A 461,373-nucleotide genomic window follows, 5' to 3' on the forward strand; every position below is an offset into this window, starting at 1 on the left:
CTCGCGAACTGTTCAGCAACTGCGGCGTCAACTGTTGCAGGATATGGGTATCGTTAATGGCCAGGACGGTCTCTTCCCGCTGATTAGCGATCGACAGGTAGGTTGAGGTATTGTGTCCATGCAGACGAATGCAGCTGGAAACGTTAACACCAGCCTGACGCGTTTGTTCCAGCAATGTTTCGCCATAGAAGTCACTGCCAACAGCGGAAATTAAATGTACGTCGCGCCCCAGCAGCGCCAGGTTGTGGGCGATGTTACGTCCTACACCGCCCGCTGAGCAATGAATGCTACCAGGGTTAGAGGCTGCCTGAGGATAATGGATGTCTGCAACACCCCGGATATCCATGTTGATAGCCCCTACAACCACGCAATAATCCTGTTCGGTAAGGATATAACCTTTACCTTTGATCATGCCTTTACGCATTAAATCCATAATATGCGCAGCGACGCGTGAACGGCTGATCTGCAAAATATCGGCGATTTCATTCTGCTGAATCAACGGATTGCGGCGCAGGATCTTAAGGATCTGCTTTTCCCTGTCGTTCATGATTAGGCCACCGCTTTTTCTGTTTGCTGGGCTTTCAGCCAGGCAATCTCTTCTGCCCAGATATCTGGATTAATGGTTTCCAGCACCAGCGGAATGCCGTCAAAACGATTGTCCTGCATAATCCATCGGAATGCGTCGTGGCCAATATTGCCTTCACCCAAGCTGTGGTGACGGTCAACGCGGCTGCCAAACGTGCTCTTGGCGTCGTTCAGGTGCATACCGCGCAGATATTTGAAGCCGACAATACGTTCAAATTCCGCAAACGTCTTTTCGCATTCCTCAACGGAACGCAAATCGTAACCGGCCGCGAAGGCGTGGCAGGTATCAATACAGACGCCGACACGGGATTTATCTTCTACGCCGTCGATAATGGCGGCCAGGTGCTCAAACTTAAAGCCAAGGTTGCTGCCCTGTCCGGCGGTATTTTCAATTACCGCTGTAACGCCCTGGGTCTGGGCGAGGGCGATGTTGATGGATTCGGCAATGCGCGCCAGACATTCATCTTCCGGGATCTGCATCAAATGGCTGCCCGGGTGAAAGTTCAACAGGGATAGGCCAAGCTGTTCGCAGCGCTGCATTTCATCGATAAACGCCTCGCGTGATTTTTCCAGCGCATCGCTGACCGGATGACCGAGATTTATCAGGTAGCTGTCGTGAGGCAGGATTTGCGCGGAAGTATAGTGATACTTCTCGCAGGCAGATTTGAAACCATCAATGATTTCGGTGGTCAGCGGCGCGGCACGCCACTGACGCTGATTCTTGGTGAACAGGGCGAATGCGGTCGCTTCGATTTCTGCGGCTCGAATAGCGGCGTTAGCCAGACCGCCAGCGGCGCTTACGTGCGCTCCAATATATTTCATAAATTAAACCCGCCATACTCAAAAGGGGAGAGTATAGCGGGTTAATGGGGGGGAGTCGTGCTCGTTTATGCCATCAGTGCGTGGATAGCGAGGTTAATCGCGCCACCGCCCACAATCAGCCAGACAAACAGCAGTAGGGCCATCAGTAACGGTTTAGCACCGGCTTTTTTCAGGGCGCTAACGTGAGTGGTCAGCCCCAGTGCGGCCATCGCCATTGCCAGCAAAATGGTATCCAGTGTTACCAGCATATTCACTACCGACTGCGGCAGAAAGTGGAACGAGTTAAAAATCGCGACCACAATGAACAGGATGGCAAACCACGGAATGGTGATTTTGCTCTTCTCACCACCGGTGGCCGGAGAAAGCTGTTTAACGCGAGCGGCCAACAGGATAAGGAACGGTGCCAGCATCATGACGCGCAGCATTTTGGCAATAACCGCGGCGTTTTCCGCATCCGGGTTAATGGCGTGACCGGCAGCCACAACCTGAGCGACTTCATGCATGGTGGAACCAATGTAAATGCCGTAGGTTTCCGGGCTAAACCAGTGCGCCAGTAGCGGGTACATCGCCGGATACAGGAAGATAGCGATGGTACCGAAGATGACCACTGTGGCGACAGCGACGGTCACCTTACTGGCTTCCGCTTTCACCACCGGTTCAGTTGCCAGCACGGCGGCGGCACCACAAATGCTGCTCCCCGCGCCAATCAGCCAACTGGTATGGCGGTCCAGACCAAACACTTTCTGCCCAAGGAAGCAGGCAATCATAAAGGTACTGCTTAGTGTTAACACATCAATCACGATACCGCTGACGCCAACGTCAGCAATTTGCGCGAAGGTGAGGCGAAACCCGTAGAGGATAATCCCCAGACGCAATAAATGTTGTTTAGCAAACAGCACACCGCCGTCACAGCTTTTCCAGATGTGCGGATAGACGGTATTGCCGAGAACCATCCCCAGTAAGATTGCCAGGGTGAGGGCGCTGAACCCGGCACCTGCGACGGCGGGAATGGATCCACCCCATAAGGCGACCCCAGTGATAACTGCACTCAGGGCGAGCCCCGGAATAAAATGCCACGCTGTACGACGATGAGTCTGCAAGGTGAGTTCTGTCATATCCTTCTCCTTTATCTGGGTAAAAGAGTACGGCGAAGTGGTATAAAAATAAAATTGATTATATATTTATAATTAATCTCTATAAGTGGTAAGTGACGGATATCCGGTGGAAAACGACTATGCATATCACCCTGCGACAACTTGAAGTGTTTGCTGAGGTATTAAAAAGCGGCTCAACGACCCAGGCGTCTGTCATGCTGGCATTGTCGCAGTCGGCGGTGAGTGCCGCGCTTACCGATCTGGAAGGACAGCTTGGCGTACAGCTCTTTGACCGGGTGGGCAAACGACTGGTAGTCAACGAGCACGGGCGCTTGCTCTACCCACGGGCGCTGGCACTACTCGAGCAAACGACCGAAATCGAACAGCTTTTCCGCGAAGATAATGGTGCCATTCGGGTTTATGCCAGTAGCACCATTGGCAACTATATTCTGCCTGCCATGATCGCCCGCTATCGGCATGATTTCCCCGATTTGCCGCTGGAGCTTAGCGTGGGCAACAGCCAGGATGTGATCAATGCGGTACTGGATTTCCGGGTAGATATCGGGCTGATTGAAGGGCCGTGTCATAGTACGGAAATAATCTCTGAACCGTGGCTTGAAGACGAGCTGGTAGTGTTCGCGGCACCGTCGTCACCGCTGACAAAGGGACCCGTTACGCTGGAACAGCTGGCTGCTTCGCCGTGGATCCTGCGTGAACGAGGATCAGGTACGCGTGAACTGGTGGATTACCTGCTGTTGTCTCATTTACCGAGATTTCAGATGGCAATGGAGTTGGGTAACTCCGAGGCCATTAAGCATGCGGTGCGCCATGGTCTCGGGATCAGCTGTTTGTCGCGGCGGGTCATTGCCGAGCAGTTACAGGCGGGAACGCTGAGCGAAGTTCCCGTGCCGCTTCCGCATTTGGTCCGCACGCTATGGCGTGTTCATCATCGACAAAAACATATCTCCAATGCCATTACGCGCTTTTTGCACTACAGCGACCAGGTAGAGCAGGGGGAATAAGACGTTCACTGTCGTGATGACTCCTTTTTGCATAATGGCGGTTACGTTTTAACCGCCTTGCACCCTCTGTTTTCTGCTTTACTTATAATCCGCGGCCAGTCATGAAGGTCTCTTATAACAGCGCATTTGTGCCGGAAGAATGCCGTTTCGTCTGCTACAATCGCGCCTCATTTTTTGGATGGATAGCATTTTCACATGGTTTCCGAAACTAAAACCACAGAAGCGCCCACGCTACGTCGTGAACTGAAGGCGCGTCACCTGACGATGATCGCCATTGGTGGTTCCATCGGTACGGGTCTTTTCGTTGCATCTGGTGCAACCATTTCTGCGGCGGGTCCTGGCGGCGCGCTGTTTTCCTATATTCTGATTGGCCTGATGGTGTACTTCCTGATGACCAGTCTCGGTGAACTGGCTGCCTACATGCCGGTTTCCGGCTCGTTCTCCACCTACGGTCAGAACTATGTAGAAGAAGGCTTTGGTTTCGCGCTGGGGTGGAACTACTGGTACAACTGGGCAGTAACGATTGCCGTTGACCTGGTGGCCGCACAGTTGGTAATGAGCTGGTGGTTCCCGGACACGCCGGGCTGGATCTGGAGCGCGCTGTTCCTCGGCGTTATTTTCCTGCTGAACTACATTTCCGTTCGCGGATTCGGTGAGGCGGAATACTGGTTCTCACTGATCAAAGTGACCACCGTCATTATCTTCATCGTGGTTGGCGTGATGATGATTTTCGGTATCTTCAAAGGCGCTCAGCCAGTGGGCTGGAGCAACTGGACGACCGGTGATGCACCGTTTGCCGGTGGTTTTGCTGCGATGATTGGCGTGGCGATGATCGTTGGCTTCTCCTTCCAGGGAACTGAGCTGATCGGTATCGCGGCAGGCGAATCTGAAGATCCTGAGAAGAATATCCCACGTGCGGTCCGTCAGGTGTTCTGGCGAATCCTGCTGTTCTATGTGTTCGCGATTTTGATTATCAGCCTGATCATTCCGTACACCGATCCGAGCCTGCTGCGTAACGATGTGAAAGACATCAGCGTTAGCCCGTTCACGCTGGTATTCCAGCATGCGGGTCTGCTGTCTGCGGCGGCGGTGATGAACGCAGTTATCCTGACGGCAGTGCTATCTGCGGGTAACTCCGGGATGTATGCCTCCACGCGTATGCTTTACACCCTGGCATGTGACGGCAAAGCGCCACGTATTTTCGGTAAACTGTCTCGTGGCGGCGTACCGCGTAACGCGCTGTATGCGACCACCGTGGTGGCGGGGCTGTGCTTCCTGACCTCGATGTTTGGCAACCAGACCGTATACCTGTGGTTGCTGAATACCTCCGGGATGACGGGCTTTATCGCCTGGCTGGGGATCGCCATTAGCCACTATCGCTTCCGTCGCGGTTATGTGCTGCAAGGTCATGATGTGAAAGATCTTCCGTATCGTTCTGGCTTCTTCCCGCTGGGGCCGATCTTCGCCTTTGTGCTGTGCCTGATTATTACCCTCGGTCAGAACTACGAAGCGTTCCTGAAAGACAGCATTGACTGGGGCGGCGTGATGGCTACCTATATCGGTATCCCACTGTTCCTGATTATCTGGTTTGGCTATAAGCTGACGAAAGGAACCCATTTTGTTCGCTATAGCGAAATGAAATTCCCGGGCCGCGTGAAGAAATAACAATATAAAAAGCATGACAAAACCCCGGCATGGTGAGTGCCGGGGTTTTTTATTGCGCCAGACTTAGAAGCTGTAAGTCAGGCCAACCGTGTAACGACGACCATCGAGGACGGTGTCGTAGGTATCGTAATCGATTTGCTTATCCAGCACGTTATACACGCCGGCAGTCATCAACAGATCCTTGGTGGCATAGTAGCGTAAACCCACATCGACTTGGGTATAGGACGGCGTGCCCTGCGCCATAGAAGTACGGCTCAGGTATTCAGACGTTTTCCCGCGCAGATTCAGGCGGCTCCAGAAACCGAGATCCTGCGTGGCCTGCCAGTCCAGCGTGGTGTTGAACATATGCTTTGGCATTTTGTTCAATGGCTGGCCGGAGAACTGACCGCTTTTCTGCTCAGATTCCGTGTAGGTGTAGTTCGCCGTCCAGTTGACGTCGGAGGTTATTTTCCAGCCGAAGGTGGATTCTACGCCGCGCATATTAGCTTTATCGACGTTAACGCGATCGCTGACGAAGTCATAAGTGGTATTGCCGATAGTACAGGCCGGGTCGGAACTGCTGTTACAGCGACGCACCTCGGTGATTTTGTTTTTGAAGTCGGTATTGAACAGGGTGACGCCTGCGTTGAGGTTGTCGCCGTTATCCCACAGTAAGCCGATTTCTTCGCTGAGGCTTTTCTCCGGCTTCAGGTCTGGATTGCCGACAATGATTCCGTTCAGACGTCCGCCGCCGGTGACCTGTCCCCAGTTTGCTGATGACTGGCGCAGGTCTGGCGCACGGTAGCCCGCCGAAACGCCGCCTTTTAAGGTCCATTGATCGCTCAGATGCCATACGCCATAGCCGCGCGGCGTCCAGTTGTCACCGTAGTTTTCATCTTTATCCATACGCAGACCACCGGTCAACGTAAAGGTATCGGTAACGGCCCATTCATCTTCAGCAAACAACGCCCAGCTCCAGCGGGTCAGTTTGTTCAGCCCATCAGCAGCTTGTAGCTGATTCCCGTTATCACGCAATTTCTCATAACGGTATTGCCCGCCTAACGTCAGGGTGTGCGCCCCGAGGAAGACCTGATTCTGGTTATTGAAAATCGTGTTGTAAGACTTCATCTGGCGACCCGGGTTTTCGCTCTCTTCCTGCTGGACATAGCTGGTGGAGTTGAAGTCGTCGTAATAACCACTGTGGGTTAAGGAATAGGTCGTGTGTACATACTTGCTTTCGCTTTTACTGTTGGGCTTACAGCTTCCGTTGCGGCAGTTTTCCTCAGCCATAGATTTGCCCGGCGTACTGTCGCGGTCTTGCAATTCACGAGCGTAATCGAAGTCGACGTCATTTTTATCATCTGGCGTAAAGTTCAGGGTTAACCCTCCGTTACGCATACGCTGTTCATTGTAGCCATTGAGGATTTTATCTTCCGCCCGATGGGAGAATAACCCGGTCACCTTCGCACCAAGTAATCCGTCAATCAGTGGCCCGGACGCATAGGCGTTGGTCTGGTAAATATCGCCGGAGTCTCTGTCCTCCTGGAACGTGGCGTCGCCGTGCAGAGAGCCGGTCCAGGCTTTGGTATTCGAGACTTTCTTGGTGATGACGTTAATGACGCCGCCCATCGCATCGGAACCATACAGGGACGACATCGGGCCACGGATGACTTCAATACGCTCGATGGATTCCAGCGGCGGCAGCCAACCTTGCTCAATACCTGAATTGTCGCTGTTCGGGCGTGTGCCGCGGGTGCTGATGCGTTTACCGTTGACCAGGAAGAGCGTGTATTGCGAAGCCATACCGCGAATACTGATGTCGCTGCTGCTCCCCCCGCCGGTGACGACGACGCCAGGGACATCTTTTAGCGCATCGGTGACATCGCGATAGGCTTTATCTTCGATCTGCTGCTTGGTAATAACAGATATCGACGCCGGAGCATCCTGTATTTTCTGCTCAAAGCCGGTAGCGGTTACTACCACGGTGTCTTGTTCTGCGGCATGGCCGAGTGATGGGAGACTGGCGACGCATACTGCGGCAGCTACAGCCTTAACGTGAGGTATAGTCATTTGTATCATTCCATTTAAATGAATCAAACTGCGCGTCATGTGAAAGGCCATGACAATTGTATGTATTTGTCTTTTAAGGACTCTTTTCAGTAAAGAAGCGGGGTGATTGTACAAAATCATTAATATTTGTAAACACAAATGATAATAGAAATCATTTGTGTTTAATGTGATTTTCAGGAAAAAGTTCTTCTGTTCAATGAGATAGCGATGAAATAAAAAGGAGAGAAAGTGAAGGAATGATGGAGAAATGAAGAGGGCTGTGCCGCCCTCAATCAGGCGTTACTTCAGCAAATACTGGGCGTGGAATCGCAGGTGATCCTCGATAAACGACGCAATAAAGTAATAGCTGTGATCGTAACCCGGCTGGATGCGTAAGGTCATTGGCCATGCGGTCTGACGTGCTGTTTCGGCCAGTACCGCGGGCTGCAACTGATCGGCAAGAAACTGATCGCTATCACCCTGATCAATCAGCGTTGGAATCGCATCTGCGGGCTTGCTGGCCAGCATTAACGCGCAACTGTCCCACTCAGCCCATTGCGATTTATCTTCACCCAGATAAGCGCTAAAAGCCTTCTCGCCCCAGGGAACGCGGCAAGGATTTACGATCGGCGCAAAGGCGGAAACACTGGTGTATTTCCCGGGATTTTTCAGCGCCATAATTAATGCGCCGTGACCGCCCATAGAATGCCCGCTGATCGCGCAGCGATCGCTGACGTTAAACTGAGACTGAATCAGTGCCGGCAGTTCGTCACGCAGATAGTCATACATGCGAAAATGGCTTGCCCACGGCTGCTGGGTGGCATTAAGGTAAAAACCGGCTCCCTGACCTAAATCGTAACCCTCATCGTTGGCAACCTGCTCGCCACGCGGGCTGGTGTCCGGCATCACCAGGACTATACCCAGTTCAGCCGCGATGCGTTGCGCCCCGGCTTTCGTCGTGAAGTTTTCATCATTGCAGGTCAAACCTGACAGCCAGTACAGCACCGGAGGCGGGGCGTTATCGCGGGGTGGGGGAAGAAAAATACTGAAGGTCATAGCGCAATTTAGCGTGGCGGAGTCGTGACGCCAGCGTTGCTGCCAACCTTCAAAACAGCGGTGCTCTTCAAGCATTTCCATGCGTGGCTCCTTGTTGTGTTGAACCTGAATGTGTTTGCGAACTCACCATAATACAGATTATTCATTGCACCGTGAGTAACTTTCACTTCCGCATTGAGCAAACATACTTCATCATCTATATAACTTTACATTAACACTCGATATCACCGGGCTAAACAGTAAGTGAAATTGCTACGCTGAAAGGCTGTGCCAATTTCAATAATTATCGCGGTGAATACTGGATTATGTGCGCCGCCTCACGCACAATGTTCTGGCTGTGACACAGCCTAAAAACTTTGCCCCATGCAGGGCAGAGGCGCCCCACCTGCAGGAGAAGAAGAAATGTCATCACTCAGTAAAGAAGCGGCCCTGGTTCATGAAGCGCTGGTGGCGCGTGGTCTTGAAACACCACTGCGCCCGCCCGTGCAAGAGATGGATAACGAAACGCGCAAACGTCTGATCTCAGGTCATATGACCGAGATTATGCAATTGCTCAACCTTGATTTGAGCGATGACAGTTTGATGGAAACTCCGCATCGCATTGCGAAAATGTATGTTGATGAGATTTTCTCCGGCCTCGATTACGCCAACTTCCCGAAAATCACCGTCATTGAAAACAAAATGAAGGTGGATGAGATGGTCACGGTCCGCGATATCACGCTGACCAGCACCTGCGAACACCACTTTGTCACTATCGATGGCAAGGCGACAGTGGCGTACATCCCGAAAGATTCGGTCATTGGTCTGTCGAAGATTAACCGCATTGTGCAGTTCTTCGCTCAGCGTCCGCAGGTACAGGAACGCCTGACTCAGCAAATTCTCACTGCGCTGCAAACGCTGCTCGGGACGAACAATGTAGCAGTGTCGATTGATGCGGTGCATTACTGTGTGAAAGCGCGCGGCATTCGTGATGCGACCAGCGCGACCACGACCACGTCTCTTGGCGGATTGTTTAAGTCCAGCCAGAACACGCGTCAGGAATTCCTGCGCGCAGTACGCCACCACAACTGATCGGGGCAGGGACCATGGAGCGTAATGTCACGCTGGATTTTATTCGTGGCGTCGCCATCCTGGGTATCCTGCTTCTCAATATTAGCGCCTTTGGCCTGCCAAAGGCGGCATACCTCAATCCCGCGTGGTATGGCAACATCACCTTATCCGACGCCTGGACCTGGGCGCTGCTCGATCTCTTTGCGCAGGTAAAATTCCTCACGCTTTTTGCGCTGCTGTTCGGTGCTGGTCTGCAAATGCTGCTCCCACGCGGTAAACGCTGGATCCAGTCGCGGCTTACGCTGCTGGTGCTATTGGGTTTTATTCACGGTTTACTCTTCTGGGATGGCGATATTCTGCTGGCATATGGCTTAATCGGCCTGATTTGTTGGCGGTTGATCCGTGATGCGCCGTCGGTAAAAAGTTTATTTAATACCGGCGTGCTGCTTTATCTGGTGGGCGTTGGCGTACTGCTGCTGCTGGGCGTGATCTCCGGGAGTGAGACCAGCCGCGCCTGGACACCGGATGCTTCAGCGTTGCTGTATGAAAAATACTGGAAGGTGAACGGCGGAATGGAAGCAGTCAGCAATCGCGTGGATATGATGTCCAATAGCTTGCTGGCGTTGGGTGCGCAGTACGGCTGGCAACTGGCGGGGATGATGCTGCTCGGCGCAGCATTAATGCGCAGCGGCTGGCTAAAAGGACAGTATAGTTTGCAGCACTATAGACGTACCGGCGTGCTGCTGATCATTACAGGGATGGCGATTAACCTGCCTGCTATCATCGCTCAGTGGCAACTGGACTGGGCCTACCGCTGGTGTGCTTTCCTGTTACAAGCTCCGCGAGAGCTGGGCGCGCCGTTGCAGACCCTTGGTTACGCAGCGCTGATGTTCGGTTTCTGGCCGCAGCTTAGCCGCTTAAAATGGGTCATTGCCATCGCCTGCGTGGGGCGCATGGCGCTAACCAACTATCTGTTACAGACCTTAATCTGTACCACGCTGTTTTACCAGGCGGGCTTGTTTATGAAATTTGACCGGCTGGAGCTGCTGTATTTCGTCATTCCGGTCTGGGCCGTAAATCTGCTGTTCTCCGTCATATGGCTACGTTTTTACCGGCAGGGCCCGGTTGAGTGGTTGTGGCGCCAATTAACTCAGCGTGCGGCGGGGACGTCATTGCCTCGTACATCCAGATAACGATCTGGATCACATTCGTTAACAAAATGGATGTAAGCGCTTTCATTCCTGTGACCTCACTCACGCAGCCCATTTCATTGTGCTGACAAAATATCCAGCCTGGGGTGTCTGCGGTTAACCGCAATCTAAAACAGGGCAGTGAATATGGTAACCATCCGTGATGTGGCACGGCAGTCTGGCGTTTCGGTCGCGACCGTTTCCCGCGTACTGAATAACAGCGCGCTGGTGAGTCCCGATACGCGTGAAGCGGTAATGAAGGCGGTCACTCAGTTGGGCTATCGACCAAATGCCAACGCGCAAGCGCTGGCGACGCAGGTGAGCGACACAATTGGCGTTGTGGTCATGGATGTTTCAGACGCATTTTTTGGCGCGCTGGTAAAAGCCGTGGATATGGTTGCCCAACAGCATCAGAAGTACGTCCTGATTGGCAACAGCTACCATGAGGCTGAAAAAGAACGCCACGCCATTGAAGTGTTGATTCGTCAACGCTGTAACGCACTGATTGTTCACTCTAAAGCACTGAGCGATCGGGAGCTGGCTGAGTTTATGGATCAGATCCCTGGCATGGTGCTGATCAACCGCCTGGTGCCGGGTTACGCCCATCGTTGCGTCTGCCTGGATAACATCAGCGGTGCCAAAATGGCGACCCGCATGTTGCTTAATAATGGTCATCAACGCATCGGGTATCTGGCATCAAGCCACCGCATTGAAGATGATGCCATGCGTAAAGAGGGATGGTTAAGCGCCCTGAATGAGCAGGGGATAGTGGCGGCAGAAAGCTGGGTCGGCACCGGTTCGCCCGATATGCAGGGCGGAGAATCTGCGATGGTGGAACTGCTGGGGCGCAATTTACAACTAACGGCGGTGTTCGCCTACAACGACAATATGGCTGCCGGCGCGCTGACCGCGCTAAAAGATAACGGTATTGCTATTCCATTACACCTTTCAATCATTGGCTTCGATGATATTCCCATCGCACGTTACACCGATCCGCAACTGACCACCGTGCGTTATCCCATTGCCTCAATGGCAAAAATGGCGACGGAGCTCGCGTTACAAGGGGCGGCAGGTACGTTAGATCCGCAGGCGACGCATTGCTTTATGCCGACGCTGGTACGTCGCCATTCAGTGGCGCTGCGGCAGAATGCGGCATCGATCACTAACTAATAACTCAGCGCGATGTAACCGCTTTCAATATGTGAGTAAATTCACAGTATATTAACAATGCGATAGCTATGATGACACTGTTTGTTGCGCTGTAACTACTATGTAACGGTGAATAATCACTTTCATCGAGGTATAGCTGCCTTAAACAACTAATAAAGCCTGTTTTTGGAGCGTTGCCAGACACGGAAGAAATATTTTTAAAAGTGAGCTTCGGCGTTCAGTAACACTTCAGTAACGTTCTGCCTGCCGAGCATTTATCTCAAGTACTACCCTGCATATTAAAACCGGAGATACCATGAATAAGAAGGTGTTGACCCTGTCTGCTGTAATGGCAAGCATGTTATTCGGCGCGGCTGCGCACGCTGCTGATACCCGCATTGGTGTGACTATCTATAAGTATGACGATAACTTTATGTCAGTAGTACGTAAGGCTATTGAAAAAGATGCCAAAGCGGCGCCAGATGTACAGTTGCTGATGAACGACTCGCAGAACGACCAGTCCAAACAAAACGATCAGATCGACGTGCTGCTGGCAAAAGGCGTTAAAGCACTGGCGATTAACCTGGTTGACCCGGCAGCGGCAGGCACGGTCATTGAAAAAGCACGCGGGCAGAACGTACCGATCGTGTTCTTCAACAAAGAACCTTCTCGCAAGGCGCTGGACAGCTATGACAAAGCGTATTACGTCGGTACTGACTCTAAAGAGTCCGGTATTATTCAGGGTGATTTGATTGCTAAACACTGGGCAGCTAACCCGAACTGGGACCTGAACAAAGACGGCAAAATTCAGTTTGTTCTGCTGAAAGGCGAACCGGGACACCCGGATGCTGAAGCACGTACTACTTACGTGATTAAAGAGCTGAACGACAAAGGCATTAAAACTGAGCAACTGCAGTTAGATACTGCAATGTGGGATACCGCTCAGGCGAAAGATAAGATGGATGCGTGGATGTCCGGTCCGAACGCGAACAAAATCGAAGTGGTTATCGCCAACAACGATGCGATGGCAATGGGCGCAGTTGAAGCGCTGAAGGCACATAACAAAACCAGCGTACCGGTATTTGGCGTGGATGCCCTGCCTGAAGCACTGGCGCTGGTGAAATCTGGCGCTATGGCCGGTACCGTGCTGAACGATGCTAACAACCAGGCGAAAGCTACCTTTGATCTGGCGAAAAACCTTGCTGATGGCAAAGGTGCGGCTGATGGCACCAACTGGAAAATTGAGAACAAAATTGTTCGTGTTCCGTACGTAGGTGTTGATAAAGATAATCTGGCAGAGTTTACCAATAAGTAAATACTCCGTCTGTGGGCGCAATATCATTGCGCCCTTAATAACGCACTCTGCAAGGCCAACAAGGTATAATTATGGTCAGCACACATACTCAGTCGTCAGGCGAATACTTGTTGGAAATGACCGGCATCAACAAGTCCTTCCCCGGCGTTAAGGCTCTTGATAATGTCAATTTAAAAGTCCGCCCACATTCGATCCACGCCTTAATGGGGGAGAATGGTGCGGGGAAATCCACATTATTGAAATGTCTTTTCGGCATCTATCAAAAAGATTCCGGCAGTATTTTATTTCAGGGTAAAGAAATCGATTTTCATTCTGCTAAAGAAGCGCTTGAGAATGGTATTTCGATGGTACATCAGGAATTAAACCTGGTATTACAACGTTCTGTGATGGACAACATGTGGTTGGGACGCTATCCCACCAAAGGTATGTTTGTCGATCAGGAAAAAATGTACCGTGATACCAAAGCGATATTTGATGAGCTGGATATTGATATCGATCCGCGCGCACGCGTCGGCACATTATCCGTTTCACAAATGCAGATGATTGAAATTGCGAAAGCGTTCTCCTATGACGCCAAAATCGTCATCATGGATGAACCAACGTCATCGTTAACCGAGAAAGAAGTTAATCATCTGTTCACCATCATCCGTAAGCTGAAAGAACGTGGATGCGGTATTGTTTATATTTCTCACAAAATGGAAGAAATTTTCCAACTGTGTGATGAAATCACCGTGCTGCGCGACGGCCAGTGGATTGCGACCCAGCCGCTGGAAGGGCTGGATATGGATAAGATCATCGCCATGATGGTAGGGCGTTCACTGAACCAACGTTTTCCGGACAAAGAAAACAAGCCCGGTGAAGTGATTCTGCAAGTGCGTAACCTGACCTCGCTGCGTCAGCCGTCAATTCGTGATGTCTCGTTTGATTTGCACAAAGGGGAAATTCTCGGGATTGCTGGTCTGGTCGGCGCTAAACGTACTGATATCGTTGAAACGCTGTTTGGTATTCGTGAGAAATCATCGGGTACAATTACGCTACACGGCAAAAAAATTAATAACCACAGCGCAAATGAGGCCATCAATCATGGTTTTGCGCTGGTCACGGAAGAACGCCGCTCAACCGGTATTTACGCGTACCTGGATATTGGTTTTAACTCGTTAATCTCCAATATCCAAAACTATAAAAATAAAGTCGGTCTGCTGGATAATTCCCGCATGAAGAGTGATACCCAATGGGTAATTGACTCCATGAGGGTGAAAACGCCGGGCCATCGTACACAAATCGGTTCACTGTCTGGTGGTAATCAGCAAAAGGTGGTTATTGGCCGCTGGCTATTAACGCAGCCAGAAATTCTGATGCTGGATGAACCTACACGTGGTATCGATGTCGGCGCGAAATTTGAAATTTATCAGCTGATTGCCGAACTCGCGAAAAAGGATAAGGGGATTATTATTATTTCCTCTGAAATGCCGGAGCTATTGGGTATTACCGATCGTATCCTGGTGATGAGTAATGGTCTCGTTGCCGGGATTGTTGACACTAAAACGACAACGCAAAACGAAATCCTCCGTCTTGCGTCTTTGCACCTTTAAGATTAGGGGCTCCTCATGAGTGCGTTAAATAAGAAAAGTTTTCTTACTTATCTGAAAGAAGGCGGAATTTACGTTGTTCTTTTGGTTTTGCTGGCGATTATTATTTTCCAGGACCCCACTTTCTTAAGCTTACTGAACCTGAGTAATATTCTGACGCAATCTTCGGTGCGTATTATTATCGCATTGGGTGTGGCAGGGCTGATTGTTACCCAGGGGACAGACCTGTCTGCGGGACGTCAGGTTGGCCTTGCGGCGGTTGTGGCGGCAACCTTGCTGCAGTCGATGGAGAACGCCAACAAGGTGTTCCCGGAAATGGCGACGATGCCAATTATCGTGGTGGTGCTGATTGTCTGCGTGATTGGCGCCATTATCGGTCTGGTGAACGGTATCATCATCGCTTATCTGAACGTGACGCCGTTTATTACCACCCTGGGTACGATGATTATCGTTTACGGGATCAACTCCCTGTACTACGACTTCGTCGGCGCATCGCCAATTTCTGGCTTTGACAGCGGATTCTCAACCTTTGCGCAGGGCTTTATTGCGCTGGGCAGTTTCCGACTCTCCTACATCACCTTCTACGCGCTGATTGCCGTGGCCTTTGTATGGGTGCTGTGGAATAAAACCCGCTTCGGTAAGAATATTTTTGCTATCGGCGGAAACCCGGAAGCGGCGAAAGTGTCCGGGGTAAACGTTGCGCTGAACCTGCTGATCATCTATGCGTTGTCTGGCGTGTTCTATGCGTTTGGTGGTTTGCTCGAAGCCGGGCGTATCGGTTCGGCAACCAACAACCTCGGCTTTATGTATGAGCTGGATGCGATTGCCGCGTGCGTGGTTGGCGGCGTGTCGTTCAGCGGCGGGGTAGGGACCGTGTTTGGCGTGGTGACCGGTGTGATTATCTTCACCGTTATCAACTATGGTCTGACCTACATTGGTGTGAACCCTTACTGGCAGTATATTATCAAGGGCGGCATTATTATCTTCGCGGTCGCGCTGGACTCACTGAAGTACGCGCGTAAGAAGTAATCGTATAACGCAAAAAGCCCGGCACAGCGCAATCTGTACCGGGCTTTTTTGTCAGTATTACAACGTTAACTCGTGCGCTTTCTCACCAGGTTTAAATTTCACCTCACCCAGTTCGATACAGGCTACCGGGCAAACGTGACCGCACAGCAAGCATCCGACACATTTTTCCGTGTTGCAGTGCGGCGTGCGGGTTTCATCGTTCCATTCCATCGCCTGATGCCCACCGTCGTAACAGGAGATGTAGCAGCGACCGCAGCCAACGCATTTATCCAGATGGATATCCGGATAGACGATGTAGCTACGGTCAAGTTCCTCAGCGGGGATAATATTGGCATTGGCCAGACCCACCATCTCCTCCAGTGAGTCAAACCCTTGATCGGCGAGGTAATGTGACAATCCGCTGATCATGTCCTCCACAATCCGATATCCATACTGCATGATCCCGGTGGTCACCTGCAGCGTGGCCGCGCCTAACAGTAAAAACTCGGCTGCATCTTCCCAGGTTTCAATTCCTCCGATGCCGCTAATTGGGAAATCCCGCAGTTCAGGGTGCATCCGCAGTTGTTGGATAAATCGCAGGGCGATAGGCTTAACGGCCTTGCCGGAGTAGCCGGAAATACTGGATTTGCCGTTGACGACCGGCATCCCGATTTTCCTGTTCAGGTCGATGTTAGTGATGGATTTAACCGTATTGATGGTCGCGATACCATCCGCACCTCCACGTTTTGCCGCCAGCGCCACCTCACTCATATCACCAATGTTCGGCGTCATTTTTGCCAGCATTGGCAGGGGCGATCCGCGTTTCACTGCCCGACAATATTTTTCAACCAGCTCAGGGCTTTGTCCTACATCGCTGCCCATAGCATGCGAGGTCATTTGCGGGCACGAGAAGTTACACTCGATCATGTCGGCACCGGCCTCTTCAACCAGGCGGGCCAGTTCCTGCCATTGCTGTTCATTTTCCCCCATGATCGACGCAATCAGAACCTTGTTCGGATAGTCCTGTTTCAGTCGGCGGATTGCGGCCAGATTCTCCTCCAGCGGATGCTCGGCAATTTGCTCCATGTTTTTGAAGCCAATAAAGCCGGTATCTTCTTTGCTGAGATGATCAAAGCGCGGAGAGACCTCATTCGCAATAAAGAACCCGATCGTTTTAAAAACAATACCGCCCCAGCCACTTTCATAGGCTTTGGCGCACATTTCATAGCAATTGCCCACCGGAGAGGAAGAGAGGCAGAATGGGTTGGGGAATTTGACGCCGCAAAAGGTAATAGAAAGCTCTTTCGTTAACATGAGCAAGCTCCCTCTAAATAGTGATGAATGGCCTGAGCTGCTTCTTTACCGGTTTTCACGGCGTAAACAACCGTTTTATCGCCCTCAACAATATCACCAGCAGCAAACAGGACAGGATCGGTGGTTTGGTAGTTTTGCGTATCGATAAGATTGTGCTGGGGCTTTAACGCGGCAAAATTATCAAGCTGAGCGTGTTGGCCGACGGCAAGAATAATGTGCTCGGCTTCAAGCGAGAGTTCACCTGGCAAGCGTACGTGTTTAAAGGAAACCCGATTTCCGTTAACCGCCACAGGCGTGAAACCGTCAATAATCGATACCCCTAATGCCTGGGTGCTGTTGAATTCTTTGTCGCTGGCCGGGAAATCAGCCAGTTCTTCACGCGCTACACAGGTGACTGACGGACAGCCCAGCAACTTTAAGGTACTGGCGACATCCATCGCCACGTCGCCACCGCCGATGATTAATGCACTTTGCGCGACGGTAATATCGCCGCTGCCTTGCCGGGCGCGTTGCAGGAAATCGACGGCAATTTCAACGTTATTCGCTCTCTCAAACAGAGGTAACGTTGAACCGTAAGACATCCCCACGGTAACCAGTACGGCGCGATAATTCGCTTTGAGTTGCTCAACGGAAAGGGCATTGCCGACTTCGCAATTGCACGTGATGGTCACGCCCATTTCAACGATACGGGCAATTTCAAGATCCAAAACCGATTGCGGCAGACGAAACTCAGGGATGCCATAGCGCAACCAGCCACCTGGCTGAGCCTGTTTTTCGAAGATGGTGACGTCATAACCAAGATTACTTAGCGTTACGCTGGCCTGTAACCCTGCCGGGCCCGCACCGATGACGGCAACCTTGCCCAGCTTTTTTGTCGCTGGCTGATAGATTTTCATTGCCGTTTGCTGTTCAAAATCGGTAATAAAGCGCTGCAGACGTGCAATATCGATCGGTTTATCAATACCTGAACGTGTACATCCGCGCTGACATAATTTTTCGGTTGGGCAAACCCTGGCGCATACTGCACCGAGCGCATTATTTTCCCGGATAGTTTCGGCAGCGCCTTTAAAATTGCGGAAATAAATGGATCGAATAAATTTTCCGGGATCGGTTTGCGCCGGGCAATCCTGACTACAGGGGGCATCGTGACATAATAAACAGCGGGAAGCCTCTTTTATTGCTAATAATGGGGTAAAAGCAGGCGTGAGCTCATCCAGATAATTTTGTTGTGGCATATTTTATTCCTTAATGCTTGAGTAAATTAAGGCAAGCTGTTAATAACAAAATATAAAAATAGAAAGCTATTCTTAAGGCTAAGCACTGCAGGAAGAGTATTCTGTGAAAAGATTCACAAATAGAAGATAGTTTGAGGGAAATGCTGGCGCGCAGCATTAATCCCTTATATTGAAATGTTAACCATTATCATAATATTAGCTATTCTCAAGCGCTAATATAACGGTAATCTCTTTAGCGATAAAAGACTAAATAAATAACCATACCGAAAGATAAACATCCGCATCCGGCATAAACCAATACATAAGACCAGAACTGTAATGGGGCTTCATTCCGGTAGGCATAAACCGGCTCACGCGCATTCTTCTTAATTTTATCTACCGCGCCAGTACGCCAGCCTTTCCAGGCTTCACGGAAACAAAACACAGGGATGAGCAGAAAGGCCAATACGACAAAAAGGGTTTGTACATCCATGCTTATTTTCCTTGTTTCTTTTGTAATTCGAGTAATTGTTCGGCTGTGACCGCCGGATATCCCTGTGCATCGTCCGGTACCTGATGCATAGTAGGAATTGGCACCAGGGGGCCTAAAAAGCGCGGTTCACGTTTGAAAATGTAGAGATCAGCAAGTGCGCCAAAACGAGCACCAAATTCACGTACTCGCACGGTGAGCATATCTTTTGGCGAAGGTACCGCATAACACTGGGCCTGAATCCCCATATGTAGCGCAATAAATAAGGCGCGTTCACAGTGGAATCGCTGAGTAATAATGATGAAATCGTTGGTATCAAATACCTTGCGGGTACGCACGATGGAGTCGAGCGTACGGAACCCGGCGTAATCAAGCACAATATCAGCCGGATCAACGCCTGCAGCAATCAGATCCTTACGCATCGTCATCGGTTCGTTGTAGCTTTGCTGCGCGTTGTCGCCGCTCAGCAGCAGATAGTTTACCTTCCCGCTGTTATAGGCGTTCAATGCACCCTGAATGCGGTAGCGGTAATACTGATTGATGACGCCGGTGCGGTAATACTTCGCCGTGCCCAGAACCACACCTACCTGGCGGTAGGGTAAATCCTGCAGTTCGTCGTAAATGTAGGGAGCAGTCTTCCAGCTCATCCATCTGTCGAGTCCAAGCACAGTCAACAGCAGCAAGCCAGACAAGACTAACAGGCTGTAAAACACGCGCTTTAACATGCAGAAAACTCGTTATTTGGATGGAATTTCAATCAGGCTACTGTACCCGAAGACGTAGCGCAAGAAACAGCAATCTGATTGAGGGGATTTTAGACATTCTGCATATTGCCGGATAACGGTGTAAACACTTTATCCGGCCTACGAACTGGCGTTATTGAGACGATTAACTCAGGAGAACGCGCTCAATATTATTACAGCCCAGCGCTTTCAGGGTGGCGGAGGTCGCATCCCACTGAATCAATGGCGCATCGGCTTTTTCAGCCAGCACGGCGCGTTGGATATCCGGGTAGTCATAGCCGTTGAGATTCAACAGGTTTAACGCGCCCTGCAGCGGCGGAAGAGTTGGGTTGAAGGCGGCGTTTTCAGCATAGCTGCCGCTAAAAATTTGGCCATCTTTACACTCCAGCGCAACACCGCTTGGGGATTTGCTGTACGGCATATGGCATCTGTTGGCGGCGGTGATTGCTGCCTGGGTCAACGCATCGCCCTGCAGCACGAAGCCGTGATCCTGATCGTCCATTAGCAGCGTTTTAATTTCCAGATCTTTCGGGCCGAAGGCATCTGGCAGGTAATCGCGCAGCGCGTGTGGCGCACGACCCGGCAGATGAATACGTAAATCCAGTCCGCTATTTAGTTCGTTCATAAACTGACGGCAGTGCCCGCAAGGGGTGTAGTTGACGGTAATCGCGGCGAGTCCTTTTTCGCCACGTAACCAGGCATGGCTAATAGCGCTCTGCTCGGCATGAACGGTTTGCTGCATTGTTGCGCCCAGGAACTCCATGTTCCCACCGAAGTACCAGGTTCCGCTGATGCCGCGAGAGATTGCACCGACGTTAAAGTTGGACAGCGGGGTACGTGCGCAGGCCGCAGCCAGCGGCAGCAGAGCGAATGCCAGCGCGTCTTCGTCCAGTCCCGATTCGCGTTTCAGCAAAGAGACCTGTTCAGCAGTCAGCATAGCGGGGAAGTGCACATCCGCCAGAACAGGGGCCAGGGCTGTTTGCAAGTTATCCGCGAGTTGGGCAAAAGCAGTTTGAAAACGTGGATGCATGGCGATGCCTCATAACAATGTAATGGAATCGTAGTTTACGGGCCTGTTACGGCTTTATATGTGATCCAAATCCCATTGTGTGTGCAACTTATGAAACTTAAATTAAAAATGTGCAACGCATCGCAAATAAATCAGCAAAAAGTAAAGGTTAACCGACCACTGCCAGAATAATTGGGAACAGGAATGGGGCAACCAACGAGGTGATAATGCCGCAAATAACCAGCGCCAGTGAGCTAAACGCGCCTTCCTGATAGTCCAGTTCTGCGCAGCGTGCAGTGCCCAGGGCGTGCGAAGCGGTACCCATGGCCAGCCCACGAGCGGCCTTAGTACGAATACGCATGGCGTTGAGCAATGTATGACCAAACACCGCCCCGAGGATACCGACAAAAATGACGCATACGGCGCTGATAGCCGGAATACCGCCAATGCTGCCTCCCACCGCCATAGCAATAGGCGTAGTGACCGATTTCGGCATAATAGATGCGGCAATTTGCGGCGATGCGCCCATCAATAAGGCGATTGTTGTACCTGTCACCATCGCCACGACGCTCCCCGCAAAACAAATGGCAATGATTGATTTCCAGCGGGCGCGAATCTGGTGCAACTGTTCGTATAACGGATAGGCCAGTGCGACCACGGCAGGCTGTAGCAAATCGTTCAGCACCTCGCTGCCTTTGAAATAGTGATCGTAGGGAATACCGGTCAACATCAGTATCGGAATAATCACCACCATGGCGACCAGCAACGGATTCAATAGTGGCATTTTAAATCGTGCTGCCAGCTTACGTGCGGCAAAAAACACCGCCAGGGTAAGCGGTAACGACCACCAGATATACGACATCATTCTTTAGACCCTTTTTGCCCAACGATTTTGCGCTCACCGTGCACAATATGTGAACTCCAGCTCACCACCAGGAAAACGACCAGCGTACTGATGGTACAGGACACCACCACCGGACCAAATTGCGCGCGGAGCAGATCAAAGTACTGCATGATCCCTACGCCAATTGGGACAAACAATAGGGCCATATAGCGAATCAGGACGTAGCAGCCGGGATTAACCCATTTTGCCGGTAACACCTGCAAAGCCAGTAAGACAAACAGAATCAGCATGCCGATAATACTGCCCGGAATGGTGATAGGAAGTAGCGATGCAAGAAAAATACCTGCATAGAGGCAGGCATAAATCAGGACGAATGCGCGCAAATATTGCCAGATAATATTCAGTGCTTTGCTCATAATTGGAACCCTTGACGAGACTGATTCATCATACAATTAAACTTTAAAACGTGCTACCGATCACATCATGAATTCTAAGCATAGGAGAAATAGACATTGGGAACATTAGGCGATGCCCCTAAATCAGCGCGTTAAACCTGTGCCAGGTAATACAGAAAACGACTCAGGGCCGTGGAGGGCGTTTCATTGTTGCGCCAGAATATGCCCACGCTGCCTTTTTGTTCAATCTTCGGCAAATTCAGAATAGCCAGCTGTCCCTGGGTGGCATAACGCTGCGCCAGACGCAGAGAAAGAATAGAGATCATATCGCTACTTTGCAGCAGGTTGGTGCTGACGTTCATTGATGCAGATTCAATCGTGTTTTCCGGCAGCATCACACCGTTGTCAACCAGCGCGTTGTCAATGCTGATGCGAATGGGCGTTCCTGTCGGCCAGACAATCCAGCGCCAGTCAGCGAGATCATTCCAGGTGAGCAGGGGAGAGTTTGCCAGCGGATGGTCAGGGCGGGCGACGAAACAAACCGGCTCGGTATACAGCACCTGATAATTGAGCGGCAGTTGTAGCGCCCGGCCCCCGACGCGCCCGACGACCACATCCACCGAACCCGCGAGCAGATCGTGCAGCAGCGGGGTCATCACCTTCTCTTCAATATTAAGATGCAGGGTCGGCAGTTCTTTAAGCAAACCCAGTATCGCTTGTGAGACGCAGTCGGTCGCCACTGGCGAGCAGCCGATCTTCAGACTTCCTACCAGACCGCCCTGTTTAAAACGGGCGATTTCAACCTGAGAACGTTCCATATCATTGATCAGGCGTTGCGCGTGCTGCAGTAGCAGCTTGCCGCCTTCGGAGGGACGTAAGCCTTTACTGTGGCGTTCAAAGAGCGTGATGCCAATCTCATCTTCGAGCTGTGATAACCATTTTGACAGCGCCGGCTGGGTGATATTCATCATTCGGGCGACGTGAGTCAAATTTCCCTGTTCCCCCAGTGCGATAAGCGTTTGCAGGTGATGCAACTTAAGTTTCTGCGCCCAGTTAGCCATTTGCTATAACCTCCAGGTTATGCCTCTGCATGAAAAGCCATTGTACATTTCATCTCCAAACATACAAAGTCGCAACATACCTAAAACAAAACAGACATCTACTTATACCTGCACTGAGGCATTCACTATGACTCAACAACGTGATCTACAAGCACTGATCGATTCCGCTCCTGTCGGTAAGACGCAATGGCGCGTCATCATTTGCTGTTTTTTGGTCGTCATGCTCGACGGATTTGATACCGCAGCTATCGGCTTCATCGCTCCAGACATCCGGACTCATTGGCAGCTGACTGCCGGCGATCTGGCACCGTTGTTTGGCGCAGGTCTGTTGGGACTAACCGCTGGCGCACTGCTCTGCGGCCCGCTGTCAGACCGTTTTGGCCGCAAACGGGTGATAGAACTCTGCGTGGCGCTGTTCGGCGCCCTGAGCCTGATTTCGGCTTTTTCTCCCGATCTACAAACGCTGGTTATTTTGCGCTTTCTTACCGGATTAGGTCTGGGCGGTGCGATGCCGAATACCATCACCATGACGTCAGAATACCTGCCAGCGCGGCGGCGTGGCGCGCTGGTGACCATGATGTTTTGTGGATTTACCCTGGGATCGGCGATGGGCGGGATTGTGAGTGCGCAACTGGTGCCGGTTATTGGCTGGCACGGCATTCTGGTGCTGGGAGGCGTTCTACCGCTGATGCTGTTTGTCGCTCTGCTGTTTGCACTTCCGGAATCTCCGCGCTGGCAGGTTCGTCGTCAGTTGCCGTCTAACGTGATTGCCAGAACCGTTAGCGCCATCACCCGGGAACGTTATGACAATACCCATTTTTATCTCAACGAAGGCACCGCAATTGCTAAAGGCAGCATCCGCCAACTGTTCGTCGGGCGACAGTTGCCCATTACCCTGATGTTATGGGTAGTGTTCTTTATGAGCCTGCTGATTATTTATCTGCTCTCCAGTTGGATGCCAACGCTGTTAAACCATCGTGGAATTGACCTGCAGCACGCCTCATGGGTGACCGCCGCCTTCCAGATTGGCGGCACGCTCGGGGCGCTGGCGCTCGGGGTACTGATGGATAAATACAATCCTTTCCGCGTGCTGGCAGTGAGCTATGCGCTGGGGGCGGTGTGTATCGTCATGATTGGCTTAAGCGAGAACGGCCTGTGGCTGATGGCGCTGGCCATTTTTGGCACCGGTATCGGGATCAGCGGATCGCAGGTGGGTCTCAATGCGTTAACCGCCACGCTGTATCCGACACAGAGCCGGGCCACGGGCGTCAGCTGGTCTAATGCGATTGGCCGCTGCGGCGCGATTGTCGGCTCGCTTTCCGGCGGCGTGATGATGGCAATGAATTTCTCTTTCGATAATTTGTTTTTCATCATTGCCGTTCCGGCGGCCATCAGTGCGGTGATGCTTACGCTACTGACGGTTGTTATCCGCCAGTCGGCCTCTGCCTCAAATACCCTGCCACGTGCAAGCGTTGTGAATGAATAAGGAGAATCCCTATGTCTGAACTGAATCAGGATGTTAAGAACAGCCGTCAGCAGTTTTACCAGCATATTTCCGGGCAGAATCTGACCCCACTGTGGGAGTCGCTGCACCGTCTGGTGCCGCCAACGCCGAACGCGAACTGCGCGCCTGCGTACTGGAATTATCAGGAGATCCGTCCGTTACTGCTGGAAAGCGGCGATCTGATTGGCGCGAAAGAGGCGATTCGGCGCGTACTGGTGCTGGAAAACCCCATGCTGCGCGGTCAGTCTTCAATCACCCCAACCCTGTATGCCGGATTGCAGTTAATCATGCCGGGCGAGGTTGCGCCGAGTCACCGCCATAATCAGTCTGCACTGCGTTTTATTGTCGAAGGGAAAGGGGCATTTACCGCCGTAGACGGTGAGCGAACCCAGATGCATGAAGGCGATTTTATTCTGACGCCGCAGTGGCGCTGGCACGATCACGGCAATCCGGGCAGTGAACCGGTGGTGTGGCTGGACGGTCTGGATCTGCCGCTGGTGAATCTGCTGGGCTGCGGCTTTGCGGAAGACTACCCGGAGGATCAGCAGCCGGTCACGCGCAAGGAAGGAGATTATTTACCACGCTATGCAGCCAATATGTTGCCGCTGCGTCATCAGAAAGGTAACTCATCGCCAATTTTTAATTATCGCTACGATCGCAGTCGTGAAGCGCTGCATGACCTGACTCGCCTCGGCGATGCCGACGAGTGGGATGGCTACAAGATGCGCTACGTCAACCCGGTAACCGGCGGCTATCCCATGCCTTCAATGGGGACCTTCCTGCAACTGTTGCCGAAGGGCTTTACTTCGCGGATGGCTCGAACCACCGACAGCACTATCTACCATGTTGTGGAAGGCCGCGGACAAGTCACCATCGGTAATGAGACTTTCAATTTTTCGCCAAAAGATATCTTTGTGGTCCCAACCTGGCACGGCGTGTCGTTCCAGACCGGCGAAGACACCGTTTTATTTAGTTTTTCGGACAGACCGGTTCAGGAAGCGCTGGGGTTGTTCCGTGAAGCACGTTATTAATTTGGGAGAGAAAAAATGACGCAATACGTATTCGAACCGCAAGCGCCTGTTACCGTTCCGGTGGTTGGTAGTGATGAACTATTTCCTGTGCACCGTGTTTACTGTGTGGGCCGTAACTATGCCGCTCATGCGCGTGAAATGGGTTTTGACCCGGATCGCGAACCGCCGTTCTTCTTCTGTAAACCCGCCGACGCGGTGGTCCCGGTAGCAGCCGGTCAAATCCTGGCGCTGCCATACCCGGCGCAGACCGATAACTATCACTATGAGATAGAGCTGGTGGTGGCGATCGGTAAAAAGGGCAGTGATATACCGCTGGAAAAAGCGCACGAGTATATCTGGGGCTATGCCACCGGTCTGGATATGACCCGTCGCGACAGGCAGATGGAAATGCGCCAGATGGGGCGTCCGTGGGAAATTGGCAAAGCGTTTGATCTCTCTGCCCCTATCGCGCCGCTGCATAGAGCCAGTGAAAGCGCGGATGTTAACAGTGCGCCTATCTGGTTGCAGGTTAATGGCGATGATCATCAGCGGAGCGATATTCGTCATCTCATCTGGTCAGTCAATGAAACCATTAGCTATCTGTCCGGCTTTTTCGAACTGCAGCCGGGCGATCTGATTTACACCGGTACACCGGAAGGCGTGGGTGCGGTGGTGAAAGGCGATGTGATCACCGGCAACGTAGACGGTTTAACCCCCATCGCCGTGAAGATTGTCTGAGGTGGATGATGAAGCTGTACAGTTTCTTTAATAGCTCCGCGTCATATCGCGTGCGTATTGCGCTGGCGCTGAAGGGGCTCGATTACCAGACGGTGGGTGTCAACATTCGTATCGGTCAGCAGAACGCGCTGGCCTACCGGCGGATGAACCCGGTGGGGCTGGTGCCAACGTTGGTCACCGATGATGGCGAATCGCTCGGACAGTCGCTGGCGATAACCGACTGGCTGGATCATCACTTTCCACAGTCGCCGCTGCTGCCTGTTAACTACCCGGCGCGCAGTAAGGTGCTGGAAATTGTTTATGCCATCGCCTGTGATATCCACCCCGTGAATAACATGCGGGTGCTGCGCTACCTGAGCGAAGAGCTAAAGGTCAGTGAAGAAGATAAAAAACGCTGGTATGCCCACTGGATCCAGCAAGGGTTAAGCGCGGTGGAACAGATGCTACGCCAGAGTCACTCGGGGACGTTCTGCGTGGGAGACGCGCCGACGCTGGCGGATTGCTGTCTGATCCCGCAGTGGGCAAACGCCTTACGGATGGGTTGCGATCTGAGCGGATATCCGCGCTGTCAGGCGGTATATGATGCCTGTACCCAGCTTCCGGCGTTTATCGCCGCCGCGCCTGAGAATCAACAAGACAAAATTCCAGCCTGATAAGGAGAACGACAATGGCTAAAGTGACACGCGCAATTATCGTGGGTGGTGGGATTGGCGGCGCGGCGACCGCGCTATCGCTGGCCCGTCAGGGCATTAAAGTGATGTTGCTGGAGAAAGCGCACGAGATTGGTGAAATTGGCGCGGGTATTCAGCTCGGGCCGAACGCCTTCTCTGCTCTGGATAGCCTCGGCGTGGGGGAAGCCGCCCGTCAGCGTGCCGTTTTTACCGATCACATCACCATGATGGATGCGGTAAACGCCAAAGAGGTGGTACGCATTGAAACCGGGCAGGCGTTTCGCGATCACTTTGGCGGTCCTTATGCGGTTATCCATCGGGTGGATATTCACGCCAGCGTCTGGGAAGCGGCGCTGGTTCATCCCAACGTTGAGTATCGCACGTCAACTAACGTGGTGGATATTCGGCAGACAGAAGATGACGTAACGGTCTTTGACGAGCAGGGCAACAGCTGGACGGCGGATATCCTGGTGGGCTGTGACGGCGTGAAGTCGGTTGTTCGTCAGTATCTGATTGGCGATGCGCCACGCGTGACCGGGCACGTCGTTTATCGTGCCGTGATTGATTGTGATGATATGCCGGAAGATTTGCGCATTAACGCGCCGGTGCTGTGGGCCGGACCGCATTGTCACCTGGTGCACTATCCACTGCGTGGCGGTAAACAATACAACCTGGTGGTGACCTTCCACAGTCGTCAGCAGGAAGAGTGGGGCGTGAAGGATGGCAGTAAAGAGGAAGTGCTCTCCTATTTTGCCGGGATCCATGCGCGTCCGCGTAAGATGCTGGATAAACCAACGTCATGGCGTCGCTGGTCAACCGCTGACCGCGAACCGGTAGATAAATGGGGTAGTGACCGAATTACCCTGGTAGGGGACGCCGCGCATCCGGTGGCGCAATATATGGCGCAGGGGGCCTGTATGGCGCTGGAAGATGCCGTCACCCTCGGTAGGGCGATACACCAGTGTGACGGTGATGCGGCTGATGCCTTTGCTTTGTATGAGTCGGTGCGTATTCCACGCACGGCACGCATTGTCTGGTCAACACGCGAAATGGGGCGTGTTTACCACGCCGCAGGCGTCGAGCGTCAGGTGCGTAATCTGTTATGGAAAGACAAATCGCAGGCGGAATTTTATCGCGCAATGGAATGGCTATACGGCTGGAAAGAAGATAACTGCCTGCTGCCACGTTGAGCCTCTTTAATCTCCCGAACGGAGGCGCTACCATAGCGCCTCTTTTTTTACGGGTGACGATATGCGTGTTTTACTGGCGCCGATGGAAGGCGTGCTCGACTCACTGGTGCGCGAGCTGCTGACTGAAGTGAATGATTACGATCTGTGTATCACCGAGTTTGTGCGCGTGGTGGATCAGCTCCTGCCGGCAAAAGTATTCCATCGGCTCTGCCCGGAACTGCATAACAATAGCCGCACGTCATCCGGTACGCAGGTTCGCATACAGCTGTTGGGGCAATACCCGCAGTGGCTGGCGGAGAATGCGGCGCGTGCGGTAGAACTGGGATCATACGGTGTCGATCTGAACTGCGGTTGTCCGTCAAAACTGGTCAACGGCAGCGGCGGTGGCGCAACGTTGCTGAAGGATCCTGAGCTTATTTACCGCGGAGCAAAAGCCATGCGCGAGGCGGTTCCTGATCACCTGCCCGTGACGGTGAAAGTGCGTCTGGGCTGGGACAACAGCGATCGACAGTTTGAAATTGCTGATGCCGTCCAGCAGGCTGGCGCCAGCGAGCTGGCGGTGCATGGCCGAACCAAGGAGCAGGGTTACAAGGCCGAACATATCAACTGGCAGGCGATCGGTGAGATTCGCCAGCGGCTTACCATTCCGGTTATCGCGAATGGCGAAATCTGGAACTGGCAAAGTGCTCAGGATTGCATGGCTATCACCGGCTGCGATGCGGTGATGATCGGTCGGGGAGCATTAAATATTCCTAACCTGAGCCGGGTAGTGAAGTATAACGAGCCGCGTATGCCGTGGCCTGATGTCGTAACACTATTGCAAAAATATACCCGTCTTGAAAAGCAGGGGGATACCGGGCTGTATCACGTGGCGCGGATTAAGCAATGGTTAGGGTATTTGCGCAAAGAATATTCAGAGGCAACCGCGCTGTTTCAGGAAATTCGCGCGCTAAACAATTCCCCGGATATCGCCCGCGCGATTCAGGCCATTGATATAGCTAAATTGCATTAACAAATTAAGCGGCCACCGGAGTGGCCTGTTTCTTTAAAAAATCATCTTAAACACGCCAGTTACCACCAATAACCCAATCAGAAAAATAATTAAAATAATCCACAATAAGATTTTCATCAGCGTTCCTTTTTGGTGAGTTCAGGTTAAGTATAGGAAAGCATCTGAAATCTTCCTGTAATGACCTTACCCAGGTTTACGTGCGCTGAGCAGAAACACCATTGGCCGCTCTTTTTCTTCATCCAGCGCCGGGTTTTCAGCAATCTGTTCTGCAGACGGCCCCCATTCATCGACACAGACGATTTCGAATCCGGCGGCAATCAGCGCATTAATCCAGGTCGCCAGCTTACGGTGCTGCTTTATGACGCCATCCGCGAACCAGTTACTGATGCGCTCACCTTCCTGCTGATAATGATTGACCGGCCAGGATTGTTGCCCGGTTTTGTCTTTTATCCAGCCCTGATTAAGCGGCGCGGTATAAATGGGATGCTCGGCAGAGAAAACCAACATACCTCCCGGTGTTAACGACTGGTAAATCGTTACTAATAATCGCTCTATATCGCGCAAATAGTGCAAGGCAAGCGAGCTGTAAACCAGGTCAAAGGAATTCGGTGACAGGGTAAGCGTTTCAAGATCTTCACGCTGATAGATGATGCCATCACCCTGTGTCATACTCTGCGCCTGGGTTAACATCTTTTGTGAAATATCCAGCCCCACTACGCTGGCTGCATGGTTATCGCGCGCGTAGCGGCAAAACCAGCCATATCCGCAGCCCAAATCGAGTATATTTTTTCCCTGCAGAGCGGGGAGCATCGCTTGTATTGTCGGCCATTCTGGCGCGCCGTCGAGTCCTTTTACTGAACGATCCAGTGTGGCATATCCGGCAAAGAACTCGGGGTTGTCATAGATATTCTGTGACATGATATCTCCATCTATAAATTATTAAAATTAATTAATCTATCTTATTTGTTTGGCCTATATTTTTCTGATTATATATTTTTATTGCCAAAGGTGTATTGCCACGCGTAACTAAAAAAGCAATAGCGACACGTCGTAATCTCTGCACATCTTTTCTTACCAGTATCTCTCCATGAATCGTAATTCCCTTTTTATTACTACGGCATTGTTGCCGCTTTTTATTTTTATGTCAGGCTGTGCGCCCATGCATGATGATCGCCAGTCTCTTTCACAGCAGACCCCAGCAACGAATGCCGATACTACATTGCCTGCTGCGTTGAAAAATGGCTGGCCGGACAGCCAATGGTGGAAGGCATATCACGATCCCCAGCTTAATGCGTTGATTGACAGCACGTTGCGAAATTCTCCAGATATGCAGGTAGCGGAACAACGTATTCAACTGGCGGAGGCACAGGCTAAGGCCGTAGAGGCGCAGGATGGCCCGGAAATTGATTTCTCTGCGGACGTAGAACGTCAGAGAATGTCCGCGGAAGGGTTGATGGGGCCGTTTGCGCTTACCGATCCGGCTGCCGGGACGACAGGGCCGTGGTACACCAACGGCACCTTTGGATTAACTGCAGGCTGGAATCTGGATCTGTGGGGGAAAAACAGGGCCGAAGTGACGGCGCGTATTGGGGTCGTTAAGGCGCGTGAAGCCGAGCGCGAACAAACCCGACAACTGTTGGCGAGCGGCGTCTCTCGTCTGTACTGGGAATGGCAAACGCAGGCAGCCCTGAAAACCGTTTTGACGCAAATCGAAACCGAGCAGAAGAATATCATTGCCGTCGATCGTCAGCTGTACCAAAACGGTATTACGTCTTCGGTGGAAGGCGTTGAAACCGATATTGATTCCAGCAAGACGGAACAACAGCTGAACGATGTCAGCGGTAAAATGAAGGTAATTGAAGCGCGGCTGAGCGCGCTAACCAACGCGCAGTCCACTGCCCTGAAGCTGCATTCAACTACGCTGCCCGCCGTTGAAAGTCAGCTCCCGCCCCGGTTAGGTTATTCGTTGCTGGCTCGCCGAGCGGATTTACAGGCGGCGCACTGGTACATTGAATCATCCCTGAGCAGCATTGATGCCGCGAAAGCAGCGTTTTATCCCGATGTGAATCTGATGGCATTTTTACAACAGGATGCGTTGCATCTGAGTGATCTTTTCCGTCATTCCGCGCAGCAACTGGGCGTAACGGCCGGGCTGACGCTGCCTATCTTTGACAGCGGCAGGCTGAACGCGAATCTCGACATAACGAAAGCGCAAAGTAACCTGACGGTGGCGAATTACAACAAAGCCGTGGTGGATGCGGTGAATGACGTGGCGCGTGCAGTATCGCAAGTGGCAACCCTGGCGCAGAAGAATCAGCATCAGCAGCAGATTGAGCATGATGCGCAGCGCGTAGAGGGGCTGGCGCAGGCGCGCTTTAATGCCGGAATTATTGCCGGTTCCCTGGTCAGTCAGGCAAAGATCCCAGCACTACGCGAACATTGTAATGCTCTGATTTTACAGGGACAGTGGCTGGATGCTTCCATCCAGTTGACCAGCGCGTTGGGGGGCGGTTACCACGCGTCGTAACGCACCGGCCCGGTAAATATCACCCTACCGGGCTGTACTTTTGCTGCTGCGTTTTTTTAACCACCACCGAGCGCCCACTACCAGCGCAATTACCAGAACCAGCCATATCCAATGCTTAATGTGTTGGTCGAGATTGTGTAGCCACGGCGCGATGACTTCTCCTCCCACATAGCCCAGCGTGGTAAATATCAGCGCCCATGCCAGCGCTCCCAGAATATTCAACGGCAGGAAAATTTTAGGCGGCAGATGACTTGCGCCAATCAGCAATGGGCCGATCACGCGAAAACCGTACATAAAACGGGTACCAATCACGAACAAATAGGGACGGCGCTGGATCATTTTCTGTGCCCGGCGGATTTTGTCGCGATGTTTTGAGAAACGACGCAAAATTTTGCCACCGTAACGACGCCCCAGCAGATACAGCAATTGATCGCCAATCATCCCGCCCAGGGCCACCGAGATAACCACCAAAGGAAATTTAAGTAACCCCTGATGTGCCGCTACGCCGCCCAGCAGGGTAATGGTTTCGCCTTCGGCCAAACTGCCAATGACCAACGCGGCGTAACCGTAATGTGCAATAAGATTGTTTATATCCATACGTCTGGATGACCTCCTGACATCAAGCATACACCCTGTGAATCATCGTTGGGTTTAAAAGCGTGGAATTAGCAGTTCGTCATTTTTGTTGTTGTACAAAAATTAATCCAAAGCTGAATTATACTTGAACTGTTGAGGTCCGGAGCTGGCAAGAAGGGGGCGGTATGAACCATGTCTGGGGGCTGTTTTCCCATCCCGATCGTGAAATGCATGTGATCAACAGCGAAAACGAAAGCGTTTCGCATCACTATACCCATCATGTACTGCTGATGGCGGCAATCCCGGTTATTTGCGCGTTTATTGGTACCACACAAATTGGCTGGAGTTTCGGCGATGGCAATGTCCTGAAATTATCCCTGTTGACCGGATTTGCAATGGCAATTCTGTTTTACGGGGTGATGCTGGCAGGCGTCGCCGTTATGGGCCGGGTAATCTGGTGGATGGCGCGTAATTATTCGCAACGTCCGTCGCTGGCACATTGTATGGTCTTTGCTGGATATGTCGCGACGCCGCTATTTTTAAGCGGACTGGTCGCACTTTATCCGCTGGTCTGGCTGTGCGCATTGGTCGGAACTATCGCGCTGTTTTACACCGGTTATCTACTTTATCTCGGCATTCCGACATTCCTGAATATCACCCGCGAGGAAGGGTTAAGCTTTTCCAGCTCGACGCTGGCGATTGGTGTACTGGTACTGGAGGTTCTGCTGGCTATTACGGTGATCCTGTGGGGTTATGGCTATCGGTTATTCTGACGGATAAACCTGTCTGCGCTGCGTTGTTGCCGTAAAAGTCAGCAACGCAGCATTTCGAGACGATTCTCCTGTGGCGGCAAACCTGCCGGATCGCTATGATGCCTGAGCTAGCTTGAGATAATACTTAATCTCTGGCGGTGTGCGTTGTGACGTGCGTAAACCATTATCAGAAATCTCATCATGCTGAAATTCCGAGTTTCATTATTAAGCCTTGCCCTGGTGCTGGCTGTTCCTTTTGCACCCCAAGCCGTGGCGAAAACGGCAACTACCGCAGCGGCTTCTCAACCAGAGATAGCGTCCGGTAGCGCGATGATTGTTGATCTGAATACCAACAAAGTTATCTATTCGAACCACCCGGACCTGGTGCGTCCGATTGCGTCGATTACCAAATTAATGACGGCGATGGTGGTGCTTGACGCGCGACTGCCGCTGAATGAAAAGTTGAAAGTGGATATCAGCCAGACGCCGGAGATGAAAGGCATTTACTCTCGCGTACGACTGAACAGTGAAATCAGCCGCAAAGACATGCTGCTGCTGGCGCTGATGTCATCAGAAAACCGTGCAGCGGCGAGCCTGGCGCATCATTACCCGGGCGGGTATAACGCGTTTATCAAGGCCATGAATGCCAAAGCGAAAGCGCTGGGCATGACCCAGACACGCTTTGTGGAACCCACCGGGTTATCGATCCATAACGTCTCGACCGCCCGTGATTTAACCAAACTGCTGATTGCCAGCAAACAGTATCCGCTGATTGGCCAGCTAAGTACGACGCGTGAAGATATGGCGACATTTGCCAACCCGGCGTATACGCTGCCGTTTCGTAACACCAACCATCTGGTATACCGCGATAACTGGAATATTCAGTTAACCAAAACCGGGTTTACCAATGCGGCGGGCCACTGTCTGGTGATGCGCACGGTGATTAACAACAAACCGGTTGCACTGGTGGTGATGGATGCCTTTGGCAAATATACCCACTTTGCCGATGCCAGCCGTTTACGTACCTGGATCGAAACGGGCAAGGTAATGCCGGTTCCGGCGGCGGCGCTGAGCTATAAAAAGCAAAAAGCGGCGCAGATGGCGTCGGCAGGTACTGCGACGGGTGAGCAAACCGCGCAAAACGATTAAATAAGACGCTATCTGGCCTACATGGCACTCATGTTGCTGTAGGTCAGGCAAGCAAAGCGCCTCCGGCAACATGTCCGGGGGCGCTTATCTTTTCCCGGTTTACGACTCTTTCCAGTATTTCAGCTTACTCGTTTTACCGATACCCGGATTCATACTATTGGTCGGGTCATTCTCACGGTAAAAACGGGTCAGGGTTTCCGGTGCCTGATACAGATGCCCGACGTTATGCTCTGCCGGGTACTGCGCCCCGCGCTCGCGCAGGAGTTCCAGCATCTGCTCTTTCAGCGCATGCGCATCCACGCCTTTTTTCACGATGTAATCCTGATGGAAGACGTAACACATAAAGTGACCGTAATAGAGTTTGTGCACCAGCTGGCTGTCGATCTCTGGCGGCAGATGCTCGTACCATTCGGTGTCGTTACGGCGTAGCGCGATATCCAGCGCCAGAATATCTTCCACTTCATCTGCATGCACGGCCTGATAACGTATCGCCGCGCCAGCCGCCGCAAAACGATGCAAAAATGCCTTGCTGCCTTCTTCCGGCGTACAGGCAAAGAAGTCGCCTTCAGCGGTTTTGAAATACTCGCTGAGCCAGTTTTGTGCTTCAGCCACGCCGCCACCGGCCATTTTTAACAGCAGGTGATGTTCGTATTTATCGCGCCAGCTTTTCATGCGCGCCGGTAAGTGGCTGGGGAACAAATGGCCAAACTTCTGCATGGCGCGATCGGTAAAGTGCGGACGGAAAATTTTCACTTTTTCCAGCATCGCATCGGTGCGGCCTTTCAGGGTGAAGAAGAACGGCATTTTGTCGGTGCCGAGCTTGTCGATCATCAGAAACGTATCTTTGCCGTATTGCTCTGCGATATCGTAAATGTCGCGGTGCATGTATTCACCGGCGACCGGCAGATGCTCAAATTTTGCCAGAATATGACGGCGAATTTCCGTTAGCACCTCAGGCTGATTGGTGCCGATGTAAAAGACCTGCTGATTTTTTTCGGCCTCGAAGGTGTCCAGACGCACGGCGAAAACCGCGAGCTTACCTGCACAACCGGATGATTCAAACAAGCGATCCGGGTCGGCGTTATAGCGGGCTGGCGTGTCCGCCTCAATATCTCTGACGCGGGTGACGTAGTCGTGATCGTGCGCGTGTCGCCCGTCGTGGCGGACATCGTCATCTTTAATCCGTTCGTCATCAAGTTTGCTCAGGATCTGCTCCGGGGTCTGGCCCAGCTCGATACCCAGATGGTTGACCAACTGCAATTTGCCCTGTTCGTCAATACGTGCAAACAGCGACATCTCGGTGTATGCCGGGCCGCGTTGTACCAGCGAGCCGCCGGAGTTGTTGCAAATGCCGCCAATTACCGAAGCGCCAATACAGGAGGATCCGATCACTGAATGCGGCTCACGGCCAAACGGTTTGAGCGCCTTTTCCAGCGAATACAGCGTTGTACCGGGATAAGCCAGCACCTGTTCGCCTTTGCCGATGACGTGCAGTTTATCCAGACGCAGGGTGCTGATAATGACAATCTCGCGGTCGTAATCATTACCGCTCGGCGTAGATCCTTCGGTCAGGCCGGTATTGGCGGCCTGCATGAGGACAATTTTATCTGCGGCGACGCAAGCGTTGAGGACGCGCCACAGTTCTAAAAGCGAGCCCGGGAATACAACGGCGAGCGCTTCGCCCTGACCGGAGCGGAATCCCTTGCGATAGCGGGCAGTTTTAGCAGGTTCAGTAAGCAGGTGAGAATGACCCACCAGACGGGTCAGTTCATTAAGGAAAGCTTTATTATCGGTTGTAATGGAAGACATTCTCCACTCCTTGTGGTGGGACTCAATATCAGGAACAAGCATAGCGCTTTGTATGACAATACGCTTTCTCATTCATATTGTCTCTGGTTCGTCTTCTAATGATTTGCGCTGGTTTTGAAAATTAGGAGAATAACCTTAGCTTTCTTTATCACTCCCGTTTAGTCTTACGGCAAACTGCGGTTTTTGTTATATTTTCGCTGCTCCGTCGGGAAAAAATAAAGAGAGAATCAACATGAAATGGCTATGTTCTGTAGGTGTCGCGGTGAGTCTGGCGTTGCAGCCCGCGTTGGCGGACACTCTGTTTGGTAACCATCCACTGACGCCAGAAGCGCGGGATGCCTTCGTTACCGATTTACTTAAGCAGATGACCGTGGATGAGAAAATTGGGCAACTTCGTTTGATAAGCGTCGGGCCTGATAACCCGAAAGAAGCCATCCGCGAGATGATCAAAGACGGGCAGGTTGGGGCAATTTTTAACACCGTCACGCGCCAGGATATCCGCAAAATGCAGGATCAGGTGATGGAACTTAGCCGCCTGAAAATTCCTCTCTTTTTTGCCTACGACGTATTACACGGCCAGCGTACCGTGTTCCCGATAAGCCTCGGTCTGGCATCCTCCTTTAATCTCGATGCGGTCAGAACCGTGGGGCGGGTTTCCGCCTATGAAGCTGCCGATGATGGTCTGAATATGACCTGGGCGCCGATGGTCGATGTCTCACGCGATCCTCGCTGGGGGCGCGCCTCGGAAGGGTTTGGTGAAGATACCTATTTGACCGCCACGATGGGCAAAACCATGGTGGAAGCGATGCAGGGGAAAAGCCCGGCAGACAGGTATTCGGTAATGACCAGCGTCAAGCACTTCGCCGCATATGGCGCGGTTGAAGGTGGGAAGGAATACAACACCGTCGATATGAGCCCGCAGCGTCTGTTCAATGATTATATGCCACCGTACAAAGCCGGGCTGGACGCCGGTAGCGGTGCGGTAATGGTGGGTCTTAATTCGCTGAACGGTACACCGGCGACGTCGGATGCCTGGCTGTTAAAAGACGTGCTGCGCGATGAGTGGGGCTTTAAGGGCATCACCGTTTCCGATCACGGTGCGATTAAGGAACTGATTAAGCACGGTGCCGCTGCCGATCCTGAGGACGCGGTGCGCGTGGCGATCAAGTCCGGTATCAACATGAGTATGAGCGATGAGTATTACAGCAAATACCTGCCGGGGTTGATTAAGTCAGGCAAAGTGACGATGGCGGAGCTGGACGACGCCGCGCGTCATGTGCTGAACGTAAAATATGATATGGGGCTGTTTAACGATCCGTACAGCCATCTGGGGGCTAAAGAGTCTGACCCACAGGACACCAACGCGGAAAGCCGTTTGCATCGCAAAGAGGCGCGTGAAGTGGCGCGTGAAAGCCTGGTGCTGCTGAAAAACCGTTTGGAAACCTTGCCGCTGAAAAAATCCGCCACCGTAGCAGTCGTCGGTCCGCTGGCCGATAGCAAGCGTGATGTTATGGGCAGTTGGTCCGCTGCCGGTGTTGCCGAACAGTCAGTAACAGTGCTGACGGGAATTAAAAATGCCCTCGGCGAGCAGGGGAAAGTGGTGTACGCCAAAGGGGCGAATATCACCAACGACAAAGGCATTGTCGATTTCCTCAACCTGTATGAAGAGGCAGTGAAGGTTGATCCTCGCTCGCCGCAGGCGATGATCGATGAAGCCGTGAACGCCGCGAAGCAGTCTGACGTGGTGGTTGCGGTGGTCGGCGAAGCGCAGGGCATGGCGCATGAAGCCTCCAGCCGCACCGATATCACTATTCCACAGAGTCAGCGTGACCTGATTGCCGCCCTCAAAGCAACGGGTAAACCGCTGGTTCTGGTGCTGATGAACGGACGTCCGTTGGAGTTGGTTAAAGAAGATCAACAGGCCGATGCGATCCTCGAAACCTGGTTTGCCGGGACTGAAGGCGGTAACGCCATCGCCGATGTGCTGTTTGGCGATTACAACCCGTCAGGTAAGCTGCCGATGTCTTTCCCGCGCTCTGTCGGACAGATCCCGGTCTATTACAGCCATCTTAATACTGGACGCCCGTATAATGCGGAAAAGCCGAACAAGTACACATCGCGCTACTTTGATGAAGCGAATGGTCCGTTGTATCCCTTTGGCTATGGCCTGAGCTACACCACGTTCACGGTTTCTGATGTGAAGCTTTCTTCTCCAACGATGAAACGTGACGGGACCGTGACGGCCAGCGTGCAGGTGACCAACACCGGGAAGCGCGAAGGTGCGACGGTGATTCAGATGTATTTACAGGACGTGACCGCTTCCATGAGTCGTCCGGTAAAACAGCTGAAAGGTTTTGAGAAAGTGAATCTTAAGCCGGGCGAAACCCAGACAGTCAGCTTCCCGATCGACATTGAAGCGCTGAAGTTCTGGAATCAGCGTATGCAATACGATGCAGAACCGGGCAAGTTTAACGTCTTTATCGGTGTGGATTCCGCCAGAGTGAAGCAGGGCGAGTTTGAACTGCTGTAATTAATAACGCCACGCATCATGCCTGATGGATACACTTATCGGGCCTGCAAAATCAGATCATCCGGCAAATTCACTTTGGGTTTGCCGGATTTTTTTATTTTATCATCGCCTTACCGAGAATATCTCTCAGCGTTATTACCCAATTGCCAGGTTAATGCCTGATTTTTCGACTATGCTTTTTCCTCAAGTCTCTGAAAGGAGCCGTAAAAGAATGAGGAGAGCTGCATGATAATCTCAAAAGTTTGGGTGGGTTCGCTGGCGTTGTTAGCGGTGGTGAGTATGCCCTTACAGGCCGCGTCACCCGTCACGGTCAGTTCAAAAATAGATACCGAAGGCGCGCTGCTCGGCAATATTATTTTGCAGGTTCTCGAAAGCCATGGCGTGAAAACCGTCAATAAAGTGCAGCTGGGGACTACTCCGGTGGTGCGTGGGGCAATTACCTCTGGTGAGCTGGATATTTATCCGGAATACACCGGCAATGGGGCATTCTTTTTTAAAGATGAAAATGATCCGGCGTGGAAAAATGCCAGCGCTGGTTATGAAAAAGTGAAAAAGCTGGACGCTGAGAAAAATAAACTGGTCTGGTTAACGCCTGCCCCCGCCAACAACACGTGGACCATTGCGGTACGTCAGGATGTCGCGCAAAAGAACAAACTTGAGTCCCTTGCTGATTTAGGCCGCTACCTGAAAGAGGGAGGGACGTTCAAACTTGCCGCCTCTGCGGAATTCATCGAGCGGGCTGACGCGCTGCCTGCGTTTGAAAAAGCCTATGATTTTAAACTGAATCAGAATCAGCTGCTGTCGCTGGCGGGAGGGGATACCGCGGTGACGATTAAAGCAGCGGCGCAGCAGACCTCAGGGGTCAATGCGGCGATGGCCTATGGCACCGATGGTCCGGTTGCGGCGTTGGGTTTGCAAACATTGAGCGATCCAAAAGGCGTCCAGCCCATTTATGCGCCAGCGCCCGTCGTGCGTGAATCGGTGCTGAAGGACTACCCGCAAATGGGAGAATGGCTGCAACCGGTATTTGCCAGCCTGGATGAAAAAACGTTGCAACAGTTGAATGCCAGCATTGCCGTGGAGGGACTGGATGCGAAAAAAGTCGCAGCAGATTACCTGAAGCAAAAAGGATGGGTTAAGTAACGGCGTCTGCAGCGGGTGGGTGTTTTGTCGAATTTTTCAGTCAATCGGGTGCTGTTGCTGCTGTTGCTTCTTACTTTCGCGGCGGCAGCGCTTCCTTTTATTAGCTATGCTCCCAATCGCCTGGTGTCCGGCGAAGGTCGTCAACTCTGGGATATCAGCTCCTACACGACATGGGGATTGGCGGTGGCCTGTTTGCTGCTGTGTGTGTTGAGCGTTGTACCGGGAAGGTCCGGCAATATATTGGCGCTTATCGTTTGCCAACTGTTGGTGATTGCCGCGCTGGTAACCGCAGGTACAACGGCAACGTATCTGGCGAAGACGGGTAGTCCGCTGGCCAGAACCAGCCTGGGCAGCGGGTTCTGGTTAGGCGTGGGGCTGATGCTGCTGGCCGCCAGTGACGCTATTCGTCGCATCACCGCTAAGGCGCTGTGGCGTTGGGTGCTGCATGCGCAAATATTCATTGTGCCGCTGGTGCTTTTGTTCTCCGGCACGCTTAACGATCTTTCTCTGCTTAAAGAGTATGCCAATCGTCAGGACGTCTTTAACGATGCGCTGGCGCAACATTTGACGATTCTGTTCGCAACCGTGGTGCCCGCGTTGCTTATTGGCGTGCCGCTGGGCGTCTGGTGTGCTTTTTCCGTCGCCCGCCAGGGGCCAGTTTTCGCACTACTGAACATCATCCAGACCATTCCCTCCGTCGCGCTGTTTGGCCTGTTAATTGCGCCGCTGGCCGGGCTGGTGAAGCACTTTCCCGTGTTGGGCTCGCTCGGTGTTGCCGGAACCGGTCTGACGCCTGCGCTTATTGCGTTGGTGTTGTATGCGCTGTTACCGCTGGTTCGTGGCGTCGTTGCTGGCCTGAATCAGGTTCCGCGCGATGTGCTGGAAAGCGCCCGGGCGATGGGGATGAGCACGCGTCAGCGGTTTATCTCAGTGCAATTTCCCCTGGCGCTGCCGGTCTTCTTACGCAGTTTGCGCGTGGTGATGGTCCAGACGGTGGGGATGGCCGTGATAGCCGCGCTGATTGGCGCAGGGGGATTTGGCACCCTGGTCTTTCAGGGATTGCTCAGTAGCGCCGTTGATTTAGTGCTGTTGGGTGTGATCCCGGTTGTTGTCTTGGCAGTGTTGATTGATGCGCTGTTTGATTTAGGGCTCGCGCTGCTAAAGGTATCGAATAATGATTGAATTTCGTCACGTCAGTAAAATCTATGATCAGCAAAAAGCCGTCGATGACCTTAACCTGCAGTTAGGGGAGGGCAGCTTTTCGGTGTTAATCGGTACGTCAGGTTCGGGGAAGTCCACCACGCTGAAGATGATTAACCGACTGGTTGAGCACGACAGTGGGCAGATCCGTTTTGCCGGAGAAGAAATTCGTAGCCTGCCGGTGCTGGAGCTAAGGCGGCGCATGGGGTACGCGATTCAGTCTATTGGTTTGTTTCCCCATTGGACCGTCGCGCAGAACATCGCCACCGTACCGCAGCTGCAAAAGTGGTCGCGCTCGCGTATTGATGACCGCACAGATGAACTGATGGCCCTGCTGGGCCTTGAGGCGAATTTGCGTCACCGTTATCCGCATCAGCTTTCCGGCGGACAGCAGCAACGGGTCGGGGTTGCGCGCGCGTTGGCGGCAGATCCGCAGGTACTACTGATGGATGAGCCTTTTGGCGCGCTGGATCCTGTCACCCGTGGTGCGCTACAGCAGGAGATGACGCGTATTCACCGTTTGCTGGGGCGTACTATTGTGTTAGTGACGCATGATATCGACGAGGCGCTAAGGCTGGCTGAGCATCTGGTCCTGATGGATGCTGGAAAGGTTGTCCAGCAAGGTACACCGCTGTCGATGCTGACCGCGCCAGCGAATGATTTCGTGCAAACTTTTTTTGGCCGCAGTGAACTGGGCGTACGGCTGTTGTCGTTGCGTACGGTAGGTGATTTTATCCGTCGCGGCGAACACTCGGACGGCGAGCCGCTGGTGGATGAAATGACGCTTCGTGATGCGTTGTCGGTGTTTGTGGCGCGGGGCTGCGACGTATTGCCGGTCGTGACCACGCAGGGATTGTCCTGCGGTACGCTTCATTTTCGCGATTTGCTTTCGGAGACGCCGACCCGTGAAACGTCTTGCTGATCCGCTGCTATGGCTTATTGTCGTGTTCCTGATCCTGTTGGTGGGGTTGCCTCACAGTCAGGCCCTGTTTAGTTCGCTGTTCCCTGCGTTGCCGCGCCCCGTGTATCAGCAGGAAAGTTTTATGGCGTTGGCGCTGGCCCATTTTTCTCTGGTGGGGATCTCAAGCCTTATCGCCGTATTGATTGGCGTTGGGGCGGGTATTGCGGTAACCCGATCCTGGGGCACGGAATTCAGGCCGATAGTGGAAACCATTGCCGCCGTGGGGCAGACATTTCCTCCGGTCGCTGTGCTGGCTATTGCCGTACCGGTGATGGGGTTTGGTCCTGAGCCTGCAATTATTGCGCTGATCCTGTATGGGGTATTACCGATCTTACAGGCAACTCTGGCGGGACTTGGCGGCATTTCTTCCAGCGTGATGGATATCGCCAGTGGAATGGGCATGAGTCAGGGGCAGCGGCTGCGTAAAGTGGAGTTGCCGCTGGCGGCACCGGTTATTCTGGCGGGCATTCGCACGTCGGTCATTATTAATATTGGCACCGCAACGATAGCTTCAACCGTCGGGGCAAATACGCTGGGCACGCCGATTATCATCGGGCTTAGCGGGTTCAATACCGCCTATGTGATTCAGGGAGCGCTGCTGGTCGCGCTGGCGGCGGTAATTGTCGACCGCGGATTTGAACGATTAGCGAGCTGCCTTACCCTGCACGTAAAATGAATGTGTAACCTGCCAGCATGACACCGCCGATACCGCCGATGGCCATCAGCAGGAAGAGGGTGATGACACCGATTTTAGCTGCGTTCATTATGCACTCCTTATGTGAATCTAAGGATTGTACACTTTTGTTAATAAAATATTAAGAGCTTATCCCAGTAGGCTCTAAATACCGAGTGGATAAATATCGTGACCTAACGCGCGCCATTCGCTTAACTGTTGCTCCTGAGCGGGCGTTTGGCTTTCGCCGCACCAGATAAGTAAGGTGCGGCCTGCAAACAGCTCTGGTCGCAATTGGTTCAGTGAGTGGGCGAGGACGTCAACGCGCCATCCCTGCTGGCTGGCGACCCACCCCTCCAACCATAAGCGGGTGGTATCATGAATATTCCAGCCGACAACCAGGGCATCTTTGCCCTGTTTCTTGCGTGCCGAAGCCAGACAAATCGCGATGTAATTAATGAGGACGCCGTCGAGGATCCCCAGTAACGCCTGGAGGATCGGCTGCTGACATTGCAGACGTCGGCGTAACGGAATGAATAAATGGGTGTTGAGCGTTTGTGCGGGATAATCCTGACCACGCTCTTTGATCCACATTCTGAGGCTGTGCAGATTACTACTTTGCAAATAGCTCAACAGCGTCTCTTGTTGTTCGCGCCAGCCGTTATGCACATCAATATTTTCATTGCTGAGCAACGTTTTTACCTTACTGACCTGAACGCCATTGTTGATCCAGCGTTTTATCTCACGGATCCGGTCGATATCCGCGTCGTTGAACAGGCGATGCCCGCCATCTGTCCGCTGCGGTTTCAGTAATCCGTAACGCCTCTGCCACGCGCGTAAAGTGACAGGGTTGATATCACAAAGCAAAGCCACTTCACCTATTGTGTAAAGCGCCATCGTTGTCTCACTTATGCTTGCGAGGTCCCAGTTTTACTTTAGACGCTCTTTTGCGAACCAGGTAGTTTTGGCTGTTTTTTGATCAATAAATGGGTGGGTTTGTAGCCATGCTCGCGCTTTCGAGTGATCGTTCTCACAAATTCCTTTTTTTTTGCAACACTTCAAAGAAAGTTACGCGCAGCCCATGTATGTTACGCGCTTTTAAGTGATGTGTGGTTGGCGGGTATGTACGAGTTTAATCTGGTGTTGCTGCTGCTTCAGCAGATGTGCGTGTTTCTCGTTATCGCGTGGCTCATGAGCAAAACGCGTTTGTTTATTCCGCTGATGCAGGTGACTATCCGGTTGCCGCACAAACTGCTTTGCTACGTTACCTTTTCCATTTTCTGCATTTTGGGCACCTATTTCGGGCTGCACATTGATGACTCCATTGCGAACACTCGCGCTATTGGCGCTGTAATGGGCGGGTTGCTTGGCGGCCCGGTGGTCGGAGGTTTAGTTGGCCTGACCGGCGGTTTGCATCGTTATTCGATGGGCGGAATGACGGCACTTAGCTGCATGATTTCGACCATTGTGGAAGGTTTGCTTGGCGGGCTGGTGCATAGCGTGCTTACCCGCCGTGGCCGTACCGATAAAGTCTTCAGCCCGTTGACGGCGGGTGCCATAACTTTTGTCGCCGAACTGGTGCAGATGTTGATCATCTTATTAATCGCCCGGCCGTTTGATGATGCCTATCGACTGGTCAGCAATATCGCCGCGCCGATGATGGTGACGAATACCGTGGGCGCGGCCTTGTTTATGCGTATTTTGCTCGATAAACGAGCGATGTTTGAAAAATATACTTCGGCTTTTTCCGCCACCGCGCTCAAAGTTGCCGCCTCAACGGAAGGGATTTTGCGCCAGGGCTTCAACGAGGTTAACAGCATGAAAGTCGCTCAGGTGCTGTATGAAGAGCTGGACATCGGTGCCGTGGCGATTACCGACCGCGAGAAGCTGCTGGCGTTTACCGGTATCGGTGACGACCATCATCTGCCGGGTAAACCTATCTCTTCCTCGTACACTCAGAGGGCGATTGAAACCGGAGAGGTGGTTTATGCCGACGGCAATGAAGTCCCTTATCGCTGCTCTTTGCATCCGCAATGCAAATTAGGCTCGACGCTAGTGATCCCTTTGCGGGGAGAGAACCAGAGGGTGATGGGGACCATCAAATTGTATGAGGCCAAAAACCGTCTCTTTAGCTCGATCAACCGCACGTTGGGGGAAGGGATCGCCCAACTGCTTTCGGCGCAGATACTGGCCGGGCAGTATGAGCGGCAAAAAGCGATGCTCACGCAGTCGGAAATCAAACTACTGCATGCGCAGGTGAATCCCCATTTTCTGTTTAATGCGCTCAACACGATCAAAGCCGTGATCCGACGTGATAGCGAGCAGGCCAGCCAACTGGTGCAGTATCTGTCGACGTTCTTTCGCAAAAACTTAAAACGCCCATCGGAGATTGTGACGCTGGCCGATGAAATTGAACACGTTAACGCTTATTTGCAAATTGAAAAGGCACGGTTTCAGTCGCGCCTGCAGGTAACTTTGACGGTGCCGGATGCGCTTTCGTATCAGCAATTACCCGCCTTTACCCTACAACCTATTGTGGAGAATGCTATCAAGCACGGTACCTCTCAGCTGCTGGATACCGGGGAAGTGTCGATTACCGCCCGTCGCGAAGGACAGTATCTGATGCTGGATATTGAAGATAATGCCGGGTTGTATCAGCCAACGTCTGAGGCCAGCGGATTGGGTATGAGTCTGGTTGATAAACGACTGCGCGAGCGGTTTGGCGATGATTTTGGCATCAGCGTAGCGTGTGAACCTGACCGCTTTACCCGAATCACTTTACGACTTCCTCTGGAGGAACTGGCATGATCAAAGTGCTGATTGTCGATGACGAACCGTTAGCGCGGGAGAATCTGCGGATCCTGTTGCAAGAGCAAAGCGACATCGAGATTGTCGGCGAATGTTCGAATGCGGTGGAAGCCATCGGCGCGGTACATAAACTGCGTCCGGATGTCCTGTTCCTTGATATTCAGATGCCGCGTATCAGCGGTCTGGAAATGGTTGGCATGCTTGATCCCGAGCATCGCCCGTACATTGTTTTCCTGACCGCTTTTGATGAATATGCGGTGAAAGCATTTGAAGAACACGCGTTTGATTATCTTCTCAAGCCGATTGAAGAGGCGCGGCTGGAAAAAACGCTGAGCCGTTTGCGTCAGGAACGCACGAAACAGGATGTTTCGCTACTGCCAGAGAATCAACAGGCGCTGAAATTTATTCCGTGCAGCGGTCACAGCCGAATTTATTTACTGCAAATGGATGACGTGGCGTTTATCAGCAGCCGTATGAGTGGCGTGTATGTGACCAGCAGCGACGGCAAAGAAGGCTTTACCGAGCTTACACTCAGAACGCTGGAGAGTCGCACGCCGCTTTTGCGCTGTCATCGACAATACCTGGTGAATATGGCGCAATTACAGGAGATACGTCTGGAAGACAACGGCCAGGCCGAGTTGATTTTACGTAACGGTCTGACGGTTCCGGTAAGTCGTCGTTATCTTAAAAGTCTAAAAGAGGCGATTGGACTGTAAAACTGATACACTGCGCACCATTGCATCACCGACAGTTGAAGGCTCTATGCTAAGTAACGATATTCTTCGTAGCCTGCGCTACACCCTGAAAGCGAACAATAACGACATGGTGCGTATTCTTGCGCTTGCTGACATGGAATCCATCTCCGCAAATTTCGATACCTGGACGACAAAAGAAGATGAAGACGGGTTTGTTCGCTGCCCGGATATCATTCTTTCCGGTTTTTTAAACGGTCTGATTTATCATCTGCGCGGCAAAGATGATTCTGCGCCGGAACTGGCGCTTGAGCGTCGTGTTAATAACAATACGGTGCTGAAAAAGCTGCGTATCGCCTTTTCGCTGAAAACCGATGATATTCTGGCGATTATGACCGAGCAGAAATTCCGTGTGTCGATGCCGGAAATTACCGCCATGATGCGCGCGCCGGACCATAAGAATTATCGCGAATGCGGCGATCAGTTCCTGCGTTATTTCCTGCGTGGTTTAACGTCGCGAGAGCATAAAAAGAAAGCGTAAAGCAGCGCTGGCGACCACGATCAAAATCGGGTCGCCGATGCTTTACTTCACTTCTTTAAAACCCGCCGATTCCATTACCGTTTGCATTTGCTTCATGCTGATGTTTTTATCGGCGTTTTCAGATAGTTTAATCCCTGAAATGGCCTGCAACGCTTTTATATCAACTTTTTCCATATCGATAGTGACATTTTCTTGCGCGTAGGTATCTGAATAGGTAAGTTTTTCTTCTATACCAGTAATGTTTTGATATTTGGTGCTTAACGCGTTGAATACTATTGCTGCTTCTTCTTTATTGCTGGCACCGACTGACGCATAGCTGATTTTACTTTCAGAGATTTGCTTTAGGACCTTATCACCTTTATACGTGTAAGAAACGGTGATATCAGAACCGTTAAGATTGGCATTGAATGTTTTCGTTTCTTCTTTATCACCACATCCCGCCAGGAAAAAAACAACAATCGACGCAACAGCGAGAGAAACAAATTTTTGCAACGCTTTCATGTAAAACTCCATTTTATGAATATTGAATACCAGTGAGAGATAGAATAAGGCGAATAGCAGTGGCTGAGCAGTCCGGAAATGGAGCAGGGGAGAATTTCAGATTAGGGGAAGAATTGATGCAATAAAAAAAGCGCTGCGGTTGCAGCGCTTGTTGTTTCTAACTTACTTCACCTGTTGGCCTGGTTTTGCACCTTCATCCGGGCTTAACAGGAAGATATCTTTCCCACCAGGACCTGCTGCCATCACCATCCCTTCAGAAATGCCGAAGCGCATCTTACGAGGAGCCAGGTTGGCAACCATAATGGTCTGACGCCCAATCAGGGTCTGCGGATCCGGATAAGCAGAACGAATACCAGAGAAAACGTTGCGCTTCTCGCCGCCGAGATCCAGCGTCAGGCGCAGCAGTTTATCGGAACCTTCCACGAACTCTGCGTTTTCAATCAGCGCCACGCGCAGATCAACTTTGGCGAAATCGTCAAAAGTGATGGTTTCCTGAATCGGATCATCCGCCAGTGGGCCGGTTACCGGTGCGGCAGCGGCTTTCACTTCTTCTTTCGACGCCTCAACCAGCGCTTCAACTTGTTTCATGTCGATGCGGTTGTAGAGCGCCTTAAAGGTGTTGACTTTATGACCGAGCAGCGGTTGTTCGATGCCATCCCAGGTCAGTTCGCTGTTGAGGAATGCTTCGACACGTTCAGCAAGCGTCGGCAGTACCGGCTTCAGCCAGGTCATCAGGACGCGGAACAGGTTAATGCCCATGGAGCAAATTGCCTGCAGGTCGGCGTCACGGCCTTCCTGTTTAGCCACGACCCACGGAGCCTGTTCGTCAACGTAGCGGTTAGCTACGTCGGCCAGCGCCATGATTTCGCGGATTGCTTTACCGAATTCACGGTTTTCCCACGCTTCACCAATCACCACTGCAGCGTCTGTAAAGGTTTTATACAGCGCAGGATCGGCCAGTTCAGCCGCCAGCACGCCGTCAAAGCGCTTACTGATAAAGCCCGCGTTACGGGACGCCAGGTTGACCACTTTGTTGACGATATCAGCGTTGACGCGCTGGACAAAATCTTCCAGGTTCAGGTCGATATCATCAATACGTGAAGAAAGCTTCGCCGTGTAGTAGTAGCGCAGGCTGTCGGCGTCAAAGTGCTTCAGCCAGGTGCTGGCCTTAATGAAAGTGCCGCGAGATTTAGACATCTTCGCGCCGTTTACCGTCACATACCCGTGAACGAACAGGTTAGTCGGCTTACGGAAGTTACTGCCTTCCAGCATGGCAGGCCAGAACAGGCTGTGGAAGTAGACGATATCCTTACCGATGAAGTGATACAGCTCGGCGTCGGAATCCTTCTTCCAGTACTCATCAAAGCTGGTCGTGTCGCCGCGCTTGTCGCACAGGTTTTTGAACGAGCCCATATAGCCGATTGGCGCATCCAGCCAGACGTAGAAATACTTGCCGGGCGCGTTCGGGATTTCAAAACCGAAGTACGGGGAATCGCGGGAAATATCCCACTGCTGCAGGCCGGATTCGAACCATTCCTGCATTTTGTTCGCCACTTGCTCCTGCAACGCACCGCTGCGCGTCCACGCCTGCAACATTTCGCTGAATGACGGCAGGTCAAAGAAGAAGTGTTCGGAGTCACGCATTTCCGGCGTCGCCCCAGAAACCACAGATTTCGGCTCGATAAGCTCGGTAGGGCTGTAGGTTGCGCCGCACACTTCACAGTTATCGCCGTACTGATCCGGAGATTTACATTTCGGGCAGGTGCCTTTAACGAAACGATCCGGTAGGAACATGCCTTTTTCTGGATCGTAAAGCTGGGAGATAGTACGGTTCTTAATAAAACCGTTCTCCTTCAGACGTGTGTAAATCAGCTCAGACAACTCACGGTTCTCTTCGCTGTGCGTAGAGTGGTAGTTGTCATAGCTGATGTCAAAACCCGCAAAATCAGTCTGATGCTCCTGACTCATTTCACCGATCATCTGCTCTGGCGTGACCCCAAGCTGCTGCGCTTTCAGCATGATTGGCGTACCGTGTGCGTCGTCTGCGCAGATGAAGTTAACCTGGTGGCCGCGCATTCGCTGGTAACGGACCCAGACATCAGCCTGGATGTGCTCCAGCATATGGCCGAGGTGGATAGAGCCGTTGGCGTACGGCAGCGCGCACGTTACCAGAATTTTCTTCGCGACTTGAGTCATAGTAGGCAATTACTTCTTTTGTAGTGAAAAGGGCTTTGATAGTACCAAAATGGTAATTACTGCGCCAAGCGATAAGGGCATTTATCCGTAAATGAATAATTGTTGCCGTTGGAGTAAACTAGCGGTGACTATTGTATATTCAGAACAACAAAAAGGAGTCGGGATGAACGCACAATCCCAGGCCAAATCACCAGAGACCCTGCGCGCCATGGTTGCCGGGACGCTGGCGAATTTTCAGCATTCAACCCTGAAGCATAATCTGACGACGCTTAAAGCGTTGCATCACGTCGCCTGGATGGATGACACGTTGCACGTTGAGCTGGTCATGCCGTTCGTCTGGCATAGCGCGTTTGAGGACTTAAAAGAGCAATGTAGTGCCGACCTGCTGCGCATTACCGGTGCGAAAGCGATCGACTGGAAACTGTCGCATAACATCGCGACGTTAAAACGCGTGAAAAACCAGCCGGGCATAAATGGTGTAAAAAACATCATCGCAGTCAGCTCGGGTAAAGGTGGTGTAGGTAAATCCTCTACCGCCGTGAACCTGGCGCTGGCGCTGGCTGCTGAAGGAGCGAAGGTAGGTATTCTGGACGCCGATATTTATGGCCCGTCTATTCCGACAATGCTCGGCGCGGAAAACCAGCGTCCAACCTCACCTGACGGTACGCACATGGCGCCGATCATGTCTCACGGTCTGGCGACGAACTCCATTGGTTATCTGGTCACTGATGATAACGCGATGGTGTGGCGTGGCCCGATGGCCAGCAAAGCGCTGCTGCAGATGCTGCAGGAAACCTTATGGCCGGATCTTGATTACCTGGTACTGGATATGCCGCCGGGTACGGGTGACATCCAGTTGACGCTGGCGCAGAACATTCCGGTAACGGGAGCTGTTGTGGTGACCACTCCGCAGGACATTGCACTAATCGATGCCAAAAAAGGCATTGTGATGTTCGAAAAAGTCGAAGTACCGGTGCTGGGTATTGTTGAGAATATGAGTATGCATATTTGCAGCAACTGCGGTCATCACGAGCCAATCTTTGGCACCGGTGGGGCGCAGAAGCTGGCAGAGCAGTATCACACTCAACTGCTGGGACAGATGCCGCTGCATATTTCCCTGCGTGAGGACCTCGATCGTGGTATGCCGACGGTCATCAGCCGTCCTGACAGCGAATTTACTGCCATTTACCGCAGCCTGGCAGGGCGTGTCGCTGCCCAGCTCTACTGGCAGGGAGAAGTTATCCCTGGTGAGATCGCCTTCCGCGCAGTGTAATTTTAGCTGTAGCCGTGGTTTTTAATCCATTCGCCGCATCAATAATATATTGATGCGGTGAATGTATTTAGTGAAAAGTTGAACCCTGATATTTATCCAGCCTGTATAATTCATGTCTTTTTCTGAATAATCCTCTTTAATGCATCATTTAAATTGATCAATCTAATCCCATCAATCTACAATTCCGATTGGATTGAGCGGTGTATTTCGCCCATACTGTCACTTAACAGGCCATCTGCATGTTATTTGATGTTAACCACAGGAGTTACGATCAAATGAAAAAACATTGGCTGATGGGAATTATAATTCTGACTTATGGAATGAGTGTTTTTGCTTCCGATACTGCCTCTTTAACCATCGACGGCAGGGTAGTCGAACCGACTTGTAGTACTGATGTTGTAAATAATGAAATACATCAACGATGTGGAGAAACTCTTCATCTTTCAACTATCAACAATGTGACGTCTTCGCCTGCGCGAGGCGTGGTGACTGATATTGTTATTGTTCATGGTGATAGTTCGCGGCAGATCGTGCTAAATAGCTATGATTAAAAAAGTTTCTTTTTATTTATGGCTAGATATAGTTTTGAAGAATGATGCCTAGTTTTATATTTGTTTGAAGAATCCCGTCCCGGCTAGTTAATGCCATTAAGTTATTAATTCTAATGATAACTTAAATTGTCACTTATTTGTTGTGATTATATTGCAATGATTAATTTGAGTTAAGTCAATAAAACAACGCGTTTACATTGCGGTAACTTTTTTCCTGTGAGAATTTAATTTCAAGAAATACCACCTCTTAATAATAGAAATTAATTCATTAAGGAAGATATTATGAAAGCTTCAATCATTTCTGCTACTGTTCTTTCTGCTGTATTTATGAGCGCAGGGGCTTTTGCTGCTGATACCGATCAGGGTGAACTGATTATTACTGGTAAGGTGGTGGGAACTACCTGTAAATTTACGGGCGATAGTACGGCGACCATTGGTATGAACCAAATTGGTGCTGACAGATTAAATACCTTAAGCGCTGGTGGTGTTTATGATGGATACTCAAATAAAACCACCGTTCCCTTAACCGTTGAATGTACTGGTACTGCAGCGCCGAAAATAACTTTCTCCAGCTCGCAATTTGACAGTAATAATAAACACATTACACGAAATACCGCATCAAATAATGGTGCTGGTTTTGCGGTCTATTATGGTGATAAACAGGTTAATCCTGATTCAAGTATTAATTTAACGAAAACCGCAGACAATAAATATGTTCTGGACTTTAGCGCACGCTACGCGAAAGTGGGTTCAACTGACGTCACCGCTGGTGATGTGGCCTCTTCGCTGACGATGACTGTAGTTACTGATTAAGATTACAATCCTGTTTGTCGGCGGCTGTGGCCGCCGGTTTTTGCTGTAGTAAGGATAATTATAATGAAAAAGTTATTAATATTATTTTTTGCTGGCTCGGTAATGCCGGCGTGGGGAGGTATTTATATTTACGGCACTCGTGTCATTTATCCGGCGCAGAAAAAAGAAATTACCGTGCAAATCATGAACGAAGGCAGTCGTGGTGCTCTGGTTCAGTCGTGGATTGACGATGGTGATACCAGCCTGCCGCCAGAGAAAATTCAGGTACCGTTTGTGATGACTCCGCCAGTAACAAAGGTTAGCGGTGGTTCCGGCCAGCAGCTGAAAATTAAGCAGTTAGCAAATACGTTACCGAAAGATCGTGAAAGCCTTTTTTTTCTTAATGTGCTCGATATACCTCCTAATTCAGCGGAATCAGAAGGTAAAAATATAATTAAATTTGCTATGCAGAACCGCATAAAATTTATTTATCGCCCACAGGGTGTTTCTGGTGTTGATAAAAAAAGTTTTACCCATCTGAATGTCAGTCATGCTAGTGGTGGGATAAAAATTAAAAATAATTCTGCTAACTGGATTACTATTCCTGAATTGATAGGTGGTTCAAAAATTAATAAGGAAACGTTACTGTTAGCACCGTGGTCAGAGAAAATGTTAAGTACTACCGCTGTTGTTAGTGACTACAAGGTTACACTTATTGACGATTACGGTAATTATTTGAGTGAAAGAATAGAAACTGAAAAATAGCTCAAGGACTGGCTATGTTAAAGATTAATTCGATTACACTGGCCATCCTGTCGGTGCTGACGGCCTCATCATCTGCATGGGCTGAAGAAGAAACCTTTGATACCCACTTTATGATCGGTGGTTTAAATGGTGAAAAAATATCCCGCTATCAAATTGATGGCGATAAGCCAATGCCCGGAATGTATGAAATGGATGTTTATGTAAATAATCATTGGCGGGGTCATTATAATATTAATATTAAATCCGATTCGGATGCGGCATGCTTATCCTGGGCGCAGTTGCAGAAAATTGGTATTCGTACTGAGGGGATTAAAGCAGATAAAACTGTAGAGTGTGTACCGCTGCGCGCGGCAGTTCAGGGCGGCAGTGTCGGTTATGACATAGGGCAATTTATTCTGAATCTAAGCGTGCCGCATGCGTATGTGCTTGAACATGAGTCAGGATATATGTCGCCTGAAACCTGGGAACGCGGGGTTAACGCTTTTTATACATCTTATTACGCCAGCCAGTATTACAGTAATTATAAACACGGCGGCGATGATAAAAGTAGCTATGTGAACCTGAATAGCGGGTTGAACCTGCTTGGATGGCAGTTGCACTCAAATGCCAACTATATAAAAGGCAACGAGAACAGCGGTAATTGGAAAAGTAACACGTTATATATGGAGCGCGGTATCCCGCAAATACTTGGCACGCTACGTACCGGAGATATGTACACCGGTTCGGATATCTTTGACGCGGTACGTTTTCGCGGTGTGCGTATCTGGCGTGATATGCAAATGTTACCGAACTCAAAACAGAATTTTACCCCAGTAGTACATGGGATTGCCCAGAGCAACGCGTTGGTAACCATCGAACAAAACGGCTTTGTTATTTATCAGAAAGAAGTTCCACCAGGCCCATTTGCTATTGATGATCTGCAACTTGCTGGCGGCGGCGCGGATTTAGATGTGAGCGTGAAAGAGGCCGACGGCTCAGTATCCCATTACCTGGTGCCTTATTCATCTGTGCCGAATATGCTGCAGTCAGGCGTATCAAAATATGATTTTGCTGCCGGGCGTAGCCATATTGAGGGGGCTGGCAATCAGTATGATTTCCTACAGGGCAGTTATCAGTATGGTATGAACAATTTGCTAACGGTCTATGGCGGTACAATGCTGTCGCAGAATTATTCTTCATTTGTGCTCGGGACCGGCTGGAATACACCTATTGGCTCGGTATTGGTAGATGCCACGCGATCACATAGCGAACAGGATAATGGTGATGTTTTTGATGGTCAGAGCTATCAGGTTGCGTGGAACAAGTATGTCGCCCAGACCAGCACGCAGTTTGCGCTGGCAGCTTATCGTTATTCATCGCGGGATTATCGTAGCTTTAATGACTACGTGTGGGCGAATAATAAAAATCACTATCACCGCGATGAAAATGATGTTTATGACCTTGCGGACTACTATCAGAACGACTTTGGCCGTAAGAACAGTTTTTCTCTGAACATCAACCAGGCACTGGCTGCTGATTGGGGATTTCTGGCCGTCAGCGGTTTGTGGCGTGACTACTGGCAACGTAGTGGAACGGGTAAAGATTATCAGTTGAGTTATTCGAACACGTGGCAGCGAGTTAGCTATACCTTTGCCGTTAGCCAAACGTACGATCAGGATAATCACGAGGATAAGCGTTTTAACCTGTACATTTCCATCCCGTTTTCGTGGGGGGACGGTATTTCCGCTCCTCGGCGCGATCTGTTCGTTTCTAACTCAACTACGTTTGATGATGATGGTTATCAGTCGAATAACGCCAGCTTAAGCGGGGTGGCGGGTAATCGCGATCAATTCAGCTATGGCGCCAACCTCAGTCACCAACGACAAGAGAACGAGACAACGGCGGGCGGTAGCATGGTCTGGCGCGCGGCAATGGCGACTGTGGGCGGCAGCTACAGCCAGTCGAATAAGTATCAACAGGCCAGCGGTAATATTCAGGGCGGTGTTGTGGTGTGGTCTGACGGCGTGGCGCTGACGTCCCGGCTTTCCGATACTTTCGCCATTGTTAAAGCGCCGGGGTTACAGGGGGCGGCGGTGCAGGGACAGCGTTACTTAACGACGAACAGCAAAGGTTACGCGGTTTATGACGGCCTGACCCCGTATCGCGAAAATATGCTGATGCTGGATCTTTCTGACAGCCACAGCGATGTTGCCTTACTTGGCAACCGCAAAGGTGCGGTACCTTATCGCGGTGCGGTTGTACTGGCGGAGTATGAAACTGACAGGCGTAAACCCTGGTATTTTCTTGCCCAGCGTCCGGACGGCTCTCCGTTATCGTTTGGCTATGAGGTTGAAGATAGTGCGGGTAATAACATTGGTCTGGTCGGCCAGGGCAGTCGGTTATTTATTCGCACCAACGACATTCCTGCGTCGGTACGCGTCGCGGTTAATAAACAGCTGGGACAATTCTGCACGATTACCTTCGATAAGGCGATTGATGAGAATGAAGTCTATATTTGCCGATAAGGATGCGAAATATGAAAGAGTATCTGTATTTACTATTTTTGCTATTGTCATCCTTTGGGGTACAGGCGGGATGTACGTTTCAGTCATTAAACGGGGGAACATCGACAATCAATCTGGATATGACATCCGGTAAGGCGACAGCAAAAGTAAATCTCAATGCCAGTGGCAATATAACATGTACTGCTAATACCGATAGTTTATATTATGCAACACCCCTCAAGGATTATATTGTTGCTATCCAGGGGAGCAGCGGTAAGAAGGTATTAATTAGTATTAATTTAACGAGTAATGATTTTCCTGTCAGTATTGGTCGAACAACTGTAAGTGCCGGTGGAACACTAAATACCAAGAATTTCACCATTACAGCAAGTTATTTGAGTTCAGGAACCGCAAAACAGACGGTATCTGGCGATGCGTTTAGTTTGAGCGATTCAGCGGTCAGTATTACTGCTGAAAATGACTGCACAGCAAACTGGTTAGCTTATCTTTTTTGTTGGGCTACAAAGCGGTTGTCGAATACTTCAACCTTTACCCAGAATATGAACTTCACTGTAACGCACAAACCAACAACCTGTCGTTTCTCAAAAACTACATATGAGATAAAAATGCCGGATACGACGCTAAAAGAAATATTAAGTGCAAACAATACTAAATCAGGTTCTACAGATCTCACACTGAGTTGCGAAGGTATCAACGGCGTCACTACCAATCCAGTCAGTTTTAAAGTTGCGCGTGGCGACTGGAATGATAGTGGGACAATATTGATAAATACTTTAACGGGTGGTGCAAAGGGCGTAGGTTTCCAGATTTACAACGGCAGTGCGACCTCGCCGTTGAAATTGGGGGATACGCTGATGAACAAAATACCTAAACTGACTGAAATCAAAAGTGGCTACACGTTCCCCATCACCGCGAAATATGTTCGCGTAACAGGAGAATCACTACAGCCTGGTGAGGTACAAAGTAAAGTGATCTTTGCGGTATCTTACGACTGATTGATTGGTGGTTATTTCACGTACTTTCTTGCTGAAAGTACGTGTTTTTATTCTATTAACGATGATAAAAAATCTCGCCGTCGTAGGCTTTAATGATCTTAGCATCGGCATCATTGACCAGCACATACGCGCCGCCCATGTAGGTCCAGTGGGTGCCTGCCGTCGGTGCGGGCAGGTTGCGCAGATTCCACTGCTTTATGGTGTATTCGTCGGTGAGATACAGTGGTGGAACCTTGTCACCGGGTTTGAAATGGGTGAAGTCAGCAATAAAGCTGCTCAGCTCATACTTATCAATTCCGGTGGGGGCAGCTTTTGTGGCCGGTGCGGCCCAGACGACACTGCTCGCAAGCAGAAGTGCGCTCAGCAACATTTTATTTTTCATACCCATCCTCTCTACTTATTCGGGTCGTCAAAATCAGTCGTGTATCATTTCTGGCTTACAGGATATCTGACAAGCACTATTTTGTGAGTACTCCAGTTATTTCGTAAAAAGTGTAAATGAAGTGCAGATATGCGGCAATGTTGGCCCGCAATTTACAACATGGCGTGCAGACAGTATCCTGTCGCTGAAACCGGTGTAACATGTTTCGGTTTCAACGACTCGGGGTGCCCTTCCTGGTGAAGGCTGAGAAATACCCGTACCACCTGATCTGGATAATGCCAGCGTAGGGAAGTCTGACACTGCTCGTGTCCCTTCTTCGCGCGGGCAGGAGCTGAACCATGCAGCCTGACCTGCACTGCCGCGCGCTTGCGGCCCACACCTTACATCAATTTAGAACGCTTTCCCCACTCACACACTGTATGACCAACGAGGTTGTGCAAAGCTTTACGGCCAATACGTTACTCGCACTTGGCGCATCACCAGCGATGGTGATCGAACCTGAAGAAGCCAGCCAGTTTGCGGCTATCGCCAGTGCGCTGCTAATTAACGTGGGTACGCTGACCGAGAGCCGCGCCATTGCCATGCGCGCGGCGGTCGAACAGGCGCTGCGGGCTAATACTCCCTGGACGCTCGATCCCGTTGCCGTAGGCGCACTGGCGTATCGTCGTCGCTTCTGTCTGGATTTACTGGCGCTACAGCCCGCCGCTATTCGCGGTAATGCCTCGGAAATCCTTGCGCTGGCGGGGATGAACGGTGGAGGGCGCGGTGTAGACACGACTGATACACCAGCGGTAGCCCTCCCGGCTGCGCAGGCGCTGGCACGTCAGGTTGGGACCGTTGTCGTGGTTACCGGCGAAGTTGACTACGTTACCGATGGTCAGCGTACCGTCTGCGTGAACGGCGGTGACCCGTTGATGACCCGAGTGGTGGGTACCGGATGTGCGCTGTCGGCGGTTGTTGCGGCCAGTTGTGCTTTGCGTGGTGACAGACTTGATAACGTCGCTTCAGCCTGCAGCTGGATGAAACAGGCCGGACAAATAGCTACAGAACAATCAACCGGACCGGGAAGTTTTGTTCCGGCATTTATCGACGCCCTCTATAACCTGACCGCCCAGGAGCAAGCATGAAACGGATTAACGCATTAACAATCGCAGGAACCGATCCAAGCGGTGGCGCAGGTATTCAGGCCGATTTAAAAACCTTCTCGGCGCTTGGCGCTTACGGCTGCTCGGTTATTACCGCGTTGGTGGCACAAAATACGCGCGGGGTGCAGTCGGTGTATCGCATTGAACCTGACTTTGTTGCTGCACAACTGGACTCGGTGTTTAGTGATGTACGTATCGACACAACCAAAATTGGTATGCTGGCGGAGACTGATATTGTTGAAGCGGTTGCCGAACGTTTGCGTCGTCATCGAGTGCGAAATGTGGTGCTGGATACGGTGATGCTGGCGAAAAGCGGCGATCCGCTGTTATCTCCTTCTGCGGTAGAAACGCTGCGTACCCGTTTGCTGCCACAGGTCTCGATTATCACACCAAATTTACCCGAAGCCGCGGCACTTCTCGGGGCATCGCATGCGCAAACTGAGCAGGAGATGTTAGAGCAGGGAAGGGCGCTACGGGCGCTGGGCTGTGAGGCGGTGTTAATGAAAGGGGGACATCTCGATGATGTGCAAAGCCCGGACTGGCTCTTTACCCGTGAGGGTGAACAGCGTTTTACCGCGCCAAGGGTGATGACCAAAAATACTCATGGCACCGGTTGTACGCTCTCGGCGGCGCTGGCGGCGCTGCGCCCACGTCATGATAACTGGGCAGAAACAGTACAGGAGGCAAAGCTGTGGCTTTCAGCTGCGCTGGCGCAAGCCGACACCCTGGAAGTTGGCGAGGGAATAGGTCCGGTACATCATTTCCACGCGTGGTGGTAATCGGTATACTGGCTGCAGAAACGGCTGCAGGAAAAGATAAATGGAACAAGCGCATACCCAGCTTATCGCGCAACTGAATGAGCGCATTTCAGCGGCTGATAACACACCGCTGTATCTGAAGTTTGCCCAAACGGTGAAAAACGCTGTGCGCAGCGGGGTTCTGGAGCATGGGAATATCCTGCCGGGCGAGCGCGATCTCAGTCAGTTGACCGGCGTTTCGCGAATTACGGTGCGTAAGGCGATGCAGGCCCTGGAAGAAGAAGGCGTAGTGACGCGTGCCCGTGGTTATGGGACACAGATCAACAACATTTTCGAGTATTCGCTCAAAGAGGCGCGTGGTTTTTCCCAGCAGGTGGTGTTGCGCGGTAAAAAACCAGATACGTTGTGGGTCAACAAGCGCATTGTGCCCTGCCCGGAAGAGGTGGCCCAGCATCTGGCGGTTGCCGTAGGGAGTGACGTCTTTCTGCTCAAGCGCATTCGCTATGTAGATGAAGACGCGGTTTCTATTGAAGAATCATGGGTTCCTGTCCATCTAATCCATGATGTCGATGCCATCGGCGTTTCACTGTATGACTATTTTCGCAGCCAGCATATCTTCCCGCAGCGCACGCGCTCACGCGTCAGCGCCCGAATGCCTGACGCAGAGTTTCAGGCACATATCCAAATGGACAGCAAAGTGCCGGTACTGGTGATCAAGCAGGTAGCGCTTGACCAACAGCAACGGCCCATTGAATACAGCATCAGCTACTGTCGAAGCGATCTATACGTCTTTGTGTGCGAGGAGTAGCGCCTCGCGCGAGGGTGCGCAATCGCCGCCGCGATGCCCGACTACCCAGGACGCTACCGCGTTACCCAGCAGTACGGCTTCCGCCAGCGTCCAGCCAGATGCCAGCCCGGCCAGCATGCCGCCAGCATGGCTGTCACCTGCACCAATGGTATCAACAACCGTCGTCGCAAATGCCGGTACGCAACCGGATGTCTGCGCGCTGAAATACCACGCACCGTCTTTATCGTGACGGACCACCACCGGCGCGGCGAAACGTCGTACCCACTCTGCGCCAAAACCTTCTACATCCTGACTCAATGCAAACCGCTCGGCGGCAATCTCCGCCTCCTGACGATTGAGTGATACCAGCGGGCGGCAGGCCATAATGCGGGTCATCAAGGCCTCGGAAATGTCACCTATACGTGGTCCAAAATCGATAAATGGCGTCACTTCATCCAGACCTTCCAGCCACTGCACCAGCAGTTCACCGCATCCAGAGGCTAACTGATAGCCCGAAAGATAAACCAGGCTGTGGCGAGGGATATCAAGCTGCGCCAGCCAGTCTGCATTCCATTGATTCTCAACGCCGCTAAAGGACATAAAGGTACGTTCACCATCAGGCTCCACTAGTGCCAGGCACCAGCCGTTATCGCCTTCAGCATTGTCGATTAAACTTTGCAGTCCCTCTTTTGCCATCCGGTTGCGGATAATATCGGCCCATACCCCCTGACCCAGCGGTAACGCATTACTGGCGTCGATACCTAAACGTTTGAGCGCTACGGCAATATTGAGCGCACAGCCGCCAACGTTCACCCCTTGCTGTTTGAGTTCAATGTCACATCCGCGCCAGGGAAGGGCATACGCATCGGCAATGACATCAATCACCGCCGCGCCTACCACCGTCACCGGCCGCTGTGTGCGTAACTGTGGGAGAAGTTGTTGCAGACGCGTGGTGCTCATAGCGCCTCCCGTTGCTCGCGCAGTCGCAGTAATCCGCTGGCGTAGCGCATAAAGTCCAGCTGATTTACCGCATCGAGCTCATGTTTCAGGGCCGGGTTAATCGCGTTTATGCCGTGCAGCGCGCCACAAATGGCGGTTGCCATTGCCCCGATGGTGTCAGTATCGCCCCCCAGATTCGCACACAGAATGGCGCAGCGGTTGGGATCGGTCTGCGCCAGTTCGACCATGGCGATGGCGCAAGGCACGGATTCAATGGTGCTGGTTCCGGCTCCCACCACCTGATACAGCTGCTCGCAGGCGGACTCAATGCCGTCGGCATTACGGACGATTTTCAGTGCCAGCTCAAGGCGTGCCGAGAGCGAGGCGCTAAAGGTGGTGATCCTTTTTTGCTGGGCATGCCGGGCAATGGCAGGCAGCGCGTCGACAATCTCTGACCATTTTTCGCCATCAATGGCGCGTGATACCGCCCATGCGACCACGACCGCACCGGCCACCGCCAGATCCGATTTATGCGTCGGGCTGGAGGCCAATGCTACATCATCAATAAACGCATCAAGACAGCGGGCGGGCAGCAGGCAACCCAGCGGTGAAACGCGCATTGCCGCCCCGTTGGTCACACCATTATTCTCCAGTTCGGCGACAAGTTTGCCGTCGCGAATGGCTTTGAGTGCAATTTTTGAGGTCGGGCCGAGCACGTTTTTATTAAAGGCATCAAAACGCTCTGCCCAGGCCAGAATATTGCGGCCAATAACATCGGGTACAATCTCTCCATCGCACTCAAGCAGGGCATCTGCCAGGCACAGTGCCATAGACGTATCATCAGTAAACTCTGCCTGGTTAAAGTAGCAGGCGGCATTATTTTCAGCCGGACCAGGCAAAAAACTGTCGATCCAACCGAAATGGGCTTTAACCCGGGTTCTTGGCCACAGTTCCGATGGCATGCCCATCGCATCCCCTAACGCCTGCCCATAAAGAGCTCCGAGAATACGTTCTGCTTTCATTTTACTTCCCCTTGTTTCAATGCTACATCGCGATCATCCACCGTAATGGCGGTGATTTCTCCATCTGATTCGCGAAAGAAAATCATAAACAGCACGGCAATAATGGCGATCATGATCGCGCCAAATCCCCACATGCCGGCCCAGTTAAAGGTAAGACCATTAACTGGCTCCTTGTAAGCAAACATTTTTTCCATCATTACGCCGCCCAGACGGTATCCGAGCAGGCTGCCGAATCCCTGACAGCAGAGGGTGATAAGCCCTTGCGCTGCGGTGCGCATATGTACCGGCGCTTTTTTGTCGACATAGATGTAGGCCGTGACATAGTAGAAGTCGTAACTGACGCCATGAAGCAGAATGCCGAAAAATAGCAGGGCATAAGTGAAATATTCTTCCGCGCCGCCGTAAACGAAAAATCCGTAGCGGATAGCCGCAGTAATAAGACCAAGCAGTAATACCTTTTTAATGCCAAAACGTTTGGTGAAAAACGGCAGCGCCAGCATAAAGAAGATTTCAGAGAATTGGCCCAGTGTCATCCAACCGGTGGCGTTTTTCATCCCGACTTCCGTCAGGTAACCGTTGGCGAAGATGTAATAGAACGCCAGCGGCATCGCAAACAGGAAAGAGCAAAAGAAAAAGACGAGGAAGTTCTTATCCCGCAGCAGGATCAGCGCATCCAGACCCAACATGACTTTGAAATCCATTTTGCCGGTGCTTTTCGGCGGCGTATCCGGCAAAAAGAACGCAAAGACGCCCAACAGTGCTGAGCTTCCGGCAGTAATAAGCAGAGGAATATTGGTGGGTGAGATGTCGCTATAGCCAAGCATTTGCGGTAAGAAACCGCAGGCTAAACCTGAAGCAATCCAGCCAATGGTGCCCATCACGCGGATACGCGGGAAATCACGTTCAACGTCCGGGACGTTGGCAAAAGCAATGCTGTTGGTCAGCGCAATCGTCGGCATATAGGTCAGCGAATAGGCAAGTAACAGCGGGAAAAAACCGGCGAAGGTGGTTTGTTGTGCGGCGAAGTACATCAAAACAGCGCCGACGAACATCAACACCGCAAGGACTTTTTGTGCGGAGAAAAAACGGTCAGTGACAGAGCCGACCAGGATGGGTGACAGGATCGCGGCTATCGCGGTACAGGCGTAAGACCAGCCGATCTCCCCGGCGCTAAAGCCACTTTTACTCAGCCATAGCCACAGCGGTACAAACCAGGCGCCCCAGATAAACCACTCTACAAACATCATGAACGACAGCTTAACTGTAGTTTTCATCTTTAAATCCTTCATGACAGGTAAGGTACGCATTGATAGTACCATTTGATAATACCTTTAAAATACCTTTGTGGTCTAAATTTGACCGCCTTAACATTATTTCCTCCTGAATCGAGCCAGCAGAAGTTGCTGAAAAGTGCGCTAAAGATGGAAAAAAAGGGCAGTCGGTACCAGGCTTATTGCTGCCCGCAACAAAGCGGGTCAGGACAATCCACATTCCGGTTTCAAATCGGAAATTACGGGAGCATAGCTATGACTGATATTGCGCAGTTGCTTGGCAAAGACGCCGACAACCTTTTACAGCATCGTTGTATGACCATTCCTTCTGACCAACTTTACCTGCCCGGACATGATTACGTCGATCGCGTGATGGTGGATAACAACCGTCCGCCAGCCGTGCTGCGTAATATGCAGACGCTGTATAACACGGGGCGACTGGCCGGGACAGGTTATCTGTCGATTCTACCGGTGGACCAGGGCGTGGAGCACTCCGCTGGGGCATCATTTGCGGCTAACCCGCTGTACTTTGATCCGAAGAATATTGTGGAGCTGGCTATTGAAGCAGGGTGTAACTGTGTGGCGTCGACCTATGGCGTGCTGGCTTCTGTTTCCCGTCGCTACGCGCACCGCATTCCGTTCCTCGTGAAGATTAACCACAACGAAACGCTGAGCTACCCTAATACGTTCGATCAGACGCTGTATGCCAGCGTAGAACAGGCGTTCAATATGGGCGCGGTAGCGGTAGGGGCAACCATCTATTTCGGTTCAGAAGAGTCCCGTCGCCAGATTGAGGAGATTTCTGCCGCGTTCGAGCGTGCTCATGAGCTGGGGATGGTCACCGTACTGTGGGCGTACCTGCGTAACTCAGCGTTTAAGAAAGACGGCGTGGATTACCATGTTTCTGCCGATCTCACCGGGCAGGCAAACCATCTGGCGGCCACTATTGGGGCGGATATTGTTAAGCAGAAAATGGCGGAAAACAACGGCGGGTATAAAGCGGTTAACTTTGGCTACACCGACGATCGCGTCTACAGTAAGCTGACCAGCGACAACCCAATTGACCTGGTGCGTTATCAACTGGTGAACTGCTATATGGGGCGTGCCGGGTTGATTAACTCCGGCGGCGCGGCTGGCGGCGAAACCGATCTCAGTGATGCGGTACGTACGGCAGTGATTAACAAACGAGCAGGCGGCATGGGGCTGATTCTTGGACGCAAAGCATTCAAGAAAACCATGGCCGACGGCGTTAAGCTGATTAACGCCGTGCAGGATGTTTATCTGGACAGCAAAGTCACTATCGCCTGATTCCAGCCGGGATGTTGTCGTGTTAGCGCAACAGTGGACAACCCGGCGGCAGTCTGCAACGTAACGCCGCGGGCAGGATTTCAATATGAAACTCCTGTCCGCTGAGCGGTTCGCCATCGAGATTAAAGGTAATTTCGTGTGGGGCGCGGATATCAAACCATGATGATGCGCCCTCGATGATGTTAGGGTTGTCTTCGGATTGTGTTAACGCCGAAAGCAGCCCTGGCAACAGTTCTTCGCCGGTAAAAATGCGCAGTTGCAGCAGACCATCGTTGATCAGCGCCGTCGGGCAAAGCTGTTGCCCACCACCAGCCTGACGACCATTACCGATACCAATCACCAGCGCCTTACCCTGCCAGTGAAAATCTTCTCCACGGATATCGCAGACGTCGGGTTTGAGCGTATCCATGCGCATTAATCCGTGGATAAAGTATGATACGCCACCCAACGCAGCCTTGAGTTTTTCTGGTGTCTCGGTAGTGATGCGTGTGCCGAAGCCGCCGGTCGCCATGTTGATAAAACAGGTTTTATCATTGACCTGCACCATATCGATCGCCGTCGCATTTGCGGCGATAGCCAGCTTTAATGCCTTATCAATGTCGTCGGGTATACCTACGCTGGTGGCAAAGTCATTTGCCGTTCCCAACGGTAAAATACCCAGCGCCGGTATATTGCCGCCCTGCGACTGGATAAGCGCCGTCGAGACTTCGTTTATTGTGCCGTCGCCGCCGCCGGCAATCACCGTTTCAACGCCCAACTGACGAGCTTCATCAACGTAGCGTTGGGCGTCACCTTTTTCCCAGGTAACGCGAACATGGATTTCCACGCCCTCATCACGCAACTGTGTAATAGCGTTACGCAGGGGAAGATTATCAGCACTTTTTCCATTGAGGATCAGTAAACTGGCAGGGAATGCTATCATCCTTTTGCCTCACTTTTTTTCGTTTTAACAAGTGTATGCCAGGAATGCATTTATGGCGTAAGAACTGACTGAAAGCGCAGGCAAAGAGATAAAAAAAGCCGCAGAGAGCGGCTTTTCAGATTGGACAGACGTTACTGGGGGAACCACTGATCGCTGATTTTCTGGTAGGTGCCGTCCGCTTTGATGGCCGCCAGCGCGCTGTTTAGTTTTTCCAGCAGGGCTTTGTTATCCGGGCGAACCGCGATGCCAAGGCCTGTTCCGAAGTATTGTGGGTCGGTCACTTTGTCAGTGGCTACGCCTAACTGCGGATTGGTTTTCAGCCACTCGTTAACCACGGCGGTATCGCCAAATACGCCATCAATACGACCATTTTTCAGGTCGATAATCGCATTCTGATAGCTATCGTAGGCCACGGTTTTCACCTCAGGATGCTTGTCCTGCAGGTATTTCTGGTGCGTGGTGCCGTTTTCCATACCGATGCGTTTACCTTTCAGGTCGGCAAAGGTTTTATAGGTGTCTTTTTTCGCAATCACCAGCGCGGAGTTGGCATAGTAAGGCTGAGTAAATGCAACCTGCTTGCTACGCTCAGGCGTAATATCCATTCCGGAAATTACCGCATCATATTTCTTAAATTTCAGCGCGGGAATCAGGCTGTCGAAAGCGTGATTGGTGAAAGTACAGTCAGCCTGCATTTGTTTGCACAGCGCCGTTGCCAGGTCGATGTCAAAACCGACAATTTTATTGCTGGCGTCCAGCGACTCAAATGGCGGGTAAGTCGCTGATACACCGAAATTAATTTTATCAGCAGCTGAGGCGCCAGCGGCGAAAGTAGCAAGTAATGCAGCCAGTACTAACTTTTTCATGGTGGAACTCCCGTCTGTCTATCTTATGATTATTTACCGTGTCTGCGGCGTGGACTAACAATGCCATTTAATGAATTTATATGCAATAAAAATGATTAAATATTTTTATTGGCGTAAAAAAAGACGGGCTGTTGTGAGACTTGCCCGTCTTGTGTTTTTAGGTTTATGCAGTTATTTCGCTTAATTACGATGTTCAAACGCCAGTGCTTTACGTTCAATTAAGCGCATCATCAGCGTCAGCAAGCCGTTAACGATCAGATAAATCACGCCAGCCGCGCCGAAAACCATCACGTCATAAGTACGACCGTACAGCAGCTGGCTATAGCCCATCACTTCCATCAGCGTGATGGTGTATGCCAGTGAAGTACTTTTAAACACCAGCACCACTTCGTTGGAATACGAAGATAGGGCGCGTTTAAAGGCGTACGGCAGCAGAATCGCCAGCGTATCCTTCTTGCTCATCCCCAACGCACTGCAGGATTGCCACTGGCCTTCCGGGATTGCACGGATAGCGCCATAGAACAGCTGGGTGGTATAGGCCGCACTGTTTAACGACAGGGCAATTAAAGCGCACAGCCACGGTTCAGAGAGCAGATGCCATAGAACCGGATACTCCTGCAACGTCGGAAACTGCCCTGGCCCGTAGTAGATCAGGAATATTTGCACCAGCAGCGGTGTACCGGTAAACAACGTGATATAGGCGCGAACCAGCCAGACCACGATCGGCGTCTTAAGCGTCAGGATGACAGTGAAAATCAGCGCCAGCACCAGAGCAACTACGATGGAGGCGACCGTCAGCGTCAGACTGGTATGCAGCCCTTTCAACAATTCAGGTAAATACTCAAGCATCAGCCCGGTCTCCGCTCAAAACGTGTCGCGCGCAGGTCAATGCGTTTGAGAATGTACTGACTCACCAGCGTAATCACCAGGTAAATAGCCGCCGCCACAATGTACCAGGTAAATGGCTCCTGGGTACGCGTGGCGATACTCTTGGTTTGCAGCATCAGATCGTTGACGCTGATAAGGCTGACCAGCGCAGTATCTTTCAGCAATACCAGCCACTGGTTTCCCAGTCCCGGCAGCGCGTGACGCCACATCTGCGGCATCACCAGACGAAAGAAGATCGCAGCTTTAGACAAACCTAACGCCTGACCTGACTCCCATTGCCCGAGTGGTACGGCCTTGAGCGCGCCACGCAGCGTTTGCGACGCGTAAGCGGCATACAGCAATGACAGTGCAATGACACCGCACAGGAATGGACTGACGTCGAAGTTTTCGATCTGCATCTGCACCGGGATTTGTACAAAACCGAGATTGATCGTAAAGCCATCGGCCAGCGTCAGCAGCAGCTGTGAGGAGCCGAAATAGATAAACAGAACCACCAGAATTTCCGGCAGACCGCGCAGGATGGTGACCAGGGCAGAACCCGTCCATGCCACCGGGCGCCATTTTACTGACTCCCAGACGGCAAAAAACATGGCGAGCGCGAGGCCGATGATCAGCGCACAAACGGCAAGGCCGACGGTCATCCCGGCGGCGCTTGCTAAAGGAAAAAATTCATTCATCAAATATTACTTCTGGAACCATTTGTTGTAGATGGTCTCGTAAGTCCCATCTTTTTTCACTTTTTCCAGCGCAGCGTTAAATTTCTGCTGCAGCTCGGTATTGCCCTGGCGCACAGCGATGCCCAGACCGGTGCCGAAGTAATCTTTATCCGTGACTTTGTCGCCAACCGCGGCCAGTTTTGGATTGTCTTTCAGCCATTCAGTCACTACAGCGGTATCACCAAAGACGCCGTCAATACGCCCGTTTTGCAGATCGAGTTTGGCATTCTGGTAGCTGTCATACGGCACGGTGGTCACTTCCGGATGTTTATCCATGATGAATTTCTGGTGCGTAGTACCGTTTTGAACACCAACTTTTTTGCCTTTCAGCTGATCAATGCTGGTGTATTTACCCTGTTGGCCAACAAACAGCGCAGAGTTGTCGTAATACGGAGTGGTGAACAAAACCTGTTTTTCACGTTCAGGCGTGATGTCCATGCCGGCCATTACCGCGTCAAAACGGCGGAATTTCAGGCTCGGGATCAGGCTGTCGAAGGCCTGATTGGTGAAGGTACAGGTAGCGTCAATCTCTTTACACAGCGCATTCGCCAGATCAACGTCAAACCCTACGATCTTGTTGTTAGCATCGATCGATTCAAACGGAGGATAAGACGCTTCGGTGGCGAAACGAATGGTTTGGGCTGCGGTAGCGGAAAGGCTAAAACTTGCGATTAGCGCGGCAATCAGAACTTTTTTCATTGTATTGTCCCGAATCTTAGTGAGAAAGATAGTTTTTAAACGCTTCGGTTTGCGGGTTGGCAAAGCAGCTCGCATCCCCAAACTCGACGATATGACCGTTTTCCATGTACACCACACGGCTGGCCGTTTTACGAGCAACTTCCACTTCGTGGGTGACGATCACCTGAGTAATATTGGTTTCCGCCAGTTCACGAATGATGCTGACGATTTGGGCGGTAATTTCCGGATCAAGCGCTGCGGTAGGCTCATCAAACAGCAGCACCTGCGGTTCCATCATCAACGCGCGGGCAATGGCGACACGCTGTTGCTGACCACCGGAGAGATGCAGCGGATAGCGATCGCTGTATGGCTTAAGGCGCAGACGTTCCAGCAGTTTCTCGGCACGCGCCATCGCTTGCTCTTTTGTCAGACCCAGTACGCGGCAGGGCGCTTCAATCAGGTTCTGCACCACCGTGAGATGCGGCCAAAGATTATATTGCTGAAAGACCATGCCGACGTTTTGACGCAGATCCCGAATGGCTTTATCTGACGGGGTTTTTGTGAAGTCGAAACGGTTACCTGCAATAGAGAGCGTGCCCGAGCGCGGCATCTCAAGCAGGTTGAGTACGCGCAGTAGCGAGCTTTTCCCGGCTCCACTTGGGCCAAGTAACACCAGTGTTTCACCCTGAGGGCAATCCAGCGTGATATCGAACAGCGCCTGATGTGCGCCGTAGAAGCAGTTAATGCCGTTTAATTGAATACTCATTGACACTCGATACTGGCAGTCTGATAGCTATTGAAGCCGCAGATACTACCTTTGACAGAATAGTTATGCAATATTTATGCGTTAAAAGTTAAATGCAAACCGCATTCTTATCTAAACATAGCACAAAATAGCGGGGCTACCAGCGGGCAAGAATAATTGTCGGCATTCTATGCAGAATGCCAGACAATTAATGGGGGTTATGATTTGGGTGAGTAAATGGGGCGATTAACGGTTTTCGACAGACTGGCGCAGCGTCCCGGCTGGCGCGTGTACGCTGCCGCCCAAATAGCGGACATCATCAATGACCCAGCACTGGCCCTCACGGATCATCAGCACTTCATCACGCCAGCTTTGATCGCCTTGTTTAAGTTCTACGCGTAGCGGGATGTTGCGTGCATCACTATTCGGAATAGTTGATGCGCTGGCGACGCTGGCACTGTCCGGAAGTGTGGCGCGGCTGGAGAACGGATCGCTGTTAAACAGAGCGCGATGCGCGTTATCGCGACTGGCATCGTTCAGCAGTTTAGCCAGGTTGTCACTAAGGTATGGACGAAGTGGGGTAAGATCATTGTTTCGATGCTGAATACGGTAATCATAGAATTGTTGAGCCACGCTGTCTGGCCCACCTTCTACGCATGAACCACTACGTGCGCCGTTATCTTTATAAACCGGCGTCACGGTAGTACAGGCGCTGAGAAGGAGTGCACAGGGGACCAGCAGAGAGAGTTTCGAGTAGCGCATAATGATTTCCTTATTAGCTTTCTACTATTAGTGTTCTACGTTGATAGAATATATCCTTTCAATGATAGTGGATCGGTTCGATAATGCTTTTGAGATCGTGCTCTTAGCGCAAAAAGGAGATTAAACATGCAGTTTTCGACTACCCCTACGCTGGAAGGGCAAAGCATCGTGGAATACTGCGGTGTTGTTACCGGTGAAGCCATTCTAGGCGCGAATATCTTCCGCGATTTCTTTGCTGGCATCCGCGATATTGTCGGCGGTCGCTCCGGCGCGTATGAAAAAGAGCTGCGAAAAGCGCGCGAAATTGCTTTTCAGGAGCTTGGTGAACAGGCTAAAGCGCTGGGTGCTGATGCCGTTGTCGGTATCGATATCGATTACGAAACCGTGGGCAAAGACGGCAGTATGCTGATGGTGAGCGTCAGCGGCACTGCGGTGAAAACCCGCCGATGAAGCGTCTGCTGTATCTACTGGCATTTACGCTGCTGCTGGTGGGGTGCGCTGGCGAAAAAGGCATTGTCGACAAAGAAGGGTATCAGTTAGACACCCGCCGTCAGGCGCAGGCTGCTTACCCGCGCATTAAAGTGCTGGTTATCCATTACACGGCGGATGATTTTGATTCTTCTCTGGCTACGCTGACGGATAAAAACGTCAGTTCGCACTATCTGATCCCGGCTGTGCCGCCGCTCTACCACGGAAAACCGCGCATCTGGCAACTGGTCCCCGAACAAGATCTGGCCTGGCATGCGGGGATTAGCTTCTGGCGCGGCGCTACGCGCATCAACGATACCTCAATTGGCATTGAGCTGGAAAACCGCGGCTGGCAAAAATCGGCAGGGATAAAATATTTTGCGCCGTTTGAGCCTGCGCAGATTCAGGCGCTGATCCCATTAGCGAAAGATATTATCGCCCGCTACGACATCAAACCGCAGAACGTGGTAGCCCATGCGGACATCGCCCCGCAACGAAAGGACGATCCCGGACCGCTTTTCCCATGGAAAGTGCTGGCCGAACAGGGCATTGGCGCGTGGCCGGACCTTCAGCGTGTGGCATTTTATCTTGCCGGGCGAGCGCCTCACACGCCGGTAGCAACCGAATCTTTGCTCGATCTGCTGTCGCGTTACGGCTATGAGATAAAATCTGATATGACGCCGCGTGAACAGCAGCGGGTGATTATGGCCTTCCAGATGCACTTCCGCCCGACGTTGTGGAACGGCGTGGCGGATGCAGAAACTCAGGCGATTGCCGAAGCGTTACTGGAGAAATACGGGCAGGGCTAACGCGGCAGCTTACCGTGGTCACGTAACCAGGCCGCGGTACGTTCAATTCCTGCATCCAGCGTCACAATGGGCTGATAACCCAACTCTTCCTGAGCGCGGGTAGTATCCAGGGTAAAATCAAAATTTAGCTTCGAGACGCCGTAATGCGTCAGTTTTGGCTCTTTTGCCGATTTATTGCCTAAACGCTCCATGCTGCGGGCAATCATGTCCAGCATCGGGTAGGGAACGGAGCGGATCCGACAATCAATATTCAGCTCGTCGATGAGCTTCTGCACAATGCTGCGCAGAGTGCGATGCTCGCCGTTGGTAATGTTGTACGCGCGACCTGACGGCAGCTTATCGCAGGCTTGCTGACTTGCCAGCCACATCGCGTGCACCGCATTTTCGTAGTAGGTCATATCCACCAGTGCACTTCCGCCGTGCGGCAACAGGATGCTGCCATAGTGGTACATCATATGGGCCAGACGGGGAATGAATACTTTATCGTGAGGTCCGAACAGACTTTGCGGACGCAATACCGTAAAACGGGTCTGCGGGTTGGCCTGTGCCAGCAACGCGATCACGTCTTCGCCAGCCGCTTTGCTGCGGGCAAATTCATTGGCGAAGCGGTGGGGACGAAAGTCCTCTTTGATATCGCGATGGTGGTGATAATCAAAATAGAGCGACGGCGAGGAGATATGAATGAAGTTACGAACGCCCCAGGCCACTGCCCACTCGCCCAGCCGGCGAGTTGCGCGGACGTTGGCCAGATCGAAGGCTTCCTGAGTTCCCCACGGTGAGGTAAAACTGGAGCAGTGCCACAGCGTGTCAATGCCGGCAAGCATCACTTTTGCCTGCGAGGAAACCAGCTCGGTCAAATCGGCATGCACAAATTCTGCGCCCATTTTCTCCAGCAGCTTGCCCATCGCTTCGTTGCGACCGGTCGCTCTGACGCTGACGCCTCTGCTACATAAGAACTCAACCGCGTTTCGGCCTAAGCCGCTGGTGGCTCCGGTAACCAGTACCTTCATATCAATCCACTGTGTTTAAAAAACGTCGTGCGCATTCTTCCGTGAATTACGTCTGTATGCAATGGGAAACATGAAAGAATACAGTCTCTTTTTCGCATTAGTCTGTGATTTGTTCTGCAAGTTTGGCAATACGCTTCGCCATACCTCTGAAAATAAACAGATGGGCTGGAATCATCAACAACCAGTAGAAGAGACCTGGCATGCCGTGTGGATGCCACCAGGCGCGTACATCAATGCGTCGGTGATCGCCTTTATCTTCCAGCGTGAAGCTCAGGCGACCCAAACCTGGCGCTTTCATTCCAAACAGCAGCGTCAGCTGTTTCTCGGGTTCAACAATGATAACTTTCCAGCTATCGACAGTATCGCCAACTTGTAACAGCGGGTGTTGCGGTCGGCCTTTAGCGAGCTTATGGCCGACCAACAGATCTAACGCCGCACGCGTTTTCCATAAAATATTGCCAAAGAAGTAGCCTTCTTTGCCGCCAAGTCGATTCACGACCTGCCACAGCGCTTTTTTGCTGGCGGAGGTTTCGACGCTAAAGCCAGCCTGTTTGGCGAAATAGCCATATTCAGGACGCCAGCGGGCAAACGCCTGCGCGTCGTAACCCCAGTCGCTGGAGTTGACCAGCTTTTCCTCTTCCTTCAACGTGCTGCGCACTGCGTCATCAAAGGCAATCAGCTTTTGCGGGATCAACGCACGTAATTCGGTGTCATCGGCCAACAGGTCGTGTTTTAAGCCCTGGATCAGTGCTTTTGCCGTGGTCGGCGGCACCGACGTAATGACGTTTAAAAACCAAACCGAAATCCAGCGGGTAGGAAAGGGAATGGGGATCAGCAGGCGATGTTTACCGCTGACCGCCATAAAATGTTCGAACTGTTCCTGATAGCTCAACACCTGCGGTCCGGCGGCTTCGAGTACGCGGTTATGTTGTGTGGGATGATCCAACAGCGCCACCAGGTAATACATCAAATTCTCCAGCGCGATAGGTGTTGTTCGCGAACGCACCCAACGTGGAGGAGTGAGTACCGGCAGGTTGTAGACCATGTCGCGCATCACTTCAAAGGCAGCGGAACCGGCCCCGACGATGATGCCAGCACGCAATTCCGTCATCGGTACGCCTGATTCACGCAGGGTATCGGCGGTTATTTGCCGCGCACGCAGATGATCGGATTGTTCATGCCGGGGAGCTTGCAATGAGCTCAGGAAAATAAGCTGTTTGACCGGTGTATTACGTAGCGCATCGCGTACGTTCATAGCCACCTGGCGTTCGTGGGCGATAAAATCACCGCCTTCACCCATACCGTGGACCAGATAATAGACTGTATCAACACCGATCAGCAGCGGCGCAAGATTATCTGGCCAGTTTAAATCGATCTTATGGCAACTGACGTTGGCCAGTTGCTGCTTTTCCAGCCGTTCAATGCGGCGTGCCGCAGCCAGCACCTGATGCCCTTGTTGGCTGAGCGCCTTTACCAGATGCTGACCAATGTAGCCACTGGCGCCAAGAACCAAAATCCGTTGCGGCACACCTATCTCCTTAGCGGGTTAAAAAAGCGCGCCAGTGAGCGACGACTTCAGCAAGTTGTTCACGCGATACGTCCAGATGCATCACCAGGCGCACAATCGGCGAGGCGTTAATCAGCACGCCTTGTGCTTTCATGTATTCGCCCAGCGCGGCAGCGTGCTCTTCGCCAACGCGAACAAACAGCATGTTGGTGTCGTGGCGCATGACGTCCGCACCTGCTTCGCGCAGCTGTTCAGCCATCCAGGCAGCGTTGTCATGGTCTTCCTGCAAACGCGCCACGTTATTTTTCAACGCATACAGCCCGGCCGCCGCCAGAATACCAGCCTGGCGCATTCCGCCGCCGGTCATTTTTCGCCAGCGAATGGCACGCTTGATGTACTCGTGGCTGCCGACCAGCAGCGAGCCTACCGGCGTTCCCAGACCTTTGGAAAGACAAATGGTGAACGAGTCGCAGTATTGTGTGACATCTTTAAGCTCACAGCCATAGGCGACGATGGCGTTAAAAATACGCGCGCCGTCGACGTGCAGGGCAAGGTTGCGCTCCCGGGTGAATTCCCAGGCCTCTTTCAGATACTCACGCGGCAGCACTTTGCCGTTATGTGTGTTTTCCAGACTGAGCAGACGGGTGCGGGCAAAATGGATATCGTCTGCTTTGATTTTTGCTGCCACTTTGTCCAGCGGCAGGGAGCCATCCGGCGCGGCATCGATGGGTTGCGGTTGAATGCTGCCGAGCACCGCTGCGCCACCCGCTTCGTAGAGATAGTTATGCGCGCCCTGACCGGCGATATACTCTTCGCCGCGCTGACAATGGCTGAGCAGGGCCACCAGGTTCGCCTGAGTGCCGGTAGGTAAGAAAATTGCGGCTTCTTTACCAGAAAGCTCGGCTGCGTATTGCTGGAGGGCATTAACGGTAGGGTCATCACCGTAGACGTCGTCCCCGACCGGGGCGGCCATCATCTCTTCGAGCATGGCGCGACTGGGTTGGGTGACAGTATCACTGCGTAAATCAATCATGGTATCTCCTTATTACACTTCATCCTTCAAGCTGCCTCGCCGTTGGCCGCACCCTCAAACCCCAGTCACATAGTATTCCTATGCTCCTGGGGATTTTCGGGCTTGCCGCCTTGATGCATCATGAATGATTTTGTGTGTGGTTTAATAAGGATGTTTTACCTGAGCCAGTTAGTTTTCGCCAGTTCGATCACTTCATCACCGCGTCCGCTGATGATTGCGCGCAGCATATACAGGCTAAAACCTTTAGCTTGTTCGAGCTTGATCTGCGGCGGGATCGCCAGCTCTTCTTTTGCCACCACCACATCGACCAGCACCGGACCGTCAATTGACATCGCCCTTTGCAGCGCCTCATCAACCTCTGAAGATTTCTCCACGCGAATGCCCGTGATACCACAGGCCTCGGCAATCCGCGCGAAATTCGTGTCGTGCAGTTCGGTGCCGTCGGTCAGATAACCACCAGCCTTCATCTCCATCGCTACAAATCCCAGCACGCTGTTGTTGAAGACAATAATTTTCACCGGCAATTTCATTTGTACCACCGACAGAAAATCGCCCATCAGCATGCTAAAGCCGCCGTCACCACACATGGCGATGACCTGACGTCCCGGTTCGGTTGCTTGTGCGCCGAGTGCCTGCGGCATGGCATTGGCCATCGACCCGTGGTTAAAGGAGCCGATCAGGCGGCGTTTGCCGTTCATTTTCAGATAGCGCGCCGCCCAAACCGTTGGTGTGCCCACGTCGCAAGTGAAGATGGCGTCGTCAGCGGCGAAGTGGCTGATTTGTTGTGCCAAATATTGCGGATGAATGGCTTTATCACTGGGTTTGGCTAAATCATCCAGCCCTTTGCGTGCTTCGCGATAATGTTCCAGCGCTTTATCCAGGAACTGCCGCTCGGTTTTTTCTTCCACCAAAGGCAGCAGGGCGCGGAGGGTGGATTTAATATCGCCTACCAGCGCCATATCAACTTTACTGTGCGCACCAATGCTTGCAGGGTTGATATCAATCTGAATAATCTTGGCGTCGGTGGGATAGAACGGGCGATAGGGGAACTGGGTGCCGAGCAAAATCAGCGTGTCGGCATTCATCATGGTATGGAAGCCGGATGAAAAGCCAATTAACCCGGTCATACCCACGTCGTAAGGGTTGTCGTACTCAACATGCTCTTTCCCGCGCAGAGCGTGCACGATCGGGGCTTTGATCTTAGCCGCAAACTCAACCAACTCTTTATGCGCACCGGCGCAGCCGCTGCCGCACATCAGGGCGATGTTGCTGGAGTAGCGCAGCAGTTGCGCCAGTTTTCTCAGCTCTTCCTCTTCCGGGGTGACTACCGGGAGCGGCGCATGGTACCAGTGCGTGGTGGCGCTTTCAGGGGCGGGCTTCAGCGCCACGTCGCCGGGTAATACCACCACGGAGACGCCACGGTTGAGCACCGCTTTACGCATAGCTATAGCTAACACCTGGGGGATCTGCTCAGGGCTGGACACCAGCTCGCAATAGTGGCTACATTCACGGAACAACTCTTGCGGGTGGGTCTCCTGAAAATAACCGCTGCCTATTTCACTGGATGGAATATGCGCGGCAATCGCCAGCACCGGGACGTGGTTGCGGTGGCAATCAAACAGGCCGTTGATCAGGTGCAAGTTTCCGGGTCCACACGAGCCTGCGCAGACAGCCAGCTCGCCTGATAACTGTGCTTCAGCGCCCGCGGCGAAGGCCGCAACCTCTTCATGACGGGTTGGCATCCAGTCAATTGTTCCCATACGATTAAGGCTGTCACTAAGGCCATTGAGTGAGTCACCCGTTACACCCCAAATGCGTTTTACGCCAGCTTGTTCGAGTGTTTTAGCAATAAAAGCGGCAACCGTTTGTTTCATGGTTTTCCTTCTCCTCTGATGTGATACCGGTTACAAGTTTAGATGAAGATAATCGTTATGCTTCTCATTACCCCTTATTTCCGGCAGGTTTCATTTAATCTGTATTAACTGTAGTTTGTTAATTGCACATAGTGAAACAAGTAATAAATTCAAATGGTTATAAAACTATTAAATACAGTTAACTGGATGCGGGATCATGCGGGTTTTGGCAAGTTTTTGTTACGCCTTGCTGTCGGTGGACTGATGCTGTTTCATGGGCTGCATAAACTGTTCGCGGGTATTGATGGCATCAGCGGCATGCTGATAGCGAAAGGTTTCCCGGGCTTTTTTCCATTGCCGGGAATTCGACCTGGCGGTAGTTTGCTATCTGAGCGTCAATACTGAGGCAGCAACGCGTTAACATTTTGCCCGCCTCGCCATTAAATCCATTTACTCATCCAGCTCGCCAGTGTCCCACAGATTGTGCCGACGCCTTTGCGCACGTTGCGTCAGTGCCTTTGCCATCGCGGCGCCTATCTCAGCGCTAACCACCAGACCCTGAATAAAGGGACGATCGTGCATTAACCACGGCAACCCGCCAAAGGCAAGGCGGTTGCGGGCATTTTCTGGCGCTTGCAGCGTGTAATCTTCACCGATATCCGGGATCTTATCGCCACAGGCCAGCAACTGAGCGCGTAACGTTGGGAAAGGGATATCTTTGCTCTGCAATGCCCGCTGCCCTCGGGCGTCAATAAACACATCAAATTCGCTGCGTAGACCGTGGTGATAAATTACCGTCATTTCCTGTTCATTCGTGCGCTCATAATCCGCACCAAGTGTAAGGATCTCAATTAGTCCGGCGTCGTGGAGCGCCAGCAGTCGGCGTACTGATTCAGAAGGGATTGCCGCATAGTTATCAATAAATACGCGCGCCAGTCCTCGCTTAAAGCGTTTTTCATCAAGCGGATCAAGATGTGGGACGATCTCTTCGATAACCTCGTGTAGCCGTAGCAGGGTATAGCGCCACGCAACGGTGCGCTGTTCCTGTTTGTTGCGTTCAACTTCAATCAGGTTGCGTTTCGCCCATTCAAAAGGATCGTGCTCGAGCCTGTCGGCAAAGTAGGCCTCTGGGAATGTATCGGCATTAAGTTCCTCAAGTGCTATCTCTCGACTCCACTGTGGAGCGGCATCTTGTAATTGTTGCGCAATAATCCGGAAAATACGGTCCAGTAATCCTTTTTGCCCACGGGCAATGGCGTCTTCAATTGCTTCTGGCGTTGCGATATTCAACGATTCATAGGGCAGAGGGCAGTAAAAATCCGCTTCAGGCAGCACGCCGCTGCGCGACATCAGGGTCAGCTTCAGGCTTTGGCTGTCGGATTTACAGATAAACTGGAGTGCGTTATCAGCCCCGGTAGTGAAGGCTCCGTGTTGGCAGGCCACGGCCATCGCCGCGTCAATCGCGCTGAGCGAGGTGCCAAGAATTCCCACCCGGCAAGCGCTAATCTGTACATCCATCAGACCGGTCCACGGACAGGGGAAAAACTTCCGCGTCTGTACATCCGTTTCAGGCCACAGATGACCGGTGGCAATGGCGGCGAAATCCACCTCGACTGGCTGTGAAGCATGATTGATCCACAGCGAGACGCCATTCGGGTTTGCGCGCAGGTCGGTGACTTCGCTTGATTCGTTTATGCTAATCGTGAAGCCTGAGCCTCGCGCTTTCTCGACGATAGCGAATAAACGATCGCGATAATAGTCACCGAGGATCACGCGGGGTAAAAATTGACGTTCATGCAGAGACGTCCGTTCAATCCTAAACTGCGCCAGATAGTCATCACTTTGATTCTGAAGCCACGTCAGATAACTGATATAAATCGGTGGGATCTCAATGCTGGCTATATTTGCCAGCATGAAGTCTGCGTTGTTGTCGCTGTTGTAAGGCATGCCGACGCCTGCTTCCTCAGCTTGCTCATAAAGCTCTATTTCCAGCGGTTCACCACGCTCCACCAGGGCATGAAGCGTATAGATTCCGGTGGGACCGACGCCGACGATGGCCACTTTTTTCATGGGGGTCCTTGTAGAAAGTTCGACGTGGTAGTCGGGAATATTGCTTAATCAGTGCAGAGTAAGTGTGGTCGATAAATTGTGGGATGAAGGAAGAATTTTGTCGAAGCGGGGGAAAAATCGGAATTTTGCAGCGCCTGTCAGCATAAAAAAAAGGCTACCCGGTTGAGCCTGGCAGCCTTTTGTACATCAGAGGTCAGCTAATTACGCCAGCACTAAATCACCCTGCGGATGACAGGAGCAGGCCAGCACATACCCTTCAGCGATTTCCGCGTCGGTCAGCGTCATGGTGCTGCTGACCGTGTAGTTACCGTCAACCACTTTGGTTTTGCAGCAGCCGCAAACGCCCGCACGACAGGCAGCGACAACCGGGACTTTATTGCTTTCCAGTGCTTCCAGCAGCGTGCTACCCACCGGCGCGAAAAACGCTTTCGCCGGCTGCAGTTTGGTGAACTTCAGACCACTGGTGGCAGCTTCTGCCACTGGGGTGAAGAACTGCTCTTTAAAGAAGCGCGTCACGCCCAGCGCTTTCACTTCTTTTTCAACCAGATCCATATACGGCGCCGGGCCGCAGGTCATTACCGTACGCGAAGTCAGATCTGGCACGCTTTGCAGCAGTTCGGTAGTCAGTCGACCAGAAACAAAGCCGTGAGTGGCGTTGTTTTCAGCGACTATCGTCACCGGATATTCATGCCATTCGTCAGCAAAAATGACATCCTGCGGCGAACGAACGTTAAAGATCACCTGCACATCAACCTGCGGGCGGTATTTTGCCAACCAGCGACGCATTGACATGATTGGCGTAACGCCGCAGCCGGCTGCCAGCATCAGGAACTTGTCTTCTGCTTTATCTTCACAGGTGAATTCACCCATGGCATCGGACAGCCAGATATAGTCGCCGCGCTTCACGTCGCGGGTCAGCCACTGTGAACCTGCACCCTCGTCAATCCGGCGGATAGTCAGCGTAATATATTCGCTAACGCCCGGCGTCGAGGAAAGAGTGTAAGCACGCAGCGTGTCCGCTGAATTACGTACGCTGACCAGTGCATACTGCCCGGCGCGGTACGGATAATAGTCGTGGCACAGCAACGAAATTGTCCATACATCCGGCGTTTCCTGATGGATGTGATGAACCTGCATCCGCCATGGGCACTGATGAGTTGGCATTGTCATTCTTTACTCCTTACGCGCTCAGCAGTTGCTTCATGTCTTCTTCAACAGTGGTTACGGAACGCAGACCAAACTTCTCGTTGAGCACTGCAAGCAGGTCTGGCGTGAAGAAACCAGGTGCAGTCGGGCCAGTAACGATATTTTTCACGCCAAGCGACAGTAGGGTCAGCAGAATAACAATCGCTTTCTGTTCGAACCAGGAGAGCACCAGAGACAGCGGCAGATCGTTCACGCCACAACCCAGTTTCTCAGCCAGGGTTACCGCCAGGATGATGGCAGAGTAAGCATCGTTACACTGACCGGCATCCACCAGACGTGGCAGACCTTCAATATCACCGAAATCCAGTTTGTTGAAACGGTATTTACCACAGGCCAGGGTCAGGATTAGGCAGTCGTCTGGCACGCTGGTCGCGAAGTCGGTGAAGTAGTTACGTTCGCCGCGTGCGCCGTCACAACCGCCCACCAGGAAGATATGACGCAGTTTTTCACGGCTGACCAGGTCAATCAGCGTATCAGCAGCACCCAGCAGGGTCTGGCGACCGAAACCAACGGTGATCAGGTGCGGAATTTCGCTATACGGGAAGCCAGCCATCTGTTGCGCCTGAGCAATAACCGGACCGAAATCGTCACCTTCAAGGTGGCTCACACCTGGCCAGCCGACGATGCTACGCGTCCAGATACGGTCATCGTAAGCGCCAACGGTTGGGTCGATGATGCAGTTAGAGGTCATCACGATTGGACCTGGGAAGCGGGCGAATTCAACCTGCTGATTCTGCCAGCCGCTGCCGTAGTTACCGATCAGGTGTTTGAACTTACGCAGTTCCGGGTAGCCGTGCGCCGGCAGCATTTCACCGTGGGTATAGACGTTCACGCCGGTCCCTTCGGTTTGCTCAAGCAGGTTGTACAGATCTTTCAGGTCGTGGCCGGAGATCAGAATACATTTACCTTCGGTTGCTTTAACGTTGACCTGAGTCGGGGTCGGGTGGCCATATTTCGTGGTTTCACCAGCATCCAGGATGCTCATCACTTTGAAGTTCATCTGGCCGATTTCCATTGAGCACTCCAGCAGAGCGTTCATATCGGAAGGCCAGGTACCCAACCACGCCATGATTTTGTGGTACTGCGCGTAAATAGCGTTGTCGTATTGGCCGAGAACGTGCGCATGTTCCATATAGGCAGCGGCACCTTTCAGGCCGTACAGGCACAGCAGACGCAGGCCGAGAATGTTCTCGCCAATGGCTGCTTTATCTTTATTTGGGGTAAATTCAGCCGCCTGACGTTGCAGGTCGCCTAAATCATCGCTGACCAGTTGTAGATCGGCCATCGGGTTAGCGACCGCTGCGTTCGCGTCGATATTCAGGCATTGTGCTTTCAGGGCATCGCGCATGGCGATAGCTTCACGGGCATAGCCAACAATACGCGGGGAATCGAAGTTTACGTTAGTCAGCGTGGAGAAGAATGCACGCGGCGCAAAGTTATCAACCTCATGGTCGATGATGCCGTATTCACGTGCTTTAACAGCCCATGCAGACAGACCTTGTAGGGCAGCAATCAGCAGATCCTGCAAATCGGAGGTTTCGGCCGTTTTACCGCACATACCCTGCGCGTAAGAGCAGCCGTTTCCTGCCGGAGTACGGATGGTTTGTTCACATTGCACACAAAACATGGTCACACCTTTTAAAGTTATATTTGATATACATGTTTGAGGTTATGCCTGTGCGCGAAGGGATAAAAGAGATTTCTGCTACAACTTGCAGGGAGATTGATTTAGCGCAATTTTGGCGGTAGCTGACTACCGCCAGAGAGGTATTTGTCTGTGTATCAGGCGGAGAAAAAGGCCATCAACAGAGGCACTAACAGACTCAGGATAAAGCCGTGAACGATGGCTGCGGGAACCATTTCCAGACCGCCGCTACGTTGTAATACGGGCAGGGTGAAATCCATTGATGTCGCGCCACATAGCCCTAACGCGGTAGAGCGGCTGCGACCGACCAGGCCTGGAATCAACATAATAGCGATCAGTTCTCGACCCAGATCGTTAAAGAAAGCGGCGCTACCAATCACCGGTCCGAACGATTCGGTCAACAGAATACCGGACAGGGAGTACCAACCAAAACCTGATGCCATCGCCAGCGCGGTTTTCATCGGCAGGTCGAGAATCAACGCATTGATAATCCCCGCCAACATCGAACTGGCAACGACGACCACCGCCACAATCATCCCCCGGCGATTCAGCACGATTTGCTTTAAGGTCATGCCGCTGTTGCGCAGTTGAATACCCACGAGGAACAGTAAAAATATGAGCGTATATTCGCTGGCTTCGGTGGCGTGCTGCAGAATGGAAATACCGGTGAGGCCGAGCAGGAAACCCACGACGACAACGCCACACAGCTGGAGAGACTCCAACGCCATTGCGATTCGCGAAGGTAGCTTTTCTTGCTTATGATTGTGTCGCCAGGGCAGCGAGCGCTCCAGCCAGAACAGTGCGGCAATATTACACAGCAAAATGACCGTCACGCTGACGGCAGAATAATGAAGAATGGCTAACAGATTGCTGGCGAGATTATCCAGAAATGCCAGACTGATACCCATAAAAAAGAGAATAAGGTAAACGATCCAGCTTAACAGGCGATTGATGAGTTTTAATGCAGCCCTGTGCCGAAGCGGAATAAGGTAGCCCACAATAAGGGGAACCAGAATGATTAACAGCCCTGAAAACATGAAAATCAGATCCTTGCTGAGAAGTAAGACGAAATGCGCCAGCACACACTACTCAAAGCAAAGAGGGGAGTAAAGTTGCAAATAAAAGGAAATATAGAGAGGATAAAAAAGACCTGACTTACGCCAGGCCTTTTTTGTTAGCGATTAATCGCGTTTTTCCAGCAGAGTGCGGTAAATAAGACCGCCGAGGACCCCACCGATAATCGGCATAACCCAGAAGAACCACAATTGTTGTAATGCCCAGCCGCCCTGGAAGATGGCGACAGCGGTACTACGCGCCGGGTTCACCGACGTGTTGGTAACCGGAATACTGATCAAGTGGATCAAGGTTAACGCCAGACCAATTGCAATGGGGGCAAAACCTGCCGGAGCATGTTTATCGGTCGCGCCGTGGATCACTAATAAGAAACCAGCGGTCAGAATAATTTCAATCACTACGGCAGAAAGCATGGAATAACCGCCCGGAGAATGTTCACCAAAGCCGTTCGAGGCAAAACCACTGGTTGTTGCATCAAAACCCGCTTTACCGCTGGCAATAAGATACAGAGCCGCAGCGGCAACAATACCGCCAACAACCTGAGCAATAACGTAACCAATAACGTCTTTTGCCGGGAATCGGCCGCCAGCCCATAAACCGAAGGTTACCGCTGGGTTAAAGTGTCCACCAGAAATATGACCTACCGCGAATGCCATAGTCAGTACGGTCAGACCAAACGCCAATGCCACACCGACAAACCCAATACCCAACTCCGGGAATGCGGCTGCCAAAACTGCACTGCCGCACCCACCAAAGACGAGCCAAAACGTACCGAAGAATTCGGCTGCTAATTTCCTGAACATAACCACCTCAATTAAAAGTTCCGGGTTCGTGTTTCTCGCCCGGTAATTCATCGCTAAAAGGGACGATGATGAAAGAGCGGGTATTTTAGAAAAAAACATCATCCCTTCGCCAGTTAAATTGATGAAAAAATTTGATTTAAGGCAATATGTTGTGATTCCTTTTTGAATATTGGATGAATGAAGCATAGTTCAATTAACAAAAGACGATGATTGAGTCCGGAAATAATATTCAAGGTAAAACATAAGAAGAATATTCTTATATTATGGGGTCCTACGATTAACCTCCTGATGATATCGGGTGTCCTGAGCGCCGCTTGCCGTTATACTCCTGATAACTTGAAGGAAAAAGTTAGCATTTCCGGAGGCTATATGATTCTCGAACGCGTTGAGATTGTTGGATTTCGTGGTATTAACCGTCTGTCACTGATGCTGGAGCAGAGCAACGTGCTGATTGGTGAGAACGCGTGGGGTAAGTCCAGTCTGCTGGATGCCTTAACCTTGTTGCTGTCGCCGGAAACTGATTTGTACCACTTTGACCGCGAAGATTTCTGGTTCCCACCGGGCGATATACAGGGCCGGGAACATCATTTGCATATTATCCTGACGTTTCGTGAGTCTCAGCCGGGCCGTCATCGGGTGCGTCGCTATTGTCCTCTGGAAGCCTGCTGGACGCCGTGCCAGGATGGCTATCACCGTATTTTCTATCGTCTGGAAGGTGAGTGTGCTGATGACGGTAGTGTTCTGACGTTACGCAGTTTTCTTGACGGCGAGGGCCATCCGCTAACCCTCGACGATATTAACGATCAGGCGCGACACCTCGTACGTTTGATGCCGGTATTGCGCTTGCGCGATGCCCGTTTTATGCGACGGATCCGCAACGGTACGGTGCCGGATTCAGCGGAAATCGAAGTGACAGCGCGGCAACTGGATTTTCTGGCGCGCGAATTGGCTACCCGACCGCAAAACCTGACCGATGGGCAAATACGTCAGGGGCTATCGGCCATGGTACAACTGCTGGAACATTACTTTTCTGAGCAGGGTTCTGGCCAGGCGCGCTATCGGCTGATGCGTCGTCGTTCCAATAACGAACAACGTAGCTGGCGTTATCTGGATATTATTAACCGTATGATTGATAAACCTGGCGGACGCACACACCGGGTGATCCTGTTGGGACTGTTTTCAACGCTGTTGCAAGCTAAAGGAACGCTGAGACTGGATAAAGACGCCCGGCCTTTACTGCTGGTTGAAGACCCGGAAACACGTTTACATCCTATTATGCTGTCGGTCGCCTGGCACCTGCTGAATCTACTCCCTCTGCAGCGGGTGGCAACCACTAACTCCGGCGAACTACTGTCCCTGACGCCCGTGGAACACGTTGTCCGTCTGGTGCGTGAGTCCTCTCGCGTCGCCGCCTGGCGGCTGGGGCCGGGTGGGATCAGCGCTGAAGACGGTCGGCGTATTGCCTTTCATATTCGTTTTAATCGTGCATCGTCATTGTTTGCCCGCTGTTGGCTGCTGGTGGAAGGTGAAACGGAAACCTGGGTTATCAATGAACTGGCTCGCCAGTGCGGGCACCATTTTGATGCGGAAGGTATTAAAGTTATTGAATTTGCCCAGTCCGGCCTGAAGCCGCTGGTGAAGTTTGCCCGTCGGATGGGTATTGAGTGGCATGTGCTGGTCGACGGTGATGAGGCCGGGAAAAAGTATGCGGCTACCGTGCGCGGTTTGTTGAATAACGACAGAGAAGAAGAGCGCGATCATTTAACCATGCTTCCCGCGCTGGACATGGAACACTTTATGTATCGCCAGGGGTTTGCAGACGTCTTTCACAGAGTGGCGCAAATTCCGGAAAACGTGCCCATGAATATGCGCAAAATTATCTCGAAGGCGATTCACCGTTCATCAAAACCGGATTTGGCCATTGAGGTGGCGATGGAAGCCGGAAGGCGCGGCGTTGACGCGGTGCCCACGCTGCTGCGGAAAATGTTTTCCCGCGTGCTGTGGCTGGCACGCGGCAGAGCGGATTAGTGGCGAAATAGTTGGGATAGCTGGGCGTGTATTGCATCCAGTAATTGATAGCGACGGCGGTATTCCGCGCGTTTTTTACTGGCAATTTCCGCCTCGCTTTTCCGCGCGATTGTGCGTGGAATATGGTAGTAACCGAGATTGTCGCACTCGCCGCCAACTGATTCCCAAAATGCGTTGTAGTCGGAATGAATGACCTTATTTTTATCGTGGTAGCGTTGGCTGCGAAAGATATGCTGTTCATTGCTGACAGCCATAACATTATCAATATTCAATCGTTCTGCTAACCGGCAAATGGCTTCCATCACAATACGTTTTGGAAATATCCCGTGACAGGACTTGGTCGCTTTTTGTATTGCTTCGTGAGGAAGTTGCGCATTGCCCTGCACACCGCCAATAAATAATGTCCTTTTGCCATTATATTCGCAGAACGTAAACGTCATTTTAGTCAGTACGTCTCCGTCGCCATTTTGTACCTGAATGGTACTTTCTCCCTCTTTATCCAGTACCGGCAACATCATCATGGTGACGTTAAATACGTCGTCATCTTTGCCTTCAATTTGCGCCAGCTGTAAGCCATCATTGCTTAATAAGGCGTTAAATTCTGCGGGTAAAAATGCGTGGCGGATAACATTATAATGAAAACGCACCGCGGCTAAACGCATTTTACGGGTGAAGTTTGCGGCAAGGTAAGGACGATGTAAACGCACCGGCAGTCGGGGTTGGCGGGATAGCAGGTTTTCAAGATCCGGCCATTGGGCGAGTTCTGTCATCCATTCCTGAGTAAGATGAGGTATCAACAATGAGCGCCAGATAAACTTACGACGAAAGCTCCTTTTATCCCAGCAATGGGCGGGGCGTAAATGACCGCTACTAAGCCGGTAAAAAAGGCCAAAGCTGGTAATGGGTTTAGTGGAAAGAAAAGTGCCTTCAGTTAGCTGACTCATAATTAAAATCCGATTGATACCTTAGTACTAATTTCAGCACAGCGGATCTTAACCATTCATCAATAACTCTGTTATTCTTTGCACTTTTCAACGCCTGTTAATTTAGTGTTGATGTTTATCAGTCCACTCTGGTGGGTGTATTGGGGGAACCAGGACATTTATGAAGCTCAAGGGAAAAATCAAAAAGCGCTATTTTCTCTTCGCCATCATCATTATTGTGGCAGTAATTGCACTTTGGAGAACGCTCAATGCGCCTTTACCTCAGTATCAAACCTTAATTGTTCGTCCGGGCGATCTGCAGCAAAGCGTTCTGGCTACCGGGAAACTGGATGCGTTGCGTAAAGTAGATGTCGGGGCGCAGGTCAGTGGGCAGTTAAAAACGCTGTCGGTTGCGATCGGTGATAAAGTAAAAAAAGATCAGTTGCTCGGCGTAATCGATCCTGAACAGGCGCAAAACCAAATCAAAGAGGTTGAAGCGACGCTAATGGAATTGCGCGCCCAGCGTTTACAGGCAGAAGCTGAGTGGAAACTGGCGCGGGTGACGCTTTCCCGTCAGCAACAGCTGGCAAAAACCCAGGCCGTTTCACAGCAGGATCTCGACACGGCGGCCACCGAAATGGCGGTCAAACAGGCGCAAATTGGCACAATTGACGCGCAAATTAAACGTAATCAGGCTTCTCTCGATACGGCAAAAACCAACCTTGATTACACCCGCATTGTCGCGCCAATGGCAGGCGAAGTAACGCAAATTACTACCCTGCAAGGGCAAACCGTTATTGCCGCTCAGCAGGCACCTAATATTCTGACGCTGGCGGATATGAGCACCATGCTGGTAAAAGCGCAGGTTTCTGAGGCGGATGTGATTCATCTGCATGCCGGGCAAAAGGCCTGGTTTACCGTCCTCGGCGATCCGCAGACGCGCTACGAAGGTACGCTCAAAGATGTTCTTCCGACGTCAGAGAAAGTGAATGATGCGATCTTCTACTATGCTCGCTTCGAAGTTCCTAACCCGAAAGGGATCCTCCGTCTGGATATGACTGCGCAGGTTCATATTCAACTCACGGATATCAAAAATGTTCTGACGATCCCACTGTCGGCGCTGGGCGATCCTATTGGCAATAACCGTTATAACGTCAGGCTGCTGCGTAATGGCGAAACCCGCGAACGTGAAGTGGTTATCGGTGCGCGTAATGACACCGATGTGGAGATCGTGAAAGGGCTGGAAGAGGGGGATGAAGTCATCACCGGCGAGGGCAACGCAGGAGTTGCAAAATGACGGCATTGCTTGAACTAAGCAATATCCGCCGCAGCTACCCGTCCGGCGAAGGGCTGGTCGAGGTGTTGAAGGACGTATCCTTGCGCATTCAGGCCGGGGAAATGGTGGCGATTGTCGGGGCATCGGGATCGGGCAAATCGACGCTGATGAACATTCTTGGCTGTCTGGACAAGCCCACCAGCGGTACGTATCGGGTTGCAGGACGCGATGTCTCCACGCTGGATAGCGATGCGTTAGCGCAACTGCGTCGCGAGCATTTCGGGTTTATCTTCCAGCGTTATCATTTGCTGTCACATTTGACCGCCGCGCAAAACGTTGAGGTGCCTGCGGTCTACGCAGGCACCGAGCGTAAGCAGCGCCTGGCGCGTGCGCAGGAATTACTCCAGCGGTTGGGTCTGGGCGACAGGGTTGATTATCAACCTTCTCAACTTTCCGGTGGTCAGCAGCAGCGGGTCAGTATCGCACGTGCACTGATGAACGGGGGACAGGTTATTCTTGCCGACGAACCCACCGGTGCACTGGATAGCCATTCCGGCGAAGAGGTGATGGCGATTTTGCATCAGCTGCGCGATCGCGGACACTCGGTAATTATCGTCACGCACGACCCGCAGGTTGCCGCACAGGCCGAGCGGGTCATTGAAATTCGTGACGGCGAGATTGTGCGCAATCCGCCGCCACAGAAACCCTCTGGTGGACGCGATATCGCGGAGCCAACGGTGAAAACGGCATCCGGCTGGAGCCAGTTTGTCAGCGGATTTCGTGAAGCGCTGACCATGGCCTGGCTGGCAATGGCTGCGAATAAGATGCGAACGCTACTCACCATGCTTGGGATCATCATCGGTATTGCTTCTGTGGTGTCGATCGTGGTGGTAGGCGATGCGGCTAAACAACTGGTACTGGCAGATATTCGCGCTATTGGTACTAACACCATTGATATCTATCCTGGCAAAGATTTCGGCGACGACGATCCGCAATATCAACAGGCATTGAAGTATGACGATTTGACGGCGCTACAGAAGCAGCCCTGGGTCAGTTCGGTAACACCTGCAGTGTCGAAGAACCTGCGGTTACGCTATGGCAATATCGACGTTGCTGCCAGTGCTAACGGCGTTAGCGGCGACTATTTCAACGTCTATGGCATGACATTTAGCGAAGGGACCACCTTTAACGCCGAGCAACTGGCGGGGCGCGCTCAGGTGGTGGTGCTCGACAGTAATACCCGGCGCCAGTTGTTCCCCAATAAAGCGAAAGTTGTCGGCGAAGTCGTGCTGGTGGGAAATATGCCGGCCACGGTCATTGGCGTTGCAGAAGAGAAACAGTCGATGTTCGGCAGCAGCAAGATCCTGCGGGTCTGGCTGCCCTACAGCACTATGTCCGGGCGAATTATGGGGCAGTCGTGGCTGAACTCGATCACCGTGCGGGTGAAGGATGGATATGATAGTGCCCAGGCCGAGCAGCAGCTCACCCGGCTGCTGACGTTGCGTCACGGTAAAAAGGATTTCTTCACCTGGAATATGGACGGTGTCTTGAAAACCGCCGAAAAGACCACACGTACATTACAACTCTTCCTGACACTGGTGGCTGTGATTTCACTGGTCGTCGGTGGGATTGGCGTGATGAACATCATGCTGGTTTCGGTGACCGAGCGAACGCGCGAGATTGGCATTCGTATGGCGGTTGGCGCGCGTGCCAGCGACGTGCTGCAACAGTTCTTAATTGAGGCGGTGCTGGTGTGTCTGGTTGGCGGCGCGTTGGGCATTAGCTTGTCGATGCTGATCGCCTTTACGCTTCAGCTATTCCTGCCCGGCTGGGAAATCGGTTTCTCACCCGTAGCTTTGTTGACGGCGTTCCTGTGCTCGACCGCGACCGGGATTTTGTTTGGCTGGCTTCCGGCGCGAAATGCCGCGCGGTTGGATCCAGTAGATGCTCTGGCGCGGGAATAATGCCACAGAGATAAAAATGCCAGCCGCAAGGGCTGGCATTTTGACTGCAGGATGTACACAATGAAACAGAAGAGTTATTTATGCGACAGCTTCTGCTTCAATGACAGGCACGATGACACTGGCATGATTGCCTTTTGGCCCCTGGTGGACATCAAACTGGACAGACTGTCCGGCTTTTAGCGTTCTGTAACCATCCATCTGAATGGTGGAGTAATGGGCGAAAATATCTTCGCCGCCGCCTTCGGGGCAGATGAAACCAAACCCTTTGGCGTTGTTGAACCACTTAACAGTACCCGTTTCCATACTTCGACATCCTTCGTAAATCTTATATAAGTAAGATGGAATGAACCGGTGGCGGAGTGGGGGCTGTTCAAAACCTCGCCAACTCTCGAAATTACAATTTAGAGAAATCAGGCGGGGCGTCAAGCGCCAGGCAGCCGGAATAGGGTAAAAATGCATCAAAATTTGAAGCAGTTAACGCTATTGTCGGTTATGTGACAGATGTCGCGAATGGCACTAATAGATGATAGTTATCTAATACTTGAGGTAGATTGATTGTGCGCATAGGCTGCTGGTCAGCGGCAAGATTTTCTGCCGGAAACCGTAACTGAAGATGACAACTGACCATGGGTAAGACGAACGACTGGCTGGATTTCGATCTGCTGGCGGAAGATAAATTGCGTGACGCGCTAAAACCGCCATCTATGTATAAAGTGATATTAATCAATGATGATTACACTCCGATGGAGTTTGTTATTGACGTGTTACAAAAATTCTTTTCTTATGATGTAGAACGTGCAACGCAACTGATGCTTGCAGTTCACTATCAAGGTAAAGCGATTTGCGGCGTATTCACTGCCGAAGTGGCTGAAACCAAAGTTGCGATGGTGAACAAGTATGCGAGGGAGAACGAGCATCCGTTGCTGTGTACGCTGGAAAAAGCCTGAATGCAGGCATAAATATTGGGGGAGGTGCCTATGCTCAATCAAGAACTGGAACTCAGTTTAAACATGGCTTTCGCCAGAGCGCGCGAGCACCGACATGAGTTTATGACCGTCGAGCACTTGTTACTGGCTTTGCTCAGTAACCCGTCGGCCCGCGAAGCGCTGGAAGCGTGTTCTGTGGATCTGGTGGCGCTGCGTCAGGAACTTGAAGCCTTCATTGAACAAACCACACCCGTATTGCCTGCCAGTGAAGAAGAGCGCGACACGCAGCCAACGTTGAGTTTTCAGCGCGTTTTGCAACGTGCGGTCTTCCATGTTCAGTCCTCCGGGCGCAATGAAGTTACTGGCGCGAATGTGCTGGTCGCCATCTTCAGCGAGCAGGAATCTCAGGCGGCTTATCTGCTGCGTAAGCATGAAGTGAGTCGCCTTGATGTGGTGAATTTTATTTCTCATGGCACGCGCAAAGACGAACCAAGTCAGTCTTCTGACTCTGGTAATCAGCCGAATAATGAAGAGCAAGCTGGCGGGGAGGACCGTATGGAGAACTTCACGACTAACCTTAACCAGCTTGCCCGTGTGGGCGGAATTGATCCGCTCATTGGCCGGGACAAAGAGCTGGAGCGCGCCATTCAGGTCCTGTGCCGTCGTAGAAAAAACAACCCGTTGCTGGTGGGAGAGTCTGGTGTCGGTAAAACCGCCATTGCCGAAGGTCTCGCCTGGCGTATCGTCCAGGGAGATGTGCCAGAAGTCATGGCTGATTGCACCCTTTACTCTCTGGATATCGGTTCGCTGCTGGCAGGCACCAAATACCGCGGCGATTTTGAAAAACGCTTTAAGGCGCTGTTAAAACAGCTGGAACAGGATACTAACAGCATTCTGTTTATTGATGAGATCCACACCATCATTGGTGCGGGGGCGGCATCGGGCGGCCAGGTGGATGCGGCTAACCTGATCAAACCGTTGCTCTCCAGCGGCAAAATCCGCGTGATAGGCTCAACCACCTATCAGGAGTTCAGCAATATCTTTGAAAAGGACCGTGCGTTAGCGCGTCGTTTCCAGAAAATCGATATCACTGAGCCGTCGGTAGAAGAGACCGTGCAGATCATCAACGGCCTGAAACCGAAATACGAAGCACACCATGACGTTCGTTACACTGCCAAAGCGGTGCGTGCAGCGGTCGAACTGGCGGTGAAATATATTAACGATCGTCATCTGCCGGATAAAGCTATTGACGTAATTGACGAAGCGGGCGCGCGGGCGCGTTTAGTGCCGGTTAGCAAACGCAAGAAAACCGTCAACGTAGCGGATATCGAGTCCGTGGTGGCCCGCATTGCGCGGATCCCGGAGAAGAGCGTTTCGCAAAGCGATCGTGATACGCTGAAAACTTTGGGCAACCGCCTGAAAATGCTGGTATTCGGACAAGACAAAGCCATTGAGGCACTGACGGAAGCGATCAAAATGAGCCGTGCCGGTCTGGGACACGAGCATAAACCTGTCGGGTCGTTCCTGTTTGCCGGGCCGACTGGCGTCGGTAAGACGGAGGTCACGGTACAACTGTCCAAAGCACTCGGCATTGAGTTGCTGCGTTTTGATATGTCCGAGTATATGGAGCGCCACACCGTCAGCCGCCTGATTGGTGCGCCTCCGGGCTATGTCGGTTTCGACCAGGGCGGTTTGCTGACAGATGCAGTTATTAAGCATCCGCATGCGGTACTGCTGCTGGATGAGATTGAAAAAGCACACCCGGATGTCTTTAATCTGCTGTTGCAGGTGATGGATAACGGTACGCTGACCGACAATAACGGGCGTAAAGCGGATTTCCGCAACGTGGTTCTGGTCATGACCACTAACGCAGGCGTGCGTGAAACCGAGCGTAAATCGATTGGGCTGATTCATCAGGACAACAGTACTGATGCGATGGGCGAAATCAAAAAAGTGTTTACGCCGGAGTTCCGTAATCGTCTCGATAACATTATCTGGTTCGATCATCTCTCAACTGAGGTGATTCATCAGGTTGTTGACAAGTTTATCGTCGAGCTTCAGGTTCAGCTGGATCAGAAAGGTGTCTCTCTGGAAGTGAGTCAGGAAGCCCGAGACTGGCTGGCTGAGAAGGGCTATGACCGCGCAATGGGCGCACGTCCGATGACGCGTGTGGTCCAGGATAACCTGAAAAAACCACTGGCTAACGAATTGCTGTTCGGTTCGCTGGTTGATGGCGGTCAGGTAACCGTTGCGCTGGATAAAGAGAAAAATGAGCTGACCTATGGCTTCCAGAGTGCACAAAAGCACAAGCCCGAAGCAGCACATTAATTTCTAATCACCGATGAGCCGGGCGTAATGCCCGGTTTTTTTTCGCCTGAAAGTAGTGATTTGAATTGGGGATACTCGGAGAATTTAAACGGCAGGCAAAAAATAAGCCTGCGTAAGGGAGATTACGCAGGCTAAGGAGGTGGTTCCTGGTACAGCTAGCATTTATGGGTTATGTTTTTCAGCGGAGGGGATAATACCCTTAATGAACGAAACGGTATGTGATCGATTTCTAAGAATCTTCCGTACGCTGAAAAATAACCGTAATTAACTACTTAGCATGCGGGTTGCGTGTGGACTCACCGGCAAAATTACGCATCAACAATGCATAATTCAGATCGATATCCTCCGGTACCGGCATCCAGACGGTGTAGCCGTCACCCGGTGCAACCGGCATTGCTTCGCCTTTCGCGTTTTCCATCTGCTCGAGAGTAAAGTTGATGTTGCCTTGTGGGGTCATCAGCTCCAGGCTGTCGCCGACGGTGAATTTGTTTTTCACCAGTACTGCCGCCAGTTCACCTTTACGTTCACCAGTGAATTCACCGACAAACTGCTGGCGCTCGGAAACAGAGAAGCCGTATTCATAGTTCTGATAGTCGTCATGCGTATGGCGGCGCAGGAAGCCTTCGGTGTAACCACGATGCGCCAGACCCTCCAGCGTTTCCAGCAGTTGCGGGTCGAACGGTTTACCGGTTGCGGCATCATCAATCGCTTTGCGATATACCTGTGCGGTGCGCGCGCAGTAGTAATAGGACTTGGTGCGACCTTCAATTTTCAGCGAATGCACGCCCATTTGAGTCAGTCGTTCAACGTGGGCAATAGCTCGCAAATCCTTCGAGTTCATGATGTAAGTACCGTGTTCGTCTTCAAACGCGGTCATATACTCACCCGGACGCTGGGCTTCTTCGATCATAAATACTTTGTCTGTAGGCGCGCCAATCCCCAGCGTCGGCTCAACGTTTTGTACCGGGATAGGCTCGTATTTATGCACGATATTGCCCACCACGTCTTCTTTGCCTTCCTGCACGTTGTATTCCCAGCGGCAGGCATTGGTACAGGTGCCTTGGTTCGGGTCACGCTTATTGATGTAGCCAGAGAGCAGGCAACGGCCGGAGTAGGCCATGCACAGCGCACCGTGCACGAAGATCTCAAGCTCCATATCCGGCACCTGGGTGCGGATCTCTTCAATTTCTTCCAGCGATAGCTCGCGGGAGAGGATCACGCGGGTCAGCCCCATCTGTTTCCAGAACTTCACCGTTGCCCAGTTTACGGCGTTAGCCTGTACTGAAAGGTGAATGTCCATCTCCGGGAAGTTTTCGCGCACCAGCATGATAAGCCCCGGGTCTGACATGATCAGGGCATCCGGCCCCATTTCCACCACCGGTTTCAGATCACGAATGAAGGTTTTCAGCTTGGCGTTGTGAGGGGCAATGTTCACCACCACGTAGAATTTTTTACCCAGTTCATGGGCTTCATTAATGCCGAGCTGCAGGTTTTCGTGGTTGAATTCGTTGTTGCGTACGCGCAATGAATAACGCGGTTGGCCCGCATACACGGCGTCTGCGCCATAGGCGAAAGCGTAACGCATGTTTTTCAGCGTTCCCGCCGGGGAAAGGAGTTCCGGTTTAAACATAATTTTCTCGTTCTGATGACAGGTCAGACTCGCCACACTCGGTGAGGCGGTTAGGGGAGTGCCCCCATATTAAGGGCGGGCATTGTAGCGCTGAGGGGCGGGCAGGTAAAGTCATTGTACCTGGTGGTCGCTCCGCCTTATCTGACATCGGTTGGGCTATCTCTGATTACACAATTCGGCACGCATCGGCTTCCCAACGATACCCTACGCCATAGACCGCGCGGATAAATGACTGCTCCGCATCCAGCGACTCCAGCTTGCGTCGCAAGTTCTTAATATGGCTGTCGATAGTGCGATCGGTAACCACGCGGTAATCGTCGTAGAGATGATTGAGTAACTGTTCGCGGGAGAAGACTTTTCCCGGTTCATGTGACAGCGTTTTGAGTAAGCGAAATTCAGCGGGCGTTAAGTCGAGCATTTTCCCACGCCAGGACGCCTGAAAACGACCTTCATCGACAATCAGCGGGCTGGCTGCATCCATTTGTTGCAGTTCGTGCTGCGGTTTGCAACGGCGCAGAATCGTCTTCACGCGAGCGACAACTTCGCGCGGGCTGTAAGGTTTGCAAATGTAGTCATCTGCACCGATCTCCAGCCCCAACAGGCGATCTATTTCTTCAATTTTAGCAGTTACCATCATGATGGGGACTTCCGAGAAACGACGAATTTCCCGACACAGAGTCAGACCGTCGGTACCGGGCAGCATCAGATCCAACAAGATCATATCGGGCGGTGTCTGACGCACAAAAGGCAGAACCAAATCACCGTGGCTGATAAGCGTAGGGGCGTAGCCTGCCGCTCGCAGGTAGTCGATAAGTAGTTGCCCCAGCTTGGGCTCGTCTTCCACGATCAGAATACGCGGCGTGTTTTCATCAATGGGTAACTCAGTCATACATCTCTCTGTAAATCGCGTTCCAGCGGAAACTCTACTGTAATGCTAACCCCGCCAAAAGGCGAATGGGCGGCGCGGATCAGACCATTATGCGCCTGTACGATATTGACGCAAATCGCCAGCCCCAGTCCGGAACCTCCGCTGGCGCGGTTACGCGAGCCTTCGGTGCGATAAAATCGCTCGAACAGCCTCTGCAACTGGTCGTCACTGACGCCAGGAGCGGAATCAGCGAAGGTTAATAAAACCATACGCTCACGTTGTTCGGCGCTGATGTGCAGTCCACCGCCGCTGTCGGTGTAGCGCAGGCTGTTTTCCAGCAGATTGTTGAACAACTGCATCAAACGATCTCTGTCACCGAAAACCGCCATACTGTCCGGGAGCGAAAGCTGTATCGTCAGTCCACGGCTGGCAAAGCGTTCACGAAATGCGCCGCTTGCCACTTCCAGTAACGGGATAAGATCCAGCGATGTTTTCTGATAGGCCAGAGCGCCCTCATCTGACATGGAGAGCTGATGAAGATCGTTAACCAGCTTGGTGAGTGTACCGACTTCAGCCTGTAAAGAGGCCACCGACTCGGGCGTAAACTGGCGTACGCCATCCTGAATAGCCTCCAGTTCACCGCGTAATACTGCCAACGGCGTGCGCAGTTCGTGAGAAATATCGGCCATAAAATCACGGCGCATCTGCTGGTTTTTTTCCAGCGTACTGGCGAGCTGGTTAAAGTCCAGCGCCAGTTTACCTAGCTCATCCGTACTGGTCGGCGCAACGCGAGTGGTGAAATCGCCAGCCGCCAGTTTGTGTGTGCCTTCCACCAGCCGTTTGACCGGTGCCAGCAGGCTGCGCGCCAGCGTAAACGTTGCCAGCGCCGCCAGGATCGTGGAGAGCGCGACGATAAGCCAACTGGAACGTCTTTGCTGCTTGTCGAAATTGATATCCGTATTACGCGTTAAGCGCTCCACGGGTGAGGCAATCACGGCACCCACTTCGCTACCGTTAACGCGGATGGGATGGCGCATACCGTCACGGGGGACCGGGGCCCGCGGGCCGACCAGCACGCGGGCATTTTGATCGACAACCCAAAACTGCGTACGCCAGCCGTGTGGCGGCATGGCTGGACCCGGTTTATCATCGTCATTGTCGTGTTCAAAAGAACGCAGGATCTGAAAAACAAACCGATCGTTATTGCGCAAGAATCGCCAGTTGCCATGTTGCTCATACTGTTCGCCGAGCGCATCGCTGAGCATTTGCAGCCGCTGTTCGTTACCGTTCTTAATATAATCGATAAAACCGCGTTCGAAGCTTATGCGTACGGCCCAGTGCATGCTGATCAGCAACACAATGCAGGTGGCGAAAATCGCCAGAAACAGTTTGCCGGTGATACCGGGCCGCCAGAACTTCATCAGGTGCTCCTTTTGCGCCGTGAAATCACCGCGTTGGTTTGCGTGTCATTCGGCACGCGGGAAAAAATGATAGCGGGCAGCGCAATAATGAGTGCAATGCACAGCCAGGTATACATAAAGACGTTATGCGTACTATTGCTGTCAACGGTGATATGTTGCTGGCCAAACATGCCTAACAGCAGACCCGCGATAGTTACCCCGATACTCATCGACAGCTGCATGATCATCGACAGCAGGCTGTTGCCGCTGCTGGCGAGATCGTCAGGCAGATCTTTTAGCGTCAGGGTGTTCATGGATGAAAAGCGCGTTGAGTTGACCATTCCCTGTAAGAACAGCACGAAGGGCAGGGCGTAATACCAGCCGAGTAGCGCGGTGGTCATCAACAGCACACAGACCAGCGACAGGCCAAGCGTAGTAGCGACCAATACGCGACGGTAGCCAAACCGGTTAACGACCTGCACCACAATGCGCTTCATGCCCATACTGCCCAGCACCATCGGGATCATCATTAACCCGGCATGAAACGGTGAAAAACCGAGGCCAATCTGTAAAAACACCGGCGTCATAAACGGCAGCATACCGCTGCCGATGCGTCCGGCAAAACTACCAAACAGACCGAGTGAGAAGGTCGATGTGCGAAACAGATTTAAGCTGAATAGCGCGCGGGGATTTCGATGAGCGTGTTTCAGATACAGCGTAATTGCCAACACCCCACAGATAACCAGCGCCGCCAGCGTGATACCGGAGAGGCCGGTTCCTTTGCTACCATCGAGCGCCAGCGTCAGAACTGCCATACCGACCGCCAGCATCGCGAATCCGGAGAGGTCGAAGCGTCGGGTTTGCATGGTGTAGTTGGGCATCAGCATCAACGTTGCTATCGCGCCGACAATACCTACCGGAATGTTAATCAAAAATATCCAGTGCCAGGAGGCGTACTCAACCAGAATACCGCCTAATGCCGGTCCCAGTAATGGACCAATCTGACCGGGCAGTGTGACAAACGTCATTGCCGCCATATATTGCTCGCGCGGGACGATTTTCATCACCGTTAGCCTGCCGACCGGCACCATCATCGCACCGCCAACGCCTTGTAAGACGCGTGCCATCACCAGCTCGTTGAGCGTGCTCGACCAGGCGCAAAACAGCGAACCAAGTGTAAACAGAATGATGGCGCTGAAGAAGATATTACGCACGCCGACTTTGTCTGCCAGCCATCCGCTGGCGGGCAGCATGACGGCAACGGTTAATACATATGACACAATGACCATATGCATATGTAACGGGCTTTCCCCGAGGCTTGCCGCCATCGAGGGAAGCGCGGTATTAACGATGGTGGTATCCAGCGATTGCATAAAAAAGCCGAATGCCACAATCCAAAGCTGCCAGCGGGTGCTGTCGGGAAGTTCTGTCATAACTCTGCTACCGGTTTGCTGTTTTTACGCGAAAAACGCAGACGCAGACGGTCGAAAAAGAGATACACCACGGGCGTGGTATACAGCGTCAGGAGTTGGCTCACGACCAGGCCGCCGACTATGGTTATCCCCAACGGCTGGCGCAGTTCAGAGCCATCTCCTGCGGATAACACCAGCGGCAGCGCGCCAAACAACGCTGCCAGCGTGGTCATCATGATTGGGCGAAAGCGCAACAGGCAGGCCTGGAAAATGGCTTCCTCCGGCTGCAGCTTGCCGTTTCTCTGTGCTTCCAGCGCAAAATCGACCATCATGATGGCGTTTTTCTTCACAATGCCAATTAATAGCATGATCCCTATCAGGGCGATTAGGCTGAACGGGGCATTGAACAGCTCCAGCGCCAGCAAAGCCCCAACGCCAGCGGAAGGTAGCGTGGAGAGAATGGTCAGAGGGTGAACATAGCTTTCATACAACATGCCCAGCACGATGTAGACCGTGGCAATAGCGGCGATGATCAGGATCACCTGTGACTTCATGGTGTCCTGAAATACTTGTGCTGTACCGGCAAAGCTGCCGCGCACCGTGGAGGGAACGCCGAGTTGGGTCATTGTTCTGTTGATGGCCTCTGTCGCCTCAGATAAAGAAGAGCCTGTCGGCAGGTTAAACGACACGGTTGAGGCGGCAGATAAGCCCTGATGGTTAACCGACAGCGGGGCATTCGCCGGTTGCCATTTGGCAAAGTACGATAACGGGATCGCCTTACCGTCATTGTTGATGACGAACATTTTGTCCAGCGCGCTAATGTCCTGGGTGTAACGTCGATCGACCTCCATCACCACTTTGTACTGGTTCATCGGCTGATAAATAGTCGAAATTTGCCGTTGGCCAAACGCGTTGTTCAACAGGCTGTTAGCGGCTGCGACGTCGATCCCCAGACGCGACATGGTGTCACGATCGTAGGAAAGGTTCATCTCCGCACCATTATCCTGCTGATCGGAATTGACGTCCGCCAGTTGGGGCAGGGCGGCAAGCGCCTTACGGATTTTCGGTTCCCACTCACGAAGCGCTGCGAGATCGTCGGACAGCAATGTGTATTGATAGCTGGCGTTGGCCTGGCGTCCACCGACGCGAATATCCTGGACTGCCATCAAAAACAGATTCGCGCCCGGCTCTTTTGCCAACTTCACTCGTAGGCGGTCGATCACCTGCTGAGCGGTTTCGCGGCGTTCATCGCGCGGCTTGAGGGTAATAAACATCATCCCACTGTTAACCCGGGAACCGCCTGTAAAACCAGTGACGTTATTTACTGCCGGGTCGTCGCGGATGATCTTCATAAAGTCCTGCAGTTTGCCGCGCATAGCCTGGAAAGAGATGCTCTGGTCGGCCTGGATCCCTCCCATCAATACGCCCGTATCCTGCTCCGGGAAGAAGGTTTTGGGAATGGAAATATAAAGCCAGATATTCAGCGCAATAGTGCCGAGCAACACCACACCCACCATTCGCGTGTGGCGCAACACCCATTTAAGCGAAGTGCCGTAACTCTGCTGCAGTGCTACCAACACACGACCAAATCCCCGTTTACGCGACTGTTCACGCGGGGCGCTGGATTTGAGCATCCAGCCGCACATCATTGGCGTTAATGTGAGTGACACCAGCAGCGAGATACCGATGGCAACCGACAGCGTGACGGCAAATTCGCGCAGCAGGCGCCCAGGCAATCCCCCCATTAACAGCAGTGGCAGGAATACCGCCACCAGCGACAGGCTCATAGAGAGCACGGTGAATCCCACTTCGCGCGTGCCCTGTAATGCCGCCTGCAGTGGCTTCATGCCCGCTTCCAGATGGCGAGCAATATTTTCCAGTACCACGATGGCGTCATCCACGACAAATCCCGTCGCAATGGTCAGCGCCATCAACGACAGGTTATTCAGGCTGAATCCGCACAGATACATGGCGGCAAAGGTACCAATCAGCGAGACCGGAACCGCTACTGCGGGGATCAGGGTCGCGCGCCCGGAACGCAGGAAAACAAAGACCACCAGGATAACCAGTGCTACAGAGATAATCAGCGTCTGTTCGACTTCCTCCAGTGAGGCGCGAATAGTCGGCGAACGGTCCTGGGCAATTTGCAGGTCGATGGCGGCCGGGACTAGTGTTTGTAACTCCGGTAATTTGGCGCGAATGCTGTCTACCGTCTGAATAATATTGGCTTCCGGCAGTTTGCGGATCATCAGCAGGATGGCGGGTTTGGCGTTGGTCATCCCCGCGTTACGAACGTCCTGTACCGAGTCGGTTACAGACGCAACGTCACCAAGCCGCACCGCCGCGCCGTTGTTATAGTGGATGATAATCGGTTGGTATTCGGCGGCGGTTTTCAGCTCATCGTTAGTTTGTACCTGCCAGCGATGGGTATCATTCTCGATTGCTCCCTGCGGCTTACGCACGTTGGCGTTGTCGATCGCGCTACGCACGTCGTCCAGTGACACCCCCTGGTTAAACAGCGCTTGCGGGTTGAGTCCGACCCGTACGGCAGGCAGAGAACTCCCGCCGACGTCCACGTCACCCACTCCGTCGATTTGCGCGATGGTTTGTGCCAGTTGGGTCGATGCGAAATCGTACAGTTCACCCTGCGAGTAAGTGTCTGACGTGAGCGTCAGGATCATTATTGGCGCATCGGAAGGGTTGGCTTTGCGGTACGTTGGTCGGCTTGGCATCCCGCTGGGTAACAGGCTTTGCGCCGCGTTAATCGCGGCCTGAACGTCCCGCGCTGCACCATTGATGTCACGGTCGAATTTGAATTCGAGAATAATGCGCGTACTGCCAAGCGAACTGCTTGAGGTCATTTCGTTCACACCCGCGATGCGCCCCAGCGAGCGCTCCAGCGGGGTCGCGACCGAGGAGGCCATTGTTTCAGGGGAGGCACCGGGTAATGATGCGCTGACCATTATCACCGGAAAATCCACCTGCGGCAGCGGAGCGACCGGCAGCAGTCGAAAACCCAGAATACCGCACAGGGTGATAGCCACCGAAATGAGAATGGTCGCCACCGGACGATGAATGAAAAGCGCGAAAAATTTCATTTACGCTTCCTCTTCCTGGCGCGGGAAGCGGTTTTTCACGTACAGCGACAGGCGGTCAAACAGCAGGTAAATCACCGGCGTAGTAAACAGAGTTAACACCTGACTTACCAGCAGCCCGCCAACCATGCCAATCCCTAATGGGCGGCGTAACTCTGCGCCCACACCGGTACTTAACATCAGCGGCAACGCGCCGAGCAGCGCTGCCAGCGTCGTCATCAGGATTGGACGAAAACGCAGTAAACACGCCTGGAAAATGGCATCGCGCGGCGCCATACCCTGTTCGCGCTCCGCAGCAAGGGCAAAGTCGATCATCATGATGGCGTTTTTCTTGACGATACCGATCAACAAAATAATGCCGATGATCGCGATGACGTCCAGTTCGCTGCCTGCAATCATTAACGCCAGCAGTGCTCCGACACCCGCTGTAGGCAGCGTGGAGAGAATGGTAATCGGGTGAATAAAGCTCTCGTACAACACGCCGAGCACGATATACATCGCCACAACCGCGGCCACAATCAACCAGATAGTGTTGCCCAACGCGGCCTGGAAGGCGAGGGTACTGCCCTGGAACTGGGTGGTAATATTCGCGGGCAGGTTAAGCGTTTTTTCTGCATCCAGAATTGCCTGTACCGCATCGCCCAGCGAATGATCTTCCGGCACGTTGAATGAGATGGTGGTGACCGGGAACTGATCGAGGTGGTTAATCGACAGAGGGGCGAAACGCTGTTCAACGCTGGCGATCGCACTGAGCGGTACCATGCCGCCGTCACTACTGGTCAGACGGATAGTGTCCAGCGCGGCAATGCCTGGCGTATTATTGGTGTCATGTTCTAACACGACGCGATACTGGTTGGCCTGGGTGTAGATGGTTGAAATCAGTCGCTGGCCGAAGGCGTTATACAGGGCATTATCGACATCCGCCATGCTAATGCCTAAACGGCTGGCGCTGTCGCGATTGACATTCACATACGCCACCAGTCCTTTATCCTGCCAGTCGCTGCTGACGTCGGACAGTTGCGGTAGCTGCTGTAGTTTTGCTAACAGTTGTGGAACCCAGGTGCTGAGGGCATCCAGGGAAGTTGCTTGCAGCGTAAACTGATATTGCGTCCGGCTAACCTGAGTATCAATCGTCAGGTCCTGGGTCGGCTGAAGGTAGAGGTCAACGCCGGGGACTCTGTCAACCGCGTCCTGTAACCGGGCGATCACTTTCTGTACGCGATCGTCACGTTCATCCAGCGGTTTAAGGTTAATTTGCAAACGCGCGCTGTTTAATGCCGGATTCGTACCATCCACGCCAACAAACGCGGTCAGGCTCTCTACAGCCGGATCTTTAAGGATGACATCTGAAACCTGTTGCTGGCGCTGGGCCATGCTGGCAAACGAACTGGACTGCGGTGCCTGTAGCGTACCCTGGATAATACCGTTGTCCTGGATCGGGAAGAAACCTTTTGGGATGAAAACCCATAGCATGACGCTCAGTGCCAGCGTGCCGAGTGCCACGCTCAGCGTCAGCCAAGGGTGGTTTAGTACTTTTGCCAGCCAGTGACCGTACCCGGCAATGACGCGATCGAACATGCGCTCCGAGGCTCGGGAGAAGCGGTTTTGCTTGCGCAACGAGGCTTGACTAAGCATACGCGCGCACATCATCGGCGTGAGGGTAAGTGAGACGACGGCGGAAATCAGAATTGCCACGGCCAGCGTAACGGCAAATTCACGGAATAATCGGCCAACGATATCACCCATAAACAACAGTGGAATCAGGACGGCGATCAGCGAAAATGTTAGCGAGATGATGGTAAAACCAATCTCGCCTGCACCTTTCAGGGCGGCAGTCAGCGGTTTCTCGCCTTTTTCAAGGTAGCGTGAAATATTCTCAATAACCACGATAGCGTCATCCACCACAAAGCCCGTTGCGATGGTGAGCGCCATTAAAGTCAGGTTGTTGATGGAGAAATCAAGAAATACCATCACCGCGAAAGTGCCGACTAGCGATAGCGGTACGGCGACGGCGGGAATAATCGTCGCCGGAATATTGCGCAGAAACAGGTAGATAATCATCACCACCAGTGCTATTGCCAGCATCAGCTCAAACTGGGTGTCTGCAACAGAGGCACGAATATTGGTTGTACGATCTGAAAGCACGCTGACATTGACTGATTTGGGCAGACTTTCGGTGAGCTGCGGCAACATTTGACGGATATTGTCTGCCGTGGAGATGATGTTCGCCCCAGGTTGGCGCTGCACATTCATCACAATCGCTTGTTGCTTATTGGCCCACGCGCCCAGCCAGCTATTTTCTGCCCCTTGTTCGACGGTAGCGACATCGCCCAGGCGCACCGGCGCGCCGTTTTTATAGGCCACAATCAGTTGACGATATTCGTCCGCGGACTGCATCTGGTCATTGGCTGAAAGCGTGACGGCACGCGTTGGGCCATCAAGACTCCCTTTCGCTGAATTAACGTTGGCTCCGGTGATGGCCGTACGGATAGTTTCGCTGGTCAGACCGAGGGCGGCAATGGCCTGAGCGTTAAGCTTCACGCGGACCGCCGGACGTTGTCCACCGGAAAGGGTTACCAGACCAACGCCGGAAACCTGAGAGATTTTCTGCGCGACGCGGGTTTCGACCATATCTTCCACCTGCGTCATCGGCATGGCGCTGGAAGTGACCGCCAGCGTCATGATTGGTGGATCTGCCGGGTTTACCTTGCTGTAAACCGGTGGGTTGGGCAGATCGTTCGGCAGTAAATTAGTGGCGGCGTTAATCGCAGCCTGAACTTCCTGCTCGGCAACATCTAACGGGAGCGTCAGTTGAAACTGCAACGTGACGACCGATGCGCCGCCGGAGCTTTGCGAGGACATCTGCTTCAAGCCAGACATCTGTCCGAACTGACGTTCAAGCGGTGCGGTGACCGCCGAAGTCATGACGTCCGGGCTGGCGCCGGGGTAGAGCGTAACGACCTGAATTGTTGGGTAATCAACTTCCGGCAAGGCGGCGATCGGCAGGAAGCGGTAACCGATAATACCGGCCAGTAAAATCGCGACCATCAGCAACGTGGTGGCGACGGGGCGCAGAATGAACAGGCGCGATGGTCCGCCTGTATTGTCCGGAGGTAACGCCTGCATCAGGAATCGGCTCCTTTTTTGCCGTATCCGCGTGGCGCAGTTTTCTCGTCCGTCGCTAAGGCGTCATGCGCCTCAACGACTTCGACTTTTGCGCCTTCCGTCAGGCGGTCAATACCGTCAGTTACGACCCGATCGCCTGCGGACAACCCCGCGGCGATTACCACTTTTTGGCTATCCTGAATACCCGGTTTAACCAGATGTTTGCTCACTTTATTATCGCTGTTCAGCACCCAGACAAAGTGGCCTTCGTTGCCCATCTGCAGGGCGGCTGTTGGGATCACCACGGCATTTTGCTGCGTGTCGACCAGCATGCGGGCGTTGACGAACTGGTTAGGGAATAACGCATCATCCTGATTGTTAAAACGGGCTTTAACTTTGATGGTTCCTGTAGTGGCATCAATCTGATTGTCGAGACTGAGCAGGACGCCTTCACTCAGTTTTTGTGAATTGGTTCGGTCCCAGGCTTCGACTTTGAGCGGCTCCCCCGATTTTTGTGCCCGCAACACGGTGGCGATGTCGTTTTCAGGCAAGGTGAATATCAGGTCGATGGGATGCGTTTGCGTAATGACGACAATCCCGGTGGTATCGCCGCTGGATATTTGGTTACCCACATCGACCTGTTTCAGACCGACGCGACCATCGACAGGGGCGGTTATCCGGCTCCAGTCGAGCTGCAGTTGGGCGCTGGCGACGCTGGCCTCATCCGCTTTAATCGTCCCTAACGTCTCATTGACCAGCGCCTGCTGGGCGTCCAGCTCCTGGCGGGAGACCAGATTGGTTTTAACCAACTGTTGATAGCGGGCAAGATCGCGACGGGCATTCGCCAGCGTGGCTTTATCTTTTGCCAGTTGCCCCTGCGCCTGAGCCAGAGCGACTTTGAACTGACTGGGGTCTATCTCAGCCAGCAGATCGCCAGCTTTTACCTGCTGCCCTTCTTCGAAATGTAAGGCGATGAGCTGTCCGTCCACCCGGCTACGTACCGTGGCGGTATTGGCGGCAGTAATGGTTCCCAGCCCTGTCAGGTAACGCGGAACGGCTTCCTCGGTGGCGGTGGCAGCCTGAACGGGAGCTAACGGTCCGGAACGCATTCCACGCCGTCCTGACCCTGGCGTTTGCTGCGCTGGTTTGGTCGCGCCCGGTGCGGTTTCCTGGGAAGCGCTGCGGCTTTGCCAGAACCAGATTGCGGCGATGGAAGCCACGACGATCGCGATTGCTATCACCCAGCGGGATTTATTACTGCCTTTCATTCTTATGAGTTTCTCATCCTGAAACGATTCGCGGAATGATACTAGTTTAGCCAGTGAACAAGGGTGAAAGATGGAGGAATTATGAAACACTGTCTGGATTCGTCTGAATGCCGATGCGGCTTTGCGAGGCGTTACGCAACAATCTGCGGCGAAAATAGCGAATGCGTCATTGTGCGTTAGAGTGCAGCCAAGGCAAAAGGAGGTAAGCCAGAGATTTCAGCGGGACGCTGGAACGGGAAAGCCCCTCCCGAGGAAGGGACCAAAATAAGGAAAGGGTTATGATGAAGCAGGTCATCATACTGGTGATACTCTTCGTCATTAGCTTCGCGTCTTACTAAGACACCAGGGGGAGGGGAAACCCTCCCTAACCCTCACTCCTGAAAATAAGACACAGTAACGATGACGTCAATACGCGTACCTTTAAGCCTGCGGGCCGCTTAGCGGAAAACAACGTCAGCCCAGCGGGCCAGTCCGGCGGTGACGGAGCCGAAATCATCGCCGCCCGCGATAGGGATCCCAGGAAGCTGCTCGGTGAGAGCCTTTTTGATCAACGGCGAACGCGCGCTGCCGCCGGTCAGGTGAATCACGTCCGGTTTTTCCTGTGCGTTTTCCAGCGCCAGTTGCACCTGCTCCAGAATACGCGCCAGGGGTTGATTAAGTGCAGTTTCCAGACCGTGCTGACTGATATCGGTTGCCAGCGTGTCGCTGATAAACGGGATCGCCGCTGTAACGATAGTCTGGTCGGAAAGCGCAATTTTGCTCTCTTCTGCGCTGCGCACCAGGCGGTAGCTCAGACGCTCGCGCCAGACTTTAAGCAACAGTGCGACTTTATCGGCTTCTCTCGCGTCGCGGACAAGATCGTTGAGCAAGCGACCGTTGGCGCTACTGTAGAAATCACTTTGCGCGGGAACATCGTTGATCGCGACCGCATTCCACCAGGGAAGAATAGGTAAGGCGATACCTTTTTCCGTTTCTCCCCCCATGCCGAGCAGCGGCATCAGGTGTTTAAACGCCAACGCGATGTCCAGATCGTTCCCGCCTACGCGACAGCCACTGTGTCCCAGCAGGCTATTTTCGCGATCGGCGCGCTGATGCCATTGCGGCCCCATCAGCAGCAGTGAACAGTCGGTCGTACCCCCGCCAATGTCCACCACTAACACACGTTTTTCTTCCAGTAGCGTGGCTTCGAAATCCAGCCCAGCCGCGACCGGCTCGTACTGGAAGACGACATCCTGAAAACCGGCGCGTTTGGCCGCACGTTCAAGAATTCCTTGCGCCTGGGCGTTGGCATCATCGCCACCTAACCCCTGGAAGTTGATGGGGCGACCAATAACGGCCTGGGTGATCGCTTCCGGCAACTGATTTTGCGCCTGGTTGCGTATGTGCAGCATCATCGCGCAGACCAGATCCTCAAACAGCGCAACCTGCTGCGGCTTCAGACCGTTGGCACCCAAAAATGATTTTGGTGATTTAACAAAGTACACCTCTTCCGGGTCTGCAATATACTGACCCAGCGACGACAGACCGAACTGCACGCTGTTGACGTTAACGTCGATGTCTTCTTCGCGGTTAAAGCGCATTGCCCGGCGAAGCAGCGCCTGCGTTTCATCGTCCGTTGTTGGGACGTCGTGATGACGATACAACCACTCGCTGACTGCTTCACGCGTTGGCGCGCACAGCATTGAAGGCAGCAGCGTGCTGTTATTTTCCATTTTGAGCAGGTGTGGCTGCCCGTCACGCATAACGGCCACTGAACAGTTTGCCGTACCGTAGTCAAAACCAATAAACACCGTAAAAATCCCCATGCCAGTGAAGAAGGGGCGTGACTTTAACGAAATGTTGACGCCCCGACAACTGGAATATGAAAGCAAGGCGTATCGGTTGAATACCGTTTATGCTGTAGGTTTGCGTAAAAAGGAAAACTGAATGTTCACGCTGAGCTGGCAACCGCCTTATGACTGGCCCTGGATGCTGGGGTTTCTTGCCGCCCGTGCGGTTGAAGGTGTCGAAACTGTGGGTGAACTGAGTTATGTCAGAAGCCTCTCCGTTGAAGGGCATTGTGGTCTGGTACGCGTCGTCGCGGATCTGCAGGCCAACGCGCTACAGGTGACGTTGAGCCAGGGATTACAGCCGGTCTCCTCCGTGTGCCTGGAAAAAATAACGCGCCTGTTCGATCTGAACTGCTGTCCACAACAAATCACCAGCGCGCTAGGAAGTCTCGGTGCGGCGCGTCCGGGACTGCGTCTGCCGGGATGTGTCGATGTTTTTGAGCAAGGCGTACGGGCGATTTTAGGGCAGTTAGTCAGCGTGGCGATGGCGGCAAAACTGACGGCGAAAGTCGCGCTTGCTTATGGGGATATGCTGGAGGATGCTCCCGGGTACGTTTGTTTTCCTACGCCTGAAGCGTTAGCTAAAGCCGAACCATTGCATCTTAAAGCGTTAGGTATGCCACTCAAACGCGCTGAAGCGTTGATTTACCTGGCTCGCGCAACGCTTGAAGGAACGCTGCTGACAGCCGCGCCTGACGATATTGAGCAAGGCGTTAAGCAACTACAAACGTTTCCCGGGATAGGGCGCTGGACCGCCAATTATTTCGCGCTGCGTGGTTGGCAGGCGAAGGATGTATTTCTGCCGGATGATTATCTGATTAAACAGCGATTTCCTGGTATGACGCCAGCCCAGATCCGACGGTATGCAGAGCGCTGGATACCCTGGCGCTCCTACGCGCTCTTGCATATCTGGTATACAGATGGCTGGCAGCCGTCAGTTGATAGCGAAATTACTGGTATTCAGTAGCAGATCTATAGGTTGGGCGTCGGCAATAATGTCACCATAAATCATATCGATACCGATGCCAGAGAGCGTATCCATGATAAGCGGTAGTTGCACCGGGCCAGCGATGGTTTTAATGTCGAGGCGCTGGGCATGGCCCTGGATAATGGACACCCACATTTCGTCAATCAGGTCACCGTGGGCGCTGGCGCTTAGCTCGCTGTCGAGCAACAGGTAATCAACCATGTGATATTTCAGATTGTCAAAAAGCTCTAAATCACGGCCAACCTGACTTAACACAATTCGACAGCCGAACTGACGTAGCCGATGCAGGACGGATACTGCCAACGTAGGATTTGTTTTGATGACGATGGCTGGAACGGTCAGGTGCAACAACCGTGGCGGTAGCGGGCTGCGTTGCAATTGTTCCAGTAGCTCATCAACAAGTTCTGAATTGAGCAAACCTGCGGCGGAAAGGGGCAGGGCAATACTGAGCCCCTTGCTGGCGACTGCCGGAGCAGCGTTCTGGAAGAATTCGCGGAATACCCGGCGGTCGAGGGCTTGATTCAATGCGGGATCGACCAGTCCGGTACGGAAAGAATGCTCTTCAATCAGTTCGCCTTCCTCGGTGCCTAAACGTAATGAAACAAGCCAGAAGCTAAACGTCTCTGGTATACGCGGGGAGGCCACGCCTCTGGCGATCATCAGCATGGGGTTATGGGTGATGGAGTGTCTTTGTTCATCCAATGACAGTTGACTACGCGTGGCATGGGCCTGACTTTGCTGGGGTTCATAGACGCAGACTCGTCCGCGCCCGCTGTTTTTCGCCGCGTAGCAGGCGATATCCGCCTGAGACATAACCTCGGTCGCAACATGGTTTTTCTCATCAATCAATGTAATCCCCGCACTGGCGCCAATGCGGTGCAAGCGGCCTTCCCACATGAAGTGGTAATCGTTAATGGCGCTAATGATGCGGCCTGAGATAAAGCGGGCGCTTTCGATATTGCAATCTGGCAGCAACAGACCAAACTCGTCGCCGCCAAGGCGCGCCAGCATATCGCTGGATCGCAGCATGCTCAGCATCAGTGAAGAGAGTTCGCGAAGCAAGGCATTGCCCGCGGCATGACCTGCGCTGTCGTTCACTGCTTTAAAACGATCGAGATCGATAAAAACCAGCACATGATGTTGGCGTGCGTCGTGTACTGTATGCAGCAACTGTTTAAGATGGTTTTCAAAGCTGACTCGATTGGCCAACTGCGTCAGATCGTCATGCGAAGCGCTGTAGCTAAGCTGGCGCAGCATTTTACGCGACTCGGTGACATCCTGTATGACCAGCACCGAGCCAATGCTGCCGCCATCCAGGGTGCTAAGGGGCGTGATGCTGTACTGAATGTCATAACTGTTGCCATTGCGACAATGCAGCACCACTTCCTGCTCAATTGCGGTGCGCGACATGTCGGCACTGTAGATATTTTCCATCAGCGGGCCGTTATCACCGAAGGTAATACGCAGTACCGTCAGGAGTGGCATGCCGATCGCGCTTTCCTGCTGCCAACCGCTCATTTTCTCAGCGACCGGATTCATAAAGGTCACGTTCATCTCGACATCAATACAAATCACGGCTTCGCCAATGGAATCAAGCGTAATGTGCAGACGCTCTTTTTCCTGATACAACGCTTCGTTAAGCTGCTTCACTTCGGTCATATCCATATTGATGCCAAGCAAGCGTTCGACTTCACCGTCTTTATTCAGCACCCGGTTGGCCAACGAACGGATATGCCGTACGCCATCTTTCACCGTGATACGAAACTCAAGCTTAAACGGAACCCGCGCGGCCAGCGAATCTCGAATCACATTTTCGGCGTGCTCGCGATCTTCAGGCACGAGGCATTGATACCAGACTTGCCAACTGGGTTTGATATGTGGGGGAACTTCATACAGATCGAACATACGCTTATCCCAACTGATCACATCAGGCTGCAGTTCCCATTCCCAAATGCCGATCCCACCGGCCTCATTCGCGAGAGTAATGCGCTCCATCAGCCGTTTATTAATCCACTCGGTATGCTTGAGATCGTTAATGTCTTCAACCTGGGCGATAAAGTAGAGTGGGGTATTGTCGCTATGACGTACCAGTGACACCGCCAGCAAGGCCCAGACAACCTCGCCCGCGCGGGTGTAATAGCGTTTTTCCATGGAATAGCTGTTGATTTCCCCGCGTGCCAGCATGTCCAACTGTTCGAGGTCATTATTCAAATCTTCCGGCCAGGTTAATTGCTGGAAGGTGAGTGAACGTAGCTCCTCCTGGCTATAGCCCAGAAACTGGCACAAGGCTTTATTGGCCTGCAGCCACTGCCCCTCGGTACCGACCAGCGCCATGCCAATCGCGGAATATTCCATCGCGTTGCGAAAGCGTAATTCGCTTTCTGAGATATGTTTACGTTCAGCCCGAAATGCGTACATCACCATGGTCATCATATTGGCTGGCAGCAGGATCATTAAAAACGGCAGCCAGGGAATGCTGGTAAACATGTTCAGTTTGGGGGTGTAGAGCAGCGAAGGGTCGGCGGCCAACATCAGCGAAACCATCATCACGGTGCTGAGGAATATTAAAAACGCCTCCATTCGCGGCAGACGCACGGCGCTCCACATCAGCAGGACAATAACGCAGGTAAACGGCCATGGAATGTACATCATTGACAGCCAACTGAGCGTTAAGGTCACCAGCAGTGTAATCAGGGTCTCAAACAGTAAACGTGGATTGCGATGGCGCAACAAATAATGTGGTTTAAACAGTAAACCCAGCGGCACCAGCGCCAGCGCGCCGATGGATTCTGACAGTACCCAAATGAGAAAGGTATTTAACGTAGTTTCCTTCGGCAGCAACATCCACATTAATATGCCGCCCAGCAGCGGCGGAACAACCGCGCTGCCAAATGCCAGGCGCGCCCAGTCGTTAAGATTTTGTAAAGGATTGTACCAGGGTAAAAGTTTACGCAAGAGCATTGCGCCAACGACTGCCTCAATAATGTTAATCGCCGTGAAGGTGAAATTCAGCGACTCACTGGGGAAGAAGAGCAAAGAAGCGCCGATGTTACCCAAAGAGCAGGCCAGTGCGATCCCCGGCCACATTTTTCCTGCATGACGGTAAAAGGCCACCATCATGATTGAGGTTGGGAACCACAGCGGTGCCAGCTGTGCGCCGAAACGTGATAGTTCGAGCGAGAACAGCGTAAAGATGAACGCCACCAAACCTAAACTGGCCAGGCGCAGTAGAGGATGAGGTAATGTAACTAAAACATGTTGGGATTGTTTACTCATTACCACTCTACCCAAATAGCCGATGACGCCCAGTAGAGACGCCGGAGGCATCACATTTAATCTGGGATTATGCTAGTACAAATAATTTACAATTTATACGCCAGCAGCTCATAAATTAACACTCTCAAGCTATTAATTCCTAAGCCATGGGAATAAATAAAGCACCTGCTTTAAAACTGACCATTTTAATTTGCGACAGGGACGGCATTGGTGCAGGCTGGGCTGGCATCGCGCCGCTGAAATCCCTATAATTGCCGCGTTTGGCGTTTCGACGCCGCCCTTCCTTACATCCAGGTTAATCAGGTCGCTAAATTTATGACTGATCAGTCCCATCAGTGCGTCATTATCGGCATTGCCGGCGCATCGGCTTCCGGCAAGAGTCTTATTGCCAGTACTCTTTATCGCGAATTGCGTGAACAAGTCGGTGACGAACATATTGGCGTTATTCCCGAAGACAGCTATTACAAAGATCAAAGCCATCTGTCGATGGAAGAACGTGTTAAAACTAACTATGACCATCCGAATGCGATGGACCACAGCCTGCTGTTTCAACATCTGCAAACGTTGAAACGTGGTTGTGCTATTGAACTGCCCGTGTACAGCTATGTCGAGCACACGCGTACGCAGGACACTATTCATATTGAACCCAAGAAAGTGATTATTCTGGAAGGCATTCTGCTGCTGACGGATGCGCGTTTGCGTGAAGAGATGAACTTCTCTATTTTCGTTGATACGCCATTGGATATTTGCCTGATGCGCCGTATCAAGCGGGATGTGAACGAACGTGGTCGTTCAATGGATTCGGTAATGGCGCAATACCAGAAAACCGTCCGCCCAATGTTCCTGCAATTTATTGAGCCTTCAAAACAATACGCCGACATCATTGTGCCGCGCGGGGGGAAAAACCGCATCGCCATCGATATTCTGAAGGCTAAAATTAGTCAGTTCTTTGAATAAGTTCAGCGAATTGTGTACCGTTCAGTGATAACCTGGTTCGCCCTTAACGCACCTGGCATTAAGGGTTTGAAGCACGAAAGGAGAAAGTGCCATGCGTTTATGTGACCGAGATATTGAAGCCTGGTTGGATGAAGGTCGCCTGTCGATCACTCCCCGCCCTCCTGTCGAGCGAATCAATGGCGCCACGGTAGATGTGCGTCTTGGCAACAAATTCCGTACGTTCCGGGGTCATACGGCGGCGTATATCGATTTGAGTGGACCAAAAGATGAAGTCAGCGCCGCGCTGGATCGCGTGATGAGTGATGAAATCGTCCTCAAAGATGGCGAGGCGTTTTTCCTGCACCCGGGAGAACTGGCGCTGGCCGTGACGTTCGAATCCGTTACGCTGCCTTCCGATCTTGTCGGCTGGTTAGATGGCCGTTCTTCGCTGGCACGTCTGGGACTGATGGTACACGTCACCGCGCACCGCATCGATCCGGGCTGGTCAGGCTGCATCGTGCTGGAATTTTACAACTCCGGAAAATTACCGCTGGCCCTGCGTCCTGGCATGCCGATTGGCGCATTAAGTTTCGAACCGCTTTCCGGTCCGGCGGCGCGACCCTACAACCGTCGTCAGGACGCGAAGTATCGCGATCAGCAGGGCGCCGTTGCCAGCCGGATCGATAAAGACTGAGTGTTTTTCAGTCCATTGGGGATAGCATGAGACGATTTCTGACGACGCTGATGATCCTACTGGTCGTGCTGGTGGCCGGTTTTTCTGCGTTAGTACTGTTGGTGAATCCGAATGATTTCCGCTCGTATATGGTCAAGCAGGTTGCTGCGCGTAGCGGATATCAACTGCAGTTGGATGGTCCTCTGCGTTGGCACGTATGGCCTCAGTTGAGTATCCTCTCAGGGCGCATGGTGCTAACGGCGGAAGGTGCCAGCGAGCCTCTGGTTCGTGCCGATAATATGCGTCTTGACGTCGCGTTGTGGCCGTTGCTGAGCCATCAGCTCAGCGTTAAGCAGGTGATGCTCAAGGGCGCGGTGATTCAACTGACCCCGCAAACTGAGGCGGTGCGTGGAAAAGATGCACCCGTGGCTCCAAAAGATAATACGTTGCCCGACATGGCTGAAGACAAAGGATGGTCCTTTGATATCGCCCGTCTGCGCGTTGCTGATAGCGTTCTGGTATTCCAGCATGAGGACGATGAGCAGGTCACGGTTCGTGATATCCGGCTGGAGATGGAACAAGATAACCAGCACCGCGGCACGTTTGATTTCTCCGGGCGCGTGAACCGCGATCAGCGTGACCTCGCGTTATCCTTCAACGGTACCGTTGATGCTTCCGATTATCCGCATAACTTATCCGCGAATATTGCGCAGATAAGCTGGCAACTGCAAGGGGCCGATCTACCGCCGCAGGGGATTAACGGTCAGGGACAGCTTCAGGCGCAGTGGCAGGAAGAGAAAAAACAGCTCACGTTTAACCAGATTCATTTGACTGCTAACGACAGCTCTCTCGCCGGGCAAGTTCAGGTGACATTGTTGGATAAACCTGAATGGACCGTTGACCTGAAATTTAGTCAGCTCAATCTGGACAATCTACTCGTGCAACGTGATCCCGTGACGAAGAACGGTGAGGTACAGCAAGGTCAGAGTCAGTCGACGCTGGCGCGCCCTGTCATTGCTTCGCAGGTTGATGCTGTTTCTTATCAAGGTCTCAAGGGATTTGCGGCAGACATCACTTTGCAAGCGGACAAAGTGCTGTGGCGGAAAATGGCGTTTGACAATGTCTCGGCAAAAATAGACAACCAGTTCGGTTTATTAAACGTTGCGCAGCTGCAAGGGAAAAGTGACGGTGGGCTGGTGTCGCTTCCGGGCACGCTGGATGCCAGAAAAGGACAGCCGCGAGCGGTCTTCCATCCGCGCCTCGACGGTGTCGAAATTGGCGCAATCCTGAAAGCCTTCGATTACCCAATCGCTCTCACGGGTAAACTTTCTCTGACAGGTGATTTCTCTGGCTCAGATATTGATGCCCAGGCGTTTCGTCACAGCTGGCAAGGGCAGGCCCGTGTCGAAATGAACGATACGCGAATGGAAGGGATGAACTTCCAGCAGATGATACAGCAGGCCGTTGAGCGTAGCGGTGGAGATGCTAAAGCCCAGCAAAATATGGAGAACGTGACCCGGCTGGATCACTTCGTGACCGATATGACGCTGGATAACGGCGAGGTAACGCTGGATAACATGGCCGGCGAGTCCGCTATGCTGGCGCTGACCGGCAAGGGAACGCTGGATCTGGTGAAGCAGAATTGCGACACGCTGTTTAACATTCGCGTGCTGGGCGGTTGGGAAGGCGAAAGTAAGTTGATTAACTTCCTGAAAGCCACCCCGGTTCCTCTCAGGGTGTACGGCCAGTGGCAAGCGCTTAATTATAGTCTGCAGGTCGACCAGCTATTGCGGAAGCATTTGCAGGATGAAGCGAAACGTCGCCTCAACGACTGGGCCGATCGTAATAAAGACTCCCGCAACGGTAAAGATGTTAAAAAATTGCTGGATAAACTCTGATTCAAATTGCCGGATGGCGGCTGATGCCCCATCCGGCTTGTGACTTACACTTCGTAATCCATCTCTTCTTCACTGTGTAGCGGTATCAGCTGGACTTTTTGCACGCGATGATTTTCCACCTGCAGAGTTCTCAGTCGGTAGTTGCCAACCTGAACTTCCTCCCCGGTTTTCGGGATGCGCTGCAAATACTCCATTAACAGCCCGGCAATGGTGTGATACTCACGTTTTTCATCTAACGGAATAGGTACGTACTGCACCAGATCTTCCAACGGCATATGACCGTTAGCGGTCCATGAACCATCAGCATTTTTCTGAATGTCGTGGCGGGCATCAATCTCCTCAACCTCGTTCGGCAGATTACCGGCGATGGTTTCCATTACGTCACTGAGTGTCACAATCCCCTCGACGGAACCAAATTCATCGGCAACAAAAGCGAAGTGCGTCCGGGCGTTACGAAACTGCTCGAGCGCCGGAAGCAGCGGCAGCGTTTCCGGGAACACCAGCGGCTGACGAATCAAGACGCGTAAATCAAGCGGTTCACCGCGCAGGGACTGCTGCAGCAGGTCGATGACATGCACCACGCCCAGCAGCTCTTCCTGCTCGTCTTCACCGGTGACCACCAGACGCGTATGCTGGTTTTTTTCCAGCAAAGCGCGGACTTCTGTTTCCGGCGCATTGAGGTCGATATGTTCAATATCATGGCGCGAGGTCATAATGCTGCTGACGGTTCGCTGATTAAGGTTCAGCACACGTTCTATCATCCGCCGTTCCTGCGGGGCAAAAATCTGACCTTCATGATGATCCGCCAGCATCGCTGAGGTTTCAGCATCCAGCTCAGCGTCTTCTTTTTGCCCGCTTAAGAGTCGCATTACCGCCTCAGCAGTACGTTGGCGCAAGGTATGGTTAGCTGACAGGAAGCGACGACGGTTAAAGATAGCCAATTGGTTCAGTGCTTCAATCATGACCGAGAAACCGATGGCGGCGTACAGGTAACCTTTCGGGATATGGAAGCCAAATCCTTCGGCGACCAGGCTGAAACCAATCATCAGCAAGAAGCTCAGGCACAGAATAACGATAGTTGGATGGCTGTTGACAAAGCGCGTCAGCGACTTGCTCGCCAGCACCATCAGGCTGATGGCAATAATCACCGCAGCCATCATCACTGCCAGGTGATCGACCATCCCAACCGCGGTAATGACGGAGTCCAGGGAGAAGATAGCGTCCAGTACGACGATTTGCGCGACGACACCCCAGAATTTAGCGCCTTTACGCTGGGTGGGGTTATCGCTGTCTTTCCCTTCCAGCCGTTCGTTGAGTTCCATGGTGGCTTTAAACAGCAGGAAGAAACCACCGAACAGCATGATCAGATCGCGCGCGCTGAAGCTCAGGTCGCGAATGCTGAACAGCGGCGTGGTCAGCGTCACCAGCCAGGATATCGATGCCAGCAGCAGCAGGCGCATGACCATCGCCAGCAGTAGCCCGGTAATACGCGCCTTATCCCGCTGGGCAGGAGGCAGTTTCTCCGCGAGGATGGCAATAAAAACAAGATTATCAATGCCAAGAACAAGTTCGATCACGATTAACGTGACGAGTCCGGCCCAGATTGACGGATCGGCAATCCATTCCATAGTAAATGCTATACCCATAGTTGTATGACAATTGTCACAATTCGATCATGGGTAAAACTGGCGAAAAATGCAATGGCGGGGCAGGGATTTCTCTGTCGGCGATATCAGGTTAGACACGAGATAATAGCCCTGATGTCACTACAGGAAACTATTTTGTTAATCCGGATATATTTAGGAAATATCGCAGGTAAGGTATTTTAATAGCTGCGTTGTCAACATCAATAAAATCCTAAAAATATAAAAGTACAGCGCTTAATATTAATCTTAAAAGCAAGTTGTTGATGGTTTGTTATCTTGCCTGACTTTCGCTTAGCTGTAACAATTCCTCCGGTAATAATCAAAAGGTAAATATATCTTCATCAACCAGCGACGCTATTCCCGATGCGTTGTCGTTCTGAATGTGATGAAAATAAAGGAGAAGGTGAAAATTAAAATTAATCAGTGCATTGGTAGCTAATAAAGCCAGGGGCGGTAGCGTGTCTGGTCGCCTGAGACAAGCCTAAATTATTTTGTCAAGAGCTCGCAGATGAATTCATTTTTTTAGGACTGATGCCAGTTAAATTTCATTTCAATTAACGGCAAGGTAAATACGTACAGGCGAGGTCGCTATTTAGATCGCACGTGATAATTACTCTGCCAAAGTGATAAATAATCAATGATGAAATCCAAACTTAAATTGATGCCAGTATTGGTATCGGTAATCTTGATAAACGGTTGTACCGTACTACCGGGCAGCAATATGTCTACGATGGGCAAAGATGTGATTAAACAGCAGGACGCTGATTTTGATATCGATCGCATGGTGAATGTTTACCCGCTCACCCCTCGACTGGTCGAACAATTACGTCCCCGACCTAATGTTGCGCAGCCTAATATGTCTTTGGACCAGGAGATTGCTGAGTATCAGTATCGGGTCGGCCCGGGTGATGTTCTGAATGTGACCGTCTGGGATCATCCTGAACTTACCACGCCAGCCGGACAGTACCGTAGCTCAAGCGATACCGGCAACTGGGTGCAGCCTGATGGCACCATGTTTTACCCCTACATCGGCAAAGTCAGGGTGGTCGGAAAGACGTTGGCCGAAATTCGTAGTGATATTACCGGGCGCTTAGCGAAGTACATTGCTGACCCGCAGGTGGACGTTAATATCGCCGCTTTCCGCTCGCAGAAGGCTTATGTCTCTGGGCAGGTAAACAAATCTGGCCAGCAGGCCATCACCAACGTGCCACTTACCGTTCTCGATGCCATTAACGCCGCAGGTGGTCTTACCGAGGCGGCAGACTGGCGCAACGTTGTATTGACGCATAACGGGAAGGAACAACGCATTTCACTGCAAGCGCTGATGCAAAATGGCGACCTGAGCCAGAACCGTCTGCTTTATCCTGGCGACATTCTGTTTGTCCCGCGTAATGACGATTTGAAAGTCTTCGTGATGGGAGAAGTGAAAAAACAGAGCACCCTCAAAATGGACTTCAGCGGCATGACGCTCACCGAAGCGCTCGGCAACGCGGAAGGTATCGATCTGACCACTTCCAACGCCAGCGGTATTTTCGTTATTCGTCCACTTAAAGGTGAGGGTGGGAACAACGGCAAGATAGCCAATATTTATCAGCTTGATATGTCCGATGCGACATCGCTGGTGATGGCGACGTCATTCCGACTCCAGCCATACGATGTGGTGTATGTCACTACCGCGCCGGTTGCTCGCTGGAACCGTTTGATCAATCAGTTGCTGCCGACTATTAGCGGTGTTCGCTATATGACGGACACGGCCAGCGACCTTCACAACTGGTAATCATCATGTTTAACAAAATCTTAGTTGTCTGTGTGGGGAACATTTGCCGCTCTCCGACGGCGGAGCGCTTGTTAAGGCAATTTCACCCGGCGTTGACGGTCTCTTCTGCTGGCCTCGGGGCGCTGGTGGGGAAAGGTGCGGATCCGCGCGCGATTAGCGTAGCACAGGCGCACAACCTGTCACTGGAAAATCATTGTGCCCGGCAGATCTCGGGACGAATGTGCCGGGAGTATGACCTGATCCTGACCATGGAAAAACGGCATATCTCAGCCCTGTGCGAATTGGTACCGGAGATGCGGGGCAAAGTGATGCTCTTTGGTCACTGGGACAGTGAGCGCGAAATTCCCGATCCGTATCGTAAAAGTCGTGACGCGTTTGACGCGGTGTACGCCTTACTTGAACGGTCTGCCCGCCAATGGGCTCAGGCACTGAACGCAGAGCAGGGAAAACAATGACAGAAAAAGTTAAACAGTCTGCAGCGCCGGTAACGGGCAATGATGAAATCGATATTGGTCGTCTGGTCGCAACGGTGGTAGAAGCCCGTTGGTGGGTGCTTGGCATTACTGTGGTTTTTGCGTTGTGTGCCGCAGTTTACACGCTGTTTGCTACACCCATCTACAGTGCGGACGCGCTGGTGCAAATTGAGCAAAATACCGGAAATTCACTGGTGCAGGATATTGGCTCTGCGCTGTCGAACAAACCTCCGGCCTCGGAAGCGGAAATTCAGCTCATCCAGTCAAGACTGGTGCTGGGGAAAACGGTAGACGATCTCAATCTGGATATCGGTGTTATCAAAGAAACATTCCCCATATTTGGCGCTGGTTGGGAAAGGTTAATGGGTCGCCAGAACGAAACGGTTAATGTGACCACCTTTACGCTGCCAAAGGCAATGAACGGACAGACCTTCACGCTCAGCGTACTGGATGACAAACGCTATCAGCTGGTGAGTGACGAGGGCTTTAGCGCTCAGGGACGGGTTGGGCAGATGCTGAAGCAAGACGGGGTGACGATGCTGGTCGGGGCTATTCATGCCAGCCCTGAGAGTCGTTTTACCGTCACTAAATTCTCCACGCTGGGCATGATCAACACCTTGCAAAATAATCTGATGGTGACAGAAACCGGCAAAGATACCGGCGTATTGAGCCTGACCTTTACCGGCGAAGACCGTGAGCAAATCCGTCGGATCCTCGACAGTATTACCCGCAACTATCTGCAACAAAACGTAGAGCGTAAGTCTGAAGAAGCCGCTAAAAGTCTGGCTTTTCTGGCCAGACAGTTGCCTGAGGTACGTAACCGGCTGGATGTTGCCGAAAACAAGCTGAACGCTTTTCGTCAGGACAAAGACTCTGTGGATTTGCCGCTGGAAGCCAAAGCAGTGCTGGATTCGATGGTGAACATTGATGCTCAGCTCAATGAGCTGACCTTCAAAGAAGCGGAGATTTCCAAGTTGTTCACCAAAGCGCACCCGGCGTATCGTACGCTGCTGGAAAAACGCCAGGCGCTGGAAGATGAGAAAAGCAAGCTAAACGGGCGCGTAACGGCGATGCCGAAAACGCAGCAGGAGATTGTTCGCCTGACGCGTGACGTGGAGTCTGGTCAGCAGGTCTATATGCAGTTGCTGAACAAGCAACAAGAACTAAAGATTACCGAAGCCAGTACGGTCGGAGATGTGCGCATTGTCGATCCGGCGATTGCTCAACCCGGTGTACTGAAGCCGAAAACGGCGTTGATTATCCTCGGCAGTATCATTCTCGGCTTGATGCTTTCTGTGGTGGGCGTCCTGCTGCGGTCGCTGTTTAATCGCGGTATTGAAAGCCCCCAGGCGCTGGAAGAACACGGCATCAGCGTATATGCCAGTATTCCGCTGTCTGAATGGCAAAAAGCGCGTGATAACGTGCAAACCATTAAAGGTGTGAAACGTTACAAGCAAAGCCAGTTGCTGGCGGTGGGGAATCCGACGGATCTCGCCATCGAAGCGATCCGCAGCCTGCGCACCAGCCTGCATTTTGCCATGATGCAGGCGCGTAACAATGTTTTGATGCTTACCGGCGTCAGCCCGTCGATTGGTAAAACATTTGTCTGCGCCAACCTCGCGGCGGTCATCAGCCAGACCAACAAACGCGTGCTGTTGATCGACTGCGACATGCGCAAAGGCTATACCCACGAACTGCTGGGGACCAATAACCTCAACGGTCTGTCTGAGATCCTCATCGGCAAGGGGGATATCTCAACCAGCGCGAAACCGACAGCCATTGCGCATTTCGATCTGATCCCGCGCGGGCAAATCCCCCCCAATCCTTCTGAGCTACTGATGAGCGAGCGCTTTGGCGAACTGATTGCCTGGGCCAGCTCACACTATGACCTGGTGCTGATTGATACCCCGCCAATTCTGGCGGTGACCGATGCGGCTATCGTGGGGCGTCACGTCGGAACCACGTTGATGGTGGCACGTTACGCGGTCAACACGTTGAAAGAGGTGGAAACCAGTTTGAGTCGCTTTGAGCAAAACGGCATTCAGGTGAAAGGGGTGATCCTTAACTCTATTTTCCGCCGCGCCAGCGGATATCAGGATTACGGTTACTACGAATACGAGTACTCGTCGGATGCGAAATAGATAACGCACAGTAACGCATATCAAATGTAGGCCTGATAAGCGCAGCGCCATCAGGCAACTTTATTTGGGAAACGAAAATGACGACAGACAACCCACTCATTTCAATTTATATGCCAACCTGGAATCGTCAGCAGCTGGCCATCCGGGCGATTAAATCAGTATTGCGCCAGGACTATCCTCACTGGGAGATGATCATTGTAGATGATTGCTCTTCCTCGTATGAGCAACTGCAGCAGTTTGTTGAGGAACTCAGCGATCCGCGCGTGTCTTACACGCACAATGCCACCAACTCCGGGGCCTGCGCGGTACGTAATCAAGCCATCATGCAGGCCAGCGGGCAATATATTACGGGGATTGATGATGATGACGAATGGACGCCGAACCGCCTGAGCGTCTTTCTCAACTATCGTCATCATCTGGTCACGCGGGCGTTTCTGTATGCCAATGATTATGTCTGTGAAGGCGAAGTGTATTCTCAGCCGACCAGCCTGCCGATCTATCCGAAATCCGGCTATTCACGCCGTAAATTTTACAAGCGCAATATCATTGGCAATCAGGTGTTTACCTGGGCCTGGCGATTTAAAGCCTGCCTGTTCGATACCACGCTAAAAGCGGCGCAGGATTACGACATCTTCCTGCGCATGGTGGTGGCGTATGGCAAACCATGGAAGGTTAAAGAGGCAACGCAGATCCTGCATGTCAATCACGGTGAAATGCGTATTACTTCATCGCCGAAAAAATTCTCCGGCTACTTTCAGTTTTACCGCAAACACAAAGGCAAATTTGACCGGGCCAGCAAGAAATATCAGCTGTTTACTCTCTATCAGATCCGCAACAAACGGATGAACTGGCGGACGCTGCTGACGCTGCTTTCCGTTCGCAACAGTAAGCGTCTGGCCGACGGACTGCGAGGGCGCTAAGTATGCTGGAAGATTTACGCGCCAACAGCTGGAGTCTGCGTCCCTGCTGTATGGTGGTGGCCTATCGGATTGCCCATTTTTGCTCTGTATGGCGTAAAAAAAATGTCCTGAACAACCTGTGGGCCGCACCAGTGCTGGTGCTATATCGCCTGATCACGGAATGTCTGTTTGGATATGAGATTCAGGCTGCTGCGTCTATTGGTCGTCGTTTCACCATCCACCATGGTTATGGGTTGGTGATCAATAAACACGTGGTGGCGGGGGATGACTTCACCGTGCGCCACGGCGTCACTATCGGCAATTCTGGTGGCAACGACCAGTCCTGTCCGGTCATCGGTAATGGCGTTGAACTGGGGGCCTGCGTCACTCTGCTCGGTGATATTACGATTGGCGATAACGTGACGATTGGCGCTGGCAGCGTGGTGGTGGATAGCATTCCGGACAATGCGCTGGTCGTGGGCGAGAAGGCACGAGTGAAGGTAATAAAATGAAGATATTACAGTTTAATGTGCGACTCGCAGAAGGCGGGGCTGCAGGGGTGGCGTTGGATTTGCATCTGAGAGCGCTGAAGAAAGGACTGTCGTCGCGTTTTATCTACGGCTATGGCAAAGGGGGCAAGAAAAGCGCCAGCCACGCGAATTACCCGCAGGTTATCAAACATACGCCACGTCTGACCTCGGCGGCAAATATTGCGCTGTTCCGTTTCGCCAATCGCGATATGTTTGGCAATCTCGACAAGTTATACCGTACGGTTACTTGCACTACCGGCCCGCTGGTACTGCATTTTCATGTGTTGCACAGCTACTGGTTGAATCTGGAAGAAGTGGTCACCTTTTGCCAAAAAGTGAAGGTGCACAAACCAGATATCACCTTCGTCTGGACGCTACACGATCACTGGAGCGTGACCGGGCGCTGTGCATTTACAGATGGCTGCGAAAGCTGGAAAACGGGCTGCCAGAAATGCCCAACGCTCAGCAACTATCCGCCGGTAAAAATCGATAAAGCCCATCAGCAGTTGCCTGGTAAGCGACAGATGTTTCGCGCCATGCTGGCGGTGGGCTGCCAGTTTATCTCGCCCAGTCAACATGTGGCCGACGCATTCAACAGCCTGTATGGCGTAGGGTGCTGCCGCATTATTAACAACGGCATCGATGTGGCAACTGAAGCCATTCTTGCCGAGCTTCCCGCTAAGCATGAGGAGAGCGGTCGACCGAAAATTGCCGTGGTGGCTCATGATCTGCGCTATGACGGGAAAACCCGTCAACAGCTGGTGCGGGAGATTATCGCGCTCGGCGACAAAGTTGAACTGCATACTTTTGGCAAATTTTCGCCATTTGTCGGGGATAACGTCATCAACCACGGGTTTGAAAGCGATAAACGAACGTTGATGAGCGCGCTTAACGAGATGGACGGCCTGGTGTTCAGTTCTCGCGTTGATAACTACCCGCTGATTCTGTGCGAAGCGCTGTCCATCGGCGTACCGGTGATTGCCACGCACAGCGATGCCGCGCGGGAAGTGCTGGAAAAATCGGGCGGCAAAACGTTCAGTGAATCAGACGTTTTGCAACTGGTGCAACTGAAAAAATCAGACATTGCGCAGGCAGTCTTTAACACGTCGCTTGCCGAATTTAGCCAGCGCAGCCGGGTGGCATACAGTGGGCAACAGATGCTGGAGGAATATGTCTCGTTCTATCAGAATCTGTAGCTATCTGGTGCTACCGCTGCTTTATCTGCTGGTTAACGTCAAACTTGCTCAGCTTGGCGAGAGCTTCCCGATAACCCTCGTCACATTCTTACCTGTTCTGCTGTTGCTGTTTGTTGAACGCATCAATATTAAAAAGCTAATGATAGCGCTGGGTTTGGGGGGCGGGCTGACGGTATTTAACTATTTGTTTGGTCAGTCACTGGATGCCAGTAAGTATGTGACGTCCGCTATGCTGTTTATCTATACCGTGGTGATTATTGGCATGGTATGGAGTATTCGCTTCAAAACGATTTCGCCGCATAACTACATTAAGATTTTGCGTTTTTTTTGGCTGGTCGTGGGACTGGTGGTGGGGTTAGCTGCAGTTGAAATGGCGCAGATCATTCTTAGCGGCGGCAGCAGCTTAATGGAAGCTATTTCGAAATATCTTATTTACAGTAACAGTTATGTTCTGAACTTTATTAAGTTTGGCGGGAAGCGCACAACGGCGCTTTATTTCGAACCGGCATTCTTCGCTCTGGCGTTAATCTCAATTTGGCTCAGTATCAAACAGTTTGGTATCAAAACCCCTAAGTCCGATGCTATGATTCTGGCAGGGATAATATTATCGGGTTCATTTTCAGGGGTGATGACGTTTATTTTGTTCTATCTCCTGGAGTGGGCATTCCAGTACCTGAATAAAGATGCGATAAAAAAGAAGCTACCGCTGGCGATAATCTCATTGAGCGTGTTTGTTGTTGGTGTGATATTTGCTTTTCCATACATCGCCACGCGGCTTAGCGATTTAGGGACCGAAGGATCATCATCGTATTATCGTATCGTAGGGCCATTAGTTATGGTCGGTTATTCGTTACTGAATGTTGATGGGGTAGTGAGATTTGGCTCACTTTATGAATATGTTGCGTCATTCGGAATTTTTAACGGTGCAGATGTTGGTAAAACAATAGACAATGGTTTGTATCTGTTGATTATTTATTTTTCATGGTTTGCGGTGATATTAGCCCTGTGGTACATGGGGAAAGTCATGAAGATGATGATAAATGCTTTTGGCGATAATCCGAATTACCGGGTGCAGCTTTATCTGTTTACGCCGCTGTCGCTGTTTTTTACAGGGTCGGTATTTAGTCCGGAATACGCATTTTTAATTGTCTGTCCGTTTATTTTGCGCAAGGCGCTGAACATCGCGAGGTAAATCACATGCTGCTCAGTATTATTACCGTCGCCTTTCGTAATCTGGAAGGGATCGTCAAAACACATGCGTCGCTGGCACATTTGGCGCAGGCAGGCGATATCAGTTTTGAGTGGATTGTTGTTGATGGCGGCTCCTCTGACGGTACGTCGGCGTTTCTTGAAGGTCTCGGTGGAGAACACCGGTTACGGTTTGTCAGCGAACCGGATAACGGCATTTATGATGCGATGAACAAAGGCATTGCGATGGCGTGCGGGCGCTTTGCGCTGTTCCTCAATTCCGGGGATATTCTGCATGCCGATGCGGCTCAGTTCATCCGCCAGTTAAAAACGCAGAGTGATAAAGCCATGGTTATCGGCGACGCGTTGCTGGATTTTGGCAATGGCAACAAAATTAAGCGCCGGGCAAAGCCGGGTTGGTATATTTATCACAGCCTGCCTGCCAGCCATCAGGCCATCTTTTTTCCGCTCTCTGGACTGAATGTCTGGCGTTATGATTTGCAATATAAAATATCGTCCGATTACGCGCTGGCTGCCAGACTATATAAATCTGGTTACGCTTTCAAAAAACTGGACGGGCTGGTGTCGGAGTTTTCGATGGGCGGAGTGTCAACGACGAATAATCTGGAATTATGCCGCGATGCAAAAAAAGTTCAGCGGCAGATATTACATATGCCAGGTTTTTTGACTGGGGTTTCTGAATATTTACGGCTGCGTACAACCGGTAAAACAAAAACATTATATGGCAAAACGTAAGGTCACATTATGCAGGATTTAAGCGGCTTCAGCGTGCCGAAAGGTTTTCGCGGTGGCGGCGCTATTAAAGTGCAATTATGGTGGGCGGTACAGGCAACACTGTTTCGCTGGTCACCCCAGGTAATGTATCGCTGGCGTGCGTTTTTATTACGAATGTTCGGTGCGAAAATAGGAAAAAACGTAGTTATTCGACCTTCAGTAAAAATTACTTATCCGTGGAAATTAACCCTGGGAGATTATGCCTGGGTGGGTGATGACGCGGTTTTATATACGTTGGGTAATATTACGATTGGCGCACACGCGGTTATTTCGCAAAAAAGTTATTTATGTACCGGAAGTCATGATTACGCCAGCCAATATTTTGATATTAACGCCACACCGATTGTGGTTGGCGATAAATGCTGGCTGGCGACAGATGTCTTTGTCGCGCCAGGCGTGACGATTGGCGAGGGCACCGTCGTTGGAGCACGCAGCAGCGTATTTAAATCGCTGCCAGCAAATGTCGTTTGTCGGGGAAATCCCGCAGTAGTCACGCGCGAACGCGTCGAGAAAGTTACTCCCTGAGGGGATCATTTAAGAGGTAATAACATGTCAAAAGTCGCTCTCATCACTGGCGTAACCGGGCAGGATGGTTCTTACCTGGCAGAATTCCTGCTGGAAAAAGGGTATGAAGTGCACGGCATTAAGCGTCGCGCTTCATCATTCAACACTGAACGTGTGGACCACATCTACCAGGATCCGCATTCAGGCAATCCCAAATTTCATCTGCACTATGGCGATTTGACGGATTCATCCAACCTGACCCGTATTTTAAAAGAGGTCCAACCGGATGAGGTCTATAACCTGGGCGCCATGAGTCATGTCGCGGTGTCGTTTGACTCACCGGAATACACCGCGGACGTCGATGCAATAGGTACGTTGCGTTTGCTGGAGGCTATCCGCTTCCTTGGTCTGGAAAAGAAGACCCGTTTCTATCAGGCCTCCACCTCAGAACTCTACGGCCTGGTGCAGGAAATCCCGCAGAAAGAGAGCACACCGTTCTACCCACGTTCGCCGTATGCGGTAGCTAAGCTCTACGCCTACTGGATTACCGTTAACTACCGCGAATCTTACGGAATGTTTGCCTGTAACGGCATTCTGTTTAACCACGAATCTCCGCGCCGCGGCGAAACTTTCGTTACGCGCAAAATCACCCGTGCTATCGCCAACATCGCTCAGGGGCTGGAGTCTTGCCTGTACCTGGGCAACATGGATTCGCTGCGTGACTGGGGGCATGCCAAAGATTACGTCAGGATGCAGTGGATGATGCTGCAGCAGGAAAAGCCGGAAGATTTCGTGATTGCCACCGGCGTGCAGTACTCCGTGCGCCAGTTTGTGGAAATGGCTGCTGCTCAGTTAGGGATTAAATTGCGCTTTGAAGGCGAGGGCGTGAATGAAAAAGGCATCGTGGTTTCCGTGACCGGACACGATGCGCCGGGCGTGAAGCCAGGCGACGTAATGATTGCCGTCGACCCGCGCTATTTCCGTCCAGCTGAAGTTGAAACGCTGCTGGGCGATCCGGCCAAAGCACATGAAAAACTGGGCTGGAAACCGGAAATCACCCTGCGCCAGATGATCTCGGAAATGGTTGCCAACGATCTTGAGGCGGCGAAGAAACACTCTCTGCTGAAGTCGCACGGTTACGAGGTCGCCATCGCGCTGGAGTACTAAGGATGAAGACACAACGTATTTTTGTGGCGGGCCATCGCGGGATGGTGGGGTCCGCCATCGTAAGACAGCTGGCCCAACGAGATAATGTCGAACTGGTGCTGCGTACCCGCGATGAACTTAACCTGCTGGACGCCAGTGCAGTACAGGCGTTCTTTGCCACTGAGCGCATTGACCAGGTGTATCTGGCGGCGGCAAAAGTGGGCGGGATTGTAGCCAATAATACTTATCCTGCTGATTTTATTTACGAAAACATGATGATTGAGAGCAACATCATTCATGCGGCGCACCTGCATAACGTGAATAAACTGCTGTTTCTCGGGTCATCCTGCATTTATCCCAAACATGCCTCCCAGCCAATAGCCGAAAGCGAACTCTTGCAGGGGCAACTGGAGCCGACCAACGAACCGTATGCGATTGCCAAAATAGCCGGCATCAAGCTGTGTGAATCGTATAACCGTCAGTATGGCCGTGATTATCGCTCGGTGATGCCGACCAATCTGTACGGGCCGCATGACAATTTTCATCCAAGCAATTCGCATGTGATCCCGGCGCTGCTGCGCCGCTTTCACGAAGCCTGCGAGCAAAATGCGCCGGATGTGGTGGTGTGGGGAAGCGGCACGCCGATGCGCGAGTTTCTGCATGTGGATGATATGGCGGCGGCCAGTATCCATGTGATGGAGCTGGCTCATGAAGTCTGGCAGGAATATACCCAGCCGATGCTGTCGCATATCAATGTGGGTACCGGCGTGGACTGCACCATCCGTGAACTGGCCCAGACCATTGCAAAGGTAGTGGGTTACAAGGGGCGCGTGGTGTTTGACGCCAGCAAACCGGACGGGACGCCGCGCAAATTACTCGACGTTACGCGTTTGCATCAGTTGGGCTGGTATCACGAGTTATCACTTGAGGCAGGGCTTGCCAGCACCTGGCAGTGGTTCCTTGAAAACCAGCAGCGTTATCGGGGGTAAGCATGTTTTTACGTCATGAGGATTTTGCCACCGTCGTACGTTCAACCCCGCTGATTTCTATCGACTTGATCGTGGAAAACGCCGAGGGAGAGTTTCTGCTCGGTAAGCGTCTCAATCGTCCGGCGCAGGGCTACTGGTTCGTGCCCGGCGGTCGGGTGCAAAAAGATGAATCGCTACATGCGGCTTTTGAACGGCTGACTGAAGCTGAGTTGGGGTTGCGTCTACCGCTGTCCGCCGCTGAGTTTTATGGTGTCTGGCAGCACTTCTATGACGACAACTTTTCCGGGGATGATTTCTCAACGCATTACATCGTGCTGGGATTTCGTCTGCGCGTATCAGAAAACGACCTGCAACTGCCTGATGCACAACATGATGCCTACCGCTGGCTGGCGGCGACAGAGATTCTGGTCAATGAGGATGTGCACGACAATAGCCGGGCTTACTTCTGTGAGAAGAGTCAGGCCGGAGTACCCGGGCTATGAGGATCCTCGTGTATGGCATCAACTATTCACCAGAGCTGACCGGCATCGGCAAGTACACCGGTGAAATGGTGCAGTGGATGGCGCAACAAGGTCATGACGTGCGGGTGATCACCGCACCACCTTATTATCCGCAATGGAAAGTTAATGGTCGCTATTCATCCTGGCGCTACCGTCGTGAAGAGGGCGACGCCCTCGTCTGGCGTTGTCCGTTGTATGTGCCTGAGCAACCCTCAACGCTCAAGCGCCTGCTGCATTTGGGCAGTTTCGCCCTGAGCAGTTTCTTCCCGCTGCTGGCGCAACGTCGCTGGAAGCCGGATCGCATCATCGGCGTGGTGCCGACGCTGTTTTGTACGCCGGGGATGCGCTTGCTGGCAAAACTCAGCGGCGCGCGCACGCTGCTGCACATTCAGGATTATGAAGTCGATGCCATGTTGGGACTTGGCATGGCAGGCAAAGGTAAGCGCGGTATGGTGGCGAAATTGGCCAGCATGTTTGAACGCAGTGGTTTGCACAACGTGGACAATATTTCGACGATTTCCCGTTCCATGATGCGCAAAGCCATGGAAAAAGGCGTTGCGCCACGCAAGGTTATTTTCTTTCCGAACTGGTCGGAAGTGGCGCGCTTTCGTGACGTGACCGACGCCGATGCTTTGGCGTTGCGCCGGAAACTGGGATTGCCCGCGGATCAAAAAATCATTCTCTACTCGGGCAATATCGGTGAAAAGCAGGGGCTTGAGAGCGTCATCGACGCGGCGGCCCAGTTGAGTGAGCAACCCTGGCTATTTGTGATTGTTGGGCAGGGCGGGGGTAAAGCGCGACTGGAGAGTATGGTCCGTGAACGTGGCCTGAACAATGTGCTGTTTTTTCCGCTGCAATCTTATGACGCGCTGCCAGCGTTGCTCAAGATTGCGGATTGCCATCTTGTCGTGCAAAAGCGCGGTGCGGCAGATGCCGTATTGCCCTCCAAACTGACCAATATCCTCGCTGTTGGTGGTAACGCGGTGATTACCGCCGAGCCAGAAACCGAGCTGGGGCAGCTCTGTAACATTGTTCCAGGCATCGCAGTATGCGTGGAGCCGGAATCGGTAAACGCGCTGGTTTGCGGTATTCAACAGGCGTTGATGATGCCAAAAGTCAATACGGTGGCACGTGACTATGCCGAACGCACGCTGGATAAAGAAAACGTGCTAAGCCAATTTATTGCTGATATTCGGGGTTCATGATGAGTCAAAGCAAACTCTTTCCAGTGGTGATGGCCGGTGGCTCGGGTAGCCGTTTATGGCCGCTGTCCCGCGTGCTGTATCCAAAGCAGTTCCTGTGTCTGAAAGGCGATCTCACCATGTTGCAGACAACGATCTGTCGTCTGAACGGCGTGGAGTGTGAAAGCCCGGTGGTTATCTGTAATGAACAACACCGTTTCATCGTCGCGGAACAGCTACGGCAACTGCACAAGCTGACTGAGAATATTATTCTCGAACCCGCCGGACGTAACACGGCACCGGCGATAGCGCTGGCCGCACTGGCGGCAAAACGTCAAAGTCCGGGGGACGATCCGCTGCTGCTGGTATTAGCGGCCGATCACATGATTGCCGACGAAGAGGCATTTCGCGAGGCGGTTCGCAATGCGATGCCCTATGCCAGTGCGGGTAAGCTGGTGACGTTTGGTATCGTGCCGGACCAGCCGGAAACGGGCTATGGCTATATCCGCCGTGGCGAGGTTTCGCCAACGAATACCGACGCCGTGGCGTTCGAAGTGGCGCAGTTTGTTGAAAAGCCCAATCTGGAAACCGCGCAGGCTTACGTGGCGAGCGGTGATTACTACTGGAACAGCGGTATGTTCTTGTTCCGCGCCGGACGTTACCTGGAAGAACTGGAAAAGTACCGCCCCGACATTCTTGAGGCTTGTGTGAATGCCATGAGTACGGTCGACCCCGATCTCGATTTTATCCGCGTTGATGAACAGGCGTTTCTCGCCTGTCCGGAAGAGTCTGTGGACTATGCGGTAATGGAACGTACGGCGGATGCGGTGGTGATGCCCATGAACGCAGGCTGGAGCGATGTTGGCTCCTGGTCATCGCTGTGGGAAATCAGTGCCCATACTGCTGAAGGCAATGTGCATCATGGTGACGTCATTAGTCACAAAACGGAAAACAGTTACGTGTATGCCGAATCCGGCCTGGTAACCACCGTCGGAGTGAAAGATCTGGTGGTGGTGCAGACCAAAGATGCGGTGCTGATAGCCGATCGCAACGCGGTACAGGATGTCAAAAAAGTGGTGGAGCAAATTAAAGCTGACGGACGCCACGAGCACCATATTCACCGTGAAGTTTATCGTCCATGGGGCAAGTACGACTCTATTGATGCCGGAGACCGTTACCAGGTGAAGCGAATTACCGTTAAGCCTGGCGAGGGATTGTCCGTGCAGATGCATCATCACCGGGCTGAACACTGGGTGGTGGTGGCAGGTACCGCGAAAGTGACAATTAATGATGACATCAAGCTGCTCGCTGAAAACGAGTCTGTCTATATTCCGCTGGGGGCGACCCACTGTCTGGAGAACCCCGGGAAAATCCCGCTCGATCTGATTGAAGTACGCTCCGGATCTTACCTCGATGAGGATGACGTGGTGCGGTTTGCGGACAGATACGGGCGCGCCTGATGCCTGATGCCTGATGCCTGATGTCTGATGCGCTGATGCGCACCGGGCAATGCGTTTAACACTCATTAAAAAGGCTCATTAAGAGTCAGGGCCTCCTGTTGCCTGAAAAAGGGTAAATCATGACAAAACTGACCTGTTTTAAAGCGTATGACATCCGCGGCCAACTGGGCGAAGAGTTAAATGAAGAGATTGCGTGGCGTATTGGTCGCGCTTACGGCGAATTCCTGAAGCCAAAAACGATTGTTCTGGGCGGCGATGTGCGCCTGACCAGCGAGGCGCTAAAGCTGGCGCTGGCGAAAGGCCTCCAGGATGCGGGGGTGGATGTGCTGGATATCGGCATGTCGGGCACCGAAGAGATTTATTTCGCCACCTTTCACCTGGGTATTGACGGCGGAATTGAAGTGACCGCCAGCCATAATCCGATGGATTACAACGGGATGAAGCTGGTGCGGGAAGGGGCACGGCCCATCAGCGGTGATACCGGTCTGCGTGACGTGCAGCGCCTGGCGGAATTAAATGACTTCCCGGCGGTTGATGAGGCGAAACGTGGCCGCTACCAGCGCATTACTACCCGTGATGCCTACATTGACCATCTGCTGGGTTACATCAATACCGGCAACCTGAAACCGATGAGGCTGGTGCTCAATTCCGGCAACGGCGCGGCAGGTCCGGTAGTTGACGCCATTGAGGCCCGTTTTAAGGCGCTGGGCGTGCCGGTCGAGTTCATCAAAATTCACAACACGCCGGATGGCAAATTTCCCAACGGTATTCCCAATCCTCTGCTGCCGGAGTGCCGGGCAGATACGCGCAATGCGGTGATCGAACACGGCGCGGATATGGGGATTGCCTTCGACGGTGATTTTGACCGCTGCTTCCTGTTCGATGAAAACGGTCAGTTTATTGAAGGGTACTACATTGTCGGCCTGCTGGCGGAAGCGTTCCTGGAGAAGAATCCGGGGGCGAAAATTATCCACGACCCGCGTCTTTCCTGGAACACCGTGGACGTGGTGACGGCGGCAGGCGGTAAACCGGTGATGTCAAAAACCGGGCACGCGTTTATCAAAGAGCGGATGCGTCACGAAGATGCCATTTATGGCGGCGAAATGAGCGCGCATCACTATTTCCGCGATTTTGCCTACTGCGACAGCGGCATGATCCCGTGGCTGCTGGTGGCTGAACTGCTGTGTCTGAAGGGACTTTCGCTCGGCGAACTGGTTCGCGACCGTATGGTGGCCTACCCGGCAAGCGGAGAGATAAACAGTACACTGGCAGAGCCGGCGGCAGCGATAGCTCGCGTGGAGCAACACTTTTCCCGTGAGGCGCTGACGGTGGACAGAACGGACGGTATCAGCATGGCGTTTGTCGACTGGCGCTTCAACTTACGTTCTTCCAATACTGAACCGGTAGTGCGCCTGAACGTGGAATCGCGCGGAGATATTCCGTTGATGGAAGCGCGAACGCGCACTCTTCTGGCGTTGCTGAATCAGTAATGCCGGTGCTTCCTTTGCCCGATGTGGGCAAAGGGTGACTAACAGGAACCACGATGACACATCTAAAAAAGCGCGAACGCGCCAAAACCAATGCGTCGTTAATTTCGATGGTGCAACGCTTTTCAGATATCACCATCATGTTTGGCGGGTTGTGGATAATCTGCGAATTAAGCGGTTTGCCTTTCCTGTACATGCACCTGCTGGTGGCGTTGATCACGCTGGTGGTTTTTCAGATGCTCGGGGGGATAACAGATTTTTACCGCTCCTGGCGCGGCGTCAAAATATCCACTGAGCTGGTGCTGTTGCTGCAAAACTGGACGCTGAGTCTGATTTTTTGCGCAGGTCTGATCGCCTTCAACAACGATTTCGATAACCGCTTCGCCGTCTGGCTGGCATGGTATCTGCTTTCAAGCGTTGGCCTGGTGTTAAGCCGGTCATTTATTCGCTACGGTGCAGGATGGCTACGTAACCGCGGTTACAACACTCGCCGGGTGGCGGTAGCAGGCGAGCTGCCCGCCGGACAAATGCTGCTGGACAGCTTTCGTCATGAACCCTGGTTGGGATTTGAAGTAGCGGGTGTCTATCACGATCCAATCCCTGGGAAAAACTCCCGCGACTGGGCCGGTAATCTGCAACAACTGGTGGATGACGCCAAAGCCTCACGCATTCATAACGTTTATATCGCTATGTCGATGAGCGAGGGGGCCAGTGTGAAAAAACTGGTGCGCGATCTGGCCGACACCACCTGCTCGGTGATCCTCATTCCTGATGTCTTTACTTTCAACATTTTGCATTCACGGATTGAAGAGATGAGCGGCATTCCGGTGGTGCCACTGTATGACACGCCGCTTTCGGGAATTAATCGTCTGTTGAAGCGCGCGGAAGATATCGTGCTGGCCTCGCTGATCCTGCTGCTGATTTCCCCGGTGCTGTGTGGCATCGCGCTACTGGTAAAACTGACCTCCAAAGGACCGGTGATTTTCCGCCAGACCCGCTATGGCATGGACGGGAAGCCGATCAAAGTCTGGAAGTTTCGCTCCATGAAAGTGATGGAAAATGACGCTGTGGTGACGCAGGCGACGCAAAACGATCCACGCGTGACGCCGGTGGGGAATTTTCTGCGCCGGACGTCGCTGGATGAGTTACCGCAGTTTATTAATGTGCTCACCGGGGGGATGTCTATCGTCGGGCCACGCCCGCATGCGGTGGCGCATAACGAGCAGTATCGCCAGCTGATCGAAGGGTACATGTTACGCCATAAGGTGAAACCGGGTATTACCGGCTGGGCGCAAATCAACGGCTGGCGCGGTGAAACCGATACGCTGGAAAAAATGGAAAAACGTGTGGAGTTTGACCTCGAATACATTCGCGAGTGGAGCGTGTGGTTTGATATCAAAATTGTTTTTCTGACGATATTCAAAGGCTTTGTTAACAAAGCGGCGTATTAACATGAGCTTACGAGAAAAAACGCTTAATGGCGCAAAGTGGTCGGCGATTGCCACGGTGATCATTATTGGACTCGGACTTATTCAGATGACCGTCCTGGCGCGAATTATTGATAACCACCAGTTCGGGTTGTTAACCGTGTCGCTGGTGATCATAGCGCTGGCCGATACGCTGTCGGATTTTGGCATCGCCAACTCAATTATTCAGCGCAAAGAAATCGGCTATCTTGAGCTGACGACGCTGTACTGGCTTAACGTTGGGCTGGGTATTGTGGTATGTGCGGTGATGTTTCTGCTTAGCGAGACGATTGCCAGCGTGCTCAATAATCCCGAACTGGCGCCGCTCATCAAAGCGTTATCACTGGCGTTTGTGGTGATACCCCACGGGCAGCAGTTTCGCGCGCTGATGCAAAAAGAACTGGCCTTCAACAAAATTGGCATGATTGAAACCAGTTCGGTGCTGGCCGGTTTTACCTTTACCGTGGTGAGCGCTCATTTCTGGCCGCTCGCGCTGACGGCCATTCTCGGGTATCTGGTGAACAGTGCGCTACGTACGCTGTTGTTCGGCTATTTTGGCCGTAAGATTTACCGCCCTGGGCTGCATTTTTCGCTGGCTTCCGTTTCGTCAAATCTGCGTTTTGGCGCGTGGCTGACGGCAGACAGCATCATTAATTATATCAATACCAACCTTTCCACGCTGGTGCTAGCCAGAACGTTGGGCGCAGGTGTTGCGGGGGGATTCAATCTTGCGTGGAACGTGGCGGTTGTCCCGCCGATCAAACTGAATCCGATTATTACCCGCGTCCTGTTTCCGGCGTTTGCCAAAATTCAGGACGATAGCGAAAAGCTGCGGGTGAATTTTTACAAGCTGTTGTCGGTGGTGGGGATTATCAATTTCCCGGTACTGCTGGGATTAATGGTGGTATCGAACAATGTCGTGCCGTTGATATTTGGCGAGAAGTGGAACGGTATTATTCCGGTCCTGCAACTGTTGTGCATTGTGGGGTTGCTGCGTTCGGTAGGGAATCCAATAGGATCGCTCTTAATGGCAAAAGCCCGGGTCGATATCAGCTTCAAATTCAATGTATTCAAAACCTTTCTGTTTATTCCGGCCATTTTCATTGGCGGTCATCTGGCGGGGGCGATTGGCGTGACGCTGGGCTTTTTGCTGGTCCAGGTGATTAATACGATCCTCAGCTACTTCGTGATGATCAAACCTGTTCTTGGCTCCAGCTACCGTCAATACATGCTCAGCCTGTGGCTGCCGTTGTATCTCTCCTTACCAACCGTTGTGGTGAGCTATGCGTTGGGCTTAACGCTGCGTAACCAGGTGCCATTAAGCGCGCTGCTGGGGATCCAGATAGCGGCAGGAGCAGTGGTGTTTGCGCTAATGATTGTGCTGTCGCGCCATCAGCTGGTGGTGGAGATAAAACGTCTGCTCTGTCGCAATGAAAAAATGAAAACCTTGCTCCGTGCGGGATAAGAACAACGTTTTAAGAGGTCATAATGAAATTACTAATTTTAGGCAACCATACCTGCGGTAACCGAGGGGATAGCGCGATTCTGCGCGGTTTGCTGGATGCCATTAACACGTTGCGTCCCGAGACTGAAGTGGATGTGATGAGCCGTTACCCGGTGAGCTCCTCATGGTTGCTAAACCGCCCTGTGATGGGTGACCCGCTGTATTCGCAGATGAAGCAGCACAATCGCGCTGCGGGCGTCATGGGACGCGTGAAGAAAGTGCTGCGTCGTCGCTATCAGCATCAGGTGCTGCTCTCGCGTGTCACCGACTCCGGTAATTTGCGCAATATTGCTATCGCTCAGGGGTTTACCGATTTTGTTCGCCTGCTGTCGCGCTACGACGCCATTATCCAGGTCGGCGGATCGTTTTTTGTCGATCTGTATGGCGTGCCGCAGTTTGAACATGCGTTGTGTTCGTTTATGGCGAAAAAACCGCTGTACATGATTGGTCACAGCGTGGGGCCATTCCAGGATGAGCAGTTTAATCAGCTAGCGAACTACGTTTTTGGTCACTGTAATGCGCTGATTTTGCGTGAATCCGTCAGTCTTGATCTGATGAAGCGCAGCGCAATAACCACAGATAAAGTCGAATCCGGCGTGGATACGGCATGGCTGGTCGACAACCATCATGAGGATTTTGAGCCAGGCTATGCCGTCCAGCACTGGTTACAGATGGCGGCAAAACAGAAGACCGTTGCCATTACTCTGCGTGAGCTGGCGCCATTTGATAAGCGTCTGGGAACCACGCAACAGGCTTATGAACAAGCTTTTGCCGGTGTCGTGAATCGGATCCTCGATGAAGGTTACCAGGTGATAGCACTGTCAACCTGCACCGGGATTGATAGTTACAACAAAGATGACCGCATGGTGGCGTTAAACCTGCGTCAGTATGTGAAAGACCCGGCCCGTTATCACGTGGTGATGGATGAACTTAACGACCTTGAAATGGGGAAAATTCTCGGGGCATGCGATCTGACAGTGGGGACCCGTTTGCACTCTGCCATCATCTCAATGAATTTTATGACGCCAGCCATCGCCATTAACTACGAGCATAAATCGGCCGGGATCATGCAACAGCTTGGGTTACCAGAGATGGCTGTCGATATTCGCCATCTGCTTGATGGCAGTCTTGAAGGGAAAGTAGCCGATACTCTTGGACAGTTACCTGAACTGAACCTACGACTCGGCGATGCTGTGACGCGTGAACGCGAACGCGGAGTGCGTATGGTGCAGTCGGTTTTAACGCGTATTGAGGAGGAGAAATGAAGATTGGCTTTTTCTTGCTTAAATTTCCGCTCTCCTCTGAGACCTTTGTCCTCAATCAGATTACCGCATTTATTGATATGGGCTACGACGTGGAGATTGTCGCCTTACACAAGGGCGATCTTGAAAATACCCATGCCTCATTTACTACCTATCGTTTGGCTGAAAAAACACACTGGTTACTGAATGAACCACAAAGCAAGCTGGCGAAGCTTAAATCCAGGGCGGCGACAGCCCTGCATGGTATTACCCGCGTAGCCACCTGGAAAGCGCTCAATGTTTCACGTTATGGCGATGAGGCGCGCAACCTGATTTTGGCCGCCATATGCGGCGGGAACCCGCGAGCATTTGAGGCGGATGTCTTTATCGCGCATTTTGGACCTGCAGGCGTAACGGCGGCGAAATTGCATGAGCTTGGCGTGATAAGCGGCAAAATCGCCACTGTGTTTCATGGCATTGATATCTCTCATCGGGAGGTGCTTGCCCGCTATACCCCCGAATATCAGCAGCTGTTTCAACGCGGTGATTTGATGTTGCCCATCAGCAATCTCTGGGCCGGACGGTTAAAAAACATGGGCTGCCCGCCGCAAAAAATTGCCGTCTCGCGTATGGGAATCGATATGACACGCTTTACGCCACGTCAGTTGAAATCGCCAGCTGCACCGCTGGAGATTATCTCTGTTGCCAGGTTAACCGAGAAAAAAGGGCTGCACGTCGCCATTGAAGCCTGCCATCAGTTGAAAGAGCAGGGCATCTCATTTCGCTATCGCATTCTGGGGATTGGCCCGTGGGAGCGTCGGTTGCGGACGCTGATCGAGCAATATCAGCTCGATGATGTGGTAGAGATGTCTGGCTTTAAACCCAGTCATCAGGTGAAGGAAATGCTTGAACAGGCGGATGTCTTTTTGCTGCCCTCAATCACCGGAAGGGATGGCGATATGGAGGGGATCCCGGTGGCGCTGATGGAGGCGATGGCGGTGGGTATTCCGGTGATTTCCACCGTTCACAGCGGGATCCCTGAGCTGGTTGAGTCAGGTAAGTCAGGCTGGCTGGCACCGGAAAACGACGCGCAGGCACTGGCAGAGCGTTTAGCGGCATTCAGTCTGCTCGACAGTGAGCAGGTGCAGCCGATTGTGCAGTGCGCGCGAGAAAAAATTGAAACTGAATTTAATCAGGTAGTGATCAACAAACAGTTGGCCAGTCTGCTGCAAACGATGTAAATCGAGGTTGTATGTCAGAGAAAAAACTCTCACGCCGTACTTTGTTGACGGCAGGCTCTGCGCTTGTCGTGCTGCATATTCCCGTTGTCCGGGCGCTTGAATCACCGGGCAGCGTCAACATTCAGGATTACAACCCGAAGGATTGGGTGGCCTCTTTCAGGCAGGCGTTCAAAGAAGGACAAACGGTCGTCGTATCAAAAGGCCTTGAATGTAAGGATCTCAATACTGCTGTCGTTATTCCCCCTGGCAAAACGCTATTCTTACAAGGGAGAATAAGTGGCAATGGCCGTGGGCGCTTTGTTCTGCAGGATGGATGCAAAGTTGTGGGCGAGCAGGACGGGAGCCTGAGGAACGTTACCCTGGATGTACGCGGTTCGGACTGTGTAATAAAAGGAATAACCATGAGTGGTTTCGGTCCGGTGGCGCAAATCTATATCGGCGGTAAAACCTCAAGGCTGATGCGTAATCTGATTATCGATGATATTACTGTCTCGCGCGCTAACTATGGGATTTTGCGTCAGGGTTTTCATAACCGAATGGACGGCGTAAAGATTACGAACAGCCGTTTTAGCGATCTACAAGGCGATGCCATTGAGTGGAATGTGGCGATCAACGACAGCAACATCCTCATTTCTGATCATGTCATCGAACGTATCAATTGTACCAACGGCAACGTTAACTGGGGCATCGGCATCGGGCTGGCGGGTAGTACCTATGACAATACCTACCCCGATGAACTGGCGGTAAAAAACTTTGTCGTGGCGAACATCACTGGTACCGACTGTCGACAGTTAGTCCACGTGGAGAACGGCAAGCATTTTATCATTCGTAATATTACCGCGCGAAATATCACTCCGTATTATAGTAAGAAAGCGGGCATTGACAATGCGACGGTCGCGATTTATGGATGCGATAATTTCGTCATTGATAATGTAAATATGGAGAATAGCGCAGGTATGCTTATTGGATACGGCGTTATCAAAGGGCGATATTTATCCATTCCACAAAACTTTAAGCTGAATAATATTCATCTCGATAACACCAAACGTGAATACAAATTACGCGGCATTCAGATCTCCTCAGGTAATGCAACGTCATTCGTGGCCATCACCAATGTGGAGATGAAACATGCCACGCTTGAGTTGCACAACCAACCGCAGCACCTTTTTTTACGAAATATCAAGGTGATGCAGCAATCAGCTACGGGGCCCGCGCTTAAGATGCACTTCGACCTACGCCAGGATGTACGCGGAAAGTTTATGGCTAAACAGGACACACTGCTCTCGCTGGCCAATGTTCATGCAGTAAACGAAGCAGGGAAAAGTTCAGTTGACATTGACCGGGTAAACCATCAGGTAGTGAATGTCGAAGCGGTGAATTTTCGACTGCCGGGGGAGGAGAGGTAACCCCACTATAATCTTACTGGATATCATTGGCTAAAAGATTATAATCACACAATTACTGTTAAAGCTGGGACTGGGCAGCATTGACTACTCAGGGAAGACGCTCATCTTTATCATATGTTTCTTGTGTTACGAACAGACAAAGTGATTTATGAACGATAAAGTTTTGCTCATCGGTGCCTCTGGATTTGTGGGGACCAGACTCCTGGAGACGACTGTTGCGGATTTTGATATTATGAATCTGGATAAACAGCAGAGTCATTTCTATCCGCAAATCACGCAAATTGGCGATGTTCGCGATCAACAAACTCTGGATCTGGCGCTTTCAGGCTATGACACAGTCGTTTTGTTAGCAGCTGAACACCGTGATGATGTCAGTCCTACTTCACTCTACTATGATGTGAATGTTCAGGGGACACGCAATGTATTGGCTGCTATGGAAAAAAATGATGTTAAAAACATTATTTTCACTAGCTCTGTTGCGGTCTATGGCCTGAACAAGATCAACCCTGATGAAAATCATGCTCACGACCCCTTCAACCACTATGGTAAAAGCAAGTGGCAAGCGGAAGAGGTCCTGCGTGAGTGGTATGCTAAAGCTCCAGATGAACGTTCGCTGACCATTATCCGCCCGACGGTTATCTTTGGCGAACGCAACCGCGGCAACGTTTATAATCTGCTGAAGCAGATAGCTGGCGGTAAGTTTATGATGGTTGGAGCTGGTACGAATTATAAATCAATGGCTTATGTAGGCAATATTGTTGAGTTTATCAAGTATAAACTGAAGAATGTGACTGCTGGTTATGAGGTTTATAATTACGTTGACAAACCTGATCTCAATATGAATCAACTGGTTACAGAAGTTGAACAGAGCTTAAGTAAAAAAATCCCCTCAGCACACTTACCTTACGCTTTAGGCATGTTAGGTGGTTATTGCTTTGATATTCTGGGTAAAGTGACAGGCAAAAAATATGCCGTCAGCTCTGTGCGCGTGAAGAAGTTCTGTGCCACAACACAGTTTGATGCAACAAAAGTCCATTCCTCTGGTTTTGTCGCTCCTTACACATTGTCCCAGGGACTGGATCGCACTTTAAAATACGAATTTTTGCACGATAAGAAAGATGACATTACGTTTGTCTCTGAGTGATTGGTGTTTGTAGTGTGTCTGGGGCTTAGTTAACTACGATTTTTCGGAAATGTTATAAAATTGACGAGATTAGCTCGTTTCCGAAGAATCCGAGTTCACCTCGGTGCTGGTGAAGTGTAGAGTTTGCATTCGGTTTACCTTAACCCAGTTATTTCGTGTTAAGGATGGAGCCAGCAATACTGGCTAACGTACGGCTAAAGTCTATACTTTATCAGCCGTTAAGAGGTAGGAGAGAGAATGACTAATTTGAAAGCAGTTATCCCGGTAGCGGGCCTGGGGATGCATATGTTGCCAGCCACGAAGGCAATCCCTAAAGAGATGCTACCGATCGTAGACAAGCCGATGATTCAATACATTGTCGACGAAGTTGTAGCTGCAGGTATCAAAGAAATTGTTCTGGTGACTCATGCGTCTAAGAACGCCGTTGAGAACCACTTCGACACCTCTTACGAACTCGAATCGCTGCTTGAGCAGCGTGTTAAGCGTCAGCTATTAGCCGAGGTTCAGTCTATTTGTCCTCCCGGCGTGACTATTATGAACGTTCGTCAGGCACAGCTGCTGGGGCTGGGTCATTCCATTCTTTGTGCTCGCCCAATTGTTGGGGACAACCCGTTCGTCGTGGTGCTTCCTGATGTTGTTCTTGATAATGCGAGTGCAGATCCCCTGCGCTACAACCTGGCTGCCATGGTTGCTCGTTTTAACGAAACCGGGCGCAGCCAAGTACTGGCTAAGCGGATGGGTGGGGATCTGTCCGAGTACTCGGTTATTCAGACTAAAGAATCTTTGGACAACGAAGGTAAAGTCAGCCGTATCGTTGAATTTATTGAAAAACCTGACCAACCGCAGACGCTGGATTCCGATCTGATGGCGGTAGGGCGCTACGTGCTTTCTGCTGATATTTGGGCCGAATTAGAGCATACACAACCCGGTGCCTGGGGGCGTATCCAGTTGACTGATGCCATTGCAGAGCTGGCGAAAAAACAGTCGGTTGACGCGATGCTGATGACTGGCGATAGCTATGACTGCGGCAAAAAAATGGGATATATGCAGGCGTTTGTGAAGTACGGGTTGCGTAACCTGAAAGAAGGACCGAAGTTCCGTAAAAGCATTGAGAAATTGTTAAGCTAATAGATCATTAAATATCTGATTGATCATAAACTTGTTAAACTAAACGGTAGTGAACACCCTGAATCTTTGTCTGATTGCGTAGGGGGCGCTACCGTTTTTATTTGTACAATTGACTTTAGAGAGTAAGTTCAGGAAATAATCTTAGGAATGTAGTATTCTTCCTGTTTCGTGATGTATTTGGTAAGAAATTAAAGAGTGTTTTAAAGGGTTCCGAGTTAGGACCGAACATTGAAGAGCAATGAATGAAGTACTCTGGTAGCTTGTGAGCCAGGGGCGGTAGCGTGCCATAAGTTAAATACTTAAGGTCAACAATAAATTTCAGTCATATACAGATACGATATAATTAACTAACCACGATGTTTAAAAATAACATGAAAAAAATAGCTTTTATTGTTACAAAGTCTGAAATCGGTGGGGCACAGACCTGGACGAATGAGATGATGAAATTAGTAAAAAATGAAGGTTCTGTTTATTTGATAACCTCAGAGGATGGTTGGTTAACCGAACAGGGTAACTTTGATAAGGTATTAATTTTGCCTCAGCTCAAAAAACATTTCAGTCTCTCTGGATATATTTCCTTGCTAAAATATATAAGAAAGGAAAACATTAACGTTATGGTCGCCAGTTCAGCAAATGCTGGTATTTATTCCAGAATGGCAAGATTAATTTCTAAGTTTAAGTGTATATACGTGTCACATGGATGGTCATGCATATATAATGGTGGTAAGCTGAAATCCATATTTATAAAAATAGAAAAGTATCTTTCATACATAACAGACATCATTTGGTGTGTATCCATCAGCGATGAAGAAAAAGCCACAAGAATTATTGGAATAAATAAACGCAAGATCAGAACATTAACAAACGCAGTTATTAAGATGAAAGAAAAAGAAGGTAATGATTGTCAGAAAAAAATTATCTTTGTCGGACGTCTTACTTATCCTAAAAGACCTGATTTGCTTATTAATGTAGTAGCGAAGCATCCGGATATGAAGTTGGATATAGTGGGCGGAGGTGAATACTTTTATTCTCTACAAGAAAATAGCAAAACTGTATCCAATATTAACTTCGTGGGCGAAGTTCAAGGGTTTAATAATTACTCTGATTATGATCTGTTTGTTTTGGTATCTGATAGTGAAGGATTACCGATGTCAGGTTTAGAAGCGCATACTGCAGGAATTCCACTTGTACTAAGTAACGTTGGTGGGTGTAGTGAATTAATAGCAGGCAATGGTCTCCTTGTTGATAATACCGAACAAGATGTTGAACGTGGCATCATTAGTATATTTGACAATTATGATGATTACTTACGCAATTCACGAGAGGTAAAAGGGAAATTTGTCTTTGACTCATATGCAGATGAATATAAGAAACTGATATTAGATTAATGTATTAAATCTGCTGTCTCAATTAATTTCATGTAATATATTGTTGAGTGCTTTTGATAGTTTTATTCTGTTGTGGTTCTATTGAGAGCCATAGCCTTTAGCTACTTTTATGCAAACAATACTATTATTAGAACGATTATTACATCAAAATAATAGGTTGGAAGTGTATGCTTAAGCGTACTTTCTTTTCTTCAGATATTTTTAAAAATATCATATGGCTGATTGCTGAAAAAATGTATTTCATTGTTCTTGTTTTTCTTAGCGAGGCAATGATAAGTCGAAGTCTTGGTGTAACCGATTATGGCAAATGGGTTTACTCAGTTAACTGGGTTGTGGTTGTATCATCCGTAGCCCTTGTTGCAGGAAGTGAAGTTCTAATTCCAGCATTGAGCCGTCATAAAAAAGTAGTCAATGAACTTGTCAGTGCTGCCTTTACCATAAGAATGATAGGTGCCTTACTGGCTTTTATCTTTATATGGATATATGCTGCGTTTATCGTTACTGATGAAGAAATAAAAAGAATATTATATTGCTTGTCATTTGTTCTCCTATTAAATGAACCGTTTGGTGTTGTTACCAATTATTACCAATCGATAATAAAAATAAAAAGAGCAGTAATCAGCCGTTGTGTGGCTTTGGCTGTTCGCGTTTTGTTTGTAATGCTCGCTTTTCATACAGCAAATAATTATTATATCTATTTCTCTCGAAGTGCCGAGACATTATCCTTAGCTTTGTTTTTAGGTGGGCTTTTTTGGTTTTCAAAACTAAAAATCACGTTCAATCCAACGGTGTTAAAAATAATCTTTATCAGAGGCATTAAGTTATGGGTGCCTTTGGTAACGATGATGATTTATCTTAGGGTTGATCGTTTTTTTATAGAACACTATTTAACTTATGATTATCTTGCAATATATGGCGTCTCTGTACAGTTCTTGGAACAGGCCTTTTTGCTTTTAAGTATAATTGTCCAATCGGTAGCTCCTAGATATTTATTTGCGACAGTTGATCGAGTGACATTAAAGCTTAATGTTAAAAAATGCATATGGACGGTTGTTGCGGTTTCAACAGCAATTCAACTAGGCTGTTTATTAGTCTTGTCTAAACTAATATTGCTGATCTTTGGTATAAAGTTTCAAATGTCAGGGCAAATGGCATTGATGTTACTACCAGCTATTACATTCTATGGCATTGATCTTGTACTGATGCAAATTATGTATAGGTTTAGAAAAAATGGATTTATACTATTCAAATGGACTTTCATGATGCTTTTATCATGCACCTCATATTATATTTGGCTTGGTCTTCTGGGCCAGAAAAGCATCTATGTAATTTATAATTTAAACTATTTAGTTATGGTTTTATTGACTTCATTTTATTATGTTGCCTTGATGAAAAGATCAAGTTAGTAATATTAAATGTCATTAAAAGGAATAATGGTTGATTAAATGATTGTTAATGCTATATTTATAGTGGTCGTTTTTTTTTCACTTCTGGAACTACTCTGTAGTAGAAAAAATCTCGTTATATTTTTAATTCCTTTAGTCGCTATGGCTATATTTGTAGGTATTAGAAGCGTTGGCGGGACTGATTACGATGTTTATAAGTTATATTTTGAGTCAATACCTGATGCCATCTACTCTTATGGACTTGGTTATTTTGGTTTAAATTATGTTGTTAAATACTTCTTTAATAATTTTAATCTTCTAATTGCTGTTTCTGGTATCTTTGCTGTCATCATGCAAGGTTGGTTTTTTTATAAAAACTCTAATAAGCCAACTTTATGTTTGATGATGTTTTATGCAGTTAGTTTCATCTGGCTCGATATGGTTTTAATTAGACAGTCAATAGCTGCAGGTTTGCTATTGATTGCAATAGATTTTTTCTTTAAAAGGAAAAATCTTCTGGCTCTTATATTTTTGATTTTTGCTACTTCGTTTCACGAAGTTACAGTTGTGATAGCAATAGCTGGTGTTATTTTATATAAAATAGACACAAGGCATTATATTAAAATTCTCCTAGCTAGTGTAATTTCATTATGGTGGTTAAAGATAATTGTCGTCTATCTCAATCAGAGCATTCTTCATAATGGGAATATCGAAGCATATTTGAATGAGCCACCTTTTATTAGCGGTTCTGTACTAATTGATTTTTTATTTGCTTGTTTTATATATTTTCTTTCAGCAAAGCAAAGGGCGCTAATACATACAAAAGAAAATAAACTTTATCAGGTTATAATTGTCCTAGGTATTGGTGTTTTAATTATCTCATACTTACTTCCTGTTATGGCAAGATTAAGCGAGTATATTAAATTCTTTTATATATTGATGACCGTCAGTTACATATCGAGACAAGACAAGATCTTCAATAAACTACTTTTGTTTGTTGCATTGCTTATCTACTGTGCTGTTAGATTGAATATCTTCTTAACACAGTTTGACGGTGGATTTATCTATAGTTCCTACATGGCTTAGATACATGATGATTTGTGATTTATATAGGTGTCATTAATGATTACAGTATTAACACCCGCATACAATAGAGCTAACACACTTGATAATTTGTATTACTCATTACAACAGCAAACCAATAATAATTTTGAGTGGGTCATTATTGATGATGGGAGTACTGATGATACTTCAGATAAAATTAAAGAATATAAAATAAAATCCGATTTCGAGATAAGAACTGCTTTTCAAGCCAACCAAGGTAAACCAAGTGCTATAAATCATGGATGCAGACTTTCAAAATACGATTATATTTTAATTGTGGATAGTGATGATTGTTTAACTAATGATGCAATTGAATGGGTACTAAAGGGTATTAAAGAAGCTGAAGTTGAAGGGATTGAATATTCTGGCATTGGCTTTAGAAAAAGTGAATTTAATGGAACTTTATCAGGAATAGCATTTGATAATCTTGCTCTTGATCATGTTTTATATCTTAATGCGACGGATGCTTCAAATTTACTAAAGGGTGAAATGGCATTTTGTTTCAAAAGAGAATTTATGCTTAAGACCCCATTTCCATTGTATGCTGGTGAAAAATTTGTACCTGAAGGCTTGATCTGGACGCAAATTACGGATTTTGCTTGCGTACGATTTTATATCAATAAAGTTATTTATCTTTATGACTATCTTGATGATGGTCTAACCATGAATTTTAAAAAACAACTTAAAAATAATCATAAAGGTTTTTCTGAGTATTACCGAAATCAATTTTATCGTGAAAGTGATTTGCTGAAAAAAGGAAAAATGCTCATGAGATATATTCAGTGCAAATATTATGGAGTGATGAAATGAAAATTATTCAGGTTATCACTGGATTAGGTATTGGCGGAGCTGAAAAAATAGTTAGCGATCTTTCAGGAAAACTAGCAAAAAATCAACATGAAGTTTTAATTATATCCTTAACTGGGAGCAAATTAATGAAAACTCCCTCAGAAGTAAACGTCATTGAAATGAATATGACCAAAGGTATAGTATCGATCATAAAAACATTTTGGGGTGTTCGTAAAATAATAAAGGAATTTAACCCCGATGTTGTGCATAGTCATATGTTTCATGCGAATATATTAACACGTTTGATTCGTCTAACATTGCCATTTAAAAAATTAATATCTACCGCTCATAGTAATAATGAAGGCGGGCCTTTAAGGATGCTTGCATATCGACTTACTGATTCGCTGGCTGAGCTATCTACTAATGTTAGTGAAAAAGCAGTCGCTGAATTTATTGTTAAGAAAGCATCTAAGCCAGGACGAATGGTGCCGATTTATAATGGGGTTGATACTCAAAAATTTTGTTATAGCAACGAAAATCGGGCTATAATGAGGAAATGCCTGAATTTACCTGATGATGCTCGTTTGATTATGACCGTTGGGAGACTGACAGAGGCAAAGGACTACCCGAATCTAATCCATGCTTTTGCATCGCTTGAGCACAAAAATTCCATTTATCTTGCAATAATAGGCGACGGTGAACTAAATTCTAGCTTGAAAGAGTTAGCAGTGAGCCTGGAGGTGGAAAATAATATTATTTGGTTAGGTAAGCAAGATAATATTGAAAAATGGTTATCAGCATGCGATTTGTTTGTTTTGAGTTCTGTATGGGAAGGTTTTGGGATTGTTCTTGCTGAAGCAATGGCATGCGAAAGGGTAGTCATTGCCACAAATGTCGGTGGTGTTGAAGAAGTAGTTGGTGATGATAAATTTTTAGTTCCGCCATCCAGACCTGATTTGCTAATGCATAAAATAAAGTCAACATTAAATTTAGATAATAAAGAATTTATGCATATTGGGGTTATGAATAGGCACAGGATTGAGCGGGACTTTTCCATTGAAAATATAGTGGTGCAATGGGAGTCTATTTATATTAATACTAAAGTTATTAACTGAATTTTATAAATGCACGAGTAAATGATATCATCAGTTAGTTATTTTGTTTTTATTTGTGTTTCGCAATTATTGATTTGGGGGGGATATGATAACTGCATTAGAAAAAGCTGACCTAAAACTAATTACTGAACTTAAAGTTTTTTATAAATGTTATTATTCTGAAGATAATAAACTTTTTAATGAGAAGTATTTACCATGGCTCTTGCATGATAATCCGCATGGTGAAGGTATTAGCGTAAATATTAAAATTGATAACGAGCTTGTGGCAAACATGTTCTTAATTCCTGTTAGGCTAATTCAAGATGGCAGTGAAAAACATGCTTATTATGCTACTGATGTTTTAACTCATCCCACTCATCGTGATAAAAACCTTTTTGTAAAATTGATTCGTCGAAGTATTGAATATTTGAAAGAGCAAAATGCTTGTCTTATTGGTCATCCAAACAACAATGCGTTACCTGGATGGAAAAGGACAAAAATGCACTTTCAACCTATTATAAATTCTTTTTTGTCTAAAACATCGGTCCTCAATAAAAGGAAACTTGTTACTGATGCTTCGCAAGTCAAAGAGTCAGAAAAGCAAAGCATAATTAATATGCTTTGCTGTAGTAGCAATTTGATCGTTGCTAGTGACATGGATTTTTTAACATGGCGTTATATTAATCATCCAGTCAGGAAGTATCATGTTGAATTTATTTATGATAAGTATAAGCTTGTTGGTGTAATTGTTTTTGTAAAATTTAAAGGTATTTTCGATAGGGTTGTTCATTATATCGTAACTCCAGGCTCAGAAGGTAAGGTTTTTAATTCAAAAATTTTTCCTAGAATATTCTCATTCAGTGGCTTGGAAGATGGGGATAGTTATAAACAGTATTTTTATGATAGGCGAATTGGTTCCGAAATAAATTACTTTTTGACTGATTTCAGTTCTGAAACCCCACCTGTTGACGGACGTTACATCTCATTTGCTGCTTGTGATAACTGATTATGAATTTTTTTAATAAAGTTTTCTATAAGTTATTTGGACAAGATATTTGGCGTATAGGTATCGCGACATGTGACTTGTCGCTTGTTTTTGATGGGCAACTGTCAAAACAGAAGATTAAATGGCTTGATATTAATAGTAATAGCGATTATGAAGCAGATCCATTTATATTTAAGCTTCATGGGGTATATTATATCGCGTATGAGGATTTTAACTATGTATCAGGCAATGCGAAATTAAAATGCATAGATCTAGATGGGAATGAGTATCCATTTTTTGATGAGATAAATTGCAACGTAGGCCATAAGTCTTTTCCATATGTATTCGAAGTTGAAGGTGATTTATATTGCCTTCCTGAGGAAGGTGACCGCAATGGTATTTATCTATACAAATTCAATGATAAACTGCGTCATTTTGAGTTTTTTAGAAAGATATTGTGCGGCGATATGTATGTTGATTCTTTCATCCATCATGTAAATAATGTTTATTATTTATTTACTTCGACTATAAACGAACCCTTCAAACAAAGACTATTCTACTCTAATTCTCTTCTTAGTGATTTTGTTGAGCATAAAATGTCCCCCATTGCAAATAATAGCAGAGTTGGGCGAAATGGTGGGGGGGGGCTTTGCTATTCTGATAAATTGTACAGAATATCTCAGAACTGTACTCAAACTTATGGCGGTAATCTTATCATAAGTATGATATCGCATCTTAGTCCAGATGAGTATAAAGAAGACGAATATATAGAGATTCTTCCACTATTTCCGTACAATAATGGAATTCATACATTGTCAGTAAAGGATGAGTATATTGTTTTTGATGGAAAGAAAGTTAAATACAGATTTAGTAATGTATTTAGAAAGTTAACTTATAAACTTAAAATCAGATTGCCATTTAGGAATTGAGTTTTGCGGTAAGGAATGTGCGATATTCAATCTACAAAACGGTAAGATTTTAAGTTAAAAAGCACCATAAGTTAACCTATCTCTATTAAGTGACATTGACCTGAGTTAACATCTACACTACTTTCAAGCCGCGCATACCTTGCGCGGTGACCACACCTGACAGGAGTATGTAATGTCCAAGCAACAGATCGGCGTCGTCGGTATGGCAGTGATGGGGCGCAACCTGGCGCTCAACATCGAAAGCCGTGGTTATACCGTCTCCATCTTCAACCGCTCACGCGAAAAAACTGAAGAAGTTGTTGCCGAGAACCCGGGTAAGAAACTGGTACCTTATTACACGGTGAAAGAGTTCGTCGAGTCTCTTGAAACCCCACGTCGTATCCTGTTAATGGTGAAAGCGGGCGCTGGCACCGATGCTGCCATCGATTCCCTGAAACCGTATCTGGATAAAGGCGACATCATCATTGATGGCGGTAATACCTTCTTCCAGGATACCATTCGTCGTAACCGAGAATTGTCTGCTGAAGGCTTCAACTTCATCGGTACCGGTGTTTCCGGCGGTGAAGAGGGCGCACTGAAAGGCCCATCCATCATGCCTGGTGGCCAGAAAGAAGCCTACGAACTGGTTGCACCTATCCTGACTAAGATTGCTGCGGTTGCTGAAGATGGCGAACCGTGCGTGACCTATATCGGTGCGGATGGTGCAGGTCACTATGTGAAGATGGTACACAACGGTATCGAATACGGCGATATGCAACTGATTGCTGAAGCCTATTCCCTGCTTAAAGGCGGCCTGAACCTGTCTAACGAAGAGCTGGCAACCACCTTCACCGAGTGGAACGAAGGTGAGCTGAGCAGCTACCTGATCGACATCACCAAAGATATCTTCACCAAAAAAGATGATGAGGGTAAATATCTGGTTGATGTGATCCTCGACGAAGCCGCGAACAAAGGTACCGGTAAGTGGACCAGCCAGAGCTCTCTGGATCTGGGCGAACCGCTGTCGCTGATCACCGAGTCCGTCTTCGCGCGCTACATCTCTTCTCTGAAAGACCAGCGCGTGGCAGCATCTAAAGTTCTCTCGGGCCCGCAGGCTAAACTGGCTGGTGATAAAGCAGAGTTCGTTGAGAAAGTCCGTCGCGCACTGTATCTGGGTAAAATCGTCTCCTACGCGCAGGGCTTCTCTCAGCTGCGTGCTGCATCTGACGAATACAACTGGGATCTGAACTACGGTGAAATCGCGAAGATCTTCCGCGCGGGTTGCATCATTCGTGCGCAGTTCCTGCAGAAAATCACCGACGCCTATGCTGAAAACAAAGGTATCGCCAACCTGCTGCTGGCACCGTACTTCAAAAATATCGCTGATGAGTATCAGCAAGCGCTGCGTGACGTTGTGGCTTACGCTGTGCAGAACGGTATTCCGGTGCCGACCTTCTCCGCTGCAGTGGCGTACTACGACAGCTACCGTTCTGCGGTGCTGCCAGCTAACCTGATCCAGGCACAGCGTGACTACTTCGGCGCGCATACGTATAAACGTACCGATAAAGAAGGTGTGTTCCACACCGAATGGCTGGATTAATCTGATTTATCCCTGCTGTAAATCCAGGCCCGGAGCGTTCCTCCGGGCTTTTTTATTGCCAAAAAATGGGATTCAGCCAGGTCTGATAGCCGGTGTTGTGGCAAATCACGATATACTGACGACATGCTGAGCCGATACGCCACAATGCTGGCGGTCTGTTTACCCACAAATGTTTAACCGGAAGAAGTTACAGAGCGAATGAAGATAACTATCTCAGGAACAGGTTACGTAGGTTTGTCGAACGGTATTCTGATTGCCCAGCACCACGAAGTGGTCGCGCTGGATATTGTTCCGGCGAAAGTTGAGATGCTGAATCAGAAGAAATCACCGATTGTTGACAAAGAGATTGAAGAGTATCTGGCGACGAAGCAACTGAATTTCCGCGCCACGACAGATAAGCATGATGCCTACCGCGATGCGGATTACGTTATCATCGCGACACCTACTGATTACGATCCTAAGACTAACTATTTTAACACCTCGAGCGTCGAGTCAGTGATCCGCGATGTGGTCGAAATCAACCCAAATGCGGTAATGGTCATCAAGTCTACCATCCCGGTCGGTTTTACAAATTCGATTAAAGAACAGTTGGGCATCGACAATATCTTCTTCTCGCCGGAGTTTCTGCGTGAAGGCCGCGCGCTGTACGACAATTTGCATCCGTCCCGTATCGTCATTGGTGAACGTTCCGAGCGCGCGGAGCGTTTTGCAGCATTGCTGCAGGAGGGGGCGGTGAAAAAGGACATTCCGACGCTGTTCACCGACTCAACTGAAGCCGAAGCCATCAAGCTTTTCGCTAATACTTATCTGGCGTTACGCGTGGCCTACTTTAACGAATTGGATAGCTATGCTGAAAGTCTTGGTCTGAACTCCCGACAGATCATTGAAGGTGTGTGTCTGGATCCGCGAATTGGTAATCATTACAACAACCCGTCATTTGGCTACGGTGGCTATTGCCTGCCGAAAGATACGAAGCAGTTGCTGGCTAACTATGCGTCTGTGCCGAACAACATTATTGGCGCGATCGTTGATGCTAACCGCACGCGCAAAGACTTTATTGCCGATTCTATCCTTGCGCGCAAACCTAAAGTGGTTGGCGTGTATCGTTTGATCATGAAAAGTGGTTCCGATAATTTCCGGGCATCCTCTATTCAGGGAATCATGAAGCGTATTAAAGCCAAGGGTGTGCCCGTTATTATTTATGAACCTGTGATGGAGGAAGATGAGTTTTTCCATTCTCGGGTCGTTCGTGATCTTCATACGTTCAAAAATGAGGCAGATATTATTATTTCTAACCGCATGACGTCAGAATTATCTGATGTTGCCGAAAAAGTGTATACACGCGATCTTTTTGGTAGCGATTAATCTCACTCTTCATATAAAAGGCCTTATTAAAGGCCTTTTTATTCTAAATTGGTCCGTAATTAAACTTTGTAGAAATCACGGTACCAGTCAACAAAGTTCCTCACCCCATCTTTGACTGACGTTTCAGGTTTAAAACCAATAACATCATACAGTGCTTTAGTATCTGCGCTGGTTTCCAGTACATCTCCAGGCTGAAGCGGTAGCATGTTTTTCTTCGCTTCAATACCCAGAGCATCTTCCAAAGCCTGGATATAGTCCATTAGCTCAACCGGTGAACTATTGCCGATATTGTAGACGCGATACGGCGCGGAGCTGGTTGCCGGGGAACCGCTTTCGACAGTCCACTTCCCGTTGGGCTCAGGAATAACATCCTGCAGGCGAATGATTGCTTCGGCAATATCATCAATATAGGTAAAATCACGCTTCATTTTGCCGTAGTTATAGACGTCAATACTTTTCCCTTCCAGCATCGCTTTGGTGAATTTGAATAACGCCATATCCGGACGCCCCCAAGGGCCGTACACGGTAAAGAAGCGCAGCCCGGTTGTAGGCAATCCGTACAGGTGGGAGTAAGTATGAGCCATCAGTTCGTTGGCTTTTTTGGTTGCCGCATACAGGGATACGGGGTGATCAACGGAATCCTCCGTTGAGAAAGGCATTTTCCGATTCAGGCCGTATACCGAACTGGAGGAGGCATAGAGTAAATGTTGAATTTTATTATGACGACAGCCTTCCAGTATGTTGAGAAAGCCTGTGAGATTTGCGTCAGCGTATGCATGCGGGTTTTCGAGTGAATAGCGCACGCCCGCCTGGGCAGCAAGATGAATCACACGTTCAAAATGCTCTGAGGCGAAGAGTGCAGCCATGCTGTCCCGGTCGGCTAAATCAATCTTATGAAAATGGAAACCGGGATGTACCAGTAACGCCAGACGAGCCTGCTTAAGGTTGACGTCGTAGTAATCGTTCAGATTATCAATCCCGACTACTTGATGGCCTGCCTCAAGGAGGCGCTTGCTAACGTGGAAGCCGATGAAACCAGCGGCACCCGTAACCAGGTATTTCATGTTCGTTCCTCTTATCGGCTAAAGGGTAGCCAGGCACCAGCAGGTGCTACCAGGAGTGAAATGATACCGTTAGATGGCAAAAAAGCTAATCGTTATCTTTTTTCACGCTTGCCAATTTAACGGGTTAGCTATTATGTATTCATGTCGTGAATTTTATGTGCGAAAGCGTTGGACATAGTCCTGACCAATATTTAGCCCGTTGAACGGTTTTTTGTTCAGAGTGGGAACCCGGAGTATTGACACTCTTAATAAATTACTTCTTCTTTTTCAGTAATGATTAAAATACCAATTAAAATCACTTAAATAATCTGTCTTTTTAATCAATAATCCTATGGCATTACGCCTAATTATGACTAAACTAATCCCAGTTTTAGCTTTCCTCATTTAGGATATCTATGTCTGTGAGTGATAACAACGTATCCGGGCGCAGTAACGATCCGGAACAGATTGATCTGATTGATTTATTGATACAGCTGTGGCGTGGGAAATTGACGATTATTGTTGCTATCGTTATTGCTATTGCCTGTGCTGTCGGTTATTTAGCGGTTGCTAAGGAGAAATGGACCTCTACAGCAATTATCACTCAACCGGATGTTGGACAGATTGCCACGTATAACAACGCACTCAACGTGTTGTATGGTGTCAGCGCCCCTAAGGTTACTGAGTTACAGTCAAATGTGATTGGCCGTTTTAGCACGTCATTTTCTGCATTGGCGGAAACGCTGGATAATCAGGAAAAGCCTGAAAAACTGTCGATTGAGCAGTCCGTCAAAGGGCAACCATTGCCGTTGGCTGTCTCTTATGTTGGCGCTTCCCCAGAAGAAGCTCAGCGCCAGCTGGCTGAATACATTCAACAAACAGATGAAAAGGTTGCCAAAGAACTAGAACTTGACCTGGTTGATAACATCAAATTGCAAACAACTACGCTTCAGGACTCCTTGAAAACTCAGGAAGTGGTTGCTCAGGAGCAAAAAGATTTGCGTATCAAGCAAATCCAGGAAGCGCTGCGGTATGCACTGCAGGCGGGTGTGACTAAGCCGCAAATTCAGCAAACTCAGGATGTGACGCAGGATAGTATGTTTCTGTTGGGGAGTGATGCTCTGAAATCAATGATTGACCACGAATCTACACGTCCGTTGATATTATCTGACAATTATTTCCAGACAAAACAAAAACTGTTGGATATTGAAAGCCTTAAGCTTGATGGGGCTGAGTTACACGCCTACCGCTACGTGATGAAACCAACGTTACCGGTTCGTCGTGACAGTCCGAAAAAAGCGATTACCCTGGTGCTGGCGGTTCTGCTCGGCGGGATGATTGGGGCTGGCGTGGTGCTGGGGCGAAATGCGCTGCGCAGCTACAAAGGCAAAGCAGAGTAAGCGCTCATCTCCATAAAAAAACCGGGCTTGCCCGGTTTTTTTACATCCACAAATTACTGATGTCTTTTGCGTAAATTCTCAATCACCGTTGTCAGGTCAAGGTCCTGATCCTGCAGCAGCACCAGCAGGTGATACATCAGATCAGAGGCTTCGTTTGTCAGCTCAAAGCGGTCGTTCACCGTCGCAGCCAGCGCGGTTTCTACGCCTTCTTCACCCACTTTCTGTGCGATGCGTTTGGTGCCGCTGGCATACAGTTTCGCGGTGTAGGAACTGGCTGGGTCAGCGGTTTTACGTTCGGCCAGCAGTTGCTCAAGCTGATACAGGAACAGCCACTGGTGGCTGGCGTCGCCAAAGCAGCTTGAAGTGCCTTTATGGCAGGTCGGGCCAATCGGGTTAACCAGCACTAGCAGAGTGTCGTTGTCGCAGTCAGGCGCAATGCTCACCACATTCAGGAAGTGACCTGAGGTCTCTCCTTTGGTCCACAGGCGCTGCTTGGTCCGCGAGAAAAAGGTCACTTTGCCGCTTTCGAGCGTTTTATCCAGCGCTTCCGGGTTCATATAACCCAGCATCAGCACCTCACCGGAAACCGCATGCTGCACGACGACTGGCATCAGCCCGTCGGTTTTTTCCCAGTCCAGCTCGCGGCATTGTTGCTTCGTTAACATATCCTGATCTCCACGCCCTGTGTTGCCAGGTACGCTTTTAATTCGCCAATATTGATAATTTGTTTGTGGAAGACGGAGGCGGCAAGCGCGCCGTCAACGTCGGCATCCCGGAAGGCTTCGAGAAAGTGTTCCATGGTGCCCGCGCCGCCGGAGGCAATCAGCGGGACGTGGCAAACGTCACGTACTTTTTTCAACTGTTCCAGGTCATAACCGTTACGTACGCCGTCCTGATTCATCATGTTCAGGACGATTTCGCCCGCGCCGCGTTTTTGGACTTCCTGCACCCAGTCCAGTGTTTCCCACTGCGTGACGCGGGTACGGCTTTCATCTCCGGTATACTGATTAACGTGATATTTGCCGGTTTCGGCGTCATACCACGTATCAATGCCTACCACGATACACTGCACGCCAAAGCGGTCAGCCAGACGAGTGATAAGCTCCGGTTCGGCCAGCGCCGGGGAGTTGATGGAGATTTTATCCGCCCCGAAGGAGAGGATGCGCGCCGCATCGTCGATGGACTTAATCCCGCCGGCAACGCAGAACGGAATATCGATCACTTCCGCCACGCGTGATACCCAGCTTTTATCCACTACGCGGCCATCGCTGGAAGCGGTGATATCGTAAAACACCAGTTCATCAGCACCTTCATCCGCATAGCGTTTTGCCAGCGGGACAATGTCGCCAATAATCTCATGATTGCGGAACTGTACGCCTTTTACGACCTGCCCATCACGGACGTCCAGGCAAGGAATTATGCGTTTTGCCAGCATTGGATGGCCTCCTCAACGGTGAACTTACCTTCCAGCAGCGCGCGTCCGACGATCACGCCGCGTACGCCGGTTCCGCGCAGGGCGGCTACGTCATCAATGCCACCAATACCGCCAGATGACTGAAACGCCACCTGTGGATATTTGGCACACACTTCTTCATAAAGCGCGACGTTTGAGCCAGCCAGCGTACCGTCACGGGAAATATCGGTGCACAGCACGTGTTTCAGGCCGACGGGTAAATAGGTCTCAACCAGTTCCTCCAGAGAAACTCCGGAATCCTCCTGCCAGCCGCTGACTGCTACCTGTTTATTACCGCGCTCGTCAATTCGAACGTCCAGCGCCAGCACCAGCGCGTCGGCGCCAAAACGGGCAAACCAGCTCTTGACGACTTCGGGAGATTTTACCGCCGTCGAACCCACCACTACGCGCGCGACGCCAGCGTCAAGCAGCGCTTCAACATCCGCTTCGGTACGTACGCCGCCGCCAACCTGCACCGGAACGTTGACACCAGCGACCAGCGTTTTAATAAGCGGGATCTGGCGCTGCGCAGGGTCTTTTGCACCGGTTAAATCAACAAGATGCAGTACCTCAGCACCCTGGGCGGCGTAATCCTGCAAACGGGGGAGAGGATCGTTGCCGTAATCACGTTGCGTTGAGTAATCGCCCTGATGAAGACGCACTACCGTGCCGTCGATTAAATCTAATGCCGGAATAATCATTACATCTCCAGAAAGTTTTTCAGCAACTGCGCTCCAGCCGCGCCCGAACGTTCAGGGTGGAACTGCACGCCAAAGAAATTGTCCTTTTGTACTGCCGCGGTAAATGGCTCGCCGTAATGACACTGGGCGATGGTCCACGGGTTCACCGGCATAGCATAGCTGTGTACAAAGTAGAAATACGCACCATCTTCAATGCCCTGGAACAGACGATTTCCCGCCTGAGGATAGACACGATTCCAGCCCATATGCGGCAGCGGCAGACCGAAATCGGTCATCTTCGGGACGTCTTGCTCAATAATGCCCAGCAGGGATACGCCGTTACTCTCTTCGCTGCGACGGCCAAGCAGTTGCATGCCTAAGCAGATCCCCAGCACCGGTTGCGTACAGGCTTTGATCAGCTCAATCAGTTCACGCTCGTGCAACTGGTCCATCGCCGCCTGGGCGGTACCGACGCCTGGCAGAAACAGCTTATCGGCTCGCAGCACCACGTCAGGGTCGCGGCTGACAACCGGGTCGTATCCATGGCGCGCGACGGCGGATTTTACTGAGTGCAGGTTGGCGCAGCCGGTGTCCAGAATCACTACGTCCATTACAGCACTCCTTTTGAGGAGGGCAGTGTGTCGCCTTCGACGCGAATCGCCTGGCGCAACGTACGACCAAAGGCTTTAAACAGACTTTCCACTCTGTGGTGGTCATTTTTCCCTTTGGTTTTCAGGTGCAAGGTGACGCCCATGGTGTAAGAGAGTGAACGGAAGAAGTGTTCGATCATCTCTGTACTCAGATCGCCAACGCGCTGATAGGTAAACTCTGCGCGATATTCCAGGTGCGGGCGGCCGGAGATATCCAGTGCGCAACGCGCCAGGCACTCGTCCATCGGCAGCACAAAACCAAAACGGTTGATACCGCGTTTATCGCCTAATGCCAGTTTTAAGGCTTCACCCAGCGCCAGACCGGTATCTTCTACGGTGTGGTGATCGTCAATATACAGATCGCCCTTAACGGCTATCTCCATGCGAAAACCGCCGTGGGTGGCGATTTGATCCAGCATATGGTCAAAGAATCCCACGCCTGTGTTGATTTTGCTTTGACCTTCGCGGTCCAGCCAGACTTTGACGTCAATCTGCGTTTCTTTGGTATTACGCTCAACGTGCGCGTAGCGGTCACGTTTGGTCAACTGCTCGCCGATCATCACCCAGTTCAGGGTATCGGGGTGATAGCGTAATCCGCGAATGCCCATGTTTTCGGCGAGCTGAATATCGGTCGCCCGGTCGCCAATCACATAGCTGTTTGCGACGTCCATAGCTTGCTCAACCAGATACTGCTCGACCAGCTTCACTTTTGGCTTACGGCAATCGCACTCGTCCGCTGGCAGGTGCGGACAGATAAGTACCTCATCAAATGCGACGCCCTGAGAGGTGAATATTTGCATCATCAGGTTATGCGGACCGTCAAAATCGGCCTGCGGGAAACTTTGCGTGCCAAGCCCATCCTGGTTCGTAATCATTACCAGCTTAAAGCCGGCTTTTTGCAGCTTGAGCAAAACGGGAACGACGTCCGGCTCGAAGGCGAGCTTGTCAAAGCGATCGACCTGAAAGTCACTTGGCGGTTCGGAAATCAGGGTTCCATCACGGTCAATAAAAAGATACTTCTGGCTCATACTTGCTCCGCACGTAAAGCGTCAATGACGCGCTGGCTCTCTTCACGGGTTCCGACAGTTATTCGCAGGCAGCCGCTTAACGAAAGTTGTTTATTCTGATCTCGTAAGATAATGCCCTGATCCCACAAAGATTTAAATACGCTGCTTGAGGCAGTGAAGCGCGCCAGAACATAGTTGGTTTCAGACTCGAAAACCTGCTCTACACAGCGAATTGTTTTCAGGTTTTCCACCAGGTACTGACGTTCTTCCAGGATCTGTTCTACGCGTTGGCGCATGGCGGAAATCCCCTGCGGCGTCAGTGCCTGGGCGGCGATATCCGCTACTGGCGTAGAGAGCGGGTAGGGGGCAATCACCTTTAACAACAGATTGATAACCTCTTCATTCGCCAGCGTAAACCCACAGCGTAAACCGGCGAGCGCAAACGCTTTGGACAGGGTTCGCAGTACCACCAGATGTGGGTACTCAGCCAGCCATCCTGCCAGCGTGGCCTGCGGACAAAATTCAATATAGGCTTCATCAGCGACCACAATGGCTTTTCCCTGCGCCATTTCGAGCAGTGAACGCAGATCCTGTGGGTTAATCAGCTGACCCGTTGGGTTATTGGGGCTGCATACGTAGACCACCTTCACGCCATCAAGCTTGTCCGCGATGCCTTGCAAATCCAGTTGCCAGTTATCAAGGGTCGGGACGGTGCGGCATTCAACACCAATCGTTTCAGCGCTGACGCTGTACATGCCGTAAGTCGGCGGACAGTAGAGAATGGCATCTTTACCGGGTTCGCAAAACGCGCGCACCAACAGTTCGATCCCTTCATCTGCACCGCGGCTGACCAACACCTGTTCCGGTTTGACGCCGGCATACTGCGCGTAATTCTCAATTACAGCTTTCGGTTGACATTCCGGATAGCGGTTTAGCGTCTGCTGAGTGAGCCGGAACTCAACGGCGGTTGGGTACTCATTGGCATTGAGCCAGACGTCGCCGTTACCGCCAAGACGACGGGCAGACTGATAGGGCGTTAACTCGCGAACATTCTTCCGGGCTAAATCAGTGACGCTGAGAAAGTTGTCAGTACTCATGCTTGCTCCTTCAGGGCGTTAACGCGCAGGGTAACGGCATTTTTGTGGGCTGTCAGGCGCTCAGCAGCGGCCAGTGTTTCAATAGTTGAGGCCAGGGCAGAGAAACCTTGAGGGGTTAATTCCTGCACGGTCATCCGTTTCTGGAAATCTGCCAGACCCAGGCTTGAGCAGGTCGCGGTATAGCCGTAGGTCGGTAAAACGTGGTTGGTGCCGGAAGCATAGTCGCCTGCAGATTCTGGCGACCAGTCGCCGAGGAACACCGAACCGGCGCTGGTGATATCATCAACCAGTTCACGCGCGTTACGGGTCTGAATAATCAGGTGCTCCGGACCGTAGGCGTTAGAAATGGCCACGCACTGTTCAAGATCTTTGGCGATAATCAGTCGGCTGGCGGCGAGCGCCTGACGTGCGGTGTCGGCGCGGGAAAGCTCAGCCAGCTGGCGTTCAACGGCTTCGGCAACACCTTCGGCAAGCGTCGCGTCGGGCGTCAGCAGGATCACTTGTGAGTCGGGGCCGTGTTCAGCCTGAGAAAGCAGGTCGGAGGCGACAAAATCCGGCGTCGCGCCGCTGTCAGCGATAACCAGCACTTCGGACGGGCCAGCAGGCATGTCGATGGCCGCGCCGTCAAGACGTTGGCTGACCTGGCGTTTTGCTTCGGTCACATACGCATTGCCCGGCCCAAAGATTTTATCGACCTTAGGAATGGATTCGGTACCCAGCGCCAGCGCGGCAACGGCCTGCGCACCGCCGACGTTAAATACCTCTTTTACGCCACACAGCTGCGCGGCATAAAGGATTTCATCGGCAATCGGCGGCGGCGAGCACAGCACTACTTTTTTGCAGCCCGCGATGCGCGCCGGGGTTGCCAGCATCAGCACCGTAGAAAACAGCGGTGCAGAACCGCCGGGAATATACAGACCCACGGAGGCGATGGGACGAGTCACCTGCTGGCAGCGAACGCCAGGCTGAGTTTCGATATCCACCGGCGGCAGGATCTGCGCGGTGTGGAAGGCATCAATATTACGCACCGCCGCTTGCATGGCTTGCTTCAGTTCGTCGCTCAGGCGATTGCTGGCCTGCTGAATTTCTTCCTCGGTGACGCGTAGCGCGCCGACCTCGGTTTTATCAAACTTCGCGCTGTATTCTCGCAGTGCCTGGTCGCCGTTGTTTTTGACGTTTTCAAGGATCTCGGCCACCGTGCGGCTGATGCTGTCAGAGGCGGAAATCGCCGGACGCATCAGCAGCTCTCGTTGCTGCTCGGGGCTACAGCTATTCCAGTCAATCAGGGTATTGAAGCTCATGGCTATCACTCCATCATCTTCTCAATTGGCAGCACCAGAATTGAGCTGGCACCGAGCGCTTTCAGTTTTTCCATCGTTTCCCAGAACAGAGTTTCGCTGCTGACCATGTGCATGGCAACGCGCTGCTGATCACCGGCCAGTGGCAGAATGGTTGGGCGCTCAGCGCCAGGCAGCAGAGCGATAACTTCATCCAGACGCTCGCTCGGCGCGTGCATCATGATGTATTTCGATTCACGAGCCTGAATAACGCCCTGAATACGGGTCAGCAATTTGTCGATTAGCTGTTGCTTGGCGTCGGCCATTTCGCCATCACGCTGAATCAGGCAGGCTTTAGAGCGGTAAATGACTTCCACTTCACGCAGACCGTTGGCCTCAAGCGTCGCGCCGGTTGACACCAGATCGCAAATCGCATCAGCCAGGCCTGCGCGGGGGGCGACTTCGACTGAACCGTTTAGCAGACAGGATTTAAACGACACCCCTTTTTGATCGAGATAACGTTTGAGCAGGTGTGGGTAAGAGGTCGCGATACGTTTACCGTTCAGCGCAGCCGGGCCATCCCAGGCTTCATCAACCGGGGTTGCCAGCGAAAGACGGCAGCCGCCGAAGTCCAGACGACGCAGGGTAAAATAGCGAGGATCTTCACCTTGTGCCCGGCGGTTGAGCAATTCCTCTTCGAGAACGTTTTCCCCGATGATGCCGAGGTCAACAACGCCATCCATCACCAGACCCGGGATATCGTCATCACGTACGCGCAGAATATCAATCGGCATGTTCTCCGCCATCGCAATCAGGCGCTGGGTGTGAAGATTAATTTTAATGCCGCAACGGGCCAGTAATTCGCGTGAATCATCGCTTAAGCGGCCGGATTTCTGCATAGCTATGCGTAAACGGGTGTTGTCTAACATTCTTTATTCCTCGTTATCCTGTCTGAATCAGTTGGGTCACGCACAAAAAAAAGCCCCCGGAAGAAATCTTCCGGGGGCTTTCTCATACGCTCATGCACCGCTGGAAGATTTAAATGTCTCCCAGCACACATCGCCTGAAAGACTAGTCAGGATGATGGTGATGATGGTGTTTAAATTGAGCGCGTGTCATAAATTTTCTCGATGAATGTTTATTCATTTGATGTCTTTTAACCTAAACCACTTTAGCTACGGAAAGCAAGGGCTTTTTTTTGATCATTAATTCATTTCATATTGATACTATGAATTGTCAGTCGTCGTGGGCTAGCGTAGCCTTGCGTTATAGGCCAAAAGTTAGGAGAGAAGGCATGAAAAAGGTCGCAATTGTCGGTTTAGGTTGGTTAGGCATGCCGTTAGCCATGTCGCTGGCGGCGAGAGGCTGGCAGGTTACCGGCAGCAAAACCACATTAGATGGGGTGGAGGCGGCCCGCATGAGCGGTATCGAGAGCTATTTGCTGCGCCTTGAGCCTGAACTGGTCTGCGAGGCAGACGATCTCGACGCACTGATGGACGTTGATGCGCTGGTGATTACGCTGCCTGCGCGTCGTAGCGGTCCTGGCGAGGCCTTTTACCTTCAGGCTATGCAGGAGCTGGTCGACAGTGCGCTGGCGTACCGTATCCCGAGAATTATTTTTACCAGTTCGACATCGGTCTATGGCGATGTGCAGGGTACCGTGAAAGAAGGGACGTCGCGTAACCCGGTCACGGCGAGCGGTCGTGTTCTGAAAGAACTTGAAGACTGGCTGCACAATTTACCTGGCACGTCGGTGGATATCTTGCGCCTGGCCGGGCTTGTCGGCCCGGGGAGACATCCCGGTCGTTTTTTTGCTGGCAAGACTGCGCCAGATGGGCACCATGGGGTCAATCTGGTGCATCTGGATGATGTGGTTTCTGCTATCACATTACTGCTGCAAGCGCCTAAAGGGGGACACATCTATAATATATGTGCGCCTATGCATCCGGCGCGTAACGTGTTCTATCCGCAGATGGCTCGTCAGTTGGGGATGGAGCCGCCGGAATTTCGCGGCAGTGAGGATAACGGTAAAGGTAAAGTCATTGATGGCAACCGGATTTGTAATGAGCTTGGGTTTGAGTACCAGTATCCCGACCCGCTGGTGATGCCGATGGAGTGACAGACCAGCAGAGTGCCGCTGATACCGCAAGGGGGCGAGTATGAAACCACTGCTGGACGTTCTTATCATCCTCGATGCGTTAGAAAAAGAGGGCAGCTTCGCAGCGGCGTCGGCAAAATTGTTCAAGACGCCGTCAGCGCTTAGCTATACCGTCCATAAGCTGGAAAGTGATCTTAATATTCAGCTACTCGATCGCAGCGGACATCGGGCCAGGTTCACCCGCACAGGGCAGATGCTACTGGAAAAGGGACGGGAGGTGTTGCACACCGTCCGTGAACTTGAAAAGCAGGCGATTAAACTGCACGAAGGTTGGGAGAATGAACTGGTCATTGGCGTAGATGATACGTTTCCCTTTTCACTTCTGGCCCCGCTCATCGAATCTTTCTATCAACACCACAGTGTGACGCGCCTGAAATTTATCAACGGCGTGCTGGGTGGCTCATGGGAAGCCCTCACACAGGGGCGGGCGGATATTATTGTCGGTGCCATGCATGAACCGCCTTCCGCGAGCGAGTTTGGTTTTGCGCGACTAGGGATTCTGGAACAGGTGTTCGTGGTTGCGCCGCATCATCCGCTGGCGCAGGAGCAGGAGCCGTTAAATCGTCGCACCATTCGGCGTTTTCGCGCCATTGTGGTGGGCGACAATACGCAACATGCCAACGCCTCGGGCTCGCAGGTGCTGGACGATCAGGAAGCCATTACCGTTTTTGACTTTAAAACCAAGCTGGAACTGCAAATCAGCGGCCTGGGATGTGGCTATATTCCGCGCTATCTGGCGCAGCGTTTTTTGGAGAGTGGCGCGCTGATTGAGAAAAAAGTGGTCGCGCAAAATATCTTTGAGCCCGTGTGGATCGGTTGGAATGAACAGACCGCCGGGTTGGCTAGTGCCTGGTGGCGGGATGAGATTTTAGCAAATAGTGCGATCGCTGGGGTGTACGTTAAAGCGGCTGCTGATAAATCAAGCGGTTAAGAAAAAATATTCTTTTGTAGTGGCTTCAATCTCTTGTTATTTCTCTCCAAATTAGTGCAAAATACGCCGCTTGCAAAAAATGACATTAACCGACGTTTTCATACGCGTCGGTTATTTTTTTGCATCAAACCAATCATTCATAAAAGAGGCCGGGCTTCGTACCGGATAGATACTTACTTAAAAATCGACAGTTGTTGTCGCTGAGGATTAACAAAAAATGGGGCAATTTTTTGCTTACGCGACGGTTTTCGCCGTAATGGGGGATAACCATGTCGCATAACGCTACTCCAAACACCTCTCGCGTGGAATTACGTAAAACGCTTACGCTGGTTCCGGTTGTCATGATGGGCCTTGCCTATATGCAGCCGATGACGCTGTTCGATACATTCGGTATCGTATCAGGAATGACCGATGGTCACGTCCCGACAGCTTACGCCTTTGCACTGATAGCCATCCTCTTTACCGCTCTGAGCTACGGTAAACTGGTGCGTCGCTATCCGTCTGCAGGCTCTGCCTACACTTACGCCCAGAAATCCATTAGCCCGACCGTTGGCTTTATGGTGGGATGGTCATCACTGCTGGACTACCTGTTCGCACCGATGATCAACATTCTGTTGGCGAAAATCTATTTTGAAGCTCTGGTGCCGTCGATACCGTCATGGATATTCGTGGTGGCGCTGGTGGCCTTTATGACCGCCTTTAACCTGCGCAGCCTTAAATCCGTTGCTAATTTCAACACCGTCATCGTGTTGTTGCAGGTGGTGCTAATTGCGGTGATCCTCGGCATGGTCATTTATGGCGTGTTCGAAGGTGAAGGTGCTGGTACGCTGGCGAGCAGCCGTCCGTTCTGGTCAGGTGATGCGCATGTGATCCCGATGATCACGGGGGCGACTATTCTGTGCTTCTCGTTCACCGGTTTTGACGGTATCAGCAACCTGTCAGAAGAAACCAAAGACGCTGAACGCGTGATCCCGCGTGCGATTTTCCTGACCGCGCTGATTGGTGGCCTGATCTTTATCGTCTCCACTTATCTGTTGCAGCTGTACTTCCCGGACATCTCGCGCTTCAAGGATCCAGACGCTTCGCAGCCGGAAATCATGCTGTACGTTGCTGGTAAGTTCTTCCAGGTTGGTGCGCTGATTTTCTCTACCATTACCGTACTGGCGTCCGGTATGGCGGCACATGCAGGCGTAGCGCGTCTGATGTACGTGATGGGTCGTGACGGTGTATTCCCGAAAAGTTTCTTCGGTTACGTACACCCGAAATGGCGTACTCCGTCCATGAACATCATTCTGGTTGGTGCGATTGCTCTGTTGGCAATCAACTTCGACCTGGTGATGGCGACTGCGCTGATTAACTTTGGTGCGTTGGTGGCGTTTACCTTCGTTAACCTGTCGGTGATCTCCCAGTTCTGGATCCGTGAGAAGCGTAACAAGACGCTGAAAGACCACTTCCAGTATCTGTTCCTGCCAATGTGCGGTGCGCTGACCGTTGGCGCGCTGTGGGTAAACCTGGAAGAGAGTTCAATGGTTCTGGGCCTGATTTGGGCCGCTATTGGTCTGATCTATCTGGCCTGCGTGACCAAAAGCTTCCGCAACCCGGTGCCGCAGTACGACGAAGATATCGCGTAATCACTGCGTTTATCTGAAAAAAAACGGAGACATGTTCTCCGTTTTTTTATACGTGGGATTTACACAATCTCTTGCGCATACTGCCAGAGTGATTTCAGTAGCATCAGTTTTTCTTTGTTATCGGCATATTGCTGGCTCAGCAACTGCAATTCATTGGCGTAATTTTGTAAAAACTCCGGCGTGAACACCTGACGACGATGGTCCAGCCAGCGCTGCTGCTCGGCTTCATCCAGTGTTCCGGGGAAGTTACGGGCACGGTAGTTAAACAGCAACTTTTCAATGCGTTTATCGACAAAAGAGATATCCAGAGCCGGTAAATTACGCGGTTCTGTTTCCAGAACGATTTTCATCGCTGCGCGGTCGGCATCGCTGAAAAAACCGTTATACAGCTGGGCGTCTACGTTATCGGATGGCGCAAAGGGTTCCGCCTCGGCAAAGATAGCCACTACTTTGTCGCGTACCTGCGGGTTTTCGCGCAGAACTTTGAGATTATCAAGACAATGCTGGCGGTTAATGCCCAGTCGATCGGCATCTTCCGGGCGCAGCGTATTCGCCTGGGCCAGTACTGGGCACTTGTTGATGTGCACCAGTTTAACCGGTACGGCTGGGTTATCACCCAGATCTGCCTTCGCCGTGTAGAGCCGTTCACGCAGCGCGTCGCTGTCCAGGTCAAGTAGCGGTGAAATATCACCGGCCAGGTCAACCATAATCACCGCGTTGCGATTCTCCGGGTGCCAGGCCAATGGCGCTACCCAACTGGTATTGCCGCGCCACGCGCCGAACATTCCTGAAACATGAACCAGCGGCTTCATTTGCGGGACATCAATCAGTGCGGCCAGCTTGTGCTTATTGCGATGGCTGAAGAGATATTCAAACAAACGCGGCTGACGTGATTTAACTAATTGCGCCATTGCAATCGTGGCATACACGTCGGCCATCGCATCGTGAGCATTCGCATGCTCGATACCATTAGCTTTGGTCAAATGCTCCAGGCGAAAGCTGGGTAAGCCATCGTCGTTTTCCGGCCAGTTAATGCCTTCAGGACGCAGGGCATAGCAGGCGCGCATCACGTCCAGGAGATCCCAGCGCGAATTGTCGTTCTGCCAGCTCCAGGCATAGGGATCGTAGAAATTGCGATACAGGATGTTACGCGTCACCTCATCGTCGAAGCGCACGTTGTTATAGCCGAGAATACAAGTTTTCGGCACGGTGAACAGAGTGTGTATGCGCGCTGCAAAAGCGGCTTCATTCTCTCCCTTTTCCCGTGCTTCCTGCGGCGTAATGCCGGTAATCAACACTGCCTCAGGCTGCGGCAGATAGTCGTCTGCGGGTTTGCAATAAAAGACTTCAGGTTCGCCGATAATGTTGAAATCGCTATCTGTGCGGATAGCCGCAAATTGCGCGGGTCTGTCCAGTGCCGGATGAGTACCAAAGGTCTCGTAATCGTGGAAGAGAAAAGTCGGGTGCTGCTTGCCGTCATTCATTGTTTGGTTATGTCCGGGATCAATTTAGCGCTCATCTAAGAATACCAAAAAAGAGCAAGGTAATCAGCAATGCGATTATCGATGCTGAATGGTGTACGCAATAAAATTGAGGTGAACAGGATTTTAATAGAATTGATTAATAAGTTTTGCACTATTAAAGGAAATTACTGGAATAAATTTTCTGAAAGTTATTAGCTGCTAAATAATATAAATGAGAACTGTTATTGTTATTTTTCGCTGATTTGTTGGATTCTGGGGATTTTAAAATTCTTTTGTAAACAAGGGCTTTTATTTTGTCCGATTAGCTGACCAACATTGTAATAAAATGTGAGTGAGGTTAAAAATTAATAATTTAAACGCCATATAATCATTGGATATATCTAATAACAGGAGGTTATATGAGCATTAGTCGGCGTAATTTTTTGCGAGGAGTAGGTATAGGTTGCTCTGCCTGCGCGATAGGAAGTTTTCCGCCAGGCGCACTGGCGCGAAATTCTCCGGAGCGCATTAAGGGGAAAACATCCCTGACGCCAAGTTTGTGTGAAATGTGTTCTTATCGTTGCCCGATACAGGCACAGGTGATTAATAACAAAACGGTTTTTATTCAAGGGAATCCTAATGCGCCTCAACAAGGCACGCGTGTCTGCGCGCGCGGAGGCAGCGGTGTTAGTCTGGTCAACGACCCGCACCGTATTGTTAAACCCATGAAACGCACAGGACCTCGCGGGAGCGGAGAATGGCAGGTTATTAGCTGGCAACAGGCTTACAAAGAAATTGCCGAAAAAATGACGGCAATAAAAACACAGCATGGTCCTCAGGGCGTCGTGTTTTCTTCTAAATCCGGTTCGCTTTCAGGGCATTTATTTCACCTGGCGACGGCTTTCGGATCGCCAAACACCTTTACGCACGCGTCGACATGCCCGGCCGGAAAATCGATTGCCGCCAAAGTGATGATGGGCGGCGATTTGGCCATGGATATCGCCAATACTCGTTATATGGTCTCTTTTGGTCACAACCTCTATGAAGGGATTGAGGTTGCCGAAACGCATGAATTGATGGCCGCGCAGGAAAAGGGCGCAAAAATGGTCAGCTTCGATCCCCGACTGTCCGTCTTCTCCAGCAAGGCGGATGAATGGCATGCGCTCAAGCCGGGCGGCGACTTGCCGGTGCTGATGGCCATGTGTCACGTCATGATCAATGAAAAACTGTATGACGCGGACTTCGTTACGCGCTACACCACAGGGTTTGACCAACTGGCAGAAGCAGTACAAGAGACCACGCCGGAATGGGCGCAAAAGCAAGCTGATGTTCCTGCTGATGTCATTGTTCGGGTCACCCGGGAAATGGCTGCCTGCGCGCCGCATGCTATCGTTAGCCCGGGCCATCGTGCGACGTTTTCACAAGAAGAAATTGATATGCGACGTATGATTTTCAGCCTTAATGCGTTGCTGGGAAATGTTGAGCGTGAGGGGGGCTTGTACCAGAAAAAAGCCGCGGCGACCTACAATAAACTTGCCGGTGAGAAGGTTGCTCCAGTGCTGGCAAAACCCGATGCCAAATTACCCAAACCCACGGCCCAGCGCATCGATCTGGTTGCTCCGCAATTCAAGTACATCGCGGTGGGCGGTGGCGTGGTGCAAAGCATTATCGACGCCGTGTTAAACCAGACTCCTTATCCGGTGAAAGGCTGGATCATGTCCCGCCATAATCCTTTCCAGACCGTGACCTGCCGACCTGATCTGGTCAAAACCGTTGAACAACTCGATCTGGTGGTAAGCTGCGATGTCTATTTAAGCGAAAGCGCGGCATATGCTGACTATCTGTTACCCGAATGCACCTACCTTGAACGCGATGAAGAAATCTCTGACATGTCGGGCCTGAATCCAGCGTATGCCCTGCGTCAGCAGGTTGTAGAGCCTATAGGTGATGCGCGTCCGAGTTGGCAAATCTGGAAAGAACTGGCTGTGCAATTAGGCCTTGGGCAGTTCTACCCCTGGCAGGACATGCAGACACGGCAGTTGTACCAGCTTAATGGCGATCATGCGCTGTCTGCTGAACTGCGTGAGAAAGGATATCGGGAGTGGGGTGTTCCGCTGCTGCTACGTGAACCTGAAGCGGTGCGTCAGTTTGTGGCGCGTTATCCGGGGGCGGTGGCGGTTGACAGCGACGGGACCTATGGTGAGCAACTGCGCTTTAAATCCCCATCTGGCAAAATTGAACTCTACTCTGAAGAGCTTGAAGCGCTTCTGCCTGGCTACGGCATTCCGCGAGTCCGCGATTTTGCGCTCAAAGGCGACAATGAACTCTATTTCATTCAAGGGAAAGTGGCGGTTCACACCAACGGCGCGACGCAATATGTGCCACTGCTTAGCGAGTTGATGTGGGACAACGCAGTGTGGATCCACCCGCAAACAGCTCGTGAAAAAGGCATTAAAAGCGGTGATGGGATTTGGCTGGAGAATGCGACCGGTAAAGAAAAAGGTAAAGCGCTGGTCACCGCCGGAATTCGGCCCGATACGCTGTTTGTTTATATGGGATTTGGCGCCAAGGCGGGAGCCAAAACAGCGGCGACGACGCACGGTATACACTGCGGTAATTTGCTGCCACATGTTACCAGTCCGGTTTCCGGTACGGTGGTGCACACCGCTGGCGTTACGCTTCGTCGGGCATGAGAAAGGAGAACATCATGAATCAAGCAACAAACCCTTATGTCATGCTGCATGACGAGAAACGCTGTATTGGTTGTCAGGCGTGTACGGTCGCCTGCAAAGTACTCAATGACGTACCGGAAGGATATAGCCGCTTACAGGTGCAGATCCGTTCACCCGAACATGAACCTGAGGTCCTGTCCCACTTCCAGTTTGTTCGTGTTTCTTGCCAGCATTGTGAAGATGCTCCGTGCGTCAGCGTCTGTCCGACCGGAGCTTCATTTCGTGATGAAAATGGCATAGTGCAAGTGGATAAGTCTCGCTGTATTGGCTGCGACTACTGTGTTGCCGCTTGTCCGTTCCATGTTCGTTACCTTAACCCGCAAACAGGGATTGCCGACAAATGTAACTTCTGCGCAGATACTCGCCTGGAAAGTGGTCAGTCACCTGCCTGCGTTTCTGTTTGTCCGACGGATGCGCTGAAGTTTGGCCGTCGCGATGACCCGGAAATTCAGCACTGGATAAATCAAAAAGAGGTTTATCGCCAGCAGGATACGCGTAGTGGCCCGGTAAGTGTCTATCGGCGTAAAGAGATCCATCAGGAGGGTAATGTATGAATTCTATCTGGGGAGCAGAGCTTCACTATACGCCGGACTACTGGCCGCTGTGGCTTATTTACGCAGGCGTAGTTATTGTGTTGATGATTGCAGGTCTGGTCACGCACGCGCTGTTACGTCGAATGTTGGCACCCAAAACGGCAACTGGGGAAGAACATCGGGACTATCTCTATTCGCTGGCGGTCCGCCGTTGGCACTGGGGCAACGCGCTGCTCTTTATCCTGCTTCTGCTGAGCGGTATGTTTGGCCACTTCTCTGTCGGACCGGTGGCATTGATGGTGCAGGTACATACCTGGTGTGGCTTTGCATTGCTGGCATTCTGGATTGGCTTTGTGTTAATAAACGCAACCAGCGGCAACGGTTGTCATTATCGCGTGAAGTTTAACGGGTTGATATCACGCTGCCTGCTGCAAACACGCTTTTATCTGTATGGCATCATGAAAGGTGAACCGCATCCGTTTGCCGCAACGGCAGAGGATAAATTCAACCCGCTGCAGCAGTTGGCCTACCTGGTCATCATGTACGCGCTGGTTCCGCTGCTGATTATTACCGGGTTGTTATGCCTCTACCCGCAGGTGATCGGGGCGGGGCCGGTGATGCTGGTGCTGCATATGGCGTTAGCAATTGTGGGCTTATTGTTCATCTGCGCGCATATTTATCTGTGTACGTTGGGTGACACGCCAGGGCAAATTTTCCGCAGTATGATCGATGGCTATCATCGTCATCGCAGTCATCACGCAGAGACCGCGCCGCGTAAAGGCTCGTTCTAACTGATATATATCTCTGAAATCCTTTCCTGATAGCAAGAAAATGTGCCTTATGTCACATTTTCTTGCAATTTATCCAAGTTTGTTCGACAGAACTTCCGTAAAAAGAACGGCTATTTTTCCATTTCCTGAGGACATGCTGTTGAAACGCCGTTTGTTTGTTGCCGCTTCACTCTTTGCGATGAGTTTTTCGCCCGCGTACGCGACCGGGGTCGTGAGCTTTTCACCACAGCCTCCTGCAATTAATGCCGGAGCGTGGGTATTAATGGATTACACCACGGGCCAAATTCTGACAGCCGGTAATGAACACCAGCAGCGAAATCCTGCCAGTCTGACTAAGCTGATGACCGGCTATGTTGTTGATCGCGCCATCGACAGCAAGCGTATTAGTCCGACAGATATTGTGACCGTCGGGCGCGATGCCTGGGCAAAGGATAATCCGGTATTTGTGGGTTCATCTTTGATGTTCCTGAAGGCAGGGGATCGCGTTTCGGTACGCGACCTTAGCCGGGGGTTAATTGTAGATTCTGGAAATGATGCCTGTGTAGCACTGGCGGATTACATCGCCGGGGGACAGCCACAGTTTGTCGCGATGATGAACAACTATGCGCAAAAGCTTAACCTGCAGGACACCCATTTTGAAACGGTACATGGTCTGGATGCACCGGGTCAGCATAGCTCGGCGTACGACCTGGCCGTGCTGTCACGCGCCATCATCCACGGGGAACCAGATTTCTACCATATGTACAGTGAGAAAAGCCTTACCTGGAATGGAATCACGCAGCAAAACCGTAACGGCTTGTTGTGGGATAAAACCATGAACGTTGATGGACTGAAGACAGGGCATACGTCCGGCGCCGGATTTAATCTGATTGCTTCCGCCGTTGATGGACAGCGCCGCTTGATTGCGGTAGTGATGGGCGCGGAAAGTGCAAAAGGGCGCGAAGACCAGGCGCGTAAACTGCTGCAATGGGGGCAACACAACTTCGATACGGTACAGGTATTACGCAGTGGTAAGCAGGTTGGTACTGAGCGGATCTGGTATGGCGATAAAGAAAAGATCAGCCTTGGTACCGAGCAGGATTTCTGGATGGCCCTACCCAAAGCAGAAGTCCCTAATATCAAAGCAAAATATGTTCTTGATAAGAAAGAACTGGTCGCTCCAATCGCTGCGCATCAACGTGTGGGTGAAATTGAACTCTACGATCGGGATAAGCTGGTGGCGCATTGGCCTCTGGTGACGCTGGAGTCCGTTAACGAAGGCGGCGTTTTCTCGCGTCTGAGCGATTATTTCCATCATAAGGCGTAGTTTTTCCTGATGCGTCAGACTGGCAAGAGTGCGAATCTGCTCACATAATAATCACTATTTGCTTGTGGCCGACATACCTAAAAAATATACTGTATATAAACACAGTGTAGCGGTGGAGGTTGTATGGAGTACGAGATAAAGCAGGTCGAAAAACGCATGATTGCCGGTTTTCATATGGTTGGACCGTGGGAACAAACAGTTAAACAAGGCTTTGAGCAGTTAATGAAGTGGGTCGACGGTAAACAGATTGTTCCGTTGGAGTGGATTGCCGTGTATTACGACAACCCTGATGTTGTTCCAGCTGAAAAACTGCGCTGCGATACCGTCGTTTCTGTACCTGAAGGTTTTGTAATTCCAGAAAACAGCGAAGGCGTGATCCTCACCGAACTGGCTGGGGGCGACTACGCTGTTGCCGTAGCGCGCGTCCAAAATCACGATTTTGCGACGCCGTGGTACCAGTTCTTTGAGCGTTTAATGCAGGATACGACTTATTTGATAGCCGCTAAACCTTGTTTTGAAGTTTATTTGAACAATGGTATGGAGGACGGTTACTGGGATATTGAAATGTACGTCCCAGTCCAGTCGAAATAGCTGTATTTAGTGTAAATCAGGATGATGTTATTACTAAAAAAACAGGTACAATTCGCTTCTTTGCTATTCCCTGACGGAGTGCATGAGTGCGTGCAGATAAGTCACTGAGTCCTTTTGAAATTCGTTTGTATCGTCATTATCGTGTGGTGCACGGTATTCGCATTGCGTTGGCGTTTCTCCTTACTTTTCTGTTGGTTCGCCTGTTGAACATTCCTGAAGGTACATGGCCTCTGATCACGCTGGTGGTGATTATGGGGCCAATTTCTTTTTGGGGTAACGTCGTTCCCAGGGCTTTTGAGCGTATAGGCGGAACGATCCTCGGGTCGGTGCTTGGGTTGGTGGCTCTGCGTCTGGAACTCTTCTCGCTTCCGCTTATGTTGATATGGTGCGCGGTGGCGATGTTTCTCTGCGGCTGGCTGGCACTGGGTAAAAGGCCGTATCAGGCGCTGCTGATTGGCATAACGCTTGCTGTCGTAGTAGGCGCGCCCGCCGGGGATATGAATACGGCGTTATGGCGCGGTGGCGACGTGATTCTGGGATCGTTTCTGGCGATGCTGTTTACCGGTATCTGGCCGCAAAGGGCATTTATCCACTGGCGTATCCAACTGGCACATTGTGTAACGGGGTACAATCGGGTGTATCAGGCCGCGCTCTCCCCTAATCTGCTTGAGCAGCCAAGGCTGGAGAAGCATTTACAGCAGCTATTGACCGACGTGGTCAAAATGCGTGGGCTCATCGTTCCTGCCAGTAAAGAAACCCGCATTCAAAAATCCATCTTTGAGGCTATTCAGACCGTTAATCGCAACCTCGTTTGCATGCTTGAGTTGCAAATCAATGCGCTTTGGGCCAGTCGAACCAGCCACTTTGTCATGTTAAACGCGCATACTCTGCGAGAAACTCAGCTCAGGACGCAACAGGCGCTACTGACGATAACTCACGCTTTGTATGAAGGTAATCCGCAACCGGTGCTTGCTAACACAGAAAAGCTCAATGACACCGTGGCTGAACTGCGCCAGCTGATTGCCGAGCATAAAGGCGATAATGTCGCAGAAACGCCAATCCACGGCTACGTTTGGTTGAACATGGAAATGGCGCGACAACTGGAGTTACTCTCTCATTTAATTTGCCGCGCGTTGCGCAAATAAAGAGCAGATGAGGGGATCGGTTCTACTGCTGCTTCGATTCAGCAAAGATAAGAGGTATGATACTGAAAAGGCTAAAACCATTGGTAACTGTAATGGCGTTACCCTCGATAATTCAGGTTTCAACCAGGCATTGTCGATGCAGATGCAACTTGAAGTATGGCGGGCATGAAAGTAATGTTGACCCACTTTAGCCGTTGTTTTAACGAATCCGAATCTCACATTATCAGGGGTGTAAAAATGGAAACTACCAAGCCTTCTTTCCAGGACGTGCTGGAATTTGTTCGTCTGTTCCGTCGTAAAAACAAACTGCAACGTGAAATCCAGGACGTTGAGAAAAAGATCCGTGACAACCAGAAACGCGTCCTGCTGTTGGACAACCTGAGCGACTACATCAAGCCTGGTATGAGCGTGGAAGCTATTCAGGGCATTATCGCCAGTATGAAAAGCGATTATGAAGATCGTGTTGATGACTACATCATCAAAAATGCCGAGATCTCTAAAGAGCGTCGCGATATCTCTAAAAAGCTGAAAGCTATGGGTGAAGTGAAAAACACCGAAGCGAAAGCCGAGTAACGATTTTAAGCTTGTCCGGGTCGCTGCGGTGCGGCGACCCTTATTGCAGTTCGACCCCGCCAGTTACCATTCGCAACAAATGCTGTTGCGGCCAGTGAACCGTTAGCTTTTTCTGCGCCAGCATCCACTTAATGTAATCCACGTCATGGCGCGTTCTGTCCAGCATCAGCCCGACCACACTGCCGCTGTGCGCGACGTTGACACCGTATAAATCACATTCTTCAACCAGCGCTAATAGTGAATCAAAATCCGGTTTCGTCAACAGCAACTGGCTGGCGATTGCGCTAAGGGTAGCGGCTTCACCCAACCGGTAAGGATTTTGACTGACACAGGCTTCCTGTACTTTATCCCATGCCCGCCTGAGGGCCGCTGCTCCCGCCTGCAAGCCGGAATGCCGCGGAATACGGTGATAATCCGCGGTACGTAATGTTTCCGGACTTTCGAGAACCAGCAGATCAAGCTGAGGCTGTGATTCACAGCCAATTTGCGTGGAAGCGTCGTTATGGTCGAAAAGGGTTAGCTTACGAAAAACGGTGCTGTCGGTTGGCTCCAGCGAAACGCACAGCTGCGCCAGTGTTTGTTCGTTTAGCTGATGGCCCAGATAATGCGCCGTGGCGATAGCCGTGGCGGCAATATCCGCAGTACTGCTGGCCATCCCTTTAGCGACAGGAATGGTTGACTGAACATCAATACGGATATCCTGACTCATATGCGCCGGGTATTGCCAGTACTGCAACAACCTGTCAACCATCGCCCGGGAAAGTGGGCGTTCATCTGTCAGCGGTGAACCTGAACTGACCTCAACGGTGCTATACCATTCGACCGGGCAGGAGACCAGTTTCTCACTGCCCAGAATCCAGCCCTGGATTAGTTCTCCGCACGATGCGGGACATTGCGCAACAGCCACGTCTTCACCTTTATGATCGGTAATCCTCGGCGCATAGTGTCATGGCGATCGTGCTATTACCATGATTTGCCGCAATTTGCCGCGTCGCAATATTAAGCGGGAATGCCCAAGGTCACAGTTTCTGAAATCGCTAAACGCATCACGTCTTGCGCTATCATCAGCTCTTCGTTGGTATTAATTACCGCCACTTTAACCAGCGCATTTTCCGTTTGAATAAAGGTGGCGTTACGCTGATTTTTTTCTTCATCAACGGCCAGACCTAAGAAATTCAGGTTGTGACAAATTGCAGCGCGCGCCCGCGCTGAGTTCTCGCCAATTCCTCCGGTGAAGACCAACGCATCCAGCCCGCCCATCTGCATAATATAGCTGCCGATAGTGGCGCGAATCCGCTCGGCAAAAAGTGTTAACGCCAGTGCTGCCTGGTGATTGCCCGTATCTGCGGCATGTTCAACGTCACGGTAGTCGGGTGAAACACCAGAAACGCCGAGCAATCCAGACTCATTGTTAAGCAATTGGTTGAGCTGCTGCGGTGTTTTACCTTCACGCAGGGCAATCCACGGCAAAATGGATGGATCAATATCACCACTTCGCGTGCCCATCATGACACCAGACTGCGGCGTAAAGCCCATTGAGGTATTAACCGATTGCCCGCCTTTAATAGCGCAGATGCTGCTGCCGTTGCCAAGATGACAACAAACAACGCGCAAGGCGCTGAGCGGTACCCCCAGCTTTTCAGCAAGCTGAGCGCTGACGTATTTGTGACTGGTACCATGAAAACCATAACGTCGAATACCCAACTCAGCGTAGTAGCGCCAGGGCAGGGGATAGATGAAAGAGGGTTCATCAAGAGTCTGATGAAAAGCGGTGTCAAAAACGGCAACGGCCGGTGTGTTTGGCAGTAGCTGGCGAAATACTGCAATCCCCAACGCATTCACCGGATTATGCAGTGGTGCCAGTTCCGCAAGGCGTTCGATTTCCTTCAGCGTTTCATCGGTTACCCGCGCCGAATCTTTAAAAGATTCTCCGCCGTGCGCAACGCGATGACCAACGCCGTCGATCTCATCGAGGCTGCTGATTATATTGTGGCTGATAAGGTTTTCCAGTAGCAGCATTACAGCTTCACGATGATCGGCAACGGGCAATGTCTCCTGCCATTTTTGCGCTGGTGTTTTTAAGGTGATCTGCGCATCTGACATCCCAATTCGCTCAATAAGCCCCTGGCAGATCATTTCACCCTGCGGCATCGCCAGTAACTGAAACTTAAGTGAGGAGCTGCCCGCGTTAATGGCCATTATTTTGTGAGACATGACGGTTCCTTTGCATTCAGAAAAATGAACATCTCATTGACCCCGGTGTTCTCCAGTGCGCTGGTGACGAAAACTTTTTGCGCGCCAGCCTGAACCAGCCAACTCTCCACGAGAGAAATACGCTGTGGGCTGGCTAAATCGGCTTTGGTGACGAGGCCGATAACGGGTCGGTTCATTGGCCCCGTAAAACCTGGAGAAAAAGGTGACCACGGCGCGTCAGCATTGAGAACAAGCGCGATGATGTCTGCTTCACAGGCGCTGGCCAGCAGCGCGCTATACAGGCAGCGGTTTTCGAGATATTCACCTGGTGTGTCTATTGTTGTGGGAGACCAGACTATGGCCTGGGTCTTCTGATAGTGAAGCACCTCTCCCCGCATGCACTGCGTGAGTGATGTTTTACCGCATTGACTGGGACCAATTAGCATTATGCGTTTCATGAGTTACGTCCGGGTGATGGGACACGCGGTAAAACGCATCATTTCACCCAGCGTGCGGGTTACCTGCTTCAGCGCATACTCAACGGCGGAAACATCGCCCGTCAGTACCACTGCGCCAGTAAAACGGTCGAGAAAACCAATCTCTACCGCCCCGGACTTTGTGGCGATATCACAGGCGATAATGGAGGCTTCGCTAGGGGTAATCGTCAGAATACCGATGGCGGAGACTGAATCCTGTAGTCCCAGTTTCTTGAACAAATCCTTACCAGGATTGGCGATGAGATGCGCCAACGTGACCTGCTTGCCAGGAACATATTCCTGAATCATACGATCCGTGGTGGGTTGTCTTTCCATTATCCTTCCACCATTTGTCGCCACATGCTTTCATGTGGGCGAGGGATGACCGAGCGGTAAACCAGCAGACCTTTTTCACCCGCGCTTTCACTGGCAACCGTCACTGCGTTATTCACATCAGACACGTCGCCTGCGACAACCATGTAGCACTTGCCGCCAATACCAAATGCCATATGAACACGTACCAGCGTGACGTTGGAGGCTTTAACCGCACGGTCGGCGGCGCAGATGCAGGCCGCAACGCTCCATGTTTCAACAATGCCTACGGCCTGGCGCTTATCCACGCTGTTTAATCCACTAATCGCAGGAAGTACGCTGGGGTGAATGTTAGGCAGTACCAGACTGTCAACGAGCATATCACCAGCAAGAGAAGTGCCAGTGGCTATCGCCTGCTGAACTGCACCTACGTCACCCCCGAGCATGAGCAGAAATTTTCCCGGACAGATGGTTTTGCTTACCAGCAAATTCACATTCGCGCTTTTTAACATGGCATCACCAGCTTCCATTCCTTTGGCAATGCTGGTGAGTTCTAAAATCCCTATAGCCTGAGACATGATTAACCTCTTATGACCGTGATGGATTGTTCAGTAATTTCGCTGACAATACCGTCAATACTGGCGTGGACAGGCGCGCCTAATGCACCGGACGGCACATCGGCCACGCATTGACCGCGAACAACGCGTTCGCCTTGCTGTACACATGGAATGGCGCTGGCACCAATATGCTGGCGCAGCAACAGCGTCGTTTTATCTGTGGGAAAATCAGTTTCAGCCAGTGGTGCATCCTGATACCAGTCGCTAAGGCCCAACTTAGCCACAAGGCGTTTAACCGGGATCAGCCGGTACTTCGCCATTTCATCCTCAGGATTTAGCGGTCCTTCATAACGATGGTTGAGCGCCCGTAGCTCGCGTTTAAGCATGCGGTTGATTCGCATCGGCGAAATTCCAACCGGACAGGCGACGCTTTCACATACATTGCATTCTGAGCAGGTCAGCGCCGTGAGCAGCAACTGCGGTGTGGCTGCCTGCTGATAATTAACTGCGCGAACCAGCAGGTGAGGTGACAACTCATGGCCAATCAAGTGCCTTGGGCACAAATCCGTACACAAACGGCACTGTTCGCAAACGGTTTTTGCGACGGAAAGCACGGTACGTTCATCCTGCATCCGCCGCTGAATCAACGCATGAGATTTTGGCAAAACCAGCAGGCCCCCGGTGGTCTTGCTGACAGGGGTATCCAGAGAGGTAATCAGGCCGCCCATCATCGGACCACCGTTAATAAAGCCGGGGTCGTCGACGGTTGAACCACCGGCCAGTGCCAGAACGTCACGTAAAGACATGCCGACTGGGACGGTGAGAGTGATTGGTCTGGCGACCGCGCCGTTAACGGTCAGAGTACGACGGGTAACGGGGTATTGCTGCTCCACCGCTCTGGCGATGTTGAGCACGGTCTGGACGTTATTGACCACCACGCCGACGCTGACCGGCAACGCGGCAGGTGGAACTCTCCGACCTGTTGCCATCCAGATGGTCAGAACCTCGTCACCTGCCGGGTAGACATCAGGCAAAATATGTAAGCGGATGCTGGCAGGCAGAAGGGGCGTTAACGCATTGATAGCCTTCTGGTATTTCTCTTTGAGCGCAATAATACCGCCACTGGCGCCGGTAGCCGTCATGGCATATTGAACGCCGCGGATAAGCCGCTCAGCCTGGACGGCCATCAATTGCTGGTCAACTTTCAGCATCGGCTCACATTCTGCTGCATTGACCAGAAAAGTATCGACCTGCGCCTGTAATTTTACGTGAGCAGGAAAGCCCGCGCCTCCAGCCCCGACAACACCCGCTGCGCGAACGCGTTCGCGAATTGTCTGTGCATCATAAAGCGTGGACTCTGCCGTCATGGCTGTCTTCATAATAATTCCTCAAGCAGTTCCTGCATGGCATTAGCGTCAGCAACACGAGGATTGGTTTGCAGCGTGACGTCAGCCAGCGCGGCCTGAACCATCGACGGTATACGTTGTGACCAGATTTGCTTTCCGTCTTTAAGCGCGTCATTCAATGAAGGTAACGCACACTGTTTTTTGAGTAGCTCGATATGATGAATCAGTGCGTTCAGTGCCGCCGTATCGTTCGCGTTATTCGGGCATAAGTGGCAGGCTTTAGCGAAACGGGCATAGCGCTTTACGGCCCGGGGATCGCGTGCATTAAAATGAATGACATGGGTCAGCAGCAGCGCATTGGCGAGTCCGTGGGGCAGATGAAACTGGCCGCCCAACTGATGGGCAATCGCATGATTGATACCCAGTCCAGCCTGACTAAATGCCATTCCCGCGAGCGTTGACGCGTTATGCATTTTTCCTCTGGTTGCCAGGCAGTCACCTTTGCTGACGGCGACAGGCAGGTACTGGAAGACGATTTGTGCCGCTTTCTCAGCCAGCGCGTCGGTAAAGTCGCTGGCCTTCGTGGATACGTAAGCTTCCAGCGCGTGTGTTAACACGTCCATGCCGGTATTCGCGGTGATGGCTGGCGGTACGCTGACGACCAGCGTCGGATCGAGGATGGCCATGTCCGGGTAAAGCGCATTATTGAATAATGGATACTTAATGCCTTTGTCCGGATCGCTAATCACGCAGGCGCTGGTCACCTCCGATCCCGTGCCGCTGGTAGTAGGGATTGCGACACAGGTTTCAATTTCGATACCGAACTGTCGGCTGAACCAGACGATGGCTTTTGCGGCATCAAGAGCTGAGCCTCCACCAAAACCAATCACCACGTCCGGTCGTAGAGACTGCATTTGCGCAATCCCTTGCACTACCGTGCTAATGGTGGGATCGGGAGTGATATCGCTGAAAATGCTGATGCGGTTATCCGCTGGCAGAGCGTCGCGCAGCTTTTCAATCAGGGGAGAACGCGCGAGAAAACCATCGCAAATAATCCAGATATGCTTATTTGTAAAGCGCTTGAGCACATCCAGACTTCCCTGGCCGCTGTACAATCGAGTTTGCAGTGAAAAGCGTTTCATAACGGCTCCATTAGCGAATAGAAAAACCGTTTGTTAGCACGCAACGACGAGAGCGTGCGAAGGTGCGCGCAGATGTCGTTCCTTCACCGGTTGGGGTCGCGATGGTGAAGGTGGTAAAGCCTTCCCCACCCACGCCAATCCCGGCGTAAGAAGGACCATTTTTCACAAAAATGGAGGTCTGAAGCGTGCGCGCGGCAAGATTCAAACGGGACACATTTTGTGAGTGCATAATGGCGGTGTGATGCAGTCCCTCTTCAACCTTCAGGGCCAACGTTAACGCACTGTCAAAATCGCTCACCGTAACGACGGGGAGCATTGGCATCAGTTGCTCGCTGGTAACCCACGGGTCGTCAGCCTTGACGATACCTATCAATAATCGCGGTGCTTTTGCAGGAACCGGTATTCCCGCGGCTTCCAGTAAACTCGCTGGGCTTTTTCCGACCAGCTTTTTATTGGCCATGCCTTCTGGCAGACAAGCTGTGCGCAGTTTGTCTACCTCTTCGCTATTGAGAAGCATCGCGCCAAATGACTGCATTTGTTGAACCAGGCGTTCGGCAACGGCATCAACAACGATCAGGCTCTTCTCAGCAATGCAGGGGAGATTGTAATCAAAGGATGCGCCGTTGATGATATCTTCCGCCGCCTTAACCAGGTCGGCTGTTTCATCAACAATGCAGGGCGGATTACCTGCGCCTGCGCCAATGACTTTTTTCCCGCTTTTCATGCCCATAGCAACAATGCCAGGGCCACCGGTAATCGCCAGAACTGCGATTTTAGGGTGCGCCATCATTTGCTGGGTAGCTTCAAAAGTGGGTTCTGTGACTGTGACGACAAGATTCCGGATCCCACAGCAGCGGAAGGCAATATCTTCAATCATGGCAATTAGCTTCAGTGAAACCGCTTTAGCACCCGGATGCGGGCTAAAATAAACGCTGTTTCCCGCAGCCAGCATACTGATGCTGTTGTTAATAATGGTTTCTGTCGGGTTAGTACTTGGGGCAACGGAGCCAATCACGCCAAACGGTGAATACTCAAATAACACCATGCCGCCGTCGCCAGTTAGCGCCGTGGTAGTGAGATCTTCGATACCCGGGGTGTTGTCCAGCGCAGCTTTGTTTTTGAGGAATTTATCCTCTTTGTTACCCATTCCGGTTTCGGCAGCACTCTCGGCAGCCAGTGAAGCCAGGTGAGGCGTCAGTTCTTCTCGCAGGGCATTAATGATGGCGCTGCGGGTTTTCAATGGACATTGCTGATAACGCAGAAAAGCCTGATGCGCGGCATCAATCGCTTCGTCAACGGAAGGGTAAATTCCATTACCCTTAACTTCTGCTTTTGCCGGGGCGAGTTGTTCACTCAAAATGTTACGAATAAGCGTTTCAAGTTCTGAAGTATTCATTGATGTGTTCTCACGTTAATCGCCGCAATGGCCGTTTCTGCAATATCCATATCCTGCTCAACGCTTCCCCCGCTGATGCCAAGACCCCCAAGGAGTAAACCCTCGCGCCATAACGCGTACCCGCCACCGAAAGTGACGACTTTTCCCTGCATATGGCTTTCCAGACCGTAAAGCGCAGCGCCCGGCTGCACTGCTGATGTCAGCTCGTGCGTGGCGGTTTTCATCGCCACGGCGGTCCAGGCTTTTTTCGGTGCCAGTTCGCTACTGACGAGCAATGCGTCAGGCATGCGCCAGGTCACCGTTTGAGTTCCGTTTGCATCAACAATGCAAATGACGACCGGAACCTGAATTTCTTCTGCTCTCGCCACCGCAGCGCGAGTCAGTTGGTGGAGCTCCTGAAAAGACAGTGACATAGTCGGCTCCCTGTTGGCTGAACGACGGATGGCTGCAAGATAGCGCTCCGACACTTTCTGAATAATGTCGTTTTGATGGGCGTCGTGATCTTCTGCTCGTGCGAGCGCATATAAGCAGTCAGACAGGCGATTGATATAACGCATCAGCACGTGTCTGACGGAGATCCCAGTGGAGAGTTCGACCAGTCTCCGCTCTGCGCGACGAGCCAGCGTGCGGGCAAAGTGCAGACGGCTGGCGGCCTCACTACGGCCAGGTAAAATAAAGCTGCGTAGGGGCGGTACTCTCCCCATTGCGGTATCAATGGCGGTTTCCAGCGCCGCAATTTCTTCTGAGCTGATGTAGCGCTGTTCTGGCGTTGGCTGTTCGCTCTCGCTTGCCAGTTCGGCGCTAAACCAGAAAAGCTGCAGTTGAATATTTTCAAGTAACTGGCGGTGCTGCGGGTTTTTCGCCGCGCAAACGCACAGGCTGAGTGCCGCATTAAGTTCATCCAGCGTACCGTAAGCCTCGACGCGCGGATGCGTTTTACTCACGCGTTGTCCGGTAAAGAGAGCTGTTGTGCCGGCATCGCCAGTGCGGGTATAAATCGCCATAGTTCCTCCTAACGAGAAAGCGTGTCGACAATGCCGACGATAGCCAGATCGATGGCCTCATTAGGGCCGGTAAAAACGTGTCTGGCGCTGGAGCCGCTGCTGAGTAACACCAGTTCTCCAGTTCCTGCGCCGACAGAATCAACGGCGACTTCATCTCCACTCACAGGGGATGCGGGAAGCTCTCCGTCAGCACTCACCCGACGTACCAGCAACAGTTTTTTTCCCACCAGTGATGGAGATTTTTGCGTGGAAACCACAACGCCTGTAACCCGGGCCAGATGCATAGCTCACTCCTGCTTAATTAATTGGACTTTTCGCGTACCGACCGCTTCCTGAGCCAGAGCCGTCACGACACATCGACGGCGTAGTACCAGTACGCCACCCTTCAATTGGGCGACGTCGGCATAGCTGAGAAGCTTTTCAGGATGCAACACGATAATTCGCCCCAGCTCGTCACTGAACTCCAGTGGCAGACGCGCGAGCTTTTTCACGGGGATTGCGGGTAACAACCGGTGTTGCAACGAAATTTTCACGCGGACTCCGCATGCCAGTGCTTCGTGGATCGTTACCACCGACATGTTGGCTTGGCAGCCATCGGCAATTTGCTCCAGTAAGGGCAGGTCGGCCTGCAGGAGATGGAGCGACGAGTATTGGCAGCATAATGTCCGTGGATCGATTTCCCGTAACTGCGCGACGCTAAGGGAGATCGTGCTTTCCGCGCGTTTTTTTAATCGGGAAACAACCTCCTCGATAATGCGTTGCAGCAGTTCGTTGTTCATCGTGAGGTCACCAGTGTGGCAAATGCCTGTGGATTATCAGCGCCTGCGGCATTGGCTTCGTCTGTATCGATATGCATCTCAAGGCGCATATCCGGCGAAACACGTACGGCGACGTTATCGAAAATCAGTCGACGTTCGTCGCCATTAATGGCAACAGAAACTTTATCTCCATGGGTAACTCGCAGTATCAGGGCATCGAGCGGCGACATATGGATATGCCGTTGGGCGACGATCACCCCGGATGCGATATCTAGCTCAGCAAATGGACTAACAAGGCGAATGCCTGGCGTGCCTTCGATATTGCCCGACATTCGCAGTGGGGCAGCAATTCCCAACGTGCGAGCGTCGGTACGAGAAATTTCGACCTGACTTTTGCTGCGCAGTGGGCCGAGTAAGCGCACATTTTTTAACTGACCTTTTGGTCCAACTAACGTGACAGTCTGCTCTGCCGCATATTGTCCTGGTTGCAACAGCCCCTTTTTCTCGCTAATGGGCTGATTAGGAAACAAGCGGCCATAATCTTCAGCGCAAAGATGAATGTGACGATTAGAGATCCCCAGCGGAATAGGGCGCTCGCGCATTTCATCCAGGACTTTAGTGACCGTTGTCTCCAGTTGCTGTTTATCCATTACGCTTCACCTCGTTTACCTGAGTGCAGACAAAGAGTGCGCGGCTCGCCCTTTTGACGAGGGCAGGCAGGGTCAAGACACAGATTGCAGCTAATCAACTCTGCTTCTTGCGGCGTTTCAGGCTCTGCATGATCCACAAACATCTCTTCCTGCGGTACAACTGGTGTGGGCTTCGGCGCTGGTTCAGATTGCGGAGTGACGCTATGTGGCAGAATACCTTCCCCGGGTCTGGATATGACTTTGTGAGCCACCAGCCCGTCACGTTGCTCAGCGAAACTGACCCCGGTGGAAATGGCCGCCTGAACGGAGGCCACATCCCCGATTATCTTGATCACCGTCCAGCCTGAGCCGTTGGTTTTTTCGAGGCCCACCAGCGTGATGGAGGCGGCTTTCGCCATGACGTCCGCGCAACTGATGGCTAATGCCAGACCACTAACTTCAAGTAATCCCAGTGATTGCTTCACGCTGTGCTCCTTGGTTGCTACGACTTATGCAGATTTAGGTAAAATGGCTTCAACGTCGCTATGCGGACGCGGGATAACGTGGCAGGATTTCACCTCGCCAACGGCGCTTGCTGCTGCGCTTCCTGCATCTACGGCAGCTTTCACTGCGCCGACATCGCCGCGAACCATAACGGTGATAAGGCCTGAGCCTATTTTTTCGTAACCAACCAACTGCACGTTTGCGGATTTCACCATGGCATCAGCGGCTTCAATAGCGCCGACAAGCCCTTTTGTTTCAACCAGTCCCAGTGCGTTATTCATACTGCTTTTCTCCTGTGGGTTATGAGTGGCATTCGCGGAAAGGAATGCCTTTAACCAGCCGCGCAGCGTTGTTACCAATGCTGCGGCGATCGTGGCTATTTTGTTGATACGTCAGCGTAAAAAGTGGCGCTGATGTAGGTAAGTTTTTGTAGTGCACAACCAGTTTTTCGTGACTGCAGCCAATACCAACCAGCAATGGCGATTGGCAGGCAGCCAGCCAAGCGTTGTGGATAACGTCAGTCGAATGGCTCTCCTGAATCACAAAGGGGATCCCTTCTTCTTCAATACCCAGCAACACGTCATTCCAGACGCCTGCGCAGTCGGCAGTAGTGAAGATAACGATGGCTGGCGTGGTCAGATTACTTTCCATGAGCGAATGCCTTGTACCAGGAGAGAATCAACCCTGTCGCAACCGCGTTGCGCGGACCTTCGGTGCCACGAATGTTGCCGCGCCCGGCAACCAGACGGTAATGTGCCAGCGCATCGGTGACCAGTTGTGGAACTTCGAAGTCCAGGGATGAACCGCCAACCAGCACGACAAAGGGAATATCCCGAATGTTCCCGGTCGGACTTACCTGACGCAGCGCTCTGAGCGCGTTGGTAACGAAAACGCGCTCCTTGGCGCTACGGCGAATGGCGCGAACTTTTTCTAGTGCCAGATCCCCTGGTAATGGCACTAGTTCATCGGGTTTCACAACGCACACGCGGGCAAAAACAGTTGGCGGAAGCGGGGTGGAAAAGAACTGGACGCTGCCATCTTCGTGGCGAAGATGGAACAAGCTTTCGACTTTCGCCAGCGGGTGCTTTTTAATCTCTTCTGCAAGATAACGATCATCCAGCCCTAGTTCACGGGCAATGATCATCGTGACCATATCGCCTGCCCCTGCCAGATGCGTGGCAATAATTTCGCCTTTCGGGTTGATGATGGAGGCATCTGTCGAACCCGCACCGAGGTCCAGAATAGCCAGTGGTCGCGTTGTGCCCGGAGTGGTTAAGGCTCCCAAAATGGCTGCCTCGGCTTCGGCGCCGCCTACCTGGACGTTAATGTTGAGCTTCTGCGTGATTTCCTGCGCAATCATCGCCATTTGCAAACGGTCTGATTTCACCATGGAGGCAATGCCGACAGCCTGTTCCAGCGAGAACTCACCGGCAAGCCCCCCCGTCACGCTGACGGGTACTGAGGTATCAACGGCCAGCAGATCCTGAATAAAAATTTCGTGGCTGGGTTTGTTGGTTAATTCAGCCATTGTCTGGCGCACATGCTCCAGCATGCCGCCAATATTGGTACCGGCTTCACCGGTGACGTTATCCAGTTTCGGGCATTCGCCAACCGCTTTCATAATCGCTTCAGCGCCTGCAGCCACGTCGACGCGCACGGTACGTCCCTGCGATTGCAGTTCCAGATTTCCAGCGGGAATGGCGCGTGCTTTCACATCACCTGACGGTGTTTTCACGACTACGGCAGAACGGTTGCCGATCAGTGCCCGTGCCATCGGGACAATGTTTTTAGTCTCGTCGGCATTGAGGCCAAAGACGGTTGCAATCCCGTAGGGATTAGAAAGGGTTTCAATGACCCTTCCCGGAACCGCGACCTCAATGGCGGCCAGCATCCCCAACGGAATGCGGTCGATATGAAGTACTTCATCTACGATGGGCATGGGATGAGTCAGACGATTACTGACCAACACGCCATCGTCCTGCTGCAAAATAACGCCAGTTAACTGGTATCCGGCGCGGACGGAGGCATTAATCATCGTGGCAACATCGGCGAAATCAAATGCTGATGACACTACCAGAATATAGGGCGTATCCGCCGGACGACTGAGCAGGTCCTCCGGCGTAATCGTAATGCCCACGCCTAGCCCGACGCCGCCCGGCGTTTTAGGGTTATGGCCGATCATGGTGGATTCAGTGATGATGGTTTCGGTGATCGTTTCCATCGCCACGTCGCCAATGACCGGGGTGGCCTCGTTAATGCGGATAAGCGAAATATCGCTGACATTGATTCCAGCGTTTTTAGCCGCCAGCGCAAGTGCCTCCTGAATGCCAAACACATTACGCAATGTGCCCTTAATCCCGGTGGTTTCCGCCAGCGCGCTGCCAGTGATGCTCAGTGCGCCAGAATCATCCAGGGTAGCCAGAGCGACTTCCGTGGATGAGTTGCCTATGTCAATGCCAGCTATATATCGCATGATCCTGTCCCTGAGTTAGTCGTCGCCTTTGAGTTTTTTACGCTCAACGTACAGCGCTGCCGCTTCACGAACGAAAGCTGCGCAGATCTTTGCCTGATAACGGTTTTCGAGATCGTCGGCGATGGCCATCAGCTCGTCTTTCGTTGAGCGGTACGGACGCAGCGCGTTGTAGATCTCCAGAATGCGGTCGTCAGGTACGGCGGTTAGCTCAGCGGCGCGTTCGAAGTTCATCGCCAGCCTGTCACGTCCGGCATCTTTAGCGATTTCCGCCTGAAGGCGCAGCGTTTCAGGGGTAATGCGCATGTCCTGCGCTGTTACTTTGTTGCTCAGAACATTTTCGAGCGTGAACTCATCCAGGGTTTTGTTGGTCGCGGTTTTTACCCACTCAGGATGTTTATTCGCGAGAGGGTAGTCCGAGACTTTCGCAGTATGTGCTGATGAACTCGCCGTGGCCGGAGTCGTGGACTCTCCCTGCAGGCTGTTCATCCGGCTCAGCACATCCCGAACCATCGATTCAATTGCGTCGGTATTCATGGAGTTATCCTTTATCAAAGCGCCACGCGCAGTTCCTGCGGGTTCTTGCCCGTCACGACGTATTTGGTCTCTTTAATGTGCAGAATGGCTGATTTCGCCTGGTACTTAGGACGGGCCATCTGATCATTCAGCGTAGGGACCGGTTGCGGAGATTCACGCTTGGCATAACGTGCGGCGTTTTTACCGATCTGACGATAGGTTTCCAGCGTCAAAAGCGGTGCCTGAGGGAACAGCTCCAGGTTAGAAAGCGGTGGTAATCCCTGTTGGTGAATAACCGTGGTGCCTTTTGACTGGATGCCGATAGAGATCCCAGAACCACTCAGACGATTACCCTCCACGGCAACAAACGCCACATCAGAGGATTTAAAGCAGCGGATAACGCGCGCTTTAATGCCTTCTTCTTCAATACCGGCAATCACTTCGCGCAAGATATTTTTGTGCGGTATTCCCACGATATTGACGGTTTGTGACAGACCAAACGCTGGCCCTACGGCGATAATCACTTCGTCCTGCTGCTGGCCCTGTTTGGCTTCGCCAATCTCAGTCAGAAAACTGTCACCTTGTACCGCAGCAGCCTGTGGTGTGCTGGCCACTGTCGCTGAGCGGAAGGAGACGGGTTTGTCGCTGGTCTGCATTTCCGACAGTACGTCTTCAATTATCTGGCGTAGCAGCTTTTCATTGATTTCCATTTTTCACCCCTTAGCCAAGTTCGTTGGGATCAAGTGCGCCAGGGATGTTTTTGATCTCTTCCCAGCGTTCGCCTTGCAAGCGATAACCTGTTGCCGGACCGGCATAGTCATTGACGTCATTTACTGCGGACAGCACCTGTCCGTCGCCAACGATAATGGCGGAGGTATGCAGATAATCCCCGGTTAACTTTGCTTTCTGGATGTTGAGCATGTCCTGAGCGACATCGGTAAACCCGCCCTGAGCAAGGGCTTTCACCACTTCCAGACCGTTACGGTTTTTATTGATGATCTCTTGCGCAAACTTAATGTCTTCAACAATGTTTCGCTCCGGCATATCTTTCGAACCGTGGGCGTAGGTTGCAGCTTCCACTTCTTCATCGGTAATAGGTGGTAATCCCATTCCGGCAAAGACGGCCTGTAGCGCGCGCGCTGCTTTGTTGCGAATGGCGATAACGTCTTCTTCACGAACAGGACGCAACCCACCGTCTACCTTCAGATCGCGCTGAAGAACGTTGTAGTCGTCAAAATCCTCGGCATCCTCGTTAGAACCCGCAAACATGTTGTCGTAGTTGGGCACTGCGGAATACCCGGAAGAGATGAAGTCAGTCCCGGGCAGGAACTGCATCAGCAGGCGCGCAGTACGGCGCATATCCGAGTGGGTAAAGGTCTGGTCGTTACTGGAGGCGCATTCCAGATCCAGAGAAGAACAGATCAGGTTTTCTGCCAGCACGGCGCGGATACCCGACGGTACAGCGGAAGGTACGCCGATGCAGCTTACAGAACCGTTTTGTAAACCCTGTACGCCAGCAGCTTTGGTGATGTAAATACAGCGGGCTTCCAGATAAAGCATCGATTTGCCTTCGGCATAACCCATTTGAACTTCTGAGCCAGAACCGGAGGTAAAGCGCATTTTCAGACCGCGGGAGGCGTAGGAAGAGGCGAGGAAGCCTTTCGACCATGGCGTGTCGTCGCCGTCAGTAAAGACGGGTTCTGTACCATAGACGGAGATTGTTTCTGCATAGCAGGTGTGGCCTAGCATGCCGAGTTTCAGTTCAGTCGCTTCTTCCAGTGAACACTGGGTTAACACGCCAGGACGCCCAACCTGTGAGCCGACTAACAGTGCAATGGCGTTAAATGGCGCATAACGCGCAACAGCAACGGTGGTTTCCTGTTCGTCAAACCCGCGCCATGCGCCTTCAGCGGCATCAGCTGCAATCTGCACCGGGTTATCTTTAACGTTAGTGACGTGTGCCTGTTGAGACGGGGTACGACGAGCGCGCATTTTCTGCATGGCCATCATCATCTCAACGACGTTCATATGTGACACTACTTCGACAATTTTTGCCGGTGTCATTGCGGTGGTTAGCGGCACAATATCTTTGCGCTTCACGTTAGGATCGCAAAGCATATTGGCCAGTTTGACCGAATCCATCGCCATAACTTCTTCCGCGCGGGCCAGGTTAATGCCATAGCGGGCAATAAAATGGTCAATTAGGTCAAATTCACTGGCGGATTTGCCGTCCAGTTCAGTGACTGTACCGTTGACGATTTTAATCGACGGTTTGGGGTCGTTCGGGCTTTCCATCGCAATGAAGCCTTCCTCGATCCACTCCTTAACGAAGCCGTCCTGATTCACAGGGCGCTTCGCCAGTGCTTCAAATCTTTTCGATCTCATGAATCAGCCTCACTGATATCAGATGTAGGACGGACGATCGTTTTTCGGCTCTGAGCCGAGAGTCCCGAGTACGGTTTTACCGATTTCGCGGGCGGAGATAACGGCCTGGCGAACCGCGCCGGAATCGCCTGAAATGACCAGGATAGCTTCGTTACTGAAGCTGGTGCCGTGGGCTGGGGAGCTGTAGGCCACAACTTCCACGTTGGCAGATTTCAGCGCCGTATCAGCCATCAGGACACCCACGGATGCTGGTGCGCCGACAATGATGCCGCAGGCTCGACCAATCGGTGCGCCAAAGGCTTTTTCCAGCGCATAGCTGGCGCGCGCGGTGTATTGCATCTCGATATGACCGGCTTCGTTGGCATAAACGTCGCCAAAGGTGCGATCCAACTCTTTCAGTGCAACTTCAATGCCGCGTTTCACGTCGGAAACATCGTTGCCGCCGAGAATAATCAGTGACCCATGACCTGCACCGCCTTTGGTATCACGTGGCAACTCGATGCTGACGACTTCAGTATTTGTGGCTTTTACCGCTTCATCGGCGGCCATGATGTGCGGGCCCGCACCTGTACGTGCGCCAAGGATGCCAATGGATCGATAACGTTTTTCAAGTTTCATCGCGTCCAGTAAGGCGCTATCTACGTTGGCGATTACCAGACCGACTGTGTCGCCAATCGCGGTACCGACAAACTCCGTTAAACTGCAGCTTTTCTCTGTCATAGCCGTTTCTCGTGTTGGAGGATTATTTTCAGGGATAGCTTGCTGTTCTGGCGTCGCCACGCGAGCAATCACCTGCGCCATGATCTGTTCAACCAGCTCATTGCTGCTCATTAGCTAATTCCCTTCGGTAAGATTTTTTCTACATCGGTATGAGGGCGTGGAATGACGTGTACGGCTTTCACTTCTCCCACGTTTCGGGCTGCGGCGGCACCAGCATCTGTTGCTGCTTTGACAGCGCCGACATCGCCGCGGACAATGACTGTTACCAGCCCCGAACCAATTTTTTCGTAGCCGACCAGCATTACATTGGCTGATTTCACCATTGCATCTGCGGCCTCTATGGCTGCAGTTAAGCCTTTGGTTTCTACCATTCCTAACGCTTCTTGTTGCATAAAGACCTCGCCTGGGTTGTCCCGATGTTCATGACTATAAAAAGAAGCGAGGAAAAAGAATGGCTGACTTGAAAGTATGAGTGAAAAAATAGTGAGGTTCTGGTGATATAAAATTGCTGTTATTTATTTTATAGTGTTGTTTTTATTGAATATATTATGAAATGCTGATGTGATTATTTGGCTATGTTAATTCCATATTTACACTTTTTAACGTGACAGGTGAAATATCATTTGCTATGCGGGGGGGATGAATTTGTGACGGTTATCTGAAAACAAGATTATGCTATTGGCAATATTTTATTATTTTTAAAATGTACATGTAATAGAGGAATTCCACGTCATCTGGCTTTGTTTAATAAAAGTGATCGCAAGAATTTGCTATCGCAACACGATTTTGAAAGTCATATCGCCCGCAGATTGCCAACAATTTGCCGACATGGCTTTTTATAGTAAGCCTCGAAGTATTCTACTTGCCAGCAAGGAGTCCGCTGGTAAAGACACGAACTCTGCTTAGAAGGTGTCACAATGAACGATTCACTAAAAGCGCAATGCATTGCTGAGTTTTTGGGTACCGGGCTGTTTTTGTTTTTTGGAATTGGATGCCTGAGCGCCCTGAAAGTCGCAGGTGCCAGCCTGGGATTGTGGGAGATCTGCATCATATGGGGTCTGGGGATCTCGCTTGCAGTTTACCTGACGGCCGGAATTTCTGGTGCACATCTCAATCCTGCTATTACTATCGCTCTGTGGTTATTTGCCTGCTTTCCGGGGCGCAAGGTTTTGCCTTATACCGTGGCTCAGGTCGCGGGGGCCTTCGGTGGCGCTCTGCTGGCTTATTTGCTCTATGGCAGTCTGTTTACCGAGTATGAATCAGCCCACCAGATGATACGCGGAAGTCTTGAAAGCCTGCAACTTGCCAGCATATTCAGTACTTATCCTGCCGCCGCGCTCAGTGTCTGGCAGGCCGCGCTGGTTGAAGTGGTGATTACCTCGATTCTGATGGGGATGATCATGGCGCTGACCGACGACGGTAACGGTGTTCCCAAGGGGCCGTTAGCGCCGTTGCTGATTGGTATTCTCGTTGCTGTTATCGGCGCATCCACCGGCCCGCTTACCGGATTTGCAATGAATCCGGCACGTGATTTTGGTCCTAAATTGTTTGCCTGGATGGCCGGATGGGGAGATGTCGCGATGACCGGCGGACGTGATATCCCATACTTCATTGTTCCGATTGTAGCCCCCATCATCGGCGCCTGCGCGGGTGCTGCAATTTATCGTTATTTTATTGGCAAAAATTTACCGTGTAATGCGTGTAAGCTGGAGGAAAATGAAAGCTAGCTTCACGGAAAAAGCTTATTTTTGAAAGGTAAAAACTGTTTTCGTGATCCGGTTTCCTGAACCGCTGAAAAAGTCTCCCAACAATGGGAGACTTTTGTTATGTTCGCTGATGACTTTCATCATTGCTCAGAATGGCAGGATGAAAATGAATGTGAATAATATGTTTCTTTATAACAATAAATTAACTGAGAGGTTTTATCATGATTTCTGCGAGTGCCCTGAACTCAGAACTCATTAATAAAATCGCACAGGATTTTGCACAGGCCACCAGTCTGGCCGTTGTGGTTGTCAATATTCACGGTGATGAAATTTCTGAGCTCTTTAATTTCACTCCTTTTTGCCAGTTGATGCGCCAGCATCCTCAGCACAGCACCCGTTGTCGTATGAGCGACCGCTGCGGAGGGCTGGAAGCGTCTAAATCCGATCAACCCTGTATCTATCGTTGTCATGCCGGACTTACTGATTTTTCCATTCCTCTGGTCATCGCGGGCCACCTGGTTGGGTTTGTGCTCTGTGGTCAGGTACGCTTAAGTAACGACGTTGGTCTGGTTGATATTCTCAACGTCGATGACCGCTGGCAAGCTGATCCCGAACTGGTCAATGAATTTCGAAATGTACCGGAAATGGACTATTCACGAGTCATCGCCTCAGCAGATCTGCTGAAACTCATTGTAGAAAACTGTCTTAAGAAACAACTTAATTTTGTCGTTATCAAAGACAATCCACAGCAGTCAGAGCCGGTACGCACTAACCGCAGTACCAATCCGCATGACAGTAAGATGAAAAAAGCCCTGCGCTATATTGATGCGCATTTATCAGACGAATTGCGTCTGGAAGATGTCGCCTCACATGTTTTCCTTAGCCCTTACTATTTCAGTAAATTGTTCAAAAAATATCAGGGTATCGGTTTTAACGCATGGGTAAACCAACAGAGAATGGCAAGTGCCAAAGAGTTGCTTTGCCACAGTGACTGGAGTATAGCCAGCATTGCGCGTAATTTAGGCTTTTCGCAAACCAGCTATTTTTGCAAGGTGTTCCGTCAAACGTATCAGGTTACGCCGCAGGCATTTCGCCAGCAAATAAATGTCATTTCACGCGGAGAGTCTGCGTAAATAGCAATATTTTGCTATTGCCGATTTTTGATATGTGGTGCTATGCCAATCATTATAAAATGAAAAATAATGACAGCTGCCAATAAATTGTCATAGCGCAACAAAATAATAGTATTAGAGGGATAAACTGCACCAGTTTTTATTTTTGTGATGAGATACAGTGTCTGTGTGAAGGACTTTCTTTATTCTTTAACGACATTTTCATTCAGAATACGAACTTATGAAGTCAATGGGTTAAGGCCAGAATATTGGCTGAATGAACCCGGAAAGATATTAAATTGAATTATTGTCATGAGGTCGTGAATTTACCTCATAACATAGAGCTTAATTAATCAGGCTCTTGAACTGACAGGTTTGCCACGTTTGTGGCAGGGAAGGGGGTGAGAATCCCCCGCAGCCCCCGCTGCTGTGATGCTGACGACCCCGTATTGACCACTGATCGCAAGATTGGGAAGGGCGGGTGAGGATGACGCTAAGCCAGAAGACCTGCCTGTCAGTGACTACCAACAACTTCGGTGGGAAGTGGGTGGTTCAGATGCATACAGTCGAGAGACTGGGTATCTCTACACCCCTACCACCCTGAACAGGATCAGGGTATGGCGGCCAATTTTCACGCATTTGTTCTTGCAGGTACCGGAAGCGGCTGTGGTAAAACCACGGTGACGCTGGGCTTGTTGAGCTTGTTGAAAAAGCGCGGATTACGCGTCCAGCCTTGCAAAGTCGGTCCTGATTACCTTGATACCGGCTGGCATACCGCGGTGTGCGGTACCGCTTCCCGCAATCTTGATAGCTTCATGCTTCCCGTTCCCACGCTGAACGCATTATTTCGCGAGCAGATGCAACATGCGGATATCGCCGTTATCGAAGGTGTCATGGGACTGTATGACGGCTATGGTACCGACCCAAACTATTGCAGCACTGCCGCGATGGCCAAACAGTTAGGCTGTCCGGTTATCTTATTGGTTGATGGCAAAGCCGTTTCCACCTCGATCGCCGCAACGGTAATGGGCTTTCAGCATTTTGATCCAACCCTGAACATCGCAGGCGTCATTGTTAATCGGGTCAACAGCGAAACACATTACCAACTGCTGAAGGTGGCGATCGAACGTTACTGCGCCGTACCCGTCTTAGGCTACGTTCCCCGTGTGGACGGCATTGCGCTTCCTGAACGTCATCTGGGTTTAGTTACCGCGCGCGAGTCGGTTATCAGCCAGCAACCGTGGCAGGCATTCGCCGCGACGCTGGAGCAAACCCTTGATATCGACGCGTTGTTGGCATTAAGCCAGTTAAACACCCTTCCTGTTGGCGAATGGCCCGCGCTACCGGCAGCAGACGCAGGGGCAGGGCTAACGCTTGCCATCGCCGATGACGAAGCATTCAACTTTTACTATCCGGACAATATTACGCTGCTGGAGCGCACGGGGCTTAAGATTGTCCGTTTTAGCCCCTTGCACGACAACTGCTTACCCGACTGTCAGATGATCTGGCTAGGAGGCGGATATCCTGAGTTACATGCTGCAGCGCTGGCCGGAAATGTCCCGATGCTTGAACAGTTGCGGGCGGCGCACCAACGAGGCGTCGCGATTTACGCGGAGTGTGGGGGACTGATGTATCTCGGTAGTTCACTTGAGGACAGTCAGGGCGAGACCTGGTTGATGGCGGATATTATTCCCGGCCACAGCAAAATGGGTAAACGTTTGACCCGATTTGGTTACTGTGAAGCGCAGGCCGCGCAGCAAACATTATTAACTGCCAAAGGCGAAGTGCTGCGCGGTCATGAATTCCACTACTCCGATTTTACCCCTGAAACGTCAGCAGTGATGAACTGTCGCAAAGTTCGCGATGGCAAAACGCTGCAAGCCTGGTCTGGTGGCTGGCAGTCAGGAAATACCTTCGCCAGCTATCTACACGTTCATTTTGCTCAACGCCCGCAGATGCTTAACCATTGGCTGGCAGCCGCGAGGAGTGCGCTATGACGATCCTCGCGTGGTGTGTTGCCTGGCTACTCGATTTTATCATTGGCGATCCGCAGAACTGGCCGCATCCGGTGCGCTGGATTGGCAATCTGATTTCTGCCGTGCAACGTGTTGTTCGGCGTTACTGCCATAGCGACCGCGCGTTACGCATCGGTGGCGCGCTGATGTGGATTGTAGTGGTTGGACTGACCTGGGCTGTGTCCTGGGGAATACTGGCGCTGGCGCAATCAATTCATCCCTGGTTTGGTTGGGTTGTTGAGGTCTGGATGATTTTCACCGTGCTGGCCGGGCGCTGCCTGGCAAACGCCGCGCAGGATGTAGAACGTCCGCTACGTGCCGGTAACCTGGCCGCCAGTCGGGAAAAGCTGTCATGGATTGTGGGACGTGATACCTCGCAACTACAACCGCCGCAGATTAATCGCGGTGTAGTGGAAACCGTAGCGGAGAATACCGTTGATGGCATTATCGCGCCGCTGTTCTTCCTGCTTCTCGGTGGTGCGCCCCTGGCGATGGCCTATAAAGCGGTAAACACCCTTGACTCCATGGTGGGCTACAAACATGAAAAATACCGAGCCATCGGTATGGTCAGCGCCCGTCTGGATGATATCGCAAATTATATTCCCGCGAGACTGAGCTGGTTGCTGCTGAGCGCTGCAGCATTTTTATGCCGCCAGAACGGCGCACGAGCTTTGCAGATTGGCTGGCGCGATCGCTATAACCACAGCAGCCCAAACTGTGCGTGGTCGGAGGCATCCGTGGCCGGGGCATTAGGCATTCGTCTGGGTGGTCCTAATGACTACTTTGGCGAGCGCGTTGAGAAACCGTGGATCGGTGATGCGCAGCGCGACATTTCGGTAGACGACATTTCCCATACGATTCGATTGATGTGGGTGGCATCGACGCTGGCACTGGCGCTGTTTATTGCGCTGCGGTGGCTGCTGGTCGGTGTGGCCTGAGGACAACACCATGCAATATATCCAGCAACCCCAGGCGATTGAGGCCAAAAGTTTCGACATTATTGGCGAGATTATTCGTGAAACACGCCCGGACTATCAGTTTGCCAGCCCGTTACATGAAGCCATTATCAAGCGGGTCATTCATACAACCGCGGATTTCGACTGGCTGGACATTCTGTGGTTTTCCAGTGATGTGCTGGAACAGTTTTGTGCGGCGCTTAGCCGCTCAAGCGTGATTTATACCGATACCACGATGGCTCTGTCCGGGATTAATAAAACGTTGCTGGCAAAATTTGGCGGTGAATGCCGCTGCTACATCAGCGACCCACGGGTTGTGCGGACGGCCAAAGAGCAGGGCATTACTCGCTCGATGGCGGCCGTCGATATCGCAGTGAAGGAAGAAGGTGAAAAGCTGTTTGTGTTTGGTAACGCGCCGACAGCGTTGTTTCGCCTGCTGGAGCATGATGTCGCCGTCAGTGGTGTGGTTGGCGTACCGGTAGGGTTCGTCGGTGCCGAAGAGTCGAAAGATGCGCTCACCCAAAGCAGTCTGCCCGCCATTGCCGCGTTAGGCCGTAAAGGGGGAAGTAATGTCGCTGCCGCTATCGTCAATGCCATGCTTTATCACATGCAGGGGGCGCGATGAGCGAGGCTTTCGATACGCCGGTGTGGCACAACGGTAAAGCACTGCGTAAAGGATATACCACCGGATCCTGCGCGACGGCGGCGGCAAAAGTGGCGGCGCTGATGGTATTACGCCAACACTTGATCCATCAGGTTTCTATTGTGACGCCTTCCGGGGTGACGCTGTGTCTGAACGTGGAGTCGCCGCATATCGAAGGGCAGCAGGCGATAGCCGCTATTCGCAAAGACGGTGGCGATGATGTGGACGCCACTCACGGCATGCTGATTTTTGCGCGCGTGACGTTAAACGAGAGTAAAGAGATAACCCTTCAAGGCGGGGAAGGCGTTGGTACGGTAACCCGCAAAGGGATCGGCCTGCCGGTGGGCAGTTCAGCGATTAACCGCACACCTCGCCAGACCATTGAGTCAGCGGTGCGTGAGGCGATTGGCCCGAATCGAGGGGCACAGATTGAGATTTTCGCGCCGGAAGGCGAAGAGCGGGCGCAAAAAACCTACAACTCGCGCCTGGGTATTCTGGGTGGCATTTCGATTATCGGCACCACGGGGATCGTCACGCCGATGTCGGAAGAGAGCTGGAAACGTTCGCTGTCGCTGGAGCTGGAAATTAAGCGAGCGGCGGGGCTGGAACGCGTCGTACTGGTACCGGGAAACCATGGCGAACGTTTTGTGCGCGAGCAGATGGGGATTGACACCCAGGTGGTTGTCACCATGAGCAACTTTGTCGGCTACATGATTGAAGAAGCTGTACGTCTGGGGTTCCGGCAAATCGTGCTGGTGGGACATCCGGGCAAGCTTGTCAAAATCGCGGCGGGCATTTTCCATACCCATAGCCATATTGCCGACGCGCGTATGGAAACGCTGGTGGCCCATCTCGCGTTACTTGGCGCGCCGCTGGAACTACTGACGCTGGTCAGCGACTGCGATACCACCGAGGCGGCGATGGAACACATAGAAGCGTATGGTTTTCAGCGCATTTATGACCATCTGGCTAAGCGCATTTGTATGCGCGTCCTGCAAACGTTGCGTTTTACCAAAAATCCCCCGACCTGCGACGCCATCATGTTCTCCTTTGATAACCAGGTGCTGGGTTGTAATCGTCCGATCGCAGAGATTGCTGAGGAGATGCAATGTTAAGCGTTGTGGGGATGGGACCTGCCGGTTTGCATTTGATGACGCCTGCGGCACGCGAAGCGGTTGCAACGGCTGATGTTCTGGTCGGCGGTAAGCGGCATTTGCAGCAGTTCGCGGATTTTACCGGCGAACAGTTTGTTCTCGGTGCCAATATCCCGGAACTGCTGGACTGGATTAATACGCACCGGGCGCAACAGGTTGTGGTGCTGGCGTCTGGCGATCCGCTGTTCTATGGGATCGGAACGCGCATGGTGGCGCATTTTGGTATTGAAAATGTGCGCATTATTCCCGGCATTAGTGCGGTGCAGTATCTGTGTGCGCAGTCCGGTATTGATATGAACGATATGTGGCTGACCAGTAGCCATGGTCGCAGCGTCTGTTTCGATGAACTGGCGCGGCATAACAAGGTGGCGATGGTGACAGATGGGCTGTGCGGCCCGCGTGAAATTGCGCAACAGCTGATAGCGCGAGGCAAGGGACATCGCTGGATGGTGATTGGCGAAAACCTGGCGATGGAAAACGAACGGATCCATTTCCTGCCCGTGAGTGAAGTTAACGCCGACTATGACATGAATGCAGTGGTGATCCTTGATGAAAGATGAGCTGTTTCTGCGTGGAGAGAAAGTGCCGATGACCAAAGAAGCGGTACGCGCACTTGCCCTCTCAAAACTTGAATTACACCGCGCCAGTCACCTGATTGATATTGGTGCCGGAACCGGCAGCGTGTCGATAGAAGCCGCGCTGCAATACCCTGGATTACGCGTGACAGCAATTGAGCGTAACCCGGCAGCGCTCAGGCTGCTGGATGAGAACCGTCAGCATTTTGCCTGCGCAAACATCGATATTTTTCCCGGCGTTGCACCGATGACTATCGCAGAAAAAGCCGATGCCATTTTTATGGGTGGCAGCGGCGGCCATTTGACCGAACTGATTGACTGGTCAATGCGTCAATTGCATCCCGCAGGGCGGCTGGTGATGACGTTTATCCTCCAGGAAAACCTCAACACCGCGCTGGCACATCTGGACCATCTTGGCGTACAGGGCGTGGATTGCCTGCAGCTACAGGTTTCCTCGCTTACCTCGCTTGGCAATGGTCATTATTTCAAACCGAATAACCCCGTATTTGTTATCGCCTGTCAGAAGGAAGGAAACCATGTCTGAGATTTTTGATCCCCGTAGCGTGTGGTTTGTCGGCGCAGGTCCTGGCGATCGCGAGCTGATTACCCTCAAAGGTTACCGGTTGCTACAGCAGGCGCAGGTTGTTATCTACGCTGGATCGCTGATTAACACCGAACTGCTGGAATATTGCCCTGCCGGCGCAGAATGTCACGACAGCGCCGAACTGCATCTGGAGCAGATCCTCGACCTGATGGAGGCCGGCGTGAAAGCAGGGAAGACCGTCGTGCGTCTGCAAACCGGCGATGTTTCGCTATACGGTTCCGTGCGCGAGCAGGGCGAGGAACTGACCAAGCGTGGGATTGACTGGCAGGTGGTGCCTGGCGTCAGCGCATTTCTCGGCGCGGCGGCGGAGTTGGGCGTTGAGTATACCGTACCAGAGGTCTCACAAAGCCTGATCATCACACGTCTGGAAGGGCGCACGCCGGTACCGGAGCGCGAACAGCTGGAGTCATTTGCCAGTCACCAGACGTCAATGGCGATTTATCTGTCCGTCCAGCGTATTCATCGGGTGGCTGAACGCCTTGTTGAAGGCGGTTATCCTGCGACCACGCCCGTGGCGGTGATCTACAAAGCAACCTGGCCGGAAAGCCAGACTGTGCGCGGTACGCTGGCGGATATTGGCGACAAGGTACGCGATGCGGGTATCCGCAAAACGGCCCTCATTCTGGTCGGTAATTTCCTGGGCTCGGAGTATCACTACTCCAAACTCTATGCGGCGGACTTTAGCCATGAATACCGTAAAGCCTGAATCCATTGCGCTTTTTTGCCTGACGCCCGGTGGTGTCGTGCTGGCGAAGCGTCTGGCGGCCATGCTGCCGGTGACCTGTTTTACCAGTGAAAAGCTGCTGGAGGAGGGGTTTATTCCCTTCGAAAACGGCTTTGCCAATACCGCCCGCGAAGCGTTTGCAAATTATTCGGCGCTGATTTTTATCGGCGCGACCGGTATCGCGGTGCGCGTGCTGGCCCCGCTGGTCAACGACAAATTTTGCGATCCGGCGGTGGTGGTCATTGATGAACGTGCCCAGCACGTTATCAGCCTGCTCTCCGGTCACGCCGGGGGCGCGAATGCGCTGGCTCGTTATCTGGCGGGTATGTTGGGCGCTGACCCGGTGATCACCACGGCGACAGATGTCAATGATATGGCGGCACTGGATACGCTGGCATTTCAGTTGAATGCCCGGATGAGCGATTTCCGCTCGGCGGTGAAGATCGTCAATCAGATGCTGGTTAGTAACAAGCGCGTAGGCCTGTGGTGGGATGACGAACTGACGCAGGATGTCAGCCATTGCGATCGACGCGGTTTTATCACGGTATCCGATCTCAACTCGCTTCCTGAACTGGATGCGCTGGTGTGCATCACCTTACGCACTAATTTACCCGACCTGCCGGTTCCTCACTGGAAGCTGGTGCCGCAGCGGGTTGTCGCCGGAATTGGTTGTCGTCGCGATACGCCGTTTCCGCTGCTGGCTGCGCTGCTGGCCAGGCAACTCGAAGCCCAGCAGCTCGATCCGCTGGCGTTAAAAGCAATTGGCAGCATCACGCTGAAAAAAAATGAACAGGGACTTATCCAATTAGCTTCGTGCTGTCGGGTTCCTTTCGAAACCTTTACTGCTGACGCGCTGCGTGAGCATGAACACCGTTTTCCGGCTTCATCGTTTGTGCGCAAAACGGTGGGCACAGGAAGCGTTTCCGGTCCTGCAGCCTGGCTGCTTAGCCACGGACAACTGTTAGGCGAGACCCTGCGAGAACAGGGCGTCACTATCACTTTGGGAGTTTCACACTGATGTTAAGCGTAATTGGAATTGGCCCTGGCTCGCAGGCAATGATGACCATGGAAGCTGTTGAAGCATTGCAGGCAGCGGAAATCATCGTTGGCTATAAAACCTACACCCACCTGGTAAAAGCGTTCACAGGTGACAAGCAGGTGATCAAAACCGGAATGTGCAAAGAGATTGAACGCTGTCAGGCGGCGATCGAACTGGCGCAGGCGGGTCACAATGTGGCGTTGATCAGCAGCGGTGACGCGGGGATTTACGGTATGGCCGGACTGGTACTCGAGCTGGTCAGCAAGCAAAAGCTGGACGTTGAGGTCAGGTTGATACCAGGTATGACCGCCAGTATTGCCGCCGCCTCTTTGCTGGGCGCGCCGTTGATGCACGACTTCTGCCACATCAGCTTAAGCGATCTGTTAACGCCGTGGCCGGTTATCGAAAAACGCATCGTTGCCGCCGGTGAGGCCGATTTTGTTATCTGTTTCTACAACCCACGCAGTCGGGGTCGCGAAGGACATCTGGCGCGCGCATTTGAGCTGTTATCTGCCAGCAAGAGTGCACAAACGCCGGTCGGTATTGTGAAGTCGGCCGGACGTAAAAAGCAGGAAAAATGGCTGACCACGCTGGGTGAAATGGATTTTGAGCCGGTTGATATGACCAGTCTTGTGATCGTGGGCAACAAAACCACCTATGTTCAGGACGGGCTGATGATCACACCCCGAGGTTATGTGCTGTGAATTATGGTGATGTGCTGGTCATGGGCGGCACCAGCGATGCGCGCATGCTGTGCCAGCAACTGGATGCGGCAAACGTGGCCTACACCCTGTCAGTTGCGACCCCGACGGGAAAGCAACTGGCGGGAGACATCAAAGGTCAGGTGCGCTGCGGGCGTCTGGAACGTGAGCAAATGATTGCCTGGCTGCAGGAAAATCGGACGCGCTGGGTGATTGATGCTTCGCATCCTTACGCCGAGGTGGTGAGTCGCAACATCATGAATGCCTGCGAAGCGGCGGGCGTACTGCTGAGCCGCTATCAGCGCCCCGAACAGTTAAGCGGTTTAACCCACTCGCACCTGTATACCGTACAGAGTATTCAGCAAGCCAGCGAGGTCGCGCGGCGTTTCGGTGAACGAGTGCTGCTGACGACCGGCAGTAAAGATCTGGCGATCTGGCGCAAAGAGTTGCCAGAGAAAACGCTGCTGGCGCGCGTCTTGCCTGTACCTGAGGTCATTCAGCAATGCGCGGACCTGGGATTTGGCGTCGGTGAGATCTTTGCTCTGTGTGGGCCGTTTAGCGCCGAGTTCAACGCTGCGTTTTATCAACATTGTCAGGCTGATGTGGTGATTACTAAGGCATCAGGCGCGGAAGGGGGGTATCAGGAAAAAGTGCAACCCTGTCTGGATGCCGGTATCCCCTGCATCGTGATTACACGTCCGGCACCGTTGGTGACGGGAGAAGAGTTACTGGAAAGTCAGGCCGCCTTTGCGGCGCGTTTAACGCGCTGGCTGGCCGCTGCTTAAGGAGTTAGAGATGAAAAAGGCGCTTCTGGTGGTCAGCTTTGGCACCAGCTATCACGACACCTGTGAGAAAAATATTGTGGCCTGTGAGCGCGATCTCGCAGCCAGTTGCCCTGACCGTGACCTGTTCCGGGCGTTTACCTCAGGGATGATAATCCGCAAGCTCAAACAGCGTGACGGCATTGAAATCGACACACCGCTGCAGGCGCTGCAAAAGCTGGCGGAGCAGGGGTATCAGGATGTCGCGATTCAGTCGCTGCACATCATCAACGGCGACGAATACGAAAAAATTGTCCGCGAAGTACAAAGTATGCGCTCGCTGTTTTCTCGCCTGACGCTGGGTGTACCGCTTTTGAGCAGCGTTGAAGATTACGCACAGTTGATGCTGGCGTTGCAACAGCAGATGCCGGCGCTGGGTGAAAAAGAAAAAGTAGTGTTTATGGGACACGGGGCAAGCCATCACGCTTTTGCTGCCTATGCCTGTCTTGACCACATGATGACGGCGCAGCGCTTCCCGGCGCGAGTCGGGGCGGTGGAAAGCTACCCGGAAGTAGATGTGCTGATTGAAAGTTTATCTCAGGAAGGCGTCACGGCGGTACATCTGATGCCGCTGATGTTAGTCGCCGGTGACCATGCGATTAACGATATGGCCTCCGACGAAGACGATTCGTGGAAAACGTTGTTCAACGCAGCAGGGATACCGGCTACGCCGTGGCTCAGCGGACTGGGGGAAAACCCGGCGGTTCGCGCGATGTTTGTGGCGCATTTACAGCAGGCGCTTAATGTGGCGCTGGAGGAAGCAGCATGAGCGGAAAACTGTACGCATTAAGCACCGGACCTGGCGCTTCCGATCTGATCACCGTACGTGCTGCATGCACGCTGGGCATGCTGGATATTCTCTATGCGCCCGCCGGACGCAAAGGCGGCGATAGCCTGGCGCTGTCGATTGTACGGGAGTATATCGGCGAGCAGACCGAGGTTCGCTGCTGCCATTTTCCCATGAGTGCCGACAGCGCGGAAAAAGAGGCCGTCTGGGATGAGGTGGCAAGCGCGCTGGTTCAGGAAGTTGAAGCCGGGAAGAGGGTAGGCTTTATTACGCTCGGTGACGCCATGCTGTTCAGCACCTGGGTCTTTTTACTGCAGCGCATTGGTTCGCCTGACTGGTTAGAAATTGTCCCGGGCGTGACCTCTTTCGCTGCGATTGCCGCGCGTGCGAAAACTCCGCTCGCCATGGAGCAACAATCGCTGGCAGTGGTCTCCTGTACCGCGCCGGAAGCTGAAATTCAGCAGGCGTTAAAGCAGCATGACAGCCTGGTGCTGATGAAAGTTTACGGTCGCTTTGCGCGCATCAAAGCGTTGCTGCAGCAAGAGGGGTTGTTGGACTACGCGCTGATGATGTCTGAAGCCACGCTGCCGGGCGAGCAGTGCTGGCGCCATCTCGACGAGGTGAGCGACGCTCAGCCGCTGCCTTATTTCTCGACCATTCTGGTCAACAAACAGTGGGAGTATGCACAATGAAGCTTGAACAACAGCTAAAACAGCTGTCTTTCAGCGGGTTGGCTGCGGCGCTATTACTGATGATTGTTCCTGAGCAAGCGTTCGCGATGCACATTATGGAAGGTTTCCTGCCGCCGATGTGGGCGCTGGCATGGTGGCTGCTGTTTTTACCCTGCCTGTGGTACGGGCTGGTGCGCCTGCGCCAAATCGTGCAGGAAGATAACCACCAGAAAGTTTTACTGGCACTGTGCGGCGCCTTTATTTTTGTGCTGTCGGCGCTGAAAATTCCTTCCGTTACCGGAAGTTGTTCACACCCTACCGGCGTAGGCCTGGCGGTTATTCTGTTCGGGCCAGGTGTAGTAGCTATCCTCGGGGCGATCGTTTTGCTGTTCCAGGCACTGCTGCTGGCGCACGGTGGTTTGACGACGCTCGGCGCTAACGGCATGTCGATGGCGGTGATTGGCCCGGTAGTGGGTTACATGGTGTGGAAAATGGCCTGCCGTGCGGGGCTGCGTCGTGATGTTTGCGTCTTCTTGTGCGCGATGTTGGCGGATCTTGTCACCTATTTCGTCACCTCAGTGCAACTGGGCGTGGCGTTCCCGGACCCGTCTGCTGGCGCTACCGGTTCAATCATTAAATTCATGGGGATTTTCTGTCTGACACAAATCCCCATCGCGATTGCGGAAGGGTTACTCACCGTGCTGATTTACGATCAGCTAACCAAACGCCAGTTAATAACCGCACAAGGACATTAACGATGAAAAAGACGCTGATTATATTGGGCATGGTAGTGGCGCTGGTGATCCTGCCGTTCTTTATCAACCACGGTGGAGAATACGGCGGTTCAGACGGTGAAGCAGAGAGTCAGATTCAGGCTATTGCCCCGCATTATGAGCCATGGTTCCAGCCGTTGTATGAACCGGCAAGCGGTGAGATTGAAAGCCTGTTGTTTACGCTCCAGGGATCGCTGGGTGCAGCCGTAATTTTCTACATACTGGGTTACACCAAAGGCAGGCAACGTCGTGATGACCGGGCTTGACAGGCTTAGCTATCAAAGCCGCTGGTTTCATGTCTCACCGGTACGGAAATTTCTGCTCTGGCTAATGATGATGATTCTGGCGTTTACTCTGCCCCCGTTGGGGCAGGGTATCGAGCTGTTACTGATTGCCGCGCTGAGCTGCTGGCTGCTACGCATTTCGTTCTGGCGCTGGTGCCGCTGGATGGCATTACCGTTTGGTTTTCTGACGATAGGGGTAGTGACCATCCTGTTTAGTTTTAGTCGCGATCCGCAGACTCTGCTAGCCAGCATTCCCGTTGGCAGCTACTGGTTGGGCGTTAGTGCCTCAGGACTTTTCACCGCCAATGAAACCTTCTGGCGCAGCCTGGCTGCGTTGGCGGCAACGCTCTGGCTGGTGCTGAATCTACCGTTTCCGCAGCTGATTATTTTACTCAAACGCGCGCACGTTCCTCGCCTGCTTACTGAGCAGATCCTGTTAACCTGGCGCTTTATTTTTATCCTGTTAGACGAGGCGCTGGCTATTCATCGCGCACAAACGCTGCGTTTTGGGTATCGTAGCTTGCCGTTGGGCTATCGCTCGCTGGCGATGCTGGTGGGACTGCTGTTTACCCGCGTGTTGATCCGCTACCAGCAAATGACTACCACACTGGATATCAAACTTTATCAGGGTGATTTTCACCTGTAAGGAAAAGTATGCTTGCCACCTCAGCGCTTTGGTTTCGCTATCAGGATGACCCGATCCTCAAGGGGCTAACGCTGGACTTTTCTACGCATGCCGTTACGGGGTTGGTTGGTGCCAATGGCTGCGGAAAATCCACGCTATTTATGAATCTGAGTGGCTTACTGCGCCCGCAGCAAGGGGCAGTGATGTGGCAAGGCAAACCGTTGGATTACAGCAAGCGTGGCCTACTGGCACTGCGTCAGCAGGTGGCTACTGTATTTCAGGATCCCGATCAGCAAATCTTTTACACCGATATCGACAGTGACATTGCTTTCAGCCTGCGCAACCTTGGCGTGGATGAAGCTGAAATCGCCCGCCGGGTGGAAGATGCGCTGACGCTGGTCGATGCTCAGCATTTTCGCCATCAACCGATTCAGTGTTTAAGTCACGGGCAAAAAAAACGTGTGGCAATTGCCGGGGCGTTGGTGTTGCAGGCGCAATACCTGTTGCTGGATGAGCCTACAGCAGGGCTTGACCCATCAGGCCGTACGCAGATGATTGAGATAATCAAACGCATCGTAGCGCAAGGCAACCACGTGGTTATCTCCAGCCATGATATCGATCTTATCTATGAAGTCAGTGATGCAGTTTACGTTTTACGCCGGGGCGAGGTGCTAACACACGGCACGCCGGGGGACGTTTTCGCCCGTACGGAACTGATTGAACAAGCGGGATTAACTCAGCCCTGGCTGGTGAAGCTGCATACAGAGCTGGGCTTCCCGCTGTGTAAAACAGAGGCTGAATTTTTTAGTTGTATGCGAGAGAACGCACTGAAGGAGGCGTCATGACGCAGGCGATAATGTTGCAGGGAACGGCATCTGATGTGGGTAAAAGCGTGTTGGTCGCCGGGCTGTGTCGAATTTTTTATCAGGATGGACTGCGTACTGCGCCGTTCAAATCGCAAAACATGGCGCTGAACTCTGGCATTACGCCAGAAGGCAAAGAGATGGGGCGCGCACAAATTTTTCAGGCCGAAGCTGCAGGGATTACGCCAGATGTGCGTATGAATCCGGTGCTGCTTAAACCAACCAGCGACCGTAAAGCGCAGGTTGTGCTGATGGGCAAAGTCGCGACCGACATGGATGCGGTAAGCTACCACGAGTATAAACCGCGTCTGCGGGATCAAATCCTGTCAGTTTATAACAGTCTGGCGCAAGAGTTCGATGTGCTGGTGCTGGAGGGGGCGGGAAGCCCGGCAGAGATTAACCTGCGCGATCGCGATATCGTCAATATGGGTATGGCTGAAATGGCGCGATGTCCTGTTATTTTGGTGGCGGATATCGACCGTGGCGGGGTGTTTGCCTCCATTTACGGCACACTGGCGCTATTGCACGATCATGAACGCGCCAGGGTCAAAGGGGTGATCATCAATAAATTTCGCGGTGATGTGGCGTTGCTGTATTCCGGTATTGAGCAAATTGAAGCGCTGACCGGAGTGCCGGTTCTGGGCGTCATGCCATGGCTGGATGTGGATCTGGAAGATGAAGATGGCGTAGCGCTGCAAAAGGGTAAATATTTGCGCACTGATAAGCGCGACATCGACATCGCCGTTGTGCAAATACCGCACATTTCGAATTTTACTGATTTCAATGCGCTTGCCGCACAGCCGGATGTACGTGTGCGCTATGTGCGTCAGCCTGAAGAACTGGCGGGGGCCGATCTGGTGATTCTGCCGGGCAGTAAAAATACGCTGGGCGATCTGGTGTGGCTGCGTGAGAGCGGGATGGCGCACGGTGTCGTGCAATTGCATAGTAACAACGTGCCGGTGGTGGGGATTTGCGGTGGCTATCAAATGCTCGGCGATACGATCATCGATGAAGTGGAGTCAGGACTCGGCACGCTGCCGGGGCTGGGCTTACTCAATACTGTAACGCATTTTGCCCAGCACAAAACTACCACTTTGGTTGAGGGAAAAATGTCCTCCTCGCTGCCTGACTGGCTGGCGGGCGCGGCGGGGTTATCCGTTCGTGGTTATGAAATTCACATGGGCGAAACGACCTTAACTGAAGAATGCCGGGCGGTGATGACGCTGTGCAAGGACGGTGGCAACGTGGCTGACGGCGCGGTTACGCCGGATGGCCTGACGTTTGGTACTTATCTTCACGGTCTGTTTGACAGCGATGAATTTACCCGGGCGCTGGTTAATGGCCTGCGCGTACGTAAAGGGTTAGCACCGCTGGATTCCACCTTCCATTACGCGCAATATAAATCGCAGCAGTTTGATCTGCTGGCGGATGCGATGCGGCAACACATCGATATTGAGAAAATTTATACCATCATGCAGCAACACCGGGAGCCAGTATGATGATTCTGGTTACCGGCGGCGCGCGAAGCGGTAAAAGTCGACATGCGGAAGCGCTGATCGCGGATTCTCCAAACGTTTTGTATATCGCGACTTCGCAGATCTTTGATGAGGAGATGGCGGCACGAATTCAGCATCATCGCGATGGACGCCCTGCGCACTGGCGTACAGCCGAATGCTGGCAACATCTCGATGAACTGATAACGGCTGCAAACGATCCGCAAGAAGCCATTCTGCTGGAGTGCATCACCACGATGGTGACCAACCTGCTGTTTGCGCTGGGCGGTGACAGCAATCCGGATAACTGGGATTACGCGGCGATGGAACAGTCGATCGAGGATGAGATCCGTTCGCTGATTGCCGCCTGTCAGCGATGCCCGGCAAAGGTTGTGCTGGTCACGAATGAGGTAGGAATGGGGATTGTTCCGGAGAACCGTCTGGCACGGCATTTTCGCGATATTGCAGGACGTGTGAATCAGCGACTGGCAGCAGCAGCCGATGAGGTCTGGCTGGTGGTATCAGGAATTGGAGTCAAAATTAAATGAGTAAGTTGTTCTGGGCAATGCTCTCTTTTATCAGTCGCTTGCCCGTTCCTGCTCGCTGGTCGCAAGGACTGGATTTCGAGCACTATTCACGTGGCATTGTGATGTTTCCGCTGATTGGCGTGGTGCTGGGCGGGATAACGGGACTGGTCTTTATGGCGCTGCAGGCCTGGTGCGGTATCCCCCTGGCGGCGCTGTTTGCAGTGTTGACCCTCGCGCTGCTGACCGGTGGTTTTCATCTCGATGGTCTGGCGGATACCTGTGACGGTATTTTCTCTGCCCGTCGACGCGAACGGATGCTGGAAATCATGCGCGACAGCCGCCTGGGAACCCACGGCGGACTGGCGTTGATTTTCGTGTTGTTGGCGAAAGTGCTGGTGGTGAGCGAACTGGCTTTGCGTGGCACACCGATGCTGGCGGCGCTTGCTGCGGCTTGTGTTGCCGGGCGGGGTACCGCTGTTTTGCTGATGTATCGACATCGTTACGCTCGCGAAGAAGGGCTGGGCAATGTCTTTATCGGCAAAGTCTCCGGGCGTCAAACCTGCGTTACGTTGGGATTTGCGGCAGTCCTTGCCGCCGTACTGCTTCCCGGTATGCACGGCGTAGCAGCACTGGTTGTCACGATAGTGGCGATTTTCATTCTTGGGCAGTTATTAAAACGCACGTTGGGTGGGCAAACCGGCGATACGCTGGGCGCAGCCATTGAACTTGGCGAGTTGATTTTCCTGCTGGCTCTGCTCTGAGTCAGCCAACATACTGGAACCCCTATGCAGACTTTAACCTCTTTACTCCACACCATACCTTCACCTGATAGTGCCGCGATGCTGCGTGCACAGCAGCATATCGATGGCTTGCTTAAGCCACCGGGAAGTCTTGGTCGGCTCGAGTCACTCGCTGTGCAATTGGCCGGAATGCCCGGCCTGAAGGGCGTTCCGCATGTGAATGGCAAAGCGATGCTGGTGATGTGCGCCGATCACGGCGTGTGGGATGAAGGGGTTGCCGTTTCGCCTAAAATCGTCACGGCTATTCAGGCTGCTAATATGACGCGTGGGACGACCGGCGTTTGCGTGCTGGCTGCTCAGGCGGGGGCAAAGGTACATGTGATTGATGTCGGTATTGATGCTGAACCTATTCCTGGCGTAGTAAATATGCGCGTGGCGCGCGGCTGCGGCAATATTGCCCAGGGCCCGGCAATGAGCCGTTCACAGGCCGAGGAGCTACTGCTGGAAGTTATCCGTTATACTCATGGACTGGCCAGGGACGGCGTAACGCTGTTTGGGGTCGGTGAACTTGGTATGGCCAACACGACACCCGCGGCGGCAATCGTCAGCGTGCTGACTGGAAGCGATGCCGAGAATGTGGTCGGTATCGGCGCTAACCTGCCGCTTTCAAGAGTAGGCAATAAAGTAGACGTTGTGCGGCGAGCCATTGCCGTCAATCAACCGGATCGCAATGACGGTATTGATGTACTGGCTAAAGTTGGTGGGTTTGATCTTGTCGGCATGGCGGGTGTGATGTTGGGGGCAGCCTCCTGTGGCCTTCCAGTTGTGCTGGATGGTTTTCTCTCTTACTCTGCTGCGCTGGCAGCCTGCCAGATTGCGCCGCAGATTAAACCCTATCTGATACCGTCACATTTCTCCGCTGAGAAGGGCGCCCGCACCGCGCTGGCGCATCTTGAACTGGATCCGTATCTCAATATGGGGATGCGTTTGGGGGAAGGCAGCGGGGCCGCTCTGGCGATGCCAATTATTGAAGCCGCCTGTGCCATGTACAGTAACATGGGGCAGCTAGCCGCCAGCAACATTGTGCTTCCGGATGGGAAGGAAGCATAGCCAGCTGTAACCCCGTTTGAGTGCGGGGTTTTCATCAGCCAACTCGATGTAACTCCCTAAAACAGATAAAAAAGCTATACTTAACGGATATCGGCTGCGACGAAGGAAAGGAAAAAATGCGTCGGGTAAAACTGATTTTTGCGCTTTTTGCACTGCTTGTGAGTCAGGGATCACAAGCAGTGAGTTATCCGCTGCCGCCAGAAGGCAGTCGCCTGGTGGGCACCCCTCTGACAATCACTATTCCAGATGGCAATACTCAACCGCTGGAAGCCTTTGCCGCGCAGTACGGGCAGGGGTTGAGTAACATGCTTGAAGCCAATCCCGGCGTGGATGTTTTTCTGCCTAAGTCTGGTTCAACGTTGGTTGTGCCACAGCAATTGATATTACCCGATACCGTACGCGAGGGGATTGTCATCAATGTCGCAGAAATGCGTCTTTACTATTATCCCGCTGGCGGCAATACGGTTGAAGTTTTGCCCATCGGTATTGGTCAGGCGGGCAGAGAAACGCCGCGCAATTGGGTGACGGCGGTAGAACGTAAGCAGGAAGCGCCGAGCTGGACGCCGACGCCTAATACCCGACGTGAATACGCGGCTCGCGGGGAAAGTTTGCCGGCATTTGTTCCTGCAGGGCCAGATAACCCGATGGGGTTGTATGCGATTTATATCGGCAGGCTTTATGCCATTCATGGCACAAATGCGAATTTCGGTATTGGTCTGCGGGTAAGCCAGGGTTGCATCCGTTTGCGTAACGACGACATTAAATATCTGTTTGATACCGTACCGGTAGGGACGCGTGTGCAACTGATAGACCGACCGGTGAAATACAGCGTAGAGCCGGACGGGAGTCGCTGGGTGGAAGTGCACGAACCCTTGTCAAGAAACCGTTCGGAATACGAGTCTGACAGAAAGGTTCCCTTGCCGGTCACTCCCGCGCTGCGCACTTTCATTAGCGGGAATGACGTGGATGTGAGTCGCGGCAATCAGGCGCTGGAGAGACGCTCCGGTATGCCGGTGAACATCAGCCTGGTACAGAAACATTATTAATTTTCAGGGCGACCCTGGTGACCTTCAGGTCGGATGGGTCACTTTTTTATTTGATACTGCCCCATTTTTACCACGCCAATATGGTCTGCCATCAGCTGCGCTTCGTGTTCGCTGTGGGTAACCAGCAGTGCCGTTTGCCCGGCCGCGCGCAAAATATCCCGCACCTCGTTGCCAAGACGCTCACGTGTACGCTTATCAAGGCTGGAAAAAGGTTCGTCGAGCAACAGGATTTCTGGATGCGGGGCCAGCGCCCGTGCCAGCGCGATACGCTGCTGCTGACCGCCGGAAAGTTCATGCGGATACCGGCTGGCATGGCTGTGTAGTTCCACCATTTTTAACAGCTCCTCCACACGGAACTTTTGCTCTTCACGCGGCATGCGTCGCAACCCAAAGGCCACATTTTGCTGCGCCGTCAAATGGGGGAATAAGGCGTATTCCTGAAAGACCATGCCGACATGCCGTTTTTCCGGTGGCAGATGAACACCGTGGCCAGCCACGCGGCGCTGCGACACAAAAATCTCTCCGCTGCGTAGTCGTTCAAATCCGGCAACTGCGCGTAACACCGTGGTTTTTCCGCAGCCTGAAGCGCCCAGCAGACAGGCGATTTCCCCTTTACGTACCGACATTGAAAATCCGTGCAGCACCGATTGCTGGCTGTTGCCGTAGGCAACATGCACATCCCGGAGTTGTAATGCAATTTCTGACATTGTTGATCTCTTAACCACGGCGAGTCATCTGGTGACGCACCAACAAAATAACCGGTAGCGTGCCTGCTAAAACAATCATTAGCGCGGCGATAGCACCTTCTTCATAGGTTCCACGCGCAGCTTCTGCATACAGCAACGTTGCCAGCGTTTCGAAATTTACTGGTCGTAAAAGCAGCGTTGTGGGCAGCTCTTTCATGGCATCGGCAAAAACCAGCAGGGCGCTACTCACTAACGCCGGGCGCAGCAATGGAAAATGAACCCGTGCAAATGTCCCTATACCATTCTCACCCAACAGTCGCGAAGCCTGTTCCAGGGATGGCGGAATACGTCCCAGGCCGGAGTCCAGAGCGCCGATGGCAATCGCTTGAAAACGCATGGCACAGCAAATTACCAGCAGGATCCCGGCAGACATCAGCGGCAGGCCGCGAACATCCAGTAAATCTGCTAACCAACGGTCGACGGCCATGGCGGGGGTTAAAAACCCAATCGCCAGAATTGTACCGGGAACCGCATAGCCTAAAGAGGCCAGACGCATCACGCCGCGACGAAATCCTGGCATGGTGTTGTCTGCGGCGCTATGACGCGCGCTCCAGGCCACTAACATACTGACGCAAACCACCACCAGCGTGGTTCCCGCTGCCAGTGATAACGTATTTTGTAATGCAGACAGTAACGAGGAGGAGACAGGGTTCTCGTCGCCTATGCGTTTAGCGCTTTCCCAGATTAAAAACAGGACCGGGGCCAAAAAGCCCAGCACAACCGGCAGCGAAATAACGATACCAAGTAGCCAGCCCCGCCAGCCCTGCACGCGAGTGGGTTGAATTTCCCGCAGGCTCCTGCTGCTGAATCCCTGCTTTCTACGGCCGTAAAATTCCAGCGTCAGAATCAAGAATATAAACATCAGCATCATACAGGCGATTTGTGCAGCGGCTGATAAATCTGAGCGAGAGATCCACGTGGTGTACACGGTAACGGTCAACGTTTGAACTCCGAGGAATTCCGATGCGCCGATATCGTTAAGCGTTTCCAGCAGCGCCAGACTGATCCCAACGGCCAGTGCCGGACGTGCCATGGGAAGAACAACGCGAAAAAAGGTTCCGGTAGCGCTACATCCCAACGTACGTGCGGCTTCCAGTAAATGGGCCGGCTGGCTGATAAACATGGCACGGGTTGTCAGATAGACGTAAGGATAAAGTACTAAGCCGAGCAGAAGGATTGCGCCAAAAAGGGATCGTAAATCGGGCAAGCGAAACTGTCTCGGGCTGTCAAAGCCCAATAAGAAACGAATAAAGGTTTGCAGAGGGCCAATTGGGTGCAGCAGATCGAGCCAGGCAAAGGCAACGATGTAGGTCGGCATCGCCAGCGGCAACAGCAGCGCCCAACTGAGAATTTTGCGCCCAGGAAAATCCCATGCCGTTACCGCCCATGCGCTGCCTACGCCAATGACGCCGACCATTACCGCAACACCTGCCAGCAACAGCACGGTGTTTTTTAGCGCTGAAGGCAGTACATATGTCATGAGATTATCCCAGTGGGATAAATCGGCCTGAGTGGCTTGCCAGATCAGTGCAACGATGGGGGTCAGGACGCCAAGTGCTATGCACAGCGCGCCAAGATGCAGTGGCGTTAATAATGACTGCGGCCCGGAAACCAGGCCGCGTAACGTCAGAACCTGCAGAGGTTTATTGATCGAATCCAACTTTATCTACCAGCAGACTAGCCTGTTTACGATACTTCACGATTTCGATTAGCGGCGTTTTATCAACGTCGATTTCACCAATTGTGGCGCTGATAACCGGGTCAAGCGTCACGCCTTTCAGTACCGGATATTCAAAATTCGCTTTCGCATATTGTTGTTGAGCTGGTGCGGAAACCAGGTACTCCAAGAGTTTAACCGCATCGGCTTTATTTGGCGCATAGCGGGCTACGGCAGCGCCGCTGATGTTAACGTGCGTTCCGCCATTTTCAAAGGTAGGTTTTACAACTTTAATGGCATCGCCCCACTGACGAGCATCGCTGCCTTCTTTGGCGTTTTTCATATGGCCGACGTAATAGGAGTTAGCCAGACCAATATCACATATTCCACCGAGGATATCGCGAGCAACGTCACGGTCGCCGCCGGTCGCTTTACGTGCCAGATTGGCCTTCACGCCGCGCAGCCATTCTTCCGTTTTGGCTTCACCGTGATGGGCAATCATCGCGGCGATCAGCGCCGTATTGTACGGATGCTGACCGGAACGAATACAAACCTTACCTTTGTACTCGGGGCTGGCGAGCTGTTCGTAGTGCCAGTTATCGATTGGCAGCGACTTCTCGGCATACAGAACGCGGGCGCGCATAGAAAGCGCAAACCACTGATTATCCGCACCGCGCAGGTTGGCAGGTATGGCGGTTTTTAGCGCTTCGGATTCTACCGGTTGGGTAACACCCGCTTCCACTAAGTCAATGAGATTACCGGCATCGACGGTCATCAGCAGGTCGGCAGGGGAGTTTTTGCCTTCAGCTTTAACACGCTCAAGCATACCGTCCTTGATGTAGACCGTACTCACTTTGATACCGCTGGTGTTAGTCCAGCTATCAAGTAAAGGTTGGATCAGGCCCGGTTCGCGGGTGGTGTATAGCGTTAATGTTTCCTGAGCGAAAGCCGGCAGGCTAACAGAGAAAATCAGGGCAGAGGCAAGCGTGATTCGGCGCAGTCCGGTGCGAGGTAGAGCATTCATCGTTTTTATCCCAGAGTAATTGGAACATACAGTGAACCGAGCAGGGGCTCGTTCTTATGGCTTGCGTACAATAAATGATAATCACTAACACTTACAATCATTGCAAAGTGTAAATAATTTACATTTACATAACTTTAATCAACGATGTGATATGGCGTGGAATGGGGATGTTATGACAGGCAGGCCGCTTAAAGGGGATGTTTTAAGGCGGATTTAAATGCAAAAAGCCTGCTTAGTTTCCTGAGCAGGCTTCTTAAATTTGGCTCCTCTGACTGGACTCGAACTTCATCTGTATTTCCTGTTATTAGTGGAATTGAAGTAATGGCATTATTTTTTACCATCATATTTACCAACATTTTTAATCTTGTATTGTAAAAATGTCAATTATATTCAATTAGTTATGACAACACGCTTTACTGAACTTCACTGAACGATCTTCATGTCTGGACTGATTGTTCCGATGCTTTTCCCTGCTCCATTCAATAGATTACCGCCATCAAATCCGATATGTTTACTCATAACATATCAAAGCGATAAGTAAAGCCAGAAGGATAGATACCTCATGACCAAAGCGGAGATCGCCAGCGCTGTTAATGAGTGGTTCAACATTGAAAATTACAGCGTCCTGCAAAATTTGACAGTGGAACAGCTTTTCCAAGAGATAGAAAACAGGATTGTCGCTTACCGCATGGGGCAAAACAGTGGGGAGTTGCCTCCTGAAAGCCGTCGCAGGCATCAGAACTATTACGAAGAACTGATTGAAGGTAAGGTTGTGTTTGGTGATGTTTTCGGGGGGCCAGAAAAAAGACTGTCTTCCAGCTATGCCATAAAGCCTGTCACACATCGGGGGCTATGGGAGGTGGTGGGTTATGTGGCTGCTTTCGATAAATACGTTAACCCGGAAGGAAAACCCCTACCTCATATGGAAGTCTCGCATTATCTGAAGGAAGCCGGGGTAAATAACGAAGGGTTGATGCTTGTTCAAATTAATCTGGCGGAAACGTCATCCGAAGAAATCATCAATCACCTGAAAGTGATGGTGCCTGAGTGGAAAGAACAACTACAGGCTCCTGAGCCTCCAGCCAGAGATTTTCGCTTTGGGGTCAGCAACCTCAAGAGAATACTCGATTACAACATCATTCCCATCATGGATTTGCTGTTCTGGGCGCAGGATGAAGAGGTCAGGATTGGTATGCCGCAACTGACCAGCTTTTTATACCCTGATGAGTTCAAGGACGGTATCCGTGATGTTGATAAGGTGAAATCAACAGATCATCCGCTGGCAGTAAAATATCTGACAAAGCTTGCTCACTATCGGTCTTTTGTCGATTTTACATACAGATACGACGACAGAAGACACTGGAAGGTTCAGGATCTCATCACTGACGAACTCGGTGAGGACTGACATTCCCGGAGGCGGTGTGTTGCGCAATGCGGATATCGCCTACATTCACTCAACCTGAACATACCCTATTTTTATCCTCCCAAAAATCTGCGTAAAAAACTTCTTCTCGAACGTCCCTCTTAAATCACAAGAAAAACCCATACAATTATCTCATCGAACAACATAGGAGATAAATATGGTTCAAATCAAAACAGATAAACATCCCAAGCTTATTCGTTTACCTGAGGTAATGAACAGAACTGGATTCGGGAAAACATGGATATATGAGCTTATTAAAGCGGGTTGCTTTCCCGCACAGATAAAAACAGGTGTAAGAGCAATCGCCTTTATTGAAAGTGAGGTGGATGCGTGGATTGAACGAGCTATTCAGGCATCACGAAAACAAGCAGTTTAACAAATATTATCCATATAATGATCTAAGGAGGTTTTATGTAAACATAAGAAAATAAAACTGTTGTAAATAATATCCCTTACCAAAATCATACAGATTTCTGTAGGGGGACGTTCACTTAAAAATAAAGAAGGAAATAAAAATGAGTAAAGCAATAACAGAAGTCCACGAAATCAAAGTTTACAATGAATCTACCAGATTATTCCTTGTGAAGTCATTTTATTGCTATGAGCTTTATATCAGTAATATGCAGGAATACATGGGCGATAGATTTGTTAAAATGGTTGAAGACAGAATATATATGGATGATGTTTTTGACAAGGTAATAGAAAACAGTAAGGAAGGATTTAATAAGTTTCTTAAGGAGTGTAAAAGCTCAGGCTCTCTCAGAGATGTTTTATTCGATGAGGTAAAAGTGAATCTGAGACATATGCACAACGTTATTTTTAACTCAAACTAATGGTCATGTGGTCAGTATATGGCCCCGCAAGGGGCTAATAATCAACTCAATAAAGGAACATTTAAATGAATGATAATATTGCAATATCAGTAAGTCTGCTATGTGAGCAAACACCTGAAATACTCTGCACCATCCAAGCAAGCGTCAGTACGTTCATTGCGCTATGCGGGTATTCAGCCGAGGAAGTAATGGATGATGAAAACCTGACAGATGCGTTGAACAGTTATGTTAATAACGAACTGGTCAGTGAAATGGATTTAAGGTACGGATCAGTGACCATTAATCTGGTTTATAAAAAGTAGTTATCTGTTTATTCCTATTCCGGGACTAAATAAGTCAAACAAACATGTAAAAATGAGGATTGATTATGTCTAAAGAAACTATAGTAACAAATAAGTCTACACAGCTGTTCCTTGATCTTGCTATAAGATCATTGGAGGCAAGCTGGAAGCTTTTTCAGGAAGTGAATGGAGATGGAGACGCTAATGACTATCTTGATGATCCTGATTTCATGAGTCCATTTATTATGAACATCATTGACCATATTCAGAATAACTTTGAGAGATTTACAACCCAAGAAGGTGATAGTGGGAGTATTAATGAAGTTAACTTCGAGCAGATTGCTGTTGTGTTGGTGTGCCATTCAGAACGATTCAGGAAATGAGTTCTAAAAGTTGCCCCGTAAGGGGCTAACTAAAAAACAGTAAATAAAAACAGGAGCCAAAAATGATTGATGAATTTCATGTGTTGTATATGTATAAAAAAATCCAAGCCGAAGCTGCGGCAACAGATATGAAAACACTGGAACGGTTTTTGAAGAAGTTCCGCAAAGTTGTTGCGGAGCGTCGGGAAGAATACTATCAGGAGATTGGTGAGAAGAAGGCTCAAAAGCTAAGGGCAGAAAGATTACAACGGTTGCTTAAGAAAATGGAGCGTGATCGTGTATCACCACATGAGTTATAAAATAAAACCACCATATTGGTAATATACTGCCAGTATGGTAGTTTTATTCTAGATAGAAAATTTTCGGCGCTTTGTTGCTGATGCATTAAAATCAGAAGATATATCTGAAAGTTGCTCAAGACTTTGCTCAACAGAACGTTGGAACTCAAGAGAAGCTTCTGTACGCTGTTTTATGACGAGAGCGAAGAGTTCATCAGGTGTTTTTTCTAATAAAGTTTTTCTGTGGAGCATGGATTCCTGTACTTTTTCAAGCTTTCTTGACGCAAGGGCTGATGCATGACTGACAGGGTTGAGTTCTTCAATAAACTTTTCGAGCAGTGATTTTTTCTTTCGGTCTAATCTAAGGAGATTAGTGTGCGCAGATTTAAATTCTTTTGCTTCAATCAGGGGGGAGCCATTGGTTCTTAATCTGCGATATTCATCTCTGTATTCAGATATCGTTGGATATTTTTTTAAAGCTTTGATGGTGTTCAGATACTGAATTAAATCATCATTGTCTAATTTTACTTTCCTCATATATACCTCGTAAATAAAATAGTGAATATATTTATATTACGAGATATAGTGTAAGTGTCAAATATAACCGGGAAATAAGAATGATAATATTCAGATGAAAACTATATTCTTTCTTCTTGATCAACATCTTCAGGATAATCATAAAAAATGTTATCTTCTGAAACAGAGTCCCAGTCAATATCTTCGTCGGGCGTAGAAAGTAAAGGTTTATCATCTTCTTTATCGACTATTTTTTCTTCGTTGTTTGTAAGTATCGTATCTTTATAAACGGTGACGAATACGTCTTCTATGCCTTCACTGGTCGTTCTCAGTGACTTCTGAACATATTGTTTCCTTGTGGCATTTAATGTTCTGTACTGGCCTTTCAGAAAGAGATTCGCGTTTATCATGGTATGCTTCCCTTCTTTGACCAGAATGCCTTTATTTATTAGCTTATTCCAGCATTTACACACGTTAGATTTGCTCATATTAAGCTCTTCTGCGAGTGCCGACTGAGATATACTGGCAATGAGGTTTCCATGCTGCATGAGTTTACATAAGCGGATCATTATTGTATATTCTGCACCAGACATATTTTTTCCAAGCTTTTCCAGATTATCAAGAAAAGCATGAACATAGGCTATTCCCGGTCGAATATCGGAACTTCGCTCTTTTTTTACATTTACGGTTATTTTATCTTTTTTGTTTCTGTTAAAAAAACTGTAAATCTCCAGTTTTTGTTTGTCTGTGAAATGATTTCTGCTTATATATTCTTCCACTTCCTCACTGCTGGAGGTCATTATTGTATTGTAATCAATGCTCATAGGTTATCCTTTTATTATTGTTATATTTATTCTATATAATGCAAAATATGCTTTTGTCAAAAATAAAAGTGAAAAAAGGAAAAATAATACACTTTTGTGAAATTGCGTTCACTGTTTGTCGGGGGATTTTAACTATCAAAAGTTTCCACAGAAGAAATTTTGGTTTCCGCACAGGAAATTTCAGTTTCCACAGGGGAAATTTAAATTTCCGTACAGGAAACTTTTTCCAAGAAATTTCTTTTAAATATAATGAGTTACGCCTCCTTAATACTATAATAGGTTTAATAACCTTAACGGGGAGGGTGCCGAATAAATGGCACCGTTTGATTTTCTATTTTATTTTTACTTTACATAATGGGCAGCAAGTGATTGTTTTATACAATCACAAAGCGCTGCTGGCTTTTAAGTAAATATAAAATTATTTTACCTTTTACTTCATAGCGGCTACGCCGCAATTTTTCATGGATAAATCCATCATTAACAGTGATGAACCCTGTTCAGCAATGTGATTGTTTTGCACAATCACGAAGTGCTGCTTCTGAAAATATAGTTTCCTATATATTTAAGAGAAAGTGCATATACCAAAATAGGATCTTATGTTCATAAACAGGTTCTGTGCGTGTTAATATTAAAGTAGTGGAAAAAGGCGTTAACCATTAAATCCTATTTTAAATTAGCGTCAGGGCGTAGCCGTGCGGCATCACATGAGCGTTAGCTCATAAGATAAATATTTTTTTAAAAAAGAATGGTAAACAGATAGTAATCCTATTATTCAGAATCAAATAAATTTGATTTCCATTAATGGGAAGTGGTATTTGAATATATGACAAAAAAATTTAAAATGTAAATAATGGAAAACATAAACAAATAAGCATCTTTTAAACAAACGAAAAAATACCCTTCATCACATGTATCGCAAACGATATGGAATTAAATAGAGACGGAATAAAACGCATACTGGAAAGTGGTCAAAGAATCGGTATTAAAGATTACGATTATTACTTCCTGTCAGAGGCTGACGCAGATTTGGACTGATAACGAATGATAAACAGCTACAGAAGATTGTTTTTTGAAGTAAGTGGGGTAAGTGAAGTGACAGTAAATTCAATAATTCCCTGAACTTAATGTCCCGTTTATAAACTTTCCCTTTAAATATAAATAACAAATCAGTTGGTATTATACTAACTAAACCATTTAGATGACAAGGATAAAGAAATGGATCGTCAATGTACGAATAAACTGACCTAAAGCAGCATAGTAAATCTTTTTTACTGCTTCATTCTTAAATTTCTCAGAAGTTCATATCAAAAGTAACCAGACATTCTGTGCGATCACTGATAAATATAGAAATACATTTAAAGTGATGCATTTTTGTTATATTTGTTTATTATGATTTTAATTTCTTCTTTATCTTCTTCAGCTAATCTATCAAAGTTAATCACGACTGAGGCAAGTTGATCGTTTTCGACATAGAAATATGCCAATGGTACATTTAGCGTTTCTGCCAACTTCTGTGCAGTATGGATATCCGCTTCATGTACACCTTTTTCGTATCGGTTGATGCGAGTACTTGCTACAAATTCATCGATCCCGGCAGCGATACCCAGCTTTTTTTGAGATAAACCAGCTGCAAGCCGCGCTTCTTTTAAACGCTTACAAAAGATGTCTCTATGGGATTCTCGCTGGATCATAAGCACTCTCATCATTAAGAGCTACGAGAATCGTAGTTTTTCCTTGTTTTCGATACTACGTTTAACGTAGTATCTGCCGGTGATGATGTATTGGTCTATCGATACCGCAAATTTGAATAGTGTCTGATGCCATCAGTGACTGACGGCTGAACCGTTCATAAGTGTCATTAGTTGGACCAGTACAAGTGGTTTTTTATTCGTTATCACTGATGGGATATGAAAATGAAGAAGATCCTTCTTATGGCGGGTGCTGCACTGGTTCTGGCAGGATGTGGCGAAAAAGGTGACTTTGAGAAAGCGATCAACGCGAAGATTGGTCAATCGAAAACCTGTTTCTCACTGAGAAACAACGATGTCACATTCCCTATCCAGCTCTCGAAACCGCGATTTGATGAAACAGGCACTGAAACAGGGTCTGTGATCCTCGATGGCCTCGTAGAACAGGGCCTAATGGCCTTTGTTAAAGGCTGGGATAACAATACGCTTGGAATAACAGAAGAAGGTAAACAAGCCAAAATCTGGAATGCCAAAGAAGGTGTTTGTATTGGTCATCGGGTAGTTGATGAAGTGAAGGAATGGACCGAGCCGGGCAACGGTAATCAGAAAGTTGTTCGCGTCACCTATACATGGAAATTAACTGATGTTCCTTCATGGGTGGACAAAAGCGCGTTCTCTGACGTGAAGGGGATGAGCGGACCTGCTGATGGTGCCATGAATCTTGTTAAAACCAGCAATGGCTGGAAGGCTAATTAAGGAAGCCATCATGGAAAATAACACAATTAAATGCCCTTTCTGCCTGAAAGAAAGCCAGAGAGGTGTTCATGTCTGCACCGGCTGCATGGCGACTGTTTTATATGGAGCCTACCCCGGCTGGTATGCTTTCGTTGTTATATTATTGACCTTTGGCCTGTCTATACTGATCGGAATGTCTACAGGCATGGCGGGAGCTACTATAAGCCTACCAATCATTGCTGCTGTTGGGTTTGTCGCAGGTAAAGCAATTTTCTCTGATAATGTTGTGTTCAGGAGAAGGATGTAATTTTTAAGTGGCTGGACATTTTATTGACCAGCCTCAGAATTTTAAACATCAGGACATGAAGATAGGAGTGCTATTATTTCCTTAATGGTAGTATCAAGTTGTTCTATGAAATGCCTTTTTAGCATCGTCAGATGGGGTATTTCTTGCGAGATTTTATTTTGTAAATCGATCCAAAACCCCTCTTCAATTTTCAGATATTTATATGCTCTCAGACCATTGAGAGTATCTCTTGATGTATAACGTTCCTCTATAATGTGATTAAAGTAAGACGTTATGTAATTACTTGAGTGCAATAAGATCTTCATTAAATCTTCAGCATTTAATTTATTGAAAAATGGCTTGAACTGATTTTCAGTATATAAAATATTGATCAGCTCATCCTTGTTTCCTTGTGCAAGATATGTAAATATTTCATTTGCTCTGATGATTTCTGCTTGGTGCTTTAATTCGTCAGAGATAGATTTGCGTTCAGATCTAAGTAAATTAAATAGTTTTCTAAAGTCTTCATCTGAATCATTGTAGTAGCTATAGCCAGTGTTGTTTCCAAATACTATATCTTCAAAAGAGCGATTGTTCAAAATAGCCCAACCGTCTTTATAGGTTTTAATGTATTCATAAACTGTATTGTTTATTTCATCGATTTCCTTACTAATTAGAGAATTTTTTGAGAAGTAAATGATTAAGGCTAATTTATGTAAGTAAACCTGATGTTCTTCCTCCTGAAGAGAGTCGAACTCCAAAAGTAGCTGATTGGTAAGAGAAATAAACTGTTCTTCATTCAGTGTGCTAAAATTCCATAATTTGAACCAGAGGGGATGTTCATTGTTTTTTTGTTGTTTAAAATATACAAGTTCATCAGTTGCTGACTTTAAATTACTTGCATCACCCTTGAATAAAATATCAGCCCATAGATCACCTACATACAAGTTCCTGTAACTAATGTCATATTTATAAAATATATTATCAGAACCATCGCTATTGCCTTTTTCACTTTGGAATGGCTCATTATTTCTTAATTTTTCCTCACTTAGCTCACCACTTTTCATTTCTAATGATAAGGCAAAGAAAACGCGTATTAACAGCGATGAATACTCTTCATTTTTAAGTTGTTCTTCATCGATGTAATTTGCAATGTATCCAAAATCTAAAATACTTTGCTTTAGTTTTCTGAGATTTGTATCATCTGAGCGTATATAGATGTTTTTAATGACATCTCTATGTCTCCTTAATGGCTCACATTCTGATTCGTCGAGGAAGCTATCCAAAACATTATCAATATTATGTTTGATTTGGAATGTTTTACCTATAACTTTTTCTTTAAATTTTGAATAAACATCCTTATTTTTATCCTCGGATGATTTATCCTTTTCATGTAGGATTTTTTCATTAGCTATGAGAATGACTTTAACCTTTGAAATTTCGACAAGATAATTAACATACCCAAGAATTTCTTTTAATGGGATGTCAGTGCGCTCAAGATCATCTAATGCGATAATGATCTCTCCGCTATCCGTATTAGTAGAGAATATTTCGCTAAATTTTATTTTATCTAAACTTGCATTAATATCTACATCTGGTTTGCTATCGCCATTTATATCTATCTTACAACCGAGTTTTAATGCTCCCTTTAGAATATTACCGGCTAACTTGGTATATCTATGGCCTAACAGTGGGTGTAATGATTGAAAAATCATTTCATCAATACTGGATGTGGCTTTAAATCCGAATAGACTTATTTTTATTATTTTATTTCTAGACTGATTATCAATGGCGTTTTTATTATATTCAGTTATGAAACTTTCTATAAAATGGGTTTTTCCTGCTCCCCATCCGCCAGTAATCATGAAAGCATATTCTGGAGTGCTTGTATTTAAATAATAATTTAAATTATCAATTATATGATTATTAAGATCCATTTTTTACAAACCATTCGCTGTAGAGTGATTTTACATTCTATATCAAAAGTATTTGGTTGTCATTTGCTCTTAGTGATATTAGAACCTGATGGTTTGAGTTTTAGAAAGTTTACTCCCTTCATTGGTTCAGGAGGTAATGAAGGTGAGATCCCATTATCGTAATCACTTACAGGTTTAGCGCTATTAATGCGACTTGGGAATCGCCTTATCTCATTTGGTGTCGGCTTGTAGTCATCTTGGTTAAACTTAGCTCGTTTCTCATATTCAGTGCGTAGAACAGGATAGCCTAATACTTCATCATAGATGTAGTTTTTAGCAATACGTTTATCATGTTCTTCACTGATAATATCAATTTTAGTTTTGTCTGTTTTAACCCATATGAATTTATCCCTGATAAAATCAACTAAAAGAGCTGTAAAGCGTTTAAAGATATTATCCTGACGCGGAGTAGCTGTTTTCCTCTTAACACATTCAGGGGCGCTTCTGGATGCCCTGTCTGGATTTTGCGAGGAGGATGTTTTCAGAATAGTATTTGTTCCAGTATCAGAAATACTGACCGATGGTTTTTTACCAGCAACAACCTTACTGACTTTGGATTTATCACGATAGGATTTAACGCCACTCATACGAGTATGAGGTGCTGGGGCTACCAGTACAGGTCTTTGCGTTTCATTGGTCGAATAACTGGAGCGCGTTTCTGGTGATACAATCTCTTCTGGTTCAGCAAGGACAGCCACAGTGAAGCTTCTGACATCAACGACGATTTCAAGATCAAGTTCGCTGAATGTTTTGTAGACTTCAACGGCTTCTTGTTTGGCTGCATCACGAACAGCCCGTTCTGCGGCTCTTTGCTCCTGAGCAGACTTACTACGCCATTTAGCACTATGAATGCGTTTCATCGGAGGACGGTTTGTTTCAGCGGCTTTAGCAAGCCATAGCGCTTTTTCTTCATTATCCAGAGCAATAGCCGCATTCGATTGTGCTTCCTCGTTCTGAGCTTGGAGAGATCGATGATCAATACGTTCTGGTGAGCCTGCGGCTTCGAGATAGCTGTTAGCCATAGATGCCCATGACTCACGCCAAAGAACAGACATTTTTCTGTCGTTCCAGCTTCTTTCTTTTTTACCAAAACCTTCCGTGCCTATGGTTTTTAATGTCAACATAACGTGAGCATGAGGATTATCACTATCTAGATCATGAAAAGCGATGTCAGCAATCATTCCCTTTTCTACAAAGTTTTTCTGACAATATTCAAGAACAAGCTTTTTCTTATCATCATTGGTTAGCTCAGCGGGGATAGCAACATCGAAATAACGGGATGTTTGACCGTTGTGCTGGCGCTCAACGCTTTCAACTTCGTTCCACAATGCTGTAGAGTTTTTTACGATGTGTTCTGGTGCATTAGCAGGAGCTAATATGAAATGCCCATATAAATCAGTACGACGGCTATAATCATACGTATCACCTGTTCTTTCATCTGTGATTCTGCAACGAGCATGATAGGCAGCTTTCGCAACGGAAGATTTGCCCTCACTTCGTTTCACAATTTTAAAATCAAGATGAAAAATAGCCATACAATAAAAAGAACCTCAATATAAATTTAAATATCAAACCAAAATATAAACCTCCAATGCGACTATGCTGGTTTTAGTTTTTCGCAAGAAAAACTGTGGTGTTGGCGTTGACCTTGTTTCCGAAGGAAACGGTGTTAGCCTGCGGCAGCAACCGTCGGTAGACCCCACACGCTCACGAAGTGAGTGTATAGGTGGGCATTGCTTTATTTTTATATCTCCTAAAGGAGCTAAAAATAACGACTATGTAAAAAGTTTTTCTATAGTTAAATAATAACGCTAGTTTCAATGCCTGTGAAATTAATAAGGCTAGAATCGGATGAACGGCTGAAGTAGTATAATAATATTAGTTTTTTGTGTTTAGATAGCGCCCGTAATGGCAAAAAGAGCACTTTTCCCTCCCGCCGTAAGGCGGGGAAACTGAATCAAGATAAAATAGTGAAAATAAAAATTACTTTTACGTGTTGCACAATTCATAGGTTAAAAACAGAAATCAGAATCAAAATATAACAGATTAAATTGTTTTCATTGATTTGATAAAATAAGTAACGCGGAGAGTATTATATATTTTAAGTTAGTGGTTGCACTCGTTTGTGTTGCATAATTTTATTATGAGATTACTGACATCATGTTTTTAAAACCAAATCACCACTTTTTTGGGATTAATCCCATCATGGACAAGATAAACCTGTTCAGCAATGATTGTTTTAAACAATCCTTTGGTGCTGCGAGATTGAATCTTAAATAAAAACGTTCATCTTACTGTCTATGGTTTGACCTTTCTCCTTTTTAATTGTATTGCATGTTTTTAATAACTAGAAGGAAAAGTAATTATGAGTGATAGTGATAAAAATAGAAAACCAAGATCAGAAAAAACAGTAAAGCAAAAAATAGCATCAGCGCAGATGCGTTTGAATCGTTTAAAGACTAAAGAGAAATTATTAACAAAGAGTGCCGAGACACGCTCAAAGATCATCCTTGGCGCAGAAGTGTCTAAAGCAGTAGGTTGTAAAGTAGAAGATGTCGATAAGGAGTTTGTGCTTGGACTAATATTATATTTTCAAAATGTGAGTGCTGAAGATAAGACAAAATTTCAGATAATTGGGAAAAGATTCCTTGCAGATATGATTGGCAGACAAGAATAACAACTGTGCTATTATTAAATAATAAGGATATGAATGTGCGACTTGGTGAACTGGATAATACCGCATTAATCTTAATGAGTGCAAACGTTATAATGTGGAGTATAAATATTGGCTTGTTGAGTTTATGGACTATTAACAGAGTGGGATAGTAGAAAGTTAATCAAAAGGCATTATGTAATCCCATACCGTCAATAAAGACTATTGATTGTTCCAACAATCATTTTTTATCATAAATAACATAACGTCCATTGACCAATTTTTTATTTTTGTTAATTAATTGATGGTAGGGTAAAAGAGGATGATAAAAATGAAAGGAATAAATAATAAGGGGTTTTCTTTATTGGAGCTAACATTGGTTTTAGGTATTGGAACAGTGATTGCTTTCGTAAAATTTCAAGACATGAAAACTAATCAAGAAAACATGATGGCTGATACTGTTGGTAATCAGATAAAACAGGTAGGAGAGGCGGTAAATCGCTATATTAGTATCCACTATGACAGATTATCAACACTTTCATCAAGTAGCAGTCAGTCCAGTGATCCGGGACCAAGAACATGTTCGTCTAATGGTTGTGAAATTACATATCAAACGTTAGTAAACGAAGGGTTTCTACCTGTAGGTTATACAGGCGTTAACATGCAAAAGTCTTCTTACAAGATAATGTTAAAACGTTCAGGAACAGTTCCTAACTATGTTATCAATGGTCTTATTACAACAACCTCTCCTTGGCTGGAAGGCGGGAGGTATCGTTATGACTTGTTAGGAAAGGCAATGCAAGTTGCTGGTATTGATAGTGGAATGACGCAATCAGCAGCTTTAGTATCAGGTCTGCAGGGCGCATGGACCGAGACATCATTAACTTTCAATAATATTACCGCAGCGGGTCTACTGGCGTATCGTGTTGGGTACGATTCTTCTATGTACTCAGTGTATTTACGTCGTGATGGCACATTACCTATGACAGGTAATTTAAACATGGGTAATCAGGACATAAATAATGCCAGAAATATAACAGCAGCAGGAACGATAACTACAAACACATTGCATTCTACCGGAGATACAAATATTGGAGTAAATTTGAACGTTGGAGGTAATGCTCAAGTAAATGGAACTATCAATTCAAATAACACTGTTTCAGGTACTACGCTCACGTCTCGTGGTGAAACCTACACGCAGAACTGGTTCAGAACAATGGGTGATGGTGGTGTGTATTTCCAGAAATGGGGTGGTGGATGGAATATGACTGATGCTAATACTATAAAGGCATATGGGGATAAAAATATTCAAACATCTGCGGGTATATATGGTGGTTATTTAAAATCAACCGGAAATATAGATGCTAATGGCACGTTAAACACAACATATGTGTGGGCCTCAGGAAATGTCAATTCTAATTATATTCATTCTAACGGGAATATAGACGCTAATGGTAGATTAAGTGCTGGTGAATATCTTCAACTCAATGGTGTTGCTGTCAGTGGCGCAGGTTGTTCACCGAATGGTTTACAGGGAAGAACGAGTGCGGGACAACTATTATCCTGTGTTAATGGCGTGTGGCAAGGCACAGGAGGTGGGTTCTTTAAAGCACCACCACCTCAAACCATACAGTGTACCTCACGAAATAGCTCTGGTAGCGGAAGACGAATTTATATGGCTAAAATAGATGAATCTGGTCAGTTATATACCCGAGTGTCTTCAAATTTTGGTATGGATACTGGCTGGGCTAAAGGTACTCTCAACGTTTTTGTTGATTTTAAGGGGATTTCTATAACTGGCAGCACACCTGAGAATTCTAATCAATCAGGTACTTCAAGCTGTACCGCAAACTGGGTTTGGGGTTGAATATATTTTAATACAAGTAGCACAGATGAATTATATCAAACACATCTACACAAAAGGAGCTGTTTATTTGAGTTGTTACGAATGCTAATTGTTAGTTCTGGTATAACAATTCAGCCCAAAAAAACTTAAATACAGATGTGACTAAATCTTCTTAAAAATTAAGTAAAATCCTTATCCAAGAATACAGAGTCCAATAATACATTGACACGCCTGAATTTTATCCTTGGGGCAGAAGTGGCTAAAGCTGTTGGCTGTAAAGTAGAAGGTGTCGATAAGGAGTTTGTATTGGATGTATTATTACAAAATTCGAATATTAATGAGGAGGCTACAGCAAGAATTGAATTGAGAAGGAAAAGATTTCGTGAGGATATGGTAAATCGACAGGAGTAATGGCTCAAAAGCAATAACATTATGATAATGATAGCTTTTATATGTTCATGGACAATTAAGTACTTAGTTTTGTAAAGGAAGTTGTTTAAAAAGTGTTCGTTTTTGGGATCGTGTTCAAGAAATTCACAGTGCTCTATGGTGTAGTTTAGCTTAAGCGTCTTTTAAAAAGAGTATTGTGGAGAACGGTTTTTGAATTTTGGCTTTCCATGAAACCACAATCTTTATTATGAGGGGAGGTGGATGTTATGGATGAGGTCAATGTTGCTCAGTATCTTAGGATGTCTACGGACCATCAGCAATATTCATTATTTAATCAGTCTCAATTTATAAGAAAATATGCATCGGAACATGGTATGAATATTATTCATACCTACGATGACTCAGGTAAAAGTGGAGTAACTACGAGCGGCAGAGAAGCATTCAAGAAACTTATTGATGATGTTATTCTAAAAAAAATTAGCATCAGAGCCGTCTTGGTTTATGATATCAGTCGTTTTGGTAGATTTCCCCATAATGATGAGTTTGGTTATTATACACATCAACTCAGATTAAATAATGTTGAAATAATATATTGTGCTAATCCAATTTCAGATTCGGACGGTGATTATGCTGATTTTCAGTTGTTTGTCAGCCGAAAAGAGGCATCTTCGTTTAGCAAGAATCTTTCGCAAAAAGTTTTTTTTGGACAAATTAATTTAGCCAGTCGTGGATATCATCAAGGTGGTCCTGCTGGTTATGGTCTACGTAGGATGTTGATAGATGAAAATCGAAAAATTAAAGGTATTCTTAAATATAAAGAGTGGAAAAGCATCCAGACTGATCGAATAATTTTAGTATTAGGGCCGGAAGATGAGGTCATAACGGTTGGATGGATATACGACCAATTCGTGAATAACTCTAAACCAGAGAGGGTTATTGCCTCTGAGTTGAATAGAAGAGGGATTACTGCAGAGCATGGCACTAAATGGACCAGAGGAAAGATCCACGAGATTTTAACTAACGAAAAGTATATTGGTCATAATGTCTATAACCGAACATCTTCTCGTTTAAAACAGCGGCTTATCCACAACCCACAGCATGAATGGATAAGATGTGAAAATGCTTTTGAAGCTATTATTTCTCCTGAGTTATTTTTACAAGCGCAGACTATTATTAGTAATAGAAGTATTCATCTTAGTAATGATGATTTACTTGGTAAACTATCCGAACTTTTTAAAACAAAAGGGAAACTATCAGGCATAATTATAGATGAAGATGATGATACACCATCCTCATCTGTTTATAGAAAACGTTTTGGTGGTCTATTACAGGCTTATAAATTAATTGACTATAAACCAAAGCACGATTATGACTATTTGCGAATTAATTCCTTGCTAAGAGAAAAATACCATAGTTTAGTTGAAAAACTCATTTTTGATATTACAGAACAAGGCTGTTATGTTGATTATGATGAGGAGTCTAAATTATTTACTATTAATGATGAAGTTAAAATGTCTGTAGTTATCTCCCGTTGTTTCATGAATAACACGAGAAAGCGATGGAGAATCCGGTTTGAGCGAAAGTTTAGCTATGATATTTGTATCGTTGTTAGACTTGATAGTCAAAACGTGAACACCAAAGATTACTATATATTTCCTTCAATAGAGTTATTAGATAATCAGTTTGTTTTTGAAGAGTTAAATCCTTACCAGTTAGAGTTTTATCGATATGATGACTTGATACCTTTTTTGCAAATCCTTAAACGTGATGTTTTTTAGAAGGAATTCACTGATGAATGAATATGAAGAAATAAAGCTTATAGATATCTCAGAGATCAGGATCGTTAATCCACGTTCAAGAAGCAAATCTATTCACGATGAACTTGTTGAAAGTATAAAAAACATAGGGCTAAAAAAACCTATTACGGTTAGGTTATCTGACTCAACCTGTAAGACGTATGTGTACGATTTAATTTGTGGTCAAGGGCGGATTGAGGCTTATGAAATATTAGGTGAAAAACAAATCCCAGCAATAGTAAAGTCAGTAGATCATGAAGATGGTCATATCATGAGTCTTGCAGAAAATATTGCTCGAAGAAAACCACGTTCGACTGAGCTTCTCAACAGCATTATAGAATTAAAGGATAAAGGTTTTTCTGAGTTAGAGATTGCTAATAAAATTGGTCGTTCTAAAAATTGGGTATCTTCTATTGTATCATTAAAAGAAAATGGTGAAGATAAATTACTTTCTGCTGTTGAGTCTGGCAGAATCCCGATATATATAGCGGTAGAAATATCAAGAGCTAAAGGAGTTGATATACAACACCTTCTTTTAGAAGGCTTTAATATTGGTGAGCTTAACTCAAAGCAGATAGGTGTAATTAAAAGGATATTATCTCAGAGAGAAACATCAGGTAAGGGAAGTGATAATAATTCTTTTGTTCAGGGGGTAAAAAAGAAGCGGATTACTTCTGAAGAGTTAAAAGAAATTTATCAAGAAAATGTCAAAAGGCATAAAATTATTCATACAAGATCTGAGTTTACAATATCTAGCCTAATGGTTGTTAAAGAGATAATGGTTAATTTATTGAGGAATAGAGAGTTTTCAGAACTTCTATCTGATGAGAGCCTGAATTCTGTCCCTGCATTTATTCTGGATAATGTTGACCCTGAACGAGGTCTTGAAAATGAATAAACCTAACTTCAGTAATAAGTGTTATATTATTAATGTTTCTGATCTGTTATATGGGAAGGAGCTGCCTATTAATGTGAAATCAAGCGTGAAATATCATCAGATACTTTCCACGGTGAAAACAGTTGGCATCATAGAACCCATAGTTATTTATATTAATAATTTGTCAGAAAAGATAATACTTGATGGTCACTTAAGAGTTGAAGCATCAAAGGATATAGGGCTATCCACTGTGCCTTGCTTGATTTCTGAGGATGAAGAATCTTACAGCTATAACAAGTATGTCAATCGATTACCAGTTATTCAGGAATATCGTATGATATTACAGGCTGTGGATGCTGGTGTTTCAGCGGAAAAAATTAGTCAATCTCTGAATATATCAGTAGATACACTCAGGGCAAAGTTTAGATTACTTGATGGGATTAGTCCCGAAACTACCGCTTTATTAGCAAATCAACATGTTCCTCAAGCAATATTTGCTATTTTACGTAAAATGAAACCAGAAAGACAGCTGGAGGCGGTATCAACGATGATGAGTATAAATAATTTCAGTCGTAAATTTGCTCTATCATTATTACATTACACTTCCGATGATATGCTAATAAATCCGAAAGATTCGAAACTAAAGCAACAAGACGTAGCAAAAAATTTTGCCAGAATGGAACGAGAAATGGCTGCTATGGAAATAGAGACTAAACAACTCGAAAATATATATGGAACAAATAATTTAAAGTTGGCAGTGATTATTGGATATATAAAAAGACTACTTTCTAATTATTCTGTATTAAATTGGTTGGTGGATAATAATTCGGATTATCTAGCTCAACTAAAGAAAATTGCTGCTATTGACTCGTTGCCAGTGTACGAAGATGAAGAGTTGCGTTAAATACCATACGGACCACTATGGACAATGTATTTTATGTTGTAGTGTGTTGTTCATAGTTGTGCTATACAATTATTTATAAACCTGAAAGTTTCAGAGAAATAAATTTGACAATAGATGTTTAATATTATATTTAATAAATGTTCCTTGTGAATATTCACTTTATAAAGTGTCTGATTGCCCCATATATGGGGAGTAGTTTACAACCCAATGGGCTGATTGCGTTGCCCCAAATATGGGGATATGTATAATCTCTCCAATGGAGAGTTCTCTTCGAGGGAAAACGAAAGGGCTGTAAGGCCCTTTTGCTTGTGTATTTGTCTAATTAATCACAACTTACTTCACTTAGTTCTTTGGCAATGAACATAAACTCTGCACGATGATTTTTATCTTTAGATATGTATATCTTTCCGTTTACATCTGCAATAATGAATAGTTTTATCTTGCTTTTGTCTTTCTGTGTTATAACTAACCTTTCAGGTATGGAGTATTTAACCAGATCTTTTTCATGATAACATTGATTAACGTAACCTAACCCGATCATATTCGCTATTTTTTCTGATACACCTGTTGAAAATGCTGTTGCAATATAAAAAACAATAAGCAAGGAGAAAAAAACGTAACACCATATCCTATTCTTTAGATCTCGATTACGTTGATGTATGTCCGCTAATCCAATAATCGCCAATGTAACGATAATAACAAATATTGAAAGAGCTTGAATAAAACTATTAAAAGAAGGATTTGTTTCTATATCAAAATTCAGTGTAATGGAAAGGAATCCAAACATAGCAATGCTTATTGCTAATAATAATGCAGTATATAAAATCAACTTTAATGTGACGGCTATTTTTTTATAATAAAAGGGTTTTTTAATCGCTAAAAAATGAAGAGTCAATGCAGCTATAACAACTAATGAAACTCCGAAGTAAAAATGGTAAAAAGCGAATAAAGACGCTACTCCACATGATGTAAAGTATAATAAGTATATTAATTTTCTTCTTTTTGCCCCTTTTATCTTCTCTCGAACTAATATATCATAATAAAGGCATCGGGCAATCGCTGGAGATAAATTGAATGATATTAAAAAACATCCAACAATAAAAAGTATTATAAAGAAAGATAATGCCCCTGTACTGATGAGTAAATTTGATTGTATCAGATCAATAAACTTCACACCGTGGGTACGTGCATAGCTTAAGAGGAACCACGCTCCTGAAAACGTGCACATAAAAATTATTAGAGTTATGATTTTTTCTATGTTTTTTAATCCCAAGATGGAATGTTGTTTTATTTTGTCTAACACTTTGTTATCCTTTTTATGGGGGTCTCTGGCAAAGATCTTTTCCCCGATAGATAGTTAAACTATGCTTTGTAGAAACAATTGTTGCAATGGTGTTTCCTTAATTACATTATCACCTTTTACAGTCAAAATACTTCTTTCGATTAATGGTTGTAGAACCTCAAGAATTATATTCCTTCTAAAAATAAGATGGCGATGAGATAGTTGAATGGTTTTCTTATTGGCAATTGCTTCTGCTTCTAAAGATATAAATTCAGGATCGAGAGGTAGGATGTCACTCATTTCATCAAATATGTTATAAACTGTAATACTGCTTCCAATTGAAATGTTATCTATTATATTAATCATAATGCTAATTACTAAGATCGACCATCTCTGGAACATCCAAAGGCTGGGTGATTCTTTCATTTCTTTAAGCATTATAGGTAATTTCGGCCACTTCCTCTGTATGTTCGGAGCAAATAACTTATGGCTTATAAGCCATTTATTCCATGTGCTGTAGTCTCTATTGAATAGTTCATCGGTCATGTTTAAATACTCATATGAGCGATTTTTTAATCTATTGCTCATATAAATTGTTAGGGATTTTATATGTATATTTTCTTTACAGTTTTTAATGAACTGAGACCGTACTCGTGTTTTTTCTTTTTCAAGTGATGGATATTTCAACCAGCGCCATTGAGGATTGTTACTATCTATAGGATAGAATCTTATAATTACACTTCCATCAAAATCGTCCATTAGATTCAAATCAAATTCATTTAGTAAATATATTATCCATATATGAAATTCTTTCCCTTTATGCAAGGTGTCTCCACGTAGGATAAGATAATCATCGTTTTTTTGTATAACCGATAGTTTATCAACGGAGCGATTCTTCTTTGTGTACAGGCAGAAGCTTTCAGTAAAAACCTCATTAGATTCTTCATAAGTTATACTCTCATGAATACTTGGCAGGAATATGGTCTTATTTTTCATTGTTTTGTGGATTGAATTTAGTGTGTTTTTTAATCTTCTTGAACGTCTTTCATTTATTTCTTTTTCGACAGCTAGCTCATGACATTCAATCGCTTTAATACACTCTAAGTAATAAAACCATTCATTGGGAACTTTATTGTTTTTAATACGTTGATGCCATTCTTCTATCTCGATATCTTCAGAGTATTCGAACACTAACTCTACTGCATTTATTTTGTTATTTTTAAAGTAACGTACCTTTTCAGGCTCGCATTTGTGTGTTACGCAGATCTCGACGATGTATAATCCAGTATCTGTGTTAAGGCAGACATCTGACACATAGTTTCCGATTCTGTGTTCTAAGGTTGCGGCTAGTATTTTGGTTTTTATTAGTGGTGTTTTTAGCGTGTGATTCTTATACGCAAAAGTCATTTGAGGTATTGTTAATACATCTAAGCTAAGAAAATAATGTTGCATTGCTAAATGCAACTGTGTCATTCGGCAAGCACGATTCTCGATAAGATTTCTATGGGCGAAATGATGTTTTTTTAATTTTCCACCATTGCGAGCAATCAATTCATCATTACATGACTTACATATGCAATTACACTTAGCTCCATTAGGCACATCATCAATATGCATGATCTGTTTTGTTTCTTTTTCCACTGCATATTCAATGATCAATACAAACTCCATTTCTTTACTATGACTGACTTGTCTAGATTAAATCCTTGTATTATGTATGTCTACTGCATAAGGCAAAGCCATACTTGGCTTTCTTGCCCTTATGTAATGTGGGCAAACTCAAATGGCCTGACCATACCGCTATGGTTCGCATCCAGATAATCAGCCCACCACTGAAGCATCAGGCGGCGCTGGTCAAGGTGCTTGGCTTTGTGGGTATAAGCTGCACGGACGCTATTGCTTTCCTTGTGGCTCATTTGAAGCTCTACAGCGTCTTCTGACCACAAACCAGACTCAATTAAGGCACTACAGGCCAGTGTGCGGAAGCCATGACCACAAATGTCCTTCAGGGTATCGTAGCCCATCTTACGTAGCGCCTTGTTTATGGTGTTTTCACTCATCGGTTTAAAGCTGTCATAGCTGCCTGTGAAGATAAAACCGGCATCATTGCCATCTTCATAGGTAAGCTGTTTAATTTCTTTAAAGAGCGCAATTGCCTGACGGCAGAGAGGGATGAAGTGCTTACGCTTCATCTTGGTGCCACGGCCTGAATATTTCACCCCTTCGATGACTTCCCGCTGTTCGGGGATAACCCACAGCTTGCTCCTGAAATCGATCTCTGACCATCTGGCGAAGCGCAGCTCACTGGAACGAACAAATACCAGCAGGTTAAGCTGAATCGCCAGCGTGGTCAGTCTGCGGCCCTTGTAGGCATCAATCCGTTTAAGCAGCAACGGAATCTCTTCAAGTTCCAGAGCAGGACGGTGTTCAGTTTCAGGTTTCTGTATGGAGCCTTCCAGATCGTAAGCCGGGTTATAGCGGATAAGTTGTTGCTGGACGGCATAACGCAGGATGGAGGTGACGTATTGCTTAACTCGTGTAGCAACTTCGAGATAGCCAAGGGCTTCAACTTTTTTTATGGGGGCTAACAGATCGCCAGTGGCAAGCTCGGTAACGTCTCTGTTGCCAATATCCGGGAAGATATAGGTTTCAAGGCGATTTAATACGGTATGACGATAATCTTCTGACCATTTCTTTTTGGTAGAAAACCACGCTTTGGTAACAGCTTTGAAAGAACGAGTGTTGTCGCGTTTGGCTTTCAGCTCTTTCACTTCGGCCTGTTTCTTTGCATTAGGGTCAATGTCCTGAGCAAGAAGTCTTTTAGCTTCATCACGGCGTTGTCTTGCATCAGCAAGTGAAACAGCAGGGTAAACACCTATGGAGAAGATTTTTTGCTTGCCGTCGAAGCGGTAAGCCATCTGCCAGTATTTAGAACCCTTAGGGGTAACGCGAAGGAACATACCAAAGCCATCAGTCAGTTTGTATTCCTTATCGAGAGGTTTGGCGTTTTTTACTTTAGTATCAGTAAGTGGCATAACGGCATCCCCCGTTTGTTGGTAAAAACGCAATCGAACTACCATTACCAACATATTTACCAGCAAAAGGGTATGGCTTCGAGTGGTTTTTAGTGAACGAAGGCGAACCTGAAGAAGGGGATAACCAACTGATAGAAATGCAGAAAGCAGACGTCAGTGAACGTCTGCTTCCCTTAAATTGGCTCCTCTGACTGGACTCGAACCAGTGACATACGGATTAACAGTCCGCCGTTCTACCGACTGAACTACAGAGGAATCGTGTGAACGAGGCGCATATTACTGACCTCATCATGAGGTGTCAACAGTAAAATTAGTACGTCATTTCAATTGGTTAATTAATCTTCAAATTCAGTGTTAATGCACATTTGGTGAGCGATAATCGTCGTCTTCTCGGGTATCGCGTAACCGCTCCATAGGGTTCTGGCGATAAAATTGGTTGAAACGTTGCCATAAGGCAGGAAAACGCGGAGCAAATAATTCAGGCGCGCTGAAAAAATACTCGGATAACACGGCAAAGCATTCGGCCGGGTCCGTTGCTGCGTAGGCATCTATGCTACATGCGGTTTCACCAACCAGATCGATTTCATCCTGAATGTTGTTCATTGCGGCATGCAGATCGTGTTCCCAACCGGCAATATCGCGCAGGGGGATCGCCGGAACACCGCTGGCGCGATCGCCGTTACGCATATCAAGCTTATGCGCCACTTCATGGATGATCAGATTAAAGCCGGAGGCATCAAAGGAATCCTGAATATCAAGCCAATTGAGGATTATCGGGCCTTGCTGCCAGCTCTGTCCGGATTGTACAACGCGTTGATTATGCACCAACCCAATATCGTCTTCCCACTCATCGTCCACGACGAAGGGGGCTGGGTAGATGAGCACTTCGTGAAACCCGTCGAGCCACTCGATCCCTAATTCCAGAACAGGTAAACAGAAAAGCAGAGCAATACGTGCACTTTTCAGCGGGTCCAGCTCAAACCCCTGCAGTGCGACCAGTCTTTTTTGTTGCAAAAAGCGCTCGCCAAGGGCGATAAGTCTGGCTTGTTCTTGCTCGGTGAGATTTACAAGAAGGGGAATGGCCAGGGCGTCATCCCACGGCCAGTCATCACTCCGGGTTGTTTCTTGTTCTTTCCAGGGCCACTTAATCATCGTTTTGCTCGCAAACTCGTCACTTGAACGAAATTGACGGAACTGGGTCTGTTAAAATGCCAAATTACCTGGCATCATGGCAACCGCTAAAACGGAGAGATGCCAGAGCGGCTGAATGGACCGGTCTCGAAAACCGGAGTAGGGGCAACTCTACCGGGGGTTCAAATCCCCCTCTCTCCGCCACTATTCAAACACTTAGCTCAATTCCTTTCAACGACTCATGTCACACTTGGTATAGTGTTGGTATATTCACTTGGTATAAAACTCGCCATCATCATCTTCTGATTTGCCCAAGACTGGAAGATCCAATGTGGGAGAAATTTTCACTTTTCTGTCATAAACCACAACCTGGCTTTCAGTTTTGTGACCTGAGAATAGTTGTTTGTCCTTACTCGAGCCTTCGTAATCAGATATTCCCTTGGCTTTGAGATCATGAAATGTACACGGCATTTTTCTATCTAGTTTTTTTCCTGCTGCTTCCCTTGCGGTTTCCCACAGATCGTTAAACCCACTTTTCGAGTATTTAGTTTTTTTGCTGCTACAGATAACCGTTTCCCGCCCACCCAGAGTTTTTGCAAGTTCGATGGCGTTATGAAGCCGTTCAGTCCAGACTTTTATTTGTTTAGTCCCGGTCTTTCCCTGCTGGATAAAAAGGCCTTCCTCGCTTACTTGCGACCATTTGAGAGAAAGAACATCCGAAACGCGAGCCGCACATAAGTAAGATATCTCCATGCCAACCCGGAGAGCTGGTGCCGCCTCTTCATAAATTGCCTGATATTCTTCGTCTGTCACGTACACGTCACGGGCTTTTAAAGAGAACTTGCGTACTCCTTTGCACGGATTTCCTTTCACATACCCTCGTTCATATCCCCATGAGAAAACACGCGACATCCCGCCGAGTTCTTGGTTTGCCTGGTTAATACTGCGTTGGCCACGTTTATCCATATAGATCCTGACCATCTCAATTTTTATGTCATCTGCTCGCATATTCCCGAACACTGGAACGAGGTTTTTTTCATACGACCTGTAATCAGTCTGCGTTCGTGGAGCCAGTTCAGCAAAAGCTGGGCTGCTGGTGAATAACTTCCATAATTTAGAAAATGTCATTACGTCTGAGCGCTTGGCTTTTTCTTCCTCATAACGCGCCCATAGCCGGGACATACTCGTCCCGGTAATAGGTGCAAGAGTTACGCTTTGTTTTGTTCCTTTTGGCTTCCACACATAGCTATAACGGTTTTTAGTTACGCGTGGCGGGAGGTGCTTGTCTTTAGGATCTTTTCTTGGTCTGCCCATTGATTGCGTCGTAATTTGGCTCAAGTGCAACATATTCATCGACCTTAGGTAATTCAGAAACTCCGGGATCAATACTTCTGCGCAATACAATTGGGCGGTTCCGCCCATCAGTGGTGAACGGTATGCCGTGACACCGCAGCTGTCGCTGCTGGTGGGTGTAGCGCTGATAGCCAGTAATTTCTGCAATTTCCTGAGGAGACAGTGTAAGTTCGTGCATAGCTCATCTCTCTGATGGCCTGCCTGTAGAAACATACCAGGCAGGATCCGTAAATTGTGAAATTAGAAAATCAGTTTGCAGTCAGGCGTTGCCAGATTGCAGAGACGTATTTGACCTGATGCCGGGCGTCAGAAAGCGCATTGTGCATTTCGCCTTCAAACGGGATGTCGAAGCGTGGATTGATACCGACAGATTTACCCAGCTCGACCATGGTCCTTACGTCCCTGTCATTCCAGAACGGAACAGCGAAGGGGGTATCTGTTAACGCGTATGCGCGGCGAAGAATGACGTTATCAAACGAGCATCCATTACCCCACATCTGAATGGTGTGACTACCGTTAGCAGCATTTTCAGCAATAAAGTCAGCCAGAAGTTCGAGAGTCTCAAGCAGCCCCATGGCTTCATCAACAAGAATGGCAGAGCGGGCTTCAGATGATTGTTTCAGCCACCACTGAATTGTAGAGGCATCCGGTTTCATGCCAAACGACATCGATGACTTCAGACTGACAACCTGGTAAAACTCGGCACCAGTGTTACCAGTTGAAGGATCAAAAAATACAGCGCCAATAGAGACTATTGGGGCATCAGGACTGTTGCCCATAGTTTCCATATCAACCATCAGGTGAGTATAAAAAGCGTTCAGGGTATCCGTATCAATATGGTGAACGGGTTCATTATTCAGGGAAGCTGACGCGTCACCAGTTGCATCAGCGCTTTTAACTGGCAAAACTGCTGTTTCGCTCTGAGACACTTCAGGATTAGCTTTGATTTCGCTGTTGTCAGTTTTTTCCATCTGCACATCGCTGGTGGTTTCCTCGGTATTGGCTTGATGTAATTTTTCTTCGACGGCGCGCTGGCGTACCTGGTCTACGACAGAAAGCGCTGGCGCCGGCTGGTTACCCATCAGGCCATCAATGGAGAAAACACCGTTGCCCATGTTGGCGATTTCTGGTTGCTCGGTTATTGCCTTCTGTTCAGCTGTGGACTTCTCTTTAATCTCGTTTTCCCAGCTTTTTTCTGGTACGTGACCGGCTGCCGCCAGGGTTTCTTCAGTTGGGTGCTGGTGGTCGGTTTCAGTCAGGTTTTTGTTGATGTAACGGCTCAGCAGTTCCGGGAAATGGTGAGTGTTTTCTTCTGCACTACGAATAAGCGCGAAAATAGCGGCGCGGGAATAATCCAGAATGCCAGCGCGTTTGCGCAGGGCGGCGGACCACTCTTTGAACGGGCTTTCGTTTTTAGAAATGATCTCTTTTGCACGACGGAAAACGCCACCAGGAATAAAGGTGCATGTGAAGCCATTCGCTGGTGGATTAAAGACGATGGCCGCGATTGTCGTCTGACCAAAGGCCAGAAGAATGGTTGCTATGGTCAGGTAGAAAGACGGGACCAGGAAAGCGCGTTGTCGTGCTGGGGGATAGACCAGTGAACAGAAGCCTCGTTGTTGTTGGGATGGCAGCTATCATCTTCATCGCGGTGCTCTGCGTGCTGCTGTCCCGCAGCGATGCCGCTTTGGCCACATCCGAAAGTGACAATCGGGTACTGCGCAGCGACAACACACTACAGGCGACGGTAATAACCACACAGGCTTTCAACTTTAACCGGTTTAACCAGGTAGCCGAGAACGCCAATCGCCTTAACTCACTGATAGATGCCAGCACCGAGAAAACAGTGATCGAATACCGGGAGATTCTCCGACGTGAAAAAACCTGTGATATGCCTGTTCCTGCTGATGTCGCTGGTGGGCTGCTCAACTACGCGAACCGTTTACGTGCCAGCGCTATGTACTCCGATTCCGGGGACGCTGACGCAACCAGTGATAGTCCCGTTGCCTCCAGCGCGCTGACGTACTGCCAGGCAGTACTCTGGATTAAACCTCTTCTTGCAGCAATAGAGAAGGCAAACAACCAACTTACAGGGATTAGAGAAATTGAAGAGATAAAAAGGCAGAGGAAGGTTGGAAGCGATGCGGGTAATTAGAAAACATAAAAATAATCTCGCTCTATAGGATTATGTAAATTAATTGTAAGTATGTTTTTTTAATTTCTCATTAATTAATGACATGGATGTATTTGCGCGAAATAATAACCGCCTCGTTAATTTTTATGGTTTTTTTAAACTATACTATAACCACAGCGACTTGCTGGAGAATAAATTGGAGTTTTCCATGAAATTTTACTCAATTAACATATCTCCTGATCAATCTAAGAACAAGGATAGAAAAAATGATGATGAGGAAAAGAATAAAACTAAAAAAACACAAAAGTAAACATAATGCTTTGTTGTTTTCTTAGTAATTTAAAGGTGGTTTTATGACAGACCGTCCTGATATAGTTGATCCGATGCCTGAAGATTTACCCTTCCCTGGAGAAGATAAACCTATTTATCCAGATGACGGAGAACCCTCAGAGCCAGATAATCCCGAAATTGAAAGGGATTCTCCTAAATGATACGCATCATAATAAACCGTCGTAATCTAGGCGGTTTTTTTTATGTGTTGAGAATTTGATTAGAACTTCGTATAAATGAAATTTAAAAAATAAGCAATGTTGTTTATTTTTGCTACTTAAGTGTTCTACGGTTTAAATGGCTCGGTGTGAGCCATTTATTATTTAACGCCGCCCAATCAAAAAACCAATTATAAACGCGGTGGTCGCAGCTACGGCGACGCACGTTATTGGATTGGACTCTATCTGACTCTTGATGTTATCTGTACTTGTTCGCACTGCATCCCCTGCTCTGGATGCGTATTTTCTTGCTGTATCATTAAATTTATGGTCAGGTGACTCCAGAGCCTCACCATAACTTTCCTCCAGTTCACCATGAATAATATGGTTTTTATCTTTTTTTATACCAAACATAAACTAAATCTCCAATAATTAGTGATCTATAAAGTATAGCAGTTAGAATAAATGCACATGGAAAACGCTGATAATGATTTGATATATATTAAAATGTTCTAATAATTTTATTTGATATATTTTCAGACGCTATAGGAGATATGCTAAGTGATATCTAACCTATAATCAAAGTGAATCGATTCCTTAAATTACCGGCTAAATAGTTATGACTATTTTTTTGCGTAGTACTGTAACAGGAAAAATCGTGACACAGGATGAATGGTTACATTCGTTAAATGAGTGGGAAGATGAAGGTGGTTCATATTCTCATGCTGATGAATTTATTGAGGTTGTAAAGGACAGGAAAGGTGACTGGGTTGTGAAGAATCACGATGATTATTCCAGCGCCTAATGAAGTGCTGTTACAATTACGGTGAAAAAAGAAAAAATCTTCATTGCTAATCTTCGGGCTAACTCAGGGTATGACTGGTATTGCTGTAGGCATGCATGACTATGATAAATCGATATAATCTCAAATATACGAGAATAGTTGGTTAATAAATGAACTGGTTATGATATGGTGAACCACACTCATTTAAAGGTTAACCATCATGTCATATTTTGATAACGCAATGCGTCGCGTTGGCCTTGTAGCCAGCATGACTGTTATGTGTCCGATATGTGGGCATAATTCCACACAGTCGACCACGAAAGTACGACAGCAACAGGCGTTGCTTTGTCCTAAATGTAAATCGTTATTTGTCATTCACAACAAGTAGTTCGAGAGATAAATAAACCCAGGCCTCGCAATTGCGGGGCTTTTTTATGCGCATCGTACGAGCACATCTAAGAAAGTCTTTCAGCTGTAAACTTGGGTAATCATTTAACTCTTGGCGGTTTTGCCGTGCGACAGGCTTACGTAGGGCATCATGATGGAATGCTGCCATGGTGGTGTTATTTGGCAGCAGTGCCGTCGATGTATGTTGTGCAAATGATAATTAATCTCGTTTGTGGGTCCTTTCCTGCGATCCGGCCTGTTACGGGGCGGCGACCGCGCAGATTCCCGCTATTTATGAAAATTTTCAGGCATTTGCCATTTCCGTTCTTCTTCTCGCTAATTCATTGTTTTAATTGCAAACACCCCCTGAAAAGAAAGGAAACGATAAGCCTTAAAAACGGTTAAATAGCCAGAGAGCGTTTCCTTTCTCTGTTTTTGTGCATGGAGTGGGCTATGGAGGTCAACAAAAAGCGGCTTTCTGAAATATTTGGTGTCAGCGTGCGAACCATCCAGAACTGGCAGGATCAGGGAATGCCTGTAGCACGTGGCGGCGGAAAAGGTAATGAGGTCCTCTATGAATCTTCCGCGGCTATCGAATGGTATTCCGCACGCGACGCGGCGATTGAGAATGAGAAATTACGCAAGGAGGTGGAAGACCTTCGTCTTGCATCGGAATCCGACCTCCAGCCAGGTACGATTGACTATGAGCGTCACCGCCTTACCCGGGCGCAGGCAGACGCCCAGGAACTAAAAAATGCAAAAGATTCCGCTGAGGTGGTGGAAACCGCATTCTGCACGTTCGTGCTGTCGCGGATGGCCGGAGAAGTAGCCAGCATTCTTGATGGAGTTCCTCTGTCTGTTCAACGGCGCTTCCCGGAGCTGGAAAACCGACATATTGATTTCCTCAAGAAGGACATCATTAAGGCCATGAACAAAGCAGCTGCGCTGGATGAAATAATACCGGGGTTGCTGAGTGAATATATCGAACAGTCAGGTTAAGGGGCTGCAACACTCTGCGCGCGCAGGGCTACTTTCGCTGTACCGACCTGAGCCGCAAACGCCGGTTGAATGGGCAGACGATAATTACTATCTCCCCAAAGAGTCGGCCTATCAGGAAGGGCGCTGGGAAACGTTGCCGTTTCAGCGCGCGATCATGAATGCGATGGGTAACGACTACATTCGTGAAGTTAACGTTGTTAAGTCTGCCCGTGTTGGCTATTCAAAAATGTTGCTGGGTGTTTATGCGTATTTTATTCAGCACAAGCAGCGAAATTCCCTTATCTGGCTGCCCACTGATGGTGACGCCGAAAACTTCATGAAGTCGCATGTTGAACCAACGATCCGCGATATTCCGTCACTTCTGGCGCTGGCCCCCTGGTATGGCAAAAAGCACCGGGATAATACGCTCAGTATGAAACGCTTCTCCAACGGTCGCGGGTTCTGGTGTCTGGGTGGTAAGGCGGCGAAAAACTATCGTGAAAAGTCAGTGGATGTTGCCGGCTATGACGAACTCGCTGCTTTTGATGAGGATATTGAGAAAGAGGGTTCCCCGACGTTTCTCGGTGACAAACGTATTGAGGGCTCTGTCTGGCCTAAATCTATTCGCGGCTCAACGCCAAAAACAAAGGGGACCTGCCAGATTGAGCGTGCTGCCAGCGAGTCCGGGCATTTCATGCGTTTTCATGTTGCCTGTCCGCACTGTGGTGAAGAACAGTACCTTAAGTTCGGCGACAAAGAGACCCCGTTCGGGTTCAAATGGACACCGGGCGAACCCTCCAGCGTCTTTTACCTGTGTGAACATAATGCCTGCGTTATTAAGCAGCAGGAGCTGGATTTCACTGAAGCTCGTTACATCTGCGACACCACCGGGATCTGGACGCGCGACGGTTTATCCTGGTTTTCATCAACAGGCACCGAAATCGACCCGCCAGACAGCGTGACGTTTCACATCTGGACGGCATACAGCCCGTTTACCACCTGGGTACAGATCGTTAAAGACTGGCTAAAAACGAAAGGGGATACCGGAAAGCGTAAAACCTTCGTGAACACCACTCTGGGCGAAACATGGGAGCCTAAAATTGGTGAACGGCCTGACGCGGAGCTCATGGCCGAACGCAAAGAGTTCTTCGGGGCATCCGTACCGGAGCGTGTTGCTTATCTGACAGCCGGGATTGACTCCCAGCTGGATCGATATGAAATGCGCGTCTGGGGATGGGGGCCCGGTGAGGAAAGCTGGCTGATTGACCGGCAGATCATTATGGGCCGTCATGATGATGAAGCGACCCTTGTCAGGGTGGACGAGGCGATTAACAAAACCTATCTCCGAAAGAATGGCGTGGAAATGTCGGTATCCCGTATCTGCTGGGATATCGGCGGTATTGACCCCACCATTGTCTACAATCGCTCAAAAAAGCATGGCCTGTTTCGCGTGATCCCGATTAAAGGGGCTTCCGTTTACGGCAAGCCCGTCGCGAATATGCCGCGTAAACGCAACAAGAACGGCGTTTATCTGACGGAAGTGGGTACAGATACCGCAAAGGAGCAGATTTATAACCGCTTCACACTTCAGCCGGAAGGGAGTGAACCTCTTGCCGGAGCCGTGCATTTTCCCAATAACCCCGAAATTTACGATCTGGCTGAGGCACAGCAACTTACTGCTGAGGAGCAGGTTGAAAAATGGGTGGACGGGCGTAAGAAAATCGTCTGGGACAGCAAAAAGCGACGAAATGAGGCGCTGGACTGCTTCGTTTATGCGCTGGCGGCCCTGCGGATCAGTATTTCGCGATGGCAACTGAATCTTGATTCACTGCTCGCGAGCCTGCAGGAGGAAGAGGGAAGCCGGACCAATAACAAAACCCTGGCTGATTATGCCCGGGCATTATCTGGAGATGAATAATGGCGACACAGACAGATCTGGATGCCGCCCGCGCTGCGTTGCATGACCTCATGATGGGAAAGCGGGTAGCCACGGTGCAAAAAGACGGCCGGCGGGTTGAGTTCACTGCGACCTCCGTCAGTGACCTGAAGAAATACATTGCCGAACTTGAGTCACAGGTTGGCACCACTCCACGACGCCGGGGACCGGCAGGATTTTACGCATGAAAACACCTGCTTTGTTAGGACCGGACGGTAAAACCGCTCTGCGGGATTATGCCGGATATCATGGCGGTGCTGGTGGCTTTGGCGGTCAGCTCCGCGCCTGGAATCCACCGAGTGAAAGCGCAGATGCTGCGTTATTGCCTAATTTTTCCCGTGGTAACGCGCGCGCTGACGATCTGGTCCGCAATAACGGTTATGCGGCAAACGCGGTACAGCTCCATCAGGACCACATTGTCGGATCGTTTTTCCGGCTCAGTTATCGCCCCAGTTGGCGTTTTCTTGGCATTGGAGAGGAAGAGGCCCGGGCGTTCTCCCGTGAAGTTGAGGCGGCCTGGAAAGAATTTGCGGAGGATGATTGCTGCTGCATCGATGCGGAACGTAAGCGTACATTCACCATGATGATCCGCGAGGGTGTTTCCATGCATGCGTTTAACGGTGAGTTATGTGCACAGGCCACCTGGGACAGTGATTCCACGCGTCTTTTCCGCACACAGTTCAAAATGGTGAGCCCGAAACGCATCAGCAACCCCAATAACGCCGGAGATACGCGAAACTGCCGGGCAGGTGTCAGAACAAATGACAGTGGCGCCGCGCTGGGATATTACGTCAGCGAGGATGGCTATCCGGGGTGGATGGCGCAGAAGTGGACCTACATCCCGCGTGAACTGCCCGGCGGGCGGCCTTCCTTTATCCACGTATTTGAACCCCTGGAAGATGGGCAGACACGCGGTGCCAACGTGTTTTACAGCGTCATGGAGCAAATGAAAATGCTCGATACACTGCAGAATACACAGCTCCAGAGCGCGATTGTCAAGGCGATGTATGCCGCCACGATTGAAAGTGAGCTGGATACGCAAACCGCGATGGACTTTATTCTCGGCTCAGACAGTAAAGAGCAGCAAAGCAAGATGACCGGCTGGCTGGGGGAGATGGCCTCGTACTATACCGCGGCGCCGGTTCGCCTCGGGGGCGCGAAGGTGCCGCATCTGATGCCGGGCGACTCCCTGAATCTTCAGTCAGCGCAGGACACTGACAACGGCTATTCGACGTTTGAACAATCTCTGCTGCGCTACATTGCTGCAGGGCTGGGGGTGTCGTATGAGCAACTCTCTCGCAACTATTCGCAGATGAGTTATTCCACCGCCCGTGCCAGTGCTAACGAGTCCTGGGCGTACTTTATGGGGCGTCGCAAATTTGTTGCCTCCCGCCAGGCCTGTCAGATGTTTTTATGCTGGCTGGAAGAGGCCATTGTTCGCCGCGTGGTGACATTACCGTCTAAAGCCCGGTTCAGTTTTCAGGAGGCGCGAAGCGCCTGGGGAAATGCTGACTGGATCGGCTCCGGGCGAATGGCCATTGACGGACTGAAGGAGGTGCAGGAGGCCGTCATGCTCATTGAGGCGGGGCTGAGCACCTATGAGAAGGAATGCGCCAAACGCGGGGAAGACTATCAGGAAATCTTTGCCCAGCAGGTTCGTGAAACGATGGAGCGCCGCGCTGCGGGACTTAAACCGCCAGCGTGGGCGGCTTCGGCCTTTGAGTCTGGACTGAAAAAATCGAATGAGGAGGGGACCGATGACGCCAGAGCTGCGTAATCTCCCGCACATTGCCAGTATGGCTTTCAATGAGCCGCTTTTACTTGAACCCGCCTATGCGCGGGTTTTCTTTTGCGCGCTCGCTGGTCAGTTAGGTATCACCCGTCTGACCGACACCGTGTCGGGCGTTACGCTTGGCGCAGAGCAGATGGCTGAACCGCTGGCACTCTTTGGTGATGATGAGGAAATGGGGCCAAAGCCGGCGCGAAGCTACCAGATCACTGATGGTATCGCAGTGCTGCCTGTTTCCGGGACGCTGGTCAGTAAAACCCGCTCACTCCAGCCGTATTCGGGGATGACGGGGTACAACGGCATCATCGCGCGCCTCCAGCAGGCCATCAGTGACCCGGGTGTAGACGGCATTCTTCTGGATATGGATACGCCAGGTGGAATGGTGGCGGGTGCCTTTGACTGTGCGGACATCATCGCCCGCATGCGGGATATCAAACCCATATGGGCGTTAGCCAACGATATGAACTGCAGCGCTGGCCAGCTGATTGCCAGTGCGGCATCGCGTCGGCTTGTGACGCAGACGGCCAGAACGGGATCCATCGGGGTCATGATGGCCCACAGCAATTACGGCGCCGCCCTTAAAACCAGCGGCGTTGAGGTCACGTTGATTTACAGCGGCGATCACAAGGTGGACGGGAACCCCTACGAGAAATTACCCAAAGAGGTACGTGCAGATTTTCAGGCGCGTATCGACGCTACCCGGCAGATGTTCGCTGAAAAGGTGGCGGGTTATACCGGCATGTCGGTTCAGGCCGTTCTTGATACTGAAGCCGCTGTGTTTTCAGGCCAGGAATCAGTAGACAACGGCCTGGCGGAGCAGCTGGTCAACAACATGGATGCGCTGAACGTTATGCGCGATGCAATTAACAAACGAACGATGATTTCCCGAGGAGGAAGCATGAAAGGTACTACTGCATCCGCAGATACCACTCAACCAGCAGCATCTGCTGACCAGACCGTGACCACCGTTGACGTGCCTGCTGCGGTCGTTACTGACCCTGCAGCGGGTGCAACTGTTGATATCAGCAGCCAGCTGGCAGCGGCGGTCGCAGCCGAAAACGGTCGCATTATGGGGATCCTGAACTGTGAAGAGGCGAAAGGGCGTGAATCACAGGCGCGCGCGCTGGCGGAAACGCCAGGGATGACGGTGGAAAGTGCCCAGCGCATCCTTGCCGCGGCTCCTCAGAGTGCCCAGGCGCGTACGGATACCGCGCTGGATCGTCTGATGGAAACCGCATCCGGCACCGTAACGGCAGGTAGCGCTTCTGCCGAAGCGGGTATAGCGGCAGTGTGGTGGACAGTCCAACATACTTTGCGTTTGCAAAAGGGGCTGGCGTGATGGGCGAAGCCGGACCGGAGGCGATTCTGCCGTTACGTCGGGGCGCTGATGGCAAGTTAGGTGTGGTTGCCGCTGGCGCGGGAGGGATGGCGATGTTTGCGCCGCAGTATCACATCGAAATTATCAATCAGGATGGCAGCAACGGACAGATTGGCCCCGGGGCGCTGAAAGCGGTTTATGACGTGGGACGAAAAGCCGCTGCAGATTTTTTCGCACAGCAATCCCGCGACGGCGGCAGACTCAGCTGAGGACAACATATGGAAATCTTTCACTGGAAAATTCGTCCGGATATGACGATGGAGGCCGAGCCACAGGTTATTACCGTGAAGATGGGTGATGGCTATGAGCAACGCCGCCCCGCCGGACTGAACGGCAATCTGGCGAAATACAATGTGACGATCAAAGTGCGCAAAGGGGAGCATCAGCGGCTGGAGGCTTTCCTTTCCCGGCATGGCGGCGTGAAATCGTTTCTGTGGACGCCGCCATATACCTGGACACAAATCCGGGTGGTGTGCCGGAAATGGTCGGTCAGTGTCGGGGCTATGTGGGTTACTTACACCACCACGTTTGAGCAGGTTGTCATTTAGGAGAGGTATATGCAGGGTATTCCACAGGATACGCTGAATGAAACCACGAAAACCGAGCAGTCGGCCCGCATTGATTTGTGGGAAATCGACCTGACGGCCTTTGGTGGCCAGCGTTACTATTTTTCAAATGAAGCGAACGAGAAGGGCGAGCCGGTCACCTGGCAGGGCCGGAAGTACGACGTTTACCCGATACAGGGAACCGGATTCGACCTGGTAGGGAAAGGAACTTCCGCCCGCCCGACGCTGGCAGTGTCGAACCTGTTTAGCATGGTTACGGGACTTGCGGCAGATATGCAGAGCCTCGTCGGTGCCACGGTGGTAAGGCATGTCGTATACGCCCGTTTTCTCGATGCGGTGAACTTTACAGGCGGCAACCCGGAGGCCGATCCGGAACAGGAAGTGGTCAGCCGCTGGTTGATTGAACAACTGTCGGAGCTGAAAGCCACCACGGCGACCTTCGTGCTGGCCACACCGACCGAAACGGACGGCAGCGTGTTTCCGGCGCGGATCATGCTGGCGGATGTCTGCAACTGGACCTACCGTTCGCAGGAGTGTGGTTATACCGGGCCACCAGTGGCGGATGAATTTGACAAGCCCACGGCAGACCCGGCAAAAGATGCCTGCAGCAAATGCCGTACCGGGTGCGAACTGCGTAATAACCTGCCGCGCATCGGCTGCTTCCTCTCCATTAACCGTCTTTCCTGATGGATATACCCATGAAAAAAACACTCCTGGCGCATGCCGCTGCGTGTGCGCCGACTGAATCATGCGGCTGGGTGGTGAACACGCCAGCCGGGGAGCGGTATTTTCCCTGCCAGAATCTTTCAGCTGAACCAACCCTGTATTTCCGCATGGATCCGGCAGATTACATTCAGGCGCAGGCGGCAGGTGATGTGGTGGCCCTGGTACACAGCCATCCCGATGGCCTGCCGTTTCTCAGCGATGTTGATCGCCGCCTACAGGTGCAGAGTGGCCTGCCGTGGTGGCTGGTCTGCGATAATCGGATATACAAATTTCGCTGCGTGCCATTCCTCACCGGGCGGGCTTTTGAGCATGGTGTGACGGACTGTTACACCCTGTTCCGCGATGCGTACCATCTGGCGGGGATTGAGATGCCGGATTTTGCGCGGGGGGAGGACTGGTGGAAGCAGGGAGATAATCTCTATCTGGATAATCTGGAGGCGACCGGTTTTTACCGCGTGAATGCCGCAGAGGCACAGCCCGGAGACATTCTGATTTGTTGTTTTGGTTCATCGGTTGCCAACCATGCCGCGATTTACTGCGGCGACGGCGAACTGTTACACCATATTCCTGACCAGCTAAGTAAACGCGAGAGGTATACCGACAAATGGCAACGCCGCACACACTCAATCTGGCGACACCAGGCATGGCACGCGTCTGCCTTCACGGGGATTTACAACGATTTGGCCGCCGCTTCAGCCTCAGTATAAAAACGGGGGCTGAGGCCATTTACGCGCTGGCCATGCAGTTACCGGGTTTCCGGCAGAAAATGAATGATGGCTGGTATCAGATACGCATCGCCGGTCAGGATGTGGATGAAACCAGCGTGTCAGCCCGTCTGCATGAGCCGCTGCCGGACGGGGCCATTATTCATATTGTGCCGCGTATAGCAGGGGCTGGAAAAGGTGGTCTGTTCCAGGTGGTGCTGGGTGCCGTGGCAATCGGCGCATCATTTTTAACTGGCGGGGCAACTCTTGCTCTTTGGGGTAGCGCATTATCTGCCGGTGCTATTTCAGCATCCTCGGTCCTGTTTTCTATGGGGGTAGCCATGATGCTGGGCGGTGTGGCGCAGATGCTGACACCCCAGGCAAAAATACCCTCCTCCCGGCAGACCGATAACGGCAAACAGAACACCTATTTTTCGTCACTGGACAACATGGTGGCGCAGGGTAATGCCCTGCCGGTGTTATACGGTGAAATGCTGGTCGGCTCCCGCACGATCTCCCAGGAAATCAGCACCCGGGATGAAGGTGGCGGCGGGCAGGTGGTGATCATCGGTCGCTGACTTACTACAGCATATTTGTATTTACATAGAACCGCCTCCGGGCGGTTCTGTCGTTTCAGAGGGAACAGATTATGGGTAAGGGTGGTGGCAGCAGTAAAACGCCGCATGAGGCTCCTGACGACCTGAAATCCAGCCAGATGCTGACCGTTGTTGATGCCATCTGCGAGGGGCCGATAGAAGGCCCGGTGGACGGGCTGAAGAGTGTCAGAATTAACAAAACTCCGGTCCTCGACAGCGACGGTAACGCGATGGTTCACGGTGTCACCGTGGTTTACCGCGTGGGGGAGGATGAGCAGACCGCGATGGAGGGGTTCGAAGACTCCGGCGCTGAAACCCTGCTGGGTGTGGAGGTGAAGAAGTCAGAGCCGGTGACCCGCACCATTACCACTAAAACGCTGGACCGTCTGCGCTTTACCTTTGGTGTGCAGTCGCTGGTCAGCACCAGTACCAAAGGCGACCGCAATCCGACCAGCGTACAGATGCTGATCCAGTTTCGCCGGGATGGCCAGTGGCAGGTGGAGCGGGATATCACCATTACGGGGAAAACGACCACGCAGTTTCTGGCATCCGTGGTGATTGATGATTTGCCGCCCCGGCCGTTTGAAGTCCGCATGCAGCGCCTCACTGATGACAGCACGACAGACCTGCTGCAGAACAAAACGGTGTGGTCGGGCTATACCGAAATCATCGATGTGAAACAACGTTACCCGAATACCGCTGTTATCGGCGTAAAAGTGGACGCGGAGCAGTTTGGCAGCCAGCAGGTCACGCGAAACTATCACCTGCGCGGGCGTATTGTGCCGGTGCCGTCGAATTACGATCCGTTAAAACGGACCTATACGGGAATATGGGACGGGACGTTTAAACCCGCCTGGACAGATAATCCAGCCTGGTGTGTGCTGGATATGCTGACTCACCCGCGCTATGGCATGGGAAGCCGCATTGGTGTTGCCGATGTTGACAAGTGGGCGCTGTATGCCATTGCACAGTACTGCGATCAGTCTGTTCCTGATGGTTTTGGCGGGACGGAGCCGCGTATCACCTGCAATGCGTATCTGACGGACCAGCGTAAAGCGTGGGACGTGCTGGGGGACTTCTGTTCCCTGATGCGCTGTATGCCGGTCTGGAACGGCAGCACCCTGACGTTTGTGCAGGACCGGCCCGCCGATAAAGTCTGGACCTATACGCAGAGTAATGTGGTGATGCCCGCTGACGGTGCGCCGTTCATCTACAGCTTCAGCGCCCTGAAAGAGCGACACAATGCCGCCGAGGTCCGTTACACCGACCCGAACAACGGCTGGGAAACGTCAACCGAACTGGTGGAAAACGACGCTGCCATCCGGCGCTACGGTCGCAATGTCCTGAAGATGGATGCCTTTGCCTGTACCAGCCGTGGGCAGGCGCACCGCGCCGGACTGTGGGCCATCACCACCGAATTGCTGGAAACGCAGACGGTGGATTTTTCCGTAGGGGCTGAGGGGCTGCGACATGTTCCCGGCGATATCATTGAGGTCTGCGACAGTGATTATGCTGGCGTGACCGTGGGCGGACGCATTCTGTCGGTCGACAGCATTACGCGCACGTTCACGCTGGACCGTGAGGTGGAGATACCGGCAGGCGGCAATGTGGTGCTGAACCTGGTGGGCAGCAATGGCCAGCCTGTTACCGTCGCGGTCACCGCGCACCCCGCCCCGGACCGCGTGACCGTCAGCCAGTTACCCGATGGTGTGGCGGAGTACAGTGTGTGGGGGCTGAAACTGCCGGACCTGCGCCAGCGGTTGTTTCGCTGTGTGGCCATACGGGAAAACGATGACGGCACGTATGCCATTACTGCCGTACAGCATGTTCCGGAGAAAGGATCCATCGTGGACAACGGGGCGACGTTTGATCCGTTGCCGGATACAGGTATCACGAACACGCCGCCTGCCGTGCAGCACCTGACCACAGAGATTCTGGCAGAGGAGGGGCAGTATCAGGTGCGGGCGCGATGGGATACCCCACGTGTGGTTAAGGGGGTGAACTTTTTCCTGCGCCTGACGGTGAAAGCGGAAGATAACAGCGACCGCCTGGTCAGCAGCCTGACCCTGACCGAAACGGAGCATACTTTCCGCAACCTGTCTCCTGGGCGTTATACCCTGACGGTGCGGGCAGTGAACAGCCAAGGCCAGCAGGGTGACCCCGCCAGCACAGTTTTCAGCATCGCCGCGCCCGCAGTACCGTCTTATGTTGAGCTGATACCTAGCTATTTCCAGATAACCGCCACCCCGCGCCAGGCGGTATATGACCCCACGGTGCAGTATGAGTTCTGGTTTACGGATACGCAGATTGCCGATATCCGCCAGGTGGAAACCGATGCGCGTTATCTCGGCACCGCGCTGTACTGGATTGCGGCCAGCAGCAGTATCAAACCCGGCAAGGATTATTACTTCTATATCCGGGCCGTGAACCAGGTCGGGAAATCGGCGTTCGTGGAGGCCAAAGGGCAGGCCAGCAACGATGCGGCGGGCTACCTGGATTTCTTCAAAGGGAAAATCACCGAAAGCCACCTGGGGAAAGAGCTGCTGGAGAAGGTGGAGCTGACGGAAGACAACGCCAGCAGGCTGGATCAGTTTTCGGAAGAATGGCAGGACGCGAACGGCAAATGGAATGCCATGTGGGGTGTGAAGATAGAGCAGACCAAAGACGGGAAGCACTATGTGGCTGGTCTGGGCCTGAGCATGGAAGACACGGAAGAAGGGAAGGTAAGCCAGTTCCTGGTGGCAGCAAACCGTATCGCGTTTATCGACCCGGCAAACGGCAATGAGACCCCGATGTTTGTGGCTCAGGGGAATCAGATATTTATGAACGAGGTGTTCCTCAAATATCTGACGGCTCCCACTATCACCAGTGGCGGGAACCCGCCGACCTTTACGCTAACGCCTGACGGCAAACTGACCGCCCGTAATGCGGATATCAGCGGCCATATCAGTGCGAACTCTGGTGCTCTCAACAATGTGACGATTGAGGAAAACTGCACCATCAAGGGTACGCTCCGGGCCGAGCGTATTCTTGGGGATATTGTTAAGGCAGCGGGCAGGGAGTTTCCTTACTTCATAACCAGTAACGGTGAAAAACGGTATGCCAACGGGACACTGACAGTCGTGATTGAAGATGACCAGTCTTTTGACCGACAGGTTTCCATTCCTGGGATTACCTTTCAGGGTGCAGCGTATGACAGCCAGACCAGTAATGACGTATGGGATGACTGTACGCTGACTGTCAGGAAAAACGGGGTGGAGATATACAAGCAGACAAGCAGAGGTGTACCGGCCGTTTTTACGCGAACACTGGATATGCCTGCCGGGAGCGGACGGATGACGCTGAGTTTCAGCGTCAGTACACACGGTAACAGCAGCGGCTATCCATTTTCCCGAATCAGTGACCTGCTGGTTATTGTGACGAAAAAGTCATCAGCCGGGATAACAATAAGTTAATGACAGAAACCGCCTCCGGGCGGTTTTTTTATGGAGGTAGTATGCCGGTACTCATATCAGGCATTTTCAGAGATGGCGCGGGAAAACCCGTACAGGACTGCACCATTCAGCTGAGCGCCAGGAAAACCAGCCCGACCGTTGTGGTTGAGGTGACCTCATCCTCGGTTACGGATGCGAATGGCCACTACAGCATTGAGGCTGAACCGGGTTATTACAGTGTGTCACTGCTGCGGGAAGGTTTTCCTCCCGTACTTGCTGGCGACATTTACGTGGCCCCGACCGATGCGCCGGATACCCTGAATGCGTTTCTCGATGCGCCGAAGGATGCGGACCTACGTCCGGAGGTGATGAAACGCTTTGAGGAAATGGTAAACCGCGTTGTGGATTTGAGCGGTGCAACAGAGGAGGATCGGAAACTCGCTGAACAGGCCGCACAGTCAGCAGCGCAGAGCAATGATGCGGCAGCATTGTCTGCAACGGCTGCGGCAGAGTCACAGCGCCAGGCGGCACTCTCTGCGGATGCTGCGGATGATTCTGCCCGGTCTGCTGCCGATAATGCCCGACAGACGGCGCAGGACGCTCAGGCCAGCGGTGCAGATGCGGACAGTGCGGCAAAGTCTGCACAGGCAGCGACGGAACAGGCCGGAGTGGCAAAAACTGCCGCTGATACGGCACAGAAAGCGCAGCAGGAGGCAGGTGCTTCGGCACAGTCTGCAACTGGAAGTGCCGAAAGTGCCGCTTCATCAGCACAAACAGCGGGGGAGCATGCCGGTAATGCAGCCTCATCTGAAAATGCCGCGCGTGAAAGCGCCATCACGGCCACGCAGGCTGCAGAACAGGTGAATAACAGCGCGGCAGCTGCAGCACTAAGTGAGCAGCATGCCAGAGAGTCCAGCAACAAGGCCGCTAAATCAGAGACTGCTGCATCAGCCAGTGCAGAATCGGCATCTTCAAGTGAAGCATCGGCTCTGCAGTCAGCCGAAACGGCTGAGAACCAGAAAAATGCAGCCGCTGAGAGTGCCAACCGCGCAGAACAGGCCAGAGATGATGCGCTGACTTCCCGGAATGAGGCAGTGGAAGCCGCTGAAACAGCAGCGACAGACGCTGCAGAGAAAGCTGCAGGCAAGGTTTCGGAGCAACTGAAAGCTGCTGTTGCCGATGATACTCAGCGCGCAGAAGCCGCGATGGCTGGCGCTGAAAGTGCAGCAGCAGCCTCACAAGGATACCGCGATGAAGCGCGGGATATTGCTGAAAGTCTGAAGCTGGGAGATGCCAGTACAACGCAAAAGGGGCTTGTGCAGTTAAGCAGTGATGACGACAGCGACAGTGAAGCCCTTGCAGCGACACCGAAAGCCGTTAAAAAAGTCAAAGACCTGACGAACCTAAAAGCCCCGCTGGACAGTCCTGAACTGACGGGAACGCCAACCACTCCCACTCCACCACTGACCATTAACAACCAACAAATTGTTAATGCTGAGTTTGTTCACGCAGCTGTTGCAGCGCTTGTTGGCTCATCTCCTGAAGCACTGGACACCCTGGCTGAGTTAGCTGATGCATTAGGCAATGATCCCAACTTTGCAACGACGATGCTCAATGCGTTAGCGGATAAACAGCCGCTTAACGAAACGTTGACTAATCTGAGTGGGAAAGATGTAACGGGCCTGCTCCAATACCTTGGTTTAGTAGAAACGATAAAACTTGCGGCCGGAGCGCTGCCGATAACAGGAGGTAATTTAAAGGGACAAATTTCCTTTTCATTATTGCAACCCAGAAATGGCGCCAACCACCTAATATACAACGGCGACGATAAAGGAATACTGGCTTGCGGATATGGTTATTATCAGGGCAGATTTGATATTCATTTTTATGACGAAAAAGGCGCATGGGCATCAAATCCAGTAGCTATCTGGCCAAATGGGAATTGTCAGTTTGGAAATGTTTTCGATAATGGAAAGAGAGTTTATTCACCAAATAATCCCCCTCCTGACTCCTACCCTGTAGGTGCGCCAATTCCCTGGCCTTCAGACACGCCACCTGCTAACCATGCGATTATGCAGGGACAGCCGTTTGATAAGTCTGCCTATCCACTACTGGCTGTAGCTTATCCTTCTGGGATTATCCCTGATATGAGAGGGCAGACGATAAAGGGCAAACCTGATGGTCGTGCTGTATTGTCTCAGGAACTTGACGGTATTAAGTCACACGACCATGGTGCGACGGTCACAGCTACCGACCTCGGAAACCGTGACACCACCGGATTTGATTACGGAAATAAAGAAACAACAGGTTTTGATTACGGTACAAAAACAACCGATGTTCAGGGTGCTCACGAGCACAATTACTCATTCCTGGCATGGCAAGCAGGTTGGGGATATCCAGCCGGAAACCAAAACATGGGGGCGGTCACGCAAACGACCTCCACTGACGGCGCTCATGCACACAACGTTTATATAGGTGCGCATAGTCATATTGTTGGCATTGGAGCACATGCCCACTCTGTCTATATTGGTGCGCACAGCCATGGCGTGACAGTTTCGCCGTCAGGTCATGCAGAAAATACCGTCAAAAATACCGCATTTAACTATTTAGTGAGGCTTGCATAATGGCTTTTAAAATGACCGACTCCAACCGGGTAATTACAATATATAACCTTTCATCTTTGACGAATGAGTTTATCGGTCAGGGTGATGGTTATATTCCGGCAAATACCGGATTGCCTGCTTTCAGTACAGATATTGCCCCGCCGTCAGTACCGGAGGGGTTTATTGCAGTATTTAATTCTGATTCTAATGAATGGTCACTGGTTGAAGACCATCGCGGGAAAATTGTCTACAGCATTCACACGGGGGAAGCAACCACAATTAACCAATTAGGCGCACTACCGGATGATGTTGTTTCCATTGCGCCCGAAGGCCATTTTATGAAATGGGACGGGAGAAAATGGGTTCATGACACTGAATCTGAAAAAATGGCACAGATTACACAGGTGACACAACAAAAAGAAAGCCTACTGGCTATGGCCGCCTCAAAAATCGCTCCCTTACAGGACGCAGTTGATCTTGATATTGCAACAGAAGCGGAAGCGGCACTTTTACTGGCATGGAAAAAATACCGCGTTTTAGTTAACCGCATAAATCCATATGACACACCTGATATTAACTTGCCGCCCATGCCAGACACGGAATAAGTTATTCTAAAGTTTTTTTGAACACTGCTGGTGAGCCAGCATAGAGTGTATTAGGCATAACATCACAATTTACAACGCTGTTAGCTGCCACTATGCTGCCATCACCTATAGTTACTCCTGGAAGAATAACTGCGCCGGCACCGATCCAAACGTTCTTACCGATGTGTATTGGGTGCATTAGTAACCTGTCGCATCTTTCTTTAGGAGATATTGGATGAGCAACGGTTGTTAGAGTTACATGTGGTCCAATGAAGGTACTTTCTCCGATAACTACCTTCGCATGATCTAAAATAACGCATCCTGAGTTTATATAAGAGTTGTTTCCTATCTGAATATTCCCTTTCTCAAAGAAAAAAGGTGGTCTGATAGTGAAGCTTCCATTCGTTTCTATACCTGCTTTAACGAGTATTCTGTTTTTCTTTTTTCTACTTGCTTGTGATGAATTGACAAATACAGATGCGGATACTGGAGAAACTTTTTTTTTAAGGCTTAAGAACCAGTAGGTAAACATAGTTAAATTTTAGCTCCAATCCTTGGTGTAGAGTGAATTTTTGTGACCATGATCGTATGCCCTTACGTAAGTGAAGGCTATGACCGATTATACGTATAGTTTGATAAACCGGAAGCATAAATAACGCAATATTATTCATGAGGCCTATGGTTAGTCTTTTTGTGTTTACCTATGGAAAAATCTGTCAATACAGTGGGTTACTGTCATTTTACGTTAAGGCACGTTATCTCAGGGGAGATTCTTGCTCTTATTGACAATAAGAAATACTATGAGTCCAAAGGCAAGATTGGGCGGATGTTGTTGGGGGGCTGTCATCCCCACAGAGTAATCAAGTTGTACATTTTTATCATTCGCTCACCAGCCACATATCAGTATCTCCAAACATGTCCTGAACAGTAAGACTTATCTGTTCTTTCTCATGCTTGCTGGCGTCACTTTTGATCGCCGGCAATGTCATCATCGGTTTTACCCGGAAATAAGCATCCGGAAAAATCTGGTGAACCCTCTTGGTCAACTCGCCCAGAATGATATCTTTTGAACCGGGCAGACCATCAAAATTCCTTTTGTCATAAACGAGTTCCACGAACATTGCTTATTGCCTCTTTACTGTATCTCCATCCGGCCTTCAACAAAGGATACTGACATGGGATTCCCATCACCTGCGGCAGATTATGTTGAAACACTAATCTCCCTCGATCAGCAGCTAATCAATAAGCCCGCAGCGACATATTTCATGCGGGCATCGCGTTCACATTTCATGGAAGGAATACTCCAGGGGGTGTTGCTTGTTGTGGATGCTTCTTCCTCTGGACGGAAAGTATACCAAATCCGCCATCATTCATCACTACCTGACAATGCACTGCGGACCAAAGCGGAAGCTGACCGGATTTTTCTGGACGGTATGAGGGGTTGGGTGTCCCTAGTGGAAGCGCCGAGTGCTGTATCAGGCGGTTAGACGGTTTGGTAAAGGGGCTACTACAAGTAAAAAAAGGGCGATCAAGGGATCGACTGTAAGGGTGTCGTATGACCTGGTGTTGCTTTTATAATGATTTAAGGAAGGCGTTTTGTAGTAACTTCCGCAAATGATTATAAAAAAGTTGGGGCTGCGATAAGTCGCCCCAATGCTTGCATGATACTCAACTTCTTTATCGTTATTTAAGGAACATACGGGCAGTATTTTCCGCAAATAACACTAAAAAAATGGGCTACGCGCAGCCCAAATATGAATCAGAAAAATACGCAATCCATCGTCTTTGATGGTGATGCAATTTATGCCATAGAAATATGCCAATGAAATTGATTTAAATCAATTTAACAGGTTTTTAACAAGTGGACGGATGAGAAGGAAAAATCCTGGAATTATTCCTTTAAAGAAATTTGTCATAAAAACATTTGATTCGATGAGGATGGCCAGTTAATACCAGGTTTAAGAAACCAATTTGCAGTGGGGGATGTCTCCCCTGTTTAACCATCTAAAACATTTAAGGATATAAAGGAACCTCGTGAGGAGACTGCCATTAATGGGGGGGGAGTCACGATGACACCACGTCAGCATATGGCTTACTGATAATGTCATATTGCCAGTTGAATATAAGTGAGATCAAATGTACAGAGCCAAAAAAATCTGAAAATGAAGTGACGGGGTTTTACCCTGCTTCGCAGAATGGTACCTTTATAAGGCGGTGATTTCCATATAAGGTGTGGGGCTAAATGGTCATGAAGCATAGGAACTTCAGTGGTTGAGACAAGCAGCGGGTTATGGTTTACCAGCCAGTAACTCACCGGTGGAAATCCGGCACCGCATTGCGTTTAGATGCAGGTAGTTTCGTCCCATTATTGGTAACTAATATGCAAGATGTACTTTCCCAATACTTTGACCAGTTCCCGAACTGGTTTTTTTCTTCCATTAATGACGGATTAATCCTGCTTTTTCACCAGTTATATATAAATAGTATTCAGTATACATTACATGTGACATTTTTTTAATTTTAAGTTTAAGCATTATTTGATACTTATTAATTCTAAGCGTTGCCAGGCTTATGCCAAGGCTGGATGCTATTCTTAAATCATTATATTGTCTGATTGTTTGCCTTATGATTTCGAACTCTCTGAGAGTTAGTGAAGGAAGGTCGATTTTAGGTCCGTCATAGAAAATATCTGCGTTGACTGAAATATATCTTAGGTTTATCTTACGCGGGATGAAGTGAACAGGACAGTTGGGTTTAAGATTGGAAAACCTGAATGCAGAAAGAAAAATAATCTTGTTAATAAATGTTTTTTGGATGATGTAAAATAATTGGCTGATTGTTAGTTTACAATATGCCACATCAATCAAAAGAGTATCATGGCTTGTGTCTTTTTCACTTAGTATATAAATTGATGGTAATTTAATGATGCTGCTCTCGCCGTATAAATAGTTTAACCCACTATATAAAAGGTTATCATTTGTAAGAATGTATAGCATATAAACCACCTTACAGCTAATCACTATGACTAAATATGATTGACGTAATGATCTGCACGATAATGTGCTATGTTATTTATAGTGTACATATGTGATTATGTCGTGTTATCGTGAACATTTTAAGATTAATCTTTATTGAAATGATATAGATTTATGGGGTAAATCAGCTCTATTCCTTTGTATTCAATACTGAATTGGCTGGCTGTAATGTGTGTATTAATACATAGCTATCGAAGCAGAATTTACCATATGGTGAGTGAATAAAGACGTTTAATCTGAAACCAGCCACATATCAGCCTCTTCAAACATTTCCTGAACAGTACGGCTTATCTGTTCCTTCTCATGCTTGCTGGCGTCAGTGTTGATCGCCGGCAGTGTCATCATCGGTTTTACCCGAACATCAGCATCGGGGAAGATCCGGTGAACCCTCTTGGTTAACTCGCCCAGAATGATATCTTTTGCACCGGGCAGACCATCAAAATTCCTTTTGTCATAAACGAGTTCCACGAACATTGCTTATTGCTCCTTTACTGGATGGATATACAGTATTTATACTGTGTTTTTATCCAGTATTCAAGAGAGGGCGTAAACATGGGCTTTCCTTCACCTGCGGCAGATTATGTTGAAACTCGAATCTCCCTCGATCAGCAGCTAATCAGCCAGCCAGCAGCGACTTATTTCATGCGGGCATCGCGTTCACATTTCAGGGAAGGGATAATTCAGGGGGCGCTACTGGTTGTTGATGCGTCACTTTCTCCCTGTGATGGCTCGCTGCTGATATGCGCGATAGACGGAGAATTCAGGATCAAGCGATATCGGACACATCCTCAACCCCACCTCGTTAATCTGGAGAACGGGAGAAAGGAGGCGCTGCCAGTAGATGATGGCGGTTATAGTTCTGCACCCGCTATATTCGGGGTGATCACGTACATCATTAATGATGCCAGGAACGCGGAGTTTGATGAATGCCCGGTGATGTGAATAGCTTAAATGTCGGGGATTTTTCCCCGATTATTCCCCGTTGCTTCCCCGCTCAGAAAACAGGCATAAAAAAACCAGCCATAAAGGCTGGTTCTTAAAGGAGTTTTTGGTCGGCATGAGAGGATTTGAACCTCCGACCCCCGACACCCCATGACGCCGTAATACCATCTTGAGGGCTGCTATTTGCCAGAAACGGAAGTATGTAGTTTTACGAGCGTATTACGTAGTAGGCTATGCTTAAATTGACTCAGCAAAACGTGGTTGGACGGCAGTATGCTGGGCTTGCACTTCTGCCACTCCACTTTTTTTCTTACGTAATGCCAATGTCTCGTAATAATGTTGTGCTACAACCGTTTCGATAAAATCGACGTCATTACCTGCAAGTTCATAAACAGCACTCTTGATCTCTTTCAGACTGACGTTAAAAAACTCTTTACGCCTATTAACGAGGTTCGTTCGTTTGACATCAAAGTGTTGATGAAGCGCATTTTCTAGCGCTGGAGCATCTTCACTATGGATCATGGCGTGAACATCAAAGAGAAAAGGTACTGAGGCACTTCCCAACTCATCTACTCGGTCCTGAGGGTCAAGACGGCGCGTCATACCAATTTTGAAAACATCTTCGCCGAAAGACCCTACATTGGAAATGACATAGACATGCCCACGTTTGGTTTGCTGTGCCATGCTCAAAGCTTTTTGGCCCTTCAATTCTGCTTCGGTTAAGGCGTCACGCAACTCATCAATTTTTGACTGATATTTTTCTGCCTGTTCGGTAGTCAGTTGCGCCAATTTTGACTCCATTTCCTTACGGGCTTTATCCAGTGCTTTTTGTGCACGAAGCTCTTCCGCTTCTGCCTCTCTAATCGCCCGCTCAATTTCCTGCTGAGCTTTGCGTTCTTCTGCCATTTGAGCACGTATTTCCCGCTGTTCTTCTTTTTCTGACTGTTTTTTCATTTTGTAGGCATGTACGAGATCGAGCTCTTTTAACTTCAGTCTGAGATATTCTTTACTGATATGCACATCATTCACTTCGTTGAGTGCATTGATTTTATCGAAAGCTGCCTGGATCCTGTCATGCATGACTGACCAGTTCTTGAATGTACAGTTGGCAATTGCTGCATCACACTCACCATTGAACGCCCTCGCTGTTAGATTGATAGCTCGGGTAGTCATTTTTTTCCCTTCGGCACGGGAATTATGGACCGTCCAGTCAGTTCCACACCAGATAGCTCCGGCTTTGTTTTTGAGGCGTAATAAGGATTTTTGCTCATTTCTGTTATCTTTGATCGCCTCCTTAAACTCTTCGGAAGTGTCGAAATCGAAATGTGGGTCGAACATACACATCTCTGCAAAATCTACATCTTCACGATAAAGGGCTATCGCTTTTTCGAGTTCGTCATAAATGCTTTTTTTCTCGGCATATGAGGCACGTAATGAAGTAATTTTCTCCTGTAATGATAGGGTCGTTGACTGTGCATTACTCAATAATGTACTTGCTTCCTCCTCCAGAGAGGCAGCAGTGCTTTTTGCACCGTCGATGATTTCTCGAGCTTGTTGTTCCGCCTCTAGCGTTACCCGAGTTGCTTCCGTTTCTGCATCAGAAATGACGGAATAACGCTCAAGTTGTGCTGTTTTACTGGCATCTGAGGCCTTCACTGCGCGTAATTTTGTCAAAAGGACAAAAACGATGACAACCAACAATGCTGCAACAGTTAATGCAGCGATTGAAAGATAACCCATATTCATTCATAACCTTCCTTGAGAGGATGCTCTTCACATGCAACTAGACATTGCTATCGATGAGCACAATTAAACCCTGATCTATTAATGGTCAATATTATCAAAAAAGGGACAATAGGACATACTGTAAGTATCACACTTAACCTGACCAGACCATTAAGTGCAGAAACAGGTATAGATAGTTTTCACATGTTATTGAATAGTAAAATTTTGCGCATAATTTCACCTCCTTTCCGTAAGAATGAAGCTTAGGTTTAGCTCAGAAAGTGTTGGTATATTAAGTATGGAGAAACGAGTAACTACTTGAATTTTATGAAGTGGAAATATTGTGGATATACCAGAGTGAAAAGTTAAGTTATTGAAAATATTACCAATGAAATCGGTCTCGAAAACCGGAGTAGGGGTAACTCTACCGGGGGTTCAAATCCCCCTCTCTCCGCCACTACTTACCAGTAACTGGCTGTTTTTAATGGTTTCTATCTAAAATTTTCTTCCTCAGTCTTTCACTTGATATACCCTTCCGAATAACTATCTGCCATATCTTGTTGGTATATTTTGAACAAACTGACCGTCAAATACGTTATCACTTACCCAGCGTTCCCGGTAGGAAATTACCAGTATGTCCTTCATTTTGTGAGCTAAGTCGTATGACATTGAAGTACGTCGGCTCGACGTAATGAGTACCAGCCCTGGGGATGACTGGGCCGATACTTTCTCATGGAGTTACATGATTATTTCTTTTCTGCCAGCCAAGCGTTCAGTTTTCCTTCGAATGTATCGCTAACCGGCCAAACGTGACCATCAGGGCGCTGAAGCACAGTGAAACCGTTGTCACTCAGAAGATGGAGATATTCTTCATCATGCCAGGCTGGGCTTGCCATGCCCTGACGTTTCACTTCATCAAAGGTATGTACTTCAACCAGCAGTTTACCGCTAGGCATTAGCCAGCGACGAGTTTTATGCGATCTGTGGAGGAGATAATCGTACTGATATTCATAAAATCCTTCTTATTAAGTATTGAATCATTTTTCGTGGTAGTGCGTGGGAACAATCGGTATTTGTTCGCCCAGGAAATGTCCAGTTTGCCTTAGTCGGGTGAGGCAACAGATACGAATGTACCCATGAAGCTCAATAATCCTCTGGAATGAAATTTGTGATCTGAATTGAAAATTCTCTCCAGTATACATGCCAAATGAAAACGATGGTTCATTTAATGCTTTCTTGATTAGGTGGTTAGGGATATCCTAATTACTATATTGGCGCACTAGCGTGATGTTACATTGATGTGAATGCAATGCTGTTGAGTAATTGATATATCGCGCATGTCTAATTTATCGTGATTTTAATCACAATAACTTTAACTGCTAATAGACAAAAAATCGCCATACTATAATGATGTTGTCATGTTTAATAAGAGTTGATATCTAATGATTAGCTTATTTAATACATATCTGACTTCTAAGTGGTTCAACATCGACACGATGATTGTCAATCATCGCCCTTAAGTTTTACTCCTTCCTATTCATACAATGTGAACAGAAACTTTTTTCTGTTTTTGTATGCCTTGAATAATTCATAATTTATTTGCTGCATAATCTTGTTATACCTGGTTTACGTGTAGGTTTAGGCGTAGATAACGGGTGTAGAGATGTGTGGATAAAATTTATATGGGTTGTTCATCAATATTTAAAATGCTTCAGTAATTCAGGCCTATGAGTTACTGCAGGCGTGGTATGTGTATATCTAATACAGGAAATATTCCATGAATAACTTTAAACATTTACCAGAACCATTCCGTATTCGTGTTATTGAACCCGTAAAACGTACAACGCGGGAGCACCGTGAAAATGCGATTATTAATTCCGGAATGAACCCATTCCTTCTTGATAGTGAAGATGTGTTTATTGATTTATTGACAGATAGCGGTACTGGCGCTGTTACCCAAAATATGCAAGCAGCAATGCTAAGGGGGGATGAAGCATACAGCGGAAGCCGCAGTTATTATGCGCTTGCAGATGCGGTTAAGAATATTTTTGGATATCAATATACTATTCCGACTCACCAGGGTCGTGGTGCTGAGCAGATTTATATCCCTGTGTTAATCCGTAAGCGTGAGCAAGAAAAAGGGTTGGACAGAAGTAAAATGGTTGTGTTCTCAAACTACTTCTTCGATACAACTCAGGGACATAGTCAAATTAATGGCTGTACTGTCCGAAATGTTTATATTAAAGAAGCATTTGATACTGCAGTCCGTTGCGATTTCAAAGGGGATTTCGACCTGGATAAACTGGAAGAAGGTATCCAGGAAGTAGGGCCAAATAATGTTCCTTACATTGTGGCTACGATAACGTGTAACTCTGCTGGTGGTCAGCCGGTTTCACTGGCAAACCTGAAAGCAACATATCAGCTGGCGAAAAAATACGATATTCCAGTGGTGATGGATTCCGCTCGATTTGCAGAGAACGCATATTTCATTCAGCAAAGGGAAACAGCTTATAAGGACTGGAGCATCGAGGAGATTACACGCGAAACCTATAAATATGCGGATATGCTGGCTATGTCAGCGAAGAAAGATGCGATGGTGCCAATGGGGGGGCTGCTCTGTATTAAAGATGACAGCTATTTTGATGTCTATACCGAATGCCGGACGCTTTGTGTGGTGCAGGAGGGATTCCCTACCTATGGTGGTTTGGAAGGCGGAGCAATGGAACGTCTGGCCGTCGGTCTAACTGATGGCATGAACCAGGATTGGCTGGCCTATCGTATTGCACAGATTCAGTATCTGGTTGATGGTCTTGAAGCTATTGGTGTGACCTGTCAGCAAGCTGGTGGACATGCGGCATTCGTGGATGCTGGAAAATTATTACCGCATATTCCTGCTGAACAATTCCCGGCACAGGCGCTGGCATGCGAACTTTATAAAGTCGCTGGCATTCGCGCTGTAGAGATTGGTTCATTTTTACTCGGCAGGGATCCTAAAACGGGAGTTCAGTTACCGTGTCCGGCTGAGTTGTTACGTTTAACCATTCCGCGTGCGACATATACGCAATCGCATATGGATTTCATTATTGAAGCCTTTAGTCATGTGAAAGAAAATGCCAAAAATATTAAAGGATTAACTTTTACATATGAACCTAAAGTTCTACGTCACTTTACTGCACGATTGAAAGAAATCTGATAGTCAATAATTGACCATGAATGGCTATATCTCATAGCTATTCATGGTTCACATTTTTATAAAATTAATATGATAGTGAATAAATACAACTGATGAAAAGAGGCTCGTATGGAAGAAAATTCCAATTCAAAGCATTCATCCTTTTGGGGGATTATGGTGATTGCTGGCACCGTAATAGGTGGAGGGATGTTTGCATTACCCGTTGATCTCGCCGGCGCTTGGTTTTTCTGGGGGGCATTTATATTAATAATATCCTGGTTTTCAATGTTGCACTCAGGATTGCTACTTCTGGAAGCCAATTTAAATTATCCTGTCGGTTCCAGTTTTAACACAATTACAAAAGATTTAATTGGTAATAAATGGAATGTGATTAGCGGTGCGACAGTTGCCTTTGTTTTATATATATTGACTTATGCATATATTTCAGCAAATGGAGCTATTATTAGTGAAACGATATCTATGCATTCTGATGGTCATGTTAACCCACGAATCATTGGTGTTTGTACCGCGCTGTTTGTAGCAACTGTATTATGGTTTAGCTCATTGGCTGCAAGTCGGATTACATCATTATTTCTTGGGATTAAAATTCTTGCTTTCGTGATTGTTTTTGGTTCGCTTTTCTTTCAGGTCGATTACTCAATTTTAAGTGGGGTAAGTGGAGTAAACGAAGAAAGTCGCTCGTTTTTTCCTTATATATTTATGGCCATTCCGGTATGCCTGGCATCCTTCGGTTTTCATGGTAATATCCCCAGCCTAATCATCTGCTACGGAAAGAAAAAAGATAAATTGATAAAAAGTGTTGTGCTGGGATCTTTTCTGGCATTGGTTGTTTATTTGTTTTGGCTATATTGCACGATGGGTAACATCCCTCGTGAGAGTTTTAAAGGTATAATTGCTTCTGGCGGTAATGTCGATGCTTTGGTGGGGTCCTTTTTGGGAACTAATCAGAGTGGCGTGATTGAGTTCTGTTTACTCGTTTTCTCTAATTTGGCCGTGGCCAGTTCTTTCTTCGGCGTTACATTAGGACTATTTGACTTTCTTGCCGATCTGTTCAAATTCGACAATTCCCATTCTGGACGATTTAAAACAGTAATGCTGACGTTTTTGCCGCCAACGGTGCTTTACCTGTTATTCCCTAACGGATTTATCTATGGGATCGGTGGGGCAGGATTATGTGCAACGATCTGGGCTGTTATTATTCCGGCCGTGCTGGCCTTGAAATCAAGGCAAAAGTTTCCGAATCAGATGTTTACTGTATGGGGAGGGCGGATTATCCCCGCCGTAGTTATTATTTTTGGTATCGTCGTGATCTTCTGTTGGTTTGGTAATGTACTGAATATTTTACCAAAACTGGTGTGAGTGATAACGGACAAGAATCTTAATTTTTAGTGAAACTGCTCAGTTTTGCCCTCGGGCATCAATATTGATCCGTATTTCCTTCAGGTAAACAGTATCAATGGATAGCAAAATGATAAAGAGGATGAAAAGGATTTTGCCAGGCGTAGCTTTTCTGCTTGCAGCGCCTTCGGTGGTAGCCTCCGAGGGAAACGGACCGGGTATTTATCCCGATGGTCTGGAAAACTATATGTCAGGGTTTCTTCCTGCCGAAGGAATACATACCCTGTTGTACGGAGGCAGCGCACGGTATGACCACGTGCGTGACAGCAAAGGTCATGATATTTCAGGGCCGGGCTTCAGTATGAACGTCAATATCCTAGCGCCGCGTATTATTTGGGTTACGGAACAGCGCCTCCTGGGGGGACAGTTGGCGTTTCATTCCATCCTGCCATTGCTCGATATCACGGCTAAATCATATGGGCGGAAATATACCCGCCAGGGTTTGGGAGACATCACACTGGGGCCAGCATTAGGTTTTCATCCCTTGCGTGACCTTCATTATGTGCTGGGCGTTGATGTATTTGCACCAACAGGTAATTACAGCCAGTCTGATCCCGCCAACCTGGGGCGAAACTACTGGGCTGTGCAACCTGTATGGGCAATTAGCTATATTCCGCAACAAGGTGTTAATGCCGATATCAAAATGATGTATGACGTTAATCGACGTAATCAGGAGAGTCATACGAAGGCAGGCCAGGCTTTTCATGCCGATTATGCATTAGGATGGGCAGTGGGAAATGGTTGGGTGTTTGGCATTGGTGGGTACACATTTATACAGACTACCAATGACAACGGACCGAATTCAGCGCCGGCTAAAGCGCGGGCCTTTTCTCTTGGTCCTTCTATTCGTTATGCCAATGACAAGGGCTGGCTGATGACGTTGAAATGGCAGAAAGAAATGGATGTGCGTAACCGACCTGAAGGCTCCCAGCTATATCTTAAGGCTTCTGTCCCACTCTAAAAATGTAAAAAGCCCGCTTCAGAAGAAACGGGCTTGCTTGTTTGTGCAGCAATTAGAACTGGTAGACTAAACCAACGGCAACGATGTCGTCAGTCGCGATACCATTGCTTTCATAGAAGCTGTCGTCTTCGTCCAGCAGGTTGATTTTGTAATCAACGTAGGTGGACATGTTTTTGTTGAAGTAGTAAGTCATACCCACATCAACATATTTGACCAGGTCTTTATCGGTGTAGCGTGGGGTGCCATTGCTATGGTGATCCCAGCCACCTAAGTCGACACCTTTAGATTGCAGGAATGCAACGGATGGACGCAGACCAAAGTCAAACTGGTATTGTGCAACAACTTCGAAGTTCTGCGTTTTGTTGGCGATACCGCCTTTGTCATCACCATAAGCGGTCATATTGCGGGTTTCGGCATACATTGCAGCCAGGTACACGTTGTTAGCGTCATATTTCGCGCCAACAGTCCAGGCATCCGCTGTATCTCCGCCTGCGTATTTATTGGCATAGCTACGATCGCCACGGCCAGCAGAAACTTGCTCGTTAGTACGATCAGAACTCGAGTACGCTGCGCCGAGGCTTAAACCGAAGTCAAAGTCATAGGAGGTAGACATACCGAAACCGTCGCCGTTTTCTTTCGCCAGTTTGCGGTTTTCGCTATTACCGGAACCTTCCTGACCTACGCTGCTACCTTCATTATTACCCTGATACTGCAAAGCAAAGTTCAGGCCATCAACCTGACCAAAGAAACCTTTGTTACGATAGGTAGCCACGCCGTTGGTACGACCCAGCATATACACGTCGGTCTGAGTGTAAGTATCACCGCCGAATTCTGGCAGCATATCGGTCCAGGCTTCAACGTCGTAAACGACGCCATAGTTACGACCGTAATCGAAGGTGCCGTTTTCAGCAAAGCCTAAGCCTGCGAAAGCCAGACGAGTCCAGGAGTCGCCTTTGTCACCTTCGGTGCCGTTAGCCTGAATGTTATATTCCCACTGACCGTAGCCAGTCAGCATATCGTTGATCTGTGTTTCGCCCTTAAAACCCACACGCGCATAGGTCATGTCACCGTCGCTGCCTGCATCGTCAGAGAAATAACGCAGACCATCGACTTTTCCGTACAGATCCAGTTTATTGCCGTTTTTATTATAGATTTCAGCCGCATTTGCTGCGCCTGCAGCTAATAAAGCAGGGAGAAGCAGTGCCAGTACTTTTCTTTTCATTATGTATTCCCTTTATTTAATAATTAAAATGAATATGTAGTGATGTCCTGAAAACTACATTTCGATACTATCCATGAAGTTCATTTAATTTAAAATATAACATGTAACAATTGTATTTTAGATATTTCAGAATGTTTCAATTTGGATTTTTTAAATCATTTCTATATATATATGTCGTTTTCATTCAACGTATAAATGTATATTTATCAACTGGTTTATGCTTTTTGGTTTTAGTATTTGCTATGTATATTGTATGTATTTTTATTATTGCTGAACGTGGTTTCTTGATGATTTATTATCAATGCTACATGCAGAAGTTATAAATTGATATTCGTTATAAATATTATTTAATAATTGAATTTTGCTATAAAAGAGGGCGGACAGTGGTTCGGAGTAAAAATTGTTGCTAAGGTGGTTTTCTTTATGTAAAGGGAGAGAGCATGGAACTCCACGACTGGCAGTCGCGATTTGAAACCTGGCTACGTGAAAACCATTCAGAGCACGACGCTGCCCACGACATCTTTCACTTTCGCCGGGTGTGGACGACGGCACAAAAGCTGAACACAGATACGGCCGTTGACTGGCTGGTGGTGTTGACGGCGTGCTACTTCCATGATCTCGTCAGTTTGCCGAAGAACCATCCCGATCGTCATCGTTCGTCGGTACTGGCAGCTCAGGAAACGCGTGGGGTTTTGATGCGCGATTTCCCTGATTTTCCACAACAACGGCTATTTGCCGTGTGTCATGCTATTGAGGCACACAGTTTCAGCGCCAAAATCGTACCAGAAACCCCTGAAGCCAAAATTGTGCAGGATGCAGACCGGCTGGAGGCGCTGGGCGCGATTGGTTTAGCGCGGGTATTTGCCGTGTCCGGCGCATTAGGCGTGGCGTTATTTGATGCGGAAGATCCACTGGCCCGGCAACGTGGCCTCGATGATAAACAGTACGCGCTCGATCACTTCCAGACCAAATTATTAACGTTGCCGCTGACGATGCAAACCGAAAAGGGGCGGCGTTTGGCGCAGCATAATGCTGACTTCTTGCTGATATACATGGCGAAGCTGAGTGCGGAGTTAAAAGGAGAATATGAAAAGCTGGATCTTGACGCGATTCAACCCTTTACCGCGCGTTAGTCATCAGTACAGCCGCCACGTCAACCGCGCTATTTTATGTTAATCTGTCAGTCATCTATTTCGGCCGGTTAAATGTATGCAGGATAATTTTTCAGTAGCAGGCTCCATGAACCCAATGACAGATGATAACGAGGCCGCCGCACAGGTGATTTTGGCGAAGTTGCTTGAAATATATGACGTGAAAACGCTGGTTGCTCATCTGAATGGTGTTGGTGAGAATCGCTGGAGTCCGGCCATCTTTAAGCGCGTTGTTGCCAATGAAACGTGGCATCGGTTGAGCGACGCTGAGCTGGCTCATCTGAACGCTATGCTGCCGACACCGCCCGCGCATCATCCCCATTATGCTTTTCGCTTTATCGATCTTTTTGCTGGTATTGGCGGAATTCGTCGCGGTTTTGAAGCGATTGGCGGGCAGTGCGTCTTTACCAGCGAGTGGAACAAGCATGCGGTGCGCACCTATAAAGCGAATCACTACTGTGATCCTCAACAGCACCACTTTAATGAAGATATTCGTGATATTACGCTCAGCCATCATGATGGGGTGAGCGACCAACAGGCGGCGGAGCATATTCGTCAGCATGTTCCGCAGCATGACGTGTTGCTGGCGGGTTTCCCTTGTCAGCCATTCTCTCTCGCTGGTGTATCCAAGAAAAACGCGTTAGGACGAGCTCATGGCTTCGCCTGCGATACGCAAGGTACACTATTTTTTGATGTGGTACGTATCATTGATGCGCGTCGACCAGCGATATTTGTGCTCGAAAACGTCAAAAACCTGAAGAGTCACGACCAGGGAAAAACGTTTCGTATCATTATGCAAACCCTGGATGAACTGGGTTATGACGTGGCGGATGCGCACGATAACGGTCCGGATGATCCGAAGATTATCGATGGGCAACATTTTTTGCCACAGCACCGTGAACGGATTGTGCTCGTCGGTTTTCGCCGCGAACTGAATTTGAAATCAGACTTCACGCTGCGCGATATTGTCTCCCGTTATCCGCAGCGGCGTACTACGCTGGCGGAGCTGCTTGAGCCAACCGTCGAGGCGAAATATGTGCTGACGCCGGTGCTGTGGAAATATCTCTATCGCTATGCGAAAAAGCATCAGGCGCGGGGGAATGGATTCGGCTATGGTATGGTGTATCCTGGCAATCCCCATAGTGTAACGCGCACATTATCGGCGCGTTATTATAAGGATGGCGCCGAGATCCTTATTGACCGCGGTTGGGACATGGCACTGGGGGAAAAGGATTTTGATGACCCGCAGAATCAGCAACACCGCCCGCGCAGGCTCACGCCCAGAGAGTGCGCGCGCCTGATGGGATTTGAATCCCCCCAGGGCTATCAGTTCAGGATCCCTGTGTCGGATACCCAGGCTTATCGCCAGTTTGGTAATTCGGTGGTCGTCCCGGCATTTGCGGCAGTTGCCAGGCTGCTGGAGCCAAAAATCAAACAAGCGGTTACCCTTCGCGAGAAAGAGAACCTGCATGGCAGACGTTCACGATAAGGCAACGCGCAGTAAAAATATGCGGGCGATTGCCACCCGTGATACCGCAATTGAAAAACGCCTTGCCAGTGTGCTGACAGAGCAGGGGGTAACGTTTCGCGTGCAAGATGCGACGTTACCCGGTCGCCCTGATTTCGTGGTGGATGAGTATCGTTGTGTTCTCTTTACCCACGGCTGTTTCTGGCATCATCACCACTGCTATTTATTCAAAGTCCCCGCTACACGAACGACGTTCTGGCTGGAAAAAATAGGCAAAAATGTCCAGCGTGACGCGCGGGATTGCGAAAAGCTGCAGGCTCTGGGCTGGCGAGTACTGATTGTCTGGGAGTGCGCCCTGCGCGGGCGCGAAAAGCTGGGGGATGAAGCATTGTCCGAACGTGTCGTCGAGTGGATCTGCGGCGGTGGCGCCAGCGCGCAGATCGACACACTTGGTATTCATTTACTGTAACGTCTTCTCCGATGGAGTCACAATGGCGTCCGCTTTAGCAGGGAACAGGTATTTACCGAGTGTGACCAGTACCACCGCAAACACGATCACCCCAAGCGCCAGCCATTCGATGAGCGCCAGACTTTCTCCTCCCAGACCGGTACCCAACAGTACGGCGACCACCGGATTCACGTAGGCATAGCTGGTGGCGAGTGCCGGACTGACGTTGCGGATCAGGTACATATAGGCGTTAATGGCAATAATAGAGCCAAACAGGGCCAGATAGGCTACCGCCATAAAGCCTGAAAACGTCGGCATAGTGGTCAATTTTTCCCCGGAAAGTAGTGAGGCGCACATCAACACGAGACCGGCGGCGAGCATTTCTATGGCTCCTGCCATCATGCCAACGGGCAGGGTTATGCGTGAGCCGTACACTGAACCAAACGCCCAACTCATTGAGCCAATCAGGATTAAAACAGCGCCCCATGGATTACCGCTCAAATTGCCGCCGCTGTTCAGCATGATGATCCCGGCGAGACCAATAGCTATCCCTATCCATTCCAGTTTGCGTGTTTTGATGCCAAAAAAGTGACTAAAGCACAGCGTAAACAGCGGGACGGTGGCGACCACTACGGCGGCAATACCGGAAGGAACATTTTGATGTTCTGCAACGGTAACCAGCCCATTACCCACGGCCAACAGCAGGATACCAATTAACGCGGCGTTCAGGAGCTGGCGCAGAGGCGGTAGCTTGTGTCCGCGAAGAAGTAAAAAAAGTGTTAATAACACTCCCGCAGAGAGAAAACGCACGCCGGCCATCATCAACGGCGGCCAGCTTTCAACGCCAATACGAATAACGAAGTACGTGGAACCCCAAATGATGTACAGCGCGAATAGCGCACTGAAAAGCGGTAACAATTGCCTGAAACGCATAATCCCTCACGGTGGAAATAAAAAGGTGCAACATAGTAAACGTCAAAACTATCGTGCTGGCGAGATTTATAATTACGTACTGATGTTAAAAAAATGTTGACCAGAAAGGTCAGTTTCAGCATTGCGTGTTTTACTTCATACTTATGGCTGCAAAAAAATAATATTGAGGATTAAAACTTTGGCAGGAAGTAGCTTACTGACCTTACTCGATGATATCGCCACGCTGCTGGATGATATTTCAGTCATGGGAAAACTGGCCGCGAAAAAAACGGCGGGTGTATTGGGGGATGATCTGTCGCTTAACGCGCAGCAGGTCTCGGGCGTGCGGGCGAACCGTGAACTCCCGGTAGTCTGGAGCGTGGCAAAAGGATCATTTATTAACAAAGTTATCCTTGTGCCATTGGCGCTATTGATAAGCGCCTTCATTCCGTGGGCGATCACCCCTTTATTAATGGTTGGCGGGGCGTTTCTCTGTTTTGAAGGGGCAGAAAAAATTCTCCATACCTTGCAAGCGCGTAAGCACAAAGAGACTCCAGAGGAGCGCCAGCAGCGTCTGACAACGTTGGCGGCGCAGGATCCTCTCACCTTTGAAAAAGATAAAATCAAAGGGGCGATACGTACCGATTTTATCTTATCTGCCGAGATTGTCGCGATTACGCTGGGTATCGTCGCGGATGCGCCACTGCTGAATCAGGTGTTGGTGTTATCAGGCATCGCGTTAGTCGTAACCGTGGGGGTATACGGCCTGGTTGGGATTATCGTTAAGCTCGATGATATTGGCTACTGGCTGGCAGAAAAACGTAGCGCGCTTGCCCAGTCGCTGGGGAAAGGATTGCTGGTGGTCGCTCCCTGGCTGATGAAAACCCTCTCTGTGGTGGGTACGCTGGCGATGTTTTTGGTCGGTGGTGGAATCGTGGTACACGGGATATCACCGTTGCATCATGCGATTGAACATTTTTCCCAACAGCAAAGTGCATTGATTGCGCTAATGCTTCCGACCCTGCTGAATCTGGTGCTCGGTTTTATCATTGGCGGGGTCGTGGTGCTGCTGGTGAAAGCCGTCGCCAGACTACGCGGAGTTTCGCACTAATTGTCGCAGAGATGATTACGCAAAACGCCTCTTTGTCGTCTAAGGTGTAAAGGTTTCTCTTGATACAGGAGGCAGGTATGGTCTTTTCTGTCAGTGAGGAAGTCACCTCCAAAGAGGGGGGCCCACGCATGATCGTTACCGGGTATGCCAGCGGAATGGTGGAATGTCGCTGGTACGACGGCTTTGGCGTCAAACGGGAAGCATTCCGTGAAGATGAACTGGTGTCGGGTGAGCGAAGATCGCTCTGCCAGGATGCCTGAACACCTGGCTTGAAGGTAACCTGGTGAACTCTCAACCATTAGTTATATTTATCATTTTGGTGAGAATTATTTACTTGTCAGGCAAAAAAATTGCAGATAAGGTTTGTTTCACATCAGATTTTCTGGTGTAACGAATTTTCAAGTGCTTCTTGCATAAGCAAGCTTGATCCCGACCCGATAAGGGCCGGGATTTTTTTCGCCCTCAGTCAGCGATTGATCTCCGACACGCTAAAATCATGGATATCAAGCTCGAACGCGTCGGCAAGTTCATGCCATGTATGGTAATCACGCCCATCGACGCTGACGCGTTCCGGGTCATCCTGACTACGATGAATCTCACTCTCGCAGATTTCGTTGATTGCCTTCAGCAGCGCGTCCACATCGACGCTGACTTCACGTTTGGCCGTATCGCTGTACTCTTTCGCGGTTTTCATCCTCATACCTCTCAACCGTTAAGGATACCGGGGGAGCGTATCCCAACATCAGATACGCACAACTTAAGTATAGACCGTCGATAAAACCCGCAATCGCACGAGCCGGGCGCTGCCAGAAAAAGGAAATTGTTCTACACTGGCACAAAGCCACAGGAGGAAAACGATGAAGGTGAATGATCGGGTTACAGTCAAAACGGACGGCGGTCCTCGTCGACCGGGCGTGGTACTGGCTATTGAAGAATTTAGTGAAGGCACCATGTACCTCGTTTCGCTGGAAGACTACCCGCTCGGTATCTGGTTCTTTAATGAGTCAGGTCATCAGGATGGTATCTTTGTGGAAAAAGTGGAGTGAGGTGAGTTCAGCTTTTTGATTCTGACTGGTGGAGTCGCCACCAGTCAGAACGTCTTAGCGCATATTCACAAAGATACCATTGGTTACGTTATCTGTGAGTCTCACAACGTGATAGATCACTTGCTTATTATGCGTCTTTATCTTTCGTTTTATATTCCCCTTATGGGATGACACGGTTTTGGCTTTGATATTCATTTGATCTGATATCTGTATTGTTCCCTGGCCCTCCATCCACATGCGTAGCATACTGGATTCGGTGCGGCTTAATGACAAGGTCGGCAGATTTACATCAATGACAATATCCACTTCCTTTTTCAGAATATCGCCAAGGAGTTCATCCAGTGAATCTGGTTTAATCGACTTAGAACTGATCAATAAGTTTTTTCTTACTAATAAATATTCATCAAAATGCACATTGGCAATTGCCATAAACACAATAAATAATGTGCCGGGATGCTGATTAATGATTTGCTTTATTTGCTGGCTGTTAGCAGGATCGTGGATAAAGCAGTCCTCATTAATAAACACCACAGCGGGTTGCTGAGAGACACAGGCGAGGCTGAGCTCATCAACGCTGGAAATGTTGTTGATTTCCCTTTTTTTCACTCCCCGACTCACCAGATATCCGGTCAAACCTAGGCGGGTGTAACTGCATAAATCCATAATAATCGTTGACATGGCATACCCTCACTCAATGCGTAACGATAATTCCCCTTACCTGATTATTTCATCACAACTAAACGGAATAATAACGACCTAAGATGACGCTTTCGCTGTTTTTCAGGCGAAATTACTATCCCGTAAAGTTGCGTATAATTTGCCAGGAAACATCTTAAAGTAAAGTAAATGTTGCTTTATGTGAGTGAGACAAAAACAAATAAGCCGCGACAGGTATATCCTGGTGGATGTTGTTGCTTTTTAAATTTAGGATAATCCTTAGTAAAACAGGATAAAAATTAAGGGTTATTATTTCCCGGGCATTTCGCTGACAATATCAGCCAACAAATTAAAAATCTCGCTGAATAATCGCTCGCAGAACGGCGCAATTAATGGCATCAGGGCCGCCATTAATGAAATACCCACGGCAAGGGTGAGTGGAAAACCGATGACGAAAATCGACAGCTGCGGCGCCATGCGATTCAACAAGCCGAGTGCAAGGTTGAGTGTGAGTAGCAGCGTCATTATCGGCAGGGCCAACATGAGTCCGTTGAGGAAAATCAGGCTACCCGCACGCGCCAGCGCGAGAAAGGCATTACTGTTCACCGGATTACCGCCGATGGGCAACGTATGAAAGGTATCGACCAACAGCGAAATCAGCCACAAATGGCCGTTAAAGGTCAGGAACAACAGCATCGCGAGCATGTCGATCAGTCGCGCCAGGACCGGCATATTCAGACGGCTACCAGGGTCGAAGAATGTTGCAAATGAGAGGCCCATTTGCAGACCAATTAATTCCCCGGCGGTGCGCACTGCAGCAAACGCAAACTGCATGGTAAAGCCTAAGGCGATGCCGATGAGGATCTGTTGCATTGCTTGCCATAACGCTTCAACAGAAAAGATAGGGACATCTACCGGGGGAATCGACGGGGCGATAACGACGGTTATCATCAATCCCAGCCCCAGTTTTACCCTTTTAGGGATGGCGCGCTCGCTGAGAATAGGAGCCGTCGAGATGAGTGCCAGGATGCGCAGCAAAGGCCAGAAGTAAAGATTCAGCCAGTGGAGCCACTCAACGCTGGTCACCTGCAACATAATGTCATCTACCCGATGATATAAGGGATATTGCTGAACAGCGTACGCACGTAGTCGAGCAGCAGGTTAAGCATCCACGGACCGGCAACGATGATGGCAATAAAAACCGCGACAATTTTGGGAATGAAGGACAGCGTCATTTCGTTAATCTGGGTCGCCGCCTGCAGAATACTAATGATTAGACCCGTGACGAGGGCGACCAACAGTAAAGGTGCGGCAAGGGCCAGGGCGACTTTCATCGCCTCTGTGCCCATCATCATGACCGATTCAGGAGTCATTTCGCGCCTCTAACTGTAAAAGCTTTGTGCCAGCGAGCCGACAAGCAGCTGCCAGCCGTCCACCAGTACAAACAACATCAGCTTGAACGGCAGCGCGATCGTGGCGGGTGGAACCATCATCATCCCGAGCGCCATCAGCACGCTGGCGATAACCAGGTCGATAATCAGAAACGGAATAAAAATGGTAAAGCCTATCTGGAATGCCGTTTTCAGCTCGCTGGTGACATAGGCCGGAAGCAAAATCCGCATCGGTACGGCTTCTGGTCCCTGTAGTGGACCGCTGTTTGCCAGACGGGCGAACAGCGCCAGGTCTGCTTCACGGGTTTGTCGCAGCATAAACTCACGCAGCGGTTGCGCGCCTTTCTCCATGGCTTCCTGCATGGAGATCTTCTCTTCGCTGAAGGGCTGATATGCATCGACGTAGATTTTGTCGATTACCGGCGACATGATGAAAAAGGTCAAAAATAGCGCCAGCCCGAGTAGCACCTGGTTTGGCGGCGCAGAGGGTGTTCCAAGCGCATTTCGTAGCAGGCCGAAAACAATGATGATGCGAGTGAAGCTGGTCATCATCAGCAAAATGGCGGGCAAGAATGTCAGCGAGGTGATAAACACCAGCGTTTGCACTGGCAAAGACCAGCTTTGTCCGCCGCCCGGCAGCGGCTGGCTAACCAGGCCTGGGAGCTCGGCGAGGGCAACGGGGCTGAAAAGCCATAAGCCTGCCAGCGTGAGGAATAACAAACGGCGCATCAGGGTCTCCCGGGACGCTTGAGCAAACTTTTCATCATGGCCTGGAAATCCGCGGGGGAGGCCGTTTTTTCTTCTGCATCGGCAGGGACCGGGGGCAGGGTGTGCAGGACGTTAATTTGCGAGGCGGTTACGCCCAGCACCAGCCGTGCATCTTCAACCTCAACAATCACCACGCGCTCACGCGGGCCCAGTGAGGTACTCGCCGCAACTTTCAGTCCGCGCGTACCGGCGCTTTTGGGAGCAAATCCCAGACGTTTAATGGCCCAGGCCGCAGCCAGGATCAATACGATAATCCCGAGCAGCGCACCGCTGACCTGCACCAGCGGTGAGCCGGGGACGGCTGCTGGCTGAGAAACTGTCGCCTGGGTATTCATGATTAACGGCTCAGACGGCGCATACGTTCAGAGGGGGTAATAATGTCGGTGATACGTACGCCGTATTTATCCGCGACGACTACCACTTCACCCTGAGCAATCAGATAGCCGTTGATCAGAATATCCAATGGTTCGCCAGCCAGACCATCCAATGCGACGACCGAACCCTGCGTCAGGCGCAGCAGCTCTTTGATGGTCATACGGGTACGGCCTAATTCGACGGTTAGTTTGACCGGAATGTCCATGATCAGGTCGATGTCCTGCAAGGCACCGCTGACGTCGCCGCCACCTAACTGCTGGAATACCGCATCGGCCGCACTTTTGGTAGGCGTGGTTTTTTGCTCGTTTAACGCGTCAGCCCACAGATCGTCCAATGCGCCAGTGTTCTCATCGGACGGATTATTCATATCACTCATTTGGGCTGTTCCTCATTCAGCGAATTCAAAATCGGGTTTATCAGATGTTCTACGCGTAACGCATACTGACCGTTCACAGTGCCATACTGGCTGGTCAGTACAGGCACGCCGTCCACATGAGCAATAATGCGGTCGGGTTTTTCAATCGGCAGTACATCGCCGGGTTTTAGTTTTAAAATCTGGGATAGCCGCAGCGGAATGTCGGCAAAGTTTGCCACCAGCTCCAGCTCAGAATGCTGAACCTGACGCACCAGATTATTGCGCCAGTTCTGATCTTCATTTCGCGAGTTTTCCAGCGGTGGGTTCACCAGCAGCTCGCGCAACGGTTCAATCATGCTGAATGGCAGACAGATGTTAAATTCACCGGTCAGGTTACCAATCTCAACGTGGAATGGGGTATTCACCACAATGTCATTTGGCGAGGTGGTGATATTGGTAAATTTCACCTGCATCTCCGAACGAACGTATTCCACTTCCAGCGGATTGATGGCCTTCCAGGCATCGCTGTAGCCTTCCAACGCCAGCTTCAACATGCGGTTGATGACGCGCTGTTCGGTATGGGTAAATTCACGACCTTCCACTTTCGTCGGGAAGCGGCCATCGCCGCCAAACAGGTTGTCTACAGCGATAAATACCAGACTCGGAGAGAACACCACCAGACCCGTACCGCGCAGTGGCTTCAGGTGGATTAAGTTCAGGTTGGTCGGAACGGGTAAATTACGCGCAAACTCGTGGTAGGGCTGGATACGGATCGCACCCACGGTAATATCCGGGCTGCGGCGTAACAGGTTAAATAATCCCATACGGAACTGGCGCGCGAAGCGTTCGTTAATGATCTCCAGCGCCTGTAAACGCTCACGTACCACGCGGCGCTGGGTGTTGGGATCATAAGGACGAATATCGCTTTCTTTTGCGATACCGGAAATGGGTTCGTCTTTAGTCTCGCTATCGCCGTTAAGCAATGCGTCGATTTCAGCCTGAGAAAGAATACTGTCGCCCATGTCTTTACCGCAGAATAAAAGCTGTATAAAGAACGTCGGTGACAACCTGTTTGGGTTGTCCAACAACGAGCGGAGTCGCGAGCGTCTCTTTGATGGCGGCAATCAACTGTTGCTTACCTTCTTCAGTGGCAAGCGTGGCTGCGTTCTGACGAGAGAACAGCAGCAGCAAGCGGCTGCGTACTTCTGGCAGATATTCGTTCAGACGTGAACGCGTCGCCTCGTCTTTCATGCGCAACGTGATACCGATATACAGCACTCGGTCCGCATCACCCAAATTGACGGTAAAAGTGTCCAGCGCGAAGAACACCGGGGCAGGCGGTGGAGCCGGTTCCGCTTTGACGCTGGCGGACGGCTGCTGCTGCATGCGCCAGTAGCTATACCCCGCAGTTGCGCAGGCGGCGAGGGTAATTAATACCAGCAGAGGGATCCAAATAGCGCGTTTACTTTTTTTGTTAATCGCGGAGTCAGTCATCAGATACGGGCTTCCTGTTTCGGTACAGCTTATGGGCTGATTATCCCGTGTCCTGTCCACGACAAAGCGTGGAAAAGACGCGGATAATCATGCTACCTCTGGCGTTAGGCGAAGATGTCTACAGCTCCATCACCACGTGCTGCGGCTTGCAGTGAGGCAGGCGTTGCCAGTACGGCGTCATCTTCAGCGGCAAAAATATCTTGTCCCTGGGCGCGACCCGCCTGCTGTTGCTGCCCGGAAGATTGCTGATTGCCAGCAAAACTTTCGCTGCTGATATTGCTTTGTCCAAGCTGGATCCCGCTTTCAGCCAGTTGAGTTCGCAGCATTGGTAACGCAGCTTCCAGCGCTGCGCGCACGTGACTGTGCGGCGAAACCATTTGCAGCTGAGCGAGGTTATCATCCAGTTTGAGGGAAATATGCACCTGGCCCAGGTCCTGCGGATGCAAGCGCAGTTCTGCGCTTTGCTGACCCTGGCGCGTGAACAGCGTAACGTGCTGACTTAGTGCTTGCTGCCATTCGTGGCTTCCCAATGGCGCGCTAAGCACCGGTGCGGCTGTCGGTAACGGTTGTGCATGGGGCTGCGGGCCGCTTAACGGCGCCGCCGTCACGCCAATGCTGGTCGGTGAAGAGGAGCTTTCAATTTCTGCTCGGGTCGCCGCCGCTGCCGTCAGCGGGGTTAGCGTCGGAGTGTTGGTCTGATCTACGCTACCACCAGGTGCCGCATTATTCGCTTTGCCTTTTTTGGCATCACCGGGCAGCAAATCGCCCGCGTTATCAGCGATAGCGCCATGTACTGCACCGCGTGTTAACGTTGAAAGCGTCGCATCAACAGGTACAGGCGTGCTGTCAACGGCTGGTGTGGTCAGCGGTTGGCCTGGCAGCATAGCGAACAGCGCGCTCAGGTTGGCGAGATCGTCATCGCTCAGCGAGGTGTTTTTTTCATCCTGCTGATTCACTTTACCCAATGTTGTCATAGCATTCGCTTTCAGCGATGGCGTGAGGGCTGACAACAGTTGCTGGGCGTCAGTCATGTCGGCAAGGGATGCATCGCTATGTATCTCTTTTTGCGCCAGCAGTTCACTTAACTTGAGCGACGGTGTTGGGTCACCATTTTTTTGTAACAACCCTTTTTGCAGTTTGCTGCCTGCCGCCTGTAAATCGGCCAGCGACAGCGGGGCGGCTTTACCTTGTGCGTCGCCCACACCTAATGCGCCAGCCAGTATCGCTAAAAAATCCTCGGGTGAATCTACCGCTTTGCCTGACTGAAGACCTGCGGCTACATCGGTGTCGGTAGTAATCAGTTGGGGTAAAGTAATCATTCGGGTTTCCTCATAGCTGCGCGCTGAGCAAATTCATCCATCTTTTTCTGATCCAGGCGGTTTTCGGCCAGTAATGCCGCCGAAGTTTGTCTGTCCTGCAGTGTCTGCCACGCCTGTAAACGTTGTTTTTTGTCGCGCCAACTGTTCAATGCCTGGTCTACTTTCTGCGTCCATTGATTGAGCTGTTGGCGATGTTGCTCAATCGCTTTTTCCAGCGTCTGAATAAATTGTTGGTAATTGATCCAGCGATTGCTGGTAATACCCTGGCCCATGTCGCTGTTCAGATTGTTGCGATACTCATGCTGATAATCGATCAGCATTTTCAACTGCTCTTCCGCCTGCTGACAGCCACGACGCATCTCTCCCAATAAGACAGCGGCGTCATCTACCTCTTTTTCAGCCAGGTCTTTCAATGTTGCTAATGCACCATGTTGTGCCATGACCTATGCTCTCCTGCTTAATCACACACCAGGGAAAATCAGTTCTAAAGCCTGCAGAGAATCTTCCCAGTCAGCTCTTTCAAAAATACCTTGCTGTAAGAATGCTTCCAGTTGTGGCCATAAGGCGATGGCTTTATCCAGCATCGGATCGCTGCCTTTGGCATACGCGCCCACGCTGACCAGATCGCGGTTGCGTTGGAAGCTGGATAACAGCTGTTTAAAGTTACGCACCCGCGCATAGTGTTGTTCACTAATGAGCGCGGTCATGGCGCGACTAATAGAAGCCTCAATATCAATAGCCGGATAGTGGCCCGCCTCAGCCAGATGACGGGACAAGACGATGTGGCCGTCCAGAATCGCGCGCGCGGAATCGGCAATCGGATCCTGCTGGTCGTCGCCTTCAGTCAGTACCGTATAAAATGCGGTGACTGAGCCGCCGCCGTGAATGCCGTTCCCGGCACGTTCGACCAGCGCCGGTAATTTAGCGAATACCGAGGGTGGATAACCTTTCGTTGCCGGTGGTTCGCCGATCGCCAACGCGATCTCACGTTGCGCCATCGCATAACGGGTGAGGGAATCCATAATCAGCAATACGTGCTGTCCGCGATCGCGAAAATCTTCGGCGATACGCGTGGCATAAGCCGCGCCTTGCATACGTAACAGCGGCGAAACGTCTGCCGGAGCGGCAATCACCACCGAGCGTGCGCGACCGTCAGCGCCGAGAATATTTTCAATAAAATCTTTAACTTCGCGACCGCGCTCGCCAATCAGACCGACGACGATAACATCGGCCTGGGTATAGCGCGCCATCATGCCGAGCAGGACGCTTTTACCGACGCCGGAACCTGCGAAAAGACCCATACGCTGACCACGTCCGACGGTTAACAATGCGTTGATAGGGCGTACGCCAGTATCCAGAACGTGTTCAATCGCGGTGCGTTGCAGGGGGTTAAACGGCGGTGTAATCAATGCCCCCGTTTCGGTGGTGTCCGGGGCGGGCAGGCCGTCGAGCGGTTTTCCGCTGCCGTCAAGCACACGCCCGAGCAGAGCAGGGCCAAGCGGTAATTGCTTCCCGCTTTGCAGACCTTCCCCGGCAATGTTCTTTGCATACACGCGTGCGCCGGGCAGAACGCCTTCGACCTCTTCGAGCGGCATCAGAAACAGACGTTGGCCGTTAAAGCCCACGACTTCACTTTCGACTTCCTGTGTTTCGTTGCCGTCCTGACGTTCAATGACGCAGGTGGCGCCCAGCGGCAACTGTAGACCTGTGGCTTCCAGTACCAGCCCGGTGGCACGAGTCAGGCGACCATAACGGCGTACCGCAGGCAGCAGCGACATTTTCTCTTCGAAGTTGTCCAGCGTATTGAGCCAGCGAGTCAGGCGTGTGGTCATTACACGACTCCTGGCGCTGCCAGACGGCAGAGTTCTTGCCAGCGCGTGGCGACGCTGGCATCCAGGTCGCCCTCGTCGGCGGAGACTTTACAGCCGCCGTGATGCAGCGTCGGGTCGCCGCGAAGTCGCCAGCCGTGCAGACTGAGTGTGGCACCGAGCATTTCTTCCACACGCTGGAGATCGTCGGGATGTACGCGTAGCTGCGGCTTACCGCTAAACAGCGGTTCCTGTTGCAACAGCTGTTGGATTTGCTTAATCAGCGCAGCGTTGTCCACGATTGGCGTCTGACCAATAACCTGACGCGCCGCTTCCAGCGCCATTTGCATCAGGCGTGAGGCAATGACGCTGTCCAGCGCATCCAGGGTATTCTGAAACTCGCTCACCAACTGCTGCATGCGGGCATGGATGGGGGCATGCTGCGCGCGTGCCTGGGCCTGGCCTTGTTCCAGCCCCTGACTCAGCCCCTCCTGATAACCTTGTTCATGACCCTTTTGGCGACCTTCTGCCAAACCCGCGTTATAACCTTGCTCATGGGCTTGCATTTGCAACTGTGCGAGCTGCTGTTCAAGCTGTTGCTCAGGGGAAAGCTCTGGCTCTTCTGTCTCTTCTGACAGCGGCGTTTCGCTGTGGTCGGCCAGTACGAACTCCGCCATCGGTGGGGCGAGGTCGTCCGGGGTCCAGACTTTCCACGGCAATTCGTTAGACATAGGTATCCTCGCCGCTGCCTATCACCATCTCGCCGGTTTCTGCCAGACGACGCACAATAAGCAGGATTGCTTTCTGTTCGTTTTCCACCTGCGACAAACGCACCGGACCGCGGTTGGCGAGATCGTCGCGCAGAATATCGGCAGCACGTTGCGACATGTTGCGCAGGAACTTCTCGCGTAGCGGCTGTTCGGCACCTTTCAGAGCAATCAGCAGTGATTCGGAATCCACTTCCTGCAGCAGGCGCTGAATACTGCGATCGTCGACGTCCACCAGGTTCTCGAACAGGAACATCTCGTCGATAATTTTCTGCGCCAGTTCGCCGTCGAATTCGCGTACGGCGGTAATAACCGCTTCTTCTTGCTGAGTTTTCATCAGGTTGATAATTTCTGCCGCCGTTCTCACGCCGCCCATTTTGCTGCGTTTGAGATTCTGGCCATCGAGCAGGCCGTTTAGTACCTCGGTCAGTTCTGCCAGCGCGGCAGGCTGGACGCCGCCGAAAGTAGCGATACGCAGCATCACGTCGTGACGTAAACGTTCGTCGAACAGCGCCAGAATATCAGCCGCCTGGCCCCGCTTGAGGTGTACCAGAATGGTGGCGATAATCTGCGGATGCTCGTCGCGGATAAGGTCGGCGGCGCTTTGCGGCTCCATAAAGTTGAGCGTTTCAATACCGCTGGTGGTATCGCGGGTTTCCAGAATGTCTTCCAGCAGGCTGGAGGCGCGTTCTTCGCCCAACGCTTTCACCAGTACGGAGCGCAAATATTCGTTAGCGTTGATATTGAGCGCGGCAAACTGCTCGGCTTCTTGTTCAAACTCGGCCAGTACTTCCGTCAACTGCTTGTTTGAGATCTGGCGTACGTTCGCCATCGCTGTACTGAGCGCCTGAACTTCGCGCGTGGAGAGGTGCTTAAACACCTCCGCCGCGCGATCTTCGCCAATGGTCATCAACAGAATGACGCTTTTGTCGGTACCGGTAAGGGCATTACTCATGATCGTTACTCATCCACTGGCGAATGACCAGCGCCACGACGCGCGGATCGTTATCTGACATTTCACGAATACGTTGGCTCATGACTTCTGCGCCCAGACGCTGGTTCGTACGACGTTGCTGGGTCTGCTCGTCTTTGCTGAGGCGAACTTCTACCGCTTCTTCGGTTTCCTGACGGATACGTGTTTGTTCTTGTATCGCTTTCGCTTCTTCGCTGCGACGGACCAACTGTGGGCGAACAGCCTTACGCCACAGGATCCAGGCCACCAACAGAACCAGCAACCAACGGCCAGCGGACATTAACTGGTCGATAAAGGACTGCTGTTTCCAGAACGGAAGTTCGCCAGCTGAGTCATCAGTCGCTGTGAAGGGAGAGTTCACCACGTTCAGGGTGTCACCACGCTTGTCGGAGAAACCCATCGCCTCGCGGGTCAGATCCTCAATCTGCTTCATCTGCTCGGCGGTCAACGGCAGCGGTTTGCCGTCTGGCAAGGTTTTATAGTTGACGACTACTGCCACCGAGAGACGCTGCACATCGCCAACGTTCATTTTGGTGTGGCGAATAGTACGGTCGACTTCATAGTTGCTGGTTTCATTGCGCTGAGTACTGCGCGGGCCCGCATTATTACTGTTATTCGTCGCTTGCGCGTTTTGCGTATTTTGCGCGTTTTGCTGATTCGCCGGTGGGTTGGCGATTGGCGCAGTATTGGCGGGTGCTGGCTGATTAGACAATGCGCCCGGCACGCCGCCTGGTGCTCCACTACCGATCTGCTCACTGACGTTCAACTGACGAGAACGCAGCACGGCCTGAGACTCATCACCGTTTGGACGGTACTGTTCTTCGGTTTGCTCTTTATTGGCAAAATCAAGCTGCGCGGTGACTTGCGCATGAACATTACCGTTGCCGACAATTGGCAACAGAATCGATTCGATACGACGCTGAACGCGGCCCTCGACGTCGCTGGCGTATTTCAGCTGCGCATCGTTAAGGTCGCGGCTGCTGGTGTTCGACTGGGTTAATAAATGCCCCGCCTGGTCGACCAGCGTAACGTTGCCGGGCGGTAACCCTGCAACAGCGCTGGATACCAGATGCGTGACCGCACTGATCTGACCTTCATCCAGTGCACGACCCGGCTCGAGATTGACGGTGACGGAGGCAGAAGGCGCTTTTTGCTCACGTACAAACAGCGACGGTTTTGGCATTGCCAGATGCACGCGGGCGCGTTTTACCGGTCCCAGTGTTTCGATGGTACGGGCTAATTCACCTTCCAGTGCGCGCTGGTAGTTGACCTGCTCGCTAAACTGGCTGATACCAAACTTTTCCTGATCCAGCAGCTCAAAACCCACCGCGCCGCCTTTGGGCAGGCCTTGCTGCGCCAGACGTAAACGCAGTTCATGGACTTTGTCGGCAGGAACTTCAATCGCGCCGCTTCCCTCAGTGAAACGATAGGGAACGTTCATCTGCGTCAGTTGGGTAACAATTGCGCCACCGTCCTGATCGGAAAGATTGCTGAACAGCGTACGGTAGTCAGGCGCTTTGGCCCACAGAACCATCGCCACGATGATAGCGACGGCAGCGGCTCCCGCCACAATCAGAGGAATTCTGGGATTCGCGCGCAGGCGATTTAACCACTCGAGAGGTTTAAGCTGGGTTGCAGTCGATGCTGTCGCACTCATCTCGCACCTCGTGGCTTATCGTGGACGGCGTTTTTTGCAAAGTGGAACAAGACTCACTCCCGGGTCAGCAAACTCGAAAAATTGACGGTCTCATTATTTGCGGTTTCGAATTTTTCTATGCGTTAAAAACCGTGGTTTTTTATCGTTATTTAACGCCTTTATCTTATTGACTAACTGGTAATCTCAACTACGTAAAAAATCATCCAGGGGATCAGAATGTCGGCAATACAGGGGATTGAAGGGGTTATCAGCCAGCTACAGGCTACGGCGATGTCAGCAAAAATGCAGGATATGCAGCCACAACCGACCGTCAGCTTTGCCGGTCAACTGCATGCGGCGTTAGACAGGATCAGCGATGTGCAAACCGCGTCCCGTGTGCAGGCTGAGAAATTTACCCTCGGTGAACCGGGTATTGCGCTGAATGATGTGATGACCGATATGCAAAAAGCGTCAGTTTCAATGCAAATGGGGATTCAGGTGCGTAACAAACTGGTGTCGGCGTATCAGGAAGTGATGTCGATGCAGGTGTAGGTTCACTAACCTAATGATATTTATTAAACCACATACTTTTTGCGTCACTATCTGCGGTTTAATATAAAAGTGCATGGATGCACATCACATCGGTCAAACTCCCGGCATTTTATCTCAGTGAAATTTCCTGTTTGTACCGTAAGGCATGCCTGATGCTGAGCCGTCGTCATGAGTCTCATCTTATCGAAGAAAAAGCCCTCAAATTTCAGTATGAGGGCTCGTAATAGCTAATTATTGTATTTTCCCAAAAAGACTATAGCGGTGTTATCTGAAATAAATAATGAGTAATACTGGTTAGAGGATACAGGTTTGATTCCTTTGTTTATCATATTAGCCAGTTTAATTTTATTCTCTTGCACATCACTATAACCATGCTGTGTTTGTAATAATCCTTTGTTAATTAATTGGAAGGATGCTAAAAACTCAGTGGCTGGAAAAACGAAATGACCTATAAGCGGTTTGTTTTCTATTATCAGTTTTGCTCTTTCATTTGCATTTAACTGGCCTACAGTTCCAATCGAAACGATGCTCTTATGATTTGCAATATCCTGCGCAATCATGTTGAAAACAAAATCTTCATATTCTTGTTGAGCTTTCATTGTGTTGCCCAACTGAGCGCTAAAGGCAAATGAAGCAATGACAGGCATCAGTGCCATATATTTTAGGCGAGGAGAGAAATGCATGATTGGTATAGCAATTATAACCATTATAACTGAAAAGGAGACTAAAGTACGTGGGAGTACGGGGGCATCCTGAAGCAATATGGTTGGCCCCATAAGAGAAACAATGAATATTAAAAAAGAAATGGCCCCATATAGAATAAAAGACACGATATTTCCGATGTGTGCACGATAAGTAATGAGCATAAACACGCAGATTATTAATATCGGGATTGCGAAATAGATGTAAACCGGATGATAAAGATAAGCAAGGACTAACGCTTTTAATGATGCTAACGTCCCAATAAGATAATCCAGTCCTCCTTTATCCAAAGGTATTAGCTCTGCGCGAGAGTTGTTTTTTGGAGAAAAGAAAAACATATAGATAATGTAAAACGATAAAAATAGAGTTGTTTTCTTAAATAAAAAGATTACGAATTCTTTGACTTTTACGTGTTGTTTTATCGCTATAATCATTACGTCAATAGCAAGTAAACCAATAAAAATGTTTGCACATGGCTGATACAATGTTAAGGCTAATACTCCTGATATTAGTTTTGTTGCAACCTCTAGTGTCAGGTTTTTATTTGAATACGTATACGCAATTACTGCAAGGAAAAAAGCGATAGACATTCCCAGACTATCGTATCGATAAGCGATATTTTGCAGAATGAATGGATTGAATATTAAAAGTGCGGCAACCATTTTAGCATTTGCAACATCTGATCTGATCAAATGTTTGCTGAGCGCAAGTGAAGAGGCACCTAAAAAGACACAGGACGCGAGCATCGTGTACGGAAATAAGTCAAGATTGTAATGACCACTTGCAGAAAAAAATCTTGCTAAAATATCTGCAAAAGGACGGCCTAAGCCACGCCAACCATAATACCCACTTATGGATCTATCAAAGTCATCCCTATAGTATATTCCAGCTTGTATTAAAGGATAGATGAATAATAGAGCCAGTCCTGAGTAAATTAAGAGTAATTTCTTGTCGAGTTTAGAAAACATTTTTATTTCCATCTTGTTTTTTAACTATATAGCGTGGGCGCTGCTTGCTTTCGATATATATTCTTCCGATGTACTCACCTAATACACCTATTCCAATTAGCTGAACACCACCAAGGAATAGAATAGAAACAATAATAGACGGATATCCTGCTACCGGGTTTCCCCAAAATATTTTATCGGCAATCATCCAAGCTCCGTACAAGAAGGATAAAGCAGCGACAAAAAAACCGATGTAAGTCCAAATCCGAAGTGGAAACGTCGAAAAACTGGTAATGCCCTCTAACGCAAGATTCCATAATTTCCAGCCGTTAAATTTTGAGTTACCCGCAATGCGCCCGGCTCGAGTGTATTCGACGACATCAGTGCGGCCACCAACCCAGCTTAGGATGCCTTTCATGAATAGGTTACGTTCTGGCATGAGTTTAATGTTCTCTACTACATGGCGGGACATGAGTCTAAAGTCGCCAACGTTCTCTTCTATTTTTGGATTACTGATTTTATTGTGTAATTTATAAAACCATTCAGCGGTTTTACGCTTTAGTTTCCCATCGGTAGAACGGTCAGAACGCTTTGCAAGTACAATATCTGCACCTGACTGCCATTTCTCTATCATGGCCGGAATAACTTCAATGGGATCTTGTAGGTCAACATCGATCGGAATGACGGCTTCACCAGTGGAATAGTCAAGTCCTGCACATATAGCCGGTTCTTTTCCAAAATTACGAGTAAAAGAAACAGGAACCACGAGCCTATCAGATATCGCAAGCGCGTTGATCATTGATTCTGTTGCGTCTTTACTTCCATCATTGATGAATACGATTTCTACTTCATGCTTTTTGAGTTCTTCAAATTCGCGAACATTTTTATAGAAAATTGGTATCGCGTCCTCTTCGTTAAAGACAGGAACAACCAAAGATATTTTCATTTCGCATCCCTAAAGACAATGAACTTAGAATAAATGAAACCGCATACCAAACTGATGGCTGAGAATAAAATTAAAGTGATGATAGGCGCCATACCTGACTTATCAGCACATAATCCTACAGCAGCGCTTAGCGTTCCCATGAAGCCAACATAGAGCATGTAGCGCATGGTTGTCGTCGTTGACTTAAAAGTGAATCTTGCGTTAGCAAAGAAGCTGAATGATACCGCCACGAGGAAACCAGAAAAATTACCGAGAGCTTGTCCGGTGTGCAGGCCGTATATGCATATAGCAAAGACAATCCAGTGAATGATCGTATTGATGACCCCTATTGATGTGTACTTTGCGAATAGTTTAAACATTATAAAAATCAGCGAATTCTTAGGGTTTGACAGTTTACCATCTGATCATGGAACGATCGACCTATGATGTTAAGTAGATGAAACAAAGGCGGGAACATAAAGTCTTGCATCTGATGTTGAGGCATGTTTAATCACTGAACATTCTCCCGCTGCGTCAGACAACGGGAGAATTGCATTACTTCTGAATCAAATAGCGAATCGTTGGGCCATCCTGCTGAATATCCAGCACCGTATAGCCGTGATTGCGCGCATCCAGTGGAATATTGTTGATTGACTGCGGGCAATCGCTTACCACTTCCAGAATTTCACCTTTCTTCAATTGCGGCATCGCTTCCAGCGTGGCAACAGCCGGGTACGGACACGGCTCGCCGACCATATCGAGGCGATAATCAGGCACGATGTTTTTCATACAGACTCCTTGGCAGGCGTCAGCCCTGCGCGGCGGAAGAAGTGTTTTTCCCAGCCGATGATCAGCATCAGCGCGGCAAATAACAGCAGATAGGTTACCAGCAGACCGCCGAGCGGACCGAAGGTGTTGAGCAGATTCACTTTGTCCCAGTTGGTGGCAAGCGCGGGAGCAAAATCATCCCAGTAGTAGGCCAGAATGGTCGAGCCAATAACGTTGCCCAGACCAACCCACCAGTAATGTACCTGACCTTCAACGGCGCGGTACATCCAGCCGGTTTCACACCCGCCCGCCAGCACAATACCGAAGCCGAACAGCAAGCCGCCGATCACTGCATTTGGACCCGCCCACATGATTTTAGGCTCGACGCCCAGTTGCACGTAGCTAAAGATACCGATGGCGCTGACCGCCATCCCGAAGATGATCGCTTTTGCCATATGAGTGCGACCGGAAATCCACAGGTCGCGGAAGGCGGAGGTGAAGCAGATTTGCGCCCGTTCAATCAGCAGACCGAACCCAACGCCAAATAGCATCGCCAGACCGAGCTTGGGTTTATCCATCGCAGTCAGTAATGCCCAGCCGATCATGCCGATAAACACCAGCATGCCGAGGCGGAAACGGCGACGGGCCTGCTCCGGTTTTTGGGTTAGCGGAGAAGCGGCGGAAACTTTCTGCATTTTGACCGGAATACGAAACATCGGCAGCAGGGTAAAGCGTGCGCCAAACCAAGAGCCAATTGCCGTTGCCAGCGCGAAAAACCAGGCGTGTAGCGAGAACTGCGGAATGCCGGTGAAGAATGCGGCCAGGTTGCAGCCCATCGCCAGCCGGGCGCCGAATCCGGCGATCATCCCGCCGACAACGGCCTGCATAATGCGCACCCGGCTGCGTGGCATGCGCAATTTGACGTTGTTGGCCCACAGCGCGGCGGCAAAACAGCCCCCGAACATACCGAGGATCATCATGCCGTCAATGCGGGTCAGGGGAGAACCTTCGAGATGAATCAGCTTGTAATATCCCCACTCTTCGGCGTGAACGCCAAACAACTGCAGGATTTGACCACCCCAGCGAGTGAATTCACCGGTAACGGCCCAGAAGGTTCCCGTAATGCCGAAATAATAAGTGGAGAGAATACCCGCTGCGATGACCGCAGGGGCGGGGGCCCAAAATTTAATTAACCAGGCCTGTTTGAAGTGTTGCCATGACATGCGTTTTGCCTCTGAACTCAGAAGGTATGTAACAAGAAGTGTGGATACTACACCGATCAGAATTTTTGACTATGAGTAATAAGAGGTAATACCGCCTGGATCAATCTTTATCAACACCGCTGAAAGGCTGGCGACATCAGGCCTTTAATGCCACAATCCCATTTTCTTCGCATGCAGGATGAATGATGAAAAAATTAGCAATCGTTGGTGTATTTCTGGCGCTAACCGGATGCGCCGAAGTAGAAAATTATAACGACGTGGTGAAGACGCCAGCGCCAGCGGGTCTGGAAGGGTACTGGCAGTCAAAAGGTCCGCAACGCAGCCTGGTGAGTCCGGAAGCGATCGCCAGTCTGGTGGTAACAAAAGAGGGCGATACGCTGGACTGTCGCCAGTGGCAGCGAGTGATCGCGCTGCCGGGCAAGCTAACGATGCTCTCTGGCGATCTCACCAACGTGACGGTGAAACGCGAGCTGTATGAGATTGAGCGTGAAGGCAATACGCTGGAATATGACGGTATGACGCTGCAACGGGTCGATCGCCCAACGCAGGAGTGCGCTGACGCGTTAAAGAAAACGCCGCTGGCTACGCCACTGCCATAAGCCGTACGCCCCGGTAGCCCATGGCCACCGGGGTTGAGTTTTAAATCACTTCTTCAATGACCCACACGCTGACGCTCCCGCCGTTACAATAAAATGTTACTTCGCCGTTATCATCGGTAACCACGCTTTCCTCGCGATTACCCAGATAATCACGCCAGGTTTTATTGCCGTAATTCGCGCCGAGATTGATGGTCTTTTCTCCGTCATCGCCGTTAGACATAACAACCACACAGCCTGGATCGTCGTCCGTTCCGCTGCGACTAAAAGCGATACAGTTAGGATGATCGAAAAAGAGCGTCTGTACCCCATGCGCGAAGCGCTGGCGCGCGAGGATCAGTTCATCAAGCTGTTCAATGATCGGCATATCGATAGGATAGGTTTCGCCATCGCCGCCGGTGTCTTCGTAATGTGCGCCGTAGAGGTCAGGATAGAAGACTGATGGCACGCCGTTTTCGCGCAACAGGATCAGCGCATAAGCCAGTGGCTTAAACCACGGCTCGACGGGGGCTTCCAGCGCCTGCAAGGGTTGGGTGTCGTGGTTGGCAACCAGCGTGACGGCATGAAACGGATCGGCTTCCACCAGGGTGTCGGTGAAAATCTGACTCATGTCGTAATCGCGACCCTGACGGGAGGCTTCGTGGAATTTCATCTGCAAAGGGGCGTCGAACAGCATGGTTTTTCCCTCCACCTGATTGATGTAGGTTTGTAGCTTATCGACTTCGTGGGACCAGTATTCGGCGACGATAAACAGCGGCTTGGGTGCCACCTCCTGCACGTGCTCAATCCACTCTTTATAAAACCATGCCGGGATGTGTTTCACGGCATCTAAGCGAAAGCCGTCGCACTGGGTTTGTTCCATTACCCAGCGTGCCCAATATTTGATCTCCTCGGTCACGGCGTGATTACGGAAATCGATGTTTTCGCCCATCAGGTAATCAAAGTTACCCAATTCATCATCAACCTGATCGTTCCAGCCTTCGCCGGTGTAATCGTTAACGATTTTAAAAATACCGTCTTCGGTTGGGTTCTCGATATGGTCAATGCCGCTGAAGCATTTAAAGTCCCAAATGAATTGCGAGTACTGGCCTGCGCGGGCAGGGAAGGTGTAGCGCGTCCAGCCTTCGCATTCAACGATCTCATCGTCTATTTGTGTGCGATCGTCGGCGTTAACCCGTTGGACGCGGATATTCTCTTTCTCATCCGCGCCCATTTTGTGGTTAACCACTACGTCCAGCAGGACGGCAATATCATTGTGTTTCAGCGCGTCTATCGCTGCCAGCAGTTGATTCTTATCGCCGTATTTGGTGGCGACGGTTCCCTTTTGGTCAAACTCACCCAGATCAAACAGATCATAAGAGTCGTAACCCACCGAATAACCGCCAGAAGCGCCTTTATAAGCGGGGGGCAACCATACCATATTGATGCCGATGTCATTGAGCCCGCCTGCGCGTTCGGCAAGCTCGGGCCACAGTTGACCGCCATCGGGGTAATACCAGTGAAAAAACTGCAATAACGTGGGATTTTTCATCTTCCGTGCTCCAGAAGTCGTTTGGCCGACCTCTGGAGTATGGAAGATTATTCAGACGAGACGGGAAATTATTGTGGGGTAGTGGGGGCGTCGGGGACTAACAGCATGCCGGAAAGACGGCCATAGGCGTTATTTAGCGTCTTCTGGCGGGTCGATTGACCGATGAGATTGCTGAGCTCATCCAGGCGCTGCTGCAACAATGTTTTGAGTAACTGTTCGTTATCCAGCGTCTGTTTAATGTACCCGGCGGCTAAATCCTGAATACTTCGCGTAATGCCTGGTGGAGTTTGCTCTTCCATGACCACTTCAATACTTTGCAGATAGGTAACTTCCTGTTCCAGTAAAAGGTCCCATTCACCGCGCTGCGCCAGTTCCAGCAGTGAGTGACTGAGCAGCGCGATGCGCTGCCAACGGTTGATAAACTCCACGGCTGAGGTCATTAACGAGACTCCTGGGACGTCGCTTTCGGTGAGATCTGTTTCCAGGCATCTGCAATGTTGCCGAGCAACCCTTCGACTTCTTCAATAGCCTGACAATCATTACGCAAGTTAGCTTGCAGTAAACGGCGGATCATATAGTCGTACAGTGAGGACAGGTTGGTGGCGATTTCGCCGCCATTCTCTTGATCCAGCCCCGCTTTCAGACCATTGTCGATAATGTTAATGGCTTTACTTAAGGCCTCGCCTTTAGCGACGATATCGCCCTGTTGCATAAACAGGCGAGCGCGCACCAGGGCACTGTTCGCGCCATCAAACAACATTTCGATCAACTGATGCGGACTGGCGCTCATCACGGCGCTTTCCACGCTGACCTGTGCATAGGCTTTGGTACCGCTCGCGGTATACATGCTTACCTCGTGTTATCAGGATTTGTTCATCGCTGTAAATTGTTGGCCCAGATAGGTACTGGTGTTATTCAGTTTGCTCATCATGCTATCAAGCTGGGTAAACTGCGCCGTGTAACGTGCAACCATGTCGTCAATGCTGGCGCTGACTGACAGATATTGTTTGGTCAGTTTTTTCAGCGTGGCGTTAATGCTGTCTTGCGCATTGTCGATAATGCCGTCATCGGCGAGATAGCTTTTTACTTCAGCGGCAATTTTGGTAGTGATGCCGGTTTCTTTGCCATCGCCCGCCAGCAGTTCGCGAACAGAGGCTGTGTTTTCGTCCAGTGCTTTTTTCAGTTTGGTATCATCGATGGACATCTTGCCGGTTTTGCCATCTTGCTTGATGCCGATTTCATTCAGGGTTTTAAAAGCCCCCTGGCTACCAGAGTTAGCAAACTGCGCGCGAATACCGGTCTGAATGGTGCGCACCACGCTATCACCGACCAGCGCGCCGTTGTCTTTGTCCTGACCTTCCGCACCTGCGTCAACGGCTTTATATTTGGTCAGCGTATTAAAGGTATCGATCAGTGAGTTATAGGCATCTACCCAGCCTTTAATCGCTTCCGTGGCTTTCTCATTGCTTTTCGTCACGGTGACGCGGGCGTCGGTAACTTTTTTGGTTAGCTCCAGCGTAACACCTTGCGGGGCATCGGTGATTTTGTTGCTTTGACGCTCAATATCGATACCGTTCATCGTGAGCTTGGAGTTCTGCGCCTGAACCAGCTCGGTCATTTTTCCAGTGCCGGTCGTGCTGTCGTAGGCCAGCATATCGTTCAGCTTACTGTCGCCATCAACAGAGATGGTCATCTTGCTGTCCAGACCTTCTGCTGCGGTCAGTACCAGTTTGAACTCGCCGTCTTTCACCTTCACGATGCTGGCGGAGATGCCGCTATCGGTATCATTTATTGCCTTGCTGATATCATCCAGCGTGGTCTTATCTTGCGAGAGTTTAATCTCCAGCGGCTCTTTTCGACCCGGCTGATCAATTCTAATGGTACGCGTGGCGGAACCATCACCCAGAGCCTCTTTGTTTGAAGCAACTGATTTGGTGCTCAGCGATTGCGCTTGTGCCAGTTGCGTGACGCTGATGGTATAAATACCCGGTGCCGCGCCGGCTTCGGTGCTAACTTTCAGGTCTTCAGTACTGCTCGTCACATTACTGCTTCTGAACAGCTCCGGTTTATTTAACGCAGTATTGGCCGTCTGGAACTTTTCCAGCGCACTCTTCAGCGTACCGTAAGCCGTCAGACGGGCGGTATTGTCGGTCTGTTGCTGAGTAATTGGATTTAAACGTTTTTTCTCAGCAATAGTCAGGTTGTTTAGCAACGTATCCAGTGGTAAGCCTGAGCCTACGCCTAATGATGTAAATGAAGCCATGCCCGATTCCTTGTGATTGCAAACAATTGTTCTGCGGGTTATCGGCAATCTGCGCGCAAAGTTTAATGATAGTTTTGTGAAAATAATGCGCGGAATAGTGGTGCATATAGAGGGTATTTCAGGGGCTAAGAAAAAAGAGGGCGGAAAGTAAAAATTTTCTAAAGTTCGAAATTAAGGTGCCGATACATGGGTTACGGTGAGAAACCGTGGGCAACAGCCCAATAACATCGAGTTGTAATTGATAAGGAAAAGATCATGGCACAAGTCATCAATACAAACAGCCTGTCGCTGTTGACCCAAAACAACCTGAACAAATCTCAGTCCGCTCTGGGCTCTGCTATCGAGCGTCTGTCCTCTGGTCTGCGTATCAACAGCGCGAAAGACGATGCTGCTGGTCAGGCGATTGCAAACCGTTTCACCGCGAACATCAAAGGTCTGACTCAGGCTTCCCGTAACGCTAACGACGGTATCTCTGTTGCACAGACCACTGAAGGCGCGCTGTCTGAAATCAACAACAACCTGCAGCGTGTTCGTGAACTGTCCGTACAGGCCGCGAACGGCTCCAACTCTGATTCCGACCTGTCTTCTATCCAGGACGAAATTAATCAGCGCCTGGCAGAAATCAACCGTGTTTCCGAGCAGACCGACTTCAACGGTAAAAAAGTTCTGAACCAAGACGGACAACTGACTATTCAGGTTGGTGCTAAGGATGGTGAAACCATCACCATTGACCTGAAAAAAATCAACAGTGACACTCTGAAGCTCGACGATCTGGACGTGACTAAGATTGCAACGACTATTTCTAACGGTACAAAAATCAATACTCAAGTTACGCCAGCTGCTGCTGATATTGTCGATCAGAAAGCGGGTAGTACTGTTACTGGTCAAACATTAGTTAAAGATACTGCAGGTAAATACTTTGTTACAGATGGTACTGACACATGGGCGGCAACGCTTGACAATACCAATGGTAAGGTAACTTTTAACAGTACAACCACTGCTGCTCCGACAGGTGCTACAACTGCCGCAACCGTTGGTAAAGATGTGAAGGTGAATACCACTGCACTCACTGCTGCGAACCAAAGCTTGATCTCTTATAAAGATGCGGGCACCACGAAATTCGCTGTTAAACAAGCTGATGGTACTTACAAAGGTGCGACGATTGATGGCGCTGGTGCAATAACCCAGAATGCCGCAGTTACACCAGATATCAGCCTTGACCCGCTGAAGAAAATTGACGATGCGCTGTCTGATGTTGATAAATTCCGTAGCTCCCTGGGTGCGGTGCAGAACCGTTTTGAATCTGCAGTGACCAACCTGGGTAACACCGTCAACAACCTGTCTTCTGCCCGTAGCCGTATCGAAGACTCCGACTACGCGACCGAAGTATCTAACATGTCTCGTGCGCAGATCCTGCAGCAGGCGGGTACTTCTGTATTGGCACAGGCTAACCAGACCACGCAAAACGTCCTCTCTTTACTGCGTTAATCCATCGATTGGGTTACTTAGTAGTCAGAGACAATAAAGGCAGCGAAAGCTGCCTTTTTTCTATACTGGAGTCTGAATAATGCAAGAAATTACCGTTACCGAACCGGCTTTTGTTAAGGCCTTCCGATGCTCTGGAACACAATGTCGCGATCATTGCTGTAAAACATGGCGTATAACTCTGGATAGGTCAACGGTGAAGAAATATATTTCCAGTAAAGATGGATGTATCAGAGGGATCGCGAAGGAGAATATCATTCTCCTAAAAAAAGATATCGATAACTGGGGGTTAATCAAACTTAATGAAGAAACAGGAAATTGCCCTTATCTGACTGAAGATAGCCTTTGCAAGGTCCAGAAAACGCTTGGCGCTGAAGCATTAAGCTCGACATGTAAGACATTTCCGCGTAGTGAGCGTATTTATAAAAACGATGTAAGAAAAGCGTTAAATCTGTCCTGTCCGGAAGTCGCGAGTTTGGTGCTGACCGATCCTAATGCGATGGTTCTGAACGAGAGCAGTAAAATTGTGCCTAATGCTTTTAGCGCACCTATCTTTTCTCAACAGCAAAAACTGTTAAACCTTTTCTGCCTGAGCCTTGTTGAACAGGCAGGGCGGGATGTCAATGTAGGTCTGTATGGGCTGATTAAACTTACTTTATGCATTAAGAAGTTTAATCAGATTGATAATGTGGCGCTGTCTGAAGTTGAGCAAATTTATTACGCGATTATGTCTCAGACTCAATCAGGTGAATTAAAGAAAGAATTGTCGGCATTTTCAGCGGATAACAATGTTAAGGTCACTTTAGTACTTTTGCTGCAGGATTATTTCCGAAGTCTTACGGTAAGCCGCGCCAATGGCGTGCTCAACTATTACATTCAGTGTCTCCTGAGAACATTGACCGAGGAAGAAAATCCCTCTGTAGAGGAGGGGATCGCTAAACTTGAGTCCACGTGGCAGAAGGTTTACGAACAGCAGGGTGAGACTGGATTCGACCTAAAAAACTTCATTTTGTACAAGATTTGGGAGAATAATTTTCCGAATCAAAAAAAAGTAGATCCGCTTCGGACACTATACATGATATGTGTTGAATACTATTTCATTAAAATGCTGATTGCTGCGAGTGCCTACGAAAGAACATATCTGGAGAAGGAGGACGCGATCAATATTGTCTACAGCTTCCATTCGCTAAGCCAGCATAATCCTACCATACATGAGAACTTTCAAAAGCATATCGAGACCGTGCGCACAGGTGATGACCTGTCGATGATTCATCTCTTGACATAATTTAAGCAGGGATGCGTGAAAACGCATTCCTCGCAAGCCAACTATTTGATTTATTATCAATTATTTCTTATTCGAAATAACGTCATTAGCTACATAAGTGAAATAACCCTTCTTTTATAGCCTTATTCCCCCGATAGAACCCCCTGCAGAAACGGATAATCATGCCGATAACTCATTTAACGCAGGGCTGTTTATCGTGAATTCACTGTATACCGCTGAAGGTGTAATGGATAAACACTCGCTGTGGCAGCGTTATGTACCGTTGGTGCGTCACGAAGCATTGCGCCTTCAGGTGCGTTTGCCGGCGAGCGTAGAACTGGATGACCTGCTACAAGCGGGCGGCATCGGGTTATTGAATGCCGTGGACCGATATGACGCTTTGCAAGGAACGGCATTTACCACTTACGCAGTGCAGCGTATTCGTGGAGCGATGCTGGACGAACTACGTAGCCGGGATTGGGTGCCGCGTAGCGTTCGGCGCAATGCTCGCGAAGTGGCCCAGGCGATGGGACAACTGGAGCAGGAGTTAGGGCGTAACGCGACGGAAACCGAGGTGGCGGAGCGTCTGGCTATTCCTGTGCAAGAGTATCGTCAGATGTTGCTTGATACCAATAACAGCCAACTCTTCTCCTACGACGAGTGGCGGGAAGAGCATGGCGATAGTATTGAGCTGGTGACGGAAGAACATCAGCAGGAAAACCCGTTACAGCAGCTACTTGAGGGTAACCTCCGCCAGCGCGTGATGGACGCGATCGAGGCGTTGCCGGAGCGCGAAAAGCTGGTGTTAACGCTGTACTACCAGGAAGAGCTGAATCTGAAAGAGATTGGCGCGGTACTGGAAGTCGGGGAGTCACGGGTCAGCCAGTTGCACAGTCAGGCCATCAAACGTCTACGCACCAAGCTGGGTAAGCTATAGGGGTACATCATTACCCCTGAACAATGCCGCATTACGAATTGACTACCAGGAGTTCTCATGACGGTGCAGCAATCAAAAAGACGGCCTCTAAGCCGCTATCTCAAAGATTTCAAACACAGCCAGACGCATTGCGCCCATTGCCTCAAGTTGCTCGACCGGATCACGCTGGTTCGCCGCGGGAAAATTGTCAATAAAATCGCCATCGCTCGCCTGGACACGTTGCTGAACGAAGCCGAGTGGGAACAGGAGAAAAAAGAGTGGGTGGCGCTATGTCGTTTTTGCGGTGATTTGCACTGCAAGGAGCAGAGCGACTTTTTTGACATTATCGGTTTCAAACAATTTTTATTTGAGCAGACTGAAATGAGCCACGGTACAGTCCGCGAATACGTTGTCCGCCTGCGCCGCCTCGGGAATCATCTCACCGAACAAAACATCTCTCATGACCTGCTGCAGGAAGGCTTCCTCGACGAAAACCTTGCCCCGTGGCTGCCGGAAACCAGCACCAACAATTACCGTATCGCCTTACGTAAGTATGAGCAGTTCAAAGCCCATACCCATATGGGACATATGCAGAAATCCTCCTGGACAGCCAGTTCTGATATATATTAAAAACGAATAAGGTGTAACAGAGTCGTGTTTGTGGATCACCGCAAACGCTTTACACTCTAGTCATAAATGATAGTCACTAATGACAATATTCGGGGTAACTATGAAATTAGCACTTCTGGGACGTCAGGCTCTGATGGGTGTAATGGCTGTTGCACTTGTCGCCGGAATGAGCGTGAAGACTTATGCAGATGAAGGTCTGTTAAATAAAGTTAAAGAGCGCGGCACGCTGCTGGTGGGCCTGGAAGGGACCTATCCCCCGTTTAGTTTTCAGGGCGATGACGGCAAACTGACCGGTTTCGAAGTGGAGTTCGCCGAGGAACTGGCAAAGCACCTTGGCGTGAAAGCCACGCTGAAACCGACCAAATGGGACGGTATGCTGGCTTCTCTTGATTCCAAACGTATTGACGTGGTGATCAACCAGGTGACCATCTCTGACGAACGTAAGAAAAAATACGATTTCTCCACCCCGTATACGGTCTCCGGCATTCAGGCACTGGTGAAGAAAGGCAATGAAGGCGTTATTAAGACCGCCGCCGATCTGAAAGGTAAAAAAGTCGGCGTTGGTCTGGGCACCAACTATGAAGAGTGGCTGCGCCAGAACGTACAGGGCGTGGATATTCGTACCTATGACGATGACCCGACCAAATATCAGGATCTGCGCGTAGGCCGTATTGACGCCATTCTGGTTGATCGTCTGGCCGCGCTTGATCTGGTCAAGAAAACCAAAGATACGCTGGCCGTCACTGGCGAAGCGTTCTCCCGCCAGGAATCCGGCGTGGCGCTGCGTAAAGGCAATGAAGATCTGCTGAAAGCGGTTGATGCAGCCATTGCTGAAATGCAAAAAGACGGTACGCTGAAGGCTCTGTCTGAAAAATGGTTTGGAGCGGATGTGACGAAATAATCGTCACCCGATGAAAAAAGGCGCCTTTAACAGCGCCTTTTTTTATTTCATTGCGCCTGAACGTGCATAATAAAAAGAACATCACAACAACGAATACCGGAGGCTATATGCCACTGCATAACTTAACGCGCTTTCCACGTCTGGAATTTATTGGCGCGCCAACGCCGCTCGAATATCTTCCGCGCTTCTCAGACTATCTCGGGCGCGATATTTTCATCAAACGCGATGACGTCACGCCGATGGCCATGGGCGGAAATAAGCTGCGTAAGCTGGAGTTTCTGGCCGCAGACGCGCTGCGTGAAGGCGCGGATACGCTGATAACCGCAGGTGCGATTCAGTCTAACCACGTTCGCCAGACAGCGGCGGTTGCGGCTAAACTTGGTCTGCACTGCGTGGCGCTGCTGGAAAATCCGATTGGCACCACGGCTGAAAACTATCTTAGCAATGGCAACCGTCTGCTGCTGGACCTGTTTAATACGCAGATCGAAATGTGCGATGCGCTAACCGATCCGAATGCGCAGTTGCAGGAGCTCGCGACGCGGATTGAAGCGCAAGGGTTTCGGCCTTATGTGATCCCGGTTGGGGGGTCTAATGCTTTGGGCGCGCTGGGCTACGTGGAAAGCGCGCTGGAAATTGCCCAGCAGTGTGAAGGGGCCGTTTCGCTCTCTTCCGTGGTGGTCGCGTCGGGTAGCGCTGGAACGCATGCCGGACTGGCGGTGGGGCTGGAGCAACTGATGCCAGACGTTGAACTTATCGGTGTGACCGTCTCGCGCAGCGTGGCGGATCAAAAACCCAAAGTTGTTACGCTGCAGCAGGATATTGCCCGTGAACTGGAGCTGACGGCCACTGCGGATATCCTGTTATGGGATGATTATTTTGCGCCGGGCTACGGTACGCCAAACGAAGAGGGCATGGAGGCAGTAAAACTGCTGGCGCGCCTCGAAGGCATCTTGTTGGATCCGGTGTATACCGGCAAGGCAATGGCGGGTCTTATTGACGGCATCAGCCAGAAACGCTTCAAAGATGAAGGGCCAATTCTCTTTATCCATACTGGTGGGGCGCCTGCGCTGTTTGCCTACCATCCTCACGTGTAACGACCAGGTAGAAAAACGCTAATGCAAGAAAGTATCCAACTGGTGATTGATTCTCTGCCGTATCTGCTCAAAGGCGCGGTTTTTACGCTGCAACTGAGTATCGGCGGGATGTTCTTTGGCCTTGTGCTGGGGTTTATTCTGGCACTGATGCGTCTGTCGCCACTGCTGCCTGTGCGCTGGCTGGCGCGCTTTTATATCTCTGTCTTTCGCGGAACACCGTTGATTGCCCAGCTGTTTATGATTTATTACGGTCTGCCGCAGTTTGGTATTGAGCTGGACCCCATCCCGGCAGCAATGATTGGCTTGTCGCTTAATACAGCCGCTTACGCTGCGGAAACGCTGCGTGCGGCAATCTCTTCCATCGATAAGGGGCAGTGGGAGGCGGGGGCCAGTATTGGTATGACGCGCTGGCAAACCATGCGTCGGGCGATCCTGCCGCAGGCTGCGCGGGTTGCACTTCCACCGCTGAGCAACAGCTTTATCAGCCTGGTGAAAGACACCTCTCTGGCCGCGACTATTCAGGTACCGGAACTGTTCCGTCAGGCGCAATTGATTACCTCGCGTACGCTGGAAGTGTTCACGATGTATCTGGCGGCCTCGTTGATTTATTGGGTGATGGCAACGGTGCTTTCTGCACTGCAAAACTATTTTGAAGAGCAACTGAACCGCCAGGAGAGAGAGCCGAAATGAGTGCTATCGAAGTCAGAAACCTGGTCAAAAAATTTCATGGACAAACGGTGCTTCATGGGATCGATCTTGACGTCAAACCCGGTGAAGTGGTGGCAATTATCGGGCCGAGCGGTTCGGGCAAAACCACGCTGCTGAGAAGCATTAATTTGCTGGAGCAACCGGAGGCGGGCACCATTAAAGTCGGTGAGATTACGATCGATACCGCGCGTTCGTTAACTCAGCAAAAAGGCCTGATTCGTCAGTTGCGCCAGCATGTGGGTTTTGTGTTCCAGAACTTTAATTTGTTCCCGCATCGTACGGTACTGGAAAACATTATTGAAGGTCCGGTGATTGTTAAAGGCGAGCCGAAAGCCGAAGCCATAGCGCGTGCGCGCGAACTGCTGGCAAAAGTCGGGCTGGCAGGTAAAGAAACCAGCTATCCACGTCGCTTGTCCGGTGGACAACAGCAGCGTGTGGCTATTGCCCGAGCGCTGGCGATGCGCCCTGAGGTGATTCTTTTTGATGAGCCGACCTCTGCGCTCGACCCTGAACTGGTTGGCGAGGTACTTAATACCATCCGTCAACTGGCGCAGGAAAAGCGTACGATGGTGATTGTGACGCACGAAATGAGCTTTGCGCGTGACGTGGCCGATCGGGCGATATTTATGGATCAAGGACGGATAGTAGAACAAGGGCCAGCGAAATCCTTATTCACGCATCCGCAGCAGCCACGAACCCGTCAGTTTCTTGAAAAGTTTCTGATGCAATAAATAGTGCATGCAGCACTCGTCTAAATTGTTTTTAGCGAGTGCTGTTCGCATAACTATTTATAATTATTGCTTTATTATTAACGTTTAATGCTGTTACTTTCTTCCGCCATTGAGTAATGCTCAAGTAATTGCTCAGTTGTCCGATAATTTACATATATAAAATACATTTATGTGTTAGCTTGTTTCATATGTTTGGATGATTATCAATCTCAGGGGTATTACCACTTAGTATGCAGGGTCATGATTTCTTCACCTGGCGACGGAGCATGCTGTTACGCTTTCAGGAAATGGCGACGGCAGAGGATGTCTATAACGAATTACAACAACAGACGCAGCATTTAGAGTTCGACTTTTACGCGCTCTGTGTTCGTCATCCCGTACCTTTTACCCGGCCTAAAACGTCGCTTCACACGACGTATCCCAAAGCCTGGGTGGCGCATTATCAGTCCGAGAATTATTTTGCGATTGACCCGGTGCTGAAACCTGAAAACTTCAGTCAGGGGCATTTACCCTGGAACGATTCCTTATTTCGCGATGCACAGCCCCTGTGGGATGCTGCGCGCAATCACGGTTTACGGAAAGGGATGACGCAATGCTTAATGTTGCCTAATCGGGCGTTGGGTTTTTTATCGGTATCGCGTGCGAGTGTCCGTAATAGTTGTTTTGCCAGCGATGAGGTAGAGCTCAGGATGCAACTACTGGTGCGGGAAAGTTTGTCGGTACTGACGCGGCTGGAAGATGACATGGTCATGGCGCCAGAGATGCGCTTTAGTAAGCGGGAAAAAGAAATATTGAAATGGACGGCGGAGGGGAAAACCTCTTCAGAGATAGCGATAATTCTGTCGATTTCTGAAAATACCGTTAACTTTCACCAGAAAAATATGCAAAAGAAATTTAATGCACCAAACAAAACGCAGATCGCCTGTTATGCCGCTGCAACCGGGCTTATCTGAGTAAATTATCGTTCTGAGTTTCAGACGCAAAACCGGCTGATAGCGATGCTCTCAGCCGGTTTCTTATTACTGGCGGTAAGCCTGTTTAATTTGCTTAACAGTGCTGGAAAATACCGCAGCCTGTGATTGATCTTCAATCAGTGCGATCTGTTTTTCCATTTTAAGAATCACGCGTCCTGCATCGGCTTGACCCATTGCCTGCAGCATCAGCGTTAACATGGCTTTCAGGCAGGTGACTTCATTGGCCAGTTCCTGGTTATTCTCAGCAGTGGAAAAGTCAAGCGTACTCATTTATTTTCCTCGTTATGTTTCAATGAAAAAGTGCGATGTCAAATCTTAAGGCGGCGGAGTATACCATAAGCGAGGCTAAAAATATCAGTGGTTGTTTTTTGTGCAATTGCGAGGTGCGGACATTAAAATAAACAACTTGTTGCAGCGCATATATTTTCTCCACTTGTTGTTTATTTCGAGTATTTTACTCGTTAATTATTGTTACAACTTTGACTGCTTGGTTTGCATTCAGCGAAGGAATATGATCTTTTTGTCACCATTATGAAACAGCTACACAGATATAACCGTGGCAAAAGGTTATCAGTACTGAATGTTTCCACTCTTCGTACAATCTAATTTCCAAAAACGAGAGCAAAATCGAAAGACAGGTGTTTTTTACATTTCAAAGTTGAGATAAAACCCGTTAACATAGGACCGATTAACTATCGGTAGCGTTATCCCTATTCTGGAGATATTCCTTTGATCAACGTTTTTCTTGTTGATGACCACGAACTGGTGCGCGCAGGGATACGACGCATTCTTGAAGATATAAAAGGCATTAAAGTTGTCGGCGAGGCGTGCTGCGGCGAGGATGCGGTAAAATGGTGCCGCTCAAACGCCGTTGACGTTGTGCTGATGGACATGAATATGCCCGGTATTGGTGGCCTTGAGGCAACGCGTAAAATTGCGCGTTCAACGGCTGACATTAAAGTGATCATGCTGACTGTCCATACCGAAAATCCGTTGCCTGCAAAAGTCATGCAGGCAGGAGCCGCGGGCTATCTCAGCAAAGGGGCTGCGCCCCAGGAGGTTGTAAGTGCGATTCGTTCGGTTTTTTCCGGCCAACGTTATATAGCCTCCGACATCGCTCAGCAGATGGCGCTCAGCCAGATTGAGCCTGAGAAAACGGAAACCCCGTTTGCCAGTTTGTCTGAACGTGAGTTGCAGATTATGCTGATGATCACCAAAGGTCAGAAGGTCAATGAGATCTCAGAACAGCTGAATCTTAGTCCTAAGACGGTGAACAGTTATCGTTATCGAATGTTCAGTAAATTAAACATTCACGGCGATGTTGAACTGACTCACCTGGCAATTCGCCATGGCCTGTGTAATGCGGAGACATTAACAAGCCAGTGACCGATCAGTTTGATGCTAAAGCTTTCCTGAAAACCGTGACCAGTCAGCCCGGCGTTTATCGCATGTATGATGCCGCCGGTACGGTCATCTATGTCGGGAAAGCGAAAGACCTGAAAAAAAGGCTTTCCAGCTACTTTCGTAGCAACCTCGCGTCGCGTAAAACCGAAGCGCTGGTCGCGCAAATACAGCAGATTGATGTCACGGTAACGCACACCGAAACCGAAGCGTTACTGCTTGAGCACAACTACATTAAGCTGTATCAGCCGCGCTATAACGTTTTGCTGCGCGATGATAAATCCTATCCTTTCATTTTCCTCAGCGGCGATACCCATCCTCGCCTGGCGATGCATCGTGGCGCAAAGCACGCCAAAGGCGAGTACTTTGGCCCGTTCCCTAACGGCTATGCGGTACGTGAAACGCTGGCGCTGTTGCAGAAAATATTCCCTATTCGTCAGTGCGAAAATAGTGTTTATCGCAACCGCTCGCGTCCTTGTTTGCAATATCAGATTGGCCGCTGCCTCGGTCCGTGTGTGGCGGGCCTGGTGAGTGAGGAAGAGTATGCGCAGCAGGTTGATTACGTTCGTCTGTTCCTGTCCGGGAAAGACGATCAGGTATTGACCCAACTGATCGCCCGGATGGAAAAGGCCAGCCAGAGTCTCGAATTTGAAGAGGCTGCGCGCATTCGTGACCAAATTCAGGCCGTACGCCGCGTGACCGAAAAACAGTTTGTTTCTAATACTGGAGACGATCTGGACGTCATCGGCGTGGCGTTTGATGCAGGCATGGCCTGTGTGCACGTTCTGTTTATTCGCCAGGGTAAAGTGTTAGGCAGTCGCAGCTATTTCCCGAAAGTGCCTGGTGGAACAGAGCTCGGCGAGGTCGTAGAAACCTTCGTCGGACAGTTCTATCTGCAGGGGAGTCAGATGCGCACCTTACCCGGTGAGATCCTGCTCGATTTTAAGCTTAGCGATAAAACCTTGTTGGCGGATTCTTTGTCTGAGTTGGCTGGGCGGAAGATTAATGTTCAGACGAAACCACGAGGCGATCGCGCCCGTTATCTGAAGCTGGCGCGAACTAATGCGGCAGTGGCGTTAACCACGAAGCTTTCCCAGCAGTCGACGATTACACAACGTCTGACGGCGCTGGCATCGGTACTGAAGCTTCCGGAAGTAAAACGCATGGAGTGCTTTGATATCAGTCATACGATGGGCGAGCAGACGGTTGCCTCCTGCGTGGTATTTGATGCCAATGGACCGCTGCGTGCGGAGTATCGTCGCTATAACATCACTGGCATTACGCCGGGTGATGATTATGCGGCCATGAATCAGGTTCTGCGTCGGCGTTACGGTAAGGCGATTGAAGAAAGTAAGATTCCGGACGTTATCTTGATCGACGGCGGTAAAGGTCAACTGGGGCAGGCGAAAGCCGTTTTTGCTGAGCTGGACGTTCCCTGGGACAAACAACATCCGCTATTGCTGGGGGTGGCAAAAGGGGCCGATCGTAAAGCCGGCCTGGAAACGCTGTTCTTTGAGCCGGAAGGAGAGGGCTTTAGCCTGCCACCGGATTCGCCTGCGTTGCACGTTATCCAGCATATCCGCGATGAATCTCACGATCATGCGATTAGCGGACACCGTAAAAAACGGGCGAAGGTGAAAAGTACCAGCACGCTGGAAACCATTGAGGGCGTTGGACCAAAACGTCGGCAGATGTTGTTGAAATATATGGGCGGTTTGCAAGGTCTTCGTAACGCGAGCATTGAAGAAATTGCAAAAGTGCCGGGTATTTCGCAAGCTCTGGCAGAAAAGATCTTCTACTCGTTGAAACATTAAGCCCTCTGTAGCAACATAGGGGTAATTTCACTGACAACAGATAGTTATCCGTCATATGCAATTTAATATCCCTACGTTGCTCACGCTGTTTCGCGTCATCCTGATCCCATTCTTTGTATTGGCGTTTTATCTGCCATTCACCTGGGCTCCCTTCGTTTGCGCGCTGATCTTCTGTATCGCGGCGGTCACCGACTGGTTTGACGGTTTTCTGGCGCGTCGCTGGAACCAAAGCACGCGTTTTGGCGCCTTCCTCGATCCGGTCGCTGATAAAGTGCTGGTGGCTATCGCGATGGTGCTGGTGACCGAACACTATCACAGCTGGTGGGTGACGCTGCCTGCCGCCACGATGATCGCGCGTGAAATAATTATCTCTGCGCTGCGTGAATGGATGGCTGAACTGGGTAAACGCAGCAGTGTGGCAGTGTCCTGGATCGGAAAAGTGAAAACTACTTCCCAAATGGCCGCGTTGGCATGGCTGCTTTGGCGTCCAAATATCTGGGTTGAGTACGCAGGGATCGCACTTTTCTTCGTTGCCGCGATACTGACTTTGTGGTCAATGTTCCAGTATTTGAGCGCTGCATGGGGAGATTTGCTTGAACAGTGATCGTTTCGACGCAAATTTCAGCAAACGATCGTCAGTGGTGAAAAATATCGTTGACTCATTGCGTCAGGTAAGTAGAATGCAACGCATCGAACGGCAGCACTGATTGCCAGACGATAACAAAATCAAGTGATTAACAAAGTTACTTGGTGATGCGGGAATAGCTCAGTTGGTAGAGCACGACCTTGCCAAGGTCGGGGTCGCGAGTTCGAGTCTCGTTTCCCGCTCCAGATTAAAGACATCGGCAATTGCGGATGTCTGGCTGAAAAGCCAGAAGATTTCGGCGCGTTAGCAAAGCGGTTATGTAGCGGATTGCAAATCCGTCTAGTCCGGTTCGACTCCGGAACGCGCCTCCAATTTCTTCCCGAGCCCGGATGGTGGAATCGGTAGACACAAGGGATTTAAAATCCCTCGGCGTTCGCGCTGTGTGGGTTCAAGTCCCACTCCGGGTACCATGGGAAAGAATAGAATAATCAAAGCAATAAGCAGTGTCGTGAAACCACCTACGGGTGGTTTTTTTGTGCCTGTTATTCTGGATAACTTGCGGCAGGTAAATCTGCCTGATGCGTTAACCGACCTCAAAACCCCCATTGTTGCCAATCTTTCTATTTGCGAATCGGCGCGAGTGGGGAATGGCTCGCAATTTAAGAACTATAATAAAAGTATCGACAGGTGATGACTCCTGTTGGCAGAGAGTGCTGATACAGGGGCGGTCATGAGCGTCTCATTTTCTCCGCTAGTCGTGTTTGCGGCATTACTTGTCTTGAGTTGCGCAGCATTTTCGCAGACTGGCAGGATCATCGATCCGATTGCGGTTTCACAACGCTCATTCACTAACATGACTTCTTATCAGGTTATGCTGCGCTCCTCGTCGCCGTTGGGTGAAAGCAAAATCATTCGCTACAGCTATCAAAAACCCGGCTACGTGCGAATGGATTTTACCCAGCCGCATTCAGGTGCAGTGGTTATCTTTAATCCTGTCAGCGGTAAAGTGACATTATGGCCATTCGGTGTGGGTACATTGCCCATTTTCCACCTATCGCCCACCAATTCATTGATCCAGGATGAGCGCGGTCATCGGGTGGATCGCTCTGATATTGGCGTGTTGCTGGGTAATATTCGCCATTTGCAGCGCTCGGGTACAACGAGCATCGTTGGTCAGGAGAGCATTGCAGGACGGGCGACAACCCGCGTGTCCGTGGTTGGGCCGGGAACCATGGTTGTTGATGGTGTTCACCGCTACGACATCTGGCTGGATAATTATCACGGACTCCCTGCCAAAGTGATCAGCTATGCGCCTGATGGTCAGCGATCAGAAACCGTTCTGCTGGATGCTATGATTATCAACATCCGTTTCCCCGCCAATTTCTTCACGCCTTGAGGGAATCTTGACTATGGCTGACTATCAGTTTTCCACGCTCTGGCGGGTTGAGGCTTCAATTCAGGATGTATGGGATGTTTTTTCTCATCCGGACCAGTGGCCGGAATGGTGGGGAAGTCTGGAACGTATCGTTGAGATAAAGAAAGGGGACATGCAGGGTATTGGGGCGCTGCACCGTTATACCTGGAAAGGCGTGCTCCCTTATCGCTTAACCTTTGATATCAACGTCTTGAATATTCAGCCCTGCACTCTGCTTGAAGGACAAGCCAGCGGCGCGGTGGAAGGGCGAGGCGTATGGTCTTTTTCCGCCAATGGCGCAGAGACTTTCGTCAGATATGACTGGAACGTCCGCACCACGATCCGCTGGATGAATTATCTTGCACTGCTGGCAGCCCCCGCTTTTCGGTGGAATCACGATACGGTCATGCGCGAGGGAGCAAGAGGGTTAGCCCGCAAACTGGCAACGAATGTGTATGTATACTGAACTCGTCCTCGTTACTGTACTTTTTTGCCTGTAAATGGCTTAATAGCGGCCACGTAGTTTTTCATTTCATTCACAGTTAACAGGTCTGTTATTGATGAATAGCCTCCATCGACTCACCTTTATTATCAGCGTCTGTCTGCTGTGATGATCGTATACGGTTTCCGTAGCACAACTCTTACAACATGGACAGACACTAATGCAACGTCGACAATTTCTCAAAAATAGCGTTCTCCTTTCCGCCGCCGGTTTAGTCGGCCCAGCGGTTTTAAGCCAGACGGTAAGCGCCGCAGAGCCTTCAGGCGCGCCAGTGACGCGTCGACGCTTTGTCTTATCACAAACGTATAAACTCAACCCTCCAAAGGGATCGAGCGGCGTGGTGAAACTGTGGATCCCGCTACCGGTGGATACCGCGTTTCAACAAATGACAGCGCTTGCCTTTAGTGGGAACTATAAGCAGGCGTACGTCACCACCAATAATACCTATGGTGCGAAAACGCTGTTTGCCACCTGGCCTGATTCGCAGGGCGAATTGTTGATTGACGTTAATATTGATATTGAAACCGCCGACTGGGAACCGCTGAAGCACAACGCGCTGAAAACCTGGCAAGCGCCCGAGCAGATTATTTATCCGCTGGATGTAAAACCGTACCTGTTGCCAACGGCACACACCCCTGTTGATGGGCTGGTTCTGGAAACCGCGCGTAAAATCACCGGTAATGAGACGGACCCGCTGAAAAAAGCACGTCTGATTTACGAATGGGTCAGCAGTCATATGGAACGCGATAACGACGTTATTGGCTGTGGCACGGGTGATGTGGCCGAGATCTTGAAAAGCGGTATGCTCAAAGGCAAATGTACCGACATGAGCTCCGTTTTTGTGGCTCTCGCGCGCGCCAGCGGCATTCCGGCGCGTGAACTGTTTGGCATCCGTCTGGGCAAAGCCAATAAGCTTGAACGTTATTCGAAAAGCGCTTTTGGCAAAGCCGACAGCGCGGGAGTCGCCGACGTGAGCGGCGGACAACACTGCCGCGCCGAATTCTATCTGGCAGGTTACGGCTGGTTACCTTGCGATCCCGCTGACGTGACCAAAATGCGTCTGGCAGAGAAAAAATCGCATCAGGACGCCGATGTCCAGGCCGTGAATACCTACCTGTTTGGCAACTGGGAAATGAACTGGGTTGGATTCAACTACGGGCGTGATTTTGAGCTGTATCCGGCAACGGAGCAGGGCGCGATGAACAACTTTGGTTATCCTTATGCTGAAGTCGATGGCGACCCGATTAATTTCTATGATCCTAAAGCGTTCTCCTACAGCTATGTCGCTACAGAACAACGCTAAAGGGGCGGGTCTCACTATATTGACAGCCGCTGCGGCGGCAGTCACCGCGGGTTTATGCTGCGTTGGGCCGCTGTTATACCTGCTGTTTGGTATTTCGGCGGCGAGCTTTGCCATCTTTACCCGGTTTGAGTTTTTGCGTACGCCTCTGGTGCTGCTATCCCTGGGATTATTATTGCATGTCTTCTGGCGGCTCTATTTTTCCAAACGGCTGTGGTGCTCCGGGTGGTTAACGCTGAAGCAAGCGCGCATTTTTTACTGGTGCGCGCTGGCGTTGATTTTACCTGTCCTATTTTACCCAACGCTTGTAGCCTGGTTTTATGAGGTAGTTGAATGAAGATCTTCACGTTAGTTGCATGCTTGCTGTTACCGCTGTGGGCTCAGGCGGCCAACCAAAAAGTGGTGCTGGATATACAAAACATGACCTGCTCGTTGTGCGTTATTTCGGTCAATCAGGCGCTACGTGACACTGACGGCGTGATTAAAGCAAAATCCTCCCTCAAGACCCGGCAGGCAGAAGCGATCGTGCCTGAAGGTTTTTCAACCGATATTCTACTTAACGCAGTAGCGAAAACGGGTTATACCGCAACGCTCAACCGTATTGAGCAACAGTAAACCACCTGCGGGTGGTTTTATTGTGTTTTCCCGGTATGATGCCCGGCGGCTTCGTGTTCTCTTTTGTGCGTTAACTTCCGGAATTCTCTACTTTTCCTGTTAACCTGAACAAGCGGCAGCTGTAAGCCGCATATGCCCATTTGTATCTGTTATCCCTCCAGCCATGTAGGATGATCACAGGCAAGATTTTTTGACTAAGGAAAAGCGTTATGAAAACGGGACCATTAAACGAGAGCGAACTGGAATGGCTGGATGATGTACTGACAAAGTACAACACGGACAAGGCTATTCTGGATGTGTCAGAACTGGATGGTTTACTGACGGCGGTGCTGAGTTCACCGTATGAAATTGAACCGGAGCAGTGGCTGGTCGCTATTTGGGGCGGCGCGCAGTATGTTCCTCGCTGGTCCTCCGAAAAAGAAATGACGCGTTTCATGAACCTGGCGTTTCAACATATGGCGGATACGGCCGATCGTCTGGATGAATATCCTGAACAGTTTGAGCCGCTGTTTGGTTTGCGTGAAATTGACGAGCATGAACTGACCATCGTTGAAGAGTGGTGCTTCGGTTATATGCGCGGCGTTGCGTTGTCGGACTGGTCTACGTTACCAGACACGTTAAAACCAGCGCTCGAGGCTATCGCGTTGCATGGCACGGAAGAGAACTTTGCGGTGGTTGAGAAACTGACACCAGAAGCGTTTGAAGAGAGCGTGGATGCCATTCGACTGGCAGCGCTGGATCTGCATGCCTGGTGGATGGCGCATCCCCAGGAAACGCCGGTCAAGGTACCGGTAAAAGTGGATGCCAAAGTAGGGCGTAATGACCCATGCCCGTGCGGCAGCGGCAAGAAATATAAGCAGTGCTGTTTGCATTAATAAAAGGGGCGAAAGCCCCTTTTGTTTTAACCCACTTCTGGTAGTAATCCTGCTGCAATAGAGAACTGTACTGCGATCACCACAATGCCGCACAAGAATACCAGCGCCAGCACCGGAGCACCGCCCGCCACGCGGTAGGTAGCCTGCGGATTCTGTTTTCTGCTCTGCCATGCCAGCATCGAGGGGATCAGCAGCGCCAGCACTGCCAGGGCAACGCCCGCATAACCTAGCGCCATAACGAAGCCACGTGGATAGAATAGCGCGAATGCCAGCGGCGGCACGAAGGTCACCACGCCAGTTTGCATTCTTCCCGCTACGGTATTACGGCGCTGGAAGAGGTCGGCCAGGTAGTCAAATAATCCCAGCGCGACGCCGAGGAAAGAGGTCGCCAGCGCAAGATCGGCAAACAGATGCACCGCCAGTTCGACGTGTGGCGACGCTACGACTTCACGCAATGCCTGCAATAAACCGTTTAAGCCAGCGTGGTTGGCTAACAGCCCCATGAACGTGGACGAGTTAATACTGCCGAGCGTAGCCAGTTGCCAGAAAATATAGGCGATCAGCGGAATGGCGCTACCGGTGATAAACACCCAACGCAGTTTACGGATGTTACCGTTCATATAGCTGACGATACTGGGGACGCTGCCGTGAAAACCGAACGAAGTAAAGATAACCGGAATGGCGGACAGCGCCAGCCCCTGCTGTAGCGGCAGCGTAAGCAGGTTTACTTTATGGATATGCGGCATTAACAGGGCCAGCATCGCCACCAGGAAGATTATCTTGGCGCTGAACAACAAACGGTTGAACAGATCGACCAGCGAAGTCCCCACGCAAACGACACCACCGGCAACAAAGGTGAACAGCAGCACGCCTGTGGTCGGAGAAAGAGTGGTTCCGGTCCAGTCGCTGATACTGGAAGCCAGCAGTTCACCCGCGCCACTGATATACGCCGCCGTCAGGGCGTACATTAAGAACATCATGCTAAAGCCCGTTACCCATTGTCCGTAACGACCAAGATAACGTTTTGCCAGCGTACCCAGCCCGGTGTCGGCCGGTACATGTTGATACACTTCAAGCAGCAACAGCGCGGTGTAGCACATTAACGCCCAAAGACTCACTAACAATACCAGCGTGACGCTAAATCCCACGCCTGCTGCAGCCAACGGCATTGCCAACATACCGGCGCCAATCGTGGTTCCCGCCACGATAAAAATACTACCCAGGGTTCTATTTTTCACGCTTTCCTCTGTCCCAGAGATAATCAATGGTTATATCTGCGGCGCAGGTTAAGGCAAAACGCTATTTTCGTCAAATCACCGTTACAATGATTGTAAACTTACGTTTACGATATTTTATGCTTTAAGATGTATACCAAATGACACTTATCTGCGAATAAACCTGCGTTAGCGCAATGCAACACCATGCAGTTCACATTAGGCTACGGCTTTTATTGAGGAGGTAGTATGGAATCTATTCACGGTCACGAAGTGCTCAACATGATGATTGAATCTGGCGAGCAGTATTCAAATGCCAGCCTTGAAGCTGCGATCACGGCACGGTTTGGCGATCAGGCGCGTTTTCACACTTGCTCTGCGACGGATATGACAGCAGCTGAACTGGTGGCTTTTTTAGCAGCGAAGGGAAAATTTATTGCAAAAGAAGACGGCTTCTCTACGCACGAAAGCAAGATCTGCCGCCACTGATATTAATAGGTAATGATGGCGTGTTGCCCTCATTACCTCACAACATTAATTCTGTGTATCAAGCGTAGCCAGTTCTTTATCGATGAAATAAAGACCTTCACCACTTTTCCCTGCCAGCGATAACTTATCGATGACAGATTTAAATAATTTCTCTTCCTCATGCTGCTCGGCAACATACCATTGCAGGAAATTAAATGTTGGATAATCCTGGTGAGTCATTGCCGCGTGTGCCAGCTCATTAATTTTCTGAGTGATTAACTGCTCGTGTTCGTAAGTCGCACGGAACAGTTCGTCTAAAGACGCATATTCAGCAAAAGGGGAAGAGACCGTGTTAATACGCGGCAAACTGCCGGTGTCGGTGAGGTAATCAAACAGACGCTGCATATGCGTCATCTCTTCCTGGGCGTGACGGCGCAAAAACGCGGCGGCACCTTCAAAGCTGTGATAGCTGCACCACGCGCTCATCTGTTGGTAGAGCAGCGATGAATACAATTCAAGGTTCATCTGCTCATTCAGTTGGTCGATCATTTCTGTTTTCAGCATGGTTCTGCTCCACAAACGTTAATATATTGACGTGGCGTCACTATAATTTGTTATTTAATTATTTGCAAAAGGTAAAATAATATAATTATTTATCAAAAATACGAATGGGAATAAAACGCATTAACGCTATTAAACTCAGGACACAAATAATGAAAAGGCAGAAGACCAGCAATAATATGCTGGTCGGAAATATTAATAATTGAAGGAAGGTGATTGGCGGATTGCGACACCGTGACACTGCCAGGCGAGCGTAATTTTGGTATTTAAGCACAGAGAACCGGCATATACGCTACAGGTTGAAACCGGTTGACCAAACGCCATTGCGTTGGCATAACCCAGGCGCTGACACTCTTTGGTCGCGGTTCCTTGGGTAACGTAGTCATCAGTACGGGCCGTTTGCAGTATGGCCTGGTTGTAGGTCAGGCGAACCACGCCGGTGATGGCGCTGGCTTCACTGACCTGCGCCTGTTTAGTAATAGTGCATCCTGTCAGCACGAGCGGCAAAAGGGCAAGGATAAAGGTCTTCATGTGATCGCTCTGAAAGTACGGAGATACGACATCATGGCATACGTGCTGCCTCAGCAATGGCTTGAATAGCCTGAAGATCACCTGCGATTAATCGCAACGACGTCATTTTATTGAGGCCATTCTGATCTGCCGAGGGAAAAATGTGAGCACTTCATTATTTTATAAAACTAAATTTCATTAAATTTGAAAGTGAGTTTGCAAAATAGTAATGTGGCCTGAATGTTATGACTTTCAGCGGACCACCGCAGCGCATTCAGGAGATTAAAGAATGAAAATTGCATTGATGATGGAAAACAGCCAGGCAAGCAAAAATGCCATCATTCATAACGAGCTTAAGGCCGTCGCGGATGAGAAAGGTTTTCCCGTGTATAACGTCGGGATGAACGACGAAAATGACCATCATCTGACCTACATCCATTTAGGTATCATGGCCAGCATCCTGCTTAATTCTAAAGCGGTGGATTTTGTCGTCACGGGGTGCGGTACGGGCCAGGGGGCAATGATGTCTTTGAATATACATCCGGGCGTGGTGTGTGGTTACTGCCTCGATCCGGCAGACGCATTCTTGTTCTCTCAGATCAACAACGGCAATGCGCTATCTCTGGCATTCGCCAAGGGTTTTGGCTGGGGGGCTGAGTTGAATGTGCGCTATATGTTTGAGAAAGCGTTCACTGGTCGTAACGGCGAAGGTTACCCACCTGAGCGTAAAGAGCCCCAGGTGCGTAACGCTGGTATACTGAATCAAGTGAAAGCGGCGGTGGTAAAAGAAAACTATTTGGACACGTTGCGCGCTATCGATCCTGAGCTGGTGAAAACCGCCGTGTCTGGCCCGCGCTTCCAGCAGTGCTTCTTTGAGAACTGCCAGGACAAAGCGATTGAATCATTTGTCCGTGAGATAATTGGCTAAATTCTGTTGGCCCGGGGGGCACCTGCCGGGCTATCTGTTCTTGTTTGATACTGCGCTTCCAGCATCCGGGGCGAGTCGCAGCGTATCCACCATACCGACAAGACAAATAATGGCAATCATGACAAAGGCCAACCGGAAACTGCTCCCTGGAATATTGCCTAATGCCAGCCATTCACTGATTTCATTGCCGATGCGGATCCCAATAGCGGCCAATGAAATACCTAAACCTACCGCTAATTGTGTTGCCGTACTGAACAGCGTATTGGCGTAGCTCATTTGTGAAACGGGGACGTCCGCAAAGGCGAGCGTGCTGACGCCGGTAAACTGAATAGAGCGGAACACGCCGCCCAGGTACAACACCAGTAAAATAACCCAGGTGGGGGTCTGTGGCGTGAACAATGCGCAGGCCAGCAACGCCAGGACGTTCAGTGCGCCGTTTATCAACAATAGTTTCTTAAAGCCCTGCCAGCGTATCAACGGCGTGGTAGCAGGTTTAATCGTCAGATTGCCCACAAATACCGCCAGTACCAGCGAACCCGCGTGAAAAGCGTTCATGCCGAAACCGACCTGGAACATTAACGGCAGCAAAAATGGTACTGCGCTGATTGAAGCACGAAACAGCGACCCACCGTACATGGTGATGCGAAAAGTAGGAACGCTCATGGCATCCAGACGAATCATCGGCCAGGCGGTGCGACGAAAATGATGCAGAGCAAACAGGAAGGTCATTACCCCTAGCGCCAGAAGCCCTGCGGCTGCTGAGCTCCCAATAACTCCATGGCATACACCAGGCTAACCATCGCAACAGAGGTCGCGATAAACCCCGCGATATCGAACGGGCGGCGCTCGTCGTCATGAATATCCGGGATAAAACGTAGCGCCAGCACAATCGCCAGTATTCCCAGCGGAACATTAATAAAGAAAATCCAGCGCCAGTTGGCGTAGCTGGTGATGAATCCTCCCAAAGGAGGACCAATAATAGGCGCGACTAATACGGGCCACGTCAGGGTCGCAATAGCAGTGATCAATTGATGTTTAGGTGTGGTACGCAGTACCGCGAGAGTGATCAGGTAGGTGCTAATGCCAATGTTCAGATCTACCGCCTGCACGCCAAAACTAATGGCCATGTCAGGCAGGGCGGTGGCAATTACCGTACCGTCGATAAACTCCATAAAGAAAGCTCCGGCAACAAGTAATGCTGCCGGGGAAAGACCGCGTTTGTTCTCAACCGCCAGCTTTTCACTCATGCTGTGCTTGCCATCTCAAAAGAAACTGACTGGAACTATTTTTAGTTTCAGCGTATTCGTAATGCGTGTGCGGCTATCGTTTCGAGCGCTGAATGGGTACTATGACGACCTTTCTATAAGGAGCTCACTATGTCCCAAACACTGAATGCCGATCAGGAACTGCTCTCGGACGTTGTTGCCTGTCAGCTGGTTATCAAGCAAATTCTGGATGTTCTTGATGTTATTGCCCCGGTAGAAGTTCGGGAGAAAATGTCCAGCCAGCTGAAAAACATCGATTTTTCCAGCCATCCTGCAGGTGCCGATCCGGTCACAATGCGTGCAATACAAAAAGCGGTTGCCTTGATCGAGTTGAAATTCACGCCGCAGAATGAATCTCACTAAAATAAACCGTTGTTTCAGGTTTTAGAAAGGTTTTTTGCGCCTCGCAGAATGGGAGGCGCAGATGTTGGGGCGTCAGATATCAGTGCTGTTGATAGTTAACAACGTTAAGCAGGTGCTTATCGGTTTGCGCCATGCACAGCCCTGCACGTTTGGCGCTGCGGACTTCATCAAGAATCGTCTGCAACAGCACACCATCCTGCTGCTGTTCTTTCTCCAGGTCGTGAAGAAAATCGATCGTTGGTGCATCGTTTAACGCTTCAGCTTCATTGGTTAAGCGCGAGAGCTTACTCGCGCGCTGTTGATATTCATCCAACGTTTTCTGAAACAATTCTTCAAGGGAAGTCAGCTCATCACCCGGAACATCAATGGCCTTGACGATGGGGTTAGCCCCGGCACTTTTCATGTAATTGAACATACGCATCATTTGAGTCACATTACCTTGCGCCTGAGTGCGCAGAAACGTTGCGGTACCTGTCAGGCTATGTTCGTAGCACCACTCACTAAGATGCAGGTAAAGATTCGATGCGTAGAACTCGAGGTTCATTTGGGTGTTGAGTTTATGAACAATTCCAACTGCAGCCATATCAATATCCTTATTTACAGAAAGGGGGATGTACGTTACTAACGCCAGTACAACGGGCTGCCGCTGCACTACATCTCTACGTACAATTATAACTGTTAGCAGAATAAATCCGTTCCGCCGGTCCTTTAGCGATCGCGAATTATATTCGCTCCCGATCGTGAATCAGCATAACGCTTGCTCCGACATAAGAAAATCCTTAAATCTGTGTATTTATGTTTTTTTACATATTGTCATCACCCCATCTGTGCTTCTGCTCTCTTTGCATATAGATGACATGAATGCAACGAGTTGATATTTATGTTATTAAATCCACATTTCAATAATGAAATGGTGTTTTAAATCACAAAAATATTTTCCACAATAAGATATTGTCTGGCTCCTGATGATTATCTGTTCATGCTGCGAAGCAATTTCACGATCGGATTAATGATCTGATAGCTAATTTTTTGTGCCAGATCAGTTTTAATCAAATTGAGAAATTTAACGGCCAGAACTATTCGTCATTAATTGTTTCGTTTATGTGGATAAAGCGAGGAGTTACATATGAAGAAAGTCGCGGTGCTGCTGGCACCCGGTTTTGAAGAGGCGGAGGCGATAGTTACCATTGATATTCTGCGTCGACTGAATATCGAGGTTGAAACGCTGGCCTGCGCGGAGTCACGCGCGGTGGTGAGTTACCATGACGTACCGATGGTAACGGACAGCACGCTGGCCGCGCGTCAGTCGTATCTCTACGATGCCATCGTGTTGCCTGGCGGGCCGCAGGGTAGCGTTAACCTTGCCGCCAGTGAGGCGGTTATCCGGTTTGTGGCTCGTCATGATGATGAGGGGAAACTCATCTGCCCGGTGTGTTCTGCGGCTGCACGGGTGTTGGGCGGCAACGGTCTGCTGAAGGGGCGTCGCTACGTGTGCTCTGGAGAGCTGTGGCAAAACGTCACCGATGGGGAATATATCGATGCGCCGGTGGTTGAAGATGGCAATCTGATTAGCGGCAAAGGGTTAGGGCATATTTTCGATTTCGCGCTGACGCTTTCGGCGCGTCTGCTGGGCGACGACACTCCGGTTCGCGATCACGCTGACCACATTTATTACCAATGGTAATCATTTTCCCGAATGCTTCGGTATTCGGGAACAAGGATTCGTTGGCTGATGTTATGGACTAATCTGCTATTCCTCTTTTTTCCCGTCGACAAAACCGCGTTTTTTTATGTCATTTCCCGCTGAATTTATGTACGCAATTACTGTAATTCTGTGGTGTGATGCCGCTCTCTTATGGAGAATCAATTTCCCGCTAAAAATACTCTCAGCACTGGCATTGATCTTATCAATAAAAGGTAATGCCTTGTTTTACGTCCGAATTACAAAAAATCGTCTGATTTTACCCTACATAAAAGAACGTTAAAGCTGGAGTTAACCATGCACAAATTCACTAAAGCGCTGGCTGCCATCGGTCTGGCTGCCATTATGTCACAATCCGCTATCGCTGAATCCATGAAGCTCGGTTTCCTGGTTAAACAGCCGGAAGAACCGTGGTTCCAGACAGAATGGAAATTTGCCGATAAAGCCGGTAAAGACCTTGGCTTTGAGGTGATCAAAATTGCCGTTCCGGATGGTGAGAAAACCCTTAACGCCATCGACAGCCTCGCTGCCAGTGGCGCAAAAGGGTTTGTCATTTGTACCCCGGATCCTAAACTCGGGCCTGCCATTATGGCGAAGGCACGTGGCTACGATATGAAAGTCATTGCCGTTGATGACCAGTTTGCCAACGCCAAAGGCAAGCCGATGGAGACCGTGCCGTTAGTGATGATGGCGGCAACCAAAATTGGTGAGCGCCAGGGTCAGGAACTGTACAAGGAGATGCAAAAACGCGGCTGGGATGTGAAATCCACCGCCGTGATGGCTATAACTGCGAACGAACTCGACACCGCACGTCGTCGTACTTCTGGTTCAATGGAAGCGCTTAAAGCCGCTGGCTTCCCGGAAAAACAGATCTACCAGGTCCCAACTAAATCAAATGATATCCCCGGCGCATTCGATGCCGCTAACTCTATGCTGGTTCAGCATCCTGAAGTCAAACACTGGCTGATTGTCGGCATGAACGACAACACCGTGCTGGGCGGCGTACGTGCGACCGAAGGGCAGGGCTTCAAAGCACCAAACGTAATTGGTATTGGTATCAACGGCGTTGATGCAGTAAGCGAACTGTCCAAAGGCGAAGCGACCGGGTTCTACGGCTCATTGCTGCCAAGCCCGGACGTTCACGGCTATAAATCAAGCGAAATGCTCTACAACTGGGTGACAAAAGGTGCAGAGCCTCCGGCGTTTACCGAAGTGACGGATGTAGTGCTGATTACCCGCGATAACTTCAAAGAAGAGCTCGCGAAGAAAGGCTTAGGCGGTAAGTAACATAAACGCCGGATGCGACGTCAATGCGTCTTGTCCGGCGTACGAATTGCGTACTCAGTAGGCCGGATGAGGCAACGCCGCTATCCGGCATAAAGATCTGATTCACGGAGACGTTATGCAACAGTCTACCCCGTATCTCTCATTTCGCGGCATTGGCAAAACGTTCCCCGGCGTTAAAGCGCTTACGGATATCAGTTTCGACTGCTATGCCGGTCAGGTGCATGCGCTGATGGGCGAAAATGGCGCCGGGAAGTCAACACTCTTAAAGATTCTCAGCGGTAACTATGCGCCAACAACGGGATCTTTGACGATCCGCGGACAAGAGGTTTCGTTTGCGGACACCACTGCTGCGCTTAATGCCGGTGTCGCCATTATTTATCAGGAGCTGCATCTCGTCCCGGAAATGACCGTTGCCGAGAATATTTATCTAGGCCAGTTGCCGCATAAAGGCGGAATTGTGAACCGCTCGCTGCTGAACTATGAAGCGGGGATCCAGCTTAAGCATCTGGGCATGGATATCGATCCCGACACACCATTGAAATACCTCTCCATCGGTCAATGGCAGATGGTGGAGATTGCGAAAGCGCTGGCGCGAAACGCCAAAATTATTGCGTTTGATGAACCGACCAGCTCCCTGTCAGCACGTGAGATTGAGAATCTGTTTCGCGTTATCCGCGAGTTGCGCAATGAAGGACGCATCATCTTGTACGTTTCGCACCGTATGGAGGAGATTTTTGCCCTCAGCGATGCCATTACCGTGTTTAAAGATGGTCATTACGTCAAAACGTTTACGGACATGCAGCAGGTCGATCACGATGCGCTGGTACAGGCGATGGTTGGGCGCGACCTTGGCGATATTTATGGCTGGAAATCCAGACCGTATGGTGCAGAGCGCCTGCGTTTGCATGAGGTAAAAGCCCCTGGCGTGCGTACGCCGATCAGTTTATCGGTGCGAAGCGGTGAAATTGTCGGATTGTTTGGTCTGGTGGGGGCTGGACGTAGTGAATTGATGAAAGGGCTGTTTGGCGGTACACGAATTACGGCAGGTCAGGTGTTTATTGATCAACAACCGATTGATATCCGTAAACCGAGCCATGCCATTGAAGCGGGGATGATGCTGTGCCCGGAGGATCGTAAAGCAGAAGGGATTATTCCGGTCCATTCGGTGCGTAACAACATCAACATTAGCGCGCGTCGTAAACATGTTCTGGGAGGATGCGTGATTAACAACGGCTGGGAAGAGACCAATGCCGATCACCATATTCGTTCACTCAATATTAAAACGCCGGGCGCGGAGCAACTGATTATGAACCTCTCTGGCGGTAATCAGCAGAAGGCTATTCTTGGTCGTTGGTTATCGGAAGAGATGAAGGTGATCTTGCTGGACGAACCTACACGCGGCATTGATGTGGGCGCTAAGCATGAAATTTATAACGTGATTTATGCCCTTGCGGCGCGCGGCGTGGCCGTGCTGTTTGCTTCCAGTGACCTGCCAGAGGTGCTCGGTGTCGCCGACCGTATTGTGGTGATGAGAGAAGGCGAAATCGCTGGAGAATTACTTCATGAACAGGCGGATGAGCGCCAGGCGTTAAGCCTTGCTATGCCTAAAGTCAGCCAGGCTGTAGCCTGAATAAGGAGAGAATGATGTCTTCCGTTTCTACGTCGGGTTCAGGTGCTGCGAAGTCGGCGCTAAATCTTGGCCGCATTTGGGATCAGTACGGGATGCTGGTGGTGTTTGCCGTGCTGTTCCTCGTTTGTTCCCTGTTTGTGCCAAACTTTGCAACTTTCATCAACATGAAGGGGCTGGGGCTGGCGGTATCGATGTCGGGTATGGTTGCGTGCGGAATGCTATTTTGCCTGGCATCCGGTGACTTTGACCTGTCCGTTGCGTCCGTGATTGCCTGCGCTGGGGTCACCACTGCCGTGGTCATTAACATGACCGAAAGCCTGTGGATTGGCGTGGCTGCCGGGCTGCTGCTCGGTATTCTATGCGGTCTGGTTAATGGGTTCGTGATTGCGCGTTTAAAAATTAATGCCCTGATCACCACCCTTGCGACCATGCAGATTGTACGCGGTCTGGCCTATATTATTTCCGACGGTAAGGCCGTGGGGATTGAAGACGAGCGCTTCTTCACGCTCGGTTACGCTAACTGGTTTGGTCTGCCGGCGCCAATCTGGATCACGGTCGTTTGTTTCATCGCCTTTGGCTTACTACTGAATAAAACCACATTTGGTCGTAATACGCTGGCCATCGGGGGCAATGAAGAGGCGGCACGCCTGGCTGGGGTTCCGGTTGTTCGTACCAAGATTATTATCTTTATTCTTTCCGGGCTGGTCTCCGCCATTGCCGGAATTATCCTTGCATCACGTATGACCAGTGGTCAGCCAATGACCTCAATAGGCTATGAGCTGATCGTGATTTCTGCGTGCGTGTTAGGGGGCGTTTCGCTCAAAGGCGGCATCGGAAAAATCTCATATGTGGTGGCTGGGGTGTTGATCCTGGGTACGGTTGAGAATGCGATGAACCTGCTGAATATCTCTCCGTTCGCGCAGTATGTCGTTCGTGGTCTTATCCTGCTGGCGGCGGTGATCTTCGACCGTTACAAGCAAAAAGCGAAGCGTACCGTTTGATTATTTTATCCCCAACTTTTTAGTCTAGCTTCAGCTCATCGCCAGCCGCTACCCGGCTGGCGATTGTTTTTCCAAATGGCGAGCATGGTCACACTGTCTATACTTATATCCGTCATACATCATATATACGGCGCGATCCGCGCGGCGTACAAACCATGATGAGGAGGATAACCGGGTGACAGCATCACTGATCTTACCCCCTGAACAATCTGCAAACTGTGCTTACTTTTTTGATCTTGATGGAACATTGGCTGAGATCAAACCCTATCCAGACCAGGTCGTTGTCCCTGAGACAATCCTGCAATTATTACATCAGCTGGCGACGCATAATGCGGGGGCGCTGGCATTGATTTCAGGGCGCTCGATGGCTGAGCTCGACGTGCTGACCGACCCCTTTCGGTTTCCGCTTGCCGGAGTACATGGGGCTGAACGCCGTGACATCAATGGTCAAACCCATGTCGTGCGCCTGGCTGAGGATACTGAGCGTGAAGCAGGGGAGCTATTACACACCGCATTGGCGGCGATGCCGGGCACAACCCTTGAAGCAAAAGGTATGGCTTTCGCGCTGCACTATCGTCAGTCGCCTGAGCATGAAGCGACGCTAATTCACCTGGCTGAACAGATTGTGCGCAGATGGCCGCAACTGGCTGTGCAGCACGGGAAATGCGTCGTGGAGATAAAACCGAAGGGCATCAATAAAGGCGATGCGATCGCCGCATTTATGCAGGAAGCGCCTTTTGCCGGACGGATCCCCGTTTTTTTCGGTGACGATCTGACGGATGAGACAGGGTTTGGCGTAATTAATCGCGCTGGGGGTATTTCTGTAAAAGTAGGGAGCGGAGCGACGCAGGCCGCGTGGCGACTGGATAGCGTTAAGGATGTCTGGCACTGGCTGGAGCAAATTAACTCTTCGCAGCAAGAATCGAAAGTAACGAAAAACAGAAGAGGTGGCTATGAGTCGTTTAGTCGTAGTATCTAATCGTATCGCCTCACCCGATGATAAAGGGAGCGCAGGCGGACTTGCCGTTGGTGTGCTGGGCGCGCTGAAAGCTGCTGGTGGCCTGTGGTTTGGCTGGAGTGGTGACATAGGTAATGAAGACAAACCATTAAAAAAAGTCACACGTGGCAATATTACCTGGGCTTCGTTTAATTTGAGCGAACAGGATTACGAAGAATATTACTGTCAGTTTTCGAATGCTGTTTTATGGCCCGCATTTCACTATCGCCTGGACCTGGTTCAGTTTCAGCGTCCTGCATGGGAAGGTTACCAGCGGGTGAATGCCTTGCTGGTCGATAAACTGCTGCCGCTGCTGAGCGAAGACGACATCATCTGGGTTCATGATTACCATCTGTTGCCGTTTGCCAGCGAACTGCGTAAACGCGGCGTGAATAACCGCATCGGTTTTTTCCTGCATATTCCTTTCCCAACGCCTGAAATTTTTAATGCGCTACCCCCACATCAGGCGCTGCTGGAACAAATGTGTGATTTTGATTTACTCGGTTTCCAGACCGAAAACGATCGCCAGGCTTTTCTGGATTGTCTGGCCGCTCAGACTCAGGTGTCCACACACGGCGAAAAACACCACCGGGCATGGGGAAAAGCGTTTTGCACGCAGGTTTATCCCATCGGTATCGAGCCGGATGAGATTGCCCGACAGGCTTCCGGGCCTCTGCCGCCGAAGCTGGCGCAGTTAAAAGCAGAACTTAAAAACGTGCAGAATATTTTTTCGGTTGAGCGTCTGGATTACTCCAAAGGTTTGCCGGAGCGCTTTCAGGCCTATGAAGCTCTGCTGGAACATTATCCGCAGCATCACGGCAAAATTCGCTATACGCAGATCGCGCCAACGTCGCGTGAAGAGGTGCAGGCCTACCAGGATATTCGCCATCAGCTGGAGACCGAAGCGGGACGGATTAACGGCAGATATGGGCAGTTGGGCTGGACGCCGCTCTATTATCTGAACCAGTACTTTGATCGTAAATTGCTGATGAAGATCTTCCGTTATTCCGATGTCGGATTGGTGACACCGCTGCGCGATGGTATGAACCTGGTGGCGAAAGAGTTCGTGGCTGCACAGGATCCAGCCAACCCCGGTGTTCTGGTGTTATCACAATTTGCCGGCGCCGCGAATGAGCTAACTTCCGCGCTTATCGTTAACCCGTATGACCGGGATGAAGTGGCTGGCGCATTAAACCAGGCGCTGACAATGCCGCTCGGTGAGCGTATTACCCGCCACGCTGAGATGCTTGAGACTATCATTAAAAATGATATCGACAACTGGCAGGCGAGGTTCATTTGCGATTTGGAAAAAGTCTCCCCACGCCAGAGTAAACAGTCATTGTCTGATCAAGTTTCTTCCTGCTCAAAACTGGCGTGACGCGCCAAAAACGAAATTCAATCTCCAGCCAGTGGAACCAGTAGAACATCCACCTGGCTGGCACTAACTACGCTTTTCGCTGAGCAGGACGCGCGCGAAAAGAAGCTGTGGTTATGGTTGCCATAAATGACCAGATCGACCGCGTGTTTCCGGCATACGTCCAGAATATGGTCATTCAGTGCCCCATAGGTGATAAAGGTATGTTCAATGGGGTACTGCGCTTCTTTGCCGAGCTTGTTGATAAAATCCTGAGTCTCCTCTTGCATCACTTCGCGCAGGTCTTCCAGCATGGGGGCTGCAAACTGATTATAAAGTTCAGGGTCTGAGACCAGAGTTATCAGGCTAATACGGGCATTGACAGGACGGGCGATTGAAACTGCCTTGGCTAACAACTGTTGGCTTTCAGGTGTGGCGGCAACCGCAACAAGAATGTGTGTGTAGCTCATAACTCACTCCTTTTTTAAGAATTATGAGAGGATTTTTTAGCATTACTCAGCTTACTCCATACTGCAACCATTCCTTCCTGGATAGTGTGAATACCGTCATGATTATTCATTAATTATTCTTATAAATAGAATAATTGAGCCATATAACTTGTAAATACACTGAGGGTACTTAAGTAAAACTCACTGCTAATGAAAACAATGTGTTAATAAAAAATAAACATATTTTAACATTCTACTGGTTATCACAAGCCGGTATTAATTAATCACTCTTAATATTTAAGTTATTGTTTATAAAGCGTTTAATTGAAACGGTGTTTTGCATAAATAATGTGATCAAGCTCGCTATTTTACAATGTGATATTAACGTTTGTGAACAAAATACTATTCGCTTTTATTGCAAGAATATTCGTCCCAAAGGAATTGAAATGGAGATTGTTGGATTAAAAAATAAGCAAAGTAAAAGCTGTGCTGATGGATTTATGTTAAGTGTTTGGCTGGTTTATGTGATCTGCGTCACATATTCTTCAAATTCGCGGCATGGCTCCGTTGTATGTGTAACGGGTGGCGGGTAGAGTTGCGTCGAATTAGGAAAAATCTTAGACATTTGTAAGAATTGATGTGAGCTTGTAAGGAATACGGCCTTCTGAAAAAGGACTGTTTAGACAACGCGTAAGTGCCGTCACGCTGCTATGTATTTGACCTTTTGCTTTTTTTTTTACCGGGCCTTCCCGGCGACATCACGGGGTGCGGTTTTACCGCATAAAAATAATGTTGGTTATTATGGATGCAAATAATGCATACATCCGAGTTGCTGAAACACATTTATGACATCAATTTGTCATATTTATTGCTTGCACAACGTTTGATCGTTCAGGACAAAGCATCTGCGATGTTTCGCCTTGGTATCAGCGAAGAGATGGCGGATACGTTGGCAACATTAACACTTCCTCAAATGGTCAAACTGGCTGAAACCAACCAACTGGTATGCCATTTCCGTTTCGACGATCACCAGACTGTTACTCGCCTGACGCAAGACTCTCGCGTTGATGATCTCCAGCAAATACATACCGGTATCATGCTTTCAACACGCCTGTTAAGCGACATCGATGATGCAGCGCGTAAGAAAAGGGCTTGATGATGAGCGAAAAAAGCATTGTTCAGGAAGCGCGTGATATTCAGCTGGCAATGGAATTAATCACATTGGGCGCTCGTTTGCAAATGCTGGAGAGCGAAACGCAATTAAGCCGCGGTCGACTTATCAAGCTGTACAAAGAATTACGCGGCAGTCCTCCGCCAAAAGGGATGTTACCTTTTTCCACCGACTGGTTTATGACGTGGGAACAAAATATTCATGCTTCGATGTTTTGTAACGCATGGCAATTCCTGCTCAAAACCGGTTTGTGCAGCGGTGTTGATGCCGTAATCAAGGCGTATCGTTTGTATCTTGAGCAATGTCCACAACCGGAAGAAGGCCCGTTGCTGGCGTTAACTCGCGCCTGGACGCTGGTGCGTTTTGTCGACAGTGGGTTGCTAGAACTGTCCAGATGCAATTGTTGCGGCGGGAATTTTATCACCCACGCACACCAACCCGCGGGCAGCTTCGCCTGCAGTTTATGCCAACCGCCATCACGGGCCGTAAAAAGACGTAAACTTTCCCAGAATGCTGCCGATATTATTCCACAACTGCTGGATGAACAGATCGAACAAGCTGTTTAACTGATACGGTGTGGACAAACACTCCAGCAGCGGTAAGCGATTACCGCTGCTTTTTTTTGCCCTGACCTCAAGTTAACTGCCCGACTGCGCATCCTGTCATAGTCAATTGCGAAAGGATGATGTCGTGCTTATCTTATTAGGTTACCTGGTTGTTATTGGTACAGTTTTCGGCGGTTACATGATGACCGGCGGACACCTTGGGGCACTCTATCAACCGGCTGAGCTGGTGATTATCGGTGGCGCGGGTATTGGGGCATTCATCGTCGGCAATAACGGGAAAGCCATCAAGGGGACGATGAAAGCGATCCCGATGCTTTTCCGTCGTTCAAAATACACCAAAGCGATGTATATGGATCTGCTGGCGCTGCTGTACCGCCTGATGGCCAAGTCACGTCAGCAGGGCATGTTCTCACTTGAGCGCGATATCGAAAACCCCAAAGAAAGTGAAATCTTCGCCAGCTATCCACGTATTCTCGCAGATGCCGTGATGCTTGATTTTATTGTCGATTATCTGCGTCTGATCATCAGCGGCAACATGAACACGTTTGAAATTGAAGCGTTGATGGACGAAGAAATTGAGACTCACGAAAGTGAAGCCGAAGTCCCTGCCAATAGCCTGGCGATGGTGGGGGATTCATTACCGGCGTTCGGGATCGTGGCAGCTGTTATGGGGGTTGTTCACGCTCTGGCTTCCGCTGACCGTCCGGCGGCGGAACTGGGTTCGCTGATTGCGCATGCGATGGTAGGGACATTCCTCGGTATTTTACTGGCCTATGGATTTATTTCTCCACTCGCCAGCGTTTTACGCCAGAAAAGTGCTGAAACAACCAAAATGATGCAGTGTGTGAAGATAACTCTGCTCTCTAACCTGAATGGTTACGCGCCGCCAATTGCCGTTGAATTTGGTCGTAAGACTCTGTATTCCAGCGAACGTCCTTCGTTTATCGAACTGGAAGAGCATGTTCGTGCGGTGAGAAATCCAACTGCGCAGCAGACGACCGAGGACGCATGAAAAATCAGGCCCATCCCATTATCGTTGTAAAGCGACGCAAGCATAAAGGTCACGGTGGTGGGGCGCATGGTTCGTGGAAAATCGCCTACGCCGATTTTATGACCGCGATGATGGCCTTCTTTCTGGTGATGTGGCTCATTTCCATCTCCAGCCCTAAAGAATTGATCCAGATTGCCGAATATTTCCGTACGCCGCTGGCCACCGCGGTAACCGGGGGAAATCGCATTTCGAATAGCCAAAGCCCAATTCCAGGCGGCGGGGATGATTACACCCAGCAGCAGGGAGAGGTGAATAAGCAGCCGAATATTGATGATTTAAGAAAACGCATGGAACAAAGTCGGTTGAGCAAACTTCGCGGCGATCTTGATCAACTGATTGAATCGGACCCCAAACTGCGCGCACTACGCCCGCATTTGAAAATTGATTTAGTTCAGGAAGGGTTGCGAATACAGATTATCGACAGCCAGAACCGCCCGATGTTTAAGACCGGTAGCGCGGAGGTCGAACCGTATATGCGCGACATCCTGCGGTCCATCGCGCCAGTGCTCAACGGGATCCCAAACAGAATCAGCCTTTCCGGTCATACGGATGATTACCCTTACGCCAATGGTGAGAAAGGGTATAGCAACTGGGAGCTGTCTGCTGATCGTGCTAACGCATCGCGACGCGAGCTGGTTAGCGGCGGTCTGGATGATGGAAAAGTATTACGTGTGGTAGGTATGGCCGCCACGATGCGTCTGAGCGATCGCGGTCCCGATGACGCTATCAACCGCCGTATAAGCCTGCTGGTTCTCAATAAGCAGGCGGAAGAGGCCATTTTGCATGAAAACGCTGAAAGCCAGAATGAGCCGGTAAGTGTCTTACAACAGCCAGCGGAACTCCCGCCGGCAAGCGTTCCCACATCGCCACCAGCCAATCCGAGGTGATAGCGTGAGCATGGATATAAGCGATTTTTATCAAACATTTTTTGATGAAGCTGACGAACTGTTGGCTGACATGGAGCAACACCTGCTTGATTTGGTTCCTGAAGCCCCGGATTCCGAACAGCTGAATGCGATTTTTCGTGCTGCGCACTCGATAAAAGGCGGGGCGGGCACCTTCGGCTTTACCATTTTGCAGGAAACGACCCATCTGATGGAAAACCTGCTGGATGAAGCGCGGCGTGGCGAGATGCAGCTCAATGCCGACATTATCAACCTGTTTTTGGAAACGAAAGATATTATGCAGGAACAGCTCGACGCCTATAAAAGCTCAGAGGAGCCTGATGCCGCCAGCTTTGAGTACATTTGCAATGCGTTACGCCAGCTAGCGCTCGAAGCGAAAGGTGAAACCGCACCGTTGGTGGTCAATACCGCTAAACTGAGCGTTGCTGAAAGTACAGCAATGCAGGAAGAGGCAGGTGCAAAGTCTGAACCCGTCTGTGAAGAGAGTAAGAAACGCATTATTCTCTCGCGATTGAAAGCCAGTGAAGTGGATTTACTGGAAGAAGAGCTAGGGAATCTGGCAACCTTAACCGACGTGGTGAAAGGAAGCGACACGCTGTCAGCTACGCTTGATGGCAACCTCGCGGAAGATGACATCATCGCGGTACTCTGCTTTGTGATTGAGGCTGATCAGATTGAATTTGAAACCGTCAGCGCTGCGCCTGCAGCCGTTGAAACTGAAGCAGAAGCAGAAGCAGAAGTAGAAGCGCTAGCCGTTGCCGCGAAGCCACAGCCGGTTACCGTTGTGCCAGCGGTAAAAGCCGCCGCCAGTGACGCGCCACATGGCCGCGCGGAGCGTGACAAACCAGCCCGCGCCAGCGAGTCGACCAGCATCCGCGTAGCAGTCGAGAAGGTCGATCAGCTCATTAACCTGGTCGGCGAGTTGGTCATCACCCAGTCAATGCTGGCTCAGCGCTCTAATGAACTGGATCCCGTTAATCATGGCGATCTCATCACCAGTATGGGGCAGTTACAACGTAACGCCCGCGACTTGCAAGAGTCGGTGATGTCGATTCGAATGATGCCGATGGAATATGTGTTCAGCCGTTTCCCACGTCTGGTGCGCGATCTGGCCGGTAAGCTGGGTAAACAGGTCGAACTGACGCAGGTGGGTAGCTCAACCGAACTCGACAAGAGCCTGATTGAACGCATTATCGATCCGTTGACGCTCCTGGTACGTAACAGCCTCGATCACGGTATCGAACTGCCGGAAAAACGTCTTGAAGCCGGAAAAAGCCCAATTGGTAATCTGACGCTTTCCGCAGAGCATCAGGGCGGAAATATCTGTATTGAAGTCACTGATGATGGTGCTGGTCTGAATCGCGAGCGTATCCTCGCCAAAGCTGTCTCTCAGGGCATGCCGATCCACGAAAATATGAGCGATGATGAAGTCGGCATGCTGATCTTCGCCCCTGGCTTCTCAACCGCTGAACAGGTGACGGATGTCTCGGGTCGCGGCGTGGGTATGGATGTGGTGAAGCGCAATATCCAGGAGATGGGGGGCCATGTTGAAATCCAGTCCAAACAGGGACAGGGAACAACCATTCGAATTTTGCTGCCGCTGACGCTGGCGATCCTCGACGGGATGTCCGTACGCGTGGCGGATGAAGTCTTTATCCTGCCGCTGAATGCCGTGATGGAGTCACTGCAACCGCGCGAAGAAGATCTTCATCCGCTTGCCGGGGGAGAGCGCGTTCTGGAAGTGCGCGGCGAGTATTTACCGCTGGTTGAGTTGTGGAAAGTCTTCGAGGTTGAAGGCGCAAAAACCGAAGCAACACAAGGAATTGTGGTGATTTTACAAAGTGCGGGTCGTCGCTATGCACTGCTGGTCGATCAGTTAATTGGCCAACACCAGGTGGTCGTCAAAAACCTGGAAAGCAACTACCGGAAGGTGCCTGGTATTTCTGCAGCGACGATCCTCGGCGACGGCAGCGTTGCGCTGATTGTCGATGTCTCTGCATTGCAGGGGTTAAACCGCGAACAACGTGTGGCGATCACAGCCGCCTGATTGAGTGAGAAGGGAATAATATGACCGGTATGAGTAATGTAACTAAACTGGCCGGCGAACCGTCAGGTCAGGAATTCCTCGTGTTTACGCTGGGGGATGAAGAGTACGGTATCGATATCCTGAAAGTGCAGGAAATCCGTGGCTATGATCAGGTGACGCGTATTGCTAACACACCTGCGTTTATCAAAGGCGTCACCAATCTGCGCGGTGTGATTGTGCCGATTGTTGACCTGCGTGTGAAGTTTAGCCAGAGCGATGTCGATTACAACGAAAACACCGTAGTGATTGTGCTTAACCTGGGTCAGCGGGTGGTCGGAATTGTGGTGGATGGCGTCTCGGATGTACTGTCGCTGACGACGGAGCAAATTCGTCCGGCACCGGAATTCGCGGTTACGTTGTCGACGGAATACCTGACGGGGCTGGGGGCGTTGGGTGACCGGATGCTGATTCTGGTCAATATTGAGAAATTGCTAAACAGCGAAGAAATGGCGCTGCTGGATATTGCCGCGAGTCACGTAGCGTAACCGCTTCCGGCCTACAACGACGAACTTTGTAGGCCGGATAAGCATCGCGCCATCCGGCATTATTATCTTTTACGCTTCCCGCTCGACCAGTTCCGGTTCTTCTTCCAGTAAACCCTCATTCTGTGCCAGCATTGCCGTTGCAATCCCGTTACCTAATACGTTGATTGCTGAACGTCCCATATCCAGGAAGTGGTCAATCCCCATCAGTAGCAGAATTCCGGCAACCGGAATATTGAAGCTCGGGATGGTCGCCGCCAGTACCACCAGCGCTGAACGCGGCACACCTGCAATTCCTTTAGACGCCAGCATCAGCGTCAGCATCAGGACGGTAATTTCGGCAAAGGAGAGGTGAATATTATAGGCCTGCGCGATAAACATAGAGGCGAAGGAGCAGTAGACCATCGAGCCGACCAGGTTAAACGAATAACCTATAGGTAATACGAATGACACGATGTTGGGCGAACAGCCAAATTTGGTTAATTGCTCCAGCGTTTTCGGATAAGCGGCTTCAGAGCTGCTGGTCGTGAATGCCACCAGAACCGGATCCTTCAGCATGCTCACGAGGCGAAAAACCTCTTTTTTCAGCATGATATAACCCACTGCCAGTAGAACCAGGCAGGTCAGCAAAATAGCCACATAGTAGCCGCCGATGAACGACGCGTAGTTGAGCAGGATCCCCAGACCCTGGGTGGAGATAACTGAGGAAATGGCGGCAAAAATGGCCAGTGGCGCAACGTACATCACGTAACCCGTCACCTTCAGCATTATGTGGGAGACCACATCCAGCGCGGCAACCAGTGGCGCGTTGAATTTTTCACCAAGCGATGCTCCTCCAATACCGAAGAACATTGAGAACACCACAATTTGCAGGATCTCATTGTTGGCCATCGCCTCAGCTATGCTGGTTGGGATGGTGTGAGTCAGAAAACCTTTCAGGCTCATGCCGCCTACGGCCAGGCCGGTATCAGTGGCTTCCTGCGGGATCGCCAGATTCAGTCCGCTGCCGGGTTGCTCAAGAGAAACCACAAACAGACCGACCAGAATAGACAGTATGGAAGAGCTGATAAACCAGATCATCGCTTTCCCACCTACGCGCCCGATGGTGGATGTTTCTCCCAGGCGCATAATGCCGACGGTCAGGGTGCTGAATACTAAAGGTGCGATCACCATTTTTATCAGGCGCAAAAAGATGTCGGTGAGAAGCGTAATATTATCGGCCCAGGCGTTCACAACGCCGGGAGAGGCATAAGAGTGGATCACCGCACCTGACAGGATCCCTGCCAGCATGAAGATCACGATAAACAACGTGAGTTTGTTTGCATTTGCCACTAAAAAGCCCTCAGTAAGGATTTAACATTTATTGATCGGTTACTCATTTTTTATACTTATTAAGTGGTAACGAAATATTCATCATATAAATTGAATTAAAGCGCCACCTGATACAACTTTTTTTAATTTTTTATTCATTTTGTTGTGGTATTTACGATGTGTATGTGTGATCTCAATCACACAAGGGTGGCTATTTCATCCAATCTGGGCATGTTCACAAAGGAATGAGCATGTTATATACATGATAATCATGATGTTTTTATGTGAATAATTTGTGGTTACCAAACCCTGTCTTACCGTCCTTCCGCCAGGCTTCCCGTCTCTCAGGATTTCCTTTTCGCAAACGTAAAGTTATCTCAGCCACTGCCGATAACGTTGATAACTCGTTTTCAGGAAGGTGCCTTATGTTTAACCGTATCCGCGTTGTCACAATGCTGATGATGGTGCTGGGGGTTTTCGCACTGCTACAGCTTGTTTCCGGTGGTCTGTTGTTTTCTTCATTGCAGCAGAATCAACAAAGTTTTGTTATCTCTAACGATTTACGACAGCAGCAAAGTGAACTCACCTCAACATGGGATCTGATGCTGCAAACACGAATCAATTTAAGCCGTTCTTCTGCACGCATGATGATGGATGCGTCTAACCAGCAGAGCAGCGCGAAAAACGATCTGCTGAAGAATGCGAAAGCCTCTCTGGCGCAGGCGGATACGCATTACGCAAATTTTAAAAACATCACCCCGTTACCGGAGATGGCTGAAGCCAGCGGCAATGTTGAGGAGAAATATCAGCAATACCATGCGGCTTTGACAGAACTGATTCAGTTTCTGGAGAACGGCAATATGGATGCCTATTTCGCGCAACCAACTCAGGGAATGCAAAATGCGCTCGGCGAGGCGCTGGGCAAGTACGCCAGCGTGAGCGAGAAGCTTTATGCTCAGGCATTTGATCAAAGCGCACGGGATTACCACTTCGCCCAATGGCAGCTTGGCGTGCTGGCCGTCGTGTTGGTACTGATTCTGGTGGTGGTGTGGTATGGCATTCGTCATACCTTGCTTAATCCTCTGGCTCGCGTCATTGCCCATATTCGGGAAATCGCCAGCGGTAACCTGACCGCGACTCTGGCCGTCAGCGGTCGTAACGAAATCGGCGAGCTGGCCAGTACGGTTGATCATATGCAGCGTTCGCTGACGGAAACCGTCACCCTGGTGCGTGAAGGCTCTGATGCGATTTATTCCGGGACCAGCGAAATTGCCAGCGGCAACACCGATCTTTCATCTCGTACTGAGCAGCAGGCATCTGCGCTGGAAGAAACCGCCGCCAGCATGGAACAACTGACCGCAACTGTGAAGCAAAATGCGGACAACGCGCGTCAGGCCTCGCAACTGGCGAAAAGCGCCTCCGATACTGCGCAGCATGGCGGCAAAGTGGTTGATAGCGTGGTGAACACCATGCATGAAATCGCTGATAGCTCGAAGAAAATTGCCGACATCATCAGCGTCATTGATGGGATTGCCTTTCAGACCAACATTCTCGCACTGAACGCGGCGGTTGAAGCGGCACGTGCCGGTGAGCAAGGTCGTGGTTTTGCCGTAGTTGCGGGCGAAGTGCGTAATCTGGCAAGCCGCAGTGCGCAGGCGGCGAAAGAGATCAAAGCGTTGATTGAAGATTCTGTTTCCCGCGTGGATACCGGTTCCGTACTGGTAGAAAGCGCAGGAGAAACGATGAACGACATCGTGAATGCCGTGACGCGGGTGACTGACATTATGGGCGAGATTGCCTCGGCCTCCGACGAGCAAAGCCGGGGGATTGATCAGGTTGCGCTCGCAGTCTCTGAGATGGATCGCGTTACGCAGCAGAACGCTTCTTTAGTACAGGAATCGGCCGCTGCGGCCGCTGCTCTTGAAGAACAGGCCAGCCGTCTGACGCAGTCGGTGTCGACTTTCCGTCTTGCGTCACGCCCTGCGCCGTCTAAGCCGCGTGATGCTCGATTACCTGCGGCGGTGAGCGCTTCTAACCCACGCCAGAACATTGAACAAGATACGAATTGGGAAACATTTTGACTGATAGTTAAACCGCGGCCAGTGCCGCCCGATGGGAGCGTTGATGTTTAATCGTATTCGAATTTCGACCACGCTGTTTTTGATTTTAATCCTCTGCGGTGTTTTGCAGATTGGCAGTAATGGCTTGTCCTTCTGGGCATTTCGGGACGGTTTTCAGAATCTGAATCAGGTCGAACGGAGTAATCAGCAACGCGCTGCGCTGGCCCAAACCCGCGCTGTGTTATTACAGGCCAGTACGGCCCTTAATAAGGCAGGGACGCTGACCGCCCTGAGCTATCCGCCAGAGGACATCAAAACCCTGATGACCCTCGCGCGCGATAGCCTTGCGCAGTCTGAATTGATGTTTAAACGCTTTATGGCGACGTCGGATACGACGGAACAAGGCAAGGCGCTGTTTAGCGCGACGGAGAAAAGTTTCAATCAGTGGCACAGCGATCTCGCGCATCAGGCCACCTGGCTTGAAAACAATCAGTTGTCAGATTTTCTGACCGCACCGGTGCAGGCGGCTCAAGATGCTTTTGATGCGAATGTGAATGCATGGCAGAGCAACATCGACCGCGTGTTGCAAACGGCAGGAGAGCAGAGCCAGAGAAATTACCATATGTCGGGGGTGATTTTCGCCACGATGGTGATACTGGCGGCGCTGTTAACCAGTGCGGCGTTGTACTGGTCGCGCAAGATGATTGTCCAGCCGCTGGCGATTATTGGCAGTCATTTTGACAGCATTGCCGCGGGTAATCTGGCCCGCCCGGTAGCGGTTTATGGGCGCAATGAGATCTCGGCCATTTTTGCCAGCCTGAAGAAGATGCAGCAGGCACTGCGTGAAACGGTAAGCGAAGTTCGCCAGGGCAGCTCAGCCATGCATCGCGGCATTTCAGAAATCGCGATGGGCAACAACGATTTGTCCTCACGGACTGAACAGCAGGCGGCGGCGCTGGCGCAAACGGCGGCCAGCATGGAACAACTGACCGCAACCGTCGGGCAGAATGCTGATAACGCGCGCCAGGCGTCAGGAATTGCCAAAAGTGCGGCCGATACCGCGCATAAAGGCGGCGAACAGACGTCCCGGGTCGCCAGCACCATGCATGAGATTTCCGCCAGCTCGCAGAAAATTGGCGACATTATCGGCGTGATTGACAGCATTGCCTTTCAGACCAATATCCTCGCGCTGAATGCGGCGGTCGAGGCCGCTCGCGCGGGTGAGCAGGGGCGCGGTTTTGCCGTCGTCGCCGGAGAGGTACGCAATCTGGCAAGTCGTAGCGCGCAGGCGGCGAAAGAAATAAAAGGGCTCATTGAGGAGTCTGTCACCCGAGTGCATCAGGGATCGCGGTTGGTTGATATGGCAGCGCGGACCATGACTGAAATCGTCAGCTCGATTACCCGGGTTAACGACATTATGGGCGAGATTGCCTCAGCTTCTGATGAACAGCGTAAAGGCATTGAGCAGGTGGCGCAGGCCGTCAGCCAGATGGACTCAGTGACGCAGCAAAACGCCGGGCTGGTGGAAGAAGCCGCGTCCGCCACCGGACAACTCGCCACCCAGGCCGATAATCTTTCAGCCTGTGTCGCATTTTTTAAGCTTGAAGAGCAAACCGTAGCAAAACAAGAATTGGCGCAGCCGCAGGTTGTGCCCGTTGTATCCTGAATGTGATTGAGAAGGCGCTATGACATCATCTCTGCCCTCCGGGCAAACGTCATTATTGTTACAGATGACCCAGCGCCTCGCGCTGTCTGACGCGCATTTTCGTCGGATATGTCAATTAATCTACCAGCGTGCGGGGATCGTACTGGCCGACCATAAGCGGGACATGGTTTATAACCGTCTTGTTCGTCGTCTGCGTACCCTGGGGCTGGATGACTTTGGTCGCTATCTCAGCATGCTGGAAGCTAACCAGAACAGTGCTGAGTGGCAGGCCTTTATTAACTCCCTGACTACCAACCTGACCGCGTTTTTTCGTGAAGGGCACCATTTTCCGGTGCTGTCAGATCATGCGCGTCGGCGTAGCGGTGAATACCGCGTCTGGAGCGCTGCGGCGTCAACCGGAGAAGAGCCGTACAGCATTGCGATTACGCTCGCCGATACCTTAGGTATGGCCCCGGGTCGCTGGCGTGTTTTTGCTAGCGACATTGATACCGAAGTGCTGGAAAAAGCCAGAGCCGGTATTTACCGCCTCGATGAGCTAAAAACGCTGTCACCCCAGCAGTTGCAGCGCTATTTCATGCGTGGCACCGGCCCGCATGAGGGACTGGTACGCGTTCGGCAGGAACTGGCGGGACATGTTGAATTTTCCAGCGTGAATTTACTGGATAAACAGTACAACGTGCCAGGGCCATTCGATGCCATATTCTGCCGCAACGTGATGATCTATTTCGATAAAACGACGCAGCAGGACATTTTGCACCGTTTTGTTCCACTTCTTAAACCCGATGGGCTGCTGTTTGCAGGTCATTCAGAAAACTTTAGCAACCTCGTGCGCGAGTTTAGCCTGCGTGGACAGACCGTGTATGCGCATGCGCCAGGTAAGGATAAAGCATGAGTAAAATCAGGGTGTTGTCGGTCGATGATTCCGCGCTGATGCGTCAGATCATGACCGAAATAATTAACAGCCACAGTGATATGGAAATGGTGGCAACGGCGCCAGATCCGTTAGTCGCCCGGGATTTAATCAAAAAATACAATCCCGACGTCCTGACGCTGGATGTGGAAATGCCGCGCATGGATGGCCTCGACTTTCTAGAGAAACTGATGCGCCTGCGTCCAATGCCGGTGGTTATGGTCTCTTCCCTGACCGGTAAAGGTTCCGAGGTCACGTTGCGGGCGCTGGAACTGGGTGCGATCGATTTTGTCACCAAACCACAACTGGGGATCCGTGAAGGGATGTTGGCCTACAGCGAGATGATCGCTGAGAAGATCCGCACCGCGTCACGGGCAAAACTGGCGGCCCATAAACCCATGGCGGCTCCGACGACCTTGAAAGCGGGGCCGTTACTCAGTTCGGAAAAACTGCTGGTGATTGGTGCCTCAACCGGAGGAACAGAGGCAATTCGGCATGTACTCCAGCCATTGCCGCTTTCAAGTCCCGGTATTCTTATTACCCAGCATATGCCGCCAGGATTTACCCGTTCATTCGCCGAACGTCTGAACAAACTGTGTCAGATAACCGTGAAAGAGGCTGAGGACGGGGAGCGTGTGCTGCCAGGGCATGCGTATATCGCGCCTGGCGATAAGCATATGGAACTGGCGCGCAGCGGGGCGAACTACCAGATCAAAATTCATGATGGTCCGCCGGTTAACCGGCATCGACCTTCAGTGGATGTGCTGTTCCATTCGGTGGCAAAACATGCGGGGCGTAATGCCGTGGGTGTGATCCTGACGGGTATGGGCAACGATGGTGCCGCCGGAATGTTAGCGATGAATCAGGCGGGTGCCTGGACCATTGCGCAAAACGAAGCTAGTTGTGTGGTGTTCGGCATGCCGCGCGAGGCCATCAATATGGGTGGCGTAAGCGAAGTGGTCGATCTTAGCCAGGTAAGCCAGCAAATGCTGGCGAAAATCAGTGCCGGACAGGCAATACGTATTTGAATCAGGAGTTTATTTTTTTATGGCGGACAAAGAGCTTAAGTTTTTAGTTGTGGATGACTTTTCCACCATGCGTCGCATCGTGCGTAACCTGCTCAAAGAGCTGGGATTCAACAATGTTGAAGAGGCTGAAGATGGCGTGGACGCGCTGAATAAGCTGCAGGCAGGTGGATTTGGTTTTGTCATTTCCGACTGGAACATGCCGAACATGGATGGTCTGGAACTACTGAAAACCATTCGTGCCGATGGCGGAATGTCATCCCTGCCGGTGCTGATGGTTACGGCGGAAGCGAAAAAAGAGAACATCATTGCGGCAGCACAGGCAGGTGCCAGTGGGTATGTCGTGAAACCGTTCACGGCAGCGACGCTGGAAGAGAAACTCAATAAAATCTTTGAGAAACTGGGCATGTGAGGGTGTGATAATGATGATGCAACCACAAATTAAACCTGCTGACGAACACTCAGCAGGGGACATCATCGCGCGCATCGGCAGTTTGACCCGAATGCTGCGCGACAGCCTGCGTGAACTGGGGCTGGATCAGGCTATTGCCGAAGCGGCAGAAGCGATTCCCGATGCCCGCGATCGTCTCGATTACGTTGTGCAGATGACCGCACAGGCGGCAGAGCGGGCGCTGAACAGCGTGGAAGCTTCTCAGCCGCACCAGGACGCGATGGAAAAAGGGGCCAAAGACCTGACCAAACGCTGGGATGAGTGGTTCGAAAATCCGATCGAGCTGTCTGACGCCCGTGAACTGGTCACTGATACCCGCCAGTTTCTTGGCGATGTCCCCGGTCATACCAGCTTTACCAACGCCCAACTGCTGGACATCATGATGGCGCAGGATTTCCAGGACCTCACCGGTCAGGTCATCAAGCGTATGATGGATGTTATTCAGGAGATTGAACGTCAGCTGCTGATGGTTCTGCTGGAAAATATTCCGGAGCAGGGCGCTCGTCCAAAACGTGAAAACGAAAGCTTGCTGAACGGCCCGCAGGTTGACACCTCAAAAGCCGGCGTGGTGGCGAGCCAGGATCAGGTTGATGACCTGCTGGATAGCCTCGGATTCTGATGGCTATTTGCCGGATGTGGGGCGCTGGCCTCTCATCCGGTTCTTACGCAATTCTGCTTAAAGCTATAAATCCCGTCTTTTTTACCGCTTACTCTTCCCATTGCTGGATGGCTGTTCTGGCATCATTCTCGCCTATATCTCTATCCAGGGTCTGATGCGTGGCAGAAGAAAGCGACGACGACAAAACAGAAGCCCCCACACCCCACCGACTTGAAAAAGCACGGGAAGAAGGGCAGATCCCCCGATCCAAAGAGCTGACCTCACTGCTTATTTTGCTGGTGGGCGTGTGCATTATCTGGATTGGTGGGGAGTCGCTTGCCCGCAGACTGGCCGGCATGCTGTCGGCCGGATTACGTTTTGACCACAGTATGGTCAACGACCCAAATCTGATCCTCAGCCAAATCATCCTGCTGATCAAAGACGCGATGATTGCGCTGTTACCTTTGATTACCGGCGTTGTTCTGGTGGCATTAATCTCCCCGGTGATGCTTGGCGGCTTAATTTTCAGCGGTAAATCTCTGCAGCCTAAGTTCTCAAAGCTGAATCCGTTGCCGGGCATAAAACGCATGTTTTCAGCGCAAACCGGGGCGGAACTGCTCAAAGCGATACTGAAGTCTACGCTGGTAGGCAGCGTGGCTGGATTTTACCTCTGGCACAAGTGGCCGGAGATGATGCGGTTAATGGCAGAATCACCAATTACGGCGATGGGCAATGCCCTCGATTTAGTCGGCATGTGCGCGCTGTTAGTGGTGCTTGGCGTCATTCCGATGGTGGGATTTGACGTTTTTTTTCAGATTTACAGCCACCTGAAAAAGCTGCGCATGTCGCGCCAGGATATCCGGGACGAATTTAAGCAAAGCGAAGGTGACCCGCACGTTAAGGGCAAAATACGCCAAATGCAGCGTGCGGCGGCACAACGTCGCATGATGGCGGATGTGCCGAAAGCGGACGTTATTGTTACCAACCCTACGCACTATTCGGTGGCCTTGAAGTATGACGAGAACAAAATGAGCGCACCAAAAGTTGTTGCCAAAGGCGCGGGTCTGGTGGCGCTGCGCATTCGTGAGATTGGCGCCGAGCATCGGGTCCCTACGTTAGAAGCGCCGCCACTGGCGCGTGCGCTGTATCGTCATGCTGAGATTGGTCAGCAAATACCGGGGCAATTATATGCCGCCGTTGCCGAAGTTCTGGCATGGGTATGGCAGCTCAAACGTTGGCGTCTCGCCGGCGGGAAGCGTCCACCACAACCTGAAAACCTTCCGGTGCCTGAAGCACTGGATTTTATGAACGAGAAGACTACTGATGGCTAATCTGGTCGCGATGCTGCGTCTGCCCAGCAACCTGAAATCCACGCAATGGCAAATCCTTGCCGGACCGATCCTCATCCTGCTGATCCTGTCGATGATGGTGCTGCCGCTGCCGGCTTTCGTCCTCGATTTGCTGTTCACGTTTAACATCGCGCTGTCGATTATGGTGCTGCTGGTGGCCATGTTCACCCAGCGTACGCTGGAGTTTGCCGCATTCCCGACGATTTTGCTGTTTACCACCTTATTACGCCTCGCGCTGAACGTCGCGTCTACGCGTATCATTTTGATGGAAGGACACACCGGTGCGGCGGCGGCGGGGAAGGTGGTTGAAGCTTTTGGTCACTTCCTGGTGGGCGGTAACTTTGCGATCGGTATCGTGGTCTTCGTCATTCTCGTCATCATTAACTTTTTGGTAATCACCAAAGGTGCCGGGCGTATCGCCGAGGTTGGCGCACGCTTCGTGCTGGATGGTATGCCCGGCAAGCAGATGGCGATTGATGCGGATTTGAATGCCGGTCTGATTGGCGAAGATGAAGCCAAAAAGCGACGCGCAGAAGTGACCCAGGAAGCGGATTTCTACGGCTCTATGGACGGTGCGAGTAAATTCGTACGTGGTGATGCCATCGCCGGTATTTTGATCATGGTGATCAACGTGGTCGGCGGACTGTTGGTCGGGGTATTGCAGCATGGCATGAGCATGGGTAGCGCAGCGGAAAGTTATACCCTGCTGACTATCGGTGACGGGCTGGTGGCTCAAATTCCTGCACTGGTTATCTCCACTGCGGCGGGGGTTATCGTGACCCGCGTGAGTACCGACCAGGACGTCGGCGAACAGATGGTGACCCAGTTGTTCAGTAATCCCAGCGTCATGCTGCTCAGCGCGGCGGTGCTTGGACTTTTGGGTCTGGTTCCGGGCATGCCGAACCTGGTGTTTCTGATGTTTACCGCCGCGTTACTGGCTCTGGCCTGGTGGATGCGAGGTCGTGAACAAAAGGCCCCGGATGAACCGCAGCCGGTGAAAATGCCGGAAAATAACTCCGTGGTTGAAGCCACATGGAACGACGTACAACTGGAGGATTCCCTGGGTATGGAGGTGGGTTATCGCCTGATCCCGATGGTGGACTTTCAGCAGGATGGCGAGTTACTGGGGCGAATTCGCAGTATTCGTAAGAAATTTGCTCAGGATATGGGCTTCCTGCCGCCAGTGGTACACATCCGTGACAATATGGATCTGCAGCCGGCCCGCTATCGTATTTTGATGAAAGGGGTGGAAATTGGCAGCGGTGACGCCTATCCGGGGCGTTGGCTGGCCATTAACCCGGGTACCGCCGCCGGGTCGCTGCCGGGGGAGAAAACGGTTGATCCGGCTTTCGGTCTGGACGCTATCTGGATTGAAAGCGCATTGAAGGAACAGGCGCAAATTCAGGGCTTTACGGTAGTTGAAGCCAGTACCGTTGTCGCCACGCATTTGAATCACCTGATTGGACAGTTCGCCGCTGAGCTATTTGGCCGTCAGGAGGCGCAACAGCTTCTCGATCGCGTCTCGCAGGAAATGCCAAAACTGACGGAAGATTTGGTCCCTGGTGTCGTGACGCTCACTACGCTGCATAAAGTGCTGCAGAACTTACTGGACGAGAAAGTCCCGATTCGCGACATGCGTACCATTCTCGAAACGCTGGCTGAACATGCGCCGCTGCAAAACGATCCACATGAGCTTACTGCGGTGGTGCGTGTGGCGTTAGGACGCGCTATCACTCAGCAGTGGTTCCCGGGTAATGAAGAAGTTCAGGTTATCGGTCTTGATACCCCGCTCGAACGTTTGTTACTACAGGCGCTGCAGGGCGGTGGTGGGCTGGAGCCAGGACTGGCAGACCGACTACTGGCCCAGACTCAGGAAGCGCTTGCCCGTCAGGAAATGTTGGGTGCGCCGCCGGTCTTGTTGGTTAATCATGCCTTGCGTCCATTACTGGCACGCTTTTTACGCCGCAGCATACCGCAACTGGTGGTGTTATCTAACATGGAGCTTTCCGACAACCGCCATATCCGCATGACGGCGACAATTGGAGGCAAATAATGCGTAATTTACTGTGGTTGTTGTTTTTTCCTCTGGTGGTGCAGGCTGCCGGAGAAGGGGCCTGGCAGGCCAGCGGAATGGGAATTACGTTAAACTACCGTGGTCAGTCAGCCTCGTCTGCGCCACTGGTTCCCAGTCAGCCAGTCTCGGGGTTGATGACGCTGGTGGCCTGGCGTTATGAGCTTAATGGTCCAACGCCCGCGGGTTTACGGGTGCGTTTATGTTCTCAATCCCGCTGTGTTGAGCTGGACGGGCAAAGCGGGACCACGAACGGATTCAATAATGTTCCCGCCATTGAACCGATGCACTTTGTCTGGGAAGTGCCAGGTGGTGGTCGCCTGATCCCTGCCTTGCAAGTTCAGCGCAATCAAGTAATTGTGAACTATCGTTAACGCTTTCCTTTATTCATGCCAGCAGCAGAAACTGCTGGCTGCTTCGCAATTTTAGCCCGCCTCTTTGATTAAATAGAAACGCTGTTTTATAAAATAGGTGACATACGTTGCCGGACTCTTTGTGCTGTTGCCATTTTGCGAATCCCCCTGGCAGAAATAGAAAGGTTTCACTTGCTGTTAGCTTTTACTGTGGCCCTGTAAGGATGCCCTATGTCAAAGCGAGGATTGTGGGGCCTCCCAATAATGTGCAGGGGTAACGGCAATGAAGACACGAAAAATTGGCCTTGTTAACTATTTTGCCTACGGTTCTGGCGATTTTTTAGGCGCAGGCACCACGGCATTAACCGCGGCCTGGCTGCTCTATTTCTACACCACGTTCTGTGGTCTGACGCCTATCGAAGCGACCTTTATTTTCGCTACCGCCAGGGTGCTGGATGCCATCGTGAGTCCGTTAATGGGTTTTTTAACCGATAACTTTGGCTCAACCTGGCTCGGTAAACGCTTTGGTCGTCGTAAGTTTTTTATTCTGTTGGGGATCCCTTGTGTCTTTAGTTACTCGCTGATGTGGGTGGGGGATATGGGATTCTGGTACTACCTACTCACCTATCTGATTTTTGACGTGGTTTACACCATGATTCTGGTGCCATACGAAACTCTGGTGCCTGAAATGACCGATGACTTTAAACAGAAAACCAAATTCTCCGGCGCGCGTATTTCGATGGCGCAAATGTCAGCCATTCTGGCCTCATTCTTACCCGGTGTTCTGCTGACGCTGTTTGGCAAAGAGAATCCGGTGTCTTTTTTCTACGCCAGTCTGGTGTTCTCAGTGCTGTGCGCACTGATGCTGACTTTCGTCTGGTTCTTTACCTGGGAACGCCCGCGGGAAGAGTGGACCCAGGCGGCCCTGCAAGCTGAAGAAGAGAAGAAAAGCCTGACCTTTAGCCAGAGTATGAACCGCTTGCTTGTTGAACTGAGTTCAACGCTACGTATCCGTATCTTTCGCCAACATTTAGGTATGTATCTTGGCGGCTATATTGCGCAGGACGTTTTCAACGCCGTCTTTACTTATTATGTGGTGTTTGTGCTGATGCAGGAAGCATCGATGGCGTCAAATCTGCTGGGTACGATGGCTATTTTCCAGTTTATTGCCGTTATCGCCATGATCCCATTGTGCATCCGTTTCGGACCCGCGCCGTCTTATCGCATGGTGGTGGTCCTGTTTGGCCTCAGTTCACTCTCCTACGCGGGGCTGTATTACGCCGGGCTCAGCGATGTTTATTCTCTGTTGCTGCTGGTATCCGCCGTGGCGGGTCTGGGACGTGGCGGCATCAATTACGTTCCCTGGAATATCTACACCTATATCGCCGACGTTGACGAAGTGATTACCGGCCAGCGTCGCGAAGGGATCTTCGCCGGCATTATGACGTTAACACGTAAAGCGTCGCAGGCGGGGGCTGTGATGCTGGTGGGGATTATTATGCAGTTGTCCGGTTTTGTCTCCGGTCAGGGCATGCAGCCTGCGGCAGTCAGCCATACCATCCTGTTAATTCTGAGCTGCGGCACGCTGATTGTTCTGGCACTGGGCTTCCTGGTTTCCCTGCGCTTTAAACTGAACCTGCAAACGCACAGTACCCTGCGTGAAGAGACGGCAAAAATGCGTGAGTTTGGGCGACCTGTGCTGGAAGGACTTTCCACGAAAGGACGCGCCACCGTAGAGATGCTGTCGGGCATGCCATATGAATCACTTTGGGGTAACAACAATATTGGTTACCTGAATCGTAATAAACCCGCGGCTCCGAAGCTGGAAAAGGGTGCCGCATTGAATTCGACATTGACAGAGGTTAAGTAAATGATTGTTTACCCGGTTAAACACAGCCCATTGTTGCGTCAGCCAGAACATTTTATTGCCAGGGATGAATTAAAAGCGTTGATCAAAAAGGTGACGCATAACCTGGTCAATATTCATGATGAGACTGGCGAGTTCTTGTTACGCCTGGATGACGGGCGTGTTATCGATACCAAGGGCTGGGCGGGATGGGAGTGGACGCACGGCGTCGGCTTGTACGGAATGTATCAGTATTATCAACAAACCGGCGATGCAACGATGCGCGATATCATCGACAGCTGGTTTGCCGATCGCTTTGCTGAAGGCGCAACAACCAAAAACGTTAACACCATGGCGCCGTTTTTAACGCTGGCGTATCGCTATGAAGAGACGCGTAATCCCGTGTATCTGCCGTGGCTCGACAGTTGGGCTGAGTGGGCAATGCATGATATGCCGCGCACTGATTTCGGCGGTATGCAACACATTACGCTGGCGGAAGAAAATCATCAGCAGATGTGGGATGACACGTTGATGATGACGGTTTTACCGCTGGCGAAGATTGGCAAGTTGCTTAACCGTCCCGAGTATATTGAAGAGGCAACCTATCAGTTCCTGCTGCACGTACAAAACCTGATGGATAAAGAAACGGGGTTGTGGTTCCACGGCTGGAGCTATGAAGGGCAGCATAACTTCGCCAACGCGCGTTGGGCGCGTGGCAACAGCTGGTTAACTATAGTTATTCCGGACTTCCTTGAGTTACTTGATTTGCCGGAAAACAATGCCGTGCATCGCTATCTGGTGCAGGTTCTGAATGCGCAAATCGCGGCGCTGGCGAAGTGCCAGGATGAAAGCGGACTGTGGCACACCTTGCTGGACGACCCGCAGTCGTATCTGGAAGCATCGGCTACCGCCGGATTTGCTTATGGGATCCTCAAAGCGGTACGTAAACGCTATGTCGGACAAGACTATGCAGCAGTAGCCGAAAAAGCCATCAGAGGCATTGTGCAACATATTTCACCGGAAGGTGAATTGCTGCATACCTCGTTTGGGACCGGAATGGGTCACAATCTCGATTTCTACCGCAACATCCCGCGGACCTCCATGCCTTACGGACAAGCGATGGCGATGCTGTGCCTTACCGAATACTTGCGTAAGTATTTTTGATATCGGCGTCCGATAGTGCCGCTGCTATCGGACCTGCTTGTTCAGTTGTCTCTGTTGGTGCAATGTTGTCCTGCTGATCAAACAGATGATCCATTATTTGACGCATGACCGGCGCGGCGGTGACGCCATCGCTGCCGCCGTTTTCGAGAATTAACGCCACAGCGACTTTCGGGTTCTTATACGGCGCAAACGCGGTATAGAACACGTGGTCACGCAGGCGTATCGGGATCATTTTCGCATTGTAGGTCTGGTTTTCTTTCAGGCTAAAGACCTGTGATGTGCCGCTTTTTGCGGCAATGCCATAAGGCGCGGTGTGAAAGAACTTATACCCCGTGCCGTTTGGTTCATTCGCCATGCCGAACATCGCCTGACGCACCAATCCCCAATAGGGTGATGAAGCAGAAGCAATTTGTGTGGGTGCTTCGGGAGCCTGATACGGCGTGATGGCTTTTCCACTTTCTTCATCAAGGAGCAGGTGAGGGGCGATAACCTTGCCGTTGTTAATCAGTGCGACCATGGCTTTTACCATCTGGATAGGCGTGGCAATCCAGTAACCCTGACCGATACCAACCGAAATGGTATCTCCCTGATACCAGGCTTTTTTATGCACTTTCTGTTTCCATTCGCGACTCGGGAGCAGGCCGTTATACTCCTCATTAAGATCGATGCCGGTCGGTTTGCCATAGCCAAACTGGCTGAGCATGCTGTTAATCCGGTCAATTCCCATCATATACGCCACCTGGTAAAAGAACGTGTCGGCAGACTCTTCAATCGCTTTGGTGACATCCAACATACCGTGGCCGGTTTTTTTCCAGTCCCGGTAATGTCGATCGGTGCCAGGGAGGGTCCAGGTGGGCGCACCGAAGAAGCTGGTCTGCGGCGTAATCACGCCGTCCAGTAACGCTGACATCGCCATATACGGTTTAACCGTAGAGGCGGGAGGATACAATCCCTGGGTGACGCGGTTGATCAATGGCAGGTCTTTATCCTGAAGCAGCTTGTTGTAGTCCTGATAACTGATGCCTTTGACAAACGGGTTGGGGTCATAGCTGGGATTTGAGACCATTGCCAGCACGGAGCCGTCGTGCGGATCTTCAACCAAAACCGCGGCCCGCTGGCCCGCTAACAGGCTCTCAATGTATTGCTGCAAGTGCAGGTCCAGCGTCAGATGGATATCTTTTCCGGCAACGGGTGGCACATCTTTGATCAGACGCACGATGCGTCCGTGGTTATCAACTTCCACCTCCTGATAACCGGTTTTCCCATGCAGTTCATTTTCGTAATAATGCTCGATACCCTGTTTCCCGATGTTGTGATCGGCGGCGTAATTCTCTGCCAGACCTTTTTTATCCAGCGTTTTCAGATCGCTATCATTGATTTTTGAAACATAGCCAAGGACATGTGCCAGCGCCGCGCCATAAGGGTACTGGCGGTCTTCATAGCTGTTGATATTGACGCCGCTGAAACGAAACTGGTTAACCGAAAAACGGGCGATTTCCACATCGGTCAGCGCATTTTTTAGCACGACCGGGCGATAGCGGCTGCTGGTTTTCAATTCATGGCGAAACTGGTCAATATCGTCAGGGGTGAGATCAACGATGGGCGTGAGTTGCTCAATCAAGGCATTCATATCGCTGATTTTGTAAGGTGTAACGGAAATGTCATACCAGGTGACGTTACGCACCAGCGGGATGCCGTTGCGATCGTAAATCATGCCACGCGTTGGGGCCACGGGGAGCATTTTGATGTCGTTTGCGTTCGACCGGGTGGTGTAATACTGATGCTGACAGATTTGTAAGTTGTAGAGATTGTAAATCAGGATGCCAAAGCAGATGACCACCAGGCCAAAGGCTACCAATACACGCCGCTGGAAGAGTTTTTCTTCCGCCTCAAAATCTCTGAATGTCATTGAACCGTACCCGATTAATTCGCCGCCTAATAATACGGAGGCATAACCGGGATGACAGGCAAAAAATGTTCCATCTCTCTACGGAAATGTGTCATTCCTTGTGAGTTGTTACAGATAGCCCTTTACGGAAATAAAAAAGGCCTGAGTCCGACATCCGAACTCAGGCCTGATTTTTTTAGCACACTTACATACGTTCTACGGTTTCGATACCCAGTGTATCCAGACCCAGCTTCAGCGTTTTCGCCGTCAGTTGTGCCAGTTTCAGGCGGCTGTTACGAATTTCTTCGTTTTCAGCGCTAAGGATAGGGCAGTGCTCATAGAAACCGGAGAACAGACCGGCAACGTCGTACAGGTAAGCACACATCACGTGCGGTGTACCTTCACGTGCAACAACGGTCAGCGTTTCTTCAAACTGCAGCAGACGCGCAGCCAGCTGAGCCTCGCGATCTTCGTTGATAATCACCTGCGCATTTGCCAGCGCGCTTTCGTCGATATCCGCTTTACGGAATACGGACAGTACGCGGGTGTAAGCATACTGCATGTACGGTGCGGTATTGCCTTCGAATGCCAGCATGTTGTCCCAGTCGAAGATGTAGTCGGTGGTACGGTTTTTCGACAGATCCGCATATTTCACCGCGCCGATACCGACAGCATTCGCCAGTTTTTCCAGCTCGTCGGCAGGCATGTCCGGGTTCTTCTCTGCCACCAGACGACGTGCGCGCTCCAGCGCTTCATCCAGCAGATCGGCCAGTTTTACCGTGCCGCCCGCACGTGTTTTGAACGGTTTACCATCTTTACCCAGCATCATACCGAACATGTGGTGTTCCAGCGGTACGGAGTCCGGCACATAACCTGCTTTACGCACGATGGTCCAGGCCTGCATTAAGTGTTGATGCTGACGGGAGTCGATGTAATACAGTACGCGATCGGCATGCAGCGTTTCATAACGATACTTGGCGCAGGCGATGTCGGTCGTGGTGTAGAGATAGCCGCCATCTTTCTTTTGAATTATAACGCCCATCGGTTCGCCTTCCTTGTTCTTATACTCATCAAGGAATACGACGGTAGCGCCTTCGCTTTCAACAGCCAGACCTTTCGCTTTGAGATCGGCCACAATGCCAGGCAACATCGGGTTGTACAGACTTTCACCCATGACGTCGTCACGGGTCAGGGTAACGTTAAGGCGATCGTAGGTTAACTGGTTTTGTGACATGGTAATGTCGACCAGTTTGCGCCACATTTCACGGAAGTACTCGTCGCCACCTTGCAGCTTCACAACATAGCTACGGGCGCGTTCTGCGAAGGCTTCATCTTCGTCGTAATGTTTTTTCGCATCACGGTAGAAACCTTCCAGATCAGCCAGCGCCATCTCTCCGGCATTTTCCTGCTGCTGTTTTTCCAGCCACGCGATGAGCATACCGAATTGAGTGCCCCAGTCGCCGACGTGGTTAGCGCGGATAACATTGTGACCAAGGAACTCCAGCGTACGCACCGCAGCGTCACCGATGATGGTGGAACGCAGGTGACCAACGTGCATTTCTTTCGCGACGTTAGGTGCGGAGTAGTCAACCACAACGGTTTGTTTAGCCGGTTGGGTGACGCCCAGGCGATCGGAGGTCAGCGCCTGCTGAACGTGCTGCGCCAGAAATGCCGGATCGAGAAAAATGTTAATAAAGCCCGGGCCCGCAATTTCTACTTTGCTGGCGATCCCGCTGAGATCCAGATAAGTCAGCACCTGCTCAGCCAGTTGTCGCGGCGCCATACCCAGTTTTTTCGCGACAGCCATCATGCCGTTAGCCTGATAGTCGCCGAACTGTACTTTTGCTGACTGACGAACCTGTGGTTCGCAATCTGCAGGCGCGCCTGCAGCAATCATGGCCTGACTGACTTTTTCTGAGAGAAGAGCCTGAATATTCACCGGAATACCTTACATTTATGAAGCGGCTTAAAATTGACCGCACCAGTTTAAGAATTAAGGGCGGGAGTATACTGCAAATGCCCGTTGCCGTCAGCATTGCGAGCACCGCCAGCAGCCTGAAATATAAACATTGTAACTACGTATAATTATTCATATCGCGCTTAAGAAAATCAGCAGTTGGTTGGGGCTGCGCAACAGGGTAAATTAGCCGCTTTGAACATGGATATGAGCTTTAATTATGGCGAACTGGCAAACAGTTGCAGAACTGCATGATATTTCCGCAGATTTACCGCATTTCATTCAGGCGTTAACGGATCTTTCCACTCGCCTTGGGCTGGATGTCTCATCGCTTGAAGCCGATCACATTTCTCTGCGCTGTCATCAAAATACCACCGCAGAGCGCTGGCGTCGTGGTTTTGAGCAGTGCGGCGAACTATTGTCAGAAAATATCATTAATGGCCGACCGATTTGTTTGTTCAAACTCAATGAGCCCGTCTGTGTGCAACACTGGCAATTTAGCATCGTAGAACTGCCATGGCCGGGCGAAAAACGCTATCCGCATGAAGGCTGGGAGCATGTTGAAATAGTTCTGCCGGGCGACGTGGAGACGTTGAATGCGCGAGCGCTGGCGCTGCTTTCAGATTCTGGACTAAGCCAGCCGGGCATATTTGTAAAAACAAGTTCACCAAAAGGCGAGCGCGAGCGTTTACCAAACCCTACGCTGGCGGTTAGCGACGGCAGCGTGACGATAAAATTTCATCCGTGGTCGATTGAAGCGATTGTGGCCAGCGAACGTCAGGAGTGAGTATGGCTTTACTGGAAATCTGCTGTTACAGCATGGAGTGCGCGCGTACGGCGCAACAAAATGGCGCGGATCGTATTGAGCTTTGTTCAGCGCCGAAAGAGGGGGGCTTAACGCCGTCGCTGGGCGTCTTGCGTTCTGTTCGCCAGCATATTTCGATTCCCGTCAATCCCATTATTCGCCCGCGTGGAGGCGACTTTTGTTACACCGACGGTGAATTTGCTGCAATGCTGGATGATATTGCGATGGTGAGGGAACTCGGGTTCTCAGGGGTGGTAACTGGCATTTTAGATGCGGATGGCGATGTTGATATGCCGCGCATGGAGAAAATAATGATCGCCGCCGGTCCGTTGCACGTCACTTTTCATCGGGCCTTTGATATGTGTGCTAACCCACTCAATGCGCTAAAAAAATTAGCTGATTTGGGCGTCGCCAGAGTGCTGACTTCTGGGCAAAAATCAGATGCGGCGCAAGGTTTAACAAAAATAATGGAACTTATTGCGCAGGCAGGTGCTCCAATCATTATGGCCGGAGCGGGGGTTCGCGCCTCGAATTTGTCCCTGTTCCTTAATGCCGGAGTGCAGGAAGTCCACAGTTCTGCCGGAGTATGGCAGGCTTCACCCATGCGTTATCGCAATACGGGGTTGTCGATGTCTTCGGATTCGCAGGCGGATGAGTATTCTCGCTATGCGGTAGACGGGGTGGCGGTTGCGGAAATGAAAGCGATCATTGCACACCATCAGGCCAGCTGATTTTTACCGTTGCATCATGTCGCCCAATATGATGCTTGCTCGTACCAGGCCCCTGCAATTTCAACAGGGGCCTTTTTTTCTCCTTCATATTTCAAGCCGCAGCGGCGTTGGCCGCCTTGCTGCAACTTGAACTATTTTGGATAAATGGTGCTATACGTAACGGTCATCTGGCAAAAAGTGACTACGGCTTACGTGCAATCAATACCGCACGCAGTGGAGCAGGGTAGCCTTCCACCGTTTTGCTGTGGTCGTTCGGGTCGAGGAAATCGGCCAGCGATTCGGTTATCATCCATTCGGTGCGGCGCTGTTCTTCGGTAGTGGTCACACATACGTCGGCAATACGCACATCAACAAACCCGCATTTCTCCAGCCAGTTTTTTAGCGCCAGCGCAGACGGAATAAAGTAAACGTTACGCATCTGGGCGTAGCGATCGCCTGGCACCAGTACGGTATTTTCGTCACCTTCAACCACCAGCGTTTCCAGTACCAGTTCGCCATCTTTAACCAATTGATCCTTCAACTGCCAGAGATGTTCCAACGGTGAACGGCGGTGGTAAAGCACTCCCATGGAGAATACGGTATCAAAGGCGTTGAGTGCCGGAAGCTGTTCAATACCCAGCGGCAGCAGATGCGCGCGCTGATCATTGCCCAGCAGTTTACGCACTGCCTCAAACTGGCACAGGAACAGCTGGGTCGGATCGATACCGACCGCCAGATGTGCGCCCGCGCCAATCATGCGCCACATGTGATAGCCACTGCCGCAACCGACATCAAGAATGGTGCGTCCGGTGAGGTCAGACAAGTGCGGCAGAACGCGATCCCACTTCCAGTCTGAGCGCCACTCGGTATCAATATTGACGCCGTACAATGAGTACGGCCCTTTACGCCATGGCATCAGGTTACGCATCAGGGTGTCGATACGTTTGAGCTGACCGTCGCTGAGCGGCTCTTCGCTTTCTGCGGTGACGCTATGCAGTAAATCCAGACGATACGGCTTCAGCTCGGGCAGAAACTCTACCGCGTTCGACCACTGCTTAAACAAGCCGTGTTGATCGCGCTGCCAGGTCGCGATTTGCGCTGGCAGCGTTTCCAGCCAATGAGAAAGATGATTTTTGGCAATCAGCTGATAAAAGTTACCAAAGTCGATCATGCGCTAGCCTCATCTTTCAATGCCACCAGAGAACCAAAGTTAAAGCACTGGAACCACAATTCACTGTGTTCAAAACCAGCCTGATGCAGACGCGCTTTGTGCGTTTCGACAGAGTCGGTCAGCATCACGTTCTCCAGCATGCTGCGCTTCTGGCTGATTTCCAGTTCGCTATAGCCATTTGCTCGTTTGAAGTCGTGGTGCATGTTGAACAGCAACTCGCCTACGTTCGCGTCTTCGAAGCTGAATTTTTCAGATAGCACCAGCGCGCCGCCGGGATTCAGCCCCTGATAAATCTTATCCAACAATGCCTGGCGCTCGGGTGGCTCAAGGAATTGCAGGGTAAAATTCAGCACCACCATCGAGGCGTTTTCGATAGTAATGTTGCGAATATCGCCTTCGACAACCTCAACCGGAGTCGGTGCTTTATAAGCATCAATGTGACGACGACAGCGTTCAACCATAGCCGGAGAGTTGTCGACAGCAATAATTTTGCAATTCTCGTGATGAATATTGCGACGCACCGAGAGCGTCGCCGCGCCCAGAGAGCAGCCAAGATCGTAGACCTGCGTGTTGGGTTGCACGAAACGTTCGGCCAGCATGCCAATCATAGAAATGATGTTGGAGTAGCCGGGAACGGAACGCTGGATCATATCCGGGAAGACTTCAGCTACCCGTTCATCAAAGGTCCAGTCACCCAGACTGGCGATAGGCGCAGAAAAAAGCGTGTCGCGGTGAGACATAACGTAAAAATCCGGGAAAAATAAAGTGGCGTATTGTGCGCTAATGCAGGGAGAAAACCAACTCCCAGGGCATATACCAAAGATTCGCCAGCACCATTAGCAACAGCGAACACCAGGTTGCGCTCATGCCTGAACGTCGCCAGCGGAAAAGCCGGTGGTGGAATCCGTAATAATGCATCAGTCGTCCGGCAATCAACATCAGCCCGCAAATATGCACCATCCACGTTTCTGCGCCGTTCATTTCCATAAATAACAGCAGCACCAGTGCAATGGGAATATATTCCACCGCATTACCGTGAATGCGGATAGCGCTTTGTAGTTCGCTAAAACCTCCGTCGCCGTAAGCAACACGGTATTGCATACGCAGGCGAACGACGTCAAAAGAGAACTTTATTAACAATAACGCACCCAATACGGCATAAAGCGCGCTTACCATACAAACTCCCTTTTAAAATGGCTGATGGCCTTGACTATGATAGGTGGCATTGTCAGAAAAGAGAAGATTGCTGTGGAATAGAAGGTGCTGATCCGATCTCTGGCAGGGCGCTGTGTAAATCTGCCCATAGCGTATCGACAAGCTGCGGGGCCTGTGCGATATCCGGCGTATGTAGAAACAGATACGGCGTTGAGGTTTGCTGCCATAGCGACAGCTTGGTCAGCCAGACGGCGAAAAGTGCGCTGTTTTGTGCCATATCATCGCTGCCGATAAAACGTACCATCGGATGATTTGCCGTCACCACGGCATGCACCGGAACCTTTGGTTTCTTACGCTGAGCGTCACGTATCGCTTCAGTATGCGGGATTGCGGCATGCACCGGACGGCTGTCCAGAATCACCCGGTTTACCCCGCGCTCGTGTAAACCACGATTGAATAGCTGCTCTGCTTCGCCTTTGGTAAAGAATTCAGGATGGCGAACTTCTACACCGTAGGTAAATGATTTAGGGAGCGCATCGAGAAACTGCCATAAAGCAGGCAAGTCGCGCGGACCAAAAGTCGCGGGTAATTGCAGCCAGTATTGTCCAATGCGTGATTCCAGCGGCGACATGCGCGCGAAAAATTCCTGCACCAGGTCATCGCAATTACGCAGCGCAGCCTGATGCGAAATGGTGGACGGAAACTTAAAACAAAATCGAAACGCATCGGTGGTCTGTGCATGCCAGCGCGCAACAATCTCGGCTTTTGGCAGTGCGTACAGCGTGGTGTTGCCCTCCACACAGTTAAAATGGCGGGCATATTCTTCCAGACTGGTGATCCCCAGACGCACCCACTTTGGGTGCGACCATTGGGGTAAACCGATATAAATCATAGCGCGTGCAGGATCTCGTCCACGCTGCGTACGCGGGCAATGCGCGGGAATATGTGCGTCATGCTGCCCTGATGTTGCTCAGCGCTGGCGGCGCTACAGGCGTTTTCTGCAACGATCAGATTAAAACCCAGCTCCCATGCATTTCGCGCCGTGGACTCCACGCCAATATTAGTGGATATACCGCACAGGACGATGGTATCGATACCCCGGCGACGCAGTTGTAATTCCAGATCGGTGCCATAGAACGCACCCCACTGGCGTTTGGTTACTTCAAGGTCGCTGGCACATTTCCCCAGAGCAGTCGGGTAATCCCACCAGTTTTCAGGTAATGCTTTGGCCGGAGTCTGAGCATCAACCGGTTGTTTCAGCGCTTCGGCATAATCGTCAGACCAGCCGACGCGCACCATCACAACCGGGGAACCGTGGGCACGGAATTTTGCCGCCAACTGCGCAGCGCGGGCAACCACATCATCTGCCGAGTGTGGGCCGCCAGCGAAAGGTAGGATCCCTTCCTGTAGATCGATAACGACAAGGGCGGTTGTTTTTGCGTTCAGTTCCAGCATGCTTACTCCAGTAAAAAAGAATTCCGTTACACCTTAATCGCGAATCAGTGTGAAAGGGGCGACAATTTTTGTTATTTTTTGTGAGATTACGCAATGCCCGTCCAGGAAACAGGCGTACAGTCAGTACCGGACTTATCGTGCGGCAGAATTTCCAGTATAATAGCCGCCTTTTTTCATTCAGTTGTGACATTCAGCTAAAGCTGCGACTTCGTCATCTGCGAGACAGGTGACAATCTGCCTGCGGCAAAGTTAAGGGATATCTCATGCGTACAGAATATTGCGGACAGCTACGTCTGTCCCACGAGGGGCAGCAGGTGACTCTGTGTGGTTGGGTCAACCGTCGTCGTGATCTTGGTAGCCTGATCTTTATCGATATGCGCGACCGCGAAGGTATCGTGCAGGTATTTTTCGATCCGGACCGTGCGGACGCGTTAAAGCTGGCCTCCGAACTGCGTAATGAGTTCTGCATCCAGGTTACGGGCACCGTGCGTGCGCGTGATGCGAAAAACGTCAACGCTGATATGGCGACGGGCGAAATTGAAGTGCTGGCTTCCGATCTGACCATCATTAACCGTTCAGATTCGCTGCCGCTGGACTCTAACCACGTAAATACCGAAGAAGCGCGACTGAAGTATCGCTACCTGGATCTGCGTCGTCCTGAAATGGCGCAGCGCCTGAAAACGCGCGCCAAAATCACCAGTCTGGTACGTCGTTTTATGGACGACCACGGCTTCCTCGACATCGAAACGCCAATGCTGACCAAAGCGACGCCGGAAGGTGCGCGCGATTACCTGGTTCCTTCTCGCGTACACAAAGGTAAGTTCTACGCGCTGCCGCAGTCTCCTCAACTGTTTAAACAGCTGCTGATGATGTCTGGTTTTGACCGCTATTATCAGATCGTAAAATGCTTCCGTGACGAAGACTTACGTGCTGACCGTCAGCCTGAATTTACCCAGATCGACGTTGAGACGTCCTTCATGACCGCACCGCAAGTGCGTGAAGTGATGGAAGCGCTGGTACGTAATCTGTGGCTGGAAGTGAAAGGTGTGGATCTGGGTGATTTCCCGATCATGACCTTCGCCGAAGCTGAGCGTCGTTACGGCTCTGATAAACCAGACTTGCGTAACCCGATGGAGCTGGTTGACGTTGCCGATCTGGTGAAAGGCGTTGAGTTCGCCGTATTCTCTGGTCCGGCGAACGATCCGAAAGGCCGTGTGGCTGCCCTGCGCGTACCGGGCGGCGCGAGCTTAAGCCGTAAGCAGATCGACGATTACGGTAACTTTATTAAGATTTACGGCGCGAAAGGTCTGGCTTACATCAAAGTCACCGAGCGTGCGAAAGGCCTGGAAGGTATCACCAGCCCGGTTGCCAAGTTCCTGAACGCAGAAATCGTGGAAGCGATTCTGGAACGTACCGCTGCGCAAGACGGCGACATGATCTTCTTCGGTGCTGACAACAAGAAAGTGGTTGCCGACGCGATGGGCGCACTGCGTCTGAAACTGGGTAAAGACCTGAACCTGACCGACGAATCCAAATGGGCGCCGCTGTGGGTTATCGACTTCCCAATGTTTGAAGACGATGGTGAAGGTGGTCTGACCGCAATGCACCACCCGTTCACCGCACCAAAAGATATGACTGCCGCCGAGCTGAAAGCTGCGCCGGAAGATGCAGTCGCCAACGCCTATGATATGGTCATCAACGGCTATGAAGTGGGTGGTGGTTCCGTGCGTATCCACAATGGTGATATGCAGCAGACCGTATTCGGTATTCTGGGCATTAACGAGCAAGAGCAGCGCGAGAAGTTCGGCTTCCTGCTGGATGCGCTAAAATACGGTACACCGCCGCATGCAGGCCTGGCGTTTGGTCTGGATCGCCTGACGATGCTGCTGACCGGTACCGACAATATTCGTGATGTTATTGCGTTCCCGAAAACCACGGCTGCAGCGTGTCTGATGACTGAAGCGCCAAGCTTTGCCAACGAAGCTGCACTGGCGGAACTGAGCATTCAGGTTGTTAAGAAGGCCGAGAATAACTGATATGACATATAAACAGCCTGTCTCGGTGTTAGTCGTGATTTATGCAAAGGACACCGGGAGAGTGCTGATGTTACAGCGACGCGACGATCCTGATTTCTGGCAGTCGGTCACCGGCAGCCTCGAAGAGGGGGAAACCGCGTCGCAAGCCGCCATGCGCGAAGTAAAGGAAGAGGTCGCCATTGATGTTGCGACTGAGCAACTGACCTTAATTGACTGCCAGCGCACGGTGGAGTTTGAGATTTTTAGCCATTTACGTCATCGCTACGCGCCGGGAATTGAGCGTAATACTGAATCCTGGTTTTGCCTGGCACTTCCCTCTGAACGAGAGATCGTGTTCACCGAACATCTGACCTACCGTTGGGTTAATGCGTTCGAAGCCGCGCAGTTAACCAAGTCGTGGAGTAACCGGCAGGCGATTGAAGAGTTTGTAATTAACGTCGCCTGAGAAGGCGCGCTTTTTGGAGAGATTATTTATGGCAGGTCATAGTAAATGGGCCAACACCAGACATCGTAAAGCAGCGCAAGATGCTAAGCGTGGTAAAATTTTCACCAAAATCATTCGTGAGCTGGTGACGGCAGCCAAACTGGGTGGCGGCGATCCGGACGCTAACCCACGTCTGCGCGCCGCGATTGATAAAGCACTGGCTAACAACATGACCCGCGACACCCTGAACCGTGCAATCGCGCGTGGTGTGGGTGGCGACGATGATGCGAACATGGAAACCATCATCTATGAAGGTTACGGTCCTGGCGGCACAGCCGTGATGATCGAATGTCTGTCTGACAACCGTAACCGCACCGTTGCGGAAGTGCGTCACGCATTCACGAAAACGGGCGGCAATCTCGGTACTGACGGTTCCGTATCTTACCTGTTCAGCAAAAAAGGCGTGATATCCTTTGAACAAGGTGATGAAGACGCCATTATGGAAGCAGCGCTGGAAGCGGGTGCTGAAGACGTTGTGACCTTCGACGACGGCGCGATTGACGTTTATACCGCGTGGGAAGAGATGGGCAAAGTGCGTGATGCGCTGGAAGCGGCTGGTCTGAAAGCGGACGCGGCTGAAGTGTCGATGATCCCCTCCACCAAAGCGGATATGGATGCAGAAACAGCACCGAAGCTGATGCGTCTGATCGATATGCTGGAAGACTGTGACGACGTGCAGGAAGTTTACCACAACGGCGAAATCTCAGATGAGGTTGCTGCAACGCTGGAATGATGTGGTTAAGCCATAAATTAACAGGAGATGCGTGATGTCTATCATTCTCGGCATTGACCCGGGGTCGCGCATCACCGGTTATGGCGTAATCCGTCAGGTCGGTCGACAGTTGACCTATCTGGGAAGTGGATGCATTCGAACGAAAGTGGATGATTTACCATCGCGCCTGAAGCTGATTTATGCGGGCGTATCAGAAATCATCACCCAGTTTCAGCCGGACTACTTTGCCATTGAACAGGTCTTTATGGCGAAAAACGCCGATTCGGCGCTCAAGCTGGGGCAGGCGCGCGGCGTGGCAATCGTTGCTGCCGTTAACCAGGATCTTCCGGTGTTTGAATATGCGGCCCGTCAGGTAAAACAGACAGTGGTGGGGATCGGTAGCGCGGAAAAAAGTCAGGTTCAGCATATGGTGCGCACGCTGCTAAAACTCCCGGCGAACCCGCAGGCGGATGCTGCGGATGCGCTGGCGATTGCCATAACCCACTGCCACGTCAGTCAGAACGCCATGCAAATGAGCGAATCGAGGCTGAATCTGGCGCGAGGTCGGTTACGTTAGTGATAAATGAGGCTGGATATCTATCCAGCCTTTTTTTATGATAGCGCATTACCTTTTAGCCCTTAACGCAGGAGCGTCACGTGATAGGCAGACTCAGAGGCATCATTCTTGAAAAACAACCCCCGCTGGTCCTTCTGGAGACAGGTGGGGTAGGCTATGAAGTTCATATGCCGATGACCTGTTTCTACGAGTTGCCGGAAGCCGGGCAAGAGGCCATCATCTTCACCCATTTTGTCGTGCGTGAAGATGCTCAGTTGCTATATGGCTTTAACAACAAGCAGGAGCGCACGCTGTTTAAAGAGTTAATCAAAACTAACGGTGTGGGACCGAAGCTGGCGCTGGCTATCCTCTCCGGTATGTCTGCGCAACAGTTTGTTAATGCCGTTGAACGCGAAGAGCTTGGCGCACTGGTGAAATTACCAGGCATTGGTAAGAAAACCGCAGAGCGTTTGATTGTTGAAATGAAAGACCGCTTTAAAGGTCTGCATGGCGACCTCTTCACCCCGGCGGCGGATTTGGTACTGACCTCGCCGGCAAGTCCGGTAACGGACGACGCCGAGCAGGAAGCGGTTGCTGCGCTGGTGGCGTTGGGCTATAAACCACAGGAAGCCAGCCGCATGGTGAGCAAGATTGCCCGCCCTGATGCCAGCAGTGAAACCCTGATTCGTGAAGCGCTTCGCGCTGCGCTGTGAGGTAGAGGATGATTGAAGCAGACCGTCTGATTTCGGCTGTCAGCACGACCCCTGAAGATCTGGTGGATCGTGCGATTCGCCCTAAATTGCTGGAAGAGTACATTGGTCAGCCGCAGGTGCGTTCGCAAATGGAGATTTTTATCCAGGCGGCGAAGCTGCGCGGTGACGCGCTTGACCATCTGCTGATTTTCGGTCCTCCTGGCCTCGGTAAAACCACGCTTGCCAATATTGTTGCCAATGAAATGGGTGTTAATCTGCGTACCACTTCCGGTCCGGTACTGGAAAAAGCGGGTGACCTGGCGGCAATGCTCACCAACCTTGAACCACACGATGTGTTGTTTATCGATGAAATCCATCGTCTGTCACCGGTGGTGGAAGAGGTATTGTATCCGGCGATGGAAGATTATCAGCTGGATATCATGATTGGTGAAGGGCCGGCTGCACGTTCGATTAAGATTGATCTGCCGCCGTTTACGCTAATCGGGGCGACAACGCGCGCCGGGTCGTTAACGTCACCGTTACGTGACCGCTTCGGTATTGTCCAGCGCCTGGAGTTCTATCAGGTGGCTGACCTGCAGCACATTGTTGGGCGCAGCGCCCGCTTTATGGGGCTGGAAATGAGCGAAGAAGGCGCGCTGGAAGTGGCTCGCCGCGCCCGCGGTACGCCGCGTATCGCCAACCGGTTATTGCGCCGAGTACGCGATTTCGCCGAAGTGAAGCATGACGGCACAATTTCGGCAGATATCGCCGCTCAGGCACTGGATATGCTTAATGTGGATGCGGAAGGATTCGATTATATGGACCGTAAGCTGCTGCTGGCGGTTATCGATAAATTCTTCGGTGGACCGGTAGGACTGGATAACCTGGCGGCGGCGATTGGGGAAGAGCGGGAAACCATTGAGGACGTGCTGGAACCGTATCTGATTCAGCAAGGTTTTCTGCAACGTACGCCGCGTGGACGTATGGCAACTGTGCGTGCCTGGAACCATTTCGGGATCACGCCGCCGGCAATGCCTTAACAATGCAACGCCCGGTAAGCGAAACGCCACCGGGCAGCACACATTCAGCTCGCCTGCTTTTTCATCATGCTGAAAATAAACAGCAGTGCAGCACACAGCACCACAGATGGCCCTGCTGGCGTATCATAGAACGCTGAGAACGTCAGACCGCCTGTAACCGCTATCATTCCAACGCCCACGGCAACGCCGGCCATCTGCTCTGGCGTACGTGCAAAACGGCGTGCGGTGGCCGCAGGGATAATCAGCAATGATGTGATAATCAACGCCCCAACAAATTTCATCGCCACGCCAATCGTTAACGCCGTAACCAGCATCAGCAGTAGCTTTACGCGTTGCAGCTTCACGCCATCGACAAATGCCAGATCCGGGCTGATGGTCATCGACAACAGGTTACGCCACTGCCAGAACAAAATCGCCAGAACGATAACCACGCCAATGGCGATGGAGATGAGATCTTCTGGCGTCACGGCGAGCAAATCACCAAACAGGTAGGCCATCAGATCCACTCGGATGTTGGACATCAGGCTAACGACAACCAGCCCTAATGACAGCGCACTGTGGGCCATAATGCCCAGTAAGGTATCAATCGCGAGGTGAGGGCGTTTCTCCAGCCATACCAGACCGCCAGCCAACAACAAAGTGACGGCAATTACCGCATAGAAAGGGTTTACATCCAAAAGCAGGCCAAAGGCGACCCCCAGCAGCGACGCGTGGGCCAGTGTATCACCGAAATAAGACATTCGACGCCAGACCACAAACGAGCCAAGCGGGCCAGCGGCACAGGCCAGCATGATCCCGGCTAACCAACCGGGTAATAACAATTCAATCATGAGTGACCATTTCCCCGGCGTAAGACAATACGACCCTGTAAATCGTGGCGGTGATTATGATTATGACGGTATATTCCGAGTTGTTCGGCGCCGCGTTGTCCGAACATTGAGATGAATTCCGGATGCATGGAAACCACTTCCGGCGCGCCGGAACAACAAATATGATGGTTCAGGCACAGTACCTCATCGGTTTTTGCCATCACCAAATGCAGATCATGGGAAACCATCAGTACGGCGCAATCCAGTTCACGTCGCAATTGGTCGATAAGATCGTAAAGTGCGACTTGCCCATTGACATCCACACCCTGGGTTGGCTCGTCAAGCACCAATAACTGAGGCTTATTCAATAAAGCACGAGCCAGCAGGACGCGTTGCGTTTCTCCACCAGAGAGTTTTTGCATCGGCGCATTCATCAGATGCCCGGCCTGAACGCGCTTCAGCGCCGGAAGAATATCCTCTTTTTTGGTGCCGGGACGTAAGCGCAAAAAGCGACTTACCGTCAGCGGAAGCGTAGTATCGAGGTACAGTTTTTGCGGCACATAGCCAATCCGCAGTTGTCCATTACGCTTGATAACTCCCTCATCAGCCGCTACCAGCCCTAATACAACGCGCACCAGCGTAGACTTCCCTGCTCCATTAGGGCCGAGAAGCGTCAAAATTTTACCGGGTCGAAGTTCAAGCGAAACGTCAGAAAGGACGCGGCGTTGACCATAAGAGACCGAGACATTTTCCAGTGAAACCAAAGTCGTCATATCAATTTTAGTCTTGCAGAAGTTATAGAATGTTATAATATCACATTTCTTACATTCATTACGATGATTGGTCGCATTATGTTACATAAAAATACGCTTCTTTTCGCAGCATTATCTGCTGCTCTTTGGGGTAGTGCAACACAGGCAGCAAATGCCACTGTCGTGGCTTCTCTTAAGCCGCTGGGGTTTATCGCTTCAGCCATTGCAGACGGGGTTACTGACACCCAGGTTTTGCTACCTGACGGGGCGTCCGAACACGATTATTCATTGCGTCCTTCAGACGTAAAACGCTTACAGGGCGCGGACTTAGTCGTTTGGATTGGGCCTGAGATGGAAGCGTTTATGGAAAAATCAGTCAAGAATATTCCTAACGCAAAACAGGTAACGATTGCGCAGCTCAATGACGTGAAACCGTTACTCATGAAAGGTGCCGATGACGACGATGACGATCATGGACACAATGATGCTGGCGGCGAAAAAAGTGACGAGCATCACCATCATGGCGATTACAACATGCATCTTTGGCTTTCCCCAGAGATAGCGCGGGCCTCAGCGGTTGCAATCCATGAAAAATTAGTGGAACTTATGCCGCAAAGTCGAGCCAAACTTGACGCCAACCTGAAGGATTTTGAGGCACAATTAGCCGCAACCGATAAGCAGGTAGGTAACGAGCTCGCGCCGCTCAAGGGGAAAGGTTACTTCGTTTTTCATGACGCCTATGGCTATTACGAAAAACACTACGGATTAACACCGCTTGGTCACTTTACCGTGAACCCTGAGATTCAACCAGGTGCGCAGCGTTTACATGAAATAAGAACACAGTTGGTTGAGCAAAAAGCAACCTGCGTTTTTGCTGAGCCACAGTTCAGGCCAGCGGTCGTTGAAGCTGTTGCGAGAGGGACATCCGTTCGAATGGGAACGTTGGATCCGCTCGGAACGAATATCAAACTGGGTAAAACAAGCTATTCAGCGTTTTTGAACCAATTAGCCAACCAGTATGCGAGCTGCCTGAAAGGAGATTAATGAGGAAGTGAATACGTGCAACAGATAGCCCGCTCTGTCGCTCTGGCATTTAATAATCTGCCGCGACCCCATCGCGTTATGCTGGGGTCGCTTACCGTACTGACATTGGCTGTCGCCGTCTGGCGACCCTATGTTTACCATCCCGATTCTGCCCCCATCGTCAAAACAATCGAGCTGGAAAAAAGCGAGATTCGCTCGTTGTTGCCTGAGGCCAGTGAACCTATCGACCAGGCCGCTCAGGAAGACGAAGCCATCCCACAGGATGAACTGGATGACAAAACGTCTGGTGAAGCTGGCGTGCATGAGTATGTCGTCTCCACGGGGGATACGCTGAGCAGCATTCTGAATCAGTACGGCATCGATATGGGAGACATCAGCCAGCTCGCAGCGTCCGACAAAGAACTGCGAAACCTGAAAATTGGTCAGCAGCTTTCCTGGACGTTAAGCGCAGAAGGTGAGTTGCAGCGTCTGACCTGGGAAGTTTCCCGCCGCGAAACCCGTACTTACGATCGCACCGCGACGGGTTTCAAAATGAGCAGTGAAATGCAGCAGGGCGATTGGGTTAACAGCCGAATCAAAGGCACGGTGGGCGGAAGTTTCGTCGCCAGCGCCAAAGAAGCCGGGCTGACCAGCTCTGAAATCAGCGCAGTCATTAAGGCCATGCAGTGGCAGATGGATTTCCGCAAGCTGAAAAAAGGCGATGAGTTCTCGGTACTGATGTCGCGCGAAATGCTTGACGGTAAACGTGAGCAAAGCCAGCTGCTGGGCGTGCGTTTACGTTCTGAAGGCAAAGATTATTACGCCATCCGTGCGGAAGACGGTAAATTTTATGATCGCAACGGTACCGGTCTGGCGAAAGGTTTCATGCGTTTCCCTACGGCGAAGCAGTTCCGCATCTCCTCAAACTTTAACCCGCGTCGCCTGAACCCGGTGACAGGGCGCGTTGCGCCGCACAAAGGCGTCGACTTTGCGATGCCGCAAGGGACGCCGGTGCTGTCGGTAGGTGATGGCGAAGTGGTGGTGGCCAAACGCAGTGGTGCAGCCGGATATTATGTTGCCGTGCGTCATGGTCGCACCTATACCACGCGCTATATGCACTTACGTAAGCTGTTGGTCAAACCAGGACAAAAAGTGAAACGTGGCGATCGTATCGCACTGTCAGGCAATACGGGGCGTTCAACGGGTCCGCATCTGCACTACGAAGTTTGGGTTAACCAACAGGCTGTTAACCCGCTGACGGCGAAACTGCCGCGTACAGAAGGGCTGACCGGTTCAGATCGTACCGATTACCTGGCACAGGTGAAAGAGGTTGTGCCTCAGTTGCGTTTCGATTAATTACTACACTGAAAAAGCCGGTACGCATAGCGTGCCGGCTTTTTTATTTTGTACGGCGCACGGTGCGCCGCTACACTATCAGCAGATTTACTTTTCGCGGCACCAGACACTGGAAGAGCATGGAAACGAAAAAAAAGAATATTGAGTATATCCCTGAGTTTCACAAATCATTTCGCCATCCGCGCTACTGGGGCGCCTGGCTGGGTGTGGCGGCGATAGCTGGCATTGCGTTAACGCCAGCATCATTTCGTGATCCTATTCTGGCAAAGCTCGGACGGCTTGCCGGAAGACTGGGAAAAAGCTCGCGTCGCAGAGCATTGATCAATTTATCTCTCTGCTTTCCTGAACGTAGCGAAGCTGAGCGTCAAGCCATTGTTGATGAGATGTATGCAACTGCGCCTCAGGCGATGGTCATGATGGCAGAACTGGCGATACGTGGCCCGGAGAAAATTCAGAATCGGGTTGACTGGCAGGGGCTGGAAATCATTGAAGAGATGCGTCGCAACGATGAAAAGGTGATCTTTCTGGTTCCTCATGGTTGGGGCGTAGATATCCCGGCGATGTTGATGGCGTCCCAGGGTCAGAAAATGGCTGCGATGTTTCACAACCAGGGAAATCCGGTATTCGATTATGTCTGGAACACGGTGCGCCGACGCTTTGGTGGTCGTTTGCATGCGCGAAATGATGGCATCAAACCATTTATCCAGTCCGTGCGTCAGGGATATTGGGGTTACTACCTGCCGGATCAGGATCATGGTCCTGAGCATAGCGAGTTTGTCGATTTTTTTGCTACCTATAAAGCCACGTTGCCGGCGATTGGTCGCCTGATGAAGGTCTGTCACGCCCGCGTCGTGCCACTGTTTCCGGTGTACGATGGTAAAACGCATCGGCTGACGATTCATGTTCGTCCACCGATGGATGACATCCTGACCGCGGATGACCACACCATTGCCAGACGAATGAACGAAGAGGTGGAGATTTTTGTCACGCCACATGTCGAACAATACACCTGGATTTTGAAACTGCTTAAGACACGTAAACCTGGCGAAATTGAGCCCTATAAGCGCAAAGATCTCTATCCGAAGAAATAAAAAAAAAGCCTCTCAAACGAGAGGCTTTTTTATATTTGAGCCACTTATTCTACGGTCAGAATACGTGTGGTATTAGTTGAGCCTATAGTGCTCATCACATCGCCCTGGGTCACGATCACCAGATCACCCGAAACCAGATAGCCTTTATCGCGCAGCAAGTTCACCGCTTCATTAGCAGCAACGACACCGTCTGTTTCGCTGTCGAAGTGAACCGGGGTGACGCCGCGGTACAGGGAGGTCAGATTCAGCGTACGCTCATGACGAGACATCGCGAAAATCGGCAGACCAGAGCTGATACGAGAAGTCATCAGCGCGGTACGACCAGATTCCGTCATCGCGATGATAGCGGTAACCCCTTTAAGGTGGTTAGCGGCGTACATCGCTGACATAGCAATGGCTTCTTCAACGTTATCAAACTGCACGTCAAGGCGGTGTTTAGAGACATTGATGCTTGGGATTTTCTCCGCGCCCAGACAAACGCGGGCCATTGCCGCGACGGTTTCCGCCGGATACTGACCTGCTGCTGTTTCTGCAGAGAGCATAACGGCATCGGTACCATCAAGGACGGCGTTCGCCACGTCCATTACTTCTGCACGGGTCGGCATTGGGTTGGTGATCATCGACTCCATCATCTGGGTAGCGGTGATAACTGCCCGATTCAGCTGACGCGCGCGACGAATTAATGCTTTCTGAATGCCTACCAGCTCAGGATCGCCAATTTCAACGCCCAGGTCGCCACGCGCCACCATTACTACGTCGGAAGCCAGAATGATGTCATCCATCGCATTCTGGTCGCAGACGGCTTCTGCACGTTCTACTTTGGCGACGATTTTCGCATCGCAGCCAGCGTCGCGCGCCAGACGGCGGGCATAGTTCAGATCCTCGCCGCAGCGTGGGAAGGAGACGGCCAGATAGTCAACGCTGATTTGCGCGGCGGTGATAATGTCGGCTTTGTCTTTTTCGGTCAGAGCTTCAGCAGAGAGGCCGCCGCCCAGTTTGTTGATGCCCTTGTTATTAGACAGCGGGCCACCAACGGTCACTTCGGTGAAGACTTTCATGCCCTGAACTTCGAGCACCTTGAGCTGAACGCGACCGTCATCAAGCAGCAGGATATCACCAGGCACGACGTCAGCAGGCAGCCCTTTATAATCAATGCCGACTTTTTCTTTGTCGCCTTCGCCTTTGCCAAGGTTGGCGTCTAACAGAAACTTGTCGCCAACATTAAGGAATACTTTACCTTCTTTAAAGGTAGAAACGCGGATTTTAGGTCCCTGCAGGTCACCCAATATAGCTACATGACGTCCCAGTTTTGCGGCAATTTCACGGACCTTATCCGCCCGCAATTTGTGATCTTCTGGAGAGCCGTGAGAAAAGTTCATACGTACAACGTTCGCACCCGCGGCGATAATCTTTTCAAGGTTGTTATCGCGGTCAGTTGCCGGGCCTAACGTGGTAACGATTTTGGTTCTGCGAAGCCTTCTGGACATGTAATACTCCGTTGACTGAAACAACTTGGTGTTGCGTGAACATTAATCCGGCCGTTCTCAAACATTAACGGTAAAATGAACAACCCGGATGATAAAAGGGTAGAACATTGTTATTGCTTTTAGCGGTCATCACTCTTGATGAGTAATTCTTTATCAAAACGCGATTCCTTGAGCGCTTCCTTGACACGCTTCAAGTTATCTCTAAATTTTGCCCCACGGCGCAAAGTAAATCCTGTAGCCAGCACATCTATCACGGTCAGTTGAGCAAGTCGAGAGACCATGGGCATATAAATGTCAGTATCTTCCGGTACATCGAGGGTAATTGCCAGCGTTGCTTCACGCGCCAGCGGCGTGCCGGGAGATGTGAGGGCGATAACCATCGCGTCGTTTTCCCTGGCCAACTGCGCCAGCTCAACCAGACTTTTGGTTCTTCCGGTGTGAGAAATAAGCACAATGACGTCGTCGTCGCTACAATTCATACAGCTCATGCGTTGCAGAACAATATCGTCGGAATAGATTACCGGTACGTTAAATCGGAAAAATTTATTCATCGCGTCATGCGCGACTGCAGCGGAAGAACCCAGGCCAAAGAAGGCAATTTTTTTCGCCTGGGTTAACAAATCTACCGCCCGGTTTACCGCCGCGTTATCCAGCGACTGGCGGACGTGGTCGAGACTTGCCATCGCTGACTCGAAGATTTTCCCCGTGTAACATTCTACGCTGTCATCCTCATCCACATTGCGATTAACATAAGGAGTGCCATTGGCCAGACTTTGCGCCAGATGCAGTTTAAAATCAGGGAAGCCGCGTGTGTCCATACTGCGACAGAAACGGTTAACCGTCGGCTCGCTGACATCGGCCTCAGCGGCAAGCGCGGCGATGCTTGAATGGATTGCCCGCTCGGGAAAGGCAATAATGATATCGGCGACTTTACGCTCTGACTTGCTCAAATGTTCCAGTTTTAACTGGATTTTTTCCAGCATATTCATGATGTAGGTAGACTCATGGGTCATGGACAAAACGATTTCAGCAATAAGGGGAAATCGGGGCATAATTCAGTGTATAGATATTACCCCTGCTGATGCGGCAACGGGGCAAAATGGACAGGATAGTTGTTGTTTTTTTTCATTACATGATCGGAGTCTGGTTTTCTTACTTCGTCATGGGTACGAAAAAAGGCGACTTTTTTGTCCATTTTGCTGCGGTAAACGACAATTAAGCGTCTGTTCGCGGTAACAGCACGGCTGGATAAGCGTTTACGGTTTCCGGATTCACGTAAAAGCAGTACAGTGCACTGTAATAAAATTACAACCAGTGTCTGGCAGAAGCACCAGGTACTTAATTGAGGAGAATGACATGGCGGTAACGCAAACAGCCCAGGCATGTGACCTGGTCATTTTCGGCGCGAAGGGCGACCTGGCGCGGCGGAAATTGCTGCCTTCCCTGTATCAACTGGAAAAGGCCGGTCAGATTAACCCGGAAACCCGTATCATCGGAGTAGGGCGTGCCGACTGGGACAAAGCAGCCTATACCAAGGTTGTGCGCGAAGCGCTCGAAACCTTCATGAAAGAAAAGATCGATGAAGGTTTATGGGAAACCCTCAGTGGTCGTCTGGAGTTTTGTAATCTGGACGTCAATGACACTGCCGCGTTCAAACGTCTGGGCAAAATGCTGGATCAAAAATCGCGTACCACCATTAACTATTTTGCGATGCCGCCGAGCACCTTTGGCGCGATCTGCAAAGGCCTGGGTGAAGCAAAGCTGAATGCTAAACCCGCCCGCGTGGTGATGGAAAAACCGCTGGGCACGTCGCTGGCGACATCCAGGGAGATCAACGATCAGGTTGGCGAGTACTTCGAAGAGTGTCAGGTTTATCGTATTGACCACTATCTCGGCAAAGAGACGGTTCTGAACCTGCTGGCACTGCGTTTTGCTAACTCCCTGTTTGTGAACAACTGGGATAACCGCACTATTGATCACGTAGAAATTACCGTGGCTGAAGAAGTCGGTATTGAAGGTCGCTGGGGCTATTTTGACCAGGCCGGTCAAATGCGCGACATGATTCAGAACCACCTGCTACAAATTCTGTGCATGATCGCGATGTCTCCACCGTCCGATCTGAGCGCCGACAGCATCCGTGACGAAAAAGTGAAGGTGCTGAAATCGCTGCGTCGCATCGATCGTTCGAACGTACGTGAAAAAACGGTTCGCGGTCAGTACACAGCAGGCTTTGCCCAGGGCAAAAAAGTGCCGGGATACCTGGAAGAAGAAGGCGCGAACAAGAGCAGCAATACGGAAACGTTTGTGGCGATCCGTGTGGATATCGATAACTGGCGCTGGGCGGGCGTTCCGTTCTATCTGCGTACCGGTAAACGTTTACCGACGAAGTGCTCAGAAGTCGTGGTTTACTTCAAAACGCCTGGGCTGAATCTGTTCAGAGAGTCCTGGCAGGATCTGCCGCAGAACAAGCTGACCATTCGTTTGCAGCCTGATGAAGGTGTTGATATCCAGGTACTTAACAAAGTGCCTGGTCTGGATCATAAACATAATCTGCAAATTACCAAGCTTGATCTGAGCTATTCCGAAACCTTCAATCAGACGCACCTTGCTGATGCCTATGAGCGCCTGCTGCTCGAGACGATGCGTGGTATCCAGGCGCTGTTTGTGCGTCGTGATGAAGTTGAAGAAGCATGGAAGTGGGTCGACTCGATTACTGAAGCCTGGGCGATGGACAACGACGCGCCGAAGCCGTATCAGGCAGGTACCTGGGGACCGGTTGCTTCTGTGGCCATGATCACCCGTGATGGTCGTTCCTGGAACGAATTCGAGTAAAATGTCATCTAGCCCATTGGTGTTATTTTACCGGTAACATGATCTAACACAGATTGTAGAATAATTTTTGCACTTTTAAGCTCCGTGTGGATTCACCCGCGGGGCTTTTTTTATTACACTGCCTGAAACGATTTTGCCCTTGAGCTACGGCTAACAAGCGATTCAGCTGTTTTTAACCCTTCTGAAGCACATTGTTAATCCAACGCTCTGACAGATAAATTTCAGGAGCCTCTATGAATCCGAATTTGTTACGCGTAACACAACGTATCGTCGAACGTTCTCGTGACACACGTTCCGCCTACCTCGCCCGTATTGAACAAGCGAAATCAACTACCGTTCATCGCTCACAGCTGGCATGCGGTAACCTTGCCCATGGTTTTGCCGCGTGTCAGCCGGACGACAAAGCTTCGCTGAAAAGCATGCTGCGTAACAATATCGCGATTATTACCTCCTATAACGACATGCTTTCCGCGCATCAACCGTATGAACACTATCCGGCCATCATTCGTAAAGCGCTGCATGAAGCCAATGCGGTAGGCCAGGTCGCAGGCGGTGTGCCGGCTATGTGTGATGGTGTGACCCAGGGACAGGATGGGATGGAACTGTCCCTGCTGAGTCGTGAAGTGATTGCGATGTCGGCTGCGGTGGGCCTTTCCCACAATATGTTCGACGGCGCGTTGTTCCTCGGCGTGTGCGACAAAATTGTTCCAGGTCTGGTGATGGCGGCACTGTCATTTGGGCATCTGCCTTCAATATTTATCCCTTCCGGTCCGATGGCGAGCGGTCTGGCGAACAAAGAAAAAGTGCGTATCCGTCAGCTGTATGCTGAAGGTAAAGTCGATCGTATGGCGCTTCTTGAATCCGAGGCGGCGTCTTATCATGCACCGGGAACCTGTACGTTCTACGGCACAGCAAATACCAACCAGATGGTGGTGGAGTTTATGGGGATGCAATTGCCAGGCTCCTCATTTGTGCACCCAGATGCGCCGCTGCGTGAAGCGCTGACCGCAGCAGCAGCCCGTCAGGTGACGCGCCTGACCGGCAACGGCAATGAATGGATGCCGATCGGTAAAATGATCGATGAAAAAGTGGTGGTGAACGGGATTGTCGCGCTGCTTGCGACCGGGGGCTCAACCAACCATACGATGCACCTGGTGGCCATGGCGCGCGCAGCCGGTATTCTCATTAACTGGGACGACTTCTCCGATCTGTCCGATATCGTGCCGCTAATGGCGCGTCTGTACCCGAATGGACCGGCAGACATTAACCACTTCCAGGCGGCGGGTGGGGTACCGGTATTAATGCGTGAGCTGCTTAACGCGGGTCTGCTGCATGAAGATGTGAACACCGTCGCTGGATTCGGTTTATCACGCTACACCATGGAGCCGTGGCTTAACAATGGTGAACTGGACTGGCGTGAAGGGGCGGCGAAGTCGCTGGACAGCAACGTGATTGCCACCTTTGACCAACCTTTCTCTCATCATGGCGGCACCAAAGTGCTGAGCGGAAACCTTGGCCGAGCGGTGATGAAAACATCGGCGGTTCCGGTAGAAAACCAGATCATCGAAGCACCGGCGGTTGTCTTTGAAAGTCAGCACGATGTGTTACCGGCGTTTGATGCGGGTCTGCTTGACCGGGATTGCGTGGTGGTTGTGCGTCATCAGGGACCAAAAGCGAACGGAATGCCAGAATTACATAAACTCATGCCGCCACTTGGTGTATTATTGGACCGTTGTTTCAAAATAGCGTTAGTTACTGATGGACGACTTTCAGGTGCTTCAGGTAAAGTGCCTTCAGCAATCCATGTAACTCCGGAAGCCTATGATGGCGGGCTGCTGGCAAAAGTACGCGATGGCGACATCATTCGTGTGAATGGACAGACAGGTGAATTAACGCTGCTGGTTGATGAAGAGGAACTTGCTTCTCGTCAGCCTCACATTCCTGACCTCAGCGCATCGCGCGTGGGTACTGGCCGTGAAATGTTCAGCGCGTTGCGTGAAAAGCTGTCCGGTGCGGAGCAGGGCGCAACCTGTATCACTTTTTAAGACTTATTTTGTAATCAGGCGAGAGAAAACTCTGATGAAAAACTGGAAGACAAGTGCAGAAGCAATCCTGACCACTGGCCCGGTTGTACCGGTTATCGTGGTTAATAAACTGGAGCACGCGGTGCCAATGGCAAAAGCGCTGGTTGCAGGGGGCGTGCGCGTTCTGGAAGTGACCTTACGTACCGCATGTGCGATGGATGCCATTCGCGCGATCGCCAAAGAAGTTCCGGACGCTATCGTTGGTGCGGGTACCGTACTGAATCCACAACAGCTGGCTGAAGTTACCGAAGCGGGGGCGCAATTTGCTATTAGCCCTGGCCTGACCGAACCGCTGCTGAAAGCCGCAACCGAAGGCACTATTCCGTTAATCCCGGGTATCAGCACCGTTTCTGAACTGATGCTGGGTATGGATTACGGTTTGAAAGAGTTCAAATTCTTCCCGGCGGAAGCGAACGGCGGTACTAAAGCGCTGCAGGCGATTGCGGGTCCGTTCTCACAGGTCCGTTTCTGCCCAACCGGTGGTATCTCTCCGGCGAATTACCGTGATTATCTGGCACTGAAAAGCGTACTGTGCATCGGCGGTTCCTGGCTGGTTCCGGCAGATGCGCTGGAAGCGGGTGATTACGATCGCATAACCAAACTAGCTCGTGAGGCTGTTGAAGGCGCGAAGCAGTAATTGCGCAAAATGCCCGGTAATCACTACCGGGCCTGCGAGTCTGTAACGGGCCATTCGGCCCGTTTTTTTATCCTTTTACCTTCACCTGTGCGGCCGCATTTTTTGCCCGAATCACCGCGTCCTCAATATTCTGCGCGGTAGTCAGCACCACGCCCAGACGACGGCTACCGTCGATTTCCGGTTTGCCGAAGAATCTAACTTGCATACCTGCGCCCACGGCGGCCTGAACGTTATCAAATGTCACATTCTGACTGGTAAGCTGCGGCAGAATAACGGCGGAAGCTGAAGGTCCATACTGGCGGATTGCGCCAACGGGCAGACCGAGGAATGCGCGAACGTGCAGGGCAAACTCGGACAGATCCTGCGAAATTAAGGTCACCATACCCGTATCGTGAGGGCGAGGGGAAACTTCGCTGAAAATTACCTCATCACCGCAGACGAACAGTTCGACTCCAAACAGTCCGTAGCCGCCCAGCGCCAGCACCACCTTACGGGCAATCTCCTGCGCGCGTGCCAGTGCCAGTTCACTCATTTGCTGTGGCTGCCAGGATTCACGATAATCGCCATCCTCCTGACGATGTCCAACCGGCGCGCAGAAATGCACGCCATCAACGGCACTGACGGTAAGCAGGGTGATTTCAAAATCAAAATTCACTACGCCTTCGACGATAACGCGCCCGGCACCAGCCCGGCCACCCTGTTGAGCATAATCCCAGGCTGTAGTGAGCTGATCGGCTGAACGGATAAAACTCTGTCCTTTACCAGATGAACTCATTACTGGTTTCACGATGCAGGGATAGCCGATTTCAGTGACGGCTTCGCGAAAGCGGGCCTCGCTGTCAGCAAAGCGGTAAGAAGAGGTTGGTAGAGACAATTCTTCGGCGGCGAGTCGACGGATCCCTTCGCGGTTCATGGTCAGTTGCGTAGCCCTGGCGCACGGCACGACACGCTGGCCTTCTTGTTCCAGTTTTACCAGCATATCCGTAGCAATCGCCTCGATTTCCGGCACGATATAATGTGGTTTTTCACGCTCTACGAGTTGGCGTAATGCTTCGCCGTCCAGCATGTTGATTACGTACGAGCGGTGGGCAACGTGCATGGCTGGTGCGTCGGGGTAACGATCCACGGCAATGACTTCCACACCCAGGCGTTGACATTCAATTGCCACCTCTTTACCTAGTTCACCCGAACCTAATAACATCACTCGCGTTGCTGCGGGACGCAGCGCTGTGCCTAATAACGTCATAAATTAATCCCCTGTTTTATCTGGGCGCAGTATAAACGAAAACGTTTGCGTCTGTCTTTATTACCAGGTTGATTTCGAGGTGCAAAAAGAATATACTGTACATAAATACAGGTAATTTAAGAGGCTGCAAAAATGGCGGTTGAAGTTAAATACGTAGTCATTCGGGAAGGTGAGGAAAAAATGTCGTTTACCAGCAAAAAGGAAGCCGATGCGTATGACAAAATGCTTGATACAGCGGATTTGCTCGACACATGGCTGGAGCAATCGCCGGTAGCGCTTGAAGACGAGCAGCGCGAAGCGCTTTCCCTGTGGCTGGCTGAGCAAAAAGATGTACTAAGCACCATTCTGAAAAATGGCAAATTGCCATCGCCACAGGCGGTCGAAAACGACGCGCACGGTGAAGATGATACTCAGGCTGCCTGAAACGACTTGCGCTCCTGACGTTTTGTACCATGCTTTTCCCTGAATCATTGTGCAATCCCTGACGTCATTTCTCATTGCTACAAGCAATCTGAAGGACGAAGGGGAGTTTAAGGAGAAAAGAATGTATAAAAAAAGAGCGTTGTTGAGCCTGCTGCTGCTGTCTGCCAGCGCATCTGTATTTGCGGCAAATATGGAAAGTAAAAATGTCCAGTTCCCTAAGTGTGAGGGACTGGACGCTAAGGGTATTGCGGCGAGCGTGAAACGTGATTATCAACAAAATCGCATCGCGCGCTGGGCTGACGATCAAAAACGCGTCGGGCAAGCCGATCCTGTCGCCTGGGTCAACACACCCGATATTACGGGCAAAGACGGTAAATGGTCTGTTCCTCTGACGGTTCGCGGTAAAAGCGCGGATATTCACTATCAGGTAAAAGTCGATTGCAAAGCCGGAACGGCGGAATATCAGCCGCAGTAACGGAGGTATTTGCACATCTTTTGATGACCAGGACACTTCCTGACATCCCCTCGGGTACGCTTTGATGATTATTCGTCTGTACTTGAGGGGCAAAATGGCTAACTGGCTGAATCAACTACAATCTCTTCTTGGGCAAAAAGGATCCTCCGCGTCATCTTCTGGCGAGCAAGGGCTGAGTAAACTTCTGGTTCCGGGCGCGTTAGGCGGTCTGGCTGGATTACTGGTTGCCAACAAATCTTCACGTAAATTACTGAGTAAATACGGCACCAGCGCACTTCTGGTGGGGGGCGGCGCGGTTGCCGGGACTGTGTTATGGAACAAATACAAGGATAAAGTCCGCGCAGCGCATCAGGATGAGCCGCAGTTTGGTGCACAAAGCTCTCCGCTGGATGAGCGAACCGAACGTCTGATTCTGGCGCTGGTTTTTGCGGCAAAAAGCGATGGCCATATTGATGCCAAAGAACGTAGCGCTATTGAGCAGCAGCTCCGTGAAGCGGGCGTGGAAGAGCAGGGCCGCGTTTTGATTGAGCGCGCCATCGAACAACCGTTAGATCCTCAGCGCCTGGCGCAAGGTATCCGCAATGAAGAAGAAGCGCTGGAAATTTACTTCCTGAGCTGTGCGGCGATCGATATCGACCACTTTATGGAGCGTAGTTATCTGAATGCGCTGGGCGATGCGTTGAAGATCCCGCAGGATGTTCGTGAGGGCATTGAACAGGATCTCAAGGAACAAAAACAGGCTTTACCGGGTTAAATACTTACCGCTAAGGTGCATGTTTCGCTTGCATCATTGCTGTCTTTTGCCACCCTTATAGGATGATTAAGCAAAAGAACAATGACATGCTACCAACAGCTTCTCGTATTCCCCACGCCATGACTCAGCATGGCGACACCCGCGTTGATAATTATTACTGGCTGCGAGATGACACCCGCTCGCAGCCAGAAGTGCTGAATTATCTGCAACAAGAAAATGCGTATGGCCGCCAGATTATGGCCTCGCAGCAGGCCTTGCAGGATCGCGTCCTGAAAGAGATTATCGACCGAATCCCGCCTCAGGACGCTTCCGCCCCCTATGTGAAGAATGGTTATCGCTACCGGCATATTTATGAACCGGGGTGCGAATATGCCATTTATCAGCGTCAGTCTGCCTTGAGTGAAGAGTGGGATGAATGGGACACGCTGTTGGATGGTAATCAGCGTGCGGCCCACAGTGAGTTTTATACGCTGGGCGGGCTGGCGATATCTCCGGATAACACCATCATGGCGCTGGCCGAAGATTATCTTTCTCGTCGGCAATATGGTGTGCGGTTTCGCAATCTGCAAAGCGGGAACTGGTATCCGGAAGTTCTGGAAAACGTTGAACCGGACCTGATCTGGGCGAATGACTCGCAGACCTTCTATTATGTGCGCAAACATGCAACCACTCTGCTCCCGTATCAGGTTTGGCGGCATACTGTCGGCTCGCCATCATCCCTGGATGAGCTGGTATATGAAGAGGCTGATGACATGTTTTATGTCAGCCTGCATAAAACCACATCGTTACACTATGTCGTTATTCATGTCGCCAGCGCGACCACAAGTGAGGTTTTGCTGCTTGACGCGGAGCTGGCGGATGCCGAACCGTTGGTATTTTTAGCTCGGCGTAAAGATCACGAGTACAGCCTCGATCACTATCAGCATACGTTTTATTTGCGTTCCAACCGCAAGGGTAAAAATTTCGGCCTGTATCGCACCCGGGTACGTGATGAACAAGCCTGGGAGGCGCTGATCCCGCCGCGCGACAATATTATGCTGGAGGGCTTTACGCTGTTCACAGACTGGTTGGTGGTGGAAGAGCGCCAGCGGGGCTTAACCAGCCTACGCCAGATCAATCGTAAAACGCGTGAAGTGGTCGGTATCGCCTTTGACGATCCGGCTTATGTGACCTGGCTTGCCTATAACCCTGAGCCGGAGACATCGCGCCTGCGTTATGGCTATTCCTCCATGACCACCCCGGACACGCTGTTTGAACTGGATATGGACACCGGGGAACGTCGCGTGCTCAAGCAGACGGAGGTCCCCGGATTTGATGCGGCGAACTATCGCAGCGAACACCTATGGATCACTGTGCGTGATGGTACAGAGGTTCCGGTTTCGCTGGTTTACCATCAAAAGTACTTCCTGAAAGGGAAAAATCCGTTACTGGTTTATGGCTATGGCTCGTATGGCGCCAGCATGGACGCCGATTTCAGCAGCAGTCGCTTGAGCCTACTGGATCGCGGCTTTGTGTATGCCATTGCCCATGTGCGTGGCGGCGGTGAGTTAGGGCAACAATGGTACGAAGACGGTAAGTTTCTGCAGAAGAAGAATACCTTCAATGATTACCTCGACGTCTGCGATGCACTGCTAAAAATGGGCTATGGCGCACCTTCGCTATGTTATGGCATGGGGGGAAGCGCCGGAGGAATGTTAATGGGTGTCGCCATCAATGAGCGCCCCGAACTGTTTCATGGCGTCATTGCACAAGTGCCATTTGTCGATGTGCTGACCACAATGCTGGATGAGTCAATTCCATTGACGACCGGTGAGTTTGAAGAGTGGGGTAATCCGCAGGAGGAAGAGTATTACACCTACATGAAAAGCTACAGTCCGTATGACAATGTTACCGCGCAGGCTTATCCGCATCTGCTGGTAACGACGGGCTTGCACGACTCTCAGGTGCAATACTGGGAACCGGCAAAGTGGGTGGCAAAACTGCGTGAGCTGAAAACGGACGACCATCTGCTGTTACTCTGCACAGATATGGATTCCGGGCACGGCGGTAAATCCGGACGTTATAAATCTTACGAAGGCGTGGCCCTGGAATACGCTTTTTTGATTGGGCTGGCGCAGGGAACACTGCCTGGATAAGCCTAAACTCAGGCGTTATCCAGATAGTGTTTCAGCGTTAAGCGCAGCTCCGGGCTCATGCTGTCGAGGTTATTAAATAACCAACGCAGATAGCCCGGGTCGCGTTCCGCCACTTCTGACACCGGTTTTCCACGGTACTTACCAAAAGTGAAAGTGGTCAGTAATGCGGGGCGGCCGGTAATATCCACCATCTGTTCTGTTGTCCAGCCTGACGTCTGCATAATGTCGATCAGGAGTGCGGCGGTGATATAACAATCGTACAGGGCGCGGTGATGATGCAGGCCTGCTGGCGTCTGGACGCTCAGCTTGCGCGATTTATACAGCGCCATATTGCTGTATTTTATTCCCGGCCACAAACGCCGGGAGAGTTTCATGGTGCAAATCCACTCTCCCGGCATGTCGGGTAATACGCGGCGGTCAAAGCTGGCATTGTGCGCCACGTACCACTCGCTGCCGTAATACTGCGGGATGATATCTTCAATCCACGGTTTATCGGCCACCATCGCTTCTGTAATGCGATGGATAGCCATCGCCTGGGGGCTGATTGGGCGGTCAGGACGCACCAGATGGCTCATTGGATTAACTATTTTTCCGTCAACCACGTCGACAGAAGCAATCTCAACAATGCCTCCCTGCAGACCACAGGTTTCTGTATCTATTATGCGCAACATACCATGCTCCTGACCCAAAACGACTAGCGTAATGGAATGATATCACCTTGCCAACCCCGTGGCGTGCGTTGACCGGTTAAGAGCAAAGAACCGCTATCTGCGCGAACAATCAATCGACCGCGCTCATCCCATAACGCGCTGCTGCCACGCGCATTGGCCATTAATACCGCAATGGCAAACTTGTGCGAGAAACTCTGTAGACGAGATGTAGAAGAGAGCAGCTCAGGTTCACTGACGGACTGAGAACTGGTGAACAGTGAGTAAGCAGGGTCGATATCGCTTCCTTCTGGCTGGCTATCCACAACGCTGATGGCATTTTGCTGTCGGGCGATACAGGCTCCGTGACTATGATGAAACATTAAGGGCGAGGTCATCCTGGGAGAGAAAAGCGCGATGCCTTTTACGAACCGGTTGTTATGTTCCACCGGTAGTCCTGCAATGATCGTCATACGATAAGTCACAGCGGCATGGGCGAGAGGTTCTAACAGCGCTTTATCGGGTGGGGCAGGCAGCGCGTCATGTTCATCGACACAACCTAACAAGGAGAGGGAAGGGAATACCAGCAATTCACATTGGCATTGAGCGGCTGCCTGAATGAATTGCAGGTGATGTGCGACATGCTCGGTAACTGAGGTATGAAGAGGTTCGTACTGTGCTGCTGCGATTTTCCAGTGTGACATAATGATTTCCTTTTCATAGTGTCTACAATCATCCTTAAAGTATAGATTAAGAATATACTTATACTGTAGCAGCCATCATGTAAGGAATCGTAACGTAATATAAGTTTTATTTAACTTTAGGCTCGTAAGGTAAACGGGAAAGGGAAACGGATGCCAGTCGGTGCGCGATGAGCCTTTCGCGAAACCAGCCGCGTAAATGTTCGGGCTGTTCACGTTCAACAACTTCAGCAACAACGGGCATGTTGTATCGCTCCTTAAACGCAACACCCGCAGCGGCCAGGTCAACATTGACCTTATCCATCTCCGCCTGCTCAAGTTTGGCCAGATTGATGTTCATGGGCTTCTCCTTTTCTCTGTCTTTCGGCGCGCAAAGTTACTAAGAGTGTGCATTAATGGCAAGACCGAAATGATGATTCTCGACTCGATCATTGTAGAAGGTTATTCTCTATAGATTAGACATAACAAAAAGGAATAGTTGAAATGGCTTCATCTGCATCTCTGCTTCGCAACGCTCTCATCGTACTCGCCAGCGTGCTGGCAACGCCCGCAGCCCTGGCGCATGCTCATCTGACAAAACAAAATCCGGCTGCGAATGCTGAGGTTACGACATCTCCTCAGGCGTTGACGCTGAATTTGTCTGAAGGCGTGGAACCCGGATTTAGCGGAGCAACGCTGACAGGCCCAAACAAAGAACAGATCAAAACGGGCAAGGCGTCTCGCAGTGAACAGGATAAAACGCAATTGATTGTTCCGCTTGCTCAAACGCTTGAGGCCGGGAAATACACGGTCGACTGGCACGTCGTCTCCGTGGATGGTCATAAGACAAAGGGGGCAATATACCTTTAGCGTGAAATAACCAATGCTGGCATTTACCTGGGTTGCACTGCGTTTTATCCATTTTACCACGCTGATGCTGGTGTTTGGCTGTGCGCTTTACGGCGCATGGCTGGCTCCCGTTTCGGTTCGTCGTTTAATGATGCGTCGTTTTTTGCGTCTGCAACAGCATGCCGCAGCGTGGAGCTTCATCAGCGCGACGCTGATGCTGGCGATCCAGGGGGGGTTAATGGGCTCAGGCTGGCGGGATGTTGCCTCTACTGACGTTTGGGGTGCCGTGCTGCAAACGCAGTTTGGTGGCGTATGGCTATGGCAAATTATCCTCGCGCTGGTTACGTTGGTGGTGACAATTATGGTCCCGCGCAACATGCCGCGACTGCTGTTAATGTTGACGATTGCGCAGTTTATTTTGCTAGCTGGCGTCGGACATGCGACGCTGCACAGCGGTATCGTTGGGGCATTCCAGCAGGTTAACCACGCCCTGCATCTGGTATGCGCTGCCGCCTGGTTCGGCGGTTTGCTGCCCGTACTTTACTGTATGCGAATGGCGCATAGCCGCTGGCGGGAACAGGCCATCAGTACCATGATGCGCTTTTCCCGCTTTGGGCATCTTTTCGTTATCGGTGTTTTACTTACTGGTATCATGAATGCGCTGTTTATTGTCGGTTTTTCCATTCCCTGGCACATGGCTTACGGGCAACTGCTTTTGCTAAAAGGTGCTCTGGTGATGCTAATGGTGGCGATTGCGCTGGCGAATCGGTATGTTTTGGTACCACGCATGCGGCAGGATAACCGCAGTATGACTCTCTATTTTATTTGGATGACTAAGCTGGAATGGGGAATTGGGGCGGTTGTGCTGGCGATAGTCAGCCTGTTTGCCACTCTCGAACCTTTCTGATTGATGGACTGGCGAAACGCATGAAAAAAATCATTATCTCGTTATTACTACTGACAAGCTCTGGGGCCGCGCTGGCTGCGCCACAGGTCATTACCGTCAGCCGTTTTGAGGTTGGCAAAGATAAGTGGGCGTTTAATCGGGAAGAGGTGATGCTGACCTGCCGTCCAGGAAACGCACTGTATGTCATCAACCCCAGTACGCTGGTGCAATACCCGTTGAATGATGTCGCCAGACAGCAAGTAGAAAGCGGGAAAACCACGGCGAAGCCGATCGAGATTATCCAGATTGATGACCCGGCGAAACCGGGTGAAAAAATGAGCCTGGCGCCGTTTGTGGAGCGTGCAGAAAAGCTCTGTTAATTGCCAGATGTAGCGCTCTGATTTCCAATAAAAAACCGCAAGGATCTCGCAGGAGAACTTGCGGTTTTAGCGTTTGGATGCGTGACGATCGCCCTTTTTTTCCGGCCACTTTAGTCGCGGACTGGAAAACCTGGCGCTGTCATCTATTCTTAAATAGCAGGGTAACTTAGCCTGCATTAATGCCAACTTTTAGCGCACGGCTCTCTCCCAAGAGCCATTTCCCTGGACCGAATACAGGAATCGTATTCGGTCTCTTTTTATGTGGCGAATGCGTTGCCATCCTGGGCTGAACACTGCGTGTCGCATGTTACATTCTTCGTAAACCATACCATACTCCGGCCCATGATCGTCCAGGCTTTTTTGCCGCCATTGCTAAAATTATAACCAGGTACCATTGAACTCAGGAGGCGGCATGGGACGACCAGATAATATCTATCAACGAATTGAAGGTTCGCACTGGCGTCACGTCTGGGTAGTCGGAGATATCCACGGCTGTTTCTCATTGTTGATGGCACACTTGCACCAGCACCGTTTTGATCCGTGGCAGGATCTGCTGGTTTCGGTGGGGGATGTTATCGACCGTGGGCCTGATAGTTTGCGTTGCCTGAAACTACTACGTGAGAGCTGGATTGTGGCGGTCAGGGGTAATCATGAACAGATGGCGCTGGACGCGCTGGCGACGGGGGAGCCCTTCCACTGGTTTATGAATGGTGGTTCATGGTTTGCACAGGCAGAGCAGCCAGCGGTGAGATCCACGCTTGAAGAGTGTCGGGATTTACCCTGGATTCTGGAGCTGCGTTGCCAGAACGGCATACATGTTGTTGCCCACGCTGATTACCCTGATGAAGATTATCAGTGGCAAAAAGAGGTCGACTTACGGCGGGTGCTGTGGGATCGCTCAAGGCTGATGAGTAAAGGCAACGGCATTCGCGGGGCGGATCACTTTTGGTTTGGTCATACGCCGCTGCGCCAACGGCTGGATCGCGATAATCTGCACTATATTGATACCGGTGCGGTGTTTGGCGGCGAATTAACGCTGGTGCAACTGCAATAATCAAAAATCGCTGTATTCCTGGGCCGGATGCCAGAAGCTGTCAATATAGTCATCCGCAGGTAAACATCCGCCGTTACGAATACGCTGATCGTCCATCGATATCAGGCACTGCTGCTCAGTTTTGTAGACATCCACCACGATATCTTCACAACCGCCCTCCAGGTAGCACACAAAAAGAACCAGCGTGAACATTCCATCCTCATATGGTAAAGCCATACCTGTAGTGTAGAGGATGTTGATAGATGAGGGAAATTAAGCAAGAAATAACCCGTCTGGCGACGGGTTCTTTTTGAATCAGGCAAGGCGCATGATCCAGGCATCTGACTTACGATCGTAGTGCTCGCGAAATAGTACCGAATGTTCTCCGTTCAGAAGAGCCGGGACGCTGGTGTCGGCATCCCAGGCGTCCAGTTGCATACATAAATCCGGATCAGATTTACACGGAATGGTTAACGTTCGGTCTCCTGGCGACTCGCCATGTAACTCGGCGTCGTCGATTTCAAAAGCGCCAATGCGCACACTGGTTTTCATCATCGTGCTCTCCGTTGATTTGTTGGTTGTGGTACGACCAGTTAAGCCGTCCATTTTTCAGCGTAGTCAACGTTAGCAAAAGCGCCAGTAAAAACGTGCGTTACCCTGTAAAGAGTTTGCCATCCCGGACAAGATCGCGTGGATAGCTATTCTTTAATCGCGAACCAATACGTTTTGCCAGACCGATTGGTTGGTGCTGGAATGTAACCAGTACGTCGTCACTCGTTGGTGCGGTTTGTGGGTAGACATCCCGGCCGCGGTACCACTCTTCAGCTTCGGTAAGGGTCAGTTCAAACGCATGGCTATGATTTGGGTTGGCGAGCGCGATGACGGCTTCATGCTGCCAGCGGTAACCTTTATTGTGTGTTTCAGCCAGTTTGACGCCGAGTCGGGAAAAACGAACTTTGCCGATCAGTGGTTCAATTACTGTTGGAAACAGCCAAATCTCTTTATCACGCTGCCACAGACGCAAAGTGCCTCCCCACTGCAATCCACAGGCGTTAGCGGCCTGAGTAACAAGCGCGGATTCACGTCCTTTAAGTGGGCTGAAAGGGAAGTTACCCACTTTGTACTTTGGCGTCGGTAATGGAGGGATGGCGGCTGTTTTGCGCAAACGTGCAACGAAGAAACCTTCGCAATCGTAGATTTGCGGGAACACGTGCAGAAATCCTTCCGGCGTCAGGGCGCGTTTGGCTTCCGGGAATAAATCGCCCAGTGGCAAAAATTCGACCGCATCCGGGTAAGTCTCAATCAACCACCGCATGACGTTTTCATTTTCGTCACGGTTAAGCGTACAGGTGGAATAAACCAGCGTGCCGCCGGGCCGCAGAGCGTGAAAGGCGCTGTCGAGCAGTTCGCGCTGAGTCGCGGCAATTTCCAGATTACTTTCTGGCGACCAGTTTTTCAGCGCATCGGGGTCTTTACGCATCACGCCTTCGCCGGAACATGGGGCGTCCAGCAAAATGGCATCAAAGGATTCAGGCAACGCTGCGCCAAATACGCGGCCGTCAAAATGGGTGAGCGCGACATTGGCTATCCCACAACGGCTGATATTGGCATGCAGGACTTTGACGCGACTGGCGGAAAACTCATTCGCAAGAATCGCGCCCTGATTATTCATTTTTGCGGCAATTTGCGTGGTTTTAGAACCTGGCGCTGCCGCAACATCCATAACTCGTTCCGGGGTGTTGCCTTCGGCAAACAGCGCGGCGACCGGCAGCATTGAGCTGGCTTCCTGAATATAAAACAGACCGCTTAAATGCTCTGCGGTGCTACCGAGCGGCAGTGACTCTTCATCATCGCGTTCAATCCAGAAACCTTCAGCACACCAAGGAACCGGAGTGAGCGACCAGTTGTAAGGCGCGGTCAGCGTGAGGAAATCGGCAACGGAAATTTTCAGCGTGTTGACGCGGATACTACGGCGCAGCGGGCGCTGGCAGGCAGCGAGAAAATCATCGAATGACAGCGTGGAAGGCATTGCTTCACGCATTTGGGTCAGAAAGGCGTCGGGAAAATAAGCCACTTGGTACCACCGGCAAAAAAACAGGTACGCAGTGTAGCATATACCCTAAATAATTCGAGTTGCAGGAATCTGGTAAGTGACTGGGGTAAACGAGAGTACCTAACGCATATGCAACTTGAAGTATGACGGGTAGAAGTGCTCCGGCGCGAGTATTTACGCCGGAGCAGAGGAGAGATTAACGTGGCAGGGCGGTTCCCCAGTCACGCCACTCTTTCGGTTCGCTTTCGAGCAGCAGGAAGTGTTTACCCGACTGCGCTTTCGGGGCGAGTGGCGTACCCGGTGGCGTGGCGAAGGCGATACCACCGCGAATGAACTGGTTGAACGTACCGGTTTTCACGACGCCGCCGGTCAAACCGAAGTCGAGATTGTATCCGGATGCCAGCCAGAACACGGAATTGTTGCGCACCAGGTGCTGATAGCGCTGGCTAATGCGCATGGCAACCATCACACGGTCAGAAAGAGAACCCAGCGTCAGCCCGGTGACGGTCCCCACTTCAATGCCTCTGAACAGCACTGGCGTACCGATATTCAGCGAACCGGCTTCCGGCGCTTCCACCACAATACTCAGACCATCGAGGTAACGAGAGTCGGTAATCGTGGCTTCCTGTAGCTCAAAATCACGGCGCGGGTTGCCGCGTCCTGGTTCAACGTTGATATACGGCTGCAGGATGGTATCCAGATGCTCCACGCCCGCCGCCGAAATTTGCGGCGTGATCACGGAGAAGCGCGTACCGCTTCGGGCAAAGGTCTGCACATATTCCGGATACAGAACCGCTTTTGCCTGAACTTCGTTACGGGCGGTGATGAGCTCAAGCGTCTGGATCTGACCAATATCGATCCCAAGATAGCGAATCGGCATGCCGGCCGCGAGTTTACCGGCATCGAACGCGTGCAGGGTTATCTGACCGCCCACCGCACGCGCGGCGGTTTCGGAAGCATACAAGATACGCTTGTCGCCTTTGCGTTGACTGGCGCTGGCGCCACTTAAGTTATCAAAGCTGATAGCCCCTTTGAGTGCGCGCGACAGGGGAGATGCTTGTACGGTTAAACCGCTGCCGTTGAGCTGAACCTTTGCACCGCCTTCGGCCCAAAACACGCTGTTACTGGTCAACAAATTGCGATATTCCGGTTTGATATGCAGATCGATATCAAACGCATCGGCGCGCGGACGAACGCTAATCACTTCACCGACCTCGAATTTGCGGTAGAGCACCACCGAACCGGCCTGCACATCCGGCAGCGTTTCGGCGCTCAGGCTGACCGTGGTGGTTGGCAGATCGCTCAGGCTGTTTTCAATTGCTTTTTCCAGGTTGGCATACAGCGGGTAGCTTTTTTGCATTTCGCCTTTGGTGCCTGGCAAAATGCGAATGCCGCCGCTGAGCCACTCACTGGCGCTGGCACCAAGGAATTCCACGCCATCCAGCCCGACTTTGACATCCACCCGGCTGTTGACCACGAATTTACTGTCGCCTTGCACCAGCGAGCGATGCTGCGGTTCGATGGCAACGATAAATGAGACGCCTTTGCTGGTAAGCGTACGCTCAATAACCTGACCGACCTGTACGCCGTGGAGGATCAGCGGCTGGCCGGCTTCAATACCGTAACTCTCCGGTGCGGTCAGCGTAAATGTCATGACGCCTGGATCGTGTAACAACGACTTCTCTGCGGGAATAACAGTAAACTGGCTACGCGGCTCGCCTTCGCCGGGGACCAGTTCAAAGGTTTTACCCGTCAGCAGTGAACTGAGATTGGCATCGTTTAACGATAATTTAGGACTGTGTAATTCGATCCGCGTGTTGTCGCGCAGCAGCGTTACGACGCTGGGGTCGACTGTCATTTCGCCGGTGACTTTCCCGCCCGGATTTAAATCCAGTTTGGTAAGCTGACCGACCTCTAATCCTTGATACATCAGTGACGTTGAGCCTGCCTTGAGTCCGTCTCCGCTGGGTAAATCAAGTTTGACAATTACCCCGCGCTGGCTGTGCGCGAGATCCTGATATAAACCAAACGTGTCGTCGGCAGCCGCGGGTTTTGAGTCTTCCGGCGAATCAAAAGCAATCGCACCATTGACCAGCGCGGCCAGACTTTCCAGTTTTACCTTTGCGCCACTGAGGCTGACATCCGCATTCACGCCGGATACGTTCCAGAAGCGGCTGCCTTTTTTCACCAGGTTGGTAAAGCGACGTTCAATCAACACGTCGATGGTTACCCCCTGATGATTGGGGTTAATGGCGTAGTCATACACCCGACCGACCGGAATCTTACGGAAATAAACCAGTGAACCGCTATTAAGCGAACCGAGGTCAGGCGCCCGCAGATGCAGCATCAAATCGCCATTATCAAGACGATATTTGGGCTGCGTATCGAGGGCGACGAAATGATCTTCTTCCTCGCCGGTTCCGGGCATCATGCCGATATAGTTACCACCAACCAACGCATCCAGACCCGAAACCCCAGCCAGCGACGCTTTCGGTGTAACAAGCCAGAACTGAGTATCTTTGCGCAGTGCATCTTTCATGCTCGATTTGATGCTGACGCGGACTTCAATTTTACGCAGATCTTTGCTGAGGTTGATATCTTGTACTGTGCCCACTTCAACGCCCTGATAACGAACGGGCGTGCGTCCGGGCACAATGCCGTCCGCAGACATGAAGTCAATGGTCACGGTATTGCCGCGATCTTCATAGCTCCCCCAGATCAGCCAACCTGCAATCATCAATGCGATCAACGGCAGCAGCCAGAACGGAGAGATACGACGTTTTGTTTTAATCTGCGCTTCAGTCTGCGAAGCGGGCGTTTCCTGACTCATGTGCATCCCAAAGTAATCGGCTGTCCAGCCATTCCACAGCAAGAATAGTCAATATTACCGCCGCGCCGAAATAAAACGCAGCCGGTCCCATAGTAAAAGCAAGAATCTGATCGCGATTAATCAGTGACATGGTTAACGCGATAACAAAGAGGTCCAACATCGACCAGCGACCAATCCAGGTCACCATGCGCAGCAGTTTGATGCGGGTACGCAATCCTTGCTCGCAGTTAAAATGAATGCTGATGAGCAACGTAAACATCACAATCACTTTGGTGAATGGCACCAGAATACTGGCGATAAAAACGATCGCCGCCACGCCGACGTTACTGTTTGCCAAAGACATTATGCCTGACAGGATGGTGTCCTCCTGTCGACCACCGTTGACATATATTACCGAGATGGGCAGCAGATTAGCAGGCAAAAGCAGGACAATCGAGGCCAGAAGAGCCGCCCAACACTTTTGAATACTTTGGTTCCTGCGCCAACGCAACGGGATATGGCAACGAGGGCAGCGACCTCGCGCGTCCGGATAACCTGTAAAGTGACAACCGAGGCAGACGCGGAGCTTTTCATCAGGGCGACGGGCCGGTCTTTGCGGATAAAATCGGTCCCAAAGCTGCTCTACGTTGAGGTGCGACAACGTCAAAATACTGAGGATCACCAGCGCGATAAAAGCAAACAGCCCCACACCGGGTTGCAAAAAAGCATAGTCCTGAACTTTGATTGATGCGACGCCAATACCCACAAGATAGATATCGAGCATCACCCACTCTTTAAGCCTTTCCAGCATCAACAGTACCGGGCGCAGGTTCATCCCGAGAATATTGCCAAACCACAGATAAGCAATTGAGGTCACGAGAATTAGCGGCGCACCAGCCACGCAAAATAGCACGAAGGATGCGGTGAGTGGATCGCCCTGACGGGTCATTTGCCAGATGCCCTGCAGCACATTGGCGTCAATGCGTACACCTAACAGATAGATGTGCAGGAGCGGCTCTCCCCAGGCAAAGGGCATCAGCAGCAGCATGGCGAAAGCCATTGCCGCCAGCCGCGTTAGTGACCAGTCGCGTCCGTCACGAATTCTTGCCTGACAGCGTGGGCAAAATGCACTTTGGTGTGAACGCATTTTAGGCAAACTAAAGATCAGGTCACATTCAGGGCAGCGATGGTAATTCGCACGAGGAAGTGCATCACCAATGGACCTGATGGCTATTTTTTTAGTCGGCGTGATGCGTGGTGTCGTTAAGGCCATGTATCGCGAATCAAATTGTTGAAGTAATGTTATCTTAACTCATGACGGGAATGATCTTGAGCATTAACGCATTTAATGTTTATTTTAGTAGGCTGCAGTTTTAGGTAAGACAACTAAGTGATTACATAATGAACAAAATAGAGCTATACACGGATCTGAACCGTGATTTTCAGGCATTAATGGCAGGTGAGACTAGTTTTCTGGCAACGCTGGCGAATACCAGCGCGTTGTTGTTCGAGCGTCTTGCAGAAGTAAATTGGGCCGGTTTTTATCTGCTCGAAAACGATACGCTGGTGCTGGGGCCTTTCCAGGGGAAAATCGCCTGTGTGCGGATTCCGGTGGGGCGCGGAGTATGTGGTACCGCCGTGGCGCAGAACCAGGTTCAGCGTATTGAGGACGTACATGCTTTTGACGGGCACATCGCCTGCGATGCCGCCAGCAACGCTGAAATCGTCCTGCCAATCACCGTCGACAATCAGATCATCGGCGTGCTGGATATTGATAGCACGGCGTTTGGCCGCTTTACTGAGGAAGATGAACAGGGGCTGCGGACGCTGGTGGCACAGCTTGAAACCGTGCTTGCAACGACGGATTACAAAAAATTCTTTGCGCGCATCGCAGGATAATCAACGGATAACGTAGCAATTACTGATGACGTCATTATAATGTCGCCTGTTCATGCCTGCGCTTGTTGGCTACGTCCGTTGTAATCAGGAAATTTCATGGAAAATCAACCTAAGTTGAATAGCAGTAAAGAAGTCATCGCGTTTCTGGCCGAACGCTTCCCGCAGTGCTTTAGTGCGGAAGGCGAAGCGCGCCCACTGAAAATTGGCATTTTTCAGGATCTGGTAGAGCGTGTTGAGGGCGAAATGAACCTCAGCAAGACACAGCTCCGTTCAGCCTTACGTCTCTATACTTCAAGCTGGCGCTATCTGTATGGCGTTAAATTGGGCGCAACGCGTGTGGATCTCGACGGCAACCCTTGTGGTGAGCTGGATGAACAGCACGTGGAACATGCTCGCAAACAGCTGGAAGAAGCTAAAGCCCGCGTTCAGGCGCAACGCGCTGAACAACAGGCGAAAAAACGCGAAGCGGCCGCTGCTGCCGGGGAAAAAGAAGACGCACCGCGTCGCGAGCGCAAGCCGCGTCCTGCTCCGCGTCGTAAAGAAGGTGCTGAGCGTAAACCTCGCGCTGAAAAACCAGCAGCAAAAGCACCGCGTGCTCCTCGTGAAGAACAGCATACCCCGGTATCTGATATTTCAGTGCTGACGGTAGGGCAGTCTCTGAAGGTGAAAGCAGGAAATAATGCGATGGATGCCACCGTATTAGAAATCACCAAAGATGGCGTCCGTGTACAGCTGAATTCGGGTATGTCTTTGATTGTACGCGCAGAACACCTGGTGTTCTGAAACGGAGGCCAGGCCTGGCATGAACACTTTTTTTAGGCTTACTGCGTTAGCTGGTCTGCTTGCATTAGCAGGCCAGGCACTTGCTGTGGAAGACATCACGCGTGCCGATCAAATCCCCGTCTTAAAGGAAGAAACCCAGCATGCGACGGTAAGTGAGCGTGTTACATCGCGTTTTACGCGTTCACACTATCGTCAGTTCGATCTGGATCAGGCGTTTTCGGCGAAAATTTTTGACCGCTATTTGAATCTGCTCGACTACAGCCACAACGTGCTGTTGGCGAGCGATATCGAACAGTTTGCAAAGAAGAAAACGGTTCTTGGCGATGAATTGCGTAGCGGCAAGCTGGATGTCTTTTACGACCTCTATAATCTGGCGCAAAAACGCCGATTTGAACGTTATCAGTACGCATTGAGCGTGCTGGCACGGCCAATGGATTTTACCGGTACCGACACGTTTAACCTCGACCGGAGCAAAGCTCCGTGGCCAAAGAGCGAAGCAGAGCTTAACGCGCTGTGGGACAGCAAGGTTAAATTTGACGAACTCAGCCTGAAGCTGACCGGTAAAACCGATGCGGAAATTCGTGAAACGCTGACTCGCCGCTACAAGTCTGCGATTCGCCGTCTGGCGCAGACCAATAGCGAAGATGTGTTTTCTCTGGCGATGACGGCTTTTGCCCGTGAAATCGACCCGCATACTAACTATCTCTCTCCACGCAATACTGAACAGTTCAATACTGAAATGAGCTTGTCTCTGGAAGGTATTGGCGCAGTTCTACAAATGGATGATGACTACACCGTCATCAATTCCATGGTGGCGGGTGGCCCTGCAGCCAAGAGCAAAGCGATAAGCGTTGGTGACCGTATTGTCGGCGTGGGTCAGACCGGTAAAGGCATGGTCGACGTGATTGGCTGGCGTCTGGATGACGTGGTGGCGCTGATCAAAGGACCGAAAGGCAGCAAAGTGCGCCTTGAAATCCTGCCTGCTGGTAAGGGTACCAAAACGCGCATCGTAACGTTAACGCGTGAACGTATTCGTCTCGAAGACCGCGCTGTGAAAATGTCCGTGAAAACCGTTGGCAAAGAAAAGGTCGGCGTACTGGATATTCCCGGCTTTTATGTTGGCCTGACGGATGACGTCAAAGTTCAGCTGCAGAAGCTGGAAAAACAGAACGTCAGCAGCGTCATTATCGATCTGCGCACCAATGGTGGCGGCGCGCTGACTGAAGCAGTTTCGCTTTCCGGTCTGTTCATTCCATCCGGTCCGGTTGTTCAGGTTCGTGACAATAACGGTAAAGTGCGTGAGGACAGCGATACCGACGGCGTCGTGTATTACAAAGGCCCGCTGGTGGTGTTAGTCGATCGTTTCAGTGCTTCGGCATCAGAAATTTTTGCTGCGGCAATGCAGGATTATGGTCGTGCGCTCATTGTCGGTGAACCGACCTTCGGGAAAGGTACCGTTCAGCAATATCGCTCCCTGAACCGTATTTACGATCAGATGCTGCGTCCGGAATGGCCGGCGCTGGGCTCTGTTCAGTATACGATCCAGAAATTCTACCGTGTCAACGGTGGCAGTACGCAGCGTAAGGGCGTTACGCCGGATATCATCATGCCGACAGGTAATGAAGAAACAGAAACCGGTGAGAAGTTTGAAGATAACGCGTTGCCGTGGGATAGCATTGATGCTGCGACCTACACCAAATCAGAGAATCTGACGCCGTTTGGACCTGAATTGTTGAAAGAGCACAATGCGCGTATCGCCAACGATCCTGAGTTCCAGTACATCATGAAGGATATTGCGCGTTTCAATGCGATGAAGGATAAGCGCAACATCGCTTCTCTGAATTACGCTCAGCGTGAAAAAGAGAATAACGAAGATGACGCAATGCGTCTGGCGCGTATCAACGATCGGTTTAAGCGTGAAGGCAAACCGCCTTTGAAGAAACTGGACGATCTGCCGAAGGATTACCAGGAGCCGGATCCGTACCTGGATGAAACGGTAAAAATCGCGCTTGATCTGGCGCATCTTGAGAAAGAGAAGCCAGCGGAACAGCCCGCAACCCGTCAATAACCTCAAACAGGCACAAGAAATTGTGCCTGTTTTTTTTAACAAACGCATGAAGACGTCAGTCTGATACGATAAAATGTAAAGTTGTGTTTTTCTGGTGACTTAGCACCGATGGATGCTTGAAAATAGCCGTAAGACCCATACGATATGGGTAATCGCATAGTGCGTTTTGTTAAATTGAGGTTAAAAGAAAATTATGATGCGAATCGCGCTCTTCCTGCTGACGAACCTGGCTGTGATGGTCGTTTTCGGGCTGGTATTGAGCCTGACAGGGATTCAGTCAAGCAGCGTTCAAGGCTTGTTGATCATGGCACTGCTGTTTGGTTTTGGTGGTTCCTTCATTTCTCTGCTGATGTCCAAATGGATGGCGTTAAAATCCGTCGGTGGGGAAGTGATCGAACAGCCCCGCAATGAAAGAGAACGCTGGTTGATGAATACGGTAGCGAATCAGGCCCGTCAGGCCGGGATCGCTATGCCGCAGGTCGCAATCTACCATGCGCCAGATATTAACGCGTTTGCTACCGGTGCGCGCCGGGATGCTTCGCTGGTGGCTGTGAGTACTGGCCTGTTGCAAAACATGAGCCCTGATGAAGCCGAAGCCGTTATCGCGCATGAGATCAGCCACATTGCCAATGGTGATATGGTGACCATGACGCTCATTCAGGGGGTTGTAAACACCTTCGTTATCTTTATCTCACGTATTCTGGCGCAAATTGCCGCTGGCTTTATGGGTGGAAACCGTGATGAGGGTGAGGGTAGCAACGGTAACCCGTTGATCTACTTTGCGGTGGCGACGGTGCTGGAACTGGTGTTTGGTATTCTGGCGAGCATCATTACCATGTGGTTCTCACGTCATCGTGAATTCCATGCGGATGCCGGTTCTGCAAAATTGGTAGGGCGTGAGAAAATGATCGCCGCGCTGCAGCGTCTGAAAACCAGCTATGAGCCGCAGGAAGCGACCAGCATGATGGCGTTTTGCATCAACGGCAAATCCAAGTCGTTGAGTGAGCTGTTTATGACTCACCCGCCGTTGGATAAACGTATTGAAGCGCTGCGCAGCGGAGAATATCTGAAATAATCTGCAGCAGACTAACTGAAGAGCGCGTCGACAGACGCGCTTTTTTTATGCCTGAATTCGCGGTTGCGTAATACGCAGGCCGCTCACGATGGCTGCCAGCGAGGCCAGAATGCCAGCTGTTATCAGCGAGACGTGCGTTCCGCTGTCACCGAATTGGTTGAGCATTAGTGCGACCAGCGCGGCCCCTGTACTTTGACCTAGTAAGCGCGCCGTCCCCAGCATACCGCTTGCCCCACCGCTGCGCTCACGCGGCGCGGAGGTGATGATAGTGTGGTTGTTCGGTGACTGAAACAAGCCAAAGCCCGCGCCGCACAAAATCATTGGCCAGATGATATTAAAATCAGAGGGCGAAGTGGGTAGCAGTACCAGCGAAAACAAACCGCTCGCCATCACTGCCATGCCCAGCGCACCCAATAGTCCGGCGTGAACGCGTTCAATCAGATATCCCGCGAGAGGAGCCATCACCATGGTTGCCAGTGGCCATGGCGTCAACAGCAGACCCGTTTCGACTTCGCTGCGCCCGAGTACCGTTTGCATAAAAAAGGGCAAGGAAACTAATGCCAGCATTTGCGCGCTGAAAGAACAGATTGAGGTACAAATCGAGAGTGAAAACAGCGGAATGCGTAGCAGATCAACCGGCAATAAGGGTACTGGCAAGGCGAGCTGACGGCGGATAAAGAAAAAACCTACAACGATCAGTGCCACAATCTCAGCACCAATAAGTTTTAGCGACTGTCCTTGTGCAAAACCGCTGAGGGCGGTGATCAGCAAACCAAACGTTAAGGCATTCATCACTGCACTCGGCAGGTCAAAGCGTGGTTTATTGCTGCGGGACGCATTGGGGGGTAAAAAGCGCATAGCCAGCAGCAGTGCGATTATTCCCAACGGGACGTTAATCAGAAACAGCCATTTCCACGAGGCGATAGAGAGAATTGCCGCGGCAATAGTTGGACCCGCTGCCGAGGAGACCGCAACAATAAAGGAGTTAATACCCATCCCACGCCCAAGCTGATGCTGTGGGTAAATGAGTCGGATCAATGCCGTATTCACGCTCATTAGCGCCGCGCCGCCAAAACCCTGGGCGATGCGCGCCAGCGTCAGCATGTGTAACGAATCAGACAAGGCACAGAATAGCGATGCCAGCAAGAACACGACCAGACCACACTTATAAATGCGTCGGTAACCAAACATATCGCCTAAAAAAGAGAGTGACAGAAGCGAAACGACGATAGCAATTTGATAGGCGTTCACGATCCATATTGAGCTTGCTGGTGAGGCCTGAAGATCGGCGGCGATAGTTGGCAGGGCTACGTTTGCTATTGCGCCGTCGAGTACTGCCATAGAAATCCCAATTACAATGGTTAAAATTGCGCCATATCGCTGGGGCAATGGCAGACCATCGGCCTGAATTTTTTCCATAGAAAATCAATATTGTCGGTATTTATGAAGAGAATAATGATTTTAGCATTGATATTCAGGCGTTAGGTCGCAGATTTGTAACTAAGTAAGCAAAGAGCGATTGCGAGTGGGGGGACGTGAAATTATAATAAAAACCGGTTCTGATTTTTATAAAACACTCGCAATGAGGTGGTAAATGGCTATCGCAGATCTGGATAAGCAACCCGATTCTGTATCTTCCGTGCTGAAAGTTTTTGGCATTCTGCAGGCGCTGGGTGAAGAGCGCGAGATTGGTATTACCGAGTTGTCGCAACGCGTCATGATGTCGAAAAGCACCGTTTATCGCTTTTTGCAGACCATGAAAACGCTGGGTTATGTGGCACAAGAAGGAGAGTCTGAGAAATACTCTCTGACCCTGAAATTATTCGAGCTAGGCGCACGCGCGTTGCAAAACGTTGATCTTATCCGTAGCGCTGACATTCAGATGCGCGAACTTTCACGCCTGACCAAAGAGACAGTTCACCTCGGTGCGCTGGATGAAGACAGCATCGTCTACATTCATAAAATCGATTCCATGTACAATCTGCGCATGTATTCTCGCGTTGGTCGTCGTAATCCGCTATACAGTACAGCTATTGGTAAAGTTCTGCTGGCATGGCGTGACCGCGATGAAGTGAAGCAGATTCTGGATGGTATTGAGTACAAACGCAGCACCGATCGTACCATTACGAATACCGATGAATTACTGGTACTGCTGGATAAAGTACGTGAGCAAGGTTATGGCGAAGATAACGAAGAACAGGAAGAAGGCCTGCGTTGCATCGGCGTACCAGTGTTTGACCGTTTCGGCGTGGTTATTGCGGGCCTGAGTATTTCATTCCCAACGCTGCGTTTCTCTGAAGAACGTTTACACGAGTATGTGGCAATGCTGCATACGGCGGCGCGCAAGATTTCAGAACAAATGGGCTATAACGACTATCCGTTCTGAACTGACGTCATCGCTAATGACAAAACCCCTGGTATTTTGTACCAGGGGTTTTTTATGAAAAATTATAACGTGAGTTGGCACAAATAACATTGTGAACGAATTGTTGCTATATTAGCCGTTGTCGATAATAACCGCGCTTTTCCTTAACAGAGGACAATCCGACAGGCCAATGATACCGCTATCAGTGTGGACGTACTGTGCGGTGCTGGTGCCGCGAGCGGTCAGATATTGGCATTGCAGGCCCAGACCCGCAGCATTCTCCTTACTTCCAATCAAGATACCGTAGCCGCTCAGTAATAAACCGATCCAAACCAGAGCTAACAACACAATAGCGCGGATAATCAGACGCATTACAACCTCTTATCTTTTTTCGTTGTTATTAGATTAGCCTGTACACGGTATGAAACAAGTCAATCATTCCTAAAAAGATTGAATGCCGATACAGTTAACGCTGGGTTTAGGTAACGCATGATAATTTATAGACATAAGATGTAGGATTGAAGAGTGGAGCTGGAGTGAAAAAGATTCGCTGGGTAGTGCTGATTGTTGTTGTACTGGTATGCATACTGATGTGGGCGCAGGTGCTCAACATCATGTGCGATCAGGACGTACAATTTTTCAGCGGTATTTGTGCCATTAATAAGTTTATTCCCTGGTAAGCGCATTTTCGCAACAGTTGATTACCTTCTTGTGCGGCAGTGGTAAACTATGCCGTCTACATTGAGGTGGTGAAATGAACGAAGTTTTGAATTCAGGCGCGTTGAGTTTTGCGTCTTTAGCGGTATCAGTGGTGGTTTTGATTGTCGGGCTTGTTCTATGGTTTTTCATCAATCGGGCAAGTTCGCGTACCAACGAGCAGATTGAGCTGCTTGAAGCATTGTTAGATCAGCAAAAAAGACAGAACGCTTTACTCCGTCGACTTTGCGAAGCTAACGAACCCGAGAAAGTAGCAGAGCCTGCTGCACTGACTGCCAGGCAAGAAGACGATGACATCATCCGCCTGGTAGCAGAGCGGTAAATAAGTATGACAGGGTGAGGTACTGCGGATGTTGCTTCCAGTTACTTCATCCTGTCTTAAGCGTGTCAGATTTTTTTCTTCTGTCCCTGACGTTTAATTAGCGGCGGACTGACATGGACTCCCAGTATTTTCAGAGACTCCGCCTAATTAATATCTTATCCCTGGCCTGATCTAAATATAATATCCCATACGTTAAAAATATGATTATGTCATTTTTGTGATAATGATCGTTTTATTAGCAGCGAAACGTTTCTCTTACTTTTTTTGTGCCTTGTCATCATTCTTTCATTATTTTGGTGCAAAACAAGAAGACGGATCCCATTTCTACGCTTGTGATATTTTATGCATTACTAAGCATAAAAAATGATATAGGGCAGAACCCGTTACAGATAACCTGGAACAACCGAAGCTATTGAGCTATGGTAGAAATGTCTCTGCAATGGTGCCAACCATGCGGGGTAAGGGGAGAGGCACGAGAATATATCTCTACTCGGCCTGGCGCATAACTGTGCAGTTGCTGTTTGATGAAAGACAGGATTTGTGCGACCGATCGAGACACGTTTAAAAATGGCTTGCCATTATTAACGTTGTATGTGATAACACGTTTTGGGTTAAACGAGGTACAGTTCTGTTTATGTGTGGCATTTTCAGTAAAGAAGTCCTGAGTAAACACGTTGACGTTGAATACCGCTTCTCTGCCGAACCTTATATTAGTGCCTCAAGCAGTAATGTCTCAGTTTTATCTATGTTACGCCCGCGGGCGAAGAAAATACTCTAAGGAATTTTGCAAATGGCAAAGATTAAAGGTCAAGTTAAGTGGTTCAACGAGTCTAAAGGTTTTGGTTTCATTACTCCGGCTGATGGCAGCAAAGACGTGTTTGTACACTTCTCCGCTATCCAGGGTAACGGCTTCAAAACTCTGGCTGAAGGCCAGAACGTTGAGTTCGAAATTCAGGACGGCCAGAAAGGTCCGGCTGCTGTTAACGTAACAGCTATCTGATCGACACCACTGATTTGAAGCGCTTTTGCGCCTCCATCTCAGATATAAAGCCTCGCTTCTGCGGGGCTTTTTAATTCAGATTACGTCAAAATATTACTGAATGCCCTTCCATTAGCGCTTTGTTGCAAAGGCGTGATGTTCGTAGCATAGTTTTCCCCGCATTCTTACGTCATTTCTCGTTAAATCAGACACCTGAAAAACTATCTTGCTGGAGATTGGGTGAAAAAGAAAAACGACGGCGATGCGCGCAATTTTACTCCCGTACGTTTTGCCCTGCTTTGCGTGGCAATATTATTGAGTCTTGGATTGCTGCTCGGTCGGGTTGCGTGGCTGCAAATAGTCACGCCGACGAATCTGGTAAAACAGGAAGACATGCGTTCGTTACGTGAAGTGTCGATTGCCTCTCCACGCGGAATGATCACCGACAGAGAAGGGCGGCCGCTGGCGGTAAGCGTTCCGGTTAACGCTGTCTGGGCCGATCCGAAGACGATTGTCAGCAAAGGTGGTGTTGGCTATAACGAACGCTGGCAGGCATTAGCTAAGACCCTGCATATTTCGCTCGCCACGCTGGCTGAACGTGTTAACAGCAATCCAACTGGCCGCTTTATCTATCTTGCGCGCCAGATCTCTCCTCAGCAGGCGCAGTGGATCGATGATCTTAATCTCCCGGGTATCAATTTGCGCGAAGAGTCGCGTCGATTCTATCCCGCCGGGCATGTTGCGGCCAATTTGATTGGTTTTACCAATATTGATGGTCAGGGGATTGAAGGCCTGGAGAAAAGCTTTAACAGCCAGTTGATGGGCAAACCTGGCTCCCGCCTCGTACGGAAAGATAAATTTGGCCATGTCATCGAAAATATCACCGAAGTGATGCCGGTGCCGGCGCACGAATTACAGCTCAGTATTGATGAACGTTTGCAGACAGTTACTGAAGATGCGCTGGACAATGCCGTAACATGGAATAAAGCGGAATCTGGAGCTGCGGTGTTGGTCAATATTGCCACCGGCGAAATACTCTCCATGGCAAGCTTTCCCGACTTCAATCCCAATAACCGTGATGGTGCGGTGCTGGATGATTTTCGCAACCGTGCAATTAGCGACACTTTTGAACCCGGTTCAACTGTTAAACCGCTGGTGATCATGACTGCACTGCAGCAAGGGATTGTGCAGCCTGATAGCGTCATTGATACACATCCTTTTAATCTGGATGGACATCGCATCCGCGATGTCGGGTTTTACCCTGAGTTATCGCTGACCGGGATTTTGCAGAAATCGAGCGATACAGGTGTATCACACCTCTCGCTGGCTATGCCGATCCAGAAACTACTGGATACCTATAAACGCTTTGGCTTTGGCGATCCTACCGGACTGGGGTTAACCGGGGAAAGTAGCGGTTTAATGCCGCAACGTCGCTACTGGAGCGATTTGGATCGGGCCACCTTTGCATTTGGCTACGGGCTAATGGTGACGCCGCTCCAGTTGGCGCATGTTTATGCCACCATCGGCAGTTTTGGTATTTACCGCCCCCTTTCTATTACGCGTATCGATCCGCCAGTAATAGGTACGCGGGTGATGCCGGAGGCGTTGGTTCACCAGGTTGAACATATGATGGAGAGCGTCGCGCTACCCGGCGGCGGGGGAACCAAAGCTGCGGTTAGAGATTATCGCGTAGCGGTTAAGACCGGAACGGCAAAGAAAATTGGTGATGACGGTAAATATGTCGACAAATACGTGGCTTATACGGCAGGCGTTGCGCCAGCGAGCGATCCAAAATTTGCGCTGGTAGTGGTGATTAATAACCCGCAAAACGGCGCTTACTACGGGGGAGCCGTTTCCGCGCCAGTGTTCAGTCAGATAATGGGCGATGTCCTGCGTCTGGAAAATGTAAAGCCGGATGGCATGCCGGCCAACTCCGATCATTTGGTGGTGATGCACGCCAGCAACGTAAACTCACCGTCGCTGTAAGTTATTTTCCCTGGGCGCAATTCGCGTTACACTTGCGCCCTTAAGTCACCTGCCGGAGTTGTCATGTCGTTTTCCTGTCCTCTTTGCCACCAGCCTCTTACTCAAGCGAATAACAGTTTTGTCTGTCCCGGGCGGCACCAGTTTGACGTGGCGAAAGAAGGGTATGTTAACTTACTGCCGGTTCAGCATAAGCGGTCGCGGGATCCAGGCGATAGCGCTGAAATGATGCAGGCGCGCCGGGCATTTCTTGATGCTGGCCACTATCAGCCGCTGCGCGATGCGATTGTGAATGTGCTTAAAGAGAAGTCGAATTCCGAAGATGCAGTGATCCTGGATATTGGCTGTGGGGAAGGGTATTACACCCATGCGTTTGCCGATGCGCTGGCGGGCTGTACAACCTTTGGTCTTGATGTCTCCAAAGCAGCAATTAAAGCTGCGGCGCGACGTTATCCTCAGGTGACCTTTTGTGTTGCCTCCAGTCACCGTCTGCCATTTGCCGACGAATCAATGGATGCCATCATCAGGATCTACGCCCCCTGCAAAGCACAGGAGCTGGCTCGCGTGGTTAAACCGGGTGGCTGGGTAATTACCGCCACGCCGGGCCCGCGTCATTTAATGGAGCTGAAAGGACTGATTTATGATGAGGTGCGGCTGCATGCGCCACACACTGAGCAGCTTGATGGTTTTGCCCTGCAACAGAGTATTGCACTGGGATATCAAATGCAGCTCAAAGGCAGTGAGGCTGTGGCATTGCTGCAGATGACGCCGTTCGCCTGGCGGGCAAAGCCGGAGGTGTGGGAAGCCTTAACGGGGAAAACACAGTTTGATTGCCAGACAGACTTTAGTATTCATGTCTGGCAGCGACTGAGTTAACCGTGAAAGTGTGCCCAGAGGATCTGGGCACCGATACCAATCAGTACCACCCCGCCCAAAATTTCAGCTCGTTTGCCCAGCATCGGGCCAATGAAACGACCGATCATCATGCCGAGTGTGGACATAATCAACGTGGCACAGCCGATGGCCAGCGCTGTGGCAATAATGTTGACCTGCAGGAAAGCCAGACCCACCCCGACGGCCATTGCGTCGAGACTGGTGGCGATGGCGGTGGTGACCAGCAGCCAGAAACCGTGACGGCGTTGCGGCTCTTCATCTTCATCACTGTTATCGCGAAAACCTTCGATTATCATTCGCCCACCTAAAAACATCAGCAGAATGAAGGCGATCCAGTGGTTCCACTCCAGCACAAATTTGCTGGCGAGCATCCCCATGCCCCAGCCAATCAATGGCGTGAGCGTTTCAACTGCGCCGAAAATAAGGCCAGTACGCAGTGCTTCAGAAAATTTGGGTTTATGCAGGGAGGCACCTTTGCCAATTGATGCAGCAAAAGCATCCATCGACATGCCGAAAGCGAGAAGAACGGTAGCGGTAAGATTCATAACAGCGTCCTGACCGGGGTATCCATAAAACACATCACTGCCCCCAGTAACCATGCATACAAGCTGGAATCACTGTAAATACAGCGCCATTCAAATATGCATTGCAGTTGATGTGCCTATGGTCTCGCCTGACTGAACCTGTAAGTTCAGTCCGTACGTGCCACGTTTTTCAACGAGTATGTTGACACGTACATTTCCGGAATCTGGAAATCGGCTACTCCCCAACGACGGGCGCAACCTTAACATATTTTTAGAATATAAAACAAGAAATGCAGAAATAATATTTTGACTCTAATTGAAAACGATTTTCATTTAGATTTATTTATAGATAAAACGTTAAAATTAATAACATTACTGATGATGAAATATAGCCTTAGCTATGTTTGTTTTTGCATTGATATATAAAAACATAGTTCAGGCTATATTCATAAATCATTGATTTGAAATTAAAAGTTTATATATGTTTTCGAGATCGTCTATATTTCGTACGCGAATCAGTAATCTTCGATGTTCTAATTGCATCACCAGTACACCGTCTTCAGATAAATTCATTTCTTTAATGCGATTATATTCAATCCAGACATTGGCGAAGAAAAAGCCTTTTTGCTTAAAGATGATTTTTGGCGTACGGATCCAGAACAGATACAACCCCATCAATATCAGTGCGCATAATAACCATGTGGTAAATTGCGCGCCGTGGCTGGTGATGTTGTTATAGATAAGAATAGCTACCAAGCCAAGGAAGATAACGCCGTCGACTCTGCTGCGAGGAAGCAGGACGACAGTAAGCAGAGTGGGGCCATTGCGTCGGGGCATGATGAACTGATCGTAAATGGCATACGCCAGCAGCGACAAGATAAAAAGAACCAGCACCAGGTCCGTGATAGTCATGAATCCTCAACCCTCTAAATAGAAAAACCGGGGGCAAGCCCCCGGTGATGTACAACAGTCTTACAGGCCGAGCAGGCCGACAGCGTAGCCCGCGATACCGATGACGAAGAAGCCAATGATGATCCACAGCGGGTTCACTTTCTTACGCAGCAGCCACATACAGGCGAACGTCAGCAGCAACGGAACCAGGCCCGGCATCAGCTGGTCAAGGATTGTCTGCACGGTGGTGACGCGAGTCTGGCCATCCTGACCGGTGATAGTGGAAACCACCAGCGGGATGTTGACGTGCGTCCATTTGTTAACCAATGCCCCCATGACAAACAGGCCGAGAATTGACGCCCCCTCAGTCAGTTTCTGCAGGAAGCCGCCGCCCATATCTTTAACGATATCGACACCTTTACGGTAGCCGTACGCCACTCCGTAATAAAGGGTCGCGAGACGTACCAGGTTAAACAGAACAAAGAAGAGCAATGGTCCAAGCAGGCTGCCGCTCATCGCGATACCTGCGCCGAGCGCGGCGAAGACCGGACGTACGGTACCCCAGAAGATCGGGTCACCCACGCCTGCCAGCGGCCCCATCAGACCAACTTTGATACCGTTGATAGCACCATCGTCAATCTCTGCACCGTTTGCACGCTGCTCCTCCATCGCCAACGTTACGCCCAGTACCGGGGCCGCTACGTACGGATGGGTGTTAAAGAATTCCAGATGACGCTTAATAGCTTGCTTTCGCGCGTCGTTGTTTTCCGGGTACAAACGGCGGATCGCCGGTATCATGGAGAAACAAAAACCCAGCGCCTGCATACGTTCGAAGTTCCATGAACCCTGAAACAGGTTAGAACGAAGGAACACGCCACGAATATCACTCTGGGTGAGTTTTTTCTCGGTGGTAGTTTTAGTCATATCAACCATTTCGCTCACCTGTTAGTCCAGTTCGTTATCGAGATCGTTATTGCCAGCTGCTTGCGCAGGTGCACCGGCTACGCGGTTATATTTCGGGCTCAACTGAATGTAGAGGATGGCCATTACTGCGCCAATCACACCCAGAGCAACCAGGTTGAAGTTAGTAAATGCCGCGGTGACGAAGCCGAGGTAGAAGAACGGCATCAGGTAGCCTGCGCGCATCATGTTGATGACCATTGCATAACCAACCACTACGATCATACCGCCTGCGATGTTCAGACCACCGGTAACAACTTCCGGAATGGCGTTCAACATGCCCTGAACTTCACTGGTACCGACGGAGATAGCCACGATTACCGCAGGGATTGCAACGCGCATTGCCTGAAGGAACAGGGAGGAGACGTGTATCCAGGATAGCGCCGTCAGGTTGCCGCTTTCGGCCGCCTTATCCGCCGCGTGCTGGAACGCTACGGTGATGGTACGAACGATAATGGTCAGAACCTGGCCTGCTGCTGCCAGAGGAATAGCCAGTGCGATACCCGCACCAATGCTTTGATGACCCGCGATGACCAGAACGGTAGAGATAATTGAGGCCAGTGCGGCATCAGGTGCAACCGCAGCACCGATGTTCATCCAGCCCAGGGCGATCATTTCCAGGGTACCACCGATGATAATACCGGTTTTCATATCCCCGAGAACGGCACCAATCAGCGTACAGGCCACCAACGGACGGTGGAACTGAAATTCATCGAGTACCGACTCCATACCCGCGATACATGCGACGATGAACACCAGCACAATCTGAAGAGTGGTAATCTCCATTGTACTTCTCCTATTGCTTATACAGACTTAAGTGTGAGAGCTAAAGATTCAACCAGAGCGTTTATTTTTCCGCTTTGGCAATCAGATCCATCATTTTCAGTTTCTGATCGGTGGAGACCTTACGGGCTTCCAGCTCAATACCACGCGCGTTTAATTTTTTAAACGCTTCGATATCTTTTTCATCAACAGAAATAGCGTTGTTTACCTGGGTTTTACCCTGATGGAAAGCCATACCACCAATGTTAACGGAGGTAATTTTCACGCCACCTTCAACGATACGTTCTACGTCGGTCGGGTTGGTGAACAACAACATCACACGCTCGCCTGCATATTTGGGGTTGTTGTAGACGCGGATCATTTTTGCGACATCAACCACATGTGCTGTTACACCCGGAGGTGCTACCTGAGTCAGCAGCGTTTTACGCACGGTATCGGCAGCAACTTCATCACTGACGACGATAATGCGTGTAACGTTGGTTTCTTTGGTCCAGCGCGTTGCCACCTGACCATGGATTAAGCGGTCATCAATACGCGCCAGGCCGATCTGCATATAATCGTTCGGGCCCATCGGTTTGGCGGGCGCTGCTGCTTTTGGCGCTGCGACCGGAGCAGGAGCGGCTTTTTCCACCGGTTTTGCTTTCAACGCTTTCACGCCTTCGCTACCGGTTTCAACGGCCAGTGCCACTAATTCATCGAAGCTGGGGTTGTCATCACGCGCCATGAAGGTCTCAACCAGCATGGGAATGTTCACACCGGCGATGACTTCGTAATGCTCTTTATCGACGACAATGCGGCTCGCAGCGTTGAACGGGCTGCCTCCCCATGTGTCAACGAGAAACAGCACGCCTTTACTGGTATCGAGTTTTGCCAACTGAGCGTTGTACTTTTCGATCAGCGTTTCAGCATTTTCGCCTGGAACGAAATCGATCCAGCCGACGTTTTCCTGCTCGCCTAACAGCATTTCTGCTGTTTTAAGTAACTGCTCTGCAGCCCAACCATGTGTGCCTATAACAATAGCAATGGTCACTTGCTACCTCCTTTATTATCGTTAACACATCAACGTGAAGATGTATTTGAATCGTCGTCCGCAATCGAATCGATTCAGATAAGGGTTACAAAGAAAAGCTTATGATTTTCGTGAATTATTTTAGATATCGAAAAAAATATTTTATGTGATGAAGATCCGTAATTTAACTTCCGATGAAAAGAAATTTCGAAGGGCAAAATATCTCCGAAACAACTTATTGCAAAGGAAGGTAAATCTTTGCTAAAAACCGATTGTCTCTGTTATGTTTAGCATCTGTTTAATTACTCAGGAGTATAGGGCAGTAGCCCACCATATGGATCGTCACCGACGTCATTTCACCATCAGGCCGCGTTGCGCCTGTCAAATTGGCACTTTTTGCCACAAATTTTCTCTGCATATCGCTTTAACGCCTGAGATTCTCAGCGCGCAGTTTGGTCATTCCTTAAGCAGGAGCTTGTCATGGAATTATTAATGGACCCGCAGATTTGGGTGGGTTTGCTCACGCTTGTCGTTCTCGAAATTGTTCTGGGTATTGATAACCTGGTCTTCATTGCGATCCTGGCTGATAAGCTGCCGCCAAAACAGCGAGATAAAGCGCGATTAATCGGTCTGTCACTGGCGCTGATTATGCGTTTGGGCTTGTTGTCCGTCATTTCGTGGATGGTGACGCTAACTAAGCCGCTGTTCACGGTAATGGACTATGCGTTCTCGGGGCGCGATCTGATTATGCTGCTGGGGGGTATATTCCTCTTGTTCAAGGCTACGACAGAGCTGCATGAGCGGCTGGAAAACCGTGAACATGATACTGGCCAGACAAAAGGATATGCGAGTTTTTGGGTTGTTGTAACGCAGATTGTCATCCTCGATGCGGTGTTCTCGCTGGATGCCGTAATTACGGCGGTCGGTATGGTCAACCATCTGCCAGTGATGATGGCGGCGGTAGTGATTGCTATGGCCGTGATGCTGCTCGCTTCCAAGCCGCTGACACGATTTGTGAACCAACACCCGACGGTGGTGGTGCTGTGTCTGAGCTTCCTGTTAATGATCGGTCTGAGTCTGGTTGCCGAAGGGTTTGGCTTCCATATTCCGAAAGGCTATCTGTATGCGGCGATTGGCTTCTCAATCATCATTGAGCTGTTTAACCAGATTGCCCGTCGTAACTTTATTCGCCACCAGTCGGCGCTGCCGCTGCGCGCGCGCACTGCCGATGCAATCCTGCGTCTGATGGGCGGTAAACGTCAGGCCAGCGCACAGATGGAATCCGACAATCCGATGCCGGTTCCCGTACCGGAAGGCGCATTTGTGGAAGAAGAACGCTATATGATCAACGGCGTCCTTTCTTTGGCGTCGCGTTCATTACGCGGCATTATGACCCCGCGTGGCGAAATTAGCTGGGTTGATGCAGACCTGAGCGTGGCGGAAATTCGCGAGCAGTTGCTCTCTTCACCACACAGTCTGTTCCCGGTATGTCGTGGCGAACTGGATGAAATCATCGGGATCGTGCGTGCTAAAGAGCTGCTGGTGGCGCTGGAAGACGGTGTAGATGTGGCGGCCATTGCCTCTGCATCCCCGGCTATCGTCGTCCCGGAAACGCTGGACCCGATTAATTTGTTAGGCGTTCTGCGTCGCGCCCGCGGTAGTTTCGTCATCGTTACTAACGAGTTTGGCGTCGTGCAGGGTCTGGTGACGCCGCTGGACGTATTAGAAGCAATCGCCGGTGAATTCCCGGATGCCGATGAAACGCCTGAAATTATTGCTGATGCAGACGGTTGGTTGGTGAAAGGGGGAACCGATCTGCATGCGTTGCAACAGGCGCTGGACGTGGATACGTTAGTGAATGAAGATGAAGACATTGCCACGGTGGCAGGTTTAGTCATTGCGGCTAACGGTCATATTCCACGCGTAGGTGATGTTATCGAGGTTGCACCGTTGAGCATCACGATTGTCGAAGCGAATGACTATCGTGTGGATTTAGTTCGCATTGTTAAAGAACAACCCGTTCACGACGAAGACGAGTAATCGGGTTTAGCGAAACGGCATGACGGGCATACTGTGTCGCCCGTTATGCCGGGTGGGCGGCGGCGTGCTGCCCGCCAGCCATTCAGGAAAATCGCGCAGCGGCATTGGCTTTGCATACAAAAAACCTTGCAATAAATGTACGCCATGTCGGCGTAAATGCTGCGCCTGGACCTGTGTTTCAACGCCTTCCGCTACCAGTTCGATATTCAGTTTTTTCCCCAACGCGATAATGATGTCTGTGACGGTTGAGTTCACGGCGTCTGTTCCGATTGCCGAAGTAAATGATTTATCAATCTTCAGCACATCCGGCCGAAGTTTTTCCAGCCAGGAGAGCGAGCTGTTGCCGGTGCCAAAATCATCAATCGCCAGTTTTACGCCAAGCCGATTTAACTCACGCACGATCCGATAATCCACATCAAGTAACGCATCGCGTTCGGTAAGTTCGATAACTAACTGTTGGATAGGGTGTTGGCTGAACCAATACTGGTTGAGATCTTTTAGCAGCATACCGTGACGAAAATGGCTGGCGGCGACATTAATCCCAACATGAAACTGGCTGCTCATCGGGAAGACGTGCCGCTGCTGAATGGTTTCTGCGATGACATGACGGGTCAATGGCACAATCAGATTGTGCTCTTCAGCGATGGGAATGAATACTTCGGGAGCAATCCAACCCTGGCGCGGGTTATTCCAGCGTAAAAGGATTTCCACTCCCGTACATTGCTGGGTTTGGGCATTAAGTAGTGGTTGGCAAAACAGCTCGAATTCGCGTGCGGCAAGGGCCAGATTTATCTCCCTGGAGAAGCTCATTCTGCTGGCAGTCGCCAGCCATGCCAGATACCCCACTAATAAACTCAGGATCACCGCCAGCGGCAGTTGTGTTGGCAGATGCTTGATAGCCAGTTCGCTGACGCCCGGACCAGTGATGCTGATGGTATAAGGGAAATGTTGCGATGAGAGCTGGTAGCGTTTTTCATTATTCAATTCAGGGAGCGTATCAACAACACCTTGTCCATAGAGCAAATGGCGATTACCGACGGTTAAGCTGGCATTAGTAATGTACGGCGGTTGAGGTTCAAGCAGCATGGACGACAATAAATCAATATTCACGATTTCCAGCACACCATCTTCGCCATCGGCAGATGAGGGATACCACTGCGTCAGAATCGGGCTGCCCTTAATCAACGAATGGTCGGTAGTAAGCAGCAGTTGTGGCTCCCGGCTGGGTAATTCAGGCTCCAGTTGACGAACTGGCACATTGCGATAACCAAAAATGCTGGAGCAATAGAGGATCCCGCGTTGAATCAGATTAATAGAACGCACTGTCTGTAGTCTGGCGGCGTGCTTACTCAGGGGTAAACGCGCTACTGAGCAGGGAAGTCCAATCAACGGCAGCAGCACATCGCGTCCGGCCTGTAAGGGTAAAAGCACGTCATCCAATTCTTCAACGGCGTGGTTGGCAAAGGTAAGGATATTGCGATGATTTAAATTACGCTCCGAAATAAATCGGACAGCTAATGTAAGGATGAGCGTCAGTAGTGCACAAACAGTGCAGACGATTAAGCGATTCCGGCGATAGTTTTTAATGATCCGTTGTGCTGTTTGCATGCGGGCTGCCCGATAAGCCGTTGGTCACAGAAGCCAACAGCAACAGAGCAAGTGTAGTGGGGAAAATTACAGTAGACGAGGGTGAGGGGCTAAATTCGCCCATCCGTCGCAGATGGGCGAAAATTAAGTATTAGTCACATTGGACTTTGATTGCCAGACCACCGCGTGATGTTTCGCGGTATTTGGCGTTCATGTCTTTACCTGTTTCGTACATAGTTTCAATGACTTTATCCAGCGAGACGCGCGGCGCGCTGGTGCGGCGCATTGCCATACGCGCAGCGTTGATCGCCTTCACGGAAGCAATGGCGTTACGTTCAATGCACGGAACCTGTACCTGACCGGCAACTGGATCACAGGTTAAGCCGAGATTATGCTCCATGCCGATTTCGGCAGCTACACAGACCTGCTCAGGGCTTGCGCCTAACAGTTCAGCCAGACCCGCGGCAGCCATGGAGCAGGCTACGCCAACTTCCCCCTGGCAACCCACTTCAGCACCGGATATTGACGCATTCATTTTGTACAACGCGCCAATCGCGCCGGCAGCCAGGAAATAACGGGTATAGATATCCGGGCTGACGGACTCGATGAAATGATCGTAATAGGCCAGTACTGCAGGCACGATACCGCAAGCACCGTTGGTTGGTGCAGTTACAACGCGACCACCTGCGGCGTTTTCTTCGTTAACTGCCAACGCGAACATGTTCACCCAGTCGATCACGTTCATCGGATCGTTGGAGAGCTTATCGCTGGAAACCAGCATACGACGCAGGGCGGAAGCACGGCGTGGAACGCGCAGCGGACCCGGCAGCACGCCTTCAGTGTTCATGCCGCGATCAATACAAGCCTGCATGGTCTGCCAGACGTGGCCAAAGTACTCTTCAATCTCTTTTTTACTGTGCAGCGCGAGTTCGTTCTGCATCGCCATGCCAGAGAGAGACAGGCCGGTGCTGTTGCAGTATTCCAGCATTTCAGTAGCGGATTTGAACGGATAAGGCACGCTGACCTCGCCCGCGGCATCCTGACCAAAATGTTCTTCATCAACGATGAATCCACCGCCGATTGAGTAGTAAGTTTTGCTGTAAATGACGGTTTCGCCATTGTAAGCATGGATCTGCATCCCGTTTTCATGCAGCGGCAGGTTGCCGTTGTGAAAACGCATCCCGTCATTCTGCGGGAAATCCACTTCGTGCTGACCCTGCGCAAGCAGCAGGCGTCCACGAGTTTCTACGTCGCGGATAAATCCGGGGATGCTGTCAATATCCACGGTAGCAGGCTCATTGCCCGCCAGACCCATAATAATGGCGATATCGGTGTGGTGACCTTTACCCGTGAGCGACAGTGAACCATACACGTCGACGGCGACACGAGTAACGCTGTCCAGTAATCCTTTTTCGACCAGGTCATCGACGAACTGTTTACCCGCCTTCATAGGCCCTACGGTATGGGAAGATGAGGGACCAATCCCCACCTTAAACATGTCGAATAGACTAATCACGATAATACTCCTACAGGGCGACTGGGGTTTCCAGTAACGATGTTATAACTGCGCATAGTGTAAGAGGGAACGCGGCGATCGGCTTAACTATTCACATGAATTAAACTAATAGATAACCGCGGTTTTGCTAATGTTGCGACCTGAATTTCAAGTTGTCCATGGAGTGCGTAAAGATAAGTATAGTCATGGCTTGACGCCAATTTGCAGCGCCAGCTCACGAATTATTCCGGCGGTCATTCCCCAGACAAAATATTGTTCATACCAGGAAAGCCAAACACGATGTGAATCGCCGCGACGGTAGATATCCAACGGGTGATAACGTCCTAAATGCAGGGCCTGCGCCAGCGGCATTTCGAACACCGCAGACACTTCATCCTCACTGGCGCGATACGGTAAATTTGGCGGGATAATACCTACCACTGGCGTGACCTGGAATCCGGTAACGCTGTCGACCGGTGGCAGCACGCCAATCACCTCAACGCAAGAAGGTGGGATCGCCACTTCTTCCTGCGCTTCACGAAGGGCGGCGGCAATCAATGAGGCATCGCTACTATCCACCGCACCGCCGGGAAAGGCGACTTGTCCGGCGTGCTTGCGCAGGTGAACGGATCGCTGGGTTAACAGTAATCCCGGCTGTGCACGACGCACGACAGGGATCAGTACGGCAGCCTGGCGCTGGTTTAACGCGGCATGATTGACCTGCGGGCGCAGGAGTTGGAAGCGCGATAAAAAGTCATCAAGCGTCAGGCTGCTGTATTCCACGTCTCAGTTCTCCAGTTGGTGCAAAATACGATTCACTTTATCAAACGTTTCCTGATACTCCGCGTCTTCCTGACTGTCTGCCACAATACCACCGCCTGCGGAGCAATAAATTTTTCCGTTTGTGGCCGTCAGCGTGCGAATGGTGATACTGGTATCCATATTGCCGCAAAAGCTCAGATAACCAATGCTGCCGCACCAGGCGTTGCGTCTTTGCGGCTCCAGTTCGTCGATAATTTCCATCGCCCGCACTTTCGGCGCGCCGGTGATGGAGCCGCCAGGGAAGGCGGCGCGAAGCAGGTCGGTGGCATGCAATGACTCTGGCAAGCGCGCGGTAATAGTGCTGACCAGATGATGAACGGCAGGGAAAGGTTCGACCACAAACAGCTGCGGAACCTGTACCGAACCCGGTGTGGCAACGCGACCAATATCGTTACGCATCAAATCAACGATCATCAGGTTTTCCGCGCGATCTTTCGGTGAATTTGCCAGTCGCTGGGCCTGCTCACGATCGGCGTTGATATCTTCAAGCCTTGGCAGCGTACCTTTAATCGGACGCGTCTGGATGTGCTGGTTTTCCAACAGAATAAACCGTTCGGGTGAAAGGCTGAGGATTGCGCCTTCCTCAAGACGAATAAACGCGCTAAACGGGGCGCGGTTGGCGTGATTGAGTTTGACGAATGCCTGCCACTCATCGCCCTGATAATGCGCCTGAAACCGCTGGGCAAGGTTGACTTGATAACAGTCGCCGCTGTGAAGGTATCCCTGCACCTGGCGGAATTTCTCGCCGTACTGAGCGCGGCTCATATTGGACTGCCATGCCGAGGTCAATGTAAATGACTCGCTGGTTGGCGGTTGTTGTGCATCGAGCCATTTCAGCCGCGCATCGACATCGGTATGGCTAAGCAGAGACACAGTCTGCAACTGATGATCGACAATCAGTGCCCAGTCGTAAATGCCTATCGCCATATCCGGCAGCGCAATATCACATTCGGCAATAGAGGGCAGTGATTCAAAGCGTCGGCCAAGATCGTAGCCAAACAGACCTAACGCCCCGCCCTGAAACGGCAGGTCCGGGTGATAATCTGGATGAATCTTGCGTGCGTTGAGCACGGAGTGTAATACCGTCATCGGATCATCATGCGTGCGCACGAAGGTGCGACCGTCCCGCACAACGGTCTCCTCAGCCAGCGTAACCAACGTAGCGATGGGATCCGCCACCAGAATATCAAAGCGGTTATGTGGATGGTCGGCATGACCAGAATGCAACAGCATCGCCCAGGGCAGATGGCTTAAGGTCGAAAAATAGCGTTCAGCGGCGTCCTGACGCCAGGGTAATGTGATTATTGCGGGAGATAACGTCTTCATCAGTCCTGACTCGTTGCTACTCTACTGGCTAACTGCCCGGTAGCATGAAATAATAAGCGCAGACAATTTAGCAGGAGTTAACAATGTTTGCAGGTTTACCTTCACTCAGTCATGAGCAGCAGCAAAAAGCAGTAGAGCGCATTCAGGAACTGATGTCGCAAGGGATGAGCAGCGGACAAGCTATTGCTCTGGTCGCTGAAGAGTTACGCGCCAGTCACACCGGTGAACGGATCGTGGCGCGTTTTGAAGATGAAGATGAGTAACGCCGCTTATACCGCAGCGATAATCTTGATCTCAACTTTGTATTTCGGGTTCATTAACCCGGCCTGAACGGTACAACGTACCGGCGCGTGACCCGCAACAACCCACGCGTCCCAGGCTTTGTTCATGGCAGCAAAATCACTTTTGTCTGCCAGGAATAGGGTGGCATCAAGGATACGTGACTTGTCGCTGCCCTGTTTTTCCAGCACCGCATCAATTTGCGTCAGCGTATTTGCCGTTTGCTCAAAAGCGTCTGCATCCAGATTCTCCGGCACGCCAGTGTAATACAGCGTGTTGTTGTGGATAACCACGTCGGACCAACGCGCTTCGGCATCAATGCGCACAATCGTCATAAATCATTCCTCATTTACGTTTTTTCATAATGGCTTTGGGTTGCGCCAAGACTGCCATAATGTTGTGCCCACGTCACCTCTTCAACTGGCGAAAGACCCGCTGGCCTGACATAATCCCTGTTCAAATGAACAGGGGGCAGTGTGACGGACGATTTTGCAGCAGACGGTCAGTTAGCTAAAGCGATACCAGGTTTTAAACCGCGTGAACCACAGCGGCAGATGGCCTTCGCCGTCAGTCATGCTATCGAAAAATCACAGCCGCTGGTTGTTGAAGCCGGAACCGGAACGGGTAAAACCTATGCCTATCTTGCCCCTGCACTACGCGCCGGAAAGAAGGTGATTGTCTCCACAGGCTCGAAAGCGTTGCAGGATCAGCTATACAGCCGCGATTTACCCACCGTGGCAAAAGCCCTGGCGTTCACCGGAAAACTGGCGTTGCTGAAAGGGCGTTCAAACTATCTGTGCCTTGAGCGTCTCGAACAACAGGCGCTGGCAGGCGGTGATCTGCCGGTACAAACCTTAAGTGACGTCATTTTGCTACGCTCGTGGTCAAATCAAACCCTTGATGGCGACATCAGCACCTGCGTCAGCGTGGCGGAAGATTCTCAGGCCTGGCCGCTGGTGACCAGCACAAACGATAATTGCCTTGGTAGCGACTGTCCGCTATATAAAGAGTGCTTTGTCGTTAAAGCGCGCAAGAAGGCGATGGAAGCGGATGTCGTTGTGGTGAACCATCATCTGTTTCTCGCTGATATGGTGGTGAAAGAGAGTGGGTTTGGCGAACTGATCCCGGAAGCAGAGGTGATGATCTTCGATGAAGCGCACCAGTTACCGGATATCGCCAGTCAGTACTTTGGTCAGTCGCTTTCCAGTCGCCAACTGCTGGATCTGGCAAAAGACATCACCATTGCCTATCGCACCGAGCTGAAAGACACTCAGCAGTTGCAAAAATGCGCCGACCGGCTGGCGCAAAGCGCTCAGGACTTCCGCTTGCAGTTGGGCGAACCGGGCTATCGCGGAAACCTGCGGGAACTGCTGGCCGACCAGCGCGTGCAGCGCGCATTTCTGTTGCTCGATGACACGCTTGAGCTGTGTTATGACGTGGCGAAACTGTCTCTCGGACGTTCGGCCTTGCTGGATGCCGCGTTTGAACGTGCCACGCTTTACCGTGCTCGGCTGAAGCGTCTGAAAGAGATCAACCAGCCAGGTTTTAGCTACTGGTATGAATGTACCTCCCGTCATTTCACTCTCGCGCTGACGCCGCTCACGGTGGCGGATAAATTCAAAGAAGTGATGGAGCAAAAACCAGGGTGCTGGATTTTTACCTCCGCGACGCTGTCGGTAAACGATGATCTCCATCATTTCACCGCGCGGCTGGGTATTAACGATGCCGAGTCGATGCTGTTGCCGAGTCCTTTTGATTATACCCGCCAGGCGCTGCTGTGTGTGCCGCGTAATCTCCCGCAAACTAACCAGCCGGGGGCTGCGCGGCAGTTGGCGTCCATGCTGCGTCCCATTATCGAGGCGAACAACGGTCGCTGTTTTATGCTGTGTACTTCACACGCGATGATGCGCGATCTGGCGGAACAATTCCGCGCCACCATGACGCTTCCCGTGTTGCTGCAGGGGGAAACCAGTAAAGGGCAACTGTTACAGCAGTTTGTCAGCGCAGGTAATGCGTTACTGGTTGCCACCAGCAGCTTCTGGGAAGGGGTAGACGTGCGTGGCGATACGCTGTCGCTGGTGATTATCGATAAACTGCCGTTCACCTCACCGGATGACCCGCTGTTAAAGGCGCGAATGGAAGACTGCCGATTACGCGGTGGCGATCCGTTTGAAGACGTTCAGTTGCCGGATGCGGTCATCACCCTGAAACAGGGCGTGGGGCGTCTGATTCGTGATGCTGACGATCGCGGTGTACTGGTGATTTGCGACAATCGTCTGGTGATGCGGCCTTACGGTGCCACTTTCCTGGCGAGCCTTCCGCCTGCACCGCGTACACGTGATATTGCTCGCGCTGTTCGCTTTCTTGCCGTACCAACGACTGAGTAATTTGTTACGGAGTGTGGTAAGATGCGCGCCAAATTTATTGATTTGATCACAAACACTCATGCGAATTCTGGCTATCGATACCGCCACAGAGGCGTGCTCTGTTGCCCTGTGGAATGACGGTACTATCAAGGCTCATTTCGAGCTTTGCCCACGAGAACACACCCAACGAATTTTACCGATGGTCGAGGAAATCCTGGCCGCTGGCGATCTCACGTTAACCGACATCGACGCCCTGGCGTTTGGTCGCGGTCCCGGTAGTTTCACCGGCGTCCGTATTGGGATTGGCATTGCTCAGGGGCTGGCGTTAGGCGCGAATTTACCGATGATCGGCGTCTCCACTCTTGCGACAATGGCGCAGGGAGCCTGGCGTAAATCGGGAGCTACCCGCGTACTGGCCGCGATCGACGCGCGAATGGGCGAAGTCTACTGGGCGGAATACCAGCGTGATGAGAACGGTAACTGGCACGGTGAAGAAACCGAAGCGGTGTTAACCCCTGAGCAGGTACATGAGCGTTTATTGCAGTTGTCTGGCGAGTGGGTAACGGTCGGAACGGGCTGGCCTGCCTGGCCTGAACTCGGTAAAGACAGTGGTCTGACACTCAGCGACGGTGACGTATTGCTTCCTGCGGCTGAAGATATGCTGCCTGTCGCCACGCAAATGCTGGCTGCCGGTAAGACCGTGGCGGTTGAACATGCTGAACCGGTTTATTTACGTAACACCGTGGCGTGGAAGAAACTTCCCGGTAAAGAATGAATCTTAGTAGTACATCCCCGGTTAATTTTCATCGACGTCAGTGCACAGCATTGTGAACAGGCCGGGGCAGAAGCTAAGAAAAGGGAGTCGTAATATGGCGGTGCAAAAGCAGTTATTGAAAGGTGTGTTGGCGGGCGCGTTAGCGTTAATGCTAAGCGGCTGCGTCACCATCCCGGACGCGATTAAAGGTTCGAGTCCTACGCCGCAGCAGGATCTGGTGCGGGTGATGAATGCGCCGCAGCTGTATGTCGGACAGGAAGCGCGTTTCGGCGGTAAAGTGGTCAATATTCTGAACCAGCAGGGGAAATCCCGTCTGGAAATTGCCACGGTTCCTCTTGATAGCGGGGCGCGCCCAGTGCTGGGTGAAGCCTCACGCGGGCGGATTTATGCTGATGTAAATGGCTTTCTCGACCCGGTGGATTTCCGCGGGCAACTGGTCACCGTCGTGGGGCCGATTAGCGGCACAGTGGACGGAAAAATCGGCAATACCCCGTATAAATTCATGCTGATGCAGGTAACTGGCTATAAACGCTGGCATATTACTCAGCAAATTGTGATGCCGCCTCAGCCGATCGACCCGTGGTTCTACGGTGCGCGTGGCTGGCCTTACGGTGGCTATGGCGGATGGGGATGGTACAATCCCGGTCCGGCACAGGTTCAGACCATAGTAACTGAGTAACTCTTTGTTTTATTAGTAAAAGAAACAGCGGCTCGTCCGCTGTTTCTGCATTAACGTGGATATAAGAAAAATAAATAGTGACGTGCTTCGCAACCTTGTCGTTGTGTAATAAACAAACTGGTACGCTGAGTTAATATTATGTTAACAGTTTGTTTATTGCCTGGGGTTGTGATGACGACGAATACGCATTTTAGAGGTGATGTATTGAAAAAGGTTTGGCTTAACCGTTATCCCGCTGGTGTTCCTGCGGAGATCAATCCTGACCGTTATCAATCCCTGGTGGAACTCTTTGAACACTCAGTAAGACGGTATGCCGATCAGCCCGCGTTTGTAAACATGGGGGAGGTGATGACCTTCCGCAAGCTTGAAGAGCGTAGCCGGGCGTTCGCAGCCTATTTGCAACAAGGCCTCGGGCTGAAAAAGGGCGATCGCGTCGCGCTGATGATGCCGAATCTGCTGCAATATCCGGTCGCACTGTTTGGGATTTTACGTGCTGGCATGATTGTCGTGAACGTGAACCCGCTGTACACGCCTCGCGAGCTGGAACATCAGCTTAACGACAGCGGCGCGGCGGCCATTGTCATCGTCTCTAACTTTGCCCACACGCTGGAAAAGGTGGTCGACAAAACGTCGGTGCAACACGTGATCCTGACGCGCATGGGCGATCAGCTGTCGACCGCTAAAGGGACGCTGGTTAACTTTGTCGTCAAGTATATCAAGCGTCTGGTGCCGAAATATCACCTGCCGGATGCCATTTCGTTTCGCAGTGCGCTACAAAACGGTTATCGCATGCAGTATGTGAAGCCCGAAGTAGTGTCGGAAGATCTGGCGTTCCTACAATACACTGGCGGGACAACTGGCGTGGCGAAAGGTGCGATGCTCACGCATCGCAACATGCTGGCTAACCTTGAGCAGGTTAATGCCACCTATGGTCCGTTGCTGCATCCGGGCAAAGAGCTGGTGGTGACAGCCCTACCGCTGTATCACATTTTTGCGCTGACGATGAACTGCCTGTTATTTATTGAGCTGGGTGGTCAAAACCTGCTGATTACCAACCCGCGCGATATACCCGGACTGGTAAAAGAGCTGGCGAAATATCCGTTCACTGCGATGACCGGCGTCAACACGCTGTTTAACGCACTGCTGAATAACAAAGAGTTCCAGCAACTGGACTTCTCATCACTGCACCTTTCCGCAGGCGGCGGGATGCCGGTTCAACAGGCAGTAGCTGAACGTTGGGTGAAGCTGACGGGGCAGTATCTGCTGGAAGGTTATGGCCTGACGGAGTGCGCTCCGCTGGTGAGCGTCAACCCTCACGATATCGACTACCATAGCGGCAGTATTGGGTTACCGGTTCCTTCCACCGAGGTTAAACTGGTGGATGACGACGACAACGAAGTGCCGCCGGGAGAGCCTGGCGAACTGTGCGTGAAAGGTCCGCAGGTGATGCTGGGGTACTGGCAGCGACCAGACGCCACTGACGAAATCGTCAAAGACGGCTGGCTGCATACCGGCGATATTGCGGTGATGGATGATGAAGGCTTCCTGCGTATTGTCGATCGTAAGAAAGATATGATCCTGGTGTCCGGCTTTAACGTCTATCCGAACGAAATTGAAGACGTGGTGATGCAACATCCTGGTGTGCAGGAAGTGGCTGCCGTTGGCGTTCCATCAGGCAGCAGCGGTGAAGCGGTGAAAATTTTTGTGGTGAAGAAAGACGCCTCGTTAACCGATGACGCGCTGGTCACTTTCTGCCGTCGTCACTTGACGGGCTATAAAGTACCGAAGCTGGTGGAATTTCGCGATGAGTTGCCGAAATCTAACGTCGGTAAAATTTTGCGACGAGAATTACGTGACGAAGCGCGCGCCAAAGTGGACAATAAAGGCTGAGCGTTAAGTCAGCCAGCAGAAAACGCCGGGTAATCCGGCGTTTTTTTTGCCGCAAACCAAAGAGAGCACGATTTGAATTACCAAATGATCACCACGGACGACGCGTTGGCCACGCTGTGTGAAGCCGTCCGTGAATTTCCGGCGATAGCCCTGGATACCGAATTTGTTCGCACACGCACCTATTATCCGCAGTTGGGGCTGATCCAACTGTTTGATGGCAAACACGTTGCTCTGATTGACCCTCAGGGGATCACCGACTGGTCGCCGCTGCGCGATATTCTGCGTGATACCGCCATCACCAAATTCCTGCATGCCGGCAGTGAAGACCTGGAAGTGTTTCTCAACGCTTTCGGCGAACTTCCTCAGCCGTTGATTGATACACAAATCCTCGCCGCTTTTTGCGGTCGTCCGCTGTCGTGGGGCTTCGCCTCAATGGTGGAAGAGTTTACGGGCGTGGCGCTCGACAAAAGCGAATCCCGTACCGACTGGCTGGCCAGACCATTGACCGAGCGTCAGTGCGAATACGCGGCAGCTGACGTCTGGTATCTGTTACCGATCACCACCACGCTGATGGCTGAAACCGAAGCCAGCGGCTGGCTGCCAGCCGCGCTGGATGAATGTCGCTTAATGCAGCAGCGTCGCCAGGAGATTCTGGCGCCTGAAGACGCCTGGCGCGACATCACCAACGCGTGGCAATTGCGCACCCGTCAGCTGGCCTGTCTGCAACTGCTTGCCGACTGGCGGCTGCGTAAAGCGCGCGAGCGCGATTTGGCGGTAAACTTCGTGGTGCGTGAAGAGCATCTGTGGGCGGTGGCCCGTTATATGCCGGGCAGTCTGGGCGAACTGGATAGTCTGGGGCTTTCCGGGAGCGAAATTCGCTTCCACGGCAAGACGCTGATCTCCATGGTCGAAAAAGCTCAGGCCTTACCGGAAGAGTCGCTGCCGGAGCCGCTGCTGAATTTGATGGATATGCCTGGCTATCGCAAGGCGTTCAAAGCCATTAAGGCGCTGGTTGCTGAAGTGAGTGCGGAACATAATCTTAGCGTCGAGCTGCTTGCTTCGCGTCGCCAGATTAACCAGTTGCTCAACTGGCACTGGAAATTAAAGCCGCAGCAGTCTCTTCCGGAATTGATTTCCGGTTGGCGTGGCGAACTGATGTCCGATCGTCTTAACGCGCTGCTGCAGGAATATCCGCAGTAAGTCACCAGACTTGCCGGGTCGCGCCATGGTTGACCCGGCCTGCATAACGCTACAAATCCAGCACCAGGCGTTTACCTTTCGCGCGCGAACAGCAGATGAGCATACTTTGCTGGCTGGCTTTTTCGTCGTCGCTGAAATATTGATCGCGGTGATCGGCTTCCCCTTCTAGAATCGTTGTTTCACATGTGCCGCAAACGCCCTCCCGGCACAGGCACTCCACGCGTGCGGCTTTGTTATGTTCGATAACTTGCAAAATAGTCATCTCTTCCGGGACCACAAATTCGCGCCCGGAACGCGCCAGAACCAGGGTGAAGGCGTCACCGCTTTTGTCTTCCGCGGCGAATTGTTCAAAATGTAGCGTATTGTTGTCCACCCCGAAGCGGGAAGCGGCTTCTCTGACGGCATCGTTGAGAACCGCAGGGCCACAGGTGTAGATATGCGTGCCGGGTTCAACATCGGCCAGCAGACGCGCTAAATCAAGACGTGTACCTGCGCTTGACAAGTGCAGATGAATGCGAGCGGCACTCGGGTGCTGCACGAGTTCGTCATGAAACGCGCAGTTATCCCGGCCGGGAGAACAATAGTGCAATTGCCATTGCGCCTGAGCATGCTCAAGCTCCGGGATCTGCGATAAAAACGGTGTGATCCCAATGCCTCCGGCAATCAACAGATGTTTTTGTGCCTGAGGGGCGAGGGCGAAGAGATTGTTTGGTGTGGAGATCGTGAGCGTATCGCCGGGTTTCACGTTTTGATGCAGATAGCGTGAGCCGCCTTTGGACGCCTCCTCCAGCCTTACGGCGATTTGATAAGCGCGCGTATCGCGTGGCGAACTTATCAACGAGTACGCATTGCTGTACAGGTTATCGCCATCTTGCATTTGCACAATAATATGGCTGCCTCCCGTAAACGCAGGCAATGGTTCATCTGAGGTCGCCGTTAAGGTGAAGCGCTTTACCTGCGCGGTAATTGTCTCAATCCGGCTAACGCGGACGTCTCGCATTTGATACTCTGACATTGCGGCACTCCCTAAAAAATCCGTCCGGCGCGGAGCAACGATGCGCCGGAACCTGTCGTTACAGCCCTGGTTATTCCTGAAACACCTGGGCAACCAGATTATGGAAATGGGCAATGCCATGTTCGGAGATACCGCTGCCGCTGGTGTCCGCCATAATGCGTCCCTGACCGCGATAACCCCGCGATTTCAACCCTTTTTGTACGCTTTCAACCAGACGCAAATCTTCCGGGCGAAAGACATTGCGATACCATTCGATAAGTTGTTTCTGTTCCTCGGTCAGCTCTTCGTTGGTGAAGTAGATGTCATAGTTTTGCAGCGTCGTTTCCGCATCCACCGGGAATTCGTAGATCACGGTCATCATACCTTTGATTGGCGTGACGTTGAGCATAGTGCAAGGCCACAGCCAGAAACCGTGGAAGGCGGCATCAACACCTTCTTCGAACTTGAATGACTGCTCCGAAGGTTTGGCGAAACCATATTGCAGCGTCCAGTTGCCGTGCATGGTGTGCCAGTAACGGTCAACCTGAACCGAGTCGGAAAAACCAGGGTGAGCAGGGCCGCAGTGGTAGCACTCCAGATAGTTATCGACAATATTCTTCCAGTTGGCCGGAGTTCGGGTCGTAAAGCGTGCAGCCAGTTTCAGATCGTGTACGTCAGGGCAGGCTTCGATAACTTTGTCTGCAAGACCTGGGAGTTGTTCTTCCACGCTGCCCGCGTTCGGGTCCATATTGATAAATACGAATCCGGCATATTCTTCCAGACGTACCGGGGTGAGGTGCGCTTTCTCGCTGTCGAAGTTGGCGACGTTTTCGCAGTTACGCGCGTGCGCCAGATTGCCGTCAAGTTTGAACGCCCAGGCGTGGTAAGGGCAGGTAATCACATTTTTCGCTTTGCCTTCGCCGCTTAATAACTGGTGACCACGATGCGGGCAGACGTTGTAGAATGCGCGCAGTACGTTGTCGCGCCCACGTACCAGCACGATGTTCTCACCAATGACTTCGCGGGTTATATAGTCATTAGGTTTCGCCAGTTCGCTACTGTGGGCGACGCAAATCCAGCTTTTAGCAAACACCTTTTCTTGTTCGTGCTCGAAAGCCTGATGGTCGGTATAGAACCGGGCCGGGATAGTCCATGCGTCCTGTGGGTTGGCACAGAAATTTTGCGGCAGAATAAACTCAGGGTTCAGATTGCTCATTGGAATACCTTTAATTTGTGAGTAAGAGGATTTTGTACTGGCGCTTAATTGTCGCCTTTGAGTAGTGTCCCGGCCGGTGGCGCAACGGGGAGGGTAACGGGTACTTCAGGAAGATGACTTTCAATTTGATGCGCAGGAATATGGGCATAGTCCTGCCGTACCCAGCGAAGAAAACCGCCAACTTTCACCAACAGGATGGCGAGGAAGGGAAGCGCAGTCAGAACCACCGTGGTCTTCATGGTTTCCAGGGACGCGCCGGTGAATAGAATCGATAACGGAATCAGCGTGATGACCACACACCAGAACAAACGTAAGCTACGGTCTGGATCGTCGCCCTCCTGCAGGTTGCGCGTGCTGGTAGCTGCCATGGTATAGGCGACGGCATCCATGTGCGAGGCGAGGAAGATAATCATAATCGCCAGATATGCCACCAGGAACAATTTCCCGGCAGGCAACGACATCAACACTTGCTGTACCGCCGTTTCACCACCCAACGTCGCCATTACCTGCGGCACGTCTATTACGCCGTTTACAAACTGATGAATAGAGTAGCTTTCCATCACACCAAAGAAGAACCAGCAACCGACGGTACTCCCCAGGATTAATGCCCAGATAACCTCTTTAATTTTGCGACCGCGGGACACGCGTGTGACAAACATCGCGACGCCCGGGGTGTAGGAGATCCACCACAGCCAGTAAAATACTGTCCAGTTACGAGTGAATTCACCGTTGCCGAGTGGGTCGGTGAACAGGCTCATCTGCAAAAAGTTTTGTGTCGTCAGTCCAATCGCGTTGATGATGTTGTTGGTGATGAACTCGGTCGGGCCAACAATCAGCACCAACAGCGGCAGTAAAAACGCGCCCCAGCCGACCATTTTGCTCAGACGTTGCAAACCGTTGTTGATGCCAATCCAGGAGCTCAGGCAGAAAATGCCGCCAGAGAACAGGATCACAAACGCCTGCACCGTGAAGTTATCCGGTAAACCCGTCAGGGCTGACAAACCGCGGGTAAAGGTGGCTGCGGTGACGACAAGGGAGATGGTTAATGCGCCAACGGTGGCGATCAGGAACATCAGGTCAACCACACGTCCCCACACGCCCTGCGGATGCACACCCGTGATGGCGGCGATAATTCCCGACAGGCTCAGCCCTTTGTTTTTACGCACATGAAAGTGGTAGGCCATGGTTAATGAGGCCAGCGTGTAGGTCGCCCAGGCGCTGATCCCCCAATGAAAAAAGGAGTAAGGCAGACTGAATTCCAATGCTTTTTGCGAGTGTGGCGCAATATTGAGACCTGGGGTCTGGTAATAATAGGCCCACTCGGCTACGCCCCAGTAGAGCGTGGAGGAGCCTAATCCAGCACAAATAAACATAAACAGCCAGGACAGCGTGCTGTATTCCGCTTTGCCTTCTCCGAGACGAATATTGCCGTATTTGCTGGTGGCCAGCCAGACCACCAACCCCATGGCCATGAGAACGAGGATTTGTACGGCGGAACCCAGCATTCGGGTCACGCCGTTAAAAATGGTATTTGCAACTTGCGCAGACTGCTGAGGGAAGAGACTAAGTGTGGCGGCGATAAAAAGAATAGCCACCAGGCTGATGGCTATCAGCGGCACGTCTTTTTTCTTTACGTTGCTCAACATGGGATCTCCTGGGCACGGTTGCCCGCGTTTGGCATTAGCCTGTCGTTGTTATCATGCTGTAGGGAATTAGCGACCTTGTATTTAACAATTTAATTATTTGTTCTTTACATGAATTAAACAATTGCCCAATGCGTGAAGCAATAAAACACGGAACGGAAATAATAAAAGGTGAATTGACGCAGGTTATTGGCTTCGTAAAAAGCATAAAAAAACCGCGTCAGTGACGCGGCTCATATTTCGTGGTTTGACCTCTAACGCAGTGCCCGACAGATGGCCTCAGCAACCTGTTGTGTGGTGGCGCTGCCTTTCATATCCGGCGTTTTTGGGCCGCTGGCGATGACCTGCTCAATCGCCGCCAGAATGCCGTCGTGGGCGGCTTTATAGTTGGCATCACCGTTGCCAAGGAAGTCCAGCATCATGGCACCAGCCCAGATAGTGGCAATAGGATTGGCAATGTTTTTGCCGTAAATATCGGGGGCTGAACCGTGTACCGGCTCGAACAGGGAGGGGAAGGTGCGCTCCGGGTTTAAGTTAGCAGAAGGCGCAATACCAATTGTTCCGGTACAGGCCGGACCGAGATCGGAAAGGATATCGCCAAACAGGTTGGAGGCGACCACAACATCAAAACGCTCTGGCTGCATCACAAAGCGAGCGCACAGTATATCGATATGCTGTTTATCCCAGCGGATCTCGGGATAGTTAGCCGCCATGGCTTCAACGCGCTCGTCCCAGTATGGCATGCTGATAGCCAGGCCATTGGATTTGGTCGCCGAGGTCAGGGTCTTACGCGGGCGGTTTTGCGCCAGCTCGAAAGCGTAACGCAATATACGATCCACGCCACGACGTGTGAAGACCGATTCCTGAATAACCATCTCGTGTTCGGTACCTTCGCTCACGCGTCCACCGAGCGAAGAGTATTCTCCCTCGGTGTTCTCGCGTACCACGTAAAAATCAATGTCGCCAGGCTGCTTACCTGCCAGCGGGCAAGGGACGCCCGGAAACAGACGCACCGGACGCAGGTTGACGTACTGGTCGAATTCGCGTCGAAACTTAAGCAACGATCCCCATAATGAGATGTGATCCGGGACAGTGTCCGGCCAGCCAACGGCGCCAAAATAGATAGCATCAAAGGATTGTAGTTGCTCATGCCAGTCATCGGGCATCATCTTTCCATGATGGGTATAGTACTCGCAGCTGGCCCATTCCATTTGCTCAAAGCTGAGCGACAAACCCCAGCGCTCGGCAGCTGCTTGTAACACATGAATGCCTTCAGGCAGGACTTCTTTACCAATGCCATCTCCGGGGATAGCGGCAATACGACAGGTTTTCTTCATAGCAGCTCTCACTTGTACGCCATCAAAATTGACTTTCCCCTTATCCTATAATTGACTGATTAATAGTTAATCCCCCTAACTGGTGAAACATAAAACACAGATCATGAATAATCTGCCGCTGCTAAATGATTTACGCGTCTTTATGCTGGTTGCTCGTCGAGCAGGATTTGCCGCCGTTGCCGAAGAGCTGGGCGTATCACCTGCCTTTATCAGTAAGCGAGTTGCTCTATTGGAGCAGACGCTGAATGTAGTGCTGCTGCACCGGACTACTCGGCGCGTAACCATCACGGAAGAGGGGGAGCGGATCTACGAATGGGCTCAGCGGATCCTGCAGGACGTTGATCAGATGATGGATGAACTGTCTGATGCCAGGCAGATCCCACAGGGAATGTTACGAATTATCAGTAGCTTTGGTTTTGGCCGCCGGGTGGTGGCTCCGGCGCTGTCTGCGCTGGCAAAAGAGTACCCGCAGTTAGAACTGAGGTTCGATGTTGAAGACCGCCTGGTGGATATGGTGAATGAGGGGGTCGATCTTGATATTCGTATCGGTGATGATATCGCACCTAACCTGATTGCCCGCAAACTGGCGACTAACTACCGTATTTTGTGCGCCTCGCCAGAGTTTGTGGCACAGCATGGGACGCCGAAACAACTAACCGATCTCGCCACTTTTCCCTGTCTGGTCATTAAAGAGCGCGACCATCCGTTTGGTATCTGGCAAATGCGTAATAAAGAGGGCGCTCACTCCATTAAGGTGACAGGGCCTCTGTCGTCTAACCATGGTGAAGTGGTACATCAGTGGTGTCTTGATGGTCAGGGAATTGCTTTACGTTCCTGGTGGGATGTTTGCGACAATATAGCCAGCGGACATCTGGTGCATATATTGCCAGAGTATTATCAACCCGCCAATATTTGGGCAGTTTATGTTTCTCGGCTGGCGACATCGGCAAAAATCCGTATTACCGTTGAATATTTGCGCCGCTATTTTTCCGAAAACTACCCAAAGTTTACGTTGGAATAAATGCGCAACATGTTGGCAAGAAACTGAAAATAAAAAGGCAGAATAATCTGCCTTTTTTGCAACCATGACTGTACTGAGCAAAGCGGTTATTTAGACTCTTCGGCTTCAGGTAATGTCACGTTAAGTTCGAGGATAGAAATATCGCCGTCTTTTTGCTCAAGCTGTACCGTGACCATTTCAGGATCAATTTGTACATACTTGCAGATAACCTCGAGAATATCTTTCCTCAGTTGCGGTAAATAATGTGGCTCGGCGTCACTACGACGACGTTCCGCAACAATAATCTGCAGTCGCTCTTTAGCGATGTTAGCTGTGCTCTTTTTCCGCGAGAGAAAAAAATCCAGTAATGCCATAACTTATCCTCCGAACAGGCGTTTGAGGAAACCTTTCTTCTCTTCTTCAATGAAGCGGAAAGGACGTTCTTCTCCCAACAGACGGTCTACGGTATCAGCATAGGCTTTACCGGCATCAGCATTGATGTCGAGAATAACCGGCTCACCCTGGTTAGACGCGCGCAGGACTGACTGATCTTCAGGAATCACGCCAACCAACTTGATTCGCAGAATTTCCAGTACGTCTTCCATGCTCAGCATGTCACCTTTATTTACGCGCCCAGGGTTGTAGCGCGTCAGCAACAAATGCTCTTTAATCGGATCTTCACCGTTTTCCGCACGACGAGATTTCGACGCCAGAATACCCAGAATACGGTCAGAGTCACGTACAGAGGAGACTTCCGGGTTAGTGGTGATAATCGCTTCATCGGCAAAATACAGGGCCATCAGCGCGCCGGTTTCAATACCCGCCGGGGAGTCGCAGACGATGAAGTCAAATTCCATCGTTTTCAGGTCGTCCAGAACTTTCGCGACGCCTTCACGCGTCAGCGCGTCTTTATCACGAGTCTGTGAGGCCGGAAGAATAAAGAGATTTTCGGTACGCTTATCTTTGATTAACGCCTGATTTAACGACGCATCGCCCTGAATAACGTTGACGAAGTCGTAAACGACGCGGCGTTCACAACCCATAATCAGATCGAGGTTACGCAGGCCGATATCAAAATCAATAACGACAGTTTTCTTTCCCTTCTGGGCCAAACCTGTAGCGATGGCCGCGCTGGAGGTGGTTTTGCCAACGCCCCCTTTACCCGAAGTAACAACAATAATGCGTGCCATAGAAATTCCTTGTTAAAAAGGGATCAATTCAACGGTTGAACTGTCAAAGCGTTTTCTGCTAATTGCAGACGGGCCGCTTTGCCATAAAATTCTGCTGGGATTTTATCACTCAGCCAATAAACACCTGCGATAGACACCAGTTCTGCCGTCAGATGGGTACAAAAAATTTGTGCTTCCCGATCGCCGCTTGCACCTGCCAGCGCACGGCCTCTCATCATGCCATAAACATGAATATTGCCATCAGCGATAAGCTCTGCGCCCGCACTGACGTGGCTTGTAACAATCAGATCACATTGTGGAGCATAAATGCGCTGACCGGAACGAACCGGCACATTTATTAATCGTGTTTTTGTGATGGGAGTAACGTTTTGCGGCGCTGCGACGGGGGGCGAAGCCTCAATGGGAGCTGAACGAATCGCTTTTTCTTTACCTTCAGTCAGTAAAGGAAGACCCATTTCGTCGATTTCAGCTTTGAGTCTGGCGTCTTTGCATCCGCTAACGCCGATAATGCGCAATCCGGTAGACGCGACAACTTTCTGCAGCGCTGGCCAGTTTACCGGGCTTTCAAGACCACTCACGTTAACTACGACGGGAGCATGTTTTAAAAAAGCCGGTGCCTGCGCGATTTTGTCTTCCAACGCCTGACGAATAACCTCGGGTTCTGCTTCATGTAAATGAACCACTGATAAGGTGAAGCTACTGCCTTTAAGCTCGATTGGCGTGTTTGACATCCTGGCCTTACTCAATTTGCTATTTATCATCCCCAGCGCGGGGTGATATTCCGAAGACTATAAGGCATGTTATAGTCAGTATTATATTGAGGCAAGCCACCATTCCGTGAATTCAGAGTAAAAGATATGTTTTGTGTGATCTACCGAAGCAGCAAACGTGACCAGACCTATTTATATGTCGAAAAAAAAGACGATTTTTCACGCGTTCCTGAAGAACTGATGAAAGGATTTGGTCAACCGACGCTGGCAATGATGTTGCCGCTTGATGGCCGTAAAAAACTGGTTAATGCCGATCTTGAAAAAGTAAAACAGGCCTTAACCGAGCAGGGCTATTATTTACAAATACCACCGCCGCCAGAAGATTTACTCAAACAGCATCTGGCCACGGCAAAACAAAATATACCAGACGCTAAAGGCTAAACTGCATCCGGCAGAAGCACGTTCCATCGATGCAGTACCTCAAATCTATGACTACGTTAGGGGAAAGTAATGTATCAACATCACAACTGGCATGGTGCTCTGCTGGATTATCCGGTGAGTAAGGTGGTTTGCGTGGGCAGTAACTATGCCAAACACATCCAGGAAATGGGCAGTGCGACGCCGGAAGAACCGGTTCTGTTTATTAAACCGGAAACCGCGCTGTGTGATTTACGCCAGCCGCTGGTGATCCCATCCGATATGGGGGCGGTTCACCATGAGGTTGAGCTGGCCGTACTGATTGGCGCGACCTTGCGTCAGGCGACCGAAGAACATGTGCGTAAAGCCATCGCTGGCTATGGCGTAGCGCTGGATCTGACTCTGCGCGATATTCAGGGGAAAATGAAGAAAGCGGGGCAGCCGTGGGAAAAAGCGAAAGGTTTTGATAACTCTTGTCCGCTGTCGGGGTTTATTCCGGTGGCGGAGTTTAACGGCGATCCGCAGGATACGATGCTCGGGTTGACGGTAAACGGCGAACAGCGCCAGCATGGCTCCACGGCGGAGATGATCCATCACATCGTTCCTTTGATTGCTTATATGAGCCGTTTCTTTACTCTCAAAGCGGGCGATGTTGTGCTTACGGGAACGCCAGCAGGCGTCGGGCCGCTGCATAATGGTGACGAACTGGAAGTCAATTTCAACGGTTATACGTTATCCACCCGCGTACTGTAAATCCTCATTGCCGCCTTTTCGGGCGGCAAAACTTGCATCAGCGTGCCAGACTGGTTATAAGGTGCAACCTGATTTTTGATGTGGACATCCCGATGAGCGAATTACCTTTCTGGCAAAGTAAAACCCTTGATGAAATGACCGACGCCGAATGGGAGTCGTTGTGCGACGGCTGCGGACAGTGCTGTCTGCACAAGTTGATGGATGAAGACACCGATGAAATTTACTTCACCAACGTTGCCTGTAAGCAGCTCAATATCAAAACTTGCCAGTGCCGTAACTATGAGCGTCGCTTCGAGTATGAACCTGATTGCATCAAACTCACGCGTGATAATCTGCCCACTTTTGAATGGTTGCCGATGACTTGCGCTTATCGTCTGCTCGCTGAAGGGAAAGGGCTGCCGGAGTGGCATCCGCTGCTGACGGGTTCAAAAGCGGCGATGCACGGTGAACGTATTTCAGTCCGTCATATAGCGGTGAAAGAATCGGAAGTGCGTGACTGGCAGGATCATATCCTGAACAAACCATCATGGGCGGACTAAGCCGCCCATCGACTAACCGGCGTTGAGGGTTAAGACTTTTTCGCCTGATACATCTCATCGGAGTGGTTATCATCTTCCACCCAGAAGTTAATGTTGAATTGCGCATCGTCGCTTAATTCAACGCGATGCCAGTACTGCGGTGGACTGGTCGCAAATTGACCGGCATTAATCACCACTTTCACTTCAGGCACTTTTGCGTCTTCATTAGCAAAGCCATAATACGTTACCGTACCTTCCATCACGCAGAGCTGTCCAAAGACGCCCTCTGCGGTGTTGTGGTGAGACAACAGTGCTGCCGGGACGTTATCTTTGGTGAAGAAGGGAGTAGAGCGTTTTACTTTCCAGGTTGCCGGGATGCGTAAATGGGACATAAGACATCTCCTTAATGTGGCATCTATAAGATGCATTAAATATACATCTTATAGATGCCAGCAAGCAATGTCCAAGCGCTGTTTTTCATTGCATAGGCGGTTAGAAAAAGGAGCTTGTGCTTGAGATGAAGGTCTGGTTGGCATACCCTCCATTCTCATTTTTGAGGTTTTCTGGAGATTTTCGATGAAAACACTTTCTACCAGACTCAAATTTTTGTCTGTTTTCCTTACACCCAACTTGTGGCTTGCGACGCTGACGCTGTTTATTGGCAGCGTATTTCTCAGGCCACTCTTGACTCAGGTCTGGCATTTTTTGTTGCAGTCCACCGGACAGTTTTCTGGCTGGAAAGAGATTATCTCCACATTAGGGTTATTAACGCTACCGCAGGTGATGCTTGGCATTGCGATAGTGCTCATGAGTATCGGACTTTTTTTGCGTGCCAGAGTGGCATGGACGTTTACAATAATTCTTCTTATTGCCATAACTCTTTTCAGCTTTTTAATGCCGAACAGTTCTTATCATATTGGGTTGCTGTCGGTAGTGGACTGTCTTTTTCTAATTTGGTTCTGGCGTGTTTTTAACCAGTCCAGCCTGGCTGCTGGAACACTGTTCGCGTTAGTGAGCTTCGTTTCGCTACTGCTTTATGCACTTTGTGGGTCACTCTATTTAGGAGAGGAGTTCAGGCCAGTAATAAGTGAGTTATCTGATGCGCTGTATTTTTCAACAGTAAGCATGTCCACTGTGGGTTATGGAGATATTGTTCCGGTAACATCGACTGCCCGACTATTTACAGTATCGATCATTATTCTCGGCATCACCGTCTTCGCGACTTCGATCAGTGCTATAATCGGTCCAATGCTCGGAGGGAACCTCCGGCGTATGATTAAAGGAAGAATTTCACACGTGATGCGTAAAAACCATATCATTATTATTGGCACTACCCCGCTTGCTGTCAGTGTTTATCATGGGCTTTGCGAACAAAATGAGAAGGTCACCGTAATAGTGCCTCCGGGCATTCCTCATAACTATCCAGAAAATGCTGACGTGATTGTTGGTGATCCATCTGATAATAAAGCGCTCAATAGTGCTGAAGCCGATAAGGCACGCTATATACTGGTTTTGCGCGATGATGACTCAGACAATGCTTTTATTGTGCTGGCGGCTAAAGAACTGGTCGGTAGTACAACAAAAATAATTGCTCTGGTGAATTCTGATGCGAACCTCAGCAAAATGAAACGAGTTCAGCCTGATATTATTTTTTCTTTACAAACACTTGCAAGAGAAATGCTGTTGCGGAAATTGAATGGTGAAAAAACAGACAACGCGAATCTTATGGATTTGCTTTTTCAGGAGTGAATATCTGCTACAAAAGCCAGGGCGCTTCCCTTCGTCGCGTTGTTTACTGTCAATCAGGGGGTAATTTTACTCGTTTTCCAGCCGGGTAACTTTTGATACCGCCTTTAACTTTAATCTGGTTTCTCGACCCTGTACAAAATAATTAGTGCTCCAGCGCGATAGCATAAACATGATCAATGGCAGACAGATTGCCGTAAAGTTCAGGTAAAGTTATTTTCTTCCTGATTATCACCTTAAGATTAACTTCGATTTTCCTCTTTTTTAGATCGCGAATAGTGATGTTTTCAATAACATTTTTTTGCTGATGAATACTGTCAATCAGCGTTTGTAGCCCCGATTTATCATCCAGGACAATTCGAATTTTAACTTTACCTGGTGACTGGTTTCGGGTTTGTAAAAAGATGACGAAATAGCTAAGTTTTATTGCCAGAAGGAATAATCCTGTTGCAAGTATGGCATGGAGATAAAAGCCAGCCCCACATGTAATTCCTATACCAGCAGAAGCCCAAACGATTGCTGCTGTCGTCAATCCGGATATCGCATCATCATGGCGATGCAGGATAACTCCTGCTCCCAGAAAGCCTACACCACTGATGACTTGAGCGGCAAGCCGCATAGGGTCGCTACGTATATTCATCGATATCTCAGCGTAATATTCGGCTGACTGAATCGAAACGATGGTCAGCACACAGCTGGCGACGGATATTATCACGCACGTTTTAAACCCGACTGGCTTCCCTTTTGATTCTCTTTCAAGTCCGAGGACTCCTCCCAGAAAAAAAGCGGCACATATTTTACATAACGTAATTACAAGGGATTCTCCTTCAGCGGATAAGAGGAGTGCCAACGCATTCATTTTTCCTCCGGAACAATATGAGCTTATATACTGTGCTAATACATTCTTTCCTGTTTCGGCATGCTACACATGATAGCGATGGATATAGTGTTCAATCAGTGAAAGAAGTTTTTGGTTATCAACAGACTGAAGAATTTCTATCATTACTCCTTTGGGCTCAGGTATTCCCACGTCGAGACGTAATGTGTTACGTCCATAGCGACAGGTCATACCGCGGGTCAGTCCTTCAAGCGAGACATCCAGAAAGTCTTCTGTGGTTGTAGCGAGAGAGGAGTCAAGCAGCCAGGCGACTGTCAGCACATCGTGTATCCAGCATCCGGGCAGATTTCGGGTGCGCATAGAATACGTAATCCATGGACGGATAGTTTGCTCCAGATAACGACCCAGAACGTTTTCTGCCGAAGCCAGACGATCTAAATCAGCATGGAGCATCTGCGTTTTTGTTGTGACATCCATAGGAACTAATGTTACTGGCGCTCCGCTGGTCAGCACGGCATGGGCTGCTTCTGGATCCAAACCAAAATTGGTGTCTTTCATATACCCTGGAACGTTAAACACACCGCCCATAATCACAATCTTTTTTACCGCATGAATAAGCTGCGGATAGAGTTGCAGCGCAATAGCCACATTAGTAAGCGGACCCGTTGCAATCAGAGTTATCTCGCCGGGGTTGTGACATATCAGCTCACCGATCGCTTCAGGCGCAATAGGTTTGGCGTGGCGAGATGCCTGAGGAGTGGGAACATCTTCCCAGAGTTGGCGTAAGCCAAAGTGCTCCACACCATGATCGAGCTTTTCTCTCCATGGCAAAGGATCTTCTCTGAGTGCACGTGAGGCGCCACAATAGACAGGGATTGGGACATCCAGTCTTTTTACGAGGTCTTTGGCTACAGCATATCCAACCTCAACCGGTGTATTTCCGGCTACGGTGGTGATCATTTCCAGAGAGATTTGCGGTGCGGCAATGGCGAGTGCCAGCGCGAGGCCATCATCGATATTGGCACCGGGAATCCCATTACCTGGATCGCAATCGATAATCACACGCATAGATTCACGTTTATCTGGTTTCGGATTGTACTTCATGTCCCTGGCAGCCACACGACTCTCCCACTTGTAAAAAAAACTCAAATTCAATGCGGCGAACTTCTCCATTCCAGTTTTTCAACATATCGATTGCCGCCCGGGCCATTTTGTCTACCGGTTGTCGAACGGCGGTTAGGGAAGGTACGTTGTAAGCCGATTCCTGTGTTGCGTTAAAGCAGACCAAAGCCACATCTTGTGGAACGTGGAGCCCTTGTTCTGCCAGTGCCCGTAAGCACCCAAGCGCTTGCTGCTCATTGGTAGCGAACAGCGCGCGTGGAGGCACTCCTTGTAACATGCGTTTCGTCGCCTCGTAGCCTCCGGCACGGGTATAGTTAGTCGAAAAGATCCAGGAGGGATTGACAGAGAGCGAGGATTCCTCCAATGCTAACTGCCATCCTTTGATACGATCCTGCGTGTTCAACATTTCACGTGGACCACAAATTATGCCAATGTCACGGTAACCGTGATCAATAAGATGTTGTGTGACCTGTCTGGCTGCTAGCTGTTCATCTACCTGAATCACACTCACATTCAGACTGGGATCTACACGATCCAACATGACACAAGGCGTACCGCTATCCTGAATCAGCTCAATATAGGGATGCCGATCTACACTGGTATAGATAAGTCCATCAACCTGACGATTCAGCATATTATTAATCAATTCTCGTTCACGTCCGCTATTATCACCCGCATCACCAAGCAGAAGCACCTTGCCATCAGCAAATGCCTCATGTTGCAGGGCGTGTGCCATTGAGGCAATAAACGGGTTCGATATGTCAGGAGCAATGAGCCCGTAAGTATGTGTACTGCCTGAAGCGAGGGCTCGCGCTATACCATTGGGTCGATATCCCGTCTTTTTTATGGCCTGCAATACGCGTTGTCGGGTCGCTTCGGCCACCGGACGCGGACCATTATTAATAACGTAGCTCACTACAGCGACAGACGTTCCTGCTTCTTTCGCGACATCGGAGCGGGTTACACGTTGTGAATGTGATTGAGTCATAAGGCACCAACCTGATTTTGTTCAGAGTGTTCGTTTTGCCAGCCAGCATAAGGTGTTATGACCCAAAAATCTTTGGTAAAGAACGCGCATCCCACGCTCTCAGGTCTCAAATCGCATCCTCCGGCAGGTTGAGATCGCGACCGCGCGTTTCCGGAGCGAAGAAAGTCGTCACTAGTCCAATAGCAGCCATGAGCGAAAAATAGAGGGCAATAGGCCACCAGTGGCCGTAAAACGAGAGTAACGCTGAGGCGACGAGTGGGGCCGTACCGCCAGACATAATGGATCCCAGCTCTTTTGCGAAAGCCATTTTGGTATAACGGTTGGTTACACCAAACAGTTCAACTCCCCATGCCGCCTGAACCCCAAAAATTCCCAGGGAAGCGAGTCCCATTCCCGTAATAATTGTTGGGATAACAATCCACGGCTCGCGGGAATCCAGCAACATGAATGCCGGGAATGCATACAGGATAAGCAACAGACAAAACCAACGATAGGTGATACGTCTTCCAAACCGATCAGAAAGCCAACCTGCTAGTGGAATAATGGCAAACCCCAGAATTGAAGCGATAAAAACCGCCAAAGTGGGGACCGATTTATCAACCATCAGCACTTTGGCAACATAGCCAATAATGAATCCTTGTGCCAGGTAGGAGGGACCATTTTCGCCGATACGCAATCCGACCATAGTCCAGAACGCACGGGTGCGTTGCCAGAAACTACGTGTGTCGTGCTGCTGCATCTCCTCACCTTTACGAAGCGCATTCTCTCGTTCGGCCTGCAGGAGTGCTTTTTGACGTTCAAATACCGGCGTTTCACGCATATGACGCCGTATAAAGAGGGCGGTGGCGGCGATAAGGAAACTACAAAGAAAAGGAATACGCCACCCCCAACTTAATAAGGTGTCTTTATCCATTTGCAGCACGATGAGCCAAACCAATGAGGCCAACAACGTACCGCTATTTGAACCCAGGGCGATAATCGAAGAGACCAGACCGCGGCGTTTAACAGGGGCATATTCACCGAGCATGACGGTGCCGCCTGACAATTCTGCACCGGCGCCCAGCCCTTGGGAAAATCGTAAAATAACCAGACACACCGGCGCCCAAACGCCAATTTGTGCGTAGCTGGGAATTAAACCGATCAACATGGTTGATACGCCCATTAGCCCGATAGTGATAACCATCACAATTTTTCGGCCATGACGATCGCCGATCCAGCCGAATAACAGCGCGCCGATGGGACGGGCGATAAACCCAACGGAATAGGCTGCGAAGCTGGATAACAGCGCCATAACAGGCGTTGCTTCGGGAAAAAAGATGTCGCCAAATATAATGCCAGCCGCGAGGCCATACAGAGCGAAATCGGCATATTCCATTGTTGTGCCCAGCCAACAAGATAATGCCGCTCGCCAGAATTCGCGGCGTCCTTCAGGTGTTTCCAACCGTTGCTGTGCGGCTTGCTGACCGTCAGTTACGGGTACAGAGGATGAATGCGTGTTCATAAGAACTCCTTGACGTTATCTGCCAATAATTGCGCGCGCTTTAACTTTATCTATTCTACTCGGGTAGATATTGCATTTTTACTGCAAATTAATAGATCTACTCGGGTAGATAAACTAGTAGAAAGATTCCAAATTGAGGGGTAGATCACTTATAACGGAAAATTGTTACAGAAAATTGATCATCGGCATTCGATGCAGCGCGAGTTTTACCGGGCTAGCCGTTGCGGGGGAAAGTTACTCTCAACGACGTATTAGTATGCCGAGCTTAAGCTCTTCGCTTGAATCAGATTGTAAGCCGTTGTTGAACTCGTGCTGACTGATTGCAGCAAACTCATACGAAAGCCATTACGACGACATATTCTCTTAACCGGTAAAAAAAGCTCACAACGGTGACATTGTGAGCTTTCTGTACCTAAGATGGACGTCTTACGGATGTTTTATATTACAGTGCGTTAAACCAACGTTTAACGCTCCCGAATGCGCGTCTCTGTTAGCGACCGAAGAGGTCACGTTTTTTCGGTTTAAACGGCTGCGCTATGACTACCAGCACGGCGACCACCAGGTAGGCGGCGAAGATCCCCAACAGCCACTGCGGCATTTCCAGGGTTAAAAAAGACCACTGGCGTTCAGCACAGTCGCCGGAGGCTAAAAACACTTGCGGAAGCCATTTGTCCAGCGGCAGCCAGCTCGGGAAGCGGGCGGCAAAATCACAGGTCATAAACGGTGAAGGATAAAGCTGAATCATGGTGTGTTCATACGCCAACTGAAACCCGCGCCAGGCGCTGTAAATCCAGATAACCATCGCCACATAGCGCAGCGGCGTTTTTGGCGCGATAGCCCCTACCAGTCCCGCTCCCATTACACCGAATAATGCGCTACGTTCGTAGATACACAACACGCACGGTTTTAGCAGCATGACGTGCTGGAACCAAAGCGCGACGAGCTCCAGCGCAAAGGCGGTTAACGCCAACAATAACCATGCTCCACGACCTCGGGAGCACTGGTTTAAAAATCGCAACATAATCATTTCCCTGCAACATGCGTAGAGACCGCAGTTTAAACCAATTCAACTTATGCGCCACTAGCGGTAATTGAAAATTTGCGTAATCGGATATTTATCATGCAAAAAGTCAAACCGGGCAGTGATTTGCCCGGTTAATTGTTATGAAAGTGTAGCTAACCAGCCCGTTTGGGCCATCCACTCGGTCACCGGAACAAGTGTGAACTCTACGCAAAGCAGACCGACGAGTGTCAGAACAAGGGTATAAGGGAGAGCCATCCACACCATGCGGCCATAAGACAGGCGTATCAACGGTGCCAGCGCGGAGGTCAGCAGGAACAGGAATGCCGCCTGGCCGTTTGGCGTGGCCACGGAAGGCAGGTTGGTCCCGGTATTGATCGCCACCGCTAACAGTTCATATTGATTGAGGCTGATAGTTCCCTGTTCCAGCGCGGCTTTGGCCTCGTTAATGTAAATTGTGCCGACAAATACGTTATCAGAAATAGAAGACAGCAGGCCGTTGAAGAGGTAGAACAGCGTCAGTTGGGCATGTTCGGAGGATTGTAAAACAAACTGAATGATTGGCGAGAAAAGCTGTTGATCGATAATAACCGCAACAATTGAGAAGAACACAGTCAACAGGGCGGTGAAAGGCAGCGATTCGGTAAACGCTTTACCAATCGCATGTTCGTCAGTAACGCCAGTCAACGAGGTTGCCAGAATAATCACCGATAAACCAATTAATCCGACTTCCGCCAGATGCAGGGCCAGAGCAATCACCAGCCAGACACCAATAATCGCCTGGATAATCAGTTTGATTTTGTCCTGGCGAGTACGTTGCTTACGGCTCTGATCGTCAAACTGTTGCAGAACGTCACGCACGGTCTCCGGCAACGTATCGCCATAGCCAAACCAACGCAACTTCTCAACCAGCACACAGGTTAGCAGGCCGCAAATCAGCACCGGGACGGTGACCGGCGACATGCGCAGGAAGAAGTCACCAAAATGCCAGCCAGCTGCTTTGGCGATAATCAGGTTTTGCGGTTCGCCGACCATGGTCATCACGCCGCCTAACGCCGTACCGACACCCGCATGCATCATCAAACTGCGCAGAAAACCACGGAACTGCTCAAGAACGACCTTATGGTGCTGATCGATATGGCTGTCATCAAGCATATTATTGTCTTCCGTGCGGGAAGAGGCGACACGATGGTAGATACCATAAAAACCGACCGCTACGCTGATCACCACGGCCACGACGGTCAGCGCATCAAGAAATGCCGAGAGAAAGGCGGCGGCAACGCAAAATGCCAGTGACAGCAACGCCTTAGAGCGAATAGTGAGCAGCAAACGGGTGAAAATAAACAGCAGAAGCTGCTTCATAAAGTAGATGCCAGCCACCATAAACATCAGCAGCAAAAGCACTTCAAGGTTAGCGGCAACCTCTTCACGCACATGTGTAGCGCTGGTCATGCCAATCATGACTGCTTCTATGGCTAACAACCCGCCCGGCAGCAGCGGGTAGCATTTTAGCGCCATCGCCAGCGTAAAAATGAACTCGGCTACCAACAGCCAGCCCGCAATGAAGGGATTAATGAAGAAAATAATCGGGTTAACGACTAAGAAGATGAGTAGTGCAAGTTTGTACCAGTCAGGTGATTGACCTAAAAAATTGCGCCACATAGCGCGGCCCCATGATAGCTCCATGGTGATTTCCCTACCTTTAAAAATGAAATCATGTTTTTATGTTTGACCGCAAAGCTTAGCGGGAGGAGGGAGTACAGGCAAGCTATTCACGTGACGGGCAAGCCTGGTTGTACTTCAGCGTTATCTGGAAAATGAAGCCTTGATCCACTTTTTCTTCATTGCGTCAGCTATCAGCTATGTGACCCGTCTGGTATGATAACTGTAACTATGTTTTGCTGTGTAATGGAATTATCACTATGGTCATTAAGGCGCAAAGCCCGGCGGGGTTCGCGGAAGAGTACATCATTGAAAGTATCTGGAATAACCGCTTCCCACCTGGCACTATTTTGCCCGCTGAACGTGAACTCTCTGAACTTATTGGAGTGACACGTACCACGTTACGCGAGGTATTACAGCGTCTGGCGCGGGACGGTTGGTTGACCATTCAACACGGCAAACCGACGAAGGTGAATAACTTCTGGGAAACTTCGGGGCTGAATATCCTTGAAACGTTGGCGCGTCTCGATCATGAAAGTGTGCCGCAGCTGATCGATAATCTGCTGTCTGTGCGTACCAATATTTCGACAATCTTTATTCGCACCGCGTTTCGCCAGCATCCTGATAAAGCGCAGGAGGTCCTGGCAACGGCAAATCAGGTTGCCGACCACGCTGACGCCTTTGCCGATCTGGATTACAACATCTTTCGTGGACTGGCATTTGCCTCCGGCAACCCGATCTATGGTTTGATTCTCAATGGCATGAAAGGATTGTATACCCGCATTGGCCGTCATTACTTCGCCAATCCGGAGGCGCGCGCGCTGGCGCTGAGCTTCTACCGTAAGCTGTCAGAACTTTGTGAGCAAGGTGCTCATGAGCAGGTATATGATACGGTGCGTCGCTATGGTCACGATAGTGGCGAGATTTGGCATCGTATGCAGAAGAACTTGCCGGGCGACTTAGCCATTCAGGGCCGCTAATTAGAAACCCCTCATTTGAGGGGTTTTATTATTACAGACCGTTCATCCTCGGCGGGCAACGCTCCAGCAGCTCCACGCTGCCATCTTCATTCTGCTGCTCCAGCATCACGTCAAAACCCCATAACCGGTGCACATGCTTAAGCACCTCTTTGCGTCCTTTATCCAGCGGAGCACGGTTATGCGGAATATAGCGCAAGGTGAGGGAGCGGTCACCGCGTAGATCGACATTCCAGATTTGAATATTCGGCTCCAGGTTGCTCAGGTTATATTGCGACGACAACCGGTTACGAATTTCACGATACCCTTCCTCGTTATGAATCGCGGAAATCTCCAGATAGTTATGACGATCGTCATCCAGTACGGTGAACAGGCGGAAATCACGCATCACCTTCGGGGACAGGAACTGACTGATAAAACTTTCATCTTTGAAATCGCGCATCGCGAAATGCAGGGTTTCCAGCCAGTCGGATCCGGCTATATTTGGGAACCAGTATTTGTCCTCTTCGGTTGGCGACTGGCAAATACGTTTGATATCCTGGAACATGGCAAAACCGAGGGCATAAGGATTTATTCCGCTATACCACGGACTGTTGTATGGCGGTTGGAACACTACGTTGGTATGGCTATGCAGAAACTCCAGCATAAACCGTTCCGTGACTTTACCTTCATCATAAAGGTGGTTCAGGATGGTGTAATGCCAGAAAGTAGCCCAACCTTCGTTCATCACCTGTGTTTGTTTCTGCGGATAAAAATATTGGCTGACCTTGCGCACAATGCGCAGCACTTCGCGTTGCCAGGACTCCAGCAGCGGGGCGTTCTTCTCCATGAAGTACAGCAGGTTTTCCTGTGGCTCAGAGGGATAACGCCGGGCTTCCGCCACGCTTTTCTCTTCCTCTTTCTTCGGCAGCGTGCGCCACAACATATTCACCTGGCTTTGCAGATACTCTTCACGGCTTTTTTGCCGGGCTTTTTCTTCCTGTAGGGAGATTTTTTGCGGGCGTTTGTAACGGTCAACGCCGTAATTCATCAACGCATGACAGGAGTCGAGGAGCTTTTCGACTTCATCCACGCCATAGCGTTCTTCGCACTGGGTAATATAGTTTCGCGCGAAGATCAGGTAATCGACGATGGAACTGGCATCCGTCCAGCTACGGAACAGGTAGTTGTTTTTGAAAAAGGAGTTATGTCCATAGCAGGCATGCGCCATCACCAGCGCCTGCATGGTAATGGTGTTCTCCTCCATCAGATACGCGATACACGGATTGGAGTTAATAACAATCTCATAGGCCAGCCCCTGCTGACCATGCTTATACAAGCGTTCGGTTTCAATAAACTTTTTACCAAACGACCAGTGAGGATAGTTGATCGGCATCCCAACGCTGGAATACGCGTCCATCATCTGTTCGGAGGTGATCACCTCGATTTGGTGCGGGTAGGTATCCAGTCTGTAGAGTTTCGCCACGCGGTCTATTTCCGCCAGATAGACATCCAGCAGATCAAACGTCCAGTCGGGTCCATCGCTTAACCGTGTGCTGTCCTTGTTCATGGAATCAATCGTAGCCATTCGCGCACCCTCATTGTTGGCGGCACTCTCTGTCTGGAGTACCTCATTTCAAGCATAGAACATGGTGTTAAAAAACGTGCTGTGGCAGAAATTTTTTCTTTGCGATTTCACGTTAGCGAGGCGTCGAAAAATGGCATGGTTGCAAAATTTTATGCTGGATAAAAATAACGCGCAGCAGGAGATGCCAAAGCAAAGAGTTCCGCGCTGTTACCGCTATATGTGAGATAAGTCACCATAAAAAAGCCATATGTTGAATAATATTTTCAACTGAGTTATCAAGATGTAATTAGATGATTGTTCTTTTACTGTTAACGGAGTGGCTATGCGAGTTGTCATACTGGGAAGTGGTGTCGTTGGCGTGACCAGCGCCTGGTACTTAAGTCAGGCTGGACACGATGTCACCGTCATTGATCGTGAGCCCGGTCCGGCACTGGAAACCAGTGCGGCGAACGCGGGGCAAATCTCTCCAGGTTATGCAGCACCATGGGCGGCGCCAGGCGTACCGCTTAAAGCAATTAAATGGATGTTTCAGCGCCATGCTCCGCTGGCCGTTCGCCTCGACGGGACGCAGTTCCAGTTGAAATGGATGTGGCAAATGCTGCGCAACTGCGACACCAGCCACTACATGGAAAACAAGGGGCGGATGGTGCGCCTGGCTGAATACAGCCGTGATTGCCTGAAAGCGCTGCGTGCCTCTACCGGTATCGAGTACGAAGGACGTCAGGGCGGAACGTTACAGCTGTTCCGTACCGCTCAACAGTATGAGAACGCCACCCGCGACATCGCCGTGCTCGAAGATGCGGGCGTACCCTATCAGCTCCTGGAAGCAAGCCGCCTGGCGGAAGTCGAACCGGCGCTGGCGGAAGTCGCGCACAAGCTGACCGGCGGTCTGCGTTTACCGAATGACGAAACCGGTGACTGCCAGCTGTTTACCCAGCGTCTGGCGCTGATGGCGGAGCAGGCGGGCGTTAAGTTTCGTTTTAACACCCCGGTCGATAAGCTACTGAGCGATGGCGAGCAGATTTATGGCGTTCAGTGTGGCGAAGAGATAGTCAAAGCCGATGCCTATGTGATGGCGTTTGGCTCCTATTCCACGGCGATGCTGAAAGGGATCGTTGACATTCCGGTCTATCCGCTGAAGGGCTATTCTTTGACCATTCCGGTGGCGCAAGATGACGGTGCTCCGGTTTCAACTATCCTTGATGAAACCTACAAAATCGCCATTACCCGCTTTGATAACCGTATTCGCGTTGGCGGCATGGCGGAGATTGTGGGCTTCAATACTGAATTGCTACAACCCCGTCGTGAAACGCTGGAGATGGTTGTACGCGATCTCTTTCCACGCGGTGGGCATGTGGAACAGGCGACCTTCTGGACCGGGCTGCGTCCGATGACCCCGGACGGTACACCGGTGGTCGGGCGAACCCGTTTCAAGAATTTGCTGCTTAACACCGGGCACGGCACCCTGGGCTGGACAATGGCCTGCGGTTCGGGTCAGTTGCTCAGCGACATTCTCTCCGGTCGCACGCCGGCTATTCCTTACGACGATCTGAGCGTGGCGCGTTACAGTCCGGGGTTTACTCCGTCTCGTCCACGACATTTACATGGCGCACATAACTGATAAGGACGTGAGATGACCCGCCCGATACTGGCCAGCATTGACCTGCAGGCGTTGAAACAAAACCTGACCATTACCCGCCAGGCAGCGCCGGACGCCCGCGTCTGGTCGGTGGTGAAAGCTAATGCCTACGGACACGGCATTGAACGTGTCTGGAATGCGCTGGGCACCACCGACGGTTTTGCCATGCTCAATCTTGAGGAAGCGATAACCCTGCGTGAACGAGGATGGAAAGGCCCGATACTTATGCTGGAGGGCTTTTTCCACGCCGATGATCTGATCGTGTATGACAAATATCGTCTGACCACCTGCGTGCACAGTAACTGGCAGCTAAAAGCGTTGCAGAATGCGCGCCTCAACGCGCCGCTGGATGTTTACCTGAAGGTGAACAGTGGTATGAACCGGCTGGGTTTCTTACCAGAGAGAGTATCAACAGTCTGGCAACAGCTGCGGGCAATGCCCAATGTCGGCGAAATGACATTAATGTCGCACTTTGCTGATGCGGAGCACCCGGAGGGGATCCAGGACGCCATGACGCGCATTGCCCGTGCGACAGAAGGGCTGGAATGCAAACGGTCGCTGTCCAATTCGGCCGCCACGCTGTGGCACCCTGAAGCGCATTACGATTGGGTTCGCCCTGGTATTATTTTGTACGGTGCATCGCCGTCGGGGCAATGGCGGGACATTGCCAATACCGGCCTCAAACCGGTAATGACCCTGAGCAGCGAGATAATCGGCATACAGACGTTGAAAGCCGGAGATCGGGTGGGCTACGGTGGACGCTATACCGCCAGCGGCGAGCAGCGTATTGGCATTGTGGCGACTGGCTATGCAGACGGTTATCCGCGCCATGCTCCAAGCGGAACGCCGGTGCTGGTGGATGGCGTTCGCACCGGTACGGTTGGAACGGTTTCAATGGATATGCTGGCGGTAGACCTGACGCCGTGCCCGCAGGCGGGGATAGGGACCCCAGTGGAGCTGTGGGGCAAAGAGATTAAAATTGACGACGTGGCCACTTCTGCCGGAACGGTGGGCTATGAGTTGATGTGTTCTCTGGCGCTGCGCGTACCGGTTGTGACAGTGTAACGTTTGCGGTGTGCCTGATGGCTCTGCACTGATTAGGCCTATGGAGTCATTGCATTTCATAGGCCGGGTAAGGCGGCGCCGCCACCCGGCAAAAAACATCCACGTTACTCATCTTCATCTTCAGCCACGCGAACACCAACTTTCAGCACTGCATTGTCTTCTTTCTCAGCTACAGTCCAGATCATGCCAGCAAATTCAACCTGGTCACCAACGACTGGCGCGGCGCCAAGCAGATGCTGGACAATTTCACCGAGTGTTTGCTGCTTATCGCGATACTCTGTGCCATCTTCCAGGCCATAAATCAGCGCCACATCGGCATATTTCGCGCTGGCTTCGAGAATGAAATCACCGAAGAAACGCTGATCTAACGACACCGGCGGCGACTGGCTGAACAGCTTGCCGAGAGCAGGGAGATCGCGTTCACGGCCAATGACACACAGAACGTCGCCTTCACGCAGGCGGGTACTGCCTGAAGGGTGAAACAGCACGTTGTCACGAAACAGGGCGGCAATTCGCGTCTCTTCTGGCATATGCAAGTCGCGCAGCGCGGCGCCTACACACCACTTATCCGCGCTGAGCTGGTAAACAAACTGCTCCCAGGGATTGTCCGGATGAATATCCAGACCAATGCGCGAAACGGGCCAGCCAACGGGAGGAACCACCACTTTGGCTTTTTTAGCCGCCCACGAAAGCGACGTTCCCTGAAACAGCAGCGAGATCAGTACCACGAAGAACGCGACGTTAAAAAACAGGCGCGCGTTTTCCAGGCCCGCCATCATTGGGAAGACGGCGAGGATGATCGGCACCGCGCCGCGCAAACCCACCCAACTGATGAAAATGCGCTCGCGCAGATTAAAGCCACGAAACGGCAGCAGTCCGGCAAAGACCGAAAGCGGGCGGGCAAGGAATATCATCCACGCAGACAAAATCAGCGCAGGGATTGCGATAGGTAGCAGGTCCGACGGCGTAACCAGTAGTCCAAGCACCAGGAACATGGCGATTTGCGCCAGCCAGGCCAAACCGTCGAAGTTTTGCAGAATGCCAAACCGGTTGCGGATTGGGCGATTACCCAGCAGAAAACCACACAGATAAACCGCCAGAATACCGCTGCCTTCCAGCGCGGTAGTCAGGGCAAAAATCAGGATCCCGCCGCTTAATGCCAGCAGCGGATAAAGCCCGGCAGGCAGTGAAATACGGTTAATCATTTGCTGAAGCAGGTAGCCGCCGCCGAGACCCAGTATGATGCCTAAGCCAAACTGCTGGATTATATGTACCGCAAACATCCAGCTTAAACCGGTCTCGTGATTTTGGATCATGGCGATAAGCGTAATGGTTAAAAACACCGCCATCGGGTCGTTACTACCGGATTCAATTTCCAGCGTCGAGCCCACACGTTCGTTGAGTCCTTTGCCGCCGAGCAGGGAGAAGACCGCTGCGGCATCGGTTGAGCCGACAATCGCGCCAATCAGCAGCCCTTCAATGAGATCCAGATGAAACAGCCATGCCGCCATAATGCCAGTGAGACCAGAGGTGATCAGCACACCCACGGTCGCCAGCGATAATGCCGGGCCCAAAGCGACGCGAAAAGAGCTGGCCTGGGTGCGCATCCCGCCATCAAGCAGGATAACCGCCAGCGCCAGGTTACTCACCATGTAGGCAAAAGGGTAGTTATCGAAAGGAATACCGCCCACGCCGTCGACGCCCGCCAACATACCGATAGCGAGAAATATCACCAGAATAGGGATACCAAGACGTGATGAAAATGAACTGAGTAAGATACTGCAGGTGACGAGAACGGAACCCAAAATAAAAAGGCTAATAATTGCTGCGGCATCCAACGTTCGGTTACTCCTGAATTACGCTGTTTCGTATTAACAAACCCTAACATAATAACGACAGAAACAGCGTTTAACTTAGCCCTGTTAGCCGCTTTTTTTACGATTTAAGTATCGGATGCCCACTTAAGGTGAGCTGAGTGCTGTTTTTATCATTTTTCAGCACCGCATTCGCCCCCAACGGTAGGGTTACGGTACGTTGTTCATGGCCAAAATCGAGGCCGCTGATTAATGGAACGGACAATCTGGCGCGCAGAAAATCACAAACTGAATCAAGATTGTAACCCGCGTCGTAATCATTAGGCGCGCTGCCGCTAAAACTGCCGAGAATAATCGCGTTTTGCCGGGCCAGTATGCCTGCGTGATACAATTGCAGCAGCATGCGCTCGATGCGAAACGGATGCTCGTTAATGTCTTCCAGTACCAAAATGCCGTTTTCGATAGCCGGCATCCACGGCGTACCCATCAGCGAAATGATCATCGCCAGATTTCCGCCCCATAGCGTCCCTTCAGTCGCACACTCGGGGCCGTTACCCTGCCATTCGAGGGTAAATTGGGCATTGCGTAAAGCTTGCCAGAAATGGAGCTCGGTAAAGGGGTTCATCTCTTCGGCGCCGAAATTAGCCGCCAGCATCGGGCCGCTGAAGCTAATCACATTACCCTGCGCCAGTAGACCACACTGGATCGCCGTAAAATCGCTGTGCCCACACAGCAGCAATGGGTTTTGTTGCTGGCGAGCCGCAAGTGCCTGCCAGTCAATATCTGCCAGCAAACGGCTCGCGCCATAGCCGCCACGTACCGCCATCACAATGGTATCAGGCGATTTCAGATTTACGAGCGAGTTTAAATCAGCCAAACGCTCTGCTTCTGTACCTGCAAAACGCTGACAGCGGCGCGCAATGACCGCTGTATTATCGACCTGATGACCGGCCTCAGTAAGACGCGCAAGCCCACGTAAGGCAGCCTGCTGGTTGATACAGTAGCCCGACGGGGCAATTAAGTGAAACCGGGACATGGCATTTCCTTGCTACAACTAAAACCAAATGTATATCATGCCGCGTAGGTATGTCGTTGTCACCTCAGCGACAGGTTCCGGCTATAAGGATAGATGACGTGAAATTGAGATGGTTTGCTTTTTTGGTTGTATTACTTGCGGGCTGTAGTTCAAAACAGGATTACAAAAATCCGCCATGGAATGCTGAAGTTCCGGTTAAACGCGCAATGCAATGGATGCCGATCAGTGAAAAAGCCGGAGCGGCCTGGGGTGTCAGTCCACAATTGATTACCGCCATTATCGCCATTGAATCAGGCGGTAACCCGAATGCGGTCAGTAAGTCTAATGCGATTGGTCTGATGCAGTTAAAAGCCTCGACTTCAGGCCGCGATGTTTATCGTCGTATGGGGTGGAGCGGAGAGCCGTCGACCAGCGAGTTGAAAAATCCAGAGCGCAATATCTCGATGGGGGCCGCCTACCTGAGCATTCTGGAGACCGGACCGCTGGCCGGGATCGAAGATCCGCAGGTGATGCAATATGCACTGGTGGTCTCGTACGCCAACGGCGCGGGCGCACTGCTGCGGACGTTCTCATCCGACAGGAAAAAAGCCATCAATAAGATCAACGATCTCAGCCCGGATGAATTTATTGAACATGTTGCGGATAATCATCCGGCGCCGCAGGCTCCGCGTTATATCTGGAAGCTTCAGCAAGCGCTGGATGCGATGTAAAGCCGGGGATGCTAACCGCGCACCTTGTTCGACTTTTCCCGGGCTTCGCGCTCAAGGGAAAAAATAATCCGCTGTAAGTTCCGCTCCACCGCCGGGCCGACGTTGAGAAAACGAAAGCTCAGGCGGGGAGTGGTAATAGTTTCGTTTTTACTGTCGATAACTTTGCGTTCGCTAATGGAAATAAGCTGGGCGTCAACGTGATACACCCCCCATTGCTCCATGTTCAGCTCAACCTGCGAGAAACGCATGCCTTCTGTCAGGCCTTCCGGTTTTGCCGTTTCTAACAGCCCGCCCATACCACCGAGAGACAAATCGAATAAGCGAAAACACAGCGTACTGTTGTCCGGCATTTTTACCGTGCAGCGATAGGGGGGATGCAGTGGAGCACCGATGCGGAAATACTCCCGACGCTGGACGAACCACAGGGAAGGCGGCAACGATGAGATAAATGCTGGCAGCCGCTGATATTCGCCTTTCTTAAGCTGCGGCAGGGTGAATTCCACTTTGGCGCCCTGCGTTTCGGCGATAATCGAGATCTGAGTGGCTCGCTGCACAGCCTGGTTTTCGTATTCCTGACTGCCAAAATCCATGATCAGTTCGTCCGGGCTGACCGCCAGTATTTTGCTGATGAACTGGCCACCTGACCAGGATATACGCAGCGGAACCTGCTGCGAATTCAAGTCCCGGAGTACGCCTAACACCGCTAACGGATTTTGCTTCAGGAACTGCTCATTGTAGTTACTCACACCTAATGACTCCTGGATGCCTGGTTTATCGTTGGATTATCGGCATCAATCAACGGAACTTAATACAAATGAATGAAATTTTTTACCCACGCCAATGAATTCAGTCTGCGTGAAAACAACATATAACGATGGTTTGCCTATACTTTAAAGGCTGGCGCAAGAATGTCTTGCGCGTGCGTTCACTGGAAAGAGGGCCTGAAAATGGGAATTATTGCCTGGATTATTTTTGGTCTGATTGCGGGGGTTATCGCCAAACTGATTATGCCGGGGCGCGATGGCGGTGGATTTATCCTGACCTGTATTCTCGGTGTTGTCGGCGCTGTGGTCGGTGGATGGTTGGCAACGATGTTTGGTATCGGCGGTGATGTCAGCGGATTTAATCTCCACAGCTTCCTGGTGGCCGTGGTCGGCGCGATTATTGTGCTGGGTGTCTTCCGGCTTGTACGACGAGATTAATCGAACGGCCCCTCAAGGGGCCGTTTCTCTATAATAGAAAGTTGATCAAGGCGTCGGTTGAGTCTGTTTGTTAGGCTCAGCTGGTGTTGTACTTGCCGGGGTTGGTCGCGATGCGGGTACGCTGTCACAAGGCTTTTCTTTGGCGCAGATCAGGTCGAGCATTTTTAGCGTTACGCCGTTGGTCCAGCCAAAACCATCCTGCAACGGATATTCCCCACCGCCACCGCCGGTACCTGTGGTGCTCACATCATACTTTTCAACCAGCTTTTGCTCACGATCGTAGGTGTGCTGCACGTTAGTGAGGAATCGCCAGGTCACGTCCATCGCAACGTCATCCTGGCCGTAATTCTGTAACCCGGATGCTGCGACCCACTGCAGCGGGGCCCAACCGTTGGGGGCATCCCACTGCTGACCGCTTTTCACCGATGTGGTAGCAAGGCCGCCGGGTTGTAGCAGATGCGCCTGGGTTGCCGCGGCCACTTTGCTGGCGCGATCTTTAGCCGCGGCATTGACATACAGCGGGAACAGGGCAGCGGCAGTGAGTTGGTTGCGTACTTTATGACTCTTCAGATCGTAGTCGGCATACCAGCCTTCTTTGTCGTTCCACAGATACTTTTCGATCCCTTTTTGTCGGGCATTGGCGAAGCCTTCATACTGTGCCGCTTTAGCATCATCACCTGCGGCTTTGCTGGCGAGGGCGATCATCTTTTCCATTTTGAACATCAATGCATTGAGATCGACCGGAACAATGCTGGTGGTTCGCAGGGTGCCTAATTGATTAGGGTTATCCATCCAGCGGGAACTAAAGTCCCAGCCAGAAGCAGCGGCAGAACGCAGATCGCGGTAGATTTCTGTGGCCGGTCGGTTCGGGTTGCTTTTAGCGGTGGCGATATCCTCCACCCAGGACTCTGGCCTTGGCGTATCGCGGTCATCCCAGTAGCGGTTCAAAATGGTGCCGTCATCCAGTTTTACCACGCGCTTATTCTGCTGACCGGGCTGGAGCGTGTCGACGCCTTCCATCCAGTATGTGTGCTCTTTGAGCATTTGCGGGAGGTATTTTTTCAGCGCGTCATCCCCGTCGTGCTGTGCCAGCAGCTCAACCATAAAGGCAAAGAACGGTGGTTGGGAACGGCTCAGATAGTAGGTGCGGTTGCCGTTAGGAATGTGTCCCCAGGCGTCTATCTCGTAAGCGAAGTTTGCCACCATGTCCGAGACCTTATCCCAGTGATTGCTTTCGGCAAGCCCCAGCATGGTGAAATAGCTGTCCCAATAGTATATTTCGCGAAATCGCCCGCCAGGCACCACATACGGCTCCGGAAGTGGCAACAGAGAGTCCCATTTTTCAGCGTCGGTTGTCGAACGGGTGAGGACCGGCCACAGTCCGTCAATGTGCTCGCGTAATGATTGCCCGGCCGGGGGAACGTATTTCTCGCCGTCTTTCGGCAAAGTGAAATTCACCTCCACAAAATGGCGTAAATCAAATCCGGATTGATTTTTCTGCATCCGGTAATCGGCAAGGATCATGAGAGGATCGCTGTTAGGAACCGCATCAGCAAAGGTTTTCTGGTCAGGAAACAGTTTGGCCGTTTGTATATCGTTAAACAGAGGTCCAAGCAGGATATCTGGCGGCTGCGGCGGAGCGGCTGGTGCGTCTTCTGCATTGACGGCAAAAGAGGAAAGGGCAAAAAAGGTACTGGCGAGTGTCAGTTTTATTGCAACAGAAAGCAGGCCTGGATGGCGAGTTGCAGGTGTTATCATCGGTTAATCTCCTTAGCGGCGTGCCAAAGTAGCGGCATTTACCATGAGAAAACCTTAGTTCAGGATCGACTGTTGCGTGTGATTGACGCCCCATTTTGCGAATAAACAGACATTTCCCGACGTGGGCAAACAGGATGCACACCCTTGGTTGGGAAGGGTGTGCAACCGTCATCAATCCGCGTGGGTGATTCGTTGCGTCACGCAGTCAAGAGTCAGGGCGTCACCCATTTTGATGCTATCAACAGCCTTGCCCTGCTGACATACGTAACACAACCCCATGGCACGGGCGATAATTGCCGGGTGGGAGGCATCGCTCCCGTCTCGCAGACAGACGCCCTGGACTGCCTTCGGATCGAGTTGCAGGATCGTAGATGGATAGATGACATCAGCGACCAGAATAGTGGGGCGAATGAAGGCGGGAATTTGCACGATCTCCCCCGTCAAATGCTGCAGCGAACGCGATAATAAATCTTCTATATCAATGTATCGGGCCTGCAGGTAGGGATCGTCGAGCTGTAAATACTGCTGGCTGAGATCGCTCAGCACGTGATGCCAGGCCCAGGCAGCGCTACACTGTGTCTCCTGCATTAAATCGCAGGCCATATCAAACAGATCGGGATCGTCCAACAGCGTGTGATGACCGGAGAAAATAGCGGCGATATCAGCGGAATATCGCTCTTCCGCAAGCGCGGTTAGTGCGCTTAAATCGTTCAGCGTGTTTTGGATAGCGACCCGTAATCGCTGCTGGTCTGCCTGAGGTGATGCTGTAGGCTGCTGGCTGACCTCTGGTGAGAACGGTGTATAACAGAATGCCGTTCCCGTTGCCTGTGGGGGGACCTGCGTGGCTACGTTATCAGCATTCGCGGGCTCGAGCGATTCACCAAAATTCTCTGCCGCCAGCCGTTTGAATGCGGCCAGCGCATCTTCTGCCTGTTCGCCCTTGGCAATCAGGCGCAGCATATCGTTACAGCGCACCTGCAGCAGAGCTATCTGATTCAGGCTATCAGGCACGACGCACTTGCCATTTTTCTCCAGCCACATGTCGGCGTTAAAGCCGGACAGCGCGGAAACCAGCCGTGAAGCTGGGCGAACGTGGATGCCGTTAGGGTTTTTCACCACAATGGCAACTGAACGTGCATCTGCATCGGGTACTAAGTCAGGAGACGTTGACTTTGCTGCAGATGGCGAAGGTAAACCCAATTGCTCACATTTGGCGTCGAGGGCGTTCATGGCATCACAAATGACCCGTTCGATATTCGCCCCTGCGGCAGCACTCACCGTTGCGGCCAGCGTGCCTTCAACCAGCGGCGCGGCACACAGACGCACTTTGGCGGCAATCGCAGGATCGAGCAGTTCCAGCGCGGTTTCCGCACTCAGTAGCGCACTCCCAATATCCATCATCACCAGCACGTGATCTGTGTCGGCTACGGACTCGATGGCTCCCATCACCTTAATAGGATCGGTGCCAATCGGATTCTCAGGATCGTCAATGCCTGCGGCAATGGCGATTTTGCAACCATCACCCATTAACATCTGCCGGGCTAGCGTGCCGACGCCTTCGCCCAACTGGGCGCTGTGAGAAACAATAACCAGGTTTACCATCGCTTTATCCTTACTCTCTGGACGCCTGAGCCAGCATTTGCATCATAAACATAACGGAGGTTGCGCCGGGATCCTGATGTCCAATGCTGCGCTCACCAAGATAGCTGGCGCGACCTTTGCGGGCCTGCATGGTGATGGTGCTTTGTGCAGCGGCTTCCGCTTGTTGGCTTGCTGCTTCCAGAGCCGCCTGGACGCTCAGCTTCTGCTCGCAGGACTGGCGTAAAGACTCCACTACCGGCAGCCAGACATCACACATGGTTTTGTCGCCAGGTTCAGCTTTACCGCGGCTAATCACACCCTCTGCGCCATCTCGCATCATTTGATATAACTCTTCAAGCGTCAGGCTTTGATGGGCCTGCGTTACCTGGGCGGCGCGGATAAAAAAGGTGCCAAACAGTGGACCACTGGCACCCCCGACGCTAGAGAGCAGTACCATGCCGGTATTTTTCAAAATAAAACCGATGTCTTTATCGGCGATGGACGGGAGCTTTTCGACGACTTTGCTAAAGCCACGATGCATGTTCAGACCGTGGTCGGCATCGCCGATTTCCCGATCGAGACCGGTGAGAAAATCACTTTCGGTGGTGAAAATTTCACCGCAGCGATAGAGCCAGTTAACAATCTGCGTTCTGTTGAGGGACATCATGAATCTCCTTATTTACCCCAGTTGAGGGCGGGGGTGTGAACCGGTGCATCCCATAAGTTCAGCGTTTCGTCATCCACCTGTAACAGGGTGATTGAGAAGCCGGTCATATCCAGAGAAGTACAGTAAGAGCCGATCAGGTTGCGCTCAATGACAATACCTGCATCCTGGCAACGGCTTTCGAGGCGGTTGTACACGCCGAAGAGTTCTGACAGCGGCGTTGCACCGAGATTATTGACCAGCGCAATGACGCGGTCGCCGCTTTGTAACGCACGTTTGCTTTCTTTACCTTCCTGCCACGCGCCCTGAACGTTGTCCCAGTGGCGGAGTGTACGACTGTAGTTGCCGTTTGCCAGCAGGGTATCGAACATTTCATCTACGGTCTGATCAAGAGAGGTGAAGGTGCGGCGGTCAATGCCCGGCTCCCCATGAATACCCACGCCAAACTCCATTTCGTTATCCTGCAACGTGAACGACGGTTGTCCGGCGGCCGGAACGGTACAAGCACCAATGGCTATCCCTATGGAGTGGCCCAGGTTATTCAGTTTACGACCCAGCGCTGCGCAGACTTCGAGTGAGTCACCGCGTTCGGCAGCCGCGCCGACCAGTTTTTCGATCAATACGGTATTCGCCACGCCACGCCGACCGGCGGTATACAGACTGTCTTTCACTGCTACGTCATCATCCACTACCATGGTGGTGACCTTGACGCCGCTTTCGTGCAACAGCTCGGTGGCGGTTTCGAAATTAAGAATGTCACCGGTGTAATTTTTGATGATCAGCAGTACGCCTTCGCCGCCATCAATTTGCATGGCGCATTCGAACATTTTATCCGGGGTAGGTGAGGTAAAAATCTCTCCCGGACAGGCGCCAGAGAGCATACCCTGACCAATATAGCCGCAGTGCATCGGCTCGTGCCCGCTGCCGCCGCCGGAAAGCAGCGCCACTTTGCCCATTACCGGCGCATCAGCGCGGGTGACATAGACCGGATCCTGATGCAGCGCCAGGGAAGGATACGCTTTCGCCAGTCCGGCGAGTTGTTCATTCAGTACGTCTTCAACACGGTTAATCAATTTTTTCATTATTTATGCTCCGCAGACAGTCCTGGATGGCTGCCGGATTCGGGCAGGCATCTGATGTAGGGTATCGGTTTGTACATCGCCACGGCGACTGCTCGCTGCCGATAAAGTAATTTTGCACACGGGTTTGCAAAAGAAAATTGCTGTAAATGGCGTTTCAATACGAAACATAGCAGCATAATAATGTTCCGTATTGGAACGTCATGGTGCATAAAACAGCGAAAGTGAGAGGTCGGGTGGTATTTGTGCGGAAAGTATTTGAACGGGTTTTTATGGAAAACACACCACCTGCAGAGCGGGTGGTGTGGAGGCATGGTTGATTTCGGCGTTAGCCCGGATAAATTCCGCGATCTTTACGTGCCAGCAGAATGCGTTCGCAGGCAACGATGTAGGCTGCAGTACGCAGGGAGCAGGATTTCTCTGCGGCTTTTTCCCACACGTGCACCATCGCATCGGTCATAATTTTGTCCATGCGATTGTTGATCTCTTCTTCGCTCCAGAAGAAGCTTGCCATATCCTGAACCCATTCGAAGTAGCTGACGGTTACGCCGCCGGCGTTACATACCACGTCAGGGACAACGATGATACCGCGGTTTGCCAGAACGTCGTCGGCGTCCGGATAGGTTGGACCGTTGGCACCTTCGAGTACCAGTTTACAGGTCAGCGTTTCCGCGCGTTGGCGGGTGATCTGCCCTTCGAGTGCAGCCGGGATCAGAATATCCATCTCCAGACTCCAGAAGGCTTCGCTGGCAATGGTTTCAGCGCCCGGGAAACCGGCTATCTGTTTGTGCTCCAATTGCCAGGCAGACAACGCGGCCATGTCGATTCCAGTGGTGTTAAACAGCGTAGCGGTGTGATCCTGAATCGCGACGACGCGTGCGCCAGCTGCCGCGAACAGTCTGGCTGCTTCGCTGCCAACGTTACCAAAACCTTGCACCGCGACGCGGGCACCTTCAACGTCGATATTGGCACGACGCGCCACTTCCAGACCGCTGACGAAAACGCCACGACCGGTGGCTTTATCACGGCCTAACGAGCCGCCGAGGTGAATTGGCTTACCGGTGACCACGCTGGTCACAGTGGTGCCGTGGTTCATGGAGTAGGTGTCCATCATCCAGGCCATTACTTTTCCGTTAGTCCCTACATCCGGCGCAGGAATGTCTTTCTGTGGCCCAATGATAATGCCAATTTCGCTGGTATAACGGCGGGTCAAGCGTTCCAGTTCGCCTTCGGACAGCGAGAACGGATCGACGCGCACGCCGCCTTTTGCACCGCCGTAAGGCAGGTTCAACGCTGCGCATTTGATGGTCATCCATGCGGACAGAGCCATCACTTCATTAAGATCAACATCAGGATGATAACGCACACCGCCTTTGCCCGGACCACGGGAGAGGTTATGTTGCACGCGATACCCTTCAAAATGACGGATAGTACCGTCATCCATCTGCACCGGTATATCGACAATCAGCGCGCGTTTTGGGTGGCGCAGGGTATCCACCCAATGGGAAAGTTCGCCCAGGTAAGGGGCCACACGCTCGATTTGTTGCAGGTAGGTATTCCAGGCAGATGTGCTGCTATCTGAAGCGTAAGATAACTTATCCATGATAAACCTTAGTTATAAAAGTAATATGTTCTTAATTTGGCCGTGGTATACAGTGAATCTCACCATATAAACTTAAATTTAACATTTTTTTCATAGGGCGGTCTGTCCAACCAACACGGATTATCACCATGATTAGTATGGTCTTTAACTTATGATTGAATAATTATTCTTTGTTTTTGCTTGTATTTGGGTTGTTTTGCGTGACTGATAATTTAATATGCAGAATATATAAAAATCGTAATTTGTCAGATTTATGACGCACCTCTAAAAGTAAACAATATGATAACAAAATGTATTTGCTTTATTGCGTTTAAGCTGAAGTCAGTAGGTTACAGCGATGGTGACGGTATCGGCATAGCTGTCAGGCGTGTAGTTCGCACTGGGAACGGTGGCGTAAACCGGGTAGGAGGTGGTTGTCCCTGTACCGTTCCCCGTAACGGTATTGAGTGAAGTATTGCCCCAGACCGTACCGGAAGGTCCTGGCGTCGAGCTAAGCTGGTAGGGGACTTTGTCCGTATTTGACCCCGTGCCCGTCATCACGCCGTTGCCTGTTGTATTACCGTTGGAGGGCTGAAGCCCGATGGTGTAGGGCGTGTTATTGGAACATGCTACGCCCACGGTATTTGACGCCGTTAGATTACGTCCGGTTGCCCTGGCTGGTGCAAAGCTAATGTCGGTAGCAGAGGTGATGTTGCACTGTTTGCTGACGGTCGCCGATACCGTGAAAGGAAGCCTGGCAGCAACGGTATCACCACAGGTGGTTGGCGGGAGAAGTAATCCAGGATTGAGGGTGACAAAGGCTGTCGCCGTCGTATAAGTATCCTGATAGTTACCGGGAACGGCTGAGGTTTGTGGCGTGGCGATCTGTGCTGATACCGTGAGTGAGCCTGTCACTGGCGTCAGATTCAGCAGGTTAAGCTGAACCATTGGGAAAGTCGTTCCCGACTGATACTGGCTCCCCCAGATTTTAGTGTGTCCGGGATCCTGGTAAAGCTGATATGCCAGCGTTTGGGCAGGTGTTCCATTTAATGACATATTCCGGGGTGTTACCTGACCACTGACGGCTGAGGCACCAATATTAAAACAGAGATTGATCCCTGCCAGCGCGTCGCCAAGCTCTTTGGCGCAGGTGTAATTGAACGTCATTGATGACGTTGCGCCCGTTGCCGACAGCGGATTCACCGAACCCAAATTTATGGGCTGCACATTGCTCACCGAACAGGTCACCGCATGGCTAATTGCCGGACAAAAGAGTACGGTAGCGATGAGTAGCAGATGTCTTAATCTCATGAGCGCACTCCTGTTATTGTGGTCGGCAAGCCAGCGGTCCTATTTGCGCAATCCCTTTCGTTGACGCAGGATAGTCAAATTGCACGCGACAACTGCCAGTGTCCGTATCAACGCGTAGCGTATTGTGCTGCTCCAGCGCGTCGAACCAGGTCATCCCATCAAAGCCAACGACAGATGATTGTCCCGTTCCGCTGACGGAATAAGCCATGCTGCCTTCGGGAATGGGGTTACCCTGATTGTCGACAAGAAGGATCTGCGCGGCGCGTACGGCAGTGATGCCAAAGCTGACCAACGCGCCGGAACGATCGGCAGGCGTAGCGTTCGCCTCGACGCGTGCGATCCGCATATTGGCGGGTAGATCCATCGGGTCAATACTGATCAGGTTTTTTTGATAGCTATTCAGCGGCGAGACCAGCAGTAGTCCCTGGTCGTTGCTGCGGCCAATCAGGTTATTTTGCAATTTAATCGGAACATCAGGAACGCCGTCAGTGGATACGACGGCAAAACCATTGTTGATTTCCCGTGCTGCAAACAGGCCGCCTCCCATGGTTACCAGCGATCCGGTTGCGCCAGCATAGCCATAATGGTTATGCGGTAAACGGCTGAATCCCGCGTACGCTTTGCCATAACGCCCCAGATATCCGACTTCGCCCTGACCGCTTTGCCGGGAAGCTTGCTGACTGGTGGCCAGATTCCAGCCCCAACCGCCGTCGGCAGGGGGCGTCTTGCTGGCGTTGAGCTGGTAGCTGGTTTCATCGTTGGTGCGTTGTAGCGTGCTGCTGGCGCTCAGATTGTGATCAGTGGTAATCGTTACCATCAAATAAAGACTGCGATCGCGGTTGTCGTCAATGTTCTGGTTGAGTCCGGCGTTCAGTGAGATGTTGTCTGTAACTGATTTGAACCAGCTGGCGTTAGCATAGCGCACCGCATTTTCGTGCGGGTAACGAAACTGCAGGTAACTCAGGCTGACGTTACCGGCAGATTCCAGCGAATAGCCAATGACCGTGTTGCTGTTAAGCGTTGGAGGCGGCTCACCATAATGGGTGGCGACATCGCGATAATCACCAGAAGTTGCCGTTGTACTGGTACTGAAATTAAACCGTTCGCCGGACCAACGATAACCAAAACTGTACAGAAATCCGTTCTGCCCTGAATCGGTGCTTGCGGCAAGTGACGTCGAAAATGTGCCGCTGCGGGTTCCCGGGATCCAGTCGTTACTAAAGCCTGCGTTAATCAGTCCATCGCTGGTTTCCGCGTGAGTTCCGGCGGTGAACGTATTGCTAAACCCGCGACGCCATGTACCACTCAATACCGGTGCGCTGGCATAATCGAAAGAGGAGTAACCATAGTTTTCGCGTACCGCGCCTAACTCAGCCGACCAGGCGGTTAATCCTTCTCGCAGAAGTTGTTGATCGTTGTAGAACGAGAAATTTTGTACGCTCGTTCTGCCCAACGCGTCTGTCATCATCACCTGACCCGTTCCCGCGCCGCTGATGTTAGGCAGGGTATTGATCTGAAAGCTACCGGCAGGGACTTCTCCGTTATAGTACCTGACGCC

446 protein-coding genes, 6 tRNA genes, 9 pseudogenes, 3 riboswitches and 1 other annotated feature (2 of these 465 running past the window's edge) are annotated in these 461,373 nt (G+C 50.5%); of the genes and pseudogenes, 260 read left to right on the forward strand and 201 right to left on the reverse strand.

The features are described from left to right. The 3 genes from OGX99_RS16500 to OGX99_RS16510 form a co-directional block, all read right to left on the reverse strand. On the reverse strand, positions 1 to 547 hold the 5' portion of the coding sequence (locus OGX99_RS16500; RefSeq protein ID WP_151219843.1) for a sugar kinase. 542 nt of this gene lie to the left of the window's left edge; only the first 547 of its 1,089 coding nucleotides appear in the window; it begins with the start codon at positions 545 to 547; its stop codon lies off the left edge, out of view. A 2-nt stretch (positions 548 to 549) separates the two neighbouring features. Continuing rightward, positions 550 to 1,407 (reverse strand): deoxyribonuclease IV, encoded by an 858-nt coding sequence (gene nfo, locus OGX99_RS16505; protein ID WP_151224731.1) that lies wholly within the window; start codon positions 1,405 to 1,407, stop codon positions 550 to 552. A gap of 65 nt (positions 1,408 to 1,472) precedes the next feature. Then, positions 1,473 to 2,522, reverse strand: coding sequence for a YeiH family protein (locus OGX99_RS16510; RefSeq protein ID WP_151219841.1), 1,050 nt, complete (start codon positions 2,520 to 2,522; stop codon positions 1,473 to 1,475). Positions 2,523 to 2,641: 119 nt separating this feature from the next. On the opposite strand from OGX99_RS16510, the gene yieE reads away from it, so the two are divergent. Together yieE and lysP are read left to right on the forward strand one after the other, a co-directional pair. After that, positions 2,642 to 3,523, forward strand: coding sequence for a DNA-binding transcriptional regulator YeiE (gene yieE / locus OGX99_RS16515; protein ID WP_151219840.1), 882 nt, complete (start codon positions 2,642 to 2,644; stop codon positions 3,521 to 3,523). 195 nt (positions 3,524 to 3,718) lie between these two features. Next, positions 3,719 to 5,188, forward strand: a complete 1,470-nt coding sequence (lysP, locus tag OGX99_RS16520; RefSeq protein WP_003027419.1) for a lysine-specific permease — start codon at positions 3,719 to 3,721, stop codon at positions 5,186 to 5,188. Positions 5,189 to 5,251: 63 nt separating this feature from the next. On the opposite strand, the gene OGX99_RS16525 is transcribed toward lysP, so the two are convergent. Continuing rightward, on the reverse strand, positions 5,252 to 7,237 hold the full coding sequence (locus tag OGX99_RS16525) for a ligand-gated channel protein (protein WP_151219839.1): 1,986 nt from the start codon (positions 7,235 to 7,237) through the stop codon (positions 5,252 to 5,254). A 279-nt stretch (positions 7,238 to 7,516) separates the two neighbouring features. Then, the gene (gene fghA, locus OGX99_RS16530; protein ID WP_151219834.1) at positions 7,517 to 8,353 is read right to left on the reverse strand and encodes an S-formylglutathione hydrolase; all 837 of its coding nucleotides are present in this window, start codon (positions 8,351 to 8,353) and stop codon (positions 7,517 to 7,519) included. Positions 8,354 to 8,674: 321 nt separating this feature from the next. On the opposite strand from fghA, the gene folE reads away from it, so the two are divergent. The 6 genes from folE (at position 8,675) to mglC (ending at position 15,594) form a co-directional block, all read left to right on the forward strand. Beyond that, entirely contained in the window at positions 8,675 to 9,343 is a 669-nt protein-coding gene (folE, locus tag OGX99_RS16535; RefSeq protein ID WP_003027410.1) for a GTP cyclohydrolase I FolE, read from the forward strand. A 14-nt stretch (positions 9,344 to 9,357) separates the two neighbouring features. Next, positions 9,358 to 10,515 carry a DUF418 domain-containing protein YeiB gene (gene yeiB / locus OGX99_RS16540; protein ID WP_151224729.1) on the forward strand — a complete coding sequence of 386 codons (1,158 nt, stop codon included), beginning with the start codon at positions 9,358 to 9,360 and terminating at the stop codon, positions 10,513 to 10,515. Positions 10,516 to 10,659: 144 nt separating this feature from the next. Next, positions 10,660 to 11,682 carry an HTH-type transcriptional regulator GalS gene (gene galS / locus OGX99_RS16545; RefSeq protein ID WP_151219832.1) on the forward strand — a complete coding sequence of 341 codons (1,023 nt, stop codon included), beginning with the start codon at positions 10,660 to 10,662 and terminating at the stop codon, positions 11,680 to 11,682. Between the two features lie 295 nt (positions 11,683 to 11,977). Further along, positions 11,978 to 12,976, forward strand: a complete 999-nt coding sequence (mglB, locus tag OGX99_RS16550) for a galactose/glucose ABC transporter substrate-binding protein MglB (protein ID WP_003027399.1) — start codon at positions 11,978 to 11,980, stop codon at positions 12,974 to 12,976. A 71-nt stretch (positions 12,977 to 13,047) separates the two neighbouring features. Further along, positions 13,048 to 14,568, forward strand: a complete 1,521-nt coding sequence (mglA, locus tag OGX99_RS16555) for a galactose/methyl galactoside ABC transporter ATP-binding protein MglA (RefSeq protein ID WP_005129207.1) — start codon at positions 13,048 to 13,050, stop codon at positions 14,566 to 14,568. A gap of 15 nt (positions 14,569 to 14,583) precedes the next feature. Next, positions 14,584 to 15,594: a galactose/methyl galactoside ABC transporter permease MglC gene (gene mglC / locus OGX99_RS16560; RefSeq protein WP_003027393.1), complete on the forward strand. Its 1,011-nt coding sequence runs from the start codon at positions 14,584 to 14,586 to the stop codon at positions 15,592 to 15,594. A gap of 57 nt (positions 15,595 to 15,651) precedes the next feature. Here the strand turns inward: mglC and preA are convergent, their stop codons facing one another. The 8 genes from preA to OGX99_RS16600 all read right to left on the reverse strand — a co-directional run bounded on the left by preA (position 15,652) and on the right by OGX99_RS16600 (position 22,643). After that, a complete protein-coding gene (gene preA, locus OGX99_RS16565) occupies positions 15,652 to 16,887 on the reverse strand; it encodes an NAD-dependent dihydropyrimidine dehydrogenase subunit PreA (protein WP_286544248.1) in 1,236 nt (411 codons plus the stop codon). Continuing rightward, a complete protein-coding gene (locus OGX99_RS16570) occupies positions 16,881 to 18,122 on the reverse strand; it encodes an NAD(P)-dependent oxidoreductase (RefSeq protein WP_151219830.1) in 1,242 nt (413 codons plus the stop codon). The genes preA and OGX99_RS16570 overlap by 7 nt, the downstream gene beginning before the upstream one ends. 232 nt (positions 18,123 to 18,354) lie before the next feature. Beyond that, positions 18,355 to 18,594 carry a DUF2542 family protein gene (locus OGX99_RS16575; RefSeq protein ID WP_005129200.1) on the reverse strand — a complete coding sequence of 80 codons (240 nt, stop codon included), beginning with the start codon at positions 18,592 to 18,594 and terminating at the stop codon, positions 18,355 to 18,357. A 2-nt stretch (positions 18,595 to 18,596) separates the two neighbouring features. After that, positions 18,597 to 19,316, reverse strand: a complete 720-nt coding sequence (gene sanA, locus OGX99_RS16580; RefSeq protein ID WP_151219829.1) for an outer membrane permeability protein SanA — start codon at positions 19,314 to 19,316, stop codon at positions 18,597 to 18,599. Between the two features lie 163 nt (positions 19,317 to 19,479). Then, positions 19,480 to 20,364, reverse strand: a complete 885-nt coding sequence (gene cdd / locus OGX99_RS16585) for a cytidine deaminase (RefSeq protein WP_187253409.1) — start codon at positions 20,362 to 20,364, stop codon at positions 19,480 to 19,482. Positions 20,365 to 20,512: 148 nt separating this feature from the next. Further along, the gene (locus OGX99_RS16590) at positions 20,513 to 21,208 is read right to left on the reverse strand and encodes a CidB/LrgB family autolysis modulator (RefSeq protein WP_151219827.1); all 696 of its coding nucleotides are present in this window, start codon (positions 21,206 to 21,208) and stop codon (positions 20,513 to 20,515) included. Then, complete coding sequence (locus tag OGX99_RS16595; protein ID WP_016153711.1) at positions 21,205 to 21,603, reverse strand: CidA/LrgA family protein; 399 nt, start codon at positions 21,601 to 21,603, stop codon at positions 21,205 to 21,207. Before OGX99_RS16595 ends, OGX99_RS16590 begins: the two co-directional genes overlap by 4 nt. A 131-nt stretch (positions 21,604 to 21,734) precedes the next feature. Then, positions 21,735 to 22,643 carry a LysR substrate-binding domain-containing protein gene (locus OGX99_RS16600; protein WP_286544253.1) on the reverse strand — a complete coding sequence of 303 codons (909 nt, stop codon included), beginning with the start codon at positions 22,641 to 22,643 and terminating at the stop codon, positions 21,735 to 21,737. Positions 22,644 to 22,770: 127 nt separating this feature from the next. On the opposite strand from OGX99_RS16600, the gene mhbT reads away from it, so the two are divergent. The 6 genes from mhbT to dusC all read left to right on the forward strand — a co-directional run bounded on the left by mhbT (position 22,771) and on the right by dusC (position 28,768). Further along, entirely contained in the window at positions 22,771 to 24,129 is a 1,359-nt protein-coding gene (gene mhbT, locus OGX99_RS16605; RefSeq protein WP_286544255.1) for a 3-hydroxybenzoate transporter MhbT, read from the forward strand. 11 nt (positions 24,130 to 24,140) lie between these two features. After that, positions 24,141 to 25,178, forward strand: coding sequence for a gentisate 1,2-dioxygenase (gene gtdA / locus OGX99_RS16610; RefSeq protein WP_151219824.1), 1,038 nt, complete (start codon positions 24,141 to 24,143; stop codon positions 25,176 to 25,178). A 15-nt stretch (positions 25,179 to 25,193) separates the two neighbouring features. After that, positions 25,194 to 25,895 carry a fumarylacetoacetate hydrolase family protein gene (locus tag OGX99_RS16615; protein ID WP_151219823.1) on the forward strand — a complete coding sequence of 234 codons (702 nt, stop codon included), beginning with the start codon at positions 25,194 to 25,196 and terminating at the stop codon, positions 25,893 to 25,895. 8 nt (positions 25,896 to 25,903) lie between these two features. Further along, positions 25,904 to 26,548, forward strand: a complete 645-nt coding sequence (maiA, locus tag OGX99_RS16620; protein WP_187253407.1) for a maleylacetoacetate isomerase — start codon at positions 25,904 to 25,906, stop codon at positions 26,546 to 26,548. Between the two features lie 14 nt (positions 26,549 to 26,562). Beyond that, complete coding sequence (locus OGX99_RS16625; protein ID WP_286544259.1) at positions 26,563 to 27,756, forward strand: 3-hydroxybenzoate 6-monooxygenase; 1,194 nt, start codon at positions 26,563 to 26,565, stop codon at positions 27,754 to 27,756. Between the two features lie 61 nt (positions 27,757 to 27,817). Beyond that, positions 27,818 to 28,768, forward strand: a complete 951-nt coding sequence (dusC, locus tag OGX99_RS16630) for a tRNA dihydrouridine(16) synthase DusC (protein WP_151219821.1) — start codon at positions 27,818 to 27,820, stop codon at positions 28,766 to 28,768. Positions 28,769 to 28,801: 33 nt separating this feature from the next. Here dusC and yohP read toward each other — a convergent pair whose 3' ends face one another. Beyond that, positions 28,802 to 28,885, reverse strand: coding sequence for a small membrane protein YohP (yohP, locus tag OGX99_RS23905; RefSeq protein WP_087855921.1), 84 nt, complete (start codon positions 28,883 to 28,885; stop codon positions 28,802 to 28,804). Positions 28,886 to 28,951: 66 nt separating this feature from the next. Further along, positions 28,952 to 29,686: a class I SAM-dependent methyltransferase gene (locus OGX99_RS16635; protein ID WP_151219820.1), complete on the reverse strand. Its 735-nt coding sequence runs from the start codon at positions 29,684 to 29,686 to the stop codon at positions 28,952 to 28,954. Between the two features lie 169 nt (positions 29,687 to 29,855). Here OGX99_RS16635 and mdtQ point away from each other — a divergent pair, with 169 nt between their 5' ends. Then, on the forward strand, positions 29,856 to 31,295 hold the full coding sequence (gene mdtQ, locus OGX99_RS16640; protein WP_286538945.1) for a multidrug resistance outer membrane protein MdtQ: 1,440 nt from the start codon (positions 29,856 to 29,858) through the stop codon (positions 31,293 to 31,295). 24 nt (positions 31,296 to 31,319) lie between these two features. Here mdtQ and OGX99_RS16645 read toward each other — a convergent pair whose 3' ends face one another. Further along, positions 31,320 to 31,892: a DedA family protein gene (locus tag OGX99_RS16645; protein ID WP_151219819.1), complete on the reverse strand. Its 573-nt coding sequence runs from the start codon at positions 31,890 to 31,892 to the stop codon at positions 31,320 to 31,322. Between the two features lie 164 nt (positions 31,893 to 32,056). Here OGX99_RS16645 and OGX99_RS16650 point away from each other — a divergent pair, with 164 nt between their 5' ends. Both OGX99_RS16650 and pbpG read left to right on the forward strand, forming a co-directional pair. Beyond that, positions 32,057 to 32,644, forward strand: coding sequence for a Yip1 family protein (locus OGX99_RS16650; RefSeq protein WP_151219818.1), 588 nt, complete (start codon positions 32,057 to 32,059; stop codon positions 32,642 to 32,644). Positions 32,645 to 32,824: 180 nt separating this feature from the next. After that, positions 32,825 to 33,772: a D-alanyl-D-alanine endopeptidase gene (gene pbpG, locus OGX99_RS16655; protein WP_151219817.1), complete on the forward strand. Its 948-nt coding sequence runs from the start codon at positions 32,825 to 32,827 to the stop codon at positions 33,770 to 33,772. A gap of 99 nt (positions 33,773 to 33,871) precedes the next feature. On the opposite strand, the gene dld is transcribed toward pbpG, so the two are convergent. Then, positions 33,872 to 35,581, reverse strand: a complete 1,710-nt coding sequence (gene dld / locus OGX99_RS16660; RefSeq protein WP_210904570.1) for a D-lactate dehydrogenase — start codon at positions 35,579 to 35,581, stop codon at positions 33,872 to 33,874. Between the two features lie 232 nt (positions 35,582 to 35,813). Between dld and bglX the strand changes: the two genes are divergently transcribed. The 5 genes from bglX (at position 35,814) to OGX99_RS16685 (ending at position 42,091) form a co-directional block, all read left to right on the forward strand. After that, entirely contained in the window at positions 35,814 to 38,111 is a 2,298-nt protein-coding gene (bglX, locus tag OGX99_RS16665; protein WP_286544262.1) for a beta-glucosidase BglX, read from the forward strand. Positions 38,112 to 38,336: 225 nt separating this feature from the next. Then, the gene (gene osmF / locus OGX99_RS16670) at positions 38,337 to 39,254 is read left to right on the forward strand and encodes a glycine betaine ABC transporter substrate-binding protein OsmF (protein WP_286544265.1); all 918 of its coding nucleotides are present in this window, start codon (positions 38,337 to 38,339) and stop codon (positions 39,252 to 39,254) included. Between the two features lie 15 nt (positions 39,255 to 39,269). After that, entirely contained in the window at positions 39,270 to 40,436 is a 1,167-nt protein-coding gene (locus tag OGX99_RS16675) for an ABC transporter permease (protein WP_279574401.1), read from the forward strand. Further along, positions 40,429 to 41,376, forward strand: a complete 948-nt coding sequence (locus tag OGX99_RS16680) for an ABC transporter ATP-binding protein (RefSeq protein WP_286544268.1) — start codon at positions 40,429 to 40,431, stop codon at positions 41,374 to 41,376. The genes OGX99_RS16675 and OGX99_RS16680 overlap by 8 nt, the downstream gene beginning before the upstream one ends. Beyond that, entirely contained in the window at positions 41,360 to 42,091 is a 732-nt protein-coding gene (locus OGX99_RS16685; protein WP_151219812.1) for an ABC transporter permease, read from the forward strand. Before OGX99_RS16680 ends, OGX99_RS16685 begins: the two co-directional genes overlap by 17 nt. Here OGX99_RS16685 and OGX99_RS16690 read toward each other — a convergent pair. Together OGX99_RS16690 and mlrA are read right to left on the reverse strand one after the other, a co-directional pair. Further along, positions 42,072 to 42,179, reverse strand: a complete 108-nt coding sequence (locus OGX99_RS16690) for a protein YohO (protein WP_151219811.1) — start codon at positions 42,177 to 42,179, stop codon at positions 42,072 to 42,074. The genes OGX99_RS16685 and OGX99_RS16690 overlap by 20 nt on opposite strands. A gap of 74 nt (positions 42,180 to 42,253) precedes the next feature. Further along, positions 42,254 to 42,985 carry an HTH-type transcriptional regulator MlrA gene (gene mlrA / locus OGX99_RS16695; protein WP_151219810.1) on the reverse strand — a complete coding sequence of 244 codons (732 nt, stop codon included), beginning with the start codon at positions 42,983 to 42,985 and terminating at the stop codon, positions 42,254 to 42,256. Between the two features lie 225 nt (positions 42,986 to 43,210). On the opposite strand from mlrA, the gene OGX99_RS16700 reads away from it, so the two are divergent. The 3 genes from OGX99_RS16700 to OGX99_RS16710 are packed head-to-tail and all read left to right on the forward strand — an operon-like array spanning position 43,211 to position 46,129. Then, on the forward strand, positions 43,211 to 44,896 hold the full coding sequence (locus OGX99_RS16700; protein WP_151219809.1) for a sensor histidine kinase: 1,686 nt from the start codon (positions 43,211 to 43,213) through the stop codon (positions 44,894 to 44,896). Then, complete coding sequence (gene btsR, locus OGX99_RS16705) at positions 44,893 to 45,612, forward strand: two-component system response regulator BtsR (RefSeq protein WP_103770480.1); 720 nt, start codon at positions 44,893 to 44,895, stop codon at positions 45,610 to 45,612. The genes OGX99_RS16700 and btsR overlap by 4 nt, the downstream gene beginning before the upstream one ends. A 46-nt stretch (positions 45,613 to 45,658) precedes the next feature. Beyond that, a complete protein-coding gene (locus OGX99_RS16710) occupies positions 45,659 to 46,129 on the forward strand; it encodes a YehS family protein (protein ID WP_003027346.1) in 471 nt (156 codons plus the stop codon). 42 nt (positions 46,130 to 46,171) lie between these two features. Here OGX99_RS16710 and OGX99_RS16715 read toward each other — a convergent pair whose 3' ends face one another. Further along, positions 46,172 to 46,630, reverse strand: a complete 459-nt coding sequence (locus tag OGX99_RS16715) for a YehR family lipoprotein (protein WP_187253397.1) — start codon at positions 46,628 to 46,630, stop codon at positions 46,172 to 46,174. Between the two features lie 162 nt (positions 46,631 to 46,792). Further along, positions 46,793 to 48,826 carry a methionine--tRNA ligase gene (gene metG, locus OGX99_RS16720; RefSeq protein WP_151224718.1) on the reverse strand — a complete coding sequence of 678 codons (2,034 nt, stop codon included), beginning with the start codon at positions 48,824 to 48,826 and terminating at the stop codon, positions 46,793 to 46,795. A gap of 163 nt (positions 48,827 to 48,989) precedes the next feature. Here metG and apbC point away from each other — a divergent pair, with 163 nt between their 5' ends. From apbC to OGX99_RS16750, 6 genes are all read left to right on the forward strand, one after another. Then, the gene (apbC, locus tag OGX99_RS16725; protein ID WP_048211189.1) at positions 48,990 to 50,099 is read left to right on the forward strand and encodes an iron-sulfur cluster carrier protein ApbC; all 1,110 of its coding nucleotides are present in this window, start codon (positions 48,990 to 48,992) and stop codon (positions 50,097 to 50,099) included. Between the two features lie 275 nt (positions 50,100 to 50,374). After that, on the forward strand, positions 50,375 to 50,650 hold the full coding sequence (locus tag OGX99_RS16730) for a DUF2574 family protein (RefSeq protein WP_151224717.1): 276 nt from the start codon (positions 50,375 to 50,377) through the stop codon (positions 50,648 to 50,650). Positions 50,651 to 50,932: 282 nt separating this feature from the next. After that, the gene (yehD, locus tag OGX99_RS16735; RefSeq protein WP_151219803.1) at positions 50,933 to 51,463 is read left to right on the forward strand and encodes a fimbrial protein YehD; all 531 of its coding nucleotides are present in this window, start codon (positions 50,933 to 50,935) and stop codon (positions 51,461 to 51,463) included. A 63-nt stretch (positions 51,464 to 51,526) separates the two neighbouring features. Further along, a complete protein-coding gene (locus tag OGX99_RS16740) occupies positions 51,527 to 52,207 on the forward strand; it encodes a fimbrial assembly chaperone (RefSeq protein ID WP_286544273.1) in 681 nt (226 codons plus the stop codon). A gap of 14 nt (positions 52,208 to 52,221) precedes the next feature. Next, on the forward strand, positions 52,222 to 54,711 hold the full coding sequence (locus OGX99_RS16745) for a fimbrial biogenesis outer membrane usher protein (protein WP_286544277.1): 2,490 nt from the start codon (positions 52,222 to 52,224) through the stop codon (positions 54,709 to 54,711). A gap of 11 nt (positions 54,712 to 54,722) precedes the next feature. After that, on the forward strand, positions 54,723 to 55,706 hold the full coding sequence (locus tag OGX99_RS16750) for a fimbrial protein (RefSeq protein ID WP_286544281.1): 984 nt from the start codon (positions 54,723 to 54,725) through the stop codon (positions 55,704 to 55,706). 55 nt (positions 55,707 to 55,761) lie between these two features. Here the strand turns inward: OGX99_RS16750 and OGX99_RS16755 are convergent, their stop codons facing one another. Then, on the reverse strand, positions 55,762 to 56,094 hold the full coding sequence (locus OGX99_RS16755; RefSeq protein WP_187253394.1) for an RcnB family protein: 333 nt from the start codon (positions 56,092 to 56,094) through the stop codon (positions 55,762 to 55,764). 204 nt (positions 56,095 to 56,298) lie between these two features. Further along, a riboswitch (TPP riboswitch) is annotated at positions 56,299 to 56,395 on the forward strand. A gap of 31 nt (positions 56,396 to 56,426) precedes the next feature. On the opposite strand from OGX99_RS16755, the gene thiM reads away from it, so the two are divergent. From thiM to OGX99_RS16770, 3 genes are read left to right on the forward strand one after another with little or no spacing between them, the layout of a single operon-like run. Further along, positions 56,427 to 57,215 (forward strand): hydroxyethylthiazole kinase, encoded by a 789-nt coding sequence (gene thiM / locus OGX99_RS16760; RefSeq protein WP_286538951.1) that lies wholly within the window; start codon positions 56,427 to 56,429, stop codon positions 57,213 to 57,215. Then, positions 57,212 to 58,012 carry a bifunctional hydroxymethylpyrimidine kinase/phosphomethylpyrimidine kinase gene (gene thiD / locus OGX99_RS16765; RefSeq protein WP_187258714.1) on the forward strand — a complete coding sequence of 267 codons (801 nt, stop codon included), beginning with the start codon at positions 57,212 to 57,214 and terminating at the stop codon, positions 58,010 to 58,012. Before thiM ends, thiD begins: the two co-directional genes overlap by 4 nt. Positions 58,013 to 58,052: 40 nt before the next feature. Beyond that, positions 58,053 to 58,799 carry a GntR family transcriptional regulator gene (locus tag OGX99_RS16770; protein WP_151219797.1) on the forward strand — a complete coding sequence of 249 codons (747 nt, stop codon included), beginning with the start codon at positions 58,053 to 58,055 and terminating at the stop codon, positions 58,797 to 58,799. Here the strand turns inward: OGX99_RS16770 and OGX99_RS16775 are convergent. From OGX99_RS16775 to OGX99_RS16785, 3 genes are read right to left on the reverse strand one after another with little or no spacing between them, the layout of a single operon-like run. Further along, positions 58,773 to 59,738 carry a PfkB family carbohydrate kinase gene (locus OGX99_RS16775; protein WP_286544285.1) on the reverse strand — a complete coding sequence of 322 codons (966 nt, stop codon included), beginning with the start codon at positions 59,736 to 59,738 and terminating at the stop codon, positions 58,773 to 58,775. The genes OGX99_RS16770 and OGX99_RS16775 overlap by 27 nt on opposite strands. Beyond that, positions 59,735 to 60,739, reverse strand: coding sequence for an ADP-ribosylglycohydrolase family protein (locus tag OGX99_RS16780; protein ID WP_252837756.1), 1,005 nt, complete (start codon positions 60,737 to 60,739; stop codon positions 59,735 to 59,737). Before OGX99_RS16780 ends, OGX99_RS16775 begins: the two co-directional genes overlap by 4 nt. Further along, on the reverse strand, positions 60,736 to 62,013 hold the full coding sequence (locus OGX99_RS16785; protein ID WP_286544288.1) for a nucleoside permease: 1,278 nt from the start codon (positions 62,011 to 62,013) through the stop codon (positions 60,736 to 60,738). The genes OGX99_RS16780 and OGX99_RS16785 overlap by 4 nt, the downstream gene beginning before the upstream one ends. 252 nt (positions 62,014 to 62,265) lie before the next feature. Between OGX99_RS16785 and fbaB the strand changes: the two genes are divergently transcribed. Beyond that, positions 62,266 to 63,318 carry a class I fructose-bisphosphate aldolase gene (gene fbaB / locus OGX99_RS16790; RefSeq protein WP_210904576.1) on the forward strand — a complete coding sequence of 351 codons (1,053 nt, stop codon included), beginning with the start codon at positions 62,266 to 62,268 and terminating at the stop codon, positions 63,316 to 63,318. 22 nt (positions 63,319 to 63,340) lie between these two features. Here fbaB and yegS read toward each other — a convergent pair whose 3' ends face one another. From yegS to OGX99_RS16825, 7 genes are all read right to left on the reverse strand, one after another. Beyond that, on the reverse strand, positions 63,341 to 64,240 hold the full coding sequence (gene yegS, locus OGX99_RS16795) for a lipid kinase YegS (RefSeq protein WP_151219794.1): 900 nt from the start codon (positions 64,238 to 64,240) through the stop codon (positions 63,341 to 63,343). Between the two features lie 131 nt (positions 64,241 to 64,371). Next, the gene (artJ, locus tag OGX99_RS16800; protein ID WP_151219793.1) at positions 64,372 to 65,103 is read right to left on the reverse strand and encodes an arginine ABC transporter substrate-binding protein ArtJ; all 732 of its coding nucleotides are present in this window, start codon (positions 65,101 to 65,103) and stop codon (positions 64,372 to 64,374) included. A gap of 180 nt (positions 65,104 to 65,283) precedes the next feature. Next, the gene (gene artM / locus OGX99_RS16805; RefSeq protein ID WP_151219792.1) at positions 65,284 to 65,952 is read right to left on the reverse strand and encodes an arginine ABC transporter permease ArtM; all 669 of its coding nucleotides are present in this window, start codon (positions 65,950 to 65,952) and stop codon (positions 65,284 to 65,286) included. Next, complete coding sequence (gene artQ / locus OGX99_RS16810) at positions 65,952 to 66,668, reverse strand: arginine ABC transporter permease ArtQ (protein WP_016153668.1); 717 nt, start codon at positions 66,666 to 66,668, stop codon at positions 65,952 to 65,954. Before artQ ends, artM begins: the two co-directional genes overlap by 1 nt. A 6-nt stretch (positions 66,669 to 66,674) precedes the next feature. Then, positions 66,675 to 67,406, reverse strand: a complete 732-nt coding sequence (gene artI / locus OGX99_RS16815) for an arginine ABC transporter substrate-binding protein ArtI (RefSeq protein WP_187253389.1) — start codon at positions 67,404 to 67,406, stop codon at positions 66,675 to 66,677. A 16-nt stretch (positions 67,407 to 67,422) separates the two neighbouring features. After that, positions 67,423 to 68,151, reverse strand: coding sequence for an arginine ABC transporter ATP-binding protein ArtP (gene artP / locus OGX99_RS16820; protein WP_003027295.1), 729 nt, complete (start codon positions 68,149 to 68,151; stop codon positions 67,423 to 67,425). A 225-nt stretch (positions 68,152 to 68,376) separates the two neighbouring features. Beyond that, complete coding sequence (locus tag OGX99_RS16825; protein ID WP_151219791.1) at positions 68,377 to 68,892, reverse strand: lipoprotein; 516 nt, start codon at positions 68,890 to 68,892, stop codon at positions 68,377 to 68,379. Positions 68,893 to 69,018: 126 nt separating this feature from the next. Here OGX99_RS16825 and OGX99_RS16830 point away from each other — a divergent pair, with 126 nt between their 5' ends. Next, positions 69,019 to 69,342: a heavy metal-binding domain-containing protein gene (locus tag OGX99_RS16830; RefSeq protein ID WP_001160725.1), complete on the forward strand. Its 324-nt coding sequence runs from the start codon at positions 69,019 to 69,021 to the stop codon at positions 69,340 to 69,342. Next, on the forward strand, positions 69,339 to 70,169 hold the full coding sequence (locus OGX99_RS16835) for an N-acetylmuramoyl-L-alanine amidase (protein ID WP_286544292.1): 831 nt from the start codon (positions 69,339 to 69,341) through the stop codon (positions 70,167 to 70,169). The genes OGX99_RS16830 and OGX99_RS16835 overlap by 4 nt, the downstream gene beginning before the upstream one ends. Here the strand turns inward: OGX99_RS16835 and OGX99_RS16840 are convergent. From OGX99_RS16840 to poxB, 4 genes are all read right to left on the reverse strand, one after another. Further along, positions 70,166 to 71,179: a 3-beta-hydroxysteroid dehydrogenase gene (locus tag OGX99_RS16840; RefSeq protein WP_115643591.1), complete on the reverse strand. Its 1,014-nt coding sequence runs from the start codon at positions 71,177 to 71,179 to the stop codon at positions 70,166 to 70,168. The genes OGX99_RS16835 and OGX99_RS16840 overlap by 4 nt on opposite strands. Positions 71,180 to 71,276: 97 nt before the next feature. After that, positions 71,277 to 72,707, reverse strand: a complete 1,431-nt coding sequence (locus tag OGX99_RS16845) for an SDR family oxidoreductase (protein WP_187253386.1) — start codon at positions 72,705 to 72,707, stop codon at positions 71,277 to 71,279. A 10-nt stretch (positions 72,708 to 72,717) separates the two neighbouring features. Then, entirely contained in the window at positions 72,718 to 73,719 is a 1,002-nt protein-coding gene (ltaE, locus tag OGX99_RS16850; protein ID WP_286544296.1) for a low-specificity L-threonine aldolase, read from the reverse strand. 155 nt (positions 73,720 to 73,874) lie between these two features. Then, positions 73,875 to 75,593: a ubiquinone-dependent pyruvate dehydrogenase gene (poxB, locus tag OGX99_RS16855; protein ID WP_151219788.1), complete on the reverse strand. Its 1,719-nt coding sequence runs from the start codon at positions 75,591 to 75,593 to the stop codon at positions 73,875 to 73,877. A 153-nt stretch (positions 75,594 to 75,746) separates the two neighbouring features. Between poxB and OGX99_RS16860 the strand changes: the two are divergent. Further along, positions 75,747 to 75,920 (forward strand): annotated as a pseudogene (locus OGX99_RS16860) (DoxX family membrane protein); the annotation flags it as partial. 102 nt (positions 75,921 to 76,022) lie between these two features. Here the strand turns inward: OGX99_RS16860 and OGX99_RS16865 are convergent. The 5 genes from OGX99_RS16865 to aqpZ form a co-directional block, all read right to left on the reverse strand. Continuing rightward, positions 76,023 to 77,642 (reverse strand): FAD-NAD(P)-binding protein, encoded by a 1,620-nt coding sequence (locus OGX99_RS16865; protein WP_286544299.1) that lies wholly within the window; start codon positions 77,640 to 77,642, stop codon positions 76,023 to 76,025. A 201-nt stretch (positions 77,643 to 77,843) separates the two neighbouring features. Further along, positions 77,844 to 78,812 (reverse strand): NADH oxidoreductase, encoded by a 969-nt coding sequence (gene hcr, locus OGX99_RS16870; protein WP_286544302.1) that lies wholly within the window; start codon positions 78,810 to 78,812, stop codon positions 77,844 to 77,846. 10 nt (positions 78,813 to 78,822) lie between these two features. Further along, the gene (gene hcp / locus OGX99_RS16875; RefSeq protein WP_151224706.1) at positions 78,823 to 80,475 is read right to left on the reverse strand and encodes a hydroxylamine reductase; all 1,653 of its coding nucleotides are present in this window, start codon (positions 80,473 to 80,475) and stop codon (positions 78,823 to 78,825) included. Positions 80,476 to 80,630: 155 nt separating this feature from the next. Continuing rightward, complete coding sequence (locus OGX99_RS16880; protein WP_286544305.1) at positions 80,631 to 81,530, reverse strand: LysO family transporter; 900 nt, start codon at positions 81,528 to 81,530, stop codon at positions 80,631 to 80,633. 144 nt (positions 81,531 to 81,674) lie between these two features. Further along, on the reverse strand, positions 81,675 to 82,370 hold the full coding sequence (gene aqpZ / locus OGX99_RS16885) for an aquaporin Z (RefSeq protein WP_151219783.1): 696 nt from the start codon (positions 82,368 to 82,370) through the stop codon (positions 81,675 to 81,677). A 369-nt stretch (positions 82,371 to 82,739) separates the two neighbouring features. Here aqpZ and OGX99_RS16890 point away from each other — a divergent pair, with 369 nt between their 5' ends. Next, the gene (locus OGX99_RS16890; protein ID WP_286544308.1) at positions 82,740 to 84,398 is read left to right on the forward strand and encodes an ATP-dependent endonuclease; all 1,659 of its coding nucleotides are present in this window, start codon (positions 82,740 to 82,742) and stop codon (positions 84,396 to 84,398) included. Here the strand turns inward: OGX99_RS16890 and OGX99_RS16895 are convergent. Beyond that, positions 84,395 to 85,342: a VirK/YbjX family protein gene (locus OGX99_RS16895; RefSeq protein WP_286544310.1), complete on the reverse strand. Its 948-nt coding sequence runs from the start codon at positions 85,340 to 85,342 to the stop codon at positions 84,395 to 84,397. The two genes, OGX99_RS16890 and OGX99_RS16895, sit on opposite strands and share 4 nt — an antisense overlap. Positions 85,343 to 85,502: 160 nt before the next feature. Between OGX99_RS16895 and macA the strand changes: the two genes are divergently transcribed. Both macA and macB read left to right on the forward strand, forming a co-directional pair. Next, positions 85,503 to 86,618, forward strand: a complete 1,116-nt coding sequence (gene macA / locus OGX99_RS16900) for a macrolide transporter subunit MacA (RefSeq protein WP_286544313.1) — start codon at positions 85,503 to 85,505, stop codon at positions 86,616 to 86,618. Continuing rightward, positions 86,615 to 88,561 (forward strand): macrolide ABC transporter ATP-binding protein/permease MacB, encoded by a 1,947-nt coding sequence (gene macB / locus OGX99_RS16905; protein ID WP_286544316.1) that lies wholly within the window; start codon positions 86,615 to 86,617, stop codon positions 88,559 to 88,561. The genes macA and macB overlap by 4 nt, the downstream gene beginning before the upstream one ends. A gap of 78 nt (positions 88,562 to 88,639) precedes the next feature. Here the strand turns inward: macB and cspD are convergent, their stop codons facing one another. Further along, positions 88,640 to 88,864: a cold shock-like protein CspD gene (gene cspD, locus OGX99_RS16910; RefSeq protein WP_003036813.1), complete on the reverse strand. Its 225-nt coding sequence runs from the start codon at positions 88,862 to 88,864 to the stop codon at positions 88,640 to 88,642. A 323-nt stretch (positions 88,865 to 89,187) separates the two neighbouring features. On the opposite strand from cspD, the gene clpS reads away from it, so the two are divergent. Both clpS and clpA read left to right on the forward strand, forming a co-directional pair. After that, positions 89,188 to 89,508 carry an ATP-dependent Clp protease adapter ClpS gene (clpS, locus tag OGX99_RS16915; RefSeq protein WP_151219778.1) on the forward strand — a complete coding sequence of 107 codons (321 nt, stop codon included), beginning with the start codon at positions 89,188 to 89,190 and terminating at the stop codon, positions 89,506 to 89,508. Positions 89,509 to 89,538: 30 nt separating this feature from the next. After that, complete coding sequence (gene clpA / locus OGX99_RS16920; RefSeq protein ID WP_187253378.1) at positions 89,539 to 91,815, forward strand: ATP-dependent Clp protease ATP-binding subunit ClpA; 2,277 nt, start codon at positions 89,539 to 89,541, stop codon at positions 91,813 to 91,815. A 268-nt stretch (positions 91,816 to 92,083) separates the two neighbouring features. On the opposite strand, the gene trhP is transcribed toward clpA, so the two are convergent. The 7 genes from trhP to OGX99_RS16955 form a co-directional block, all read right to left on the reverse strand. Beyond that, positions 92,084 to 93,445: a prephenate-dependent tRNA uridine(34) hydroxylase TrhP gene (gene trhP / locus OGX99_RS16925; protein ID WP_286544319.1), complete on the reverse strand. Its 1,362-nt coding sequence runs from the start codon at positions 93,443 to 93,445 to the stop codon at positions 92,084 to 92,086. Between the two features lie 166 nt (positions 93,446 to 93,611). Next, complete coding sequence (baeR, locus tag OGX99_RS16930; protein ID WP_286544321.1) at positions 93,612 to 94,334, reverse strand: envelope stress response regulator BaeR; 723 nt, start codon at positions 94,332 to 94,334, stop codon at positions 93,612 to 93,614. Next, positions 94,331 to 95,734, reverse strand: a complete 1,404-nt coding sequence (baeS, locus tag OGX99_RS16935; protein ID WP_187253375.1) for an envelope stress sensor histidine kinase BaeS — start codon at positions 95,732 to 95,734, stop codon at positions 94,331 to 94,333. The genes baeR and baeS overlap by 4 nt, the downstream gene beginning before the upstream one ends. Then, positions 95,734 to 97,146, reverse strand: a complete 1,413-nt coding sequence (locus OGX99_RS16940; RefSeq protein ID WP_187253374.1) for an MFS transporter — start codon at positions 97,144 to 97,146, stop codon at positions 95,734 to 95,736. The genes baeS and OGX99_RS16940 overlap by 1 nt, the downstream gene beginning before the upstream one ends. Further along, positions 97,143 to 100,223, reverse strand: coding sequence for a multidrug efflux RND transporter permease subunit MdtC (gene mdtC, locus OGX99_RS16945; RefSeq protein ID WP_286544324.1), 3,081 nt, complete (start codon positions 100,221 to 100,223; stop codon positions 97,143 to 97,145). The genes OGX99_RS16940 and mdtC overlap by 4 nt, the downstream gene beginning before the upstream one ends. Further along, positions 100,224 to 103,346: an MdtB/MuxB family multidrug efflux RND transporter permease subunit gene (locus OGX99_RS16950; protein WP_286544327.1), complete on the reverse strand. Its 3,123-nt coding sequence runs from the start codon at positions 103,344 to 103,346 to the stop codon at positions 100,224 to 100,226. After that, entirely contained in the window at positions 103,346 to 104,593 is a 1,248-nt protein-coding gene (locus OGX99_RS16955) for an MdtA/MuxA family multidrug efflux RND transporter periplasmic adaptor subunit (protein ID WP_187253371.1), read from the reverse strand. The genes OGX99_RS16950 and OGX99_RS16955 overlap by 1 nt, the downstream gene beginning before the upstream one ends. Before the next feature lie 278 nt (positions 104,594 to 104,871). Here OGX99_RS16955 and OGX99_RS23810 point away from each other — a divergent pair, with 278 nt between their 5' ends. After that, entirely contained in the window at positions 104,872 to 104,931 is a 60-nt protein-coding gene (locus OGX99_RS23810) for a type I toxin-antitoxin system Ibs family toxin (protein WP_353655342.1), read from the forward strand. A gap of 99 nt (positions 104,932 to 105,030) precedes the next feature. Here OGX99_RS23810 and yegD read toward each other — a convergent pair whose 3' ends face one another. Further along, the gene (yegD, locus tag OGX99_RS16960; RefSeq protein ID WP_286544331.1) at positions 105,031 to 106,383 is read right to left on the reverse strand and encodes a molecular chaperone; all 1,353 of its coding nucleotides are present in this window, start codon (positions 106,381 to 106,383) and stop codon (positions 105,031 to 105,033) included. Positions 106,384 to 106,519: 136 nt separating this feature from the next. On the opposite strand from yegD, the gene alkA reads away from it, so the two are divergent. After that, positions 106,520 to 107,389, forward strand: a complete 870-nt coding sequence (gene alkA, locus OGX99_RS16965; protein ID WP_151224702.1) for a DNA-3-methyladenine glycosylase 2 — start codon at positions 106,520 to 106,522, stop codon at positions 107,387 to 107,389. On the opposite strand, the gene OGX99_RS16970 is transcribed toward alkA, so the two are convergent. After that, the gene (locus OGX99_RS16970; protein ID WP_286544334.1) at positions 107,357 to 110,686 is read right to left on the reverse strand and encodes a diguanylate cyclase; all 3,330 of its coding nucleotides are present in this window, start codon (positions 110,684 to 110,686) and stop codon (positions 107,357 to 107,359) included. The two genes, alkA and OGX99_RS16970, sit on opposite strands and share 33 nt — an antisense overlap. Positions 110,687 to 111,001: 315 nt before the next feature. Between OGX99_RS16970 and udk the strand changes: the two genes are divergently transcribed. The 3 genes from udk (at position 111,002) to asmA (ending at position 114,193) form a co-directional block, all read left to right on the forward strand. Then, positions 111,002 to 111,643: a uridine kinase gene (udk, locus tag OGX99_RS16975; RefSeq protein WP_151219770.1), complete on the forward strand. Its 642-nt coding sequence runs from the start codon at positions 111,002 to 111,004 to the stop codon at positions 111,641 to 111,643. A gap of 91 nt (positions 111,644 to 111,734) precedes the next feature. Next, positions 111,735 to 112,316 (forward strand): dCTP deaminase, encoded by a 582-nt coding sequence (dcd, locus tag OGX99_RS16980; RefSeq protein WP_003834269.1) that lies wholly within the window; start codon positions 111,735 to 111,737, stop codon positions 112,314 to 112,316. A 26-nt stretch (positions 112,317 to 112,342) separates the two neighbouring features. Beyond that, positions 112,343 to 114,193 carry an outer membrane assembly protein AsmA gene (gene asmA, locus OGX99_RS16985; protein WP_286544336.1) on the forward strand — a complete coding sequence of 617 codons (1,851 nt, stop codon included), beginning with the start codon at positions 112,343 to 112,345 and terminating at the stop codon, positions 114,191 to 114,193. Positions 114,194 to 114,237: 44 nt separating this feature from the next. Here the strand turns inward: asmA and OGX99_RS16990 are convergent, their stop codons facing one another. Then, a complete protein-coding gene (locus tag OGX99_RS16990) occupies positions 114,238 to 115,821 on the reverse strand; it encodes a TerC family protein (protein WP_151219768.1) in 1,584 nt (527 codons plus the stop codon). Between the two features lie 655 nt (positions 115,822 to 116,476). Here OGX99_RS16990 and OGX99_RS16995 point away from each other — a divergent pair. The 31 genes from OGX99_RS16995 (at position 116,477) to ugd (ending at position 151,853) form a co-directional block, all read left to right on the forward strand. Beyond that, entirely contained in the window at positions 116,477 to 117,616 is a 1,140-nt protein-coding gene (locus OGX99_RS16995; RefSeq protein WP_151219767.1) for a polysaccharide export protein, read from the forward strand. 5 nt (positions 117,617 to 117,621) lie between these two features. Continuing rightward, positions 117,622 to 118,071, forward strand: coding sequence for a low molecular weight protein-tyrosine-phosphatase Wzb (gene wzb / locus OGX99_RS17000; protein WP_151219766.1), 450 nt, complete (start codon positions 117,622 to 117,624; stop codon positions 118,069 to 118,071). Continuing rightward, positions 118,068 to 120,230, forward strand: coding sequence for a tyrosine-protein kinase Wzc (wzc, locus tag OGX99_RS17005; protein ID WP_286544340.1), 2,163 nt, complete (start codon positions 118,068 to 118,070; stop codon positions 120,228 to 120,230). The genes wzb and wzc overlap by 4 nt, the downstream gene beginning before the upstream one ends. Positions 120,231 to 120,307: 77 nt before the next feature. After that, positions 120,308 to 121,150, forward strand: coding sequence for a colanic acid biosynthesis glycosyltransferase WcaA (gene wcaA / locus OGX99_RS17010; RefSeq protein ID WP_151219765.1), 843 nt, complete (start codon positions 120,308 to 120,310; stop codon positions 121,148 to 121,150). A gap of 2 nt (positions 121,151 to 121,152) precedes the next feature. After that, on the forward strand, positions 121,153 to 121,641 hold the full coding sequence (gene wcaB / locus OGX99_RS17015) for a colanic acid biosynthesis acetyltransferase WcaB (protein ID WP_252837742.1): 489 nt from the start codon (positions 121,153 to 121,155) through the stop codon (positions 121,639 to 121,641). After that, on the forward strand, positions 121,638 to 122,855 hold the full coding sequence (wcaC, locus tag OGX99_RS17020) for a colanic acid biosynthesis glycosyltransferase WcaC (RefSeq protein ID WP_187253364.1): 1,218 nt from the start codon (positions 121,638 to 121,640) through the stop codon (positions 122,853 to 122,855). Before wcaB ends, wcaC begins: the two co-directional genes overlap by 4 nt. Next, positions 122,830 to 124,047 (forward strand): colanic acid polymerase WcaD, encoded by a 1,218-nt coding sequence (gene wcaD, locus OGX99_RS17025; RefSeq protein ID WP_252837741.1) that lies wholly within the window; start codon positions 122,830 to 122,832, stop codon positions 124,045 to 124,047. The genes wcaC and wcaD overlap by 26 nt, the downstream gene beginning before the upstream one ends. Before the next feature lie 5 nt (positions 124,048 to 124,052). Then, positions 124,053 to 124,799, forward strand: coding sequence for a colanic acid biosynthesis glycosyltransferase WcaE (gene wcaE, locus OGX99_RS17030; protein WP_121529256.1), 747 nt, complete (start codon positions 124,053 to 124,055; stop codon positions 124,797 to 124,799). Between the two features lie 9 nt (positions 124,800 to 124,808). Beyond that, positions 124,809 to 125,363 carry a colanic acid biosynthesis acetyltransferase WcaF gene (gene wcaF, locus OGX99_RS17035; protein ID WP_252837739.1) on the forward strand — a complete coding sequence of 185 codons (555 nt, stop codon included), beginning with the start codon at positions 124,809 to 124,811 and terminating at the stop codon, positions 125,361 to 125,363. Between the two features lie 24 nt (positions 125,364 to 125,387). Continuing rightward, complete coding sequence (gmd, locus tag OGX99_RS17040) at positions 125,388 to 126,509, forward strand: GDP-mannose 4,6-dehydratase (protein WP_286538959.1); 1,122 nt, start codon at positions 125,388 to 125,390, stop codon at positions 126,507 to 126,509. Positions 126,510 to 126,511: 2 nt separating this feature from the next. After that, positions 126,512 to 127,477 (forward strand): GDP-L-fucose synthase, encoded by a 966-nt coding sequence (fcl, locus tag OGX99_RS17045; RefSeq protein WP_252837737.1) that lies wholly within the window; start codon positions 126,512 to 126,514, stop codon positions 127,475 to 127,477. Positions 127,478 to 127,479: 2 nt separating this feature from the next. Beyond that, positions 127,480 to 127,959, forward strand: a complete 480-nt coding sequence (locus tag OGX99_RS17050; RefSeq protein ID WP_151219760.1) for a GDP-mannose mannosyl hydrolase — start codon at positions 127,480 to 127,482, stop codon at positions 127,957 to 127,959. Then, positions 127,956 to 129,182, forward strand: coding sequence for a colanic acid biosynthesis fucosyltransferase WcaI (gene wcaI / locus OGX99_RS17055; RefSeq protein ID WP_286544345.1), 1,227 nt, complete (start codon positions 127,956 to 127,958; stop codon positions 129,180 to 129,182). Before OGX99_RS17050 ends, wcaI begins: the two co-directional genes overlap by 4 nt. Beyond that, positions 129,182 to 130,618 carry a mannose-1-phosphate guanyltransferase gene (gene cpsB, locus OGX99_RS17060; RefSeq protein WP_187253357.1) on the forward strand — a complete coding sequence of 479 codons (1,437 nt, stop codon included), beginning with the start codon at positions 129,182 to 129,184 and terminating at the stop codon, positions 130,616 to 130,618. The genes wcaI and cpsB overlap by 1 nt, the downstream gene beginning before the upstream one ends. Positions 130,619 to 130,737: 119 nt before the next feature. Continuing rightward, positions 130,738 to 132,108, forward strand: a complete 1,371-nt coding sequence (cpsG, locus tag OGX99_RS17065) for a colanic acid biosynthesis phosphomannomutase CpsG (RefSeq protein WP_252837734.1) — start codon at positions 130,738 to 130,740, stop codon at positions 132,106 to 132,108. 53 nt (positions 132,109 to 132,161) lie between these two features. Continuing rightward, positions 132,162 to 133,556: an undecaprenyl-phosphate glucose phosphotransferase gene (gene wcaJ / locus OGX99_RS17070; protein WP_252837733.1), complete on the forward strand. Its 1,395-nt coding sequence runs from the start codon at positions 132,162 to 132,164 to the stop codon at positions 133,554 to 133,556. 1 nt (position 133,557) lies between these two features. Then, positions 133,558 to 135,036 carry an MOP flippase family protein gene (locus tag OGX99_RS17075; protein WP_286538961.1) on the forward strand — a complete coding sequence of 493 codons (1,479 nt, stop codon included), beginning with the start codon at positions 133,558 to 133,560 and terminating at the stop codon, positions 135,034 to 135,036. Between the two features lie 23 nt (positions 135,037 to 135,059). Continuing rightward, positions 135,060 to 136,340 (forward strand): colanic acid biosynthesis pyruvyl transferase WcaK, encoded by a 1,281-nt coding sequence (gene wcaK, locus OGX99_RS17080; protein WP_286538962.1) that lies wholly within the window; start codon positions 135,060 to 135,062, stop codon positions 136,338 to 136,340. Further along, the gene (gene wcaL, locus OGX99_RS17085) at positions 136,337 to 137,557 is read left to right on the forward strand and encodes a colanic acid biosynthesis glycosyltransferase WcaL (protein WP_286544347.1); all 1,221 of its coding nucleotides are present in this window, start codon (positions 136,337 to 136,339) and stop codon (positions 137,555 to 137,557) included. Before wcaK ends, wcaL begins: the two co-directional genes overlap by 4 nt. Before the next feature lie 11 nt (positions 137,558 to 137,568). After that, positions 137,569 to 138,963: a colanic acid biosynthesis protein WcaM gene (gene wcaM, locus OGX99_RS17090; protein WP_286544349.1), complete on the forward strand. Its 1,395-nt coding sequence runs from the start codon at positions 137,569 to 137,571 to the stop codon at positions 138,961 to 138,963. Positions 138,964 to 139,111: 148 nt separating this feature from the next. Further along, positions 139,112 to 140,107 carry an NAD-dependent epimerase/dehydratase family protein gene (locus tag OGX99_RS17095; RefSeq protein ID WP_286544351.1) on the forward strand — a complete coding sequence of 332 codons (996 nt, stop codon included), beginning with the start codon at positions 139,112 to 139,114 and terminating at the stop codon, positions 140,105 to 140,107. A 237-nt stretch (positions 140,108 to 140,344) separates the two neighbouring features. Beyond that, positions 140,345 to 141,235 carry a GalU regulator GalF gene (galF, locus tag OGX99_RS17100; protein ID WP_151219751.1) on the forward strand — a complete coding sequence of 297 codons (891 nt, stop codon included), beginning with the start codon at positions 140,345 to 140,347 and terminating at the stop codon, positions 141,233 to 141,235. Between the two features lie 371 nt (positions 141,236 to 141,606). Then, positions 141,607 to 142,623 carry a glycosyltransferase gene (locus OGX99_RS17105; RefSeq protein ID WP_151219750.1) on the forward strand — a complete coding sequence of 339 codons (1,017 nt, stop codon included), beginning with the start codon at positions 141,607 to 141,609 and terminating at the stop codon, positions 142,621 to 142,623. A gap of 167 nt (positions 142,624 to 142,790) precedes the next feature. Continuing rightward, the gene (locus tag OGX99_RS17110; protein WP_151219749.1) at positions 142,791 to 144,029 is read left to right on the forward strand and encodes an oligosaccharide flippase family protein; all 1,239 of its coding nucleotides are present in this window, start codon (positions 142,791 to 142,793) and stop codon (positions 144,027 to 144,029) included. 39 nt (positions 144,030 to 144,068) lie between these two features. Beyond that, a complete protein-coding gene (locus OGX99_RS17115) occupies positions 144,069 to 145,094 on the forward strand; it encodes an EpsG family protein (RefSeq protein WP_151219748.1) in 1,026 nt (341 codons plus the stop codon). A gap of 36 nt (positions 145,095 to 145,130) precedes the next feature. Then, the gene (locus OGX99_RS17120) at positions 145,131 to 145,922 is read left to right on the forward strand and encodes a glycosyltransferase family 2 protein (protein ID WP_286544355.1); all 792 of its coding nucleotides are present in this window, start codon (positions 145,131 to 145,133) and stop codon (positions 145,920 to 145,922) included. Continuing rightward, positions 145,919 to 147,016, forward strand: coding sequence for a glycosyltransferase (locus tag OGX99_RS17125; protein WP_286544357.1), 1,098 nt, complete (start codon positions 145,919 to 145,921; stop codon positions 147,014 to 147,016). The genes OGX99_RS17120 and OGX99_RS17125 overlap by 4 nt, the downstream gene beginning before the upstream one ends. Positions 147,017 to 147,101: 85 nt before the next feature. Next, on the forward strand, positions 147,102 to 148,001 hold the full coding sequence (locus OGX99_RS17130) for a GNAT family N-acetyltransferase (RefSeq protein ID WP_286544359.1): 900 nt from the start codon (positions 147,102 to 147,104) through the stop codon (positions 147,999 to 148,001). 2 nt (positions 148,002 to 148,003) lie between these two features. Further along, positions 148,004 to 148,909, forward strand: a complete 906-nt coding sequence (locus OGX99_RS17135) for a glucosamine inositolphosphorylceramide transferase family protein (protein ID WP_286544362.1) — start codon at positions 148,004 to 148,006, stop codon at positions 148,907 to 148,909. Positions 148,910 to 149,081: 172 nt separating this feature from the next. Continuing rightward, entirely contained in the window at positions 149,082 to 150,488 is a 1,407-nt protein-coding gene (gene gnd, locus OGX99_RS17140; RefSeq protein ID WP_162648785.1) for an NADP-dependent phosphogluconate dehydrogenase, read from the forward strand. 198 nt (positions 150,489 to 150,686) lie between these two features. After that, complete coding sequence (gene ugd / locus OGX99_RS17145) at positions 150,687 to 151,853, forward strand: UDP-glucose 6-dehydrogenase (RefSeq protein ID WP_151219744.1); 1,167 nt, start codon at positions 150,687 to 150,689, stop codon at positions 151,851 to 151,853. Between the two features lie 59 nt (positions 151,854 to 151,912). On the opposite strand, the gene OGX99_RS17150 is transcribed toward ugd, so the two are convergent. Then, positions 151,913 to 152,917 carry an NAD-dependent epimerase gene (locus OGX99_RS17150; protein ID WP_151219743.1) on the reverse strand — a complete coding sequence of 335 codons (1,005 nt, stop codon included), beginning with the start codon at positions 152,915 to 152,917 and terminating at the stop codon, positions 151,913 to 151,915. Between the two features lie 395 nt (positions 152,918 to 153,312). Between OGX99_RS17150 and wzzB the strand changes: the two genes are divergently transcribed. Then, on the forward strand, positions 153,313 to 154,296 hold the full coding sequence (wzzB, locus tag OGX99_RS17155; protein ID WP_151219742.1) for an LPS O-antigen chain length determinant protein WzzB: 984 nt from the start codon (positions 153,313 to 153,315) through the stop codon (positions 154,294 to 154,296). Between the two features lie 53 nt (positions 154,297 to 154,349). Here the strand turns inward: wzzB and hisIE are convergent, their stop codons facing one another. The 9 genes from hisIE to hisL form a co-directional block, all read right to left on the reverse strand. Next, the gene (gene hisIE, locus OGX99_RS17160; protein WP_003838954.1) at positions 154,350 to 154,961 is read right to left on the reverse strand and encodes a bifunctional phosphoribosyl-AMP cyclohydrolase/phosphoribosyl-ATP diphosphatase HisIE; all 612 of its coding nucleotides are present in this window, start codon (positions 154,959 to 154,961) and stop codon (positions 154,350 to 154,352) included. Continuing rightward, on the reverse strand, positions 154,955 to 155,731 hold the full coding sequence (gene hisF / locus OGX99_RS17165) for an imidazole glycerol phosphate synthase subunit HisF (protein WP_019077116.1): 777 nt from the start codon (positions 155,729 to 155,731) through the stop codon (positions 154,955 to 154,957). The genes hisIE and hisF overlap by 7 nt, the downstream gene beginning before the upstream one ends. Continuing rightward, a complete protein-coding gene (gene hisA / locus OGX99_RS17170; protein ID WP_151224688.1) occupies positions 155,713 to 156,450 on the reverse strand; it encodes a 1-(5-phosphoribosyl)-5-[(5-phosphoribosylamino)methylideneamino]imidazole-4-carboxamide isomerase in 738 nt (245 codons plus the stop codon). The genes hisF and hisA overlap by 19 nt, the downstream gene beginning before the upstream one ends. Next, positions 156,450 to 157,040: an imidazole glycerol phosphate synthase subunit HisH gene (gene hisH / locus OGX99_RS17175; RefSeq protein WP_003844282.1), complete on the reverse strand. Its 591-nt coding sequence runs from the start codon at positions 157,038 to 157,040 to the stop codon at positions 156,450 to 156,452. Before hisH ends, hisA begins: the two co-directional genes overlap by 1 nt. Beyond that, positions 157,040 to 158,107 carry a bifunctional histidinol-phosphatase/imidazoleglycerol-phosphate dehydratase HisB gene (gene hisB / locus OGX99_RS17180; protein ID WP_286544374.1) on the reverse strand — a complete coding sequence of 356 codons (1,068 nt, stop codon included), beginning with the start codon at positions 158,105 to 158,107 and terminating at the stop codon, positions 157,040 to 157,042. The genes hisH and hisB overlap by 1 nt, the downstream gene beginning before the upstream one ends. After that, on the reverse strand, positions 158,104 to 159,183 hold the full coding sequence (gene hisC, locus OGX99_RS17185) for a histidinol-phosphate transaminase (RefSeq protein WP_286544377.1): 1,080 nt from the start codon (positions 159,181 to 159,183) through the stop codon (positions 158,104 to 158,106). The genes hisB and hisC overlap by 4 nt, the downstream gene beginning before the upstream one ends. Then, positions 159,180 to 160,484, reverse strand: a complete 1,305-nt coding sequence (gene hisD, locus OGX99_RS17190) for a histidinol dehydrogenase (protein ID WP_187252211.1) — start codon at positions 160,482 to 160,484, stop codon at positions 159,180 to 159,182. Before hisD ends, hisC begins: the two co-directional genes overlap by 4 nt. 5 nt (positions 160,485 to 160,489) lie before the next feature. Continuing rightward, a complete protein-coding gene (gene hisG, locus OGX99_RS17195; protein ID WP_003030161.1) occupies positions 160,490 to 161,389 on the reverse strand; it encodes an ATP phosphoribosyltransferase in 900 nt (299 codons plus the stop codon). Between the two features lie 44 nt (positions 161,390 to 161,433). Next, positions 161,434 to 161,556: a sequence feature (His leader region), on the reverse strand. After that, positions 161,532 to 161,579 (reverse strand): his operon leader peptide, encoded by a 48-nt coding sequence (hisL, locus tag OGX99_RS17200; protein ID WP_100250077.1) that lies wholly within the window; start codon positions 161,577 to 161,579, stop codon positions 161,532 to 161,534. Its footprint overlaps the feature before it by 25 nt. Positions 161,580 to 161,754: 175 nt before the next feature. Between hisL and OGX99_RS17205 the strand changes: the two genes are divergently transcribed. The 4 genes from OGX99_RS17205 to plaP all read left to right on the forward strand — a co-directional run bounded on the left by OGX99_RS17205 (position 161,755) and on the right by plaP (position 165,180). Beyond that, the gene (locus OGX99_RS17205; protein ID WP_187252212.1) at positions 161,755 to 162,579 is read left to right on the forward strand and encodes an SDR family oxidoreductase; all 825 of its coding nucleotides are present in this window, start codon (positions 161,755 to 161,757) and stop codon (positions 162,577 to 162,579) included. A 40-nt stretch (positions 162,580 to 162,619) separates the two neighbouring features. Next, on the forward strand, positions 162,620 to 163,549 hold the full coding sequence (locus OGX99_RS17210) for a LysR family transcriptional regulator (protein WP_151219737.1): 930 nt from the start codon (positions 162,620 to 162,622) through the stop codon (positions 163,547 to 163,549). A 217-nt stretch (positions 163,550 to 163,766) separates the two neighbouring features. Beyond that, positions 163,767 to 163,829, forward strand: coding sequence for a membrane protein YoeI (yoeI, locus tag OGX99_RS23815; RefSeq protein ID WP_099045591.1), 63 nt, complete (start codon positions 163,767 to 163,769; stop codon positions 163,827 to 163,829). Beyond that, positions 163,819 to 165,180, forward strand: a complete 1,362-nt coding sequence (plaP, locus tag OGX99_RS17215) for a putrescine/proton symporter PlaP (protein WP_151219736.1) — start codon at positions 163,819 to 163,821, stop codon at positions 165,178 to 165,180. Before yoeI ends, plaP begins: the two co-directional genes overlap by 11 nt. A gap of 59 nt (positions 165,181 to 165,239) precedes the next feature. Here the strand turns inward: plaP and sbcB are convergent, their stop codons facing one another. Then, on the reverse strand, positions 165,240 to 166,664 hold the full coding sequence (sbcB, locus tag OGX99_RS17220; protein WP_151224686.1) for an exodeoxyribonuclease I: 1,425 nt from the start codon (positions 166,662 to 166,664) through the stop codon (positions 165,240 to 165,242). A gap of 398 nt (positions 166,665 to 167,062) precedes the next feature. On the opposite strand from sbcB, the gene phsA reads away from it, so the two are divergent. From phsA to OGX99_RS17255, 7 genes are all read left to right on the forward strand, one after another. Beyond that, positions 167,063 to 169,336 (forward strand): thiosulfate reductase PhsA, encoded by a 2,274-nt coding sequence (gene phsA / locus OGX99_RS17225; protein ID WP_286544380.1) that lies wholly within the window; start codon positions 167,063 to 167,065, stop codon positions 169,334 to 169,336. Between the two features lie 14 nt (positions 169,337 to 169,350). Beyond that, the gene (gene phsB, locus OGX99_RS17230; protein WP_151219734.1) at positions 169,351 to 169,929 is read left to right on the forward strand and encodes a thiosulfate reductase electron transport protein PhsB; all 579 of its coding nucleotides are present in this window, start codon (positions 169,351 to 169,353) and stop codon (positions 169,927 to 169,929) included. Continuing rightward, entirely contained in the window at positions 169,926 to 170,699 is a 774-nt protein-coding gene (gene phsC, locus OGX99_RS17235; RefSeq protein WP_252837715.1) for a thiosulfate reductase cytochrome B subunit, read from the forward strand. Before phsB ends, phsC begins: the two co-directional genes overlap by 4 nt. A gap of 133 nt (positions 170,700 to 170,832) precedes the next feature. Then, on the forward strand, positions 170,833 to 172,005 hold the full coding sequence (gene dacD, locus OGX99_RS17240) for a serine-type D-Ala-D-Ala carboxypeptidase DacD (protein WP_187252215.1): 1,173 nt from the start codon (positions 170,833 to 170,835) through the stop codon (positions 172,003 to 172,005). 123 nt (positions 172,006 to 172,128) lie between these two features. Beyond that, a complete protein-coding gene (gene sbmC, locus OGX99_RS17245; protein ID WP_286544389.1) occupies positions 172,129 to 172,596 on the forward strand; it encodes a DNA gyrase inhibitor SbmC in 468 nt (155 codons plus the stop codon). A gap of 86 nt (positions 172,597 to 172,682) precedes the next feature. Further along, positions 172,683 to 173,741 carry an FUSC family protein gene (locus OGX99_RS17250; RefSeq protein ID WP_210904618.1) on the forward strand — a complete coding sequence of 353 codons (1,059 nt, stop codon included), beginning with the start codon at positions 172,683 to 172,685 and terminating at the stop codon, positions 173,739 to 173,741. A 237-nt stretch (positions 173,742 to 173,978) separates the two neighbouring features. Next, a complete protein-coding gene (locus tag OGX99_RS17255) occupies positions 173,979 to 174,314 on the forward strand; it encodes a DUF496 family protein (RefSeq protein WP_103771301.1) in 336 nt (111 codons plus the stop codon). Positions 174,315 to 174,354: 40 nt separating this feature from the next. On the opposite strand, the gene OGX99_RS17260 is transcribed toward OGX99_RS17255, so the two are convergent. From OGX99_RS17260 to pduA, 21 genes are all read right to left on the reverse strand, one after another. Continuing rightward, on the reverse strand, positions 174,355 to 175,221 hold the full coding sequence (locus tag OGX99_RS17260) for an L-threonine kinase (protein ID WP_286544393.1): 867 nt from the start codon (positions 175,219 to 175,221) through the stop codon (positions 174,355 to 174,357). Positions 175,222 to 175,313: 92 nt separating this feature from the next. Next, a complete protein-coding gene (locus OGX99_RS17265) occupies positions 175,314 to 176,528 on the reverse strand; it encodes an acetate/propionate family kinase (protein WP_151224682.1) in 1,215 nt (404 codons plus the stop codon). After that, complete coding sequence (pduV, locus tag OGX99_RS17270; protein WP_151224681.1) at positions 176,513 to 176,965, reverse strand: propanediol utilization protein PduV; 453 nt, start codon at positions 176,963 to 176,965, stop codon at positions 176,513 to 176,515. Before pduV ends, OGX99_RS17265 begins: the two co-directional genes overlap by 16 nt. A 3-nt stretch (positions 176,966 to 176,968) precedes the next feature. Further along, positions 176,969 to 177,319 (reverse strand): propanediol utilization microcompartment protein PduU, encoded by a 351-nt coding sequence (pduU, locus tag OGX99_RS17275; protein ID WP_032939586.1) that lies wholly within the window; start codon positions 177,317 to 177,319, stop codon positions 176,969 to 176,971. Continuing rightward, a complete protein-coding gene (gene pduT, locus OGX99_RS17280; RefSeq protein WP_151224680.1) occupies positions 177,319 to 177,873 on the reverse strand; it encodes a propanediol utilization microcompartment protein PduT in 555 nt (184 codons plus the stop codon). Before pduT ends, pduU begins: the two co-directional genes overlap by 1 nt. A gap of 2 nt (positions 177,874 to 177,875) precedes the next feature. Next, positions 177,876 to 179,231: a cobalamin reductase PduS gene (gene pduS / locus OGX99_RS17285; RefSeq protein ID WP_151219726.1), complete on the reverse strand. Its 1,356-nt coding sequence runs from the start codon at positions 179,229 to 179,231 to the stop codon at positions 177,876 to 177,878. After that, the gene (locus tag OGX99_RS17290; protein ID WP_286544396.1) at positions 179,228 to 180,340 is read right to left on the reverse strand and encodes a 1-propanol dehydrogenase PduQ; all 1,113 of its coding nucleotides are present in this window, start codon (positions 180,338 to 180,340) and stop codon (positions 179,228 to 179,230) included. The genes pduS and OGX99_RS17290 overlap by 4 nt, the downstream gene beginning before the upstream one ends. 10 nt (positions 180,341 to 180,350) lie before the next feature. After that, positions 180,351 to 181,736, reverse strand: a complete 1,386-nt coding sequence (gene pduP, locus OGX99_RS17295) for a CoA-acylating propionaldehyde dehydrogenase PduP (protein ID WP_252837712.1) — start codon at positions 181,734 to 181,736, stop codon at positions 180,351 to 180,353. Continuing rightward, a complete protein-coding gene (gene pduO, locus OGX99_RS17300; RefSeq protein WP_151219723.1) occupies positions 181,733 to 182,740 on the reverse strand; it encodes a two-domain cob(I)yrinic acid a,c-diamide adenosyltransferase PduO in 1,008 nt (335 codons plus the stop codon). The genes pduP and pduO overlap by 4 nt, the downstream gene beginning before the upstream one ends. 8 nt (positions 182,741 to 182,748) lie before the next feature. Further along, on the reverse strand, positions 182,749 to 183,024 hold the full coding sequence (locus tag OGX99_RS17305; protein ID WP_252837710.1) for a EutN/CcmL family microcompartment protein: 276 nt from the start codon (positions 183,022 to 183,024) through the stop codon (positions 182,749 to 182,751). 3 nt (positions 183,025 to 183,027) lie between these two features. Then, positions 183,028 to 183,519: a microcompartment protein PduM gene (pduM, locus tag OGX99_RS17310; RefSeq protein ID WP_151219722.1), complete on the reverse strand. Its 492-nt coding sequence runs from the start codon at positions 183,517 to 183,519 to the stop codon at positions 183,028 to 183,030. Further along, positions 183,516 to 184,148 carry a phosphate propanoyltransferase gene (locus tag OGX99_RS17315; RefSeq protein WP_210904622.1) on the reverse strand — a complete coding sequence of 211 codons (633 nt, stop codon included), beginning with the start codon at positions 184,146 to 184,148 and terminating at the stop codon, positions 183,516 to 183,518. The genes pduM and OGX99_RS17315 overlap by 4 nt, the downstream gene beginning before the upstream one ends. Continuing rightward, on the reverse strand, positions 184,148 to 184,612 hold the full coding sequence (locus OGX99_RS17320) for a BMC domain-containing protein (protein ID WP_286544402.1): 465 nt from the start codon (positions 184,610 to 184,612) through the stop codon (positions 184,148 to 184,150). The genes OGX99_RS17315 and OGX99_RS17320 overlap by 1 nt, the downstream gene beginning before the upstream one ends. A 24-nt stretch (positions 184,613 to 184,636) precedes the next feature. Continuing rightward, on the reverse strand, positions 184,637 to 184,912 hold the full coding sequence (gene pduJ, locus OGX99_RS17325) for a propanediol utilization microcompartment protein PduJ (RefSeq protein WP_001057752.1): 276 nt from the start codon (positions 184,910 to 184,912) through the stop codon (positions 184,637 to 184,639). 19 nt (positions 184,913 to 184,931) lie between these two features. Beyond that, positions 184,932 to 185,282, reverse strand: a complete 351-nt coding sequence (locus OGX99_RS17330) for a glycerol dehydratase reactivase beta/small subunit family protein (protein ID WP_151219720.1) — start codon at positions 185,280 to 185,282, stop codon at positions 184,932 to 184,934. Next, on the reverse strand, positions 185,272 to 187,104 hold the full coding sequence (locus OGX99_RS17335) for a diol dehydratase reactivase subunit alpha (RefSeq protein WP_187252221.1): 1,833 nt from the start codon (positions 187,102 to 187,104) through the stop codon (positions 185,272 to 185,274). The genes OGX99_RS17330 and OGX99_RS17335 overlap by 11 nt, the downstream gene beginning before the upstream one ends. Before the next feature lie 15 nt (positions 187,105 to 187,119). Further along, the gene (gene pduE / locus OGX99_RS17340) at positions 187,120 to 187,638 is read right to left on the reverse strand and encodes a propanediol dehydratase small subunit PduE (RefSeq protein ID WP_151224677.1); all 519 of its coding nucleotides are present in this window, start codon (positions 187,636 to 187,638) and stop codon (positions 187,120 to 187,122) included. A 14-nt stretch (positions 187,639 to 187,652) separates the two neighbouring features. After that, positions 187,653 to 188,327: a propanediol dehydratase medium subunit PduD gene (pduD, locus tag OGX99_RS17345; protein ID WP_286544405.1), complete on the reverse strand. Its 675-nt coding sequence runs from the start codon at positions 188,325 to 188,327 to the stop codon at positions 187,653 to 187,655. 10 nt (positions 188,328 to 188,337) lie between these two features. Further along, positions 188,338 to 190,002, reverse strand: a complete 1,665-nt coding sequence (gene pduC, locus OGX99_RS17350) for a propanediol dehydratase large subunit PduC (protein WP_003030249.1) — start codon at positions 190,000 to 190,002, stop codon at positions 188,338 to 188,340. Between the two features lie 18 nt (positions 190,003 to 190,020). After that, positions 190,021 to 190,833 carry a propanediol utilization microcompartment protein PduB gene (gene pduB, locus OGX99_RS17355; RefSeq protein WP_151219718.1) on the reverse strand — a complete coding sequence of 271 codons (813 nt, stop codon included), beginning with the start codon at positions 190,831 to 190,833 and terminating at the stop codon, positions 190,021 to 190,023. After that, a complete protein-coding gene (pduA, locus tag OGX99_RS17360) occupies positions 190,833 to 191,114 on the reverse strand; it encodes a propanediol utilization microcompartment protein PduA (RefSeq protein ID WP_003030255.1) in 282 nt (93 codons plus the stop codon). The genes pduB and pduA overlap by 1 nt, the downstream gene beginning before the upstream one ends. A 525-nt stretch (positions 191,115 to 191,639) precedes the next feature. Between pduA and pduF the strand changes: the two genes are divergently transcribed. From pduF to ldtA, 23 genes are all read left to right on the forward strand, one after another. Continuing rightward, entirely contained in the window at positions 191,640 to 192,449 is an 810-nt protein-coding gene (pduF, locus tag OGX99_RS17365; RefSeq protein WP_151219717.1) for a propanediol diffusion facilitator PduF, read from the forward strand. 200 nt (positions 192,450 to 192,649) lie between these two features. Next, entirely contained in the window at positions 192,650 to 193,561 is a 912-nt protein-coding gene (gene pocR / locus OGX99_RS17370) for a transcriptional regulator PocR (protein WP_151219716.1), read from the forward strand. A 333-nt stretch (positions 193,562 to 193,894) separates the two neighbouring features. Beyond that, positions 193,895 to 194,069: riboswitch (cobalamin riboswitch) on the forward strand. Positions 194,070 to 194,157: 88 nt separating this feature from the next. Next, positions 194,158 to 195,537 (forward strand): cobyrinic acid a,c-diamide synthase CobB, encoded by a 1,380-nt coding sequence (locus tag OGX99_RS17375; RefSeq protein ID WP_210904625.1) that lies wholly within the window; start codon positions 194,158 to 194,160, stop codon positions 195,535 to 195,537. After that, positions 195,534 to 196,493, forward strand: coding sequence for an adenosylcobinamide-phosphate synthase CbiB (gene cbiB, locus OGX99_RS17380; RefSeq protein WP_151219714.1), 960 nt, complete (start codon positions 195,534 to 195,536; stop codon positions 196,491 to 196,493). The genes OGX99_RS17375 and cbiB overlap by 4 nt, the downstream gene beginning before the upstream one ends. Positions 196,494 to 196,503: 10 nt before the next feature. Next, positions 196,504 to 197,136: a cobalt-precorrin-8 methylmutase gene (locus OGX99_RS17385; protein ID WP_151219713.1), complete on the forward strand. Its 633-nt coding sequence runs from the start codon at positions 196,504 to 196,506 to the stop codon at positions 197,134 to 197,136. Further along, entirely contained in the window at positions 197,133 to 198,269 is a 1,137-nt protein-coding gene (cbiD, locus tag OGX99_RS17390) for a cobalt-precorrin-5B (C(1))-methyltransferase CbiD (RefSeq protein ID WP_151224675.1), read from the forward strand. The genes OGX99_RS17385 and cbiD overlap by 4 nt, the downstream gene beginning before the upstream one ends. After that, positions 198,263 to 198,868: a cobalt-precorrin-7 (C(5))-methyltransferase gene (locus OGX99_RS17395; RefSeq protein WP_210904626.1), complete on the forward strand. Its 606-nt coding sequence runs from the start codon at positions 198,263 to 198,265 to the stop codon at positions 198,866 to 198,868. The genes cbiD and OGX99_RS17395 overlap by 7 nt, the downstream gene beginning before the upstream one ends. Then, complete coding sequence (locus tag OGX99_RS17400; protein ID WP_048235107.1) at positions 198,858 to 199,427, forward strand: decarboxylating cobalt-precorrin-6B (C(15))-methyltransferase; 570 nt, start codon at positions 198,858 to 198,860, stop codon at positions 199,425 to 199,427. The genes OGX99_RS17395 and OGX99_RS17400 overlap by 11 nt, the downstream gene beginning before the upstream one ends. After that, positions 199,420 to 200,193, forward strand: a complete 774-nt coding sequence (locus OGX99_RS17405) for a cobalt-precorrin-4 methyltransferase (protein ID WP_151219709.1) — start codon at positions 199,420 to 199,422, stop codon at positions 200,191 to 200,193. The genes OGX99_RS17400 and OGX99_RS17405 overlap by 8 nt, the downstream gene beginning before the upstream one ends. Next, positions 200,174 to 201,229: a cobalt-precorrin 5A hydrolase gene (gene cbiG, locus OGX99_RS17410; RefSeq protein ID WP_187252226.1), complete on the forward strand. Its 1,056-nt coding sequence runs from the start codon at positions 200,174 to 200,176 to the stop codon at positions 201,227 to 201,229. Before OGX99_RS17405 ends, cbiG begins: the two co-directional genes overlap by 20 nt. Then, positions 201,229 to 201,954, forward strand: coding sequence for a precorrin-3B C(17)-methyltransferase (locus OGX99_RS17415; RefSeq protein ID WP_003030278.1), 726 nt, complete (start codon positions 201,229 to 201,231; stop codon positions 201,952 to 201,954). The genes cbiG and OGX99_RS17415 overlap by 1 nt, the downstream gene beginning before the upstream one ends. Next, entirely contained in the window at positions 201,951 to 202,736 is a 786-nt protein-coding gene (locus OGX99_RS17420) for a cobalt-precorrin-6A reductase (protein WP_151219707.1), read from the forward strand. The genes OGX99_RS17415 and OGX99_RS17420 overlap by 4 nt, the downstream gene beginning before the upstream one ends. 10 nt (positions 202,737 to 202,746) lie before the next feature. Beyond that, on the forward strand, positions 202,747 to 203,541 hold the full coding sequence (cbiK, locus tag OGX99_RS17425; protein WP_151224673.1) for a sirohydrochlorin cobaltochelatase: 795 nt from the start codon (positions 202,747 to 202,749) through the stop codon (positions 203,539 to 203,541). Next, positions 203,538 to 204,251 carry a cobalt-factor II C(20)-methyltransferase gene (locus OGX99_RS17430; RefSeq protein ID WP_252837707.1) on the forward strand — a complete coding sequence of 238 codons (714 nt, stop codon included), beginning with the start codon at positions 203,538 to 203,540 and terminating at the stop codon, positions 204,249 to 204,251. Before cbiK ends, OGX99_RS17430 begins: the two co-directional genes overlap by 4 nt. Further along, entirely contained in the window at positions 204,248 to 204,985 is a 738-nt protein-coding gene (cbiM, locus tag OGX99_RS17435) for a cobalt ECF transporter S component CbiM (RefSeq protein ID WP_003834098.1), read from the forward strand. The genes OGX99_RS17430 and cbiM overlap by 4 nt, the downstream gene beginning before the upstream one ends. 2 nt (positions 204,986 to 204,987) lie before the next feature. Continuing rightward, the gene (locus tag OGX99_RS17440) at positions 204,988 to 205,269 is read left to right on the forward strand and encodes an energy-coupling factor ABC transporter substrate-binding protein (protein ID WP_003030289.1); all 282 of its coding nucleotides are present in this window, start codon (positions 204,988 to 204,990) and stop codon (positions 205,267 to 205,269) included. After that, positions 205,256 to 205,933 carry an energy-coupling factor ABC transporter transmembrane protein gene (locus tag OGX99_RS17445; protein WP_151219964.1) on the forward strand — a complete coding sequence of 226 codons (678 nt, stop codon included), beginning with the start codon at positions 205,256 to 205,258 and terminating at the stop codon, positions 205,931 to 205,933. Before OGX99_RS17440 ends, OGX99_RS17445 begins: the two co-directional genes overlap by 14 nt. Positions 205,934 to 205,941: 8 nt before the next feature. Next, positions 205,942 to 206,757 (forward strand): energy-coupling factor ABC transporter ATP-binding protein, encoded by an 816-nt coding sequence (locus tag OGX99_RS17450; protein ID WP_210904628.1) that lies wholly within the window; start codon positions 205,942 to 205,944, stop codon positions 206,755 to 206,757. Continuing rightward, positions 206,754 to 208,274 carry a cobyric acid synthase gene (locus OGX99_RS17455; RefSeq protein ID WP_252837705.1) on the forward strand — a complete coding sequence of 507 codons (1,521 nt, stop codon included), beginning with the start codon at positions 206,754 to 206,756 and terminating at the stop codon, positions 208,272 to 208,274. The genes OGX99_RS17450 and OGX99_RS17455 overlap by 4 nt, the downstream gene beginning before the upstream one ends. After that, positions 208,271 to 208,816 (forward strand): bifunctional adenosylcobinamide kinase/adenosylcobinamide-phosphate guanylyltransferase, encoded by a 546-nt coding sequence (cobU, locus tag OGX99_RS17460; protein WP_187252230.1) that lies wholly within the window; start codon positions 208,271 to 208,273, stop codon positions 208,814 to 208,816. Before OGX99_RS17455 ends, cobU begins: the two co-directional genes overlap by 4 nt. Then, positions 208,813 to 209,556, forward strand: coding sequence for an adenosylcobinamide-GDP ribazoletransferase (gene cobS / locus OGX99_RS17465; protein WP_210904630.1), 744 nt, complete (start codon positions 208,813 to 208,815; stop codon positions 209,554 to 209,556). The genes cobU and cobS overlap by 4 nt, the downstream gene beginning before the upstream one ends. Before the next feature lie 24 nt (positions 209,557 to 209,580). Further along, positions 209,581 to 210,645 carry a nicotinate-nucleotide--dimethylbenzimidazole phosphoribosyltransferase gene (gene cobT, locus OGX99_RS17470; RefSeq protein WP_151219702.1) on the forward strand — a complete coding sequence of 355 codons (1,065 nt, stop codon included), beginning with the start codon at positions 209,581 to 209,583 and terminating at the stop codon, positions 210,643 to 210,645. 116 nt (positions 210,646 to 210,761) lie between these two features. After that, on the forward strand, positions 210,762 to 211,691 hold the full coding sequence (ldtA, locus tag OGX99_RS17475) for a L,D-transpeptidase (RefSeq protein ID WP_151219701.1): 930 nt from the start codon (positions 210,762 to 210,764) through the stop codon (positions 211,689 to 211,691). 38 nt (positions 211,692 to 211,729) lie between these two features. Here the strand turns inward: ldtA and OGX99_RS17480 are convergent, their stop codons facing one another. Genes OGX99_RS17480 through OGX99_RS17490 form a run of 3 tightly spaced genes read right to left on the reverse strand, consistent with a single transcriptional unit; the run spans position 211,730 to position 215,118 of the window. Next, positions 211,730 to 212,398: an ABC transporter ATP-binding protein gene (locus tag OGX99_RS17480; RefSeq protein ID WP_286544412.1), complete on the reverse strand. Its 669-nt coding sequence runs from the start codon at positions 212,396 to 212,398 to the stop codon at positions 211,730 to 211,732. Positions 212,399 to 212,408: 10 nt separating this feature from the next. Then, complete coding sequence (locus tag OGX99_RS17485; protein WP_286544415.1) at positions 212,409 to 214,097, reverse strand: ABC transporter permease; 1,689 nt, start codon at positions 214,095 to 214,097, stop codon at positions 212,409 to 212,411. Further along, positions 214,081 to 215,118 carry an extracellular solute-binding protein gene (locus OGX99_RS17490; protein ID WP_286544418.1) on the reverse strand — a complete coding sequence of 346 codons (1,038 nt, stop codon included), beginning with the start codon at positions 215,116 to 215,118 and terminating at the stop codon, positions 214,081 to 214,083. Before OGX99_RS17490 ends, OGX99_RS17485 begins: the two co-directional genes overlap by 17 nt. Positions 215,119 to 215,680: 562 nt before the next feature. Between OGX99_RS17490 and OGX99_RS17495 the strand changes: the two genes are divergently transcribed. From OGX99_RS17495 to OGX99_RS17520, 6 genes are all read left to right on the forward strand, one after another. Then, positions 215,681 to 216,523, forward strand: coding sequence for a DUF6387 family protein (locus OGX99_RS17495; RefSeq protein WP_286544421.1), 843 nt, complete (start codon positions 215,681 to 215,683; stop codon positions 216,521 to 216,523). A 175-nt stretch (positions 216,524 to 216,698) separates the two neighbouring features. After that, a complete protein-coding gene (locus tag OGX99_RS17500; RefSeq protein WP_038424695.1) occupies positions 216,699 to 216,917 on the forward strand; it encodes a helix-turn-helix transcriptional regulator in 219 nt (72 codons plus the stop codon). Between the two features lie 139 nt (positions 216,918 to 217,056). Next, complete coding sequence (locus OGX99_RS17505; RefSeq protein ID WP_000030115.1) at positions 217,057 to 217,374, forward strand: hypothetical protein; 318 nt, start codon at positions 217,057 to 217,059, stop codon at positions 217,372 to 217,374. A 65-nt stretch (positions 217,375 to 217,439) separates the two neighbouring features. Next, positions 217,440 to 217,676, forward strand: coding sequence for a hypothetical protein (locus tag OGX99_RS17510; protein WP_286544425.1), 237 nt, complete (start codon positions 217,440 to 217,442; stop codon positions 217,674 to 217,676). A 65-nt stretch (positions 217,677 to 217,741) separates the two neighbouring features. After that, complete coding sequence (locus OGX99_RS17515; protein WP_191931080.1) at positions 217,742 to 218,038, forward strand: hypothetical protein; 297 nt, start codon at positions 217,742 to 217,744, stop codon at positions 218,036 to 218,038. Positions 218,039 to 218,100: 62 nt separating this feature from the next. Then, positions 218,101 to 218,337: an H-NS family histone-like protein gene (locus OGX99_RS17520; protein ID WP_286544432.1), complete on the forward strand. Its 237-nt coding sequence runs from the start codon at positions 218,101 to 218,103 to the stop codon at positions 218,335 to 218,337. Positions 218,338 to 218,385: 48 nt separating this feature from the next. On the opposite strand, the gene OGX99_RS17525 is transcribed toward OGX99_RS17520, so the two are convergent. From OGX99_RS17525 to OGX99_RS17535, 3 genes are all read right to left on the reverse strand, one after another. Continuing rightward, positions 218,386 to 218,853 (reverse strand): DUF4756 family protein, encoded by a 468-nt coding sequence (locus tag OGX99_RS17525; RefSeq protein ID WP_286544435.1) that lies wholly within the window; start codon positions 218,851 to 218,853, stop codon positions 218,386 to 218,388. 101 nt (positions 218,854 to 218,954) lie between these two features. Next, positions 218,955 to 219,656 carry a hypothetical protein gene (locus OGX99_RS17530; protein WP_286544438.1) on the reverse strand — a complete coding sequence of 234 codons (702 nt, stop codon included), beginning with the start codon at positions 219,654 to 219,656 and terminating at the stop codon, positions 218,955 to 218,957. A gap of 1,355 nt (positions 219,657 to 221,011) precedes the next feature. Continuing rightward, positions 221,012 to 221,347 carry a helix-turn-helix domain-containing protein gene (locus OGX99_RS17535; RefSeq protein WP_166733348.1) on the reverse strand — a complete coding sequence of 112 codons (336 nt, stop codon included), beginning with the start codon at positions 221,345 to 221,347 and terminating at the stop codon, positions 221,012 to 221,014. 222 nt (positions 221,348 to 221,569) lie between these two features. Here OGX99_RS17535 and OGX99_RS17540 point away from each other — a divergent pair, with 222 nt between their 5' ends. Together OGX99_RS17540 and OGX99_RS17545 are read left to right on the forward strand one after the other, a co-directional pair. Continuing rightward, positions 221,570 to 222,100, forward strand: a complete 531-nt coding sequence (locus tag OGX99_RS17540; RefSeq protein WP_286544448.1) for a membrane lipoprotein lipid attachment site-containing protein — start codon at positions 221,570 to 221,572, stop codon at positions 222,098 to 222,100. 10 nt (positions 222,101 to 222,110) lie between these two features. Continuing rightward, positions 222,111 to 222,386, forward strand: coding sequence for a hypothetical protein (locus OGX99_RS17545; protein ID WP_130956510.1), 276 nt, complete (start codon positions 222,111 to 222,113; stop codon positions 222,384 to 222,386). A gap of 41 nt (positions 222,387 to 222,427) precedes the next feature. Here the strand turns inward: OGX99_RS17545 and OGX99_RS17550 are convergent, their stop codons facing one another. Beyond that, positions 222,428 to 224,302, reverse strand: a complete 1,875-nt coding sequence (locus OGX99_RS17550) for a P-loop NTPase fold protein (protein WP_286544457.1) — start codon at positions 224,300 to 224,302, stop codon at positions 222,428 to 222,430. 59 nt (positions 224,303 to 224,361) lie between these two features. Further along, positions 224,362 to 225,876 carry a MobQ family relaxase gene (mobQ, locus tag OGX99_RS17555; RefSeq protein WP_286544460.1) on the reverse strand — a complete coding sequence of 505 codons (1,515 nt, stop codon included), beginning with the start codon at positions 225,874 to 225,876 and terminating at the stop codon, positions 224,362 to 224,364. Positions 225,877 to 226,706: 830 nt separating this feature from the next. Between mobQ and OGX99_RS17560 the strand changes: the two genes are divergently transcribed. The 6 genes and pseudogenes from OGX99_RS17560 to OGX99_RS17585 all read left to right on the forward strand — a co-directional run bounded on the left by OGX99_RS17560 (position 226,707) and on the right by OGX99_RS17585 (position 232,807). Then, on the forward strand, positions 226,707 to 227,018 hold the full coding sequence (locus tag OGX99_RS17560; protein ID WP_286544467.1) for a conjugal transfer protein TraD: 312 nt from the start codon (positions 226,707 to 226,709) through the stop codon (positions 227,016 to 227,018). A 307-nt stretch (positions 227,019 to 227,325) separates the two neighbouring features. Beyond that, on the forward strand, positions 227,326 to 228,861 hold the full coding sequence (gene pilV / locus OGX99_RS17565; RefSeq protein ID WP_286544469.1) for a shufflon system plasmid conjugative transfer pilus tip adhesin PilV: 1,536 nt from the start codon (positions 227,326 to 227,328) through the stop codon (positions 228,859 to 228,861). A 165-nt stretch (positions 228,862 to 229,026) separates the two neighbouring features. After that, positions 229,027 to 229,251: pseudogene (locus OGX99_RS17570) on the forward strand (conjugal transfer protein TraD); the annotation flags it as partial. Between the two features lie 245 nt (positions 229,252 to 229,496). Further along, entirely contained in the window at positions 229,497 to 231,008 is a 1,512-nt protein-coding gene (locus OGX99_RS17575; RefSeq protein ID WP_286544475.1) for a recombinase family protein, read from the forward strand. Between the two features lie 13 nt (positions 231,009 to 231,021). Further along, entirely contained in the window at positions 231,022 to 231,924 is a 903-nt protein-coding gene (locus tag OGX99_RS17580; protein WP_286544477.1) for a ParB/RepB/Spo0J family partition protein, read from the forward strand. Next, entirely contained in the window at positions 231,917 to 232,807 is an 891-nt protein-coding gene (locus OGX99_RS17585; protein ID WP_286544480.1) for a plasmid partitioning protein RepB C-terminal domain-containing protein, read from the forward strand. Before OGX99_RS17580 ends, OGX99_RS17585 begins: the two co-directional genes overlap by 8 nt. A gap of 322 nt (positions 232,808 to 233,129) precedes the next feature. On the opposite strand, the gene OGX99_RS17590 is transcribed toward OGX99_RS17585, so the two are convergent. From OGX99_RS17590 to mtfA, 5 genes are all read right to left on the reverse strand, one after another. Further along, on the reverse strand, positions 233,130 to 234,110 hold the full coding sequence (locus OGX99_RS17590; protein ID WP_286544483.1) for a hypothetical protein: 981 nt from the start codon (positions 234,108 to 234,110) through the stop codon (positions 233,130 to 233,132). A gap of 54 nt (positions 234,111 to 234,164) precedes the next feature. Continuing rightward, positions 234,165 to 235,748 (reverse strand): competence protein CoiA family protein, encoded by a 1,584-nt coding sequence (locus OGX99_RS17595; RefSeq protein WP_286544485.1) that lies wholly within the window; start codon positions 235,746 to 235,748, stop codon positions 234,165 to 234,167. Between the two features lie 101 nt (positions 235,749 to 235,849). Continuing rightward, positions 235,850 to 237,124: a tyrosine-type recombinase/integrase gene (locus OGX99_RS17600; protein ID WP_286544489.1), complete on the reverse strand. Its 1,275-nt coding sequence runs from the start codon at positions 237,122 to 237,124 to the stop codon at positions 235,850 to 235,852. 179 nt (positions 237,125 to 237,303) lie between these two features. Beyond that, positions 237,304 to 237,379, reverse strand: a tRNA-Asn gene (locus OGX99_RS17605). 99 nt (positions 237,380 to 237,478) lie between these two features. After that, positions 237,479 to 238,276: a DgsA anti-repressor MtfA gene (mtfA, locus tag OGX99_RS17610; protein WP_151218921.1), complete on the reverse strand. Its 798-nt coding sequence runs from the start codon at positions 238,274 to 238,276 to the stop codon at positions 237,479 to 237,481. A gap of 93 nt (positions 238,277 to 238,369) precedes the next feature. On the opposite strand from mtfA, the gene OGX99_RS17615 reads away from it, so the two are divergent. Beyond that, positions 238,370 to 238,459, forward strand: a tRNA-Ser gene (locus OGX99_RS17615). 66 nt (positions 238,460 to 238,525) lie between these two features. Here OGX99_RS17615 and OGX99_RS17620 read toward each other — a convergent pair. The 4 genes and pseudogenes from OGX99_RS17620 to OGX99_RS23910 form a co-directional block, all read right to left on the reverse strand. Then, positions 238,526 to 239,569, reverse strand: a complete 1,044-nt coding sequence (locus tag OGX99_RS17620) for a tyrosine-type recombinase/integrase (RefSeq protein WP_286544492.1) — start codon at positions 239,567 to 239,569, stop codon at positions 238,526 to 238,528. Next, positions 239,544 to 239,786 (reverse strand): DUF4224 domain-containing protein, encoded by a 243-nt coding sequence (locus OGX99_RS17625; RefSeq protein WP_071667664.1) that lies wholly within the window; start codon positions 239,784 to 239,786, stop codon positions 239,544 to 239,546. Before OGX99_RS17625 ends, OGX99_RS17620 begins: the two co-directional genes overlap by 26 nt. Before the next feature lie 70 nt (positions 239,787 to 239,856). Beyond that, complete coding sequence (locus OGX99_RS17630) at positions 239,857 to 240,723, reverse strand: 3'-5' exonuclease (RefSeq protein WP_286544496.1); 867 nt, start codon at positions 240,721 to 240,723, stop codon at positions 239,857 to 239,859. Between the two features lie 153 nt (positions 240,724 to 240,876). Then, a pseudogene (locus OGX99_RS23910) lies at positions 240,877 to 241,116 on the reverse strand (RecE-related exodeoxyribonuclease); the annotation flags it as partial. Between OGX99_RS23910 and OGX99_RS17635 the strand changes: the two are divergent. From OGX99_RS17635 to OGX99_RS17645, 3 genes and pseudogenes are all read left to right on the forward strand, one after another. Further along, positions 241,051 to 241,212 (forward strand): annotated as a pseudogene (locus OGX99_RS17635) (lysozyme); the annotation flags it as partial. The pseudogenes OGX99_RS23910 and OGX99_RS17635 sit on opposite strands and share 66 nt — an antisense overlap. Before the next feature lie 23 nt (positions 241,213 to 241,235). After that, complete coding sequence (locus OGX99_RS17640) at positions 241,236 to 241,763, forward strand: hypothetical protein (RefSeq protein WP_286545321.1); 528 nt, start codon at positions 241,236 to 241,238, stop codon at positions 241,761 to 241,763. Between the two features lie 332 nt (positions 241,764 to 242,095). Next, a complete protein-coding gene (locus tag OGX99_RS17645; RefSeq protein WP_286502930.1) occupies positions 242,096 to 242,233 on the forward strand; it encodes a hypothetical protein in 138 nt (45 codons plus the stop codon). A gap of 162 nt (positions 242,234 to 242,395) precedes the next feature. Here the strand turns inward: OGX99_RS17645 and OGX99_RS17650 are convergent, their stop codons facing one another. Then, on the reverse strand, positions 242,396 to 242,644 hold the full coding sequence (locus OGX99_RS17650) for a hypothetical protein (protein ID WP_047499049.1): 249 nt from the start codon (positions 242,642 to 242,644) through the stop codon (positions 242,396 to 242,398). Between the two features lie 244 nt (positions 242,645 to 242,888). Here OGX99_RS17650 and OGX99_RS17655 point away from each other — a divergent pair, with 244 nt between their 5' ends. From OGX99_RS17655 to OGX99_RS17725, 15 genes and pseudogenes are all read left to right on the forward strand, one after another. Then, positions 242,889 to 243,035 carry a hypothetical protein gene (locus OGX99_RS17655; protein ID WP_286502932.1) on the forward strand — a complete coding sequence of 49 codons (147 nt, stop codon included), beginning with the start codon at positions 242,889 to 242,891 and terminating at the stop codon, positions 243,033 to 243,035. Between the two features lie 199 nt (positions 243,036 to 243,234). Continuing rightward, complete coding sequence (locus OGX99_RS17660) at positions 243,235 to 243,402, forward strand: YnfU family zinc-binding protein (protein WP_219816768.1); 168 nt, start codon at positions 243,235 to 243,237, stop codon at positions 243,400 to 243,402. Between the two features lie 452 nt (positions 243,403 to 243,854). Then, complete coding sequence (locus OGX99_RS17665) at positions 243,855 to 244,400, forward strand: terminase small subunit (RefSeq protein ID WP_000453624.1); 546 nt, start codon at positions 243,855 to 243,857, stop codon at positions 244,398 to 244,400. Then, positions 244,375 to 246,297: a phage terminase large subunit family protein gene (locus OGX99_RS17670; protein ID WP_286544502.1), complete on the forward strand. Its 1,923-nt coding sequence runs from the start codon at positions 244,375 to 244,377 to the stop codon at positions 246,295 to 246,297. The genes OGX99_RS17665 and OGX99_RS17670 overlap by 26 nt, the downstream gene beginning before the upstream one ends. Further along, positions 246,297 to 246,503 (forward strand): phage head-tail joining protein, encoded by a 207-nt coding sequence (locus OGX99_RS17675; protein WP_003034782.1) that lies wholly within the window; start codon positions 246,297 to 246,299, stop codon positions 246,501 to 246,503. The genes OGX99_RS17670 and OGX99_RS17675 overlap by 1 nt, the downstream gene beginning before the upstream one ends. Continuing rightward, a complete protein-coding gene (locus OGX99_RS17680; protein WP_003826190.1) occupies positions 246,500 to 248,092 on the forward strand; it encodes a phage portal protein in 1,593 nt (530 codons plus the stop codon). The genes OGX99_RS17675 and OGX99_RS17680 overlap by 4 nt, the downstream gene beginning before the upstream one ends. Beyond that, positions 248,073 to 249,443: a S49 family peptidase gene (locus OGX99_RS17685; RefSeq protein ID WP_286544507.1), complete on the forward strand. Its 1,371-nt coding sequence runs from the start codon at positions 248,073 to 248,075 to the stop codon at positions 249,441 to 249,443. The genes OGX99_RS17680 and OGX99_RS17685 overlap by 20 nt, the downstream gene beginning before the upstream one ends. Beyond that, positions 249,377 to 249,691 (forward strand): annotated as a pseudogene (locus OGX99_RS17690) (phage tail tape measure protein); the annotation flags it as partial. The gene OGX99_RS17685 and the pseudogene OGX99_RS17690, both read left to right, overlap by 67 nt. 9 nt (positions 249,692 to 249,700) lie before the next feature. Continuing rightward, positions 249,701 to 250,030 (forward strand): phage tail protein, encoded by a 330-nt coding sequence (locus OGX99_RS17695; RefSeq protein WP_286544510.1) that lies wholly within the window; start codon positions 249,701 to 249,703, stop codon positions 250,028 to 250,030. A 9-nt stretch (positions 250,031 to 250,039) separates the two neighbouring features. Continuing rightward, complete coding sequence (locus OGX99_RS17700) at positions 250,040 to 250,735, forward strand: phage minor tail protein L (protein ID WP_286544513.1); 696 nt, start codon at positions 250,040 to 250,042, stop codon at positions 250,733 to 250,735. An 11-nt stretch (positions 250,736 to 250,746) separates the two neighbouring features. Further along, on the forward strand, positions 250,747 to 251,481 hold the full coding sequence (locus OGX99_RS17705) for a C40 family peptidase (RefSeq protein WP_286544516.1): 735 nt from the start codon (positions 250,747 to 250,749) through the stop codon (positions 251,479 to 251,481). Beyond that, positions 251,379 to 252,056, forward strand: a complete 678-nt coding sequence (locus tag OGX99_RS17710; RefSeq protein WP_286544519.1) for a tail assembly protein — start codon at positions 251,379 to 251,381, stop codon at positions 252,054 to 252,056. Before OGX99_RS17705 ends, OGX99_RS17710 begins: the two co-directional genes overlap by 103 nt. A gap of 71 nt (positions 252,057 to 252,127) precedes the next feature. Next, positions 252,128 to 255,529 (forward strand): phage attachment tail tip protein J, encoded by a 3,402-nt coding sequence (gene gpJ / locus OGX99_RS17715; RefSeq protein ID WP_286544523.1) that lies wholly within the window; start codon positions 252,128 to 252,130, stop codon positions 255,527 to 255,529. A 41-nt stretch (positions 255,530 to 255,570) separates the two neighbouring features. Further along, positions 255,571 to 258,132: a phage tail protein gene (locus OGX99_RS17720; protein WP_286544525.1), complete on the forward strand. Its 2,562-nt coding sequence runs from the start codon at positions 255,571 to 255,573 to the stop codon at positions 258,130 to 258,132. Further along, positions 258,132 to 258,716 carry a tail fiber assembly protein gene (locus tag OGX99_RS17725; protein ID WP_286544528.1) on the forward strand — a complete coding sequence of 195 codons (585 nt, stop codon included), beginning with the start codon at positions 258,132 to 258,134 and terminating at the stop codon, positions 258,714 to 258,716. The genes OGX99_RS17720 and OGX99_RS17725 overlap by 1 nt, the downstream gene beginning before the upstream one ends. Position 258,717: 1 nt before the next feature. On the opposite strand, the gene OGX99_RS17730 is transcribed toward OGX99_RS17725, so the two are convergent. After that, the gene (locus tag OGX99_RS17730; RefSeq protein ID WP_286544531.1) at positions 258,718 to 259,227 is read right to left on the reverse strand and encodes a sugar O-acetyltransferase; all 510 of its coding nucleotides are present in this window, start codon (positions 259,225 to 259,227) and stop codon (positions 258,718 to 258,720) included. Between the two features lie 346 nt (positions 259,228 to 259,573). After that, a complete protein-coding gene (locus OGX99_RS17735; RefSeq protein WP_286544534.1) occupies positions 259,574 to 259,816 on the reverse strand; it encodes a DinI-like family protein in 243 nt (80 codons plus the stop codon). 54 nt (positions 259,817 to 259,870) lie between these two features. On the opposite strand from OGX99_RS17735, the pseudogene OGX99_RS17740 reads away from it, so the two are divergent. Then, a pseudogene (locus OGX99_RS17740) lies at positions 259,871 to 260,029 on the forward strand (S24/S26 family peptidase); the annotation flags it as partial. Positions 260,030 to 261,133: 1,104 nt separating this feature from the next. Here the strand turns inward: OGX99_RS17740 and OGX99_RS17745 are convergent. Further along, entirely contained in the window at positions 261,134 to 261,691 is a 558-nt protein-coding gene (locus OGX99_RS17745) for a helix-turn-helix transcriptional regulator (protein ID WP_286544536.1), read from the reverse strand. A 270-nt stretch (positions 261,692 to 261,961) separates the two neighbouring features. Then, entirely contained in the window at positions 261,962 to 262,204 is a 243-nt protein-coding gene (locus OGX99_RS17750; RefSeq protein ID WP_003840850.1) for a DinI family protein, read from the reverse strand. Between the two features lie 78 nt (positions 262,205 to 262,282). Between OGX99_RS17750 and OGX99_RS17755 the strand changes: the two genes are divergently transcribed. Continuing rightward, a complete protein-coding gene (locus OGX99_RS17755; protein WP_502873431.1) occupies positions 262,283 to 262,672 on the forward strand; it encodes a HumD family translesion DNA polymerase in 390 nt (129 codons plus the stop codon). A 237-nt stretch (positions 262,673 to 262,909) separates the two neighbouring features. Here OGX99_RS17755 and OGX99_RS17760 read toward each other — a convergent pair whose 3' ends face one another. After that, the gene (locus OGX99_RS17760; RefSeq protein WP_286544543.1) at positions 262,910 to 264,418 is read right to left on the reverse strand and encodes an SNIPE associated domain-containing protein; all 1,509 of its coding nucleotides are present in this window, start codon (positions 264,416 to 264,418) and stop codon (positions 262,910 to 262,912) included. A gap of 324 nt (positions 264,419 to 264,742) precedes the next feature. Between OGX99_RS17760 and OGX99_RS17765 the strand changes: the two genes are divergently transcribed. After that, a tRNA-OTHER gene (locus OGX99_RS17765) sits at positions 264,743 to 264,854 on the forward strand. A gap of 295 nt (positions 264,855 to 265,149) precedes the next feature. On the opposite strand, the pseudogene OGX99_RS17770 reads toward OGX99_RS17765, so the two are convergent. Further along, a pseudogene (locus OGX99_RS17770) lies at positions 265,150 to 265,362 on the reverse strand (class I SAM-dependent methyltransferase); the annotation flags it as partial. A 477-nt stretch (positions 265,363 to 265,839) separates the two neighbouring features. Here OGX99_RS17770 and tnaC point away from each other — a divergent pair. The 4 genes from tnaC (at position 265,840) to OGX99_RS17785 (ending at position 269,949) form a co-directional block, all read left to right on the forward strand. Next, positions 265,840 to 265,917 (forward strand): tryptophanase leader peptide, encoded by a 78-nt coding sequence (gene tnaC, locus OGX99_RS23820; protein WP_103771344.1) that lies wholly within the window; start codon positions 265,840 to 265,842, stop codon positions 265,915 to 265,917. 257 nt (positions 265,918 to 266,174) lie between these two features. Continuing rightward, a complete protein-coding gene (gene tnaA, locus OGX99_RS17775) occupies positions 266,175 to 267,590 on the forward strand; it encodes a tryptophanase (RefSeq protein WP_151224644.1) in 1,416 nt (471 codons plus the stop codon). Positions 267,591 to 267,698: 108 nt separating this feature from the next. Then, complete coding sequence (tnaB, locus tag OGX99_RS17780; RefSeq protein WP_187258794.1) at positions 267,699 to 268,949, forward strand: low affinity tryptophan permease TnaB; 1,251 nt, start codon at positions 267,699 to 267,701, stop codon at positions 268,947 to 268,949. Between the two features lie 97 nt (positions 268,950 to 269,046). Further along, positions 269,047 to 269,949 (forward strand): SphA family protein, encoded by a 903-nt coding sequence (locus OGX99_RS17785; protein ID WP_286544546.1) that lies wholly within the window; start codon positions 269,047 to 269,049, stop codon positions 269,947 to 269,949. Between the two features lie 52 nt (positions 269,950 to 270,001). Here OGX99_RS17785 and ompC read toward each other — a convergent pair whose 3' ends face one another. Next, positions 270,002 to 271,171 (reverse strand): porin OmpC, encoded by a 1,170-nt coding sequence (gene ompC, locus OGX99_RS17790; RefSeq protein ID WP_151218919.1) that lies wholly within the window; start codon positions 271,169 to 271,171, stop codon positions 270,002 to 270,004. Between the two features lie 440 nt (positions 271,172 to 271,611). Between ompC and OGX99_RS17795 the strand changes: the two genes are divergently transcribed. The 3 genes from OGX99_RS17795 to OGX99_RS17805 all read left to right on the forward strand — a co-directional run bounded on the left by OGX99_RS17795 (position 271,612) and on the right by OGX99_RS17805 (position 274,259). Beyond that, positions 271,612 to 272,304 (forward strand): phosphohydrolase, encoded by a 693-nt coding sequence (locus tag OGX99_RS17795; protein WP_151224643.1) that lies wholly within the window; start codon positions 271,612 to 271,614, stop codon positions 272,302 to 272,304. Between the two features lie 76 nt (positions 272,305 to 272,380). Beyond that, positions 272,381 to 273,811 (forward strand): DNA cytosine methyltransferase, encoded by a 1,431-nt coding sequence (locus OGX99_RS17800; RefSeq protein WP_151218917.1) that lies wholly within the window; start codon positions 272,381 to 272,383, stop codon positions 273,809 to 273,811. Beyond that, positions 273,792 to 274,259, forward strand: a complete 468-nt coding sequence (locus OGX99_RS17805) for a very short patch repair endonuclease (protein WP_151224642.1) — start codon at positions 273,792 to 273,794, stop codon at positions 274,257 to 274,259. Before OGX99_RS17800 ends, OGX99_RS17805 begins: the two co-directional genes overlap by 20 nt. Here the strand turns inward: OGX99_RS17805 and yedA are convergent. Further along, positions 274,251 to 275,171, reverse strand: a complete 921-nt coding sequence (gene yedA, locus OGX99_RS17810) for a drug/metabolite exporter YedA (protein WP_286544551.1) — start codon at positions 275,169 to 275,171, stop codon at positions 274,251 to 274,253. The genes OGX99_RS17805 and yedA overlap by 9 nt on opposite strands. Before the next feature lie 178 nt (positions 275,172 to 275,349). Here yedA and OGX99_RS17815 point away from each other — a divergent pair, with 178 nt between their 5' ends. Together OGX99_RS17815 and OGX99_RS17820 are read left to right on the forward strand one after the other, a co-directional pair. Then, positions 275,350 to 276,261 (forward strand): DUF808 domain-containing protein, encoded by a 912-nt coding sequence (locus OGX99_RS17815; RefSeq protein ID WP_210904640.1) that lies wholly within the window; start codon positions 275,350 to 275,352, stop codon positions 276,259 to 276,261. 77 nt (positions 276,262 to 276,338) lie between these two features. After that, positions 276,339 to 276,521 carry a YodC family protein gene (locus OGX99_RS17820; protein WP_151224641.1) on the forward strand — a complete coding sequence of 61 codons (183 nt, stop codon included), beginning with the start codon at positions 276,339 to 276,341 and terminating at the stop codon, positions 276,519 to 276,521. A gap of 206 nt (positions 276,522 to 276,727) precedes the next feature. Here OGX99_RS17820 and yodD read toward each other — a convergent pair whose 3' ends face one another. Beyond that, a complete protein-coding gene (gene yodD, locus OGX99_RS17825) occupies positions 276,728 to 276,955 on the reverse strand; it encodes a YodD family peroxide/acid resistance protein (protein WP_003030417.1) in 228 nt (75 codons plus the stop codon). 163 nt (positions 276,956 to 277,118) lie between these two features. Here yodD and dsrB point away from each other — a divergent pair, with 163 nt between their 5' ends. Beyond that, positions 277,119 to 277,307: a protein DsrB gene (gene dsrB, locus OGX99_RS17830; protein WP_003030419.1), complete on the forward strand. Its 189-nt coding sequence runs from the start codon at positions 277,119 to 277,121 to the stop codon at positions 277,305 to 277,307. Positions 277,308 to 277,361: 54 nt separating this feature from the next. Here dsrB and rcsA read toward each other — a convergent pair whose 3' ends face one another. From rcsA to fliF, 14 genes are all read right to left on the reverse strand, one after another. Next, positions 277,362 to 277,985, reverse strand: a complete 624-nt coding sequence (gene rcsA, locus OGX99_RS17835; protein ID WP_103771252.1) for a transcriptional regulator RcsA — start codon at positions 277,983 to 277,985, stop codon at positions 277,362 to 277,364. Between the two features lie 288 nt (positions 277,986 to 278,273). Then, entirely contained in the window at positions 278,274 to 279,059 is a 786-nt protein-coding gene (gene fliR / locus OGX99_RS17840; protein WP_151218915.1) for a flagellar biosynthetic protein FliR, read from the reverse strand. An 8-nt stretch (positions 279,060 to 279,067) separates the two neighbouring features. After that, on the reverse strand, positions 279,068 to 279,337 hold the full coding sequence (fliQ, locus tag OGX99_RS17845) for a flagellar biosynthesis protein FliQ (RefSeq protein ID WP_003030425.1): 270 nt from the start codon (positions 279,335 to 279,337) through the stop codon (positions 279,068 to 279,070). A gap of 9 nt (positions 279,338 to 279,346) precedes the next feature. Beyond that, a complete protein-coding gene (fliP, locus tag OGX99_RS17850; RefSeq protein ID WP_151218914.1) occupies positions 279,347 to 280,084 on the reverse strand; it encodes a flagellar type III secretion system pore protein FliP in 738 nt (245 codons plus the stop codon). After that, positions 280,084 to 280,461, reverse strand: coding sequence for a flagellar biosynthetic protein FliO (gene fliO, locus OGX99_RS17855; protein WP_187253003.1), 378 nt, complete (start codon positions 280,459 to 280,461; stop codon positions 280,084 to 280,086). The genes fliP and fliO overlap by 1 nt, the downstream gene beginning before the upstream one ends. Further along, positions 280,461 to 280,874 carry a flagellar motor switch protein FliN gene (gene fliN, locus OGX99_RS17860; RefSeq protein WP_003030433.1) on the reverse strand — a complete coding sequence of 138 codons (414 nt, stop codon included), beginning with the start codon at positions 280,872 to 280,874 and terminating at the stop codon, positions 280,461 to 280,463. The genes fliO and fliN overlap by 1 nt, the downstream gene beginning before the upstream one ends. Continuing rightward, positions 280,871 to 281,875 carry a flagellar motor switch protein FliM gene (gene fliM, locus OGX99_RS17865; RefSeq protein ID WP_048218013.1) on the reverse strand — a complete coding sequence of 335 codons (1,005 nt, stop codon included), beginning with the start codon at positions 281,873 to 281,875 and terminating at the stop codon, positions 280,871 to 280,873. Before fliM ends, fliN begins: the two co-directional genes overlap by 4 nt. Positions 281,876 to 281,879: 4 nt before the next feature. After that, a complete protein-coding gene (gene fliL, locus OGX99_RS17870; protein WP_016153493.1) occupies positions 281,880 to 282,347 on the reverse strand; it encodes a flagellar basal body-associated protein FliL in 468 nt (155 codons plus the stop codon). 104 nt (positions 282,348 to 282,451) lie between these two features. Beyond that, positions 282,452 to 283,666 carry a flagellar hook length control protein FliK gene (gene fliK, locus OGX99_RS17875; protein ID WP_286544556.1) on the reverse strand — a complete coding sequence of 405 codons (1,215 nt, stop codon included), beginning with the start codon at positions 283,664 to 283,666 and terminating at the stop codon, positions 282,452 to 282,454. Beyond that, positions 283,663 to 284,106: a flagellar export protein FliJ gene (fliJ, locus tag OGX99_RS17880; protein ID WP_016153491.1), complete on the reverse strand. Its 444-nt coding sequence runs from the start codon at positions 284,104 to 284,106 to the stop codon at positions 283,663 to 283,665. Before fliJ ends, fliK begins: the two co-directional genes overlap by 4 nt. Before the next feature lie 21 nt (positions 284,107 to 284,127). Next, positions 284,128 to 285,498 carry a flagellar protein export ATPase FliI gene (gene fliI, locus OGX99_RS17885; protein WP_047410431.1) on the reverse strand — a complete coding sequence of 457 codons (1,371 nt, stop codon included), beginning with the start codon at positions 285,496 to 285,498 and terminating at the stop codon, positions 284,128 to 284,130. Next, complete coding sequence (gene fliH / locus OGX99_RS17890; protein ID WP_151218912.1) at positions 285,498 to 286,205, reverse strand: flagellar assembly protein FliH; 708 nt, start codon at positions 286,203 to 286,205, stop codon at positions 285,498 to 285,500. The genes fliI and fliH overlap by 1 nt, the downstream gene beginning before the upstream one ends. Continuing rightward, positions 286,198 to 287,196, reverse strand: a complete 999-nt coding sequence (gene fliG / locus OGX99_RS17895; protein ID WP_003030443.1) for a flagellar motor switch protein FliG — start codon at positions 287,194 to 287,196, stop codon at positions 286,198 to 286,200. The genes fliH and fliG overlap by 8 nt, the downstream gene beginning before the upstream one ends. After that, positions 287,189 to 288,871 (reverse strand): flagellar basal-body MS-ring/collar protein FliF, encoded by a 1,683-nt coding sequence (gene fliF, locus OGX99_RS17900; protein WP_286544561.1) that lies wholly within the window; start codon positions 288,869 to 288,871, stop codon positions 287,189 to 287,191. Before fliF ends, fliG begins: the two co-directional genes overlap by 8 nt. Before the next feature lie 216 nt (positions 288,872 to 289,087). On the opposite strand from fliF, the gene fliE reads away from it, so the two are divergent. Further along, on the forward strand, positions 289,088 to 289,402 hold the full coding sequence (gene fliE / locus OGX99_RS17905; RefSeq protein ID WP_071696982.1) for a flagellar hook-basal body complex protein FliE: 315 nt from the start codon (positions 289,088 to 289,090) through the stop codon (positions 289,400 to 289,402). 227 nt (positions 289,403 to 289,629) lie between these two features. Here fliE and OGX99_RS17910 read toward each other — a convergent pair whose 3' ends face one another. From OGX99_RS17910 to yedE, 5 genes are all read right to left on the reverse strand, one after another. After that, entirely contained in the window at positions 289,630 to 291,072 is a 1,443-nt protein-coding gene (locus OGX99_RS17910) for a glucosyltransferase domain-containing protein (protein WP_286544564.1), read from the reverse strand. Next, a complete protein-coding gene (locus tag OGX99_RS17915) occupies positions 291,062 to 291,997 on the reverse strand; it encodes a glycosyltransferase family 2 protein (protein ID WP_187252245.1) in 936 nt (311 codons plus the stop codon). The genes OGX99_RS17910 and OGX99_RS17915 overlap by 11 nt, the downstream gene beginning before the upstream one ends. Then, positions 291,994 to 292,356: a GtrA family protein gene (locus OGX99_RS17920; RefSeq protein WP_151218909.1), complete on the reverse strand. Its 363-nt coding sequence runs from the start codon at positions 292,354 to 292,356 to the stop codon at positions 291,994 to 291,996. Before OGX99_RS17920 ends, OGX99_RS17915 begins: the two co-directional genes overlap by 4 nt. Before the next feature lie 175 nt (positions 292,357 to 292,531). Beyond that, complete coding sequence (yedF, locus tag OGX99_RS17925) at positions 292,532 to 292,765, reverse strand: sulfurtransferase-like selenium metabolism protein YedF (protein ID WP_000790504.1); 234 nt, start codon at positions 292,763 to 292,765, stop codon at positions 292,532 to 292,534. Next, positions 292,762 to 293,988, reverse strand: coding sequence for a selenium metabolism membrane protein YedE/FdhT (gene yedE, locus OGX99_RS17930; RefSeq protein ID WP_502873435.1), 1,227 nt, complete (start codon positions 293,986 to 293,988; stop codon positions 292,762 to 292,764). Before yedE ends, yedF begins: the two co-directional genes overlap by 4 nt. Before the next feature lie 164 nt (positions 293,989 to 294,152). Here yedE and yedD point away from each other — a divergent pair, with 164 nt between their 5' ends. After that, positions 294,153 to 294,566: a lipoprotein YedD gene (yedD, locus tag OGX99_RS17935; protein ID WP_151218908.1), complete on the forward strand. Its 414-nt coding sequence runs from the start codon at positions 294,153 to 294,155 to the stop codon at positions 294,564 to 294,566. A gap of 40 nt (positions 294,567 to 294,606) precedes the next feature. Here yedD and amyA read toward each other — a convergent pair whose 3' ends face one another. The 4 genes from amyA to fliD all read right to left on the reverse strand — a co-directional run bounded on the left by amyA (position 294,607) and on the right by fliD (position 298,357). Continuing rightward, entirely contained in the window at positions 294,607 to 296,094 is a 1,488-nt protein-coding gene (gene amyA / locus OGX99_RS17940; protein ID WP_286544568.1) for an alpha-amylase, read from the reverse strand. 68 nt (positions 296,095 to 296,162) lie between these two features. Beyond that, positions 296,163 to 296,534 (reverse strand): flagella biosynthesis regulatory protein FliT, encoded by a 372-nt coding sequence (gene fliT / locus OGX99_RS17945; protein ID WP_151218906.1) that lies wholly within the window; start codon positions 296,532 to 296,534, stop codon positions 296,163 to 296,165. After that, positions 296,534 to 296,941: a flagellar export chaperone FliS gene (fliS, locus tag OGX99_RS17950; protein WP_187252247.1), complete on the reverse strand. Its 408-nt coding sequence runs from the start codon at positions 296,939 to 296,941 to the stop codon at positions 296,534 to 296,536. The genes fliT and fliS overlap by 1 nt, the downstream gene beginning before the upstream one ends. A gap of 15 nt (positions 296,942 to 296,956) precedes the next feature. Next, positions 296,957 to 298,357 carry a flagellar filament capping protein FliD gene (gene fliD, locus OGX99_RS17955; protein WP_286544573.1) on the reverse strand — a complete coding sequence of 467 codons (1,401 nt, stop codon included), beginning with the start codon at positions 298,355 to 298,357 and terminating at the stop codon, positions 296,957 to 296,959. Between the two features lie 255 nt (positions 298,358 to 298,612). Here fliD and OGX99_RS17960 point away from each other — a divergent pair, with 255 nt between their 5' ends. The 9 genes from OGX99_RS17960 to sdiA all read left to right on the forward strand — a co-directional run bounded on the left by OGX99_RS17960 (position 298,613) and on the right by sdiA (position 307,039). Continuing rightward, a complete protein-coding gene (locus OGX99_RS17960; protein ID WP_286544574.1) occupies positions 298,613 to 299,845 on the forward strand; it encodes a FliC/FljB family flagellin in 1,233 nt (410 codons plus the stop codon). A gap of 79 nt (positions 299,846 to 299,924) precedes the next feature. Further along, positions 299,925 to 301,127, forward strand: coding sequence for a flagellin lysine-N-methylase (gene fliB / locus OGX99_RS17965; protein WP_286544577.1), 1,203 nt, complete (start codon positions 299,925 to 299,927; stop codon positions 301,125 to 301,127). A gap of 196 nt (positions 301,128 to 301,323) precedes the next feature. Further along, complete coding sequence (gene fliA / locus OGX99_RS17970; protein WP_016153479.1) at positions 301,324 to 302,043, forward strand: RNA polymerase sigma factor FliA; 720 nt, start codon at positions 301,324 to 301,326, stop codon at positions 302,041 to 302,043. A gap of 57 nt (positions 302,044 to 302,100) precedes the next feature. After that, positions 302,101 to 302,652, forward strand: a complete 552-nt coding sequence (fliZ, locus tag OGX99_RS17975; RefSeq protein WP_048218004.1) for a flagella biosynthesis regulatory protein FliZ — start codon at positions 302,101 to 302,103, stop codon at positions 302,650 to 302,652. A gap of 100 nt (positions 302,653 to 302,752) precedes the next feature. After that, positions 302,753 to 303,553, forward strand: coding sequence for a cystine ABC transporter substrate-binding protein (gene tcyJ / locus OGX99_RS17980; RefSeq protein ID WP_151218904.1), 801 nt, complete (start codon positions 302,753 to 302,755; stop codon positions 303,551 to 303,553). A 107-nt stretch (positions 303,554 to 303,660) separates the two neighbouring features. Next, positions 303,661 to 304,647: a D-cysteine desulfhydrase gene (dcyD, locus tag OGX99_RS17985; RefSeq protein WP_151218903.1), complete on the forward strand. Its 987-nt coding sequence runs from the start codon at positions 303,661 to 303,663 to the stop codon at positions 304,645 to 304,647. 21 nt (positions 304,648 to 304,668) lie between these two features. Continuing rightward, complete coding sequence (tcyL, locus tag OGX99_RS17990; RefSeq protein ID WP_151218902.1) at positions 304,669 to 305,337, forward strand: cystine ABC transporter permease; 669 nt, start codon at positions 304,669 to 304,671, stop codon at positions 305,335 to 305,337. After that, on the forward strand, positions 305,334 to 306,086 hold the full coding sequence (gene tcyN / locus OGX99_RS17995; protein WP_137397256.1) for an L-cystine ABC transporter ATP-binding protein TcyN: 753 nt from the start codon (positions 305,334 to 305,336) through the stop codon (positions 306,084 to 306,086). Before tcyL ends, tcyN begins: the two co-directional genes overlap by 4 nt. A gap of 230 nt (positions 306,087 to 306,316) precedes the next feature. Beyond that, positions 306,317 to 307,039 carry a quorum-sensing transcriptional regulator SdiA gene (gene sdiA, locus OGX99_RS18000; RefSeq protein WP_151218900.1) on the forward strand — a complete coding sequence of 241 codons (723 nt, stop codon included), beginning with the start codon at positions 306,317 to 306,319 and terminating at the stop codon, positions 307,037 to 307,039. A gap of 66 nt (positions 307,040 to 307,105) precedes the next feature. Here sdiA and OGX99_RS18005 read toward each other — a convergent pair whose 3' ends face one another. Both OGX99_RS18005 and OGX99_RS23915 read right to left on the reverse strand, forming a co-directional pair. Then, positions 307,106 to 307,330, reverse strand: a complete 225-nt coding sequence (locus OGX99_RS18005; RefSeq protein ID WP_286544587.1) for a DUF2594 family protein — start codon at positions 307,328 to 307,330, stop codon at positions 307,106 to 307,108. 19 nt (positions 307,331 to 307,349) lie between these two features. Further along, positions 307,350 to 307,493: a hypothetical protein gene (locus tag OGX99_RS23915; RefSeq protein WP_477100055.1), complete on the reverse strand. Its 144-nt coding sequence runs from the start codon at positions 307,491 to 307,493 to the stop codon at positions 307,350 to 307,352. Positions 307,494 to 307,789: 296 nt separating this feature from the next. On the opposite strand from OGX99_RS23915, the gene uvrY reads away from it, so the two are divergent. The 12 genes from uvrY to OGX99_RS18065 all read left to right on the forward strand — a co-directional run bounded on the left by uvrY (position 307,790) and on the right by OGX99_RS18065 (position 315,567). Next, positions 307,790 to 308,446: a UvrY/SirA/GacA family response regulator transcription factor gene (gene uvrY, locus OGX99_RS18010; RefSeq protein WP_151218899.1), complete on the forward strand. Its 657-nt coding sequence runs from the start codon at positions 307,790 to 307,792 to the stop codon at positions 308,444 to 308,446. Then, positions 308,443 to 310,275: an excinuclease ABC subunit UvrC gene (gene uvrC, locus OGX99_RS18015; RefSeq protein WP_210905229.1), complete on the forward strand. Its 1,833-nt coding sequence runs from the start codon at positions 308,443 to 308,445 to the stop codon at positions 310,273 to 310,275. Before uvrY ends, uvrC begins: the two co-directional genes overlap by 4 nt. Positions 310,276 to 310,330: 55 nt before the next feature. Continuing rightward, entirely contained in the window at positions 310,331 to 310,879 is a 549-nt protein-coding gene (pgsA, locus tag OGX99_RS18020) for a CDP-diacylglycerol--glycerol-3-phosphate 3-phosphatidyltransferase (protein ID WP_043016768.1), read from the forward strand. Positions 310,880 to 311,030: 151 nt separating this feature from the next. After that, positions 311,031 to 311,106, forward strand: a tRNA-Gly gene (locus OGX99_RS18025). Positions 311,107 to 311,158: 52 nt separating this feature from the next. Then, positions 311,159 to 311,232 (forward strand) — tRNA-Cys (locus OGX99_RS18030). A 12-nt stretch (positions 311,233 to 311,244) separates the two neighbouring features. Further along, positions 311,245 to 311,331, forward strand: a tRNA-Leu gene (locus OGX99_RS18035). 260 nt (positions 311,332 to 311,591) lie between these two features. Beyond that, positions 311,592 to 312,257, forward strand: coding sequence for a LolA family protein (locus tag OGX99_RS18040; protein ID WP_286544590.1), 666 nt, complete (start codon positions 311,592 to 311,594; stop codon positions 312,255 to 312,257). A 13-nt stretch (positions 312,258 to 312,270) separates the two neighbouring features. Then, positions 312,271 to 312,741: an SRPBCC family protein gene (locus tag OGX99_RS18045; protein ID WP_151218881.1), complete on the forward strand. Its 471-nt coding sequence runs from the start codon at positions 312,271 to 312,273 to the stop codon at positions 312,739 to 312,741. 196 nt (positions 312,742 to 312,937) lie between these two features. Beyond that, entirely contained in the window at positions 312,938 to 314,080 is a 1,143-nt protein-coding gene (locus OGX99_RS18050; RefSeq protein WP_286539939.1) for a transglutaminase-like domain-containing protein, read from the forward strand. Continuing rightward, positions 314,058 to 314,414, forward strand: a complete 357-nt coding sequence (locus tag OGX99_RS18055; RefSeq protein WP_151218879.1) for a mercuric transporter MerT family protein — start codon at positions 314,058 to 314,060, stop codon at positions 314,412 to 314,414. Before OGX99_RS18050 ends, OGX99_RS18055 begins: the two co-directional genes overlap by 23 nt. Then, the gene (locus OGX99_RS18060; protein WP_151218878.1) at positions 314,411 to 314,692 is read left to right on the forward strand and encodes a heavy-metal-associated domain-containing protein; all 282 of its coding nucleotides are present in this window, start codon (positions 314,411 to 314,413) and stop codon (positions 314,690 to 314,692) included. Before OGX99_RS18055 ends, OGX99_RS18060 begins: the two co-directional genes overlap by 4 nt. 209 nt (positions 314,693 to 314,901) lie before the next feature. After that, positions 314,902 to 315,567, forward strand: a complete 666-nt coding sequence (locus OGX99_RS18065; RefSeq protein ID WP_286544592.1) for a YecA/YgfB family protein — start codon at positions 314,902 to 314,904, stop codon at positions 315,565 to 315,567. 26 nt (positions 315,568 to 315,593) lie between these two features. On the opposite strand, the gene tyrP is transcribed toward OGX99_RS18065, so the two are convergent. Beyond that, positions 315,594 to 316,805: a tyrosine transporter TyrP gene (gene tyrP, locus OGX99_RS18070; RefSeq protein WP_187258810.1), complete on the reverse strand. Its 1,212-nt coding sequence runs from the start codon at positions 316,803 to 316,805 to the stop codon at positions 315,594 to 315,596. A gap of 225 nt (positions 316,806 to 317,030) precedes the next feature. On the opposite strand from tyrP, the gene OGX99_RS18075 reads away from it, so the two are divergent. Next, positions 317,031 to 317,270 carry a YecH family metal-binding protein gene (locus tag OGX99_RS18075; protein WP_151218875.1) on the forward strand — a complete coding sequence of 80 codons (240 nt, stop codon included), beginning with the start codon at positions 317,031 to 317,033 and terminating at the stop codon, positions 317,268 to 317,270. Between the two features lie 45 nt (positions 317,271 to 317,315). On the opposite strand, the gene ftnA is transcribed toward OGX99_RS18075, so the two are convergent. Beyond that, the gene (gene ftnA, locus OGX99_RS18080) at positions 317,316 to 317,813 is read right to left on the reverse strand and encodes a non-heme ferritin (RefSeq protein WP_151218874.1); all 498 of its coding nucleotides are present in this window, start codon (positions 317,811 to 317,813) and stop codon (positions 317,316 to 317,318) included. 192 nt (positions 317,814 to 318,005) lie between these two features. Next, complete coding sequence (gene yecR, locus OGX99_RS18085) at positions 318,006 to 318,341, reverse strand: YecR family lipoprotein (protein WP_151218873.1); 336 nt, start codon at positions 318,339 to 318,341, stop codon at positions 318,006 to 318,008. A 268-nt stretch (positions 318,342 to 318,609) separates the two neighbouring features. Between yecR and OGX99_RS18090 the strand changes: the two genes are divergently transcribed. Next, complete coding sequence (locus tag OGX99_RS18090) at positions 318,610 to 319,248, forward strand: RpiB/LacA/LacB family sugar-phosphate isomerase (RefSeq protein WP_151218872.1); 639 nt, start codon at positions 318,610 to 318,612, stop codon at positions 319,246 to 319,248. A gap of 30 nt (positions 319,249 to 319,278) precedes the next feature. Here the strand turns inward: OGX99_RS18090 and OGX99_RS18095 are convergent. Continuing rightward, a pseudogene (locus tag OGX99_RS18095) lies at positions 319,279 to 320,495 on the reverse strand (MFS transporter). Positions 320,496 to 320,624: 129 nt separating this feature from the next. Here OGX99_RS18095 and OGX99_RS18100 point away from each other — a divergent pair. After that, on the forward strand, positions 320,625 to 320,876 hold the full coding sequence (locus OGX99_RS18100; protein ID WP_016153452.1) for a DUF2766 family protein: 252 nt from the start codon (positions 320,625 to 320,627) through the stop codon (positions 320,874 to 320,876). A 79-nt stretch (positions 320,877 to 320,955) separates the two neighbouring features. On the opposite strand, the gene OGX99_RS18105 is transcribed toward OGX99_RS18100, so the two are convergent. Next, positions 320,956 to 321,459 (reverse strand): non-heme ferritin-like protein, encoded by a 504-nt coding sequence (locus OGX99_RS18105; RefSeq protein WP_151225622.1) that lies wholly within the window; start codon positions 321,457 to 321,459, stop codon positions 320,956 to 320,958. A gap of 543 nt (positions 321,460 to 322,002) precedes the next feature. On the opposite strand from OGX99_RS18105, the gene OGX99_RS18110 reads away from it, so the two are divergent. The 6 genes from OGX99_RS18110 (at position 322,003) to otsA (ending at position 328,871) form a co-directional block, all read left to right on the forward strand. Further along, the gene (locus tag OGX99_RS18110; RefSeq protein WP_151218869.1) at positions 322,003 to 322,560 is read left to right on the forward strand and encodes a DJ-1/PfpI family protein; all 558 of its coding nucleotides are present in this window, start codon (positions 322,003 to 322,005) and stop codon (positions 322,558 to 322,560) included. A gap of 315 nt (positions 322,561 to 322,875) precedes the next feature. Next, the gene (locus OGX99_RS18115; RefSeq protein WP_151218868.1) at positions 322,876 to 323,865 is read left to right on the forward strand and encodes an arabinose ABC transporter substrate-binding protein; all 990 of its coding nucleotides are present in this window, start codon (positions 322,876 to 322,878) and stop codon (positions 323,863 to 323,865) included. A 115-nt stretch (positions 323,866 to 323,980) separates the two neighbouring features. Further along, on the forward strand, positions 323,981 to 325,495 hold the full coding sequence (araG, locus tag OGX99_RS18120; protein WP_151218867.1) for an arabinose ABC transporter ATP-binding protein AraG: 1,515 nt from the start codon (positions 323,981 to 323,983) through the stop codon (positions 325,493 to 325,495). 14 nt (positions 325,496 to 325,509) lie between these two features. After that, on the forward strand, positions 325,510 to 326,496 hold the full coding sequence (araH, locus tag OGX99_RS18125; protein ID WP_151218866.1) for an L-arabinose ABC transporter permease AraH: 987 nt from the start codon (positions 325,510 to 325,512) through the stop codon (positions 326,494 to 326,496). Between the two features lie 175 nt (positions 326,497 to 326,671). Further along, the gene (gene otsB, locus OGX99_RS18130; protein WP_151218865.1) at positions 326,672 to 327,475 is read left to right on the forward strand and encodes a trehalose-phosphatase; all 804 of its coding nucleotides are present in this window, start codon (positions 326,672 to 326,674) and stop codon (positions 327,473 to 327,475) included. Continuing rightward, positions 327,450 to 328,871, forward strand: coding sequence for an alpha,alpha-trehalose-phosphate synthase (gene otsA / locus OGX99_RS18135; protein WP_187258814.1), 1,422 nt, complete (start codon positions 327,450 to 327,452; stop codon positions 328,869 to 328,871). Before otsB ends, otsA begins: the two co-directional genes overlap by 26 nt. Positions 328,872 to 328,888: 17 nt before the next feature. Here otsA and uspC read toward each other — a convergent pair whose 3' ends face one another. Further along, a complete protein-coding gene (gene uspC, locus OGX99_RS18140) occupies positions 328,889 to 329,317 on the reverse strand; it encodes a universal stress protein UspC (RefSeq protein ID WP_151218864.1) in 429 nt (142 codons plus the stop codon). 793 nt (positions 329,318 to 330,110) lie between these two features. Here uspC and flhD point away from each other — a divergent pair. From flhD to cheW, 6 genes are all read left to right on the forward strand, one after another. Further along, positions 330,111 to 330,452, forward strand: coding sequence for a flagellar transcriptional regulator FlhD (gene flhD / locus OGX99_RS18145; protein ID WP_003034622.1), 342 nt, complete (start codon positions 330,111 to 330,113; stop codon positions 330,450 to 330,452). Beyond that, positions 330,449 to 331,033 carry a flagellar transcriptional regulator FlhC gene (flhC, locus tag OGX99_RS18150; RefSeq protein ID WP_085951062.1) on the forward strand — a complete coding sequence of 195 codons (585 nt, stop codon included), beginning with the start codon at positions 330,449 to 330,451 and terminating at the stop codon, positions 331,031 to 331,033. Before flhD ends, flhC begins: the two co-directional genes overlap by 4 nt. Before the next feature lie 124 nt (positions 331,034 to 331,157). Beyond that, positions 331,158 to 332,045: a flagellar motor stator protein MotA gene (gene motA / locus OGX99_RS18155; RefSeq protein WP_016153442.1), complete on the forward strand. Its 888-nt coding sequence runs from the start codon at positions 331,158 to 331,160 to the stop codon at positions 332,043 to 332,045. Next, on the forward strand, positions 332,042 to 332,971 hold the full coding sequence (gene motB, locus OGX99_RS18160; protein WP_151218863.1) for a flagellar motor protein MotB: 930 nt from the start codon (positions 332,042 to 332,044) through the stop codon (positions 332,969 to 332,971). Before motA ends, motB begins: the two co-directional genes overlap by 4 nt. Before the next feature lie 10 nt (positions 332,972 to 332,981). Next, positions 332,982 to 335,036: a chemotaxis protein CheA gene (gene cheA, locus OGX99_RS18165; protein WP_286545322.1), complete on the forward strand. Its 2,055-nt coding sequence runs from the start codon at positions 332,982 to 332,984 to the stop codon at positions 335,034 to 335,036. A gap of 20 nt (positions 335,037 to 335,056) precedes the next feature. After that, a complete protein-coding gene (gene cheW, locus OGX99_RS18170) occupies positions 335,057 to 335,560 on the forward strand; it encodes a chemotaxis protein CheW (protein WP_080858824.1) in 504 nt (167 codons plus the stop codon). Between the two features lie 69 nt (positions 335,561 to 335,629). Here the strand turns inward: cheW and OGX99_RS18175 are convergent, their stop codons facing one another. Beyond that, positions 335,630 to 336,889 carry a dicarboxylate/amino acid:cation symporter gene (locus OGX99_RS18175; protein ID WP_187258816.1) on the reverse strand — a complete coding sequence of 420 codons (1,260 nt, stop codon included), beginning with the start codon at positions 336,887 to 336,889 and terminating at the stop codon, positions 335,630 to 335,632. Between the two features lie 404 nt (positions 336,890 to 337,293). Here OGX99_RS18175 and tar point away from each other — a divergent pair, with 404 nt between their 5' ends. From tar to bglB, 11 genes are all read left to right on the forward strand, one after another. Continuing rightward, positions 337,294 to 338,949 carry a methyl-accepting chemotaxis protein II gene (gene tar, locus OGX99_RS18180; protein ID WP_151218860.1) on the forward strand — a complete coding sequence of 552 codons (1,656 nt, stop codon included), beginning with the start codon at positions 337,294 to 337,296 and terminating at the stop codon, positions 338,947 to 338,949. Between the two features lie 43 nt (positions 338,950 to 338,992). After that, positions 338,993 to 340,594 (forward strand): methyl-accepting chemotaxis protein IV, encoded by a 1,602-nt coding sequence (gene tap, locus OGX99_RS18185; RefSeq protein WP_210905220.1) that lies wholly within the window; start codon positions 338,993 to 338,995, stop codon positions 340,592 to 340,594. A gap of 19 nt (positions 340,595 to 340,613) precedes the next feature. Beyond that, positions 340,614 to 341,486 carry a protein-glutamate O-methyltransferase CheR gene (cheR, locus tag OGX99_RS18190; protein ID WP_187252260.1) on the forward strand — a complete coding sequence of 291 codons (873 nt, stop codon included), beginning with the start codon at positions 340,614 to 340,616 and terminating at the stop codon, positions 341,484 to 341,486. Then, positions 341,483 to 342,532, forward strand: coding sequence for a protein-glutamate methylesterase/protein-glutamine glutaminase (locus OGX99_RS18195; RefSeq protein WP_038641470.1), 1,050 nt, complete (start codon positions 341,483 to 341,485; stop codon positions 342,530 to 342,532). Before cheR ends, OGX99_RS18195 begins: the two co-directional genes overlap by 4 nt. Before the next feature lie 19 nt (positions 342,533 to 342,551). Then, complete coding sequence (gene cheY / locus OGX99_RS18200) at positions 342,552 to 342,941, forward strand: chemotaxis response regulator CheY (protein WP_042307777.1); 390 nt, start codon at positions 342,552 to 342,554, stop codon at positions 342,939 to 342,941. 13 nt (positions 342,942 to 342,954) lie between these two features. Continuing rightward, positions 342,955 to 343,599 carry a protein phosphatase CheZ gene (gene cheZ, locus OGX99_RS18205; RefSeq protein ID WP_029139578.1) on the forward strand — a complete coding sequence of 215 codons (645 nt, stop codon included), beginning with the start codon at positions 342,955 to 342,957 and terminating at the stop codon, positions 343,597 to 343,599. 158 nt (positions 343,600 to 343,757) lie between these two features. Then, positions 343,758 to 344,909 carry a flagellar biosynthesis protein FlhB gene (gene flhB, locus OGX99_RS18210; RefSeq protein WP_187258818.1) on the forward strand — a complete coding sequence of 384 codons (1,152 nt, stop codon included), beginning with the start codon at positions 343,758 to 343,760 and terminating at the stop codon, positions 344,907 to 344,909. Continuing rightward, positions 344,902 to 346,980 carry a flagellar biosynthesis protein FlhA gene (gene flhA, locus OGX99_RS18215; protein ID WP_286544601.1) on the forward strand — a complete coding sequence of 693 codons (2,079 nt, stop codon included), beginning with the start codon at positions 344,902 to 344,904 and terminating at the stop codon, positions 346,978 to 346,980. The genes flhB and flhA overlap by 8 nt, the downstream gene beginning before the upstream one ends. Further along, on the forward strand, positions 346,980 to 347,372 hold the full coding sequence (gene flhE, locus OGX99_RS18220) for a flagellar protein FlhE (RefSeq protein ID WP_151218859.1): 393 nt from the start codon (positions 346,980 to 346,982) through the stop codon (positions 347,370 to 347,372). Before flhA ends, flhE begins: the two co-directional genes overlap by 1 nt. 262 nt (positions 347,373 to 347,634) lie before the next feature. Then, the gene (locus OGX99_RS18225) at positions 347,635 to 349,221 is read left to right on the forward strand and encodes an MFS transporter (RefSeq protein WP_286544605.1); all 1,587 of its coding nucleotides are present in this window, start codon (positions 347,635 to 347,637) and stop codon (positions 349,219 to 349,221) included. Beyond that, positions 349,222 to 350,361 carry a beta-galactosidase BglB gene (gene bglB / locus OGX99_RS18230; protein ID WP_151225616.1) on the forward strand — a complete coding sequence of 380 codons (1,140 nt, stop codon included), beginning with the start codon at positions 349,222 to 349,224 and terminating at the stop codon, positions 350,359 to 350,361. Here the strand turns inward: bglB and mrdA2 are convergent. Continuing rightward, the gene (gene mrdA2 / locus OGX99_RS18235; RefSeq protein WP_187258822.1) at positions 350,333 to 352,270 is read right to left on the reverse strand and encodes a peptidoglycan DD-transpeptidase MrdA2; all 1,938 of its coding nucleotides are present in this window, start codon (positions 352,268 to 352,270) and stop codon (positions 350,333 to 350,335) included. The two genes, bglB and mrdA2, sit on opposite strands and share 29 nt — an antisense overlap. 184 nt (positions 352,271 to 352,454) lie before the next feature. After that, positions 352,455 to 354,188, reverse strand: a complete 1,734-nt coding sequence (gene argS, locus OGX99_RS18240; RefSeq protein ID WP_286544610.1) for an arginine--tRNA ligase — start codon at positions 354,186 to 354,188, stop codon at positions 352,455 to 352,457. 238 nt (positions 354,189 to 354,426) lie between these two features. On the opposite strand from argS, the gene OGX99_RS18245 reads away from it, so the two are divergent. Together OGX99_RS18245 and cutC are read left to right on the forward strand one after the other, a co-directional pair. After that, positions 354,427 to 354,993 (forward strand): VOC family protein, encoded by a 567-nt coding sequence (locus OGX99_RS18245; protein ID WP_151225615.1) that lies wholly within the window; start codon positions 354,427 to 354,429, stop codon positions 354,991 to 354,993. A 2-nt stretch (positions 354,994 to 354,995) separates the two neighbouring features. Beyond that, complete coding sequence (gene cutC, locus OGX99_RS18250) at positions 354,996 to 355,742, forward strand: copper homeostasis protein CutC (protein WP_187258824.1); 747 nt, start codon at positions 354,996 to 354,998, stop codon at positions 355,740 to 355,742. Between the two features lie 181 nt (positions 355,743 to 355,923). Here cutC and cmoB read toward each other — a convergent pair whose 3' ends face one another. Genes cmoB through OGX99_RS18275 form a run of 5 tightly spaced genes read right to left on the reverse strand, consistent with a single transcriptional unit; the run spans position 355,924 to position 359,502 of the window. Next, entirely contained in the window at positions 355,924 to 356,892 is a 969-nt protein-coding gene (gene cmoB / locus OGX99_RS18255) for a tRNA 5-methoxyuridine(34)/uridine 5-oxyacetic acid(34) synthase CmoB (protein ID WP_151225614.1), read from the reverse strand. Next, positions 356,889 to 357,632, reverse strand: coding sequence for a carboxy-S-adenosyl-L-methionine synthase CmoA (cmoA, locus tag OGX99_RS18260; protein WP_151218854.1), 744 nt, complete (start codon positions 357,630 to 357,632; stop codon positions 356,889 to 356,891). Before cmoA ends, cmoB begins: the two co-directional genes overlap by 4 nt. A gap of 40 nt (positions 357,633 to 357,672) precedes the next feature. Continuing rightward, on the reverse strand, positions 357,673 to 358,068 hold the full coding sequence (locus OGX99_RS18265; RefSeq protein WP_151218853.1) for an MAPEG family protein: 396 nt from the start codon (positions 358,066 to 358,068) through the stop codon (positions 357,673 to 357,675). Positions 358,069 to 358,120: 52 nt separating this feature from the next. Next, positions 358,121 to 358,939 (reverse strand): DUF72 domain-containing protein, encoded by an 819-nt coding sequence (locus tag OGX99_RS18270; protein ID WP_278238143.1) that lies wholly within the window; start codon positions 358,937 to 358,939, stop codon positions 358,121 to 358,123. Then, entirely contained in the window at positions 358,936 to 359,502 is a 567-nt protein-coding gene (locus OGX99_RS18275) for a hydrolase (protein ID WP_278238142.1), read from the reverse strand. The genes OGX99_RS18270 and OGX99_RS18275 overlap by 4 nt, the downstream gene beginning before the upstream one ends. Before the next feature lie 263 nt (positions 359,503 to 359,765). Here OGX99_RS18275 and aspS point away from each other — a divergent pair, with 263 nt between their 5' ends. The 6 genes from aspS (at position 359,766) to ruvB (ending at position 365,022) form a co-directional block, all read left to right on the forward strand. Then, positions 359,766 to 361,538, forward strand: coding sequence for an aspartate--tRNA ligase (gene aspS / locus OGX99_RS18280; protein WP_151219489.1), 1,773 nt, complete (start codon positions 359,766 to 359,768; stop codon positions 361,536 to 361,538). Position 361,539: 1 nt separating this feature from the next. Then, positions 361,540 to 361,983, forward strand: a complete 444-nt coding sequence (gene nudB, locus OGX99_RS18285; protein ID WP_151219488.1) for a dihydroneopterin triphosphate diphosphatase — start codon at positions 361,540 to 361,542, stop codon at positions 361,981 to 361,983. Between the two features lie 28 nt (positions 361,984 to 362,011). Then, positions 362,012 to 362,755 carry a YebC/PmpR family DNA-binding transcriptional regulator gene (locus OGX99_RS18290; RefSeq protein WP_151219515.1) on the forward strand — a complete coding sequence of 248 codons (744 nt, stop codon included), beginning with the start codon at positions 362,012 to 362,014 and terminating at the stop codon, positions 362,753 to 362,755. Positions 362,756 to 362,789: 34 nt separating this feature from the next. Further along, the gene (gene ruvC / locus OGX99_RS18295) at positions 362,790 to 363,311 is read left to right on the forward strand and encodes a crossover junction endodeoxyribonuclease RuvC (protein WP_006176048.1); all 522 of its coding nucleotides are present in this window, start codon (positions 362,790 to 362,792) and stop codon (positions 363,309 to 363,311) included. An 80-nt stretch (positions 363,312 to 363,391) separates the two neighbouring features. Then, positions 363,392 to 364,003 (forward strand): Holliday junction branch migration protein RuvA, encoded by a 612-nt coding sequence (gene ruvA / locus OGX99_RS18300; RefSeq protein WP_005120694.1) that lies wholly within the window; start codon positions 363,392 to 363,394, stop codon positions 364,001 to 364,003. Between the two features lie 8 nt (positions 364,004 to 364,011). Continuing rightward, positions 364,012 to 365,022 carry a Holliday junction branch migration DNA helicase RuvB gene (gene ruvB / locus OGX99_RS18305; RefSeq protein ID WP_151219487.1) on the forward strand — a complete coding sequence of 337 codons (1,011 nt, stop codon included), beginning with the start codon at positions 364,012 to 364,014 and terminating at the stop codon, positions 365,020 to 365,022. A 44-nt stretch (positions 365,023 to 365,066) separates the two neighbouring features. Here ruvB and znuB read toward each other — a convergent pair whose 3' ends face one another. Next, positions 365,067 to 365,852 (reverse strand): zinc ABC transporter permease subunit ZnuB, encoded by a 786-nt coding sequence (znuB, locus tag OGX99_RS18310; RefSeq protein WP_003034874.1) that lies wholly within the window; start codon positions 365,850 to 365,852, stop codon positions 365,067 to 365,069. Then, positions 365,849 to 366,604: a zinc ABC transporter ATP-binding protein ZnuC gene (gene znuC / locus OGX99_RS18315; RefSeq protein WP_006684140.1), complete on the reverse strand. Its 756-nt coding sequence runs from the start codon at positions 366,602 to 366,604 to the stop codon at positions 365,849 to 365,851. The genes znuB and znuC overlap by 4 nt, the downstream gene beginning before the upstream one ends. 78 nt (positions 366,605 to 366,682) lie before the next feature. Here znuC and znuA point away from each other — a divergent pair, with 78 nt between their 5' ends. The 3 genes from znuA (at position 366,683) to lpxM (ending at position 370,053) form a co-directional block, all read left to right on the forward strand. Then, the gene (gene znuA, locus OGX99_RS18320; RefSeq protein WP_151219486.1) at positions 366,683 to 367,627 is read left to right on the forward strand and encodes a zinc ABC transporter substrate-binding protein ZnuA; all 945 of its coding nucleotides are present in this window, start codon (positions 366,683 to 366,685) and stop codon (positions 367,625 to 367,627) included. Positions 367,628 to 367,642: 15 nt separating this feature from the next. After that, positions 367,643 to 368,962 carry a murein DD-endopeptidase MepM gene (gene mepM / locus OGX99_RS18325; protein ID WP_151219485.1) on the forward strand — a complete coding sequence of 440 codons (1,320 nt, stop codon included), beginning with the start codon at positions 367,643 to 367,645 and terminating at the stop codon, positions 368,960 to 368,962. Positions 368,963 to 369,081: 119 nt separating this feature from the next. Next, complete coding sequence (lpxM, locus tag OGX99_RS18330; protein WP_187252269.1) at positions 369,082 to 370,053, forward strand: lauroyl-Kdo(2)-lipid IV(A) myristoyltransferase; 972 nt, start codon at positions 369,082 to 369,084, stop codon at positions 370,051 to 370,053. A 44-nt stretch (positions 370,054 to 370,097) separates the two neighbouring features. On the opposite strand, the gene pyk is transcribed toward lpxM, so the two are convergent. Together pyk and OGX99_RS18340 are read right to left on the reverse strand one after the other, a co-directional pair. Then, positions 370,098 to 371,540: a pyruvate kinase gene (gene pyk, locus OGX99_RS18335; protein WP_003034890.1), complete on the reverse strand. Its 1,443-nt coding sequence runs from the start codon at positions 371,538 to 371,540 to the stop codon at positions 370,098 to 370,100. 119 nt (positions 371,541 to 371,659) lie between these two features. Continuing rightward, the gene (locus tag OGX99_RS18340; protein WP_151219514.1) at positions 371,660 to 372,529 is read right to left on the reverse strand and encodes a MurR/RpiR family transcriptional regulator; all 870 of its coding nucleotides are present in this window, start codon (positions 372,527 to 372,529) and stop codon (positions 371,660 to 371,662) included. Positions 372,530 to 372,896: 367 nt separating this feature from the next. Here OGX99_RS18340 and zwf point away from each other — a divergent pair, with 367 nt between their 5' ends. From zwf to kdgA, 3 genes are all read left to right on the forward strand, one after another. Further along, complete coding sequence (gene zwf, locus OGX99_RS18345) at positions 372,897 to 374,372, forward strand: glucose-6-phosphate dehydrogenase (RefSeq protein WP_187252270.1); 1,476 nt, start codon at positions 372,897 to 372,899, stop codon at positions 374,370 to 374,372. A gap of 233 nt (positions 374,373 to 374,605) precedes the next feature. Next, a complete protein-coding gene (edd, locus tag OGX99_RS18350; protein ID WP_151219483.1) occupies positions 374,606 to 376,417 on the forward strand; it encodes a phosphogluconate dehydratase in 1,812 nt (603 codons plus the stop codon). Between the two features lie 34 nt (positions 376,418 to 376,451). Next, the gene (kdgA, locus tag OGX99_RS18355) at positions 376,452 to 377,093 is read left to right on the forward strand and encodes a bifunctional 4-hydroxy-2-oxoglutarate aldolase/2-dehydro-3-deoxy-phosphogluconate aldolase (protein ID WP_003034901.1); all 642 of its coding nucleotides are present in this window, start codon (positions 376,452 to 376,454) and stop codon (positions 377,091 to 377,093) included. A 67-nt stretch (positions 377,094 to 377,160) separates the two neighbouring features. On the opposite strand, the gene purT is transcribed toward kdgA, so the two are convergent. Then, entirely contained in the window at positions 377,161 to 378,339 is a 1,179-nt protein-coding gene (gene purT, locus OGX99_RS18360; RefSeq protein ID WP_151219482.1) for a formate-dependent phosphoribosylglycinamide formyltransferase, read from the reverse strand. A 132-nt stretch (positions 378,340 to 378,471) separates the two neighbouring features. On the opposite strand from purT, the gene yebG reads away from it, so the two are divergent. From yebG to ptrB, 4 genes are all read left to right on the forward strand, one after another. After that, positions 378,472 to 378,762 carry a DNA damage-inducible protein YebG gene (gene yebG / locus OGX99_RS18365; protein ID WP_151219481.1) on the forward strand — a complete coding sequence of 97 codons (291 nt, stop codon included), beginning with the start codon at positions 378,472 to 378,474 and terminating at the stop codon, positions 378,760 to 378,762. A gap of 121 nt (positions 378,763 to 378,883) precedes the next feature. Next, positions 378,884 to 379,237, forward strand: a complete 354-nt coding sequence (gene yebF, locus OGX99_RS18370; RefSeq protein WP_151219480.1) for a protein YebF — start codon at positions 378,884 to 378,886, stop codon at positions 379,235 to 379,237. A gap of 94 nt (positions 379,238 to 379,331) precedes the next feature. After that, on the forward strand, positions 379,332 to 379,991 hold the full coding sequence (locus OGX99_RS18375) for a tellurite resistance TerB family protein (RefSeq protein WP_061068073.1): 660 nt from the start codon (positions 379,332 to 379,334) through the stop codon (positions 379,989 to 379,991). Positions 379,992 to 380,077: 86 nt separating this feature from the next. Then, positions 380,078 to 382,126 carry an oligopeptidase B gene (ptrB, locus tag OGX99_RS18380; RefSeq protein WP_187258831.1) on the forward strand — a complete coding sequence of 683 codons (2,049 nt, stop codon included), beginning with the start codon at positions 380,078 to 380,080 and terminating at the stop codon, positions 382,124 to 382,126. A gap of 8 nt (positions 382,127 to 382,134) precedes the next feature. Here ptrB and exoX read toward each other — a convergent pair whose 3' ends face one another. From exoX to OGX99_RS18395, 3 genes are all read right to left on the reverse strand, one after another. Further along, entirely contained in the window at positions 382,135 to 382,797 is a 663-nt protein-coding gene (exoX, locus tag OGX99_RS18385; RefSeq protein WP_151225607.1) for an exodeoxyribonuclease X, read from the reverse strand. A 23-nt stretch (positions 382,798 to 382,820) separates the two neighbouring features. Continuing rightward, positions 382,821 to 383,477 carry a nitrilase-related carbon-nitrogen hydrolase gene (locus OGX99_RS18390; protein ID WP_151219476.1) on the reverse strand — a complete coding sequence of 219 codons (657 nt, stop codon included), beginning with the start codon at positions 383,475 to 383,477 and terminating at the stop codon, positions 382,821 to 382,823. A gap of 106 nt (positions 383,478 to 383,583) precedes the next feature. Continuing rightward, positions 383,584 to 383,814: a DNA polymerase III subunit theta gene (locus tag OGX99_RS18395; RefSeq protein WP_114682575.1), complete on the reverse strand. Its 231-nt coding sequence runs from the start codon at positions 383,812 to 383,814 to the stop codon at positions 383,584 to 383,586. A 143-nt stretch (positions 383,815 to 383,957) separates the two neighbouring features. On the opposite strand from OGX99_RS18395, the pseudogene yobA reads away from it, so the two are divergent. From yobA to pphA, 4 genes and pseudogenes are all read left to right on the forward strand, one after another. After that, positions 383,958 to 384,333: pseudogene (gene yobA / locus OGX99_RS18400) on the forward strand (CopC domain-containing protein YobA). A 3-nt stretch (positions 384,334 to 384,336) separates the two neighbouring features. After that, positions 384,337 to 385,209 (forward strand): copper homeostasis membrane protein CopD, encoded by an 873-nt coding sequence (copD, locus tag OGX99_RS18405; RefSeq protein ID WP_210905210.1) that lies wholly within the window; start codon positions 384,337 to 384,339, stop codon positions 385,207 to 385,209. 20 nt (positions 385,210 to 385,229) lie between these two features. Beyond that, positions 385,230 to 385,568 (forward strand): YebY family protein, encoded by a 339-nt coding sequence (locus tag OGX99_RS18410; protein WP_200012723.1) that lies wholly within the window; start codon positions 385,230 to 385,232, stop codon positions 385,566 to 385,568. A gap of 412 nt (positions 385,569 to 385,980) precedes the next feature. After that, positions 385,981 to 386,622 carry a protein-serine/threonine phosphatase gene (pphA, locus tag OGX99_RS18415; protein ID WP_286544625.1) on the forward strand — a complete coding sequence of 214 codons (642 nt, stop codon included), beginning with the start codon at positions 385,981 to 385,983 and terminating at the stop codon, positions 386,620 to 386,622. On the opposite strand, the gene OGX99_RS18420 is transcribed toward pphA, so the two are convergent. The 5 genes from OGX99_RS18420 to yebS form a co-directional block, all read right to left on the reverse strand. Further along, the gene (locus OGX99_RS18420) at positions 386,623 to 386,814 is read right to left on the reverse strand and encodes a YdfD/YebW family protein (protein WP_151219473.1); all 192 of its coding nucleotides are present in this window, start codon (positions 386,812 to 386,814) and stop codon (positions 386,623 to 386,625) included. It lies immediately after the preceding gene. 102 nt (positions 386,815 to 386,916) lie between these two features. Beyond that, the gene (locus OGX99_RS18425; protein ID WP_029139506.1) at positions 386,917 to 387,153 is read right to left on the reverse strand and encodes a YebV family protein; all 237 of its coding nucleotides are present in this window, start codon (positions 387,151 to 387,153) and stop codon (positions 386,917 to 386,919) included. Between the two features lie 100 nt (positions 387,154 to 387,253). Continuing rightward, complete coding sequence (rsmF, locus tag OGX99_RS18430; protein ID WP_286544628.1) at positions 387,254 to 388,675, reverse strand: 16S rRNA (cytosine(1407)-C(5))-methyltransferase RsmF; 1,422 nt, start codon at positions 388,673 to 388,675, stop codon at positions 387,254 to 387,256. A 175-nt stretch (positions 388,676 to 388,850) separates the two neighbouring features. Further along, positions 388,851 to 391,484, reverse strand: a complete 2,634-nt coding sequence (locus tag OGX99_RS18435; protein ID WP_286544631.1) for a PqiB family protein — start codon at positions 391,482 to 391,484, stop codon at positions 388,851 to 388,853. Beyond that, positions 391,453 to 392,736, reverse strand: coding sequence for a membrane integrity lipid transport subunit YebS (gene yebS, locus OGX99_RS18440; RefSeq protein WP_151219471.1), 1,284 nt, complete (start codon positions 392,734 to 392,736; stop codon positions 391,453 to 391,455). Before yebS ends, OGX99_RS18435 begins: the two co-directional genes overlap by 32 nt. Before the next feature lie 128 nt (positions 392,737 to 392,864). On the opposite strand from yebS, the gene msrC reads away from it, so the two are divergent. The 4 genes from msrC to htpX all read left to right on the forward strand — a co-directional run bounded on the left by msrC (position 392,865) and on the right by htpX (position 397,288). Beyond that, positions 392,865 to 393,362 carry a free L-methionine (R)-S-oxide reductase MsrC gene (gene msrC / locus OGX99_RS18445; RefSeq protein WP_286544633.1) on the forward strand — a complete coding sequence of 166 codons (498 nt, stop codon included), beginning with the start codon at positions 392,865 to 392,867 and terminating at the stop codon, positions 393,360 to 393,362. A 96-nt stretch (positions 393,363 to 393,458) separates the two neighbouring features. Next, positions 393,459 to 394,145, forward strand: a complete 687-nt coding sequence (gene proQ / locus OGX99_RS18450; protein ID WP_003833781.1) for an RNA chaperone ProQ — start codon at positions 393,459 to 393,461, stop codon at positions 394,143 to 394,145. Between the two features lie 19 nt (positions 394,146 to 394,164). Then, positions 394,165 to 396,213: a carboxy terminal-processing peptidase gene (gene prc, locus OGX99_RS18455; RefSeq protein ID WP_151219469.1), complete on the forward strand. Its 2,049-nt coding sequence runs from the start codon at positions 394,165 to 394,167 to the stop codon at positions 396,211 to 396,213. Between the two features lie 193 nt (positions 396,214 to 396,406). Further along, positions 396,407 to 397,288 (forward strand): protease HtpX, encoded by an 882-nt coding sequence (htpX, locus tag OGX99_RS18460; RefSeq protein ID WP_003034964.1) that lies wholly within the window; start codon positions 396,407 to 396,409, stop codon positions 397,286 to 397,288. 45 nt (positions 397,289 to 397,333) lie between these two features. On the opposite strand, the gene OGX99_RS18465 is transcribed toward htpX, so the two are convergent. Further along, entirely contained in the window at positions 397,334 to 398,707 is a 1,374-nt protein-coding gene (locus tag OGX99_RS18465; protein ID WP_187252288.1) for an MFS transporter, read from the reverse strand. Positions 398,708 to 398,882: 175 nt separating this feature from the next. On the opposite strand from OGX99_RS18465, the gene kdgR reads away from it, so the two are divergent. Then, entirely contained in the window at positions 398,883 to 399,674 is a 792-nt protein-coding gene (gene kdgR, locus OGX99_RS18470; RefSeq protein ID WP_003833778.1) for a DNA-binding transcriptional regulator KdgR, read from the forward strand. Between the two features lie 111 nt (positions 399,675 to 399,785). Here the strand turns inward: kdgR and OGX99_RS18475 are convergent, their stop codons facing one another. Further along, a complete protein-coding gene (locus tag OGX99_RS18475) occupies positions 399,786 to 400,025 on the reverse strand; it encodes a YobH family protein (RefSeq protein ID WP_286544636.1) in 240 nt (79 codons plus the stop codon). Between the two features lie 164 nt (positions 400,026 to 400,189). Between OGX99_RS18475 and mgrB the strand changes: the two genes are divergently transcribed. The 6 genes from mgrB to rlmA all read left to right on the forward strand — a co-directional run bounded on the left by mgrB (position 400,190) and on the right by rlmA (position 404,530). Continuing rightward, positions 400,190 to 400,333, forward strand: a complete 144-nt coding sequence (gene mgrB / locus OGX99_RS18480) for a PhoP/PhoQ regulatory lipoprotein MgrB (protein ID WP_151219467.1) — start codon at positions 400,190 to 400,192, stop codon at positions 400,331 to 400,333. Positions 400,334 to 400,407: 74 nt separating this feature from the next. Further along, positions 400,408 to 400,692, forward strand: coding sequence for a YebO family protein (locus OGX99_RS18485; protein ID WP_151219466.1), 285 nt, complete (start codon positions 400,408 to 400,410; stop codon positions 400,690 to 400,692). Positions 400,693 to 401,326: 634 nt separating this feature from the next. Continuing rightward, complete coding sequence (locus OGX99_RS18490) at positions 401,327 to 401,470, forward strand: DUF2627 domain-containing protein (RefSeq protein WP_151219465.1); 144 nt, start codon at positions 401,327 to 401,329, stop codon at positions 401,468 to 401,470. Positions 401,471 to 401,482: 12 nt separating this feature from the next. After that, positions 401,483 to 401,692 carry a transcription antiterminator/RNA stability regulator CspE gene (gene cspE / locus OGX99_RS18495; RefSeq protein ID WP_001062678.1) on the forward strand — a complete coding sequence of 70 codons (210 nt, stop codon included), beginning with the start codon at positions 401,483 to 401,485 and terminating at the stop codon, positions 401,690 to 401,692. Positions 401,693 to 401,911: 219 nt separating this feature from the next. Further along, complete coding sequence (gene ftsI2, locus OGX99_RS18500; RefSeq protein WP_187252289.1) at positions 401,912 to 403,657, forward strand: peptidoglycan DD-transpeptidase FtsI2/PBP3(PARA); 1,746 nt, start codon at positions 401,912 to 401,914, stop codon at positions 403,655 to 403,657. Positions 403,658 to 403,720: 63 nt separating this feature from the next. Next, entirely contained in the window at positions 403,721 to 404,530 is an 810-nt protein-coding gene (gene rlmA, locus OGX99_RS18505) for a 23S rRNA (guanine(745)-N(1))-methyltransferase (RefSeq protein ID WP_151219463.1), read from the forward strand. Here the strand turns inward: rlmA and mntP are convergent. The 5 genes from mntP to manX form a co-directional block, all read right to left on the reverse strand. Continuing rightward, complete coding sequence (gene mntP / locus OGX99_RS18510; protein WP_151219462.1) at positions 404,527 to 405,093, reverse strand: manganese efflux pump MntP; 567 nt, start codon at positions 405,091 to 405,093, stop codon at positions 404,527 to 404,529. The two genes, rlmA and mntP, sit on opposite strands and share 4 nt — an antisense overlap. A gap of 130 nt (positions 405,094 to 405,223) precedes the next feature. Next, positions 405,224 to 405,328: riboswitch (yybP-ykoY riboswitch) on the reverse strand. Between the two features lie 197 nt (positions 405,329 to 405,525). After that, positions 405,526 to 405,984: a DUF986 family protein gene (locus tag OGX99_RS18515; protein ID WP_187252292.1), complete on the reverse strand. Its 459-nt coding sequence runs from the start codon at positions 405,982 to 405,984 to the stop codon at positions 405,526 to 405,528. Positions 405,985 to 406,044: 60 nt separating this feature from the next. After that, entirely contained in the window at positions 406,045 to 406,896 is an 852-nt protein-coding gene (locus OGX99_RS18520; protein WP_151219461.1) for a PTS mannose transporter subunit IID, read from the reverse strand. A gap of 12 nt (positions 406,897 to 406,908) precedes the next feature. Beyond that, positions 406,909 to 407,709 (reverse strand): PTS mannose transporter subunit IIC, encoded by an 801-nt coding sequence (gene manY, locus OGX99_RS18525; protein ID WP_151219460.1) that lies wholly within the window; start codon positions 407,707 to 407,709, stop codon positions 406,909 to 406,911. A 61-nt stretch (positions 407,710 to 407,770) separates the two neighbouring features. After that, complete coding sequence (gene manX / locus OGX99_RS18530) at positions 407,771 to 408,736, reverse strand: PTS mannose transporter subunit IIAB (protein WP_187252293.1); 966 nt, start codon at positions 408,734 to 408,736, stop codon at positions 407,771 to 407,773. Between the two features lie 313 nt (positions 408,737 to 409,049). Here manX and OGX99_RS23920 point away from each other — a divergent pair, with 313 nt between their 5' ends. Further along, positions 409,050 to 409,208: a protein YoaL gene (locus OGX99_RS23920; RefSeq protein ID WP_373276864.1), complete on the forward strand. Its 159-nt coding sequence runs from the start codon at positions 409,050 to 409,052 to the stop codon at positions 409,206 to 409,208. After that, positions 409,196 to 410,755, forward strand: coding sequence for a CNNM family cation transport protein YoaE (yoaE, locus tag OGX99_RS18535; RefSeq protein ID WP_252837670.1), 1,560 nt, complete (start codon positions 409,196 to 409,198; stop codon positions 410,753 to 410,755). The genes OGX99_RS23920 and yoaE overlap by 13 nt, the downstream gene beginning before the upstream one ends. 6 nt (positions 410,756 to 410,761) lie before the next feature. Here yoaE and pdeD read toward each other — a convergent pair whose 3' ends face one another. From pdeD to pabB, 4 genes are all read right to left on the reverse strand, one after another. Then, entirely contained in the window at positions 410,762 to 412,363 is a 1,602-nt protein-coding gene (gene pdeD / locus OGX99_RS18540; RefSeq protein ID WP_252837669.1) for a cyclic di-3',5'-guanosine monophosphate phosphodiesterase PdeD, read from the reverse strand. A 130-nt stretch (positions 412,364 to 412,493) separates the two neighbouring features. Further along, positions 412,494 to 413,858, reverse strand: coding sequence for an L-serine ammonia-lyase (gene sdaA, locus OGX99_RS18545; RefSeq protein ID WP_003833765.1), 1,365 nt, complete (start codon positions 413,856 to 413,858; stop codon positions 412,494 to 412,496). A 183-nt stretch (positions 413,859 to 414,041) separates the two neighbouring features. Then, positions 414,042 to 414,620 carry a CoA pyrophosphatase gene (locus tag OGX99_RS18550; RefSeq protein WP_005122183.1) on the reverse strand — a complete coding sequence of 193 codons (579 nt, stop codon included), beginning with the start codon at positions 414,618 to 414,620 and terminating at the stop codon, positions 414,042 to 414,044. A gap of 3 nt (positions 414,621 to 414,623) precedes the next feature. Next, a complete protein-coding gene (gene pabB, locus OGX99_RS18555) occupies positions 414,624 to 415,985 on the reverse strand; it encodes an aminodeoxychorismate synthase component 1 (protein ID WP_187252294.1) in 1,362 nt (453 codons plus the stop codon). Between the two features lie 83 nt (positions 415,986 to 416,068). Between pabB and OGX99_RS18560 the strand changes: the two genes are divergently transcribed. Continuing rightward, positions 416,069 to 416,248: a YoaH family protein gene (locus tag OGX99_RS18560; RefSeq protein WP_003020986.1), complete on the forward strand. Its 180-nt coding sequence runs from the start codon at positions 416,069 to 416,071 to the stop codon at positions 416,246 to 416,248. A 6-nt stretch (positions 416,249 to 416,254) separates the two neighbouring features. On the opposite strand, the gene OGX99_RS18565 is transcribed toward OGX99_RS18560, so the two are convergent. Further along, entirely contained in the window at positions 416,255 to 416,599 is a 345-nt protein-coding gene (locus OGX99_RS18565; protein WP_151219456.1) for a RidA family protein, read from the reverse strand. 141 nt (positions 416,600 to 416,740) lie between these two features. On the opposite strand from OGX99_RS18565, the gene yoaA reads away from it, so the two are divergent. From yoaA to rnd, 5 genes are all read left to right on the forward strand, one after another. Then, on the forward strand, positions 416,741 to 418,651 hold the full coding sequence (gene yoaA / locus OGX99_RS18570; protein WP_151219455.1) for a DNA repair helicase YoaA: 1,911 nt from the start codon (positions 416,741 to 416,743) through the stop codon (positions 418,649 to 418,651). A 58-nt stretch (positions 418,652 to 418,709) separates the two neighbouring features. Then, positions 418,710 to 419,405 carry a tRNA (adenosine(37)-N6)-threonylcarbamoyltransferase complex dimerization subunit type 1 TsaB gene (gene tsaB / locus OGX99_RS18575; RefSeq protein WP_040232337.1) on the forward strand — a complete coding sequence of 232 codons (696 nt, stop codon included), beginning with the start codon at positions 418,710 to 418,712 and terminating at the stop codon, positions 419,403 to 419,405. A gap of 94 nt (positions 419,406 to 419,499) precedes the next feature. Next, the gene (locus OGX99_RS18580) at positions 419,500 to 420,084 is read left to right on the forward strand and encodes a Slp family lipoprotein (RefSeq protein ID WP_151219453.1); all 585 of its coding nucleotides are present in this window, start codon (positions 419,500 to 419,502) and stop codon (positions 420,082 to 420,084) included. Between the two features lie 204 nt (positions 420,085 to 420,288). Beyond that, positions 420,289 to 421,974 carry a long-chain-fatty-acid--CoA ligase FadD gene (fadD, locus tag OGX99_RS18585; RefSeq protein WP_210905188.1) on the forward strand — a complete coding sequence of 562 codons (1,686 nt, stop codon included), beginning with the start codon at positions 420,289 to 420,291 and terminating at the stop codon, positions 421,972 to 421,974. A gap of 84 nt (positions 421,975 to 422,058) precedes the next feature. After that, entirely contained in the window at positions 422,059 to 423,174 is a 1,116-nt protein-coding gene (gene rnd / locus OGX99_RS18590; protein ID WP_151219513.1) for a ribonuclease D, read from the forward strand. A 49-nt stretch (positions 423,175 to 423,223) separates the two neighbouring features. Here rnd and OGX99_RS18595 read toward each other — a convergent pair whose 3' ends face one another. The 4 genes from OGX99_RS18595 to OGX99_RS18610 form a co-directional block, all read right to left on the reverse strand. After that, positions 423,224 to 424,189 (reverse strand): PDR/VanB family oxidoreductase, encoded by a 966-nt coding sequence (locus OGX99_RS18595; protein ID WP_151225562.1) that lies wholly within the window; start codon positions 424,187 to 424,189, stop codon positions 423,224 to 423,226. 70 nt (positions 424,190 to 424,259) lie between these two features. After that, the gene (gene yeaW, locus OGX99_RS18600) at positions 424,260 to 425,384 is read right to left on the reverse strand and encodes a carnitine monooxygenase, oxygenase subunit YeaW (protein WP_286544641.1); all 1,125 of its coding nucleotides are present in this window, start codon (positions 425,382 to 425,384) and stop codon (positions 424,260 to 424,262) included. Between the two features lie 44 nt (positions 425,385 to 425,428). Continuing rightward, positions 425,429 to 427,030: a BCCT family transporter gene (locus OGX99_RS18605; protein WP_187252301.1), complete on the reverse strand. Its 1,602-nt coding sequence runs from the start codon at positions 427,028 to 427,030 to the stop codon at positions 425,429 to 425,431. Positions 427,031 to 427,281: 251 nt separating this feature from the next. Beyond that, positions 427,282 to 428,364: a tartrate dehydrogenase gene (locus tag OGX99_RS18610; protein ID WP_151219451.1), complete on the reverse strand. Its 1,083-nt coding sequence runs from the start codon at positions 428,362 to 428,364 to the stop codon at positions 427,282 to 427,284. A 103-nt stretch (positions 428,365 to 428,467) separates the two neighbouring features. Here OGX99_RS18610 and OGX99_RS18615 point away from each other — a divergent pair, with 103 nt between their 5' ends. After that, entirely contained in the window at positions 428,468 to 429,385 is a 918-nt protein-coding gene (locus OGX99_RS18615; protein WP_151225560.1) for a LysR family transcriptional regulator, read from the forward strand. A gap of 86 nt (positions 429,386 to 429,471) precedes the next feature. Here the strand turns inward: OGX99_RS18615 and minE are convergent, their stop codons facing one another. From minE to minC, 3 genes are read right to left on the reverse strand one after another with little or no spacing between them, the layout of a single operon-like run. Beyond that, positions 429,472 to 429,738 (reverse strand): cell division topological specificity factor MinE, encoded by a 267-nt coding sequence (gene minE, locus OGX99_RS18620; protein ID WP_001185666.1) that lies wholly within the window; start codon positions 429,736 to 429,738, stop codon positions 429,472 to 429,474. Positions 429,739 to 429,741: 3 nt separating this feature from the next. Beyond that, the gene (gene minD, locus OGX99_RS18625) at positions 429,742 to 430,554 is read right to left on the reverse strand and encodes a septum site-determining protein MinD (protein ID WP_003020956.1); all 813 of its coding nucleotides are present in this window, start codon (positions 430,552 to 430,554) and stop codon (positions 429,742 to 429,744) included. A gap of 23 nt (positions 430,555 to 430,577) precedes the next feature. Further along, a complete protein-coding gene (gene minC, locus OGX99_RS18630; protein WP_187252302.1) occupies positions 430,578 to 431,285 on the reverse strand; it encodes a septum site-determining protein MinC in 708 nt (235 codons plus the stop codon). A 126-nt stretch (positions 431,286 to 431,411) separates the two neighbouring features. Here minC and OGX99_RS18635 point away from each other — a divergent pair, with 126 nt between their 5' ends. From OGX99_RS18635 to ycgN, 3 genes are all read left to right on the forward strand, one after another. Continuing rightward, on the forward strand, positions 431,412 to 431,705 hold the full coding sequence (locus OGX99_RS18635; RefSeq protein WP_151219449.1) for a YcgL domain-containing protein: 294 nt from the start codon (positions 431,412 to 431,414) through the stop codon (positions 431,703 to 431,705). 69 nt (positions 431,706 to 431,774) lie between these two features. Continuing rightward, the gene (locus OGX99_RS18640; RefSeq protein WP_151219448.1) at positions 431,775 to 432,434 is read left to right on the forward strand and encodes a fumarylacetoacetate hydrolase family protein; all 660 of its coding nucleotides are present in this window, start codon (positions 431,775 to 431,777) and stop codon (positions 432,432 to 432,434) included. A 92-nt stretch (positions 432,435 to 432,526) separates the two neighbouring features. After that, on the forward strand, positions 432,527 to 432,973 hold the full coding sequence (gene ycgN, locus OGX99_RS18645; RefSeq protein ID WP_151219447.1) for a cysteine cluster protein YcgN: 447 nt from the start codon (positions 432,527 to 432,529) through the stop codon (positions 432,971 to 432,973). Between the two features lie 29 nt (positions 432,974 to 433,002). Here ycgN and OGX99_RS18650 read toward each other — a convergent pair whose 3' ends face one another. Then, positions 433,003 to 433,344, reverse strand: coding sequence for a TehB family protein (locus tag OGX99_RS18650; protein ID WP_187258841.1), 342 nt, complete (start codon positions 433,342 to 433,344; stop codon positions 433,003 to 433,005). 184 nt (positions 433,345 to 433,528) lie between these two features. On the opposite strand from OGX99_RS18650, the gene kch reads away from it, so the two are divergent. Further along, complete coding sequence (gene kch / locus OGX99_RS18655; protein ID WP_286544647.1) at positions 433,529 to 434,701, forward strand: voltage-gated potassium channel protein; 1,173 nt, start codon at positions 433,529 to 433,531, stop codon at positions 434,699 to 434,701. Positions 434,702 to 434,843: 142 nt separating this feature from the next. Here kch and OGX99_RS18660 read toward each other — a convergent pair whose 3' ends face one another. The 6 genes from OGX99_RS18660 to nhaB form a co-directional block, all read right to left on the reverse strand. Next, positions 434,844 to 435,557, reverse strand: coding sequence for an MgtC/SapB family protein (locus OGX99_RS18660; RefSeq protein WP_187252303.1), 714 nt, complete (start codon positions 435,555 to 435,557; stop codon positions 434,844 to 434,846). A gap of 63 nt (positions 435,558 to 435,620) precedes the next feature. Beyond that, positions 435,621 to 436,640, reverse strand: a complete 1,020-nt coding sequence (locus OGX99_RS18665) for a nucleoside hydrolase (protein WP_247605002.1) — start codon at positions 436,638 to 436,640, stop codon at positions 435,621 to 435,623. Beyond that, positions 436,615 to 437,646 carry a LacI family DNA-binding transcriptional regulator gene (locus OGX99_RS18670; protein ID WP_151219444.1) on the reverse strand — a complete coding sequence of 344 codons (1,032 nt, stop codon included), beginning with the start codon at positions 437,644 to 437,646 and terminating at the stop codon, positions 436,615 to 436,617. Before OGX99_RS18670 ends, OGX99_RS18665 begins: the two co-directional genes overlap by 26 nt. A 106-nt stretch (positions 437,647 to 437,752) precedes the next feature. Then, complete coding sequence (locus tag OGX99_RS18675; RefSeq protein ID WP_151219443.1) at positions 437,753 to 439,147, reverse strand: MFS transporter; 1,395 nt, start codon at positions 439,145 to 439,147, stop codon at positions 437,753 to 437,755. Between the two features lie 490 nt (positions 439,148 to 439,637). Further along, on the reverse strand, positions 439,638 to 440,168 hold the full coding sequence (gene dsbB, locus OGX99_RS18680) for a disulfide bond formation protein DsbB (RefSeq protein ID WP_151219442.1): 531 nt from the start codon (positions 440,166 to 440,168) through the stop codon (positions 439,638 to 439,640). A gap of 141 nt (positions 440,169 to 440,309) precedes the next feature. Beyond that, a complete protein-coding gene (nhaB, locus tag OGX99_RS18685; RefSeq protein WP_286544655.1) occupies positions 440,310 to 441,854 on the reverse strand; it encodes a Na(+)/H(+) antiporter NhaB in 1,545 nt (514 codons plus the stop codon). A gap of 236 nt (positions 441,855 to 442,090) precedes the next feature. Between nhaB and fadR the strand changes: the two genes are divergently transcribed. Beyond that, a complete protein-coding gene (gene fadR, locus OGX99_RS18690) occupies positions 442,091 to 442,810 on the forward strand; it encodes a fatty acid metabolism transcriptional regulator FadR (RefSeq protein ID WP_252837660.1) in 720 nt (239 codons plus the stop codon). A gap of 31 nt (positions 442,811 to 442,841) precedes the next feature. Here fadR and OGX99_RS18695 read toward each other — a convergent pair whose 3' ends face one another. Further along, the gene (locus OGX99_RS18695; RefSeq protein WP_187252304.1) at positions 442,842 to 444,374 is read right to left on the reverse strand and encodes a SpoVR family protein; all 1,533 of its coding nucleotides are present in this window, start codon (positions 444,372 to 444,374) and stop codon (positions 442,842 to 442,844) included. 322 nt (positions 444,375 to 444,696) lie between these two features. Between OGX99_RS18695 and OGX99_RS18700 the strand changes: the two genes are divergently transcribed. Next, the gene (locus OGX99_RS18700) at positions 444,697 to 445,995 is read left to right on the forward strand and encodes a D-amino acid dehydrogenase (protein WP_043016065.1); all 1,299 of its coding nucleotides are present in this window, start codon (positions 444,697 to 444,699) and stop codon (positions 445,993 to 445,995) included. A 12-nt stretch (positions 445,996 to 446,007) separates the two neighbouring features. Continuing rightward, positions 446,008 to 447,078: a catabolic alanine racemase DadX gene (dadX, locus tag OGX99_RS18705; RefSeq protein ID WP_151219439.1), complete on the forward strand. Its 1,071-nt coding sequence runs from the start codon at positions 446,008 to 446,010 to the stop codon at positions 447,076 to 447,078. 104 nt (positions 447,079 to 447,182) lie between these two features. Here dadX and OGX99_RS18710 read toward each other — a convergent pair whose 3' ends face one another. After that, positions 447,183 to 448,916, reverse strand: a complete 1,734-nt coding sequence (locus OGX99_RS18710) for a potassium/proton antiporter (protein WP_286544656.1) — start codon at positions 448,914 to 448,916, stop codon at positions 447,183 to 447,185. A 97-nt stretch (positions 448,917 to 449,013) separates the two neighbouring features. Continuing rightward, positions 449,014 to 449,928, reverse strand: coding sequence for a muramoyltetrapeptide carboxypeptidase (gene ldcA / locus OGX99_RS18715; RefSeq protein WP_286539811.1), 915 nt, complete (start codon positions 449,926 to 449,928; stop codon positions 449,014 to 449,016). Positions 449,929 to 450,026: 98 nt separating this feature from the next. Between ldcA and emtA the strand changes: the two genes are divergently transcribed. Then, entirely contained in the window at positions 450,027 to 450,638 is a 612-nt protein-coding gene (emtA, locus tag OGX99_RS18720) for a membrane-bound lytic murein transglycosylase EmtA (protein WP_151225551.1), read from the forward strand. A gap of 11 nt (positions 450,639 to 450,649) precedes the next feature. On the opposite strand, the gene ycgR is transcribed toward emtA, so the two are convergent. Further along, positions 450,650 to 451,384, reverse strand: a complete 735-nt coding sequence (gene ycgR / locus OGX99_RS18725) for a flagellar brake protein YcgR (protein WP_187258845.1) — start codon at positions 451,382 to 451,384, stop codon at positions 450,650 to 450,652. Positions 451,385 to 451,585: 201 nt separating this feature from the next. Between ycgR and OGX99_RS18730 the strand changes: the two genes are divergently transcribed. After that, positions 451,586 to 451,840: a GlsB/YeaQ/YmgE family stress response membrane protein gene (locus OGX99_RS18730; RefSeq protein WP_151219512.1), complete on the forward strand. Its 255-nt coding sequence runs from the start codon at positions 451,586 to 451,588 to the stop codon at positions 451,838 to 451,840. A gap of 45 nt (positions 451,841 to 451,885) precedes the next feature. Here the strand turns inward: OGX99_RS18730 and OGX99_RS18735 are convergent, their stop codons facing one another. The 7 genes from OGX99_RS18735 to OGX99_RS18765 form a co-directional block, all read right to left on the reverse strand. Next, on the reverse strand, positions 451,886 to 453,598 hold the full coding sequence (locus OGX99_RS18735; protein WP_286544659.1) for an alpha,alpha-trehalase: 1,713 nt from the start codon (positions 453,596 to 453,598) through the stop codon (positions 451,886 to 451,888). Between the two features lie 171 nt (positions 453,599 to 453,769). Continuing rightward, positions 453,770 to 455,200 carry a dihydroxyacetone kinase phosphoryl donor subunit DhaM gene (gene dhaM / locus OGX99_RS18740; RefSeq protein WP_151225549.1) on the reverse strand — a complete coding sequence of 477 codons (1,431 nt, stop codon included), beginning with the start codon at positions 455,198 to 455,200 and terminating at the stop codon, positions 453,770 to 453,772. A gap of 10 nt (positions 455,201 to 455,210) precedes the next feature. Further along, positions 455,211 to 455,843, reverse strand: a complete 633-nt coding sequence (gene dhaL, locus OGX99_RS18745; RefSeq protein WP_020996617.1) for a dihydroxyacetone kinase subunit DhaL — start codon at positions 455,841 to 455,843, stop codon at positions 455,211 to 455,213. An 11-nt stretch (positions 455,844 to 455,854) separates the two neighbouring features. Further along, complete coding sequence (gene dhaK, locus OGX99_RS18750; RefSeq protein ID WP_151219433.1) at positions 455,855 to 456,925, reverse strand: dihydroxyacetone kinase subunit DhaK; 1,071 nt, start codon at positions 456,923 to 456,925, stop codon at positions 455,855 to 455,857. 325 nt (positions 456,926 to 457,250) lie between these two features. Continuing rightward, a complete protein-coding gene (locus tag OGX99_RS18755; protein WP_151219432.1) occupies positions 457,251 to 458,525 on the reverse strand; it encodes a Glu/Leu/Phe/Val family dehydrogenase in 1,275 nt (424 codons plus the stop codon). A gap of 321 nt (positions 458,526 to 458,846) precedes the next feature. Then, positions 458,847 to 459,815 (reverse strand): Csu type fimbrial protein, encoded by a 969-nt coding sequence (locus OGX99_RS18760; protein WP_286544661.1) that lies wholly within the window; start codon positions 459,813 to 459,815, stop codon positions 458,847 to 458,849. Between the two features lie 13 nt (positions 459,816 to 459,828). Further along, positions 459,829 to 461,373, reverse strand: partial view of a fimbria/pilus outer membrane usher protein gene (locus OGX99_RS18765; RefSeq protein ID WP_286545325.1) — the 3' portion only. It continues 741 nt past the right edge of the window; 1,545 of the gene's 2,286 nt are visible here — the last part of the coding sequence; the start codon falls outside the window, past its right edge — the gene reads right to left on this strand; the stop codon is at positions 459,829 to 459,831.

Source organism: Citrobacter sp. Cu096, from assembly GCF_030332285.1.
Classification (GTDB): Bacteria; Pseudomonadota; Gammaproteobacteria; order Enterobacterales; family Enterobacteriaceae; genus Citrobacter; species Citrobacter meridianamericanus.

Coding starts and splice junctions, on each gene's coding strand:
- OGX99_RS17620 (WP_286544492.1), bottom strand. CDS start 239,569: ATGGGCAGACCAAGAAAAGATCCTAAAGACAAGCACCTCCCGCCACGC.
- OGX99_RS17725 (WP_286544528.1), top strand. CDS start 258,132: ATGGCTTTTAAAATGACCGACTCCAACCGGGTAATTACAATATATAAC.
- fliP (WP_151218914.1), bottom strand. CDS start 280,084: ATGCGCCGTTTGTTATTCCTCACGCTGGCAGGCTTATGGCTTTTCAGC.
- hcr (WP_286544302.1), bottom strand. CDS start 78,812: ATGACAATGCCAACTCATCAGTGCCCATGGCGGATGCAGGTTCATCAC.
- yedA (WP_286544551.1), bottom strand. CDS start 275,171: ATGCGTTTCAGGCAATTGTTACCGCTTTTCAGTGCGCTATTCGCGCTG.
- pbpG (WP_151219817.1), top strand. CDS start 32,825: ATGCTGAAATTCCGAGTTTCATTATTAAGCCTTGCCCTGGTGCTGGCT.
- OGX99_RS17545 (WP_130956510.1), top strand. CDS start 222,111: ATGGAAAATAACACAATTAAATGCCCTTTCTGCCTGAAAGAAAGCCAG.
- gpJ (WP_286544523.1), top strand. CDS start 252,128: ATGGGTAAGGGTGGTGGCAGCAGTAAAACGCCGCATGAGGCTCCTGAC.
- OGX99_RS16940 (WP_187253374.1), bottom strand. CDS start 97,146: ATGACAGAACTTCCCGACAGCACCCGCTGGCAGCTTTGGATTGTGGCA.
- OGX99_RS17755 (WP_502873431.1), top strand. CDS start 262,283: ATGGGCTTTCCTTCACCTGCGGCAGATTATGTTGAAACTCGAATCTCC.
- cbiG (WP_187252226.1), top strand. CDS start 200,174: ATGAATACCGTAAAGCCTGAATCCATTGCGCTTTTTTGCCTGACGCCC.
- hisB (WP_286544374.1), bottom strand. CDS start 158,107: ATGAGCCAGAAGTATCTTTTTATTGACCGTGATGGAACCCTGATTTCC.
- tar (WP_151218860.1), top strand. CDS start 337,294: ATGTTTAACCGTATCCGCGTTGTCACAATGCTGATGATGGTGCTGGGG.
- OGX99_RS17115 (WP_151219748.1), top strand. CDS start 144,069: ATGATTGTTAATGCTATATTTATAGTGGTCGTTTTTTTTTCACTTCTG.
- OGX99_RS17560 (WP_286544467.1), top strand. CDS start 226,707: ATGAGTGATAGTGATAAAAATAGAAAACCAAGATCAGAAAAAACAGTA.
- OGX99_RS17500 (WP_038424695.1), top strand. CDS start 216,699: ATGGTTCAAATCAAAACAGATAAACATCCCAAGCTTATTCGTTTACCT.
- dsbB (WP_151219442.1), bottom strand. CDS start 440,168: ATGTTGCGATTTTTAAACCAGTGCTCCCGAGGTCGTGGAGCATGGTTA.
- fliN (WP_003030433.1), bottom strand. CDS start 280,874: ATGAGTGATATGAATAATCCGTCCGATGAGAACACTGGCGCATTGGAC.
- pocR (WP_151219716.1), top strand. CDS start 192,650: ATGATTTCTGCGAGTGCCCTGAACTCAGAACTCATTAATAAAATCGCA.
- OGX99_RS18475 (WP_286544636.1), bottom strand. CDS start 400,025: ATGCGTCTGATTATCCGCGCTATTGTGTTGTTAGCTCTGGTTTGGATC.
- OGX99_RS17580 (WP_286544477.1), top strand. CDS start 231,022: ATGAATGAATATGAAGAAATAAAGCTTATAGATATCTCAGAGATCAGG.
- OGX99_RS18270 (WP_278238143.1), bottom strand. CDS start 358,939: ATGATTTATATCGGTTTACCCCAATGGTCGCACCCAAAGTGGGTGCGT.
- OGX99_RS16970 (WP_286544334.1), bottom strand. CDS start 110,686: ATGAGTAAACAATCCCAACATGTTTTAGTTACATTACCTCATCCTCTA.
- dcyD (WP_151218903.1), top strand. CDS start 303,661: ATGCCACTGCATAACTTAACGCGCTTTCCACGTCTGGAATTTATTGGC.
- minE (WP_001185666.1), bottom strand. CDS start 429,738: ATGGCATTACTGGATTTTTTTCTCTCGCGGAAAAAGAGCACAGCTAAC.
- preA (WP_286544248.1), bottom strand. CDS start 16,887: ATGTTAACGAAAGAGCTTTCTATTACCTTTTGCGGCGTCAAATTCCCC.
- OGX99_RS16775 (WP_286544285.1), bottom strand. CDS start 59,738: ATGAGCACCACGCGTCTGCAACAACTTCTCCCACAGTTACGCACACAG.
- OGX99_RS17630 (WP_286544496.1), bottom strand. CDS start 240,723: ATGGGCAACGGTGTTTTCTCCATTGATGGCCTGATGGGTAACCAGCCG.
- OGX99_RS17415 (WP_003030278.1), top strand. CDS start 201,229: ATGTTAAGCGTAATTGGAATTGGCCCTGGCTCGCAGGCAATGATGACC.
- OGX99_RS17105 (WP_151219750.1), top strand. CDS start 141,607: ATGAAAAAAATAGCTTTTATTGTTACAAAGTCTGAAATCGGTGGGGCA.
- cheY (WP_042307777.1), top strand. CDS start 342,552: ATGGCGGACAAAGAGCTTAAGTTTTTAGTTGTGGATGACTTTTCCACC.
- fliB (WP_286544577.1), top strand. CDS start 299,925: ATGCAAGAAATTACCGTTACCGAACCGGCTTTTGTTAAGGCCTTCCGA.
- OGX99_RS16895 (WP_286544310.1), bottom strand. CDS start 85,342: ATGAGTCAGCTAACTGAAGGCACTTTTCTTTCCACTAAACCCATTACC.
- OGX99_RS16615 (WP_151219823.1), top strand. CDS start 25,194: ATGACGCAATACGTATTCGAACCGCAAGCGCCTGTTACCGTTCCGGTG.
- OGX99_RS16645 (WP_151219819.1), bottom strand. CDS start 31,892: ATGGATATAAACAATCTTATTGCACATTACGGTTACGCCGCGTTGGTC.
- pduU (WP_032939586.1), bottom strand. CDS start 177,319: ATGGAAAGACAACCCACCACGGATCGTATGATTCAGGAATATGTTCCT.
- OGX99_RS17315 (WP_210904622.1), bottom strand. CDS start 184,148: ATGGATAAACAGCAACTGGAGACAACGGTCACTAAAGTCCTGGATGAA.
- OGX99_RS17760 (WP_286544543.1), bottom strand. CDS start 264,418: ATGAATATGGGTTATCTTTCAATCGCTGCATTAACTGTTGCAGCATTG.
- bglB (WP_151225616.1), top strand. CDS start 349,222: ATGATTGTTTACCCGGTTAAACACAGCCCATTGTTGCGTCAGCCAGAA.
- artP (WP_003027295.1), bottom strand. CDS start 68,151: ATGAGTATTCAATTAAACGGCATTAACTGCTTCTACGGCGCACATCAG.
- btsR (WP_103770480.1), top strand. CDS start 44,893: ATGATCAAAGTGCTGATTGTCGATGACGAACCGTTAGCGCGGGAGAAT.
- OGX99_RS18115 (WP_151218868.1), top strand. CDS start 322,876: ATGCACAAATTCACTAAAGCGCTGGCTGCCATCGGTCTGGCTGCCATT.
- tnaC (WP_103771344.1), top strand. CDS start 265,840: ATGATTAGCTTATTTAATACATATCTGACTTCTAAGTGGTTCAACATC.
- cheW (WP_080858824.1), top strand. CDS start 335,057: ATGACCGGTATGAGTAATGTAACTAAACTGGCCGGCGAACCGTCAGGT.
- gnd (WP_162648785.1), top strand. CDS start 149,082: ATGTCCAAGCAACAGATCGGCGTCGTCGGTATGGCAGTGATGGGGCGC.
- aspS (WP_151219489.1), top strand. CDS start 359,766: ATGCGTACAGAATATTGCGGACAGCTACGTCTGTCCCACGAGGGGCAG.
- kdgR (WP_003833778.1), top strand. CDS start 398,883: ATGGCTATCGCAGATCTGGATAAGCAACCCGATTCTGTATCTTCCGTG.
- OGX99_RS17575 (WP_286544475.1), top strand. CDS start 229,497: ATGGATGAGGTCAATGTTGCTCAGTATCTTAGGATGTCTACGGACCAT.
- OGX99_RS16890 (WP_286544308.1), top strand. CDS start 82,740: ATGATTCTCGAACGCGTTGAGATTGTTGGATTTCGTGGTATTAACCGT.
- OGX99_RS17745 (WP_286544536.1), bottom strand. CDS start 261,691: ATGCTATACATTCTTACAAATGATAACCTTTTATATAGTGGGTTAAAC.
- fliL (WP_016153493.1), bottom strand. CDS start 282,347: ATGACTGACTCCGCGATTAACAAAAAAAGTAAACGCGCTATTTGGATC.
- cpsB (WP_187253357.1), top strand. CDS start 129,182: ATGAGTCAAAGCAAACTCTTTCCAGTGGTGATGGCCGGTGGCTCGGGT.
- fliQ (WP_003030425.1), bottom strand. CDS start 279,337: ATGACTCCTGAATCGGTCATGATGATGGGCACAGAGGCGATGAAAGTC.
- ldtA (WP_151219701.1), top strand. CDS start 210,762: ATGCGTCGGGTAAAACTGATTTTTGCGCTTTTTGCACTGCTTGTGAGT.
- OGX99_RS18275 (WP_278238142.1), bottom strand. CDS start 359,502: ATGCTGGAACTGAACGCAAAAACAACCGCCCTTGTCGTTATCGATCTA.
- cobS (WP_210904630.1), top strand. CDS start 208,813: ATGAGTAAGTTGTTCTGGGCAATGCTCTCTTTTATCAGTCGCTTGCCC.
- pduV (WP_151224681.1), bottom strand. CDS start 176,965: ATGAAACGCATAATGCTAATTGGTCCCAGTCAATGCGGTAAAACATCA.
- OGX99_RS17685 (WP_286544507.1), top strand. CDS start 248,073: ATGACGCCAGAGCTGCGTAATCTCCCGCACATTGCCAGTATGGCTTTC.
- OGX99_RS18375 (WP_061068073.1), top strand. CDS start 379,332: ATGGCTAACTGGCTGAATCAACTACAATCTCTTCTTGGGCAAAAAGGA.
- pduB (WP_151219718.1), bottom strand. CDS start 190,833: ATGAGCAGCAATGAGCTGGTTGAACAGATCATGGCGCAGGTGATTGCT.
- OGX99_RS18040 (WP_286544590.1), top strand. CDS start 311,592: ATGAGCGTCTCATTTTCTCCGCTAGTCGTGTTTGCGGCATTACTTGTC.
- mglA (WP_005129207.1), top strand. CDS start 13,048: ATGGTCAGCACACATACTCAGTCGTCAGGCGAATACTTGTTGGAAATG.
- OGX99_RS17530 (WP_286544438.1), bottom strand. CDS start 219,656: ATGAGCATTGATTACAATACAATAATGACCTCCAGCAGTGAGGAAGTG.
- pilV (WP_286544469.1), top strand. CDS start 227,326: ATGAAAGGAATAAATAATAAGGGGTTTTCTTTATTGGAGCTAACATTG.
- OGX99_RS17665 (WP_000453624.1), top strand. CDS start 243,855: ATGGAGGTCAACAAAAAGCGGCTTTCTGAAATATTTGGTGTCAGCGTG.
- OGX99_RS18075 (WP_151218875.1), top strand. CDS start 317,031: ATGGAATCTATTCACGGTCACGAAGTGCTCAACATGATGATTGAATCT.
- manY (WP_151219460.1), bottom strand. CDS start 407,709: ATGGAGATTACCACTCTTCAGATTGTGCTGGTGTTCATCGTCGCATGT.
- clpA (WP_187253378.1), top strand. CDS start 89,539: ATGCTCAATCAAGAACTGGAACTCAGTTTAAACATGGCTTTCGCCAGA.
- OGX99_RS17095 (WP_286544351.1), top strand. CDS start 139,112: ATGAACGATAAAGTTTTGCTCATCGGTGCCTCTGGATTTGTGGGGACC.
- metG (WP_151224718.1), bottom strand. CDS start 48,826: ATGACTCAAGTCGCGAAGAAAATTCTGGTAACGTGCGCGCTGCCGTAC.
- fliF (WP_286544561.1), bottom strand. CDS start 288,871: ATGAGTGCGACAGCATCGACTGCAACCCAGCTTAAACCTCTCGAGTGG.
- OGX99_RS18465 (WP_187252288.1), bottom strand. CDS start 398,707: ATGGAAAAAATTCAGGCCGATGGTCTGCCATTGCCCCAGCGATATGGC.
- OGX99_RS17135 (WP_286544362.1), top strand. CDS start 148,004: ATGAATTTTTTTAATAAAGTTTTCTATAAGTTATTTGGACAAGATATT.
- cbiM (WP_003834098.1), top strand. CDS start 204,248: ATGAAGCTTGAACAACAGCTAAAACAGCTGTCTTTCAGCGGGTTGGCT.
- OGX99_RS18565 (WP_151219456.1), bottom strand. CDS start 416,599: ATGACGATTGTGCGCATTGATGCCGAAGCGCGTTGGTCCGACGTGGTT.
- OGX99_RS17075 (WP_286538961.1), top strand. CDS start 133,558: ATGAGCTTACGAGAAAAAACGCTTAATGGCGCAAAGTGGTCGGCGATT.
- OGX99_RS17130 (WP_286544359.1), top strand. CDS start 147,102: ATGATAACTGCATTAGAAAAAGCTGACCTAAAACTAATTACTGAACTT.
- thiM (WP_286538951.1), top strand. CDS start 56,427: ATGCAGCCTGACCTGCACTGCCGCGCGCTTGCGGCCCACACCTTACAT.
- OGX99_RS16710 (WP_003027346.1), top strand. CDS start 45,659: ATGCTAAGTAACGATATTCTTCGTAGCCTGCGCTACACCCTGAAAGCG.
- OGX99_RS16575 (WP_005129200.1), bottom strand. CDS start 18,594: ATGGATGTACAAACCCTTTTTGTCGTATTGGCCTTTCTGCTCATCCCT.
- zwf (WP_187252270.1), top strand. CDS start 372,897: ATGGCGGTAACGCAAACAGCCCAGGCATGTGACCTGGTCATTTTCGGC.
- rlmA (WP_151219463.1), top strand. CDS start 403,721: ATGTCGTTTTCCTGTCCTCTTTGCCACCAGCCTCTTACTCAAGCGAAT.
- OGX99_RS18425 (WP_029139506.1), bottom strand. CDS start 387,153: ATGAAAACCAGTGTGCGCATTGGCGCTTTTGAAATCGACGACGCCGAG.
- pduE (WP_151224677.1), bottom strand. CDS start 187,638: ATGAATACCGACGCAATTGAATCGATGGTTCGGGATGTGCTGAGCCGG.
- maiA (WP_187253407.1), top strand. CDS start 25,904: ATGAAGCTGTACAGTTTCTTTAATAGCTCCGCGTCATATCGCGTGCGT.
- OGX99_RS17450 (WP_210904628.1), top strand. CDS start 205,942: ATGCTTGCCACCTCAGCGCTTTGGTTTCGCTATCAGGATGACCCGATC.
- OGX99_RS16680 (WP_286544268.1), top strand. CDS start 40,429: ATGATTGAATTTCGTCACGTCAGTAAAATCTATGATCAGCAAAAAGCC.
- folE (WP_003027410.1), top strand. CDS start 8,675: ATGTCATCACTCAGTAAAGAAGCGGCCCTGGTTCATGAAGCGCTGGTG.
- proQ (WP_003833781.1), top strand. CDS start 393,459: ATGGAAAATCAACCTAAGTTGAATAGCAGTAAAGAAGTCATCGCGTTT.
- OGX99_RS16830 (WP_001160725.1), top strand. CDS start 69,019: ATGCAGTTTTCGACTACCCCTACGCTGGAAGGGCAAAGCATCGTGGAA.
- OGX99_RS18045 (WP_151218881.1), top strand. CDS start 312,271: ATGGCTGACTATCAGTTTTCCACGCTCTGGCGGGTTGAGGCTTCAATT.
- OGX99_RS18660 (WP_187252303.1), bottom strand. CDS start 435,557: ATGAATGCGTTGGCACTCCTCTTATCCGCTGAAGGAGAATCCCTTGTA.
- OGX99_RS16995 (WP_151219767.1), top strand. CDS start 116,477: ATGATGAAATCCAAACTTAAATTGATGCCAGTATTGGTATCGGTAATC.
- OGX99_RS17440 (WP_003030289.1), top strand. CDS start 204,988: ATGAAAAAGACGCTGATTATATTGGGCATGGTAGTGGCGCTGGTGATC.
- cpsG (WP_252837734.1), top strand. CDS start 130,738: ATGACAAAACTGACCTGTTTTAAAGCGTATGACATCCGCGGCCAACTG.
- cobT (WP_151219702.1), top strand. CDS start 209,581: ATGCAGACTTTAACCTCTTTACTCCACACCATACCTTCACCTGATAGT.
- OGX99_RS16570 (WP_151219830.1), bottom strand. CDS start 18,122: ATGCCACAACAAAATTATCTGGATGAGCTCACGCCTGCTTTTACCCCA.
- dusC (WP_151219821.1), top strand. CDS start 27,818: ATGCGTGTTTTACTGGCGCCGATGGAAGGCGTGCTCGACTCACTGGTG.
- OGX99_RS17125 (WP_286544357.1), top strand. CDS start 145,919: ATGAAAATTATTCAGGTTATCACTGGATTAGGTATTGGCGGAGCTGAA.
- wcaF (WP_252837739.1), top strand. CDS start 124,809: ATGCAGGATTTAAGCGGCTTCAGCGTGCCGAAAGGTTTTCGCGGTGGC.
- OGX99_RS18515 (WP_187252292.1), bottom strand. CDS start 405,984: ATGACTATCACGGACCTGGTGCTGGTTCTTTTTATCTTGTCGCTGCTG.
- OGX99_RS18560 (WP_003020986.1), top strand. CDS start 416,069: ATGTTTGCAGGTTTACCTTCACTCAGTCATGAGCAGCAGCAAAAAGCA.
- wcaM (WP_286544349.1), top strand. CDS start 137,569: ATGTCAGAGAAAAAACTCTCACGCCGTACTTTGTTGACGGCAGGCTCT.
- OGX99_RS18665 (WP_247605002.1), bottom strand. CDS start 436,640: ATGAAGTACAATCCGAAACCAGATAAACGTGAATCTATGCGTGTGATT.
- fliT (WP_151218906.1), bottom strand. CDS start 296,534: ATGACCTCAGCCGTGGAGTTTATCAACCGTTGGCAGCGCATCGCGCTG.
- OGX99_RS18735 (WP_286544659.1), bottom strand. CDS start 453,598: ATGATAACACCTGCAACTCGCCATCCAGGCCTGCTTTCTGTTGCAATA.
- OGX99_RS17710 (WP_286544519.1), top strand. CDS start 251,379: ATGGCAACGCCGCACACACTCAATCTGGCGACACCAGGCATGGCACGC.
- pdeD (WP_252837669.1), bottom strand. CDS start 412,363: ATGCAAACAGCACAACGGATCATTAAAAACTATCGCCGGAATCGCTTA.
- hisH (WP_003844282.1), bottom strand. CDS start 157,040: ATGGACGTAGTGATTCTGGACACCGGCTGCGCCAACCTGCACTCAGTA.
- fliI (WP_047410431.1), bottom strand. CDS start 285,498: ATGACCACACGCCTGACTCGCTGGCTCAATACGCTGGACAACTTCGAA.
- OGX99_RS18225 (WP_286544605.1), top strand. CDS start 347,635: ATGAAGACACGAAAAATTGGCCTTGTTAACTATTTTGCCTACGGTTCT.
- pabB (WP_187252294.1), bottom strand. CDS start 415,985: ATGAAGACGTTATCTCCCGCAATAATCACATTACCCTGGCGTCAGGAC.
- OGX99_RS17400 (WP_048235107.1), top strand. CDS start 198,858: ATGAAAGATGAGCTGTTTCTGCGTGGAGAGAAAGTGCCGATGACCAAA.
- poxB (WP_151219788.1), bottom strand. CDS start 75,593: ATGAAACAAACGGTTGCCGCTTTTATTGCTAAAACACTCGAACAAGCT.
- OGX99_RS17495 (WP_286544421.1), top strand. CDS start 215,681: ATGACCAAAGCGGAGATCGCCAGCGCTGTTAATGAGTGGTTCAACATT.
- pduJ (WP_001057752.1), bottom strand. CDS start 184,912: ATGAATAACGCACTGGGACTGGTTGAAACAAAAGGGCTTGTCGGCGCT.
- OGX99_RS17535 (WP_166733348.1), bottom strand. CDS start 221,347: ATGATCCAGCGAGAATCCCATAGAGACATCTTTTGTAAGCGTTTAAAA.
- OGX99_RS18005 (WP_286544587.1), bottom strand. CDS start 307,330: ATGAGTACGCTTGACTTTTCCACTGCTGAGAATAACCAGGAACTGGCC.
- OGX99_RS17510 (WP_286544425.1), top strand. CDS start 217,440: ATGAATGATAATATTGCAATATCAGTAAGTCTGCTATGTGAGCAAACA.
- baeR (WP_286544321.1), bottom strand. CDS start 94,334: ATGACTGAGTTACCCATTGATGAAAACACGCCGCGTATTCTGATCGTG.
- OGX99_RS17265 (WP_151224682.1), bottom strand. CDS start 176,528: ATGTCTCACAAAATAATGGCCATTAACGCGGGCAGCTCCTCACTTAAG.
- hisD (WP_187252211.1), bottom strand. CDS start 160,484: ATGAGCTTCAATACCCTGATTGACTGGAATAGCTGTAGCCCCGAGCAG.
- wzzB (WP_151219742.1), top strand. CDS start 153,313: ATGTCTGTGAGTGATAACAACGTATCCGGGCGCAGTAACGATCCGGAA.
- OGX99_RS16700 (WP_151219809.1), top strand. CDS start 43,211: ATGTACGAGTTTAATCTGGTGTTGCTGCTGCTTCAGCAGATGTGCGTG.
- flhA (WP_286544601.1), top strand. CDS start 344,902: ATGGCTAATCTGGTCGCGATGCTGCGTCTGCCCAGCAACCTGAAATCC.
- OGX99_RS18390 (WP_151219476.1), bottom strand. CDS start 383,477: ATGTCACACTGGAAAATCGCAGCAGCACAGTACGAACCTCTTCATACC.
- fliE (WP_071696982.1), top strand. CDS start 289,088: ATGTCGGCAATACAGGGGATTGAAGGGGTTATCAGCCAGCTACAGGCT.
- OGX99_RS17525 (WP_286544435.1), bottom strand. CDS start 218,853: ATGAGGAAAGTAAAATTAGACAATGATGATTTAATTCAGTATCTGAAC.
- artJ (WP_151219793.1), bottom strand. CDS start 65,103: ATGAAAAAGTTAGTACTGGCTGCATTACTTGCTACTTTCGCCGCTGGC.
- OGX99_RS16690 (WP_151219811.1), bottom strand. CDS start 42,179: ATGAACGCAGCTAAAATCGGTGTCATCACCCTCTTCCTGCTGATGGCC.
- OGX99_RS17290 (WP_286544396.1), bottom strand. CDS start 180,340: ATGAAACGCTTTTCACTGCAAACTCGATTGTACAGCGGCCAGGGAAGT.
- yegS (WP_151219794.1), bottom strand. CDS start 64,240: ATGATAGCATTCCCTGCCAGTTTACTGATCCTCAATGGAAAAAGTGCT.
- OGX99_RS17600 (WP_286544489.1), bottom strand. CDS start 237,124: ATGCCACTTACTGATACTAAAGTAAAAAACGCCAAACCTCTCGATAAG.
- pphA (WP_286544625.1), top strand. CDS start 385,981: ATGGGACGACCAGATAATATCTATCAACGAATTGAAGGTTCGCACTGG.
- plaP (WP_151219736.1), top strand. CDS start 163,819: ATGTCGCATAACGCTACTCCAAACACCTCTCGCGTGGAATTACGTAAA.
- OGX99_RS16835 (WP_286544292.1), top strand. CDS start 69,339: ATGAAGCGTCTGCTGTATCTACTGGCATTTACGCTGCTGCTGGTGGGG.
- uspC (WP_151218864.1), bottom strand. CDS start 329,317: ATGAGCTACACACACATTCTTGTTGCGGTTGCCGCCACACCTGAAAGC.
- htpX (WP_003034964.1), top strand. CDS start 396,407: ATGATGCGAATCGCGCTCTTCCTGCTGACGAACCTGGCTGTGATGGTC.
- dld (WP_210904570.1), bottom strand. CDS start 35,581: ATGTCTTCCATTACAACCGATAATAAAGCTTTCCTTAATGAACTGACC.
- yohP (WP_087855921.1), bottom strand. CDS start 28,885: ATGAAAATCTTATTGTGGATTATTTTAATTATTTTTCTGATTGGGTTA.
- pduO (WP_151219723.1), bottom strand. CDS start 182,740: ATGGCGATTTATACCCGCACTGGCGATGCCGGCACAACAGCTCTCTTT.
- wcaC (WP_187253364.1), top strand. CDS start 121,638: ATGAAGATATTACAGTTTAATGTGCGACTCGCAGAAGGCGGGGCTGCA.
- OGX99_RS17255 (WP_103771301.1), top strand. CDS start 173,979: ATGGAAACTACCAAGCCTTCTTTCCAGGACGTGCTGGAATTTGTTCGT.
- hisA (WP_151224688.1), bottom strand. CDS start 156,450: ATGATTATTCCGGCATTAGATTTAATCGACGGCACGGTAGTGCGTCTT.
- OGX99_RS18695 (WP_187252304.1), bottom strand. CDS start 444,374: ATGGCTACGATTGATTCCATGAACAAGGACAGCACACGGTTAAGCGAT.
- cbiD (WP_151224675.1), top strand. CDS start 197,133: ATGAGCGAGGCTTTCGATACGCCGGTGTGGCACAACGGTAAAGCACTG.
- OGX99_RS17330 (WP_151219720.1), bottom strand. CDS start 185,282: ATGGAAAGTAATCTGACCACGCCAGCCATCGTTATCTTCACTACTGCC.
- prc (WP_151219469.1), top strand. CDS start 394,165: ATGAACACTTTTTTTAGGCTTACTGCGTTAGCTGGTCTGCTTGCATTA.
- nfo (WP_151224731.1), bottom strand. CDS start 1,407: ATGAAATATATTGGAGCGCACGTAAGCGCCGCTGGCGGTCTGGCTAAC.
- OGX99_RS18055 (WP_151218879.1), top strand. CDS start 314,058: ATGTCGCTACAGAACAACGCTAAAGGGGCGGGTCTCACTATATTGACA.
- fliG (WP_003030443.1), bottom strand. CDS start 287,196: ATGAGTAATGCCCTTACCGGTACCGACAAAAGCGTCATTCTGTTGATG.
- OGX99_RS16510 (WP_151219841.1), bottom strand. CDS start 2,522: ATGACAGAACTCACCTTGCAGACTCATCGTCGTACAGCGTGGCATTTT.
- mdtQ (WP_286538945.1), top strand. CDS start 29,856: ATGAATCGTAATTCCCTTTTTATTACTACGGCATTGTTGCCGCTTTTT.
- wzb (WP_151219766.1), top strand. CDS start 117,622: ATGTTTAACAAAATCTTAGTTGTCTGTGTGGGGAACATTTGCCGCTCT.
- mglC (WP_003027393.1), top strand. CDS start 14,584: ATGAGTGCGTTAAATAAGAAAAGTTTTCTTACTTATCTGAAAGAAGGC.
- sbcB (WP_151224686.1), bottom strand. CDS start 166,664: ATGAATGACGGCAAGCAGCACCCGACTTTTCTCTTCCACGATTACGAG.
- yeiB (WP_151224729.1), top strand. CDS start 9,358: ATGGAGCGTAATGTCACGCTGGATTTTATTCGTGGCGTCGCCATCCTG.
- wcaA (WP_151219765.1), top strand. CDS start 120,308: ATGACGACAGACAACCCACTCATTTCAATTTATATGCCAACCTGGAAT.
- sdiA (WP_151218900.1), top strand. CDS start 306,317: ATGCAGGGTCATGATTTCTTCACCTGGCGACGGAGCATGCTGTTACGC.
- fliJ (WP_016153491.1), bottom strand. CDS start 284,106: ATGGCACAACATGGTGCATTAGCAACATTGAAAGACCTGGCTGAAAAA.
- OGX99_RS16840 (WP_115643591.1), bottom strand. CDS start 71,179: ATGAAGGTACTGGTTACCGGAGCCACCAGCGGCTTAGGCCGAAACGCG.
- OGX99_RS16745 (WP_286544277.1), top strand. CDS start 52,222: ATGTTAAAGATTAATTCGATTACACTGGCCATCCTGTCGGTGCTGACG.
- pduS (WP_151219726.1), bottom strand. CDS start 179,231: ATGAAGACAGCCATGACGGCAGAGTCCACGCTTTATGATGCACAGACA.
- thiD (WP_187258714.1), top strand. CDS start 57,212: ATGAAACGGATTAACGCATTAACAATCGCAGGAACCGATCCAAGCGGT.
- yoaE (WP_252837670.1), top strand. CDS start 409,196: ATGGAATTATTAATGGACCCGCAGATTTGGGTGGGTTTGCTCACGCTT.
- OGX99_RS18060 (WP_151218878.1), top strand. CDS start 314,411: ATGAAGATCTTCACGTTAGTTGCATGCTTGCTGTTACCGCTGTGGGCT.
- OGX99_RS17505 (WP_000030115.1), top strand. CDS start 217,057: ATGAGTAAAGCAATAACAGAAGTCCACGAAATCAAAGTTTACAATGAA.
- copD (WP_210905210.1), top strand. CDS start 384,337: ATGCTGGCATTTACCTGGGTTGCACTGCGTTTTATCCATTTTACCACG.
- fbaB (WP_210904576.1), top strand. CDS start 62,266: ATGACTGATATTGCGCAGTTGCTTGGCAAAGACGCCGACAACCTTTTA.
- OGX99_RS18605 (WP_187252301.1), bottom strand. CDS start 427,030: ATGTTGAGCAACGTAAAGAAAAAAGACGTGCCGCTGATAGCCATCAGC.
- dhaK (WP_151219433.1), bottom strand. CDS start 456,925: ATGAAAAAATTGATTAACCGTGTTGAAGACGTACTGAATGAACAACTC.
- lysP (WP_003027419.1), top strand. CDS start 3,719: ATGGTTTCCGAAACTAAAACCACAGAAGCGCCCACGCTACGTCGTGAA.
- pduA (WP_003030255.1), bottom strand. CDS start 191,114: ATGCAACAAGAAGCGTTAGGAATGGTAGAAACCAAAGGCTTAACTGCA.
- hisIE (WP_003838954.1), bottom strand. CDS start 154,961: ATGTTAACGAAGCAACAATGCCGCGAGCTGGACTGGGAAAAAACCGAC.
- cbiK (WP_151224673.1), top strand. CDS start 202,747: ATGAAAAAGGCGCTTCTGGTGGTCAGCTTTGGCACCAGCTATCACGAC.
- motB (WP_151218863.1), top strand. CDS start 332,042: ATGAAAAATCAGGCCCATCCCATTATCGTTGTAAAGCGACGCAAGCAT.
- cheZ (WP_029139578.1), top strand. CDS start 342,955: ATGATGCAACCACAAATTAAACCTGCTGACGAACACTCAGCAGGGGAC.
- sbmC (WP_286544389.1), top strand. CDS start 172,129: ATGGAGTACGAGATAAAGCAGGTCGAAAAACGCATGATTGCCGGTTTT.
- OGX99_RS18110 (WP_151218869.1), top strand. CDS start 322,003: ATGAAGAAAGTCGCGGTGCTGCTGGCACCCGGTTTTGAAGAGGCGGAG.
- mdtC (WP_286544324.1), bottom strand. CDS start 100,223: ATGAAATTTTTCGCGCTTTTCATTCATCGTCCGGTGGCGACCATTCTC.
- tnaA (WP_151224644.1), top strand. CDS start 266,175: ATGAATAACTTTAAACATTTACCAGAACCATTCCGTATTCGTGTTATT.
- znuC (WP_006684140.1), bottom strand. CDS start 366,604: ATGACGACTTTGGTTTCACTGGAAAATGTCTCGGTCTCTTATGGTCAA.
- OGX99_RS18105 (WP_151225622.1), bottom strand. CDS start 321,459: ATGGCTGCAGTTGGAATTGTTCATAAACTCAACACCCAAATGAACCTC.
- OGX99_RS16770 (WP_151219797.1), top strand. CDS start 58,053: ATGGAACAAGCGCATACCCAGCTTATCGCGCAACTGAATGAGCGCATT.
- ycgN (WP_151219447.1), top strand. CDS start 432,527: ATGAGCGAATTACCTTTCTGGCAAAGTAAAACCCTTGATGAAATGACC.
- OGX99_RS18410 (WP_200012723.1), top strand. CDS start 385,230: ATGAAAAAAATCATTATCTCGTTATTACTACTGACAAGCTCTGGGGCC.
- pduD (WP_286544405.1), bottom strand. CDS start 188,327: ATGGAAATCAATGAAAAGCTGCTACGCCAGATAATTGAAGACGTACTG.
- fliR (WP_151218915.1), bottom strand. CDS start 279,059: ATGTTGCAGGTGACCAGCGTTGAGTGGCTCCACTGGCTGAATCTTTAC.
- OGX99_RS17915 (WP_187252245.1), bottom strand. CDS start 291,997: ATGAAAATATCTTTGGTTGTTCCTGTCTTTAACGAAGAGGACGCGATA.
- OGX99_RS17800 (WP_151218917.1), top strand. CDS start 272,381: ATGCAGGATAATTTTTCAGTAGCAGGCTCCATGAACCCAATGACAGAT.
- OGX99_RS17455 (WP_252837705.1), top strand. CDS start 206,754: ATGACGCAGGCGATAATGTTGCAGGGAACGGCATCTGATGTGGGTAAA.
- fliH (WP_151218912.1), bottom strand. CDS start 286,205: ATGTCTAACGAATTGCCGTGGAAAGTCTGGACCCCGGACGACCTCGCC.
- OGX99_RS16950 (WP_286544327.1), bottom strand. CDS start 103,346: ATGCAGGCGTTACCTCCGGACAATACAGGCGGACCATCGCGCCTGTTC.
- udk (WP_151219770.1), top strand. CDS start 111,002: ATGACTGATCAGTCCCATCAGTGCGTCATTATCGGCATTGCCGGCGCA.
- artM (WP_151219792.1), bottom strand. CDS start 65,952: ATGCTTGAGTATTTACCTGAATTGTTGAAAGGGCTGCATACCAGTCTG.
- OGX99_RS16595 (WP_016153711.1), bottom strand. CDS start 21,603: ATGAGCAAAGCACTGAATATTATCTGGCAATATTTGCGCGCATTCGTC.
- alkA (WP_151224702.1), top strand. CDS start 106,520: ATGTTCACGCTGAGCTGGCAACCGCCTTATGACTGGCCCTGGATGCTG.
- hisG (WP_003030161.1), bottom strand. CDS start 161,389: ATGTTAGACAACACCCGTTTACGCATAGCTATGCAGAAATCCGGCCGC.
- artI (WP_187253389.1), bottom strand. CDS start 67,406: ATGAAAAAAGTTCTGATTGCCGCGCTAATCGCAAGTTTTAGCCTTTCC.
- flhD (WP_003034622.1), top strand. CDS start 330,111: ATGCATACATCCGAGTTGCTGAAACACATTTATGACATCAATTTGTCA.
- flhE (WP_151218859.1), top strand. CDS start 346,980: ATGCGTAATTTACTGTGGTTGTTGTTTTTTCCTCTGGTGGTGCAGGCT.
- wzc (WP_286544340.1), top strand. CDS start 118,068: ATGACAGAAAAAGTTAAACAGTCTGCAGCGCCGGTAACGGGCAATGAT.
- OGX99_RS17910 (WP_286544564.1), bottom strand. CDS start 291,072: ATGTTTTCTAAACTCGACAAGAAATTACTCTTAATTTACTCAGGACTG.
- OGX99_RS17750 (WP_003840850.1), bottom strand. CDS start 262,204: ATGTTCGTGGAACTCGTTTATGACAAAAGGAATTTTGATGGTCTGCCC.
- OGX99_RS17720 (WP_286544525.1), top strand. CDS start 255,571: ATGCCGGTACTCATATCAGGCATTTTCAGAGATGGCGCGGGAAAACCC.
- cobU (WP_187252230.1), top strand. CDS start 208,271: ATGATGATTCTGGTTACCGGCGGCGCGCGAAGCGGTAAAAGTCGACAT.
- OGX99_RS17445 (WP_151219964.1), top strand. CDS start 205,256: ATGACCGGGCTTGACAGGCTTAGCTATCAAAGCCGCTGGTTTCATGTC.
- OGX99_RS17680 (WP_003826190.1), top strand. CDS start 246,500: ATGAAAACACCTGCTTTGTTAGGACCGGACGGTAAAACCGCTCTGCGG.
- phsB (WP_151219734.1), top strand. CDS start 169,351: ATGAATCAAGCAACAAACCCTTATGTCATGCTGCATGACGAGAAACGC.
- dacD (WP_187252215.1), top strand. CDS start 170,833: ATGCTGTTGAAACGCCGTTTGTTTGTTGCCGCTTCACTCTTTGCGATG.
- ltaE (WP_286544296.1), bottom strand. CDS start 73,719: ATGATTGATTTACGCAGTGATACTGTCACCCAACCCAGTCGCGCCATG.
- cdd (WP_187253409.1), bottom strand. CDS start 20,364: ATGCATCCACGTTTTCAAACTGCTTTTGCCCAACTCGCGGATAACTTG.
- mlrA (WP_151219810.1), bottom strand. CDS start 42,985: ATGGCGCTTTACACAATAGGTGAAGTGGCTTTGCTTTGTGATATCAAC.
- gmd (WP_286538959.1), top strand. CDS start 125,388: ATGTCAAAAGTCGCTCTCATCACTGGCGTAACCGGGCAGGATGGTTCT.
- pgsA (WP_043016768.1), top strand. CDS start 310,331: ATGCAATTTAATATCCCTACGTTGCTCACGCTGTTTCGCGTCATCCTG.
- OGX99_RS18760 (WP_286544661.1), bottom strand. CDS start 459,815: ATGAGATTAAGACATCTGCTACTCATCGCTACCGTACTCTTTTGTCCG.
- pduM (WP_151219722.1), bottom strand. CDS start 183,519: ATGAACAACGAACTGCTGCAACGCATTATCGAGGAGGTTGTTTCCCGA.
- OGX99_RS17210 (WP_151219737.1), top strand. CDS start 162,620: ATGAAACCACTGCTGGACGTTCTTATCATCCTCGATGCGTTAGAAAAA.
- OGX99_RS17540 (WP_286544448.1), top strand. CDS start 221,570: ATGAAGAAGATCCTTCTTATGGCGGGTGCTGCACTGGTTCTGGCAGGA.
- fadR (WP_252837660.1), top strand. CDS start 442,091: ATGGTCATTAAGGCGCAAAGCCCGGCGGGGTTCGCGGAAGAGTACATC.
- OGX99_RS18435 (WP_286544631.1), bottom strand. CDS start 391,484: ATGAGTCAGGAAACGCCCGCTTCGCAGACTGAAGCGCAGATTAAAACA.
- OGX99_RS18395 (WP_114682575.1), bottom strand. CDS start 383,814: ATGAACATCAATCTGGCCAAACTTGAGCAGGCGGAGATGGATAAGGTC.
- OGX99_RS16785 (WP_286544288.1), bottom strand. CDS start 62,013: ATGAAAACTACAGTTAAGCTGTCGTTCATGATGTTTGTAGAGTGGTTT.
- fliS (WP_187252247.1), bottom strand. CDS start 296,941: ATGTATACCGCGAGCGGTACCAAAGCCTATGCACAGGTCAGCGTGGAA.
- OGX99_RS17735 (WP_286544534.1), bottom strand. CDS start 259,816: ATGTTCGTGGAACTCGTTTATGACAAAAGGAATTTTGATGGTCTGCCC.
- yebS (WP_151219471.1), bottom strand. CDS start 392,736: ATGGCCTTAACGACACCACGCATCACGCCGACTAAAAAAATAGCCATC.
- OGX99_RS16625 (WP_286544259.1), top strand. CDS start 26,563: ATGGCTAAAGTGACACGCGCAATTATCGTGGGTGGTGGGATTGGCGGC.
- OGX99_RS17820 (WP_151224641.1), top strand. CDS start 276,339: ATGGTCTTTTCTGTCAGTGAGGAAGTCACCTCCAAAGAGGGGGGCCCA.
- OGX99_RS16880 (WP_286544305.1), bottom strand. CDS start 81,530: ATGTTTTCAGGGCTGTTAATCATTCTGGTTCCCCTTATTGTGGGCTAC.
- OGX99_RS18195 (WP_038641470.1), top strand. CDS start 341,483: ATGAGTAAAATCAGGGTGTTGTCGGTCGATGATTCCGCGCTGATGCGT.
- fghA (WP_151219834.1), bottom strand. CDS start 8,353: ATGGAAATGCTTGAAGAGCACCGCTGTTTTGAAGGTTGGCAGCAACGC.
- mhbT (WP_286544255.1), top strand. CDS start 22,771: ATGACTCAACAACGTGATCTACAAGCACTGATCGATTCCGCTCCTGTC.
- fcl (WP_252837737.1), top strand. CDS start 126,512: ATGAAGACACAACGTATTTTTGTGGCGGGCCATCGCGGGATGGTGGGG.
- OGX99_RS17960 (WP_286544574.1), top strand. CDS start 298,613: ATGGCACAAGTCATCAATACAAACAGCCTGTCGCTGTTGACCCAAAAC.
- mrdA2 (WP_187258822.1), bottom strand. CDS start 352,270: ATGACATTCAGAGATTTTGAGGCGGAAGAAAAACTCTTCCAGCGGCGT.
- msrC (WP_286544633.1), top strand. CDS start 392,865: ATGAACAAAATAGAGCTATACACGGATCTGAACCGTGATTTTCAGGCA.
- cheA (WP_286545322.1), top strand. CDS start 332,982: ATGGATATAAGCGATTTTTATCAAACATTTTTTGATGAAGCTGACGAA.
- hisC (WP_286544377.1), bottom strand. CDS start 159,183: ATGAGTACTGACAACTTTCTCAGCGTCACTGATTTAGCCCGGAAGAAT.
- araG (WP_151218867.1), top strand. CDS start 323,981: ATGCAACAGTCTACCCCGTATCTCTCATTTCGCGGCATTGGCAAAACG.
- OGX99_RS17730 (WP_286544531.1), bottom strand. CDS start 259,227: ATGTTTACCTACTGGTTCTTAAGCCTTAAAAAAAAAGTTTCTCCAGTA.
- ftnA (WP_151218874.1), bottom strand. CDS start 317,813: ATGCTGAAAACAGAAATGATCGACCAACTGAATGAGCAGATGAACCTT.
- OGX99_RS17110 (WP_151219749.1), top strand. CDS start 142,791: ATGCTTAAGCGTACTTTCTTTTCTTCAGATATTTTTAAAAATATCATA.
- tnaB (WP_187258794.1), top strand. CDS start 267,699: ATGGAAGAAAATTCCAATTCAAAGCATTCATCCTTTTGGGGGATTATG.
- yodD (WP_003030417.1), bottom strand. CDS start 276,955: ATGAAAACCGCGAAAGAGTACAGCGATACGGCCAAACGTGAAGTCAGC.
- trhP (WP_286544319.1), bottom strand. CDS start 93,445: ATGTTTAAACCGGAACTCCTTTCCCCGGCGGGAACGCTGAAAAACATG.
- wcaI (WP_286544345.1), top strand. CDS start 127,956: ATGAGGATCCTCGTGTATGGCATCAACTATTCACCAGAGCTGACCGGC.
- phsC (WP_252837715.1), top strand. CDS start 169,926: ATGAATTCTATCTGGGGAGCAGAGCTTCACTATACGCCGGACTACTGG.
- wcaJ (WP_252837733.1), top strand. CDS start 132,162: ATGACACATCTAAAAAAGCGCGAACGCGCCAAAACCAATGCGTCGTTA.
- tsaB (WP_040232337.1), top strand. CDS start 418,710: ATGCGAATTCTGGCTATCGATACCGCCACAGAGGCGTGCTCTGTTGCC.
- OGX99_RS18265 (WP_151218853.1), bottom strand. CDS start 358,068: ATGGTAAGCGCGCTTTATGCCGTATTGGGTGCGTTATTGTTAATAAAG.
- yedF (WP_000790504.1), bottom strand. CDS start 292,765: ATGAAAAACATCGTGCCTGATTATCGCCTCGATATGGTCGGCGAGCCG.
- OGX99_RS17385 (WP_151219713.1), top strand. CDS start 196,504: ATGCAATATATCCAGCAACCCCAGGCGATTGAGGCCAAAAGTTTCGAC.
- OGX99_RS17640 (WP_286545321.1), top strand. CDS start 241,236: ATGGCAGCTATCATCTTCATCGCGGTGCTCTGCGTGCTGCTGTCCCGC.
- asmA (WP_286544336.1), top strand. CDS start 112,343: ATGAGACGATTTCTGACGACGCTGATGATCCTACTGGTCGTGCTGGTG.
- OGX99_RS17625 (WP_071667664.1), bottom strand. CDS start 239,786: ATGCACGAACTTACACTGTCTCCTCAGGAAATTGCAGAAATTACTGGC.
- dsrB (WP_003030419.1), top strand. CDS start 277,119: ATGAAGGTGAATGATCGGGTTACAGTCAAAACGGACGGCGGTCCTCGT.
- fliD (WP_286544573.1), bottom strand. CDS start 298,357: ATGGCTTCATTTACATCATTAGGCGTAGGCTCAGGCTTACCACTGGAT.
- pduF (WP_151219717.1), top strand. CDS start 191,640: ATGAACGATTCACTAAAAGCGCAATGCATTGCTGAGTTTTTGGGTACC.
- OGX99_RS16740 (WP_286544273.1), top strand. CDS start 51,527: ATGAAAAAGTTATTAATATTATTTTTTGCTGGCTCGGTAATGCCGGCG.
- hcp (WP_151224706.1), bottom strand. CDS start 80,475: ATGTTTTGTGTGCAATGTGAACAAACCATCCGTACTCCGGCAGGAAAC.
- OGX99_RS16780 (WP_252837756.1), bottom strand. CDS start 60,739: ATGAAAGCAGAACGTATTCTCGGAGCTCTTTATGGGCAGGCGTTAGGG.
- OGX99_RS16955 (WP_187253371.1), bottom strand. CDS start 104,593: ATGAAAGGCAGTAATAAATCCCGCTGGGTGATAGCAATCGCGATCGTC.
- OGX99_RS17430 (WP_252837707.1), top strand. CDS start 203,538: ATGAGCGGAAAACTGTACGCATTAAGCACCGGACCTGGCGCTTCCGAT.
- aqpZ (WP_151219783.1), bottom strand. CDS start 82,370: ATGTTCAGGAAATTAGCAGCCGAATTCTTCGGTACGTTTTGGCTCGTC.
- wcaD (WP_252837741.1), top strand. CDS start 122,830: ATGTCTCGTTCTATCAGAATCTGTAGCTATCTGGTGCTACCGCTGCTT.
- OGX99_RS18290 (WP_151219515.1), top strand. CDS start 362,012: ATGGCAGGTCATAGTAAATGGGCCAACACCAGACATCGTAAAGCAGCG.
- OGX99_RS17795 (WP_151224643.1), top strand. CDS start 271,612: ATGGAACTCCACGACTGGCAGTCGCGATTTGAAACCTGGCTACGTGAA.
- OGX99_RS18100 (WP_016153452.1), top strand. CDS start 320,625: ATGTCCCAAACACTGAATGCCGATCAGGAACTGCTCTCGGACGTTGTT.
- fliZ (WP_048218004.1), top strand. CDS start 302,101: ATGACGGTGCAGCAATCAAAAAGACGGCCTCTAAGCCGCTATCTCAAA.
- OGX99_RS18670 (WP_151219444.1), bottom strand. CDS start 437,646: ATGACTCAATCACATTCACAACGTGTAACCCGCTCCGATGTCGCGAAA.
- baeS (WP_187253375.1), bottom strand. CDS start 95,734: ATGAAGTTCTGGCGGCCCGGTATCACCGGCAAACTGTTTCTGGCGATT.
- purT (WP_151219482.1), bottom strand. CDS start 378,339: ATGACGTTATTAGGCACAGCGCTGCGTCCCGCAGCAACGCGAGTGATG.
- OGX99_RS18610 (WP_151219451.1), bottom strand. CDS start 428,364: ATGAAGAAAACCTGTCGTATTGCCGCTATCCCCGGAGATGGCATTGGT.
- znuA (WP_151219486.1), top strand. CDS start 366,683: ATGTTACATAAAAATACGCTTCTTTTCGCAGCATTATCTGCTGCTCTT.
- OGX99_RS17395 (WP_210904626.1), top strand. CDS start 198,263: ATGTTAAGCGTTGTGGGGATGGGACCTGCCGGTTTGCATTTGATGACG.
- OGX99_RS16635 (WP_151219820.1), bottom strand. CDS start 29,686: ATGTCACAGAATATCTATGACAACCCCGAGTTCTTTGCCGGATATGCC.
- dcd (WP_003834269.1), top strand. CDS start 111,735: ATGCGTTTATGTGACCGAGATATTGAAGCCTGGTTGGATGAAGGTCGC.
- OGX99_RS16730 (WP_151224717.1), top strand. CDS start 50,375: ATGAAAAAACATTGGCTGATGGGAATTATAATTCTGACTTATGGAATG.
- macB (WP_286544316.1), top strand. CDS start 86,615: ATGACGGCATTGCTTGAACTAAGCAATATCCGCCGCAGCTACCCGTCC.
- kdgA (WP_003034901.1), top strand. CDS start 376,452: ATGAAAAACTGGAAGACAAGTGCAGAAGCAATCCTGACCACTGGCCCG.
- OGX99_RS17120 (WP_286544355.1), top strand. CDS start 145,131: ATGATTACAGTATTAACACCCGCATACAATAGAGCTAACACACTTGAT.
- wcaL (WP_286544347.1), top strand. CDS start 136,337: ATGAAGATTGGCTTTTTCTTGCTTAAATTTCCGCTCTCCTCTGAGACC.
- yeaW (WP_286544641.1), bottom strand. CDS start 425,384: ATGAGCAATCTGAACCCTGAGTTTATTCTGCCGCAAAATTTCTGTGCC.
- galF (WP_151219751.1), top strand. CDS start 140,345: ATGACTAATTTGAAAGCAGTTATCCCGGTAGCGGGCCTGGGGATGCAT.
- OGX99_RS17705 (WP_286544516.1), top strand. CDS start 250,747: ATGAAAAAAACACTCCTGGCGCATGCCGCTGCGTGTGCGCCGACTGAA.
- cmoA (WP_151218854.1), bottom strand. CDS start 357,632: ATGTCTCACCGCGACACGCTTTTTTCTGCGCCTATCGCCAGTCTGGGT.
- yecR (WP_151218873.1), bottom strand. CDS start 318,341: ATGAAGACCTTTATCCTTGCCCTTTTGCCGCTCGTGCTGACAGGATGC.
- wcaE (WP_121529256.1), top strand. CDS start 124,053: ATGCTGCTCAGTATTATTACCGTCGCCTTTCGTAATCTGGAAGGGATC.
- OGX99_RS17305 (WP_252837710.1), bottom strand. CDS start 183,024: ATGCATCTGGCCCGGGTTACAGGCGTTGTGGTTTCCACGCAAAAATCT.
- nudB (WP_151219488.1), top strand. CDS start 361,540: ATGACATATAAACAGCCTGTCTCGGTGTTAGTCGTGATTTATGCAAAG.
- OGX99_RS16825 (WP_151219791.1), bottom strand. CDS start 68,892: ATGCGCTACTCGAAACTCTCTCTGCTGGTCCCCTGTGCACTCCTTCTC.
- phsA (WP_286544380.1), top strand. CDS start 167,063: ATGAGCATTAGTCGGCGTAATTTTTTGCGAGGAGTAGGTATAGGTTGC.
- OGX99_RS18580 (WP_151219453.1), top strand. CDS start 419,500: ATGGCGGTGCAAAAGCAGTTATTGAAAGGTGTGTTGGCGGGCGCGTTA.
- artQ (WP_016153668.1), bottom strand. CDS start 66,668: ATGAATGAATTTTTTCCTTTAGCAAGCGCCGCCGGGATGACCGTCGGC.
- OGX99_RS17375 (WP_210904625.1), top strand. CDS start 194,158: ATGGCGGCCAATTTTCACGCATTTGTTCTTGCAGGTACCGGAAGCGGC.
- tap (WP_210905220.1), top strand. CDS start 338,993: ATGTTTAATCGTATTCGAATTTCGACCACGCTGTTTTTGATTTTAATC.
- OGX99_RS18090 (WP_151218872.1), top strand. CDS start 318,610: ATGAAAATTGCATTGATGATGGAAAACAGCCAGGCAAGCAAAAATGCC.
- OGX99_RS17480 (WP_286544412.1), bottom strand. CDS start 212,398: ATGTCAGAAATTGCATTACAACTCCGGGATGTGCATGTTGCCTACGGC.
- cspD (WP_003036813.1), bottom strand. CDS start 88,864: ATGGAAACGGGTACTGTTAAGTGGTTCAACAACGCCAAAGGGTTTGGT.
- OGX99_RS18245 (WP_151225615.1), top strand. CDS start 354,427: ATGGCGAACTGGCAAACAGTTGCAGAACTGCATGATATTTCCGCAGAT.
- dhaM (WP_151225549.1), bottom strand. CDS start 455,200: ATGGTAAACCTGGTTATTGTTTCTCACAGCGCCCAGTTGGGCGAAGGC.
- tcyL (WP_151218902.1), top strand. CDS start 304,669: ATGCAAGAAAGTATCCAACTGGTGATTGATTCTCTGCCGTATCTGCTC.
- minD (WP_003020956.1), bottom strand. CDS start 430,554: ATGGCACGCATTATTGTTGTTACTTCGGGTAAAGGGGGCGTTGGCAAA.
- ldcA (WP_286539811.1), bottom strand. CDS start 449,928: ATGTCCCGGTTTCACTTAATTGCCCCGTCGGGCTACTGTATCAACCAG.
- yebF (WP_151219480.1), top strand. CDS start 378,884: ATGTATAAAAAAAGAGCGTTGTTGAGCCTGCTGCTGCTGTCTGCCAGC.
- OGX99_RS18640 (WP_151219448.1), top strand. CDS start 431,775: ATGTATCAACATCACAACTGGCATGGTGCTCTGCTGGATTATCCGGTG.
- OGX99_RS18065 (WP_286544592.1), top strand. CDS start 314,902: ATGAAAACGGGACCATTAAACGAGAGCGAACTGGAATGGCTGGATGAT.
- apbC (WP_048211189.1), top strand. CDS start 48,990: ATGAACGCACAATCCCAGGCCAAATCACCAGAGACCCTGCGCGCCATG.
- cbiB (WP_151219714.1), top strand. CDS start 195,534: ATGACGATCCTCGCGTGGTGTGTTGCCTGGCTACTCGATTTTATCATT.
- exoX (WP_151225607.1), bottom strand. CDS start 382,797: ATGTTGCGCATAATAGATACAGAAACCTGTGGTCTGCAGGGAGGCATT.
- OGX99_RS18650 (WP_187258841.1), bottom strand. CDS start 433,344: ATGTCCCATTTACGCATCCCGGCAACCTGGAAAGTAAAACGCTCTACT.
- OGX99_RS23920 (WP_373276864.1), top strand. CDS start 409,050: ATGGATCGTCACCGACGTCATTTCACCATCAGGCCGCGTTGCGCCTGT.
- OGX99_RS18755 (WP_151219432.1), bottom strand. CDS start 458,525: ATGGATAAGTTATCTTACGCTTCAGATAGCAGCACATCTGCCTGGAAT.
- sanA (WP_151219829.1), bottom strand. CDS start 19,316: ATGTTAAAGCGCGTGTTTTACAGCCTGTTAGTCTTGTCTGGCTTGCTG.
- wcaB (WP_252837742.1), top strand. CDS start 121,153: ATGCTGGAAGATTTACGCGCCAACAGCTGGAGTCTGCGTCCCTGCTGT.
- OGX99_RS17805 (WP_151224642.1), top strand. CDS start 273,792: ATGGCAGACGTTCACGATAAGGCAACGCGCAGTAAAAATATGCGGGCG.
- OGX99_RS17550 (WP_286544457.1), bottom strand. CDS start 224,302: ATGGATCTTAATAATCATATAATTGATAATTTAAATTATTATTTAAAT.
- OGX99_RS16600 (WP_286544253.1), bottom strand. CDS start 22,643: ATGGCTAACTGGGCGCAGAAACTTAAGTTGCATCACCTGCAAACGCTT.
- yedD (WP_151218908.1), top strand. CDS start 294,153: ATGAAAAAATTAGCAATCGTTGGTGTATTTCTGGCGCTAACCGGATGC.
- cheR (WP_187252260.1), top strand. CDS start 340,614: ATGACATCATCTCTGCCCTCCGGGCAAACGTCATTATTGTTACAGATG.
- yehD (WP_151219803.1), top strand. CDS start 50,933: ATGAAAGCTTCAATCATTTCTGCTACTGTTCTTTCTGCTGTATTTATG.
- bglX (WP_286544262.1), top strand. CDS start 35,814: ATGAAATGGCTATGTTCTGTAGGTGTCGCGGTGAGTCTGGCGTTGCAG.
- OGX99_RS16650 (WP_151219818.1), top strand. CDS start 32,057: ATGAACCATGTCTGGGGGCTGTTTTCCCATCCCGATCGTGAAATGCAT.
- ompC (WP_151218919.1), bottom strand. CDS start 271,171: ATGAAAAGAAAAGTACTGGCACTGCTTCTCCCTGCTTTATTAGCTGCA.
- OGX99_RS16990 (WP_151219768.1), bottom strand. CDS start 115,821: ATGGAATGGATTGCCGATCCGTCAATCTGGGCCGGACTCGTCACGTTA.
- OGX99_RS17515 (WP_191931080.1), top strand. CDS start 217,742: ATGTCTAAAGAAACTATAGTAACAAATAAGTCTACACAGCTGTTCCTT.
- dadX (WP_151219439.1), top strand. CDS start 446,008: ATGACCCGCCCGATACTGGCCAGCATTGACCTGCAGGCGTTGAAACAA.
- fliK (WP_286544556.1), bottom strand. CDS start 283,666: ATGATTACTTTACCCCAACTGATTACTACCGACACCGATGTAGCCGCA.
- OGX99_RS17645 (WP_286502930.1), top strand. CDS start 242,096: ATGACAGACCGTCCTGATATAGTTGATCCGATGCCTGAAGATTTACCC.
- pyk (WP_003034890.1), bottom strand. CDS start 371,540: ATGTCCAGAAGGCTTCGCAGAACCAAAATCGTTACCACGTTAGGCCCG.
- OGX99_RS18420 (WP_151219473.1), bottom strand. CDS start 386,814: ATGTTCACGCTGGTTCTTTTTGTGTGCTACCTGGAGGGCGGTTGTGAA.
- znuB (WP_003034874.1), bottom strand. CDS start 365,852: ATGATTGAATTGTTATTACCCGGTTGGTTAGCCGGGATCATGCTGGCC.
- OGX99_RS16865 (WP_286544299.1), bottom strand. CDS start 77,642: ATGAAAAAAGTGGCCATCGTCGGCGTCGGTCCCACCGGAATCTATACG.
- ptrB (WP_187258831.1), top strand. CDS start 380,078: ATGCTACCAACAGCTTCTCGTATTCCCCACGCCATGACTCAGCATGGC.
- OGX99_RS17695 (WP_286544510.1), top strand. CDS start 249,701: ATGGAAATCTTTCACTGGAAAATTCGTCCGGATATGACGATGGAGGCC.
- OGX99_RS17920 (WP_151218909.1), bottom strand. CDS start 292,356: ATGTTTAAACTATTCGCAAAGTACACATCAATAGGGGTCATCAATACG.
- OGX99_RS18490 (WP_151219465.1), top strand. CDS start 401,327: ATGTGTGGCATTTTCAGTAAAGAAGTCCTGAGTAAACACGTTGACGTT.
- OGX99_RS18615 (WP_151225560.1), top strand. CDS start 428,468: ATGAATAATCTGCCGCTGCTAAATGATTTACGCGTCTTTATGCTGGTT.
- macA (WP_286544313.1), top strand. CDS start 85,503: ATGAAGCTCAAGGGAAAAATCAAAAAGCGCTATTTTCTCTTCGCCATC.
- OGX99_RS18340 (WP_151219514.1), bottom strand. CDS start 372,529: ATGAATATGCTGGAAAAAATCCAGTTAAAACTGGAACATTTGAGCAAG.
- wcaK (WP_286538962.1), top strand. CDS start 135,060: ATGAAATTACTAATTTTAGGCAACCATACCTGCGGTAACCGAGGGGAT.
- pduT (WP_151224680.1), bottom strand. CDS start 177,873: ATGTCTCAGGCTATAGGGATTTTAGAACTCACCAGCATTGCCAAAGGA.
- galS (WP_151219832.1), top strand. CDS start 10,660: ATGGTAACCATCCGTGATGTGGCACGGCAGTCTGGCGTTTCGGTCGCG.
- OGX99_RS16715 (WP_187253397.1), bottom strand. CDS start 46,630: ATGAAAGCGTTGCAAAAATTTGTTTCTCTCGCTGTTGCGTCGATTGTT.
- OGX99_RS18485 (WP_151219466.1), top strand. CDS start 400,408: ATGAACGAAGTTTTGAATTCAGGCGCGTTGAGTTTTGCGTCTTTAGCG.
- OGX99_RS17675 (WP_003034782.1), top strand. CDS start 246,297: ATGGCGACACAGACAGATCTGGATGCCGCCCGCGCTGCGTTGCATGAC.
- ruvB (WP_151219487.1), top strand. CDS start 364,012: ATGATTGAAGCAGACCGTCTGATTTCGGCTGTCAGCACGACCCCTGAA.
- rnd (WP_151219513.1), top strand. CDS start 422,059: ATGATCACCACGGACGACGCGTTGGCCACGCTGTGTGAAGCCGTCCGT.
- OGX99_RS17785 (WP_286544546.1), top strand. CDS start 269,047: ATGGATAGCAAAATGATAAAGAGGATGAAAAGGATTTTGCCAGGCGTA.
- OGX99_RS17585 (WP_286544480.1), top strand. CDS start 231,917: ATGAATAAACCTAACTTCAGTAATAAGTGTTATATTATTAATGTTTCT.
- edd (WP_151219483.1), top strand. CDS start 374,606: ATGAATCCGAATTTGTTACGCGTAACACAACGTATCGTCGAACGTTCT.
- yieE (WP_151219840.1), top strand. CDS start 2,642: ATGCATATCACCCTGCGACAACTTGAAGTGTTTGCTGAGGTATTAAAA.
- araH (WP_151218866.1), top strand. CDS start 325,510: ATGTCTTCCGTTTCTACGTCGGGTTCAGGTGCTGCGAAGTCGGCGCTA.
- otsA (WP_187258814.1), top strand. CDS start 327,450: ATGAGTCGTTTAGTCGTAGTATCTAATCGTATCGCCTCACCCGATGAT.
- mobQ (WP_286544460.1), bottom strand. CDS start 225,876: ATGGCTATTTTTCATCTTGATTTTAAAATTGTGAAACGAAGTGAGGGC.
- fliM (WP_048218013.1), bottom strand. CDS start 281,875: ATGGGCGACAGTATTCTTTCTCAGGCTGAAATCGACGCATTGCTTAAC.
- amyA (WP_286544568.1), bottom strand. CDS start 296,094: ATGAAAAATCCCACGTTATTGCAGTTTTTTCACTGGTATTACCCCGAT.
- OGX99_RS17660 (WP_219816768.1), top strand. CDS start 243,235: ATGTCATATTTTGATAACGCAATGCGTCGCGTTGGCCTTGTAGCCAGC.
- OGX99_RS16750 (WP_286544281.1), top strand. CDS start 54,723: ATGAAAGAGTATCTGTATTTACTATTTTTGCTATTGTCATCCTTTGGG.
- OGX99_RS17205 (WP_187252212.1), top strand. CDS start 161,755: ATGAAAAAGGTCGCAATTGTCGGTTTAGGTTGGTTAGGCATGCCGTTA.
- OGX99_RS17335 (WP_187252221.1), bottom strand. CDS start 187,104: ATGCGATATATAGCTGGCATTGACATAGGCAACTCATCCACGGAAGTC.
- ugd (WP_151219744.1), top strand. CDS start 150,687: ATGAAGATAACTATCTCAGGAACAGGTTACGTAGGTTTGTCGAACGGT.
- OGX99_RS17520 (WP_286544432.1), top strand. CDS start 218,101: ATGATTGATGAATTTCATGTGTTGTATATGTATAAAAAAATCCAAGCC.
- OGX99_RS16590 (WP_151219827.1), bottom strand. CDS start 21,208: ATGATGTCGTATATCTGGTGGTCGTTACCGCTTACCCTGGCGGTGTTT.
- pduP (WP_252837712.1), bottom strand. CDS start 181,736: ATGAATACTTCAGAACTTGAAACGCTTATTCGTAACATTTTGAGTGAA.
- OGX99_RS17150 (WP_151219743.1), bottom strand. CDS start 152,917: ATGAAATACCTGGTTACGGGTGCCGCTGGTTTCATCGGCTTCCACGTT.
- OGX99_RS18520 (WP_151219461.1), bottom strand. CDS start 406,896: ATGGTTGATATGACTAAAACTACCACCGAGAAAAAACTCACCCAGAGT.
- osmF (WP_286544265.1), top strand. CDS start 38,337: ATGATAATCTCAAAAGTTTGGGTGGGTTCGCTGGCGTTGTTAGCGGTG.
- mntP (WP_151219462.1), bottom strand. CDS start 405,093: ATGAATCTTACCGCTACCGTTCTTCTCGCTTTCGGCATGTCGATGGAT.
- OGX99_RS18730 (WP_151219512.1), top strand. CDS start 451,586: ATGGGAATTATTGCCTGGATTATTTTTGGTCTGATTGCGGGGGTTATC.
- ruvC (WP_006176048.1), top strand. CDS start 362,790: ATGTCTATCATTCTCGGCATTGACCCGGGGTCGCGCATCACCGGTTAT.
- lpxM (WP_187252269.1), top strand. CDS start 369,082: ATGGAAACGAAAAAAAAGAATATTGAGTATATCCCTGAGTTTCACAAA.
- OGX99_RS18675 (WP_151219443.1), bottom strand. CDS start 439,147: ATGAACACGCATTCATCCTCTGTACCCGTAACTGACGGTCAGCAAGCC.
- OGX99_RS17050 (WP_151219760.1), top strand. CDS start 127,480: ATGTTTTTACGTCATGAGGATTTTGCCACCGTCGTACGTTCAACCCCG.
- pduC (WP_003030249.1), bottom strand. CDS start 190,002: ATGAGATCGAAAAGATTTGAAGCACTGGCGAAGCGCCCTGTGAATCAG.
- kch (WP_286544647.1), top strand. CDS start 433,529: ATGAAAACACTTTCTACCAGACTCAAATTTTTGTCTGTTTTCCTTACA.
- clpS (WP_151219778.1), top strand. CDS start 89,188: ATGGGTAAGACGAACGACTGGCTGGATTTCGATCTGCTGGCGGAAGAT.
- OGX99_RS16755 (WP_187253394.1), bottom strand. CDS start 56,094: ATGGGTATGAAAAATAAAATGTTGCTGAGCGCACTTCTGCTTGCGAGC.
- cspE (WP_001062678.1), top strand. CDS start 401,483: ATGGCAAAGATTAAAGGTCAAGTTAAGTGGTTCAACGAGTCTAAAGGT.
- OGX99_RS16525 (WP_151219839.1), bottom strand. CDS start 7,237: ATGACTATACCTCACGTTAAGGCTGTAGCTGCCGCAGTATGCGTCGCC.
- tcyJ (WP_151218904.1), top strand. CDS start 302,753: ATGAAATTAGCACTTCTGGGACGTCAGGCTCTGATGGGTGTAATGGCT.
- OGX99_RS18595 (WP_151225562.1), bottom strand. CDS start 424,189: ATGTCAGAGTATCAAATGCGAGACGTCCGCGTTAGCCGGATTGAGACA.
- OGX99_RS18700 (WP_043016065.1), top strand. CDS start 444,697: ATGCGAGTTGTCATACTGGGAAGTGGTGTCGTTGGCGTGACCAGCGCC.
- hisF (WP_019077116.1), bottom strand. CDS start 155,731: ATGCTGGCAAAACGCATAATTCCTTGCCTGGACGTCCGTGATGGGCAG.
- mtfA (WP_151218921.1), bottom strand. CDS start 238,276: ATGATTAAGTGGCCCTGGAAAGAACAAGAAACAACCCGGAGTGATGAC.
- tcyN (WP_137397256.1), top strand. CDS start 305,334: ATGAGTGCTATCGAAGTCAGAAACCTGGTCAAAAAATTTCATGGACAA.
- dhaL (WP_020996617.1), bottom strand. CDS start 455,843: ATGTCCCTCAACAGAACGCAGATTGTTAACTGGCTCTATCGCTGCGGT.
- gtdA (WP_151219824.1), top strand. CDS start 24,141: ATGTCTGAACTGAATCAGGATGTTAAGAACAGCCGTCAGCAGTTTTAC.
- yebG (WP_151219481.1), top strand. CDS start 378,472: ATGGCGGTTGAAGTTAAATACGTAGTCATTCGGGAAGGTGAGGAAAAA.
- OGX99_RS18050 (WP_286539939.1), top strand. CDS start 312,938: ATGCAACGTCGACAATTTCTCAAAAATAGCGTTCTCCTTTCCGCCGCC.
- OGX99_RS17650 (WP_047499049.1), bottom strand. CDS start 242,644: ATGTTTGGTATAAAAAAAGATAAAAACCATATTATTCATGGTGAACTG.
- minC (WP_187252302.1), bottom strand. CDS start 431,285: ATGTCAAACACGCCAATCGAGCTTAAAGGCAGTAGCTTCACCTTATCA.
- OGX99_RS17490 (WP_286544418.1), bottom strand. CDS start 215,118: ATGAATGCTCTACCTCGCACCGGACTGCGCCGAATCACGCTTGCCTCT.
- mglB (WP_003027399.1), top strand. CDS start 11,978: ATGAATAAGAAGGTGTTGACCCTGTCTGCTGTAATGGCAAGCATGTTA.
- cutC (WP_187258824.1), top strand. CDS start 354,996: ATGGCTTTACTGGAAATCTGCTGTTACAGCATGGAGTGCGCGCGTACG.
- nhaB (WP_286544655.1), bottom strand. CDS start 441,854: ATGGAGCTATCATGGGGCCGCGCTATGTGGCGCAATTTTTTAGGTCAA.
- cmoB (WP_151225614.1), bottom strand. CDS start 356,892: ATGATCGACTTTGGTAACTTTTATCAGCTGATTGCCAAAAATCATCTT.
- rcsA (WP_103771252.1), bottom strand. CDS start 277,985: ATGTCAACGATTATTATGGATTTATGCAGTTACACCCGCCTAGGTTTG.
- OGX99_RS18635 (WP_151219449.1), top strand. CDS start 431,412: ATGTTTTGTGTGATCTACCGAAGCAGCAAACGTGACCAGACCTATTTA.
- OGX99_RS17405 (WP_151219709.1), top strand. CDS start 199,420: ATGTCTGAGATTTTTGATCCCCGTAGCGTGTGGTTTGTCGGCGCAGGT.
- OGX99_RS17700 (WP_286544513.1), top strand. CDS start 250,040: ATGCAGGGTATTCCACAGGATACGCTGAATGAAACCACGAAAACCGAG.